Here is a 461373-nt window from a genome sequence, read left to right as displayed (position 1 = left end):
TCGCCGTCCGCCGCTGGTACGGCTGGGGCGCCGGCACCATCCTGAACTTCGACATCGGCGGCGGGTCCTTCGAAATGGCGCTGGGGCAGGACGAACTGCCGGAGCTTGCCACTTCCGTGCCGCTGGGTGCGAGCCGGCTGACCCGCGACTGGCTGCACGAGGATCCGCCCTCCGCGAAGAGCGTCAAGGAACTGCGCCGCTACATTCGGACCACCCTCAAGCCGGTGGTCCGCAGCTTCAACGAGGTGGGCAGGGCGAACGTCCTGGCCGGCACCTCCAAGACCTTCCGCTCCCTGGCACGGATTGCCGGGGCAGCACCCAGCGCCGCGGGCCCGTACGTGAAGCGCGACCTGAACCGCGCCGATCTCGGCATCTGGGCACAGCGCATCTCTGCCATGAAGTCCGAGGACAGGCTGCACCTGCCGGGCGTCTCTGAGGCGCGTGCCAACCAGCTCCTCGCCGGTGCATTGGTGGCTGAAGCGGCACTGGAGCTCTTTGAGTACAAGAAAATCAAGATCTGCCCGTGGGCGCTGCGCGAGGGCCTCATCCTCAGGCGGCTCGACCAGCTGGTCTTCGACGGTCCGCTGGAGCCGGCGCCGCACGTGGGCGTCCCGCAGGTCTCGGCCCTGCCGGCGATCTAGGACTAGTCCGCGGACCGCGGTGGCCTCTCGGGCCCGGGCCTTGAACGGGCAGGCGCCCGGCCGGTCTTCTAAACGGGTAAGCCCCGGCCGGTCTTTAAACGAGTAAGCGCCGGCCGGTTACGCAGAAGAAGCTGGGGGGAACACTCCTGCAACCGACCGGCGCCACGCCGGCCCCGAAGGACCGGCTCCATCACTCGCACCTGTGAGGCGTTTACGACTCTAGTGGGGAAGTATGGGTGTTCTGGGGGATTTACCTGAAAACCGGCTGGGAATCCGTCGGCAACCGGCCGGAAGCTTATAAGCAAAGACACCGACGGCCTGCTGCAGAAAAAATGGGCAAAACCACTGCAGACCGTCGGTGCCTGACAAGCATCCCCATGCTTGCTTCATCACTCGCACCCTCAATGAGGTAATACCTAAGTTAGGGGCCGAAGGTGTGTGGATGCTTCGAGCAACATGTGAGCTTCCTGTGAATGGCAACGATCTGCATCCGAAGCCATGAACTGCAATGATGGAGCAATGAGCAACCGAATCGCATTCCTTGGCTGTGGATCAATGAACGAGGCCATCCTGGGCGGCCTGCTGGAGGGCGGGACGAATCCCACGGAGGTGGTGGCCACCGTCCGCCGCGCGGAGCGGGCAGCGGAGCTGGCTGAACGGTACGCCGGCATCATGGCCATCGCCGGCAGCGAAGAACCCGACAACAACAAGCAGGCGGCGAAGGGCGCTGGCGTCGTGATTCTCGGCGTGAAGCCCGTGGGCATTGCCGAGTTGGCCCGGGAAATCAGTGGCTCCCTGTCTCCGGATGCGATCGTTATCAGCGTTGCAGCCGCCGTCTCCATCGCCCAGCTCGAAGCGGCACTGCCCCCGGGGCAGCCGGTGATCCGGACGATGCCCAACACCCCGGCGAAGCTGGGCCGCGGCGTGGTCTCGGTGTCTGCCGGCACCAACTGCTCGCCCGAGCAGCTCCAGCGGGCGAAAGACATCCTCGGCGCGGTGGGGACCGTCGTCGAAATTCCCGAGGAGCAGGTGGACGCCCTGGGCGCCATCAGCGGATCCGGTCCGGCCTACGCGTTCTACCTGGCCGAGGCGATGGCCGCGGCTGGCGTCGAACTCGGCCTGGACGAGGAGCTGGCGCTCCTGCTGGCACGCGAAACCGTCGCCGGGGCAGGTCTCATGCTTGCGGAACCGGGTGCGGAACCCTCCGCACTGCGCAAAGCCGTGACCAGTCCCAACGGCACCACCGAACGCGCCATCGCCACGTTCGATGACCGCGGCATGCCGGCCATCATCGCCGCGGGCGCCCGCGCCGCAGCCGACCGCGCCGCCGAGATCACCAAGCAGCTCGGCTAGGCACGCCCCTGCCTCCCCTCGGGGATTGGAGTTTTTGTACAGATACCGCGGGTGAAAGCCCCCTTTTTGGGCACGGTATCTGTACAAAATCTCCCGTTACGGCCGGGCGGCGAACCGCTCCAGCAGGTCCACGTGCCCGGAGACGATGAGCATGTCGCGGGCGGACACCTTGGTTTCCGGCCGGGCGTAGGTGAAGTCCTCGCCCGGGGATTTCACGCCCACGATCGTCACGCCGTACTTGGACCGCACCTTGGACTCGTCCAGCGTGAAACCAACCGTTTCACGTGGCGGATACATCTTCACGATCGCGAAATCGTCGTCGAACTCGATGAAGTCCAGCATGCGCCCGGAGACCAGGTGCGCGGCCCGGACGCCGGCGTCGGCCTCGGGGTAGATGACGTGGTTGGCGCCGATGCGGGTGAGGATCTTGCCGTGGGACGGCGTAATGGCCTTGACCCACAGGTGCTCGATGCCGAGGTCCACGAGATTCACGGTGATGAGCACCGAGGACTCAATGGACGTGCCCACCCCCACCACGGCTGAACTGAACTCCTGCGCGCCCAGCTGGCGCAGCGCGTCGATATTGGTGGCGTCGGCTTCCACCACGTGGGTCAGGACGGGTGACCACTTCTGGACCAGCGACCTGTCGCGCTCGATGGCCAGCACCTCGCGGCCCTGCTTCACCAGCTGCTCAGCGGTGGAGGAACCGAAGCGGCCCAGCCCGATCACCAGGACCGGCGCGTTGTGGGCGGGGCGGTTGGGGGCGCCTGACGAATTAGCCAATGATGGGCCTCTCTTCCGGGTAGTGGTACAGCTGGCTGCGCTGGCGCAGGGCCAGGGCAGCGGCAAGCGTGACGGTGCCGACGCGGCCGGCGAACATCAGGGCGGACAGCACATAGACACCCTCCGGCGGCAGCTCGGCGCTGAGGTTTGTGCTCAGGCCGACGGTGGCGAAGGCTGAAATGGTCTCGAACAGCACCCGGTCCAGGGAGGCGCCGCTGATGTGCAGGAGCAGGAAGGCCGAGGCGGACACCAGCGTGGCGCCGGCGACGATCACCGAGATGGCCACGCGCATGGTGCCTTCCGGGATGGTGCGGCCGTAGACCTTGACGTCCGCGTCACCGCGGGCCTCGGCGATGATGGCCAGGAACATGACGGCGATCGTGGTGACCTTGATGCCGCCTGCCGTTGAGGCCGAGCCGCCGCCGGCGAACATCAGGGCGTCCGTGAGCAGCATGGTGGTGGATTCCATCTGGTTCTGGTCCACCAGGTTGAAGCCGCCGGAGCGGGTCATGACTGAGGCGAACAGCGAGTGCGTGATCTTGTCCCCGAGGTTCATGCTGCCGATGGTCCGGGCGTTGTCCCACTCCATGAGCGCCCACAGCACCGTTCCGGCTGCGAGCAGGATGAACGAGACCTGGATGGTGAGCTTCGTGTGCAGGTTCCACTTTTTCCAGTTGAGCCCGTTTTGCTGCAGGACCATGACGACGGGGAAACCGAGGCTGCCAAGGAACACACCGAGCATGAGCGGAATGAGGATCCACAGGTCTGTTTCGTAGGGGACAATGCCGTCCGAGTGCGGGGTGAAGCCGGCGTTGTTGAAGGACGAGATCGAGTAGAAGACGCCGTGCCAGACAGACTGCCAGAACGGCTCGCCGAGGACCATGAAGCGCGGGATCAGGGCGATTGCGAGGGCGGCCTCGATCACCACGGAGGTGGTGATGACGATCCGCAGCAGCGTACCCACTTCACCGAGCCGGCCCGCGTTGTTCATGGCTTCCTGGGCGATGAGCTTGCCCCTGACGCCCAGCTTCTTGCTCACCATGAGGGCCAGCAGGGAAGCCAGCGTCAGCGTGCCGAGGCCGCCGACGAAAATGCCGATCAGGATGATCAGCTGTCCGAAGAAGGACCAGTGCACGGCGGTGGACACCACGGTCAGGCCCGTCACGCAGACGGCCGAAACCGCGGTGAAGAGGGCCTGGTGGAGCGGTGTGAAGTCGCCGGTTGCCGAGGATGCCGGCAGCGACAGCAGGGTGGTGAAGAGGACGATGACCACCACGAAGGCGCTCAGGGCAAGGCGGGCCGGCGAGGTGTTGGCAATGTCGTCGATGAAGTCACGGATGCCCGTGAATATCCACAGGCCCTCACGCTCCGGCGTTGCGGGCTGCCAGCTGGCCGGGCTCTTGGACCTCGACTGGCTTTGGGTCATGTGCGGCTGTTCCTCGATTGACTCTGCTTCCTCCAGTAGTAAACCACTAAACCCCGCGCCGTGGCCGGGTCTGGGAGCGGACGGGGCTCCGGTAGCCTGTCAGTAATGACACTCCAGCCCGGACTCAGCCTCCCCGCACTGCCAACGACGGTGGTGTGGGACGCCGCCATGACGGCCTACAACTTCGGCCCGGGCCACCCCATGGCGCCCGAACGCCTGGAGCTGACCGCCCGGTTGGCCGCGAGCCTGGGCCTGCTGGACCTTGCCCACGTTACGCTGTCCGCCCCGGACGTGGCCGACGACGGTGAGCTCACCACCGTGCACAGCCCCGACTTCGTGGCAGCGGTGCGCCGGGCCAGCGACAACCCCGCAGCCGCGGACCAGTCCTACGGGCTGGGTACCGAGGATGATCCCGCCTTTGCCGGGATGCACGAGGCCGCGGCGCGCTTGGCCGGCGGCTCCCTCCTTGCGGCCACCTCGATCCTGGACGGTTCGGCGGTCCGGGCCGTGAACTTCGGCGGCGGGCTGCACCACGCGTCCCGGGACCGCGCCAGCGGCTTTTGCGTCTACAACGATGCCGCCCTGGCGGTCCGGAAACTGCTCGACGGCGGCGTGCAGCGCGTGGCATATATCGACGTCGATGCCCACCACGGGGACGGGACGCAAAGCATCTTCTGGGACGACGCCCGCGTCCTCACCATTTCGCTGCACGAAACCGGCATGTCCCTGTTCCCCGGCACAGGTTTCGCCAATGAGATCGGCGGCCCCGAGGCCCGGGGCAGCGCCGTCAATGTGGCTCTGCCTGCGGGAACGGGAGACGCCGGCTGGCTGCGGGCCTTCCACGCCGTAGTCCCGCAGCTGGTGGGCGCCTTCGCGCCCGAGGTCATCGTCAGCCAGCACGGCTGCGACTCGCACCGGCTCGATCCCCTGACACATCTCAACGTCAGCGTGGACGGACAGCGAGAGGCCGCCACCGCCGTCGCAAGCCTCGCCGCCCGGTACTGCGGAAACCGCTGGATCGCCACGGGCGGCGGCGGGTACCACATCACGGGCGTCGTGCCGCGGACCTGGAGCCACCTGATCGGCATCGCAGCAAACCGCCCGGTGCCGCTGCGCACCCCCGTGCCGGAGGCGTGGCGGACGTACGTGCAGGAGCGCTACGGAGTGGACACCCCCGAGAGCATGGGCGACGACGCCGACGTCTGGTGGCGCTCCTGGGAGGTGGGTTTCGATCCCAACGACGACATCGACCGCACCGTGATGGCCACGCGCAAGGAAGTCTTCCCGCTGTACGGCCTGGACCCCTGGTTCGACTAGCCCCTGGTTCGACTAGTCCCGCTGGTTCGCCCAGTCCGGTCCCTTCACGGGGACAGCCACCGGCGAAATAGTAGATGCCATTCGGCGTATATGTCGCTAGGGTGGGTCACATGGTGACAGACGACGTATTTGCCGTCATTGCTGAGGCAACGCGGCGCGACATTCTCGTGTCCCTCCAGGCGGGGGACAAAGCGGTGGGGGAGCTGGTCGAGGAACTCGCCGCCAGCCAGCCCACCATCTCCAAGCACCTCAAAGTGCTGCGTGAAGCCGACCTGGTCAGCATGCGCGCGCAGGGCCAGAAGCGCTACTACGCGCTCAATCCCAAGCCGCTGGCCGGCGTCGCCAGCTGGCTGGAGACGTTCGACGTCGGACGCGCCGCTGCCGCCGCGGCGTCACCGGACGCCGCAACCCCGCAGGCCGAGGAAGCGCTGCCAGGTACAGACCGTCCCGCCGCCGCGGCAACCGCCGGAACGCCGGCCGGAAGTCCAGTGCCCGCCGGAACCGCGGCCGCAGCCGGCCGGGCCGCCGAGGTCCCGGACGCGTTCGCGGCAGTCGCTGCGGCACATGCCGGCAGCGCGGCGGACGACGCTACTCACACTCCCGGGCGACCGGCCAGCGGCCAGCTGAGTCCCGCCGTCGTGGTTCCCGGCGGCCAGGTGCCCGGCAGCGCCGGCCAGGACGACACCGTCCCGCAGCAGATCGGCCGCACCGTTGGCCGTGCCGCGACGAAGGCTGCGGACCTGCTGGCGAACCTGCCCAAGTTCGGCCGCAAAAAGTAACCCAACCAGGTAGCAGTTGAGGGCGTTCTGAACGCTCAGAACGCCCTCAACTGCTACCCAGATGGGCGGGAGGCAGCTACTTGCCCAGCAGCCGCACGTGATCCGGGGTCAGCTCGGAGATCCTGCTGACGCCGAGGAGCGCCATGGTGCGGGCCATGTCCTTTTCGAGGATCTGCAGGACGCGGTCGACGCCCGCCCGGCCGCCAGCCATGAGCCCGTACAGGTAGGCGCGGCCGATGAGCGTGAAGTCGGCGCCGAGAGCGAGGGCGGCGACGATGTCCGCTCCGCTCATGATGCCCGTGTCCAGCATGATCGCGGCGTTGCTGTTGTCTGCCTTGAGCGCCTTGGAGACGTCCGGGAGCAGGTGGAAGGGGATGGGTGCGCGGTCCAGCTGGCGGCCGCCGTGGTTGGAGAGCACGATGCCGTCGGCGCCGTGGTCCACCACCTTGCGGGCGTCGTCCACGGTCTGGATGCCCTTGACCACGAGCTTGCCCTTCCAGGTTTCGCGCAGCCAGTCCAGGTCCTCGAAGGTGAGGGTCGGGTCGAACATCGAGTTGATGAGGTCAGCCACCGTGCCCGTGTACCGCGAGAGCGAGGCGAAGGTGAGCGGCTCGTGGGTGAGGAAGTTGAACCACCACGCCGGGCGGTAGGACGCGTCCAGGACGGTCTTCAGCGTCAGCGCCGGCGGGATGGTCATGCCGTTGCGGACATCGCGCAGCCGGGCCCCGGCGACGGCGGTGTCCACCGTGACCATGAGGGTGTCGTTCCCGGCCTTCGCTGCGCGCTCGATGAGTTCGAGGGAGCGGTCCCGGTCCGTCCAGAGGTACAGCTGGAACCAGTTCCGGCCGTTGGGTGCCGCCGCGGCCACGTCCTCGATCGAGGCGGTGCCCATGGTGGAGAGCGTGTACGGGATGCCGGCGGCTTCGGCGGCCTGCGAGCCGGCATATTCGCCTTCGGACTGCATCATCCGCGTGAAGCCGGTGGGCGCGATGCCCACGGGAAGCCGGGAGGACTTGCCCAGAATGTCGGTGCTCAAGTCGATGCTGGACACGTTCCGCAGGATGCCCGGTCGGAACTCGATGTCCAGGAACGCCTCGCGGGCGCGCCGCAGGGTGATTTCGGCCTCCGCCGCGCCGTCGGTGTAGTCAAACGGGGCCTGGGGGGTGCGGCGCTTGGCGATGTCGCGCAGTTCCCAGACGGTGCTGGCGCGCTTGAGCCGGGCCTCCTTGCTGAACTCGGGCTTCTTGAACTGCATGAGCGGGGCGAGGTCCGAGTACTTCGGGATGCGGCGCTTCAGGGCGGCCGGAACTGCTGCAGCCGCGGCGGCGACGCCGGTGGCGGGCCGCGTGGCCGGAAGATCCGTCGCGTCCGGGGCCGGGGTGGTCTCGGGGTTGCTTGGCTGGATGGTGTGGGTCATGGCGTTCCTCCGTGGGCATGCCGGGGGATGCTGGTCAGAAGCCTCCCCGCTGTGGTCTAACCACACTCTAGGGCATGTGGTCCAACCACATCAAGTACCATGGGCTCATGCGTACGCACCAACTTGTCCTGCGGTGGATCGAGGACCAGCTCTCCGGCGGCCAGCTCGCCGTCGGCGGCCGCCTCCCGGCCGAGCGGACCCTGGCCGAGCAGCTCGGCGTCTCCCGCACCTCCGTCCGCGAGGCCATCCGGGTCCTCGAAGCCATGGGTGTGGTCCGGGCCGGCGTGGGGTCCGGCCCCGAGGCCGGGACAGTGGTGATTTCGGACCCGACGGCGGCGCTCGGCTCCGCGCTACGGCTGCACGTGGCCACGCAGCACCTGCCGGTGGAGGACGTGGTGGAAACGCGCGTGCTGCTCGAGTCGTGGGCGGCCGCCCGGGCCAGGCCGGATGCCCCCGAACTCGACCTCGCCGGTGCCCTGCTCGACGACATGGACGGCGGCCACACCGTCGATGACTTCCTGGCCCTGGACGTCCGCTTCCACCTGGCCCTGGCGGACGCCGCCGGCAACGCCGTGGTCAGCGCCATGATGGGCTCCCTGCGGGAGGCCATCCAGGGCTACGCGGGGCAGCTGACTGCGAACCTGCCGGACTGGGACGCCACGGCGTCGCGGCTCCGGGCGGAGCACCGGGAGATTCTGGCGGCCATCCGGAAGGACGACGGCGGCCGGGCGGCTGAGCTCGTTGCCGCCCACATCAGGGGGTACTACAAAGAAGCCGGGCTGGGCCCGAAGGATTCGGACCCAGCCCGGACGTAGCTCAATTTCGGGGCGAGTGTTTGTACAGATAATGGCCCCAAACAGGGGGTTTAACCCGCGATATCTGTACACAAACTCCAAGGGGGTTAGCGGACCTCGACCTCCAGCGCCTGGAAGTCGTCCGCCGCGTGCCGGCCAACCAGCAGGCGGAACGGGCCGCGCTCAACCTGCCAGCCGCCGTCGTAATGGCCAAACGCGCGGGCCGGGATCCTCACCTCAACCGTGCCCGTACCGCCCGCCGCAAGATGTGTCCCGGCGTATCCGGCCAGCCAGCGGACGGGCCGCTCCACCGCCGAATCCTCGCGGGACAGGTACACCTGGACCACTTCGCGGCCGGTGCGCTTGCCGGTGTTCCGGACGGGGACGTGCACCGTGATGTCCTGGCCTGCCGATACGGACTGCGGCGCGTGGGCAGTGCCGAGCTCGAACGTCGTGTAGCCAAGGCCGAAGCCAAACGGCAGCAGCGGAGCGGCGCCGCCCGCCGCCTGCTGCCTGAGCCAGGCGCGGTAGCCCACGTGGATGCCCTCGCTGTAGACCACCCTGCCGTCAACAGGCGTGGTGTTCAGCACCGGAACGTCCTCGAGCGCGGCCGGCCAGGTGGTGGGAAGCCGGCCGCCTGGCTCCTCCTTTCCGAGCAGGATGTCCGCCACCGCGGTGCCGAACTCCTGCCCGCCGAACCAGCCCAGCAGGACCGCGCCGACCCTGTCCAGCCACGGCATCAGCACCGGCGACCCGGAGTTGACCACCACGACCGTGCGCGGATTGACGGCGGCCACAGCCTCCACAAGCTCGTTCTGGTGGCCGGGGAGGTCAAGGTCCTTGCGGTCGAAGCCCTCGGATTCGATGGCGGCGTTGGTGCCCACCACGACAACGGCGACGTCCGCCGTCCGCGCCGCGTCAACCGCGGCCCGGATCTCGGCTTGGGGATCGGCGACGGTGGCCTCCTCGCCAAGAAGGATGGCCGTCAGCGGAATCTCCTGCTGCTGCGGCAGCCGGTACAGGGCGTCGATGGCGAACCGCTGGCCGGCGGTGGCCTCGAAGGCGCGAGTGGTCTGGGGCGGATCGAACAGTGCGGCGCCCAGGACATTGGTGTCGTCCTCCAGCTCGCCGTTGAAGACCTCGGTGCCGTCGATGGAGAGGGCGATGTGGCCCACCGTTCCCACGCCGAGGTGGCGGACGCCCGCGGTTTCCGCTGTCCACTCGGTCTGCATGCGGATGGCCGCCGTGCCCTCCGGAATGCCGACGCCGAACCAGATCAGGTGCGAGGCCAGCCGGTCCTCACCCGAGATCTCCGTTCCGTCGGCAGCCAGGAAGGTGACGCGCATGCCGGGCACGCCGCTGACCGGGTTGTGCAGGGCCCTGCGGGCGAACGGCTGCAGCCCCTCGGCCACCTTGGCGCCACGGGCGTAGGTGACGGTGACGTCGTCGGGCAGTGCCTTGCGCAGGCCCTCCAGCGGCGAGACGTTGTACTTGGGCATGACGGTGGCGCTGCCGCCGCCCTGCGTGCGTGCTTCCTCCGCGTTGTGGCCGATGACGGCAACGCTGCAGAGTGCCTTGGCGTCGAGCGGGAGCAGGCCGCCCTCGTTGCGGACCAGCACGGCGCCGCGGACTGCCACCTCGCGGGCCACCTGCGCGCCGTCGAGGTCCGCGGGGAAGGCGGGGACCGCGGCCTCGAACCCCGCGAGTGAACCGACCCGGGCGGCGAGGCGCAGGATGCGGATGACCTTTTCCAAGATGGCGGACCGGCTGACGCGGCCGTCCTCGACGGCGGCGAGCAGCTTGGCACCCCAGTGGCCCACCGGGCCGGGCATCTCCAGGTCCTGGTGGGCGTTGGCGGCATCCACGGAACGGACGCCGGTCCAGTCCGACACCACGACGCCGTCGAAGCCCCACTCGGTGGACAGCGGGGTTTCCAGGAGCTCGTTCTCGCTGGCGGTGGTGCCGTTGATGGAGTTGTAGGAGCTCATGACCAGCCAGGCGCGGGCCTCGGTGATGGCGTCCTCGAACGCGGCGAGGTAGAGCTCGCGCAGGGGCCGTTCGTCCACGACGGAATCGGAGATGAAGCGGTCGGTCTCCGCCTCGTTGGCGAGGTAGTGCTTCGGCGTGGCCCCCACGCCCATGGACTGCACGCCGGAGACGTAACCGGCGGCGATAGTGGCGGTGAGGCGCGGGTCCTCGCTCATGCATTCGAAGTGGCGGCCGCCCAGCGGTGAGCGGTGCAGGTTGATGGTGGGGCCGAGCACGGCGTGGACGCCCTTGCGGCGCGCCTCCTGGCCCAGAACCTGGCCGTAGCGGCGGGCGATGTCCACGCTCCAGGTGGCGGACAGGGCGGACGACGACGGCAGGGAGACTGAGTCGTGCCGCTCGTCGAAGTCTTCGCCGCGGACGCCGGCCGGACCGTCGGACAGCACGATGCGGCTCAGTCCGATTTCCGGCAGGGCGTGGGTGGACCAGACATCAGCGCCGGTCAGCAAGGTGACCTGCTGTTCGAGGCCCAGGCTTGCGGCCAGTTCGCGCAGGCGGGCCTCAGCATCAGCCGGCAGCAGCCCGGTGTTACCCGCTTCCGCCGGGGCGGTCTTCTGTGCGGACAAGGTGGGGTTCATTTACTTGACTCCTTTGATGCGGGTGACGAGGACGGCGCCGATGATTCCGACGGCTGCCCCGCCGAGGAAGAGGGCCGGGTAGCCGCCGAGGGCGATGACGGGGAAAGCGACGGCGGGCACAAGGGACTGGGGGAGTGCCTGGGCGATGTTGAAGACGCCGAAGGTTTTGGCGTTCTCGGCCTGGCTGCTGGGCAGGAGGTCGGCGATGAGGGCGACGTCCACGGCGCTGAAGCAGCCGAGTCCCAGTCCCAGAATGGCCTGGCCCACGAGGACCTGTCCGGTGTTGGAGCTGGTTGCTATGACAATCAGGCCGCCCATCATGATCAGTGCGGAGACAATGACCATGCCCTTGCGCTTGCCGATCCGGTCGCTGATCCAGCCGCCCGCGATGCTGGTGACCACGGTTCCGGCGGAGCTGACCAGGGTGGCCTGGAAGACCAACGTGGTGACCTGGGTTTCCGCGACATGGAGGTGATCGGCGAAGAAGTACGGCAGGTAGAGCAGTCCGGCGCAGTAGCCGACGTACACCATGAATTTAGTCAGCCAGGCCCAGCCAAGTCCTGGGTAGAGGCGGGGGTCGAAGTAGAAGGAGCCAAGAATCTCTTTGAGGTTCAGTGGCGCTGGCTTCGCGGTCAGGACACGGTCCTTGAACGTGAAGGCGAAGGCGATCGCCACGAGTGTTCCCACGACGCCCGGGACGACTGCCATCTGCAGTGCATTGTCGAACATCTGGGCGAAGAAGGCGCCGGCGACGAGTCCGATGGGCAATGTCATGCCGATCAGCCCGGACAGGCGGCCGCGTTCGGCAGGGGCGGCCTGGTCGGGGAGCGTCGCCACGAGGGCAGCCAGGGCGGCGTTGAAGCCGAGTTGGGCGACCACCCAGGCAACCAGCACGGTGCCGACGTTGGTCCCCGATCCCAGCAGGAAGAGCGATGCCAGCCCGACCAGGGAGCCGCCGACGATCCACGGCTTCCGCATGCCGAAGCGGGACGTGGTGCGGTCACTCAGGCGCCCGAAGAACGGGTTGGCTAGCAGTGCGATGACGGCCCCGACGCCGGCCACCAGGCTCAGCGCTCCGGCCCGGGTGTCCGGGGTGGTGATCTCGGAGACCTTGATGGCGAGGACGACGAGGGCCGGTGCGAGCACGGCCATCCACAGGCCGGCGCTGGCGATGGGCATGCCGATGACGTAGGCCCGCGGCGCCTTGACGGGCAGTCCCGCGGTTGTGGAAAGCGCGGACGGAGCCGCGGTCTCCTGGGATAGGGATTCGATGGCCACACTGCCTCCTGACGAAAAGTGACCCACCGTTGGGTCTCCGGAGAAAGCGTAGCGTTGAAAACCTAGTGTGAATAGGTTTTGGACTAAATTGACCCGGCTCCCAGTGGGCCGGGGCGGTGAAATAAACTGGCGAAATGTCTCCCTCCAAGCCCCGCGGGCAGTACGCGAAAGGCGCCGAACGCCGCGAGCAGATCATTCAGACCGCCACCGATGTCTTTGCCACCGAAGGGTTCGAGGGCACGGCCCTCAAGCGCGTGGCCGAGCTTGTGGGCGTCAAGGAGGCGACGCTCTTCCACTACTTCAGCGGCAAGCAGGAACTGCTGACGGCGGTGCTGGCCGAGCGCGACCGGCGCAGCCGGGACGTCGGCGGGCTGGCCGAGTTCGGGCTGCCCAACCTGGCGTCCGTGGCGGAGCGGAACGAGAAGGAGCCAGGCTTGACCACGCTCTACGCCGTCGCGTCGGCGACGGCCAATGATCCCGGGCACGCCTCCCACGGCTACTTCCAGGACAGGTACTCCCAACTGGTGGAGGAGCTGGCGCTCGACATCGGCCGGCGCCAGGACGCGGGGGAGGTCCGGTCCGACGTCGCTGCGGAGTCACTCGCCAGACTGGTCATTGCCGCGTTCGACGGCCTCCAGCTGCAGTGGCTGTACGACAAGAGGGTGGACATGGCCGCCGGGCTGACGGAGCTCGTCGACGTGCTCCTGGTTCCGGCGAAGTCCTAACCCCGGCGGCACCCCTGAGCTTGGCCGTCAAAGAGCGCCCGGGGTGGGGAATTTTGGTCCACTTGTCACGACTTCGGGGGCGTTTGGCGGCCATGATCTGTACACCGGACCAAGGGCCAAGGACCCAAGGGCAACGGCAGGGCTAGGTGCCGGCGGGGCCCGTGCTTCCCCGGATCTCCAGGCGCGGCTGGAAGGTGGTCTCCTCGTCGGGGGCCTCGGCGTTGCGGATCAGGGCCCGCAGGCTGCGCCAGGCGCGTTCGCCTAATTCCGTGATCGGGACCGCGGCGGTGGTGAGCGGCGGTGTGGTGTACCGGGCGAAGGGGATGTCGTCGAAGCCCGTGAGGGAAATGTCCTCGGGAACGCGGACGCCGCGTTCGTGCAGTCCGCTGAGCAGCCCCATGGCAACGAGGTCGTTGAACGCGAGGACGCCGGTGGCCCCGCTGGCCAGCACGTCGTCCACCGCTTCATGGCCGGTTTCGAAGCTGGAACCGCCCTCGAGCATCCGGAGTTCGACGCCGGGATGTGCGGCCCGGACTTTGTCCAGCCCTGCCATGCGTGCCCCGTTGGAGGCGCTTCGGGCGGGGCCGGCCAGGAATGCGATGCTGGTATGCCCCAGGCCCACCAGATGTTCCGCGAGCTCCTGCACGCCCTGGCTGTAGTCCACCGAAGTGGTGGGCGACGCCGGTCTTCCGGCGGCAATCGGGCTCAACAACGCCATCGGGCAGCTTGGGGCCATGGCCGGGCCCGCGCTGGGCGGACTCGTGATCGCCAGGGCCGGATCCGCGGCCGCCTTCGCCGCCAACGCCGTGCTCTGCCTGGCGGTGCTGGCCATGGTCGCCGCCATCCGGCCGGGGGAACTCCATCGGGCCACGCCGGCGGTCCGCGGCCGTGGCCAGGTGCTGGCCGCCTTCCGCTATGTGCGCGACCGCCCGCGGCTGCTCCTGGTCATGCTGCTCGCTGGGCTCCTCGGGGCATTCGGAATGAACGGTCCGGTGGTGCTGGCGGCGTTTGCCAGCTCGGTGTGGCACAGCGGCGCGGCCGGGTTCGGCCTGTTCAACACCCTGTGCGCCGTGGGTGCCCTTGCCGGCGCCCTTCTGGCCTCCCGGCTGCAGCGGTCAGGCCGGAAGGGGATCGTGGCCAGCGCCGGGCTCTTTGGGCTCGCACAGCTCATCGCCGCCGTCATGCCCAGCCAGGAGCTGTTCATGGCGATGCTGGTGGTGGTCGGTTTCACGACCCTGCTGTTCCTCACCAGCGCCGCCACCGCCGTGCAGCTGGAGGCCGGGGCAGGGGTCCGGGGCCGGGTCATGGCCCTGTACCTGCCGCTCCTGCTGGGCGGCCACGCGCTCGGCGGGCTGTTGGCCGGCTGGCTGACGGAGTGGCTCGGCGTCCGGGCGGGGCTGGTGGTGACCGGCGGGCTGGAGATCCTTTCCGCCGTCGTCATCGCGGGCCTGCTGTCGCTCCACGGCCGCCGCGCGGCTGCTTAAGCTAGCGCTGACTCAGCAGGGACCCGACGGCGTTCGGCGACAGTTCGCCGTCGCACACCCACACGCTCAGGCTCCGCCGGAGCGATTCCCCGGCGGCCAGCGCCACCGGCCTGTCCCAGGCCAGGGCCGACCCGACGCCGGGGTAGCCTGAGCAGCGGACAAACCACGGATCGGCGGCCTCGGCTGGCGCTTTGAACACGAGCGTCGCGGGCTGCCCCAGCCGGATGCCGGGGACTTCGCCGAAGGAGGCGGTCCACGCCAGCCACGGCGCAACGGCACCGTGGACGGCCGGTTCCCCCTCGGCGTCGGACGTGAAGATACGGGCGCCGCTGCACGCTGGAAGGCGCCAGAAGAAGCCGCCGTAGCCGCTGCCCGCGGCGCCGTTCGAGCCCGGGCTCCCCAGCAAAACGTCGACGACGGCGGTCAGCTCGGTCTCCAGGTCCAGGCGCCACGCGCGCCCGCCCAGGATCTCGTGGCTGAGCGTCCGCTGTTCGGTCAGCAGGGGCTGTCCGTCTGTTCCGAGCCAACGGAGCTGCCGGGTGTCCGGTTCATCGGGGGTGGCGGGGAGCAGCTCGATCCGGCCGTGGTCCTGCAGCGACACGTACTCGCCCGCTTCCCGCGTGTACGTCTTGCCGCCCCAGAAGTTGGTGCCGCTGACGTCCTGGAGCGCGAAGCCGGCGCCCAGATGCCACGGGTGGTCGGCGGGCAGGTGATCCGTCACCACGGTTCCGCCGGGGGTGGTGACGGGGTGCAGGTAGGGGCGCGGTGACAACGCCGCGTTGAGTGCGGCGCCCGTGCGCAGGACTGCCAGCGGCCTGCCGCCGGCAGTGAACAGCGTGCCGGCCTCGGCGGGATCCGCGGGGCGCGCCCACGGCAGGGCCAGCTCCTTGAACGTGGCGTGCGCGCTGACGGCCCGCTCCAGTGCGTCCTCGATGCCGGGCATCACGGCATGGGCTGCGTCGCCGTCGCCCCTCCAGAACACGTGGGCGGGGCTGACCGGCGCCGGCGGTTCGGCCGTGCGGACTGCCTCGAGCACCAGCATGAACGCGCCGGAGTCGTTGAGGGCGCTGGTGAGTTCCCTGCCGGTGGCGAGGTGCTCCAGCAGGTTTTCCGTCAGGTCGTCGCGGCCGAACTCCTGCGAGTGCTCTCCGTCCGCGTTGCTGATGTGCAGCCGGTCCTCCGTGTAGTGGAAAACGGCCGTTCCCGTGGAGCCCTGCAGGGTGATGTAGGGCTCCACGGACTCCGAGGCGCAGAGCGTCAAGGCGCAGGTGATCGGCAGTCCGGCGGCGGTCCGGATCCTGATGACGGACGTGTCATCCGCCTCGACGTCGTTCGCGCGGTAGAGGTCAGTCTCCACGGAGGCTATGTCCTCCACGGTGCGGGCGCCGGCGATCCGCAGTGCTGTGGCGATGGCGTGCGCCAGGGGATTGGTGGCAACGCCGTCAACCACGTCCACACCATCCAGGCTCCGCTTGCCGGCCCACCGGGAGCGCTTGTAGTAGGCCCGGTCCCGCACCCAGCGCCCGGTCGCGCCAATGCCCTGCAGGGTGCCGATGGTGCCGTCGCGGAGGAGCTTGTCAATGGCGGCGAGGGCCTGCGAGCCGAGGCTCTGGAACCCGATCTGCACGCTGCGGCCGGATGCCCCGGCAGCCTCCTGCAGCTGCCGGAAGTCAGCCAGCGACGCCACCGGCGGCTTCTCCAGGTAGAGGTCTGCGCCGGAAGCGAGGGTGGCCAGGGCAAGCGGCGCGTGGGTCTGGATGGGTGTGGCCACGATGACCACGTCGGGGCTGTGGTTGCCGGCCAGGAGGGACTGCAGATCGGGGTGGACCGCCGTCGAATCCGGTAGCGCGCCCGGGGACGGCGGGTTCGGGTCCGCCACGGCCACGAGTTCCACCGCGCCGGCCCGGGCCAGCCGGTCCAGGTTCTTCAGGTGGTGGGCGCCGAAGCCGTGGACGCCGATCAGGGCGATCCGTGCCGGGGTTTCGCGGCGGTGCGGGGCTGGCTGGTTGGGCTGCGTCAGCGGCTCCATGGTGCTCCTGTCCGGCGCTGCGGTGCTGCGCGACGCCATCGTCTACCGTTGCCGGGTAGCATATGCGTTCAGACAGCAAGCGCTTTCCCGAATGAGTCTGCTGCCCAGTGTACTCCCTCAACCCTTTTATGTAACGTTTCAAAAAGTGCTTGACGACCAGAGTGTCGGCGGCTGATCATCAACAGGAGCAGCTGCGGAAGGAAGATGAGGAAGATTTTGCTGGCCGGAGATTCGACCGTGGCCAACTGTCCCACCTACGAGTACCCGATGAGCGGCTGGGGCGCCCACCTTGCGCCGGAAGTCTACTCGTGGGGTGCCGTCCACAACTTCGCCAAGGGCGGGGCAACCACCGAATCCTTCCGGGAGGAAGGGCTGTGGAAGGAGCTCGTCCACCAGGCGGCCAGCGGGGATGTGGTGCTCATTCAGTTCGGCCACAACGACCAGAAGCGCGCGCACCTGGCCGCCCGCGGCGGTTATGCGGACAACCTCCGCCGGATGGTGGCTGATGTCCGGGCGAAGGGTGCCGCGCCCGTCCTCTGCACCTCGGTGGAAAGGCGGCACTTCCGCAACGGCATCCTGGAGGAGACACTCGGGGAGTATCCCGCGGTGGTCCGGGAACTGGGCGCCGAGCTCGGCCTCGACGTGGTAGACCTCAACTCCTGGACCCGGTCACTGTATGCGGAGCATGGCGAGGAGGGGTCCAAGGATCTGTTCTTCCACTTCGGCCCCGGTGAGCACGCGCACTGGGCCGGCGGCCTGCTGGATGACACCCACTTCCACGAGCGCGGAGCCCGCCGGATCGCCGCGTTCGTGGCCGCCCGCCTCGAAGTGCTGGGCTTCAGGCCGGAACCGGACCTGCTGGGGGTGCTCTGAAGGCGCGGCCCTTCCCGGGCGGGGCCGTCAGTGGGAGGCTGAAGCACCTGCGGTGCTTTGCCGGACCACCAGCTCGGGGGCGAAGACGACGGCGCGGTGCCGCGCGTGCTGCGCGTCCAGTTCCTCCGTCAGGAGTTCGATGGCGGTCCTGCCGATTGCATCGGTGGGCTGGCGGATGGACGAGAGCGGCACGACGGCGGACACGGCAAAGTCGATGTCGTCGTAGCCAATCAGGGCCACGTCGTCAGGGATGCGCACGCCGTTCATCATCGTCAGCGACTGCATCACCCCGAGTGCCAGCAGGTCGTTGGCGCAGAAGATGCCGTCCGGCATGTTCCCGGCGCCCCGTTCCACGAGGCTGTTGCCCACGCCGCGTCCGGCGAGCACGGACTGGCCGTCGGAGTCGAGCACCTCCAGCGCTGCGCCGTCCACCTCGGCCACGGCGCGGCGGGCGCCGAGGAGGCGGTCGGAAACTTGGCGGATGGACAGCGGCCCACCCACGAAGGCCAGCTTCCTGCGCCCCAGATCGAGGAGGTGCCGGGCGGCAAGGTAGCCGCCGGCGTCGTCATCCACAGACACCGAACTGAAGCGGTCCTCGTCAGCCAGCCGGTCCACCAGCACCGTGGGAACACCGCGCTGCCGCAGGGCTTCCAGCCTGTCGGCCACATCCCCCACCGGGGAGATCAGCAGGCCTTGGACGCGCTGCTCCTGGAAGAGGTCGATGTAGTGCGATTCCCGGTTTGCGTCGTGGCCGCTGTCGCCCAGCAGCACGGCGCTGCCGTTCACGGCAGCAGCGTCCTCGGCGGCCCGGACCAGCGAGGTGAAGAAGGGGTTGCCGACGTCCAGGACCACGACGCCGATGGTTCGGCTGTGCCCTGCGCGCAGCTGCCGGGCGGCATCGTTGCGGACGAAACCGAGCTCGTCGATGGCCTGCAGCACCCTGTCCTTGGTGCGCTTGGAGACGCGGTCGGGATTGTTAAGGACGTTGGAGACCGTTCCCACGGCAACCTGCGCGTGGTTGGCGACGTCCTTGATGCTGGCTGCCCGCGACATTCTGCTGATCCTCCGAAGATCGATTTGCCCGTCCGGGTGAAAACGCTTGACACCCTTCTTCAACCCAGAGTACTTTGAATCGTACCAATGAAACGATTCAAAGGCGGAGAATATTCAAAGCCGAGCGAATTGGTTTCCGCTTCTTCCGCTGCCACCGAAACGTCCGCAGGAGTACAACATGAGGGTTTGCTTCCGATCCTCCGTCCAGCCGGAGCTGCTGGCGGAGTACCGCCGGTGCCACGCCGCCGTCTGGCCGGAAATGCTGGCCGCGCTCAAGGACGCGGGCTGGAACAACTACTCGCTGTTCCTGGACGACGACGGGCTGCTGATCGGGTACCTCGAATGCGACGACTTTGACGCCGTGCGGGCCCGGATGGCACTCACGGACGTTAACGCCCGCTGGCAGGCGGAAATGGCCACGCTCTTCCGGGACAGCGATGTTCCGCCCGACGAGGGCTTCCGGGTCCTCGACGAGGTGTTCAATCTCGACGGGCAGCTGGCCGCGGCCGCCGGCGGCAACGCTGACGCCGCGGCCAAACTCTAGATTTCCCACGTACTGACACTGCCAAACACTGACGAAAGAAAGATCATGAACAACACAGCATCGGCACTGGGCCGGCTTTCGGAGCTTGCGATTGAGGTTCCGTCATGGGCCTACGGCAACTCGGGCACCAGGTTCAAGGTGTTCGGCACCCCCGGTACCCCGCGCACCGTCCAGGAGAAACTGGCGGATGCCGCCAAGGTCCATGAACTCACCGGACTGGCGCCCACCGTGGCGCTGCACATCCCGTGGGACAAGGTGGACGATTACGCGGCCCTGAAGGAGTACGCGGGCGGCCTCGGTGTGGGGCTGGGCACGATCAACTCGAACACCTTCCAGGATGACGAGTACAAGTTCGGCTCGCTGACGTCATCGGACGATGCCGTCCGGCGCCGCGCGATCGACCACCACTTCGAGTGCATCGACATCATGCACGCCACCGGGTCGAAGGACCTGAAGATCTGGCTCGCGGACGGCACGAATTACCCGGGCCAGGATGACATGCGCGGCCGCCAGGACCGGCTGGCCGAATCCCTGCAGGAGATCTACGCCCGCCTGGGCGAGGACCACCGCCTGGTGCTGGAGTACAAGTTCTTCGAGCCGGCTTTCTACCACACGGACGTTCCGGACTGGGGCACCTCGTACGCGCAGACCCTGGCGCTGGGCGAGAAGGCCTTTGTCTGCCTGGACACGGGCCACCATGCGCCCGGGACCAACATCGAGTTCATCGTGATGCAGCTGCTGCGCCTGGGCAAGCTGGGCTCGTTCGACTTCAACTCGCGCTTCTACGCCGACGACGACCTGATCGTGGGCGCGGCGGACCCGTTCCAGCTGTTCCGCATCATGCACGAGGTGATCCGCGGCGGCGGCTTCGGCAAGGATTCCGGCGTGGCGCTCATGCTGGACCAGTGCCACAACCTGGAGGAGAAGATCCCGGGCCAGATCCGTTCCGTGCTGAACGTCCAGGAAATGACCGCCCGCGCGCTGCTCATCGACACCTCCGCGCTGGCCGAAGCCCAGGGCAGCGGGGATGTCCTGGCCGCGAATGCCGTGTTCAACGACGCCTTCTACACCGACGTCCGGCCGGTCCTGGCCGAATGGCGTGAATCCCGCGGGCTGCCCGCGGACCCGCTGGCCGCCTTCAAGGCCAGCGGCTACCAGAAGAAGATCAACGAGGACCGCGTGGGCGGCCAGCAAGCCGGATGGGGCGCATAAGAGTTATGACGAACAAGACTGTTGAAGACCTGATTGCCCGTTCCAACCGCCTGGGCGCGGACAAGCGGAACACGAACTTCGCCGGCGGCAACACGTCCGCGAAGGGCTTTGAGAAGGACCCGGTCACCGGCGAGGACGTCCAGCTCCTCTGGGTGAAGGGCTCCGGCGGGGACCTTGGCACGCTGAAGGCGCAGAACCTGGCGGTCCTCCGCCTGGACCGGCTGCAGGCGCTGAAGAACGTCTACCCGGGCGTGGAACGCGAGGACGAGATGGTCGCCGCGTTCGATTACTGCCTGCATGGCAAGGGCGGCGCGGCCCCCTCGATCGACACGGCCATGCACGGTCTCGTGGACGCGGCGCACGTGGACCACCTGCACCCCGATTCGGGCATCGCGGTCGCCACCGCTGCCGACGGGGAGGCGCTCACCGCCAAGATCTTCGGCGACAAGGTGGTCTGGGTGCCCTGGCGCCGCCCCGGTTTCCAGCTGGGCCTGGACATCGCCGCGATCAAGGACGCCAACCCGCAGGCCATCGGCACCATCCTGGGCGGGCACGGCATCACCGCCTGGGGCGCCACCAGCGAGGAAGCCGAAGCCAACTCGCTCTGGATCATCGCCGAGGCCGAGAAGTACATCGCGCAGAACGGCAAGGCCGAACCGTTCGGTGGCAGGCTGCCCGGCTACGCCCCGCTCCCCGAGGCTGAACGCAAGGCGAAGGCCGCCGCACTGGCACCGGTGATCCGCGGCCTGGCGTCGGCGGACAAGCCGCAGGTGGGCCACTTCAGCGACGACCCCGCCGTGCTGGAATTCCTCGAGGCCGCCGAACACCCCCGCCTGGGCGCGCTGGGCACCTCCTGCCCGGACCACTTCCTGCGCACCAAGGTCAAGCCGCTCATCCTGGACCTGCCCGCGGACGCCTCCATCGAGGACTCCGTGGCCCGGCTGAAGGAACTCCACGCCGACTACCGCAAGGACTACCAGGACTACTACGACCGCCACGCCGATGCGGACAGCCCGGCCCTGCGCGGTGCCGACCCGGCCATCGTCCTGGTACCCGGCGTCGGCATGTTCTCCTACGGTGCCAACAAGCAGACTGCCCGCGTGGCCGGGGAGTTCTACCTGAACGCGATCAACGTGATGCGCGGCGCCGAGGCGATCTCCACGTACGCCCCGATCGATGAGGCCGAGAAGTTCCGGATCGAGTACTGGGCACTGGAGGAAGCCAAGCTGGCCCGGATGCCCAAGCCCAAGTCCCACGCCACCCGCATCGCGCTGGTGACCGGCGCGGCCTCCGGCATCGGCAAGGCCATCGCCACCCGCCTCGCCGCGGAGGGCGCCTGCGTGGTCATCGCGGACCTGAACCTGGAAAACGCCCAGGCCGTGGCGGCCGAACTCGGCGGCCCGGACGTCGCCGTCGGCGTCCAGGCGGACGTCACCAACGAAGCCCAGGTCGCCGCCGCCATCGACGAGGCGGTGCTGGCCTTCGGCGGCGTGGACCTGGTGGTCAACAACGCCGGGCTGTCCATCTCCAAGCCGCTGCTGGAAACCACCGAGAAGGACTGGGACCTGCAGCACAACGTCATGGCCAAGGGCTCCTTCCTGGTGGCCAAGGCCGCCGCGAAGGTCATGATCGGGCAGGGCCTGGGCGGGGACATCATCTACATCTCCTCCAAGAACTCCGTGTTCGCCGGCCCGAACAACATCGCCTACTCCGCCACCAAGGCCGACCAGGCCCACCAGGTCCGCCTGCTCGCCGCGGAACTGGGCGAGTACGGCATCCGCGTCAACGGCATCAACCCCGACGGCGTGGTCCGCGGCTCCGGGATCTTCGCCGGCGGCTGGGGCGCCAAGCGCGCCGCCGTCTACGGCGTGGACGAGGAGAAGCTGGGTGAGTACTACGCCCAGCGCACCCTGCTCAAGCGTGAGGTCCTGCCGGAGCACGTCGCCAACGCCGCGGCCGTGCTCACCAGCAACGAACTCTCGCACACCACCGGCCTGCACATCCCCGTGGACGCCGGCGTCGCGGCAGCGTTCCTCCGGTGAGTAAGGCGGCAGTTACCGGCGTCGACGGCGGCGTGTTCGCCGCCGTCGACATCGGCGCCTCCTCGGGGCGCGTCATTCTGGGACGGATCAGCACCGACGGCGGTCCCGCGCGGGCCACGCTCGACGTCGTGCACCGTTTCCCCAACGCCGTGGTGCAGTCCGACGGCGGCCTCCGCTGGGACTTCGACGCCCTCTTCGCCGAGGTGCTCACCGGCCTCGCCGCCGCCGGCAAAGCGGCAGCCGAGCGGGGGGACACGATCACCAGCATCGGCATTGACACCTGGGCGGTGGACTACGGCCTGGTCACCAAGGGCGGCGAGCTCACCGCGCAGCCGTACAGCTACCGGGACGAACGCAGCCGCGCCGCCGTCGCCGGGGTGCACGGGAAGCTGGATCCGGCACGGCTCTACGCCACCACGGGGCTGCAGTTCCTGCAGTTCAACACGCTCTACCAGCTCGCCACCGAACCGGATCTGGACGGGCTGCAGGCCCTGCTGATCCCGGACCTCATCGCGTTCCTGCTCACCGGGCAGCGCCGCACCGAGGCCACCAACGCCTCCACGACCGGGCTCTTCGACGCCGTCGCGGGGGAGTGGGCCAGCGAGCTGTTCGGACCCCTGGGCCTGCCCAAGGACCTGTTCCCGCCGCTGATCCAGCCCGGCGAAACCCTGGGAACCCTGCTGTCCGGCATCGCCGAGCGGACCGGGCTGCCGCAGGACACCAAGGTGGTGGCCGTCGGCTCGCACGACACCGCGTCCGCCGTCGCCGCCGTTCCCGCGGAGCAGGAGAATTTCGCCTACATTTCCTCCGGCACCTGGTCCCTCGTGGGGCTGGAACTGCACCACCCTGTGCTCACCGAGGCCAGCCGCGCGGCGAACTTCACCAACGAGCGCGGAGTGGACGGCACCACCCGGTACCTGCGTAACGTCGGCGGCCTCTGGCTGCTCAGCGAATGCCAGCGCACCTGGGCTGACGAAGGCTACCGGCCCGCGATCGGCGAGCTCCTCGACGCGGCCGCGGCGCTCCCGCCCGGCGGCCCGCGGATCAACCCCGACGATCCCGCCTTCATCGCCCCGGACAACATGCCCGACCGGATCCGCGCAGCAGCCCGCAATACCGGCGCCGTCCTTCCGGCCGAGCCGGCAGCGGTCGTCCGCTGCATCCTGGACAGCCTCGCCGCCGGGTACGCGCGCACCATCGCTGACGCCGAACGCCTCGCCGGTGTTGCCGTGGGCGTGGTGCACATCGTCGGCGGCGGCTCGCAGAACGGGCTGCTCTGCCAGCTCACGGCAGAGGCCACCGGCAAACCCGTCATCGCAGGCCCGGTCGAGGCAACGGCCCTCGGCAACGTGCTGGTCCAGGCCCGCGCCGCAGGTGTGGCCACCGGCGGCCTGCCGGAACTTCGCAGGATCGTCGGTGCGCGAACGAGCCTGCGCCGGTACGAACCCCTCGGCCTCATCTCCAACGCGGCCAGGAACTAAACACCTGCGGAGTTCTTGAAACGTATCAAAAGTGGGCTTGCCAAATGCGGCTGCCCGGCGCCAACGGCGTCGCCAGAGAAAGATTCAGAATGACCAACACCCCACAGATCGGCGGCTGGAAAGCCACTGTCGCTGTGTCCATGTCCAACTACATCGAAGCCGGATCCATCATCGCCCTGGCGACGAGCCTGACGCTGTGGCAGGAGTATTTCGGCTTCAGCAACCTGGTTGTCGGGCTGGTCGCCGCCCTTAGCGCCAACGCCTTCGGTGCCGCCGTCGGCGCGATGATCGGCGGGCCACTGGGCGACCGCTACGGCCGCAAATTCATCTACACCTACGACCTCATCCTGTACATGATCGGCACAGCCCTGGTGATTTTTGCCGTGGCCCCCTGGATGCTCATAGTTGGCGTGATCCTCACCGGGATCGCAGTGGGAGCAGGCGTGCCGGTCGCGTGGACCTACATCGCGGAAGAGGCGCCCTCTGCACAGCGGGCGCGGCACGTGGGCACCGCCCAGTTTGCGTGGTCGCTCGCGCCGGCCCTGGTCTTCCTCCTGGCCACCGTCGTGGTTCCGCTGGGGCTGCTGGGCAGCCGGCTGGTCTTCGCCCACCTGTTCGTCATTGCCTTCATCACCTGGTGGATCCGCCGCCGGCTATCCGAGTCGCACACCTGGAAGAAGTCGAACGAAGCGCGGCTGCTGGAGGAGGCGTCCGGCGTCAAGCGCCGCAACTACCGCGAGTTGCTGACCAACGCCACCAACCTGAAGGCCCTCCTTTTCCTCGTGGGCGTCTACGCCCTCTGGAACCTGGTTGCCGGGCAGATGGGCATCTTCATGCCGCGGGTCTACGAGTCGTCCGGGGTTGAATCGTCCGCTGAACAGAACCTGCTGCAGGTGCTGCTGTGGACCCTTACCGTCCTGGCGACCTACTTCGGCTTCATGAAGTACGGCGACCGCATTGACCGCCGCCTGCTGTACGGAATCGGCGCCGTGCTGGGCCTTGCCGCCTGGGTCCTGCTGGTCTTCGTCCACGTCACAATGCCGGTATTGATCCTCTTCGCGGCGCTCTGGGGCATTTCGGCCGGCATCGGTGCGCAGGCCTTTTACGCCCTCTGGGCAGCCGAGATGTTCGCGACCCGCTACAGGGCGAGTGCTCAGGGTGTGCTCTTTTTCGTCGCCCGCATCGTGGTCGGCCTGCTGAGCTACTGGTTCCCGACGCTGCTGGCCGAGCACGGGGTGCCCTTTGTTGGAGCCATCATGATTGGGGCTTTGGTGGCCGCCATGCTCATCGGGGTTATTTGGGCACCTGACACCCAGGGCAAGAGCCTGGAGCAGATCGAGCAGGAACGCTACGGCGAGCCTGCGAAGCAACCGGTGGAGCAAACCACGGCTTAATTCGGCCCGGACCAGCGCGAACGTACACTTGAGGCCCTTGGGAAACGCTTCCTCGGGGCCACAAGTGTACGTTCGCGCTCCGGCCGATATGCGGAGCCGCGAAGTCCGAATGTGACGGGCGCCGATTTGGCGATCCATCAGCGCGGGCTTATGGTCATTTCCATGACTAACCGTTGGTATGCGTATTTTTCGTTGGCTCTGGAGGGGCCCGCGTCTAACTGACACGCATCCAACTTTCCTTCAGAGCCAACAGGGCAGAGATCATTCTCTGCCCTTCGCCATTTCTACGGCGGGTTCTGATCAGGGGCCCGCTCCCACCCGGAACAGGACCCCCGAAAATGAGCGCAACAGCCACCGAAACCCAGCAGCCGGCCTCGAAACGCCAGTCGACGTCGAACCTGAGGGTCAGCGAGATCACCGCCCTGCCCACGCCGCAGGAGATGATCGCGGAACTGCCGCTGGACGCGAAGGCGGCCGACGTCGTCGCACGCGGCCGCGACGAAGTCCGGGCCATCATGGACGGCGTGGACGACCGCCTGCTGGTCATCGTCGGTCCGTGCTCCATCCACGACCCCAAGGCCGGCCTGGAATACGCCCGCCGGCTGGTCAGCCAGGCCGAGAAGCACAAGGAAGACCTGCTGATCGTCATGCGGACCTACTTCGAGAAGCCGCGCACCACCGTGGGCTGGAAGGGCCTCATCAACGATCCGCACCTTGACGGCAGCCATGACATTGCGACGGGACTTCGGGCCGCCCGCCGGTTCCTGCAGCAGGTCACGTCCCTGGGCCTGCCCACGGCCACGGAGTTTCTTGAACCCATCAGCCCGCAGTACATGGCAGACCTCGTCTCCTGGGGAGCCATCGGCGCGCGGACCACGGAAAGCCAGATCCACCGCCAGCTCGCCTCCGGCCTCTCCATGCCCATCGGCTTCAAGAACGGAACCGACGGCGACCTCCAGGTGGCGGTCGACGCCTGCAGCGCCGCCGCCGCAGCCCAGGCCTTCCTCGGCATCGACAGCGACGGCCGGGCCGCTCTGGTGTCCACCGCGGGCAACCCCGACACCCACGTGATCCTCCGCGGCGGCCGGAAGGGCCCCAACTACTCCGCCGCCGACGTCGAGGCGGCCTCCGCCAAGCTCGCCGCCAAGAACCTCAACCCGCGGCTGATCGTGGACGCAAGCCACGCCAACAGCGGCAAGAGCCACCACCGCCAGGCTGAGGTGGCGCTCGAGATCGGTGCCCAGCTCGAGGACGCGGGAACGGCCGCAGGAGCGGTCGCCGGCGTCATGCTGGAGAGCTTCCTGGTGGGCGGCGCGCAGAACCTCGACGTGGCCGAGCACGCCGCCGGACACTCGGATCTGGTCTACGGCCAGAGCGTGACAGATGCCTGCATGGAGTGGGATGTGACGGCGTCCGTCCTCGAACAGTTGGCGGCATCGTCGCGGAAACGGCGGGCTTTCACAATGGCCACGTGAGCATCTAGAGTAACTAGAACACGGTTGTTCGATGGCTCAGCATCGGCGCACACCGCAGAAAGACCGGCGTCGTTGCTGAGAGCAAAGGAATATGGGTAATGTCCGCAGAGTCGAACTTCTCGAACGCCAAGTTCTTGACCGTGGCCGAGGTGGCTGAGGTTATGCGTGTCTCCAAAATGACCGTGTACCGCCTTGTCCATTCGGGGGAGATGCCAGCCGTCAGGTTCGGCCGCTCCTACCGCGTCCCGGAGACCGCCGTCGAACAGTACCTCAAGGGTGCTGTCGTGGACGGTCACACGGGAACCGCGTAACGGAGCCCCGCTGACCGCACCAATCCCGTGGTTGCTGCAGCCGCCTTGGGGGCCGCTGCATGCCGCGGGGCGGTGCTGGTCAGGGGATGCTCCAGATAAGCGGTACCCTGTTAAAGAACGTGTTACGTCATTGTAAGAATCTGTCAGTTGTTCAGTCTGTTGCTCAGTCCACGGACCTTCTCCATCAGACAGGTACTGCATCTAGTTTGTAAGGAACTTTCGTGGGTTCAGTTATTAAGAAGCGTCGCAAGCGTATGGCCAAGAAGAAGCACCGCAAGTTGCTTCGTAAGACCCGCCACCAGCGCCGCAATAAGAAGTAGAGCTCGCTCTACGCGTCAATGCCCGTCCCCTTTCGAGGGTGCGGGCATTTTTGCGTTCCTGCGACACGCACACCGCCCTGCGACGCGCAAATGGTGTGGGGACACGCGAATTCGGGTGTCCTGTGACGGGAAGTGTGTCCGGGGGTGGAAAGCGTGTCCGGGGGAGGAAGCGTCAGGCGCGGGGGCCGCGGAAGCGCGTGTAGCCCCGCCAGAGGCCGTAGACCGCTCCTCCTGCTGTGGCTGCCTTGAGGCCCAGGGTGGCTGCCCGGCGGCCGGCCCGGAAGTCGTAGACCGGCCAGTTGCGTTCGCGGGCGTGCTTGCGCAGGCGGGCGTCCGGGTTGATCGCGACGGGGTGGCCCACCATCGTCAGCAGCGGGATGTCGTTGTAGGAGTCGCTGTAGGCCCAGCAGCGCTTCAGGTCCAGTCCGTGGTTGTCCGCGATGCCCTGGACCGCCACAGCCTTGGCGGCGCCGTGCAGGATGTCCCCGACGAGCCTGCCCGTGTAGAAGCCGTCCTTGGTCTCGCCCACGGTTCCGAGGGCGCCGGTGAGGCCCAGACGCGTGGAAATCACCGTGGCCACCTCGATCGGCGTCGCGGTGACCAGCCACACCTTCCGGCCCACGCGCAGGTGCTGCTCGGCCAGGGCCTTCGCGCCGGGCCAGATCCGGGAGGCGATCATCTCGTCATAGACCTCTTCGCCCAGCGCCTTGATGTCCTCCTCCGTGATGCCGGCGGCGAGCCTCAGCGCGGAATCCCGGACAGCGTGGACGTCGTTGAGGTTCTCGCCCCGGAGCACGAACTTGAGCTGCTTCCATGCCATGCCCGCCGCCTGCGCAAGCGTGAAGGCGCCGCGCTGGTGCATTTTCCTGGCGACGTGGAACAGGCTGGCGCCGCGCATGAGGGTGTTGTCGACGTCGAAGAAGGCTGCCTCGCCGTGTTGCTGCTTCGCAACCGGACGGTGGGCCACAGCGACGTACTTCTCCTCGGGCATGCCACTGAGTCTAGTCAATGCAGTACCGCGCACCTGACGGCCGCCGCGTCGCTCCGCGACAGGAACGGGGATACGGTTGAAGCATGGCAAACCCCGACGTCGTTCTCCTCACCAAACCTGACTGCCACCTGTGCGCCGCGGCGCGCGACGCCGTCGGGCGGGTGACAGCCGGGCTGGGACTTTCGTGGTCGGAGCGGCAGCTGGACGCCGACGACGAACTGCGCGATCGCTACGCCGAGGAGATCCCAGTGGTGCTGGTGGACGGCATCCAGCGCGACTTCTGGAAGATCGACGAGGCGCGCCTGGAACGCGTCCTGCGCCGAGCCATGACGGGGGATTAGCCAATTTCGAACAATGGCATTGGCTTTGTTGACATATCTGATGGGGATTTAGAGTGGACTCACAACGCGACGCAACGGAGCAGACAGTGACTTCGCTCGATTCACCACCCCAGGCCCTGCCCGGGCCCACCGGGGCTGCCGGAAAGCAGATCCCGCCGGCGGCCGTGGCCCGGCTGACGATCTACCTGCGCGCCCTGAACTCCCTGCTGGCCGAAGGCACCGAGCGGGTGTCGTCCGAATCACTGGCTGAGCTTTCCGGTGTCAGCTCCTCAACCCTCCGCAAGGACCTGTCCCATGTGGGCTCCTATGGCACCCGCGGCGTGGGCTATGAGGTGCAGTACCTGAGCCGCCACATCGCCGCCGCACTCGGCCTGACGCATGACTGGAAAGTCGCGATTGTCGGCGCCGGTAACCTGGGTAAGGCGCTGGCCCGCTACGGCGGTTTCGAATCCAGGGGCTTTGACGTGGTTGCCATCTTCGACGCCGACCAGATGGTGGTGGGCAACGAAGTGGGCTGGCTGAGGGTCAGCGACGTTGCGGACCTGGAGACGGTCCTGGAACGGACCGGCACCAACATGGTGGTGCTGGCACTGCCGGCCGCCGTGGCCCAGAGCATCTGCGACCGGGTGGTGACCGCCGGTGTCCGGAGCATCCTCAGCTTTGCGCCGGTGATGCTCCAGGTGCCCGACGGCGTGACGCTGAGGAAGGTGGACATGGCCACCGAGCTGCAGATCCTGGCGTATCACGCGCAACGGGCGCAGACCCCCGGCGAGCCGGAGTAGCTCCGGCCTTTCAGGAATCCGCGCCCGTTGGGGATAGCGGCTTGTTGCTCGCGATGCCTGGCGGCTTGCCCGCCGTCGGCAGCGTTCGCTTAACTAACGGCCGTACGGGCCGCCCGGCTGCGAGTACGGGTTGGCGAACGGCTGCGGCTTTTGGAAGTACGGCGCCGCGCCGGGCAGGTAAAGCATGATAATCGCGGCGATGCCGAGGACGCCCACCAGGGTGTTCAGGCCCCGCGGGAAGAGGCTGAACACGGAAAGCGCTGCAAAGACGGTGCCCAGGATGCGGGCCCAGTTCTTGCCCTTTCGGACGTTGAAGGCCACCAGCGCGTAGAGGCCGGCGCCGATCAGGGCAAAGACCACCATGGTTCCGATGATGAAGCCCTTGATGTCCTCGAACGCGATGTCCTGGCCGCTGCCGCGCAGCTGCTCCTCGAACGTGCTCCGCATGGCCGGGTCGTCCAGGGTGGGGATCGTGACCAGGAGGTTCAGGAGCGACAGCACGCCCGCAGCGATGATCAGCCAGAAGGAATAGTTCACGAGCTGCGGAACCCCGGCGCCGGTTGCTGCCTGGGCCTGTTCCGACGGGTACTGCCCATAGGGGGACTGGCCATACGGGCTCTGGCCGCCGTAAGGGGACTGCCCAAACTGAGACTGTCCGTACTGGGGCGGGTTCTGCCCAAACTGAGACTGTCCGTACTGCGGTGCGCCGCCCTGTCCGGTCTGCCCGTACTGGGGCGCGTTCTGTCCGGTCTGCCCGTACTGGGGTGCGTTCTGTCCGTACTGCGGGGCGTTCTGCCCGAACTGCGACGCGTTCTCGCCGTACTGGGGTGCGGCGGGCGGTGTTCCCTGGCCGTACTGAGGGCTGTTCTGCCCGAACTGGGGCGTGCCCTGCTCGTGCTGGGGCGCGTCCTGACCGTAGCGGGGCTGCCCGTCGCCTGGCTGACGACCGTTTTCCGGCTCATTGGAGCCGGGGTCGTTGGAGTGCGGGACTGGAGGATTGCTCATGAGCGGTCCTTTGCATAGTGACGTCTGAATCGGCTACCGGTTCAGACGCCTGCCCTCCCCAGCATGGTTCACTTCCCACCGTACCCCTCAGCGGGTATGCGGTGGATCATTCCAGAGAGGTATTCCAAAAGGCGCCCCAACCTGCGGAAACGCTGTGCTGCAGGGCATTGTCTGGCCAGGATCGGTGTCCCCCGCAGGGCGCCGATCAGAGGCGGCCCCGTGCCGCAACGAACCAGGCCTGTGAGCTGGGCACCCACATCAGCGCCGTGGCCACCAGGCTGACCAGAAAGCCCAGCCAGTTCCCGTCCTGGCCCGCGGGGAAACTCGAGCTGATGATGGCCAGCAGCAGCGACACCCCGGCCACGATGGTCAGGGCCAGCCGCGCCCACTCCTTGGCTTCCTTCAGCTTCAGGGCCAGGACAATCTCCGCCGCCGCCACAGCCAAGGCCACGAGGACGAGCAGGAACACGAGGATAGCCACGCCGGGAACGATCGCGAAGAGCACCAGGACGCCAAAGAGGCCGATCACACCGCCCAGCAGCCCCAGCAGGCCGCCGATCACCCAGATCCAGTAGGACACCTTGAGCTCTGTGGGCAGCCCGGTCACGTCGAAGAGGCCGGACAAGCCCCCGCGCGGCATGATCTCGCTAAAGTTCCGTGGCCGGTCCGCGGGCAGTTCGAAGGCGAACCGGCCACCGCCGGCAGGCGGCTGCTGGCCCGGGAACTGTTGGCCCGGCGTCGGCTGGCCCGCCTGCTCTGGCGTCGGCTGGCCCGCCTGCTCTGGAGTCGGCTGGCCCGGCTGGTCTGGCGTCGGCTGACCCGCCTGGCCCGTCTGACCTGCCTGGCCCGGCGTCGGACGTCCCGGTTCCTGGCCGGGGAACTGCGGTTCCGGCGTCGGACCATCCCTGCCGGATGGCGGCACTGCCCCGGGATCACGGGGCTCCGGTTCATCGCTGGGGGTGCTCATGGCACTCACTTTAAACCCGGGATACTGCCAATTCCAGAAGGCCTGAACGCCAAGCGCCCCGCCCGCGGAGAGTCCGCGGACGGGGCGTTGGGGTTCCAGCAATCGTGCCTGCCGGACCTGCCGGAAACCTAGGCTGCAGGTGCGATGAAGGCCAGTTCAAGGTTGATGGCAACCTTGTCACTGACGAGGACGCCGCCGGCTTCCAGCACGGCGTTCCAGGTCAGGCCGAAGTCCTTGCGGCTGATGGTGGTCTCGGCGGAAACGCCGGCGCGGGTGTTGCCGAAGGGGTCAACTGCAACGCCGTTGAATTCGGTCTCGAGGGAGACGGGGCGGGTGACACCCTTGATGGTCAGGTCGCCCTGGAGTTCGTAGCTGTCACCGTTGGCAACAAGGCCATTGGAGACGAAGGAGATCTCCGGGAACTTTTCGACGTCGAAGAAGTCTTCGCCGCGGACGTGGCCGTCGCGGTTGGCATCGCCGGAGTCGAAGCTGGCGGTCTGGATGGTGGCCTCGACCTTGGTGGCCGTGACGTCGTCGGCGAGGTTCAGGGTGGCGGCGGCGTCCTTGAACTGGCCGCGGACCTTGCTGATGCCGGCGTGGCGGACGGTGAAGGCGATCTCGCTGTGGGAGTTGTCGAGGGTCCAGGTGCCGCGGGTGAGCTCGGTGGAAAGTGCCATGGTGGTGCTCCTTGTATCGGTGGTCGGTCTGGTGATCGTTGAAGCTTTTGTTGAAGTCTCAACTAACTGCTGCATCCAGTATAAACATGCATTTGCATCTTTTATTCCATCGGCCGGGAACTTTCTGAAAAAACTTTGAGTTCTACTTGTTGTAGAAGATTTCGTCATTGCCCCTGCCCTTTGAGAAACTGGTAGACATGCCCCAAGCCACTGTCCATTTGCTCCGCCACGGCGAGGTCCACAACCCCGAAGGTGTCCTGTACGGCAGGCTGCCTGAATTCCACCTCTCCGAACTTGGCCGGCAGATGGCGCAGACGCTCGCCGAGCACTTCCGCGAACGCGCCTCCCAGGGCGCCAACATCGTGTACCTGGTGGCGTCGCCGCTCACCCGTGCCCAGGAAACCGCGCAGCCCACCTCGGAAGCGCTTGGGCTGGACATCCACACCGACAGCCGCATCATCGAGGCGGAAAACTACTTCGAAGGGCTGAAGGTCACCAAGGCCGAGCTGCGCAAACCCAAGCACTGGCCGCATCTGATCAACCCCTTCCGGCCGTCCTGGGGAGAGCCCTATAAGCTGCAGGCGGCCCGCGTCACCGAGGCCGTCCGGGAAGCCCGCGCCAAGGCCATCGAGCTGGGCGGCGACGGTGCCGAGGCGATCCTGGTCTGCCACCAGCTTCCGATCTGGGCCACCCGGCTCAGCGCCGAGGGCAAGCCGCTGTGGCACGATCCGCGGAAGCGCGAATGCACCCTGACCTCCCTCACTTCCCTGGTTTTCGGCGACGACGGTGCCCTGCTGCGCGTGGAGTACAGCGAACCCGCCGCCGCCCTTCTTCCCGGTGCCTCGAGCACCCCCGGAGCCTAGCTATGACTGAAACACCCAAGAGTTCCCGCCGCAGCGTCCTCGCCGCCGGTGGCCTGGCCCTCACGGCGATCACGCTGGGCTTGTCCGCCTGTGCCCAGGAGGACGCCCTGGCCAAGCAGGCCAAGGCCGGGGACAACAAGAACTATGTGGCCGGCGACGGCTCGGTGACCGAGTTCGCCGCAGCGGAGCGCAAGTCCGGCATCCAGATCCAGGGCACCCTGTTTGACGGCACCGCCGTGACACCCAAGGACTTCCTGGGCAAGGTCACCGTGCTGAACTTCTGGTTCGCCGCCTGTGCGCCCTGCCGGGTGGAGGCGCCGTCCCTCGAAGCCCTGCACCAGGAGTTCAAGAGCAAGGGCGTGCAGTTCTTCGGTGTGAACCTGCGCGACGAGAAAGCCACCGCTGACGCCTTCGACAAGACTTTCGGCCTCACCTACCCGAGCTTCGACGACAAGGACGGCAGCGTGCTGCTGGCCGTTTCCGGTCTTGTGCCCCCGGGCGCCGTCCCCACGACGCTCGTGGTGGACAAGCAGGGCCGGGTGGCGTCGCGGGTGCTCGGGGAGATCGAGAAGGGCACGCTCAAAGCTCTCATCCAGTCTGCCGTGGCAGAGTAACCTCCCGTGAACAGCCCCTTCGCCGAAGCCATCCTGAACGGTTCGCTCCTGCTCGCCATCCCCGTGGCGCTGCTGGCCGGACTCGTGTCCTTCCTTTCGCCTTGCGTGCTCCCGCTGGTGCCCGGATACCTGGGCTACGTCACGGGCCTCACGGGCGTTGACCTGCAGAAGCAGAAGCGCGGCCGCATGCTGGCGGGCATCGGCCTGTTCGTGCTGGGTTTCTCGGTGATCTTCGTTCTGCTCGGCGGGGCGTTCGGGCAGCTGGGTTCCCTGATCTCCGGCGGGCAGAACGCCTGGATCACGCAGGTCCTGGGTGTCCTGGTGATCCTGATGGGCGTGGTGTTCATGGGCGGCTTCTCCTGGTTCCAACGGGACGCCAAGATCCACGCGAAACCGCCGGCAGGCCTCTGGGGCGCGCCGCTGCTGGGAATCACGTTCGGCCTCGGCTGGGCACCCTGCATCGGCCCCACCTACTCCGCCGTCCAGCTCCTGAGCCTCTCCGGTGGTTCGTCCGCCGCGAAGGGCGCCTTCCTGGCCTTCGTCTACAGCCTTGGGCTGGGCATCCCGTTCCTGCTGATCGCCCTGGCGGTCCGGCGCGGCGCCGGCGTGATGTCCTTCTTCCGCAAGCACCGGCTGGCCATCCAGCGCACCGGCGGCGGAGTCCTGATTGTCCTGGGCATCCTGATGGCCACGGGTCTGTGGGGCACCTGGGTCACCGAATTGCAGTACTGGTTCCAAACCGATGTGAAGTTGCCGATCTGATGAGCGAGCGTGTGAAGTCAACCGAGAAATCCCCGGCCGAGGACGTCCCACAGCCCGGGCCTGCCAAAAAGGACGCCGTGAAGGCTGCCAAGGCCGGGGCCGCCGTTCCGTCCCTCGGCGTCGTGGGCATGCTCCGCTGGGCCTGGACCCAGCTGACCAGCATGCGCACCGCGCTGTTCCTCCTGCTCCTGCTGGCCGTGGCAGCGGTGCCCGGATCCCTGTTCCCGCAGCGCCCCGCCAACCCGTCAGTGGTCACCCAGTACATCAAGGACCACCCGGACTACGGCCAGCTGCTGGACTCGCTGCAGCTGTACGACGTCTACTCCTCGGCCTGGTTCTCGGCCATCTACATCCTGCTGTTCATCTCGCTGATCGGCTGCGTGGTGCCGCGCGCAATCGCCCACTACAAGGCCATGCGCTCGCAGCCGCCGCGCACCCCGAAGCGGCTGTCCCGCCTGCCCGAGTACGGCACCCTGGTGGTGCCCGCGGACGCCGGCATCCCGGCGTCGGACGCCATTGAAGACGCAGCGGCGCTGCTGAAGAAACGCGGGTACCGCGTTGAGGTAAGGCACGACGACGGCGCGCGGCCAACTTTGGGGGCCGAGCGCGGCTTCCTGAAGGAAGTGGGAAACCTCGTCTTCCACACCTCGCTGATTGGCGTGCTGGTGTCCGTGGCCGTCGGCGGGCTGTTCGGGTACAGCGGCCAGCGGATCCTGGTGGAGGGTGACACGTTCGTGAACACCCTGGTGGGCTACGACCAGTTCAACCCCGGCACAAACTTCCAGAGCAGCCAGCTCCAGCCTTACTCGATCCAGCTGGACAAGTTCCAGGCCACGTTCGACCGCGAATCCCAGGGCAAGTTCGGCCAGCCCATCGACTTCACGGCGGACGTCACCACCAAGGAAAACCCCGGGGCGCCGGCCAAGAAGGAAGTCCTTAAGGTCAACGACCCCGTCACGCTCGGCGGCACCAGCATCTACCTGACGGGCAACGGCTACGCCCCGGTGGTCACGGTCCGCGACGGCAACGGCAACGTGGCCATGCAGGGCCCCGTCGTGGCAAAGCTGCAAGGCGAAAACTACTACTCCTCCGTGGTGATCAAGGTCCCGGACGCCAAGCCCGACCAGCTGGGCTTCGCCGGATTCTTCCTCCCCACGGCCTTCGTGACCGAGCAGGGCATCTCCTTCAGCGGCGACCCGGACCTCATCAACCCGCAGCTGAGCCTGAACTCCTACTACGGCGACCTGGGCCTGGACAAGGGTTCTCCGCAGAACGTCTTTGAACTCGACGTCAAGAACCTCAAGGAACTCAACGCCCGGAACCTCAAGGCGGGCGGCATCACCCTGGCTCCCGGCAACACGTACACGCTGCCCGAAGGCAAGGGTTCCATCACGTTCGAGGGCGTGAAGAAGTACGTCGGCGTGGACATCCACCACAATCCCGGGCAGCTGTCCGCCCTCATCTTCGCGTTGCTTGCCGTGGCCGGCCTCATCGTCTCCCTTTACGTGAACCGCCGCCGCGTCTGGGTCCGCACCGGCACCCACGAGGACGGCAGGACCATGGTGGAGTACGGTCTCCTGGCCCGTGGCGAGGATCACCGGCTGGCCGGTGAGGCCGCAACGCTGCGTGGCCTCCTGGCGCAAAAGTGGAACCTGGACGCCGACAACACCGACACTGCACCTTCCAACTCCTCACCAGCAGGCTCGCCTGAGCCGAAGAAGGACCAGTAATGTTTCCCATCAACGAGACCATGGGCCAGTACAGCGAGCTCTTCATGCTGCTTGCGGCCGGCACCTACACCGTCGCCTTCATCGCGTTCGCGTGGGACCTGGCCAGGAGCAGCAAGACCCTGAAGTCGGTTGACCTCAAGGCTGCTGCTGCCGGTACGACGGCGGCTGCGTCCGCCAAGGTTCCGGTGACGGCAGGCGCGTCCGCAGCGGCAGCCACGGCGCGGACCGCGGGCAGCGGTGAGGACCGCCTGTCCGGACCGGCAGACCGCGCCGAGCGGCCGTCGTCGTACGCCTCCGGCACCGCAAACGGCGGCGCCGGGCAGACCGCGGATGACAGCATGCGCTACGGCGAACGCCGCGCACCGGCGCGCGTGGCCGTGGCACTGACCGTCCTGGGCGCCGCGATCCACGCAGCCGCCGTGCTGACCCGCGCGGTGGGCGCCGGCCGTGTGCCGTGGGGCAACATGTACGAGTTCCTCACCACCGGCGCTTTCGTGGCCGTCGCCGTGTTCCTCGTGGTCCTGGTCCGCCGCGACCTGCGCTTCCTCGGCACCTTCGTGGTGGGCCTGGTCATCATCATGCTGGTGGCCGCGTCCGTGGCATTCTGGACGCCCGTCGGCCACCTGGTGCCCGCGCTGCAGAGCTACTGGCTGATCATCCACGTGTCCATCGCCGTGCTGTCCTCCGCCCTGTTCACCCTGACCTTCGCGATGTCCGCGCTGCAGCTGGTCCAGTCGCACCGGCAGAAGACCATCGCGGCCGGGGGCGCGGACAAGCTGGGCTTCATGCGCCTAGTGCCCTCCGCCCTGAGCCTCGAGAACCTGTCCTACCGCATCAACGCGATCGCCTTCATCGGCTGGACCTTCACCCTCATGTTTGGCGCGATTTGGGCGGAGAAGGCCTGGGGCCGGTTCTGGGGCTGGGACACCAAGGAAGTATGGACCTTCGTGATCTGGGTGGTCTATGCCGGCTACCTCCACGCCCGCGCCACCCGCGGCTGGACGGGCACCCGCGCCGCCTGGCTGTCGATCGTGGGCTACCTGTGCGTGGTCTTCAACTTCACCATCGTGAACCAGTTCTTCAACGGCCTGCACTCGTACTCGGGGCTGTAGGGTTCCGGGGCTTTCTGCTCGGCGGGCGCCTTACCTGCGGGGTGCCGTCGATTTACCCAAAAGGGCCGCTCAGGCTCGCCGATTTACCCAAAAAGGCCGCTCCGCTTGCTGCTGGGCGGCCTTTTTTGGCGAACGGCGGAGGGTCAGCGGGCACGTTTCCAGCCGCGGCTTGTCAGGGCCTTGCGCACCTTGGTGACGGCGCTCGGCTCAATGCCCCGGGCGACGGGATCCAGGTCCAACTGCGTCAGGACCACCACGAGCCAGCCGAGGTCGCGCGCATCTTCGTCGCGGAAGATGTCGCTTCTTCGTTGCGCCGGGGTGGCATGGTGGCCGCCGTCGTACTGGATGGCAATCTTGTACTCCTCGTAGGACATATCCGGATCCTGGACCCAGCCGCCGGTCTCATCGAACATGGGGACGTTGATGGCCGGCTCGGGCAGCCCCGCGCCGAGCAGCAGAAGCCGCAGTTCGGTCTCCTTCGGCGAATCGGTGTTTGCGCGCATGAGAGCCCGCGCCTTCATCGCCTGGCGGTAGCCTGGGCGCCCCTGCTTCTCGGCGAGGAAAGCGTCCAGTGCCTCCGGCGTGGAAAGCGGACCCTTGCGGCGAAGAAGGAAATCCCCGGCAATAACCAAGTCCTGCAGGGAGAGGATGCCGGCCAGATCGAACCACGTCCGAAGCGGTGACGTGCAGGCCACGACGCGGCCCTCGCTGATCTCGTCGTCCGGGAGCACAAGCCGGTGGCCGCAGACGTTCTTCCTTCGCACGGCCCGGGCGCCGTCCCGGCTGGTCAGATGGATCACGGCGTGGTCCTCGAAACGGAGGGGCAAAGGGAAGCCCCAGAGCACAGCGGCTGAAAGGTGGCTGACGACGGCTCCGGTTGCGAGTGCAAGACCGCGTGCCCGGACCAGGAGGGTAATCTCCACGGCCGCAGGCGAGCGTACCCCGTGGCAGGGGCTCGCCAGGTCGAGGGCCCGCGCTCGTCTCCGGGTCAGGCCGGCCGCCGTTGCCTGGCGTATGGTGAACGGCTGTCCCTGCAGGGCGGGAGGAAGAGGGCGTGGACGCGGCATAGGAGCATTCTGCTGCCCGAATCGGGCCTGCATCCCGTTGTCCACAATTCAGGGCCGGTGTGGAGGAACAGTGGCCGGTGACTGCTCCACCGTGTAGGCACCGTGCGTGTAGGCATAGTGCTGCTGCGCCGTTTTGCCAAAAAGGGCCGCCCAGCTTGCTGCTGGGCGGCCCTTTTTGGTAAATCGGCTCTTGCTGGATCGGCTCTTGCTGGATCGGTGCGGGGTGGCTGCTACTTCGCCTCGGGGTTGCCCTCGGCGTTGGCCTCGCCCGCGGCGCCCGGCTTGTGCGGACCGGGCTCACCCGCAGCCGGTCCGCCGGCACCTGAACTGCCGCTGGCGGTGCCCGGAGCTGCGCCGCTGCTGCCCGTGCCTGTGGCACCCGTGCCTGTGGCACCCGTTCCCGTGGCGCCCGTGCCCGCGGCACCCGTCCGGTGCGGGCCGCCGTCGGCCTGGTTCTTCCTCGCAGCGTCATCCGTCAGTTTGCGGAGCCGTTCCGCCTCGGCCTTGCGGCGGCGCTGCTCGAGGTTCCGCAGGAAGTCGGGGTCGTCGTCCGGGGCGGTGGGGTGGCGCTGGTAGACGGGCTGGGCTACGGCCGATGCCCGGGGGCGGCCGATCAGGAACCACAGCGCGGCGCCAATGAGCGGCAGGAGGGCAACCATGATGATCCAGGTTGTTTTGGAAAAACCGCGGGTGAGATGCCTGTCGGTGCGGATGACGTCCACCAGCCCATAGACGTAGATGGCGAGAACGGCGACTGCGAGTGCAACACGAGGCATGCAATCAGTCTAGCCGCCGTGTGCCCCGGCGGAGATTACAGTATGCCCACAGTCATGCGCCAGCAAAACGCCGGACAGGAGCCGCAGATGACGCAGGATACGTTCAGGCAGGACGGCTAAACTTGGATAGTGGCTTTTCTGAAATACTCCCTGATCCGGTTCGCGATCTTCCTGCCCCTGTTTGTGCTGTTCGTCTTCCTGCAGCTGGGGTGGTTTCTGGCCGTGGTCTGCGCGGGGCTGATTTCCTTCGCCATCAGCTACCTCTTCTTCCAGAAGCAGCGCGATGCCGCGACGGCGTCACTGCATGCCCGCTTCTCCGGCCGCGCCAAGCCCATCCGCACCGCCGGGGAGGTCGATGATGCCCTGGCCGAGGACCACCTCGTGGACTCCCACCCGGACGTCACCATCCGCAACGACGCCAAGAAGCGCGAACCCCGCGGCGGGGAAGCCTAGGCCTACAGCCCGCTGCTGAGCACGAGCCCCAGCGAGAACAGCACGGCGTAGCCGAGGTTGATCAGGCCCGTCTGCTTCAGGACCGGGATGAGGCTCTTGCGCTTCCGTCCGTTGATCATGAGCCAGGCCGGCATCAGGCAGGCCGGGATCAGGAGCAGGACAATCAGCATCCACGGCCGCGTGGGAGCCAAGATCACCACCAGCAGGATGGCCACGGCCAGCATCAGCACGTAGCTTTCACGGGCGTGCTTATCGCCCAGCCGCACCGCCAGGGTCTTCTTCCCCGCCTGGATGTCCGAGGGGATGTCCCGGACGTTGTTGGCCATGAGCAGGGCGCACGCGATGAGTCCCGTCCCGATGGCGCCAATCACGGCAGGCAGGCCGATCTGCCCGGCCTGCGTGTAGGTGGTGCCGAGCGTGGCCACCAGCCCGAAGAACACAAACACGAAGACGTCGCCCAGGCCCATGTAGCCGTACGGGTTCTTTCCCCCGGTGTAGCCCCAGGCGGCCATCACGCAGCCGACGCCCACCAGCAGCAGCCACCACGTCTGGGTGATGACGACCAGGACCAGCCCCACGAGCATTGCCAGGCCGAAGGCACCGAACGCGGCATACTTCACGTGTTCGGGACGGGCAGCACCGGAACCGACCAGCCGCAGGGGCCCGACACGGTTCTCGTCGGTCCCGCGGATCCCGTCCGAGTAGTCGTTGGCATAGTTGACGCCGACCTGCAGCAGGAGCGCCACGAGGGCCGCCAGGACTGCGTTGAGCGGGCGGAAGGAGGCCATCTCATAGGCGGCCGCCGAGCCGATCAGGACAGGGGCGATCGCGGCCGGCAGGGTGCGGAGCCGGGCGCCTTGGATCCATTGTGCGGCTGTTGCCACGGTAAGTACCTCGTGTTGGGTCGGTGATACGTTCAAAAGCGTGTGCGCTGGGCCCGCGGAAGGCGCAGCGGCGCGGCAGGATTACTCTATTTTCCCTGATGCAGCGCGTTGAGGCGTTCAATCATGGCCAGCCGGTCCGGCTTGCCGTTGGGCAGCATGATCAGCTGGCCGGCAGGCAGGACTGTTTTGGGAGCCAGCAGCCCGAGCGTGCGGTGCCATTCCTCGGCCCACGCGGCGCCGTCGCGTGCAGCGCCATCAGCCCCGGACGCGCTCCGGGCGACCGCCACGTAGGCGGCCACTGCCTGGCCCCACTTCGCGGACTCGACGCCGGCCACAAAAGCCGCCGTCACGCCGTCGGACTTTTCCAGCTCAGCCTGCACGTGCGCGGCGGAAACCTTGACGCCGCCGGTGATGATGACGTCGTCGGCGCGGCCCAGCACGGTGAGCCGGCCGTCGGCATCCAGTGTGCCGAGGTCATTGGTCCGGTACCAGCGGCCGCCGTCCTCCTCGATGAAGGACTCGGCGGTCTGCCGCGGCGCGTCCAGATAGCCGGCCGCGAGCGTGGCCCCGCCCAGGTGGATCCTGCCGTCTTCGGAGAGCCGCACGGATACGCCCTCAAGCGGATAGCCGTCGTACACGCAGCCGCCGCAGGTTTCGGCCGCACCGTAGGTGGTGACCACCCGGAGGCCGGCGTCGCGCGCCGACGTGAGGAGCTCGGCAGAAGCCGGGGCGCCGCCGAGCAGGATGCCGTTGAAGCGGCGCAGCACGGCGAGCGTGTCCGCCGACGGGTCAGCCAGCAGGCGCTGCAGCTGCGTGGGCACCATCGACGTGAAACGGATGTTGTCCGTCAGCTCCAGCGCGGCCGCGGTGAAGGCTTCGGAGGTGAAACCCCCGGACAGGTCCATCGCCCAGGGCCGGGTGCCGGCGAACAGCGACCGGACCAGCACCTGCACGCCGGCGACGTACTGCAGCGGCAGGGCCAGGAGCCACTGCCCTTCGCCCTTGAGCGCGAAGGCTGTGGCCATCGACGACGCCGCCAGGGCGTCCACCGTCAGGACCGTCGCCTTGGGCGTACCGGTGGACCCCGAGGTCCGGACCACCGCGACGGCGTCCTCGAACCCCAGGGTCCGGACCGGCGTCACCACCGGATCGCCGTCGGGGCCGGCGGAGAGTTCGACGGCGGGGCCCTCACCGTGGAGGGCGGCCGCCAGCGCCTTGAGGGCCGGCTCGATGTTCACTGCGTGCGCCTTGCGTGTGCGGACCTGGGGAGCATGGGATGCCTTCCGACGAGTGCGTGCTTAGAAGTAATACGGGAACCGGGACCAGTCGGGGTCGCGTTTTTGCAGGAAGGCATCCTTGCCCTCCACGGCCTCGTCCGTCATGTATGCCAGCCGGGTGGCTTCGCCGGCGAACACCTGCTGTCCGGCCAGACCGTCGTCGGCGAGGTTGAAGGCGAACTTCAGCATCCGGATGGCCTGCGGGGACTGCCGGGCGATGTCCGCCGCGTACTCGAGCGCCACCTCCTCGAGGCGCTCGTGGTCAACGGCCTCGTTGACGGCCCCCATCCGAACCATGTCCTCGGCGGAATATTCGCGGGCGAGGAAGAAAATTTCCCGTGCTGACTTCTGGCCGATCTGCCGGGCCAGCAGCGCCGAGCCGTAGCCGGCGTCGAAACTGCCCACCGTGGCATCCGTCTGCTTGAACTTCCCGAACTGGCGCGAGGCGATGGTCAGGTCGGAGACCACGTGCAGGGAGTGCCCGCCGCCGGCCGCCCAGCCGTTGACGACGGCGATGACCACCTTGGGCATGGTCCGCATGAGCCGCTGGACCTCCAGAATGTGGAGCCGCCCCGCGCGGGCCGGGTCGATGGTTTCCTGCGTCTCGCCGTCCGCGTAACGGTAACCGTCGCGTCCGCGGATCCGCTGGTCCCCGCCGGAGCAGAACGAGTGGCCGCCGTCCTTGGGGGAGGGGCCGTTGCCGGTGAGCAGCACGGTGGCCACGTCCGGGGTCATCCGGGCGTGGTCCATGGCGCGGTACAGCTCGTCCACGGTCCCCGGGCGGAAGGCGTTGCGGACCTCCGGCCGGTTGAACGCGATGCGGACGGTGGGCAGATCCCGAACCACTGTGCCGTCATCGGACCGCTCCACCTGCCGGTGGTAGGTCAGGTCCTGGAAGTCATCGAAGCCGGACACGGTGCGCCAGCGGGACGGGTCAAAGACGTCGGATACCTTGGCGGGGAATTCGTTGCTCACCGTCCAAGTCTAGTAATCGGCTCAGCTGATGCAGAACTCATTGCCCTCGGGGTCGGCCATGGTGTGCCATTCGTGGGGCCCCTGGCTGGCGGTCCAGAGAAACGTGGCGCCGCGGGCTTCGAGCTCGGCGCGGACCTCGTCCTTGTCCCGGCCGTCCAGACGCACGTCCCAGTGCACCCGGTTCTTGATGGTCTTCTGCTCCGGCACGGTCTGGAACAGCAGGCGCCGGGCGGGTGCCTTGGCGTCGATTTCCTCGGTGGGCCGGATCGCCGCGCCGTCCTTCCACACCAGCTTGCCGTTGTGCGTCATGGTCTGGTCTTCCGTGGCGAAGCCCTGGCTGATCATGGACCGGATGAAGCCCTCGTCCTGCGGTTCCACGGACCAGTCCAGGGTTTCGGCCCACCAGTCCGCGAGGTCGTGCGGGTGATGGCAGTCGATGGCGATCTGAATGTTGAGTCCCATGGCACCAAACTACGACGGCGGCGCCGCCTCCGGATAGGGGGGGCTGGCCGGGTCGGCAGGGCCTGCGGCGACTCTAGCCCTGGGCCCGCTGCAGCTGATCCAGGAGTTCCGGCGGGATGGTGTACAGGAAAATCACGGCGAGCAGGTTCTTGGTGGCGTGGACGAAATAGGCGAACATCAGGTTCCGCCCTGTCCACATATAGACAAACACCAGGGTGCCGCCCATGGCCAGATACGGCATGAGCGCGGGGAGGGTGAGGGCTTCCTGCCCCACGATGTGCAGGGCGGCGAAGAGAAGCACAGAAAGCCCGCAGCAGATCCAGATGTTGACCCGCCTGCTCAGCTTCCCGATCAGCAGGTGCCGGAACACGTACTCCTCGACGAACGGTCCCACCACGACAATCAGCGGCACCATCAGCCAGGCCGGAACCTGCCGCATGAGCGCCTGCAGCCCGGCCTGGTTGGCGGACGTCTCGGTGGTCCCGCCCACCGCCACCAGGATGGCGGTAATAATCATCATGGCGACGACGGCCAGGGGCACCATCACGAGCGTGAACCATGGCCGCGTGGCAAGCACCCTGAGGTCCCGGGCCACCACCCCGCGGGCGGCAAACAGCGCCAGCGCGCCGACGCAGCCGTAGAACAGGAGGTTCACGCTGTAGGACGCGACGGCCGGGGTCGGGGCGAGCGCCCGGAGCAGCGGCAGGAGCAGTTCCCCGGCCAGCGCGAAGAAGGCGGCAACGGCAACATAAAGCCCTACGGCGGTGAGGTCCAGCGGCGAAAACCGGTAGAGATCCGGCCGCGGAGCAGGGAGCATGTGTCTGGTATTCACCATGCTTCCAGCGTAGTGCGCCAGGACTTGCGCGAACGGACGGTTCAGCCCCCGCGCAGTTCTGCCCGTTACTGCCGCCGCGTTGCAGGGACCGAATCGCCGCCGGTAGAATATTCGGTATGCCTAACTTTTGGTTTCGGTGTGCCAAAGAAGTCCGCCGAACTCTTGCCCTATGGAGTGCAGAGAAGCGCTCCGCTTCCAGCCTGCCCAAAATCCGCAGCAAAGGGTCATCCGGCCCAGCTGCAAGGAACCGCGGCAGGGGAGTGGCCGCCGTCGTTCTTCTTTGCCTGGCTTTGACCGCGTGCGGCGGGAACGCCAACGGCAACGGCAGCGACGGCCGGCCTGTGGTGCTGACGACTTTCACCGTGCTGGCCGACGTGGCCAGGAACGTGGCAGGGGACAAACTCCAGGTGGAATCCATCACCAAGGCCGGCGCAGAGATCCACGGCTATGAACCCACTCCGGGCGACATCAGGAAGGCCGCGCAGGCTGACCTGATCCTGGACAACGGGCTCAACCTCGAAGCCTGGTTCGGGCAGTTCGTGGAGGGCCTGGACGTGCCGCACGCCGTGGTGAGTGAGGGCGTGGAGGTGATGTCCATCGCCGAAGACTCGTACCAGGGCAAGCCAAACCCGCACGCCTGGATGTCGCCGGTCAACGTGCAGATCTATGTGGACAACATGGTGAAGGCCTTCTCCGAACTGGACCCCCAGAATGCCGCGGCTTTCGAGGCCAACGGCAAGGCCTACAAAGCCAAGCTGCAGGCTGTGCAGGATCAGATGAAAGCCAAGCTCGCCGCCGTGCCCAAGAACCAGCGCGCGCTGGTGACCTGCGAAGGTGCCTTCTCCTATCTGACCCGCGACGCAGGCCTCGATGAGGTGTACATCTGGGCAGTCAACGCCGAGCAGCAGGCCACGCCCCAGCAGATCACCGAGGCGATCGGCTACGTCCGGGCCAACAAGGTGCCCGCCGTCTTCTGCGAGTCGACCGTCTCTGACGCCCCGATGCGGCAGGTTGTGGAGGCCACGGGAGCCAAGTTCGGCGGCGTACTGTACGTGGACTCCCTCTCCGAGGCGGACGGGCCGGTGCCCACCTACCTGGACCTCATCCGGCACGACTCCCAGCTGATCACCGCAGCCCTGTCAGGTGCGGGATCATGAGCGCCTTCACAGCCCACCGCGACGCCGAAGCCGCACAGGCACGGCCGCACCCAGCCATCCAGGTAGAGAACGTCACGGTGCACTACGGTGAGGTCCTTGCCCTGGATGCCGCCTCTCTGGTCCTGGAGCACTCTCGGATCTGCGGGCTGGTGGGCATGAACGGGTCCGGTAAGTCCACCCTCTTCAAGGCCATCATGGGCATGATCAGGCCAGATGCCGGCCGCGTACTGATCAACGGGGCGCCGCCCGCCAAGGCACGCAAGGAAGGCGGCATCGGCTACGTGCCGCAGAGCGAGGACGTGGACTGGCAGTTTCCGCTCTCCGTCCGCGACGTTGTGATGATGGGCCGCTACGGGCGCCAGGGATTCACGCGCCGCCCCTCCAAGGCGGACCGGGCCGCCGTCGACGACGCGCTCGAGCGGGTGGAACTTTCCGACTTCGCGGGCCGGCAGATCGGCCAGCTCTCCGGCGGCCAGAAAAAACGCGCCTTCGTGGCACGGGGCATCGCGCAGGGAGCCACTATGATGCTCCTGGACGAGCCGTTTGCCGGCGTCGACAAGCGCTCGGAGGCCACCATCACCCGGCTGCTGCGTGAGCTCGCCACGGACGGCTGCACCATCCTCATCTCCACGCACGATCTCCATGCCCTGCCGCAGCTGTGCGACGAAGCAGTGCTGCTCATGCGCAAGGTGCTCATGCACGGGGCCCCGGAAGTGGTGCTGCAGCCGGAGAACCTGGCCATGGCGTTCGGGCTGGACGTCCTGAACCGGAACGGGGACCCCAACCACGGCCCCGGTGCCGGACAACGCAACGGACCGCGCAACGATGAGACGGGGAGCTAACCCATGGATCCGGTCAGTCTCCTGCTCGAACCCCTCGGCTACGACTTCATGGTCCGCGCCATCCTCACGACGGCGCTCGCTGCCGTGGTCTGCGCCGTCCTGAGCTGCTGGCTGGTGCTCATCGGCTGGTCCCTGATGGGCGACGCCGTCTCGCACGCGGTGCTTCCCGGTGTTGTGCTGGCCTACATCGTGGGCGCGCCGTTCGCCCTGGGGGCCCTGGTGTTTGCACTGGTCGCCGTGACCCTCATCGGGGTGGTCCGGAACACGAGCCGCGTGAAGGAGGACGCCGCCATCGGCATTGTCTTCACGTCCCTCTTCGCCCTCGGCCTGGTGCTGATCTCGGTGACGCCCAGCCAGACCGACCTCAACCACATCATCTTCGGCAACCTGCTGGGTGTCAGTGTTCCGGACCTCATCCAGGTGCTCGTGCTGGGCGTGGTGGCGTTTGCCATCCTGATCCTGAAGCGCCGCGACCTCACGCTTTACGCCTTCGACCCCACCCATGCCCACGCGATCGGGCTTTCGCCGCGAAGGCTTGGAGCACTGCTGCTGGGGCTGCTGGCGCTGACCTCCGTGGTGGCGCTGCAGACGGTGGGCGTGGTGCTGGTGGTGGCCATGCTCATCATCCCGGGTTCCACCGCCTACCTGCTGACGGACCGGTTCTCCCGGATGCTGGTGATCGCTCCTGTAATCTCCGCGGCATGCTCGATCGCCGGCATCTACCTCAGCTACTACCTGGACACCGCGTCCGGCGCCATGGTGGTCCTCACCCAGGGGGCGGTGTTCGCCGTCGTCTATTTGATCAGCCCCCGGCAGGGGCTGATCGGCACCCGGCTGGCCAAGGCCCGCCGTCGGAAGGCTGCCGCCCTCGCCGCGTAGCGCCGGAGGGGAAGTCCGACGGCGGTGCGAACCTTGACGGGGCCGCCCGCCGCCGGGCAGGCTTGACCCATGAAGTCCTAAATCCCGGCGCCGGCCTCGTCCGGCGTTGACATGGCCACAGACAAGGCCCCGTAGAGCGTTCACTGAGCTCCGGGGCCGCCCTTTGGATTGCGAGGACTTCCATGACTGAACCACATTTCCGCGCCGGGCAGCTGCACCTGTCCGGCGTCTCCCACGGGTACGGGGACCGCGAACTGTTCACCGGCGTCGAACTGGTGATCGCCGCGGGGGAGCACGCCGCTGTGGTGGGTGAGAACGGCGCCGGCAAGTCCACCCTGCTGCGGATCCTGGCGGGTATCGAGGCGCCCGCGGAAGGCACGGCCCAGCGGCATGGCCGGGTGGGCTATCTGGCGCAGACATCCGGACTCTCCGCCAGGCTGACAGTGGCGGACGCCATTGGCCAGGCGCTCCGCGCACTGCGCGAGATGGAAGCCGAGCTGGAACGGCTGGAGGACGGCCTGGCGTCGGCCGGGCCCGCCGAGCTCGAAGCTTACGGGAACCTGCAGACCCAGTACCAGCTGCGCGAGGGATACGCCGCGGATTCCCGTGTGGAGGCGGCGCTGGACAGGCTTGGCCTGGGCGGCGTGGACCGCGGCCGGACGCTGGGGTCGCTGTCCGGCGGGGAACAGGAGCGCGTGGCGCTGGCGTGCCTGCTGGCCGATCCCGCCGACATCCTGCTCCTGGACGAGCCCACGAACCACCTGGACGCCAGCGGAACAGCCTGGCTTGAGGGGCGTCTCGCAGCGCACCGGGGAGTTGTGGTGGTGGTTTCGCACGACCGCGTGCTGCTGCGGAAGGTCGCCACCGCCGTCATCGAGGTCGACGCCGAGCGCCGCACGGTGAACCGCTACGGCAACGGCTACGACGGCTACCTGAAGGAGAAGCGGGCAGAACGCCAGCGCTGGGTGCAGCAGTACCACGGCTGGCTCGACGCCATGGATGCGGAACGGCGGCAGGCGGACACCGTGGCGGGGCGGATGGGCTACGCGCGCCGGCGGGACAACGACAAGGCGGCCTTCGACTACAAGACCGGAACCTGGGAGCGCGCCGCTGCCAGCAAAATCCGCAATGCACAGGAGAGGCTGCGCCGTCTGGAGGACAACCCCGTGGAGCGCCCGCCGGAACGCCTGAAGCTCGACGCCGGGTTGCACAGCGGGCTCGACGGCGGGAGCTCCGGGAACGGACACCCTGAAGCCGCCGATGGGGTCCTGCATGCCCGCAACACACGGGTGCCTGGCCGGCTCGACGTGCCCGAGTTCCGTGTGGACCGCGGGCAGAAAATCCTCATCACCGGGCCCAACGGTGCCGGGAAGTCCACGCTGCTCTCCGTTTTGGCCGGCACCCTCGAACCGGCCTCGGGCCGGGTGGTGCGCCACGGCCGGATCGGCTATCTGCAGCAGGAGCTGGAACTGCCCGAACATCCGGCCCTGCGGTTGCTGCCGGCCTTTGCCGCCGGACTCGGCGGGAACATCGACGACCACGCGGAAGCGCTCCTGCGGCTGGGCCTCTTCCGCACCAGCGAATTCCATGTTCCGGTGGGCGCCCTCTCGGCAGGCCAGCAGCGCAGGCTGGCACTCGCCCGGCTGCTGCTGGGACACAAGGACGTCATGCTCCTGGACGAACCCAGCAATCATTTGGCACCCGCGCTCGTGGAGGAGCTGGAATCGGCGCTCGCGGACTTCGACGGAACTGTGGTGATGGTCAGCCATGACCGGGCCCTGGGCCGGTGGTTTGACGGCTGTGCGGACCGGTCCCGTGGCCGGGCGGGCGAGGGCGCTTCCGGGAGATGGCTCAGGTACACGATGGCGGGCGGCGTGCTGGAAAAGGTGGCGCTGCCCGCCTGAGCAACCAGAAAACCCAGGCCCGGCGGGTTGCCGGGCCTGGGTTTTCGCACCGCCTGCGTGCAGCGCCGCCTTCGTGCAGCACCGCCGGGGTTTTCGGACCGCCTGGGTGCCGCGCCACAAGCGGCAGCGGGGGACCGGAAAGCTACCGGAACAGAGCGCTGTAGGTTCCCATGATGATCCGGTCGCCGGGCCTGGACTTCCTGATGTAATCCACCACGGCCCAGTCGTCCAGCGAGATGCAGCCCGCCGTCGGGACCTTGTTCATGTGCAGGAAGATGGCGAAGCCGGCGTCCTGCACGATGGAGGGACGGTTGTAGTTGATCACCACGCCCTGACGGTAGTCATGCGTGGCGCGGGTGGCGAAGTACCACATGTTCTCGTCCCAGCCCACCCACGATGAGGACTCGAAGTACTTGTTGTACGTCGCCGTCCACGGGTTGCCGCCCCAGCGGGAGCGGGGGTTCAGCGTGCGGTAGGGGAGCTTCGTTCCCGGGTTGCCCAGGCCGAAGGCCTCCGTCACCGAGTACGAGCCCGTGGGCGAGTACAGGTAGCGCGTGGGGCCCGAGGGGACACCCGGAGCCTTGAAGCCGGAGGCGCCAACATAGCCGTCGGTCCGCCAGTCCTGGACGTACGTTCCGGCCATCCGGACGCAGTAGACGTTGGTGGCATACGACTGGCCGTAGCCCTGCGTAAACGTCAGCAGCACCCGGTTGGCGCCGTAGGTTGAGTACCTGGACCGCCCGTTGTTCAGCTTCTGGCATTCGGTGATTCCGTAAGCCCGCGTGCCGGCAGCCTTCGCGTAGCCGATGAAGCCGCGCTGGAACGACTGGATGCACTGGTCGCCGGCGCACCGTTCGTTTGACGTCGGGTAGCCCAGCCAGCCACCCGCCCCGCCGTTGGTGGCATACCGCTGGGCGATGCCCGCCCGGACGATCCAGGCCGGGGTCAGCGGAGACCAGTAGATGGTGCCGCCCTGGAACCGCTGGATGCACCCGCCGGCGGCCTGCCCGCAGGCCTCGTTGGCCACGGGATAGCCCAGGGAGCTGCGGTTGCCGCCGGTCAGGATGTACCGGGTGCCGATCCCGCCGCGCGTGATCCAGGCGCCTGTGGCGGGCGACCAGTAGATGCTGCCGCCCTGGAACCGTTGGAGGCAGCCGCCCGCCACCTGGCCGCAGGCTTCCGGGGTGGTGGGGTAGCCCAGGACGCCGTTCTGCGCGCCGGCGGCATGCCAGCGGGTGCCGATGCCGCCGCGGATCACCTGGCCTCCGGTCTGCGGCGACCAGTAGATGGTGCCGCGGTCGAAGACCTGCGAACAGCCCCCGTTTCTCAGCCCGCAGGTTTCTCCTGCGGACGGCAGGCCCAGCACGGTCTCCGCACCAGAGGCTGCCCAGCGGCTGCCGATGCCCGTCCCGGTGGAGAAGTTGAGGAACCGGGTGCCGGTCCAGATGATCACCTTGCCGGTGGAGAATTTCTGCAGGGACCGTGATCCGAGAACGATTTCGTCGCCGATGGGGTAGCCGAAGGCTGCCAGGCCGCCGCCGGCCGTCCACTGCGGGCCGGTTCGCCCGGAGGCCAGCAGGACCGGATGCGCTCCCGACTTGGTTGTCCAGTAGATCGAACCGCCCGTGAAGGTCTGCACGCAGAGTCCCGCCGCGCATTGCTCGTTCGACGTCGGCTCGCCGAGCACGCCGCCGGCCCCGCCAAGGCTCCGCCACTTGGCCCCGATGCCGCCTGCGGTGACAAATTCCGGGTCCGGGTCGGGGTCTGGCGCCGGATCGGTGTCGGCCGGATCAGCCACGGAGGGTTCTGTTACGGAGGGATCGGTGACGGCGGGGTCCGTTACGAGCGGGTCCGACGGCGGCTCCGGCGCCGCCGGCTCCGTCACCGGATCTGTGGCCGGGTCAGTCACTGCTTCCGTTGCCGGGGCGGTCGCTTGACCCGTGGCGGGGTCGGTCGCCGGGTCGGAAGCAGGAGTAGTGCCAGGGTCGGTCTCCGCGGCGGCCGTGGTTCCGGCTGCGGGAGTGGAAGAGCCGGTCGACTGGACGGGCGGCGGAGTCTCGGAACCGACTGCGAGGGCAGGAGAGGACGCGAGTGGTCCGGCCGCCAGGCTCAGGAGCAGGGCAGCCGCAAGTATTGGTTTTTTCACGAAGCATCCTCCACCGACACAACCGGTTCGCACGTGCCGGTCTGGCCCGCGGTCTTGGCGAATTTCTCTGCAGACACTTCAGCCGATTTCCCTGCCTGGACCGTTTCCGTGATCAGGGCGTGGCCCTGGACAGCGGCGCCGACGGTGACAGCAATTGCCACGGTGTACTTCTTGGCTTTGTCCGAGGAGTTGACCAGGGTTCCCTTGAACGTCCACTGGCCGTCCGGACCGGCCGCGCAGGTGTGCTCTTGCAGGGCGTCGATCGCGTTCAGTGATGTGGACACGTCGGTGGGGAGGGAAGGGGCCGTCGTAGGTGGTGAGGATTCCGACGGCGGCTGGGACACCGCCGTCGTACTGGTTGTTGATGGTGAAGCGCTGGGGCCGGATCCGGCAGGGTCTGAGCCCCCGCCGGAACACCCCGAAGCTGCCAGCAGCAAGGCCGCAGGCAGCAGCAGTGCTCTCTTTCTCATAGTCCCCCCTGAAAAATGGCGCGAGTGCCGGCGTCCGCATGAGACGGTGCGGACACCATGGCCGGGAACGAATCCCCGGCCATGGTGCTCAGAGTAGCCCCAATCCGGGCCTCAAAGGGAGCCTTTTGTCCATTCGCGTTACTGTTTCGCAACGCGGCGCGGGGACCCCGCGGCGACCCGTCAACCCGCGCAAAACCCCGGCCTGACCTGCGGAATGTTGCCCGCGTCACGGAGCGGACCGAAATCTTGTACGATGGATGGGCCGTGCGAACCTTCGATGCTCCACGAGTTTTTGTACACATACGGTCCTCAAGAGGGGCCTGAAGTCGAATTATCTGTACAAAAACTCCAGGTTCCGGAACCGGCAGTGCCCCATCCAAGGCAACCCCCGACCCTACAAGGAACAGTTGTGCCTCAAAGTACCCCCACAGAACTTATGAGCCCGACGGCTCCATCCGCCGCCGTCGACTCGACCCTCAGCGCCGAGGGCTACAAGAAGACCCTGAGCCGGCGCCACGTCACGATGATCGCGATGGGCGGCGCCATCGGCGTCGGCCTTTTCATGGGAGCCGGCGGCCGGCTGGCCTCCACCGGACCTGCGCTGATCTTCTCCTACGCCATCGCCGGCGTCATCGCCTACCTGCTGATGCGCGCCCTCGGTGAGCTCATCATGTACCGCCAGACCTCCGGTTCCTTCGTGAGCTACGCCGGCGAACTGTTCGGCAAGAAGGGCGCCTACCTGTCCGGCTGGATGTACTTCATCAACTGGGCCATGACCGGCATCGCCGAGCTGATCGCGATCGGCCTCTACTTCCAGTTCTTCTTCCCCAACGTCCCCGTGGAGCTCTCCGCCATCGCAGCACTGGTGCTGCTGGTGGCCGTGAACCTGCTGAGCGTCAAGGCCTTCGGCGAATTCGAGTTCTGGGCGTCCTGCCTCAAGGTCGGTGCCATCGTGATCTTCCTGGCCGTGGGCACCTTCATGGTGGTCACCAACGCCAAGGTGGGCGCCGGGCACGCGTCGCCGGTCAACCTCTTCGCCGGCGACGGCGGCATGTTCCCCAAGGGCGCCCTCGTGATGATCCTGGTGCTCAACGCCGTCATCTTCGCCTACAACGCCATCGAACTCGTGGGCATCACCGCCGGTGAGATGGAAAACCCGGAACGCGAAGTGCCCAAGGCGATCCGCGCCGTCGTGATCCGCATCGTGGTGTTCTACGTCGGCTCCGTGACCCTGCTGGCCATGCTGCTGCCCTCAGACCAGTACAAGGCCGGCACCTCGCCGTTCGTCACCGTCTTCGGACAGATGGGCCTGCCGTGGATGGGCGACGTCATGAACATGATCGTGATCACCGCCGCGCTGTCCTCCTGCAACTCCGGCCTGTACTCGATCGGCCGGATCTTCCGCACCATGGCGAACAACGGCCACGCCCCGCAGTGGCTGACCAAGATGTCCAGCCGCCACGTGCCCTACGCCGCCATCCTGGCCATCGCCACCGTGTACCTCGTGGGCATCCTGCTCAACATCTGGCTGGGCGGCTCACATGCGTTCGACCTCGCCCTGAACACCGCGTCGATCGGCGTCATCTTCACCTGGGGCTCCATCTTTGCCAGCCAGATCGCGCTGCGCAAGAAGAAGGGCAACGTCTCCAGCCTGCCGATGCCCGGTTCGCCGTGGACCAGCTGGGCCGGACTCATTGCCCTGCTGGCCATCACCGTGCTCATCGGCTTCGACACCATGACTGACAAGGCCACCGGTGAGGTCTACCTGCTGGGCCTCTGGACGCTGGCCAGCATCCCGTTCTTCGCCGTGGTGCTGTGGCTGGGCTGGCAGAAGGTCAAGAACAACGAGCCGAAGAGTGAGCTCTTCAGTTAGCTTTCTGTTTTGACCGCGACTTTGATCACGACGGCGGGCCCTCCTTTCCGGAGGCGCCCGCCGTCGTCGTTCCTGCATCGGTTGCTCTGTAAGTGCCCTTCTGAGTGTTCAAAAGGGCACTTACGGAGCAACCCGTGTCAGGTCTTCAGGTGTTTTGCGAAGTGGTCCTCGATCCGGCGCCACGCTTCGGGGGCGGCGGCCGGATCCGGACCGATTCCCATCACGCGCGTGAGCGGGCGCAGTGCCCGGGGACCTTCCTCCTGGTCGTTCAGGAAGGAGTGCCCCGCCGTCGGGAACTCCTTGACGTCGTGTTCGACGCCCACCGCATCCAAGGCGGATTCCAGCCTGGCCGCGGCGCCGCGCAGGGTCCGGTCCTTCGCGCCGTAGTTCCCGACGAGCGGGCAGGCGCCCTGAAGTGCAGGCTCAAGGTCGCGGGGGAGGCGGCCGTAGTTCACCGACGCGGCGTCGAAGCCGTCGTTGGCCGCAAGGAGAGCGAAGCCGCCGCCCATGCAGAAGCCGATGACGCCTGTCCGGCCGGTGGAGAGCGTCGTTGCCTGGAGCCAGGACCGGGCGGCGGCGATGTCGGCAAAGACCCTGCCTTCGCCGGTGATCATGGATTTCATGGTTCCCACCAGGCAGCGGCGGGGGCCGCCGTCGCTGAAGAGATCGACGGCGAGGGTGAGGTAACCGGCCGCCGCGAGCCGGTCCGCGTGCCGGCGGATCTGGTCATTGAGGCCGAACGCCTCGTGGATCATCACGACGGCGGGAAAGGGGCCTTCGCCGGCGGGTGTGGCGAGGTAGCCGCGAAGGTTCTTGGAACCGCCGGCGGCGGCTGGCCCGCCCAGATCTACGTGGGTCATGCGCCCAGTCTTGCACGTGCCGTCTGTGCGGGGCGTCGGACCTGGCGGTCGGGGCGACAGGGCCCTGGAAGGTCAAAAACGGCGACGCCGGGCTCCCCCCAAGGGAGTCCGGCGTCGCCGATTCGCTGGTGGCGTATCAATCCCGCTTGAATTCGTCCTTGACGTCTTCGCCGACCTTCTTGGCGTCGGCCACAACCTGGTCTTTTTGGCCCTCAGCCTTCAGGCGGTCATTGTCCGTCGCGTTGCCTGCCGCTTCCTTTGCCTTACCGCCGAAGTCCTCTGCAGCGTTCTGGATCTTGTCTCCGATACCCATGGTGGGCACCACCTTCCGTTGCCGGTTGATCTGACAAAGCCGTTTCAGCCTAACACAAAGCATGCTTACTATTTCAAGCCGTGCTGTGCATTTTCCTCGTGAGGCCGCGGGCTGCGGCGCGGGGAGCCGGGAGCCCGGGGCGCAAAAATGTCGGCCGCTGACGCTAGGCTCGAAGGCATGGATCACAGCATCAGCCTGAGTCAGCACGTGAACGCCAGCCCGGAGAAAGTCTGGCAGGTCATCTCGGATGTGCCGGGGTCCGCCGCCACCCTCTCCGGCGTCGAATCCATCCAGATGGTCAGCGAGGGCCCCTATGGCGAAGGCACCCGCTGGAAGGAGACGCGGTCCATGATGGGCCGGCGCGAAACCGTGGAAATGTGGGTGTCCCAGGCGGATCCACCGCGCAGCACAACGGTGAAGGCGCTGCAGGGCGGAGCGGACTACACTTCCCGGTTCACGCTGGAAGAGCGGGGCGGCGGGACCGACCTGACCATGACCTTCGGTGCGGAGGTCCTCAGGCCTACCGTGTTCAGCCGGCTGATGCTTGCCGTCTTCGGGAGGATGGGCCTGAACATGGCGCGCAAGGCCCTGGCGAAGGATCTCGCCGAAATTGCGGCGAAAGCGGAGCAGCTGTAGTGGCGGGAAGGGCTGCGGGCAAACCCCAGGGTTCAGCCTCGAAGGTCACGCCCCCGAGGCTGGCGCCGGTCCGGCTGGAAGACCTGCGGGATGACGATGCGCCGGACTTCAGCCGCGCCGCACGGTATGACGGCATGCAGTACAGCAGGGCGGCAGCCGACGGGCTGGAGCTGAGCGGCATCACCTTCGCCGAATGCGCATTCGCCGGGGTTTCCTTCAATGAAGCGCAGCTGCGGGGCGCCACGTTCCGGGACTGCGTCATCGAGGAGGCCTTCGCCCCGGTCCTGAACGCCGCCCGGTCCACGATGCACGATGTCGTCTTCAGTAATCCCAGGTGGGGGTCGGCCGAGCTCTATGAGGGCGGCTGGCAGTCGGTGCGGATCGACGGCGGCAAGATCGACTACCTGAACCTGCGCGGCTCGCGGCTGGCGGACGTGCTGATCAGCGACTGCATCATCAGCGAACTGGACCTGGGTTCCGCCACCGCGGCCCGGGTGGCGCTGAAGAACTGCACCATCGGCAGCCTGGACCTTGCCGGCGCCAGGCTGAAGGACTTCGACCTGCGCGGCACGGACTTCCGGAGCGTCAGCGGCCTGGGGAGCCTGGCCGGCGTCGTGATCGACGAGTACCAGCTGGGGCTCCTGGCCCCGCTCCTCGCGGCCCACCTCGGCGTCGTCGTCGCCTGACGCGCCTGCGCCCTCAGGCCCCACCGGAGCCTGAGGAGTTTTTGTCCGCTTGTCACGACTTCGAGGCACGTGTAGTCGCGACAATCCGCGCAAAAACTCCAGTCCCGTTGACCGGTTGCCCGCACCGTGTAATCTTTATAGAACGAACGGTCGGTAATTTATTCGCTTCCGGCCCAGCTTCTGCGAAAAGGATGTTCTCATGGTCGAGGCTTTTCTGGTCGGCGGTGCCCGTACGCCGGTAGGACGATACGGCGGAGCGCTCTCGGCGGTCCGGCCCGATGATCTGGCCGCGCTGGTGGTCCGCGAGGCGGTGGCCAGGGCGGGCGTGGATCCGGACGCGATCGACGAGGTCATCCTCGGCAACGCCAACGGCGCCGGCGAGGAGAACCGCAACGTGGCGCGCATGGCCACCATTCTTGCCGGCCTTCCGCTGCACATCCCCGGCATCACCGTGAACCGGCTCTGCTCCTCGGGCCTGAGCGCCATCATCATGGCCAGCCAGATGATTAAGTCCGGGGCAGCGGACATCGTGGTGGCCGGCGGTGTGGAGTCCATGAGCCGCGCCCCGTGGGTCCAGGAGAAGCCGCAGACGGCCTTCGCGAAGCCCGGCGACATCTTCGACACCTCCATCGGCTGGCGGTTCGTGAACCCCCTGTTCACGAGGGGCGAGCTGTCGCGGGACGGCAAGATGACATTCTCCATGCCGGAAACCGCTGAAGAGGTGGGCCGCGTGGACGGGATTTCCCGTGAGGACGCGGACGCCTTCGCCGTCCGCTCCCATGAAAGAGCTCTCGCGGCCATCGGGGCGGGACGTTTCAAGGACGAGATCGTCCCCGTGACGGTCAAGACCCGCAAGGCCGAGACAGTGGTGGACACCGACGAAGGCCCCCGTGCCGGAACCACCATGGACGTTCTGTCCGGCCTCCGCCCCGTGGTTCCCGGCGGCTCGGTGGTCACGGCCGGGAATTCGTCCTCCCTCAACGACGGCGCGTCGGCCATCATCGTGGCCTCCGAAGCCGCAGTCCAGCGGCTCGGCCTCACTCCCCGGGCCCGCATCATCGACGGCGCCTCCGCGGGCTGTGAGCCGGAAATCATGGGCATCGGCCCGGTTCCGGCAACCCAGAAGGTGCTTAAGCGGAGCGGGCTCAGCGTCGGTGACCTTGGCGCCGTCGAACTTAACGAAGCGTTCGCCACCCAGTCCCTGGCCAGCGTGCGGCGCCTTGGGCTGGACCCGGAGATTGTGAACAACGACGGCGGCGCGATCGCTTTGGGGCACCCGCTGGGTTCCAGCGGCTCCCGGATTGCCATCACCCTGCTGGGCCGGATGGAGCGCGAAGACGCGCGGATCGGCCTGGCCACCATGTGCATCGGCGTGGGCCAGGGCACGGCCATGCTGCTGGAGCGCGTGTAGTGCCGGGCCAGGACAGCGAGAACGGACACTTAAGCACCCGGGAGTTCAGCACCCTCCTGGTCGAAGAGCGCGACGACCGGGTGGTGGTGCTCCTCAACCGCCCCGACGTCCGCAACGCGATCGACCAGCAGATGGTGGACGAGCTCCATGCCGTGTGCGCCGAGCTGGAAAAGGACCCCAAGGTCCTCATCATCGCCGGCACCGAGGGCGTTTTTGCCTCGGGTGCCGACATCGCGCAGCTGCGGGAGCGGCGCCGCGACGACGCGCTGCAGGGCATCAATTCCACGATCTTTGTGCGGATCGCCAAACTTCCCATGCCGGTGATCGCGGCGCTGGATGGCTACTGCCTGGGCGGCGGGGCGGAGCTGGCCTATGCCGCTGACTTCCGGATCGGCACCCCGGCCGTTCGGATCGGCAACCCGGAAACCGGATTGGGAATTCTGGCCGCTGCCGGTGCCAGCTGGCGCCTGAGGGAACTCGTGGGGGAGCCCGTGGCCAAGGAAATCCTGCTGGCCGGGAGGGTGCTGAAAGCCGAGGAGGCGCTCGCCGTCAACCTGGTCACCGAACTCCACGAGGCCGCCGAGCTCATGGGCGCCGCGCACCGGCTCGCCGACCGCATCGCCCGGCAGGACCCGCTGGCCGTCAGGACCACCAAATCGGTGTTCCACGCGCCGGCCGAGGCGCACCCGCTGATCGACCAGCTGGCGCAGGGAATCCTGTTCGAGTCGCAGGCCAAGTTCGACCGGATGCAGGCCTTCCTCGACAAGAAAAGCGACAAGAAGAAGAACACGGACAGCACCACAGACAGGACCACATCATGACCGCCATTCCCCAGAACGTCGGAGTCCTCGGCGGCGGCCGGATGGGCGCAGGAATCGCCCACGCCTTCCTCATCAACGGCGCCACTGTCGTTGTGGTGGAGCGCGACTACGACGCTGCCGCCGGCGCACGCGCCCGGGTCGCCGATGCCGTGGCCAAGTCCGCTTCCCGCGGACTTCTCGACGGATCCCCGGAGGACGTCCTGGCCCGGTTCAGCACGTCCACCGGTTACTCGGCCTTCGCCGGCTGCGGCCTCGTGGTCGAGGCGGTACCGGAGGACTTCGAACTGAAGGTCAGCGCCCTGAAGGCCGCGGAGGAGCAGCTGGCGCCCGGGGCGTTCCTCGCCTCCAACACGTCCTCGCTCTCGGTCACCGATCTCGCCGCGCAGCTGCAGCGGCCGGCAGACTTCGTGGGGCTGCACTTCTTCAATCCCGTGCCCGCCTCCACGCTGATCGAGGTGGTGGTGGCCAAGGAGACATCACCCGAGCTGGCGGCCGCAGCGAAAGGCTGGACGGAAGCGCTGGGCAAGACCGCCGTCGTCGTCAAGGATGCCCCGGGGTTCGCGTCCTCGCGGCTGGGGGTGGCAATTGCGCTGGAGGCGATGCGCATGGTGGAGGAGGGCGTGGCTTCCGCGGAGGACATCGACGCCGCCATGGTGCTGGGCTACAAGCATCCCACCGGCCCGCTGAAGACCACCGATATTGTGGGTCTGGACGTCCGCCTGGGCATCGCCGAATACCTGCACTCGACGCTGGGGGAGCGCTTCGCGCCGCCGCAGATCCTCAGGGACAAGGTGGCCCGCGGCGAACTGGGCCGCAAGACCGGCAAGGGCTTCTTCGACTGGACCGACTGACCCGCCGACGCCCGGGCGCGCCTACAGCAGGCCGACGATGTAGCCGACGAAGAACAGCAGGCACAGCAGCACCACAATGCCGATAGCCACCAGCACGGCCACCTGGGTCCCCCGTGGCGGCCCTCCCTCGCCGTGCCCCTGTGGTCCGCCGGTAGAGCTTTCAGCGGGCGGTGTTTCCCCCGGCGGGACCCCGCCACCGGGCTCCAGCCCGGTGAGGTGGTCTTCAAGTGGGTCTGGGTTCTGGCCGCTCATGGAGTCCTCCTGTACTGGATTGCAGACGGTTACAGGGATTCGAGTTTCTGCCGGAGCCCGTTCAGGGCCGGATCACGAAGCTTCATGAACTGCGGCTTGAGGAACGGCTGCAGCAGCTTGTAGGGCCAGTTGATGCTGAACTGGGCGGTGTACAGGACTTCGGAGCCGGAGCTGAGCGACCGCACGTCGATCGAGTCAAAGGCCACGAGGTTCCGGTGTTCGCCACGGAGCTTGATGTGGTTGTCGAACAGTTCGATGACTTCGTACTCGATGGGCTGGCGCTTGTCCCGGAACAGCGCTTCGGCATGGTAGCGGTGGCCGACGGCGACAGGACCCTCGGTCAGCTTGTCCATTACCGCAGTGCCCGGGTCCCACTCGCTGGTGTGTTCGAACGCGGACAGGTAAGCGAACGCAGTCCGCGCCGGCAGGGAAGAAGCAACAGTGCCTGCGACTGTGATCATGACACCAGCCTAGCCACGCGGGTCGCGGGGCACACCGTGCTGAGGCGGTCAGCCCGGCGGACAGTCCCGCGTGGAGCCCGGTGGCTAGTCAAGGGCCGCCCTGATGGAGGCGGCGTAGCCCTGGGCGTAGCCGTCAGCCGTAGGGTGGAAGACGTCCGCGGACGAGGCTCCGCAGGTGGCGGAGGCCGTGCAGAGCGGCGGCAGGCCCACGATCCACGGCTGTGCGGAGCCGATTCCGTGGCCGGCGAACGCGCGGGACACATCCACGTAAGTAACCTTTGAGCGTCCTCCATCCGCTGCCCGTGCTGCCTTGGCAATGACGGTGTTCAACTGCTGCGTGAGCCCGTTGATTGGATCAGCTGCCGGGCCGGCGCCGGGCTCGAACAGCAGCGGGTACCCGGTTACGTAGACGTCTGCACGCGGTGCCTTCGCCGTGACCTCCTTCAGCATTGCCAGAAGATCCTGGAAGAACGGGCTGGCCGCCGGGGTGTTGAGGGCGGTCTGCAGGACGGCGGCGCGTTGCGCCAGGGCAGACGTGCACGCCGGACCGGGATCCTGCGAACAGACCACCAGTGCGCCGACGGAGTCCAGGTCATTGCCACCGGCGGTGACGGTCACCAGGTCCACCTTCTTGCCCAGCGACGGGATCTGGTCTGCCCGCACGGTGCGTGTGGTGGCGCCGCTGCAGGCCTCATTTCCGGTCAGGCTGACCTTGCGCGCCACGTCCAGCAACGCCGGATAGCCTTGGCCGCTCCTGAAACAGGTGTCCGCATATTGGCCTGTGCCTTGGCCCGCGGCATAGGAATCTCCCAGTGCGACGTAGGAATCGAACCGGTCCGCGGACGCCGGGGCTGCAGTCAGGCCGGCGAGGGCCAGCGCCGCGAGGACACCGGCAAGGCGGACGGTTCGCCGTCGCAAAGGCTGTGTGGCTGTCATGACAAACCCCCATATGTTCGCTGAGGCCGGGCAATGGCGCTCATCGCCCTAGAGTACTCCCGCCGAAGGGCGCGGATGGCGGCACTCTGTACTCGTTTTTCTGCCGGGTGGTCTGGCACTACTTGCCCCGTACCCCGTGCGCCCGCCGGGGCAGGTGTGGTTAGCTGGCTCCGTGAATGCGAGGGGACAAATCGGCTGGGACGGGGCGGTGAACGCCTGGCTTGTGGCCGGCTCTGTCTACCGGATGGGGCGGCGGGAATGGCTCACGGAGGCAGGCTGGAAGGAAGCGTACAGCGACGGCATCCGCACGATCATTGACCTCCGGAATCCCGGCGAACGGCAGCGCCGGGCCACCGATCCGGACGTGGGCGAAGCATTCGCCGCGTTCGACGTCGTCCTGGCACCCACCGAAGATCCGGAAAACCCTGAGTTCAAAGCCCTGTGCGACCCCTACCTGAACGATCCCGCGCACTATCCCGCCAACGCCCGCCTCTTTCCGGACAGGCTGGCCGCCGTGTTCAAGGCCGTGGCTGCCGCACCAGGGGGCGTCGTGATCCATTGCTCCGCCGGCAGGGACCGCAGCGGCATGATCGCGGCCATGCTCCAAGACCTTGCCGGCGCGAGTGATCACGAGATCGTGGCCAGCTATCAGGCTGCCATGCGCAGCATCAACGAACGCCACCGGACCATGTGGCCGCCGCATCCGCATGAACGCTACCTCGACGAGGAAACCCTGTCCCCCCTCCTGGAGACGCGCGGGGCGCGGGTTCTGGACTTCGTGCGGCAGCTCAGGACGCGGGAATTCCTGCTGCGGAACGGGGTTACGGAGCCGGAGCTGGAAGCAGTCCTGGCCGCCCTCGACGCCAGGGTTGCCCTGTGATCCCTCCCGCTTCCGGCCGGGCGCTCCGGCGCGCGCTCGCCCTGGCAGCGGCGGTAGCGCTGGGCGCCCCGCTCGCTCCAGCACCCGCTTACGCTGCCTTGGAAACGACGACGACGGCGGAGGCCGACGGTGCGGTCGCCCCGCCGGCGGTGCCGTCCCCGGCTCCGGACCCGGCGGCCGGCGCATCGGGGGCGGGCCTTGCCGAAGCCGTTGCACGCGACCTGGGCATGACACTGGAGGAATTCAACGCCGCAGGAGAGCAAGGAAAACGGGCGGCCGCGGAAAGTGCCGTTCCGGAAACGCCCGCTGCCCCTGCGCCAGCCGCCCCGGAACAAGGCACCGGGGACGCCGCGGCGGGGCAAACCGGGAATGACCTTCGTGCCGCGAGCGTCGAGCAGCTTTACCGGGCGTACCTGCGTGAGGTGGGACCCGCGGGGCTGCAGGCCGTGGCCGAGGCGGACGGCAGGTTCATTATCCGCACGGGCGGGATGAACGAGCCACAAGCGGAGCCGCAGCCCGCAACAGCAGCGGACGGCACCCAAGAAAACGGCGCCGGTCCCACGCCCAACCCAACTCCGGCTCCGGCGTCGGCGGACGCGGGGAGCGGCGGGCGTCTGTCGCCGTCGGAATTCGTGGAGCAGTATGCCAACGTGGTCCTCCAGACCGGCGAGCCCCCGGCCCCGGAGGAGGACTTCTTCGGCGGACAGGGGTACCGGATCGACGGCGGGGTGGTCTGTTCCGCCGGCTTCAGCGCGTTCAGCGCCGACGGCAAGCCTGTGGTCCTCACTGCCGGTCACTGTGCCGACGACGGCGCCGCGCGGCTCGCCGAGGTGACCCTGCCGGCCGGGGATCCGGCCGGAGGATTCACGGCCGAAAACGCGGTCACCGGGGAACTCGGGACCTTCGGCTTCAGCCAGTTCGGCGGCCCCGGAAACTCGAGGGTCGCGGACCCGGAGAATCCCGGCACGCCGGGGAACGACATCGCCGTCATCGACTCCATCCGCGCGGACCTCGACCCGCTCCCGGCCACCACCACATGGGAGGACGCCACCAGCCTCGGGACCGGCTCCGTGAAGATCGTGGGGATGACGTCGCCATTTGTGGGCCAGGCCGTCTGCCGTTCCGGGCGGACCGCCGGATGGTCATGCGGCACCGTGGACGAGGTGGGGATCTACATCGTGGGCGGAGGCTCGGGGGACCCTGCCGACCTGCGCTCCTTCAGCGGATTCCTCTCCACGTCCGTGCAATCCAGCGGCGGTGATTCCGGCGGGCCATGGATCAGCGGGAACTACGCCGTGGGCACGCACTCCGCGGGAAACTCCAGCGACTCCACAGAGAACTTCGCGGTTGCCGCGACGCTGGAGAATTCGATGTCAGTCCTGCAGGGCGTGCAGCTGCGGCTGTTCCTGAACAGGCCCGTCCTGGCCGGGTCCCTTCCCGCAGGGCCGATAGCTCCGGGGCAGCGGATCACAGGGCGGCTGGCCACGGACCCGGCCACCGACGTTCCGGCGGGAACCCAGGTCCGGGTGACGTTCCCGGGCAGCGAACCGTTCGGCGTGGACGTGGACGCCACGGGCAACTGGACCTTCAGCGCGCCCGGCTCCGGCACGGGGTTCACGGCCCAGACGATGAACGGCTTCAGCCGCTCCGAGCCGAGCACCTTCAGCACCGTGCCGCGGCCCGCCGTGCCGAAGCCCGCGGTGCCTGCGCCGGGCGGTTCCGGCACCGGTACGCCAGGCGCCGGCGGGCCCCCGGCCGCGTCGCCGCCGTCCTCGGCGCAGGGCGCCGGGCCTGTGGTGCTGACGCCCGCGCCTGAGCCGTCGGTGGTGGCGGCGCTTCCTGCCGCCGGCCCCTCCGCGGCTGCAGGACCGGATGGCGCGGCATTTCCGGACCAGGATGCGGCGCCGCTGCGGCTCGCCGACACGGGGGTTGCGGGCCTGGCCACCGCTGTTGCCGGGGCGGGAGTTGCTCTGCTGCTCGGCGTCTTGTTGCTCCTAGTCGTCCGGCGCCGCGGCAGGCGCTAGCCGATGGTGGCGGCTTCGTCCAGGGTGTGCGGCTCGAAGTGCTCGATGATGTCGCGGACAGACGCGAGGCCCTCGGTGAACGCCGCCGAGGCGCGCCACTGTTCAACCTGCTCGAGAGACGCCCAGGGCCCCGTACTGATGAACCGGTTAGGCACGTCGCGGTCACGCATCAGCAGGCCCCGCCCGCCCGGATAATCCTTGTGGGTTCGGTCGGCCATGTCCTTCCAGGCCTTCACGAAGTCGTCCTCGTGGCCGGGCTTCACGAGCCAGATACCCAACGTGTACACAGACACATCCACCACCTCCATTGGTGTGCAGAGCGGATACCTGATTATCTTCCCGTGCCGCGGCGGGCGGAAGATGCTAACAGTTGGCCGGCTTGTATTCGTAAGCGCCGGCGTCGGCCTGTCCGGATCCTGAGCATTGACCGTTCTGCGGCACAGACGCCTGGTCAAGGTCCACCTCGGAGGGGCTGCTGCCCGCGCGGTCTATGGCCGGGCTGCCGCCGGCGAGGTGGAGGTCGTCCGGGGGATTGACGAACTCTGCGGGGGCCGTCGTCGAACTGTCGTCCAGAGGGACGTTGCTGGGACCGTTGACGACGTTGGACTGCTCCGTCCAGCCGGATCCGTCCATCCACAGGGCGTCGCGCACGGCCACGAGGATGTTGGCGCGGATGACGGTCGATGAGGGGCAGGATGCGTGGCAAACGACGCCGCGTGAATGGCTGCCGTTGAGCCATACCGTGTTGAATTCGAAGGTGGTGCTGTTCGTGGGGCCGAACCGCGTGCCCGGGCCGCGGAGGATCAGGCCGGCGGCCTCGGCGCATTCAGCGCCGCATGAGGACCGGATCAGGTTGTAGCGGAAAACGTTGCCGTCGGCTGCTCCGTCGGAGCGCCCGATCTCGGAAAACACGTTGTTGTCGATGGCCTTGTTGTGGTGGATGTTGTTGCGGCTGCCGTTGTACACCTCGAAAGCGCTTCCGTCCCGGCTGAAGTCGTAGGAGGAAGCGGTGGAACCGGTGACGGTGTTGCCGGAGAACTCGTTGTCGTTGCCGTTGATCAGCACGCCGAACGCGCCCGAATCGTCGGTGCAGTTGGCCGCGTCCGGAGTACCGCACTGGTCTCCGGGCGTGTTGACGTTCATGACGTTGTTGTCCGTCAGAACATTGTTGAAGTATTTGCCGAAGTCGGAGCCCGTGCCCACTTTGATTCCGGCGGTGTTGTCCGCGGCCTCGGAATTCTTCACCACCACGTGGTCGCCGTACACGTTGAAGCCCGCGTACCCGCAGTTCAGGGCCCGCAGTCCGTCCACCTCGATGTAGCTGCCGATCAACCGGAGGCAGTTTCCGCCCTCTCCGCTGGTTATGGTCGGCAGGGCCCCGTTCCCGTAGCTGTTCAGCCTTATGGCCGACGACGGCGTTCCGCTTTCGTCCAAAACGACGTTGCCGATCCACTCGTCACCCCTGCGGAAACTGAGGGACTCACCGGGTTTGAAGGCCGTTTCGTTGACTTTCATCAGCGACTGCCAGGGCGAATCGGGGGACGTCCCGGAGTTGGTGTCGCTGCCCTGAGCGCTCACGTAGTAGTGGGTGGACGGCGTCGAAGGGGCCGTCGTGGAGACACAGCCCACCAGCAGGACCGCCAAGAGGAAAGCCACCATCGCTGCGGCGGCCCTTGTGGTACGTGTGCTCATGATTGCACCTGCCGGAGGCGGACAATGAGGGCCCGGTCCAGCAGCGCCGCTGCCTCTGGTCCGGAGCGGCCAGAGTATAAAGCGCCCGGGGCAATGTCAACGGGACTGTGCGGCAACGGGACGGGGGGCGGGCGGCGGCACCCGGGGTGGCCCGCCGTCGAACGCCGGACTGCAGCCTCCTAGGCGAGCGGTGCGGGCCGCACGCGAACCGGGGCCAGCAGGCTGATGAGCAGGATGGCGGTGACGGAGCCGGCGGCCATGATCGAGGCCAGCACCACGATCTGGAACCGGCCGGCTTCCAGCGGGGAAAGACCGCCGAAGATCGCGCCGACGAAGGCTCCCGGAAGCGTGACCAGGCCCGTCGTCTTGGTCTGGTCCACTGAGGGAATGAGCGCAGAGTACACGGCGCCGCGGGCCATCTCGCGGGTGGACTGCCGGGGAGAGGCGCCCAGGGCGAGCCAGCCCTCCACCTGGTCCCAGCGGTCGATCACGGCCTCGTTGAACCTGCGGCCCGCGAGCCCCGCAATCGCCATCGAATTGCCGACGACGATCCCGCCGATCGCCAGGGCGTAGCGGGAGGTGAACTCGATGGCGCCGGTGCCGAACACGATGACCAGCGAGGCAAGGATGCCGGCGGCCATCGAGCCGGCCACAACAGCGAGGTGGTGCCAGGACCAGGCGAGGCGGCGTGCGGCGGTAATGGCGGCGACGGTGAACATGACCCCCAGGGCCACGGCCACCCATTCGGCGCTGGCGATCACGGCGCCGAGGATCAGGCTGACGGCGGCGAGCTGCGCCGCGCCGCGGAGGATGGCAAGGGCCGGCGAGAAGGCGTGCGGGACCCGGAAACCGCTGAGGACGGCGGCTGTCAGCGCCATCAGGAGGCCCACCGCGATCAGGGTGGGGGCCAGGCTGCCAAGCTCGATCACTGGATCAGCCTAACCGGGGGCAGGCCCGCGGAAGGTCAAGGGACGGCTGCCGGCAGCGGCGTCAGTCAGTGCGGCCCGCGGCAGGCCCGCCCGCGGCCCTCGGCAGGGGCCGAGTCGGGACCGCCTCAGGCCCGCGGGGCAAGCAGCAGGTTGGTGATCCGGAGAGTGCACAGCCGCTGCCCGGCGTCGTTGGTGATCAGCACTTCGTGCGTGGTCAGGGTGCTGCCGAGGTGAATGGGGGTGGCTGTGATGGTGATGAGGCCGCTTCTGGTGGACCGGTGGTGCGTGGCGGAGACGTCCACACCGACGGCGGTCTTGCCCAGTGTGCTGGCGTGGATCACCGCCGCCCATGATCCCACGGCCTCGCCCACCGCCAAGGAGGCGCCGCCGTGCAGGAGGCCGAACGACTGGCGGTTCCCCTCCACCGGCATGGTCGCCACGACGCGCTCGACGGACTCCTCGACGATCTTCACGCCCATCTTCTCGTCGAGCTCACCGAGGGTGATCTTCCACAGTTCTGTCAGTTCCGCGTCGGGGGCGTCGGGCTTCATGGCTCTCCTTGGGTAGTATGCGGTGCCACTAGTGTGCAGCGGGGCACATTCATGTACTGTAGACATATTACCGAACGGACGGTCAGTAATGTTCTGGCCGGATCAGATTTGTCCCCCGTTGGAAGGACCCGTCAACGATGACCACCACCGCCACTGCCCCCGAGGCCACCCTGGACACCGTGGAAACCGTCCCCAGTTTCGTGCAGGATTCCTGGTGGACTCCCGACGCCGGCTCGGCGGCTTCCGCCGTCGCTGTCCGGGACGCGAGCACGGGGGAGATCCTGGCGAAGGTTAGCACCGACGGCCTGGACCTGGCCGCCGTCGTGGACTACGGCCGCACCACAGGCCAAACGGAACTCGGCAAGCTGACCTTCCACCAGCGTGCCCTCAAGCTCAAGGAGCTGGCGCAGTACCTGAACGCGCGCCGCGAGCACTTCTATGCCTTCTCCGCGCAGACCGGCGCCACCAAGATCGACTCGATGATCGACATCGACGGCGGCATCGGCGTGCTGTTCACGTTCGGCTCCAAGGGCCGGCGCGAGCTGCCCAACGCCCAGGTGGTGGTGGACGGGCCCATGGAGGTGCTGTCCAAGGACGGTTCCTTTGCCGGCGAGCACATCTACACCCGCATCCCCGGCGTCGCCGTGCAGATCAACGCCTTCAACTTCCCGGTCTGGGGCATGCTGGAGAAGCTCGCTCCCGCCTTCATCGCCGGTGTTCCCACCATCGTCAAGCCGGCCACCCCCACGGGCTACGTTGCCGCGGCCGTGGTCAAGGCCATCATTGAATCCAACATCCTGCCCAAGGGCTCGCTGCAGCTGATTTCGGGCTCTGTCCGGGGGCTGCTGGACGTGCTGGACTACCGCGACCTCGTAGCCTTCACCGGATCGGCATCCACCGCGCAGACCCTGAAGTCGCACCCCAATGTGGTGCTGGGCGGCGTGCGGTTCACTTCCGAGACCGACTCATTGAACGCCGCCATCCTGGGCCCGGACGCCGTCGAGGGCACGCCGGAGTTCGACGCGTTCATCAAGTCCGTGGTCACCGAGATCACGGTGAAGGCCGGCCAGAAGTGCACCGCGGTCCGCCGCGCCATCGTTCCGCAGGACCTGGTGCCCGCCGTCGTTTCCGCCATCGGCGCCCGGGTGGAACAGCGCGTAGTGCTGGGCGATCCCCGGGCCGAGGGCGTCACCATGGGTGCGCTCGCCTCCCTTGAGCAGCTCGCCGATGTCCGGGCTGCCGTGCAGTCCATGCTCGACGCCGGCGGCGAGCTTGCGTACGGAACCCTTGATTCGCCGTCGGTCACCCGGGCGGACGGCGCCAAGGGCGTCGTCGAAGGCGGTGCCTTCATGTCCCCCTTGGTGCTCAGCTGGGCCGACGCCGAAGCCGAGCCGGTCCACTCGCTGGAGGCGTTCGGCCCGGTGTCGTCGGTGATCGGGTACAAGGACATTCCCGACGCCGTCCGGCTCGCCGCCCGCGGCGGCGGTTCGCTGGTGGCGTCGGTCTGCACGAACGACCCGTCCGTGGCGCGGGAACTGGTCACGGGGATCGCGGCCCACCACGGCCGCGTGCTCATGCTGAACCGTGAGGACGCGCGATCGTCCACCGGCCATGGTTCGCCCGTCCCGCACCTGGTCCACGGCGGGCCGGGACGTGCCGGCGGCGGCGAAGAACTTGGCGGCATCCGCTCGGTGATGCACCACATGCAGCGCACCGCCATCCAGGGCTCGCCCAACATGCTGACCGCCGTGACCGGGATCTGGCACACGGGCGCCGACCGCAACTTCACGGTGGAAACCGAGGGCACCCACCCGTTCCGTAAGTCGCTGGAATCCCTGCGAATCGGCGACGCCGTCCGCTCCGACCTGCGCCAAGTCACCCTCGAGGACATCACCGCCTTCGCCAACTCCACCGGCGACACGTTCTACGCCCACACCAACCAGGAAGCCGCGGAAGCCAACCCGTTCTTCCCGGGCATTGTGGCGCACGGCTACCTGCTGCTCGCGTGGGGCGCCGGGCTGTTCGTGGAGCCTGCCCCGGGGCCGGTCCTGGCCAACTACGGGCTGGAGAACCTGCGCTTCATCACCCCTGTGGCTGCGGGCGACTCCATCCGGGTGACCCTGACCGCCAAGAAGATCACCCCGCGCGAGACCGACGAGTACGGCGAGGTGGCCTGGGACGCCGTCCTGACCAACCAGAACGACGAAATCGTGGCCACCTACGACGTCCTCACTCTCGTGGAGAAGTAGCCCCGCCCCTGCCGGGTCTTTCCGGATGCGTCCTCAGGTCTTGCCGGGTTTTTCCCGACGCTTCCTCAGCACGGCCCGGCAGGGGGAATTTTCCCCTGATCTTTCGGGGTTGCCCGGGCGTAAAATGACCCCCGTAGGAGGTGGCGAAATGACCCTAGCACTTAGAACAGCCACAACCATCCTGCCTGTCGATGATCCGGACCGCGCCCGCGGATTTTACGCGGAAACGTTGGGCCTCCCACACCGCGGCAAGGCTGAAGATGGAAGCGATTTATTCGGCAACGCTGACGGCCCCATGCTGCAGCTGATGCCGGTCAAAGACGGAAAGCATTCCGAGCACACCACATTGAGTTTCGAGGTCACGGACATCGAACGGACCGTCCAGGACATGGAGTCCAGGGGCGTTCGGTTCCAGGACTATGACCTCCCTGATCTGAAGACCGATCACCACATCTGTTCAACCGAGGCCGAGAAATGCGCCTGGTTCATGGATACCGAAAACAACATCCTCTGCATTCACGAAAGGCTTGGAACGCAGGCTGAGTATCAGCTCTGATCCGTCCCACGGCCGGATGTTCCCAAACCCTTCCTCACCTAGGTGAGGGAGGGTTTGGTTTTGGCCGGCGAGAGGTGAGGGAGCGTTAGGACCAGGGGGTGACCGGATGCTCCTGCTGCTCGCCGTCCACGAACACGTCGGCCCGCTCGTTGAAGAAGCAGACCAGCCCGTGGATCTGCCGCGCGTCGATGAACCGCGAGTCGTAGGCCCAGGCGATGTTCTTGCCCTTGGCAGACTCCGGGTAACTCCAGTACCTGGCCTCGCCCTTATAGGGGCAGACGGTCCTGCGCGGACTGGTCTCGAGCAGGTCAAGCCGGACGTCCTCGGGCGGTATGTAGTAACGGACGGGAAGCAGCGTCTCGTACAGCAGGTGGGCTCCAACGGTATCGGCCAGCACCACGCCGTCGAGCTTCACTTCGATGTGCCGCAGCGTGGCGCGGATGTCCACGCGGTGGAACGGGTCCCGGGGGTGCCCGATGATCTCCTCGTGGTCCTCGAGCCAGTGGAACGCGCCGAAATCCAGCACGACGTACCCCGCCAGATCCGGATCCGCGGGCCGGAACGCCGCCCGGGGCACGCTGAAGGCGGATGCCACGACGTCGAGCTCCTCGCCCGCCGCAGTGTGCCGCCGGAACCCGGTCCGCGGGTCCAGCGCCGGCGGGGCGTCGGCCATCAGCCGGACGGGATACTCGTCCGGACCGGCGTCCCCTTCTGCTGCGGGCGGCTCGAGCCGTGCCAGCAGATCCTTCTCGGGAACGGCGTACACGGGAGTGACGCGCTTCGGTTCCCAGACCAGGAGCGCTTCCTGGGTATCGACGACGGGACTCCCGTCGATGCCCGCCCTGATCCTCTTGGGTGTGGGCTGGTACCGGAGATCAGGAAAGGCGCCGAACAGAAGTTCCGACAGTTTCGTGGCCATGCATTCAGGGTGGGCATCAGTATGCCCGGGCGTCAACGCCTAATTTCCAGCCTGTCAGGGTTTCGCGTGCAGGCCGTCGAACGCCATGGTGATGACGTCGTCGGCCAGCTTTTCCGGCGAGAGGGAACCGCCCGGCTTGTACCACTCGACGATTGAGTTGATCGTCCCGAACAGGAGACGGGTGACGGTGCGGGGGTCGATGTCCTGGCGCAGCGATCCCTCGTCGCGGGCAGCCGAGATCAGTTCCGCCACCTTGTGGTCGAAGGCGCGGCGGCGTTCCATGGCGTTGCGTTCGATGTCCGTGTTGCCGCGCAGCCGCAGCAGCAGCGTGACGAAAGGCAGACGTTCCACCAGCACGGCGATGGTCTGGCGCAGCACGAACTCCAGCCGTGCGTCGGCCGCCCCCGAGGTGGCCCCGGGCTGGTCCAGGATGGCCTCCAGGCCGCCGAGCGCGTGGTCGAGGGCGAGCTTGAGCAGGTCGCCCTTGGACGGCACATGATGGTAGATCGCCGACTTGGAGATGCCGAGGTTCTCCGCCAAAATGCCCATGGATGTGGCATCGTAGCCGTGGCGGTTGAAGACGTCGACGGCGATCAGCAGCACGGACTGCTGGTCGTAGCCGGGACGGCCGCGCTTGGTGGGGGCTGCTGGGCTGGCTGCTGTACTGGGCATACGGGCTATTTTCTCATGAACGTTCGGTAATTACGGCACGCGCGAAAACACAAAGCACCATAGCCGGGCCCGCTCGGGCGGTCCGGCTGCTAACACCGTCGGCAGACCGCCCATTCGGAGGGTCTGCGCGGCCGGCCATCAGCCTTTCCCCAAGGTCCGAACCCCACAGTTTCGCCAGGGGAATCAGTGCGGCAAGCTGACCATCGGGACAAGGAGGTCCCCGTGGTCAGTGTTCGGTCTCAGAACCACACATTGGGATGACGACCGGGGCAATGGAATTGGCATGTGCCCCATGCCAAGGAGGCACTGAGCATGTCTGAAGAATCTGCAAACACCAACGGGCTGAGGCGCCGCACGCTGTTTCGCCTGGGCGCGGCCGGGGGAGCGGGAGCGGCGCTCGCAGCCGCACACACCTGGGCCAGTCCGCTGCTCGCCCAAAGGGGGCTGCTTTCGCCCGACGGCGCCTTCGCCGCGACGTCAACGGCGCTTAGCGACACCGTGTTCTACATTGAAAAGTACCCCACAAGCCCCCTGATTTTGACGCCGTTCAGGGACCCGCTGCCGATCCCCAAGGCGCTGGCCCCGGTGCCGAAATCAGTGGTGGATACGTGGAGCAACCCGCCAGGACCCGGACCGGGCCAGCAGAACTCGCTGCGCAACGAACAGCACCAGCTCTGGCCCAGCCGGATCGGCTACCCGGACCCGATCGTCTACAAGATCAACGTGCTGGTCCGGGCCCACGCGTTCACAACGTCCCAGGTGCTGCCCATTGACGACGACGGCGAACCCACGGAATCCTTCGACGCGAACCGCAGGAAGTATCCCGCAGGCACCAGGCGCACGCTTCCGCTGAGCACCATCTATGCGTTCAATGGCACCTTCCCCGGGCCCATGATCAATGCCGAGTACGGCAGGCCCGTCCTGGTCCGGTTCGAGAACCATCTGGATGAGAATCCACTGAACCTGGACCGCCAGGACTTCGGCTCGCCCGACTGGTCCTTCCTGACCCACCTGCACAACGGCCATACCGCGCCGGAAAGTGACGGAAACCCGCATTACTCAATGGTGGCAGGGCCGAAGCGCCCGGGCTTCCTGCCGAAGATGTTCGTCGACAACCTGTACCTGAACTGGCCTGCCGGCGGCGACGACCGGGAAAAGCAGAGCTTCTTCTGGTTCCACGATCACACGATGGACCACACCGGCTCGAACGTCTACAAGGGCCTGGTGGGCCTCTACCCCATCTACGACCCGAAGAACGGCATGGACATGGGCGACGAGCGGCAGGGGCTGCGGCTGCCCGGCGTGCGCACCAACAACCCCGATGGGTCCTTCGACGTCAAGTACGACATTCCGCTGGCCTTCTCCGACGTCCGCCTCGATGACGGGACCACCATCCACAAGGACATCCACGACGTGCAGGGCGAGTTCCCGGCCGCGAAGAACCCGGCCGAGCACCCGGAGTGGTGGGGCAAGACGTTCTACAAGCACTTCCCCAACCACGGCTTTGTCGGCGATATCTGCACGGTCAACGGCACGGCCTTCCCTGTGCTGGAGGTGAAGCGGCGCAAGTACCGCTTCCGGTTCCTGGACGCCTCCGTCTCGCGGATCTACGAGTTCAGGCTGATGAGCTCTACGCTGGGCCCGAAGTCGTCGGCGTCGCTTGGCTACGTGGATGACGAGCTCCAGGGCCAGTACCGCATCCCGGACGCCCAGCAGTGCATGCAGTTCACCCAGATTGCGTCCGACGGCGGGCTGCTGCCATTCCCCCTCAAGCGCGATTCCTTTGAACTGTGGCCCGCGAAGCGCTGCGAAGTCATCATCGATTTCACCCGGTACCAGGACGGCACGCCCACCACCAAGGGCGACGTCGTCTACCTGACCAACGTGATGAAGATGCCCAACGGCCGGATGTGGTCCAACTCGTCCCGCTTCTTCCCCGATCCCAAGTACAAGGTTCCGGTGCTCAAATTCGTGATCGGAGACACCGCGCCGGACGACAGCCAGATCCCCACGGCACTCCGGCCGCTTCCGCCGCTGCCCAGCAACTGGCAGAGCATGATGGACAACCGGATGATCTTCGAGGTGAAGCGCGGCGCCCTGGGAGGGGAGACCGAGTGGCTCATCAACGGCAAGCCCTTCGACCCTGCGGCGGTGGCCGCTAGCCTGAGGAATCCCGCCGGACGCACACCCCTGGCCCAGCAGAGGAAGGGAAGCTTCAACCTGTGGGAGGTCCGCAACGGCGGCGGTGGCTGGGTGCATCCGTTCCACCTGCACATGGAGGAACACCGCACGGTCATGCGCAACGGCAAGGACGTGACCCGTGGAGGGGATCCCGGGCACCCCGACGACGTCTCGAAGGAAGACCTGGCCGCGCTTGATCCGGGCGAGTCGGTGATCCTCTACCGCGGCTTCCGGGACTTTGTGGGACCGTACGTGGCGCACTGCCATAACCTGGCCCACGAGGACCACGCCATGATGTTCGGCTGGTCGATCACGCCGTGACCTGCCGCTGAAGACGTGCGCCCGGAGGCTACCCCTTCGGGCGCATGTCGTAGATCCGGCGCAGCTTGCCGCTGGATCGCTCGAGCGAGCCGGGCTCCACCACGTCCACCGTGCATGAAGAACCCACGTGGATCTTGATCTGCTCCTGCAGGGTGCGGGCCGCCGTCGTGCTGTCCGCGGCGGTGACATTGTCACGGCGCTCGATCTTCACGGTCAGCTGGTCCATACGCTGGCCCTCCGGCCGGGTGAGCACCAGCTGGAAGTGCGGGCTGAGCTCGGGGATACGCAGTGCGATTTCCTCGATCTGGGACGGGAAGAGGTTCACGCCGCGGAGGATGATCATGTCGTCGCTGCGGCCCGTGATGCGTCCCATCCGGCGGTGCGCCGGGCGGGCGGTGCCGGGGAGCAGCCGGGTGAGGTCCTTGGTGCGGTAGCGGATGATCGGCAGGGCTTCCTTGGTGAGCGAGGTGAACACCAGTTCGCCGTGCTCGCCGTCACCCAGTACGTTTTCCTTGCCCGGGTCGGGGTTAAAGGGGTCGATGATTTCCGGCCGGAAGTGGTCCTCCCAGATGTGGCTGCCGTCCTGGGTCTCCACGCATTCGCCGGCAACGCCCGGTCCCATGACTTCCGAGAGCCCGTAGATGTCGCAGGCCTTGATGTTCATGGTGACTTCAAGCTCGTGGCGCATCTCCTGCGTCCACGGTTCGGCGCCGAGCACTGCGTACTTCAGCGATGTGGAGGTGGGATCGATTCCCATGTGGGCCATGGCATCGGCGATGGTGAGCAGGTACGTGGGCGTGGCCAGGATGGCGTCCGGCTCGAAGTCCTGGATGAGCTGGATCTGGCGCTCGGTCTGCCCGCCGGACATCGGAATCACCGTGCAGCCCAGGGCTTCCGCGCCGGCATGGGCGCCCAGCCCGCCGGTGAAGAGGCCGTAGCCGTAGGCATTGTGGACCTTCATGCCAGGGCGGACACCGGAGGCACGGAGGCACCGGGCCACCAGTTTGGCCCAGTCGGCAAGGTCCTGCTTGGTGTAGCCGACGACGGTGGGCCGGCCTGTGGTGCCGGAGCTGGCGTGCACGCGGGCCACTTCGCTCTGCGGGACGGCGAACATGCCGAACGGGTACTCCTGGCGCAGGTCCTCCTTGGTGGTGAAGGGGAAGTTGCCAAGGTCGGCGAGTTCGCGCAGGTCCGAGGGGTGGATGCCGGCGTCGTCGAACTTGCGCTTGTAGAGCGGAACGCGGTCGTACGCGTACGCCACGGTGTGCTGGAGCCGGCTGAGCTGGAGCGCCTCGAGCTGGTCCCGGGACATGGTCTCCTCGGGGTCGAGGGCGGCGGCGATGGGGTGCGCTCCGGTCTCGGTGGGCGCGGCGACAGCGGGTTCAGGGGCGTGGAGGGTCATGGTCTGCTTCCTACTTCTTGGAGATGGTACGGCTGCGTCCGCGGAACTCTGCAATGAGTTCCCCCGGCAGCTGGGCGCCGGGATCGGCAGCGAAGATCTGGATGTCGTAGAGGCCGCTGCGGCCCGCGCTGGAGCGGCGGTCGGCGACGGCGGTGATCACCTGGCCCTGGTAGGCCGGCTTGAGGAAGTTGATGTCGACGCCGGCAGCAACGGTGATGCTGTCGGGGTCGGCGGGCGACGCGGGGTTGCAGGCGAGGGCGAACGCGGAGTCTGCGAAGGCGAAGATCATTCCGCCGTGGGCCATGCCGAAGCCGTTGAGCATTTCCTGCCGGAGGGTCATCCGGATGGTTGCGTGGCCGTCGCTGAGGGTGAGGACTTCGATGCCCATCCATTCCGAGGCGTAGTCGTTCTCAAGGATGTGGTGGGCCACACCGGGGATTGCCGTTTCAGCCATGCGTCGTTGCCTCCAGCTTTATTTACCGAATGTTCATTAGGTAATCCCATGGGAGGGGTTCATGTCAAGGGTGCGGGCCAGCCGGAGGGGCCCGGCGACGGCGATGACCACCAGCGCGGCCAGGACATGCAGGAGCGCCACAGTCCACCAGAGCGTGAGGTAGTCAGGCCCCAGCAGAGCGGGAAAGACCAGGGCGCCGGAGGTGTTGAACGCGGCGTGGAAGACCATGCAGATGGGAACGCTGCCGCTGCTGTTGTAGAGCCAGCCCAGCAGCACGGACTGCGCCAGGACCATGAGCAGGAACGGAAGCGGCGGGCGCTGCCCGGTGGGATCGGACAGCAGCTCCGGCAGGTGCCACGCCGCCCACACCAGCCCAAGGAGCAGTGCTGCGGAAAGGGCCGGGCGGTCCCGCTGCAGGAGCGGAAGGGCGTAGCCGCGCCAGCCCAGTTCCTCGAAGAGGCCAACCGTCACCAGCGTGAACACGAAGGTGCCCAGCAGCATGAACCAGCCCGGGTTGGGTCCAAGCTCCGGGGCGGGCGCACCGCCGGAGACCGTGAGTCCGGTCGAAAGCGTCACCAGAAGGCAGGGCAATCCCGCGGCGGCCAAATACCAGCGGCCGGCCACGCGCCACCGGGCCAGTTGCCGGAGCAGCTGCAGCAGCTCGGCCTTGCCGCCTGCGAGAAAGGCGGTGATGGCCGCGGCCAGGGCAGGCCCGAACGGTATCAGCGGCGAGCTGTTCGGGTTGAGGAGGGTCAGCGGCCACACCAGCCAGGAAATGGCGAAGGCCAGGGCGAAGAACACCGCGAGCCGATGGGCGGCGGGCCATGAAGCGCGGCCAGCGGGGTTCATCGGGACCACCATCGTTCAGGACGTTGCAGCGCAGCCGGCCGCTGTCCGGTACGTTGCTGCGGATGGGGCCGGTCCCGGGGCGCTGGCCCACTCCGGGTCCGGGACGGCGAATGTGCGCCGACGTGGCAATCAACACCATTGTCTGCTCCCGGAAGCGCGGCAACAAGTGAAAGTATGGGGGAGGGCGCGCTTTGGCGCGTCCGTCAGTAATCCGGCACGTCCAATGCAGCACGTTCCACGCAGGAGCTTCCAACCAGAGGACAGATCATGGCCAAAGGGATATATGTCAGTGCGACCACCCCGGGATCGGGGAAGTCGCTCATAGCGCTGGGCCTGGCGGACACGCTCCACCGGCACGCGGACCGGATCGGATTCTTCAAACCCGTGGTGCACGGCGACGACTCCGGCGCGGACCCGATGGTGGCGCTCATGAAGTCCCGCTTCGACCTGGACGACCAGCGCTGCCGCGGCGGGCTGACATTCACCGAGGTCCGCGGCCTGCTCGCGGAAGGCAGGCGCGAGGACATCGACTCCCGCTGCGTGGAGATCTTCGCCGAGATGGGCCGGCACTGCGACGTGATCATCGTGGAGGGGACGGACCTCACGGGTCACGACGCCGCCGTCGAATTCGACCTCAACGCCCGCCTGGCCAACAACCTGGCCGCGCCCATCGTCGCTGTGGTGGGCGCCAAGGGGCGCAGCGTGGCGGAGGCCGCGGCCGCCGTCGACGTCGCCCGCAAGGAACTGGCCGCCGAGAAGTGCTCGCTCCTGGCCATGATGGTGAACCGGGCAGACCCGGAGGATGTGGACGCGATCATCGCCGCCGTGAAGCCGGGCGCGTCCGGCCGGCCGGTGTACGTTTTCCCGGAACTGGAAGACATCGCCCGGCCCACCACGGGCGAGGTGGGCACGGCGCTGGCGCTGCGGCAGATCGCCGGCCGCGCGGACATGGAGCGGGACGTCCGTGACGTCAAGGTCGCTGCCATGAATGTGGGCAACTTCCTGAACGTCCTCGACGACGGCGCGCTGGTGATCGTGCCAGGTGACCGGGCGGATGTGATGGTGGCGTGCCTGGCGTCGTCGTTCTCGCCCGAGTTCCCGGTCCCGTCCGGGCTGATCCTCACCGGTGGCCTGGCCCCGGACGCGAACATCTATCCGCTGCTGGCCTCCGCGCCGTTCCCGGTGTTCGCCACGGAAGATGACACTTACACCACGGCCCGGCGCGTGTCCGAGGTCCGCAGCGAAATCTGGAGCGGCCACCGGCGCAAGGTGGCCTCCGCGCTGGGACTGTGGTCCCGGCAGGTGGACGAGGCCGAGATGCTCGAGCGCCTGCACCTGCCCCGCGCCGAGCGGATGACGCCGCTGCGGTTCCTGCACGACCTCATCGAGCGGGCCCGCGCCCAGCGCCGCCACATCGTGCTGCCGGAGGGCAAGGACATACGGATCCTGAAGGCCGCCGAAATCCTGCACCGCCGGGACGTCTGCGACCTGACGCTGCTGGGCCGGGAAGCCGACGTCCGGGAGCTCGCCGCCAGCCGCGGCATCGACCTCGCCGGCATCAACATCGTGGACCCCGCCACCTCTGAGCTGCGCCAGGACTTCGCCGCCAGGTACGCCGAGCTCCGGGCGCACAAGGGCGTTGACCTGGCCCGGGCACTGGAGGTCATGCAGGACGAAAGCTACTTCGGCACCATGATGGTCCAGCTGGGCGTGGTGGACGGCATGGTCTCCGGCGCCGCGCACACCACCGCCCACACCATCCGCCCCGCCCTGGAGTTCGTGAAGACCCGGCAGGGCGTGAAGATCGTCTCCTCGGTGTTCCTGATGCTCATGCCGGACCGCGTGCTGGTCTACGGCGACTGCGCGGTAAACCCGGACCCCAGCGTGGAGCAGCTCGCGGACATCGCCCTGGCCTCGGCCGAAACCGCTTCCCAGTTCGGGGTGGAGCCCCGGGTGGCCATGCTGTCTTACTCCACCGGCGGCTCCGGCTCGGGCGAGGCCGTGGAGGAAGTCCGGCAGGCCACTGACCTGGTCAGGGAACGCCGCCCTGATCTCGCCGTCGAGGGCCCCATCCAGTACGACGCCGCCGTGGACGCCTCCATCGCCGAGTCCAAGATGCCCGGCTCGTCCGTCGCCGGTCAGGCGACGGTGTTCATCTTCCCGGACCTGAACACCGGCAACAACACGTATAAGGCGGTGCAGCAGAGCTCCGGAGCGGTCGCCGTCGGGCCCGTCCTGCAGGGGCTGCGCAAGCCCGTCAACGACCTCTCCCGCGGCTGCACCGTGGAAGACATCGTGAACACGGTGGCCATCACCGCGATCCAGGCACAGAGCCTGACCGTCCCTCCGGAAACCCCCAACGCCCCAGAACCGTCCGCCGTTTCAGCAGCCAAGGCTTAGGAGGCCCCATGCTCGTGCTCGTCATCAACTCCGGCTCGTCCTCGCTCAAGTACCAGGTGCGCGACGTCGCCGAAGGCAGTGTCCTCACCGAGGGGCTGATCGAGCGGATCGGCGTGTCCAACGGGGGCCAGGGCGACGGCGAGGTGGTGGGCCCCGCAGACCACGCCGAAGCACTTGAACAGGTGGACGCGGCCATCCATGAGGTGCTGGGGGACCGGCAGCTGGACGCTGTGGGGCACCGGGTGGTGCACGGTGGCGAGCGGTTCGGCGAGCCCGTGCTGATCGACAACGAGATCACCCGCGCCATCGAACGGCTCAACCCGCTGGCGCCGCTGCACAACCCCGCGAACGTGCTGGGCATCCGCGCCATCACAAAGAAGTGGCCGGACATGCCGCAGGTGGCGGTGTTCGATACCGCCTTCCACCGCAGCCTCCCCGAGCACGCCTGGCGCTACGCCGTTCCCGACGAGCTCTACACCAACCACGGGATCCGCCGGTACGGCTTCCACGGAACCTCGCACGAATACGTCACCAACCGTGCCGCCGCGCTGCTGGATATCCCGGTGGAGGAGTTCGACGGCGTGATCGCCCACCTCGGCAACGGCGCCTCCGTTACGGCGATCCGGGGCGGCAAGTCCGTGGACACGTCGATGGGCTTCACGCCGCTGGAGGGCCTGGTCATGGGCACACGCTCCGGTGACCTGGACCCGTCCATCCTGGTGTTCCTGGCCCGCACCGGCTGGAATGCCGAGGACCTCGATTCGATGCTCAACCGCGAGTCCGGGCTCAAGGGGCTCGCCGGCAACAACGACATGCGCTCTGTGGTGGAGGCGGCCGAGTCCGGTGACTCGCGCGCGGCCACCGCACTGGCGGTCGCGTCCTACCGGCTGGCAAAGTACATCGGCGGCTACCACGTGGCGGTTGGCGGGGCGAAGACGCTGGTATTCACGGCCGGGATCGGCGAGAACTCGCACCAGTTCCGCGCTTTGGTGGGGGAGAAGCTGGGCGCGCTGGGCATAGAGCTCGACGCCGGGCTGAACAGTGAGCGGTCCAAGGAACCCCGCGTGATTTCCACCGAAGCATCCGCCATCCCCGTGCTGGTGGTACCCACGGACGAGGAGCGCGCCATCGCCGAGGCAACAGCCGCCGCCGTCGCCGCTGGTTGAGCTAGGGGGCGGGTGGGGAGCGAAACCACGCCGTATTGCCAGATATGACCGCCTGTCGACGGGTTCAGGCGGCCCTTTTTGGTACATCGTCGACGTGGAGCGTTCGCCGGAGCCCGTGCTCTCGGCAGGCTCGATTAGCTTGGACAGGCGCGATCAGCGGGCCTGGCTCGATCAGCGGGCCTTAGCCGGGCCAGATGTCCTGCCAGGCGAGGCGTTCGGTAAACTCGGCTGCCGGGAGCGGGCGGCTGAAGTAGTAGCCCTGCCCGCTGATGCAGCCGGTGTTCCGCAGGTGCTCGGCCTGCTCCGCGTTTTCCACGCCCTCCCACACGGCCTCGAGCCCGCAGGCCCGGATGAGCTGCAGGATGGCCGCGATCAGCGCAGGCTGCGCGGGGTCGCTGCCGAGGGCCGTGAGCAGCGTCCGGTCCACTTTGACGCGGTCCACGGGCAGGCGCCGCAGGTAGCTGATGGACGAGTACCCGGTGCCGAAGTCGTCGATCTCCAGGCCCACCCCGAGCTTCCGCAGGGAGGCGAGCGTGTACCGGTCGAGCTCGTTGCCCTTGATGATGTCGCTCTCCGTCAGCTCCAGCACCAGGAGGGCAGGCTCGAGATCCGCGGCGGTGAGCGCATCCCGGACGTCCTCGATGAACTGAAGCCGCTGCAGGTCCGCGGCCGAGACGTTGATGCGCATGTCAAAGTTGTGGCGGCCGGTCTCCGGGGAACTCCGCCAGCGCCGGAGCTGCTCCACGGAGTTCTTGAGCACCCAGTTGCCGAGCTCCGAGATGAGGCCCGTCTCCTCGGCGATGGGAATGAATTCGTCCGGCATGATCAGGCCGCGTTTGGGGTGGTTCCAGCGGACCAGGGCCTCCACGCCCTCGATTTTTCCTGAGGCAAGCTCGATGACCGGCTGGTAGTACAGCACCAGCTGGTCGGTGGCGATGGCCTCGCGCAGTTCCCCGACCAGCTGGTTGCGGAGCTGCCGGGCGTGAAGCATGGCCGGCTCGAACACCCGCAGCTTGTTGCGGGCGTCGGCCTTGGAGGCGTACATCGCGATGTCCGCCTCCATGAGCAGTTCCTCGGACGTCTCGCCGGGATCGGCAATCCTCAGGCCCAGGCTCGCACCGCAGCGGATGGTCTTGCCGTCCACTTCCAGTGTCCCGTTCAGGGAGTCCAGGATCCGGTTCCCGACGGCGGCAGCCTTGGCCGGCGTCGTGGCAGGCAGCAGGACGGCGAACTCGTCACCGCCGAGCCGGGCCACCATGTCGCCGTCGCGCACGCACGAACGGATCCGTGCCCCCACAGTGGCCAGCACCTTGTCACCCATGGAGTGGCCCAGGGAATCGTTGACGCTCTTAAAGGCATCGAGGTCCAGCAGCAGCAGGGCCGGCGGCAGTCCGCCGTCGGCCGCCTCCGCCTGGGCATCGTTGACGGCGCTGACCAGCGCCGACCGGTTGTAAAGTCCTGTCAGGGCGTCCATGAGCGCCATCTGCTGCAGCTCTTTGTGTGCCGCATTGAGCATCCGTGTGCGCGACTCCACGCGCTCCTCGAGCTCCTGGTAGATGATCTGCAGGTCCTCGGCGAGCAGGTTGGTGCCCATGATCACCGCATCCAGCTCGTCCCGGGCCTCGGAAATCTCGATGCGCGAGTGGAGTTCCCCCGCCGCCAGCCGGACGATGCCGTCGAGCAGCTTCCCGAGCCGGGGATCGTCGTTAGAGAACGTCGTCAAGGCGGCTCAACCAGTCCAGGGCGTCGGTTTCGGCGGTGAAGTATTGGGCCGGCACCGAGTTGAATTCGCCGCCCAGCAGAAAGTGCCCCAGCAGCCTGTCCACGGGGGATTCACCCAGGATCGCCCAGGCGGACACCGAGGGGATCGCCGCGTAGGCTGCCCGCGCCGCGCGGTTTACGGACCTTACCCCGGTCAGTTCAAGCACGACGGCGACCCTCCGGTCCCCGGCCAGCTCACCAATGCGGCTGTACAGTTGGGCGGTTGCGGTCTCATTAAGATCGGCGCCGCGCGGCAGTACGGCTTTGACAGCGAGGTCGTGCAGCCTGGTGCAGGCAACGCCGGGCGCGGACGCCGGGCGCGTCGGGACCACCGGCTGCAGCGGTGCGGCACCGGGAAACACTGTCGCTTCTGGCATTACCCCCCCTGGAGAAATTGCTGATGGCGCCGGTCCGAAGGCTCCGCTGAGGCGATGAAACCACGGACGGTGGCGCTACGCTCCGGTGCAGCAGCTGTATCGAACAGCGTAGCGGCCTCGTCAAGCATCTGCAGTGATTCCGCTTCGTGTCCCTGCGCCATCAGCGCCCTGCCCAGGATGAAGGTGGCCTCCGCCGCGGTCTGGGTGGCGAGGATGGGGAATTTGCTGCGCAGCGGAGTCAGGAGGCCGATCGCCGTCCCCATGTCCCCGGTGAGGTAGTACCAGTGGGCGCGGACCAGGGACATCTCCAGGATGTCCCGTTCGCTGCCGCCCACCACCTCGGTGGCGAGCTCGGCGCGCTCGATGCAGCGCAGCGTTGCGGCGTCACCCAGCTTGGCCTGCAGGCGCATTTCCGCGGAGGCACGGTTGAAGCGCGCCCACAGGTCGACGTCCTGCGAGGGGGAGAGCTTGCCGGCGGCGAGGTCGTGGTAGTGGCCGCCTTCATTGACCCGGTTGCTGAGGAATGCCACGTTGCCGATCACCCAGTAGGCCTTGCCTGCCGTGTCCTCGTCCACGTGGTCGGTGAGCAGCGACTCCAGGTCCAGGCACTCCTGCCAGGCGTCCTCGTGCCGGCCGCTTTCCGCGAGGGCGGCGATCAGGGCCTGCTGGGCCTGGATGTGCAGGTAGACGTTTTCGAAGTCGCCCGCCACCAGCCGGGCGGCGGTGGTAGCGGCATCCACCGCTTCGGGGAGCCGGCCAAGGCCCTGCAGGGAATGTGCCAGCAGAATTGCTGCCCGGGCGCCCAGATCGGGGGCAGAATTGGCAACGGGATGGGCAGCCAGGTCGACGGCGAGTTGCTGGCACTCCTGGATGGATCCCTGGTCCCGCAGGCATTCGGCCTGCAGCAGGACCATCTTCCACCAGCGCAGCTCGTCCCCGGCCTCCTGGGCCAGCTCGGCGGCGTGCCCGGCCTCGGCATATCCAGAGGCGTAGTCCCGCCGTTTCCAGCTTTCGCGCGCAGCCAACTCCGCGATCACGAACGGTGACAAATCGCGCTGCATAGGCATGCTCCCAATTATCCATAATCCTGCGCACGGTCGGCCGCGGAGGAGGACTGAACTCCGCTTGTTACGGCAATTGCAAGTCGCCTGCGGAGAAACATGGCAAAACCTGCGGAATTGACAGGAAATGACTTGACCAAACCTTGATCCAGTGACCGTATACTGTCGCCCGTAATGTGTAATACGGTTCACAGCTACAAACGACGAAAGGGACAGCGGATGAAGAAACTTGCCGCAACACTTGTTATGACCGGCATCCTTGCAGTGGCAGGTTTCGCTGCTCCTGCAAACGCGGCCCCGAAGGACAAGGACACCACCACGTCCTCCACTTCCAATAGCGAAGTCAACTACGCCACCATCGGCTGGTGGCCCAACTAAGGTTGGCAGCAGTCATTCAGAGTTACGAAAACCGTCCCGGACCTGCTGGTCCGGGACGGTTTTGGTTTGGGGTTGAGATGGGCGACGCCGGTCAGTCGGTTTGGGGTGCGACGGCCGCTTCGTCGCCGTCGGCCCCGTCGTCGTCCGTTTCATCGGCCCGGGGGCCGTCGACCGGGAGGTGCACCGAGACGGTGGTCCCCTCGCCCAGCACGGAGGACAGGTCCAGTGATCCGCCGTGGCGCCGGACGATGTCGTAGGCAATGGCCAGGCCCAGTCCGCTGCCCGGAATGGCCGCGGAGGAGGCGTTGGACGCCCGGTAGAAGCGGGTGAACACCTGGGCGATTTCCTGCTCCGGAATTCCGACTCCGGTGTCCATGACGTCCACGACGGCGCAGGGGCCGCCGGCCTCGGAAGCGGCGGTCATGAAGCTGATGCTGATCCGGCCCCCCTTCGGGGTGAACTTGATGGCGTTGGCCACGATGTTGGTGAAAACCTGCTCCAGCTGGGCCTCGTCGGCCTGGACCTTCACGTCCTCATGCGAGTCGGCGCCCGTGATCGTGACGTTCCGCGAATCCGCGAGCGGGCGCAGTGCGGCCACCACGATCCGCAGGACCTGGCCAAGCTCCACCTGCTTGAGGTTCAGGTTGCCGGAGGCGTCCTGCTGGGAGACGGTGAGCATGTCCTCGATCAGCCTGCGGAGGCGGTCGGAGTTCCGCGAGATGACGTCCATCATTGACAGGATGCCCGGCGGAACGGGGCCGCCCGCCCCGTCGCGGATCATGTCGAGGTAGGCGGTAATGGAGGTGAGTGGCGTGCGGAGCTCGTGGTTGACGGTGGCGAGGAAATCCGTTTTGGCCTTGTCCAGTTCCCGCAACTGCTGCAGCACCTGCAGCTGGGCGCTGATCAGGTGGCCCTGGATGAGGCTGTGCGCGAGGTTGCCGGCCACGTGCTGGATGAGGGCGATCTCGGCCCTGGACCAGTCGCGCGGCTTCTCCAGCTGCGCGATCCAGATGATCCCCAGTGCCGATTCGCCTTCTCCCACCGGCAAGGCAACCGAGGCCCGGACGGAGCCCAAACCGGACCATTCCCGCAGGTCCTCGGCCAGCGCGGCGGACTGGTCCGTCTGGTGATCCGGAACCGCCAGCGCCTCGGCGGCGGACCACAGCGAGGTGGTTTGCTCCCTGGCCTCGTCCTCGAACGCACCAAGGGTGTCAGGCAGCTTGGCATGGCCGGGCAGGGACCACTGGGCACTGATCCGGGGCACCCGCGAATCCTGGAAGGTGGTGAACCAGACGTGGTCCACGCCCAGGGATTCACCGAAGCCGCGGACCAGGTGGCCGGCCATTTGCTGGGGGCTGTTGGTGCCGCGGATGGCGGCGGAGACGTTGCGGAGGCTTTCTCGCAGGAATTCGGCTTCGGCCCGGATGCGGCGGCGTTCCCTCGCCCGTCCTATCAGGGTCTCCACCCGGTGGGTCAGTTCCCGGGGAGCCGCATCGCGGGAGATGTAATCGGCGATGCCCCAGGGCTCAAGCCGGGCAAGGTCGAAGTCACCTGCGAGGTCAACCAGGAGCAGCACCGGCGTGCCCTCCCACCGGTAGCCGTCCGTCAGCTCTGCATCAAGAAGTACGACGGCGGCTCGGTTGCCCTCCAGCTCCCCGGCGAGGGAACCGGCGTCGGAGGCCTTCCGGACGCTGAAACCCGCATCGTTGAGGACAGACGCTACGGCGTCCAGGCGGGCGTCATCGGTGAGCGCGACCACTGCCTCGTGAGGTGCGGAGTGGAACTCCGCCGGTGCCTGGACCATGTGCCCCCTGTGTTGCGAGTGCCTTTTGAGGCTACCGTGAATTTGGACTCACATTATCAGTAGGCCGCCGGTTGGCAGCCTCCTGGAGGGATGTACCTTGATACTTGTCCACGTTAGGCACCGCGGAGGTTTGATTTGAATTTCAACAGCACCGGACGGAACACGCTCTTCAACCTGGAATTGGATGCAGAAGGCCTGCTCCGGCTGACCTGGGCCAGGGACGCCAGCATCACTGAGGCGGACGCCGAGGCCGCCATGGCGCAGGTCAACGCGGTCTGCGGCGACAGCCGCCACCCCATGCTCGTGGACATGGCCACCACCTCCGATGTGAGCCGGGGAGCCCGTGCAGTGTTCGGCCGTCCCTGCCAGGCCTCACGGATTGCGCTGCTCGGTGTGTCGCCGGTGGACCGGGTGATTGCCAACTTCATCCTGGGCATCAACAAACTCCCGTGCCCCACCCGGTTCTTCACGAACAAGGCCGAGGCCGAGTCCTGGCTGAAGGTCCCGTAGCCTTCAGCTTCCGGTTCAGGGAGCCTTCCTGTTCAGGCTTTCCTGCTCAGCGGGCCTGGAGCACCGCGAAATACCCCGGGATCTGTTCCGGCCGGTCTGGGGATTTAAGCGGGCGGGTTTCTATCGTGACCGGGCCGTCCTCCACCACATCCCAGCTCGCCTCGGGGAAAGCCCTCCTGCGCTGTGCGGTGCCGAAGCGGCCGGGCATGGGCAGTCCGCGGATGGCCTTCTCGAGTGGCCCGGGGATGGAGTGCAGGGTGGCTCCGAGATGGCTGACGTACTGGACCGGATTTCCGTGGAAGTCGGTCTCGGCCAGGAATACGCGGCCACGCTTGCCCACAAGCGGGTGCAGTTGCCCGGCCAGGGCCGCCTGGGCGGGTTTCTTCAGCACATGCAGGACTCCCCGGATGAAGATGTTGGCCTCACCGGAGAACCCGGCCGAGGCCAGGGCGGCCGTCACGGCACGGTTGCCCGCTGGTGCTGTCATGTCAACCGCGGCGTAGGAGACGCGCTCCAGCCCTTCGGATTCGGCGGCTGCTCGTGCGATGGCGTTGGCTGAGACATCCACCCCCAAAACATGCGGAAAGTAGGCGGCAAGTGCGCGGCTGAAGACGCCGTTGCCGCACCCGACATCGACGATGGGAAGGCTGGGGTCCAGCTGCCGCGTCAGATGCTCCAGATACGCCCGCAGCTCGTGGTCGCTGCCCGAATCCCACAGCACGTCGCCGCGGGCGCCTGTGGCCCCCACCCTGCCCCAGTACTGGTCCCAGGCGACGCCCGGGTCCTTGGGCGCGTTGGAGGCCAGCTTCACCAGTTTGGGGAGCAGCAGGTATTTCTTCAGCGCCGAGAGCATCCTTCAAATATATGTTGCCTGGGACACGTCGCCGTTCAGCCCGGTCCCCGCGACCCATCGATTGCTCCGGAAGTGCCCTTTTGAGCCGCCAAAAGGGCACTTCCGGAGCAGCGGATGGTTAATTCACGGCTCCTGGGCCGGTGACGCAGCCGGTGCGGCGCCGGGAGCCGTAGTGGCGGGGGCCGGTGCTGCGCCAGAGCTGGCCGGGGCGGGGACCGGCGTCGTTCCCGTTCCCGTCGGGACCACAGGCTCCGCCGTCGTTCCTGGCGACGGCACACCCGGCGACTGGACGCCCGGCGTCGGCTCACCCCGTACAGGCGCACCTGGCTCGGATCCCGAGCCCGGCTCAGCTCCGCCACTGGCCCCGGGCGATGGCGTGGAACCCGGTGACGGAGTGCTAGCGCCAGCCCGGGGCTTGGCGCTGGGATCGGTCCGGATGATTTCCGTGAGCTGATCCTTGTAGGCGCTCAACCGTCCCTGGATCTCGGACAGGGGGACGCCCTGCAACGTGCGTCCGAACTCGGCAATCTCCTGCCACAGCGCATTGAGCCGGGCTATGCCTTCGGCGCTGAGCGGCCCGTCAAGCGTGAGGACCAACTGGCTGGCCAAGGCGTACGTCAGGCACCGGACGCAGTTGTAGTTCGCGGCGGCGGAGAGGTTCTCGGGCACCACCACATCCGCCTGGCCCATGATGAGCACCACTTGGAACCCGACGGCCACCGCCGCGCAGTCCGCGCAGCTGGCGAAGGCGTAGGCCTCGTTGCGGGTGTCCACCGGTCCGTCCTCGGCCCACACCAGCGCGAACGCGACGTCGTAAGTGACGGAGCCATCCGTGGTGTTGACGGCAAGTGCCTGGTTGCCGTCCTCCTCAGGGGCCGGGGGCCGGTCGAAGGGGAAGACCCACGACGGCGGTACAGCCCCGCCGGGTGCCGTACCCGCGCCCTCGTCCGGTTGAGGCTTATCGGGCACCGACGCAGGTGCGGTGCCTTGGCTCGGCACGAGGACCATACTGAGCTGCGGCTGCTCCCGGGTGGGCAGGGCGGTGCCGTCCGGCCACAGCGCCACCGTTTGCCCCGTCCGTCCTTCCTGCAGGGTTCCGTCCGGGGCAGCCAGGGCAGGATAGGCCGCGGCCGTGGCATCGAGGAGTGTCCCGCGTTCGTAGGGCTGCACCGGGCGGTAGTTGTCAGGCAGCGGCCACCATGCCCAGGCCAGCCCGGCAACGGCGGCGCCGGCCGCTGCCATTGCGGTGGCGCGCTGCAGCGGCTTGCCCCGGGTCTTGGTCCAGAGCCCGGTGATGAGCTGCCGCGCCAGCCGGAGCAGCATGTACACCACGCCAACCACGGGAAGGGCGACGGCGGCAATCGCCAGGAGCCGCACGGCAGCGTCGGCAAAGTTCCCCTCCGCGAGGCTGCCGGACAGCAGGGTTTGCTGGTGCTGCAGGCTCGCCCACGCGGTGCCCAGGAGCCGTGGAAAGGAGGCGACCATCAGCACCAGGCTGGCCAGCAGGAGGGGGACAGTGACCAGCACCCAGACCGTGATGACGGCGCGCGCCCACGGCTTGAGGGCCCGCGCCTCGGGTTCGGATTTGCCCCACCGCCAGGGCAGGAGCCCGAGCAGAGTGGGACGGATCCGCTGGAACAGATCCGGCACGCCCGTGGTATCGGCAAGGATGTGGTAGCCGTCGAAGCGGACCAGGGGCAGCAACTGCCGCACCATTTGCAGGATCTGCGTGAGCACCACCAGCAGCAGCGCATCGAAACCCGTGGCCAACCAGACGCCCATGGTGGCGACGGCAACCACGGCGTTGAAGTACAGCCCGCCGATATCCGTGCGAAGCCTGCCGCCGCGCCCCAGACGGTAGGAATCGGTGACGTCCGTATAGAAGGCGGGCCAGACGAGGTAGAGCCCGGCACCCATCGCGCCCGGAGTGGCGCCGCCGCGGCGTGCGGCCGCCGCGTGGCCGAATTCGTGGAAGCCGGCCGACAGCACCGTGACGGCGAAAATCAACAGGAGCAGCCACGGGTTCGCGAAGGCGTCGTGTGTGGCGGACGCCAGGCCCTTGACCATCAATACCCACCAGCACGAGGCCAGGAATCCCGCGGCGACAACTGCCATGATCAGCGGATTGAACAGCACAGCGAACGGCGCCGTCAGCTTCCGGGTGCGCTCCGGGTCCGTGACGGTGTACCGGAACCGCATGCCGAGCAGCGGATCCGCCCTGCGGACCCCCGGCTGCGACCCGTCCGCCAGCCGCAGCAGGCCGAGCGGCAGCAGCTGGCCCTCGATCAGGGTCCTGACGTTGTCCGCAGTGATGAGCCGGCCGGACCGGGCGCTCGCCACCTCCGCGATCTCATCGACATCCCGCACACCGTCGATGGCGTCAAGGACCTGAAATAGCAGCTGTGTGAGCTGGAGGGTCTGGCCGTCGGCACGGCGGACCAGCGAGGGGGCCTCCCGGTAGCCGGATCCCTTGGCCTCGCCAATGAGCTGGACTCCCTCCGCCCGCACCGGCACCCCGCCGCCGGGATTGGTGCCAGAACTCATTACGACGGCGGTCCGCCCGGCTTGGGCGGGGGACGCACCCGCCGCCGTCGGGACTCCCGCCGGGGTTGCGAAAGACGCGACCGGGCCGCCCGGGGCGGAAGCCGCCGTCGGACCGGGCGATGGAATCATGCCTGGTACGGGATGCGGATCGGGTGTTGACGAAGGGGAGACCGGCGGGCCGTCCATGCCGGACGGCCCGCTGTGTTTGGCGCTCATTCAGGAACTACTGCTGCAGATCGGACTGCTGATCTGCCGATGCGGTGGCCTCGCCGTCGATGTCTTGGGTGATGATGGCGTCCTGCTGGGCCACGGCGAAGGCGTCGCTGTCAATCGAGCCAATGTTAGCTGCAACAGCGGCGTCAATGGGCGCGGCAACGTTGGCGTTCGCAGCCACGGCGCCGTTGATCGGGGCGGCGATGTCGGCGTCGGCTGCGAGGTCCACATTGACGTTGAGGAGGTCCCCGTCGAGGGCAGTGGACGGATCGACGGGGAGGGCGCCGACACCTGTCCCGTCCGGAATGGTCCCGTCGGGAAGCGTGCCGTCGGGCGTCCCGCCATCAAGGACGCCGGGACCGGTGCTGGCCGGTGTGCCTCCGTCAATGACATCGGTGCCGGTGCTGCCGGGGGCCCCGCCGTCAACAACGCCGGACCCCTGCGTAATGGTGCTGTCCTGTACGGAGTCTGCCGTAGCGTCGGCGGTGATTCCCTGGTAGATGATGACGCCCTGGTCAGCGAGGGCCTGCGACTCTGAACCGAAAGACAGGACGTTCGCCGAGGCCGCGGCGTCGATGGGGGCTGCGACGTTGGCGTTGGCCGCCACGGCGAGGTCGATCGGCGCAGCTGCGCTGATGCCCAGATCGAGGTCGGCGTTGAGGTCGAGTACGGAAGCCACTTCCTTGTCCGGCAGTGCGATGCCCGCCTGCGCATTCAGTTCGTCGTCGGAAAGCGGGGTCAATCCTTGTTCATTGCTCACGCTATGCTCCAGTTCCGGCGTCGGATTCCCCACCCCCAGCGGACAGGTGCACCGAGCCCGTATGCCCGACAATAGTAAGCAGGATTACTATTTTTCGGAAATACCCGGCCCTGGATAGGGCGGAATCCCTGCCGCCTTCCGCCGCGCGGGGAGTAGCCTCGGAGCGCCCTCGCCCCGCACCCGCAACGACTTGCCAAAAATGGCCGCCTGGCAAGGATTCGGGCGGCCATTCTTGGTAAAGCGGCGCCGCAGCGAGAGGCGCAGGCGGCCGTTTTTGGCTATACGGTGCACATCGCAGGCGGGAGCACCAAAGAAACGAGTCGGAGGGCGTTACGTGCGCACGGAGCCTATTTGAGCCCGGCGCCGGGCAGCAGCTCCGTAGCCCCGAGCGAATCCGCGATGAAGGCGTAGTCCCAGGCCCGCTCGCGCCATTGCACATAGCGGCCGGAGGCACCGCCGTGGCCGCCGTCCATCTCGATCTTCATGAGGATCGGCTCGCTGCCCGTGGTCTTGTTACGGAGTTCCTGCACCCACTTGGCCGGCTCCACGTAGAGCACCCGGGTGTCGTTGAAGGACGTGACCGCGGCGATCTTGGGATAGGCCACCTCGCGGACGTTCTCGTACGGGGTATATGACTTCATGTACTCATACACCGCGGGATCAGTGATGGGGTTGCCCCATTCCTCCCACTCGAGAGCCGACAGCGGCAGCTCCGGGTCCAGGATGCTGGTGAGCGGATCCACGAACGGAACCTGCGCCACCACGGCTGCGTACTTCTCCGGGGCGAGGTTGGCCACCGCACCCATGAGCAGGCCGCCGGCCGACCCGCCCAGCGCGGCGATCCGGTCCGGCGCCACCCAGCCGGACTGCGCCAGCCAGTCTGTGGCCGCGATGAAGTCCGTGAAAGTGTTTTTCTTGCTGAGCTTCTTGCCGTCCTCATACCAGTGCCGGCCGAGTTCACCGCCGCCGCGGATGTGGGCAATGACGAACACAACCCCGCGGTCCAGCAGCGAGAGCCGGGCGATGCCGAAGCCCGGGTCCATGCTCAGCTCGTATGAACCGTAGCCATAAACCAGTCCGGCCGCCGTCGAGTCCTGCTTGACGGCCTTGTGCCGCAGCACCGAGAGGGGGACACGGGTGCCGTCGGCAGCCTCGGCCCATTCGCGCGTGGCCACGTAATCCGAGCCATCGTAGCCGCCCAGCACAGGGCTTTCCTTGCGCAGCAGGAGTTCACCGGCCGGCTGCTCCGGGGTAGGCAGGACGAAGTCGTAAATGCGTGACGGCGTGAAGTAGGACGTGTAGCCCAGCCTGATCACGGGAGCCTCGTAGTCAGACCCGCCCACCCCCGCGGTATACAGTTCCTCGTCAAACGCAGGTTCCACCGGGGCCTGCTGGGCGGCAGTCCCCAGCCCGGCCAGCGACATCACCTGGACCCGCTCGATGGTGTCCTTCCGGATCGAGACCACGAGGTGGGTGGCGGTAACCCCCGCCCCGTTGACCCGGACGTCGTCGGAATGCTCGACGACGGTGGTCCAGTGCTGCTCGGCCAGTGGCTTGGAAAGCTCGGCAGGGTCCACCAGCGACACCATGGAGTTCACGGCGTTGCGGTTGTGGGTGATCAGGACGCGTTCCGTTTTCTGCCCGTCCGGGCCCTCGAGCAGGAACGGCTCGGCTTCGTAAAGCACGCGTTCGTTGCGGGAAATGACGGTGGACAGGCCGGCGCCGGGGTCGTCAAAACGCAGCAGGCGCGTCTCGCTGTACTCGGAGCAGCCAATGCCGAGCACGAGGTGGCGCCGGTCTGAGGAGAGCTCAAAGCCCAGCCACATCGCGGCGTCGTCCTCCTGGTAAATCACCTCATCGTCCGTGACGGGAGTGCCCAGGACGTGGGATTTGACCTGGTACGGCCGCCACGAGTCATCCACCACGGTGTAAAAGATGCGGGTGCCGTCCGGGGAGAAGGACACGCCGTAGAAGACGTTCTCGATGACGTCCGGCAGCAGTTCACCGGTCCGCAGGTCCTTGATCCGGAGGGCGAACCGCTCGTCACCAGCGTTGTCCACGGCGTAGGCGTAAAGGTTTCCGTCGATGGTCACCGCCGTGCCGCCCACGGAGAAGAACGGCTTGCCTTCGGCTTCGACGTTGCCGTCCAGCAGGACTTCCTCGCCGGGGATTTCGACGCCGGCCTCCACCGCCGGGGGAGTCCAGTCCGCCACCGGGTTGCCCGTGTTCTGGGCGCGGACGCGGCACTGGATGCCGTACTCCTTTCCCTCGACGGACCGGCTGAAGTACCACCAGCCGTCCTTGCGGTTCGGAACGGACAGGTCTGTCTCCTTGGTGCGGCCCTTGATCTCCTGGAAGATGGCCTCGCGCAGCGGTTCCTGGTGCGCCGTGATGGCCTCCTGGTAGGCGTTCTCCGCCTTCAGATGCGCCACGACCTCCTCGGACCCCTTGTCCCGCAGCCACTCGTAGTGGTCCACGAAAGTATCCCCGTGGTGCGTGCGCTCGGCGGGCACCCTTTTGGCGACGGGCGGCCGGGATGTGGCAACGTCGGAGGAGCTGGCGGGTTGCTGCAGCGGAGTGTGGGTCATTCCCTCAATATATAGAGCCGCCCTGACATTTGGGCGGCCGTTCGCTACCGGGGGAGAGGCTGGCTCATGGCACTTCCGCACGCCCGCCGGGGCCCTGTCCCCGCTCCGGCGCCGGGCGTATCCTGAACTCGCGTCAGCAATAAGGAACCCACACGAGCCTTCGAGGGGGAAAGCATGACCATCCCGCCAGTACACGAACCAGAGCCGTTCCCGCCGGAGCCAGGACCCGATCCCATGCGGCCGGACCCGTCCCGTCCCGCACCGCCCAACCCTATCCCTGCGCCCGAGCCGCCCGGCCCGCTTCCGGTGCCGGACCCCGGCCCTGCGCCGCTGCGTCCGGACCCGACCCGCAGCTGAGCGGCCCACGCGGGCGACCGCCGTCGTCGAACACTCAGGACACGCAACTGGTCCGGGGACGCTGGAATCCACGCGTCCCCGGACCATTTGCGTGTTCGGGGACTGTTGCCGGGTCCTCCACCAGCCCAGCCAGCGCGGAAAGTCGCATTTCTGCAACATTTAGAATCTTCCTGTTACCTGAGTCACATGCAGGCTAGGGTTATATCCGGTCGCAGCGTCGCGGCCGCGCATGAGGGGAGAAGTTTTGAACCAGAAGCTCAAGGTACTGGTCCGCGTGGACCTCGACTGCGGCGAGGCTCAGGTCGCCGCCCAGGGACATGTAACCGCCCAAAGCATCCAAGCTCTTTACGTCGTTATGAAGCGCGCCAACCACCTCCGTGAGGGCTTGCGGCTCGTCGTTGATGTCAGCCACGCCCGTGTCGAACCCGTCGCGCTTGAACAGCTGCGGGAATGCTCCAAAACGCACCACCTGCCACGTTCCATCGATCCGCAGCAGTCCGAATGCAACGTCCGCGTACTGGCCCCGGCCGACCGCGGAATTGGCGCCGGAGCCGGCCGCTACGCGGTCGCAGCGGCTGCTTGAGTTGGCCGCTGGTTAGCAGTTAGAAACTGACTACACGCTGAGGCCCCGGACTCCCAAGGAGTCCGGGGCCTCAGCATGTGCCGGAGGGGCCTCCGGGGGACCGGGTGTCAGAAAAGCCCGTGCTAGCGGTCGGGGTTAGGATCCCGCACGTCGCGCTCGCCGATGTCCGCCGCGCCCAGAACGTCGGCGACCGGCGTGTGCACGGGGTCGTGTTCGCGTACGCGCAACTCAGGATGGTGAAGGTCCAGGGCCGGCCGCTCCGAGCGGATGCGCGGCAGCGAGGTGAAGTTGTGCCGCGGCGGCGGGCAGGACGTGGCCCATTCCAACGAAGCGCCAAAGCCCCACGGGTCGTCGACTTCCACCTTTTCCTTGCTGCGGGCTGTGATGAAGACGTTCCAGAAGAACGGAATCAGTGAGGCGCCCAGCAGGAAGGAGCCAAAAGTGGAGAACTGGTTCATGGCCGTGAAGTTGTCCTGCGGCATGTAGTCAGCGTACCGGCGGGGCATGCCTTCAACGCCGAGCCAGTGCTGGATCAGGAAGGTGGCATGGAAGCCCACGAGCAGCATCCAGAAGTGGATCTTGCCGAGGCGCTCGTTGAGCATCTTTCCCGTCCACTTCGGCCACCAGAAGTAGAAGCCGGCGAACATCGCGAACACCACGGTGCCGAACACCACGTAGTGGAAGTGGGCCACCACGAAGTAGGAGTCGGAGACGTGGAAGTCCAGTGGCGGGGAGGCCAGGATGATGCCGGTCAGGCCGCCGAAGAGGAACGTGATGAGGAAGCCGATGCTCCACAGCATGGGGGTTTCGAACGTCAGCGAGCCGCCCCACATGGTGCCGATCCAGTTGAAGAACTTCACACCGGTGGGAACCGCAATAAACATGGTCATCAGCGCAAAGAACGGCAGCAGCACCGAACCGGTGACGTACATGTGGTGCGCCCAGACCGTGGCTGAAAGGGCGGCGATGGCGATGGTCGCGTAGACCAGGCCCTTGTAGCCGAAGATCGGCTTGCGGCTGAAGACCGGGAAGATCTCGGAGACGATGCCGAAGAACGGCAGCGCGATGATGTACACCTCGGGGTGGCCGAAGAACCAGAACAGGTGCTGGAACAGGAGGGCTCCGCCGTTTTCGGGGTCATAAATGTGGGCGCCGAAGCGGCGGTCCGCGCCGACGGCGAACAGGGCTGCGGCCAGCGGTGGGAAGGCCATAAGCACCAGGACCGAGGTGATGAGGGTGTTCCAGGTGAAGATCGGCATGCGCCACATGGTCATGCCGGGGGCGCGCATGCAGATGATCGTGGTGATGAAGTTGACCGCGCCCAGGATGGTGCCGAAGCCGGACAATGCCAGGCCGAAGACCCACAGGTCACCGCCGATGCCTGGTGTAAATGTGGTGTTGTTGAGGGGCGCGTATACCGTCCATCCGAAGGAAGCGGATCCCTGCGGGGTAATGAAGCCGGAAACGGCGATGGTGGAGCCGAACAGGAAGAACCAGTAGGCCAGCGCGTTCAGTCGGGGGAACGCAACGTCCGGTGCACCGATCTGCAGGGGCATGATCACGTTGGTGAACCCGGCGAACAAGGGGGTTGCGAACATCAGCAGCATCACCGTGCCGTGCATGGTGAACATTTGGTTGTATTGCTCTTTTGTCACCAGGACCTGCATGCCCGGTTCGAAGAGCTCGGCGCGGATGAGCAGGGCCATTACGCCGCCCAGGCAGAAGAACACGAAGGAGGTAATCAGGTACAGATACCCGATGGTCTTGTGGTCGGTTGTGGTGATCCACCGGACCACCATGTTGCCCTTACGGCGGGGCACCACCGTTGGAATCTCGGTGGCGGTGGTGCTTGTAGCTTGCTGATATGCGGTCATCGTCTGCCACTCCCCGGCATCGCGCTTCGACGCCCCGTTTGGGGCGAGGGTGCCGGCCGGACCGTGAGCGGTTCACAGAACCGACGGCATCAGGATAGCGCCTGCAGCACCCCCGCAAAAGGTTTAGTGGTTAGTGGCCCGTGGCGGGTCCGTGCACCCTCCTGGTGTCGCGGGACAGCAGCAGGGCCAGCCCGATCATGCCAACACCCAGCAGGAAGTGCAGCCAGTTGTCAGCCGTGTTGATGGGTACGAAGTTCGCCGCGGTCTCGTGGGGAATCAAAAGGCCGTACAGCCAGAGCACCAGGTAGATGACGCCGCCATACAGCAGATAGCTCCTTGCCTGTCCCGGCGTCCGTCCCATGAGCAGGCCGGCCACACCGAAGAGGAGATGGACGATGTTGTGCAGGATCGATACCTGGAAGACGCCCAGAAGCAGGGCGTCGGAGGCGGGACCGGCCATTCCCAGTGCCGCGTAGTTCGTGGTGATACCGGGGATGAACCCTAGGATGCCGACGAGCACGAATACTGCTCCGACAACCTGTGCCGCCCGTTGCAGCCGGGACCTTGCACCGGCCGCGCTGTCCATGGTGGTCATGGCGACTACTCCTTCAAATGGAATTGGGTGAAACGTGAATTGACTGCTTTATGTGGCGAAGCCCGTTTCTGACGGCGCTTAAACCACGGTTTTGTTTCCGCGGCGGCGTCGCCAGATAAAAACGACGAGGAGGGTGATGATCAATACCGCCGCGATAACATACGGGGCGTATTCGAGGCGGTTGGTTTCCGACTCTTCCGGTTCTCCGGTGCCTGGGTTGGCAGGAGGCTCGGACGGGGTTGCAGACGGGGAAGACGTTCCGGTCGGCGCCGGTGTTCCGGCCGCATCGGACGTACCCGCCTGAACCTGCACAGATCTGCCCGCCGGGGCGGCGGACAGTGCCGCGGAACCCGGGGCGGAGGTTGCATAAGACGGCGCGGCGAGAGACAGCCCGGCACTGGCAAGGGCAAGGATGGCGGTGATAGTAGCGAGCAGTCTGCGCATAAGCTCTCCTGCGGTTGTCTGATGCCGGCATAAATATAGTAAGCATGATTAGTATCTCAAGATAAGAACCATTTGTAACCAGTGCTGCCGCTAATAACTTGCCCGCCGGGTTAGAACCGGCGGAAGGTTATCTGTACAAAACTCCGGGGCCTCGTTCAGGTCGACGGGCCTCGTTCAGTCCGGCACTGGTTTAGTCCGGCACTTCCATTTGGAACCCGCAGGCGCACCGCAGCAGCCGGGTGGGCAGGTGCACGTCATGGATGGTGCGGCGCCGGCCGAGCTCGGTGCCGTAGATGCTGCTGGTTCCCGAGCTGACCGAGGCCATCGGCGTTCCGCAGTGGAAGTATTCGCCGCCGAACTGCAGCACACCCATCATCTGGCCATGCCGGTTCAGTACGCCTGCCACGTCGTGGACTCCGGCCGGGTGGGCGTAGAACTGGTCGCATTCAACACAGGTGTACGAGACGTCCACCATGCCGTCCCGAGGGGGATGCAGGGCCTCGATCGATTCGACGATCAGGTGTTCGTCCGTCTGGCACTGGGAACACCACAAGGGGTCGCCGGAGGGGCGCTGCGCTTCGCCGGGAAGGTGGGCGTTGGAGATGGTCGTCATTGACGTGCTCCTGGATAGGGGGCATCGGCGCCCTGCTGCTTGAGCTCAGTCCCACGCTTAAAATACTCCCGGGCCGCCGCGCCGGGCAATAGTACCCCGACCTGGCCGGGATGCCGCCGGAACAGCCGGCCGCCCGCCGTCGTAAACGCTGGATTCCCTGCCTTGGCGGCCCGAAAAGCGGGAGGAAAAAACGGTGCCGGAGCCCTTGTGGCCGGCCCGGGCCGGTGCTATAAAACATCTACAGCCAGCCGACGTGGCTGGCGGTGAACGGGAGGACCCGGGGCAATTTGGCTGCCAGAGGGGCGGTTAGCCCGGGAGCACGCCACCGCGCCAAATAGCGCACGGCAGCAGCATCCGGATCCTCTCGCGGACGGTCTCCGGCTCAACGAGCGGAGGCCGTCCCTTCGTATGCGCCCGTTTGTCCGGGGGCGGTAACCGGGTCCTGCTATGGACCGGCCCTGCAGTCAATGCGGACTGCTGACAGCCGGGCACCAATTAGTTACGCTTGTCACACAGGTCTCCTTGTTGTACGCGGGGTTTAACGCCCCGCGTGCGTCCGTATTGCGGACACCGTGTGGCAGGAGCGCCAGGTGAATAGGACCAGAGGCCAAGTCAGGGCGGGCGTTCTGGCGGCGGTGTTCTTGGCAGCGGTCTTTATGGTGTCCTGCACGCAGGGCAATGGTCAGCCACCCACGCCCGCCCCGGACGTCGACCACCACAACATCACCGTCTGGACTACCGAGACGCTTCCGGACCGCATTGCCAAGCTGCACGTCGTCATCGGGGATTTCACCGCTGCCACCGGAGTGAAGGCTGACCTCGTGACCGTTCCTTCGCACCGCTTCAACCAGGTCCTGACGTCGTCCGCCGCCTCCGGTGACCTTCCGGACGTGATGGCTTCGCTGTCGCTGGGGCAGGTCCGGACCATGGCAGCCGCCGGCCACGTCGACTTCAAGACCAACGAAGCCATTGTGCAAAGCCTCGGGGAGCAAACGTGGGCCGCCCGGGCGCTGGAACTGACGCGCGACAATGGCCAGCAGCTGGCCGTTCCGGGCGCCGCCTGGCACCAGCTGATCTACTACCGCAAGGACCTCTTCGCCCAGGCCGGGTTGAGGGCACCCCGGACGTACGCGGACATTGTTGCCGCGGCCAGGAAGCTGGATTCCCCGGAGCTGGCGGGCATTGTCGCGGCCAACAAGACTGGCCAGGCCTTCACGCAGCAGTCGTTTGAACACGTTGCGCTGGGCAACGGCTGCGAGATGGTGGATGCCAAGGCAGGCATTACGTTCGACAGTCCCCAGTGCGTGGCGGCGCTCGGATTCTACGGCGACCTGCTCAAGAACTATTCCGTGCCCGGCATACAAGACATTGATACAGTGCGGTCCGCCTACTTCGCCGGCAAGGCCGCCATGGCCATCTGGCCGACGAACATGCTGGACGAGCTGGCCGGCACGAGGACCGATGCGCGGCCCAGCTGCCCCGAATGCGCCAAGGACCCGCTCTTCCTGGCGCGGAACACCGGAGTGGTCGGCAGCCTCCGAGGGCCGGACGGGCAACAGCCGGCGCACTTCGGCGAAGTGATCTCCTGGACCGTGACGGCTGATTCCGATGCCGAACCCGCCCGCCGCTTCGTGGAGTACTTCCTGACCGACGGCTACGCCGACTGGCTCGCGATTGCCCCGGAGGAACGTGTTCCTGTGCGTTCGGGCAGCACCGCGAACCCGTCCGAGTATGCGGATGCCTGGATGTCCACCCCCGTGGCAGCGGGCAGGACGGAGCGGTTCGGCAGCGTTTATGCCAAGGACGTTCTCTCCACCCTGCTGCAGGGGTCCAACGACCTGAAACACTGGGGCATTGTCCAGGGCCACGGCGACCTGGCCAGCGCTGCGATGGCCGAGTTGCCCATCGCCAAGGCCGTTAGCGACGTTGCAGCGGGCCGGGCCCAGCCGCAGGCCGCAGCCACCAAGGCTGCCGCTTCGCTCCGGTCCATCCTGAAGTCGCTGAAGTGAGCCGCTGGCTAGCGAAGACCGGGACCGCCTCCAGCCAGGTCGCCTACGTGGCCAGTTCCATCATGAGGGGCGGCAGTTCGTCGGCCAGTTCCCGCGCCAGGTAGCCGAGGCTGCCCACCCGGCTGGCGAGCCTGTCGCCGGCTGCGGCGTGCAGGTGAGTGCCCCAACAGGCGGCCTGGGCGTCGCTGGTGCCTCGGGCCCGAAGCCCTGCGATGGCGCCGGCAAGAATGTCGCCGCTGCCGGAAGTTCCCAGCCCGCCGTAGCCGGTGGTGACTTCCCAGTGGTCTCCGGTCGCCGGGAAATCAGCGGCGGACGAGCCGCCGGCGGACGAGCCGCTGTCGGGAGAGCCGCCGTCGGGGTTGCCGACGGCGGGTGGCCCGGCAATCATGCCCTGGCAGCTCACCACCGCGCGGTACTTCCCGGCGAGTTCGACGACGTCGGCCGCCAGGTCGCGCGTGTCCCGGCCCAGCAGGATCGCGGCCTCGGTGGGGTTTGGCGTGAGAATCAGCCGGCCCGCCCACGGGCCCAGCTCATCGGCCAGCCGGGGGAGGGCGCCCAGGGCGTAGGCATCGAGCACCACCGTCGGGGCGGCATTCTGTCCCGGGCCCTTGGCGGCGTCATGCCGCAGCAGCCCGCGGAGCAGCGCCTCGGTCTGCCCGATGTCGTCCAGTCCGGGGCCGATCAGCACGGCGTCTGCGGCATCGAAGTCCCCGAGCAGGTTTTCGAGCCCGGCATCGCCGACGGAACCGCCTGCGGATTGAGGCAGGCCGATCACTCCCGCCTCCGGCAGCGTCACGGCCAGCTGGACAGCCACCGACTCCGCCACAGCCAGGGTTACCCGGCCAGCTCCGGCACGAAGTGCTGCCGTACCGGCGAGCAACGCGGCTCCCGGAGTGCGCCGGCCGCCGCCGACGACCAGCACCGCGCCGCGGGAGTACTTGTCGGACCCCGCGGAGGGCAGCGGCCAGCTGCGCAGGAGCGTTGGCGTGATCAGGGTCGCGGCAGTGTTGGCGGAGTCTTTGGCTGCAGTGTTGGCGGGCTCAGCGCGGGTGGACATCGGCGTCCCCGGCGTGTTCGGTCACTTCGACGCCCTGCTCCATAAGGTGGTCTGCCACGTTGAAACTCTCCAGCGTCCACGGGCCAACACCCTCCGGCCGCACGTAGCGGGTCATTGAGGCGTTCAGGACCGGAGTGCCGGCTGCCACGTCCAGGAGCTCCCGTTCGGACATACCCTCAAGGATGTAACGGAACAGCATGACGACGGCGTCGTGGCACACCAGCATCACGCGGTGGCCGCTGCCCAGCGCGTTCAGTTCCCCGATCACGGAACGGAGCCGCAGCGCCACGTCCGCCCACGATTCCCCGCCCGGCGGACGGTAATAGAACTTGCCCAGCCACCGCCGTCGTTCTGCCTCCTGGGGAAGCCGGGTTTCCACCCCAAAAGCGGTCAGCATGTCCAGGATGCCCAGCTCCCGGTCGCGGAGACGCTCGTCCGAGCGGACGGGGACGGGCCAGCCCGCCGTTTCCACGGCGATCTCTGCCGTCTGGTAGGCGCGCATGTACGGGGAGGAGATGACGACGTCGGGCCGCCGGTTCTCGGGAACAGCCGCCAGCGCGCGGCCCAGTGCCGTCACCTGCTCCCGTCCGGTGGAGGAAAGCTCGACGTCGGCATCACGGGCTGGGACCGCGATCACCTCGGCGCCGGAAACCGTGGCATCGGTGGCGGCCACGTTGCCCTGGCTCTCGCCGTGCCGGATCAGGATGAGTTCCACGGCGCCGGCTGTCCATGCAGCGGGCACCGGGGCATCCTTGTGCGTTCCCTCAGCGGAGGTTCCGTTTTGTCCCACGATTGCACTCCCGTTCAGCCTAGGCCTGCGAATTTTCCACGTTACTAGTGCCGTACCCGCAATGTCAGCAGAGTAATCACCCGCGGCCCCACCACACGCTCTCTCACCTTTCGTCGCCTTTTTGGGGACGCTCCCTCACGTTTCGTCGCCTTTTTTGGGACGATCCCGCAATTCCCGCAGGAGGAGGTGCGGAAGCGTTGGCCCCGAACCGACAGGAGGTGAGGGAGCGTCCGGTTGTGAACCGACAGGAGGTGAGGGAACGTCCGGTTGCGAACCGACAGGAGGTGAGAGAGCGTCCGGTTGTAAGCCGCAGGAGGTGAGAGAGCGTCAGGGGATGCGTTTGCCGCCCGAACGTTTGAGGAAGAATGCCAGCAGGGCCGCCAGCAGGAGGACGGGCGCCACCCACAGCAGGAAGGCTACCGCCCTGATGGTCGCGCCCGCGATGAAAAACAGCACCGTAACAACTGCGATGATCCAGATCAGCTGTTTCACTGGGTACCCCTCACGCTTTCACTCATCACGCTGGTTACTAAAAGACAAGGGTCACTTCCCCAGCGTCGCGGCGTACTGCCCCAGCCGGTCCTTCCCCAGGGCCGCGCCCACAGCGGCGGTGGCGCCGTAGTCCGGCAGGATGATCGACTGTCCGTCGGTACTGGTCCCAAATCCCGCCGTCGGAAGTGTGAAGAACACCGCGTCCTGCATCCGGACATTCCGCAGGCTGTACACGAGGCTGGCCAGCGCGGTCGCGTTCAGTCCCTTGTCCACGGTGATGTACTTTGCCGCCGTGTTGACCAGCTTGTACAGCGTCACCGGGTTGGTCAGGGTGCGAGCGGATAGCAGCTTGGCCAGGGTGGAGCGCAGGAACAGCTGCTGGTTCGCGACCCGGCGGTAGTCGCCGTCAACAAACGCGTAGCGCTCGCGGACGAACTCGAGGGCGCGCTGGCCCTTAAGCCGGTTCACACCTGCCGGAAAATGCTGCCGGGTGTCGTGGGTGGACGTGAAGGCCTCCGGATTGTTGACGTCCACGCCGCCGAGCGCCTCGGTGATGCCCCTGAAACCTTCGAAGTCGATCATGACGGCGTGCTGGATCTTCTGCCCGAACAGGGACTCCACGGTCTTTACGGCAAGCGGCATACCGCCCTGCTCAAGCGAGGCGTTGATCTTGGCTTCGCCGTACCCGGGGATCGGAACCCAGAGGTCGCGCATGAGCGAGATGCCGTAGGCGTGCTTCCCGTCGGCCGCAAGATGCACCAGCATGAGGACGTCCGCGCGCTGGTTCGGCAGGCCGTTCGGCGCCGGGGCGTCGCCCTCGCGGTGGTCGCTGCCAATCAGCAGGATGTTCATGGGCAGCGGAGGCGGCGGGGGCGGCTTCACCGGTTTGGGGGCCGGCTTCTTGGTGGGCGAGGGCTTGGTGGTTGCGGTCTGTGTGGGGCTCTCTGGGACCGCGCTGATCTCCGTCTTGGCGGTCTGGGTATTCCAGATCTGCGCCAGGTTGAACAGAAAGCCGCCGGCCACCAGGGCAATCCCGAGCAGCCCTACCAGAACTGCGTTGCGTATGGTCCGCTTGGGTTTGGCGCCGCCATTGGCGCCTGGAGCGGGGTCGCCGTTGCCCCCGGCTCCCGGACTGTTCCGGGATTTCATGATCGGACGGTACCACCAAAAGCCGCCCGAGAGAACGACGGCGGCCGGCCGGTTTAAGAGGGGGCGTTCAGCCGGGCGAAACGAAGGACCGAGATGATCGCCGGGGCCAGTTCGTCTTCCATCTGCCGGTAGTAATCGGCGCTGCGGCGGTAGGGGTCAACGACGTCGTTGTCCGCCGCATCGGGGGCCAGCGCGAGGTGCCGGACGGATGCGGCCCGGGCGGGAAGCTTGCGCCAGAGCTTGGTGTTGGCCGCGAGCCGTTCACCGTTGAGGCCCGCGCCCTGAGGGGCCTGCCCTTCACGCTCCTCCAGAACATCGAGCATCCTGGCGAACTCGCGGATGGTGAAGGTGCGCTTCAGCAGGGAGGCATCCAGCTGGAGCACCTCGCCCCGGTGCCCGGACGTCATGGTGAGGACCAGGTCCACGTTCCGCAAAATCTTGGCCGACAGCTGGCGCGCCGCGAAGCCCTCCGCGGTGCCGCCGAAGGTGCGGATGATGTCCGCGGAGAGCGGCTGGACGGGATCGCCCACCAGGGCACGGGTTCCGGCGCTGCGCACCTCGAAGCCACCGGGAAGCACCTGGTCAAGGCCCGCCTGGAGCAGTCGTTCCGCCACCGGGGAACGGCAGATGTTGCCCGTGCAGACGGTCAGGATTCGGACTGGTGCAGGCGATTCCACGTATTGGCTCTCTCAGGCTGGTGTGCAGGACAGGTCTGTCCCACCGATTCAACTTAACATGTGAGCCGCCCTGCTTTCCGGATGAGCGTGGTGCGCCCTCCCAAACAACTCCCAGCTTTTCTTCATGCTGCTGCCGGGCTGTTGGTGCCAGCATGGAGCGGGGACCGCGAAACGGCGTTGCGCCAGAAGGCAGGATCCAATGAGAGCTGCTCCGATTCACAGGTGGGACCGGCCGGCCGGCCGGAAGTTGCTCCCGGCCGCGCTGGCGGTGGCCCTTACGGGGCTTGCTGCGTGCGGAACCGGACCGCCGTCGCACTCGCCCTTGCCCACAGGGGCGGCAAAGCCGGGGCATGTGTTCGTGATCAACCTGGAAAACAAGTCCTTCCGGGACGTCTGGAACGACAAGTCGGACGCAGGGTACCTGTCCCGGACTCTGCGTCCCCGGGGCGTGCTGCTGAGCCGGTACTACGCGATCGGGCATGCTTCTCTTCCCAACTACATCGCCCAGATCTCGGGGCAGGGGCCAAACCCCGCCACCGAAGGCGACTGCCCGGTCTACGAGGCGTTCAACGGAAGCGGCACAACGCCGCCGGGCCAGGCGCAGGGCAGCGGCTGCGTGTACCCGGCGTCTGTGCAGACGGTTGCCGGCCAGCTGAGCGCGGCCGGGAAAACCTGGAAGGGGTACATGGAGGACATGGGCGCCCCGTGCCTCCATCCGGCGCCGGGCGCCCGGGATTCGAACCATGCAGCGCAGGAAGGCGAGCAGTACGCCACCCGGCACAACCCGTTCGTGTACTTCGCCGGGATCACGTCGTCGCCCGAGTGCCAGGCCAACGACGTCGACTTCTCCCACCTCGACGCCGATCTCAAGACCGTGGCAACCACACCGAACCTGTCCTACATCAGCCCGAACCTGTGCAACGACGGGCACGACAGCCCGTGCGTCGACGGGCAGGAAGGTGGTCTGGCCTCGGCCGATGCATGGCTCCGCAAGCATGTCCCGGAGATTCTGGCGTCCCCGGCGTACAAGCAGGACGGGATGCTGGTCATCACCTTCGACGAGGCGGAGGGAAAGGAAAGCGCGGACGCCGTCCTGCCCGGGGGAGCGGCGGGCGGTCTGATCGGGACGCTGGTGCTGTCACCGCTGGCCAGGGCAGGCACCACCTCGGACCGTTCATACAACCACTACAGCCTGCTGGCCAGCATCGAGGACACGTTCGGCCTGCCCTACCTCGGGTACGCCGCCGCCCCCGGATTGAACCGCTTCGGGTCGGATGTTTTCAGCCGCTGAACCAGCAGGGATGTCAGCAGCGCCGCGGCAACGTGCGCGTACAGCAGCACGTGCAGCGGCTGGGTTGGCACACCGGCCAGCAGCAGACCGGGGCCGGCGAATTGAACGGCGGCCGCATGTCCGTGACCGTCGAGGGTGGTGGACAGCGGACTGGAGAAGAGCGCGAAAGCCCAGTGAATGGTTTGTTGTCCCGCCCCAGCCAGCACAAGCAACGCCCAGTTTGGAACACCAATCCGGGTGACCGCCGCACCGGCCAGGCTCAGCAGTGCAGCGGCGGCGACGACGATCGGCACCGCAGGCACGGGATGCCCGGACACGGCGTGGATGACCAGGCCTAGGACAACACTGACGGACCCGAAGAGCCAGCCGGCAACCGCGAACTGCGAGCGACCTCCACGTTGCGCCATGCGCCCATCCTCCATCAGCTTGCCCGCCGGTGCCAGTGCGTCCTAGTAGGCTGGAAATGAGAGTCACCCCGATCTGCCGTAAGGACAGCGTGGAATGGCAGCACTCATGAATGAGCCAGCGAAGAAGGCCGGGCTCCCGAACCGGGAGGACGAATTCGTCCCGCAACGGATTGCCGGCCCGGTGGTGGCCGGCGTCGTGCCCGGGCAACCGCCCGCCGTCGTGCACAGCGCCGCCCGACTGGCCTACTCCCTGAACGTCAAGCTCATCTGCGCCTATGTGGACATCACCTCGTATCTCAGCAACGAGCGGGACGACCAGGACCTGCTCCAGTCGACGGGGGAGGACGGAACCGTTGACGACGTCGAGCAAACCAGTGCCCATCTCAGGGAGCATTTGCAGGCTGTCCTCGGCAAAGCCGGGATCCGGTGGTCGCTTCTGACCCTCGTCGGGGAGCCCGCGCGGGCCCTGGCCCGGCTGGCCGATTCGGCAGATGCCTCGGTCATTGTGGTGGGCACGCGTGAAGGCAGGGTGGGCGCCCGGCTGGAGCAGTTGCTGCTTGGCTCGGTGGCCGTCCATCTCACGCACCGGCAGGCCCGGCCGGTGGTTGTTGTTCCGCTCGCCCCGCAGAGACGGCACCGCCCAAAGGAAGACGGCTGACAACATTCCGACGCGGCTGACGGTCCAAACCACGGACACCATCCACCCACACAAGATGAAAGCGAGGGACTTCATATGGCCGACCTGATCGATTTTTTGGAAGCGCGGATCGCCGAGGACGAGGCGGATGCCCGGAAGGGACTGGAATTGGAAGGATCGGCGGGACCCGTCGTCGGCTGGTTCAATCCCGGACGAGTGCTTTCAGAATGTGCAGCCAAACGGAAGATCCTGGGCAATGTCCCTTTGGTCACCGATGTTCCCACCGCTATCGGCTCGACGAGCGAGTACGTCCTGATGTCCCTCGCCGCCGTCTACAAGGACCATCCGGATTACCAGGAAGGCTGGGCTGTCGACGGGCTGTGATGCTCGACGGCGGGTCCCGGTACCTGTGGGCCGGCGGCTCCGCCGCCCGGCGCTAGCCCGTGGTGCCCGTGTCGTCGTGCGCCGAGCCCACGGGCTTGGACTCCGGTGAGCCGCGCTGGCGCAGGTAGATCGACAGGACAACCATGGAACCGACGGCAAGGAATTCGGACTGCCAGTTCTGCAGGGTGCGGTTCCAGAACTCCGGCGAGACGATGTACTCCGCCCAGCTGACGGGCTGCTGGAAGTTCTGGATCTGCTCCTGGTTGTAGTTGCTGTTCCCGGCGATTGACTGCACCAGCCACGACAGAAGAAATATCAGCCCCATCGTCAGTCCCAGCGAGTTCGAGAACAGGGTGCGCCGCCAGCCGGAGACACGGGCCCACTTCGGGGACCTGGCATTGCTGTACTCGCCCACCAGTTGGTCCTTGTCCGACTCCGGTCCGGTCTCGTTGAGCTGCTTGGACTCGGGGGACCCCTTCTGGACCAGCCAGATTGTGGCGAAAATGTACAGCAGGAACTGCAGGTACTCGGACTGCCAGTTTTCGGAGACGTCGACTGCGAAGTTCGACGACGTCAGGTACTGTCCGAGGCTGATTTCCTCCAGTCCGGAGGCCACCTGCTCCTCATTGAAGAGGGCATGGCCTGTCAGCGCCTGGCCAAGGAGTGCCAGCAGGAATATGGTGCCGAAGAAGAGGCTGAGGCCGTTGTTTCTGAGTGCTTTTTTCACGGTCCGCCTATCCCCGGACAAGCCCGACGGCGGCCATGTAGGCCAGTCCGCCGAAGATCAGGATGAGGTACAGGGCAAAGCTCCAGCGCATGCTATTTGCCTCCTACTTCGCACGTGTACGGCGCTTCTTCGCCGTTGGGGGTGCAGCCTGCGCCTGTAATTCTCCAGCCGGCATTGGAGGCGGCCAGGAAGACAGTGTCGTGTTCGAATTCGACGAAGGCGTCACGGCCGAACTGCTCGGTGCTCAGCAGCCTCCCTGCGTCCGGCATTTTCGCCTTCTCCAGCTGGCTCTCGCAGGTGCCGGCATCACTGGTACGCGCCGTCTCCTCCCGCGTTTTGGACTGGAGCAGCGAGCACGCCGCCGTCATGTCGGAGCCGGCCACGTCCCGTTGGAACGCTTCGGCTGCTTCTGCGGCCCCCGTCCCGTCGGCGGCGCACCCCGACAGTACGCTTCCCGAGAGCGCGAGCAGGGCGAGGAGACCAAGCCGCAGACTCCCGACGCCCCTAGGCGTCTTCACGTTCCTGGTTTTCTGGCCGAATGAAGATGTTGCTCGCTGCAATTCCTCCTCCTCGTGCAGGGACGGCACCAATTACTAAGGTTGCTTATTGTGTAGCCTGTGCCCGCAGCGCCGTCAAGTGGCACGCCTGCAGGGCGCTCGCCCAGGGCCGGACACTGTGCAGGACCTGACACTGTGCGGGATCAGTCCGTGCCGGAATTGCCCAGTTCGTAGATTGCATGGTCAAGCAGGTCCCGCTGGATGGGGCGGAGCATGTATGAGCCGTGGAGGTAGGCGTAAATTTCCATTGCCCCGGCCTGCATGGCTTCCCTTCGTTCAGTTGGAACCGTCCCAGGAGGGCCCCTTACACGCCGGACCGCTACATCCGTATCCCACGGGTGTAGCGGTCCGGTGATGTCGCAGGGCCAGGCTCAGGCCCGGTCAGGTGTTCTGGACGTGGGTTTTGGCGTCGGTGGCGGTTGCTTTGACATCGGTGGCGGCGGTTTGGCTTTCTTCCTTGACGTGCTGGGCGGCGTCGGTGGCGGTGGCTTTGACGTTTTCCATGGCGTCCTGGGCGGGTTCCTTCCAGCCCTGGGCCATGTCTTTGGCGGCCTCGGTGAGCTGGGTGGTGACCGGTTCGGCGGCGGTCTTGAGGGCGTCGGCGGCTTCGCGTTCCTTCTCGCTTGGGGGGATGAGTGAGGAGACGAGCAGGCCGGCGCCGAACGCGATGAGGCCCGCGGCGAGGGGATTGCCCTGCGTTTTGGTTTTGACCTGGTGGGGTGCGTCGGCGATCGCTTCGCCGGCGTCGTGGAGGGCGTTCCCGGCGGTGTCGGTGGCCTGGTGGACCCCGCCCGCGGTGGTGTGGGTGGTGTGTTCTGCGGTGCCCATGACTTTCTCCTTTACGCCGAAGACGGCGTCGCGGACCTTGTCGGTTTGCCGGTGGACGATGTTGGAGGGGGTGACCTTGTCGGCGACGGCGTCGACGTTGGTGCCGAGGCGGGCGCGGGTGGCTTCGATGTCGGCGCGGATGGCGTCCGGGTTCTCACTCATCGGTGGTCTCCGTTCGGTTTGAGGGTGGGCGGGATTTCCCTGGCTGTTTCGACGGTTTGGGGCATGCCTTTGATGGCTTTAAGTTCCTTGCGTCCCACGCTGGCCAGGATCGCGGCGATGATGGCCCAGAGGACGGCGACGACGACGGCGGACCAGCCCAGGCCCATCAGCTCGCCGAGGGCGTACCAGAGAGCGACGGAGAGGAACAGGAGCACGAAGTGCCCGGCGACGCCGGCGCCGGCGAGCATGCCGCCGCCCTTGCCGGCGCGGGTGCCGGACTGTTTCAGTTCGGCTTTGGCGAGTTCAATTTCCTGCCGGATCAGGGTGGACAGGTCCCGGGTGACCTCGCCGAGGAGGTCACCGAGAGAGGTGGTGTCGGCCTTCGCGTGCGCGGCCGTGGACGGGGTATCAGGGATCTGGCTGCTCACAGGGGACGACCTCCACCCTCGGTATACGGATCCTCGGGGTCACGCAGCGGAACGCCTGCCGAACCCGGCGCGTCAAAGCCGGGGCGGGCCGGCTCGCCGTACACGGTTTCCGCGTAGGTGGTCGGGGTCGCCTGCGGTGCGTCGTAGAGCGGGGCGGCCGTGATACTGCTTTCCGTCACTGGCGGCTGGACGGGGTATTGGGGGAGCGTCCCGCTGGTGGATCCCGCGCCGGTTCCGGCTGCGGGGGCGCCGGCCTGCAGGCTGCGGCCGAGTCGTCCGGCGAGCAGGCCTGCCCCTGCTGCGAGGAGCAGGAAGGTGCCGGGGCGCTGCCGGGCGAAGGACTTGGCCTCGTTCAGCAGTGAGCCCGGATCCCGGTTGTCCAGCCAGGACGCGACCGATGCGGAGCGGTCGGCGGCCTGCCGGATCAGGTCCGCGGCCACGCCCTGCTGGTCCGGCGCGTCGGCCATGGTGCGCAGCTGCGAGGAGATGCTGCGGATGCCTTCGGCGGCCTTGGCCTGCTGGGTGCCGGCCTGGCTGGTCAGGTCCGATTTTGCCTGGTGCAGCAGATCCCGGGCACTGTTCTTGGCTTCAGACGCGACGTTCGCTGCCTCGGCCTTGGCTGTCTCGGCCACGTTCTGGGCGGCGCCGGCGGCCTGGCCGGCCACGTTTGCGGCTTCGTCTTTCGCCACGTCCTTCTTCGAAGACGCATTATCCCGGTAGCCGGTGGTGCCCGCATAGTCAGGGGTTCCCACGGCGGTGGTGTCATAGCCGGTGCCCGTTCCGGTGGTGCCATAGCCCGTGGTGCCCGAGCCGGTCGTGCCCAGACGCGTGGTCTCCGCTTCGGTGCCGAATGGGTTCTCGGTCATCATTGCTCTCTTTCCTTTAAGGGTTAGCTGCTGCTGATGAACCAGCACTGAGCAATAGTAAGCATGATTACCATCGGATAGTAAGTACACTTCCTACATGAGGGGCAAAAAGGTGAGGAGCGTTGGGTTTGAGGCGGCAGGATCGGCGGAGAACGGGGCCGAACGTATGCTTGAAAGATGAGCGCTACAGCCGCATCAACCGTCGCCTTCGAAAGCCGCTTCGCCACGGAGCTCCCCGAGATGGCCATTCCCTGGAAGGCGGAGGTGGTTCCTGACCCGCGGCTGCTGGTCCTGAACGAACCGCTTGCTGCCGAGCTGGGCTTTGACCCGGAATTCCTGGAGGGCCCGGAAGGACTCCCTCTGCTGATCGGCAATGCAGTGCCCGACGGCGCCACTCCCGTTGCGCAGGCATACTCCGGTCACCAGTTTGGCTGGTTTGCGCCGAGGCTGGGCGACGGCCGTGCGCTCCTGCTCGGCGAGATTCTCGACGCCGACGGCCGCCTCCGTGACGTCCACCTGAAAGGCTCCGGCCGCACACCGTTCGCGCGGGGAGGCGACGGCTTTGCCGTCGTGGGGCCGATGCTGCGTGAGTATGTGGTGAGCGAGGCCATGCACGCCCTGGGCATCCCGACCACGCGGTCCCTCGCAGTCGTGGCCACCGAGCGCTCCGTCCAACGGGAGACGGCGCTGCCGGGGGCGGTGCTGACGCGTGTCGCGAGCAGCCATCTGCGCGTGGGGAGTTTCCAGTATGCCCGGGTCGCCGGCGACATCGGACTCCTGCGCCGCCTGGCCGACCACGCGATCGCCCGCCACTATCCCGCTGCGGCGGAGGCGGACAATCCCTACCTCGCCATGTTCGAGGCCGTGACCGCTGCCCAGGCCTCCCTGGTTGCCCAGTGGATGCTGGTGGGCTTCATCCACGGCGTCATGAACACGGACAACATGGCCATCTCGGGAGAGACCATCGACTACGGCCCCTGCGCCTTCATGGACGAGTTCGACCCCGCCGCCGTCTACAGTTCGATCGACGAGAACGGCCGCTACGCCTACGCGAACCAGCCGGTGGTGGCGGAGTGGAACCTGACCCGGCTGGCGGAGGCGCTCCTTCCACTGTTCGACGACGACGAGGAGCGCGCGGTCGCGCTGGCGCAGGATGCCCTCGGCGCTTTCCGCCAGCAGTACAGTGCTGCCTGGCTGGCCGGCATGAAGGCGAAGCTCGGGCTGGACAGCAGCCTTGCCGATGATGTGGCTTCGCCGTTGATTGACGAAGTACTCGGGATTCTGCAGGAGGGTCGCGTCGACTACACGTCGTTCTTCCGCCGTCTCGGGGCGGCAGCCCGCGGCAAGGATGAGCCCGCACGGAACATGTTCCCCGAACCGGACGCATTCCCGGCCTGGGCGGAGCGCTGGCAGGCCCTGCATCCGGACGCTGACATGATGGACCGGGTCAACCCGGCGTATGTGCCCCGCAACCACCTTGTTGAGGAGGCACTCGATGCTGCGACCGACGGTGACCTTGAGCCGCTCCGGCGATTGCTCGAAGTGGTGACGGACCCGTATAACGAGCGTCCCGGCGTCGAACGTTATGCAGCTGCTGCGCCGGAAAGCTTTGGCCCCTACAGGACCTTCTGCGGAACCTGAGTGGGTTAGCTGGCGCCGGGGTGCACCAGCGTGTCGGGATCCAGCTCGCTCGCCGGCGCGTCGGACAGCCCCTGGGGCGTAAGGTCCAGGTCGTCCAAAGCGGTCATGGCTGCAATCGGGGCGGCGTTCAACCCGGCGCCCGGGGCGATGGTGTTAGTCATGGTTCTTTGTCTCCTGAGGTGAGCGGGGCGGTGCATTGTGTGCTGACTCGCTATTTTCCTTGGAAACATTGCGCGTGCCAAAGTTGCGCGGGGAGGGCGATTGGTGTAGCCGGAACCGGATCGTGCCAGTCCCGGGCACGCGGAGTGAGGAAATGGACGAGGCCGGCACCCCCTCGTCTGCAGGCGGTTACGGCCAGGGCGGAGGCAGCTTTGTGACGGTCGGTTACGGGCGAGCAGCGGCCGCCCACACTTCGCGCCCTAAGGATTAGTGCTTGACGGGCCCGCATCGCTGGGTCAGACTCGTGATTGAGGAATTGATGAATTTATAGTTTCTTCAATCCTCTCCATTGGGGGCCCTCTGCTCTGATGCGCAGAGGGACCGGAGCGCCGCAGGGCAGTGGGACCTTCCCACCGGCCGGGGGCCGCGGAATAGGCGGAAAGGGGCCGGAACAGCGTGGTTCCGACCCCATTCCGGTTAATACTGCTCCGGAGCTACGGGCGTTCGAAGAGGCTCAGAATATTGCCCTCGCTGTCCAGGAACCAGGCGGCTTTGCCCGCGTCCGAGGTCGCAATGCCGTTCTCAGTCTTCAGTCCCGGAAAATCGTATTCTTCGAACACGACGCCGCGGCTGCGCAAGTCCTGAACGTCCCGCTCGACGTCGTCCGTCACCCAGCCCATCTGGGTGTTTCTTGCGGTACCCGCGTTGTCAGTCTGGTACAGCAGGAACCTCGTCCCGTTGCCGCACTGGAACATCAGGTTGTCGTCCCCGGGTTCCATGGGCTCCAGTCCCAGCTTGTCCCGGTAAAAATCCTTCGCCCTGTTCATGTCCTTCGCCGGAAGGACAGCCGCGACTTCTGTGTCTCTGAGCATGACAGTTCACTCCTCGTTGAGTTGATGGCGATGGTCCCCCTGTTCGGTGCCGGGAACGGACTGGCCGTCCGTGCCCGGGCCGCGTCGCCGCCCGTTTCGCCGAGAGCCGGGGCGGCCACCTGGGACCCTGGCGCCCCGGCAGCACTGCCGGGCGCCGCGGTCCCCGAAGTTTATGGGGACATTATGGAACCGAAGTGGCACCTGCGGATATAGGACGCGGGATCAGGAAAGAACGACGTCGGCCCGGCGGCCGCCGCTGATGTCGGCCGGCCGGTTGGGTGCGCGGTCAGCGGTCAGGTGCGCGGCGCGCGGTCAGGGGCGGGGCCCCAGGCCGTGGGCCGTCAGCGGGCCCACAGGGCAGAGTTTGTTGACTGTCTCAGTGAGCTGGCGTGGGCGGAATGGCTTGATCAGATAAGCAGCTGCTCCCGACGCCATGCCGGCCATTTCGTCGTCGAGCTCCGCCCTCGCGGTGATGAACAGCATCGGCGCGTCAGAGCGCGCACGGATGTGCCGGGCGACGTCCAGGCCGTCCATGTCCGGCAGGTTCAGGTCGACGGTCACCAGGGCCGGGTTGTGTTCCCACGCCGCAGCCACACCCTCAACGCCGTTGCCGACTGCATGAACGTCGAACCCGATCCGCGCCAGGATCAGTGTGAGCAGATCGCGAATATCCTGGTCATCCTCGATGACCAGGCAAAGCCCCCGTGAACCCAACCTGCCCCCCGGCCTGTAGTAGGTGTGCATAGTTTAGGGCCCGAACCTCAAGAAGTGCACGGCCTTGGCGCGAAAAAACCCCGCACCATTGTGAAGGCGGTGCGGGGTTTTCCGTGGGCGACCACCCGCATGGGGGAATAGGGTGGGCCCCACCCAAAGTTACCCGCGCGTAGGTTTGTCCTTCAAATGTACGTTTTCGATTGGTCGGGCCGCTCCGTCTGGAAACTGCACCCGCATCAGCGGACGCGCGTGCTGCCAGAGTCGGCCATGCGGGTGCGGTCGATGGCCGCCATAGCGTACCGCAGGTCGGACAGGCCCGATCGTTGTGGGTCCGGCGGCGGGCTGGGTTAGGCAGCCAGGTCCCGGAGGGTGGACCAGGGCCACCGCCGCCGGCCCTGGGTACAGTGTCCGCCTTCGTTCTTGGAAGAACTTTGGAGTTCCCGTGGGCCGTCACGGTGAAACGGGGGGTCTGCCGGTGGAAGTCCCAAGGTGTCCCAGTCATTTCCCCATGTCAGCGGGCAATACTGCCAGCGTCCTGAAGGAGACGGAGTCCGCGCCCCGAACCCTCGGAACAGCCGGGTCCGGCCGCACTCCCCCTCGCGCACCGGACCCGGCAACACCCTCCCTCCCGCATGAACCCCACGGGCACGCGCCGCCGCCAGAGGGCGGGCACCAACTCAGAGGCGTGTTGCACAGGCCACGTTCACAGGTTGTTCACTCCGAGCTGGTTCCATTGGTGCATGGACTCGAATGCTGGCAATGATCACGACGCCGCCATTATTCCGCCGGTGCGGGGCACGTTGACCCCCGGGGCGGAGGCGGCGATCCGGAGACCGGGCGGCCCCGCCCGGGCCGGCGTTGCCGGCAGCGTGCCCGTTGACGGCTCCGTCGTTTTCGCCTGGGTCGACGGGCTGTCCTCCCGCAGGCTGCATCTTGCCGGAGATCCGCTGGTTGTCCTGCCGGAGCTGGAGCACACGGAGGCGTTTTAGTGCTGCCCCGAGCTGGTGCCGGTGAATTTGTGCCGTGGGCGGGTTTTTGTCAGAGGGTTCTGGAAGAGTGCTGTCCGGGACGCATCGGACGGCCCGCGAGTAGTATCGAAAACATTCACGGCCCGGAGGGTTCCGGAGACTGGAGCAGCACATGCAACTCGGCGCTTTCTCACTCAGCCTCGCCGTCAAGGACATCGCGGCCTCGGCTGCGTTCTACGAGAAGCTGGGATTCACCAGGTCCGGCGGCGAAATCGACCAGAACTGGCTGATCCTGCGGAACGGACAGACGGTGATCGGCCTCTTCCAGGGCATGTTTGAGAAGAACTCCCTGACCTTCAACCCGGGCTGGAACCAGGACGCGCAGCGGCTCGACTCATTCACCGACGTGCGCGATCTCCAACGCCAGCTGAAGGACCAGGGCATTCCCTTCGTTGCGGAAGCCGGAGACGGTACGGGGCCGGGCAGCTTTATCGTGGTGGACCCCGACGGCAACCCGGTCATCATGGATCAGCACGTCTGATCCGTAGCCTCCAACCAAGAGGATCCAGAAAATGCCTAACCCTGAGGATCTGGTCAGCGTCCGGTACATGGTGGACGACGTCGAAGTCGCCGTCGGCTTCTACACGAAGCACCTCGGCTTCACCGAAAGGATGAACGCGGCACCGGCGTTTGCCGACGTCGTGCGCGGTCAGTTGCGCCTGCTGCTGAGCGGGCCCACCAGCTCGGCGGGCCGGCCAATGCCCGACGGCGCGGTCCCGGCGCCGGGCGGATGGAACCGGATCCATCTCATCGTGAGCGATATCGCCGCCGAGGTGGACCGTCTGCGGGCCGCGGGGGTCCCGTTCCGGAACGACATTGTTAAGGGGCCGGGCGGCCAGCAGATCCTGCTGGAGGATCCGGCCGGAAACGTCGTCGAGCTGTTCCAGCCCGCCGGCCAGTAGACGCCGAAAATGCAGAAGCCCCGCCCGCCGGATTCGGTTGAATCCAGCGAACGGGGCCTGTGCGGCTCGCGGGGCTGCGCGGCCAGGGTGACTGTCCGTTAGTGGGCTGCCGTCGCAGGGGTCTTGTGGACCAGGTAGATGGCGCCGGTGGTGACGTCCTCCTCGAGTGCTTCGAGGGTGCGGCCGCGGGTTTCCGGGACCTGGGTGTAGATGAAGATGAGGGCCAGGATGCCCACGATGCCGAACATGAAGAACGTTCCGGTGATGCCGACCGATGCCACCAGGGTCGGGAAAAACAGGCCCAGGAAGGCGTTGGCGATCCACAGGCAGAAGATGGAGACGCCGATCGCGAAGCCGCGGATGTGCAGGGGGAAGATCTCCGAGAGCATCACCCAGACGGCGATGTTGAGGAAGGTCTGCATGGAGCCGACGAAGGCAACCACCAGGAAGAGGATCACGAAGGGCCGCGCCGGGTTGCCGACGGGCAGCGCGATGGAGGCAATGCCGATCAGGAAGTGGCAAATGGTGGTCAGCGTGAAGCCGAGGAGCAGGGTGGTGCGGCGGTTGACCCGCTGCATCATGCTCAGTGCGATGACGCCGCCGACGACGGCGATGACGCCGGGAGCGATGTTGGCAATGAGGGCGCCGCTGGAGCTGAAGCCGGCCTCAACCAGCACGGACTGGCCGTAGTACATGATCGAGTTGATGCCGGTCAGCTGCTGCGCCACGCCCAGCCCGATGCCGACGAGCAGGATGCGTAGGATCCACTTGTTCTTCAGTGCGCCCCAGCCGGAGAGGTTCATTTCCTCTTCCTCGTCGGCCAGGTGCTTGACGTCTGCCATCTCCGCTTCGGCGCGGTCGCATGAGCGGATGGTCTTGAGTACGGCCAGGGCTTCCTGGGTACGGCCGCGGGAGATGAGCCAGCGCGGGGATTCCGGCATCCGGAGCATGCCGAGGAACAGGGCGACGGCCGGTACCGCGGCGACAGCGAGCATGATGCGCCAGACGCCGCCGAATTCGCCCCAGAGGTTGCCGATGATGGCGTTGACGACGAACGCTGCGAGCTGGCCGATGACGATCATGAGTTCGTTGCGGCCGGCAAGTGAGCCGCGGATTTCGTAGGGGGCGAGCTCGGCGAGGTACACGGGGACCACGGACGAGGCGCCGCCGACGGCAAGGCCGAGGATGACACGGCCGACGACCATGACCTCGAAGTTCGGCGCGAACACACAGGACAGGGCGCCGACGAGGAACAGGACTGCCAGCAGGATGATGGTCTTCCGGCGGCCCCAGGTGTCGGCGAGCCGGCCGCCGCCCACGGCGCCGGCCGCGGCGCCGAACAGCAGGGAGCTGGTCACGATGCCCTCGGTGATCGGGGTGAGGCCTAGATCGGCGGTCATCGGCCGGAGTGCGCCGTTGATGACACCCGTGTCGTAGCCGAACAGCAGGCCGCCGAAGGTTGCCACCATGGCGACCATTCCGAGGCGCTTGCGGTGCGGTCCGTTCGTGAGCGGCGGCAGCGAGGGCGTATGCGCGCCGTCGCGCTGGGCTTGGGTTGCAGACATAAGGACTCCTTTGTCTCAAGTTTGCGGGACGTGTGCCCGCTGTCACATACAGACTAACGCGCGAAAGTCTTAAATGTAAGGTCAAACTTACAAATGACTCGATTTTCCGCTGTTTCCCCTCGTGGGAGGATGGCGGTATGACCATTCAGCGGCAGCAGCGGCCGGCCACCCAGGCTGACGTTGCGCGCGAAGTCGGGGTTTCCCGGACGCTGGTGTCCTTTGCCTTCCGCGGTACCTCAGGGGTTAGCGACGAGACCAGGCAGGCCATCTTCGACGCCGCCAAGCGTCTGGGGTACCGGCACAATGCGGCAGCCGCCGCCCTGGCAAGCAAGCAGCGCACCGCCGTCGGGCTTTACCTCCTGGACCTCCGGAACGAGGTCTTTTCGGATGTCCTCAACGGCGTACGGCTGGCGCTCCCGCAGGCGCGCAACCGGCTCATCCTCAGCGTTTCCCGCTCGATCGGCGGCGAGGACCAGGGGGCCCTTGACTCGCTCATCGAGGCACGTGTGGGGATCATCATCGCCGCGACTTTGCTGGACCCCGACGAGCGGGTGCGGGAACTGGCGCAGATGGTCCCGGTGGTGAGTGTCACGCGCCGGGTGGAGGGCGTGGACAGCGTGTACCCGGACGACCATGCCGGCGCCCGGGCCGCCGTCGAGCATCTTCTCGGACTTGGACATACGAGGATCGCCCACCTGGCCGGGCCGCAGTTTGACGGACACACGGTGCGCCGGGAAGCCTACGAGCAGATCATGCGGTCCGCCGGCCTGACCCCTCAGACCGTGGCGGCCGGCGATTTCACGCATGAGGCCGGGGAGCGTGCGGCGGCGGAGCTGCTGGCCGGACCGGACCGGCCGACGGCGGTCTTCACCCATAACGACCAGTTCGCGCTGGGTGTCCGCGAAGCCGCGTACGCGATGGGCCTGACCATTCCCGGGGACCTGTCGCTCGTGGGTTATGACGATTCGCCGACGGCCCGGCTCCACGGGATCGACCTGACCTCCGTGGACCTCCATGCTGTGGAGCTCGGGAAAATTGCCGGAAGCGTCGCGCTGGAGCGGCTCAATGACCCCGGCGCCCCCATCGCGGACAGGTGCATCACGCCCCAACTGGTGGTCCGGCGTTCCACGGCTCCGTCGGCCTCTTGATTGAACTGCCCGCTCTTGTTGCACTTGAGTACGCACGTCTGTGGGCTTGAACCGCTTCCTCCGGCGGTTCAACGCTCCGACCGCCAACCCCAGGAGACCGCCATGACCGCCGACCCAGCCAAGAAGCCTTCCGTCCTGTTCGTCTGCGAGCACAATGCCGGCCGCTCACAGATGGCTGCAGGGTTCCTCACCAGCCTGTCCCGGGGAGCGGTTGAGGTGCGTTCCGCCGGCATCCAGCCGTCGCACGAGGTGAGCCCGTCCGTGGTCGAGGCCATGGCCGACGTCGGCGTCGATATTTCCGGCGCAGTCCCCAAAGCCCTCACCACCGGCGCACTCCAGGAGGCCGACGTCGTGATCACCATGGGGTGCGGCGACGAGTGTCCGGTGTTCCCCGGCAAGCGCTACGAGGACTGGGAGGTGGCCGACGCCCGGGGCAGGGGCATTGAGTCGGTCCGCCCGGTCCGCGACGAGATCCGGACGCGCGTCGAGGCCCTGGTCACCGAGTTGCTGCCCGCCCGGCATACCGACGCCCAGTAACAGTTTCCGTGAATGAGCCTGAAGAGAAGGAGCCAACAGTGAGCAAGAACGCCAAGCCCGAGGACGCCAGCACCGAAAAGACCAGCGCCGAAAAGACCGGTGCCGCGAAGGCCAGCAGTGAGCAGTTGATCATTATCGGTTCCGGGCCCGCCGGCTATACAGCCGCGATCTACGCCGCCCGGGCCGGACTGAAGCCCCTGGTCCTTGCCGGCTCGGTCACTGCGGGCGGCGCGCTGATGAACACCACCGAGGTGGAGAACTTCCCCGGCTTCCCGGGCGGCATCCAGGGGCCGGAGCTGATGGACGGCCTGCAGCAGCAGGCGGAGAAGTTTGGCGCGCAGGTGGTGTTCGACGACGCCACCCAGGTCCAGCTCAAGGGCCACCTTAAGCGTGTGGTCACCGGTGGCGGTGAGACCTATGAGGCTCCGGCGGTCATCCTGGCCACCGGCTCGGCGTACAAGGAACTCGGGCTGTCCGAGGAGAAGAAATTCAGCGGCCACGGCGTCTCGTGGTGCGCCACCTGCGACGGGTTCTTCTTCCGCGACCAGGACATCATCGTGGTCGGCGGCGGGGATTCGGCGATGGAGGAGGCCACGTTCCTGACCAGGTTCGGGAAGTCCGTGACCGTCGTCGTCCGCAAGGGCGAGCTGCGCGCCTCCCGCATCATGGCGCAACGGGCCAAGGACAACCCGAAGATCACGTTCGCGTGGAACTCGGCCGTGACGGCGATCCACGGCAACGGCAAGGTCAGCGGCGTCACCCTGACCGACACCCGCAGCGGTGAAACCCGGAAGCAGTCCGCCACCGGGCTCTTTGTGGCGATCGGGCACGTGCCGCGCACCGAACTGGTGGCAGGGCAGGTGGAACTCGACGCCGAGGGCTACATCAGGGTCGATTCACCCACCACCTGCACCAACCTGAGTGGCGTGTTCGCGTGTGGCGACGCCGTGGACCACCGCTACCGCCAGGCGATCACCGCCGCCGGCACCGGGTGCGCGGCTGCCCTCGACGCCGAGCGGTACCTCGCCGCGTTGGAGGATGCGGACAGCATCGCCACGGCACTGGTCGAGGAGCCCACCCACGCCTGAGCCGCCGTCGAGTTCCGTCCGGCGAACCCAACTAGGTAGCAGCACAGGGCGTTCCCAGGCCTGGGAGGGCCCTGTGCTGCTACCTACATGGGCGACGCCCGGGCGGAACGGGCGCATGGATGGGGGAGGCCCGTGGATGGGGGAGGCGCGCGGCTTAAATTTATGCGCGGCTGAAATTTTAAGGGACGGCGGCGGCTGGGGGGGCCGCCCTGGTCTCAGACAGGCGACACCGCCGCCGGCCCAGCCCCGGTGGTCGCCTTAATTATCGTCTTCACTCGACCCAAAGAGAAGTGGGAATTGGCGCTGAAGTGCTAGATAAATTTCTGCACGCGGCTCCATCCGGGATCATAGGCATGGGTGACCTGGACGTCCTGGCGGGAGCGGGCAAAGCGGTCGAAGCTGTCACGTCCGTTCTGGTCCTCAGAATCGCTGTAATAGTGCAGGACGCGAAGCCCGTTTGAGGTTTCCGAGGCCACCACCCTGCCGCGGGGCCCGACCAACAAGTCCAAGCCCTGTTCAAGATGGAGGAGCCGGATCAGTGCCTCCCCGTCCGGCAGCCCGTCATCCCCGGTCCGCCGGTAACTGATCCGGACGGCAGTGTGCAGGTCCAGCAGCGGGTGATCAACCCACCGCAATGGCCGCAGGGCGCAGACGATCACCCTGTGCCCCGAGGAAATTTTGGCCTCGCGCATCGTCCATCTGGGGTCTAGGTTCCGGGTTGCCACGGCCTGGAAGAAGTCGGGGACGATGGCGGCGGGCTGGCTGTCTCGGGGATCGGCCCGGGTCACGTTGATGGCGCCAACCCACCGCTGGACATCGTCCTCGCCGAGCAGCCAGTCCACCAGCAGGCGGCCGGCCTGGCGGCAGTCGTTGGTGCCCATGCCCGTGAAAGCAGGGTGGAAGACCGTCAGTTCAGCCAGGGTACGACGTTCGTCCCAGTCCACCGCAACCCGGGCCAGCCCCAGGTCCACCGGTTGCTCCAGACCTTCGAGGGTGCCGGCCAGCATGCCGGGACGGGGCTCCCGTGCCGCGGCGAATTCCCAGGTTTCAGTGGGCGGGGGAGCCGCCCTCCGCCATCGTTCGGCCAGGACCCGCAGCCGGGGGTCCCCGCCGCCGGAGACGCAGAGCCGGTGCCGGGAGTGGGCGCCCGGGCCGGTCTCCCAGCGCAACTTGGGGTGAATGGCCATCACCATGGCACCGATGATTTCCGGGAGGTCGGCGTACATGCCGGTCATGACAGCCGCCGTGGCCAGGCCGGTTCCCGCCACTGACCACCACCGCCAAAAGGCGCCCACGGCTTCCGTCTCCGTCGCGCTGTTCCGCCGCACCAACTCCATCGGGCCTCCTCGTCGTGCTGGTGTTCGCGCCATCCAAACCTGTTCAGGATCATGCGGGACGCCGCTCAAGACGAGAGCACCGTAGCCACAAGTTTCGCGCAAGAGTTAGAACGGCGGCCCAACTGGCTGGCGGTTGTGGTCGTTTTCAGCCGTCAAAACAACAACAACTGCGAGCTACTTGAGTGACCGGGACGGGCGGACGTCGCGGGGACCGGCCGGGTACCCGCGGTGACGGCTGGCGAAGATGATCACCAGCGCCACGGCCAGGGGAACCGCCGCCGCGAGCGGCACGAAAAGCGCGCCGACGGTGTTGAGGGCAAGCGCACCGTACGCGGCCCCGACGGCGATGCCGAGCTGGATGGTCACCACGGCCAGTCCGTTGGCGGCGTCCTTGTGCTCCCCGCCGGCGCGGAGGATCGCCGCCTGGTTGTAGATGCCGGCGGCTCCGAAGGTGATGCCCCAGAGGGTCAGGAGTGCGAGGCTTCCGGCCCACGTGCCGCCGAGTGCTGGCAGGAGGGCGAAGCTGGTCAGGAGCAGTGCCACGCCGGTCAGGACGGAGCCCCGGGGACGGGCGTCCGCCGTGAGGCCGGCAATCCAGATGCCCACCAGGCTGGCCACGCCTATGACGGACAGGGAGATGCCGGTGGCGTTATCTGGCAGGCCGGCGGCCAGCAGGAACGGGGCGATGTAGGTGAACAGGGCGAAGTGGCCCAGGAGCAGCAGCGGCCAGGCCGTGGCGACGGCGATGACCCCGGGCAGTGCCATGGCCGCGCGCAGCGACGGTGCTGAGTCCCGGTCGGCGTCGGAAGCCGGAGGCAGCAACCGGACGGCGAGCAGAGCGAGGAGCGCAGCGATCCCGGCCAGGACAAGGAAGGACGAGCGCCAGGAGAGCACGGATCCCATCATCGTGCCGAGCGGGGCGCCGACGGCCAGAGCGATGCTGTTGCCGCTGAAGACTATGGCCATCGCCTTGCCCACAGAATGCGCCGGCACGATCCTCGCAACGTACGGGGCCATGCTGGACCAGAGCAGGCCGTGGGCCACGCCGCCGAGGAGCCTGGCGGCGATGGCGAGGGGCAGGTCGGGGCTGAAGGCCAGCAGCACGTTGCTCAGCGCGAAGGCCAGCACGGTCACGATCAGCAGGGTCTTGCGGGGCATCCGCCCGCCGAGCAGCCTGGACAGAGGAAGCGCCGTGATGACGATGACGGCGGCGTAGGCAGCCGTCAGTGAGCCGACGGCCGATTCTTCCACGCCCAGGTCACGGCTGATCTGCGGAAGCAGCCCCGACGGCAGGAGTTCGGTGGTGACGGCGGTGAACCCGGCCACGGCCAGGATGAGCAGACCGGCCCGCGGGATCCTTGAAGGGCGGGCCGGCTGAGCGGGGGTGATGGCGGACCGGCCTGATGGGGCCGGCATCGGGGTTCCGGATCCGGAGAGTTCTTGGGTCACGTATTTTCCTGAAGGTTTCGTAATTGGTGTCGCCTGCCCGTTGCCCCGGGGTGGTGGAACGGCCGACGGCGGGCCGCCCCCTTAGGGGACCGGCCCGCCGTCGGGCGTTTATCGCCTTAGAGGGTGGCGGTGTCAATCACGAAGCGATAGCGCACGTCCGAAGCGAGGACGCGCTCGTAGGCTTCGTTGATCTTGTCAGCCGGGATGACCTCGATCTCGGCGCCGATGCCGTGCTCGGCGCAGAAGTTGAGCATCTCCTGGGTTTCGCGGATGCCGCCGATCATGGAACCGGCGAAGGCGCGGCGTCCGCCGATGAGCGCAAACGCGTTCACCGGGAGCGGCTCTGCCGGGGCACCGACGTTGACCAGGGTGCCGTCGAGGGACAGCAGCTGCAGGTAGGAGCTGATGTCGATCGACGCGCTGACCGTGTTGATGATCAGGTCGAAGCTGCCGGCGAGCGCTTCGAACGTGCCGGCGTCGCTCGTGGCGTAGTAGTGGTCCGCGCCGAGGCGAAGGCCGTCTTCCTGCTTCTTGAGGGACTGGGACAGGACGGTGACCTCTGCGCCCATGGCGTGGGCGAGTTTGACGGCCATGTGGCCAAGTCCGCCGAGGCCGACGACGGCGACCTTCTTGCCGGGGCCGGCCCCCCGGTGCCGCAGCGGGGAGTAGGTGGTGATGCCCGCGCACAGCAGGGGAGCGGCGACGTCCAGATCAATGCCCTCGGGGATGGTGACGACGAAGTCCTCGGTCACCACAATGTGGGTGGAGTAGCCGCCCTGGGTGATGGTGCCGTCGCGGTCGACGGCGCCGTACGTGCCGACCATTCCCTTCAGGCAGTACTGTTCCTCACCGGCCAGGCAGTTGGCGCACTCCTTGCAGGAGTTGACCATGCAGCCGACGCCCACGCGGTCGCCAACCTTGTGACGGGTCACTTCGGCGCCCACCTCGGTGACGATGCCGGCGATCTCGTGGCCGGGTGCGAGCGGGTACTGCTGCGGGCCCCAGTCGCCGCGGACGGTGTGGATGTCGGAGTGGCAGATGCCGGCGTACTTGATTTCGATGAGGACGTCGCGCGGGCCGACGGCGCGGCGCTCGATGGTGGTGGGGACCAGGTCCTCGGCGGCGGAGGGCGCTGCGTAAGCGTTGACGGTAGGCATGGTTCTCCTGTTTATAGGTGGGTATGGGAACGGGCCGTAAGTGAAAGAGATCCGTTTCTTTCATCTACTTAACCCCAGCGCCGCGGCGTGAGGCAGACCCTGCTGAAAGGGGTAACGACAGGGACCCCCAAGACTCTTCCCGTTTGTGGCGGACAGCACGGTATCGGCTTTTGATGGGACGGGCTTTTTAGGGGGAGCGAGGTGTCGAGGGCTTGCTCGGCTCAGGCCTGGTGGCCGCGGCCAGGTTGACGGACGTGCCCTTGGTGAAGGTCGACGGCGGTCGTGCCGTCCGGCGCGGTGCGTTCGTCCGGCACCGCGTTTTCGGGAGGTCTTTCGGAGGATTCCGCGGCAGTTGCCGCCCAGCTGGCCAGCAACCGCAGGCCGTCCGCGGACGGCGAACCCGGCTCGGCAGTGTAGGTGAACATGGTGAGGCCGGGCGTGGCCGTCAGCTCCAGCCCGTTGAAGTGCAGATCGAGCCGGCCGACGGCCGGGTGCTGGAACGTCTTGGCACCGGTGCGGTGGAGCCGGACATTCCGTTGCGCCCACCGCCTGCGGAATTCCTCGCTGCGGGTCGACAATTCCCCGATGAGGTCCGAGAGGCCTTTGTCGAACGGGTCGCGGCCGGCTTCCGCGTGCAGCAGTGCCACACTTGTGTCGGCCGCCAGGTTCCAGTCCGCGTACAGGCTTTCGGAACGACGGTTGAGGAACGCGAACCGGGCGAAATTCACGGGCCGTGCCGGGTCTTCGTAGGCCGGTGAGTACAGGGCGCGGGCAAGGTCGTTGGCCGCAACGATGTCCAGGCGGCCGTTCTGGACGAAGGCCGGTATGCCCGCCATGCCGTCGAGGATGAGCTGGACGCTGGGGTGGATCGCCTGCGCCGGCTGCCTCCGCCGCCGGGCGGCGGGCCCGGCGGCCCGGGCAAGGTTGAACAGGTGCTCGTTCTCCGCCTCGTTCAGCTGCAGGGCGCGGGCGATGGCCTCCAGGACGGAGTCTGACACGCCGGCCAGGCTTCCACGCTCGACGCGTGTGTAGTACTCAACGCTCATGCCGGCCAGCAGCGCCACTTCTCCACGGCGCAGGCCGGGCACGCGCCGCACGCCGCCGAAGTCCGGCAACCCCGCCTGTTCGGGAGTGAGCTTCGCTCGCCGGGAGGCAAGGAACTCCCGTATCTCATTCCGGTTGTTCATATCCTCCACGTTACGGACGCCGTGAACGACGTGGGAGTCCCTGTCAGGGCCTGCCTGCCGCGGGGCCGCCTCAATTACTGTGAATCAGGGGGGGATTGCCCCTGTGACAGCCGAACAGCGGCGGGAACGGAGCATGCAGAGTGGCGAGAATATTCATCACAGGTTCTGCGGGCGGACTCGGGCTGAATGCTGCGAGGGCGCTGATGCAGCAGGGCCATGAAGTGGTGCTGCACGCGAGGGATGAGTCACGGTTCGCGGACGGCGGCGAGGTCCGGGACCAGGCCCTGGGGACCGTCGTCGGGGATCTGGCTGGCATCGCCGGGACGGTGCGTGTGGCAGAGCAGGCAGACCGGTACGGCCCGTTCGATGCCGTCATCCATAACGCCGGGGTGTACAGCGGCAGCCAGATCTTTGCGGTGAACACCGTTGCGCCCTACATCCTGACCGCGCTCATGACCCGGCCGCGCGGGGTTGTGTACATCAGCAGCGGCATGCACCGGTCCGGCACGCCTGACCTCCAGGGAATCGACTGGACGAACGCGGCCGGGCGGCCGGCCGCCTACTCGGACAGCAAGCTGTACGTCACCACGCTCTCGGCCGCGGTGGCAACCCGCTGGCCGGACGTCGAAAGCAACGCGGTGGATCCAGGCTGGGTCCCCACCCGCATGGGCGGAAGCAGTGCGCCCGATGACCTGGAGCTGGGGCACGTCACGCAGGTGTGGCTGGCCACCCGGGAGGCCGCGGACAGCCGCGTGTCCGGAGGCTATTGGTTCCACCAGCAGCGCAGGCAGCCCCACCCGGCCGTGAACGACGCCGCCTTCCAGGCTGCGCTGCTCCAAGCGCTCGAACGGCACACCGGTTTCGCCCTCGGACCCAACTAGGTCGCAGCTGAGGGCCTTCCCAGCGTTGGGAACGCCCTGAGCTGGTGCCCAGTTGGGTCAGCGGCGGGTGAGGAGGCCCCGCACCAGCGTCAGGCCCTGCCCCAGGTTGATCGAAGGCAGGTAAGCCCGGGTGATGGCGTTGGCGATCGCGGGCAGGGCAGCAGCGTCGGGGTAAAGCAGGTACATGGGTTCGTAGTCCGGTTTGAATTTCGCCTTGAATGCCAGCAGGGAACGGAAGCCGTAGACGGGTTCCAAGGCTGCGCCGAGCCAGTCGAGCAGCCGGTCCAGGCCGCCGTTCGCGTCGTGGCCGGCAGGCGCGCCAGAACCGGCAGGCGCGCCAGAACCGGCAGGCGCGCCAGAACCGGCGGAGGAACCAGAGACGGAACCGGCCGGGACCCCGCCCGCAGGCGAAGAAGACGGCACCCGGGCCAGCGGTGCCCCGGAGAGGCTCATGAACTCGCACCCCTCGTCCTGCAGGCTCAGTGCGGCGGAGGCGATGAGGAAGTCGATGCTCGCGCGGAAGCCGTCGCCGCGCCGCCGCATGAAGTCGAGCGTCCAGCCCACCACGTATCCGTTCCGGTACACCGGCAGCCACGACGCCACCGCGTGGACGGTGTGGTCGGCATCGATGGCCAGCAGGCAGCGGACCTCGGGGTCGTCCAGCTCATCCAGGCTGCCGAGCGTGAAGCCCATCTCCGGGACTTTCTTGTCCGCCACCCACTCCTCGGAAATCGCTTCGATCTGGGCCTGGACGGCGATCGGCGCGTGGGCAAACGTGGTCCATTCGGCGCGGATCCCGGCCTTGGCCGCCCGGTTCAGCGCGGTGCGGATGTCCTGGAATTTCTTGCCGCGGAAGGACACCTCGTCCAGCCGCAGCACGGTTTCCTGCGCCACCTGGACCGAGCCCCATCCCAATGATCCGGCCACGCCGCGGAGTTCCTCGGACACGAAGTAGAAGCACGGCGTCCACCCGCTGAACCGGCAGTGCCGGGCGAACTCCGTGAACGCGGCTTCCCGCTCGGCCCGCGGACCCACGGGCGGCCCGAGCGCCACGGCCACCCCGCTGAGCACCCGGTACGCGATGAAGCTCGTTCCGGAGAACCAGTAGCTGTTCCCGCTCCACGTGGTCATCCAGGAGAGCGAACCGCCGCCGTGCGACTTCAGGATGCGCCGGGCCCGCTCCTCGTCCGCGCTGTGCCGGCCATGGGCCGGACGCAGGAACGTCCGGAGCAGCAGGAACCCGGTCCACGCCCAGAACACGACGCCGATACTTTCGTAAAGGACGACGGCGGCGGTGCTTTCGGGGTAGAACGCCGGTGAGCGGTCCACCAGGAATCCGAGGGGCAGGAACCTGTCCGGGACGTCGGCCAGCAGCTGAAGCAGGCCAGGCGCAGGAGTGAATCCGTCGGCCAGGGCCAGTCCCAGGGCCGCATACAGCAGGCCCAGCAAAACCAGGGCAACCACCACCCGGCGCGCCAGCCGCAGGTACGTTCCTCGGGGCGCACGCACCGGGAACAGGTTCCGGCCTGCCAGCAGGAGCCCCGCCAGGAAGACAGGCAGGAGCATCGGCAGCACCAGGCTGAGCGGGTGCGAATAACCCGACAGCTCGATCCCGCCCACGCCCTCGCGGGCGGGCACACCCGGACCGGGCGGCGGCAGCAGGACGCCGGCAATGGTGACGGCGGCCAGCAGGGACAGCGAGGCCTGGATCAGGAGGGCACCCGCCCAGGCGAACCGCCGCCCGCGCCGCAGGCCGTCCGCGAACAGGAGCAGCAGGAACGACGGCAGGATGGCCATGAAGATTCCACCCGCCCCGGCACGCAGCTGCAGCTGCGCTGCCGCACAGTCCCTGAAGTCAGCCGGGCGGGAACAGGACGCCTGCAGCGCCGCAGGGTCCACCGGCTGGATGTTGGTGAACAGGAACTTCAGTACAGAAAGAGGTCCGACGGCGTGCGGCGCCAGTCCCGCGATCACGGGACCGATCGCCGCGACCGTCAGGAGCAGCGCCACCAGAATCCGGGCCTCGTGCCGGGAGACGGCGGGCCTGCCGAAGCGCGGGCGCCGGCCCAGCAGCACCGGGCCCAGCAGCCCTCCTGCCGCGGCCGCCCCGAGCCGGACGAGGTCCTCGAAGCCTCCGGCATACATCGCAAACAGCAGCAGCACGGCGAGCAGGACAACGCGGATCCGGCGCCGCCACAGGGTGGACAGGGCGGCGGTCGCCGCCATCGCGGCCGCGCAGGCCAGGGCGCTCGGCCCCAGGAAGAAGTGCCCGCTCAGGTCCCGGATCCAGCTCCCCATCAGGCCCCGGGCCGCGGCGAGGAACCCGAGCGTCGCCACGATCCCCAGCACGTGCCCGGCCAGCGCCGCCGCAGCGAACTTCAGGGGTCCGACCCGGCGTTCCAGCGGGAGCCCGGCCAGAAGCACCACGAGCGTGCCCACCACGTATCCCGCCAGGTCCCGCTCCCAGAACGCGGAGAGCAGCAGGGCGTACCAGTGGTCCGGAACCGAGCGTGAGGTGGCCGCGACGTGGAGCAGAAGAAAAGACGGCGGGCCGGAGCGGAAGCTGCCGGACAGTGCGCCCGCGGCCCAGAAGAGAACGACGAAGATGAGGGTGGCAGGGGAGCCGCGCAGAACCCGGGCCCAGCCCGCGGGTGTCCGGTAGCCGGAGGGTACCCGTCGTCCCTGGTCCGGCTGCCGCATGGGTGAAGGGCTCCTTTCAAAGGGCTCTTCGATTGTTCCACACCCGCTCTGGAACACGTCCTCTCTGGAACACGTCCGCTGCCTCCGTCGTGATCCACGGGCAGGGGTGGGTAGCCAGTGGCGGAATTACAGCATCACCAGGGGTTCCGCCGTCGGTACAGCTTGGTCCTGAACCGCGGCCGGCAGTTTGCTCGGGGCGCCGAGGGCTCGGTAGTCCCAGCCGGCGGCGCGGTAGGCCTCGGCGTCGAGTGCGTGCCGGCCGTCGACGATGTTCCGCCGCTGCACCAGGGTACCGAGCGCGGCGGGGTCCGCCCGGCGGAAAACGTCCCATTCGGTGAGCAGGGCCACGATCTCGGCGCCGGTGACGGCGGCTTCGAGGGTGTCGGCGTAGGCGAGGTCCGGGTAGGCGCGCCGGGCGTTGTCCATGGCTTTGGGGTCGAACACCGTGACCTTGGCTCCGGCCTGGTGGAGCATGCGGGCCACGTCGAGGGCGGGGGCGTCGCGGATGTCGTCGGAGTCGGGTTTGAAGGCTGCGCCGAGGACGGTGACGTGCACGCCGGCCAGGTCCCCGCAGGCCATTTCCGTGATGAGGTCCACGGTGCGCTGGCGGCGGCGCTGGTTGATGGCGTCGACCTCCTGCAGGAAGCCCACGGCCTGCCCGACGCCGAGCTCCCGGGCCCGGTGGGTGAAGGCGCGGATGTCCTTGGGCAGGCAGCCGCCGCCGAAGCCGAGGCCGGGTGTGAGGAACCGGCCGCCGATGCGGTTGTCGTAGGAGAGGGCCGTGGCGAGCTGGTTGACGTCGGCGCCGGTGGCTTCGCAGATTTCGGCCATCGCGTTGATGTAGGAGATTTTGGTGGCCAGGAAGGAGTTGGCGGCGGCCTTGACCAGTTCGGCGGTGGCGGGGTCGGTCTCCACCACTGGGGTGCCGTCGGCGATGACGGGCGCGTAGCAGGCGTCGAGGAGTGCGCGGGCCTGCCTGGAGGCCACGCCGAACACCAGCCGGTCCGGGTGCAGGGTGTCCTCGACGGCGTGCCCTTCCCGGAGGAACTCCGGGTTCCATGCAAGCTCGGCCAGGCTCCCCGCCGGGGCGTTCAGCTGCAGGAACTGGGCCAGCCGCTCCGCCGTGCCCACCGGAACCGTGGATTTGCCGGCGACGAGGCAGGCCCTGTCCAGGTGCGGTGCCAGCCGGGCGAGGGCGGCGTCCAGGAAGCGGAGGTCGGCGGCCGGCGAGTCGGGCTTCTGCGGGGTACCGACGCACAGGAAATGAATGTCTGCGCCCGCCGCGGCGGAGAAATCGGTGCTGAAGCTTAGCCTGCCGCTGTCCAGCATCCGGCGGAGCAGTTCCTGCAGTCCCGGTTCGTAGAACGGCAGTGTTCCGCTGGCCAGTGAATGGATCTTGTTCTCGTCGACGTCGATCCCCACCACGCTGTGCCCCAGCAGCGCCATGCAGACGGCGTGCGTGGCGCCAAGGTACCCGGTCCCGATAACGGACAGGGAAAGCCCCAGGGCCGGTGGTCCCGCCGGATCGGAGGAGTCGGAGGTATCGGACGGGTCGGACGGGGCGTTCGTGGCCGCGGTTGGCGGGTTGTTCATGTCAGGCTCCTATCGGCGTTCGTTCGGGCAGGGCCGGGCCTGGGCGGGGAGGTAACCGGAGACGAGGTAGGTGGCGGCGTCGGCGCCCCATGGCGGCCGGAAAGAGTAGAGGCACGCCAGCCGGAGCCGCGTGGACGCGGCGTAGGCGGAGAAGCGGTGCGGGCTTACGTGCAGGCATTCGGCCGCGGACATGACCGCCGCGTGGGCGATGGCGTACCGGCGGGTGGTGAGCAGGTTTTGCCGCCACCTCAGTTCCAGGTGCACGTCGAGGTTGGCCAGGTCCAGGGCGGTCTCAGCTTGGCAGGACTCGTCAAAGTCCAGCAGCCCGGGAGCCGCGGACGTCGCTGCGGTTTTGCTGGCGGAACCTCGGCTTCCGACCACCTGGCCCCCGGATTCGCGGGCTACGAGCATTTGGCCACCGAGTATCTGCTTGTCGTGCAGGTCACCGTGGGCCCAGCCCACACGGTCCGGGGGTGTGCCGAGCAGGGTCTCGGTGACCACTTGGACACGGGAGAGGAGCACGGCGCGGGCGGGAGCTGCGGCGGCGATGCCCTCGCTGTGCCGGAGCCAGTGATCCACCCAGCGCTGCAGGCTCGCGGCCTCCTTCGCGGCATCGCGGAGCGGTAGCTGCTGCAGGCTGTCCTGAAACGCTGAACTGCCGGCGGCGGTCACGGTTCCGGCCCAGGCGCGGGACCACCGCGCCCACATGGCGGCGTAGGCTGCGTCGGTGCTTCCGGCCTGGCTGTGGCCGAGGTCGTGGAAGGACCGGCCCGCCAGGCGGCTGAAGACCAGGACGTCGGGTCCGGCGCTGACCAGCCGCGGCGTGTTGAAGCCGCCCTCGGTCAGTGCGGCGGCGGAGATGCTGTGGCTGGCAGCTGCGGCGAGGGCACGGCCGGGCCGGAAGACCTTGATGAAGGCTTCGGGGGCTCGGAGGACGGCCCGTTTGTGGGCGCGGTGCACCACGACCTCACCCCTGGCTGACTCGGCCGCGAGGGCGGGGAGACGGGGGTCGTCCACGGTGATGGCCTCGAACGCGCCGCCACTGAAGTGTCCCGCCATGACGCCCGGACGGTCCGGGCACCGGACCTCCAGGACGTACGAGCCCGGCGTTGTTCCGGGCCAGGCCCGCTGGACTGTCCAGGCGGTGCCGGCGGCGTCGGTTACCCGGCGGGGGAGAGGCGGATGCCAGGTCATTGGATCAGCTCCTTTGCCCGGGCCAGGTGCCAGGACATGTCTGCGGCCCACTCCGGGGACCGGTCACGGAAGGGGTCAACGCTGCTGTTGAAGAGCCGGTAGGCTGCCCAGGCGTCCACGGCGGCCTGCGAAAACCGTCCCCCGGCGTCGAGATAGCCTTCGGCGAGCAGCGCCGTCTTGGGTCCCCCGGCCGAATCACCCCTGACGGGAACCCCGGCAGGAGTGCTGGCGGGAGCGCCGCCGTCGGGAAGAGCCTCCCTGGAAGGCGAGGCGCCCGCAGCAGGAAGTAATGCCTCTTCTGCGGCGGCGAACGATCCAAGATCGGCCTCGGCCAATCCGCTGGCCGCCCGGTCGAAGTCGATCAGGCGCACCTCTGAATCTCCCACCAGCACCTGGTCGGCGGAGAAGTCCCCGTGGACCAGGACCGGTGCTGTCCGGGGCCGGGCAAGCAGCAGGGCAGTGAGCCTGGTTTCGAGGTCCCGGGCCAGCGGTTCCAGCTCCGGCAGCAGTGCGGAAACCATGGCGCGCGAAGCCTTCAGCTGAGCCGCGAGGTCTTCGGGCCGGTTGCCCGCGGTAGGAAGGCGCCCAGCCTCGACCACATCGGGGACGCAGTGGAGTGCGGCGAGGGCCTGGCCGGCGGTGTACGCGGCGGCGCGTGTGCCGGTGCTGTTGTCGCGCGCCGCGAGGTCGCCGGTGCCCCATGCGGTGCTGGCGGTGATGCCGTGGGCGAGGCATTCGGCGTCGGCGAGCTGCGGCAGGAGAGGGACACCGTGGTGGCGGAGCCGGTTCAGGAACTGGCTTTGCTGTCCGGGGCCGGCGGGCTTGGCTGCCGCTTTAATCACGACGGCGGTGCTCGCCCTGTGGCTGAGGAGGACCAGCCGCCGCTCGGGCTTGTAGCGCAGCACGGTGCTGCCGGCCAGCAGGGCCGCGCCCGGCCGGTGGTGGAGGCCCAGCCGCTCGAGGCCTTTCTTCCTCAGCCAGGTGAGGTTCCTGTGCAGGGCCCAGTCGTCCTCTACGCCGCCCACTGCCACCAGGGTCTCTGGATCGCTGGGGTCCGGCCGGAGGATGCTCATGTCCCCGCCGTGGCTGCGGACGGTGTGTTCGCGTTCGAGGAGTTTGCCGCTGCTGGCTGGGGTGCGGGTCATGGCCCAGCCGTAGTCGAAGCTGCCGTTGCGCCGGCGGCGGAACGACACCAGCAGGGACGTGCCCGGCTTGTAGCGGACGCGGGTGACGCGGACGGTTTCGCCGAGCAGTTCGGAGAGGCGGCCGTTGTCCAGGAGCCAGGGGAGGCCGGGAAGCGCGGCGTCGCGGCGGGCGAGGGCATGCTCGGCCTGCGGGGAGCCGGGCACCAGGGTGATCATGGCACCTCCACCCTGACCGCGCCCGAAGCGCCAAGAGCGGCAGGTCCACGTCCCTGCTCCGCCATCCACCGGGCGAACCGCGAGCCCGGGTCCCGGAGCAGTTGGTCGGGGCGCCCGGCTTCGATGATGCGGCCGTGTTCCAGCCAGATGATGCGGTCGCAGGAGCGCGCCGAGTGGGCGTCATGCGTGATGGTGATGGAGGTGCGCTCGCGGGTCAGGGCGGCGAGGGCCTGCAGGACGGAGTTCCGGGAGACGGGGTCCAGCCCGGCGGTGGCCTCGTCCAGGATGACGATGGGCGCCTGCCGGAGGATGGCGCGGGCGATGGCGATCCGTTGCCGCTGGCCGCCCGAGAGGTCCTTCGCTGCTTCGCCCAGCACGGTGTCGTAGCCGTTGGGCAGGGCACGGATGAAACCGTCGGCCTGCGCGAGGACGGCTGCTTCCTCGATGTCCTGGTCCGTGGCGTCCAGCCGGCCGAAGCGGATGTTGTCCCGAACGGAGGTGCCGAAGAGCACCGAGTCCTGCAGCAGGATGGACACGTGCGAGCGGACGGAGGCGATCCTGAGGTCGCGCAGGTCCTCGCCGCCCACGCGGACGGAACCGGTGCTGGGGTCGATCATGCGCAGGATCAGGCTGGCGAGCGTGGACTTGCCGGCGCCGGACGGGCCGAGGATGGCGATGTGCTCGCCGGCCGGGATGGTGAGGCTGATCCCGTGCAGCACGGTCCCTTCCCCGTGGCCGGCGGAGACGTTGTCCAGCACGATGTCCGGGCGGGCGCTGTCCAGGCGCCGGGCGTGGGGAGCCTCGGGCAGGTCGGTCTGGGCCTCGAGCAGGTCCGCGACGCGCTCGCCGGAGGCGGTGGCGCGGGCGATCCGGCCGGTCTGCTTGGCCAGGTCCTTCAGCGGCTTCATCCCGGTCTTGAGGTACATCAGGAACACCACGAGGTCGCCGGGGGTGATCGCGTGCTCCAGTACGCGCCAGCCGCCGCCGGCCAGGACAACCGCCGTCGCGACGCCGATCAGCACATCGGTGCGCCGCTCGAGCCCGGCCGCCAGCCGGAGCGCCGCGACGCCGGTGCCGAGGGTGGCCTGGTTGCTCTTCCGGAAACCGGTGCTGATGGTGTCCTCCAGGCCGTAGGCCTGGACTTCGCGGATGGCACCGAGCGTCTGGGCCGCGGTGGTGGCCAGGTTTCCTTCGCCCTTCCGGGAGTTGCCTGCGGCGGCGGTGATCCGGCCGGAGCTCGAGCGGGAGAGGAGCGCGAACACTCCGCCGGCCAGGAAAACCACCAGGGCGAGCAGCGGGTCGAGCCACAGCAGGACGCCGGTCATCAGGACCAGGGTGACCATGTTGCCCAGCAGCGGCAGGCCGGCGGTGACCGCCACCTCCTGCAGCCGGGACACGTCACCCACCAGCCGCTGGACCGTGTCCCCGGTGGACGCCCGGGTGTGGTGCCGCATGGAGAGGCTCTGGACGTGGCGGAAGGCGCGGGCCCGCAGGTCCGACGCCACCCGGGACCCCACCAGCGCGAAACAGATCGCGGACCAGTAGTTGGACACCGCCCGGCCCAGCGCTATCGCCACCACGAAGGCGCCGCACAGCAGCAGCGTCTGGAGGCTGGCGTCCATTGAAGGTCCCGGCTTGTGCAGCGTCGCGCCCAGGGCGCGGGAGACGGCGTCCACCACCATCTTCACGGGCCATGGCTCGATGAGGCGGAAGACGACGTCGAACGCCAGGGCGGAGAATCCGCCTGCCATCAGCCACCGGTGGCCCTTCAGGTGCGGGCGCACGCAGCACAGTGTGCGGCGCAGCCCGGACTCCGGCCTGGCCTGCGGGGCGCTTTTCGGTACCGCTCTTATGCCCATGTCAGGCCACGCTCCTTTCGGACGTCAGTGCTTGGCGGATGGTTGCCAGGACGCCGTCCCAGCTGTAGAGCCCGACGGCGGCTGCCCTGGCTTGGGTGCCCAGGCGCCCCCGCAGCGCGGCGTCCGCACCGAGACGCCCCAGGGCAGCGGCAATCGCACCGGGGTCGGCCGGCTTCACCAGCAGACCGGTGCGCTCGTGCTGCAGGATGGACGGAATCTGCCCCACGCCGGACGCGACCACCGGCAGGCCCGCCGCCAGGTATTCGTAGACCTTCAGCGGGGAGAAGTAGTCGTCCCCGCCGGGTTCCGCTGCCGGGTAGGGTGCGGCTGCGGCGTCGCATTCGTGCAGCAGGCCGGGCACGGAGTCCGGGGCCACGGCGCCGGTGAATTCGGCGTCCACGCCCAGCTGCGCAGCGGTCCGCTCGAGCTCCTGCCGGCATGGCCCGTCACCGATGATCTTCGCCCGCCACGTGGGCGCGGCCTTGCGGATGTTGGCCCGGGCCACGGCGTCAAGCAGGTAGCCCACACCGTGCCAGGGCTTCAGCGTGCCGACGAAAGCCACGGTCAGGCAGCCGGAATGATCCCTGACAGGGAGGCGCGGCGTGATGCGTTCGGTGTTGACGCCGTTGGGGGCCAGCAGGGTCCTGGCTCCGGGAACGCGGCCCTCCACCCACCGCACCACGGGCTCCGAGACGCAGGCCACCACGCTGGCCGCGGCGGCGTTGGCGTGCAGCATTCTTTCCGCCAGTCCGGCGTCGTGGAGTTCGCGGTAATGCTGCTGTTCCTCGATCAGCGGGGCGTTGACCTCCAGCACGGCCGGCACCCGGAGGGCTCCCGCGGCCATGGCCAAGGCCGGGCTGAACAGCGAATAGCGCTCGTAGAGCACGTCGCAGCCGTCCCGGATGACGGCCTGGGCCAGGGCAGCGGCCGCCTCCCGGATGGCGTCCTCCCGTCCCGCCCCGGCGGCAGAATGAGGCCGGATTTCGACGACCGGCAGCCCGGACAGGTCGGCGGGCCGGTCGGTCCCGGCGCGGGTGCAGTAGACGGTGACCTCGGCCCCGGCACGGCGCCAGGCCCGGACGATCTCCTGGACGTGGACCGAGGAACCCTTGGTGCCGAAGACGGGGACGCCGGGGTCCGCGCAGATGTAGGCGACGCGCATCAGGCCACCGCCTCCGGCGCCGGCGAAAGCGGCCGTTGCGCAACTGTCTGGAGCGAGAGGCGACGCAGGGCAGCGGCCTGCCGTCCGGCGTCGTACTCGCGTTCGATGAGGGTCCGGGCGTTGCGGGCCAGCAGCGTCCGGTCCGTTGCGGGTGAGGTGATCCGCAGGATCGCCTGGACCAGCAGCGCGGGGTCGCCGGGTTCGACGAGGAGGCCGGTGCTGCCGTCGCGGATGACCTCCGGGATGCCCGTAACAGCCGTGGAAACGCACGGTGTGCCGGTGGCCATGGCCTCGAGCAGGACGGTGGGGATGCCGTCGGCGTTGCCGTCCGAACCCACGATGCACGGTGCGACGAAGACGTCCGCCCAGTCCAGCAGTTCGTGGATCTGGTCCTGGGTCTGCGGGCCGAGCATCCGGACATGGCGGCTGAGCCCGAGTTGCTCGAGAGCGGACTGCAACTCGTTGGCCATCATCCCGGTGCCGGCGATGCGGACGTCCGCCCGGACACCCGAGCCGATAAGCGAAGCCAGCGCCGGGAGCAGGTGCTGGAAGCCCTTTTTCTCCACGAGCCGTCCGACGGCGGCCACCCGCACCGTGGTGCCGACCGGCCTGGGGTCGCGGTAGGGGAACCGGGCCAGTTCCAGGCCGTTGCGCACCAGGCGGAGCCTCTCTGCCTGCTGCGGAAAGTGGTGGCGCAGGTACTGCAGGTTGTAGTCGCTGATGGTGACCACGTGATGGGCGTCGGCCAGCTTTGCCCGCAGGTCTTCCCGGTTGACGGTGTCGCGGAAGATGTCCGCTGCGTGCGCTGTGAACGAATACGGGATGCCGGTGATCAGGGAGGCGAGCCGGGCGACGGCGGTTGCTGCGGAGGCAAAGTGGGCATGCAGGTGCCGGATGTTCCGGCGCTGCAGTTCGGCAGCCAGGTTGATGGCCTGGACGGCATCGTCCGGGTCGGCGGCGGTGAGTTCCCCAAGGGCCTGTGACACGCCGTCAGTCAGGCCGGCCGACGCAGCCGTCCGGAGGCTTTCCCACACCCCGCTGGTGGACTGCGGCCGGCCAACATAGGTGACGGCGGCTTTGACGCGCGCCAGTTCGGGGTGGAACCTGGCATCGGTGGTGGGGCGGAGCGCGAAGATTTCGATCCGTTCGCCGGCGGCCTCCCGGGCGAGGATTTCCGAGACAATGAACGTCTCGGAGAAGCGGGGGTACATCTTCAGGACGTAGGCGGTCACCGGCTCAGACGGCTGCATGTGCCGCACCTCCCCGCAGGCTCTGGGCCACGCTGCTGATCTGGGCGGTGATGACCGGTTCGCTGATGATCTGCTGGCTGAGGGGCCGGAGCAGATCCTGTGCCCGCGGCTCACGCGCCTTGAGCAGGTCCGCGGCCAGCCCCGGAACCCTGGACAGCCCGTTGAGCTGTGCTCCCCGGCGGTCCACCCGGGTGCCTGCCCGGTCTGCGATCCAGCCGGCCAGAATGCCGGGGGTGAGTGCGGCCAGTTCCTGCTGTTCGAGGTATCCGGCGGCGGCCAGGGACGCGGCCCGGATCCGCTGCTCGCTGCGGGAATGGTCCCGCGGAACGATCAGCGCCGGAACCGCCGTGCTGAGGATTTCGCAGACGGAGTTGTAGCCGCCCATGGAAACCAGCGCATCGGCGTTGCCGATGTGCGCCAGCATGTCCTCCAAGGCCTTCACAATTACGACGCCGGGACCCGCCTGCCGCCGCAAATCGCGCCTTTGCGCTTTGGGCATCTGGGGTCCGGCCACAATAAGGTGCCCGAGACCGGCAGGAAGCGGGGTGGCGGCGGCCAGCCTGGCCAGCGCGTAGCCGTCGGCGCCGCCGCCGACCGTGGTCATGACGTACCTGCCGGGCATCTTCAGCTTTCCGGAACCCTTCGGCCGGCCCGCGGCCAGGTATCCGGTGTAGCTGACCATCCGCCGCAGCGAGAAGGGGATTTCGCCGGCGGCCACGGGATCGTGCACAGAGCGGTCGCCGTAGATCCAGACGGCGTCAAAGAGCTCCTGGACCCGGCGGGGACCGCCGATGCCGTCCCATTCGGCGATTGCCGCTTCGGGGGAGTCAAGCACTTCCCGCAGCCCCAGCACCACGCGGGCTGAACCGCGTGCCCGGAGCCGGCGCAGGGCCCCCTCGAGTTCCAGCTGGATGCCGGTGGCGTGCCGGTCCACGATCACCAGGTCGGGGCTGAAGCCCTGCAGCAGCGAATCCAGCAGCTTTCCGCGCAGCGACACGAGGTCCTGCAGGGGGACGGACAGGTCCCGGGGCTCGTAGCCCGCCGCGCCTTTCATGACACCGGGCAGTATCACCCAGTCCCACCCTTTGGGGATCTGGAACCCCGGCGCGAGGGCGGTCCCGGCCACCAGGACACCGGTGACCTGCCTGCCGGTCAGGCCGGGCAGCTGGCGGCTCAGGGCGCCGGCCAGGGCGAGGTTCCGCCGCACATGGCCTAAGCCGAGTGAGTCATGCGAATACAGGACAATTCTTAAGTGCTTCATTTATGGGCCCCCACAGCCTGCCGATAATGCCGTCCGAAAATTGTCACCGGGCGGCCAGATTAAGACCTGGCGCCCTGAAAAACCAGCAGCGAAAACTAGGAACCCTCCGCCTGCGCGGCGCCCTGTCTGACGCTTCGGAATGAAGTATTGAAGCGCGCCATTTAGAAAAACCTGTGCCCTGGTTGCCGCTGACGGGTGGGGCCGCGGCCCCCCACCCCCTCGCGGGTCCCCCAGCAAAACACGAGGTCAGGGCCGGTTTGGGGGCTCTGGGTCGTGCCGGGCCGATGCGGAGACCGCCCGGCGATGCGCATATTTCTCAGCGCGCACGGAGTTTGCGTCGCGCGAGGAATTTTGCGCGTCGCCCGTGAAGCACTAGGGCGGGGGTTTTCGTAGGAACTATGCCCCTGATGGGCGCCGTGGGGTCTGTTCGTGGCTGCATGGCTCAACGCTAGGGATAACCCGTCGAGGATAGGTGCAGGGGTAATCCAAGAATTGTCAAAGATTGTGCGCAATTCCCGGAGGGGGGGCAACGGTGCGCGGGTTAGGGGGTGGGAGCCCTTTGGGGTTCCAAGGTCTTCCGGGAATCCATCACCGGGAACCGGGAGGCTGGGGCACGAAATGGTGTGATCCTCTTGCAGACCGGGGACTACTGATGAATAACTGGCGCGGGCCGGACGGCTCGGCGCAGGCGAAGGGAAATTCCATGGCGCTTCTTGTCCTGTCTCCATCGGTCAGCCACCAGGACCGGCATAACGGGTCGCCTGGCGGCCAGCCGCACGTGGCAGGGGCCGGTTCTGCCCGGCCCGAGGTCGGGAACCTTCTGCTGTTTCAGCTGCGGCTGCTGGTCGGGGAAATTCTCGCTGACCCTGGTCTTGATCCGGACATGCACGCGTCCCTGTTCAGGCACCTGTCCGTTCACCCGGGGCGTCCGGAGGTGGCTTTGCTTGCTCACCTGCGGGAGGTCCTGGACCCGCGTGAGCTGCCACGATGCTGATCACCCGGACCCGGGTTGTGCACCCCGTGGACCTGGTTCTGCGCCTGGCAGTCCTGCACGCAGTCCGTGCGGGAGTTGGCCAGTTCGACTGCGTCCTCGCCGGGGCCTTCAGCGGCGAATGTCTGTACAAAAACCCGGAGTGAGGAAGGGGTCTCAGCCGCTGCTGTTCATTCCGGTGCTCGCTTTGGCTGGCGGCGGGGCGCGACTTAGAACAAGCGCTGGAGAAATTAGCGAACATTTTGTTTGTCTAATTCCGATGGCGGGCTGTAATCTCCCGATTTAGGTTTACCTAACTAAGCACCATCACTCTCCCCTCACATGGCGCCGTGTATCGCAGCACGGCCGCACCCGCCGGCGGCTCCGCCGGCGACCCTGAAAGGCAGCAGCATGTCCCCAGTAGCACCGGCCCCGGCGCCGTCCGGCGCGCGGCAGTCGATTCACGAGCCGCACATTCATGAACCGTCCATTCACGAACCGCAGTCCGGCCATGCCCCGGCTGGCCGGAAAAGCCAGCGGCTCCGGTTGGTTCTGCTCGGAGCTTTGTGCACGGCCGGGTGGACGGCTTCGCTGCTCGTGGGCCACTTCGTTGACTGCGGTCCGGAACTGCACCGGATTGGGCTCGCCGTGCACATCCTTGCCCTCGTGCTTTCCTTCGGCACCATCCTGGTTGTCGACTGGCTGGGTCTGCTGTGGCTGCTGGGCAAGGTGCAGATGCACGAGTCCGGGAAGCTGGAGGCCGCCGCGAAGCCGCTGATCTGGGGCGGGCTTGCCCTGCTGCTGTTTTCGGGTGCCCTGATCGACCCAGACCTGACCAATTTGGTCACGGTCATCAAGCTCGCCTGTGTCCTGGTGCTCATGCTCAACGGGCTTAGTATCGCGCCGGCCATGCACCAGCTGCTGGCCCTGCCCGCATGCACCCGGTTCGGGGAACTCGGCCGCAGACTGCGGCTCAGGCTGACGGTCGCACTCAGCATTTCGCAGGCGTGCTGGTGGACAGCCGTCCTCATTGGCCTGATCAACAGCACGCTGCGCCGCTGGGCCGGGGTCTGAAACCCTGGCCTGCCGAAGCGGGAGGCTGTTAAGACACCGGGTCCGGGGAGGGCTCCGCCGTTCCCGGTGTCATGCCGGTTGTCGCGCGGCAGTCGAGTGTCCGGCAAGCACAATACTGGCGGACCGACCTTGGGAAAACCTTTGGCGTGCCAAAGTCCCGGCGGTACCCTGGCGTACGTTCGGGAAGCCTTTCCGCCGGGCCCGGAAAGCATGGGGTACGTTCCGGGCCCGGCGACCGGACCAGCCATCTTGCCCTGACAGCTGGCCTGTTCTGAGTAAGGCAAGCGTGTCTCTCAGGCCTTGGGAAAAGGTGGAGGCACCTTGGGGGCCTCAAGCATTCGCCGCCTGCGTCCAACCCGGGGGCGTAATCTGAAGGAGGCCGGCGGCGGACGAGTCCGATGGTCCCCGTGACTGGAGGCTCACCCAGCCCGCCGTCGGTCCCGGCCACGGCAACGGCCGGCTCCGGACGGGCCGGACGCCATGGGGGGCAATGCGCTGCGGAGCTACCCGCCCCACACGGAGAACGAGCCCGAGTGCCCGGTGATCACGCTTTGGTAGATCACGAAGAGGCCGGCGAGCACGCCCAAGGCCAGTGCCGCGGTACGGGCGGGACGGGAACGCTGGAGGGAGGCCAGCGCCGGAATGCGGCTGGCCAGCGGTGTGAAGGTCGCCGCGAGCATCAGCAGAACCAGGAAGAAGAAGACGACGGCGGTCACCTTCAGGATGTCCCCCTGCCGGGCGTGGGCCTGGATGGCGTCCGTGGCGCCGCGGGTTGACTGCAGCTGCTCCCCGGCGGACGCGGTGACCAGCGCCAGCGGGGCAAGGATCAGCGCCAGTGCGCCCAGCGGCCAGGCGAGGTACCGTCGGGTCCGGCCGGCCAGTCCATAGGTGACGGCGCTCAGCCCGGCCAGTGGCCCAAAGACGACGACGGCGTGGACCAAGAGAATGTGGGCCGGAAGGCCGCCGATCAGCAACACGGGAATCTCCTTGCAGGTCAGAGAGGCGCGGGCACGTCGAATCTAACACCGGGGGAGCCGATGACCTATGGGGTGTCGCCGGCCCCTTTGTCGGCATCGGCGCCGGCGCCGGCTTCGGCGCCGGCCCCGCTACCGGCCCGCCGTCGGGCGCCAACAGACCGGAGGCCCAGTCCCGCCAGTGCGATCGCCAGCGCCAGCAGGACTGTGGGGAGAGCTCCGCCGGCGGGGCCAAGCGTTGCCGCCAGGATTTGCCGGCTCATCAGCAGCATCTCCTGCAGGTCGCCCGCCATCGCCCGTGTCCCGAGGACGTAGCCGACAGAGATGAACAGGGCCGGCACCACCCACAGCAGGGCCAGGTCGGCGAGCCACACAGCGGCCCGCCGCGCAGGACGGAGGCCGCACCACGCGAGGGCGCAGCCAACGATGAGCGCCGGGATCCAGCGCGCCACCGTCGGCACGGCAGTGGGGACGTTCGTCTGCCCGACAAGGCCCACAACCCACTCCCCGGCCCATGATGTGAACGGCACCGCCATCAGTCCGGCGCCCAGCGCAACCAGGGCCCGTGATCTGGCAGCGAGAAGCAGGAGCGCCACGACGCCCGCAGCGATGCACGTGATGACGCCGGCCAGCAGGCCGGCGAAGTAGACCCTCGCCAGTGTCCCGTCCGTCAGGCCGTCGTCGAGCACCGTGAACGACTGGACGGCGGCGGAAAACTGTACCGCCAGAACGCCGGACGCCGCGCACCAGGCCACCAGCCGCCGTCGGGCCGGCTGCCAGATGCGAACGGCGAGCCCCGCCATCGCACCGCCCGAGCTGAGGAGGGCCACCAGGGTGGTGAGTTCGTACTGGCTCAGCGGCAGCAGGGACACCGGCATCTGTTCGGGCAGGACCTGGCTGCCCCACGAGTTCTGCAGCGGCAGCTGCGCCCCGGTGATCAGCCACGGCGCCAGGCCGAGCAGTCCGGCCATGATTCCGAGCAGACACCCCAGGCCGGTATCCGCGGCCGGTGTTCGCTTCGTTGGCTGAAGGGGGAGGGCCTGTTCCGGCGGGCTCACGGGCGGCTCCTTGCGTGCATGGGCGGTGGGGGCGCGCAATAGAGCGGGCAGCCAAATAATACACCGAATGGATTAACTGCCGGGTGCGGAAAATTTTTCACGGCGGGGAAACTTTTTAGGAATTTCCGGGAGGGTTCGGACGTTTCTTGGATAACGCCACAGGCGTACCGCGCCGGGGGCGTAAGGGAGAGGACGAGGCGATGAAAAACATCGGCCGATTTGGACCCCGAAACTCCGCTGCGGATGCAACGGCCCCACACCCCTGGAGCCGGTATGTGGCAATGGGAGATTCGTTTACCGAGGGTGTCGGCGACCCCGAGGAACGCTGCGCCGGAGGGCTCCGGGGCTGGGCGGACCGGGTGGCAGAGGAGCTCAGCGCGGGGCGGACGGACTTTGCCTACGCCAACCTGGCGATCCGGGGCCTGCTCCTGGGCCAGATTCTTGACCAGCAGACGGAGCCGGCGCTGGAGCTGAAGCCGGACCTGATAACGCTGTCGGCCGGCGGCAATGACATGGTGTTCCACCGGACCGACCCGGACAAGCTGGCTGCCCGGCTGGAGGCCGGCGTCGAACGGCTCAGTGCCACCGGTGCCACCATCATGCTGTTCGCCGGGCCGGACTGGCGGCGCACGCCTATCCTGGGGCGGAGCCGCTCCCGGATAGCCATCTTCAACGAGAACATCCGGATTGTCGCCGCCGCGCACAACTGCCTGCTGGTGGACCTGTGGACGCTGCCCGGACTTAGGGATCCGCAGATGTGGGACCCGGACCGGCTGCACTTCTCGCCGCTGGGCCACCACACCATTGCCATGCACGTGCTGGACGCCCTGCAGGTAGCGCACTCGCTGCAGCCGCTGGAGCCGAAGCCCCTGCCGCGCAGCAACTGGCGCGACGCCCGGGCCGGGGACATCGCCTGGGCGCGGAATTACTTCCTGCCGTGGGCGTGGCAGCGCATCGCGCCGCAGCGTATTCCGCTGCCTCTCGTCCACGACCATCCGGCCCCGGAGCCCCTGCTGCCGAAGCGGCCGGTGTTCGCCCCGGTTTATGCCGTACGGACCGTGGCCGTTAAGGCCGTGGCTGAATTCCTGGCGTAGGCGCCCGTACGCCGGGCGTCTCGTGAGGGAAAGTACGACGGCGGGTAGTGCGGGCGTGTGCCCGGGTCTGGCCGACATCCGTTAATGACACCACCGCGTCCAGGCACCACGCCCCGCTTCGGGGAAGGGCTAGCCGACGGCGGGCGCAAAGGCGATGTTTGAGAACTCGCCTCCGGTGGTGGCTCGGATCCAGTCGACCACGTCCTGCCGGTCGGTGCGGTACGAGAAGTTCGTCCCGTTGCAGTAGCGGTTGTGGTTGAACGAGGTGATGCCGGCGATGGTGTTGGACCCGGCGGTGCCGTAGAACAGCGGTCCGCCGGAGTCAGCGGTGCAGGTGCCGCCCAGGCCCTTGCCGTTGCCGTTGGTCTGGACGTTGTAGCCGTCGGCGCTGGCGCTGGTGAGATTGGTCAGCTTGGACTGGGCCATGAGCCGTTCCCGGAAGGAGGTCTCGCCTGCTGCGGGGCTGGCCGCGGAGATTCCGTAGCCGCTGGAGGTGAATGTGGTGTCCTGCCGGCCGCGCTGGGTGGCCAGTGCGTCCAGGGTCCCCGGCGCGGCAAGGCGGGCGTACTCGTCGAGCATGATCGGCTGGTCCAGGATCACCAGCCCGGCGTCCTTGGTTTCGGGAACCGCGTCCATGCCGGTGTAGCCGTAGTTGTACATCTCGTGGGACGTGCCGCACTGGGTTCCCAGCGTTCCGTCCGCGCAGGCGCTGGGGTAGCCGGTGTCCGGATCCGTGCCGGTTTCCGGGCTCCAGTCAACGCCGGCGTCCTGCTGGAAGTAGACCCGGGCCGAGGAAACGCCGGAGGTGCAGTGCCCGGCGGTGAGGAAGACCGTCGGGGTGAGCAGCGAGCCTGAGCACCTGTGGTGGAACCCGCCGTCGGGACCGTAGAAGACGATGAGCCCAACGAACGGATGCTCGTTGTCCTTGACGTAGTCACCGGTGATCGCACCGGCCGGAACGGCCGTCGTCACCGCCAGCATTGCCGCAACGGCCAGCGCACCGCTTCCGGCGCGCAATTCCTTCAAAAAGCGCATACAAGCCCCAGCTTCCAGTCGCACGGGCGGCCGGCAGCGCACGTCGGAGTACGCGGCAGGCGCCAGAAAGTAAGTCACCGCCCTAATGGGACGGTGACTCAAGATACCACCCGAAAGCGGCTGTTTTTTCTTGACTGATTCTTGACCATTTCCCACATCGAGTCCTGAGTTTGCCCGTGCATCGTTCTTTTCAGCAGGAAATCCACTCACAAGATTTGAAGGGTCTCATCATGAAGAACAGCGCACTGATCAAGGGAACTGCCGCCATCGCCGTTGGCGCTGCACTGCTGCTGGGCGGCGGCGGCACGCTGGCCTCCTGGAACGCTTCTGACACTGGGGCACCGGGCACCGTCATCGCCGGTGACCTGAACGTACAGGCCGCGGCCGGCGTCTGGACGGACCGGACGGGCAGCCCGGTCGCCATCTCCACCTACAAGGTTGTGCCCGGCGACAAGCTGACCTACACGCAGGTCCTGAACGTCACCCTGACGGGCAACAAGATGGCCGCCAACATCACCGCGACGGGCACCGGTGCGGTGGACGGGTTCACCGCAGGGAATGTGGTTGTCACCGACCCGGTCCTGACGATCGGCGGCAATCCGGTCAGTAGCCCGCTGACCACCAGCGGCACGGTCACGGCCACGATCACCTTCGAATTCAAGTCCACCACCACGGGCCGTACCGACGTGACCAAGACCTACAACTTCGGCAACGTCGCCTTCGCCCTGAACCAGGTCACCCAGTCCGGCCTGTCCTAGTCTGGTAAGTGCGGCGTGCGGCCTGGGGCCGCACGCCGCACTTTCAGATCAGGGACTGAGCAGGCACCCGAATCCGGGCATAGAACAAACAGAGAGGAAAGCGCATGAAGGCCCAGCAGAACCTCCCGGGCGCGAAGGCCGCCTTGGTAGCCTTCGTCCTGACGGTGCTGCTGGGTGCCGGCGCCACCTCCGCTGCCGCCCTGTGGCAGCAATCGGCCACTGCCACCCTGGCGGTCTCCGCCGCTGCCGACTGGCCGGCGGCAGCCATGAGCCTCCACTGCACAGCCGGTCCGGGCGACTCGGTGACCCTGACAATCCAGAACATCCCCGCTCCAACGGCGGTGACCATTGCGTCGAGGACATCCGGAGGGACCTACGGGTCAAGCGTCACCGTGTCACCGGCGTCGGCCACCATCGTTGTCGGCGCAACTACCTACGGCATTCCCGAAAGTGTGGGAAGCACCAAGAACGGCAAAGTAGACCTCCGCGTCAGTGCCACCTACACCGGCGGGACGGGAACGGCGGAGCTCCTGGGGCTGCAGCTCACCGGAAACAACACCAGACTGGCGTGCCAGTAGGACGGTGACCGCTTACGACGGCGGCCGGCCGGCCGGCGTCGTACGCGGCCAAACTACAGAATTGCGTGAGTACATCTGCGCATGTACTTTGATGGCATGGAGACGCTGACGCAAGCACCAGTGCTGGCCAGGTTTGGTTATGCGGTCTCGGATCCCACCCGAGCCCGGATCCTTCTCGCCCTCTCGGACGCACCGTCCTATCCGTCGGATCTGGCTGACTCCATCGGGGTGTCCCGGCAGAGCATGTCCAACCACCTGACCTGCCTGCGCGGCTGCGGCCTGGTGGTCGCTGTCCCCGACGGGCGGCGGACCCGGTATGAACTCGCGGACGCCCGGCTGGGTCACGCGATCAAGGACCTGATCGGCGTTGTCCTGGCGGTGGACCCTGCCTGCTGCGCACCCGACGGGGAGTGCTTCGGATGACCGCGCTGCTGCATGCCGCAAGCCCGGAACGCCGCGCGGTACTGAGCCGTAGGATCCGGCTGTTCGCGGCCGTAACCATCACCTACAACCTCATCGAAGCGGTGGTGGCGCTGTGGGCCGGCGGCGTCGCGGACTCGTCCGCGCTGATCGGATTCGGGCTGGACTCGGTGATCGAGGTCGCGTCCGCGCTGGCGCTGTCCTGGCAGTTTTCCGCCAAGGACCCGGAACGGCGCGAGCACCTGACATTGCGGATCATCGCCATCTCCTTCTTCGCCCTCGCCGTCTTCGTCAGCGTCGACGCCGTCCGGTCCCTCGCCGGAGGGGGAGAAGCCCAGCACTCCACTCCCGGAATCGTGATCGCCGCCCTGAGCCTGGCAGTCATGCCGGTCCTGTCCTGGGCCCAGCGCCGAGCCGGCAGGGAGCTCGGTTCCAAGACGGCTGTCGCGGATTCCAAGCAGACCCTGCTGTGCACGTATCTCTCCGCGGTCCTGCTGGCCGGGCTGGTCCTGAACAGCACGCTGGGCTGGTGGTGGGCGGACGCCGGTGCCGCGCTGGGGATCGCGGCGATCGCCGTCCGGGAAGGCGTCAACGCCTGGCGCGGCGACGTCTGCTGCACCGTCCCAACCGACGACGTATCGCCGCCCGGCAGATGCTGCCCCGGGTGCACGCCAGAGGCGCAGCCGCAGGCCCTCTCACTGAATCTCCGCCCGAAGGACTGATCTATGGGCAGCGGACACGACCATTCCCGCGGCGCCGAAGACGCGGCCGGCAACCGCGGCAAACTCGTCATCGTTTTCGCCATCACGTTTATGGTGATGGTCGCCGAAATCGTCGGCTCCGTGCTCACGGGCAGCCTGGCGCTGCTGGCGGATGCCGGGCACATGTTCACCGACTCGGCCGGGCTGCTGATCGCGCTGATCGCCGCGTCACTGGCGCTGAAACCGGCCACACTGAAGCGCACCTGGGGATACAAGCGCGCCGAAATCGTCGCCGCCGCCGGACAGGCGGCCCTGCTGCTGGGCGTGGGCGGGTTCGTCATCATCGAAGGCATCCGCCGGCTCTTCGAAGCCCCTGAGGTCGTCGGATCCACCATGCTGTGGTTCGGCATCATCGGCCTGGCCGGCAACGCCATCGGCCTGCTGGTGCTCGCCTCGGGCCGGCACCACAACTTCAACATGAAGGCTGCGTTCCTCGAGGTTCTCAACGACGCTCTCGGCTCGGTTGCCGTCATCGCGGCAGCGGTCATCATCGCCTTCACCGGCTGGACCCGGGCCGACGCCGTCGTGTCCCTGCTGATCGGCGCGCTGATCATCCCCCGCACCCTGAAACTCCTGCGTGACACCACTGACGTGCTGATGGAAAACGTGCCGCGCGGCCTGGACCTGGCCGAGGTCCGCGAGCACATCCTGGCCCTGCCGCACGTCATCGACGTCCACGACCTGCACGCCTCGCTCGTCGCCTCCGGAACCCCGATCCTCTCCGCCCACGTCACCGTCAAGGACCACTGCATGCGGGACGGCCACTCCGCCACCATCCTGGCGGACCTGCAGCGCTGCGTCGCCGAGCACTTCGACGTCAGTATTGAGCACTCCACCTTCCAGATTGAACCCGCCGCCCACCGCGACCAGGAAAGCCTGCCCCACTGAGGGCACCGGCACCAGCCGCCGGCGCCTCCATCACGGGCTGCGCTACCTCACGCCGCAGCCAACACGATGAGCACCACCAGCGCATTGTTCACGGCGTGGAGTAGCACCGGAGCCCATAGGTTCTGATGGAACCGTCGGACGAGCGCCAACGCGATGCCCAGGGCGAAGAGGTATGCAAAGGTGAGCAAAACCAAATGGCAGACGGGATTTGCCACAGCAGATGAAGCATCCTGGGCCTGAATCGCCGGAACCCGAGACCGCCCAGACTAAGGCCGTTTCTCCGGATCAGGTGGATGTGCAGGGCCAGCATGGCCGCTACAGTTGCGCCGCAGAGGATCAGGAGAATGACGGACTCGGGAGTGAAATCAACGAGGCCTGACAGCCCCGCAGCCAGAATTCCCGCTGCCAGAACCGCAATATACAGAGCTACAAACATAAGCGCCCAGGCGGCTTGCTTGAATGTCACGCCCACCGTCGGCCCGGAAGCCTCCACAGGTTGGCTAAGTGAACCGGCATGCAAGAGTGTCCCCCGAGGCTTCGTATTGTGAGCCTAACTCAGCCTCACCGACGCTCAGTCGCATGTCCTTTGCGACTGCTCAGGTACCACGGACGATACCGCCCCGCCACTCGGGCGGGGCGGGTACGGAAAGGGGTGCCAGCTAGAGCGTGGCCAGCAGGTCCTTCATCTCCTGGATTTCCTTCTGCTGTGCCGCGGCGATGGCCTTGGCCAGGGCAACGGCGTCGGCGTTCTGTCCGCCGGTTTCCTCGCCCTTGGCCATCATGATGGCGCCCTGGTGGTGGGCGGTCATCTGGGTCAGGAACAGCTTTGCAGCTTCGGTGCCCTGGGCGGCGCCGAGTTTCTTCATGTCGTCGTCGCTCATCATGCCGCCCATTGCGGGCCCGTGGGTGGACATGTCGTGGCCGCTGGCCGCTTCAGTGGGTTCGTTCCAGCTCCTGAGCCAGCCGGTCATCGTTTCGATTTCCGGGGCCTGCGCGGCCTTGATCTTCTGGGCCAGGGCCGTGACCTTCGCCGGGATGTCCTTCTTGGCGAGCATCATGTCGCTCATCTCCACAGCCTGGGTGTGGTGCGGAATCATCATCTGCGCGAACATCGTGTCGGCGGCGTTGTGTTCGGCTGCCGCTGTTGCGCTGCCGGAGGGCGCCGATGCGGTGGCCGACGCGGAGCCGCTGTCCGTGCCGGTTGTGGTGGTGCCGCTGCCGGGTCCGCTGCCGCAGCCGGCCAAGGCGATGGCCGCAGCGATGGAGGCAGTGGAAAGGGTCAGAAACTTCTTGTTCATGTAAATCAGGTCCTTCAAACGTTCAATCGGCGCCGGGCGCCGGAAAAGGGGGATGGCGCGCCATAGTCGGGCGCGCGAAGACGCGGGCGATAGCCGCGGCTGTGCTGATGCCGGATGGTTCCGGCAGCCCTGTTTTACGTCCGGCTGATGGACAGTTCACATGGTGATGGCGTGTCTGGCGTGTAGGCACTGCGCCCGCTCACCTGTCCCGCCGGCCCGGCACGGACGGGCGACGCTCCCACCGCGGCCGTTTCCGGGACCGGCACGGTGAGTGTGCTTGTCTTGCCGGAGGGGGTGCAGGAGACGGTCATCGCTTGGGTGCCGCTGCAATCCCCGTCCGGGCAGCCGGGCCCAGCCGAAATTTGCTCGCCAGAGGGCCCGTGGGCAGTATCTGCAGTGACACCATGGGCGGCCGCGCCTGCCGGGTGCGAGTGACCAGCAACCGTCAGCGCACTGGCCGGCCTGTGCATGATGTGGTGGCCGTTCATGACGTGCATGCCGAAAATGCCGGCGATGAGGGCGAGCACCAGTGAAAACAGTCCGGCACGGCGCAGGAACATCAAGGCAATGCTGCGGGCTGCAGGCATGACGGTTCCTCCTTCGGTGCCGGATCAGTGTGTGTGTTAAGGCTACCGGGCCACAGGCGCCGGCTCGAGTTCAGCGGTGGCCCAGGTTCAACACTGGCCCAGGTTCAGCGGACCTGGGCCGGGTTCAGTTTGACCCGGCGCAGCAGCTGGGCGTTGAGGGCGACGACGATCGTGGACACTGACATGAGCACGGCACCGGCCGCGGGGGAGAGCATGACGCCGGCGAAGGCCAGCACCCCCGCTGCCAGCGGGACGGAGATGATGTTGTAGCCCGTCGCCCAGACGAGGTTCTGCCACATCTTGCGGTAGCTGGCGCGGGACAGGTCCACCATGGAGAGCACGGCCCGCGGGTCGTTCCCGGCCAGCACCACGCCCGCTGATTCCATGGCGACGTCGGTTCCGGCACCGATGGCGATGCCCACTTCCGCCCGGGCCAGGGCGGGGGAGTCGTTGACGCCGTCCCCGACCATCGCCACCTTGAAGCCCCGGCTCTGCAGTTCGCTGACCTTCTTGTCCTTGTCGGCCGGCAGAACCTCGGCGAAGACCTCATCGATGTGCAGTTCGTCCGCGACCGCCTGCGCAACTTGCCGGGCGTCACCGGTGATCATGGCCACCTTGATGCCGCGGTCCTGCAGCGCCGCGACGGCCTGCCGGGATTCGGGCCGGATGGCGTCTTCGAGGCTGATGGCGCCCAGCACCTTGCCGTCGGCCAGGACGTGGAGCACAGCGGCGCCGCGCTCCATCCAGGCTCCGGTGGCCGCGGCCAGCTCAGGGGGTTCGGTGGCCGTGAGTTCGCGCAGCAGCGCCGGTCCGCCCACCTGCACTGTCCGGCCGTCCACGCTGGCACTCACGCCCCGGCCTGTCATGGAGCGGAAGTCCGTGGCCTGGGGAACGGGAAGGCCCTGGTTCCTGGCCGCCCGGACGATTGCCCGCGCAACAGGGTGCTCGCTGTCCGCTTCCACCGCCGCGGCCAGGGCCAGCAGCTCCTCCCGGCCCACGCCGCCGGCCGCTGCAATGTCCTGTACCTCGGGCTCGCCTTTGGTGAGGGTGCCGGTCTTGTCGAACAGCACGACGCCGACGGTGCGCATGCGCTCCAGCGCCATCCGGTTCTTGATCAGGACGCCGGCGCGGGCGGCCTGCTCGGTGGAGATGGCGATCACCAGCGGGATGGCCAGGCCCAGGGCGTGCGGGCAGGCGATCACCAGGACGGTGACCGTGCGGGTGACCGCCTCCGGGACACTGCCCAGCAGGGTCCAGGCGATGAAGGTGATGACACCGGCGAGGGTGGCGAAGTAAAACAGGAACGCCGCGGCCCGGTCGGCGAGCGCCTGCGCCCGGGACGAGGACGCCTGCGCCTCGGCGACCAGCCGCTGGATCCCGGCCAATGCCGTGTCGTCCCCGACGGCGGTGACCCGGACGCGGACCGTGTTGTCTGTGGCTACGGTGCCGGCCACCACCGTGTCGCCAGGGGAGCGGAGCACGGTCTTGGATTCGCCGGTGATCATGGATTCGTCGAACTCGGCCTGCCCGTCGGTGACGGTGCCGTCCGCGGGCATCCGGGCCCCGGAGCGGACGAGTACCAGGTCCCCGGCCCGGAGCACGGAGACGCTGACGGTTTCCGTGCCGGCGTCGGTGATCCGTTCGGCCTCATCCGGAAGCAGTGCGGCCAGTGCGTCGAGGGCTCCCTGGGCGGATCCGAGGGCGCGCATCTCGATCCAGTGGCCCAACAGCATGATGGCCACGAGCAGCGCCAGTTCCCACCAGAAGTCCAGGTCGAACCCGCCGATGCCCAGCGTGGTGACCCAGGAGGCGATGAAGGCGACGCTGATCGCCATGCCGATCAGCAGCATCATGCCCGGGCGGTGCGCCTTGAGTTCATTCAGGCCGCCCCTGAGGAACGGCTGGCCGCCGTAGAGGAAGATCACGGTGCCCAGGACAGGCGGGATCCACGCGGACCCCGGGAACCCGGGCGGCATGTAGCCGAGCAGGTGGCCGAACATCGGGCTGAAGTACACCACCGGAGCGGACAGGGCCAACGTCAGCCAGAACCGGTTCTTGAACATGGCGGTGCTGTGTCCGGCGTGCTGGCCGCGGGTATGCACCACCTGATCGTCGTGGGAGTTATGGCCCGTGTGCGGGCCGTGTGTGTCCGCCCGGAGATGGCCCGACGGCGGCCCGGCTGGGTGGGCGGTCAGCGGCAGGTGGGGGTGCTTGGTTGATTCACGCATGTCAGTTCCATTCCACAAAGACGGATGGGTGCGCTGGGGTTGAACGGCTGTGACGGGGAGGCAGTCCCCTGGACATACCACTTCACTGACAACACCAGAAATATACCCCTAGGGGGTATGTAAGTCAAGGGTGGCGTCAGTGGTGCATGGTCTCCTGGTCGCGGTGGGCGGCCGGCTCGACCTGGAAGGTGGAGTGTTCGATGCTGACCTCGAAGCGTTCGGCAACGCAGCGCTGCGGGTCGGCCAGGATGGTGGCGGCGTGCCCGTCCTTCATGCAGGTGTCCTGGACCGTGACGTGGGTTGAGAGGACCGGTGTGCCGGAGGCGACGAGGGAGGCGTGCAGGTCATGGACGTCATTGACGTGGGCCGGGGCAAGGATGTGTTCGCGGACCTCGCCCAGGTCCAGTCCGGGGGGGCGTTTTCCATCTTCCGCAGTCGCGCAGGCACGTCAGGTGGTTGGACATGCTCTGGCGCGACACCGCGAGGGAATCGGCGAGCTCGGACGGATAGGCGGGAGCGCCCGCCAGGGCCAGCAGGATCCGGGCGCGGATCGGGTCCGAGACCGCATATCCGAACCCGGACAGCACCGGCGCCTGGGTGAGGGGTTCCACGGCCCAAAGTACATCGCTGAATGTACTCAGGCAATTGTGCGGGAACACCGCCCCCTTGACCGCAGACATAGATAGATGTGAATATTTACATGTGTCTATGTCTCTGGAACTGACCCCCGTCCAGACGGTGGCGTGCTGTTCACCGCTCACCCGGGAACCGCTCTCTGCACCCGAAGCGGAGGGCATCGCTCCGCTGCTGAAAGCGCTGGCTGATCCGGTGCGGCTACGGCTGATGTCCCTCGTTGCCTCCCATAAGGGCGGCGAGGCCTGCGTCTGCGACCTGAATGACGCGTTTGAGCTGTCGCAGCCGACCATCAGCCATCACCTGAAGCTGCTCCATGAGGTGGGGCTGCTGGAGCGGGAGAAGCGGGGGGTGTGGGTGTATTACCGGGCGCGCACCGAGGCGCTGGAGAACCTCGCTGCCCTGATCGGGGGACAGGCGAAGTGAGCGGACTGATGAGGCGGGCCGGTGCGGAATTCGCCGGCACGGCGTTCCTGGTTATGGCCGTCGTCGGCTCCGGCGTGATGGCTTCCCGGCTGTCGCCGAACGACGTCGGGCTGCAGCTTTTGCAGAACAGCCTCGCCACCGGTGCCGCTCTCGTGGCGCTGATCGTGGCCCTGCAGCCGGTCTCGGCCTCGTTCAATCCGGTGGTGACCCTGGCTGAGCGTGCCCTGGGCATGATCGGCACGAGGGCTGCCCTGGCCCTGATCGGGGCGCAGTTCCTCGGCGGCCTGGCCGGGACGGTGCTGGCAAACCTGATGTTCGACGTCGGCCCCGTCACCTTCTCCGGCCACGAACGCGCCGGCGCCGGGCTCTGGCTGGGTGAAATCGTGGCCACGGCAGGGCTGCTGCTCGTGGTGTTCGGCACGGTCCGCTCTGGCAGGGCGGACCGGGTGGCGTTCGCCGTCGGCGGCTACATCACTGCCGCGTACTGGTTCACGAGCTCCACCAGCTTCGCCAATCCCGCCGTGACGGTCGCCCGGACCATCACCGACACGTTTGCCGGGATCGCGCCGGCCTCCGCACCCGGCTTCATCCTGGCCCAGCTCCTCGGCGGCGCCGCAGGGTTCGTCCTGGTCCGCCTTCTTTACCCGACGCTCGTCCCCGCCACTGCCATGTCCGCCGCGGAAGCGGCCAACCGAAAGGTGCTCTCATGACCGGGAAGCCCTCCGTCCTGTTCGTCTGTGTCCACAACGCCGGCCGCTCCCAGATGGCCGCCGCGTTCCTGACCACCCTGTCCCGGGGTGAAATCGAAGTCCGCTCCGCCGGGTCCCAGCCGGCGGACAAGGTTAACCCTGCCGCCGTAGACGCCATGGCCGAGGTGGGCATCGACATGTCAGCAGAGATTCCGAAGGTCCTCACCACCGAAGCCGTGAAGGAATCCGACGTCGTCATCACCATGGGCTGCGGCGACGAGTGCCCGTACTTCCCCGGCAAGCGCTACGAGGACTGGGTCCTGGAGGATCCGGCCGGCAAGGGCGTGGACTCCGTCCGGCCCATCCGCGACGAAATCAAGACCCGGGTCGAGGCCCTGATCGCCTCCCTGACTCCGGCCTCCGCATAAGCAAACCCAGCAGGGGAGGGGGTGAGCTGAATGAAGAACGGATGCTGCGGCGACTCCGGTTGCTGCGACGACGACCAGGACTGCTGCTAACCCGCGCCGGGCACTGCCGGCCCCACCCGGCCGGCAGGGCCCACCGAAAACAACTGCACCACCACCACGGCTGAAAGAGGACACCATGGAGTCAGCGAAGAACCTTCCCGTCGCCGTGATCGGTGCAGGCCCTGTGGGCCTGGCCGCCGCGGCCCACCTGCTCGAACGCGGCCTCGAACCGCTGATCCTCGAAGCCGGGACCTCGGCGGGCGCCGCCATCGAGCAGTGGCGCCACATCCGGCTGTTCTCACCGTGGCGGTTCAACATCGACGCCGCCGCCGTCCGCCTCCTCGAAGCCTCGGACTGGGAATCACCCCGCCCCACGGCCCTGCCCTGCGGCGGCGAACTCATCGACAACTACCTCGCACCCCTGGCCGCGCACCCGGCCATCAGTTCGCGGCTGCAGACCGGCGCCCGCGTCATCGCCGTCACCCGGGCAGGCCTGGACAAAACCCACGTCCGGAACCGCGACACCACCCCCTTTGTGGTCCGCGTGGAACACACGGACGGCGAAACCCGCGACCACACCGTCGCAGCGGTCATCGACGCCTCCGGCACCTGGGCCACCCGGAACCCGCTGGGCACCTCCGGCCTGCCAGCCATCGGCGAAGACGCCGCAGCGGCCCGAATCTCATCTCCGCTGCCCGACGTCATCGGCAGGGACCGCGCACGCTTCGCCGGCCACCGTGTGCTCGTGGTCGGCGCCGGACACTCCGCGGCCAACACCCTGATCAATCTCGCCGACCTCGCCAAAGACGCCCCGGACACCCGCATCGTGTGGGCCCTCCGCGGCGACTCCGCAGCCAAGGTCTACGGCGGCGGGGACGCTGACGGGCTGCCCGCCCGCGGCCAGCTCGGCGCGCGCCTGCGCCGCCTCGTCGAGGCAGGCACCATCGAACTCCACACCCGGTTCGGTATCGCTGCCCTGAAAACCCTCGACTCTGCCGTGACCGTCGAAGCCGTTGACGGGCGCACACTGGAGGCCGACATCGTAGTGCCCTGCACCGGCTTCCGCCCGGACCTGGACATCCTGCGCGAACTGCGGCTCAACTTGGACCCCGCCGTTGAAGCGCCAGTGGACCTCGGCCCGCTGATCGACCCCGAATTCCACTCCTGCGGCACAGTCCCGCCGCACGGCGCGAAACTCCTCGCCCACCCGGAGAAGGACTTCTACATTGTCGGCATGAAGTCCTACGGCAGGGCACCGACCTTCCTGCTGGCCACCGGCTACGAGCAGGTCCGCTCCGTCGCCGCAGCCCTCGCCGGGGACCGCGAAGCCGCGGACACCGTGCACCTGGCACTCCCCGAAACCGGCGTCTGCTCCACCGACGCCGGCACCAGCTGCGACGTCCCCGAACCGGTGCTGGTCGGCTTCCCCACCGGACTGACCCACGGCCGCTCCGCCACCAACTGACCGGGTGGAGGCGCCACCCGGCTCCGGGCCGAAATAGCCGGACCCCGCTCTATCCCCGGACCCCCGCAGGCCATAAGCTCCGAGCATGTCATCAGTCATCGTTTGCAGCGGCCCCCACGACGGCCACGTTTCGCCCATGCTCGGAGTGGCCCGGCAGCTGATTGACCGCGGCCACCGGGTCCGCTTCCTCACCGGTCCTGGCTACGAAAAAGCCGTCAATGCCGTCGGGGCCGAGTTCCTGCCGCTGGGCCCGGGCGCGGAGGAGCCGCCGAAGTCCACTGACGCCACCGGCCTCCAGGCGATCCGTGACGGAATGCGGGCGCTGGTGATCGACCCTGCCCGGGGCCAGTACCTGCCGCTGGCCGCGGCCATAGAGGCGGATCCGGCCGATGCCGTGCTGGCTGAGATCAGTTTCATGGCAGCGGCCATACTGGTCCGGCAACCCCTGGGGACTCGGCCGCCGGTCATCGCCTGCGGAATCTTGCCCCTGACCCTCTCCAGCCGGGACTGCGCACCCTTCGGGCTCGGGCTCATGCCCGGAAGCGGTCCGCTGTCACGGTTCCGGAACAGGGCCCTGAACTGGTTTGTGGCCAACGTGGCGCTCAAGGACACGCAACGGCAGGTCGACGAACGGATGCGTGCGCTGGCCGGAGTGGAGCCCGATGGTTCGTTTTTCCTCGACTGGATGCGCAACGCGGATCTCTTCGCCCAGTTCACGGTGGAGGAGTTCGAGTACCCGCGCTCGGATGCGCCGGACAACCTGCGCTTCTTCGGGCCCATGTCCCGGCACGCCGCATCAGCCTCCGTAACCCCCAAGCCGGACTGGTGGGGCGAGCTGGACGGCTCCCGCCCGGTGGTTTACGTGACGCAGGGGACCGTCTCCAACGCGGACTTCACCGCCCTGGTGGGCCCCACGCTCGAGGGCCTTGCCGAGGAGGACGTCACCGTCGTCGTCAGCGCCGGCCGCCGCCCGCTGTCAGCACTTCCGCCGCTCCCGGCCAATGCCCGGGCCGCCGAGTTCCTGCCGGACGCGGAGCTCCTGCCGAAGGTCTCCGTCTACATCACGAACGGCGGCTACGGCGGCCTTCACTACGCCATGGAAAACGGCGTGCCCATCGTGGTCGCGGGGGACACCGAGGACAAACCGGAAGGGGCTGCCCGGGTGGCCTGGGCCGGCGTCGGAATCAATCTCAAAACAGGCCGGCCCACGCCGGATGCCATCCGCGACGCCGTGCGGAAGGTGCTGGGCGACGGCCGGTACCGGGCCGGGAGCCAGCGGATCGGCGCGGCGATTGCCGCGTCCCCGGGCGTGGACGGGCTTATCGACGAGATGGAAGCGATGTTGCGGAAGGCGTGAACGGCATGGACACTCCAGAGGACCCGACGGGCAGCCGCGAGCTGAAGCACCTCCAGCATCCGCGCTTCGCCCGCGCTTACGCGCGTGCTGTCGGGCAGATGAACCGCCGCGGTGCCACCGAAAACCGGCGCCGCATGCTGGCCGGCCTGCACGGGACGGTCATCGAGATCGGCGCAGGGGACGGCTCGGCCTTCGCGCTTTACCCGACGGCCGTCACCCACGTCCTGGCCTTGGAGCCCGACGACTACCTCAGAAGCCTTGCCGTGAGTCGCGCCGCCACGGCCGCCGTGCCGGTGACGGTGCGCCCTGGTGCAGCCGAGCGCATCCCGGCCGACGACGGCAGCGTGGACGCCGTCGTCGCCAGCCTCGTGCTGTGCAGCGTCGCGGACCAGGCTGCCGCGCTCGCGGAAATGCGGCGTGTCCTGCGCCCCGGCGGGACCCTGGCCTATTACGAGCACGTCCGCTCTGGCCGCCCCGTCCTGGCCGCCGTCGAAGACCTGCTCACGCCGGCATGGCAGCGCATAGCCGGTGGATGCCACCTCAACCGGGATACCCTCGGCGCCATCGCCGCGGCCGGATTCACGATCCAGGACAACCAGCGGTTCGGGTTTTCCGTCCAGTCGATGACCCCTCCGGTGGCCCACATCCTCGGCCACGCCACCAGCCCGGGGCCGCCCGCTGATTGAGCTGGGGGATTGAGCCGGTGATTCAGCCAGTCGAAATCCGGGTCCGGACGTCCACAAAAGTACGACGGCGCCCCGTGGCTTTGGCGGGTCAGGCCAGGTTTTCCTTGAGCAGCGCACGGTGTTCGACGGCGGCCGCCTGGTGGAGCTTCCGGCCCGCCGCCGTGAGTTCGAGGTACAGCGACCGGCGGTCGTCGGCGCAGGACTGGCGGGTCAGCAGCCCGGCCTTCTCCAGCCGGTCCACCACCTTGGAGACGGCGCTCTGGCTCATCGGGGTCCGCTCGCCAAGCTCCTTCATCCGGCACGATGACTTGCTGTTCTCCGCCACGAGGTCCAGGATCTCGAACTCGTTCAGGCCGATGTCGAACTTGGCTTCCAGCGCCCGGTCGAGGGCGCACGAAGTGCGGAAGTATGCGTCCTGGATGCTGCGCCATTGCTCAACCAGCAGGCGGTCCGTCGTCGAAGCCATGCCCTGATTTTAGCCGACCTGCGAACTCAAGTCCACGTCATAATATTCCGCGTCATATTCCTTGTCATTGAATGACGCGTCATATAGATTTTGGGACATGACATCACCAACCACCCTCGAACGAACTGCCGGACCGATTGCCACGGCCGTCCGCTGGACCCGGGCCCAGTGGCTCCTGCTGATGGTTGTCTGCACCGTCCTGGCCCTGGACGGGCTTGATGTGTCCATGGTGGGCGTCGCCCTGCCGTCCATCGGGCGGGAACTGAACCTCGGCACGGACGCCCTGCAGTGGATCGTTTCCGCCTACGTCCTGGGCTACGGCAGCCTGCTGCTCCTGGGTGGCCGGCTCGCGGACCTCCTGGGCCGCCGACGGATCTTCCTCATTGCCCTCTCGGTCTTCGCGGCCGCCTCCCTGCTGGGCGGACTCGTGGATGACCCCGCCATCCTCATCGCCACGCGGTTCGTGAAGGGCCTCGCGGCTGCGTTCACGGCGCCCACGGGCTTCTCCATCATCACCACCAACTTCGCCGAGGGCCGCGAGCGCAACAAGGCCCTCTCCATCTTCACCACCTTCGGTGCCAGCGGCTTCTCCCTCGGGCTCGTCGTCGGCGGCCTCATGACCAGCCTGAGCTGGCGCTGGACGTTCCTGGTCTCCGTGCCGATCGCCGTCCTGGTGGTCATCCTGGGCAACCGCTTCATCCCGCGCGATACGCCGGACGCCACGGACAGCGGCCACGACATCTGGGGCGCCGTCACCCTGGCGCTGGGCATGCTGGGACTCGTTTACACGCTGGTGTCCGCACCGGACCAGGGCTGGGGATCTGTGGCAACAATCGCCGGATTCATCATCTCTGCCGCGGTGCTGGCAGCCTTCGCCGTCATCGAGAACAAGGTCAGGCACCCGCTCATCCGCTTTGGCATCCTGCGTGAGGGCTGGGTGGCGCGGGCCAATCTCAGTGCGGTGGGGCTGTTCGGCTCCTATCTCAGCTTCCAGTTCATCGTGACGCTTTTCCTGCAGTCCGCCCTGGGTTGGAGCCCGCTGGCGATGGCTCTGGCCCTGCTGCCCACCGGACTGATCGTCGCCACCAGTGCGCCGTTCGCCGACCGCCTCATCAACGGGTTCGGCGCCACCCGGCTGATCCTGGCCGGACTGGCAGCCATGGGCCTTGGCTACGTACTGTTCCTCCGGGTGGGCACCACGCCCAACTACGCCCTGGACATCCTGCCGTCCATCATCCTGCTGGGCATTGGCTTTGCCCTCGCCTTCCCGTCCATCAACGTCCAGGCCACCGCGGGCATCAAGGATTCCGAGCAGGGCCTGGCGGCCGGACTCATCCAGACCAGCACCCAGGTGGGGGCCGCCCTGGTCCTGGCCGTCACCACCGCCATGGTCAGCGGCGGGCAGTCCGGCCGCGGCACCGTCCCCAGCGCCGCCGCCATGCTTGAGCAGTACCGGCCGGGCCTGGTGCTGAGTGCCGCCGTCGCCATCGCCGCGCTGCTGGTTGCGGCTGTGCCGGCCCGACGGCGGACGGTCGCCTTGGCTGCCTAGCCCACGTTGCAGCGAAGCGGTGCCCCGTCCATGGGAGGGGGCACCGCTTCGCTGCAGCTGATCTGCTGTGAAGCTATCCGATGAGGGTGGTGATGAGCCGGATGGATGTGGCCACGATGGCCACCAGGCCAATAATTCCAAACAGGTTCTGCCACCACGTGTTTCGCAGGTCGCCCATCACCGCCGTCTTGTTGCTCATGATGAGCAGTAGGACCCCGAGCAAAGGGGCGATGAGCACGGTCAGGGATTGGGCGATGACAATCAGGCCGACCGGTGATGCCTGGAACGAGAGAGTGACGACCAGTCCGAAGGCGAGGATGACGCCGGTGACGACGCGGGCTGCGGGTGAGCCTGCATTCGCGCCGCGGCCCATGGCATCGGAGAACATGGTGCCGCCTGCTGTGGCGTTGGCGATCATCGAAGAGAACGCGGCACCGGAAAGGCCCAGGGCGAAGAGCATGGACCCCACCGGGCCGGCGAGCGGCTCGAAGATCGATGCCAGGGCCCCGATGGACGCCGCGTCTCCGCCCGTTTTGCCCAGGACCGCGGCGGCAACGAGGATGACGAGGGCCGTCATGATGCCGGGGGCGACGATGCCGGGGACCGTGTCGACCAGTGTGATGTCCCGGTAGTCGGCGCGGGTGCGCTTGTTTTCCTTGATGCCGTAGGACGTGTAGAACGCGGCGTTGATGGAGAAGTTGGTTCCAACCAGGGCCACGATGAGGATTTCGCTGCCCACAGGGAGGGTGGGAACCGCCCCTTCGAGGGCGCGGTACCAGTCGGGTTGGGCGACGACGGCACTGGCGACGAAAGCGACGGCCATGAGGGCGACGATGACCAGGAGCGCCTTCTCGATGATGCCGTAGACGTTGCGGAAGGCGAGGACGAGGGCGACGGCGACTGTGCAGGCAACGGTCCAGAGGACGGGTGATCCGCCGAAGACCAGGGAGAGGCCCAGTCCGGAGCCGACCGCGTTGCCGACGGAGAACATCAGTGTGATGCCAAAGACGCCGACTCCGGCCAGCACGCCCACTGGCCTGCCCAGGTGTTCCTTGATCGAGGTGATCAGGGAGGTCGGTGTGGCTATGCCGAGCCGGACACTCATGTCGGTGAAGAAGATCATGAGGATGGTGGAGACCGCAATGACCCACACCAGGGTGTAGTCGTAGCGGCTGCCGGCCTGCACGGCGGTGGTGAGGTTGCCCGGGCCGAACTGCCAGGCTCCCACCACGAAGGCGGGGCCCATGAGGGCAAGGTAGCCAAGAAACGTCCGGCGTTTTCCCGTCGTTGCCGGCGAGGGGTCTACGTGCGGGGTGGCCATCCGGGATTCCCTCTGTGCGGGATGTGTAATGGTCCTATTGTGCTCGCTCATGGCGAGTCCTCCTTCTACAGCGGCACTGCTGGGGGTCGTCGTTGACCGGGTGGAGATAGAAAGCCTGGGTGCGGGTGGCGGGCGTCAGGCCCGCCACCCGTAGGAATCCAAAGGGATCAGACGGTAGCGGTAACGCTTCCAAGGTTGGCGAACTGCAGGGCTGCGGCGATTTCCGCGCCGGCGCCTTCGGCGAGGGGCAGCAGCGGCGGGCGGACCGTGGCGTGCTCCAGGATGCCGCGGGCAACGAGGCCTTCCTTGAGGGCGACGGTGCCCTCCATGTGCGAGCCGCGGTGGTACACGTTCTTGGTGACGGGCAGGAGCCGGTCGTGGATGGCGCGGGCCGCCGCGTAGTCCTTGGCCTTGCCGGCCGCGATCAGTTCCACCAGCGGTTCCGGGGCGAGCCCGCCGTAGCCCACCAGGGCGCCGTCAACGTCGAACATGGTGTGCAGCAGGTACTCGTCGTGGCAGGTCAGGATCTGCAGGTCCGGGTAGGTTTCGCGGAGCACCGGGATTTCGGTGTCCCAGCGCTTCATGTTGCGGACGCCGTTCTTGGTGGCGAACACGCCTTCCTGGCCGGCGATTTCCAGCTGGGTCTCCAGGTCGTAGGTCGCCTTCGTGGCGTCCGGGTACTGGAAGAGGATCAGCGGCAGTCCGGACGTTTCGTAGATCTCCTTGTAACGGGTCTGCGGGGCGCCCTTCTGGTACCCGAACCGGAGCCACCCGTGGGACGGGTACACCAGGCCTGCGGAAGCGCCGGCTTCAACAGCCCGCTTGGCCTCGAGTGCCGCCACAGTGTTTCCCTCGCCGGTGATGCCCGCAATGATCGGGATCTCGCCGTTGACGGCGTTCTTGAACTCGCGAATCACGAGCGCCTGCTCATCCTGGGTCAGGAAGGTGCCTTCGCCGGCGTGGCCGAGCACAACCAGGCCTTTGACTCCCTCAACGCTGGCCAGCCAGCCGCCGAGGCGGTGGATTGCGTCGACGTCGACGCTGCCGTCGCGGTTGAACGGGGTGACGGGGGCGGGGACCAGCCCGCGGAGATCGATGGTCATTTCACTACCTCATGTCTTCTTTGATGGTCGGCAGTCCCGCCGCTGTGGGAACGTTTGCGGGAACGTTTTCATTCTGCAACGTGGTTCAGGTCACTGTCAAGGGAACGTTTTCATCCGGGAGGAAATAGAGTGTGTTTCAGAACAACCCTGCAGAGGAGCATTGCCATGGAACCCAGCGCCGCCGCGACCGTCACATTAAGGGACGTTGCTGCGGCAAGCGGCGTGAGCATTTCCACCGCCAGCCGCGCCCTCGACGAACGCGGCACGGTCTCCCGGTCCGCCACGGCCGCGCACGTCCGCAAGGTCGCGGAGGAACTTGGATACCGCCGGAACTCGTTCGCATCGAGCCTGCGCCGGGGCGAGACGCGGACCTTGGGTGTCCTCGTGCCGCGCCTGAGCGACACTGTGATGGCCCTGATGTTCGAGGAACTCGAACGGGCCGCCGCGGACCGGGGCTATTTCGCCATGGTTGCCACCAGCGGTGACGAACCCGACGACGAGCGCCGCGCTGCTGAAACGCTGCTGGACCGCAATGTGGACGGCCTCATCCTGGCCACCGCCCGCCTCGATGACAAGCTGCCGCGGCTTCTGCGCGAACGCAGGGTGGCCCACGCTCTGGTGCTCCGTACCGACGGCGTCAGCCCCTCGGCTCTCGGTGACGACGAAGTGGGCGGCTACCTGGCCGTCCGCCACCTCATCGACCTCGGGCACCGGGACATCGCCGTCGTCACCGGGCCGTCGTTCACATCCACTGCGAACGCACGTTTGGACGGGGCCCGAAGGGCCATGCATGAAGCCGGCATTGAGCTCCCGGACAACTGGAGCATCGCCGGCGGCTACGGCATAGAGAACGGCTTCGCGGCCGGCGATGCCCTGCTTGATGGGGATGCCGGGAGACGCCCCACCGCGATTTTCGCGGCGAATGACAACCTTGCGATGGGCGTCATGGCCGCTGCACACCGCCACATGCTGAGCATCGGCGGGGACCTGTCCCTGGTTGGATACAACGACATCCCCCTGTCATCCCGGCTTCCTACCCCGCTGACCTCGGTCCGGACTCCCCTTGCCCAAATAGCCCGGACCGCCATCGACCTCATTATTGATCCCAACAAAGAGCCGCGGGTGAGCAAGTCCATGCCTACGCTCATCCCCCGTGAATCAAGCGGCCACCCCCAGGGGCAGGGGTAACTCTTCGACCCCCTCGTTTTGGATGAGGCTGGGATGGGTGCGCGGGTTCATTCTCAGAATGTAGGTGACTTGTTTCGGCAACATATTGCCGCTTTCGGCGTTGCTTGGTTCCCGGCGCACGCATAGGAGCCGTATCGGCAGAATGTTGCCGGAAATGCCGAACCCAAGTCTGCGCTCCACCGTTCACGGTGACCGGGGACGGCGGATCAGGCGGGGGTGGGACGAATGTTGTGGTTGTACCGGAACACGTTCTGCGGGTCGTAGCGGTTCTTGATGGCCACGAGGCGCCGGTATTTCTCCGGCCCGTAGGCGTGGAGTGCGGCGTCGGCATCCTGTCCGAGTTCGGCGCCCAGGAAGTTGACGTATTCGCCGTGTTCGGAGAACGGCTGCATCAGGGCGTAGGCCCTGCGGGCGAAGGCCGTCAGCCGTTCGTCCTCGGACGGATCGCGCCAGAATCCGTAGACGTTGAGCCAGTAGCGCGCGGACCGGTTCGGGAAGGCCGTGGCGCCTTCCGGGACCCGGCCGAAGGCGCCGTCCAGGTGGTGGATGTCGATTCCGGTCCCTTGCCAGGCCAGTTCGGAGGCGAAACTCAGCAGGACGCCGACCACCTCCTCATCGAGGCGGGAGAACGACACGTTCTTCCAGTAGCCGCGTGAGCCCTTGGGGAACACGGTGTCCATGGCACTTTGCCAGTCCAGCCATGACGTGGGCCCCACTTCCTGTTCGTCGGGGCGAGCCTGGATGCGCAGCTGGTCCACGAGGTTCAGGCCGGCCTGGTGGTCGTGGGATGCCCAGGCGAATCCGACAACCATCCACGGTTCATCACCCATCCCGAATTCGGGCGGCAGCACCAGGAAGGAGATGATCGGGTTCATCGCCTCGGGCAAGTTCCGGGTCCAGGCAGCGACCGCCATGAGGGCGTTGCGCCAGTGCTGTGGCCGGTAAAAGAGGTTCCCGCCCAGGGGTGTTGCCGGCAGCGGGTGGGCGCGGAAGGTGAAGGAGGAGACGACCCCGAAGTTTCCGCCGCCGCCCCGCATCCCCCAAAACAGCTCGGAATTCTTCTGGCTGCTGGCATGCACGTGGTCCCCGCCGGCAGTAACGACGTCGGCGGAATCCAGGTTGTCCAGGGTCAGGCCGTAGGTGCGGGTCAGCCAGCCGACCCCGCCGCCAAGGGTGAGGCCGGCCACCCCTGTACCGCTGATCACCCCCAGCGGAACGGCCAGGCCGTGCTCGGCCGTGGCCCGGTCCACGTCTGCCAGCGTTGCCCCGGGCTCGACGGTAACGAGCCCTTTCCCGGCGTCGACCTTCACCCGCCGGAGGGGGCCGAGATCCAGAACGAGGCCGTCCTTGACCGTGCCGTGTCCGGCGATGTTGTGGCCGCCGCCACGGACAGCCAGTGCCAGGCCGCTGCGCCGTGCGGCGTCGAGCACTGCGTCGATGTCCGAGACAGCACCTGCCCGGGCGACGGCAAGCGGACGGACATCGACCATGCCGTTCCATACCGCGCGGGCATCGTCGAAGAGGGGATCCTGCGGCTCGATCAACGAGCCCGACAGCCGCCCGCGCAGCTCCTGCAGCGTCTGTTCGGTCTCGCGTCCGGGGCTGTTTTGATGAACTGTAGCCATCGGTCGGTGCTTCCGGGTCAGGGGGTGAAATACTCCGGGAACGGTGGGTGATGTCCAGAGTGTAGGTTCACGGCCTGCGCCCGGCAACAGTGAATTTGTTCGTCGGGGCGGACGGGTAGGTAAACCCTCGGCCGGGGTTTAACTGTCCGTTCGCGCTCTCGTGGGTGCGTCGGCCAGGCGGCTCAGCTCAGCACCAGCCAGACGCCCAATGCCCCGAGGACAACGCAGGCTCCGGCGGTCCAGAACACCGCGGCGGTGTCCGGGGTCAGATGCCCGGCCCTGATTCCTTCGACGCTGCGCCGGTAGCGCCGCCGCTGGGTGGCGTAGATGCCGGTCCCTGCGGCGACGGTGAGGCCGAACATCGCCAGCACGAACGGTCCCTGGTCCGGGAGCCAGCGCAGGCTCATCGCGCTCGCGGCAACCAGCGTCAGCACGGTCCGGCCCCAGGCGAGCGCGGTGCGCTCCGGCTGCAGCCCGGGGTCGCCGTCGAGCGGGCCGTCGCCGGGCAGGGGAGCAGTGGCCGGGTTTTCGTCCATGGTTCAGGCCAGGACGACGACGGCGATCACCACCGCCGCCGCGACGGCACAGCCGGCGGCGAGCAGCGGACCGATCAGCGGCAGGGGCAGCGGCCGGTTCGAGCGCAGGCTCGCCTCGACCCGCAGCCAGCGGACGGCGGAGCCCGCGCTCAGCAGCATGCCCAGCAGCAGGAGCAGAACCGCCAGCCCGCGGCGGATGGGCTCCGGAAAGACGTCCGTGGTGAAGGCCTCCACCGCAATTCCGCCGGCGAGGAGCGCCAGGGAGGTGCGGATCCACGCCAGGAACGTGCGCTCATTGGCCAGGGTGAACCGTGGGTCCGGCTCGGTGCCGCCCGGCAGGAGCTTTTCAGCGAACCTGCTTCTGCGGGAGTCAGGGCCGGACGGGGGAGGCGGGGTGGACGGCACGCTCACAGTCTAGTCAGTGACGTTTGTTTACAGATTGGTGAAATTGTTTTCACAGGCGTGTAAACGCGACTCACCTGCGCTTATGATGCATCCAGAGGGCAGGAAGTCCAGCCAGGGGCCAACTGCCCGGAGTCAGAGGAGTGCCCATTGGACAGTACCCGGTTCCCCTCCGGTGACGGCCAGCCGGATGACGGCGGGGCTGGCGGGGCTGGCGCCGAGGTCCCGCTGGTGCGGGAGCAGGCCTACGAGATCATCGAGGCGGTCCTGGCCGGCACGGATCCGGAGGGGGCCGAGGTCCGGGAGCGGCTGCGGGAGCATGTGGCTGCGCATCCCGGAAATCCTGAGGCCGCGCTCCATGAGCACCTCATCTTCACGCGCTCCCTGGCCCGGCAGGCCAACAACAGGACAGATCCCAAAAAGCAGGATGCGCACCGGCATCCGGCTGCCGAGCAGATCAGCGTCCCCGGCCGCGGGCAGGCGGCCATCGAGGCGATCCTGCATGGCGGCATGCTGGTCACGGCGTTCCAGCCGATCCACGAGCTTGGCCGCGGCGGTGTCATCGGCGCGGAGGCACTGACGCGGTTCCTGTGGGAGGACGGCGACGGTGCAGGATCCTGGTTCAAGAATGCCGCCGCCGTCGGGCTGGGTGCGGACCTGGAGTTCTCGGCGCTACAGGCGGCTGTGGCCGCGGCGCAGGATCTGCCGCACCATCTGGTGGTGGCACTGAACCTCTCGCCGGCCGTGTGTCTGGATCCCCGGCTGCCGGGATTTTTGGAACACGCGGCTCTGGAACCGTCCCGGATCATGCTGGAACTCACCGAACCGCTCCAGTCGGACGAACTGGAACCCCTGCTGGACGTCCTGACGCCGCTGCGCAGTTCCGGCATGGGGCTGGCGGTGGATGAGGCGGGGACGGAGGCTGCCTCCATGCGCCACATCCGTTCGCTCCGGCCGGACGTCATCAAGATCGGCCGCGGCCTGGTTGCGGGCATCGACGCCGACCCAAGCCGCCAGTACCTGGTGGCCGACCTGGTCGAATTCGGTCGGCAGACCGGGGCGGCGCTGGCCGCCGTCGGAATTGAAACCGCCGCCGAACTTGCGGTCCTGACCCGGCTGGCAGTGGCTGCCGGCCAAGGCCACTTCCTCGGCATGCCCACCATCGACGTCAAGGAATGGGCCACCTGGGCCGGCCCCGCCACGGCACTCCAGAACCGCCGCGGGCGGCGCATGGCAGGACAGCCGCCACAGCCGAACGGACGCTGACCGCCGCAAAACCCGCGGATGAAGGCCCGCCAAGGCTAACCGAGGCGCGTCTCCGGGTGGCAGACTTCCACCATGAACATCGAGCAGTGGTGGCCCAACCTCAAGCCCGCCACGCAGGCATGGCTGATTGATAACAACGGCGACGCCGTCCCGGAGAGCCTGGCCGCCGAGATCGCGGAAGCCGGCGGCCCGGCCGCCTCGGATGCCCGGCAGGGCGGGGACGACGAGCCCCCAGGGTTCTATTTTCCGGACGAGGTGGTCGACTGGATCGAGGCGGTGGGCAACGGCGAAACCCCCGAACCGCCCCGGCCCCGCTGACGTCAGCGGGCGGCCATGCAGATGCCGGGCGCCAGCGTTAGCCCTGCTGCGCCGCCCATTCGTCGACCCGGCGGTTGCTTTCCTCCTCGGAGAGGTCTTCCACGCGGGTCATGATGGACCAGCGGACGCCGAAGGGGTCCCGGATGCTGGCGTACCGGTCGCCGGAGACAAACGTGGCCAATGGCTCGCGGATCGTGGCTCCGGCCTGTTCGGCGCGCTGCACCAGGGCGTCGGCGTCCGGGCAGTAGAGGCCAAGGGAGTAGCAGTCGTTTTCGCCCTCCGGCGCCGGAACCAGGTGGTATTCGGGGTTGGGTTCGCCGAGCTGGAGGTGGCCGTTCCCGAAGTCGAGTTCCGCGTGGACCACCACTCCGCGCATCTCCGTGGCACCGACTACGCGGGCGCCGAACACGTCCTGGTAGAAGGCGATCGCTTCCCTGGCGCTGGTTACGGCGAGGAACGGCGTGAGGCTCGTCAGGCCGTTCGGAATCCCGTGCGTCGTGTGCTCTCCGTGGGCGGCGGTGGTCGATTCGGTGCTTGTAGTATCTGTCATGTCCATGACGCTACGTGCCCTGCCAGCGGCGGCGCTTGGAGATTCACGACAGTCTGAGGGGACCGATGGAGAGTTCGTTCAAGGGGATCCTGTACCCGGCCCGGCTCCCCAGTTTCCACCGCCTTCCGGCGCCGGCCTCCGTGGCGGACCTGGTCCAGTGGATCTGGATTCCGGAGTGGGACATAGAGCCCGGCCGCACATCCCGCCAGCACCTGATCGCGTACCCGGGCTCCAACCTCGTGGTGCAGCCTGACGGCGTGGTCTTCTCCGGACCGACGACCAGGGCCGCCCATCGGGACCTGGCCGGACGGGGCTGGGCGGTCGGTGCGCTGCTGCGGCCGGCGGCCGTGCCGCTGTTCACCGACGATCCCGCCAGCCTGCGGGACACGGAAGTGGCGGTGGCCGCGGAAGATCTGCACCGTTCCGTCTCGGCGGTCATGAACACGTACGACGGCGATACTCGCCGCGAGCGCGCAGTGGATGCCTTTGCGGGGTGGCTGGCCGGCTTTGCCGGGCCCGCAGTGTCCGAGGAGGCGTTGCTGGCCAACCGGCTGATGGACGTCATCGGTTCGGACGCCTCGGTAGTCCGGGTGGAGGACGCCGCGTCTGCGCTGGCGGTTTCGCAGCGGACCCTGCAGCGTGTGGCCAGGAAGTACATCGGCCTCAGCCCTGCCGCGCTGATCCGCCGTCGGAGGCTTCAGGACGCGGCCGAGCGGACGCGCCTGGATGCGTCAGCGGATCTGGCAGCGATAGCTGCCGAGCTTGGGTACGCCGATCATGCGCATCTGACAAATGACTTTCAGAAGTACCTGGGTTTCACCCCGAGCACGTACCGGCAGGCGGTTGCCGCCGGATCCGGTGGTTGAGCCTGTCGCGCCCGGATAGGTTTCAGCCCCGGCCATCCGGCAGAATGGGCGCCGTGAGTACCCCGGATGCCGCTGTAAACCGCAAGCCCCAAACACTGCTGAGCCGCGCCCTGAACGTGGTGCTGGCCCTTGTCATGGTCCTGGTGGGGCCGGTGATGATCGGTGTCGGTTCCCGGATGGCTGATGCGGATGACGAGATCGCGCGGACGGGTGTGCACACCACCGGAACCATCGTTGACTTCAACGACGCCAGGAGGGCTTCGCAGAGGGACATCAGGGTGAGGTACACGTCTGCGGACGGAACGGTCCGCTACACCTCGGCCACCGTGGACCACGACCAGCGCCCGACGCAGGGCGAGGAAGTCACGGTGGCGTACCGCGAGCAGGAGCCCGGCCAGGCAGTCGTGCTGGGCTACGAGAGCGACGGCATCATGGTCCGGGGCATCGGCACTATCCTGGCCATGATTTTCATTCCCATCGTTCTCATCCTCGTTTTTTCGAAGCGGGGGAAGAGACGCAGAAACAGGCTGGGCTAGCCGCGGTTCGGTTCATACCTCAGGAGGACGTTGGATGATGAATCGAATCTCACGGAATCCAGAAGGGTAAAGGCTGCAGATCGGGTGAAAATCGGTATGCCTTCAGCCAGTGCGTTAGGGCTGATCATCAGGTGGACTTCATCCACCAACCGCATATCGAGGAGGTTGTTCCAAAGGACCCTGCTGGCGAAAATCAGGATGTCGCCGTTGCCTTCCTGCCGGCAGGCGTGAATCCAGCCGGGCAGCTCGTCGCCAGGAATAACGGTGGTGGTGTCCCGCCAGGCGTTGTCGGCGGCCACCACGAAGGTGTCTGAGACCACTGTTTTGGGCAGGGAGTTGAAGGCCCGGCTGATCCGGCGGTTGTCCTCGCTTACCGCCTGGTTCGCCGGATCGTCAGGGGCGGTAGCTATTTCTGGCCAGTACGAGCTGAAGCCTTCGAAGGACTTCCGGCCCAGGAGCAGAATGTCCGCCGCCTCGATCCGCGTGCGGTTGTACTCGTCGAACGCTGCATCCATGTTCAGCACGAGGGGATTCCCATCGCTGGCAGCGTAGAAGCCGTCCACGGACGCGATATTGGAGACGACGACCCTTCGCATGGTGAGATCCTTCCAGATCGGTCGCCTGCAGACCAGAAGACATCGGGGGTCTTTTACGCGGTTCCCTACTCCACCTCATCCTCCCGTTGGAACGCCCTGACTGCTTCGCTCACTGTCGGGTAGAAATGTTCGGGAGAGAAGCGTGCGCCCATGCCGTACTGCAACAGTCGGTCTTTGACCGGGCCTTTGAGCTCGGCGAACACCAGGTCCACACCGTGCCGGTCCAGGAATTCGTCAAGCTGCACCAACTCGTCCAGTGCAGTCGTGTCGATTCCCGTCACGGGTTCTGCGGCCAGCACCACGCGTTCTGTGCCGTCCGCTGCCTCCTCCAGTTCGTTGCGCACGAAGGACCCCAGCAGGGCTCCGTTGCCGAAGAACAGCGGTGCGTCGAAGCGCAATATCAACAGGCCAGGGATGCGGTCCCCTTCCGGGTGACGGCTCACGTCGTGGTACCCCGGTACCCCGGGCACGTCCACCAGTTCAGTACGGTAGGGGTCCCAGGCCCGCCGCAGGAAGTCCAGGATTGCCAGGCCGATGGCAACGGCGATGCCCGGGAGGACGCCCAGTATGGTGATCCCGAGGAATGCCGCGAGCATCACCAACGATTCGCTGCGGCTCATGCCGATGAGCCGTCGCACACCGGCCGGGTCGGCGATTGCTGCGGCTGCGGCGATAACAATGGCGGCAAGGGTGGCGGCCGGAAGGAACTCTGTGACGCCGGGTGCCAGGAGCATGAAGCCGAGCACCAGTCCTGCGCCTATGGCCCCTGTGAGCTGGGATTTCGCCCCGGCCTCCACTGCCACCGGCGTGCGGGACATGCTGGCCGAGACCGGGAAGCCGCCCAGCAGCCCGCTGGCAGCGTTCGCCGCGCCCAAGGCTGCCATTTCATGGTTGCCGGATACCCTGCCGCCCTCTGCGGCGGCCAGGGATTGGGACAGGGTTCCGGTGTCAACGAAGATGATGAGGGCGATCGCAGCGGCGGCGGGCAACAGTGCCAGGACGTCGGCCCACCCGATGCCGCCGAGGGCCGGTGCAGGGAGCCCCTGCGGGAGCGCACCTGTGACCTTCAAACGCTCGTGGAGTCCCAGCAGGGCCACGGCGATGCAGGAGACAACTACCGCAATGAGCACTCCCGGAACCTTCCATCGCAGCCAGCGGGGAACCAGGATGAGCGCCAGCGAGACCAATCCGAGCACCAGCGCCGTCACATTGGTCTCGCCGGCAAGCACCTTCGGCGCGGCGGCGAAGAGTTTTTCCCAGGCCGTGCCGTCTTCCACGGAGATCCCCAGGAGGGTGGGAAGCTGGGACACCGCCACCAGCAGGGCTATGCCGTTGAGATAGCCGAGCCTGATGGGCTTCGACAACAGTCCAGTGACGACTCCCAGCCTCAGCGCCGAACCGAACAGCAGGATCCCGCCTATCAGTATGGCGAGAAGACCCGCCAGCGCAACGGACTTCTGCTCGCTATCCGCGGCCAGGGGAACCAAGGCTGCAACGATCATCGGGGCGAGTGCGGAATCCGGCCCCAGCACCAGCACACGCGATGGCCCGACCGCTGCGTAGACAATCAGTGGCACAACGGTCGCGTACAGGCCGGTCACCGGTGGAAGACCGGCGGCCTGGGCGTACGCCATGCCCGCCGGGACCAGGATCGCGAAGAGCGCGGCGCCGGCCACCAGGTCATGGCGCAGCCACTCGATCCTGTAGCCACGCAGGGCTGGCGGGACCAACCAGGCTGGAGCTTTTGCGGATCGGCGCATCTTCCGATCATGTCCCATCATGCCCCGGCCCGTCATCAGTTCGACTACGACGGTGCGCACATGATTGCTTCAGCGTTGCATCCGGATGACATCTTCGTGAACCGACTGCCCGGACGTTGCCCAGGCGGAACGCCGGTCAGTGGGAGGCCGAGGGAATTTCGAGTGTTGCGGAGTGGTCCGGCACGTGCAGAACGTCGCGCCGCGCGGTAGGTGATGCCATCCGCCCGGTCAGATGGCGGTGGGCGGCGCGCTGGCGCTTTCCCTGAGCCTGTTCCTGGCGCCGCGTTCAACCAGGGTCGGGATGTAGGTGCGGATCCGGCCACTGTCCAGGAGCGCGTATTCCTCGGCCACGACGGCGGCGATCAGGTTCCGGGGCGTTTCGGGGTAGCGGGCCGCGAGGCGGTCGGTGACCTTGGCGATCGTTTCATGCTTTTCCGTGTCGTCCATGATTCAGTCTGAGCGACCTGTGGCTGCGGCGTCCATCAGCTTACTTATGGCTTGGCATCGAACGCTTGGCGGGCCGTGGGCAGCTTCATAGGGTTTGTCGGTTTCCATAAGCTGCCGCTGTAAGGATGTCCATCCGCCGGTGTGACTATGCCTGCGCCTCGCCCGGCACGGGAAAGCAACTGGTCTATCGTTTGTGGCCGGTAGCATCACAGACATGATGCATCAGAGCGCAATCTTCGTCGACGCAGGCTTCCTTCTCGCCGTCGGCGGAACCCAAGTCGCCGGGACGTCGTTGCGATCAGCGTTCAGCGTCAATTACGAAAAACTCATACGCGGGATTCTGGGCCGCGCCAAGGACCACTGCGGCCTGGAATCGCTGCGCGTCTATTGGTACGACGCCTCCAAGGATGCGTTGTTTACGGACCAGCACAAGAAAATCGGGTTGCTTCCCGACGTTAAGGTCCGGCTTGGCCGCATCTCGTTCAACGGGGAACAGAAGGGCGTCGACCTCAAGCTCGGTCTGGACCTCGTCGGAGTTGCCCGGAACAGGGCGGCGTCGGTGGCCTTCCTGGTCTCGGGCGATGACGACCTTGCAGAGGCCGTCGAAGCCGCACAGGACCTCGGCATGAAGGTGGTCCTGGTGGGCCTGGACGATCCGAGCCACCGGCTCGGGGTCGCCTCGGTCGCAGAACACCTGGCTCTGCGCGTGGACAGCATCATCACCCTTCCGGCCGAGCTCATCGAATCCTGCTTCGCCAAATCCGTTTCGGCGGCGCCCCGGCCCACCCCCGTTGCGCCGACTCCGGGGCCATTTCCGCCCCGGCCCACGCCTGGATCCGGACCGCGGCCGGCGCCACCGTCGGTCCGGCCGCCAGTGCAGCCCGCAGCCCCGAAGCTGCACCGGTCAGAAGCACACCTCGTGTACAGCTCAGGCGGCGGAGCCATGACTTCTGATGCCTATGAGGGCTCGGCCCTCGACGTAGCGCAGGAGGTTGGCGAGAGTGTGGCCGTCAGCTGGTACGGCTCCACCACCCAAGGGGAACTGAATGAGCTTTTGGCGGACCGCCCGGTGCTGCCGGTGGAGATTGACCGTGTCCTGCTCAAGGACTGCGCCCAGCGGATCGGTGAGTACAAGACGGACCTCCAGGGTGTGCGGAGAGCGTTACGCGATGCCTTCTGGCTGAAGCTCGACCAGCTCGTGTAACTCTGCTGGTTCCTGCTCGATCGAACAAGAATCCCACGGATGACGGGGTCAATGGTTGGCATGTCCAGCACCATCCGGATCATCCAAGGAGCAGAAATGAACGCCGCACCGTACGGAATCGTGCACTTCTTCGCAGGGGGCACCAAGGACCAGTACGACGCCTCAATCGCAGCCGTTCACCCGGGCGAGGGGCGCCTGCCCGACGGCCAGATCTTCCATGCAGCCGGCGCTTCCGAAGGTGGGTGGAGCGTGTGGCGGCCGAAACAGCCGGCCTAACCCGGCCATTGGCCTGCCAATCCCTATTCCGGCAGTTCCATCTGGAACCCGCAGTCGCACCTGAGGACACGGGTGGCGAGGTAAACATCCAGGCTGTCCCCATCCGTGCCTTCGGTGGACAGCGGCGCGGAGAGCCGGCGGATTTCCGACCCGGCTTTCCGCATCGGCCGCCCACAGTGGATGTAGTGCCCGCCGAAGATCAGCACGTCCCCGGTCTGGTCGGCACGGGCCAGGACCATGGACAGATCCGCGGCCTGGGCAGGATGCTCACTGAAGAGCCCGCACTGGCCGCAGGTGTAGGAGACGAGGACGATCTCCGGAGGCGAGTGTTGAAGCCCCGTGACTGATCTGATGGTGAGTTGGCGGTCGGTGCCGCAATGGCCGCACATCACCGGGAGCACCCGGTGCCTGCCGGCGCCGTCCTGGCGGGAGCCGTGAAAACCCAGCGACATGATCAGAAGGCGAACGGGTAGCTGGCGAGGATATAGTCCGCTGCTGCGCGTCCCTTCATCCTCAGTCTGCCGCTGCGGACATTAACCCCGCACAGGCGCATTCCTGCCCTGAAGACGGCGGGGCGTCTGGGTTTCACGCCCTGGAGCAGGCACCAGCTCGTGTACAGCCCGTACAGGCAGTCCGGTCCCAGCGGGCTGTCGGTGTCTGCGTCGGGAGTGGTTGCGTCGTGAAGGAACTGCTGGAAATGGGAGGTGGCCACGTCAGGCTCTTTCCTCGGGGTGCACGGTGTCCGCCGTGAGGCTACAGCGGGTACCCCCGGCGGTGCACGGCGCCGGAGGAGGTTCCTGCGGAACTTCAGCCATACAGGACCCTGCTTTGAAAAGTACACCTGTTCCCGTGAGCTGTACAGGTTCTTGGTCCGGGGCGGGCCACTGCGAACCTGTATTTACTTGATGGCAAGCGCCTCGGAGAGCACGGGCCCAAGTGACGTTGAATAGGCCGCCGTGAGGTGGGCCCCGTCTGCATGCATAGGTGAGGTACCGGCGAAAGCGGGGCAGCTCCCCGCTACGCAGAACCATCCAACGGTCTCCACGAAGTGAACGTTCGTCTGCTCGGCGGGGTCAAGGGCCGATCGGCCGGCGGCCGTCATGTCCAGTGAGAGTTGCTGCACCTTGGATGCGCAGTTCGCAGGCGTGCTTATCTTCGTGGCGCACTCGGCGAACTTGCGGCCGCGTGGAGGCGGGTCAAGCACGAAAACCTGTTTAGCCGAGGCAGAGAGTTCTGTGTACAGCTTTTTGGACGCCTCGCTCCACTCGTCGGCCGCGGCACCGCCCGTTGCTCCACTGGCAAGGCGCGCCAACGTTCCTGTTGAGCTGGAACTGATCACCATGTCAGGCTTCATCGAGGCTATCTGCTGAAGGGCCCACGTCCGGAAAGGGGCGCACTTCGGGTGTGCCGATTTGGAAGCCTTAATCACATCAACCGCCGCAGACGGGCACTGCTGCATGGTGTAAACATGGACCTTGTATCCCTGCGGCTCAAGTGCGGCGCGTATGCCTGGAACGTAGCTGATGGCCACTGAGTCGCCGAGAACCACCGCCGTCTTCTTGGCCGCTTCGTCTCCGTAGACGCAGCGGGCTGCATTTTCTGCCGGGTCTTCCAGAGCGCCTCGCTCGTCGCCAAGGCATCCGTCCTCGACCCATTCAGGCGCTTTCGCTGCGTCGCCGAGTGTATCGATCGCAGGCGTAAGCTCTGGCCACTGAGATGCGGAGAGCGCAAGAGTGAGTTCTTGGCTCAGCTTTGCCGAGGGGGTGTTTGCAGCAGCGGGGGAGGAAGTACCCGGCGACACGACTGGTTGCCCAACAGCCGTTGCGGTGACGGGGGTGGCCTTCACCAGGGTGAAGCCCACGACGATGGCGGCAGCCAGGGCAAGAGTAGTGACCGCTCCATAGGCCAGCCGGGTCCGGGTCTGGGCCCCGTGCGGCGCCTTGGCCGCCCTGGCTGCCTTGGGTTCAAGCCAATGCGAGTGCCTGACTGGCTCTTCAATGAAGTGATAGGACCATGCTGACAGCGCCAAAGTGAGGGCTATAGCAACGGCGTGGTCCACGACGCCACTCGATGGCCGAAGTGCTTCAAGAAGAATGATTACAGGGAAGTGCCACAGGTACAGAGAGTAGGAAATGTCACCCAGGTAGCGGGAGACGCGATTAGTCAGCGGAGCCAGCAGCCGTTGCTCCCCTCCGGTCCCTGCGGAGATGACGGCCATGGTTGCAAGGACTGGTACCGCTGCCCATGGACCCGGGAAGGTCAGGTCCGGTGTCATGGCGAAGGCGCCGCCTGCGATTCCTGCGAGGCCGGCGTAGGCCAAAGCGGGCCTGATGCGGTCTGGAATGCGCAGCAGAACCGGCGCCATGATGGCCAACAGACCACCGCAGCCCAGCTCCCAGGCACGGGAAAACGTAGAGAAGTAGGCGACGGTGGGGGCAGCGGAGCTTTCCCACATGGCGAAGACAAACGACGCTCCGACCGCGGCAAGCATGGCCAGGCCCAGTGAACGCCGGGCCCCGGAAGACGACCGGCCCCGCCTGGACGCTCCCCATCCGAGCATGAGCACGATCAGCCATGGCCAGACGATGTAGAACTGTTCCTCGACGGCCAGCGACCAGTAGTGCTGTAGCGGGGACACCACCCCTCCGGCCTGCATGTAGTCAGTACCGATAATGGCCAGATGCCAGTTGGCCGCAGACAGGAACGCCCACAGCCCGTCCTGGGCAATGCCCACGAAGCGCGCAGTGGAGAACACAGCCCATGACGCGACGAGCGACAGGACGATGACTACCGATGCCAGCGGCAGGATACGTCGCGCCCGGCGCCGGTAGAAGCCGGCGAAGGAGATCCTGCCGTTTTTCTCATGCTCCCGGATCAGGCTGGCAGTGATCACGAAACCGGAGATCACGAAGAAGACGTCCACGCCGATGAAGCCACCGGTGGGGTAACCCAGCAGGTGATCCGCAATAACCAGGCCAACTGCCAGTGCGCGAAGGCCCTGGATGTCATAGCGCTTTCGTGCCCCGGGAGTGTCGGTCCTCACCGCCGAGAAATTCGCTTTGCGCTGAGCAGCCCGGCTTTCTGGCGCGCGGGCATGAGTTATGGACAAGAGAATTCCCCCAAATGAGACCGGCGTTGCTGATATTTTACCCGCCGGGCGACGTCCTTCCCCGCGCCATTCGCGCCGAGCGCTACCGGTTGTCGGACCGCCACCTCATCGTGCGCGGCACGCACCGCCCGTACAAGATCCACCTTTGGACGGGGAAACATCCTGTTGGCGCCGGACGATTCTACGGAGGTCGATGAAGACGTACGACGGCGATACTCGCCGTGAGGGGGCATTGGTGCTTTTGCGGGGTGGCCGGCTTGCGCAGCGGATGTGTTGAGTGTCGCCCAATACAGGTAATGTGCCCCTCCTTTGGCCCGGGCCCTCCCGGATGCGTGTGTTTTTCGCTCCGAAACCAAGTGGAGGGGATCCGGATTCGGGTAGTAATTACTGGTGCGGCCCCCCACCCGGGTTCCCTAAGGTGAAATGCATCGAGGACGCTCTTCCGGGTGGCAGGAACGGGAGAGGTTCAAGACGGAGTTCACTGTTGGCGCGCAGGCTGTGGCGAAGTCTTGGGTCTTTCGGCTTCTGCCAATTGCTTTAAACCAAGAGCGATGCGTTCCCAGTAACCGGTGGCCATCCGGCGGTGGATGCAGCTGAATGCCTCGCGGTGCCCAATGCTGACAAGTCAATGGAACGGTCTCCCATGCCCATTTGGATGAACTTTTTGCTGTCCATTCTCGGTCCAATCTTGTTCGTCGGTGTCTCGATCATCGGCGTCCGTATGGCCTTGTACTGGTGGAGTTTTCTATTCCGATGGAAGCGTTATCGACGCCGCACCCCGGTCTCTAGCCGGGATCTCCGCGCCCTTGACGTCCCTTTCGTAAAGATCCAGATAACCACCCGCGGATCGGCGGGCAGCACGGAAGTCATCACTCGTGGAATTCGCAACGTCGTTGACCTGGCTCGGGAGGACCCGGAGTTCTACGGCCGTTTTCTGTCCGTGGAGGTTGTTACCGAATCCGCGGGGCAGGCGCGCGCTCTCGGGAATGCCTTCCAGGGCTTGGCCATTCCCGTCAGCACGCTTGTGATTCCCGAGGATTACGAGACCCCTGACGGCACCGGGCTCAAGGCCCGCGGTTTGCACTACGTCGTCGAGCAGCGGCGCAAGTCCTGGAACCGCAAACCGGGACGCACTTTCATCGTCCATTACGACGAGGAAAGCGTGATGGTCCCCGGCGAGTTGCGTAAGCTCATCCATTGCCTCGCCACAACGGACAAGAAAATCCTCGAAGGGCCCATCTACTACCCGCTCGAATACCTGAATGCCAGCCCCCTCTGCCGGGGCATGGAAGCCAACCGCCCGATCGGGTGCTACGAATGCCGCCATGTCATGGAAACCGGCGTCCCGCTGCACCTGCACGGTTCCAACCTCGTTATAGACGAATCTTTGGAGAACGAAATCGGATGGGACATCGGGTGCCTGGAGGGACAGCCTTTCATCGCCGAGGATTACGTGTTCGGCATGAAGGCATTTACCAGCTACAGCAAGGAGGTGTTCGGCTGGCACGGGTGCGTCATGCTCGAGCAGCCGCCCTTTTCCGTCCGGAGTGCGTTCAAGCAGCGCTACCGCTGGATCTTCGGTGTCCTTCAGGGCATGAAGTCCATGACCCGAAATCCGCTGTTTGTCTCGCTGCCCGGGGCTACAAAATTCAGTTTGGTCTGGGGCACCCGTTACCGGGTGGGGACCTTCGCCCTGGGTGCCGTCGTCGGACTTCTCTCCGCAATTGTCTTTCCCGCATTCCTCGTCCGCGCCCTGAAGACGCTGCTCTCTGACGGCGAGCCCCCTCTGGCGGCACCGGGCAGCGCATGGCTGGCCCTGGTGGGTGTCATGTGGATGGGCTCGGTCTTTATCGGGGCCTGGCACAACGTAGCCGACTCAGGTATGAACAGGTGGGCTCGTGCGGGAGAAATATCGCTGGCCGTCCTGCTGGCGCCTGTTGCTGGTCTCATCGAAAGCTCAGCGGCACTCTGGGCAGTCTTCCAGTGGACCGTGGGCAAACGGGACGTCCACTGGGTGCCCACCCCCAAGACCAAGAAAGCGGACCTTCAGAGCATTAGGAGCGGTGAGTAGCCATGGAACGAGCCTCAGCAGTAGCGATCCCCATCAACCAGACAATCGAGAAGCAAATCGTCCTAACCGGCAGCCAGGTCCAGCCACCCCTTGTTGTTGCCAATCTGGTCATCCATTCGGCCGAGCAGCGGGCCCTCCGGATAGCCAAGGTCAGGTGTGCCGGCTTCATGGTCGTCGCCCTGATGGCGGTGGCGGCCTACATCATCGTCCCCCTCGCGCTGGCCTTGCATGCCGCGGTGCAGCCGGTCCCGGTGGTACTGGTGATCTCCGCCGCGATCCTGGCCGAACTCGTGCTCGTCGTCACATTCATCATTCTGAAAACAGAAGGAACCCGCGATGCGGCAACCGAGGGTTTTTAGGAATCTAGCGTTACTGATGGTTGCGGTTGCCCTGACTGCGGGCGGCCTCACGGCACGTCTCATCGAATCCTCGCACCGGTTCCCGGTGCCCCCCGACGGCAAAACGTATTTCGGAGTCCAGCTGGACTCCGAATTCGATACGGTGGCCGGCTATGCGTCCCGCCTCGGTTCAACACCGGCCCTGTACGGGCGCTATGTCGATTTTCCTCTAGGCACAGTGGAGGAAGGACTGATAAATGAACAGGTACAGGAACTCGCCGACCACCACTCGTCCTTCATGCTCACCCTGGAACCGAGAAAGGGCCTTGCCGCCGTCACCCCCGAGGCTCTGACGTCGCTGACCCGGCTGCTGACGGCGTGGAACCAGAAGGGCGTGCCCGTCATGGTCCGTTTCGGCCACGAAATGAACGGTTCCTGGTATTCATGGGGCCAGCAGCCTGCCGCCTACATCGACAAGTTCCGTCAGGTTGCGGCGGCCGTCCACAAGGCACCTTCATCGGCAATGCTCTGGTCTCCGAACGAAGGCGCCGGCTATCCCTATGAGGGAGGGCCGTATGAGGTCCGCCCCGGCAGCGCCGACTTTCAGGCAGTGGACACCAACCACGACGGCAAACTCAGCTCGAAGGACGACCCGTACGCACCCTACTGGCCCGGGGACGACGCCGTGGACTGGGTTGGACTGACCGTCTACCACTTCGGCAGGGCCTACCCCTGGGGAGAGAACACTGTCCCGGAACGGGGAAAACTGGCCGCCAAGATCACCGGGACCTTCAAAAGCGCCTATACCAACGACACTGACGTCCCCGACTTCTACAAAGAGTATGCGGACGGGCACAAGATGCCTTTTGCGATTTCGGAAACAGGGGGTTTCTACAACACTTCACGCAGCGACGGGGCGACAGAGCTGGCGATCAAGGAGGCCTGGTGGAGCCAGCTTTTCGACCCTGGATTGCAGAGAAGGTTCCCGAGGTTAAAGATGGCGCTCTGGTTCGAGTACTCGAAAACCGAAAACCAACCCGGAAACCCGGTCGTTGACTGGCGGACGACGGTTACTCCGCAGATCAGGAACCCGTTCACTCGTGCAGTTCCAGACCGGTTCCTCATGGCCCCGGTGGGGTGAGCCACCAGAGGCAAGAACGACGACGGCGATCACAACGCCTGCCGCACGCCGCGTCCGGTACCGCCGACACCAGGGCAGAACAATCACGACAGCGGCGGTGTACGCTGCTCTCGGTCGTCGAACGCCCGGTGCCTAAGCGGCTGTGGTGGACGGTTACAGGAGGGAAAGCGCCAACCGCTCGGGGTTTTCCGCAGCGTCCTCGGCGAGCAAGTCCAGCAGGTACCGGCCGTAGCCGCTCTTGCCCAGTGGTTCCGCACGTTCGCGCAACTCATCATCGCTGAGGAAGCCGAGACGCCATGCGATCTCTTCGGGGCAACCTATAGAGAGGCCTTGACGCTTTTGGACTGTGCGCACGAACTCTGACGCCTCATTGAGGGAGTCGAAGGTGCCGGTATCCAACCAGGCAGTTCCGCGGGGGAGGATCTCCACCTGGAGCTTGCCCCGCTCCAGGTATTCGCGGTTTACGTCAGTAATTTCCAGTTCGCCGCGCGGCGAGGGCTTCAGATTGCGAGCAATTTCCACGACGTCATTGTCGTAAAAGTAGAGCCCAGGCACGGCGTAGTGGCTTTTCGGATTCTCCGGCTTTTCCTCGAGGGAAATGACTTTGCCTGTGACATCGAACTCCACGACGCCGTATGCGGTCGGGTCAGCAACGCGGTATCCGAAGACCGCCCCGCCATCGATGTCGGAGAATCGACGGAGCTGCGTGCCCATGCCTGGCCCATAAAAGATGTTGTCGCCGAGGACCAGCGCCACCGGTCCGTCGCCAATGTGGTCGGCACCAAGAACAAATGCCTGGGCCAGACCGTCGGGCGAGGGCTGCTGGGTGTAAGTGAGGTTGACGCCAAGCTGACTGCCGTCGCCCAGCAGGCGCTGGAACTGGTCCGCATCGTGCGGAGTGGTGATGATCAGGATGTCCCGGATGCCGGCCAACATCAGAGTTGACAGCGGATAGTAGATCATCGGCTTGTCGTAGACAGGAACCAGTTGCTTGCTGATGCCCTGTGTAATCGGATGAAGTCTTGAACCGGTCCCCCCGGCGAGGATAATCCCGCGCATGGGATCTAGTTTCAACGTTATTGCGGGTTCAAACAAATCGGTGGCGTTATGGAAATATGGAAACCATGCAGAAATTCCTCGTGACCGGTGGTGCCGGTTTCATCGGTTCCAATTTTGTGCACTATGTCCTGAATCACACCGATAACGCTGTTACCGTCCTCGACAAGCTGACTTACGCGGGAAACCGGGCCTCGCTTGAAGCATTGCCGGCGGACCGTTTCCGGCTCGTCGTTGGGGACATCGCTGACGCCGCACTCGTGGATAGCCTGGTGGCCGACTGCGATGTTGTGGTTCATTACGCCGCCGAGTCACACAATGACAATTCCCTGCATGATCCGCGGCCCTTCCTGGACACAAACATCATTGGCACCTACACGCTGATTGAGGCCGCACGCAAGCACTCCAAGCGCTTCCACCACATCTCCACTGACGAGGTGTACGGCGACTTGGAACTTGATGATCCGGAGCGGTTCACGGAGAGCACTCCATATAACCCGTCCAGCCCCTATTCCTCCACGAAGGCTGGTTCCGATCTGTTGGTCCGGGCATGGGTCCGCTCCTTTGGGCTTCAGGCAACCATCAGTAACTGCTCGAACAACTACGGCCCGTACCAGCACGTCGAAAAGTTCATACCGCGCCAGATCACGAACGTCATTGACGGCATCCGGCCGAAGCTCTATGGCAAGGGCGAAAACGTTCGCGACTGGATCCATGCCAACGACCACTCGTCGGCAGTGCTGGCCATTATCGCCAAGGGCCGGATCGGCGAGACCTACCTGATCGGCGCTGACGGCGAGAAGAATAACAAGGACGTCGTCGAGCTGATCCTGAAGCATATGGGTGAGGCTTCGGACGCTTATGACCACGTAGTGGATCGCGCCGGCCATGACCTGCGGTACGCCATCGACTCCTCGAAGCTTCGCGCGGAGCTGGGCTGGCAGCCCGAGTTCTCCGATTTTGAGGCCGGTATTGAGGACACGATTGCCTGGTACCGGGACAACGAGGACTGGTGGCGGCCACAGAAGGCCGCCACGGAGGCGAAGTACAAGGAACAGGGCCAGTAGCGTCATGACGATCGAGTTTTCGAAGCCGCTTGGTGTCCAGGAGACGCCAATCCCCGGAGTGGTTCTCTATGACCTTCCGGTGCACGGGGACAACCGCGGCTGGTTCAAGGAGAACTGGCAACGCGAGAAGATGATCGCGCTGGGATTGCCGGATTTCCGCCCGGTCCAGAACAATATCTCCTTCAACGAGAAGGCTGGAACAACCCGGGGGATTCACGCGGAGCCTTGGGATAAGTTCATCTCGGTGGCCACGGGCAGGATTTTCGGCGCGTGGGTCGATCTGCGCGAAGGCCCGTCCTTTGGTGCTGTGTTCACCACTGAACTGGACGCGAGTCAGGCCATCTTCATTCCCCGAGGTGTGGGCAACGCATTCCAGACGCTCGAGGACAACACGGCCTACACGTACCTCGTAAACGATCACTGGTCGGCAGATGCCCAGGGGCAGTACACGTTCCTGAATCTCGCCGATGAAAGTGCCGCCATTCAATGGCCGATTCCCCTCGACAAGGCAGAGCTTTCGGATAAGGACAAGGCGCATCCTCGGTTGGCAGATGTCCTTCCGATGGCCCCGAAGAAATCGCTGGTGTTGGGTGCTGATGGGCAGCTCGGCAAAGCCTTGCGAGACATCTATGCGGGCGACGACTCGGTCGAATTCGCGAACCGTGCGGAGTTCGATCTGGCCAGCGCGGATTCCTACAGCAGCCGGAACTGGAAGAACTACTCGACAATCATCAACGCTGCGGCTTACACCGCGGTGGATGCGGCTGAGACCCGGGATGGGCGGGCGGCAGCGTGGGAGATCAACGTCAATGCGGTGGCCCGCCTCGCCCGTCTGGCAGTCGAGCACGATCTGACCCTGGTCCACATCTCGTCGGACTATGTTTTCGACGGCGGCCGCGACATTCATGATGAGAGCGAGTCGTTCACGCCGCTCGGTGTGTATGGCCAGACGAAAGCTGCAGGGGACGCTGTCGTCAGCGTAGTGCCCAGGCATTACATCGTGCGCACCAGCTGGGTCATCGGCGAAGGAAACAACTTCGTGCGTACTATGGCGTCGCTGGCCCAGCGCGGCATCAAGCCGTCGGTGGTCAATGATCAGGTCGGTCGCTTGGCCTTCACGCAGGACATTGCGGCCGGCATCCGGCATCTGCTTCAGAGCGGCGCCGCCTACGGCACCTACAACCTCAGCAACAGCGGAGACCCACAGTCGTGGGCGGACATTGCCGCCGACGTCTTTGAGCTGGCGGGCTCATCCAGGGATGACGTGACTGGGGTTAGTACCGCTCAGTACTTCGAAGGCAAGGCTGCTGCTCCCAGGCCGCTGAATAGCGCCCTTGACCTCGGCAAGATCCGCACGTCGGGATTCTCGCCTCGGCATTCCCGTGATGCGCTGAGTGAGTATCTGCAGTAGCTAGATCCACCGAGCATCCTGTTAGAAAGTGCCGCTGACTTCGCCTGAAGTCGGCGGCGCTTTTCTGTGTGCCTTTGCTTGACGCCCTTCGCCGCTTCCGCATATCCTGAACGAACGGTCGGTAAATAATCCGAGTACGGACGTGAATGCATAGGAGCAACCATGGCAGCGCAGAACCTGCAGTCAGTGCCTGACCAGCCGGCAGCCCCGGGCGCGGCAGCCCCCGCCGCCGATCAGGGCCAGGCCCAGCTGGAGGCCGAGGGCCAGGCATACTTTGACCGCGTGATCTCCGAGGATTCCCGGATCGAGCCGCGTGACTGGATGCCCGCCGCCTACCGCAAGACCCTCCTGCGCCAGATCTCGCAGCACGCGCACTCGGAGATCATCGGCATGCAGCCGGAGGCCAACTGGATCAGCCGCGCCCCCAGCCTGAAGCGCAAGGCCATCCTCATGGCGAAAGTCCAGGACGAGGCCGGCCACGGGCTCTACCTCTACTCGGCCGCCGAGACGCTGGGCCAGTCCCGCGACCAGATGATGGACGACCTCATCGCCGGCAAGGCCCGCTACTCGTCAATATTCAACTACCCGGCCCTCACCTGGGCGGACATGGGTGCCATCGGCTGGCTGGTGGACGGCGCCGCCATCTGCAACCAGGTGCCGCTGTGCCGGGCATCGTACGGTCCCTACGGCCGGGCCATGGTGCGCATCTGCAAGGAGGAGTCCTTCCACCAGCGCCAGGGCTTCGAGATCCTGTTGGAACTCTCCAACGGCACTCCCGCGCAGAAGCAGATGGCCCAGGACGCCGTGAACCGCTGGTACGCCCCGGCCCTGATGATGTTCGGCCCGCCGGACGACGATTCCCCCAACTCCAAGCAGTCCATGGCCTGGAACATCAAGCGCTTCAGCAACGATGAGCTGCGCTCGCGGTTCGTGGGCATGATGGTGGAGCAGGTCCGGGTCCTGGGCCTGACCCTCCCGGACAGCGAGGTCCGCTTCAACGAGGACACCAGGAAGTGGGAGCACGGCCCGCTGGACTGGAACGAATTCAAGGAAGTCCTGGCCGGCCGCGGCCCCTGCAACTCGCAGCGGCTTGAGCGCCGCCGGCAGGCGCACGACGACGGCGCCTGGGTCCGCGAGGCAGCGGCGGCTTACGCACACAAACAGTCAATGAAGACAAAGGAATTCGCAGCATGAGTCCCCATGGCAACCCGGAAGTTCCGGCCAGCTCGGCCACTGAAATCAACCGCGAGGCTCCAAAGGCGAGCCCGGCGGCCGCTCCCGCCGAAACCACCGGCAATGCCTGGGGTCTGTGGGAGGTCTTCGTCCGGTCCAGCCGCGGCCTGAGCCACGTGCACGCCGGCAGCCTGCACGCACCGGACGCCGCCATGGCCCTGCGCAACGCCCGCGACCTCTACACCCGCCGCAACGAGGGCGTGTCCATCTGGGTGGTCCCGGCGGACGCCATCGCCTCCAGCGACCCGGACGCCAAGGGCTCGTTCTTCGAGTCGCCGCAGGGCAAGGACTACCGGCACGCCACGTACTACACCAAGAGCGAAGGGGTGAAGCACCTGTGAGCACTCCCGAGACGCAAGAAACGCAAGAGACCACAGGCCACGGCGACATCTCCGTCGGCGTCGCGGGCGCAGGTGCCAGCGGCGACGGGTCGGCCAGCGCCACCCGCATCACGCCGGGCAACGCGCTGCGCCCCGAGGACATCGCACTCGAGGTCCGCACCGGCCTGGCCAAGCCCACCGAGGACGTGGCCGAGTACTCGCTGCGCCTGGGCGACGACGCCCTGATCCTCGCCCAGCGCCTGGGCCACTGGATCTCCCGCGCCCCCGAGCTGGAGGAGGACGTGGCCCTCGGCAACATCGCCCTGGACCAGCTGGGCCACGCCCGGAGTTTCCTCAGCTACGCCGGCGGCGCCTGGGACAAGAGTGAGGACGACCTCGCGTACTTCCGCCGCGAGCACGAGTTCCGCTCCGCGCACCTGTTCGAGCAGCCCAACGGTGACTTCGCCGTCACCATCGCCCGGCAGTTCGTGGTGAGCTACTACCAGTTCGAGCTCTACCGCCGGCTGACCGAGTCCACGGACGCCACGCTGGCCGCCATCGCCGCGAAGGCCGTGAAGGAAGTGGACTACCACCGCGACCACAGCGCCCAGTGGGTCCTCCGCCTGGCCGGAGGCACCGAGGAATCCCGCCAGAGGATGATCCACGGCCTGAAGCTCATCTGGCCCTACGTGGGGGAGCTCTTCGAAACCGACGAACTGGTGACCCGCCTGGCCGAGGCCGGCGCCGCCGTCGAGCCTTCCAGCCTGAAGGCGGACTTCGACCGCCTCACCGGCGAGGTCCTCACAGAGGCCGAGCTGGAGGTGCCGGAGGTGCCGTTCGCCCCGGGCGGCGGCCGCCGCGGCAAGCACTCCGAACACCTGGGCTACATCCTCGCCGAGATGCAGGTGCTGGCCCGGGAGCATCCCGGAGCAAGCTGGTGACTGCCGTGTACGTATCGGACTTCGAGACCAAGACAGGCATCACCGCCGAGCAGAAGGCGTGGGATATCGCCGCCACGGTCTGCGACCCGGAGATCCCGGTGCTCACCATCGAGGACCTGGGCATCCTGCGCGGCGTGCGGCTGTTCGACGACGGCGGGCCGGTTCCCGCCGTGCAGGTCACCATCACGCCCACGTACTCGGGCTGCCCGGCGATGGACGCCATCCGCGACGACCTCAAGGCCGCCTTCCACAAGGAGGGCTACCCCAGCGTGCACGTGGAGCTCGTACTGAGTCCGGCGTGGACCACGGACTGGATGACGGAGGCCGGCAAGGCCAAGCTGCGGGAGTACGGCATCGCGCCGCCCTCCGGCAGGGCCGCCCTCGGCCACAACGGACCCGTCCGCCTCAGCCTGGCCGTGAAGTGCCCGCAGTGCTCGTCGCTGAACACCAAGGAACTCACCCGCTTCGGTTCCACCTCCTGCAAGGCGCTGTACGTGTGCCAGGACTGCAGGGAACCGTTCGACTATTTCAAAGTCCTGTAAGGAATTTCCCATGCCTGTTGTCCGCCAGACTGCCGCCGAATCGGCGCAGGCCACCGGCCGCCGTCGTCCGTCCTTCCACACCCTCACCGTCGCGGAGGTGCGCCGGCTCACCGAGGACGCCATCGAGGTGACCTTCGCGGTGCCGGCCGAGCTCGCCGGGCACTTCGACTACCTGCCGGGCCAGTACGTGGCCCTGCGCACCACGCTGCCGGACGAGACCGGCGAGCCGAAGGAGATCCGCCGCAGCTACTCGATCTGCGCCGAGCCGCGCAGCTTCGCGGACGGCAGCAGCGAGATCCGGGTGGCCATCAAGAAGGACCTGGGCGGGCTGTTCTCCACGTGGGCCAACGCCGAGCTGAAGGCCGGGGACACCCTGGAGGTCATGAGCCCCATGGGCGCGTTCGTGTCCAAGCACGGCAGGGACGGGCAGGCCGTGGACCAGAACGTCATGAACTCGATGAACCACCCGGAGGAGCTGGCGGGGGAGCCGGGGAACTTCGTGGCCATCGCCGCGGGCTCGGGCATCACCCCGGTGATCGCGATAGCGCGGACGCTGCTGGCCGCCAGCCCGGATACCCGGTTCGACCTGATCTACGCCAACAAGGCCGCCATGGACGTGATGTTCCTGGAGGAACTCGCGGACCTGAAGGACAGGTACCCGTCCCGCCTGGCGCTGCACCACGTGCTGTCCCGCGAGCAGCGGATCGCCCCGCTGCTGAGCGGCCGGATCGACGCCGAGAAGCTGCGGGCGCTGCTGGGCACCGCCATCCACGCGGACGACGTGGACGAGTGGTTCCTGTGCGGGCCGTTCGAGCTGGTGCAGCTGTGCCGGGACACCCTGGCCGAGCGCGGCGTGAAGCCGGAGCACGTCCGGTTCGAGCTGTTCACCTCCGGCAAGCCGGACCGCCCCGAGGGCAACGCCGGCCGCCCGGTCGTGGAGGACGAGTCCAAGGAGACCTACAAGATCACGTTCAAGCTGGACGGCCTGCAGGGCGAGGTGGCCAGCCCCACACACGCCCGCGAGTCCATCCTCAACGCCGCGCTGCGGGTCCGCCCGGACGTGCCGTTCGCGTGCGCCGGGGGAGTGTGCGGCACCTGCCGCGCCAAGGTGGTCACCGGCACCGTGACCATGGACGAAAACTACGCCCTGGAGCAGGATGAACTGGACAAGGGCTACGTCCTGACCTGCCAGTCGCACCCCACCAGCAAGGAAGTCTCCGTCGACTTCGACGTGTAGTCCTATAAATTTTTTTAAAACGGGCCCACGCCCGCAGGGTTCCCTGACCGAGCTTGCGAGGTTAGGGTGCGGGTGGGGACGGTCTCAAAGGAGCAGCCATGATTTCCCTTTCCATTGCCGACGGCGTCGCCGAAGTGGTCCTGAACGCCCCGCACAAGCTGAACTCGCTGGACGAGCATGCGCTGGCGGATCTGTCCCGGGCGTACGACGACGCCGCTGCCGCCGCCTCGCGCGGTGAGGTGCGGGCGCTGCTGCTCAGGGGAGAGGGCCGCGCCTTCTGCGCGGGCCGGGACATTGCCGGCGTGACGCCGGAGAGTGACGACGCCGAGGCGTACCTGGGCGGGCTGGTGCAGCCGCTGCTGCAGAAGATGAGCGCGTTCCCGGCTCCGACGTTCGCCGCGGCACAGGGCGCCTGCCTGGGCGTGGGGCTCGGGCTGCTGCTGGCCACGGACGTGGTGTACGTGGCGGAGAACGCGAAGTTCGGCTCGCCGTTCGCCAAGCTGGGCGCCACGCTGGACTCGGGCGGGCACTGGTACTTCACGGAGCGGCTGGGCATGCACCGGACGCTGGACCTGATCTACACGGCGGGGCTGATCTCCGGTGCCGAGGCCGTGGCCCAGGGGATGTTCAGCCGGGCGCTTCCCGCGGAGGAGCTGCAGGACACAACCCGGGCCATCGTGTCGCGTGTGGCCACCGGTGCCACTGGTGCATTCAAGGCAAGCAAGGAGCTGGTGGCGCACATCCGCGACCAGCGCCTGGGTCTGTGGACCTCGATGCAGGAGGAGAACGCCGAGCAAGCGAGGCTCTGCAAGACGGAGGACTACGCCGAGGGCTTCCGGGCATTCCAGGAGAAGCGCGAACCGCAGTTCAAGGGCTAACCGATCTTCGGAGGCCGGGCAGGCTTGGGCGGGACCGTGGGCTTTGCCTGTCGAATCCATTGCTCCACCTCGCCCAATACCCAGACCCCCAGCATGGCCCCGGCAGTATTCGCCACGATGTCCATGGCGCTGGGAAACCGGTCGTGCAGAAAGAGCTTTTGCCCTAGTTCCATGCAACACGAAGCGAGGAACGCGCTCAGCACGATCCGTCCTCGATGGAATACCGGAAAGGCTAATGTTGCGAGGATTCCAATGGGGGTAAACATCAAAATGTTGGACGCGAATTCCACGAACTGGTAGTTGATCAGCTCGGGAAGTCCGGAGCGGTGCATGGCGAACAACACTGTCTGAAAGCGGCCCGCCACGGGGCGGTCAACGGGAGTCGGCCAGAACGCGACGAACGCCAGTACCGTGAGGTACAGGGCCAGCAGCATACACGCCGGCCCGGCAGCGTCTGCTCGGTTCCATTTTCCCATACAGAAAAGCTACGGGAGTCTCTGATTCAGCCGAAATCTGCGCTCGGAAATTTCACTTTTTGTGAGTCAATTTATAGGGTTCGTTCATGACTATGGGGAAATCAGTTCGTAAAGCAGTTATTCCGGCCGCCGGTTTGGGCACGCGCTTCCTGCCTGCCACGAAGGCGATGCCGAAGGAGATGTTGCCGGTAGTAGATGCGCCGGCCATCCAGTACGTCGTGGAAGAGGCAGTTAGCGCCGGCTTGGACGACGTGCTGATGATCACCGGCCGCAACAAGCGGGCATTGGAGGACCACTTCGACAGGGCGCCTGCTCTGGAGCGGACCCTTGAACTCAAGGACGATCAGGCCCGCCTCGACGCCGTCCAGCACGCCTCCGGTCTGGGGCCCATCCACTACGTCCGGCAGGGCGAGCCCAAGGGCCTTGGACACGCAGTCCTGTGCGGCCGTCAGCACGTCGGTGAGGAGCCTTTCGCGGTGTTGCTGGGCGATGATCTCATTGACGAGCGGGATGAGCTCCTGACCACGATGATTGACGTCCAGGCCAAGACCGGTGGGTCGGTGATTGCGCTCATTGAAGTGGAGCCGTCCCAGATCAGCGCCTACGGCTGTGCCGACATCTCGGCTGTCGACGGAGAGGGCTACGTCCGGGTCAACAGCCTGGTGGAGAAGCCGTCAGTGGAAGAGGCGCCGTCCAACCTGGCAGTCATTGGTCGCTACGTGCTGCACCCAGCCGTGTTCGATGTTCTGGAGAAGACTGAGCCGGGCCGCGGCGGCGAGATCCAGTTGACCGACGCCCTGCAGACCCTTGCCACCGGTGAGGGGGAAGGCTCCGGCGTGTACGGCGTCGTCTTCCGCGGACGGCGGTACGACACCGGCGACAAGCTGAGCTACCTGAAAGCCGTCATCACGCTGGCTTCCGAGCGCCCAGAGTTCGGTGAGGATCTGAAAGCCTGGATGAAGAACTTTAACGGCTAGGAAGCCCATACGCGCTCATATAAAGAGTGGGAGCCCCGACAACTGTCGGGGCTCCCACTCTTTAACGCCTACACGTGTTTCACGACAACGAAGAGACCCGTTCCGAAAGTCCGGAACGGGTCTCTTCTGTGAATTGGAGCTTAGGCGGATGCCTCAGCGTTGGCACGGCGGCGAACAACGACCACCGAAGCGGCGCCGGCGGCGAGTGCACCGCCACCAACCAGCGACCACAGAACCAGGCTGGAGTCAGCACCAGTGTTGGCCAGGCCTGCACCGTTACCACTGGTGTTGGAGAGACCCGCGCCCGTACCCGTGCCGCTGCCAAGATCGGTTGCAGCGCCAGCGACGGTGACGGTGACCGGTGCGCTGGTGACACCCGACTCCACACCAGTTGCCGTGACGGTATAGGTACCAGGATCGGTGATGGTCAGGGCCAGCGAAACGGCACCGGAAGCGTCAGCCGCTGCATTGAGTTCCTGCGCGGCAGCAAACACGCTGATCTTGCTCGGAACTGCGCGGCTTGCACCGGCACCGGCAATGCTCGCGCCGGTCGAAGCCGGGGCAGCACCCGGGGTTACCCGGATGATCAGCGGTTCGCCAGCAAAGAAGCCCCTGGCTGAGAAGGTGAAGGCTTCGCCAGGACCAACAACGCCATCGGAGACAGCAGAGTTGGCGGGCGGTGCCGGGTAGTTGGCGGCAAAAGCCGGCGCGGTGCCGGTCAGTGCGATGGTTCCTGCAAGCGCGAGCGCAGCAATAGACTTCTTCATTTGTCCCCCCTGAGACCTTTTAACACGGATGTCACATAATTGTGGAGATTCCCCATCCCCATGTGACCGTGGGGCGAATCTCGTGGTTTTACCCATGGAAAGATTACCACCCTGACAAGGGTGTCTCCAAAGTCAATCCAGACACTTTACATACTGTTAACGAACTGGCTAGGCAGCCGGCGCGCATTGTGCTGGGATCGTGTCCAGAACCAGCTCCTTCAACTCCTGAACTGTTGGCGTTACAGATAGTTTTGGTTCTGTGTGCTGAACGATCTTGCCGAAGGTGAAGTCGACGGTGCTGGTCTGGCCTGGGGCGAGGCGGACTGTGACGCTGCCTACCGGGCGACCACCGTGCCGATGTGAGGCGAAGCCAGTTTTCTTGCCTGCCACGAATGCTGTCTCCACGTTGGACTGAACAGGTCCGTACGCAATGACGTTGGTCTGAACACTGCCTGCCGGGACGCCAAACGTGCCACCTCCCGTTACGTACTCGGGCAGCAATGTTGCCGCGTCCTTCGGCGCCGTGTTGGTGCTTGTGATTCGCACTTTGACCTCGGCGTAACCACTAACCGGGCACTGCTCGATAAGTTGCACGGTTCTCTTCACGTGGTAGTCCATTTTGGCGCCGGTGCCATCGTTGAAGTAGACGCCGAACTGAGCGGGGGAGATGCCCGCGCCTGAGATGGAGCCGCCCAGCGGATATTCGGAGATAACGGCCTCCTCTTCGGCACTGGAGGACCACAGGAGAACTCTGCCCTCGGAAGCGCCCCGAGAAAGTCCGTCAATCAGCTTCTTGGTGTCCCCGTTTCCGGCAGAAAGCTTTGCAAAAACTTCCTGGGCAACACCGGCAAAGTACACGTCTTGCAGCTCGGGTTCGGAGATTTCCGAGTAGACATCTGAAAGCAAAGTTGGAACTACGTTCTTTGACGTTAATTCCGCGGGTAGGCTGCCACGACTGAAGCCTTGAAGATGGGGATTGTCGACCCGGACAGGGCCTGTGGCATCCAGGATATAGCTGAGCGCGATGGGGTCGATGGATAGAACCCCGTTTAGCTGTTCGCCGGTCTCAGTTTTCCACATCGTTTGGGCTGTTTGGGCAGCTGTCGGAAAGTCGGGAGTAAGGTTCACATCCTGCATGAACTTGCCGAGACGCGCGGAGAAGATGCTCTTCTGCTCCGGATCCACGCTGATAACAGGATCAAACGCTCCCATGGCGGTTGCGCTAGTTTGCGAATCCAGAGAGAGCTTTCCTTTATCAATATTCAGAACAGCCAGCGCACCGGGAATTCCGCCCGTAGCCCGTGTCTCGGCGTTGTTCTGGATAAGCAAGAGGTAACGTCGTGAAGATTCCTCACCCATCATCGCCGGCAGGACGCTGGCAGCGTCGGCGGCGGAGTCGAGGCCATCCCGCAGTGAACTGAGCTGTTCTCGGGCGCGGATGAGTGGGGTGGAGATTTGCGGCATCAACGTGTCCGCATCGATGCCGTTTAGGCGATCTGATGATTGGCGCACGGCTTGAGCAGCAGAACTGATTTTGGGCTGAGCGGCGGATAACGGCTTTAGATCCAGTCCCTTTTCGCTGGGCAATAGGGACTTCCAGTCCAGCGTCTTGAAGATGCTCACCAACGGCGCAGCGCCCAGCTTGGCGACGTCATCAGCCGATACTGCGATCTCGCTGGTCGCTTGAAAATTAGCTCCAAGCCAAGGGATGGCCCCAGCCACCGTCCAGATTGGGTCGCTGGCCGCATCTCGTGCTCGTGAAGTATGTTCCTGAAGCTCGGCAACAGTAATTGCTGCGGCCCTGGCATCGTCAGCGAGAACGTCGTCCCGGAGCTTGGGAACCAACTGATTTGCAGCGTTCAGGTCCTCGCTAATAGCGGCCGCTTTGAGTCCAAGCCATGCGGCGCCGGCTAGTGCAAGAACCACCAGCACAGCTACCCCTGTGGCCAATAGCAGAAGCCGGCGGCGGCGCGGCTTTGGATGGTTTACAGTGAGGACGTCACCGGCACCTGAATCGCCGTCCTGTGACTTTGGCACTTCTACGCCCGCCCAAGTCCACGATAGGTCCAACCCGCTGCCCGCCATTTTCCTGGGTCCAACACATTCCGGCCATCAAGAATGCGGGGCGAGTTCACGCGGTTCAGGAGCGAATACGGATCTAGACTTCGGTATTGCTCCCATTCGGTGAGCAGCAAAATGGCGTCCGCTTTTGCAATCGCGTTATGCATGTCCAGTTCAAATTGCAGTTCCGGGAATCGCTTGGCGGCGTTCTCCAGCGCCTTCGGATCGGTCACCGTTACTACTGCACCTTGAAGCTGTAACTGCGCAGCGATACTAAGTGCCGGCGAATCCCGGACGTCGTCGCTGTCGGGCTTGAACGCTGCCCCTAAGACGGTAATCCGCTTTCCAAGTAGCATGCCGTCACAAAGGTCACGCGTCAGTTCTACGACCCGCGTTCGACGGCGCATGTTGATGGCATCGACTTCGCGCAGGAAGGTCAGTGCCTGATCTGCACCCAGTTCACCGGCACGAGCCATGAACGCCCGGATGTCCTTAGGCAGGCAGCCACCTCCAAAACCGATGCCCGCTTGAAGAAATTTCCTCCCGATACGGTCATCCATGCCGATAGCGTCGGCCAGCCGTGTGACATCAGCGCCGGAGGCTTCGCATACTTCGGCCATGGCATTTATGAAGGAGATCTTTGTGGCCAGAAAGGAGTTCGCGGCGGCCTTGACGAGTTCGGCGGTGGGGTGATCCGTGACGAGGCGCGGAGTACCTGCCGCTAGGGGAACCGTGTACACGTCATCCAGTACCGCGACCGCGGGATGATCCTCGGAGCCATCGGGTACACCGTAGACAAATCGATCGGGCTGAAGCGTGTCCGCGACGGCATGGCCTTCGCGGAGAAATTCTGGGTTCCACACGAGGTGAGACGTGGGTTGCTCCTCCTGGATAAGCCGTGCGAGACGGGCAGCTGTGCCCACGGGAACGGTGGACTTACCTACGACCACGTCTCCGGGGGACAAGTGTGGCATCAGCGCAAGCGCGGCGGCGTCGACAAAAGTCATGTCAGCGCCGTTTTCACCCTTCTTCTGCGGCGTACCGACGCAGATGAAGTGAACCTCGCTGCCTGCTGCAGCCGACATATCGGTCGTAAATGATAGTCGGCCGGTATCCTGGACTTCTCGAAGAAGCTCCTCCAGCCCGGGTTCATAAAAGGGGGCGCGGGCTGCCGAGAGCTCAAGGATCTTCCGCTCATCTACGTCGATTCCCACAACCTCATGGCCAAGCTTCGCCATGCAGGCCGCATGCACTGCACCGAGGTATCCGCAACCAATTACTGAAACGCGCATAATGATGTTTCCTTCCCCCAGGAGGGCCGACGTCCCTTGGGGACGTGTTAGTAGGCGCCTGTGCTGTGAAATACAGCGCGGACGGTCCGCAAAATGATGATCAGATCGCCCGCTAATGACCAGTTCTCAACGTAATACAGATCGAGCCGAACAGAGTCTTGCCATGAAAGATTCGACCTGCCGCTGACCTGCCAAAGACCGGTCAGACCGGGTTTTACAAGCAGTCTGCGGCGCACGTCTTGCTCATACGCCTCGACTTCACTTGGGAGAGGCGGCCTCGGGCCCACAAGACTCATGGAGCCTGCAAGTATATTAAAAAGCTGCGGCAGCTCGTCGAGGCTATATTTGCGGAGGACACCACCCACACGGGTAATTCTGGGATCGTTCTTGATCTTGAAGAGGATGCCGTTGCCTTCATTATGCTGCGCCAGTTCGGCGAGTCGCTCTTCGGCGTCAACAACCATAGAACGGAACTTGAGCATATTGAAGTGCGTACCCTCAATGCCCACGCGCACTTGCCTAAAAAGCACGGGTCCGCGCGACTCAGCTCTGACCAAGAGGGCAACGATTACCATGATGGGTGCCGCCAGGATGATCAAGGACGCGGAGACTATGATATCGAACAGGCGCTTAGCAACTCGCTGCCCACCCTCAAGGGTAGGAGTCGTCACGTGAATCAGAGGTAGGCCAGCCACCTGCTGGGTATGGATGCGGGGCCCAGCGATGTCAGTTAATGCAGGCGCCATGATCAGACCAACGTTGCGGGCGGCTAATTCCCAACCTAGATGCCGAAGCGTTTGGGGATGCAACTGGACTCCTGCAGAAACGGCCACCGCGTCGGCCTTGCAGGTCTCAATTGCTTGAAGGATGGATCGCGTATCACTCTGGCTTCCCAGTACAGGCAGCCCAGACTCCGGCTCAATAGTCAGTTCTTCGGTTGAGCCGGGGGTGTAGGCAGCGACGGGGCGGTAACCCGCATGCTTCGCCCGATCCAGGGAAGCAGCTAGGTGTGCCACGGCGCTCGGACCGCCCAAGATCAGAAGGTGGGACATACTGTCACCTCCTTGTCGTTGCACGTTCAGGTGCTGACGAAGAAGCCAGCGCGCGAGCAAGAGTCCCAGCAGTCCGATGGGCAGGGCAATACCCACATATCCGCGAGCAGTGTCGACACGAAGCACATAGGAAATGATCGCCACGAGGCCGAATAACCATAGCGATGCCGCGGCAACGCGCTTGTATTCATCTGAACCGGATCCGAGGACCCGAGGTTGCCTGGTGTTCCAAGCTTCCAGCATCGTCCACCATCCAACGGCCAAGGCCGCTGAAAGCCAAACGTAGAAGGTCTCCTGACCGTTTACTGCGAAGGCGGGTTCCAGGCCAAATCTGACGATGAAGGCGCCTGCAACAGCCCAAGAAATTACGAAAGCATCAACTATGCGCAGAGTGCGGGCATTGCGCACCCGCCAATCTGACCCAGTCCCCAAGTCAACATCCCGATCACGTAGTATTTAGCGTTTTTTCGGGTCAACCCCGGTCATAGGATACAGCCGGCTCGATTGACCTCCGCAATGTTGCGGCTTTCCCGGCTACCAAAGGCCATTCGAGGGCGGGAACTTCTGCCATGAAGAAGTCCTTACGCCCTATCGTGTACGTCAGGCATTAGCCTGACTATGCCCGGGCGCGCGCGCAAACGCGATACCTACCCGTACTCACTCTGCATGGGCACACACGGGGTCACGTTGATCAGCCCAGTCGTCGTTTCTCTCTAGCTGGCGCGGTGCAACAGAGCTAACGCTCCGCCTCATGAATAAGCGATTCATCCACTCTCCAGCTGGCTGGAGTTCCTTGGTGCGCCAACGAGCTTTGGGCAACATGAAGCGCCTACCCTACACTTTGAGCTTGGAGAGGGCGAGATGGCTGACTGCTTATCTTCGGCTGTAGACAAAGCCTTAGGAGTCCGAAAATTGGCACAAATTGCCCCGAGTCTCACGTGTTGAGGAGCCAACATGCAAAGTTCTGAGATTGCGCCGGCCCGTTGCAAGCCACGAAAGAAGATTTCAGAAACTCACATCTCGAGAGCTGGAAGAAGGAAGACGTCGGCTGTAGCGCTTGCATTTATTATCTTCTCCGAGCCTACACTTCTGACTGCCAATCATGGTCTTCTCCCTGCAGCAATCGTCCTCGTTTTTGGTGGGCTTCTCTTGACGGGAATTCCGATGGCTAGAGTCTCATGGTGGGCGTTGGCGCCAACTTTGTTTCTAGGCATAGTGGGCGTTTCTGTGGCTTGGAGTATTCTTCCAGATGAAAGTTCTGTTGGCGCTCTCGCCACTTTGTGTGTTCTTCTGACATCTATCTTAGTGGCCGCAAAGGTTGAGATTCATGAACTCGTGCAGGGCGTCATTGCTGGTGTCCTCGTTGTCTTCTTTCTATCGATTCTGATGGTCCTCATTCGCCCAGATCTAGGATTGGTCGCCGAGACTTATAAGTACGGTTCCCTCAGGGGCATTTACGAGCACCGAAATCAGATGGGTTACACCCTAACGATCGGCGTTGTTGCATTGCTTTCGAGCAGCCAGGCATGGACACCGAGAAAACGTGTGTCTAGCCTTGCCGTTCTGCTAGTTCTGGTGATGGGAGTCGCTTGGTCGGCGTCTAGTACCGCCATTGCAATGTGCGCCTTTGGATTCGTCTTGGTGCTTGCACTACGAAGTATTCCCCGAAGCGCCAAGAGACTACGACCTTTGGTTGTCACCTATTACGCCCTTGTGGCCGGTTTTGGGCTATGGCTGGTGATCAACCAGTTCGGTGAGGCGACCAGCCTGCTGGGACGGGATGAAACCTTGACTGGTCGAACCACGATCTGGCCGTACGTGCTTGAGGCCTGGACCCATAGCCCTTGGCTAGGTTTCGGCTGGGATGCCACCTGGACGGATGCGAGTTATGTCGGTAACTGGATAAGTAACCAAATTAACTACCGCGTTTATCATGCCCATGATAGCTACTTAGATGTTTTGATTCAGCTAGGAATTGTAGGACTTACTACTCTCATCCTCTGTATTGCAGTTGCATTATCGCGCGGCGGTGCATGGCTAAACATGATGTTCCGCGGACTGTTGGACGTGGATGCTGTCTTCCCATCCGCAATTATCTGCGTTCTTGCAATTTACTCAATCGTTGAAACGCGTATATCACATCCCCTTGGACTGTTCTTGCTTTTCTATATAGTTATTATTGCAAATCCATCCGATCATAGTTCTCGGCGGCCGTTCCTCGATGAGCCCGCTACGGCTATGCATCCACCGATCGCTGGATAGCCTTTTCATCATTTCAAAGTCAGCCTATTAGAAACAGAAGATATCATCATGAAAAAAGTTGCAATCATCGGCACGCGAGGATACCCGAGCTATTACGGAGGATTTGAGACGGCCGTTCGTAAGGTGGCTCCGTATCTCGCCGACCAAGGCTGGGACGTTACGGTCTACGGCCGGGCAGGATCCGTAGCGCCAACTGACGAGAACCGAGATGTTCGCATAAAGAGCGTCTTGACAAGAGGTTTGAATACCAAATCCCTCAGCACATTGACGTTCGGGCTGACTTCCGTACTTTCGGCACTGATCCACAAGCCCGATGTTGCACTGGTCATGAATGTAGCAAACGGCTTTTGGCTTCCCCTCCTGAAACTTCGAGGAGTTCCAACCGTGGTAAATGTCGACGGAATTGAATGGGAACGTGACAAGTGGAGCCCAACAGCGAAGCGTGTCTTCAGGGCCGGAGCACTAATGACCGCCCGATGGGCGAACGCGCTGGTCTGCGACGCTGTCGAGATTCAGCGAATTTGGACGGAAAGCTATGGCGTTAGAGGTCGGTTCATCCCTTACGGGGGGGAGGCGCCGCAGACCAAGCCGATCGAAAGTGGATTAGCGCACCGAGGCTATATACTGCTCGTCGCCCGATTTGTGCCCGAAAACACTGTAAGAGAGTTCTTTCGGGCTGCGGCTCGTCTCTCCCAGAAGTGGCCGGTCATCATAGTCGGATCCACAGGCTTTGGCGGGGACCTAGATCAGGAGGCGGCAGAGCTCGCCAGTTCTAACCCGAACGTTCAGTGGCTAGGGCACCTCAGCGACGACGATAGGCTCTTTTCACTTTGGCAACACGCAGGCGTCTATTTTCACGGGCATAGTGTGGGAGGAACAAATCCGGCGCTGGTGCAGGCCATGGCCTGTGGCGCCCCTGTCGTAGCCCGGGATACCCCATACAACCGGGAAGTACTCGGCGATTATGGAAAATTTGTAGGACCTGACGATGAGCAGATCGCTGACGCCATTGGGTCTCTGATGGAGTCCCCGTCTGAGCAGCTGCGCCTGAGCGAGGGCAGTGCTGAGCGGGCCCAGGTCTCCTACAGTTGGGAGTTCGTTTGTGGCCAGTACGACGATTTGCTCTCTCGCACGGTCGAAGGCACCTACACTCCGCAGGCTGCGGAATCTAAGAACTAGTGTGAATGAAAACGGTCTGTTTGCCCCAAACCTGAACGGAATGTAGGAGACAATCATTGAATGCAATACAAAGACTAGTTACTGAGCAGAGAGCCAGGGTCCGCGATGCTGGGCGCGAAAGGGAATGGACTCGTGTCAGCGCCGCCCTTTCGATGAAGGTCGGCCGCATGGCTCTGCGGGGACTTGTTCTGCGTCCTCAGCTGAAGTCGTGTGCTGGAATACCGCTCATAGGCAGACGAACAGTAATTCGGAACCCGAGTTTTATTCAATTGGGTTCACAAAATGTTGTGGAAGATGGGGCCGAAATTCAGGGTTTGTCGCGTGACGGAATTAGATTTGGCAACATGGTGTCGATCGGCGGCCACACAATGATAAGGCCTAGCAGCTACTATTCTCGCGACCTGGGCGTAGGCCTGCTTGTGGGCGATAATTCCAGCATAGGCCCGCAAGGTTACATCGGCTGTTCAGGAGGTGTGACAATCGGGAATAATGTGATGCTTGGTCCAGGTGTTCGCATGTTTTCCGAAAACCATAACTTTGAAGGCCCCGGTGACATAAAGAGTCAAGGCGTTGCTTGGGCTCCAATAACCATCGAGGACGACTGCTGGATTGCGAGCGGGGTCACAATCACTGCAGGAGTGACTATTAGGCGCGGATCAGTTGTGGCGGCGGGAGCTGTAGTAACCAAGTCGACTGATGAGCAATCAATCATGGCGGGCATTCCGGCCAAAAAGATCGGGAACCGTTGAAAACCCGGATCCTTTTTGTGCACCCCTCGAATGAAATGTACGGAGCAGACAAGGTATTACTGGAGCTGGTTGATGCTCTACCGGCTGACTACGAAGCCAACGTCTGGCTCCCGCTGGACGTGCACTATGCCGGAGATGAATTGCGCTTAGAACTCGCGAAGCGAAAAATCGACGTAGACTTTGTCGATCTTCCAGTACTGCGCCGCTCCTATATGAACCTGCTTGGCCTTCTCGCTCTTCTGCCCCGTTTCTTGAAGACGGCCAGGAGACTGAGGATGGAACGGTTCGAGCTTCTGTACATCAATACGTCCGCGCTAGCCCTCTTGGCCCCACTCTCCCGGTTGCTGGGTCGACCGGCCGTCGTGCATCTACACGAGTATCTCGCGGGCGTAACGAGGCGTATCCTGCAGTTGCCGCTGAGTTGCGCATCCGAAATTGTTTGCGTTAGTGAAGCGGTAAGAGATGCTCTCCCAGGGAGCGCGAAGCTAAAGAGCAAGGTGGTGTACAACGGGTTCGATCTATTGCCGGCCAAAACCCAGCCTTCGGCCGGCAAGCTAGTATTCGTTCTGGCGAGTCGATGGAACACGTGGAAGGGTCACCAGACCCTTCTGGAAGCATGGGGTAACTTGCAGCGTCAGGACGTAGAACTGCGGATATATGGGGGCCCTCCTGAAATTGGCGATTCGGTCGATGTGGTCGGTATGGTCTCTGAGCTGGCGAATAAAGAATCCGTACGCATCTGTGGACAGGTCCGAGATATTTCTGACGCTTTAACGGGATGCCATGTAGTTCTTGTCCCTAGTACCAACCCCGATCCACTACCCACCATCGCACTTGAAGCAGCTGCCAGCGGACGGGCAGTCGTGGCGAGCCGATCGGGAGGCCTCACGGAGATTGTTAGCGATGGCGAAACTGGCTGGCTGGTAAGTCCGGGAAATCCTCGAGAATGGACTGAACGCATTGAGAGCCTTTCCATAGCCGAGGTCCTTGCTGCGGGCCGTAGAGCCAGAAGTCGATTTGACGGGCGATTCAACCAGGCTGCATTCGCCAAAAACATGGCTGGGATATACGCGAAACATGCCAACCGGTAGCCCTGAACGATTGCTTTGCCTCCACCACGCTCCTGATAGACTGACCAGTTTCTATTTTCCCCCACTGTGGCTGCCTGTTCCAGCCCACTACTAAGATGAGCACACATACATGAACCCCACTGTCGATGTAGTTGTTACAGTCGCCACTTACAAGCGGCCGGAGAGCCTCCGGAAACTATTGATTAGCCTTCAAAATCAGACTGGGCTGGATTCTGTTTCTTATCGCATCGTGATTGTTGATAATGATCCCCAGTTGTCTGCTGCGGAAACCGTCAAGAATTTCGCAGATATTGCGACATATGTGTCTGAACCCGTGCCAGGCATTGCAGCCGCTCGGAACGCGGGTCTCGATGCCGCAGCGACATTTCGTCCCAAAGCCGTTGCGTTTATTGACGACGACGAGGTAGCCTCATCAAACTGGCTCAGTGAACTGCTCGAAGTCTGGAATAATGGTGAGATAGACGTTGTAACGGGTCCTGTTGAATATGAATTGCCCCCTGGAACTGAATTCCTGCGCGAAGCTGCACCGTACTTTAGGAAGATCGAGCGCCCGAACTTGGCGCGAGTTCCCGACGTCGCGACAAACAACACTCTGGTATCTGCGGGATGGTTCTCGGGCAGTGAGGGACTCCGCTTCAGCGAAACGTACTCGCTCACTGGTGGATCTGACGTAGAGCTTTTCTATCGCCTCCAGGCACAGGGCGGGAGTTGCGTTTGGGCGGAGAGCGCATTGGTCGTGGAATCAGTTCCACTTTCTCGCACCACGCCTCGGTGGATTAGACAAAGAGACCTTAGGAATGGACAACTGCAGGCCAGAGTCAGGGTACAGGTGAACTGCGTGCCCAAATCTCAGATCCTCATCGAGGGGATCCTTCGCATTATCAAGGGTTCCGCAACGTTGGTAGTTTCTTCACCCAGTGGGAATGCCCGAATTCAGGCTTGGAGGACATTGCAGACGGGCCGCGGTTACATCAAGGCAATTACGGGTCAGCACTTTCGTGAGTATGCGTCTCTGCGTACGGGCGGCGGTCATGCTGCTTCGAAGACCAGTTCTGGCGTGGAATAACAGGCTTAGAGCGCAGGATTGCTGACGACGCCATGAAGTATGAAAAGTAATTGGGAACCCATTGAAGCGACAGTTTCTCGCAATGATGTTTGCGCGCGGATTTTCCAGCGCGCTGCAGGCTGCGAACCTGATATTACTGGCCAGGTCTACGGGCTTAGCAGACTTCGGCCTCCTCTCTATTATTACCTCCATGGCAATTCTGGTCTCAACACTTTTTGATTTTGGAATGAATACCCTGATCGTCAAGGCGAGTGCGCTAGGGCGCGTCCAGCAAGTCGTGGCTGGCCTTCGATTCAATGCTCTATCTGCGAGAGTGCTGGCGATATCCTCTACCGCAATTTTTGTCGTTGGTGCCTTGCTCGGCTTTTTGCCGGCATGGGCTTCAATTCTTGTCCTCGGTTTGTCCATTGAGAAGAAAATCGAAACGAGTCTCAGCGTTTATGTGGCGGATGGCAACCGTGTAGTGCCGAATGCATCTATTTTACTCCGCCGCGTAGTTCCGCTAGTCGCCACCGCTGCAGCGGTTGTCCTGGGAGTTGATCCTCTTGTCCCATTTTCCGTTGCGTATGTTCTTGTGTGTGCGATGAATAGTCTTCATCTTGACTGGCGCCTTGCACAACGTTTCGGCGTCAGGAAAAGAAAACAGGACCGTTTCCGAGAGGTTGCCGGGTCGGCTTGGCCTTACTTCGTAGGTAATCTGAGTGCGCATTCGCGTTTCTTGGATACTTCGCTGGTTGCTGTTTTCGTCTCAGTGGGGGGAGCTGCGCTTTACTCCGCGGCGACCAAGGTGGTTAACCCACTGCAGCTGATTCCGCAGGCCCTCACGACGGTGTTGATGCCACACTCCGCTAGGCTAGAAGCCCCGTCCGCCGCTCGGCTTATTGACCGTTTGTGTTTATTGTTTCTGTCGTTGCTGATTGTACTTTTGCCGATTAGCCTATTTTCGGTACAGATCATTGTATTCATATTTGGCCCGTCTTTTGAGCCCTCCGCGCCGGTTCTTGCCATAGCTCTCTGTGGCCTTCCCTTCGTAACTCTTTCTTCTCCCTTGGGGAGCGTTCTTCAGAGCCAGGGTTTTGAGCGATATGTCGCGCTGAATGGCGTCATCTTTTCCGTTGTACTTCTACTTATGCTAGTGATTTGTTGTTCGTTTTGGGGAATTATCGGTGCCGCCGCTGGCATGGCAGTCACGTTCTGCTTGAAATGCGTCTCGCTGTACGCATATTCCAGGCGCCTAAGAACCTGATTTCAGACCTCGTCAAATTTGAAAGGTAAATCTTCGGTGAAGATTCTTGCTGTATCCACGTATCTTCCACTTCCCCAGAATCATGGTGATGCCCTACGTGTCCTGATGATGCTGCGGGTTCTGTCAGATTTAGGTGACCTCACGGCCTTGTCCGTACTGAGGCGCGACAGCACGGAGCGCGATATATCCGCGTTTGCGAGTGCTGTGCCGAATGCAGATGTACGGGTTTTTAGACTCAGCCCCATGAGTACTTCGTCTAGCCCGATTAATCGTGCTCGGCGTTTGTTTTTCGGCTTGCGCCATCTCACTCCGCCGCTCTTTTACAGTCCCTATAGTGAAGAACTCGATGAGTTTATTTGCACGAATGGAGATCAATATGATCTCGTAATCCTGTTGGGTGAGGCGGCTGGTGTCTATTCCCGGCACTTTCGATCGGTCCGTGTAATATGGGATAAGGCTAACGTTTTTACTTTTTTTTGTTTTAATAGCGTGTACAATCTTCGGTCTATTCGGCAGAAGACTAAGTTCTTGTTTAATGCTGGCTTGAGCTACTGTTTTGAGAAACGCGTTCTTAGGTCGGCTGAAGCTGTCTGGGTGACGGCTCCGGAAGAAGGTCCGCGCCTGAAGAGTGTGTTTAGGCGGTCCCCAGATGCTGTGATTCGTTCCTCAATCGAAACATCGCCGGACAACCCCAAGCGGTTCGAACCGACTTCCCGCACACTTGTATGGATGAGCACATTCGGATACCCGCCTAACTGGGATGGTCTTCGTCGGCTGATTATTGAAGCGGGTCAAGTGTTCCAGGAGAACGGGATGACTTTGCGAGTTGTAGGTGCTGGCGCCAGCGATAGCCAGATTGATTTCTTAGGTCGTTTTGCGTTTGTTGAGTACGTCGGCTTTGCGGAGAATTTAGATACCGTTTTCGCTTCCGCAGCAGCCGGTGTCGTCCCCATCTGGGCTGGCGCCGGTGTCAAACTGAAGACTATTACGATGATGAGTCGAGGTCTCCCTGTGGTGAGCACCCCCGTCGGGATGGAGGGTATTCCCTCCGAGGCAGCTTTGTGCGTCTCGTCTGTTTCCCAAGATCTCGTCTTGGCCGTCGCCCGGTCGACGGAAGAGGAGCTCCGCGATGCGAGTTCGCGGGCATTCGTGGCCGTCGGTAAGAGCTTTTCCGCCGCGGCATTTCGGGAAGGTGTCAGGAGTAGCATCGCTGAATTGTCGAGATAGCGCGGCTGATGATGCGGCCTTGGCATTGGTGACACCTCCGCTTCGGCTCTCTCGAGGATTGGTAGTTCATAGGACCGTACTGAAATGGACATTTAAAAGTTTGTAGGTGAGGTCAAGGCATTATCAGCGTCTTCGGTTTGGTGCTGCTACACACACGTGCTGCTCTCGCCTCAGGGCAGCGAGCACCTCGGTACATCCGGCCGATGTAACAGAGCACGTGTAGGGCGGCGGAGGTTGGTCCGTAAGCCTGTCTAATCTTTGGAACGGGTATGATGAGCCTGACCGCACGAATATCGCCGTTCTGGTGGCGTGCCCTCTTGGCCGCCTCCAGCAATCGACACAGGGGGACCCCGGCTTGGACCTACGGGACTATCTGCGCATTTTGCGCCGTAATTGGATTTCTATCGTGGGACTAACTCTTATCGGGGTTCTGATCGGTGGACTCGCTTCAATTCTCGCGAAACCGACTTACACCGCGGAAACTCAGCTGTTTGTCGCCATCCAGAGCTCTGGGTCTGTTCAAGAGCTACAGCAGGGCAACACATTCAGCCAGGCCCGCGTTCAGTCGTACGTTAAGACTGTCGCCTCGCCGATCGTGCTGCAGCCGGTGGTTGATTCTCTTGGCCTGCCGGAAACCTCGGATCAGTTGGCCGAGAAGGTGAAAGCATCGACGGATCTAAACACCGTACTGATTACGGTGTCCGTGACTGATGCCTCGCCTGTGCAGTCGGCTGCCATCGCGCAAGCAGTCGCAAGCAGCCTTGTCAAAGCGGTGGACAACTTGGAGAAGCCGAAGGGCGGTGGAACCTCGCCGGTCAGCCTGTCCATCATCAAACCGGCTACTGCACCCACGGCACCTTCAGCGCCCAATACGAAGCTAAACCTTATCGTTGGGCTCGTCGCGGGCCTAGCATTAGGACTTGGGGTCGCCTTTTTTAGAACGACACTGGATAGCCGAATACGAGGCGAAGCCGACCTTCGGCAGGTTACAGATGCGCCAATCTTGGGAGGCATTGCTTTCGATCAAGACGCCACTCGGAAACCACTATTGACCCAAGTTCCGGCGCAAAGCAATCGCGCGGAGTCTTTCCGTCAGCTCCGAACTAACTTGCAGTTTGCAAATGTTTCCGGTCACGCGAAAACGGTGCTCGTTACGTCATCTTTGCCCGGTGAAGGAAAGAGTACTACGGCGACGAACTTGTCAATTGCGTTGGCCCAGGCGGGTCAAACTGTTTGTCTAATAGATGCAGACCTTCGCCGTCCAATGGTCAACGAGTATCTTGGGCTGGATCGTAACGCGGGCCTGACAACGGCGTTGGTTGGGGCTGCGGATGTGAATGACCTCTTGGAGCCGTGGGGCGAAGACAATCTATACGTCTTGACTTCTGGGCAGATTCCGCCAAATCCGAGCGAATTGCTAGGTTCAAACGAAATGAAGAACCTCATCTCGCGGTTGGAGCAGGCGTTCGACACCGTCGTAATAGATGCTCCGCCGCTCCTTCCGGTTACGGACGCGGCGGTTCTCTCCCAGCACGTGGGCGGTGTAGTCGTCGTCGTCGGCACTCAGAAACTCAGACAGCACGACCTTGAAAAGACTCTCAGCTCGCTCAGCATGGTGGGGGCAACTCTCCTAGGCATCGTCATGAACAGGCTGCCGGTGAGAGGGCCTGACGCATATGCTTACAGCTATTACGGTCAGAGTGACGATGCGGGTGGCAAGTCCGAGAGCCGTCACCATCGCAAACCTTCACCTGGGGGCTACTCTGGTGATGATTTTGAGAAGGCCCTCGAATCTGCAGCTTCGTTTCCAAAAGCACGGCCGACTGGAACTTTTCCATCGTCGCCTTCAGATCGAGCTCATTGAAATGGTCGTTCAAGACGCTGGGTTGGCGGGTGCCTAACTGATCCACTATGATTTCTGGTTCTGAGTCGCACCTTAGGCAGACCGACTCCTGGCATACGTTGTCCTTCAACTGAGGTGTGCTTGGGTCGTTCGTGCAAACGAAATAAGCACATTGCGGTCCAGCCTGAAGTAAATACTCGGGGCGGCATTGTCAGTAGGCTGTTCAACGGAGGTTTGTCGGCTCCCGCGGGCCGCGGCACCCTCCGGCGGGTGCCGATTACGGTGATGCGTGTAATGGCGGACACGACGGTTCTGGATGGCGGTGTGGACCTGAATCGGGGCCGGGCGAGCATCCCTTTTCGACTGGACTACTACCCAAAAGACCATGCCGGCGCCTCCCGAGTTGAGCCTCCTTTCTCAGCCCGGGAAGCGCCGGCGCCTCCCGAGTTGAGCCTCCTTTCTCAGCCCGGGAAGCGCCGGCGCCTACTTAGCGAGCGAATAATTGAAGCGCACCCCTGGCTTCGCAGACTCGGGGCCAGCACGTACTTAGCATGCTCAAATCGTGGGCAGGGTCCCGCCGGGCCACCGTGATGCCGCCGGCACGCCCCACAACGGCACGATGGCCATCAAGTAGATCGGACGCATCCCGCTTGATGGCGGACGCAGTATGTACTCCTTTTCAACGGAAAGAGAGCCCTCGGCTACCTTTTGTGCACGTGTAAGTCGTCCTTCAAAGGAGTCCCAGCCGGGACCAACGCCGACTTGCCGCGTCCGCGAAGAACTTCCGCTTCTCCTAGCGGCATGGCGGAGCTCAAACCGGCTAGAGCCTGAGCACCGGACTACCGTGTATCAACGTCCTCAAACACGAGAAACGTCTGCGTATCCACCACCCCAGCCATCGGCTGTAACTTGTCAAAGATCACCCGCCGCAGATGCACATTGTCTACAGCCCGCACCAGCAGGATGACGTCGAAATCCCCACCCACAAGAGCAATGTGATGCACCTCGGGTATCGCCCGTAGCTGTTCCCGCAACTCCCGCCATGAGTGCTGCTGCACCTTGAGCGTTACGTAGGCCGACGACTTCAGGCCCGCCTTTATCGGGTCCACGAGCGCCGTGAACTTCGTCAGCACGCCCTGGCCCGTCAGCCGTGTGATCCGCGTGTAGGCATGCGCCCGCGAGATGTGGACGTTCTCGGCCACCTGGGTAACGGACATCCGGCCGTCCCGCGTGAGTTCGGTAATGATATTGCGGTCCACGTCGTCCAGCGGCACCGCCGTCTGTCCATCGTCCGGCTCAGCCATTTGTCTCCAACTCCCGCCAGTTAGACAGCTCACATTTGCAGTTTGTCTTTCAGAATAGGGGACATGCGCGTACTTCTCCACGATTGGCGCTGGCACTGGATACGAAACATCGTCCGGGAAGATACTGAGAGTGAATAGTGGCTACAGAAGGACGGACCAATGACGATCTCGGCAGACCACCCTGCCCCCGGGGCCACGCAGGCTCAACCCGCACCTGAACAGGCCGAGGACACGTACCTGCCCGGCGCAGCCGCCGAGGCGGTACGTAAATTCGGTATAACGGCCGAGGACTACATGCTGCCGGCCCGCCACCAGATTCAAATGGTGGACCAGGACGGCAACCTGAAGCACCATTCCGAACAGGGCACTGAACCCGGCCACGAGTACCCCCTGCCCGGCGGTGATGAACTGTTGACCGCTTACGAGCAGCTTGTCGTCGGCCGCCGGGTCAATGACCAGAACTCGGCCCTCGTCCGGCAGGGCCGCATGGCCGTTTATCCCTCAAGCCACGGCCAGGAGGCCTGCCAAGTGGCTGCCGCCCTGTGCCTCGCCGAAGGCGACTGGATGTTCCCCACCTACCGCGACGCCGTGGCCGTCATGGCCCGCGGTGTGGACCCGGTCCAGGCCATGACGATCTTCCGCGGCGACTGGCACGGCGGATACAACCCTCTCAAACACAAAGTCGGTATCCAGTGCACGCCGCTCACCACGCAGCTGCTTCACGCCGTGGGCGTCGCGCACGCCGCGAAGCTCCGCGGCGAGGACACCGTGGTCCTGGCAATGTGCGGTGACGGCGCCACCAGTGAGGGCGACTTCCATGAGGCCTTGAATTTCGCCGCCGTCTTCCACCTTCCGGTCATCTTCTTCGTGCAGAACAACCAGTACGCCATCTCGGTGCCGCTTGCCCACCAGTCCGTCGCTCCCTCGCTTGCGCACAAGGCAGTGGGCTACGGCATGGCCGGCGAACGGGTGGATGGCAACGACGTCGTCGCACTCCTCGCCGTCCTGGACCGCGCGGTCAAGCTCGCCCGCGAGGGTTCCGGACCGCTCCTGGTCGAGGCGCACACCTACCGCATGCAGGCACACACCAACGCCGACGACGCCACCAGATACCGGCAGGACAGCGAAGTCGCCCTGTGGATGGCCCGGGATCCGCTGAGCCGGATGCGCACCTACCTCACGGGCAGGGGACTGCTGGATGACGACGGCGAAGCCCGGATCACGCAGAAGGCAGAAGCTATTGCCACGCAACTCCGCAACGGCCTCGGCGAGGACGTGCCGGTCGATCCCCAGGACCTGTTCAAATACGTCTTCTCTAGTCCGACACCGCAACTCAAGGAACAGTCGGCCCTGCTTGCCGACGAGGTCGCCCGCGACGCCGCCGGCGCTGCATCCGAAACGGAGGCCACCAATTGAGCCCGACCATCACCACCTCGTCCGAGGCCAACGGCAACGTCAGCTCCGCCACGGCCCGGGCAGCCGCCTCCGCCGCGGCTACTGCGGAAGCAGCAGGGCCGCAGCCGGTCACCATGGCCAAGGCACTGAACACCACCATGGCCGATGCCATGCACGCCGACCAGTCCGTCCTGGTCTTCGGCGAAGACGTCGGCAAACTGGGCGGCGTCTTCCGCATCACCGACGGACTAATGGCCGCTTTCGGAGAGCAACGCTGCTTCGACACGCCCCTGGCCGAGTCCGGAATCGTCGGCATGGCCGTGGGTATGGCCATCAACGGCATGCGCCCCGTCGTCGAGATGCAGTTCGACGCCTTCGCCTACCCCGCCTTCGAGCAGATCGTCAGCCACGTGGCCAAGATGCATAACCGCACCAAGGGCAAGGTGAAGCTGCCCCTGGTCATCCGGATTCCCTACGCCGGCGGCATCGGGGGAGTGGAACACCACTGCGACTCCTCCGAGTCCTACTACGCCCACACCGCAGGGCTGAAGGTCTACACGCCGGCCACCGTGGCCGACGCCTACCTCATGCTCCGCGAGGCCATCGACTCGGATGACCCCGTAATGTTCATGGAGCCCAAGAAGCTCTACTGGTCCAAGGACCTGGTGGACCTGGAAAGGCTCCGTGCGAACTATGAAGCGAAGGCCGACCGAGGGACCTCAACGGAGGGCCGCGCCGCCGTCGCCCGCTCCGGCACGGACGCAACACTGATCGCCTACGGGCCTTCCGTCCCCACCGCACTAGCGGCCGCCGCGGCGGCGGCCGAGGAAGGCCGCTCGCTGGAGGTCATCGACATCCGAACCATCGTGCCGTTCGACGACGAAACCGTCGCCGCCTCTGTCCGGAAGACCGGCCGTGCCGTGGTGATAGCCGAGGCGCACGGGTTCGCGTCGGTGTCGTCCGAGATCGTGGCGCGGGTCCAGGAACGCTGCTTCCACCACCTGGCGGCACCGATCCGCCGCGTCACAGGATTCGACGTTCCGTACCCGGCGCCGAAACTCGAGCACTACTACCTGCCCGGCGTGGACCGCATCCTCGACGCCGTTGACGACCTCCAGTGGGAAGACTGATTAGATGACTGAAACCAAGGTATTTCTCCTGCCCGACCTCGGTGAAGGACTGACCGAAGCCGAACTCGTTAACTGGCTTGTGGCCGTTGGCGACGAAATCCGGGTTGACCAGCCCATTGCCGAAGTCGAGACGGCGAAGTCCGTAGTGGAAGTTCCGTCCCCCTATGCCGGCACCGTGGCCGAACTGCACGGCGAACCAGGCCAGACCTTGGACGTAGGAAAGCCCCTAATCTCGGTGACGCCGTCTATCGAGCCTGTCGAAACCGGGACGCCGTTGGTTGAGTCTGTCGAAACCGAGTCTGCCGAAATCACGGCGCCGCTGATTGAGCTTGTCGAAACCGAGCCCGTCGAAACCAACTCCCCGCTGCTTGAGCCCGTCGAAACCAAGGCTGTCGAAGCCAACTCCCCGCTGGTTGAGCCCGTCGAAGCCAAGGAATCAGCGGCAGCCGAAGCCTACCGCACCGAAGAAAAAGCAGGGTCCGGCAACGTCCTCATCGGTTATGGAACACCGGGAGGGACTGCAACGGTCCGCCGAACCCGTCCCCGTCGTGCGCAGTCGCTGGTTGAGCATATCGAAACCCGTACGCCGCTGGTTGATCCTGTCGAAACCAAAGGCGCCGAAACCAAGCTGACCACCTCAGCAGATGATCTACTTCTCCAGCGCACTCGAGTCCCCGGAAAGCTGGGCGCAGTCATCTCGCCGCTCGTGCGCCGGATGGCGAAAGAACATGGTGTGGACCTGGGCCATATGCAGGGCTCTGGGGAGAGTGGCCTAATCATGCGCCGCGACGTAGAGGCCGCCATCAATTCACCGATGGTTAAGCCTGTCCAAATCAGACCAGCTGAGGCTCCGCTGGTTGAGCCCGTGGAAACCAAGCCGGCCAAAACCACTGACCACGTCATTGACCCTCGCACCGGCCTAAACATCACCAGCCGCACCCCTGTCCGCGGTATCCGGAAGGCAGTCGCGGCCAACATGGCCCGCAGCCGGTCCGAAATTCCTGAGGCCACGGTCTGGGTGGACGTCGACGCCACGGCGCTTGTTGAGCTTCGCGCCAGCCTAGAGAAGACCGATACACGCAACACGCCCGGCCTGCTCGCATTCGTTGCCCGCTTTGTCACGGCGGGCCTGAAGAAGTACCCGGCTCTGAATACGCGCTTTGTCAGCGCCGAGGACACATCAGGTGCGGAGTCCCAGGAGATCCTGTCATTCGACGGGGTCAACCTCGGGGTTGCTGCTCAAACAGAACGTGGCTTGGTAGTTCCCTCCATCCGCAATGCGGACAAGCTCACCACCCGCGAAATAGACTCCGAGGTCAAGCGGCTGACGGCCGTCGCACGGGACGGGAAGGCGACACCAGCTGAACTCGGCAGCGGAACCTTCACGTTGAACAACTATGGCGTGTTTGGAGTGGACGGTTCCGCGGCGATCATCAACTACCCAGAGGTTGCAATCCTGGGCGTGGGCCGGATCGTCGATAAACCTTGGGTAGTCGGCGGTGAACTCGCCGTCCGCAAAGTCACGGAGCTGACCCTGACCTTTGACCACCGTGTCTGTGATGGCGGAACAGCTGCCGGTTTCCTTCGCTACGTGGCGGATGCAATCGAATCCCCAACTTCATTGCTGGCCGACTTGTAGCCGGAAATCGCCCGGATCCCTTCGCGGACCTTCGCCGTCACTGATCTCTTCCGACGGCGAAGGCCGACGCGTCCTACAGGGTGATGTCCGAATGATCACTGCAACGCACAGAGGCCACCAGACGGTCGCCGTCATTGTTGTACGACGTGACGTGGTTGGTGATCGCGTTGCAGGTCTCGCAGTAGTGCCTGTGTTGTTTAGTCCCCATGGCCGGATCATATCCAATAGAGCATTTCTGATGAGTAAATTCCGGGTTGCTCTACGACCTGCGGATGTGAACGCGGGACCCACTTCACCGATGTTCCCCAGTCTGATGGATAGAATCGAGGCCTGACGACCGCAGATGCTCCCCAGATGTATGGAGAAGTAATGTCACGATGGCTAGACGTCGGCACGGACAACTATGTGCTGGTGACTGAAGGTTCCAAGCTCAACACCGGCCTCATTGTGGGGACCGAGCGGGCCATGGTGATCGACACCGGTTGCGGACCGCGGCAGGGCCAGGAAATCCTGCACGCCGTCCGCGAGAAGACGCCTCTTCCCCTTGTTGTTGTCAACACCCACGCACACTACGACCACTTCTTCGGGAACGCCGTGTTCGCTGCGGCCGGCGTCGAGGAGTTCTGGGCGCATGAAAACTGCGCCGAGGAGATCGGCGACAACGGCGTCGCCCAGCGCAGTGAGGTCACGGACCTCGAACCCGAGATGGCCGCCGGCGAGGGCGAGAACGTGGAGCTCGTCGTTCCCAACGCGATTGTCCGTGACCAGCCCGTACTCGTTGACCTCGGCGGGCAGACCGTTACACTGTTCCATTTGGGCCGTGGCCACACCGACGGTGACCTCCTGGTGGGAACCACCTCCACCCTGTTCGCCGGCGACCTCGTGGAGCAGGGCTCGCATCCGTCCTTCGAGGACTCCTACCCCGAAGAGTGGGCCGACGCCCTGCGGCACCTCTCAGCGCTCCGTCACCGCTACGAATTCTTGGTCCCCGGACATGGGGAGCCGTGCAGCGACCGGTTCGTCAAAACCATGGCCGACACCATGACAACAGCCGTCCGGCAGGCGCGGCAGTCAATCCGGGACACCCCGGCGGACGCCACCAAGGCCATTCCCGTGCTGCCCTACGGACCTGAGCAGTCGCGCTGGTTCATCAAGCGCCTGCAGGAGACCCGTCCGCAGCACTGAACCGGGTACTCCCCGTGCTTCGAGTACACGACGCCGGGAAAGACAGGTATTGGCTACGCTATTGGCGGGCAGGGGGGGCTCCCTAAGGTTGGGTCATGAGGACCGGAATCAGCGCAGCAATCCGCCGCTTCGTCGAACAGAACATAGTGGCCGATGACCCGACGCCCAGGCGGTCCTGGCTGGACACGAAGGACATGCCGCGTGTGCAGGACCAATTCAGGTCAGCTGCGGCAGGCCTGCCCGTGGAACCGCTGCCGCCGCTTAAAGGCCCACACGCGGGGCATGACAGGCATCCGCATCGACTTCCCCGCCGGCTCCGTGGCTACATTGCTACCGGCATCCACCGCGGCGACGGAAGCTAGGACTCGTGCAGGCGGATTGTGGGGTCTTGAGCATTCCTTGAGGAAACGCTGAGCTTTTCTTGATCTGCCGTGCATAGCATCTCCCGCATGAGATCTCGTGCAGGAGCCCGGTACGGCAGGGGCTCGCGGTGGGAGGCGCGCCGCAGTGAGCGTCTCCTGCTGGCCTATTTGTGTCTCACAGCCTTGGCAGTGACGACCGCTGTGGTGGTGATGCTGGCCCTGGGCCCATAGCGGGTAGTAACAAAGCGTACAAACGAATACTCGGCTGAAGTTGGTAAAAGGGCGTGTCCAGTTGGACAGCGCCCTAGGCTGCTAAGTAGGCTGGCGAATGATCCAAATGGGGGATCCATTCCCAGTCCCTTTGTCGCATATGGAGCACCGTCGCTACCAAGGCGTCGAAGGTGCTGCCGCTTACGGAGGTCTCAACCGTGGCTGTCACCGATTTTGTACTCGCACTATCCGCCTTGATGGGCACCCTGCTGGTACCGTTCGCGGGCCTCTACTGGATGCTGCGGCTCAAGCGCCGGGCCGCTGCGCCTGCCGCCGTTCCCGTCCCGCGGTTGCCCAGGGACGTGTGAAGTAGGCGTGCCGTATATCGACATCAACCCGCACCGCAGCAGGCCCAAATGGTGGGGCTACGTGGCGCTGGCCGTCCTTCTGGTGGCCACCATCGCCGTCGTATCGGCAGCTTTGACGCACAGCTGACGGATGCCGCTCCGGCGACCTCACGGATTGTTGGCATGGGTGCTGACCGTTCGGGCAGTTGTAAGCACCTAGAATGGATGCTTGAACCAAGCCAATCGACCACCGCAGCAGGACGCTGCTGCGAGTCCCGGGGGACCGAATTATGCCTGAACCAGCGGATAACCGATTAGCCGAGGCCGATACCGACGAGGTGCAGCCCGAGCTGCGCCGCCGCTTCCGTCGTCGCAATGCCGACGGCTCCGACGCCTGGACAGGAACCTTTCCCGCCGTGACACTTGACCCGACTGCACCGCCCCGGCCCCTCCGTAGCTCCTCCTGGGCGGAAGCAGCCGCGGCCGCCGACGCGCTGTCCGACTCGCCGCCCGCCGCGGCCGCCCCGCCGGCGCCAGACCGCCAGCCGGCGGGAGCACCGTCATCGCGTGTTCCGGAAAGCCTCCCGGAACCCGAGGCGCCTACAGCGGACGCCACCGCAATGCCGACGTCGTTTGTTCGCGAGCAGAAACCACGGCCGAAGAAGGGCTTTCGCGGCTTCCTGTACCGGGCCACCGGTGGCGCCTGGAACCTCGGCCCGAGCGCGCTCGAACGCGAAGAGGACGCGCTGGCGCGCCGGATCTCGCGCCAGCTGCAGGGCAGTTTCAACACCGCCGTGCTCAGTCTCAAGGGCGGCATCGGCAAGACTTCTACCACCGTGGGCGTGGGGCTTACGCTGGCTGAGTTCCGCGGCGACCCGCCCTGTGCCATCGACGCGAACCCGGACTCGGGTGACCTCGTGGAGCGCGCCCTCGGTGAGGGCATCTACCAGAAGGCTACCCCGCGTACCATCACGGACCTGCTCAAGAACATCGAGTCTGTCGACTCGCTGACGGAGCTGTCCCGCTACATGCACCACTCCGGGCGCTTGCACCTGATCGCCGGCGAGCAGGACCCCGAAGTGTCCGACTCGCTGACCGCAGAGGAATACCTGCGGATCCGTAAGCTTATCTCCAGCTACTACTCTGTGGCGCTGACCGACTGCGGCACCGGCGTGACCCACAACGCTATGAGTGGGATCCTGCAGTCCGCGGACAACCTGATAATCGCCGCGGGGTACGCGGTGAGCGGTGCCAAACGAGCCCGCAGCACGCTCCAGTGGCTCGCTGGCCACGGTTACGAGGAGTTGGCCCGCAACGCGATTGTGGTTATCACGGACAAGGATGAGGTGTCCAACCGCGTGGACAAGGATGCCATCGAGGAGCACCTCGCGGGGATGTGCCGGGAACTCATCGCCGTGCCGCACGACAGGGGAGTGGCCGACGGTGATTTGGTCACCCTGGATCACCTGAAGCCTGAAACTCGACGTGCATACAAAGAGATTGCCGCTGCGATCGTAGACGGGTACCGGTAACGAATTAGCCTCGGGGGACGAAACCATCGAACGACAGTGTGGGGTCCCACGCCAAGTTCACACGCGCGGCACTTAACCGGTCTTATGGATCCCTAAGCGGGCCGTAGAATTGGCCACAAACCTGGTCAAATTTTTGGGGGAAGCCTTGTCTCGTTTGTCGCGCCGTCGTCAGAGGCGTCTTCGGATAGCCGCCATCGCTGGTGGGTTCGCCGTCCTCCTGGCATCGATTGGCGGGGTCGTTGCGGTGGCGTTGTCGGGCCCCACCCCGCCTCCCGCGTCCGGGAAGGCATCCGAGTACTTGAAGAACCCGCCCACGCCGACGCTGGCCACGGCGCCGGACCCGAAGGTCATGCTTGCTGATATCAAGGCCACTATCGCGTCACCAAACCCGCTGGTTATTTCGGTGCTTGGAGACTCTACGAGCAATGAGCCCGGCGAATGGGTGGACCTGTATGCCCAGCACCTAGCCACGATTGGGACTGTTTCACTGCACTTCTGGGACCAGGACAAGTCCGAGTGGAGCCACACGGTCAAGACGTATCCGGGGCCGGATCGGAAGATCACCATTTGGAACGGGTCTATGGTGGGGGCATCGCAGGCGTTTGCCATTGAGAACGCCGCCACGCTGGTGCCGGAGCGCCCATCCTTCGTCATGTTGAACTACGGGCACAACTACGTCTCCGGGGGTTCCTCGGCTACGAGCTGGCGGCTGATGTCGATCATTGATGAGAAGTGGGGCAAGACGCCTGCTGCTGTCATGCTTCAGAACCCGTCGATTAATGCGCGGGCAGCGTACAGCGCCAACAGTGTCCTGGAGCTAAAGTTCTGGGCGCAGAGGTTCGGCTACCCGACTGTTGATCTGCAGTCGGCATTCACCAAGGCCGGCAACCTGAAGAATCTGCTCAAGAACAACATCGACCCCAACCCTGCGGGGTCCCGGTTATGGGCCGACAACGTTGTGAAGGTCGTCGGCCCGTAATGGTTCGGTCGTGTTTAGTCCTAAACTAGGGCCATGATTTTTCGGGGAAACACGTCATCATTGCCAAGCGGTTCATCTATGCGGCGGTCGCTTGCTTTACCGTCGCCGCATTTTGCTGGATCGAAGGTGGGACAGGCGGCGGCCCCGTGTATTCGCTGGCCGCCGCCTCCGCCTGATGATCGGCGTCATTTGCACCGCCGCTACCTTCACCGCCGACCTGGAACGGGCTGCACAGTCCCGGGCCGACGACGAGTGGATGTCCATCAAATAGCTAGTTCCCGATCTGCCGGGACAGCCAGTCCACCTGAATGGACGGGACGAACATGGAAGCGTCCGAGTGGTTGCCGGTGCCGACGTACTCGGTGACGCTCTTGGCGTAGGGCTGACCTTGTTGGCGAGGGCCACGCCGTTCTGTGCCGGGCGTACAGCGGTGTCACCGAACGAGTAGGACATCCAGACTGGAACCCCGCGGAACGCTGTTCCGTCCATGAGCATCGGGGCGTGGCCCACGGTCTTTGTTGCGTAGTCGGACCCGTCCCCGGCGATGCCGTACGCTGCCCGGACGCCGGCGGTGAAGCCGTTGGCGTGGACGTAGGAGAGGCTGCATACGGGCTGGTTGAGCATGAGCGCCGCGATGCCTGGGATGCGGTTATCAGCCACCGTCAGGAGCGCGCCGAGGCCGCCCATGGAGCCGCCCCACATGACAACCGGGCCGATGGCCCAACGGTCACGGATGTAGTTGTACACGGAGACAACGGCGTCCAGGAGTGACTGGTTGCCCCACTCGTCAGCCGGCGTGCCCACGGTGCTGGCGACGATGTAGCCGGCGTTGCTGAGGGCTGTGGCAACCGACTGGTGGTTGCCGGTGCCGGTGAGGCTGTGCTCGTTGCCGGTGGAGCCGTGGCAGAAGATCACCAGCGGGTACGGCACGCGGGAGTCGTGCCCTGCGGGGAAGGTGATGCGGGCGTTGTGGCTGCCGTGCGGCGCCGTCCAGATCGCTGTCCGAGCAGCCTTGGCTTCGATCTCTGCCGAGGGCGGCAGGGACGCGAACGCCTTGCGTGCACCGAGCGGCCTGACCGAGTGACCGGTGAGTGCGCGGCTGTCCGAGCAGAACACATAGAGGTTGTTCACCGCTGAGCTATTCTGCGCCCACTTCGCGTAGTACTCGGTGGCACCGCTGGCGGGGACGAGTGTTGCGGAGAGCGTCGTGCCGTCGCCAACAATCGTGACCGTCCATGTTCCCGCCGACCATGTGCCGAGGATGACGTTTCCCGCTGCGGGCGTGGTGGTCCCGGGGACGATGGGGTTTGTCAGGGCGAGGATGTCGCCATTCTGCGCGAACGAAAATCCGCGCACACCAGCAGCGCCAGCGGTCGGGATTGCCCCGGCCGCGTCAGAGTTGATGCCGACGATGAGGCTGCCGGAAGTCGGGGACGCGACGAGCTTGACCTGCGCGACCATGCGGAACTTACCCGTTGCCGTCACGGCGAACGAGTGGTTAGCTCCCGAACCCGAGCTGCCCGTGCCAGTGCTGTACATGCGAGCCACCGGAAACCTGCACGCCGGGTGTTGCGGGGGTCGTCCACGCGGTCAGGTTCGCCCATGCCTCAGTGAACGCGGGCCAGTCATCAAACTCGGCGCGGGCGCGTGCCACAGACTTCTGGCTGTCGAAGCTTGTCCGGGCGAGGGTGCGGTCACGCTGGACCTGGTAATCCTTGGAAAGTGCCATTAGGCCTCGTCCTCAATAGTGATGTCGTCAATTTGCCCGGTCGCGTCAAGCTTGATCACTGCCCGCTTGCCGGGGATCGTTGCACCGCTGGAGTTCTTCACGATGCCGGTCAGGTAATTGGCATGTTGTTCGGATCCAAATTTGGCACGTAAGTTGCCATACCCCGCCGGCAGGACCTAACACAGCCGCGTCATCAGTAGGAACTTGACGGTCCTGACCGTCGTCTTCCCGCTTGACCCAAGGTGCCCGACTCGAGACCCACAGTGGCCACACGATTCGTTACCTTTTTGTGATGTTACCCCTTTTCGTGGGTAGACTAGACGGTTCATTGCCGTCACCCAAGGAGGAAAGACCATTTCACGCGCCCGGCTGGATTCACTGACAGGACTGCGGTTCGTAGCCGCCATACTCGTGGTCCTGTACCACGCGTCAGTGACGCTGGTGCCCGAGATGTACCCGCTCGTGTCCATGGGGCAGACCGGCGTGACGTTCTTCTTCCTGCTGTCCGGGTTCGTGCTCGCCTGGTCTATGAACCCACAGACGACGAAGCAGCAGTTCTACTGGCGCCGGTTCGCCAGGATCTGGCCGCTGCACGCGCTCACGGCGCTGGCCGCCGTCGTCCTTGTTTTCGCAACGCAGGGGGACCAGTCGGTTCCCCAACTCCTTGCCTCCCTGCTTCTTGTTCAGGGATGGCTCGGCGACCAGCAGTGGGTCTATGCCTACAACGGGGTGTCGTGGTCGCTCTCGTGCGAAGCGTTCTTCTATGCGGTGTTCCCGTTCCTGGCGGTACGGCTTGCACGCCTTGAACCAGGGAACCTCTTCCGCGTGAGCGCGACGGTCTTCGTGGTCGCTGTGTCCTTCATATCCGTGCTGCTCGCGCTGGTCCCCGGCTTCGATTGGGGAGCCCTGTTCTACACGTTCCCCGCCTTCAGGATTGCGGAGTTCATTGTGGGCGTGTGCCTGGCCATCGCCATGCGGAAAGGCTGGAAGCCCAGGTTCGGCATCGGTGTCGGAGCGGCCGCGGCCATCGGTTCGTTTTTCATTCTCGAGGTCGTCGACGGCATCGCGCCCTGGCACACCGCGGGACAGCTGGCGGGTGCGCTCTGCATTCCCGGCTTCGCCCTGCTGATTGCTGCCTATGCGGACCGTGACCGCTGCGGAGGCCGACCCACCTTCGCCAGTTCCCCTGCCATAGTGAAACTGGGCGAATGGTCCTTCGCCCTCTACCTGGTCCACGAACTCGTACTCCGCACAGCCCTGGAACTCGGACCGGAAAGCCTTGCCCAGCGGGCCGCGTTCGCCGCCGTCGGAATTGCCATCTCCATCCCGCTTGCCGGCGCCGCCTACACCTTCTTCGAACGTCCCATCGAGGCCCGGCTCAGGAACGGGAGCTCCCGTGGCGGCCCCGTGGCGGACACGCGCCGGCCCGAGGAGACGCCCATCTTCACCGAACCGCAGGCCGAGCCGGCTACTTCTGGGGCATCTGCACGAGGTTGACGGTTCCTCCCAGCGTGTTACCGCAGGGGATGTACGCCCTTTGCCCGGAAGGTTCAAAGGCCATGGGATCTCCGAGGAAACAGACGGGCGCGGTCCCCACGACGGTGTTCGAGGCCAGGTCAATGACGTGGAGGATGCCGCCGGCGGGCGCCTTGCCGTCATGCCCGGCAATCGAGTAGCCCAGGGCTCCCGGCCGGTTCAGGTGCATCCGCCCTGCGTTGATGGCTGTCAAAAGCACCCGGGTCACCACTTTCTGCGTGGACAGATCCACCACAACAACGGCGTCGAAGCCGTTGATGTAGGCACGCGTCCCCGCCGAGTTGACGGTCACGTCATAGGTGAACCTGCCCACATTAATGACGGACTGCACCCGCCGGGCGCGGAGGTCGATGACCGTAAGCTGCCCGTCCGACAGGTTGACCGTATACGCGGTGGTCTCGGCGCGCTGGAGGCGGATATGGTCACGCCCACCGGCCGCCCTGCGGACTGGCCCTCGCCGTGCCCGCTGGCCATGGCCAGCAGCGCCGGCCACACGGCATCACCAGGTCCAGGCTCAGCAGCCCGGGCTGATCTGGACCGTGACGAAGACCGAGCACAAGACGATCATCACCCTCGTGGAAATCTCCCCGATCATGTCGCATCCCCTTCCTATTCCAGCCGCACTTCAGTGCCGGCGTTTGGGGCGGAGGTGATGGTGGCGGATCCGCCCACACTTTCTAGGCGGCCGGTGATGGAGACCCGGATCCCAGCCTGCGGTCGGGGACCAGCAGGAGGGCCAAAGCCGTTTCCGCTGTCACGGACGGTGACCCGAAACGTGTGCAATCCGCCCGCTGGGGCGCCCGGCAAGGTGCACGTCGCAGCGGTCCGCGTGCGGGTGGCGGCGGGCGTTGTTGACGGCCTCCGAGGCTGCCTCCATAACGGTACGGACGACGTCGGCCGGCAGGAGAAAGCGATCGGGCGAACCACAGGTGACGGGCACCTCCGGAACGTTAGTGCCGCCGTCGGCCGTGAACCGGATCTGGGCCGCCCGTTCGGTGAGTGTGGCCGCCGCGGCTTCAAAGTGCCCGGTTCCCTGCTGGTCCAGCTGCTGCAGTGCGCTGCGGGGCAGGCCGGCGCTTGCCGTCCGTTCCTCGGGTGACCCGGCACACACGCCGGTGAGCAGGGCGGTCATCACGCTGTCATGCAGCAGCCCGTCCAGCCGCAGGCGCTCATTGTTGAGCGCGGTTGCGGCGGAGGCCTCCCGGTAGCGGGAGATGGCGTCCTCGGCCGCGGCATCCGCGCTTTCTGCCGGAGAATGCCGATGCTGACGCAGATGATAAGGCCAGGCACCGTGGCGAACAGGGCATCTTCCAGCGCCACCAGCAGTGGTGCGGAGCAACCCTGCGGCGCCGTCCGTACGCTGACAAACACTGCACCGATGACGACGGCTTGGCCGCACCCTGCGCGGACGCCGGCACCAAACGCGCACATCGCGGCCCCGGCGTTGATCATGGCCGACCAGCCACGGTGCGCCAAAGCCATCCGGAACTGCGAAGGGAACGGCCAGGGGCCGGAACGCCATCCCGGCAAGGATCAGGCAGGCCAGGCCCTGGCAATCCGCACCGGGCCCATGCCACTGACCTACGCCGCGGTGAAGGCGGCCAGCAGCGCCAGGAAACCCCAGAGGGAGAGGATTTTCCACCAGCCGGCCGCGTGCGGCGACTGGGCGATTACTCGGCCGCTCGCCTGAAACAACAGAAGGAGCGCGTATGAGGCGATGCCGCGGGCCATTAGTTGGTGCGTCCTTCTCGCGGGCACTCCGGCCCGGTTGCTGTCAGCCGGTCCCAAGCGGCCCCAAGCTAAGTCCAAGGTTTCCTGTCTAGCCTCGGCCGCATGGGGAACCGGAATCTTGACCGTTTTCAACAGGGACAAACACGGCAACGCCGGCTCCGGGCCCTCTCCTATGCAGGACTGTGTCTTTTGGCCGTGCTGACCGCGGCGGTCGTGTGGATGGCGTTGACGCGCTGATGCCGTCCGGAACAGTTACGACCAGCCTTATGAATTCGAGGCGTTGGCTATGAAGGATCTTGGACACCCCCCGAAGCCATCTTCCGGCCGGCCTCATGAAGCTAAGCGCGGTAACAGAATCTTCGGGGCTTCGCTTTGCATTGTTTTTGTGCTGACGGCTGCAGCATGTCCCGGTGGGGCAGGGGCAGCAGCGGCAAAGTATGCGGACGATGTCGCCCGCGCCGCCGCGAGCGCTGAATCAAGGCTGCGGCAACCCCAGTCATGGCTGTTGCAAGGAAGAAAGGCCACCGACGAGACCAGCGAGCTCTCGCGTCTCCTGGCTAATCCTCCGGAAGGAACTGCGGGAGACTCCAACGTCCGTCAGGCAATCGAACGAGGGAGGGCTGTAGAAGAGTCGGCCGCGCAAGCCGATAAACTGGTGCCGCCCGTACAAGCCACAACCGCCAGGTATCTAGAAGATGCGGAAACGGCGGTAGCTGCCGGCGCGACAGTTCCCAGCCCAATCGAGGAAAATCAGGTGGCAGAAGCGGGCAAGACGGTTCTAAAAGACATTGTGTGCTCACTGGTTTTAGACCGCGTCGCCCCTGAAGAAAGGAGTTCACTCTCTGGAGAGCAGCTCACTTTCAACCAGCTCTCCGACACGTCTGAACAGGCCGTAACCAAGGAAGTGCAGCACAGGGCCGCCGCCCTGATCAGTCAGAGATTTTCGGCTGGCTTTCGCTGGGGCTACTACGGTGTCGAGCTGGTATCGAGTGCGGATAGGCACCTGGCTTCCATAAACCAGCAGGTGACCACTGGGAACTGGACGCTGACGGGGGAGTATGTCTTCGTGGTCAAGCACTGCCTCGCGCCTCCGAGCAGTTGAGGCACCGCCGGCTCGCCAGCTTTCCCAAACAGTGCTACCGGCCGAGGCACCGGGCACCGTCGTCGCGCCCGAGGCGGAACCAGCCACTACTCGGGCTCTGCACGGGGTGGCCGTTCCCTCTATAGCCCCGCTGGGGATGTACGCCTCGAGAAACCCAGCGTGCCCGCCCGGTTCGGGTGCAGCCGCCCGGCGTTGATTGCCGTCAACGGATCTGTCCACCACTTTCTGCGTGGACGGGTTGACCACAATCATGGAGTCGAAGGCGTTGATGCAGGCACGGGTCCCGCCGGGTTGACCGTCACGCCATATGAGAATCTGCCCCCATTGGTCACAGACTGTACCCGGCGGGGCGGAGGTCTCCCCGACGCTGTTTCTGCTGCAATGCAGTCGATGGCTGCTGATTCGCTTTGCGTCGTGGGCTTCCTAATTGCCATGGGTGGCTTCATAAAGCTCCCTTGTCCCCACTTCCGGTGACAAATCCGGCTGTTGGGCTGGCACACCGATCACCGCTCCGGGGCAGGCTGGCTAGCCTCTGAAAAGGCGCAAAGATTCCAACGGCGTTTGTGGGGGCCGCTGGACTCGTTGTTGTCCGAGGCGGACCGTTTCCAAATCTTGATCCAACATGCTGCATTCCTTCTCAGTAGGCGCCGATTCGTGCGGGTCGTGTCGCCGGATCACAACTGGAAGGTGTGGCCGCGATGACTATCTTTGAATACGCATCAGCACTGGCAGCAATGCTTGGATCTTTGGTTGCAGTCAGCGGTCTTTCCGCCGTGGATTATCCGGGCCAGATCCCGCGACTAAGCCCGGCCTTCCGCCAGCTCGCTTGCTAGATGCAGGACCCGCTGGCACACCGATTGAGGTCCCCTCAATCACCGGCGGATCTTTTTCGGGGCGCTGCCAACTTAGACTGCATCTGAGGCAGAGGTGACAGCAGCGCCTTCTGCAGCTCGTCGCTAACGCCTTCCGGAACATCCAGGTCGACGCCCATGGCCAACACCGACCGGCTGATGTAGTTCCGTGCAGCGGCCGCGAACGTAATATCGGCGATCTCCCTGTCGCTGAATCCGAAATCGCGGAGTTTTTGTGCATCGTTGTCCGTCATGGACGCCGCATCGGTGCTGAGCTTTAGCGCGTAGTCCATCATCGCCACCTCAGCCTCTGAAAGTCCGGCAGTGTGGAAGTCTCTGGCGATCGCAATCAACTCATCTTCGCCGAGCATGCTGAGCATCTTCTTCCCGTGGGCCAACCGGCAATGCGTCGACCCGATCCCCTGGGCGGCAGCCAGGGTAACCAGTTCGTACCGGCGGAGGCCCAAAGACGAGCTAATTGCCTTGATTAGAGACTCCCAGGCCATGTAGGCCTCCGGGTTCAGACTCATGGCCTTCGTATGGCTCGGCACGTAGCCGAGCGAGCGCCGGTCATCATCGTAAATTTCTGCCGTCAGCCCTGACGCCTCGGCTTCCGGCGTCATTTTCAGGATGGTCATGAGCGCTCCTCAGGGATCGGCGGCGGGAAACCGCTGCGGACGCGACGCCGCGCACAGCCACGGGTGGGGGGCCGTGATCCGACTAATTGTGGCCTTCGGGCCGTTGTTTGTAAACGACGCGCGCGCTGTCCATGAAACCCCTGGGCGGGCTTGATGGCTCAGGCTGAACCGGATCACGTCCTACTTGGCCGTGTACGCAGAACCCGTGGCTGCCGTGACCTTTCTCGGGCGCATCCCATCAAGGCCGGGCGCCGGGGCTCGAAAGCCAGCCCGGTGGCGGAGCGCCAAGCTGAGCAGACGCTGGCGGCCCCTGGGAAGTGAGGAGGACAAAGAAACGGCCGCTGCAACTCCAGGAGTTGCAGCGGCCGTTACTGGCCCAGGCTCCGCTTTGGAGGGATGCCGGTCAGGTCACGGGTGCCGTCGCCACGGAGGTTTTCGCCGCCGTCGTAAAGCCGGGCTTGGTCCCCGTCACCCTGACGCTGATCGCCTAGCCGGGGAGCATCGGCGTATAGGTGCTGTTGACTTCCCCGCTGAGCGGCATGCCGTTGGCGTATCACCGGTAGGTCAGGGTGACAGGTGCCGGTCCCCATGCCCCGGGCACGGCGGTGAGCACCGATCCCGCCGTCGGAGTGCCCGAGATGGTGGGAACGGGCGCCGTCAGTACCCCGGCCGCGACCGCGACCGTCACCGCACTGGTCTTGGTCGCCGTGGTGAAGCCGGACTTGGACCCCGTCACGGTGACTGTCAGGGTCTTGCCCAGCACTGCCGTCGACGGAGTGTACGTGCTTGCCGTGGCGCCGGTGATGGCGACACCGTTTGCCTTCCACTGGTACTTCAGGGTTACCGGTGCCGGGCTTCAGGTTCCCGGGACCGCGGTCAGAGTGTAGCCCACCTTGGCCGTTCCGGTGATCTTGGGGACCGGTGCAGTCAGGACAGGGTTGAGTGCCATGACAGTTCCGGTGGCCGCAGAGGTCTTGGTGGCCGTGGTGTAGCCGGTCTTGGTGCCCTCCACGGTGAACGTCAGTGCCTTGCCCACGTGGGCGGAGCTCGGCGGGTCAGCCCGACGAATGAGGCCCCCTCCAGAATTCATCTGGACGGGGCCTCATTCGCTATCGCCTGGGACTGCTCGCTAGATCACCTTGACGGTTGCCGCGGAAGTCTTAGCGACCGTGGTGTAGCCGGTCTTTGTCCCGGTGACGGTCACGGTCAATGACTTTCCGCGGACCGTCGTCGTGGGTTTGTAGGTGCTGGCGGTGGCGCCGGTGATGGCGACGCCGTTCGCTTTCCACTGGTACTTCAGAGCGACCGGTGCCGGTCCCCAAGTGCCTGGGACGGCCGTGAGGATTGAACCGACCTTGGCGGTGCCCCTGATGGTGGGCGCCGGTGCGGTCAGGATTCCCGCCGCGACCCTGGCCGTTGCCGCGCTGGTCTTAGCAACCGTGGTGTAGCCGGCCTTGGATCCAGTAACGGTGACGGTCAGGGTTTTGCCCAAGACGGTTGCTGCCGGCTTGTAGGTGCTGGCGGTAGCGCCGGTGATGGCGACGCCGTTCGCTTTCCACTGGTACTTCAGGGTAACCGGCGCCGGTCCCCAGGTGCCTGCCGCGGTAAGGGTAGATCCGACCCGGAGCGTACCCCTGATGGTGACCGCTGGTGCGGTCAGGGTGCCCGCGGTGACCTTGGCCGTTGCTGCAGTGGTTTTGGCCACCGAAGTGTAGCCCGCCTTGGTTCCGGTCACGGTGACGGTCAGGACTTTTCCTAGGTCCGTTGCCGTGGGTTTGTAGGTGCTGGCGGTGGCGCCGGTGATGGCGGTGCCGTTCGCTTTCCACTGGTAGGTCAGGGTGACCGGTGCCGGTTCCCAGGTGCCCGGGTTCGCGGTGAGGGTTGAGCCCACAGCGGCGGTCCCGGTGATGGTGGGAACCGGGGCGGTGAGGGTGCCGGCGGCAACGGCGGCGGTAGCCGCCGATGTCTTAGCCTCGCTGGTGTAGCCGTCCTTGGTTCCTGTCACGGTGACGGTCAGGGTTTTGCCGGTGTCCGTCGTCGTGGGTTTGTAGGTGCTGGCGGTGGCGCCGGTGATGGCGGTGCCGTTCGCTTTCCACTGGTAGGCCAGGGTGACCGGTGCCGGTTCCCAGGTGCCCGGGTTCGCGGTGAGGGTTGAGCTCACAGCGGCGGTCCCGGTGATGGTGGGAACCGGGGCGGTGAGGGTGCCGGCGGCAACGGCGGCGGTAGCCGCCGATGTCTTAGCCTCGCTGGTGTAGCCGTCCTTGGTTCCTGTCACGGTGACGGTCAGGGTTTTGCCGGTGTCCGTCGTCGTGGGTTTGTAGGTGCTGGCGGTGGCGCCGGTGATGGCGGTGCCGTTCGCTTTCCACTGGTAGGCCAGGGTGACCGGTGCCGGTTCCCAGGTGCCCGGGTTCGCGGTGAGGGTTGAGCCCACAGCGGCGGTCCCGGTGATGGTGGGAACCGGGGCGGTGAGGGTGCCGGCGGCAACGGCGGCGGTAGCCGCCGATGTCTTAGCCTCGCTGGTGTAGCCGTCCTTGGTTCCTGTCACGGTGACGGTCAGGGTTTTGCCGGTGTCCGTCGTCGTGGGTTTGTAGGTGCTGGCGGTAGCGCCGGTGATGGCGGTGCCGTCAGCTTTCCACTGGTAGGCCAGGATGACCGGTGCCGGTTCCCAGGTGCCCGGGTTCGCGGTGAGGGTTGAGCCCACAGCGGCGGTCCCGGTGACGGTGGGAACCGGGGCGGTGAGGGCAGGACGTACCGCTGCCCAGGACAAATCGTACGCCGTGGCGCTGCCGCTGACGACCGTCACGTGGCTTGCTGAGGCTTCGGCGGCGGTGTTGCCCGAGTAGAGATCCCCGTCCACCCAGCCACGCACGCGAAGAACGTACTTCCCGGATGTCAGTCCGGTGACGCTGTACTTGCCCGCGGCATCCGTCATACCGCCGCGCGTGACCAGCGAGCCGTCGGTTGTGTAGGCCTGGACGTAGAGGTTGGCCGCTGGCTTTCCAGCCTTGTCCAGTACCGTGCCGCCGACTGATCCGCCCGCAGACAAGGCCGCATTGATATTCGGTACGGACTGCCCAACGGTGAGCTGGATCAGCTGAGCTTGGCCGATGCCCGCAGATTCGGGTTTGTTCTGGTAGAACTGCGCTTCTTCCTGGGAGTATCCGCTTGAGCGGTTGAAGGCCACCTTGTAAGAACCTGCCGCAAGCCCGACCACACTATAATTGCCGGACCCGTCGGTGTACTCGTTTTTCACGACCTTTCCAGTTACGTCCAGGACCGACAGCGGGTAGCCGTACGTGTTCACGCCGGAGACCTTTCCGGCGATGGATGCACCTGTCACCACGGTCAAGTCCGCACCGGTGATATTCTGCTCCGCTACAACCGCCCTGGCAGTAGCAGTATCAAATGAGGATCCGCCGAACCATCCATCGACGGCACGACTGCGAAGTCCGAAAAACTGCAGCTTATAGGTACCGGGCTCCAGGCCAACCAACGTGTAGGAACCATCGGCCAGCACGGAGCTGCGGGCCGCCGCGGCCTCAGGGGATCCGGACTTGAAGGCACCGACCTGGGCAGCACCCAGCGAGACGCCATCAGGGGCTGTGATTTTTCCACTGATCGTGGCGCCTCTGACCAGCGTCGCATCAATGGAGGCTACGCTCTGGCCGTCTGCCACTGTGACGAGCGCTGCTGCTTCCATGGACGAGGCGTTGCTGTACCACTGCTGCAGGACTGCCGAGGTATAGGCAAAGAACTGCACTTTGTAGCTACCGGCCTTCAGCCCCCGCAGCAGGTAGCTGCCGTCAGGGCCGAAGTAGGCGGATTTTGCCACGGTCTTATCGCTCTTGTACACGACGACTGCGCCGTAACTTCCTGCACCCGCCGGCACCGTAACCTTGCCGCTGATGCTCGCGCCCTGGGCCAGAACCGCGTCCACGCCCGTGCGGCCCTGTCCGGCAGTCAAAGTGATGGGAGTCGCCTCGGCCTGCGTCTTAGCATCGTCGTACCACTCGTCCAAAGCGCCGGACTCACCGCCGCTATAGAGCACCTTATAGGTGCCCGCCGGCAGTCCCTTGACCACGTACGTACCATCTGCGTTCACGGGGAACGATCTCGTTGCCGGGCCTTCGTCCCTGCTGGCGGAGACGTTGACGCGGGTCAGATCGACACCTGAGGGCGCGCTGATCTTTCCGCTGATAGTGGCGCCCTTGACCAAGGTCACGTTGAGATCCGCCAGGTCCTGGCTTGCCCTGACGGCGACGGTCGCAGCAGTCTGCCACGATTCTCCGCCTCCATGCCAGGCGTCCAGCGCCCCGGAGGCGCCCCCGTTGAACTGGATCTTGTAGTTTCCTTCCCGAAGGCCGCCGATCCTGTAGCTGCCGTCGGTTGCTACCCGCGCGTATCCTGCATACGATCCGCCGTCTGCTTCGAGCAACGACACGGTGATGTCGGAGACGGAAACCCCATCGGGCGCTGTGACCTTGCCGCTGAGGCTTGCACCCTTCACGAGTACGGCGTCAGCGTTGGCTACGGCCTGGCCGTCGGTGATGGCGACGGCGGTGGCCGTGCTGAAGGTCAGCCCGCCCCCGTACCACTGGTCTAGCGCCCCGGAACTACCCGAGCTGAACTGCACCTTATAGGATCCGGCCTGCAACCCGCCGACTTTGTAGGAACCATCCGCTGCGACAGAGGAGTAGCCGGCGTAGTCCATGGCGCCACTGCTGTGGTAGGCGGTGACCCACACGGCTGTCAGGTCAACGCCTGCAGCAGCGCTGATTTTTCCGCTGATGGACGCCCCGTTCTTCAGGTCAGCGTCGATTCCAGTCACGTCCTGGCTGGCGGTGACAGTGACGGGAGTGGCGGACTCAAATGCCGACGCTCCTGAGTACCACTGATCGAGAGTGCCAAGGGCGTACCCGCTGAACTGAACTTTGTACGTGCCGGCAGGCAGCCCCCGAATGGTATATTTGCCGCTCCGGTCCACCTGTGTGTAGAACCAGGAAGAACCGTCCAGGCTTCGGACCTGCACGCTGACGCCGCCCAGGTCCACGCCGGCGGGTGCTGTAACTGTTCCGCTGATCGATGCACCCTTCACCAGAGTTGCGTCGATGCCGGTGAGGTGCTGGCCTGCGGCAAGCGTGACGGGAGTGGCCGTTTCGAAGGACGGTGCATTGGCATGCCACTGGTCGAGCGTGCCCGCGCCGCTTCCGCTGAACTTAACCTTGTACGCGCCTGCGGGCAGGCCGCGCACCACGTAGCTTCCGTCGTAGTTGACCGACCCCGAAAACGAGGAGGAATTATCCGTGGTCGATACGTTTACGTAGACAGAGGTCAGATCGGTTCCCGCGGGGGCCGCTACGTTGCCGCTGATCGAGGCGCCCTCAACGAGTGCTGCATCGATGCCCGTGAGGTCCTGACCCTCGGCAAGAATGACGGGGGTTGCACTTTCAGATGAGGAGGCTCCCGAGTACCACTGAGTGAGGGTGCCGGAGTTGTACCCACTGAACCGCACCTTATAGCTGCCCGCGGCCAGGCCTCTCAAGGTGTAGCTGCCGTTGAACTCAACATTGCCGTTGGACCAGGAGGAGCCGTCGGAACTTTGGACACTGACGCTTAAGGAGTTCAGGTCCACGCCGGCGGGGGCGGTGACAGTTCCGCTGATCGAGGCACCCTTCACCAGCGTTGCGTCGACGCTGGCGAGGTCCTGGCCTTCGGCCAAGGTGACTGGCGTGGCTGTTTCGGCCGAGGCGGCTCCGGAGTACCACTGTTCCAGGGCGCCCGAATAGCTGCCGCTGAACCGGACCTTGTAGCTCCCGGACGGGAGTCCGCGCACCAGGTAGGTGCCGTCTGCGCCGATGCGTCCGGACGAATACTGCTTGCCGGAGCCCGAATGGACGCTCACGGTGACGTATCCGAGTTCAACACCGGCCGCTGCCGTGAGGTGGCCGCTGATTGAGGCCCCCTTGACCAATGTGGCATCCACTTGGCCAAGGTCCAGCCCGGCCGTGAGGTTGATGACCGTGGCGGTGTCGGAGGAAGCTGCACCTGGGTGCCACTGTTCCAGCGCGCCGGAGTTGTAGCCGCTGAATTGGACTTTGTAGCTGCCGGCGGAAAGGTCCCCGACCGTGTAGCTGCCGTCAGCCTGAACTTGCGCGGACCCGGCGTAGTTGCCCCCGCTGTCTGCCCGGTAGAGCTGCACCTGAACGGACGCCAGATCGACGCCGGCGGGTGCCGTAACCTGTCCGCTGATGGAAGCTGCCTTGATCAACGTGTCGTCGATGCCAGTGAGATCCTGGCCGGAGTCGACGCTGACCGGGGTAGCCGTTTCGAAGGTGGCGGCCCCGGAGTACCACTGTTTTGCAGCGCCGGAATTGTACGTATTGAACTCCAGCTTGTAAGTGCCCGCGGGAAGACCGCGTACTGCGTAGTTGCCGTCGGGGCTGATCTGTCCATATCCGGAGTAGGAATGCTGCGCTGCCTTGTGGACTGAAATGCTCACCGAGGCCAGGTCCACGCCGGCAGGCGCCGTCACCTTTCCGCTGATCGAAGCTCCTTTGACGAGGACGGCGTTGATGCCGGTGCGGTCCTCTTCCGCCGTGAGTACGACGGCGGTGGCGGTGTCGGACGAGACTGCCCCGCCATACCACTGCTCCAAGGCTCCAGAACTGTTCGCGATGAACTGGATTTTGTAGCTGCCCGCGGCAAGACCGGTGAACTTGTAGCTTCCGTCTTCGCCCACCGAGGCCCAGCGGGACCCGCCATAACCGCCCGCGCCGTGCGCGTAGACGCTTACAGCCTTGATGTCGACCCCAACCGGAGCTGTGATGCGGCCGCTGATTGATGCCCCCTTGGCCAGGACAACGTCGATGCCAGTGAGCTGCTGCCCGGCTTCGACAGTCAATGCGGTGGCTGAGCCCTGATCATTTCCGCCGTACCACTGAGGAACCGACGTGTTGGTGTAATCGGAGAACCACAGTTTGTACGATCCGGCCGCAAGGCCGCTGGCGCTGTAGACACCTTCGGCAGTCGGATAGACGGTGGTCACGTACTCACCCGTGGGAGTGGCAGCGTAGACATGGATTGCCGTGGTGCCGGCGTCTGCACCGGGCGGGACGGCGACGTGTCCGCTGATGGACGCGTCGGACAGGTCCGCCGCGTTGGCAGGCACCAGCCCCGAAACTATGAGTGCCGAAAGAACCGATAACAATAACGCGATCCGTAAATGGAATCGCCTGCTCTTAACGAGCATTTCTACCCCCCATGGGTTAGCAAACGGACCGGCCGCTACTTTAAATTGTCAAAGAACGCCTCAGTCTAACCGTCGATTAATATTTCCCCAACGCGTTAGTAAAGATGCTGGACATACAAGAGTCTTTTAGTGATCAGGCCGAAAGCCGCCGAACGGCTATTGTTGGTCCCGAAGTACTTTGGGGGAGAGGTCAGCATGCGCATGAAACGGTAACGGCCCGGCTGTCGGGGCTCAGTATCATCCTGATGACGGCTTCACTCCTTGCCGTGCAGCCGGGCGGCCTGTTGCGGTTTGTCTGGATCAAGGTCCTGGTGGTCATTATTGCCGTCCTCGCTGGCCGCGCTGCTGATCGTTGCCCTGTTCAGCGCCTGCACGTGGATGAAAAGCCGGTCATGGGGATGGCCGAAAATCGCGGCCGGCGCGGCGTTGCCCGTGGCGGGTATCGCCGCCGGTGTCCTGCTGGCCCCGGCCGCCCGCGGCCGGCTGCTGTCAACGGGAACCGTGGACGGACGGGCCGCTGCAGGCGCTGGCTGCAGGCGGTTTTCCCTGCTGGTGCTTGTGGTGCTGCTGTCCGTGGTGTCCGTGGTGGCGGTGGTCCGCCGGATGAGGGTCTCACCATCTGCCTCCGCCCGGCGATACCTGGCCGTGGTGCTTGTAACGGTGGCGGCGTATGCAGTGGCGCTCCTGACACACTTCACGTCCATTGGTACCACGGCGCTGGTGGCCTTCCTGTGCGGCGGGCTCGTGGGGAGCGAGGCGGCCGCCGGATCTCCAGACCGCAACGGCTTCCTCCACACGTTTGCTGACGGGAAAATGCGAGCCGTTCCCTGGCTCGCGGGGGGCGTCGCTGGTTCTTGCCGGACTGGGGCTCGCTGCTCCGGCGACGGCTGCGGAGCGGTCCATGGGCGCTGGAGCCAGGGCGGCTGCAGGAGGGGACTATGCCCAGCGACACGGCGTTACTTGCGGCCCAGGCCTTCGCCGGCCCGGCCGCCGACGAGGAGCGGCAGGCGGCGCGCTACGCCGTCGAGTGGGGGACTCTGGCACGGGAACGGACTCCGCGCTCCCATGAGGCGGGAACGGCCCTGGCCCTCGGCCATCTCTACAGCGGCGAGGTGCCTGAAGCAAAGGGCTGGTGGCGCTTATTGCCGAGTCTCCCAATGCCACGGCGCTCTACATTCACCGTGGTGCAGCACAATTCGGACGTGGCCATCCGGCGGAGGCAATCACCGACTTGAACCATGCCGCATCGCTCGACCCCGCACTGGACACCCCGGGGAGGGTTCTGGCAAACATTCACCAGTGCTTGGGCAATAGCCACGAGGCTTTTGCTGCAACGCGGCGTACCGATGCACTGGCAAATCCGTAACTTACAATTCCCGCGCATATAATTCAGTGCTCAAGAATGCCGCAGGGAAATATCAAGATCAGCGCAGTTTTAGGGAAATACGCACCGCTGTTGCCGATTTCGTTGCAATGGAGGCTGCATGGCTATTTCGGGGATGCCGGAAACCTACTGCCGCGGCGGCGACGCCATGACCTACGTATTGGCCGTGGACACCAACGGCGCGCTCTGGCTGTACCGCGGCAACGGCCTGGGCGGATTCTCCGGCCGCACCGCCGCCGGGACCGGCTGGGACTAACCCACCAAGCGCGAACCTACACTAGGCCCCCACCGGAATGCGCCTCCCATGGGGGGATAAGCCGTCAAGATAACCCCAAGGTGACGGGGCTAGTGTCTGTTCATGGAGCACCCATATTCGTCCTTGTCGCCGCCCTAACCGGGTTTAGTCACCGCCAGGGAGAACCTGCTGGCCACGAAGCGCCTGCATAACCATTTCGGGAAGGCCGGTCCCCGAACACCGTGCCCGAGGTCACTGCCGCCAGGCCTGTCCTTAACGCGGCGGGGGCCGCGCCTCATAACTGCCTCCCGGCACCAGTGGCCGAGCGGCGCCGCACAGGATGGTCTCGATGTCTCTTACGCGCCGAACACGTTTCTCTGCTGTCATCATGTCCGCCGGCATCGCCGGCCTGGTGGCGTCGGCCCTCATCTCGCCGGTCGTTTCAGCGGCCGACGACGGCGACCCCCACCTGCCGTCCGTCCCGCTCCGGCCGTCGGTGGCCACCCCGCCCACTGACCAGTTCATCGTGAAGTTCAAGGACCCGGCCCCGTCCGGCTCCGCGCTCCGCGCCCAGTCCTTCGGCCGCGCCGCCGCCGAACTCGGCGCCACCGCGCAGGACCTGCGGGCCACCGCCGGCGGAGCCCGCGTGGTCCGCACCAGCAAGGTACTGGGCGAGGGCGATGCCGAGAAGATGCTTGCCTCGCTGCGCGCCGATCCCGCCGTTGCCTACGCCGAGCCGGACGTGAAGCTGCAGGCCAAGGTCGCGGACCCGAACGACCAGTTCTTCCCGTTCCAGTGGAACCTGTCAGCGGAAACCGGCGGAATCCGGGCCGCCCGCGCCTGGGACGTCACCCAGGGCTCCGGCCAGGTGGTGGCCGTCATCGACACCGGCAAGACGGACCACGTTGACCTGGACGCCAACATGCTCCCCGGCTACGACATGATCGCCGACGAAGACGACGCCCGCGACGGCAACGGCCGCGACTCCGACGCCACCGACGAGGGCGACTGGTCCACCGCCGGGCAGTGCGCCACAGGGTCCCCCGAAATAGCTTCCTCATGGCACGGCACGCACGTAGCGGGCATCATCGCCGCCGTCATGAACAACAACAGTGAAGGCATCGCCGGCGTCGCGCCGCGAGCCAAGATCCTGCCCGTCCGCGTGCTCGGTCCCTGCGGCGGCCAGCTCTCCGACATCGCCGACGCCATCGTCTGGGCCTCCGGAGGTACCGTGGAGGGAGTGCCGGCGAACCCGAACCGCGCCCGCGTGATCAACCTCAGCCTCGGCGGCACCGAAGCCTGCTCGCAGACGTTCCAGACCGCCATCGATACTGCGGTCGCCAGGGGTTCGGTTGTTGTCGCAGCGGCCGGCAACGAGAAGGCACAGGCCTCCACCTCCAGCCCGGCCAACTGCCGGAACGTCGTCGCCGTTGCCGCCAGCGGCCGCACCGGCGCGCTGGCGCCGTACTCCAACTTCGGATCCGCCGTCGACATCACCGCCCCCGGCGGCGACATGACGCCCACTTCCGCCGATAATCCGCGCAGCGGCATGCCGAACGGCATCATCTCCACCCATAACTTCGGTTCCCAGACCGTTGACATAGAGGACTACGTTTTCGCCGAAGGCACGTCCGCCGCTGCACCGCACGTGTCTGCCGCAGCTGCGCTGCTCATGGCCCAGATGGGCCCGACGGCGACACCGGCCGCCGTCGAGGCGCGGCTCAAGCGCACCGCACGGCCGATGACCGGCGGCTGCCCGCAGGGATGCGGAGCCGGGCGGCTCGACGCTGCCAGCGCGGTGCTGCACTTCAACACGGTCCTGGCCGTCGGCGACTTCAACGGGGACCGGAAGGCCGACGTCCTGGCCCGGGAGAACTCCGGCTTCCTGTGGCTGTACCCGGGCAACGGCGCCGGCGGCTGGCTGGCCCGCAAGCAGATTGGCTCCGGCTGGAACGCCTTTAACGCCCTCGTTGCCCCGGGCGACTTCACCGGCGACGGGCGCGCGGACGTCCTGGCCCGTGACGCCGCCGGCGCTCTCTGGCTGTACCCGGGCAACGGTGCCGGCGGTTGGCTGGCCCGCAAGCAGGTGGGCTCGGGCTGGAACGTGTTCAGCGCCGTCACCGGTGCCGGCGACTTCAACCTCGACGGGAGGGCGGACGTCCTGGCCCGCGACACCACCGGCGCCCTCTTTCTGTACACCGGCAACGGGCGCGGCGGCTGGCTCGCCAAGATCAAGGTGGGCTCGGGGTGGAACGGCATGACCGCCATCGTGGGTCCTGGTGATATCACCGGCGACCGCAAGGCGGACGTGCTGGCCCGGGACACCGCCGGTGTCCTGTTTCGCTACCCCAACAACGGCCGCGGCGGCTTCGGTGCCAAGGTCCAGGTGGGCTCCGGCTGGAACTCGATGACCACCATCACCGGCCGCGGCGACTACAGCGGCGACGCCAGGACCGATGTCCTGGCCGTGGACACCAACGGCGCGCTCTGGCTGTACCGCGGCAACGGCCTGGGCGGGTTCTCCGGCCGGACCGCTGCCGGCACCGGCTGGAACTGAGCCGCCACCGAGCGCGAACGAACACTTGAGCCCAACCGGTACCTGAACGGCGCCCCTTTCACTGTCCGCGGCCCGCGCCTCCCGTGGGCCTGAAAGCGTCAAGCGCCGGCAGGCCGTGGCCCCACCAGTCGAAAAGCGTGAGGTTGCTGTGCGTGTTGCCTACCCGGGCGTCAGCATTTACGCCGGGAAGCCACCCGGGTTCCCATATCAAGTAGCCCGCGCCGCGGCCGTTCGGGACTTCGCGTAACACGCGATTCAGTGCCTCAAAGAACCTTGCCTGGCCTTGCGGAGTGGGCGGATAAGCGTCCGCGTCCGGCAGCGCCTGTATGTCCGTGACGACGCTAGGCACGCCGCCGCCACTGGCCAGGGTCCAGGGGTACGCCGTCTCTGCAATGACGATGTCCCTGTTGTAACGCGCCTCGAGGACCAGCAGGTTCTGCCGGAGGTCGCGAAGGGAACCGTGCCAGAAGGGGTAGTACGTGAGCCCCAGGAGGTCGAAGGTCACCCCCTGACTCAGGAGGTGATCGAAGAAATAGACCGAGGAGTCGCGATCACCTCCGGTGTCACTGTGGATCATGATCTGGGGAGGGTGTGCAGGATTGCCGGCTCTGGCTCCTCGGATTCCCGCCTTGACCAGGCTGGCGAAATCAGACCAGTTTTCGCCGTCCGGGGAATAGATCCGCCCCGTCGGCCAGAGGAAGCCGTGCGTGATCTCATTGCCGATCTGGACAATCTCCACTGGTGTTTGTTGCTGCGCGAACTGCGCCACCACATCGCGGGTGTACGTTTCGACCGTTCGGGCCAGCTGCTCCTTGGTCTGCCCCTGCCATGCTGCGGGCATTTGTTGCGCCGTCCGGTCGGCCCAGGAATCGGAGTAGTGGATGTTGAGCAGCAGGCTCAGGCCGGCGGCGTGCGCCCGGCGGCCAAGTTCCAGGGCGGCGGCCAGGTCACTGGTGCCGGGAGCCGGATGCACCCAGACGCGCAGTCTGGCGTAATTCGCTCCCCGTGCCGCGAGGATTTGCTCGAGCGGGGCGGGCACGCCGTTGTCGTTCAGAGTCTGCTTGATTGCTTCCTCCTGGAGCGTAAAGGAGATATCTGCGCCCCGGATTCGCAAAGCCGGCGATAGCGCGCCGCCGCTCGTGGGCAGTGTGACTGCCAGCAGTCCGGCCGCCATGACGGCGCCGGTGAGGACGACGGCGCGCCTCCGCCATGGCCTGGGGTCTTGGTTTTCTGCTTTCACTTTCACTCGGGCACCGGCTAGATCTGAAGGAACGGATGGATGTACTGCGGGAACTGCATGACGGCGGCGACCAGTGGAACCCACACAGCGACTGCAACTGATAGGGGAGCGGCGGCCGTCGTGCTGATCGCGGTGGAGAACCGGGCGCCGGCGGCCTTGGCGCTTTCCTTTGCATGCAGCAAGGGAACGGCCAGCGCCACCACTGCGTAGGAGAGACTCCCGAGCAGGCAGAGAAAGACATAGCCGTAGGCGAACGTTGCGGCTTCTCCCACCAGCGCTGCGGTGGACATGAGCAGCGATATTGCGTAGTACGGCAGGAGAAGCCTGGCCGGCAGGCGGTCCAGGCCGTCTTGCGATTTGGGAGTGACTTTGAAGTCTATTTGGCGCGGCCTGATTTTTTGTCGGACTGCCGCAGCCACACCGTGGGCAATGAAGGGCCACCGCGCGAGCGTGTAGAGCCAGTTCTCCCAGCTGAGAACGGGAGCATTCCGCGGCCGCATGAGGCCCCAGCGCCGCATCAGGAAGGTGATGAGCACGAGCCAGACACTGATCAGGGACCAGCGGGCGAGAAACTCAAAGTAGTTCACATTCACCCATGGGATTCCGGTGACTGCCGCGATGATCGGCAATGACAGGCCGCCGACTGTGGTTATCGCGAGCAGCGGATAGTACGAAAGGGCGAAGATGAAGCGCAGGCGCAGTGCCCACGGAAAGCGGCGCAGATGACGGGGCAGCGTTTCGATAAGTAGGACCACCAGGCTGCGTGACCACTGGAATTCCTGCACGGCTTTGGCTGCGAAGGTGTGGGGTCCTTCGCCGTGCGCCTCGGCATTGTGGGCAAAAGCTCCCTGCCAGCCGGCGGAGTTGAGCAGGAAACTGGTGGAGAAGTCCTCAGCGAGTTCAGGTCCGATGCCTCCGATGTCCTTTATGGCGGCGGTTCGGACAGCATAGTGCGAACCTATGCACAGCGGCGCCAGTCCACCAATGTGCCCGGCCTGGAAGGGGCCGTGAAAGGTTCCTTCCTTGTGGACCCGGCCGCGGGCTGACCAGGACGCTGCGGCGTTCGTATCACAGATGCTGGGGGCGGCGACGTACCCGATGCTGGGGTCGGCGAACGGGCGCACCATTTCTTCAAGGTAGTTGGGCGCCGGGACGTGGTCGCAGTCAAGCTGGGCGACGACGTCGTAGGAACCATAGCCGTGCATGTCATAGAAGTAGGCGAGGTTGCCCTCCTTGCAGCGTGTTCGCCGTGGCCACTGCGGGCGGTGGTATTCCGTGACGTCGCGGCGGGTCGAAATCCGGACGCGGTGGCGGGAACACCAGGCTGCCGCCTCATCTGACGGGTCCTCGTCACAGAGCCAGACGTCGTAGGGCTGGGGATACTGCTGGGCCAGCATCGCCAGGAGGGTTGCCCTGGCCACGGGCCATGGTTCTGAGGGGGCCTTGGTCACCACGAAGGCGCAACGCAATTCGGGGACTGGCAGGGCCGGGTTGATTTGACGGAGCCTGTTCACTGCAATGAGGAAGTAGCTGGGCAGGTAGGACAGGTAGAACAGCAGGACTGAGTTCACCGCCAGGCCGAACCATCCCACGCTGTGTTCCGGCTGGAGCCACCACGTCCAGAAAGCCGTGAAGGCCAGGGCCCAGCCCAGTGTCAGCAGGGCGAGGATGATGCGTTGGCCCGGTTGCAGGATGTGGGTGTACAGGTGCCTGTTCCTGGCTAATCTCGGTGCCCGGCGGCCGCTCAGCAGCGGACCGCTGGACGTTGCTGTCACCATCGTGCTGGTCCGCTGCATGGCGTAGTCTGCCCGGTGGCGGGGTGCCTTCTGCGTGCCGGACGGCTGCAGCGGCCGCCACATTTCGGGAGCTGGCAGGACGGGCATGGTTTTCCAGCTCATGTGGCCCGCCCGATGCTGAGTTCGCTGCTTTGGTAGCCCTGGGGGTGTTGCTCCTGGAAACGCCACGCGTCCCGGCACATGTCAGCGAGGTTCCGGCGCGCGGCCCAGCCAAGTTCCGTGTGCGCCATCCTGGGTGAGGCAACCAGCTCCGGCACGTCACCGGGCCTTCGCCCGACCACCCGGTAGGGGACCTCATGCCCGGTAACTGTACTGAAGGCGTGCACCAGTTCGAGGACAGATGTTCCGACGCCGGTGCCCAGGTTGTACCGGCGGAACCCCGGGATGGGGCCCTTCTCGAGGGCTTTGCGATGGCCTTCGACGACGTCCATGACATGGATGTAGTCGCGGACGGCGGTACCGTCTGCTGTCGGGTAGTCGGAGCCGAAGATCAGGAGTTCCTTGAGCCGGCCGGCGGCCAGTTGCGTCAGGAAGGGCACGATATTCCCTGGGACCCCTGCCGGGTCTTCGCCGATTTCACCACTTTCGTGGGCACCGGCCGGGTTGAAGTAGCGCAATGCGGTGACGGACCATTCGCGGTGCCGGGCGCAGAGGTCGTCCAGGATCTTTTCGCACATCCATTTGCTTTGTGCATAGGGATTTGTGGGCCGTGCGGGTGATTCCTCGGAGAGCGGAAGCCTGCCCGCCTCCCCATATATGGAGCATGAGGAGGAAAAAATGAGGTGCCGCACGCCGGCGTCGTTCATGGCATTGAGCAGGCTGAGCATCCCGGTGACGTTGTTGCTGTAGTACTCCAGGGGCCGGTTCATGGAATCACCCACTGCCTTGTGGGCAGCGAAATGGATTACGACGTCGATTGGGTGGCTTTCGAAGATCCGTTTGAGTTGGGATTCGTCCGCGATGTCGGCTTCGTAGAGGGCCACGTCTTTGCCCGTGACCTGCTGGACTCGTTCGACCGCTGCGCGGGTACTGTTGATGAAGTTGTCAACGACTATCACGTCGTAACCGCTAAGCAGCAGATCCAGGCAGCAGTGGCTGCCGATGAAACCGGCACCGCCGGTGACGAGGGCAGTGTGGTTAGCCATAGTGGTTCCTCCTCTTCCAATCACCTGGTCGGGCGTCCCATGGCGCGGATTGTCCACCCGGCGGCCCGCCAAAGGTCTATGTCCAGGGCATTCCGGGCGTCGAGGATCTGCGGGGTCGTAACGAGCGTCGAAAGATACTGCGGGTCCAGTTCCCGGTATTCCTGCCATTCCGTCAGGTGGACGGCAAGCTGCGCTCCTTCAAAGGCCTTCTGAACTTCCGTTGTGTAGTTCAGGGCCGGATGGCTTGTTCGGGCATTCTCGATGGCTTCCGGATCGTGAATCCGGACGTGCGCCCCGCTCTCATGCAGTGCGCTGGCCACGTACAGCGCCGGCGAGTCCCGGATGTCATCGCTGTTGGGCTTGAAAGCAGCTCCCAGCACTGCGATTCTCTTGTCCTTGAGTGAGCCGCCAAGCATCGCACGTGCAAGGTCCACCGCGCTTCGGCGACGGCTCACATTAACGGCGTCCACGTTCTTGAGAAACGTCAATACGTCCTCGACGCCGAGTTCTTCGGCGCGCGCCAGGAATGCCCGGATGTCTTTTGGCAGGCATCCGCCACCGAAACCCAACCCGGGGGCCAGGAAGCGGCTCCCGATCCGTGGGTCATGGCCCAGCGCCGCGGCCAGGGGCACAATGTCCGCCCCCACCGTTTCGCAGACCTCCGATATTGCGTTGATGAACGAAATCTTCGTGGCTAGAAAGGCATTAGCTGACACCTTCACCAGCTCAGCCGTGGCGACGTCGGTCGCAATGTAGGGTGTTCCGGCATCAAGGATTTCCGCGTAGACCTGCCGAAGCGTGGCCTCTGCCTCGGCGGATTCAACGCCAACAACCAAGCGGTCCGGGTGCAGCGTGTCGTTGACAGCAAAGCCTTCGCGAAGGAACTCCGGGTTCCAGGCGACCTGGACACCCTCTGCTGCCGGGGCCAGGGCTGCGACCATGGATGCAAGACGGGCGGCGGTGCCAACGGGAACAGTGGACTTGCCGACGATCAGGCAGTTGCGCGATAAGTGCGGCGCCAGTCCTTTGATGACTGCGTCGACATACGTCATATCGGCCGCGGCCGATCCGGAACGCTGAGGTGTTCCAACGCACACAAAGTGGACATCACCGAAGTCGGCAGCCTCGCGCAGGGAAGTGGAAAACCGCAGACGTCCAGCATCGATGTTCTCCCGCAGGAGGTCCGGGAAGCCGGGTTCGTAGAATGGGGCGACGCCGTGGGCGAGCTGGTCGATTTTGGTCGCGTCGACGTCCACACCCAGGACGTCGTGGCCGAATTGTGCCATGCCGGCGGCATGGACGGCACCGAGGTATCCGGTGCCAATGACAGTGATGCGCATAGCTGACTCCTTGGACTGCGCGGGTGCGGACAAGGCCGCGCACGCAGGGCTGGACGAGGTTTGGGCGGACGAGGTTTAAGCGGGGGAGGCGAGTGGAGAACGATCCGCCGGCAATGATTCTCTGGCGGGGGTACCTTCGAACTGGGCACCGGCGAGGCTCTCGGCCGCTGCCGAGACCTCCCGTCTGTGGGAGCGGAAGTAGCGGATGGTGTGCTGGAGGCCCTCTTCGGTGGAGACCCGGGGCTCCCAGCCCAGCGCACTTGCAGCGAGGGTGATGTCCGGGCGGCGTCGACTGGGGTCATCGACCGGGCGCTGGTGGAACTCGACCGGGGACGATGAGCCGGTTATGCCCAGGACCAGCTCTGCCAGCTCCAGGACCGTTCGCTCCACCGGATTGCCCAGGTTGACCGGGCCGGTCTCATCGCCGTCGAGCATGGCCAGTATTCCTCGAATCAGGTCGTCGACATAGCAGAAACTCCGCGTCTGCTCGCCGTCCCCATAGATGGTCAGCGGATCCCCGTTCAGGGCCTGCGCGATGAAGCTCGACACGACCCTTCCATCCTCGGCCCTCATCCTGGGGCCAAAAGTGTTGAAGATCCGGATGATCCCCACGTTCACGCCGTGGGTGCGGGCGTAGGCCATCGTTAGGGCTTCAGCGAAGCGTTTGGCCTCGTCGTAGACGCTGCGGGGACCTACTGAGCTCACGTTGCCGCAATAGTCTTCTGTCTGCGGGTGGACGATGGGGTCGCCATACACTTCGCTGGTGGACGCAAGAAGGAACCTGGCACTCTTCCTTTCCGCGAGCTGTAACGCGTTTTCAGTCCCCCTGCTGCCTACAGCCAGGGTTTCCAGAGGAAGCCGATGGTAGTCCGGCGGAGACGCGGGGCTGGCAAGGTGAGCTACCACGTCCAGAGGGCCGCTTACCTGCAGCGCTGTGCTGACGTCTGCCCGCAGGAAAGCAAACTTCCTGTCCCCGATGAAGCCGGCGATATTGTCCCGGCGTCCCGTCGACAAATCGTCAACGCAAATTACGGCGTCACCGCGTTTTAGCAGTTCCTCGCATAGATGGGAGCCAAGAAAGCCAGCTCCGCCCGTCACTAAGACACGCATGATTTTCCCCTGAATATGTTGATTCCGCGATTGAAATGCGTGGCAAACGCGAATAAACAGCGGGCCACCTTCGGCGGGCCCGGGAGCGGGCGCCGTTCGTTTTGGAATGAAGTGTCCGGGCCTTCGGGCCGGTCAGGAAAACGTACGCCACTAATGACGCCAGACAACGAGTAGCAGTTACCTGCATTTTCGGTGACCCCACCAAAAGCGAAACGCAAATGACACAAAACTACTCAGGTTCGCTCCCATCAGCTCGCACCTGGCTGTCACGCATGACCGCGGTGGGGATGGTGTTAGGGAACGGTGCCCACGGGAGCTGTGGGGTTGCTTGAAACCGCAGACTCGACCTCAGGAAACTTGGAGATTTAACAGAGTAGTCACGCAGAAGACGGCACTGATTTGGGCGGATACGCAGTTTGTGACGCGTCATAGAGACACATGACGTTCAGAATTCGTGAGGAGGCTGCATCGGAGTTGTGGAGGGAGGGTCCGGCTGGTTGCGGTTATGACCGGCCGCGCGAGCGATGTACTCGTCCACAGCCTCCTCAGTAACACGGTAGGAGCGGCCGAAACGCAACGAAGGAAGTTCCCCCGTCCGTAATAGGCGGTACACGGTGGGCCGCGACAACCGGGTCATATAGGCGACTTCTGCGACCGTCAGCAGGCGGGAAGGTCGGTCTGCGGCGTTCACGGGCGGCTCCTCGGAAAATGTTGAAAGTCGACCGCCGTTGGGAAGCGGTAGGCAAGAACGAGTTTCCACTGCCCGTCTTGGAGAAACCTTCTGGCCCCCGGATCCTCTTCAAAAGGTGTCTTTTCCCTCCAAGGTAAATTCAAGAAGTCTGGGTGGGTTCTTTCCTCAACATCAGCGAAGGATTGACGCAATACCCCAGGTGCGTCTGCAATCCGGTGTTACCTTGTGAAGTCACTTGACGGCACGCGTAACAGGCTCCGGGTGGCGCTTGGAGCCTAAATGGGGGAACAAATGAATAAATCGGTGATGCCGCGGCTCGCCTCTGTCCTGCTGGCCGCCGGACTTATCTCCGGCGGAGTTGCGGCGCCTTCCCAGGCGGCCGAGACGGACAACGCCATCGATACGCAGTCGCGTGACGCCGTGGTGACTGCCTACAAGGACCGCTACCTTCCCGCCCAGGCGGAGGACATCAACTGGACAGGGTCAGTGGCGGGGTGCGATCCGGGGACGCAGTCCGCGAGTTCCCTGGCCAGCGGGACGGCGGCGATCAACTTCTTCCGCGGTCTCTCTGGACTGGACGGCATTGTCCTGACCGCCGAGCAGAATGCCAAGGCGCAGGCCGCGGCACTGATGATGCATGCCCAAGGCCGGCTGGACCACTATCCCACCAGCGACTGGGAGTGTTTCACGCCGCTGGGGCAGGCGGGAGCCGGAACTTCGAACCTGCACTACACCTACCCCAGGATCTCCTCCATTTCCGATGCCATCAGGGGATACATGGACGACTGGGGCGGCAATAATGTGGATGTGGGGCACCGTCGCTGGCTCCTGAACCCGGCAACGACCACCATGGGCATCGGGACCACCAGTATGTACAACGCCATTAATGTCATTGGCGGCGGGACCAGCGCTACCCGCGCTAACCCGGATTTCATCGCCTTCCCGAATGCCGGTTATTTCCCCACCCAGCTGCTGCCGCCGGGGCGCTGGTCGCTGTCGTCCGGCCATGAAGTGGATTTCTCGCGGGCAGGCGTTGTGGTCACGGATGCAGCCGGGACTGACATGAAGGCCACGGCCTACGCTGCGAGTAAGGGCTACGGCCCGAACACTTTGGTGTTCACCGTGCCGCAGCTACAGTTCCCTCGGGGCACTGAGGAAACGAACTACACGGTCAAGGTCACCGGCATGGTGCGTGACGGAATGCCGATCGACTATGCGTACACAGTTAAGCTGATCGACGGCACGGTGACCGGCCCAAGCACACCGGATCCCACACCACCGCAGGTGCGTGAAAACATTGCGGTCACACCGGTCGCACCGACGTTCGGCGGATGGTACTACACGGTCCCGTCCACCCCGGGGGTCCGCTACCTGGTCGGGGGGATAGTCCGCGACCCGGGAACCTACTTTGTGCAGGAAGTCATTACCATTACGGCTGAGGCCAAGTACGGCTATGTCCTGCAGGGGACGACGTCCTGGTCCAAGGACCTCCGGCCGGTTCCCATTATTGAAGTTGAACCGGCTGCGCCCACCTTCGGCGCATCATCGTTCACCATTCCTTCGATCGTCGGGGTCCGGTACACCGTGGAGGGGCAGCCGAAGGCTCCGGGCACCTACCCTGCATCGGGAAGGATCGACGTGTACGCCGAGGCCCTTCCCGGCTATTCCGTTACCGGGAATCTGGCGTGGTCGCACACGTTCGCGCCGCCCGTAACACCCCCGTCGGCCCCTCCCGCGACGCTTCCCTCTGCCCCTCCGGCAGCCCCTTCGATTAAATCCCAGGACAGCGTCCTCGCGATTGACGCCACAGGAAACCTCTGGAACTACGGAAACCTGAAGGCCACCCGGGTGAAGATCGGCACAGGCTGGGGGTCCTTTAGCGATATCCACGTCGCCGACTGGAACCGTGACGGCTACTTCGACATCCTCGGCAAGACCAAGGCCGGGCAGCTGTACCTGTACCGGGCCCTGCGCGGCGGCGGCTTCAGCAAGGAGACCCTGGGCGCGAGCGGCTGGCAGAACTACACCATCGACGTCGGAACCTGGAAAGTGGCCGACAAGTTCCCGTCAATCGTGGCCAAGCACATTGCCACCGGCAAGCTGCTCCACTACGCCAACACTTCCGGGGCAGCGCTCAGGGCGGGTGTGCAGCTCGGAACGGGCTGGCAGAACCTGGACATCAGCCTGTTCGACTGGAACCGGGACGGTGCCATGGACATCGTTGCACGGAACGCCGGTGGCCAGATGATGCTCTACCGGACCAACGGCAAGGGCTCCTTTATTACGGAAAAGCGCCCGGTCATTGGGGCGGGCTGGCAGGGCTTTACCTCCCTGACGGTCGCGCGGGGCCTGGGCGGCATCGGCACCCAGGGGCTGCTGGCACGCACCAAGTCCGGAGCATTGGTGTACTACCAGGCGAACCGGTCCGCCTGGGCTGCCCCGAGGACGCTTAGCGCCAACGGCTGGGCGGCGTACGTCATCGGCAGCCACTGATCAGTTTCCGTGCACTGCCTGCCACCGTTGCGGTACACGCGCTGTCAATTCCGGACCTGCCGCCGGACGTTCTGTTCCGGGGCCACTTTGGCCAGCAGCGTCCGCTCGGCCATCTGCGCCATCTTGCGTGTTGCGGGCGAAAGGTAGGCCGCCTCCCGCTGGATCAGGGCGATGGTGTCGTACAGCGGTTCGGCAAAAGGAACAGCTTTGACGTTTTTCGGGAAGCCCGGACCGTTGACGATGGCCTGGGGGACAAACGTGTCCGCCGCCCCCGTGGCCACAAGGCCCAGCGCCGTATCAACGTGCTCCACTTCAACGTCAGGATCGATCTTCAGGCCCTTGAGGCGGGCGCGTTCCAGGAGCTGCCTGCGCGTGGGATCGCGCCAGCCGGCGAACGCGTCATAAAGCACCAGCTTGGATTCGGCGAGTTCTTCAATGGTCATGGGTCCCATGGACGGGTCGCGCCTGGCCGAAACATAAAAGACCTCGTCCCGGAACAGCGGCCGGACCTTCAGCCCGGTTTCGGCCACCGGAAGGACGATCAGCCCGGCCTCGATCTCGCCCGAGGCCACGGACTCCGCGACCGCCACCGAGTTCAGACCGACCAGCCGCACCTTTACTTTGGGATACCGGCGGTGGAAACGCTGGAGCAGGTCGGCAAGATCGTAATGAGCCCCGTACCGTAGGACGCCAAAGGTGCACACGCCTCCTTCCAGTGACGACATGGACTTCAACGCCTCCACTCCGTTGTCAAAGGACGTCACGGATTGCAGGGCGTGCACCTGCAGTTCCACGGCGGCCGTAGTGGGAATGAGCCGGCGCCCGCCACGGGTGAAGAGGCTGTGGTCGAGCTCCTGTTCAAGCCTGCTGACCAGCTCTGAAACGGACGCCTGGCTTGTTTCCAACTTCCTGGCCGCGGCGGTGAAAGAGCCCAGCTCGTACGCGGCGAGGAAGGCACGGAGCTGGGCAAGGGTCATGCTGCACCCCCGTAAATTCCGCGCGCCCAGGCCTGAGGGAACTCAGAGCGGACGCGGAGGAGCAGGAACGAACGTCTCAGGTGCTCATAGTGAACCACAGGACTACCCTATGGCACATACGGGTTTATCTCCCGTTGTGCGATGAGGGGCCTGCCCGTACCTTTAGCCCATGCATATCTCTGAAAGCGACCTGCGTCACATCCGGGGCACCTTCACCACCCTGAAGAGTCCCGCCGTCGGCGGTGTTGCGGCCCAGCGGTTGCCGGAGGTCATCGAGACGGTCTCCCGGATGCTCGGCGACATCGAAAAAAACGGAATCGACGCCGTCCTCCGCTACTCAGAGCAGCTCGACGGATGGTCCGGAAAGAGCCTCGAGGTGGAACGGGACCGCCTGGCCAAGACCGGCGACTCCCTGTCGCCGGACCTGCGCGAGGCCCTGATGGCCAGTGCCGAGCGGACCCGGCTATTTGCCGTTGAGCAACGCGAGCACCTCACTGATTTTGAAGCCGAGCTCCTCCCGGGTGTCTTCACTGGTCAGAAGTACGTCCCCGTGCCCCGGGTGGGGGCCTACCTGCCCGCCGGCAGGTTCCCCATCCTGGCCAGCGCCTTCATGACAGTCGGGGTTGCCAAGGCAGCCGGTGTGCGCAGTGTGGTGGCGTGCACCCCGCCGACGGGACCGGACAGAGGACACTCCGCGGTGCTGTACGCGGCCTACCTTGCAGGAGTTGACCGGGCATTCACCGTTGGCGGCGTACAGGCCATGGCGGCCATGGCCTTCGGCCTGCTGGGCGAACCCCCGGCCGACATCCTGGTGGGCGCAGGCAACGCCTACGTCACCGAGGCCAAACGGCAGCTGTTCGGGCGCGTGGGTATCGACCTTCTGGCCGGACCCTCCGAAGTGGCGGTCATAGCCGACGAGACCGCCGACCCCGAGCTTGTTGCAGCTGACCTGCTAGGCCAAGCCGAACACGGCCCCCAGTCGCCGGCCTCCCTTGTGACCACCTCCCGGGAGCTGGGCGAAGGCGTCATCAGGCACATCAACCGCCAGCTGCGGACACTGGCCACCCGTGACATCGCCGGGGCCGCGTGGCGGGACTACGGTACCGTCTACCTGGCGGAGAACCGGGCCACCGCCGTCGAAATCATGGACATCTTGGCACCTGAACATTTAGAAGTCCAGACCGCGGACGATTCTTACTACCACGCTAACCTGCAGAACTATGGCTCCATCTTCCTGGGCCCCTGGTCCACTGTGGCGTACTCCGACAAGGGCGCATCCGGCACCAACCACGTGCTCCCCACCGGGGCCGGCGCGCGGTCTTCCGCCGGGCTCTCGGTCTCCAGGTTCCTTAAGCCCCTCACTTTCCAGCGGGTCGAAAAAAGCGCTACCCCGCGCCTGGCCAACTACGTGGCCACGATCTCCGACGACGAAGGGATGGCAGCCCACAAGGCCACCGCCACCCTCCGGCTCGACCGCTTCAACCGGTAGAAACCATCCCTAGCAAAAGGCACTTCACGATGAACACACAAATCACCCGCAGGCGGTTCGCAGCCCTAGTGCCCATGGGCGTAGCAGCCGCCCTGGCCATGACCGCTTGTGGCGGAGGCGGGTCGGGCACCGGGGGCAGCTCCGGCGGCGCTGAACAGAAGACCATCACCATCGCAACGTCCAACGATGCGCCGTTCTCCTTCACGGACCAGGCGACCGGAGAACTCAAGGGCATCGACGGGGACATGATCAAGGCCATCGCTGAGGCCAAAGGCTGGAAGATCAAGGTGTTCACCTCGGAGTTCGCCACGCTGATCGCGGCCCTGAACGCCAAGAAGGCCGACGTCATCGTGGATGCCATGTACATCACGGACGACCGCAAGAAGCAGATCAACTTCACCGATCCCTGGTACACCGAGGGCGAGGCCATGGTGGTGCCCGCGGACTCCAGCTTGAAGTCCCGGGATGATGTGAAAGGCAAGGTGCTCGGCGCCCAGACCGGCACAGTATTCAAGGACCTGGTGGACAGTCTGGGCGGCAGCCAGGTGAAGCTCTTCGACTCCCAGGCAGCACTGCTGGCCGCTGTGGAAAACAAGCAGGTCGATGCGGTCTTCACCGATAGTGCGGTCATCGGCTACAGCCTGGTGCAGAAACCCAACCCCAAACTCAAGCTCGTGGACCCCTACAAGCCGTACTACCCGGGCATCATCGGCGCGGGGGTGCGAAAGGATGATTCCCAGCTGCTGCAGGACCTGAACTCCGGACTTGCAGACCTCAAGAAGACCCCCAAATACCTCGAGATCCTGAAGAAGTACGGCCTCGGAGAAGCCAACGTGACCAAGTAACTCGTAGCATCACGCAGGGCCGGCGGAGATCGCTTCCCGGGGGCTCCCTCGGAACGAAACCCGCCGGTCCGGCCCGACCCTGAATTTGGGACTCCCTCATGGACTTCATCAACAACACCTTCGCCGTCTTCCCGGCCCTACTGGTGGCCGTGCCCGTCGTCGTTCAACTGGCACTCGGCGCCATGGTGCTGGCGCTGGTCCTGGGCCTGCTGATCGCCCTGGCCCGCATCTCCTCCATCAAGATCCTCCGCGCCGTGGCCACCTTCTACCTGGAGGTCATCCGCGGAACTCCGCTTCTGGTGCAGCTGGTCTACATCTTCTTCGTGCTCCCCAGCATCGGCGTCGACATCGAACCCGTACCCGCCGGCATCCTGGGCCTGGGCCTGAACTATGCAGCCTACCTCTCCGAGGTTTTCCGTTCCGCGATCCTCTCGGTGGAACACGGCCAGACTGAAGCCGCTCTCTCCCTCGGCTACACGCCCACGAAGACCCTGTGGAAGGTGGTCATCCCGCAGTCCTTCGTCGTCTCCATGGCACCGATCGGCAATTACTTCATCGCCATGATCAAAGACACCGCCCTTACCTCGGTGATCGCTGTGACGGAGATCCTGAAAACCGCAAACATCCTGAACAGCCAGACCTTCCAGACCACGGCCATTTACACCGCCGCGGCCATTCTCTATCTGATTATCAGCCTCCCACTCTCGCGCATCGTGGTAGTGCTCGAACGAAAGGCCCGGGCCAATGGCTGAGGACACCATCATCGACGTCCGCGATGTCCACAAGACCTTCGTCTCGGAGACGAAAAGGAGCCTGTGGGGACGGCTGACGGGGCGGCCCCACGTGGAAAAAAGGGTGGAAGTGCTCAAGGGAGTGGACCTCGTGGTCCACCGCGGGGAGACCATCGCCATTCTTGGCTCCAGCGGCTCGGGCAAAAGCACTCTGCTGCGCTGCATCAACAAACTCGAAACCATCGAAGCCGGCCGGATCTATGTCAACGGCCACCTCATCGGGTACGAGGAACGCGACGGTGAGCTGATCGCTGAGAAGGCATCCATCACCGCCCAGAAGCGCACCGACATCGGCTTCGTGTTCCAGCACTTCAACCTGTTCCTCAATAAGACAGCGCTGGGCAACGTCATGGCGCCGCTGCGGGACGTGAAGAAACTTTCCGCTTCCGAGGCCCGCGGCATCGCCGTGCCCAACCTGGAAATGGTGGGACTGGGCGACAAGATGGAGAACTATCCCAGCAAGCTTTCCGGCGGCCAGAAACAGCGCGTTGCCATCGCCCGCGCCCTCGCCATGGAACCCAGCGTGATGCTCTTCGACGAGCCCACTTCCGCGTTGGATCCCGAGCTCGTAGGTGAGGTCCTGGCCGTCATCAAGAAAATCGCTCAGCAGGGCACCACCATGGTCATCGTCACCCACGAGATGCAGTTCGCCCGGGAAATAGCGGACCGGATCGTCGTGATGGACCAGGGCGTGATCGTGGAAGAGGGGCCGCCAAGCCGGATCTTCACCGCGCCCCAGCACCCCAAGACACGCGCGCTCCTAAGCCGCTCGGGCATCCTGCCGGAGTAGGTGCCAGGCGATGCTGGACGTCCGGCCAAAGAACCGGCCATGAGGCAGGTGACGTCCCTGGTCCTGATTCAGGGATTGCCACCTGCCTTGGGCGTGCCCGGGGCGGTCTGAGCCTTTGGCCGCCCCCGGCCGCGTCAGGGATCGAGCGGCCAGGTGATGAACTGCGGCAGCCCCGGCACCGATTCCGAGCCGCCCGCAGCAGTGGCGACCCCGGTGTTGGCTGATGACCCCTGCTGGGCTTTGATGAGATCGGTGAGCCACTGGGTCAGCCTACTTGCACACTTGGCGTGCGTGGCGAGATCGGCATGCTGATGAGCATGCCACTGCCGGAAGGAGTCATCCGCTGACGCCACAGTGCGCAGGAACGGGGTCAGTGGACAGCCTTCCAAAGTGCCCGGGTGCGGCGAGCCGAGACGGGCAAACTGCAAGTGATAGGCTAGCGCTCCCAGGGCTGTCTCAATGGTTCCCCGCTGCAGTGGCGGTATAAAGTTCCGGATCCAGCCTGGAACGGCTTCGGCTTGCAAAGGGCGGGCAATGAAGTAGCCCTGACCGTGCGGGGTGCCCAGGATGGTTGCCGCCTCGGTTAGTGCTAGGTCTTCCAGGCCTTCAGCGACGACGTCCCAGCCCATGTCGCGTCCCATCTGGATCAGTGAAGCCAGGAATGTCAGGGTTGAGATGGGGGCTGACCTGAGGTCGCAGAGGACTTCCCGGTCAACTTTGACGGTGCTGAAGGCGAAGGCGGTCAGCCGGCGGAGGCTGCTGTATCCGGAACCGAGGTCATCCAGCACCATCCTCACCCCCAGGCCGTGCAGTTCGTCGAATGTGCGGGCCTGGACAGGGTCGTCGAGGGCCAGGTTTTCGAGCACCTCAAGACTCAGCCGCTGCGGGGCGATGCCGTGGTCCGCCAAAGCGGAGCGCACCCAGCTGACGCAGCCGGGATGGAGCAGGGTGGACGGCGCGAGGTTGACGCTGGCGCTGAGGTGCAGACCGTTCGTGTCCCACTGCCGAAGCTGTTCCAGGACCGCGTCCAGACCCAAGCGGAAGAGCAGGTCTGTTTCTGGGCCCGTAAGCAAGTGTGTGAAGACTTTCGGCTCCAAGCAGGGGCCGTTGTCCAGCTTGATCCTGGCGAGAGCCTCCACCGCGCTAACCGCTCCCGTCCGCAGATCCATGACAGGCTGGTAGAGCATCCGCAGCCCGCCGCCTAAGAGCTTTTCCCGCCACTGCACTTCAGGCGGTGCTTCCAACAGGTCCCGGTATTCGCCGCCGTGTTTCGGTCCGCTGTTGGGTGCCGGGTGTGACCGTGCTGCCTCCACGGGAGTGTCCGGTCCATCGTCCAGATACCACCAGCGGGTGCGAGCGTTCTTGTTCCTCTTGGCCACATACAGGGCACGGTCCGCGCGGCGGAGGGAAGACTCCTCGTTGCTGCGGTGGGCCGGGTGCAGGCTGAGACCCATGCTCATACCCACCCGGACGGCCACGTCTTCCCCCAACAGGAATTCCGGCTCCACCGCCCGGTGCAGGCGCCCGAGGACTGTGACCAGTTCCGCATGCGCGGTTTCCTGTGCCAGTCCGCTGATCACGACGACGAATTCGTCACCGCCCAGCCGGGCCAGGAAATCTGTGGCCCGGAGCTGGGCCTGCAGCCTGGCACCCAGTTCGCGCAGGAGAAGATCACCGGCCGCGTGGCCGTGGGTATCATTGACGATCTTGAAGTCGTCCAGATCGATGACGCCGACGGCGCTGACGGTTCCGGGTGGAGTCGCATCAGTGATTCTACCCAGGTACTGATCGAGTGCCGTGCGGTTCTGCAAGCCGGTTACCGGATCATGCAGGGCCAGAAAGCGGAGGCGGCTCTGGAGTGCTTTCTGGGCTGTCACGTCCCGCTGGACGCTGACAAAATGGGTCACGGTGCCTTGGGCGTTCCTGATGGGGGAGATGGTCAGGGCATTCCAGAATGGAGCACCGTCTTTGCGGTAGTTCAGAATCTCCGCCCGGTACGACTCGCCCCGCTCCAGCGATGACCGCAAGGCGGCAACCGTCAGCGGGTCTGAGCCTGGCCCCTGAAGGAACCGGCAGTTCCGCCCCCGGATCTCGGCCGCCGTGTATCCGGTGATGGCGGTGAACGCCTCGTTGCTATAGACAATGTCCTGGGCGGCGTCCGTGATAAGCGAGCCTTCTGAAACAGCGTTCAGTGCCTGGCTGAGCAACGACTCCGGAAATGAGTCCGGAAAACCTTCTACTCCGCTAGTCAAGCCGTCCCCCACCAGACTGTCCCCCCGAACTGTTTGTTTATCTGACCGTGCCAACGGCAGCGGCTGCTTCGAGCCCCGCCGGGCACTGGCCAGCCCGTTGCCCCCTTAATTCGTCTGCTTTCTCGCACGTCCCCGGCGGGGTTTGGGTATGAGAACACATCCGACGGGACATGACAACCCCGCTGGAATGGGTGCTCCCGCTGGGAATCGTCGGCCAATGGTTGCCTAGTGGCAACGGTCGTACGCGGAGGAGAGAGCGGAGAACGTTCCAATCACTTGTTTCACCTTCAACGCATGCGATGCGGCTCCAGCGGCGGTGGAAACTGAACTGTTGGTCGAGGTTTTCAGGTAGTCGCTCCCTTGTTCTGCCACGAAGTCACCCACAGCTTCCGGACTCGAGAGGTTAGGCGCTAGCGGGAACAGCGATTGGCTTTGAACGATGTCAGATGCTCCCTTGAAGCATTGCTGGTTGGTTTTCACGATTTCACAGGCGTCTGCATAGGCAGGACCCTGCGCGCAAAGTGCTTGGCGAGCAGACAATGCAGCTTGGTAGCTCGCCTGAGACTCGTTGATGCTGCTGGCCGGCGAATATGGGCTTCCGTCACAATTCCCTATGCTCCATATGGATCGACCCGCCACGGTTCCGTGGAAAGACCATGGACTCGCTATAACCGAGCCGCACGCCATAACCGATCCCCCTGCCGGGTATGGTCCTTCCGTCGAGCCCCAGTCAAAGTAGCTGGCATCGACCAGGCAAGCGCCGGTGCCCCACCTACAGGACGAGACGAACGGGCCGGTCCCAGTGAGGTCTCTGGCGCTGCCTCGAAGTTCGGCGCTGCTTGAGCTGTCGGTTGTAACTATCTGAGCCACAGACGCGAAGGAAGCATCAATACTGGCTGAGCTGCCGTCCGAGAGCGTGACTGCTGTCCCACCTGAATTCGTGATTGACGACGAGGAGATGTCGGCGGATGCATTGCCCAGCCGCAACGCTGTATAGACATATTCGATGTTGAGGTGTGTTGCGGTGAGGGAGCCGCCGGTGACGGTGATGCCGGCCCAGTCGTTGGCTGCCGGGGTGCTTGCTGCGCCGTCACCGTTGGTGTCTCCGCCGGTGGTGTCGTCTTTGGCGGTGGTCAGGGTTACCGGGTTTGCCGCGGTTCCGTTGATTGCCAGGGTCCCGGCGACGGTGAGCGTGCCGCCGATGAACTTCACGACCGTGCCGGCCTCGATGTTCAGCACGATTCCGGCAGGGACGCGAAGGCCGGGTGAACTGGTGGTGCTGCCAATGAGGTGGGGCAGTCCCGTGGTGGGTACTGTCCAGTTCTCGATCAGTGCGCCGCTGAGGCGGAAGGCGTTGATCTTGTTGCCGGAGGCGGTGTTTCCGGTGAGGTTTGAGGGTTGCAGTCGCTGGTCCAGGATTTGGTATGGCACGCTGCTGTCGGTCATGGCAGTGACGTTGTTGTTCTTGACGTGGATGGGTGTGGCTCCGGGATCGGTGTTTTCGGAGGTGATGCTGATGGATCCCGAGCGCGTGAGCGTGTTCCCTGTGACCACGATTTCGCTGAGCCGGTTGGAGTAGCCCGAGGAACGGTCAACGTCGATCCCGCCGTAACCGCTGTCGCTCAGGGTCGAGTCCGTGACCGCGAATTTCACGGGGTTTAGCCCGCCGTTGATGCCGAACTGGCTGTACTTCATGTTGAGGTGTGTTGCGGTGAGGGAGCCGCCGGTGAGGGTGATGCCGGCCCAGTCGTTGGCTGCCGGGGTGCTTGCTGCGCCGTCACCGTTGGTGTCTCCGCCGGTGGTGTCGTCTTTGGCGGTGGTCAGGGTTACCGGGTTTGCCGCGGTTCCGTTGATTGCCAGGGTCCCGGCGACGGTGAGCGTGCCGCCGATGAACTTCACGACCGTGCCGGCCTCGATGTTCAGCACGATCCCGGCAGGGACGCGAAGGCCGGGTGAACTGGTGGTGCTGCCAATGAGGTAGGGCAGTCCCGTGGTGGGTACTGTCCAGTTCTCGATCAGTGCGCCGCTGAGGCGGAAGGCGTTGATCTTGTTGCCGGAGGCGGTGTTTCCGGTGAGGTTTGAGGGTTGCAGTCGCTGGTCCAGGATTTGGTATGGCACGCTGCTGTCGGTCATGGCAGTGACGTTGTTGTTCTTGACGTGGATGGGTGTGGCTCCGGGATCGGTGTTTTCGGAGGTGATGCTGATGGATCCCGAGCGCGTGAGCGTGTTCCCTGTGACCACGATTTCGCTGAGCCGGTTGGAGTAGCCCGAGGAACGGTCAACGTCGATCCCGCCGTAACCGCTGTCGCTCAGGGTCGAGTCCGTGACCGCGAATTTCACGGGGTTTAGCCCGCCGTTGATGCCGAACTGGCTGTACCTCATGTTGAGGTGTGTTGCGGTGAGGGAGCCGCCGGTGACGGTGATGCCGGCCCAGTCGTTGGCTGCCGGGGTGCTTGCTGCGCCGTCACCGTTGGTGTCTCCGCCGGTGGTGTCGTCTTTGGCAGCGGTCAGGGTTACCGGGTTTGCCGCGGTTCCGTTGATTGCCAGGGTCCCGGCGACGGTGAGCGTGCCGCCGATGAACTTCACGACCGTGCCGGCCTCGATGTTCAGCACGATCCCGGCAGGGACGCGAAGGCCGGGTGAACTGGTGGTGCTGCCAATGAGGTAGGGCAGTCCCGTGGTGGGTACTGTCCAGTTCTCGATCAGTGCGCCGCTGAGGCGGAAGGCGTTGATCTTGTTGCCGGAGGCGGTGTTTCCGGTGAGGTTTGAGGGTTGCAGTCGCTGGTCCAGGATTTGGTATGGCACGCTGCTGTCGGTCATGGCAGTGACGTTGTTGTTCTTGACGTGGATGGGCGTGGCTCCGGGATCGGTGTTTTCGGAGGTGATGCTGATGGATCCCGAGCGCGTGAGCGTGTTCCCTGTGACCACGATTTCGCTGAGCCGGTTGGAGTAGCCCGAGGAACGGTCAACGTCGATCCCGCCGTAACCGCTGTCGCTCAGGGTCGAGTCCGTGACCGCGAATTTCACGGGGTTTAGCCCGCCGTTGATGCCGAACTGGCTGTACCTCATGTTGAGGTGTGTTGCGGTGAGGGAGCCGCCGGTGAGGGTGATGCCGGCCCAGTCGTTGGCTGCCGGGGTGCTTGCTGCGCCGTCACCGTTGGTGTCTCCGCCGGTGGTGTCGTCTTTGGCAGCGGTCAGGGTTACCGGGTTTGCCGCGGTTCCGTTGATTGCCAGGGTCCCGGCGACGGTGAGCGTGCCGCCGATGAACTTCACGACCGTGCCGGCCTCGATGTTCAGCACGATCCCGGCAGGGACGCGAAGGGGTCCATCGACGATATACACGCGGGGACTGGACCAGGAGGTGTCGGAGACTATGGTCCCACTAACGCGGAGCGCTTCAGGGACTGGCGGTGGAGAGACTGTCGTTGTGCTCGCTGAGGTGCTCGTTGTAGAGGTGTAACCGGGCTTGGACCCTGTGACAGCTACGGAAATTGCCTTTCCCGCATCTTCGGGTAGAGGTACGTAACTAGCCGCCACGGCGTCCGCTATCGCCAACCCGTCTACCTTCCATTGGTATGTCAGATCGACCGGGGCCGGCTGCCAGTCGCCTGGGGTCGCAGTGAGCCTCTGGCCCACCTGAGGAGTGCCGGTGATGGCGGGAATGGACGCGGACAGTGATCCGGGCAGAACGGCAACCGGATTGGCAGACGTTCGCGTAAGGGTGGTGTATCCGTTTTTGGATCCTGATACTTGGACGGACAACCGGTATGCAAGGTCGGCCGCAGCCGGGCTGAAGGATGTCGTCGTGGCGCCGGGGATGGCCAGGCCGTTGCGGAGCCACTGGTACTTGAGAGTCACAGGCGGGGGACCCCAAGTGCCCGGCAGGGCTGTCAGTTTCGACCCGACCCGGACTGTTCCCGATATTGAGGGTACGGGTGCGCTTAAGGTTCCTGCCGCTATGGCGACGGTGGCTTTGCTGGTCCGGGCTGCTGTCATGTATCCGGCTTTGGACCCGGTCACCTTCACTGCGAGGAATTTCCCCATGTCCGAAGGAGTGCCGGTGTACGTCGAGGCCGTGGCGCCGAGGATGGCCAGACCGTTGCGGAGCCACTGGTACTTGAGAGTCACAGGCGGGGGACCCCAAGTGCCCGGCAGGGCTGTCAGTTTCGACCCGACCCGGACTGCTCCCGATATTGAGGGTACGGGTGCGCTTAAGGTTCCTGCCGCTATGGCGACGGTGGCTTTGCTGGTCCGGGCTGCTGTCACGTATCCGGCTTTGGACCCGGTCACCTTCACTGCGAGGAATTTCCCCATGTCCGAAGGAGTGCCGGTGTACGTCGAGGCCGTGGCGCCGGGGATGGCCAGGCCGTTGCGGAGCCACTGGTACTTGAGTGTCACAGGCGAGGGACCCCATGCGCCCGGCAGGGCTGTCAGTTTCGACCCGACCTTGGCTATCCCGGATATGACCGGGATTCGTACCGACAGAAGACCAGCCGCAGAAGCAACAGGCGGGCTAACCAGCCCAGTCAACAAAGCTACCGCGACAAGAACGCACACAACCCTACGCAAATGGCCTCTGCCAGTGCCCATTATTCCCCCATGACTCGTACCCGCAGAAGCGCGCTGGCCGTAATCTACGTCCTCCGTTCAGTGGATGTCCACCGAGGCCCGGTGCGCGGTCACTGTGTGACACATCAAGGACGTCGGCCGGATTGGTTCGACGCCATACCGGTGATCGGAGTTGCCATGTTCTGAGGAGAGCGGAATCCTAAATTCGGCATATTCAACAACGTAGTCATGGCCGTCCGTTCCATGCCTCAAAAGGGCCGCACTGAGGGTTGTTGGAAGTTACTAAACTCGCTGGAGATTCGCATTGACGAGAGCGGAGAGACCCTCTACGCTCGGCATAGCGGATTCGAGCCGCGTTTGTATCTGGGGGGAATCCGCCACTCGTTTGGCAGTTTATATGAACCGTTCGTTTCCGTGGGAAGGTATTTACATGCTCGCTCTTACTGATCATGCAATTGCGGCGCAGGTCTCTGCGCAAAATGCAGTTGCCCGGGCAGTGAACTCTGCACTCGACAAATCCAGCGAATTTCGCTGGGTCTGGCTTGTCCTGATTGGCATTCTGGTCATCGCGGCTGCCGTGGCCTGGATTTACTGCCGGAATTCCGGCTACCGGGGCTTCACGGGCCACATCGAGGCCGTGAAGGGTCCGTGGGGCATTAAAATCGGCGTCAAGCTCGGCTGCTACTAGGCTGACCACTACTGACGACTGCTAAGGATTAGCCGATGGAAGACTTGCCTGACCCGCTGGCCGTAGCCGGCTTGACGAAAGACTATGGAAGCCGGCGCGGTGTTCAGGACCTAGATTTCAAGGTTCGCCCCGGGGAAGTGACCGGGCTTCTTGGCCCCAACGGGTCAGGCAAGTCGACCACCATCCACTGCATTACAGGTTTCATTCAACCGACGTCCGGCGCCGTTAGTATCTGCGGACTTGCCCAGGACTCAGTAGAGGCAAAGGACCGATTTGGGTTCTTCCCCGATGATCTGCCGGTGCCCGAAGCACTAACCGCACATGAACTTATGGCGTTTCATCGCCGGTTGCGGCCGCTGTTCCATAACGAGACAGCCTCCGGGCTGGCCGAACTCCTTGGCTTGGGCCCGCATTTGGATAAGTACGTGGGTGACTACTCCCATGGGATGAAGCGGAAGCTTCAGCTGGTGCTGGCGCTGGCTCACCGGCCGGACCTGCTGATTCTGGACGAGCCCATGCGGGGATTGGATCCGGAAGCCGGTCTCCTCATGAACTCCCTGCTAAAAACCTTCACGCGGGAAGGCGGTGCCATCCTGATCGCGACGCATGATCTGCATGCGGCTGAGCGCTCCTGTGATTCCGTTGTAATTCTAGCCGAGGGGAAGAAGGTCGCCTCGGGGCGGCCAGAGGAACTCATTCGGGAAAGTGGTACTAAGTCTCTGGAGGAATTGTTTGTCCATGCAACGGGGCTGCACTTGGCCATGAAGGGGAAAGAAGAGCAATTGCAGCGCCTGCTCGCATACTGAGTTCTGCACCTGTCGAATCTAATAAGTGAAAGTGATCATCAGATGAAGTTTATAAAGGCACTCGGCGTCGGGGTAGTAGTTTCAGTGGTTGCACTTGTTGCCATTTTTATTGCGACTTTCGTGACTAATGGCAGCTTTTCCATACCAGCCTTTATATCAGTTGAGTCCACCACCAACGCCTCCGGAGCGCCGGAAACGAGCATGTTCTTCAACCCGCTCGGCCCGCTGGCTCTGGCACTGGCCGCCGCCGCGGTTGTCTGGCTGGCCTCAAGGACCAAGCGGACAAGCCCGCAGCAATGAGCCAGGCGGCCATCCGTCAGCGGGTCCATCCGCTGGCAGTCACTGCCGCTGTGCACCGCATCACTTGGCGTATCTGGTTCAATGACGTGGCCCGCTCCCTAGGATCCCGGGCGAAGGCTAGAACACTGATACTTGCGATACTTGCAGCAATCGCCGCGTGGACCGTCTGGTCCAGCCTCGAGCTCGGCAAACAGCTGGGCCTCGACCCGGAGACGGGGCGTGAAATTGCTGCTCCGGTGGCAAGCGTCATGTTTGCGATGCCGGCGCTGGCCACTCTTATGGCCGTTCTTTACGCACCGGACCGGACCCTCCTGTCGGAGATGCTTTCGGTCCTCCCGGTAAAGGAGTCGCACGTCCGGGGCGCCACCCGGTGGCTCACAGTAGCGGTGGGTTTCTGCGGGGGTCTGGTGGTTTCGGCCCCCCTCGCGCTGCAGTTCGTGTTCACCGGCAGCTTCAGCGTGGCGCTTGCGGGGGTTGGCTACGCGTTATTTGCCGCCTTGCTCGGTTGCCTCACTACTCAGCTGCTTACCGAGCTGATGCAGGTAGGTGCCGCCCGTTTTTTGGGACGGAGCGGAGTGATGGCGCAGGGAATTGGCGGACTGATCACCGCGGCACTGTTGCTGTACGCCTTCATGAGCTCCATGCCCATTAACGGCAGCGATGGCAAAGGTGTCCTTTTGCCGTTGGGTGACGTTCTGGCGTGGTTCCTGGGTGGCCAGATTCCGGCGTGGTGGGTTTTGTGCCTCGTGGGCGGCGCCCTTCCTGTCCTCCTTATAGCGTTGGATGCCCTGGAAGCTGTGCCCCGAAAGGAATCCGCGCCATGGCGCCCCCGCTTGGGGCGGCCTCCGGCGTCGTCATCCAATAGTCCGACTTTCATGCTCCTGGAACTGCGCCAGTGGCTCCGATACCCTCCGAACGCCGTCCTTCTGCTTTTCATCAATGGTCTTTGTGCAGCGGCAGTTGTCGCGGTGGCGCTTACGGGAGGCGACGAGCTGGGTGTGTTCTATGTGGCGCTAGGCGTTGCCAGTGCCGTGGGAATTGGGTGCTACGGACCCACGCGTCGTCATCACTGGCTCTATCGTGTGACCGGGAGCCCGACTGCGTGGATCGGACCAAAGTTCCGTGCCGTGCTGATGATTTGGGCGGTCATGATGGCGGTTTACGGGACGGCTTTCATGCTGGTTTCCGGTGCTGGGCCGGTTGAGATTCTCTTGGCCCTTCCCATGTTGTTTGTGGAGCTTTGCGCCAGCTGCGCCCTGGGGCTGCTGCTTCCGGTGAGCAGGGACCAGTCCATTGGCGGGGCCGTCTCAGAGGCTGTGGCCGTTGTTGGCCTGCTGGGTCTGACGTTTGGTTTGCAGTCGATGCTGGCAGCTTCCGCGAACCTCCTCACAAGCCTGGCGATTCAGCTTGCGATGATGGGGGCCGCCTTTGGCTGGTACCTGCTCACGGCGAAGTGGCTGGCCCTGCACCGCACGGAAATGGCCAGCGCTTGACCACAGCGGAAGCCACTTCGCAGGAGCCTGCAGGGGATACCACCGCGGGGCGCGGGCGGTCTTGGCGTCGCGGTAGCTGGGCCATAGGAAACGGCGCGATTGGAGCTGTACTTTCCGTTGTGCGTGCGACGGCGATGCCCGGAGCAATCATGGCGGCGTTGTTCTTCGGTGCGGGCGGCGGAGCCGGGCTGGCGACGGGGTTCTACGCAGAACCCCTCTTGGCCGCCGCGCTAGGATTCTCCACCTGCCTCTGCTCACTGGTGGTCCATGAGTCCGCACATTTGGTTGCCCTGCGCCTCCTTCTTCGGAACGGGGCCGCCGGGCGGGCCAATTATTCGCTCGCCAACGTCTGGATCACGGGGCCCAGGATGGGTGGGATGCAGAATATCGCCACCGCGGCGGCCGGTCCGTTATTCGGGGCAGCGTGCTGCTGGCTGTTCATGCTGGCGGGCATACCTGACTGGATAGGGCTGCCCCTGGCGGCTGTGCACCTGGCCAATTTGATCCCGCCGTTTCCTGACGGCCGAATGCTACTCCTGGGCTTCGGCCAACTGATCCTCGGCCGGGGAACCGTTCCGGAGCAGCGGCCCCCGGGCTACACTCGAACCTAAGCGCGGCGGGGGCCGCGCCTCATATCTGCGTCCCGGCACCAGTGGCTGAGGGGCGCCGCACAGGATGGTCTCGATGTCTCTTACGCGCCGAACACGTTTCTCTGCTGCCATCATGTCCGCCGGCATCGTCGGCCTGGTGGCATCGGCCCTCATAGTGCCTGCCGCGTCGGCGGCCGACGGCGACCCCCACCTGCCGTCCATCCCGCGCCGGCCGTCCGTGGCCACGCCCACCACTGACCAGTTCATCGTTAAGTTCAAGGACCCCGCCCGGTCCGGCTCCGCGCTCCGCGCCCAGTCCTTCGGCCGCGCCGCCGCAAAGCTCGGCGCCACCGCCACCGACCTGCGCGCCACCGCCAGCGGCGCCCGAGTGATCCGTACCAGCAAGGAACTGGGCGACGGCGACGCCAAGAAGATGCTCGCCTCGCTGCGCGCCGACCCCGCCGTGGCCTACGCCGAGCCGGACGTGAAGCTGCAGGCCAAGTTCGCGGACCCGGACGACGAGTTCTTCCCCTTCCAGTGGAACCTCTCCGCGGAAACCGGCGGCATCCGCGCCACCCGAGCCTGGGACGTCACCCAGGGCTCCGGCCAGGTGGTGGCCGTCATCGATACGGGCAAAACCAGCCATGCCGACCTGGACGCGAACATGCTCCCCGGCTACGACATGATCGCCAACCAAGACGACGCCCGTGACGGCGACGGCCGCGACGCCGACGCCACCGACGAGGGCGACTGGTCCAGCGCCGGTCAGTGCGTCGACGGGGCCGCGGAGATGTCGTCATCCTGGCACGGCACGCACGTGGCAGGCATCATCGCCGCCGTCATGAACAACAACGGTGAAGGCATCGCCGGCGTCGCGCCGAAGGCCAAGGTCCTGCCCGTCCGCGTGCTCGGTCCCTGCGGCGGACAGCTCTCGGACATCGCGGACGCCATCGTCTGGGCTTCCGGAGCCCCCGTGGACGGAGTGCCGGCCAACCCGAACCCGGCCCGGGTGATCAACCTGAGCCTCGGCGGCACGGACCCCACTGACCCCACCTGCCCGCAGACCTTCCAGACCGCCATCGACACCGCCACCGCCCGCGGTTCGGTTGTTGTCGCGGCGGCCGGCAACGAGATGGCGCAGGCCTCCACCTCCAGCCCGGCCAACTGCCGGAACGTCATCGCCGTCGCCGCCAGCGGCCGCACCGGTGAGCTGGCGCCGTACTCCAACTTCGGATCCGCCGTCGACATCACCGCCCCGGGCGGCGACATGACGCCCACCAACGCGACCCAGCCGGCCAGCGGCGTCATGAACGGCATCCTTTCCACCCTGAACGACGGCCCCCAGACTTTCGGCACGGAAGCCTATTTCTTCGCCGAAGGCACCTCCGCCGCTGCACCGCACGTGTCCGGCGCAGCTGCGCTGCTCATGGCCGAGATGGGCCCGACGGCGACACCGGCCGCCGTCGAAGAGCGCCTCAAGCGGACCGCACGGCCCATGACCGGCGGCTGCCCGCAGGGCTGCGGCGCCGGCCGGCTGGACGCGGCCAGCGCGGTGCTGCACTTCAGCACGGTCCTCGCAGCGGGCGACTTCAACGGCGACGGCAAAGCCGATGTCCTGGCCCGGGAGAACTCCGGCTTCCTGTGGCTCTACCCGGGCAACGGCAGCGGCGGCTGGCTTGCGCGGAAGCAGGTGGGCTCGGGCTGGAACGGCTTCACCTCACTCGTTGCCCCCGGCGACTTCAACGGCGACCGGCGCGCGGACGTCCTGGCCCGCGACACCACCGGCGGCATGTGGCTGTACCCCGGCAACGGCAGCGGCGGCTGGCTTGCGCGGGTCAAGGTGGGCTCGGGCTGGAACGTGTTCAGCGCCGTCACCGGTGCCGGCGACTTCAACCTCGACGGTAAAGCCGACGTCCTGGCCCGCGACACCACCGGCGCCCTCTGGCTCTACCCCGGCAACGGCCGCGGCGGCTGGCTCGCCCGGACCAAGGTGGGCTCGGGCTGGAACTCCATGACCGCCATCGTCGGCCCTGGGGACGTCACGGGCGACCGTAAGGCCGACCTCCTGGCGCGCGACGCCGCCGGTGTCCTGTGGCGCTACCCCAACAACGGCCGCGGCGGCTTCGGCGCCAAGGTCCAGGTGGGCTCCGGCTGGAACTCGATGACCACCATCACCGGCCGCGGCGACTACAGCGGCGACGCCAGGACGGATGTCCTGGCCGTGGACACCAACGGCGCGCTCTGGCTGTACCGGGGCAACGGCCTGGGCGGATTCTCCGGCCGGACCGCAGCCGGCAGCGGCTGGGGATAAACCCTCCACCCAGCGCGAACGAACACTTAAGCCCCACCCGCGTCACCCACTGAGCGCGAACGCACACTTAAGCCCCAGCGCGAACGCACACTTAAGCCCCACCTGCGTCACCCACTGAGCGCGAACGCACACTTAAGCCCCACTCGCAGCGCGAACGTACAGTTGTGGCACCCTCGTGTTTGCCGAAAAGCTCGCCGGCCCACGGAAATGAAAAGGGAGTAGATTAGCACTGGCAGATGCCCATTCTGCCGAACATTCAGATTATCTATTTCAGAATGTGGAAGTTGGGAAGTGAGGATTCGGTGTCTCACACAATTCCCCCCGGTGCCAGTGCCCGGCTGTACAACGAAGACCTCGCGCCGGCCGAGAACCGTACGTGGGGTTTCTATTCGCTCTTTGCGATGTGGATGTCCGACATCCATTCGCTCGGCGGATACACCTTCGCGGCCGGCCTTTTCGCCTTGGGCCTCGGGGCCTGGCAGGTTTTCCTCGCCCTGGTAGTGGGGATCATTCTGGTCTTTTTCCTGATGAATTTCTCCGGCTACGCAGGCCAGAAGACCGGCGTCCCCTACCCGGTCCTCGCGCGGGTCTCGTTCGGAACGTTCGGAGCCAACCTGCCGGCCCTGATCCGCGCGCTCGTGGCCATCGCCTGGTACGGCATCCAGACCTGGCTCGCCTCCCGCGCCGTCATCATCATCGCCCTGAAGATCTGGCCCGAACTGAAGGGGCTGACGGAAAACAACTTCCTCGGTGAATCCACCCTCGGCTGGCTAGCCTTCCTGCTGATGTGGGCGCTTCAGCTTCTGCTGCTCCGCAACGGCATGGAGACGATCAGGAGATTCCAGGACTGGGCCGGCCCGGCCGTCTGGGCAGTGATGGGCCTTCTGGTCATCTACATCCTGATCAACGCGGGCTGGAACGTGTCCCTGGACCTGCCGGGAGGAGTTGCGCAATGGGGCACCGTGCATGCCTTCTTTGCCGCCGTCGCGCTGACCGTGACCTACTTCTCCACCCTGATGCTTAACTTCTGCGACTTCTCCCGCTTCGCCCCATCCCGCAAGGCGGTGCGCACGGCGAACCTGTGGGGGCTGCCGGTGAACTTCATTGCCTTCTCCGTGGTCTCCGTCGTGGTGACAGCCGGCACATTCAAGGTCTACGGCGAGCACATCTACGACCCCGTGGAGATTGTGGGGCGGATCGACAGCATCTGGGCCCTTCTGCTCGGCGCGGTGACTTTCGCTGTCGCGACGCTGGGAATCAACGTCGTCGCGAACTTCGTCTCACCGGCCTACGACCTGGCGAACGTCTGGCCCTCGAGGATCGACTTCAGGCGCGGCGGCCTGATCGCCGCAATGATCGCCCTGGTGATTACACCCTGGAACCTGTTTAACAGTCCCGTGGTGATCAACCTCTTCCTCGGCGGGCTCGGTGCGCTGCTCGGTCCACTGTTCGGAATCATCATGGTGGACTACTACGTGCTCCGCAGGCAGCATGTGCTGGTGCCGGACCTCTTCATTGAGCAGGGCTATTACACGTACACGGGCGGCTGGAACCGCAAAGCCGACATCTCGTTCGTCGTCTCGGCCGCGCCTGCAGTGGTGGTGGCGCTTGTCCCGGTCTTTGCCGCTCTCTCGGCCTTCTCGTGGTTCATCGGAGCCATCCTTGCGGCCGCGGTGCACTACGTTATCTCGCGCAATGACACGACCCTCGCCGCGTCAGTCAGGGCAGCAACCGAGGCGGAAGCCGAACCAGATGCCTCGCTACAGGTTCGGCCGGGCCGGAAGGCCTGACTCCCGTCACCGCCCAGGAGGGCCGGCAGGCGTCCGCTCTCGGCTCGATGCTCTGGCCGCCGACCCGGTGTCAATCAAGACAGCGGAATTCGCCCAGCGTGCCAGCGTCCGTGCCCGCGTCCGTGCCGGTTCCGGCACCGGTCTCAGGAAGCGCAGGATCGCTCAGCGACACTGATCCCTCCAGAGCGTCAACCAAGGTGTCAGCCGCCCCGCAAGCAGAGCCGACAATTTGTTCCGCGGACCCCTGTTGTTCCGCGGACCCCTGGCGAACGGGCGCAGGCGCCGTCTTGGGAGCAACAGGCACCGGTACGACCCGTTTCGGGGTGCCTGCTGCCGGCCGTGTTTTTGCTGCGGCTCCAGCGGCCTTCTTCTTGGCTGCGGCTTTTTTCTCAGCTGCAGCCAAGAAGAAGGCCGCGGCGGCTGCTGCTTTTTCCGCTGCTGCCGCGTTGGCTGCCGTAGCCTTTGCGGCTGCCGCGGCTTTTTCGGCTGACTTTGCTCTGGCCGCTGCGGCCGGCTTGGTCTTTGCGGTTGGCCCAGCTTTGGCTGCGCCGGCCGGATTGGTCTTTGCTTTCCGGGCGGCCTCGGCCGCGTTCCACTGGGATATCCCGATTTCCGGCCGGCTGGTGGAGCCATCCCCGCTGCCGGAGCCTGTCAGGCGTGCGGGTTCTGAGGACGCGACTGGGGCGGGGGACCCCGCCGCGCATGCCGAGGAGGCAAGCAGTACCGAGAGCGTGACGGCGGACAGCAGATATTTCCTGCGCATGAGAACTAAATCCTCTTCGGGGTGCGGAACGGGCAGGTCGATGCGAACCAAGTCCTGCCCAAACTGGGCACCGGCGTGAGGCGGGGAAAGGACACCGCCCTTTGGCTCCTACCACGCGAAACGGGATTCGGGATGTTCCGACGGAGGTGTGGGCCAACCGGTGACTAAAACGTTACATTGGCGGGCATGGGCAGGCCAACTTATGGCGCGCCCCGGGGCCCTGGAGGAGCGTCTCCAGGGCCCTTGGCGGTTCTACCGCAGGATGTTGTAGCTGCTCCAGCCAGCGCCGACGATGGTCCGCGCTCCCCAGGTGCCCCTGCTGAAGGGGTAGTGCGCGAGGCGGCCGTCCGTGAGCCGGGTCATGAGCCCGGAACTTCCGGTGGTGAATCCGGCCACGTCGGTGATGCTGTTGATGCTGTTCCACCCGCTGCCCACCGCGCGCCTGGATTCCGCGACGAAGCCGCCGTTTCCGTTGGAGCGGAAGAGCACGAGCCGGCCGTCGCTGCGTTTGGCCAGGAGGTCCTGCGACCCGTCCTGGTCGAAGTCAGTCATGGTGAGGTACAGGCCTCCCCACCCGGTCCCAATCTTGATGCGGGGGGCCAGCGATGTTCCGGCGCTGTTGCCGTAGTACCAGAGTGTCCCGGCGGCGTCGTAGGCAAGGATGCCAGGGTACTGGTCGGTATTGCGCCAGCGGCCGACGGTGACGTGGTAGCTACCCCAGCCAGTGCCGATGGCCCGGGCCGCTGCGAATCCGCCGGTGGGTCGTCCGGGGTAGACGCTTAGCCGGCCGTCCTTCCACTGGGCGACGACATCGAACGTGCCGTCACTGTTCCAGTCCGCCACGAACCCCTTGGCCAGTCCGGACCAGCCGACGCCGATCTTCTGCCGGCTCTGCAGCGTGCCTTGACCGCTGGCCGGGTAGTTCCACAGCGTGCCGTCAGGACCCACCGCCACGACGTCCGCGGCGCTGCGGATGGATGCGGTGGAGACGGCGCGAGGGGCGGCGTTGATGACGACGTCGTCAATGTAGCTGTCGCCCATCTGGCGGTTGTGCTCCGCACCGAGCTGGACCCTGTCCAACGTGGTGGCGGCAGTGGCTATCTGGTTGCTGGAGTACACCAGTGTGCCGTCAAAGCGCACCTCCACGGTTGACGCAGCGCCATTCGCCGTCGTCCGCATGGCCACGTGGTGCCACTCGCTGAGCGTGATGCTTGAGCTGATCAGGCGGGTAAAGACAGAGGTCCCGTCGGGTGCGGTGGTGCGGAGCCACAGCTCTCCGTTGTCGTTGTACCGGTAAACATCGGCCACCCGGATGTCGCCGGAGAAGAACCGGAGGTAGGGGACATCGTTGCCCAGTACGCCGGCCTGGGTGATGTTGAACCACCCGTCGGCATAGGCCGTCGCCGTACCCGCCGGCAGAGGCGTGGAGAGGTTGGCGAGCGAGCCCTCGTCGGCGGTGACGTGCAAGTGCACCGCACAGGTCCCCGAGTGGGCCTGATCCGAGGAGATTTCCGCGGTTCCGGTGCCTCCAAGGGAGGATGTGAACCCGTCCAGGTTCCCGGATTCGAAATTATTGGCCATCACCGCTGTTCCCGGATAACTGCTGGCCGGGGCGGGGGTTCCTGGCTGGCATGTCGCCGCCTGGGCCGGGACGGCCCCCACCGCCAACGCACATATCAGTGATGCCGAGGTACCGCCCACAACCCCAAACTGTAAGAACTTTTTCATTTTTCCGCGCTCCGATGTGACTGAACTCGTGGTTCAGGCTGATAGAGCTGTTCGGCGACAGTGGCCACATCTCGACGACCAGTACACGGCAAACTACCCGGCGGGCGGGAGGCCGGACAACAGTGGCAGGTACTCGACTTTGTTGCCCTCTTCCTCCAAGTAGTTGGACGGGGTACTCGGATTCGGGCACCGGGCTGTCCGTATGCTGAACCTGCTGTCTCGAAATACAAGATAGAGACCTAGGCTGGGCCCATGGAAGAGACCCGCCTGATCCCGCCGTTCGTCGATCTCGCATGGTGTGCCGGGCAGCGGCGGCGGATTGTGCTGGCGGATACGCGCTGGTATCTCGACGGCGCCTCCGGCCGGGACGCCTATGACCGGGGCCATCTTCCCGGTGCCGTGTTCGTCGACCTCGACCGCTGGCTGTCCGGGCCGGCGTCGCAGGAGGCGGGACGGAACCCGCTGCCCGATCCCGCAGTGTTTGCCGAGGGCATGCGGGAGTGCGGCATCGGGGACTCGGATGTGGTGGTGGCCTACGACGACGCCGGCGGAGTCATCGCTGCCCGCCTGGTGTGGATGCTCAGGGCCACCGGCCGCCACGCAGCCGTTCTGGACGGAGGCATCGGATCGTTTGACGGTCCGCTGGAAACGGAAGCCGTGGCCCCGGCCCCCTCCACCTTCACGAAGCGGCCCTGGCCGGAGCACCTGTTGGCGGACATCACTGACGCCACCAGCCCCGAGTTTCAGGTGGTCGACGCCCGCAACCGCGACCGGTACCGTGGCCAGCATGATCCGGTGGACCCGCGGCCGGGCCACATCCCCGGAGCAAAGAACGTGCCATGCCGCAGGAACCTTGACCCGGCTGGCCAGCTGCTGTCCGAGGCGCAGCTGCTGGGGAACTTCCAGCGGGCGGGCATCGAATCTGCGCACCGGACCGTGAGCTACTGCGGTTCCGGTGTGACGGCCTGCCACAACCTGCTGGTGCTCGAGCATCTGGGACTGGGCCGCGGCAGGCTTTTCGTGGGCGGCTGGTCACAGTACTCGCGCGCCCTCGACCTGCCGGTAGCGACAGCCTGACAATTGCCGTTTGCCTTTCACAGGCTCCGCACAGCACCGGGACAGAGGGGCCAAAGCCCCGGTGGGCAGGATTAGGGGGAAAGCTCCGGGAACCGTCGGAGCGTACCGCCTGAGGAGCCACCCAGGTACACGGAGACCAGCCACGCCCCTGTCCCGCACACCGATGTTCCGCAGGGGACTGGCCCCGTGCCCACCGTTCCGCCGGCGGCCGTCCCGCCGGCTTTCGGCGGTGTGCCCCCGGTCCCGCCGGTCCCCCCGGTCCCGCCGGCCCGGCCGCTCCGGCCGCGGGACAGGAAGCGGGTAGGCCCGGCCGTCTTCGTCACATGCCTCGTGGCAGCGGGATTACTGGGCGGCGGGGCGGCCACCGGGGCTGCGGCCCTGTGGACTGACGCGCCCGCGCAGAGCACCACCACGGCCCAGGCCGCGATCAGCCCGGTCATCGTCAACAACACGGAGAGCGTCAACGCCGTTACGGCCGCCGCGCAGAAGGCCTCGCCCAGTGTGGTGACCATCAGCGTCAGCTCCGGGAGCTCCGGCGGCACCGGTTCCGGCATCATCCTGGATGCCGAGGGCCACATCCTGACCAACACCCACGTGGTCACGCTGGACGGGGCAGCCGAGGATGCCGCCGTCGAGGTCCACACCAACGACGGGCAGGTCTACAAGGCCACCACCGTGGGCACCGACCCGCTCTCAGACCTGGCCGTCATCAAGATCGACGCCGAAGGGCTGACTCCGGCTACCCTCGGTGACTCCGGCGCGGTCAACGTGGGGGACAAAGCCATCGCAATCGGCGCGCCTTTGGGACTGAGCGGCACCGTCACCGACGGCATCGTCTCCGCCGTGAACCGCACCATCGAGACCGAGTCCTCAGCCACGTCCGACGGATCCTCGGAGGAGGTCTCTTCGCAGAATCCGTTCGGATCCCAGTCCGGTGTCGCGGCCTCCGCCCAGGACTCCATCAGCATCAACGTCATCCAGACGGACGCGGCCATCAACCCCGGCAACTCCGGCGGCGCGCTGGTCAACGCCCAGGGTGAAATCATCGGCGTCAACGTGGCCATCGCGTCGGCGGGATCGTCGTCGTCCTCGTCGACACAGAGCGGCAACATCGGCGTCGGCTTCTCCATCCCGATCAACCAGGCGAAGCGGGTGGCGGAGGAGATCATCTCCACGGGCACGGCGACCCATGGCCAGCTGGGACTGTCCGTTCAGGACAGAACGTCAGGGTCGTCGTCGGACTTCACGGCCGGCGCGGAAGTGGCCTCGGTGACCTCCGGATCCGCCGCGGACAAGGCCGGGCTGAAGGCCGGCGACGTGGTCACCGGCCTGGCCGGCCGGACCGTGACCGACGCCTCCGAACTGACGGCCGCCGCGCGGGAGCAGGCCGCCGGAGCCACCGTGAAGATCACCTTCCAGCGCGACGGCGGGGAACAGACCGCGGACATCACCCTGGGCGCGGCCTCCTAAGCGGAACTACTGGACCGGGCGCATGAAAGGGCGCCGCTCCATGGGGGAGCGGCGCCCACATCAGGGACAAGTAATGGCGCACGAACGACATCCTCGTCCCTAGCCCCGCATCACTTATCTGAGGGCCGCGAGCGAAGCCTCAGAATCATTGCGGCGGCTGGGGCTAACAAGCTCAATAGTGCTGGTCTTCTGCCAGCGCTCTGCAGCCCCTCCAAACTCGATTGCGCAAAAAAGGACGGGCGACTCCCGAGAGGTGCTGCTGGCCTTTGATATGCAAGGAACTGACTTATGAGGACATAGAACAAGAAAGAGGCTCGAGAGTTCCAAACCGGATGAATCAGACAGTACATTTTGCACATGGACGCCAAAAGAAGCATTGATTTTATAAGCCAAGCTTTGGTGCCAGCTGGGGTGATAGCGAACGCAATGGTCTATGTGTTGTATGACTCGTTCTACGGAGGACTCGGCCTAAGCCCCAGTGACCTAGGGCTGGACTGGACCACCGTCTTGGCAAGATCCGGACCCTACTTCTATTCAGTCGCGGTGAATTCCGCACTCGGCGCGGTTGTGGCCTACTTCATGGCCCGAGCCCTGATTCGGGATCGGGGAACGACCGTGCCACCACCTAGCACACTCATGTTGCGGTCTCTACAGGTCATGTTGCTTATCTGGCTTATAGTGCTCTTCGCAGGTTTGAAATCTCCTGTAGATCGTGCCATTAGCGATGCTCGAGAGGGGAAGGTTGTTCTTCCAATATTCCATACAATAACCGGTGCTACGCTTTTGCCTATTCGGGCAGAAGCAGTCAATGTCACCAGGATCGGACCCGCGGACGCAGGGTCAGGGATTGCAAGTTTGGAGTCGCGTGAGCTTCTATATCTAGGAAGTGACAACGGTGACCCTGCGTCAGCTTGGTTTTACGACCATCGCACCCAAAGTTCTCTTCGCGTGCCATTGGCTGCAGTAGTAATCGAGCTAATAAATTGCACTGAGGCCGAATTTCCAGATGCACGCTGCAAGACCGTCGCCGGGCGGGACTAGTACATCGCGGTTCCAAGTCCCGGTTACAGCGAAGGTGAGTGCCAGAAGTTGCTTCTGGTACTAGACAAGATACCCCCCAAATGTCCCATCGCACGTACTAATGATTGAACCGAGCTTTCAGAGAATACAGCCGGTCCTTCGTCGGCCTGTCGAACAGAGTCCGACAGCGCCTACTGGCCAGCCATTGCTGACGCTGGACCTACGTCCGTTACCGGGATCCAACAACGCCGTACTGCGATACCGTCCGGCGTCGACTTAGTGAGTCCTGACGTCAGATACGGCGATCGTGGGCGTTACCGGCGCCCTCGGCGGCGGCCCCGAACCATCGCGGCAGGTGGCGGCGGAGGTCGTCCTGGTCGTCGCCGATCCAGGCGACGTGGCCGTCCGGCCGGAGCAGGATCGCGGGCGCGTCCAGTTCCCCGCTGGAGTCTGCGACGTGGTCGATCCGGTCCGTCCATCCCGCCACGGAGAGTCCGCCGGTCTGGTCGAGCAGGAGCCCGCGGCCTTCGCGGGTGAGCTCGTAGAGACGGCCCCGTGACAGAGGGAGGTCGCGCAGCCGTCTGCCGAGCAGTTCGGGCCCCTCGCCGAAGTCATACCGGACCCCGATCGAGCTGATCCGCTCGGCCAGGAACCGGCTGACGTCGTCGAAGTCCATCAGCTCGGCCAGCAGGCGGCGCACGGCCTGCGGGCCGGGCTCGGGTGAGATCAGCTCGCTCTGGGCGCGGGTGATGGTCAGGACGCCTTCGGCGACCGGGTGGCGCTCGGCAAAGTATGTGTCCAGCAGGCTTTGCGGCGCCCAGCCGTTGACCTCGGCGGCGAGCTTCCAGCCGAGGTTTAAGGAGTCCTGGATGCCGAGGTTCAGGCCCTGCCCGCCCAACGGCGGATGGACGTGCGCCGCGTCACCGGCGAGGAACACCCGGCCCGCGCGGTACTGCTCGGCCAGCCGGGTGGCGTCCGTGAAGCGGGTTATCCAGCGCGGTGAATGGACGCCGAAGTCGGTGCCGGCGAAGGCACGCAGCTGGGACTTTAGCTCTTCCAAAGTCGGCGGGACCGCGCGGTCCTCGGCGACAGTCGCCGCGGGCACCACGGCCCGGTACAGCCCGTTCCCGGCCGGGCCGACGCCGAACCCCCTGTGGGTCTTGCGGACCTCCTCCACCACCTCGGCCAGCTCGTCCGGCGGCGTGGTCACCTCCATCTCGCTGTGGATCCATTCGTTCGTGGCGGGGTCGCCGGGGAAGCCGATGCCGAGCCGCCGGCGCACCAGGCTGCGTCCGCCGTCGCAGCCGACCAGCCACCGCGCGCTGAGCCGGGTGCCGTCGTCGAGCTCGACGCTGACGCCGTCGTCGTCCTGCTCGAAGCCCGTCACCGCGCAGCCGCGGCGGACCTGCGCACCGAGCTCGACGGCGTGCTCCGCCAGCAGGCGGTCGGTGACCGGCTGCGGGATGCCGAGAATGTAGGCGTGTGCGGTGTCGAGGTCCACCGGCTGCGGTTTCTCAATCCCGGCGAAGCGGCCGACGCCGGGATACTGCTGCCCGAGTGCGAGGAACCGGTCCAGCAGCCCGCGCTGGTCCATGATCTCGATGGTGCGCGGGTGCAGGCCGAGCGAGCGGACCGCGTTGCTCGGCTCTGCATCCTTCTCCAGGACGAGCACGTCCACCCCGTGCAGCCGCAACTCGCTGGCCAGCATCATCCCCGCGGGCCCGCCACCGCTAATGATCACGTCGAACATGTGAAACCCCAATCCAAAACTAGGCGCGGCCAACCATTTTGGACGAGGGGAGGGGCCTTGCGGCAAGCCCCCTGGCGGGCGATATCCTGAAAGTGGCAGGGAGACTGTGTCTCTCCTTGCCTTTCGCATGCGCGGCGTTCAACCGCAGTTAACCCACCACCAGGCCGCCAAAATCCACCACCGTTGCCGCGGCAGCGAACACCAGGCAGCAGGTGGCCGCCCGGCGCAGCAATGGCACGTTCACCCCACCCAAAAGATTTTCCCCAGTCTCCACCGGCGCCAGTCTAGCGCCAGAGGCCGTCCGGAGAGCCGACGTCGGGCCGTGCCGTGTCATATTGACTTTCGATAGAAAAGCCCAGAGTATGAAGCCATGTCTATCGTTAGTCGATTGGTCCTCCCGCTCAGGGTCCTGCTGGTAATGGTGTTCCTCGGGCTGCTGGTGGCCCAGGTCATGTCGTTTCCGGGCGAGTTTCTCTTCACCACCGAGGAGGGGCCGGGGATGGATCCCTGGCGGTGGCCGATGCTGCTGTTCTGGGAACTGGAAGCCCTGTGCCTGCAGATTGTGATCGTGTGCATCTGGCGGCTCCTGACCCTGGTCCAGAGTGACCGGATCTTCACCGCGGCCTCGCTACGGTGGGTGGACGTGATCATGTGGGCGTTCGTCGGGGCGTGGCTGCTGCTGGCGGCCATGGCCGCTTCCCTCGTCGCGTACATCTATTTCACCCCCGAACTGCGCGATCCCGGAATGCCTGCGGTGCTGATCGGCGTCACGCTGATCGGTGCGGTACTGGTTCTGCTGATCGTGGTGATGCGGGATCTGCTGCGGCAGGCGACGTCACTGCGGACGGACATGGAAGGGGTGATCTGATGGCAATTGTGGTGCGCATCGACGTCGAGCTGGCCAAGCGCAAGATGAGCGTGGGGGAGTTCGCCGAGCGCGTCGGGATCACCCCGGCCAACGTGGCGGTGCTGAAGAACGGCCGGGCCAAGGCGGTCCGCTTCAGCACCCTGGACGCGATGTGCCGGGTCCTGGGCTGCCAGGCGGGTGACCTGCTCGAGTGGGTCGACGACGACTAAGCCCCGCGGGGCACCCTGTCCGGGTGCACCATGTCACCGAAGCCATGAACCATCCACCGGCCGTGGTCCGGCCGCCACACGAGCGTGATCAGCAGTGGGTCGTCCAGCATTGTGGCAGGTGTGGTGAACGTATGCTCTTCGGCTTCCCGGATAACACGCATGTAGCAGACCTCGTGGTCGCCATCGGCGTAGACAGCTTCCTGGAGCATGCCGGGATCCTCGATGGAGTCCAGCAGCGCCGCCGCGATTTCGAAGGATCCCCACAACGGACGGGACTCCGGGGTCACGATCAGGTGCAGGTCGTCCAGGTTCTTTGCCCTGTCATGGAGCGCCCTGAAGAACCAGTTCCCAATCCGGCGCGGATCATTCGCGATTTCCTGCGATTCCTCCGCGTGAAGGTCGAAGTCTTCCGTCATGGCACAAAGCTACTCGCGGGAACGGGCGCTGGCGAGACTTTCGCGGGGGTATTCATGGCCGGGACGTTCCGGCGGAAAGTTCAGCCGGCGCGTTCCAGGCGGAAGGAACTGACCGCCAAGTAGCTGACACGCCTGGCGTCCGGTGCAAGAATGCCCGCATGCCCATATTCCTGGAGACCGAGCGGCTGGTGCTGCGGCAGTTCACCGCCCACGACGCCGACCTGCTCGTGGAGCTCGACGACGACCCGCGCGTGATGCGGTACATCACCGGCGGTGCCCCGACACCCCGGGACGAGGTTGAAAGCGAGTACCTTCCAGCGTTCCTCGGCTACTACCGGAAATTCCCCGGCTATGGCTTCTGGGCCGCGATCGAGAAATCATCAGGAGATTTCCTCGGCTGGTTCCACTACCGGCCCGCCCCCGGGGACCCGCCCGACCAGCCGGAACTGGGCTACCGGCTGCGCTGCGAGGCGTGGGGGAAGGGCTACGCCACCGAGGGGTCCCGTGCGCTGATCGCCAAGGGGTTTACCGAGTTCGGCGTGCAGCGGGTGGTTGCGTCCACCATGGCAGTGAACACAGCCTCGCGGCGGGTGATGGAGAAATCCGGGATGCGCCTCGTCCGTTCCTTCGTCGCTGACTGGCCCGTGTCCATCCCGGGAGATGAACACGGCGACGTCGAGTATGCGATCTCCCGGAGTGAATGGGAGCTGAACCCGGCCGCCGTCATTGGCCGCTGACCGCTGGCACCGACGGCCGGGACCGCTTGCATTGTGACGCCGCATCTTAAGCCGCTAGCTCAACTGCCCGGAATCTACTGCACATGTGATCACGGTGTGCGTTCCGGGGCGTAAGCTGAAAATACGGCGGGACGTCGTGAAGGACGCCCTCCCTCCAGGCGGCCCGGTCCCGGGTCCCTGAACCCCAGCCACAGCCGCTCCACGTTCCCGCGGGTCCGACAGTGCATCCTCAAGAACGTTGGCAGTACGCCATGACCACAACCCATGCTCTTCCTCCGGTACGCGCCGATTCCCCTCTGAAGCTCAGCGGCATCCTCGCCTCCGCCCTACCGCACGACCTCGGCACAGCCCGGGGTTCCTCCCGCTATACGGTGCCGGTAGTCTTTTCCCGCCGGCCCCAGCCCCGGGAGCTTGATCTGCTTCACGGCGGCAACGTCAGCCGCCGTCTTGCCGAAGCCGGGTACAGCGACGTCGAACTCCGCGTCTCGGACCGCCGCCTCCTGATCACCAACACCAACCTCATGGACCTCAAGACAGGTTTGGCCCATCTCCTCGGCACGATCCTGAGTGAGGTCTCTGCCCAGGCCGCCACGGAGCGCGCCGACCGGGAAGAGGAGCTGGATGCCCTCGGCCTGATCGAGGAGCAGCGGCTCGAATCCATCCGCCGGGCCGCAGCCGAGATCCACTTCGACTGAGTCCGGTCCGTTTCGGCCGGCAAGCCCGCCGTCCGCCAGATAACGTCAGGGGCGCCCTTGGGTCAGATAACGGCCAGGGCGCCCTTCGCGCTTTCCACCAGAACATGGGTGGCGGCGGGCAGATGCCTGACCTCGCCGTCAATCTGGCAAGGAACAGCATCCCGCGTGGTGAAGGCGTAGCTGCTGACGCTCGGCTGGTTCCCGAGTCCCAGCGTCACGGCCCGAAGGGTCATCAGGGCCATCTTCCAGAGGCCGGAGTGGGGAAGCGTCACAACCTCGAACCGGCCGTCGTTGGGGCCGTCGGACTCGCTGACCGTCCCGTACTTGGCCATCCGCGAGATGTTGGCCAGGATCAGGCTGTCGAAGAGGGCGGTGGCGCCGTCGGCCCGGACCAGCTCGAACGGCTTTAGATGCGAAAGCGTGCGGGCGACAGACACAAGTTCCAGGACTTTGCCCTTTCCGCCGCTCTCGATGCCGATGGCCATCAGCGGTGTGAGCCCGAAACCTATGTAGGAGTGGGCGTAGTGAACCCGAACCTGCTGCTCCTCGGTGAACGTGACGCGCAGCAGGTCGATGTGCCGGACCCTGACTCCGCGTAAAGCCTCCGGCAACGGCCTTACGGTCATGCTCCGGTGGTGGTCATTGGCGTTCCCGGCCGCAAGCACGGTGCACACCGCCTTGCTGCCGGGGACGTCCATCACGCCGTTGACAACCTCGTTGTACCCGCCGTCGCCGCTGACCGACACAATGAGCGGGGACCCCGTGGCCGCCACGGAGCGTGCAAGGTCCCGTGCGTGCCCGGCGAACTCCGTGGGCAGCAAATTAACCTGCAGGTCCGGTACTCCGGCGGCCAGGTCCCGTTGCAGGTCCTCAATCCGGGCGGCCATGCCGGGTTTACCCGGGTTGAAAATCAGGGCGGCCCGGTCAAAACGGGCTGCGGCTGCCAGATCAGGTCCACTCGCTGTCATCGGCCCCTCAGCCTTGTCGATCCACCAGGTCGTCCGCTACGCGGTGAAGGTCCTGGACCCAGCCGGCTGAACGGCTGGGGGCTCCCGAACCGGCCTCGAAGTTGGCAAGCGCCTCCGCTATGCGGTTCAGTGCCTCCGAGATGTTGGCCCTGACCGCCTTGTAGCCTTCCTCCGAGCGGGGGTCGGAGGAAGCCGAAGACAGCAGTTCCGCTCCGGACTTGATGACCAGTGAGGCCTCGTACTCATTCACCCTTGCACCCCGCGGCTTCCTCATGTTGGACGTGCGGCAACTGTTCGTCAGCACAACCATACATCTGCGGTGGCCGGCCCGCGGGGAACCGGATGCGGGCCGTGATCAGGGGGGCTATGACGGATGCCGATGATTCTATGGCCGTCCAGGTCACAGCTGTTCCGGCAGATACCGAAGGCCCCCGCCCGACGTGGCTCACCTGGAGGATGCTCCCGGTGCACATGGCACGCGGCAGACGCTTTCTCAGCTGGCCGGCTCGCAGAGCCGGTCCAGGGTCTCGTTGAGGGTGGACTCGATCTGGCCGTTCACGAGCTCACGCTTGTTCTGAGTGGACTCGTCCTCCAACTCAGTGGGCAACGGCGGCATCGTGACGGTCATCGCGGCCTGGTAGCGCCCGTCGCCGCTAATGACCGCGACCGTCTGATAGTCCCAGAAGGAGCCCCGGCCCTCGTGCCGCGACTCGATAGAGCACCCGTCCGCGTGCTCCCACAGACCCAGCCCATACGGGGCGAAGCCGGGACTAGTCTTCATCTCCCGCAACGACGCCGCAGAGAGCGCCCGCCCCTCGAAGAGACCAGCCATGAAGAGGTTCAGGTCTTCCACTGTCGACACCGCCCCTGCTGCCGGATTTCCGACAAAGAAGATGTTGTCTGTGGTGTCGACTCTCTCACCACGGAGGGTCACGTAGCCGTGCAAAAGACCGGCCTCGCGCGGGTCGATGCGGTCCAGACTGGTGTTCTTCAAACCGAGCGGCTCAAAGACCTGCTCGCGCATGACTTGGACGAAAGGCTTGTGCCGCAGTGCCTGGACCAGGAGGCCGAGCGCGAGATAATTCGTGTTCGAGTACGCGAAGGACCCGACACTGGACGCGGTCCAGGGGATGGTCCCTGCCAGCTGCAAGCCCCGCTCCATCGTCAGCGTCCGGGAGAGAACGGGCCGGAAGTCAACATCGCGTGGCAGGGCATCGTTGACGTCGGGCATCCCCGACGTATGGCTGAGCAGCTGCCTCACGGTGATGGGACCCGGAGGCTTGAGCGCGGCCTTGAACCCGGGAATGACGTCATTGACGGGATCGTCGAGGCCGATGAGGTGGTCCTCAACGAGCTTCAGTACCGTCACGGCTGTCATCGTTTTAGTGACGCTTGCGATCCCCACCCGGTCCGTCGGCTGAGCCGGGGTCATGGACTCGAGGTCGCGTACGCCGTAGGCCTTGGACCACTCACCCTCCGGCCACCGGATCTGTACGACGGCGGCCACCGCGCCTTGGTCCATGAACAGCTGGACCTGCTTCTGTAACGGAGCCAGGGGATCCGGTGCGGTTGGTGGCGGTGTGGTGTCGTCTGTGGTGTAGGTACAGCCGGTAACAGCGAGGACGACGGCGAAGGCCGCCCGCCTCCAGACGTGACGCTTCGTGCTCATTGCGGGCCATCCGCTCGGGGACGAGATGACAGGTTCTTGGCCGCCTGCGACACCACGTCCGGCCAGACCTGCGACGGCGCCGTCGCCCCAGCACCTAAATGGTAAGGCGTGCTCTCCCAATGGGGAAGCGGTCGCCGGGTAATCCAGCAGGTTTAGCGACAACGATGTTGTGGACGATCTTCTCTTTCACCGTAACGCAGACAATCCGGAACTTTCCGTCGTTCAGCTCCGGTATTTTCCCGCCTAGGCCCGTCGCGGCCGCTCTTGTGCGGCATAAGTGCCGAGAGCTAACGTGATGCCATGGCCGGCGCGCCGAGTGCCGCGATTTTCCTGGCGGCAATCTTGCTTCTGGCGGGATGCACCTCGCCCCCGCCACCCTCCGATGGATCGACGTCTGCCACCTCCGCCCCGGACACTGCTCTCTCGCATCCGACAGGCGGACCGGTAGGGTTAGCACTCGTCACCGTGGATGCCGAGGGGTACGGACTCGCGCCAGTTTCACAGTCGAAAGAGTCGGTCGCCGCTTGGGCAGAACAGTACTGCGCAAGGGCGGAACTCTCACCGTGCACAGGTATTGAGGATCGTAGCGTGCCGCTTTGCATCGAGAAATGGGACTGCCACCCAGCGCTGTTGGTGCCCTTCGAACAAGGAGTGGCCGCATTCGTCTCGGGCGGAGTCTTCCAGGAACCCCACATCTTCGCGGTATGGCGAACTGAATCCGACCCAGAAGCCGCGAAATATGGGGGCGCCCGGCGGATTCTTGATGAGTACCTTCTCACGGTGGGGGTGTGCCCTGACAATGGGTCCGGGGATCCGCGAGGGACTACTTGTCGGTAATTCCTTCAATGCCGTCTCGGCCACGGACAGCTAAGGAAACACACCACATGGGTGGAGTTTCTTGCATGTTGTTTTCCGAAGCGGTGACCCCGAAATGTTGTTTTCAGAGGTCGTGTGGACAAATGGCAGTGCCGGCTAGTTCAGGCCTTCCCTGTCCGTACGAGGGGTCGTCGTCGCTTCCGGCCCAGATGACACCGCCTCCTGGGCAAGGCATCACATCGAAGGCCCTGCCGTTAAGGTGCGCCCGCAGGTGGCGCCCGTCATCTTCGACCACTTCCCAGCCCGCTGCTGGCAGCGCTGCACGATAGTGCTGCAACACATCGACGTCTCCTGAGAGCTTAAACCAGCGGGTACAGCCGCCCACACCACTCATGCCGCCACCGCTGAAATGGCCGATGTGGCTGATGGAATCGAACGCCTGCTGTGATTCACGATCTGCGGTGGCCATGGGCTCATCCGTGCCCTCGGTTACGCATTGCGGAGTCGAACCGAACTGCGCCTCCAGCCGCTGACCCAGTGCCGAGGGGGTGACAGCGAACATCCCGATCAGCATGAGGACAGGGATGGCCGCGGCCGTCAGCCGCATCCATCTCCTTGTCGAGACCATGAAGCCGATCATGACAACGACCGCGACCAGACCGAGCGCCAATCCGGAGGGTCCAGCCGTCAACCCCCAAGTGAGTCCCTCGAACGCGGTGCCGGTGATATCGCCGTATATTCTCATGAATTCGTAGTGGACCAGCACAGCCAGCGTCGCCAGTCCTGCCCCAATGACGAGCAGCACCGCGGCAGAGACGGCTCGGCCGGTCACGGGCATGGCTCATGATAGCCCGCGGTGAGGCCGGCGTGGGCACTGCGGCGGGTACTGATGTACTGGGTGGACTCGGCCCTGGCGGGGAGGCGATGTACCGGCCCAGACACTCCTTTAGGTGAAGATGTCCGCCACATACCTGCCGTGGGTGCGCTCCACCTCGTCCATCCACGCGTCGGCGTCCTCTGCAGACGCGCCGGTGGCCTCCTGGTAGATGCGCTCGCAGGTCTCGCGGACTTCCGGCGCCATGTTCTTCCCGTCGCCGCAGACGTACACCGTGGCCCCCTGCTGCACCAGCTCCTTGACGTCCGCCCGGTCGGCCCACAGCCGGTGCTGGACGTACTTCTGCCCGTCGGACGGCGCCTTGGAGAACACCGGCCTCACGTCCAGGTTGGCCTGCTCCGACCAGGATTCCAGCTCCGCCTCATAGAGGAAATCGGTGTCCGGGGCGCGGCAGCCGAAGAAGAGCAGCGACGGCGCCGGCTTGGTCCCCTCGGACTGGGCCCGCAGCGCCCGGTCCTGCACGAACCCGCGGAATGGCGCCAGCCCCGTCCCGGCGCACACCATGATGACCGGCACCGCCAGGGACTCCGGCGGGTGGAAGGCGGTGTTCGACGGGCGCACCTGGACCGCCACCCGTGACCCCGGCCGCGCCTGGGCCAGGTACGTCGAGGCGGCCCCTTCGAAGGTTCCCCGCCCGGACCACGCCGGGGCCTGGACGACGGCGAAGGTCAGGGTGGCGTGGTCGGGGCTCCACAGCGGCGACGACGAGATCGAGTACCGCCGCGGGGTCAGCTGGGTGAGCAGCTGCAGGAACGACGTGAACGGCAGCTGGCAGGACGGGTACATCTCCAGCAGGTCCAGCAGCGAAACCCGCTTGTCGACGATCTCCGCCGCATGCCGGTCCCGGTCCTGCGCCAGGGCCTCCAGCTCCGCGCGCTCGGCAGGGTCCCCGGCCACCTCGGCCAGCTGTTCCAGCTGCGGCCGGGTGGCCGGAACCGCGAGTTCCACATAGCTGCTCAGCAGCTCGCCCACGGCCACGGGCGTGCCGGTGGGCAGGAACGTGTCCCCGTGCTCCATGGCCAGCACCACGTGGGAGTCGTAGTCCAGGCTGAACCGCGTGAGGGCCCGCTGCACCAGGTCGCTGGGATTCAGCGGCAGCACGGCCAGGTAGTCGCCGGCCCGGTAGCCCATGCCCTCGGGCAGCGCGATCTCCACGTGCCGCTTGGACCGTGCGCCCGGCTTTGTCATGTCCACCAGTTCCCGGTTCGCGACGACGGTGCCCACCGCCAGCTCATTCTGGCGCAGCAGCGTGTCCCGGACGTTGCCCACGAACTGGACCTCCAGCTGCGGTTCCCCGGCCGGGGCGGCGGTCTTCTGCCCGAGGGCGCCGTCCACCGCAGGCCAGAATCCCGCGTACCACTCCTCGAAATCACCGAAGAAGTCGCCGCGCGCGTTGGCCTCGCCGCGCTCGTAGATCCGCTCGGCGCCGGCCGCCTCGAGCCGCGCGTCGATGGCCTTGGGCACCTCCTGATAGGTCCGCGCCCAGTCCCTGTTGCCGTTGCCGAACACTGTGTACCGGACCCCGGCCAGAGTGCCCGGCTGCAGGCTTTCGGTCCAGGTCATGAACTTCTTGGCATTGTCCGGCGGCATCCCCTCATACGAGGAGGCGACGACGGCCACCAGCCCCACCGTGGGCAACCCGCCGGCCGCCTCGTCCAGCGAGGCGATCGTGGGGCTGTAGCCCCGCCGCCCGGCGTCGTTCGCTATCCGCTGCGCAAAGTCCCGGGACGTGCCCGCATTTGACCCGTACAGTACGCGCACCGGAACGCCGTTGGCCGCGGTAGCCGCCGGCGCTTCGGCCGTCTCTTCCAGTACGACGGCGGCACTTGCCGCTGCGCCGATCCGGACGTCCCGCCGTCGGACATGGATGTACAGCCCCTCCGGCTTCATGGTGAGGGTGTGCTTGATGTGCAGCTCGTAACCCGGGTCCGCGGGCGTGATGTCGAAGCGCTGCAGGGCCTTGGCCAGGAACAGCATGGCCTCCTGCAGAGCGAACCCGCGGCCGATGCAGGAGCGCTGGCCATTGCCGAACGGCTTCCAGGCGTTGGCCGGGATGGTTTCGGCGCGCTCGGGGGAGAACCGGTCCGGGTTGAAGAGCTCGGCGTCCTCGCCCCACGCTGACTTGTCCCGGTGCAGCTGCGGGATAAGGACCATGAGGGGCTGTCCCTTGGAGACCTCATACTGGCCGCCGATCACCGTGTCCTGGTACGCCGCCACGTTGAACGCCGGGGCGGTGGGCCACAGCCGGAGCGTCTCCTTGAGGATCTGGTCCAGGTACCCCAGCCGGGGCAGGTGCTCGAATCTTGCCGCTTCGGAGCCTAGGACCTCATCCACCACGGCACGGGCTTTCTTCATGACGTCGGGATACCGCAGGAGCTCGTACATGGTGAAGGTGAGCAGGCCGCTGGTGGTCTCATGCCCGGCCACCAGGAAGGTGACCATCTGCTTCTTGACGTTGTCCTCGGGGAGGCGCTCGCCGGTCACCGGATCCGCAGCATTAAGCATGGTGTCCAGGATGTCCTCGCTGCCCGGCGGGCTGGGATTGCGCCGCCGGTCGCTGATGAGCTGCTCGGCCACCTCAAGCATCAGCGCGTTGTCTTCCTCGAGTTGGTGCCGCTTGCGGATCATGAGTTTGTTCTGCACCGGCAGCCGGGTGGACCTGTCCCGGGACTCCATCAGGGCACGGACCATGGCCCCGATGAAGGGATGCATCTCGTCCCGGTAGAGGCTGTTGAACCGGTAGCTGAACGAACACAGGGCAATGGTGTCCAGAGTCAGGCGGGTGGTGTTGTCCGCAACGTCGATCCTCGCCGTCGGGCCCAGCCGCTCCCACTTGAGCAGCAGCTGCTCCAGGATGTCATCCATGCCGGCGAACATCCGAGTCAGGGCTTTCGGCCCGAACGCGGGCATCAGGATGCGGTGCGCCTTCTGCCAATTGGGTTCCTCGGTCTCCGCGGTGAACAGGCCGTCGCCCACGAAGTCGCGGACCTCGCGGAGGGAGACGCCAAGTACCTTGCCGAAGCGGGTCTCGTCGCAGACCTCGTTCACCAGTTCCTGGGAGGAGAGGGCCACCAGACTGCGGTTGAAGACCTGGATGCGGACAATCGGCCCGTACTGCTCGGCCACTTCTGCCAGGCCCAGAACCCCCTTGCTCGAGTCGATATCCGGCAGGTTGCCCAGTACCGGCGTTGTGGGTGGTTGAGGGATGGGGGTGCTGCTGGACGAAGGCATGGGGCCCTCCTAGGCGGTCTTCTTTGACCCTGGTTTCTGTTCGGTGTTGATACTGGCGGGGACGCTGTTTTTCACGGGGCTGGCCAGGCGCGACGGGCCGGGCGCTGTACACGATACTCCGGTCGGGTGCCGGGGACTATGGGGTTTTTCTTGGGCTGGTCCCGGTGGGTCATGCGCTGTGCTGCGGCTGGCGTACGCATCGGGATTTCTCAACATCACGCGAGGATTTCCGCAGTTCAACAAGGGTCCCGGTCAAGATTTTCCGAGCTTATCCACATAAGCGGCCGAAGCGGTTTCGCTGGCCCGCCCCGCATGCTCCCATGTTAGGAGCATGCCGCCATCCACCAGCCTTATCGACCAGCAGCCGGCGGCCTTTATGGGGAGATCTAATGTCAAAGCATCTGGCGCCTTCCGCTGTCCGGCGCACACCGCAGGTCCAGCGTCCAGCCGTTCTGAGCCGTACCGTCCTGGCTCGTCCCGTTGTGAGCCGTCCCGTTCTGAGCCGTGCCGTTCGGATAGGCGCGGGTGCGGCGTTCCTGGCGGTCTATGCCTTTGGATTCCAGGGCACGGGCCCGGTTCTTTCGTCCGGGCAGACGTCCACTGGGACGCCTGGTGATGTCTCCGTCAACGCGCCTCTTGCATCCTCTGCGGTTGCATCCTCTGCGGTTGCCCTCTCTGCGGTTGCCTCGAATGCAGAGGGGGCCTTTGCCACCACCGGTGCTGTCTCGGCTTCCGCGGACGCATTCGTGTCCTACAGCCGTACATTGGTCTTTACCGAAACGAAGCCAGCGGTGCAGAAAGTCGGTGCGGCTTCAACGCAGCGGCGGCGTCCCGCGGCTGGAACCCTGATGGCGCCATTGGAGGTCCTGGTTCCCACCTCGCACTTTGGGCTACGGACAAGTCCCATCACCGGCTCGGCAGGCGAGTTCCACTGGGGCCAGGACTTTGCCGCCGCCTGCGGAACCCGCGTTTTCGCGGCGGATGCGGGCGTGGTGCGGGCAGTGGGATGGCATCCGTGGGGTGGCGGCAACCGGGTGGAAATCGATCACGGCAACGGCCTGATCACCACCTACAACCACCTTGAAGGCATCGGTGTGAAGAAAGGCCAGTCGGTCCAGGCCGGGGAACTCATCGCCAGGGTCGGGACCACCGGATCCTCAACCGGATGCCACCTTCATTTCGAAACCATTCTGAACGGCAAACACACAGACCCCGACAACTGGACTCTCCTGCGGCTCCGTACCGCGGGACCTGTTGCCAATACCAAGATGACCGACTACCGGAAGCCCGGCACCGCGTCGGAGACACCCTCCTGGGCTGTTCCGGTCGGAGCCAGCGCTCGCCACACAGCGGTGAACGATGAGCATGAGGCATCCGCACAGGGCGTTTCAGCGGTGAAGCCGTCTTCTCCCGCCAAGGTGTCTGTTTACGCCGCGAAGCCTTCGGGTACGTGGGCAGCGAAGCCTGCGGCGAAGGTGGCCGCGCCCAAGCCGGCGACTTCGGCACTGGTTGCCAAGCCCAAGCCGGCAAAGCCAGCTCCGGCACCGAAGGTGGCCGCGCCCAAGCCGGTAAAGCCAGCTCCCGCACCGGCTGTCAAGCCCAAGCCGGTAAAGCCGGCTCCGGCTCCGGCTGTTGCGCCGGCTCCGGCAACACCAGTTCCGGCACCGGCTGTCACGCCAGTTCCGGCTCCGGCTGTTGCGCCGGCTCCGGCTCCGGCTGTTGCGCCGGCTCCGGCAGCACCAGTTCCGGCACCGGCTGTCGTGCCGGCTCCCGTGGTAACGCCGACTCCGGCAACACCGGCTCCGGCACCGGCTGTCGCGCCGGCTCCCGTGGTAACACCGACTCCGGCAACACCAGCTCCGGCTCCGGCCTCGACACCCAGTGCTGCACCGAGCTCCACACCGGAGGCGGAGCCAGCACCGGCGGCTGTACCGGCTGCTGCTGAGACGCCAGCACCGTAGGGAGGCTCTAGCTGTGATTCGGCAAGGTAAGGATTTCGGCTCCGTCGTCGGTGATGGCGATCGTGTGTTCGCTGTGCGCCGTCCGGCAGCCTGTCGCACTTCGGAGCGTCCACCCGTCGGCATCAGTGACGAGCTGGGCCGTGTCCGCCATGACCCACGGCTCCAATGCGAGCAGCAGCCCAGGCCGCAGCTTGTACCCGCGGCCGGGCCGTCCGTTGTTTGGAACGTGCGGGTCCTGGTGCATCGTTGATCCGATGCCATGACCGCCGAACTCGGTGTTGACCGGATACCCCGCCTCGGTGAGGACCGACCCGATGGCATAGGAAATGTCGCCGATGCGGGCGCCTGGTCCGGCCGCTGCTATCCCTGCCCTCAATGCACGCTCGGTCGCGTCGATCATCGCTACGCTTTCCGCGGGCTTTGATTCGCCCACGATGAAGCTGATGGCGGCGTCTGCGGCGACTCCGTCCTTGGAGACGGCGAGGTCCAGAGTCAGCAGGTCGCCGTCGGCAAGCGTGTAGTCGCGTGGCAGCCCGTGGAGCACGGCGTCGTTGACGCCCGTGCAGATGTAGTGTCCAAACGGCCCGCGGCCGAAGGATGGCGCATAGTCGACGTAGCAGGATTCCGCTCCCGCATCCAGGATCATGGCCTGAGCCCACCGGTCGATGTCCAGCAGGTTCGTGCCGACAGCGCTGCGGCCCTTCAGCGTGTGCAAGATGTCCGCGACCAGGGCGCCCGACACTTTTGCGCGGCCCAGTTCGGCGGGGGTGAGGATCTCGATCATGCGGCGCCCTTCTCGTGCGACCAATAACTATACCGGCCATATTATCCCGGTATTAGAATTGGAGCCATGGTCAGGTTGCCCCTCACATCCGGAGAAGTCGAGCGCGGACAGCGCCTCGGCGCCCTGTTGCGTCGCGCCAGGGGGGAGCGCTCGATGCTCGAAACCGCGCTCGCGGCCCGTGTTTCACCGGAGACCCTCCGGAAGATCGAGTCAGGCCGCGTGGCGACGCCTGCCTTCCCGACCATCGCAGCGATCGCCGATGTCCTGGGCCTTTCCCTCGACGCAGTGTGGGCCGAGATCACCCGGCCCGAACGCGGTGTTGAACCGGCCGGGCCTGTACAGAATGCAGGGGAGAGACTGGCTTCGTAAGGCGCTGCTTATGAGCTCCTGCACCTATGCGCTCTGCTGCCGCTAGGCGCTGCGGCGCTCCCGGGGGGCCACTCCGCCGAGGCGCTGCGTGACCTGACGGGCCGCGCTGGCGCAGGCTTCGCCGAGGCTCTGCAGGGTATCGGGGGAGACCCGGAACTTGGGTGCGGGGATGAGGACGGCGGCCACGATGTCGCCGCGGTGGTCATAGACGGGCGCGGCAATGCCCACCTCCTCGATGGAGGTCTCGCCGTAGTTGATGGCCCAGCCGCGCTTGCCGACTTCCTCGAGACGCTTCAGGTACTCCCCGACCGAGTGGTCATCGAGGCCTGGCAGGGTGATGGCGCCGCTGCGGAGCAGGGCGTTCACTCGTTCGGCCTGTTCCCCGGCAAGGAAAATCTGGACCGAGGCGCTGAGGGCATCGTTGTAGCGTGCGCCCAACGGGGTGGTGTGCTTGACCTGCTGGCGGCTGGCGATCTGCTCCACGCACATCGACTCGCCGCCGTTCCACACCATCAGGGCGCTGGTCTCGCCGGTGCGTTCCGTGAGTTCACGCAGCACCGGATAGGCCACGCGACGTTCCTCGAGTTCGGCCAGCAGCGGACCGGCCACCGCGATCAGGCCCAGCCCCAGCCGGAAGCGCCGTGTGTCCGGGTCCCGCTCCACCAGGTGTTCCTGCTCGAACGTGGCGAGGATCCGCGACACCGTACTCTTGTGCAGGCCCACCCGGCTGGCGATCTCGGTGACGCCCAGCATGGGCTCGTCCGCGGTGAAGCTGCGGAGTACGGCGATGGCATTGACGATCACGGAGGCGCCGCGGGCGTCGCCGTTGCCTGCATCTTTGCCTGCATCAGGGGCGGGGTTTGCGGGTTTTGCCGGGGGAGTCATGGTGTTCACTATATTTCTTCGCTGTCGTGCTTCCGGTCTTTCATTGCCGAGCGGAAGCGGGGGCGGGCATGCCCTCCCAGCCGCCCGCCGTCGTCGTACTTAACCCAAGGCTGCTAAAACGTTAGCCTTGGTGGCCACGGCCGGCGGGGGAGGGCATGCCCCGTTGTTGGCCAACTGGGGTGTTGGCCAACCGGAGGTGTCAGGCGCTGACGATGTTGTGCTCAGGGCCGAACGGGAACTTGGTGATGTTCTCGGCGCCGTCCTCGCCCACCACCAGGATGTCGTGCTCGCGGTAGCCGCCGGCGCCGGGCTGGCCGTCGAGGACCGTGATCATCGGTTCCATGGAAACCACCATGCCCGGTTCGAGCACCGTGTCGATGTCCTCGCGCAGCTCGAGCCCGGCTTCGCGGCCGTAGTAGTGGCTGAGGACGCCGAAGGAGTGGCCGTAGCCGAAGGTGCGGTTGGCGAGCAGGCCGTGGGACACGTAGATCTCGTTGAGCTCGGCGGCGATGTCCTTGCAGACGGCGCCGGGCTTGATGAGTTCCAGGCCGCGCCTGTGGACCTCGACGTTGATGTTCCACAGCTCCAGGGAACGGGCATCCGGTTCGCCGTAGAACAGCGTCCGCTCCAGTGCCGTGTAGTAACCCGAGGTCATGGGGAAGCAGTTCAGGGACAGGATGTCGTGCTCCTGGATCTTCCGGGTGGTGGCCCAGTTGTGCGCGCCGTCGGTGTTGATGCCCGACTGGAACCAGACCCAGGTGTCGCGGATCTCGGAGTTGGGGAAGGTGCGGGCGATCTCGTGCACCATGGCCTCGGTGCCGATGAGCGCCACCTCATACTCGGTGATGCCGGCGGTGATGGCGTTGCGGATGGCTTCGCCGCCCAGGTCGCCGATCCGGGCACCGTGCTTGATGACCTCGATTTCCTCGGCGGACTTGATCATCCGCTGGCGCATCGCGGCCTGGGCCACGTCCACCAGGGTGGCGGACTGGAACGCGGCCTGGATCTTGTTCCGGTTGTCCAGCGGCAGGGAGTCGTCCTCGACGCCGAGCCGGCGGACCTTGATGCCGCGGGTGCGCAGCACTTCCTGGATGCCGAAGATGAAGTTGTCCCGGCGCCAGTCCGTGTAGACGAGGTTGTCGCCGTAGCTGCGGCGCCAGGGCATCCCGGCGTCGATATTTGCGGTGACGGTGACCGTGTCCTCTTTGGTGACAACCATGGCGTAGGAGCGGCCGAAGTAGGTGAACAGGAAGTCGGAGTAGTACTTGATCGAGTGGTAGCTGGTCAGGACGACGGCGTCCAGGTCCTTCTCGGCCATGATGCTGCGGAGGCCGGCGAGGCGGCGCTCGAACTCGGCGTCGGAGAAGGTCAGCGAAACCTTCTCGCCGTTATTGAGGACCTTGAGGCGCTCGAGCTTGGCGACGTCGTTGACAGCTTCATTTTCGGTGATAGTCATGCTTGTTCCTTTTCTTTCTTGGGTGGGTGTGTCAGTGCTGCTGCAGAGGCTTCTTGGAAGTCTCCACGGCGAACAGGACTGCGATGAGGGAAACCAGTGAAGCGGCCGCGAGGTACCAGCCGGGGGCCAGTTTGTTGTGCGTGAGGCCGATGAGGAGGGTGGCCATGAACGGGGCGGTGCCGCCGAACAGGGCGTTGGAGAGGTTGAAGCTGACGGCGAAGCCGCTGTACCGGGTCTTCGTCGGGAAGAGTTCGGCCAGGAAGCTGGGCAGCGTGCCGTCGTTGAGAGTGAGCATGCCGCCCAGGAGGATCTGGACCAGGACGATCACCAGGAAGTTGCCGGTATCCAGCAGCATGAACGCCGGCACCGTCAGCAGAATGAACAGCACGGACGCGGTGATCAGCATCCGCTTGCGGCCGAACCTGTCCGAGGCGATGCCGGTGAGGAAGATGAAACCGATGTAGCTGGCCAGCGCGATGGTGGTGGCCAGGAACGACTCCCCGGCCCCGAAGCCCAGTTCCTCGGCGAGGTAGGTGGGCATGTAGCTGAGGATGACGTAGAAGCCGACGGCGTTCAGCAGCACCGCGCCGGTGGCGATGATGAGCTGCTTCCTGTTGTTCCGGAACATGTCCCTGGCGGGTGCCTTGCCGTGCTCTTCCTGCGAGAGGGCGCGGAACGCGGGGGTGTCCTCGAGCTTGGTGCGGATGTACCGGCCGATCAGGCCCATGGGGGCGGCGAGCAGGAACGGCAGGCGCCATCCCCAGTCGTGCAGCTGGCTTTCGCTGAGGACCGACGTCAGCAGTGCTGCCAGGAGGCTGCCCAGCAACAGTCCCGCCGCGGTGCTTGCGGGTACGACGGCGGCATAGAGTCCGCGGCGATGTGCCGGCGCGTACTCCACCAGGAAGGCGGAGGCGCCGGCGTACTCGCCGGAGGCGGAGAAGCCCTGGACGACGCGGACCAGCAGGAGCAGGACAGGTGCCAGGATGCCGATGGTGCCGTAGCCGGGGATCAGGGCGATGCAGAACGTGGCCACGGACATGATGACGATGGAAAGCGACAGTGCTTTCCGCCGTCCGAGGCGGTCGCCGATGTGGCCCCAAAAGAAGCCGCCCAGCGGTCGGACGAAGAAGGAGATGGCGAAGACGCCGAAGGTTGCCAGGAGTGCTGTCTGGCGGTCGGCCTCGGGAAAGAAGACCGTGGAGATGATGCCGGCCAGGTAGCCATAGACCGCGTAGTCGAACCATTCGACGAAGTTGCCGATGAAGCTCGCGGTGATGACCCGGCGCCGGGTGTCCTTGCTGACCTGCTCGACTTTGAGCTCCGGGTCAGCCGCTTGGGAAATGTGACTTGGGGGGTGTTCCATGTGTCCACCAATGAATTCTTGGGGTTGCTTCTGTTGCAACGCTGTTGCACCAGAATAAGCGTGATGCGGCTCACCCGTCAATGGATATTTTGATGATGTTTGTTGCGAGCAGCTTTGTGTGCGCACAGGAGGACTGCATCCGGAGCGGGGTGTCTTTGAGTGGCAAGGAGGGCGCGCGAGAATCTTCGGCGTTGCCTTAACCGCAACGATGTTGCTATAAACGCGCCCAACACCGGCACGCCAAGATGGAACGCTCTTTCACGTTTCGTCGCCTTTTCCCCGACGCTCTCTCACGTTTGGTCGGTTTTTTCCTGACGCGTCCTCACCCGCCCGTTCGCGGGGCGCATAGCTGTGCAGGACGTGAGGAAGCGTCCGCTTGGACGTGGCGGGATGTGAGGAAGCGTCCGCTTGGACGCGGCGGGATGTGCGGAAGGGTCTGGTCGAACCTCAGTCGTTGCGAAGGCTGTAGGTGCTGACGACGTTGCCCTTGCTGGTCCTGTACTGGTCCTTCAGTTCCAGCCTGGTCAGCGGGTCGCCGTCCTCGAACAGCCGCCGTCCGCTGCCCGCCACTACGGGATGCGTCATAAGCGTCAATTCATCCAGGATGCCCGCGAACAGCAGTTGCCGCGTCACTGAGATGCTGCCGCAAACGGCGATCTCGCCGCCGTCGTCCTTTTTAAGATCGGTGACGAAATCTTCCAGCGGTCCCTCAATCAGGAACGAGTTTTGCCACTCGAGGGGCTCCGTGAGGGTGTGCGATGCCACGAACTTTTCCACCGGGTTGATGAAAGCGGCGAAGTCCTCATCCTGTGAAGCGTTGGGCCAGTACCCCGCCCACTCCTGATAGCTGACCCGCCCCAGGACGACAGTGTCCACAGTGTTGATCATCTTGGTCAGTCCCGCGCCAAGCTCTTCATCGAAGCTGTCGAACTGGAACTTGAACGGGTCCTGCACCACGCCGTCTACGGAGTGGAACAGTCCGGCAGTCACTTTGCGCATCGGGTCCTCCAAATCGGGTCGTCAGGCATTACCGTATTCCGCCGCGGACTCAGTGGGAAGGTTTGTCGGGATGTGATAGGGCGGTCGAGTGCCTTGAGTTATTCCAATGCACTCACCGACCCCTTGCAACTCCTCTACTTAGCGTTACTATGTACTGGTAGCTAGTACTACTAAGTAGCTGGAGGAGGTGTCCGGTGGGCAAACAAATGACGGAGATGCTCAAGGGGACGCTGGAGGGCATCGTTCTTGCCCTCCTGACCGGTAAGCCGGCGTATGGGTATGAGATCACCACGCTGCTCAGGGAGAAGGGCTTCGCCGACATTGCCGAGGGCACGGTCTACGCGCTGCTGGTGAGAATCGAGCAAAAGGGTCTCGTCGACGTCGAGAAGCGTCCGTCAGAGAAGGGTCCCCCACGCAAGGTGTACACGCTCAACATCCAGGGCAATCAGTACCTGGAGGAGTTCTGGAGAACATGGAGCTTTCTGGCCGAGCGGCTCGAACAGCTCCGAGAAGGAGGGAATTAGACATGGCCATGGGATGGATAGAACAGGTCACCGGATCGCTCGAACAGAAGAAGCAGTACCGGCAGTACAAAGCGCGCGTGAAGCAGCTTCCCGCAAACTATCGCACGGCGCTCGAGGCGTTGGAGCGTTACCTGACGTACTTCGGGGCGATCACGAAGGGGGAAACCCTGGTGAAGATGCTCGAGGATCTGGCAGATCTCTTCGAGCAGAGCGCGGCGAGCGGAACCCCGATTCCGGAGGTCGTCGGGGAAGACCCCGTGGAGTTCGCGGAGACGTTCCTCCAGAACTACTCGGAGGGGCAGTGGATCAACAAGGAACGGAAACGGCTCACAGAGGCAATCGCGAGCGTCACGAAGGAGGAGGAAGTCCCATGACCATCAGTGCGCCGCGGGACCGCGGACCTGCCATCCGTGTGCAGGGCCTGGAGAAGTCCTACAAGGAATTGCATGTACTGAGCGGCGTGGACTTCGACGTGGCGCCGGGCAGCATTTTCGCTCTTCTCGGCTCGAACGGGGCAGGAAAGACCACCATCGTGAGGATCCTGTCCACCCTATTAAGGCCCGACGCCGGCACAGCCACCGTGAACGGATTCGGCGTCACGACGGAACCCGTCAGAGTCCGGGAATCCATCAGCCTGACCGGACAGTTCGCTGCGGTCGACGAAATCCTCTCGGGCTGGGAGAACCTGGTGCTGGTAGCCAGGTTGCGGCAGCTGAAAGACCCCGTCGCGGTAGCGGATGAACTCCTCGCACGCTTCAACCTCGCCGAAGCCGGATCGCGAAAGGTGTCCGCCTATTCGGGAGGCATGCGCCGTCGTCTGGACATCGCCATGAGCCTGGTCGGGCAGCCGAAGGTGATCTTCCTCGATGAGCCGACGACGGGACTCGACCCCGAAGCGCGCATCGAGGTGTGGCAGGTGGTCAAGGAGTTGGCCCGGCAGGGGACCACCGTTCTGCTCACCACGCAGTATCTCGACGAGGCCGAGGAACTGGCAGACCGAATCGCCATTCTTCATGAAGGGCGGATCATCGCGAACGGCACCCTCGCCGAGCTGACGCGGCTGCTCCCGCCGGCGGAAGTCGAGTACGTCGAGAAGCAGCCAACCCTGGAGGACATCTTCCTCGCACTGGTGGGGAAGGACGACAAAGTCGGGTCAAGTAAGAACCAGCCATGAGCAAGCATCTCTTCGGAGACACGGCCGTCCTGCTGGGCCGCTCCCTCCGCCATATCAGCCGAAGTCCAGACACGATCATCACGACGGCGATCACGCCGGTCGCGCTCATGTTGCTGTTCGTCTACGTGTTCGGCGGCGCTATCAGGACAAGCGCCGACAACTACATTAATTACCTTCTTCCCGGCATCATGCTGATCGCGATCGCTTCCGGCATCGCGTACACCGCCGTGAGGCTGTTCACCGACATGAAAAGCGGCATTTTCGAGCGGTTCCAGTCCATGCCGATCGCTCGATCGTCCGTGCTGTGGGCGCACGTGCTTACCTCGATGGTTGCCAACGCGCTCTCGCTGGTGATCATTGTGCTGGTTGCCCTGGTCATGGGCTTCCGCACCTCGGCGGGCCCGCTGGAATGGCTGGCCGTCGTGGGGATCCTCGCGCTGTTCACCCTGGCACTCACCTGGATCGCGGTCATCGCCGGCCTCTCAGCGAAGTCCGTGGACGGCGCCGGCGGCTTCTCCTACCCGCTGATCTTCCTGCCGTTCATCAGTTCGGCATTCGTCCCCACGGCCACCATGCCGGGTCCCGTGCGGGCGTTCGCCGAAAACCAGCCGGTCACCTCGATCGTCAACACCATCCAGGACCTGTTTGCGCAGCGCCCGGTCGGCGTCGACATTTGGATCGCCCTAGCCTGGTGCCTTGGGATCCTCGTTCTGGCTTACGTCTTCGCCATGGCAGCGTACCGGCGCAAGATCTCCTAGGGGCGATTTTCATCCGGGCGTCACCTTTGCTGTGATGGCGATCCGTTTACGGCGGCAGGGGACCGTTCATGGCGTCAGGGGGCCGCGGATGACGCGCAGCGCAAGGTCCGTGCCACCGTCGATGACGGCCGTTCCTGACAGGCTGGAGCGTCCCCAGAGGCCCAGATACATTTCTCTTGGTGGTGCGGTGACTGATGCCGCGACGTCCCCGTTGCCGACAGTCCATGTTGTGCCGCCGGGAACGTGAAAGGTCACTGCCTCACCCGGGTCGGGCATCCGCTGCAGCCGGAGCTGGCGCGGGGCGAACATAGCCAGGGCTTCATCGATGCCGTCGATCAGAAAGTCCTCGGCGAACTCCGGGTCAGCCAGGCCGGATGCCTGGTGGGCGTCGACGAGGTGAATGGCGTGTTCGTGTGCCTGCCGGCGCAGCCAGAAGCTGGCCGTGCGCGGGGGAGGGCCGAAGTTCCAGCACGGTGCCGCGGGGTCCAGGGCGGTCATGGTGGCAAGGAAGCCGGCCGCACCCTCGAGGAACCAGGTTGCTGCTTTGGCTCGCGGCGCGGCCGGTTCCTCGACGTACTCTCCGGCACGAACAATAGCGGCAGCCCACCGTTCTATAGAACCGATGTGGCCGAACAGTGCATCGAGAGTCCATCCCGGACAGGCCGGAACTGAACGGCCCAGCGTGCTCTCCGGCTGGCGCGCGAGCGTTTCGAGCGAACTTAGGGTTTGCGCGAGTTCGGCGAGGTAGCGTTCGGGCAACATCTGTCGAGCATATCCAGACCGGGGTTGCCCGGGGCCTCAGGTGTTCACCTGCGGGTTTTCAAACGCGGGAGGGTGGGGTTTGGGCGTCAGGAGGTGAGGAATGGGTGGGACGGGTCCTCACCCTGGGTCGGTTCGGTGGGCTGAGAGCGGTTCAACGGGGCTCTTCCCGGTGGCGCTCCAACTCGTGAGGAAGTTGAGTTGTTCCTCGGCGTGGCTTCCCGGTTCGGCAGTGTAGGCGACGACGGTGAGGCCTTCGCCGGGCAGCTCCAGTGCATCACCCGTGAGTTCGATGTCTCCGACGAGCGCGTTGTGCAGCGTCTTGCGCGCTGAGCGGTGGAAGCGGACGTCGTGCCGGGCCCAGCGGGTCGAGAATTCGGTGCTTCCGGTGGCGAGGTCACCGACGAGGCTGTTCAGGGCCCTGTCGTGCGGGTTGCGTCCGGATTCGGTGCGGAGAGCGGCGGCAAGGTCGCTGGCGAGGGTGTCCCACTGACGAAAGAAGTCACGGGAATGCGGGTCCAGGAACATGAATCGTGCGAGGTTCAGCGGCAGGGTCTCAGGGCTGAGAATGCCTGTGTAGAGGGCGAAGCAGAGGCTGTTGGCGGCGACGATGTCCATCCGTGAATTACGGACGTATGCGGGCGTACCGGTCATGCCGGCCAGGATCCGCTCGATACTCGGGCGGACTTCGGCCCGGGCCCGGCGCGTTCCCGGAGTCCGCGACGGTCCGGCGGCCTTTGCCAAGTCGAGGAGGTGGGCCCGTTCGGCCTCGTCGAGCTTAAGGGCACCTGCGAGGGACTCCAGGACGCTTTCGGAGACTCCCCGAAGGTTGCCCCGTTCGAGCCGGGCATAGTACTCGGTGCTGACGCCGGTGAGCATGGCCACTTCCTCGCGCTTGAGGCCCGCCACCCTCCTGGTCCCGCCGTAGGCGGGCAGCCCGGCCTGGGCGGGAGTGATGCGCGACCGCCGGCTCATGAGGAACTCGCGGACGTCTTTGCTGTTCTCCATGGCGTCTACGGTACGACGGCGGGCCCCGGCCTAACAGGAACTGGCAGTACACCTCACAACAGGCACTCCCGCGCGCTTGAACGAGCTGGTTTTCTTGAGGGAGTTCAGTTTCCCCTCCCTGAAAGGACAGCATGTCCGTGTCTGCTGTCAGCCCTCCGGCAACCGCGGCCCGGCCGCGCGCTTCGCTGGCGGTGGCCATGCTGGGCTTCTTCGTGGTTGCCCTGGACGCCCAGATCGTCAACGTGGCCCTGCCCGAGATCCGTAACGACCTCGGCGGCGGCCTGTCCGGCCTGCAGTGGATTGTCACCGGCTACACCCTGATGTTCTCGGCCCTGCAGCTGTTCTCCGGAACGTTCTCCGACCGGGTGGGGGCCCGCCGCGCCTACGGCCTCGGCATGATCCTCTTCACCGCGGCTTCCGCCGCCTGCGCATTCAGCCCGAGCCTGCCGGTCCTCATCGCCGGCCGGATCCTGCAGGGCCTCGGTGCCGCCATGATCACCCCCAGCTCCCTGGCGCTCATCCGGGAGGCCTACCATGACGCCGTCGATCGGCGCAGGGCGATCGTGTACTGGGGCCTGGGCGGCTCAGTCGCCGCGGCTGCCGGTCCCGTGCTTGGCGGCGTCCTCACCCAGATCGACTGGCGGCTGATCTTCTTCGTCAATCTTCCCGTCGGCGTGGCGGCCCTGCTCGTGCTGTCCCGCGTCGCCCCTTCACCCCGCCGCCCGGCGCCCTTTGACTGGTTCGGGCAATTTGCCGCCGTGCTGGCTTTGGCCAGCCTGACCTACGGCATCATCGAAGGCGCATCCGTCGGCTATGGATCGCCCGAAATCCTCGCTTTGTTCGCCGTATGTGCCGGGTCCGTGGCCGCCTTCATACTGGCGCAGGCCCGGGGAAAGCATCCCATGGTCCCGCTGGACCTGTTCCGGTCGCGGACAGTCTCCACCACCCTGGCCATCGCTCTCGTCACGATGGCGGCTTTCTACGGCGTCGTCTTCCTCCAAAGCCTCTACTTCCAGCAGCAGCGTGGGGCGACAGCGCTGGTGACGGGGCTGCTGTTTCTGCCGATGACCGGTCTGGTTGCCCTCCTGAACCCCTTCGCGGCACGGCTGATGGTCCGCTACGGGAACGTGGCAATGATCGCTGCCGGCCAACTGATCATGGCCGCGGGCCTGGCTGGCCTGTGGCTGCTCCCCGGCGACGCCCAGACACTGCTCGTGGCGCTCGTGATGGTCCCGGTCGGCGTCGGCGGTTCCTTCACCGTCCCACCGATCATCGCCCTCGTCATGGACCACGTGCCGGCAGAGAAAGCCGGGACCGCGAGCGGTGTGATCAACACAGCCCGGCAGGTCGGCGGGTCCCTCGGGGTGGCAATCTACGGCGCCCTGCTGGCCGGGCACGACTTCATGGGCGGGCTGCGCATCGGCCTCGGGACCACCGCCGTCGTCCTTCTCATCCTCACTGCCGCATCCCTGAACCTGCGGCACGCAAACTTGAACCCGGCACGGACCAGTACTACGAAACCGCCCAGCCGGCCTGCAAGCCAACACAAAGCCACCCACAAAACAGAAGGAGATCCCATGAAAAACGTGACCCTCAATAACGGCGTGCAGATGCCGATCCTCGGCTTCGGCGTCTTCCAGATCCCCGAGGAGGATACCCAGGCCGCCGTCGAAGCCGCCCTCGCCGTCGGCTACCGCCACCTGGACACGGCCGCCTCCTACGGCAACGAGGCGGCCGTCGGTGCGGCGATCAAGGCCAGCGGAATCGCCCGCGAGGAGCTCTTTGTCACCACGAAAGTCTGGATCCAGCACGCCCCGACCGGCAGCGTTGAGGACGACACGAGGCGCTCCTTCGAGCACTCACTCCGCCGGCTCGGCCTGGACTACGTCGACCTGTACCTGATCCACCAGCCGCTGGGTGACTACTACAGCGAGTGGCGTGCCATGCAGGAGATCAACAAGGAAGGCCTTTCGCGTGCGATCGGCGTGTCCAACTTCCATCCCGACCGGCTCGTGGACCTCATCGACCACAACGAGATCGTCCCGGCCGTCAACCAGATCGAGACCCACCCCTTCCACCAGCGCGAGGCTGACCAGTCGCTGATGCGCGAGCGCGGTGTCCAGATCGAATCCTGGGGACCGTTCGCCGAAGGAAAAAACAACCTCTTCACCGATCCGGTCCTCAGCGGCATCGCCGAAGCCCACGGCAAGTCCGTTGCACAGGTCGTGCTCCGCTGGCTGATCCAGCGGGACGTCGTGGTCATCCCGAAGTCCGTGCGGCCTGAGCGCATGGCCCAGAACATGGATGTCTTCGACTTCAACCTCACCGCCGAACAGATGAGCACCATCGCCGCCCTGGACACCGGTGCCAGCCTCTTCTTCGACCACCGCGATCCCGCCATGGTCAGCTGGCTGGGCGGCCGCCGGTACAGCTGACCTGGCCTGCCTTTATGTCCAAAAACCTGCCCGCCGCTGACCGGCGATCCGTCCTGCGCTCCGCGGCCGTTAGCCTTGCCGGGGCGCTGTTCGGCGCCGGCGCGGCGGGGTGCACCCCAGGGAACACGATGCCAGCTCCAGTCACACCACAAGCGAGCACTGCCGAAGGCCGGGAAACCGGCGCCAGAGTCCTGCTCGCTTACTTTTCGCGTGCAGGCGAGAACTATTACTACGGCGGCCGCCGGGACCTCGACGTCGGCAACACCGAAGTTCTGGCCGGCATGATCAGCGGTCTCATTGGCTGCGACGTTCACCGGATCGAAGCAGCGGTTCCATACCCGGATGGCTACGACGCCACCGTGGCACGTAACGTCCGCGAGCAGAATGAGGACAGCCGTCCTGAGATCGCCAACCCTCTTCCGTCCATAGACCGCTACGACACGGTGCTCCTGGCCAGCGGCATCTGGAACGTCAGAGCACCGATGATCATGACGACGTTCACCGAAAACCATGACTTCGCCGGCAAGACCGTTTACCCCATGGCCACCTACGCCGTGAGCGGGCTGGGCACCATCGAGCGGGATTACGCCGGCTCCTGCCTCGGCGCAACCCTCGGCGAGGGGCTCGCAGTCCGCGGCGAGGAAGTCGGCAAATCCAGACCCGCAACCGAGGCCTGGCTGCGGCGAACCGGCCTCATGGCCTACGCCTCCGACTTGCCTAACCCTCCGAAAGGACAACTCGCATGACGGATCCGACCCAGACCCGCGCCCAGCAACTCATCGGCGACTTCGCCCCCAAGCTTGTTGAGCTCACCGACGGCGTGCTCTTCGGGGACATCTGGGAGCGCAGCGAGCTCTCCCCGCGGGACCGGAGCCTCGTGACCGTCGCCAGCCTGATCACCAGCGGCAGCACCGAGCAGCTCCGCGGCCACCTCGGCCGGGCAAAGACCAACGGCCTGACGGAACCCGAACTGAAGGAAGCCATCGTCCACCTGGCCTTCTATGCTGGCTGGCCCAAGGCCGTATCTGCCATCACGGTAGCCAAGGAGGTCTTCGACTCCTGAAGTCTTGGATCGCAGCGGTATGTGGCTTTGTGTTGGCGAAAGATCCGAACATGGTCAGACAGACTCGAGCAGGTGGTGGTTGCTGGACGACGGCGGGACCTCCCGTCGTCCGCTTGCACTCAATATTGACTGACCCGGTTGGTTCGTGACGGGCGGGTTCCCCGGGCGTAGGATTCGGTACTCGAACGCCACAATCAGAAGGTGGGAACAATGCAGCTTGACGAGGTCGTCGGCCGGTTTCATCAAACGATGAATGAGTTTGCCAAAGGAGATCCTGAACCAGCCAAGGCAATGTTCTCCCACGGCGAGGATGGGTCCCTCGCGAATCCCTGGGGACCGCCGGTTGTGGGCTGGGACCAGGTATCTAAGGCTCTCGATTCAGCCGCTGCCCGGTTCAAGGACGGACGACTCGTTGGCGTTGATGGCCTCAGTAGGCACGTTACTTCCGAGCTGGCCGTCTTCCTCGACGTAGAACATTGGCAGGGGAGGAGCCGATATATCGCAGTTTGATTTGCGTGTAACGAGCGTCTATCGACCCGAGGGCGACACGTGGGCACTGGTGCACCGCCATGCAGATCCGGTCATTGCGCCACGTCCCCCGGACGCTGTCCTGTGAGGAAGCGTCGGGATCCAGGCGACGGGATTTGAGGAAAGGGCCTAGGGGAGTGGGGCTAGGCGGGTTGCCAGGTGCAGGCCGGCGAGCCTGCCCGTTCCCCGGGGGTCGCCGCCGCAGAGGTCGAAGATGCGCTGCAGCCGGTGGTACATCGACTGCCGCTCCAGGTGCAGCTCGCGTGCTGCCTGCGCCGTGTTGCAGCCGGAATCCAGCCACACCGTCAGGGTGTGCAGCAGCTGCGAGTTCCGCTGTTCGTCGTGCTCGAGAATTGGTCCCAGCGTCCGGCGGACGAAGTCGCGGCGGGCACCGCCGTCGATGCTCTCGGCAGCCAGCCGCTCGGCACTGAACGCGTCCGCATCCCGCACCTGCCGCGGTCCGCTGGCGGCACGGCCAGTCCGCGGCGCCAGGTCCAGCGTCCGGCGAGCCTCCGCCATGGACCAGGCGGCCTCGCCGACGCCCTGCCCCAGGGGTCCGACGGCGATCGCGGAGCCCTCCGGGACGTCGAGGTTCCCCAGCGCCTCGATCAGCGACGCCCGCGCGGCACGGGTTCCCTCGGGCGGGAGGCCGGCCAACGCGATGAGCTCCAGCTTGTCGGCATAGCTGGCAGCATGCGGGACCGAGTCCGCCAGAATCCTGTCCAGCGCCGGGCGCAGCCGGCCGGAAGCGGCGGAACGGATCATGACGGCGGCCACCGGACCGTCGACGGCGAACCCTGCCGCGGCCCCCAGCTGCTCCAGCCGCCACGGCTGGGCACCGGAATGGACGGCGCGCATCAGTTCCGCTCCCGCCAGTTCCTTCAGGCCCGGCGGCATCCGCTGCAGCAGCGCCAGGCCAAGAATGTCGACGGAGCGTTCACCGGCTACCCGGACAAACGCCGGGTCGATCCCCTCGGGCGCCTCCAGTTCCAGCCGCGCGGCCAGCACACCGCGGACCGGAACGTCGACCGCCGTCGTACTTGCCGTCGCCAAAGCGCCGGCAGTACCGCCGGCAGAACCGCCGCCGTCGGCACCCGCACTCCCCAGCGTCAGCCCCGCCGGCGAAACCAGGCGGACGCTGGTCCCGGTCTGCCCGGCGAGCACGGCGAGCACCTCATCCAGCCCGCCGCCGTGGGCGAGTTCGGCCGCCATGGCGTGGCTGATCTCGTCGCCGCGCTGCAGCAGTTCCACGGACTGGCCCACCAGGATGGAGTTGATCTCCTGCATGATGCCCACGAAGGGCGCCACCTTGCGCAGCTCGAACAGCGGCAGCCCGTTGGACTCCGCTGCGATGAGCATGGACTCGGGAATGTCGGGCAGCGTCGGCCCGGTCTCGATGGCCAGGGCGGCGACGCCGCGTCCCGCCAGTTCGCGGACGTAGTCCACCTGCCGCTTATCGCTTGCGGTGGCCAGGGCCTGGCCGCCGCTGAGGAGGAGCTCGCCGCCGCGCAGCAGGGGAGCGATGTCCAGGACCTCGCTCGAGTGGACCCACCGCACCTGCCGGCCGGGCACGCTGTCCGGGGCGGCGCGCAGCAGCGGATCGGCCGCCTGGACGGTCCGGTGCTTCAGAACGTCTTCGAGCAACACTGTTCTTACACTCCGTCATAGGCAAGGGAATTATGTTAGACAGATCGTACCTTGTTGCTGTGATGTAGCGCACATACGCTTAATGCATCCCTTCTTCCCGGAGGCTCTTCTTCCTCATACGGAGGCTTTTCCGATGCACAACTCCTCAACACCGCAGTCCGGGCCCGCAATGGAGCAGGCCGAGGACTTCGAAGCCTGGCTCCAGCCCATTCCGGAATCCGCGCGCACCCGCAAGGTGTCGGGCCAGTTCTGGATCTGGGCGGGCGCAAACCTTGCCCCGATCAACTGGGTCCTCGGCGCCCTGGGCATCAACCTGGGCCTGGGCTTTGCTGACACGGTCACCGTCCTGGTCCTCGGCAACCTGATCGGCATGCTGCTCTTCGGCTGCTTCGTTTTGCTGGGCCAGAAGACCGGCGCCACCGGCATGGTCCTGGCCCGAGCCGCTTTCGGCCGCCGCGGCAACTACCTCCCGGCCGCCATCCAGGCCCTGCTCGTGGTGGGCTGGTGCGCCGTCAACACCTGGATCATCCTCGACCTGGTCATGGCGCTCTTCGGCACCCTCGGCTGGGTGGATCCCGACGCCCACAACTACGCCTGGAAGATCGGCGTCGCCACGTTCATCATGGCCGCCCAGGTTGCCATCGCCTGGTTCGGGTACAAGGCGATTGCCGCCTTCGAAAAATGGACCGTGCCGCCCACCATCATCATTTTGGTGGTCATGTCCGCCGTGGCCTGGTTCGGCCTGAAGATCGACTGGACCTACGCCGGCCCCGCGGGCAACATCCTGGAAGGCTCCGAACGCATCGCGGCCATGAGCGCCGTGATGACGGCCATCGGCATTGGCTGGGGCATCACCTGGTTCACCTACGCCGCCGACTACTCCCGCTTCGTCAGCACCACCGTCCCCAAGAAAAAGGTCTACCTGGCCTCCGTCCTGGGCCAGTTCATCCCCGTCGTCTGGCTCGGCGTTCTCGGCGCGAGCCTGGCCACCAACAGCGGCGAAGTCGACCCCGGCAAACTGATCGTGCAGAACTTCGGCGCCATGGCGCTGCCCGTGCTCCTGATGGTGCTCCACGGACCCATCGCCACCAACATCCTGAACATCTACACCTTCTCGGTGGCCACGCAGGCCCTGGACATCACCATCAGCCGCCGCAAACTCAACCTGTTCGTCGGCGTCTTCTCGCTCATCGCCGTCGTCTTCTTCATCTTCCAGGAGGACTTCGCCTCGGTGCTGGACGCCTGGCTGATCGGCCTCGTGGCCTGGGTGGCTGCCTGGGGCGGTGTGATGCTGGTGCACTACTTCTGGCTGGAGAAGCGCTGGCCGGGCAAGGTGGATCGGCTCTTCGACGGCGTCGGCACCCGCCGGCTGCCCGTGGTCAACTGGGCCGGCGTGACCGCGCTGCTCGCCGGGATCGCGGCCACCTGGCTGTTCATGTACGGGCTCATCCCGATCATGCAGGGCCCCATCGCGGTTGCGCTGGGCGGCTGGGACCTCTCCTGGCTCGCGGGCGGACTTACCAGCGCCGCGGTGTACGCGGTTCTCGGCCCCCGGCTGCACCGGCCGTACGTAACGGTGACGGACGACGGCGGCACCTCCGCCGCGGTCAGCGCACCTGATGCTGCGCAGGCACCCCAGCCGGTTTCCGCCGTCGAACTCTAAATCCTTCTGCACCTCTCCAGTTCGCCCTCTGACGAAAGGAACCCCGGCATGAGCACCAGCGCCTTCGCGGATTCCCAGCACCCCATCACCTGGCCCGCCGGCTTCACTGCCGCCGCATCCTTCACCTTCGATGTCGACGCCGAATCCTGCGTCATCGCGCACGACCCCACCAGCACCCGGCGCATGTCGCTCATGAGCCACCAGTCGTACGGGCCCAAGGTCGCGGTGCCGCGGTTGCTGCAGATCCTCGCGCGGCAGGACGTCCGGGGGACGTTCTTCATCCCCGGCTTCACCGCCGAAAGCTACCCCGACGTGGTGCGGCAGATCGTCGACGGCGGCCACGAGGTAGCGCACCACGGGTACCTGCACGAGCCCATGCAGGGGATCGACGCAGCCACCGAGGCGAGCTACATCGACCGGGGACTCGAGGCGCTGGAGAAGGTCGCCGGGATCCGGCCGGTGGGATACCGCGCCCCGTGGTGGGAGCTGAACTGGCACTCGCCGGCGCTGCTCGCGGACCGCGGCTTCCTCTACGACTCCAGCCTGCTCGACGGCGATGCGCCGTACCGGATGTCGGTCTCCTCGGGTTCTCCCGCCGGTGCCGGCGACACCCGCGACATCGTGGAGATCCCCGTCGACTGGACGCTGGATGACTGGGAGCAGTACGCGTTCTATCCCGGTGTGACGGGCAGCGGCGTGATCGAAAGCCCGGCCAAGGTGCTGGAGATGTGGACGCTCGAGGCGCAGGCGCACCACTCGCAGGGAAGCTGCTTCGTGCTCACGAACCACCCGTTCATCTCGGGCCGGCCGTCCAAGGCTGTGGCCCTGGAACAGCTGATCGAGCGGGTCAAGGGCATGGACGGCATGTGGGTGACCACCCTGGAGCAGATCGCGGAGCACACGAAAGCGACCGTCAGCGAACTCCACACCCACGCGCGGATCGACGTGCCTGTTGCTCCCGGTTTCGGCGCCCGCTTCAAGCCGGGCCGGGTGCAGGTGCCGGCGCTCAGCTAGCGCGGCTTCGTCGAGCGCGAACGGACACCCAGGGTCCTTCGTCGGGCGCGAACGGACACTTGAGGCCCTTCAACGGAGCGCGAACGAACACTTGAGGCCCCACAGCCGGGGCTTAAGTGTCCATTCGCGCTTCCGGGGTTTCTGCACGCGCGGCGTTTTGCCAAAAAGGGCCGCTTCGAGAGTTCTTGCCTCGCCGTTTCGCCAAAAAGGGCCGCTCGAATCCACTTCAAGCGGCCCTTTTTGGCGAAACGGCTGGCGAAACGGCAAACTAGAGGCAGCGACCACCCCTCACCGCCCCCGGGGCTTCCGGACCTGCGGCGGCGCGGAGCCGGAACGAGCCTGGAAACTGCAATGATCAGACGATGAGCAGAGTGGGCGGGGCAGGACACCAGGCATCAAACTTCGACCGGCCGGCGCATCATTCACGGCTCAGGCTGCTGGTGATGGTTGTCGTCGGACTGGCTGTGGCTGTTGCGGTGGGGCTCTTGCAGACGTGGACTTATGCGCCGGCTCTGGGGTGGGCGGCCGCCTCCGCCACCTATCTCGTCTGGGTGTGGGCCATCATCGGGCGCCTGCCCGCGGCGGCCACGGCTGCCCACGCCCGGCGTGACGATCCTGGCCGGGCCGCCTCCGACGCCCTGGTCTTGGCCGCGACGGTGGCAAGTTTCGGAGGCGTTGCCCTGATCCTCGGGGATGCCTCCAACAGCGAAGGCCCAGCCAAATCGGGCATCATCGCATTGGCTCTGGGGAGCGTGGCGTTGTCCTGGTTCCTCGTGCACACGCTCTATACATTGCGCTACGCCTCCATCTACTACCGCGACAAGAGCGGCGTCGACTTCAATGAGGACAAGCCGCCGCGCTACATGGACTTCGCGTACCTGGCCTTCACCGTGGGCATGGCCTACCAGGTCTCGGATACCAACCTCAAAACGGATGCAATTCGCAGTACGGTGCTTCGCCAGGCGTTGCTGTCCTACCTGCTGGGCGCGATCGTGCTGGCAACGGTCATCAACCTGGTCTCCGGCCTGGTCCACTAAAGGGTCCTCGCCGCGAAGTCTTGCCAGAAGGGCCGGTTCGCCCGATGTGGCCGCTTCGAACCTCGTTGCCTCGTCGAGATACCAGAAAGGGCCGCTTGGAAGCCCCCTGCCGCGACGAGTTACCAAAAAGGGCCGCTTCGAACCCACTCCGAGCGACCCTTTTGGGCGCAACGGTGAAACGGTGAAACGGCAGAAAGGCGGAGCGTCAGCCGGCCGACCTGGATTTGAGCTTGGCGTACACCACGTAGTTGTCGTTGAAGAGGCCAGTGGCGGGGTCGTACCCGTCGCAGGTGATGAGCCGCAGCTCCGGACCCTTGGTGTTGCCGTATACCTCGAGCGTGGGGAAGTTGTTCTTGCTGTAGGCTGCGGCCCTGGTCATGGTGAAGACGACGGTGCTGCGGTCGGCGCGGCGCACCGTGATTTCCGCGCCGGGCTTGAGGCCGCGGAGGTTCGCGAGGACGCCCGGACCTCCATCGGTGGCGTTGACGTGGCCGAGCACCACCGCCGGGCCAGTTTCGCCGGGCGACGGCGATCCCGAATACCACCCGGCAGGCGCGCCCGGTCCGTCCGGCGGCACCTCCAGAGACCCGTTCTGCCGCAGAGCCAGCTTCACCAGCGGCGACTGCACGCCGATGGCCGGGACCGTGACGGTCGCAGGAGCAGGAGCAGGAGCAGGAGCAGGAGCAGGAGCAGGTGCCGGCCGTGCAGGGGAGGGGACCTTGGCCGCTGGGGCGGCCGCCGCCGTCGTACTTTTCGCGGGTGACGCCGGCGGGGATGTAGATGCCGGGCCGGCGGACTGCGCCGCGTCGGACTGTACGGCCCACGGCGTGCCCGGTGAAGGGGCCGACGACGGCGCCGCCGTTCCGCAGCCGCTCAGGACGAGTGCGCCGAGAAGCAGGAGGGCGGCCGCGTGCTTCTTGCGGCAGCGCGCGGGAGACGTGGCGGCGGGGAAGTCCATGCTCAGTGGTGTTCCTTCCAGCAGGCCAGGATGGTGGTGGCCACCTGGTAGGCGAAGTCGGTGTGCGTCACGTCCTGGGGGCCGACGGCGGCGGGCAGCGCGGCGGCGTTGACGTGCAGGGTGCTGCTGTCCTTGAGGAAGACGACCGACCCATCGGGGGTCTGGGCCGCCGGGAAGCCGAGGTTGGCCAGGCCCCTGATGGGTTCGGCCTTGAGTTTGCCCTGCAGGGCGTCGAAGTACTTGCGCGCCGCGGCGGGGCCTGGGGATTCCTTCACCGAGATCACGAGCGGGCCGTCGGCCAGGTGGTAGGTGCAGGTGTAGGTGGCGCCTGCCCAGTTGTCGACCGTGTGCGGCGGCTCCGTCAGGGCAAGGATGGAGGCAATGTCGTCACTGGTTTCCTGGGCGCAGATCATCTGGGAGGCTTTGGAGGGGCCGGCTGCTTGTGTTGGCGTGTGCTGGTCACCAGAGTGCGTGGCGGCTGCGCTCGCCGCTGGTGCTGTCGCCGGCACTTCCGACAGCGGTGCTGTCGCCGGCACTTCCGACAGCGGTGCTGTCGCCGGCGCTGTTGTTGCGGTTGCCGCTGCAGACTCGACCGGACTGGTGCTTCCCGCGGCTGCTGCGCAGCCGGACAGCAGGAGCGACGCGACGGCCAATGACGCCATGGTGTGGGTGCGGGCTTTCAATGCTCTGTTCATTCTCGCGTCCTGTCCTGGTGGGTCGTACGGCGGGGCTGGTCCGTCAGCGGTCCCGGAGTGGGGGACGGGCAGGAGTCCGGCGGCCGCGGAATCCCTCAAGGCGTCCGCGGCATCCGGAACCCGTGCCCGTCATCTCCCCGTCAGGGACCCGGCGCAGAAACTACGCGGCGTCGGCTGCCCCCCGGCGGCGGACGATGTAGGTTCCACCGGCAGCGGCAGCCAACACGAGGCCACCGCCCAAAGCCAGCACTCCGGCGTCGTTTTTCTGCGGAGTCTGCGCAACGCCGGTGTCAGCGCCGCCCACCGGCATGTTCATCTGGCCGACGGCAAGGGCGCCGCAGAGGGCCGGCGACGTGGCGGCCAGCGGCAGGCTGGGCACAAGGTCGCTCTTGGCGGTCTGGCCGGCGGCGCTCAGGGTTGCGGGATCCAGCCCGTGGACCACCACGACGGCGGTGCCGTTCTGCAGGGCTGCCCTGGTTTCGGCGTTGAGCGGGAAGCTGCGGTCGATCGTGTAGGCGCCGCCCTGGCCGGCGACCTTCAGGTCCAGGCCGGCTGCCGGGCTGGTGTCCCCGCTGGTGGAGAGCGTGGTGCCGATCTTGCCGTAGGCCGGGGCGCCCTCGGTGGTGGAGATGACGCCGTCACCATTCGTGTCGGCTCCGGGCGCGGGGCACTGGCCCTTGGCGCCGACGTGGATGTGCTGCACGTGCGGATACGGGGCGTCCATGAAGGTAGTGGGGAGGCCGGAGACATTGAGGACCACGTGCGCCTGGTCGCCGGTGACGTGCAGGGTGACGGTGCCCGCGGCGGAGCTGCCGTTCAGCTGGCCCAGCGTTGCCTGGTAGGTCTGATGGCCGTCGGCTGCCACGGCCGGTGCGCCGGACAGGGCAAGGGCACCGAGCGCGAGCGTGGGGACGGCCAAAAGTCGCAAAGTACTATTCATCGGAAGCGTTCTCCTTGTGCGAGTGGTTGCAGTTCTCCCGTGGATGGGACACAGGCAGTTCGGAGCGGCGCGAGGGCCGGATGGGCGAAAAGTGAGGTGGCTTACTTTTTCTTTGGTCCGTCCCGTATGTGCTTCCGCAGCAGGCGGCACGGGGCCGGGGCTTAAGTGTTCGTTCGCGCGGGAGCACGTCCTAGTGGCGCGTCTATTTACCGAAAGAGGCCGCCTCGGGACCGGTTGGGCGGCCACTTTTGGTAATCCGCCGACCTGCTTTTGGCAATCCGCCGATCGGGAAGCACCCGCCGGAGGGCATGAAAATGCCGCCCTGCGGTGTTGGGGCCATCGCAGGACGGCATGGATCAACGGTACTGTGCCGCCCTTCGCCGCAACAGCAGTTCCTCCGCTGGCGGCGCCAATCTTAACGTTTTTTTAACGCCTCTAGGCCTCAGAACGTCCGGGGCCAGTCCGCAGGCGCGGCGAGGCCCTGTCCGCTCTTACCGGACAGGGCCTCGAGCTCTAATGCGGGACCTTAGTGCCTCCTGAAGGCGTCCTTGATCTTTTCGCCGGCCTGCTTGAGGTCGGCCCTGATATGGCGGGCCCTGCCTTCGGACCGGAGCCGTTCGTCTCCGGTAGCGCGGCCGGCCGCTTCCTTGCTTCTGCCGTGGAGTTTTTCGGTGGCATTGTGGATTTTGTCACCCAAACCCATCGTGACCTCCTGTTCGGGAAAGCCGGGGCGGCCTGCTGCCGCGGCGGCCATTATCAGTCTATCGACGGCGGGCCGGGGCGGCCATGCCCACTTTGCGCGCCAGGGCGCTACCGGGAAGGGACCTGCTCCGGGTCCACTGCCGGTTCCGGTTCCAATGGACGACGACGGCGGTGCTTGGCTTCCGCTATCGCCGCGTCGAGGAGGATGAAACCGAGCAGGCTCCAGCCAAGGAGCGGCAGGAACATACCCACAAGGACCATCGCCGTGATCGCCGTCAGGATCCCGGCCCAGTGTCCGCGGACGAAAGCTCCCCGCAGAGCCGGCCGGCCCATGGCCCAGGCACTGCCGCGGGTGGGGCGGCGCTTCCACCACATCACGTATCCCCAGACCACCATCGCGGCCAGGGCGGCGGCCACAGCGAGCAGGACGAGCTGGTTCGGCAGCCCGAAGAGCAGGCCCATGTGCGCCGCGATGGCCCAGCGGGTCAGCTTCGCCGCCAGGCCGAGGTCCTTGAAATCGGCGTGGCTGGTGACCTTTTCGGTTTCCGGGTCGATGGCCACAGCGCTCGCCGTGGCGGGCCATTCCCTGCCTGCCTCGGTCACGGTCCAGGCCTTCCCCTCAGAGGCAGGCGGCTTGATGTCGACCATCGGTGCGGTGATGATGTCCGCCCTGGCGATCCGTTGGACGGTGTCGTAGGCCGCCGGGTCCGCCGCGGCACTGACGGGTGCCGACCTCGAGCCGTGGCTGGAGTGGTCACCGGCCGGTGCGGAGGCCTGTCCGTTCAAGGAGGTGGAAACGGTTGGGGTCAGCCAGCCGAGGCTGGTCCGCAGGGCCGTGATGTTGTCGCCGGCATGCGCCGACCAGGTCAGGCCGGAGGCGGAGAGGAACAGGAAGGCCGCGAGCATGACGGTGCCTGTGGTGCCGTGGAGCCAGACCGTCCTGGCCCGGCCGGACGCCGGACGGGCTTTCTGGGGTGAGGTCCGGCGTCGGCGGATCCTGTCGATCCACAACCCCAGCCCGCCGAGGGCAACCACCCATAGCCAGGAGGCGGCAAGCTCGCTGTAGATCCGGCCGGGCTCGCCGAGATTCAGGGAGCGGTGGAGGGTGGAGATCCAGGTGCGCATCGGCAGCGCGCCGCTGCTGCCGTAGGTGGTGAGGTCGCCGCGGATTTCGCCGGTGCCGGGATTCACGAAGACGGTCCTGTACTCGGACATACCCAGTGAAGGGTCCGCGAAGAGCACCCTGGTGGTGTCCTCGGAGCCGGGTGCCGGGCGCACGGCGACAGGCGTGGCGCCGCCGGCGGAGTCGATGGCTGCCTTCACCTGGGCCGACAGCGGCATCGGCTGCGCGACCGCGGAGACGTTAAGTTCCTTGGCGTAGACGGCCTGTTCCACTTGGGGCGTGACGGCGTAGAGGCCGCCGCTGAGCGCGGCGATGAGCAGGAACGGCCCGGCAAGGATTCCGGCGTAGAAGTGAAGCCGGAGCAGGAACGCGCGGAACCATCCGCGGCCCTCCGGTGCGTTGCCGGCGGGAGCGGTGGCCGGCGGGGTTTGTTGGGTGGTCCTTTGGGGGTTGGCTAATACAGTCATGGTTTTGTCTTTCGAGGTCTTGGCGGCGTTGCCGAAGTGCGCGCCGGGCCGGCTGGGCGCTGGGAGCGCTCGCTGGGATGCCCCGGTGGGATGGCCCGCTGGGATCCGCGGTGGGATGCCCGGCGGGGTGGCAGCACGGCGCGTGGCCGTGGCGCATCACATCCCGAGGCGCGTGACGCCCCGAAGCCGTGACATCCCGAAGCCGCAACATCCCGGAGCACGGCGGAATGCGTATGGGCAGTGGAATGCGTCCTGGCAGCGCGAAGTGTTTGTGGGTAGCGCGAAGCAGCCTCACGCCCGGTTAGTGGGGCGTGAGGCGCTCAGCAGATAAGCGTTGGAGAGCCGGTTGCCGCTCGGACTAGCGACCGCGGGGGAAGGGCCCGCGGTCAGTGGTGACGGCGGTTTCTAGTTGCACGGGTGCCAGCTGCCGCGGTCACTGGTTCCCCCGGTGCCTAGTTGCCGCGGCTGGCGCGGGTACGGGCCAGCGCTGTCACGCCCGCGGCGAGGCCGATCAGTCCTGCAGCCAGCCCGACCCACCCGGCAGTGTCGCCACCGGAGGAGGACGCCGAGGCGGCCGGCACCACTGCCGACGCCTGCGTGGCTGCCGGGCTGGCCGCCGCGTGGGCGTCGTCGCTCCCGGCTGCCGTGGTGACGAAGGTCGGTGCCGGGCGGGACTTTTTAGCTTCCGCGGCAGGCTCGGACGACGCTGCGGAGGCGTGGTGGTGCTCGGCTGCGGCATCGGCCCAGTTGACGGTGGTCCCGTCCGTGTAGCCCTGCGCAGCGGGCAGGATCACCGTGGTGCCGGCTGCGGGCAGGCGGCCGACAGACAGGGTGAACATCTGGAACTGGTTCTGCCCGATCTGGTGCGCGGCGTCAGCAGTCCAGACCACGCTGGTGGGCGCCTTGGTCACGGTTGCCCCGGCCACCTCGACCGGCTTGGGCAGGGTGGTGGTAATGACTTCGGCCTTCCATCCGTCGATGGGCAGGACCGAGACGGAGGTCAGCGGCGTGTCCGTGGGCAGCTTCACTTCGAGCCTGTTGGTCTTGGCGGTCTCGGATTCGTTGGGGACGCTGAATGTCAGCTTGGTGAAGCCGCCCTCCGAGGTAGCGGACGGGTCAACGGTGACGTGGGCGGAAGCGGCGGCCGCGCCGGCGGCCAGGAATCCGGCCGCCAGCGTGGCGGCTGCGGTGCCTTTGAGGGTACGGCGAAGGGAGGTATTCATGGCAGGAGTGCCTTTCACAGGTTTTAGGGGTCAGGAAAATCAGGCCTTGGGCCTGTCCGGAAAGCGGAAGAACCGCCGTCGGAAGTTCCTGCCAGTTGTGAAAGGAAGTGTCTCTACGCGGCGGCTGCGAGCAGCGGAGGCCCGCGCCGGGAAGGCAGGCGGACCGAGTGGTGCTTAGGCGGAAGGACCGCAGCAGCGGCGCACGGGAATGGGGCACCGGCGGGAACGACGACGGACGGTTCGGCGTCCCAAAACAGCGGGCCCAGCCAGTCGGCCAGTACTCCGAGGGCACGCTCGCCATGGGCAAGGAGCAGCGCTGTGGCCAGGGTGGCGACGGCGTGGGCGGCGAACATGAGTCCGTCGGGAGCGGACCCGTGCGCCGGGCCGGCCATCATCAGCGCCTCGTGGTTCAGGGACGACGGCGTGTGTCCGGCGTGTCCCGAAAGCAACGCCGGGGAAATCGCCGTCGGAGTTTCCGCGGACATGGCGTCGAATGCCCAGTGGAGCCAGGCCTGTCCGCCGCCTATCAGCGCGGTGAGAACCGGCATCGACAGTTTGAAACGCGTGATGGCCGCGACCGGAACCATGGTCACGGCGCACAGGGCGGCGAGGATTGCCGGCGTGGGCAGCTGGCCACCACCGGCGAGGTGTCCGCCGGCGGCCAGGCCCAGGACGATGGACCCGATCAGCCCGGAGCGGAACAAGCGGAACGAAGCATGAGGCTTCACGGGCTGTCCTTTCTCCTGGGCGACGACATTGGCTTCAGCAGCAGAATACATTCCCCGCCATAGTATGATGCGGATCACACTGCAGGACGTTTATGACGGATCTTTGCTGGGCCCGTTCCCCCAGGAGGGGCATGCCGCAAAACGGAAGGGCCGCTGCAAACCCCGGATGGAGTTGCAGCGGCCCTGCCGCATTCGTCTGGCCGTAGCCGTTCGACGGCGGTTAGCCCACCGGAGCCGGCTCGCGCAACGTGATTGTCGGCGTCGGGGCGGAGGTTTTCTCCGCCGTCGTGAAGCCGGGCTTGGAGCCCGTGACTCTGACGCTGATCGCGTCTCCGGGAAGCATCGGCGTATAGGTGGTTCCGGTGGCCCCGGAAAGAGGCATGCCGTTGAGGTACCACTGGTACTTCAGCGTGACCGGCGCCGGCCCCCACGCCCCAGGAACAACCGTGAGGACCGATCCCGCTGTTGGCGAACCCGAGATGGTGGGCACGGGTGCCGTCAGCACGCCAACCGCCACCTTGACCGATACCGCGCTGGTTTTGGTGACCGTGGTGAAGCCGGCCTTGGAACCCGTCACAGTGACCGTCAGGGTTTTGCCGAGCACCGCTGTTGTCGGCGTGTACGTGGCTGCCGTGGCGCCCGTGATGGCAACGCCGTTCGCCTTCCATTGGTACTTCAGGGTGACCGGAGCCGGCCCCCAGGCGCCTGCCGCAGTGAGGGCGGCCCCCACCCTGACAGCGCCGCTGAGCACCGGAGTCGGTGCCGTCAGGGTCCCGACGGCGACCCTCGCGGTGAGTGCCGACGTCTTGGCCGCCGTCGTGAAGCCCGCCTTGGAGCCGGTCACCGTCACGCTGATGGTCTTGCCGATCACGGCCGCAGCCGGCTTATAGGTGCTGGCGGTGGCACCGGTGACAGCGACCCCGTTCGCTTTCCACTGATACTTCAGGGTGACCGGAGCAGGTCCCCAGGCTCCGGGAACTGCGGTCAGCGTGTAGCCCACCTTTGCGGTTCCCGTGACTTTGGGAACCGGTGCGGCAAGGGTTCCGACGGCGACCCGTGCGGTGAGTGCCGACGTCTTGGCCGCGGTGTTGTAGCCGGCCTTGCTGCCGGTGACCGTGACGCTGATGGTCTTGCCGACCACCGCCGCGGACGGCTTGTAGGTGCTCGCCGTGGCGCCGGCGATGGCGATCCCGTTGGCCTTCCACTGGTACTTCAGGGTGATGGGTGCCGGTCCCCAGGTTCCCGGAACTGCGGTCAGCGTGTAGCCCACCTTGGCCGTTCCGGTGATCTTGGGAGTCGGCGCAGTGAGGACGGGGTTGAGTGCCATGACCGTGCCGGTGGCGGCGGAGGTCTTGGTTGCCGTGGTGTAGCCGGCCTTGGTGCCCGTCACACTGAAGGTCAGTGTCTTGCCGACCTGTGCCGCCGTCAGCTTGAAGGCGGTGGCGGTGGCGCCGGTGATGTCGACGCCGTTGGCCTTCCACTGGTACTTCAATGTGACACCTGCGGGTCCCCAGGTTCCGGGAGCCCCCGTCAGCGTGTAGCCCACCTTGGCCGTTCCCTTGACGGTGGGGGTGGGTGCGGTGAGGGTCTCCACTACTGCCGCGTAGGACAGGTCGTGCGTTGTGGCGCTGCCCCTGACCACGCTGACCTTGGTTGCCGTGGCCTCCGCGGTCTTGTTGCCGGAGTAGAGGTCACCGCGTCCGGACAAGGCTCCGTGCACCTTGATGATGTAGCTGCCGGAGGTAAGACCGTTCAGGGTGTACTTGCCGGTGGCACTGGTGCCCGCGCTGCGGGTAACCAGCGAGCCGTCCGGCGTGTAGGCCTGAATCTGGGCATTGCCCACCGGCTTGCCAGCCTTGTCCAGCACGGTGCCGGTCACGGAGCCGCCGGCTGTGAGGCTGGCGTTGATGTTGGGCACTGTCTGCCCGGAGGTGACCGGGATGGACTGTGCCTGCCCCGCGCCGGCGGATTCCGGCTGGTTCTGGTAGTACTGCGCCTCGTCCTGGGTGAACCCGCTGGAGCGGTTGAACGCCACCTTGTAGGAACCCGCAGCGAGGCCGACCACGCTGTAGTTGCCGGCCTCATCCGAGTAGCTGTTTTTGACCAGCTTGCCGGCTGAATCCAGGACGCTGAGCAGGTAGCCGGGCTGGCCACTTGCCCCGGAGACGTTGCCGCTGATGGTCGCCCCCTTAAGAACCGTCATGTTCGCGCCGGCGACAGTCTGGCCCGCGGTCACCGCGACGGAATTGGCGGTGGCGGCTGTTGTTCCTCCGTACCAGAGGTCCTCGGCGCCGCTCTGGCCGCCGAGGAAGCGCAGCTTGTAGGTGCCCGTTTCGAGTCCGACGATGCTGTAGGTTCCGTCTGTATTGACCCAACCGTGAACGGAAGAATCATCGATGGTTCCGGTCTTCGTGGCGACGATTTCCGACGCCGTCAGTCGCGTCCCCGCCGGAGCCGTGATCTGGCCGCTGATGGCACCGCCCTTGACGAGGGCGGCGTTGATGGCCGTGAGGGTCTGGCCGTCGGTGACTGTCACCGGAGTGGCGGTGGCCAGCGAAGTGGCATTGGTGTACCACCTGGCCAGCACACCAGCGTTGCTGTATCCGGCGAACCGGAGTTTGTAGCTGCCTGCCGGGACTCCGCGCAGCGCATACGTGCCGTCGCTGTTGAGCTGGACAGAACTAACCGATGCGCCATCGGCTGCCTTGAAGAGGCCGACGCTGACGGCAAAGGCGTTCACGCCCGCGGGCAGGGTGACCTTGCCGCCGATGGTCGCTCCCTTCGCAAGCGTCGCATCAACCGCCGTCTTGTCCTGGCCTGCTGCCAGGACAACGGGCGTGGCAGCGGCCTCGGTCTGCACGTTGTTGTACCACTCGTCCAGTGCCCCGGAGTTGTAGTTGGAGAACTTGACCTTGTAGCTGCCAGCCGGGAGGCCCTTCACCTTGTAGGTGCCGTCACCGTTCACGCTCGCGTACGTGCCGTAGGGGCTGCCCTCTCCGCTGGCGGACACGGACACCCCGGACAGGGTGACCCCTTCCGGGACGGTGACTTTGCCGCTGATGCTTGCACCCTTTACCAGGGTCGCGTTGATGCCGGTGACGTCCTGACCCGCGGCGACGGGCAGTACGGTGGCCGATTCCCGGGAGGTGGCATTCGCGTGCCACTGGTCCAGGGCCCCGGAATTGTAGCCCGAGAACGAAACGGCGTAATCGCCTTGGGGGAGACCGGCGAGCTTGTAGCTGCCGTCGGGCTGCACGTTGGTGTAGCCGGGGTACGACAAGCTGCCCTTGGAGTTATACGCGTAGACGGAGACGGCGGAAAGGTCAACGCCTGCGGGCGCAGTGACTTTGCCGGAGATGGTTGCACCCTTGATGAGCACGGTGTCGGGCAGTGTCAGATCCTGGCTGCTGCTGACTGCGACGGGTGTGGCGGCAGATGCCGCAACTGCACCGCCGTACCACTGCCCGAGTGCTCCGGAGCTGCCCGTGCTGAACTGGATCTTGTACGAGCCTGCCGCGAGGCCTGCGAACTGGTAGGAACCGTCAGGGCCGGGCCGCATCCCCCCGGCCCAGGACATAGTTTCCGAATCATAGAGGTAGATCCATACTCCAGAAAGGTTGACGCCTGGGGCTGAAGAAACCTTTCCGGTGATGGACGCGCCTTTCACCAGTGCAGCATCGACCCCGGCGTGGTTTTGTCCCGCCGTGACGGCAACGGCAGTGGCCGTTCCAAACGATGCCGCCCCGTTGTACCAGTGCTCCAGCAGGCCGCTGTTGGTACCGAGGAACTGCACCTTGTAATTTCCAGTGCTGAGTCCGTCCACCTTGTAGGTGCCGTCGGCGTTCACTGACGAGGATCCGACGAAGTTGGGGTTTGGTCCGGCGGCCTCGTACACCGTGGCGTGGACCAGCGAAAGGTCGATTCCGGCGGGGGCGGTGACCTTTCCGCTGACGGAACCGCCGGTGACGAGGGATGCGCCGATTCCCGTCTTGTCCTGGCCTGCCGCGACGGTGACCGCAGTTGCGGTGTCGAAAGATGAGGCGCCAGGGTACCACTGCTGCAGCAGACCGGTGCCATAAGAGGAAAACAGAACCTTGTAACTGCCCGCCCGCAGGCCGCGGAGGCTGTAGGTCCCTTCGGAACTGGCGTACGCAAAGCCCGCAGTGTTCCCGTTGACGTCCCGGGCCTCGACCTGGATCCTGCTCGGATCGACACCGTCCGGAACCGTTACAGTGCCGCTGATGGACGCGCCACGCACGAGTGTCGCATTGATACCGGTCAGATCCTGGCCGGCCGTCAACGTGACGGGGGTGGCTGTGTCGAAGGACGTCGCCGCCGCATGCCACTGGGTAACAGCGCCGGAGTTTCCGCCGGCAAACTGGATCTTGTAGCTGCCTGCAGGCAGGCCGCGCACCGAGTAGCTTCCATCCTGGTTGACCGACCCATACGCGGAGAACCAGTCGTCGCCGGTGCTTTGGACAGATACCCCGACAGAACCGATATCCACGCCGCTGGGCCCGGTGATCCGGCCGCTGATGGTGGCACCCTTGACCAGGCTGGCATTAATTCCTGTGAGCGCCTGTCCGGCCGCAAGGGTAACAGCGGTGGCAGTCTCGAACGAGGAAGCTCCGGCATGCCACTGTTCAAGGGCGCCGGAGTAGTTGGAGCCACTGAACTGAATTTTGTAGGTTCCTGCCGGCAGTCCGTTGATCGCGTAGGTGCCGTCCTCATTGACCTGGCTGTAGCCGGTGTACGAATAGCCGCCGGCGGTGTGTGCGTAGACCTGCGTAGAAGTGAGGTCAACGCCCGCCGGCGCCGTTACCTTTCCGCTGATCGAGGCGTCGGACAGGTCCACCGCGTTGGCCGGTGCCAACCCCGTGACTATGAGCGCCGAAAGTACCGATAATAACAATGCGATTCGCAAACGGAATCGCCCGCTCCTAGCGAGCATTTTTATCCCCCCATGGGTCAGCAAACGGCGCGGCCGTCACTTTAAATTGTCAAAGAACGCCTCAGTCTAACTGTGGAATAGGGTTTGTCCAACGATTGTGTAACACCCTGAATTTATATGTTGCGTTCACCGGTCCGTGGAAAGTGACCGTGGAAAAGTCAGCACGCAGGGGCGGCTATTGTTGGTTAGGGACAATTTCGCGGGAAAGGCTGCAGGCTGCGCATGGAACGAGCAATCTCCCGTCTTCCCGGGGCCTCAATCCTCCTGATGGCCGCCTCTCTCCTGGCCTTCCAGCCCGGCGGACTGTTCCGCTTTGTATGGGTCAAGCTCGTGGTGGTCATTCTCGCGGTCTTCGCCGGCCTGCTGTCGCCCGTGGGTGCGCGCCTCCCGCTGGCAGTGAAGGCAGTAACGGCAGCTTGCGTGCTGTGGATCGCCGTCGCGATGCTGCTCTCCGGCACGCCTCTTGCGAGTATCTCGGGACGCTGGCCCCGTTATGAAGGCCTGCTGACACTGGCTGTGTACGTGGCGGTTTTCGCTACCGGCGCCAAGGTTCTGGGAGGTTCCGCAGGCACTCCGCGGCGCACGCTGCTCAGCCTGTCCCTGGCCGTTGCGGGCATCGCCTTGTTCGTCATTGCCGCGCTGGAAGGCGCCGGTCTGCGCCCTCTGGGCGGCGCTGAGGACGTAAGGCCGGGAGCGACGCTGGGCAACGCAACCGACCAAGGCCTGGCCGGCGTCGTGATTGCCGGTGTCCTGGCTGCGCAAGGCGGGCCGGGCAACACCTGGCAGGGTTGGCTGTGCCGTGCGGGCTTGCTGGCCGGCGCCGGCGTTGCTGTGCTTTCCGGGTCCCGTGGTGCGCTGGCGGCCCTCCTGGTCGTGGCGCTATTCGCCGCCTTCACATGGATGGCGGGCAGGTCCTGGTCCCCGCTGAAAATCGCCGCCGGAGCCGCGGCCGCCGCGGCGGGCATCGCCGTCGTCGTGTTTCTGGTTCCCGCCGCCAGGGATCGGCTGCTGTCGGCCGGAACGGTGGATGGCCGGTGGCTGCTGTGGGACCGGACCCTCGGGCTGATCGCCGACCACGCTGTCTCGGGCGTAGGTCCGAGCGGTTTCGTGGACGCGTTTCCCGCGTACGTGAACGGGGAATGGGCACGGACTGTGGGCGACAGCTTTCCTGCTGACTCGCCGCACAGTTGGCCGCTGCAGGCGCTGGCCGCAGGCGGATTTCCGCTGCTGGTGCTCGTTCTGGCTTTGATCGCCGTGTCAGTGATTGCTGTGATCCGGCGGTTGCGGGAGACCCCGGTTGCGCCAGACCGCAGGTACCTCACGGTGGTGCTGGTGACTGTCGCAGCCTACGCGCTGGCCCTCCTCACCCACTTCACCTCGATCGGGACCACGGGACTTGTTGCCTTCCTCTGCGGGGGCCTGGTGGGGTCCGACGTCGGGAATCCCGCCGGAGCCGGCAACCGGTTCATCCCGGGCTATGCTGCCTGGAAAATGCGTGCGGTTCCGCGACTGGCGGGCGTGGTGCTGGTCCTCGCGGCGCTGGCCGTTGCCGTTCCCGCTGCCCTCGCTGAATGGCCCATGGGTGCCGGAGTCCGGGCGGCAGCGGCGGGGAACAACGCCGGTGCGCAGCAGGCATTTGTGCAGGCCCAGCAGTTTCGACCATGGGACAGCGACACCGCGCTGCTCGCAGCCCAGGCGTTCGCCGGCCCGGCAACGGCGGGCGACCAGGAGGCGGCCCGGTACGCCGTGGATTGGGGAAGGCTCGCCACGGAACGGACACCCGCTTCGCAGGAGGCGGGCACCGCCTTGGCGCTCGGCTACCTTTACAGCGGCGACGTTCCTGCGGCCAAAGACCTGCTGGACGCGCTGGTCGCCGACGCCCCGTATTCGACGGCCCTCTACGTCCACCGCGGTGTGGCGCAGTTCGGCCTGGGCCATCCCGCCGAAGCCATCGCCGACTTGGAGCATGCGGCCTCGCTGGATCCGTCCCTGGAGACGCCATGGCGTATTTTGGCGAATATCCACCAGCGGCTCGGCCACGCACAGGAGGCTTTAGCTGCCAGTCAGCGGGCAGATTCCCTAGTGGGGAATTAGGCCGTTTCTGTCCATGCATAGGGTGCGCATCCATAAAAGGGGAGGGCTCTTGGTGGCGATTAACGAATATTTCCTTAACTGAAGACACTCAAGCTAAGAATGCCGCAGGAAACGATCAAGATTGGCGCAGTTTTCTCGATTTCGGGCTTAATTCTATTTCCTGCGTGTTATTGACCCACATATTTTCCGGCGGTCTTATTCCCCGTCAGCGGGGCATCAGTTTACGAGGTGCGCTCGCTGGCAGAGCCGGTAACAGCGCAGACACACAACGCGACCTCACATGAAACGTTTTGGAAAACATCATGGTGCAGGCTGGTCCCATCAACATTCCAAGGGAGGGGGACCGGCTGTGAACGAACATTTGACGCCTGAAGTGCAGTCCAGCGCGGAGCTGGCGGTGGGCGACGAGGTCGAGGCCTGGCACCGTGGACGGCTGGCGCACCGGGGGACCGTGAGCAGCACACTCCGGGACATCGACCTGTTCTGGATCATCGACGCCCGGACCGGCGCCCGCCGGCTGCTGGATCTTGAGCAGCTCAGCGTGCGCCGCGTCCCCGCCGGAAAGGCGGCGAACGCCGTCGGGCATTCCACAGGTGCCGCGAAAGTGAAGTCCGACGCCGGGAACCCGGCCAACGCCGTCGGCAAGCCTGCCGCCCGGAGGCGGCGCCCGGTCAGAAGCCTGAGCCAGGTGGTCTTCATTGAGGCGCCGGCCACGCGGTAGCAGGCCACGCGGCAGCCGGCAAACCTACGGCATGTTGCTGAACCGCTCCGCCTGCGTCTTGCTGCCCTGCACGATGATCTGGTCGTCGTCGTACAGGACGGTCTGCGCGGTGGTGTGGCCCCAGATGCCGCCGGGGCGCTTGACCGCCACGATGGTGATGCCGTACTTGTCGCGCAGCCCCAGCACGCCCAGTGGACGGTCGCGGGCCTCGGTGGGCGGGCTGGTGCGGATCATCACGAAGTCGTCCTCGAACTCGACGTAGTCCAGCAGCGAGCCCCGGACCAGGTGGGCCACGCGCTTGCCCATGTCGTGCTCGGGGCGGATCACGTGGTCCACGCCGAGCTGGTTGAGGATTTCGGCGTGCGGTTCGCTGATGGCCTTGGCCCAGATCTGCGGCTTCTTGAATGTGAGCAGTCGCGACGTCGTCAGGATGCTCGCCTCGATGTCGCTGCCGATGCCCACCACGGCGCGGTCGAACTCGTGGACGGAGAGCTGGCGGAGCACCTCCTCCTTGGTGGAGTCCGCCCGGACCACGTGGGTGAGCCGGCCGTTGTAGGACTGCACGGTGTCCTCGCTGGAGTCGATGCCCAGCACCTCGGTGCCCTGGGCCTCGAGCTCCAGCGCCAGCGAGCCGCCGAAGCGGCCCAGTCCGATGACCACCACCGAATCCGCCTGTGCCGCGGATTCGGGCGAACGGGAGAAGAAGTTCTTAGCCAATGAGGGGCCTTTCCTTCGGGTATTCGTATAGGAGCGGGCGTTCGCGGAGAGCCAGTGCGGCGCCCAGAGTCACCGGGCCCAGGCGGCCGATGAACATGAGCAGGATCAGCACCACCTGGCCGGCCGGCGGCATGGCGGCCGTGATGCCAGTGGACAGGCCCACCGTGGCGAACGCGGAGATCACCTCGAACAGGATCCGCTCCTGGCCGAAATCGGTGATGATCATCAGGAACATCGTGGAGCCCACCACCAGCGCGATGGCCAGCAGCACCACGGCGATGGCCTGCCGGTGCACGGCGCGGGAGAGCCGCTTGCCGAAGATGTTCACGGCCGTGCCGCCCTGCAGTTCCGTCAGGAGGATGAAGAACAGCACGCTGAACGTGGTGATCTTCAGGCCGCCCGCGGTGCCGGCCGGGCCGCCGCCGATGAACATCAGGATGTCCATGCCCAGCCAGGACACCTCGTGCATCTGCCCGATGTCGACGCTGTTGAATCCGGCGGTGCGGGTGATGACGGACTGGAAGAAGCCGGCCAGGACGCGTTCGCCCGGCTTGAGGGCGCCGAGCGTGGCAGGGTTGGACCATTCGACGGCGGTGAGGAAGACGGTGCCTGCGGTGAGGAGCACTGCCGTGCCCACCAGGACCAGCTTGGTGTTCATGCTCCAGTGGATGGGCCGCTGGTACTGCCGGCGCAGTTCGAAGAGCACCGGGAAGCCGAGGCCGCCGATGATCACCGCGGCCGCGATGGGCAGGCAGATCCAGGGGTCCCCGGCGAAGCCGATGAGGTTGTCCGTGTGCAGCGCGAATCCTGCGTTGTTGAATGAGGACACCGCGTGGAAGACGCCGTGCCACAGCGCATGCCCGGGCTCATAGCCGTAGCCCGCGACCAGCCTGGCGGCCAGCATCCCCGCGAGCACAATCTCCACGGTGAGGCTGATGGCCAGCACTCCGAGCAGCACCCGGCGCACGTCGCCGAATCCGTTGCTCTTGGTCTCCGCGGCCGCCGAGAGCCGTGAGCGCAGGCCCAGCCGGCGGGCCATGAGCACCCCCAGCAGCGTGCCGAAGGACATGACACCGAACCCGCCGATCTGGATCAGGGCCATGATCACCACCTTGCCGAACCCGCTCCAGTACACCGGAGTATCGACGGTGATCAGCCCGGTGACGCACACGGACGACGTGGAGGTGAACAGGGCATCGAGGAACGGGGCGCCGTCGGGGCCGTTCCGCGCGATGGGCAGCATGAGCAGGATTGTGCCGAGGGCGACCGCACCGGCGAACCCGAGCACAATCACCTGGGCGGGGTGCTGTGGTGCGAAGACGTTAAGGATGCGCGGGAAGACTTTGGAACCCCCGGGCCACAGCCCGCCGAACCCGCGGTCCGTTCCGGCCGCTTTCCGGTCTGTCCTGGCAGAGGCTTTGGCTGTCTTCGCTGCCGATTTGGCTGCGAGCCTGGCAGTTTTCGCTGCTGGCCGGAGTCTTTTGCCTGGAGGCCGGGCGTTCCTGCCCGCAGGCCGGGCCTTCGGGGCAGGAATGTCGCGCATACGCGTCACGCTACCACCGGGGAAATCCCTGTGGCCGGTGTGAAGGACGAGGCGTTAAGAAAGCGTTAAGATCCCCGGCTTTGGCGCTTTTCGTAATCCGGCCGATGCTAGGCTCCCGTGGTCATCAGCAAACTGCCCATGTGAATCGAAGGACCCCGTGGCCACCTCAAGCACGCAAGGCCGTGTCCTGCCATGCTGACCCAAAGCGCCCCGTTGCTGTGGCTGATCCTAGGGATCGGCGCAACCGGCTACATGATCTACCGGCTCATCAGAGCAACGAAGTAGCCCCCGCCGTCGGACGCCCCTCCCGCGGCCCGACGGCGGACCTTACCCAGACCAGAAAGACACACATGACCGCACCAGCCCAATACTCCGTTCCGGCCAGTGTGCCCAACCCAGAGCGGGAAAACGGCCCCGGCGGTGCGCTCACGCGGTGGCTGCTCGAGCACAAGGTGCACCAGCCGGTGGGGCCGGAGTCCGAGGAAGGCACCGGGCACCAGCAGAGCTGGTGGAAGGTCATGTGCCTGACCGGCGTGGATTACTTCTCCACGCTGTCCTACCTTCCCGGCATCGCCGCGCTCGCCGCCGGGGCACTGTCGCCGCTGGCCACGCTGCTGATCGTGGCCCTGACGCTGCTGGGCATGCTGCCGATGTACCGACGGGTGGCGCACGAGAGCCCGCACGGGCAGGGGTCCGTGGCCATGCTCGAGAACCTGCTGCCGTTCTGGCGCGGGAAGGTGTTCGTGCTGGTGCTGCTGGGGTTCGTGGCGACGTCGTGGATCATCACCATCACCCTGTCCGCCGCCGACGCCACCGTGCACATGCTGGAGAACCCGTATCTCCCGCCGTTCCTCGAGGGCCAGGCGGTTCCCATCACCGTGGTGATGCTGCTGATCCTGGGCGGGGTGTTCCTGCTGGGCTTCTCCGAGGCGGTGGCCGTGGCCATTCCGCTGGTGGGCGTCTTCCTGCTGCTGAACGCCGTCATCATCGGCACCGGAATTTACGACGCCGTCACCCTGCCGGGTGCCGTCGCCGCGTGGATGTCTTCACTGGGGTCCTTTGGCGGCGGCTTTGGCAATATCGCCGGGCCTGCGATCCTCGCGTTTCCGCTGCTGGTGCTGGGACTCTCAGGCTTTGAAACCGGCGTCAGCATGATGCCGTTGGTTTCCGCCTCAGGGTCCACACCGGAGGAGATGCTGCGGAACCGGATCCGCAACACGCGCAAGCTCCTCACGACGGCGGCCGTAGTGATGAGCGTGTACCTGATCGGCAGCAGCTTCGTGACCACCGTGCTGATCCCGGCCGAGGCATTCCAGGAGGGAGGGCCGGCGAATGGCCGTGCTTTGGCCTACCTGGCGCACGAGCGGCTCGGCAACGGCTTCGGGTCCGTCTACGACATCAGCAGCATCCTCATCCTGTGGTTCGCCGGCGCTTCCGCGATGGCCGGGCTGATCAACATCGTGCCCCGGTACCTGCCTTCCTACGGCATGGCTCCGGACTGGTCCCGCGCGGTGCGGCCCGTGGTCCTGGTGTACACCGCCATCAGCATTCTCATCACCATCGGCTTCAAGGCCGACGTCAACGCCCAGGCCGGCGCGTACGCCACCGGGATCCTGTTCATGATGGTCTCCGGAGCGGTGGCCGTGAGCATCTCCGCCGCGCGCAAGAAGAATCGCGGTGCCGCCGTCGGCTTCACCGTCCTGACCCTCGTGATGCTCTACGCCCTGGCGGAGAACGTGATCGAGAAGCCGGACGGCCTGGCCATCTCCGGGTTGTTCATCCTGGGCATCGTGGTGGTCTCACTGGTGTCCCGTGTCTCGCGGACCACCGAGCTGCGGGTGGACCGGATCGAGTTCGACGAGACCGCGCGCCGCTTCATCACGGACACGATTGACTACGACGGGCGGATCAACCTGATCGCCAACCGCCCGCAGGCCCGGGACGCCGCCGAGTACGCAGAGAAGGAAGCGGCGCAGCGGGAGAACAACCCCGTTCCCGGCACAGCCGACGTGATGTTCCTGGAGATCGACGTCACGGACCCCTCCGGATTCAGTGACGTGCTCACGGTGAGGGGCGTGGAGGTGGACGGGCACCGCGTCCTCCGCACCGACAGCCCCGCTGCGCCTAACGCGATCGCGGCCATTTTGCTTGCCCTGCGCGACGCCACCGGTGTCCGGCCGCACGCGTACTTCGAGTGGGCCGAAGGCAACCCCCTGGCCCACCTGATGCGCTACCTGCTCCTGGGCCGCGGCGACACCGCCCCCGTGGTCCGCGAGATCATCCGCGAAAACGAGCCCGACCCCGCCCGCCGCCCCGGCATCCACGTAGGCTAACCCGAGACGCTTCCTCACCTTTCGTCGGGTTTTCCCGGACGCTTCCTCACCTCTCGTCGGGTTTTCCCGGACGCGTCCTCACATTTCGTCGGGTTTTCCCGGACGCGTCCTCACCTTTGATCGAGCCTGTCGAGATCAAGGGTCACGGGACGATGGTTTTCGGCGCACGACATGTCCTGTTCACCGGGGCGTCAGGCGACGGTGGGCAAGCGTTAGCTGCCGGCAGGCAGGGTGGTGGGGCACGCCGTCGGACGTTCCCAATCCGGGAAGTGCGGCCGCGTCCCCAACCGCACTGAAGGAGAACCCTGTGCTGCTCAAGAGCACCGTCACCGCCGTCGTCGCCCTAACGGCACTCGCCGGAAGCGCGGCGCCATCCACCGCGGCGCCGGATGCCGCCGTCGTGCTGGGGGAGCCGCATTCCGCAGCGCACGCGCATAACGACTACGAGCACGACCGGCCGCTGCTGGACGCGCTGGAGCACGGTTTCACCAGTGTGGAGGCTGACGTCTGGCTGGTGGACGGCGAGCTCCGGGTGGCGCACGACCTCGCGGATGCGCGGGCCGGTGTTACCCTCGAAAGCTTCTACCTTGACCCGCTGGACAAGCTCGTTCGCCAGCAGGGCCACAGCGTTTACCCAGGTTGGGACGGCAGCCTGCAGCTGCTGATCGACATCAAGAGCGACGGCGAAACGACCTATGCGGCTGTCGAGAAGGAACTGGCTGAGCACCCTGCGCTCATGACCCGCTACGCCAACGGCAGAGTTTCGGCCGGGCCGGTCACGGCAGTCGTCAGCGGCAACCGCCCGCGCGCCACGATGCAGGCAGCGGACAAGCGGTTTGGCTTCTACGACGGCCGGTCGGCAGACCTGGCTTCGGGGATGCCGGCCGGGCTGATGCCGCTGGTCAGCGACAACTGGACCAAGCTGTTCACGTGGCAGGGTGTCGGGCCGATGCCGGAGGCAGAGCGCGCCAGGCTGCGCGCGTACGTGGAAACGGCCCACGCCAACGGGCACCGGGTGCGGTTCTGGGCGACGCCCGACCAGCCAGGCGCGGCGCGCGATGCGATGTGGACCGAACTGCTCGATGCCGGCGTCGACCACATCAACACGGACGACCTTCCTGCGCTGGACAGGTTCCTGAGCGCGCGCCCCGAGTAGTTTTTCGAGGGCCGGGGCTAGTACGCCCGGCCCTCGTCGTCTCCTCGACGAAGGAAGATTTGCTGCTCAAGTGCTGCAACCTGATGCCACGGGAATGCCAATCAACGAGACTCGGGAGACGGTCCCCGCAACTGCGACTGATCTCCAGCCACCCGGACCCATAGCCACCAAGGAAACAGTGCTGATGCCCAGGTCGAGAACGCCGGCGTCGACAGTGAGCTCCGTGGCCGATGCGGGTAAGCGGTTGGGCAATGAGGCTGGTCCCCCCTGGGGAGTGAGCGTCCACTGGTACTCGGTCCTTGTGAGGCCGCCGCTAACCGGAGCTGTCCAAGAAAAAGCAGCCTTTGTAAGGAGACCACCCGCGGTGCACATGAGTGACGTCGGCGGCAGGACTGTTCCGGCCGTGAACGTCCCTTGAGCACCCTGCGGCAGCGTCCAGGCCGCCGTCGTCGGCTCCGGCGGAGCGACCACCAGGGCGGCAGCAAGAGTGAACAGCCCGACGACGGCGAGGTGTTTCCGCTTCACGGCGCCACTTCCTGCTGCTCGCTTTCATTTCGACGACGGCGGGGCTCCTCCCTCGGCCAGAAAGCCCACGTCACCACGACGGCCATTACGACGGTAAGGCCGCCAAGCACCAGGGGGTTGTTGGCAGCGTTGACGGTGTACGCGAGCTCCGGCACGGACCAGAGAACGATCCGCACTGTTTGGACTTCGTAGGGCAGGGGATCGTCGGTTGGGTTAGCGTCGCCGCGCATCGTGATTTTGGCTGCGCCGCCTTCTGCCGGAGAAACAGATGTAACGCGGTGCGTCACAGGCAGTGCCGACGCCAGGTCCACAGTGACGACGTCGCCCACATGCACCTCGGACGCCGGGATTTTCTTCACGACGGCGAGCGAACCGGCGGGAATGGTCGGGCTCATGGAACCGGTCTTGAACATGATCAGGGTGATCTGGAAGAAAAAGGCGAGGATCACCAGGATGATGCAGACAGTGCCGCCGAGCGCTGCGATGTTGAGGAGGGCGTTGCCTACACGGCTGCCCGTCTTTCGACTCATGTCCTGTTCCTCCTTCGGCCTAGTCCGAGGTTCCTGTAAACAGCCACGTGACGGTTGCGCTCTTGCCCTGATAACTGTTGTCGGCGCCGGCCTTGATTCGGACGTCGAAGCAGTAATGCAACTCGTCCAAGGGCGCGCCAACTGGCACTGCGACAGCCGTGCCCTGCACTGACGCTGCCGGGAGGTATGTCGACGATGACCCAGCTATATACGTCGCCGCACTGGAGAAGGCGCTCGAATCACATGCCGCGTCCGTCAGAACCGCACGGTACTCCAGCGCTGGTGACAAATCACCATCGGGCGTCGACCTTGTCAGGGTGACTTTTCCGCCTACGGTTGAAGCCGCCGTCGTGCGGATCTTCAGCCACGCGAACTTCGACGATTCAGGTGACAAACCAGTGGCGTTCACCACCAGGGAGGCGCCAGCCGATGTGCTGTCACGCCAAGCGATGGTTTCGGTGCTGGATTCCAGACGGAACGTGCTGGCTGTGAACTGGCCGGCTGCGTACTCGGAGTCCGACCAGGAAGCGAGTGTCACGCTGGCGCCCACGCCAAGGACGAGGGCGCCACCCAGGACCGCGCGTACGCGGGTGAAAGTGGGGTGGCGCGAGACTATGTCCCCGCTCATGCCTAGGAAACGGAGGTAGCGACAAACTTCCAAGTCGCGGTGGCCGCCTTGCCTTGCGGGAGGTTTTCACCAGCCGTCACCTGAATGCACACGTTCGTGGCAGCCCCAGGAGCGTTCGCTCCGGCGACTTTTTCTGGCTTGACGAGAGTGAACGGCGCTACATCCTGTTCAGCACCGAGGTCTGGTCCGGAAGCTACTACAGTGCCGTTTGCCGTGGACGTGCAGTCAGCGAACGAGTCGACCTTGATGATGCGGTAGGCCAGGTTCGCCACTGCCATTGCATCTCCGCCAGCCGTCGCGCTGTCAACGACTACTGACGCGCCGTAGCTTGTGAGCTCGTCGAGCCGCAGCGCATAGGGAGCGGCTACAGTGTCGCCTGGGCTCATGTTGTTGTAACTGGCGGTGAAAGCAAGGTTGGCCCTGTCCGCGGGATCTGCCGAGCCGTGCTCGGAGAAAGTGGTCCCGTCCGCGCTACCTTCGACGTTGAATTGCCCGCTGCCAAAGTTTCCGAAGGCGAATTCGGAGTCGTTCCAAGCCGCCAGAGTCACGGCTGCACCGATGCCAAGCACAAGGCCGCCAGCAAGAATTGCTTTGGCCTTCCGGCGCTTCGAATTGCGATCAGAAGGCGAGGTCACAGCAGGTGTGATTTCAGTCGTGGACATAGTTCCCCCCAGGAATTTTTTGTCTGATTTTTTCCAACCGAATACATACTGCCACGGCGCTCCCACTTGCCTGCCTCCTCACGCCTAAGATCCGCACAGGATTCCATCAGGATTGGATCAAGCCCGCTTGGAGGTGAGGGAGCGCCGGGCGTGAAGCGACGAAAGCTGAGGAAGCGTCGGGCGTCAGGCGACGAAAGCTGAGGGAGCGTCGGGCGTGAAGCGACGAAAGCTGAGGAAGCGTTGCTATGGAGCGGGGGAAGCCGTGACCACCACGTTCTTGCCCCAGGGGTCCTCCGTGTAGCAGCTGATCAGCACCACGCGGTTGGGAACGACGTTCCAGATGTCGCTGTCCTTGAGCGTGTTCTTGTCGTGCGTCGTCACCGAATCCACCAGGTACCTCAGCGTGCCCTTCGCAGTGGTGACCGTGACCGCTTTGCCTACGAGCGACTTGTCGCTGAGCCGGTTAAACGGGGCGTCCCGTCCGTCCCAGCTGTGCCCCACGATGTATGTCGTATTGGTCGACCCGGCACCCGGCACGCCGTAGCTGGTCAGCCAGTACGCGTCGAGAGTCAGCGGCGGAACGAGCGATTCCGAAGCCAGCTCGTCTGCACTCGGCGTCAGCGGCAGGACCCGCACGTCCAGGTCGACGGCGTTGACCGACACCGCCGTCGGCGCCGCCGCCAGCGGCCGCGTTGCCTTGCGGGCAACGGGCGCGGCACTCGGGGAACCCACCGCTGAAGAAAGCGCTGAAGGAACGGCGACGGTGCTGCCGCCACTTGGGGGAACAGCGTTCGACGGCGCAAGGAAGAGAGCGGCCGCCAGGCCCGCGGCAGCAATTGCGGGCACGGCAAGCCAGCGCCGCCGGATGGGCTGGCGCCGGCTGGCCGTCGTCTGCGGTTCCAACGCGAGCTGCCTAGTTGCGGCTGCGCTCCAGGCGGCGCATCCTCACGGCGACGGCTGCGGGCACGGCGATGCCCGCCGCCAAGAGCGCTGCGAGGAGTGCCAGCCCGGGGTGGACGCCCGGCTCGGCTTCTGCCGCGGTCTGCACGTTGAGGCCCTTGTTCGTGACGGCTAACGCGCTGCCACCTCCGGCGGGAGTCTCGTTGACCGCATTGGGGAGGGCCGGCGTCGGGCTTCCCGGCGCAGTGACCGGTGCCGACACCGGCGGCGTCACCGGATCAATCTCGGTGGAGTCCGGATTGCAGGCTGCGAGGAACGCCTCGAAGAGGCCCGCGAGGCCGGCGGCGGAAGCTTCATCGAGCGAGACCGCGGCCAGCGCGGCATCGAAGTCGGCCGCCGCTGCGTTGAAGGCGTCCTGGGCTGCAATGATCTCCGGCGTGTTGATGGCTGCGTCGTACGCCGCTGTCAGGTCCGTCACGGCCTGCCGGGCTGCGTCCTCGGCATCCTCGGCCGCTGCCGTGGCGTCCTGGGCGGCAGTTATTGCGGCCGGATCGCCCGATTCTTCGGCCTCTTCCTGTGCAGCTTCGGCGGCAGCGGTCGCTGCGATGGCGTCGTCCAGCGCTGCCTGGGCAGTCGCGAGTTCGGCGGCGGGGACTGCCCCGGCTGCTTCGACCATCGCGAGATAGCTCGCCTCGGCGTCCGCCGCGATTGCGGCCTTGGACTCGAGATCGGCAATTGTGGTTTCGGTGATGCCGGCCGCAGAGAGGGCAGCCTCAAACTGGGTGGAGGCCTGCACACACGCGGGGTCTCCCGGTGCCGCGGAAGCAGTGGGGGCCCCGAGGAAGAGCCCGCCGGCGAACACGGCTGCTGACGAACCGGCGGCGACCCATTTGGATACGGTCATGGTGTGTGCGTCCCCCAAATATGAAGTGGCCGCCGGGACAGCCCCGGCGGTCGGCGGCGGCTCATCGCTGTTGCTCCGAAGTTTCCGGCGGGCAAGGCAGGAGAGACGCTCGTACCGCAAATCATCCGGAGTACGACGGCGAGACCTCAGTTTTACCTGAATGCCGCCCGGAAGATTGCTGTGACAGTAAAAATACCTACCGATGCCGGTCGTGGCAAACGTCACTGACCTGCTATGGCATTTGGACCGCCGGCGGTGCCCGCGGCGGTGTCGGCGGCCGTCCGCCGGACCACGAGCAGGGCCAGTGGATCAAGGAGCTTCCGGGTCCCGGTCCCGGCCTCGAGAATCCAGAACATGCCGAGGACCGGCACGGTTTCCGTCACCGTTCCCACGTAGTAAAGCTGGCCGTTGTAGTGAGCTTCAATTTTGTCGCCGGGGGAGAGGTTGCGGCAGTCGATGATGCGACGGGCCGCGCCGTCGTTCGCGGCTGAATCGTGCATGAGGGCTCCATCCTGACGCCGTTGGTGCTTCGATCGTGATGCGCCATTGGCGCTCTTTCAGGATGGGTCTGCCACATTGCCGGGTGGTTTCGGCCGGGTGATTTCCGCGTGACCTGCTTTGACGCGGGCCGGTCGGGCGATGGGAGGTGAGGAAGGGTTGGGGGTGAGGCGGCGGGAGGTGAGGAAGGGGTGGGGGTGAGGCGGCGGGAGGTGAGGAAGGGTTGGGGGTGAGGCGGCGGGAGGTGAGGAGGGGTCAGGCGGGGCCGGGGGATTGGAGTCCGGGGGCCACGGAGAGGTTGGGTTCGGGCTGTGTCAGGTCCCGGGCGCGGAGCACCGCCATGGACTTCGCGGCCACCTTCAGCACCGAGCCGGCGTCGATGGGTCCGTGTTCCACTCCGGTCCCGGCGGTGTTGATCACCATGTCCCAGGCCTCGGCAAACTCACTGGCCGGGAGCGCGAATTTGATGTCGTCGTCGTGCGCGTTGAAGTACAGCAGGAAGTTCACGTCCGTGATGCGGCGGCCGCGGTCGTCCCGGCCCTGGATGCCGTCACCGTTGAGGAACACGCCGATGGTCCGGCCGAACCCGCGGCCCCAGTCCTCGGGGAGCATCTCCATGCCGTCCTCGTTCAGCCACACGATATCCGGCAGCTTCTCGCCCTTGCCGCGCCGCACCGGCCTGCCGTCGAAGAAGGTGCTGCGGCGGAACGTGGGGTGCTTGGCGCGCAGCCGGTTCACCGCGGCCGTGAAATCCATGAGCGGCATGTCGACGGCATCCCAGTTGACCCAGCTGAGCCTGGAATCCTGGCAGTACACGTTGTTGTTCCCCTGCTGCGTGCGGCCGAGCTCGTCGCCGTGCAGGATCATCGGCACGCCCTGCGACAGCAGCATGGTGGCGATGAAGTTCCGCTGCTGCCGGGCCCGGAGCGCCAGCACCTTCGGATCCGTCGTGGGCCCCTCCACGCCGCAGTTCCACGAGCGGTTGTGGGATTCGCCGTCGCGGTTGCCCTCGCCGTTGGCCTCATTGTGCTTCTCGTTGTAGGACACCAGGTCCCGCAGCGTGAAGCCGTCGTGTGCGGTGACGAAGTTGATCGACGCGACCGGGCGCCGCCCCGACCGCTCGTACAGGTCGGCGGACCCGGTCAGCCGCGACGCGAACTCGCCCAGCGTGGCCGGCTCGCCGCGCCAGAAATCGCGCACGGTGTCGCGGTACTTGCCGTTCCACTCCGTCCACTGCGGCGGGAAATTGCCCACCTGGTACCCGCCCGGCCCGACGTCCCACGGCTCGGCGATCAGCTTCACCTGCGACACGATCGGGTCCTGCTGCACCAGTTCGAAGAACGTGGAGAGCCGGTCGACGTCGTAAAATTCCCGGGCCAACGCGGCGGCGAGATCAAAGCGGAACCCGTCCACGTGCATCTCGGTGACCCAATACCGCAGCGAATCCATCAGCAGCTGCAGGGAGTGCGGGTGCCGCACGTTCAAGGTATTTCCGGTGCCCGTGTAGTCGACGTAGTACTGCTTGTCGCCCTCCAGCAGCCGGTAATACGCGGCGTTGTCGATCCCCTTGAAGCTCATCGTGGGGCCCAGATGGTTCCCTTCCGCCGTGTGGTTATAGACGACGTCGAGAATCACCTCGATCCCCGCACGGTGCAGAGAGCGGACCATCGCCTTGAAATCCTGGACCTGCTGGCCCATCTGGCCGATCGAGCTGTAGGTGTTCTGCGGCGCAAAGAAGCCGATGGTGTTGTAGCCCCAGTAGTTGCTCAGGCCCTTCTCCTGCAGGATGCCGTCGTTGACGAACTGGTGCACCGGCATCAGCTCGATGGCCGTGATGCCCAGCCGCTGCAGGTGCGCAATGACGGCTGGATGGGCGACGCCGGCAAAGGTGCCGCGCTGCTCCTTGGGCACCTCGGGGTGCAGCTCCGTGAGCCCCTTGACGTGCGCCTCGTAGATGACGGAACGGTGGTAGGGGATCCGGGGTGGCCGGTCCCCGGCCCAGTCGAAGAACGGGTTGATCACCACGCCCAGCATGGTGTGGGGCGCCGAATCCTGGTTGTTGCGGGAAGAGGGGTCGCCGAAATTGTAGGAGAACATCGCCGGGTGCCAGTGCACCTGCCCGGCGACGGCCTTGGCATAGGGGTCCAAAAGGAGCTTGTTCGGGTTGCAGCGCTGCCCCTTGGCTGGGTCGTATGGGCCGTGGATCCGGTATCCGTACTTCTGCCCGGGCTGGATCTGGGGCAGGTAGCAGTGCCACACATACCCGTCCGCCTCGAGGAGCTCCACGCGTGTTTCGGTGCCGTCACCGGCTATCAAACACAGCTCGACGGCGGTGGCCGCCTCGCTGAAGAGGGCGAAGTTTGTCCCCATCCCGTCAAAGGTCGCACCCAGTGGATACGCGCTGCCCGGCCAGACTTCCATGATCACTCCTGCGGCTGTTCAGTTTTCCGAACCATACTCGATGTCCAGTTGGGGTCCGCGCGCCTCGCCCTGACTCAAGGCTAAGCACACTTAGTAATTTCGCCAAGGTCTGGCGGTAACCCGTGACGCTGTAAATCAAATTGTTTGTGATTCTGGCCTCGTGGAGCCCCCGTTTCCTGGGTGCAGGCCGGGGCCGCGCCTACGATTATGGGGATGACTCCGCCCGACAGCCCGCCGCCGTTCAGCCTCCGCGGCATCGCTGTTCCGGCCTTCGGACCTGCGCTCCTGTTCAGCATCGGCCAGGGGGCCATCCTTCCGGTGGTGGCGCTGTCCGCCCGTGAACTGGGCGCGTCCGTTGCCGTGGCCGCATTGATCGTCACGCTCATCGGCCTGGGCTCGTGGTTCTTCAACCTGCCGGCCTCCATGATCACCCTGAAGTTCGGCGAACGCTGGTCCATCGTGGGCGCGGCCGCCGGCGGGGCGCTGGCGCTGCTCGCCGCCGGAGTGTCCCTGGTGATTGGCAACGGACTCTGGCTGCTCGCGGTGGCGATGGCCGTCGTCGGGATGTCCGCGGCCGTCTTCAGCCTGGCCCGGCAGAAGTACCTCACCGAGGCCGTGCCGGTTGAATTCCGCGCCCGTGCCCTGTCCACGCTGGGCGGCGTGAGCCGCATCGGCACGTTCATCGGTCCGTTCATCGGCGCCGCCGCCATCGCTTTCGTCGGCATCAGCGGCGCGTACTGGGTGGGCGTGGCCGGCATGGCCGCTGCAGCCGTGCTCGCCGTCACCGTCCCTGACCTGGTGGCCGTGGACGGGTCCTCCGCCAGGACCGGTCCGGAGCCCACCCTGCGGGGCGTGGCCGTCTCGCACGCGGGCGTTTTCCTGACCGCCGGAATCGGCATTCTGCTGCTGAGTGCCCTCCGCGCCTCCCGCCAGGTGGTGATCCCGCTGTGGGCCGACCACCTGGGCCTCGACCCGACACACGCCTCGCTGGTCTACGGGCTCTCGGGGGCGATCGACATGCTGGTCTTCTATCCGGCGGGCAAGGTGATGGACCGGCGCGGGCGGCAGTGGGTGGCCATCCCGTCCACGCTGATCATGGGTGTGGCGCTGGTGCTGATCCCGCTGACCGGCGGGTTCACCAGCCTGCTGCTCGTTGCCCTGCTGATTGGCTTCGGCAATGGGATCAGCTCCGGCCTGGTGATGACGCTGGGCGCCGACTTCTCACCCGACCGCGGCCGCGGGCAGTTCTTGGGCCTCTGGCGGTTCATGGCCGACGCCGGCACCACCGGCGGCCCCGTCCTTCTCTCCGCGGTGACGGCCGCGGCCTCCCTCGGCGCCGGCGTGACGGCCACCGGGGTACTGGGGTTCGCAGCCGCGGGTGTGTTCGCCGTCGTACTCCCCAGACTCAGGCACCGCCGCAACTACTGACGCGCTTTCCCAACTGCGAGTCAGCTGGGCGGGTCGAGGCGTAACGGAAGTCCCGATATGACTCGCGCCTTTCACCGCCGCTTTGGACGGTGAAGTTAGGTTAGCCTACACTCAGCATGGCTCTTTTCGGCCTTTCGCTTTCCGCCTGCCCCGTGTGCAGGCATTCATATCTAGGTGGTTTACCGGTGCGCTCCTCATTCCCGCTGTCCGTGTCCGTGGGACTCGTGGCGCTTCTATCCCTGTCCGCCTGCGGCTTCAGCGGCGAAGCCGGCAAATCCAGCCAGGCGGCCGACCTTGACCAGCGGATCGTCGTGGACAACTTCCGGGCACCCGTGGCGGACTGGGCTCTGGAGAGCGACGCCGCCTACATTCTGTCCCTGTCCGGGTGCCTCGAGACCCTGACACGCTACGACGAGACCCAGGGAAAGATCGTGCCGTCGCTCGCCACGGAGTGGAAGCAGGTTTCCGACCTCGAATGGGACTTCACCCTCCGCGGGGGCGTCAAGTTCCAGGACGGTGCCGCGCTCGACGCCAAGGCGGTGGTGACCTCGCTGCAGAACGTCCTGGACGCCGAGGTGCCCGCCCGCGCCTTCAGCCCGAAGGTGGTCAAGGCGGTCAAGGCCATCGACGACCACACGGTCCGCGTGACCACCCCGACCGAGAGCCCGCTGGTGCCCTACCGGCTCGCGAGCGTGAACACCGGCGTGCTGTCGCCGGCCGCGTTCAAGGGCGAAACCGTCGATCCCTTCGGCCACTGCACCGGCCCGTTCACGCCCGTGTCCGAGAAGCCGAAGCAGTCCCTGACCCTGGACCGCAACGAGGACTACTGGGGCGGCCAGGTGAAGCTCGCCGGCGCCGAGATCCGGTTCATCACCGACGGCGCCACCCGCACCGCCCAGGTCCAGACCGGCGAGGCGGACGTGTCCCTGTCCATCCCGGTCTCCGGCCTGGCCGCGCTCGAGTCGGACTCCAAGGTGAAGGTCCTGAAGGCGGATTCGCCGCGGACCGCCACGCTGTACATGAACAACGGCAAGGCCCCGTTCGATGACGTCGACTTCCGCAAGGCGGTCCGCTCGGCCCTTGATCTGGATGCGCTCGCCGCCAGCGTCTACGAGGGCGCGGCGATCCCGGCCAGCGGGCCCTTCGCGCCGTCGGAGCCGTGGGCCATCGAGGGTGCGCAGACGCCGAAGCAGGACGTTGACGCCGCCAAGAAGCTGCTGGCCTCCGCCGGCTACACTGCCAGCCGGCCGCTGGAGATCATCGCCATCGTGGAGCGCGCCGAGTTCGCAGACGTTGCCACCGTCATCCAGGAGAACCTGAAGGCCGTGGGCGTCCCGGTGAAGATCCAGACCAAGGAATACGCCGCCGTCGAACCGGACCTGCTGTCCGGCAACTACGACATGGTGCTGAGCCAGCGCAACCGCCTGATCGACATCGCCGACCCCATCGGCTTCCTCACCGCTGACTACACCTGCGACGGCACCTACAACCTCAGCCACTTCTGCAACGCCGAGTACGACAAGAAGATCGCCCAGGCAGCCACGACGGCCGACGCCGAGGCTCGCTACAAGCTGTATGCCGAAGCCGGCCAGATCCTCCAGGACCAGGCCGTGAACGTGTGGCTGGTCAATGAGCAGGCCATCGACGCCGTCCGCACCGACCTGCAGGCGCACGTCCAGGACCCGCTGGCGCGCTACGTGCTCCGGGCCGAAACGGCCAAGTCCGGATCGTGATTCTCCGCTGTACAGGACCCAAAGTGCTGGGTTCCGCATGATGCTGTTCCTCGCCAGGAGAACGGCGGCCCTGGTGGTCGCCGTTCTTCTGGCATCTTTCGTGGTGTTCCTCATCCCCTACGTCACTCCGGGCGACCCGGTGCGCAAGATCATCCGCTCGCGGGTGGCCGGCGACGCGATCGATGACTCCGCCGTCCAGGCATTAAGCGCCCAGCTGGGACTCCAGGATCCCCTGTGGACGCAGTACCTGCGCTGGCTTGGGCGCTTCGCCAGCGGCGACATGGGCCTGTCCTACACCAGCCGCACGCCCGTGGTGGACCAGGTGCTGCCCGCGCTCTGGGTCACGCTCAGCCTGGTGGTCATGACGCTCGCGGTGGCCGCGCTGATAGCGGTGATCCTCGGCATCGCCGCTGCCCTGAACGAGGGCCGCGCGGCCGACAAGGCCATCACCGCCGTCTCCCAGGCGTTCATCGCCATGCCGGAATACTGGCTGGCGCCGATGCTCGTGCTGGTCTTCGCGCTCGAACTGTCCGTTCTGCCGTCGGCCGGGTGGGAAGGCCCGACGTCGGCGGTGCTGCCCGTGGCGGTCCTCGCCCTGCGTCCGGCGAGCCATTTCACGTCCGCCGTGCGCGAGGGAATGCTGGATGCGCTGGGCGCCGAGCATGTCACCGCTGCGCGGGGCAGGGGACTGAGCTACTTCCATACGGTCCGGAAGCACGTGATCCCCAACGGCCTGCTGCCCCTCACCACGCTGGCGGCCGTGTGGTTCGCAGGCCTGCTGGGCGGATCCGTCATCATCGAGGTCATCTTCGCGATCCCAGGCATGGGGCGCCTGCTGTTCGACGGCGTCCTGAACAGCGACATTCCGCTGGCGCAGGGGGCCGTGGTGGTGGTTGTGGGGCTGGCTGTCCTGCTGACTACGGTGGCGGATTTGGTCCACGGACTCCTCAACCCCCAGGTCAGGCTGCGCCATGCGTAAACTTCCGCTTCACATCAGGCTTGCCGCCTGCATCCTGGCCGTTGTGGTGCTGTCCGTGGCCCTGGCCGGCTGGATCGCGCCCTATCCGCCGGCGGAGCAGGACCTTGCCTCCCGGCTGTCCGCGCCCACCGCAACCCACTGGCTGGGCACCGACCACCTGGGCCGCGACACCCTGAGCCGGCTGCTCGACGGCGGCCGCTTCTCCCTGACCATCGCCGCCCTCGCCACGGTGCTCACTGCGGTCATTGGCACGGCGATCGGCGTGCTCAGCGCCCGGCGGCGGGGCTGGCTGGACGAGTTCTTCACCCGCACCAATGACATCCTCCTGGCCATGCCGGAAATGGTGGTGGCGCTGTTCCTGGTGGCCGCGCTGGGAGCGGGGTATCCCGCCCTGCTGCTGGCCCTGACCGTCACGGGCTGGACACCCTTCGCGCGGCTTGCACGGGCGCTGGCCTACGACGTCTCCGCCCGCGGCTTCATCGAGGCGGCCCGTGTGCTGGGCTGCTCGCCGTGGTTCACTGTGCGGCGGCATATCCTGCCGCACCTGGCAGGGCCGCTGCTGGGGCAGGCCACGCTCCGGTTCGGGCAGTTCCTGATCAGCGTCGGAGCCCTGTCCTACCTGGGCCTGGGGGTGCAGCCCCCGCAGTCCGACTGGGGCTCCATGCTCGCCGCCGCCCAGCCCTACGCCGTGAGGTCGCCGATGACCATCCTCGCGCCCGGCCTGGTGATCTTCACCGTGGCACTGTGCGTCACCCTCATCGGCCAGCACCTGGCGCGCATGTCCAGCAGCCGGCTGCTGCTGGCCGCCGCCCCTGCACCGGAGGCCACCCATGCCTGAGGGCCTGCTCATCGAGGACCTGCACCTCAGCGTCCGGGCGCCGGCTTCCCGCCCGGTGCTTTCCGGCGTCAGCCTGTCCGTGGCTCCGGGCGAGTTCGTTGCCCTGGTGGGGGCCTCCGGAAGCGGCAAGACGATGACCGCGCTGGCCGTCCTGGGACTGCTGCCGCCGCAGATCCAGGCCGGGTCGGGGTCCATCAGCCTGGGCGGGACGGACCTGCTGCGCGCCAGCGGCGCGGAGCTCAACCGCCTGCGCGGCGGCCGGATCGGGATGCTGTACCAGCAGCCCAAGCGGATGTTCAACCCCCGCATGACCATTGGCAGCCACCTGGCCGAACCGCTGAAGCTGCACCGGGGGCTGCGCGGCCGCCAGGCCAGGGAGCAGGCGCTGGGGCTGCTGGCCGACGCAGGATTCGACGATCCCGCGCGGATTGCCCGGAGCTATCCGCACCAGCTGTCCGGCGGGATGGCGCAGCGGGCCATGCTGGCCGTGGCAATGGCGGGACAGCCGGAGCTGCTGCTCGCCGACGAGCCGACCTCCGCACTGGACAAGGTACTGGAGCGGCAGATCCTGGAACTGATCGACAACCAGCGGCGCCGGCACGGGCTCGGTGTCCTCTACATCACCCACGACCTCGCCACCGTCTCCGCGTTCGCCGACCGGGTGGTGGTGATGGATGCCGGTTGCGTCCAGGAGGAAGGCCCGGCCAGGACCGTCCTCGGCGCGCCCCGGACCGCATGCGCCAGGGAGCTTCTGGAGGCGTGCGCCCTCACCCGCCGCCGTATTGCCGCGGCGGGCGAGCCCGGACCGTCCCGCGACATCCTGGCCCTGCAGGGCGTCACCAAGCGGTTCGCCAAAGGGCGCGGCGTCCGCCCGGCCTTGGACAACGTCTCGCTGAGCCTCCGGGAAGGCGAGATCCTCGGCGTCCTCGGCCAGTCCGGCTCCGGGAAGAGCACGCTTGCCCGGCTGCTGGTGGACGTCGAGGCCCCGGACCGGGGCAGCATCGCCCGGACACTGTCCAGGGCGGACGGCAGGAACGACGACGGCGGCGCCGGTTCCGGCGTCCCCGGCACCGAGGTGCAGCTGGTCTTCCAGGAACCGCACGACGCCTTCGATCCCCGGATGAAACTGTTCGCCAGCCTGGAAGCCCCGCTGCGACGGCAGCGGACGTGCACGGCTGACGAACGCCGGGACCGCATCCACCAGGCCGTCCGGGACGTTGAGCTGGAACCCGGCATGCTGGACAGGTACCCGAGCCAGTGTTCAGGGGGCCAGCTGCAGCGGCTGACGATCGCCCGGGCGCTGCTGCTGGACCCGGCGGTGCTGATCTGCGACGAGGCAACGTCCGCGCTGGACGCCGTGACGCAGCGGAAGGTCCTGGACCTGCTGCTGCGCCTGCACCGGGACCGCCGGCTTTCGCTGATCATGATCTCCCACGACATGAACGTCATCCGGTACATGAGCCACAGGGTGGCCGTGCTGTACCAGGGTGCCCTGGTGGAGCTGGCCGGCACTGCCGACTTCTTCGCCAACCCCCAGCACCGGCACAGCAAGGAACTGGTGGCGGCCGCCCGCGCCCACCCGACGGCTTGCGCCGCCCCTGTGGCCTGCAATGACCTGGCGGCCTGTGCCCACCGGGGGTCCGGCAGGCTGGGGACTACCCGTCTCCTCGAACTCGTCACCAGCCCGGACTCATAAGGACCACCTGACCCATGGCGTACCTGCCTGAAACCCGCATTCTGCTCGGCACCCAGCTGGTGTTCAATCTGGGCTTCTACGCGGTGATTCCCTTCCTGGCCGGCGCCATGGGCGGGGATTACGGACTGGACGCCGCCGCCGTCGGGCTTGTTCTTGGCGCCCGGACCTTCAGCCAGCAGGGGATGTTCCTGTTCGGCGGGCTGATCGCCGACCGGTGGGGCGCCCGCCGCGCGATCCTGACCGGCTGCCTGGTCCGCATCGCCGGGTACGCCACGCTGGCGGCCGCTTCGGATTTCACGCTGTTCCTGCTCGGCGCCGTGCTGACCGGTGCGGGAGGGGCGCTGTTCTCGCCTGCCCTGGAGTCGCAGCTGTCCCGGGCGGACCGCTCCCATTCAGACCCGTCCCATTCAGACCCGTCCCCTGCGGACAATACAGGCCAGACCAAGGAACGGGCCCCGGGTAAGGCGCGGCGCTCGGTGTTCGTCTGGCTGGCCATCACGGGGGAGATGGGTGCCCTGGTTGGCCCGCTCCTGGGAGCTGCCCTGCTGGGGTGGGGCTTCCGAGCGGCGCTGGCGGCCGGCATTGCCATCTTTGTTGCGGTGACGGTGGTGCTGTGGTTCCGCCTGCCCGCCGGTTCACCGGGGAAGACGGTAGCTGGCGCGGTGGAGCCGGGAGCGTCACCGGGCAAGTCCCTGGGCGCCCTTGGATGCCTGAAGAACCGGCGCTTTGTGGGGTTCTGCCTGCTCGCCAGCACCAACATGGTGGCCTACAACCAGCTCTACTTCACGTTCCCGCTGGAGCTGGACCGGCGGGGCCTGGACGGTTCGTGGCTGGCCATGCTTTTCCTGCTCGCCTCCGTGCTGACGTTGCTTCTGCAGCTGCCGGTGGCCGCGGCCGGCCAGCGGCTGGGGCCGGGCCGGGCTATGTCTGCAGGCTTTCTGCTGCTGGGCGCCGCGTTGGCCGCGGCCGCCGTGACGTCCGGCGACGCGGAATCCGCCGGTCCCGTGGCATCCGGTTCCGTGGCCTCTGCCTCGGCGGAGGCCGGTGCGGTGGCCCTGATGGCAGGCATAGTCGGCGCGCTGATCCTGGGACACATGCTCCTGACGCCCACAATCCTGTCGCTGATTCCGCGGTTCATCCCGGCGGAGGGGGCCGCGTCAGGCCGCGGCGCATATTACGGACTGTCCGCTACCTGCGGCGGCATCGCCGTTCTGGTTGGGAATGCACTGCTGGGCTGGCTGCTGGACCTGACGGACCGGCACCACTGGTGGCCGGGCACACCCTGGCTGCCGATGGTGGGTCTCGCGGTCCTTGCCGCGCTGACGATGCCGCGGCTGCTGCACGGAATCCACCGCGGCAACGGGCTCGCACCCACGGCAGCTGCGAATTCACAGGAGCGGGTGGCATAACGGCCCCGCCGCCAAACCAAACTGGGCGGCGCGGGCGGTGGTTACGTCCCCGTCCAGCGGCGGAGGGTGCTGTTCACGAGGCCGATCAGCACGGCCGTCCACCAGCACGCCTGCGAGATGCTGAGCGCGATCAGCAGCCGCGTGCGCAGACGGCGGCCCAGTTCGCTGAAGCGTGTTTCCCGCGGAAGCGCGAACATCTTGTGCATGGCCGGGGCGATGCTCAGGCCGTTCAGCATCAGGATGAGCACGCAGCCAAGCTTCACCGCGGTTACCGGGTTGGTGAGGTCGGGCTGGATGAGGGCTCCGGAGGCCAGCAGGAGTGCCAGGCCGCCCCAGATCAGCGGCTTCGCTGCCTTCTCAAGCTTGGGTGATTCGTGCATGTGCACTTTGCCCATGAGCCACAGCAGGCCCAGCCAGTCGACAACGAGGATGGTGCCGAAGGACAGCACCAGGGCGAGGATGTGGGCGGCGAGTCCGATGCGGTGGAGTTCCGGGCCGCAGTCCACGAAGTGCCCCACGAGCAGGGAGGCGAGCCAGCCTGCGGTGCAGAGGACGCCCAGCAGGAACAGCCGGATGGTCTGCCTGCGGGAGGTGGGGGTCCTTAGCGCGGCGCGGTTGCGGCGGGGAACGAACTGGCGCTGGGATTGGGACCAGGCTGCGGAGATTGCCGCGGTACGGGTTTCAGGGCGGGTCAAGGTGGTGCGGGTGTCGGCGATCATAAATGCCGGCCTTTCATCACTGTTGTGCTCCCCTGAGAGTGGTGCCGGGAGCTGGGCTGGCCGGGAGATCCGGACAGCAGGGAACTGCTGGGCTGGGTTGGGGATTTTCTTATGGTGCCTGGCGTGGCTGGCGCGCTGCGATGCAGGGCGGGGGCTCCTGGAGCTTGTGGCTCTGGAGGAGTTTCGGGCTACCTAAATGAATACGATACAGGTTGATTTACGGATTAAGCAAAGAAAGCGTGTTCTATTGATCGGCGCGTCGCCCCCAAATTTGGTCTGACGATCGTGTAGTGCGGCACCTTCGAATCGGCCTCCCGCAGGTATGCAGATGGCCTGCTGTGAGGGGGGTCGCCGCGGTGCGGATTGCGTCTTAGCCGTCCGAACCGTGTCCGCCGCTGTCGTCTCCCGGTTCGGGCGACTTGCGATGTCCGCCCTGGTCATCGCCCGGTTCCGCGGTGGTGCGCAGGCCACCCTTATCGTCGCCGTCGTCACCTGGTTTGAGCGACGGCGTCGGCCGCTGGCCGCCGCCGTCCACAGACGTCACGCTCGGCGTCGCTTTCACGCTGACGACGGCGGCCGGAGCCGGAGTCCTGCTCGCGCTATTCGGCAGGAGGACATTGTTCGCGTTGCCGGTGCCCGTGGGCGTGGTGTTCAATACCTGCGTATTGACGGCCAGGGCGGCGGATCCGGTCACGAGGATCCCGGCCACGCATAGCGCGACGGCTGCTCTGCTTTTCATGGTCCACTCCAGGGGCATCGGAAAGAATTTTCGTGTAGGCGGAAGCCCGGGAACCGGCGGGCTTCAGCCTCGCTCCTGGATCTCGTGCAAATGCGCCAGCATTGCCTGTTCGGGGTGTCCGGGGTGTTCGGAGATGTGCCTGAGCAGCGACAGCCGGATCTCCGAGTTCAGGCCCTCGTCGCCAAGGATTTCGCCGATGAGCCGCATCAGCTGGCGCTGCAGTATTCCGCCCTGCGGAGTGCGCTGGGCTGGCCGTTGGCCTGCCCGTGCCGTGGCGGGGACTGCTGCGGGGACTGCGGCGGCGTGCTGGGCAGGCAGCCTCTCCGGCGTGGGGGACTGCCAATGGTTGTCACCGGGTGAATACGGATCCGGGCTCATCATCTTATTTACCTTCCACCTGCGCCGCCCCGCGGGCCCTTCCGGCATGCGATGAGACCGGCGGCGTTGCCGACAAATCCCGGTGCGAAGGGGAATGCCGTCTGCCGGTATTGTTTCGGCTCTCCATGGTGGATTTGCTGGTGAACCTTGGAGTCCAGAGGAGGCAGGGTCCCCCCAACCGGAAGGTGCGTCAAAAGTACGCGCGGCGGCGTGCGGCCGCCGCTGGGTTGGGGGTTCGGGTTCCCCAAGGTTAAACGGGATTTTCCTAGGTGCCGCTGGCACGATCTTTCCATCTGGTCCGACGCCACAGCCGCGAGTGGTCGTTTAGCCAGCTGGCCGGCCCGGCATTGCACCCCCCCTGACATGCCGGGCCGGCAACCCCCCAGGCCTTTCGCTGGACCGCCCTACCTTTAGCTGGCCGCCGGTCCCCAAACCCTCAACTCTGCCGGGACCCCCACTGCACCCGAACGCCTCTGCCGGGGACCCGCCGTCGTCCGTCAGAACACCTGTTCCACAACCGCCTGGGTGAGTTGGCGGATGATGGCGGTCTGTACGGGGATTTCCGCGACGCTGGCGCCCAGCGAATACACCACGAAGGCGTAGGCGCGCTGACCCTGGACCAGGATGCTCGCGTCGTGCAGGTTCCCGTTGAGCAGCCCGTACTTATGGAAAACAGTGATCCCGGGAGGAACTGCGGCGGGGATCAGTGTCTCGTAATTGGTGTTCTGCATGTAGGACAGCAGCTCGGCGGTGTGGGCCGGACTGAGCAGGCGGCCGTTGTAGAGCAGGACCAGAATCCTGGCTGTCTCAGCAGGGGACAGCGTGTTGAAGGTTCTGTCGTAGGGAATGCCGAGCGACGCCGCGTAATCATGGATGCCCTGGTAGCCGACGGCACCCAGGATCAGCGCCCACGATGTGTTGTTGCTCTGCTGGATCATCTGCCGGATCTGGAAGGCGGCGGTCTGGCCGCCCATAGGCGCCGTGAGGGACAGGACACCCGCCTCGGCAAGGTGGAAGTACGCGGCCGCGGCAAGGATTTTGCCCGTGCTGGCCGCCACGAACTTCTCCCGGACGCCGAACTGGCGGACAACGCCGTCGGACATGTCAACGAGGGCTACGCCCAGCTGGTACCGGCTGTTGGCTGCGATGATGGCGGTGAGCTGTTCCTCGAGAGTTGCATCGGCCGGTGCCGCCGGCGGCCCCGCTTGGGGTGGCGGTGCGGCGGCCGTTGGTGGTGCCGGCGCGGCGGGTGCCGGGGAGGGGCGCACGACGGCGGCGGGCGGGGTAGGTGCCGTCCGTTTGGTGGCCGTCGTCTTGGGGCTGGGCTGTTTTGCGCGGCTGGGAGTTGGCGCCGGGGCCGACGCCTGCGGGGCGGGCTTGGTTGTTGCCGGCGACGCAGTCTTGCCCGGCAAAGGCGCAGCCGCCGGCGCGGCGCCCGGCGCAGCCCGTGAAGGTAAGGCCGGTGGGGCCAGGGCTGACCCGTAGGCAGTGGTTGCGGTCAGCACCATCGCAGCGCAGATGATCAGGAGCCGGCCGCGGGGCTCCGCCGGCCAGGGGACTGCCTGCGTGGACTCTGTGCCAAGCCGGTGCCGGCGGCGGGCGCGATGCCGGCCGGGGACCCTGCTCATCGCCCGGACCTCATGCGTCAGACCTCATTGCCCGGACCTCTTGGCCTTGGACCGGAAATGTGTAGCGCCTGCCACTCGCCTCACCCCAATTCGCCTGCCGCCGTCGTCAGGGGCGGCACACGGCCACGCTGGCACCCGGAGGTTGGGAAAAGGTGGGGCCCTGGCCGGGAAAAGTTGACTCAGGCCACCAATATGGGGGATGGCGCGGTCAGGGCAACAGCCGGGGGTTCGCGGGGATGATGGGGATCAGGCCCGTGGGCAGCTTGATTTCGGCGTCCTCGGGCCGGTCCTGTCCCGCCCGTTCGATGGCCGCCCGGAAGTGGGGCAGGCTGCGCTCCACCATGTCCTCGCTGGCCGTGAGGGAAATCCGGAAAAACCCCGGCGTCTCGAACAGGGCGCCCGGAAGCACAAAGACATCCTCCTGGCCCAGCGCCTCGGTGAAGGCCTCGTCGTCATGAATGGGGCACTGGATGAACAGGTAAAAGGTGCCCTCGGACGGCCGGAGCCGGTATCCCATGCCGCGCAGCTCCTGGACCAGACGGTCCCGCTTCTGCTGCAGCTGGCCGACGTCGATGGTGAACGTCTCCAGCCGCGGCAGCGCATACTGCAGGACGGCGTTGGGGTAGATCCAGCCCATGGCCAGCTGCATGGCCTCGATGGCGGTGCCGAGCTCCTTGCGGTCCTGCATGCTCGGCGGCAGCGCCAGGTACCCGATCCGCTCGCCCGGCGACAAATGCGTCTTGCCGTAGGAGTAGGCCAGGAGCGTGTAGGGATAGAACTCCGCGGGGCTGTGGAAACGGGTGCCGTCGAAGACGATCCTGTTGTACGGCTCATCCGACACCAGGTAGATCCGCCGGCCTATCCGCTCCGACGCGTCGTCGAGGAGCGCGGCCAGCCTGCGGAGGAGCTCCGGCGGGTAGATCCTTCCGGTCGGGTTGTTCGGCGAGTTGATGATCACCACACGGGTCCGCTCCGTGATGGCCTCTTCGATGGCCGCCAGGTCGAGGTCGAAGGTTTCGAGGTCGATCCGGACTTTGACAGGGACCAGTCCGGCCTCGACGGCGAGCGGCTCGTAGAGGAACCAGGGCGGCAGGCTGTAGATGACCTCGTCGCCGGGATCGGTAACCGCCTTCAGCGCAAGGGCGATCGCGGTGAAGCCTCCGGTGGTGAGGTACAGGTCCTCGGGTTCGAACCGGACGTCGAGCAGCCTGCTCAGCGAATCCGCCGCTGCCTCCCGCGCATCCATCTCGTTGGTCTTATACGCGAACCACTGGTCGTCGTGCGGGTGGAGCGCGTCCCGGAGGGCGTCAACGTAGGCCTCCTGCGGCATCTGGTGCGGGTTGCCCAGGGTGAAATCGCAGATGCCGGGGAGGTGCTTGCGGTGGGCATAGGTCGAATGGTTCAGGTGCTCGGAGATCCGCCGGAAGGACGGGATGGAGGCCACCTCAAGGGCGCGCCGCGAGGCGGAGGAGTCCGTCACAGCCCGGTTTCCTGCGGCTTGGCATTGGCCTTCGCCGTGAGCAGGAGATACTCCCATTCCATCTGCGCGGTCGTATCGCCGTGGGCTTCGATGTAGTTGCCGGCAAGTTCCGTGAGTGCGTTGTCCAGGGCCTTGGCCTTCTCCTCGTCACCGGACAGGGACTTGTACACGGAGATGGTGGGGCCGTAATGCGACTTGAAGTAGTGCAGGAAATCTTCGGGCTGGCGGAAGCTGGTGATCGCGACTGTCCGCTTTTGCGCCCGGATCTCGCTCAGCCGGTCGCCGAACAGCTCACGGACATGGTCTTCGCTGCCCCACAGCGGCGCTGGCTGCGCGCCGGGCGGGGGCGGGGGAGCGAAGGGTTTCATGGCGGCGAACATCTGCCCGATGAAGCCCTCCGGGGTCCAGTGCAGCAGGCCGACGGTCCCGCCCGGCTTGCAGACACGCACCAATTCGTCGGCGCTCGCCTGGTGGTGCGGGGCGAACATGGCACCGAGGCAGGACATGACGACGTCGAACTCGCCGTCCGCAAAGGGGAGATTCTCGACGTCCGCCTCCACCCACTCGAGCTCAACGCCGCGGTCGGCAGCCTGCCGCCGGCCGGCGTCGAACATCTCCGGGGTGAGATCGCTGGCTATCACCCGGGCACCCATCATGGCCGCGGGGATGGCAGCATTGCCGGCGCCCGCGCCGACATCCAGGACGCGCTGGCGCGGTTTGATGTTGCAGGCCTCCACCAGGATGGCGCCCAGGTCCGCAACGAGCTCGCTGGCCAGGGCAGGGTAGTCGCCCTGCGCCCACATGGCCCGGTGTTTTTCCTTCAGGGCCTTGTCCGCCCCGGCTTGATCGTTCATGTCCGCGCACCTCTGCTTTCGCGGGTCCAGTAGCAGCGCCCCAGCTGAGTCAGTGGAGGCTGTGGTGCGACTTATTGTGGGCTTCCCGGCTGGGCTTGTAAAGGTTGCACATCCCCGACTGGGTAGCAGCAGAGGGCGTTGTCAGCGCTGAGAACGCCCTGACGTGCTACCCAGATGCGCGGATGTGTCAGGAGTAGTCCGCCTTCAGCAGCGCCGACTGCGTGGCGAAGGCCGGGTCCCCGGTCTGCCGGCCGAGGATTGCGAGCTGGCTGGTGACGCCCTTGTGGTAGCCCGCCGGGGCCCGCCACACGTACTGGCCAAAGGGGCTGGCGGCATACCAGGAAATGGTCCCCGGGCGCCGGTAGCTGGTGAAGTAGTCGCGGATGGTGGTGGCAGCGGTGTTGAACATCGACTGCGCGGTGGCGTTCTTGGTGAGCCGGTAGTAGTCGTAGGCGCCCCAGGCCGCATAGATGTGCCCGTTGACCACATGGCTGGAGGGGATGTTCGTGCCCACGTATTCCTCAAACCACATATAGACCTTGCTGCCGCTCAGCACCAGGTCCTGGAACCACGGCCTGCCGTTCTTCTTGGGCACCTGGTACGAGCGGAAGACGCGGTCGGCATGGGTCTTCCAGTAGGTGTTGCCGGTGGTTTCGTACAGGTTCACCAGCGTGGAGAGCATCATCCCCTGCGCCATGCCGGAGTACCAGGGAATGCCCATGTCGATCCTGTTGCCCGGCGTGTGCCTGAACTTGTACGGGAACCATGTGGCCCCGCTGGCGTCCGAGAAAGAGCCGGACAGGATGTAGCGTGTGGTGGCGTCAGCGCGGCGCAGGTACTCCGGGTTCTTGGTGACGCGATACGAGGAGAGCATCTGGTTCACGAACCACGCGCTGTTCACCGGGTGGTAGACAACCACATTGTTGATCTTGATCTGCACCACGCCCTTACTGTTCACCGTCCCCCACGTTGTTGCGGTCAGGGGAACCACAGCCGTGCCGATGTAAGGGGAACCGCCGGCGGTGTTGATGGTGTAGTTCGCGTTGGCGTAGGTGAGCTGCACGGGCGGCGCCGCCTGGGACGTGACGGCAGCGGCCAGGAGCATCGCGGCGGCCGCGATCAAAGCCGTAAGAGAGCGTGAGATATCGCGGTAGCGCAAAGAAATTCCCCCATGAGACCAGGCCAGATTGCGCCAATGGTAGCAAGCCGGACGCCCTGGCAATACAGGCAGCAAGAAGCAATCCAACTGGGTCGCAGCAGAGGGGGTTCTGAGGGCTGAGAACCCCCTTAAATGCGACCCAGTTGGGGAATTGGGGACGTTGGGGTCAGCGCCCTGGTTAGTCCCGGCGTCGGACGGCGTATGCGAACAGACAGGTCGTGGCCACGGTGGCCAGGTACCCGGCGATGACGATCAGCGAGATGCCAGCCCAGAAGTAGTTGGTGGTGCTGGCCTCCTGGCCGATGCCGGGAACGATCATGACCAGCGAATACACCGATACCGCAGTCGAGGCCAGCCCCAGCACCATGGGCAGCCCGATCCAGAGCCGCGCCGAACCCCAGTGCCCGCCGAAGCCGTCCCAGACGTTCCACTCGTGGCCGTCATTGCGGAGAATCAGCCAGCCCGCGGGAATCATGAAACAGCCCACCACCAGGAACGCTGCCACCACATCCGCCGGCCGGTGCCACTGGTTCACCAGCGTGGACATGCCCGAGGCGATCGCAAACGTCCCGCCGACAAAGCCGGCCAGCGGCCGCCACCGCGGGGACGCCATCAGGAACACGGCGGCCGCCGCGGACGCCGCCAGCGTGGTGTGTCCGGAGGGCAGCGAATTCAGCTCCAGCGTCTCCACGCCCCGGTACGGCCGCAACGGCAGCAGGTCCTTGAGCACCTGCGTGGCGATGTTCGCCGCCACGCACGCCGCCACGGCAATACCCGCGGCCCGCCAGCGGCGGTGAATCACCGTCACCAGCAGAACGACGACGGCGGCCATCACCAGGGAGATGGTGGGCAGCCAGTCCAGGAACCGGGTGGTCACCTTGCCCGCGGGCCCGTGGATTTCCACGGCCTCCACGAGGGCGGACTCGTCGATGAACTGGCCCGTGGTGGTCCGGACGAAGTAGTAGTAGGTTGCGGCGAGCCCTGTAGCGCAGACCAGGGTGGCCACGGCGAACAGGAAACCGGTGCCCGCTGCCAGGCGCATCCGTCGGGCTGCCGGCTGACGGCCCTGCTTCTGGCGGCCTTGCTTCTTACGGCGGGGGTCCCTGAGCTGGAAAGTCATCGTAACAAGGGTGTCACAGATTGCTGGGAGTCGCCTGTCCGCCCGGTGGATGCGCCCTGTTGTGGCCCGGCTTTCCCGGCGCCCGTGGATGCTCGACTCTGCAGGCCAGAGGGCATTACGTTTGGGGCATGACCGAAAATCCAGAGGAAAGCCCCGCTGTGTCCGAAGAACCGGTCCGCGCAGAACCGGTCCACGCAGAACCGGTCCGTGACGAAGCCGGCCGCGAAGAACCTGCCAGCGACGAAACCGACCTCAGCACCAAACTGGACCCGGATGTCATCCCGCAGCAGGGCGAAGCCCCCAACGCCAAGCGGGCCCGTGAGCACCCCGAGGAGACCGGCAGCTGACGTTCCGGAACGCCGCCGGCAACGTACGGAACGCCGCCGGCTGGCGGCTAAAGTTGGTGCATGGGCGGTATCGCGGATGTACTTGGCCCCATCCTGGAAATCATGACGTGGGTGGGCTTCCTCCCCGGCGTGCCGTTGCTCGTATGGGGACTGATTATCGAACGGCGCCGCTGCGCCTGGACCAAAACCACGGGTGAGGTGTACACCGCCGGCGGCTTTACCGGCTTCCGCTGGACCGACCAGGAAAACGTCCCGCGCCAGACCCTGGTGGACTCCGACGTCGCGCGCGGCCTCGTGGCCGGCACCACGGTGGAACTGCATTACGACCTCTGCCACCCGTCGCGCTGGGGCCTGAGACCCCCCAAGCACGACAACACCATCCTGATCCTCGGCTGGATCCTGACCGGAGTGGGCATTCTGAGCACCGTCGGGGGCTTCGTGCTGCTGCTCTTCTGACGGCCGCGAACAAAGAGCCCGGAAAAGGGGCCCGGCCAGCCCAACCGGACAGACCAACCCAACCGCGCAAACCAACCCGGGCCGGACATGCGTCGGGTACCCGTGCCGCGGCGGGTACCCGGTCTGTGGGGCAGCTGAAGCTGCGTTTTCCGTCTGCTAGACGTGGGGATCGACTGTTGAAGCCCGGCCGGCGCTCGCGGAACGACCGCCGCGCCGGTTCCTGTCGCGCAGGTGGTCCAGCAACGCCTGTTCAGGATGCCCGGGGTTCTCTGCCAGGTGGCGCAGGAGCCGGCGCCTGACCTCGGACCGCGGATCCGCCGTGGCGAGCACGTTGTGGATGATGTCCAGGACCTGTTGGTGGAGTTCCGAGTCGTCCACCATCACCGTGGTGGGCTGGCCGTAAGGGGAGTCAACCGTGGAGCCCCATCGCTCCGGCGGAATGGGTTCATACAGATCGCGGAATTCCGTGTGCATCACTGGCTCCTTATTGCGGGGGGAAACTGCTTCTTCGGATTGCCGCCGCGTGCGCTTATTCATTGCTGCTGCCACTCCTGCCGCTGGTGGAGGAGAGACCGTCAGTGCCGGAGAGACCGTTAATGCCGGAGAGACCGTTTGTGCCGTCGAGCTCGCTCGAGGACGTTGTATCGTCAGTGGGTGCCACTGCCGGGGAAGTGACCTGGGCCGGTTCCACAATCTCGACGCCGTGATCATCAGAGGATACGGCGGGGTCTTCGCCGGCATTGGCTGGGTCGTCGGGTGCCAGCCCGATCTGGGCTGGTTCCGCTGGTTCTGCTGGCTTCGTGGAGAGAGGCGAGGAGGTGGCAGGATTCAGCGGCGCCGATTTGAGCGCCGGTGACGAGGCCCTGGGCGTTGCCGTGGGGTTGGTGAGCGGCGACAGTCGCGGGGTCAGGACCGAGTCGCGGGGGGCCGGTTCACGAACAATCACCCCGGGTTCCTGACCTGTCGGCGCCCCTGTGACAGCCTGCGCCCAGACGGTGATGCTGGCGAGACCCACCAGCGGAATGCTCAGCAAGGACCACCTCTTCATCGGCCTGCCACACCTCCTTCGTGAAACAACTTTGAGGCGTGAAGGTGAGGCAGGGATGAGACGCGGATGAGAGTCTTCTCATGTACCCGGCGGGCACGCGTCAGGTGGGCAGAAGGCCTAAATCGAGTGGCCTTCCGCATCATCAGTGCCGGCTGCCTCATCGGGAGCCGCGGCGGAAGGGCCGGTCAGGCACACGAGCCGGTAGCCCACGCCGCGGATGGTCTGGATGCGGTCCTGGCCAAGCTTGTGCCGCAGGTACCGCACGTATACGTCCACCACATTGGAGGACCCCTCGAAGTGGTAGCCCCACACCCGGCTCAGGAGCTGCTCGCGGCTGAGCACTTTGCCGGCATTCTCCATGAACGTCCGGGCCATGACGAACTCCCGCGCGGACAGGTCGATCACGCGGCCGCCGATCTCGGCAGTGCGCAGGTTCACGTCAAGCGAGAGGTCACCGCAGACGAATGTCGGGGCGGAGGTCACCGCCTGCGCGCCCCGGAGCCGGAGCTTGATGCGGGAGAGCAGTTCCTCGAACCGGAAGGGTTTGGTCATGTAGTCGTCCGCGCCGCCGTCGAGCGCCGCTACCGTACTTTCTAGGCTGTCCGCCGCCGTCAGAATGATCACCGGAATCGTCGAGTGCATGTCGCGGAGGTTTTTGAGGACGGTGAGGCCATCCATCCTGGGCATGCCGATGTCCAGGATGAGGAGGTCGAACTCCCCGGACGTGGCGTAATCCAGTGCTTTCACCCCGTCGGAGACCTGGGTGGTGGTGTAGCCGGCCGCCGTGAGGCCCTTGGCGAGGAAGGCCGCGATGCGCGGCTCATCGTCGGCGATGAGGATCCGGGTCAAGGCGCGCCTCCCGCCGGGGTTGCCAATTCAATGCCCGACGCCGGTCCGGCCGGCTTTGGTTTGCCCCCTGCGGTGCCCGTTCCTTTATGTCGCGGTCCCTTGGCAGGCGGGCCCTTGACGGACGGGGCTTCGCTGCCGCTCCGGCCGGCGCTGTCCGCGGCGGCGGAATCATCCGTTTTACGGTCCGCGTCCTTGCCGCCGGAGGGGATCCGGAGCACGAAGCGGCTGCCCTTGCCCTCCTCCGATTCCAGCTGCACCGTGCCGCCATGCGCCTCGGCGATGGCCTTCACGATGGACAGTCCCAGGCCCGAGCCTTCCGAGGTTGCCGAGTTGCTTCCTTTGCCGAAGCGCTCGAAGATGCGCTCATGATCCTCTGCGGGGATGCCGGTGCCGGTGTCCGACACCCAGATCTCCAGCTCTCTGGATGCGGAGTCTGCCAGCTCCCGCACCACAGACGCCCGACCGCTTTGGGGGGTGCCGTCGTCGTTCTCCACCCAGGCGCCCCCGACCGATATCCGGTCCGACTCGGAGGTGTGTTTGACCGCGTTCGCGGCGAGCTGCTCCAGTGCCTGGGTGAGCCGGCGGCGGTCAACGCGGATCAGGCCGCCGGGCTTGGCGTCCAGGCGCCACTGGCGCTCGCCGAGGACCCGGACCCGGTTCAGGACGTCCTCCAGGAGGTCGTCGGCCTCCACCCAGGCGGGAGTCACGAAGTCCGGCCGGCCGCTGCGGGCCAGGATCAGCAGGTCATCCACCAGTACCTGCATCCGGTCCAGCTCGTCCAGGAGCAGCATGCGGGTCTGGTCGACGTCGTCGGGATCCCCGGCCCGGAGCAGCTCCAGGTAGCCGCGGATGATGGTCATGGGGGTGCGCAGTTCGTGGCTGGCGTCGTGGACGAACCGGCGCTGGTTGTCGAAACCGGACTCCAGCCGCTCGAGCATGCGGTTGAAGTTCATGGCCAACTGGGCAATATCGTCCGTGCTGTCCGGCACCTCAACCCGCTTGGTCAGGTCCTCAAAGGTGGTGGCTTCCGTGGCCTCACGGAGCCGCCGGACCGGACTCAGCAACCGCCCGGTGACCAGGTAGCCCACCAGGCCGGTCAGCGCGAGCGTCGCCAGGGACGCCAGGGCGAAGGTCCACATGGAACCGAAAACCTCGGCGCGCTGGGCCCCGATCTCGCTTGAGGCAATCAGCAGGCCCTGGTCCTGGCGGCCGCCGGCAGTCAGCGAAACGGACGTGATCGCCAGGCGCACCTTCCGGCCGTCCAGGTCAATGTCGCGCATCACGGTCTGGCCGGGGGCGCTCCACTCCCAGACATGGTCCGTGACGGCGGGCGTGTTCAGGTTGGTCGGCTGCTCCGCAGCGGGCAGGATGACGTTGCCCCCGCGGAGCACGGTCATCACGGACTCGAAGCCGCCCGGGGCGCCATTGCGCAGATACGTCCTAAAAAGGTCATGCACGGTGGTGTAGGGGGCGCCGCCGAAATTCGGCCGGCCCTGTCTGGCAAGCTCGTCCAGGTTCTCGCGCGGCAGCTGCAGCTCGGCGTTGACACGGTCATTGAGGCTCTTCAGCTGGGCGGCGTGGGTGGCAGCGCCGGCCACAAAGAGACCCACCGCCATGAAGACGAGCAGCGTGGCCAGCAGCCGGAAGCGGACGGAATGGAGTTCCGTGCGCAGTGCGCTGGCCGCATTCATGGGACTACCCGGCCTCTATTTACGTGTGACCTGCGTAACGCGATGCACAGCCGGGCCGCCCGCGCAAAATATTTTTGAAATCCTGAGCGGCCGGCAAAGACGCTCATCGCCGAGTACTCGGAGTACTTGGTTGTACCCGGGCCGGCCATGGTCCGCCTCATTGGATCACCCATTTCATGCTGATTCGGCGGTCCTCCGGGGACGAGGATCGCGGTAGTACCGCTCTAACTGCGGTAATACGAATGTAGCCCCGGGTTCTTGGGAAAAACTTGGTGTTTCTTGACCTCGCTGCCATCCTCCCGGCGGGTTTCAGGGGAGCCCCGGGCCACCCCCACCGAGTGGTGGCCGGCTCGATGCAAAAGCAACCAAGTAGTGCCCTGACCGAAATTCGAGTACTCGCTACTCGTGCCCCTACTTGCCCGAGTGACAAGTATGAATCCAAGCCATTCATGGGGAATGCAGTTCACATGGGGATAGTAGGTGCAGGAAAATGGTTCAGACTGTTGCAGAAGATACTCGTTGGTCCCGGAGGGTCAACGACGACGAGTACCTTCCTAACTCGATGGAAGAAGCTGGTGGCACAACGACGAAGTTGTCCATCAACATCCTGGGTCCGCTCCGGGTCCGCCGCGGCGGCGTGGTCATCGGATCCCACGAACTTGGCGGTCCCAAGCCCCGCCAGGTCCTTGAAATCCTGTTGCTCAAGCTGGGGACCCCGGTCTCCAAAAACCACCTGATCGACGTTTTGTGGAACGGCCAGCCGCCGGCTGAGGCCCTCTCCACGCTGGAAAGCTACGTCAGTGTGCTGCGCCGCCACCTCCAGCCGGGAAGCGGCAAGGGCGGCGCCCTCCGCACGGTCACCGGCGGCTACATGATCGACCGCAGCATGGTTGACCTTGACCTCGACCGCTTCGATGACCTGCTCAAGCAGGCCGGACATGCCTCTCCGGAGGAGTCGTTCCGGCTGCTCGAGAAGGCCCTCGACATCGCTTCGGTGCCGCTGCTCGGCGATGAGCTGCTGGCCGGCTGGGCCGAGGAGGAGCGTGCGCTCCACTCCGCCCGCGTCGCCAGCATCAAGGCACGGGCAGCGGAAGCCGCTGTCGCCGTCGGACACCCGGAGCGTGCGGTGGCCCTGGCCAGCGAACTGCTCGTGGACGATCCCATCAACGAGCGCGCCTGGACCGCCCTGGTCCTGGGCCTCGAAGAGTCCGGGCAGTACATGGAAGCGCTGCGGGCCTACGGGCGCTGCCGCCGGGTCATGGACCAGGAGATCGGCTGCCTCCCCGGACGCCCGCTGCGGGAAGCACACGCCCGGCTGCTGCAGGCAACGGCCGCCAGCGAGGACGAAATGGACCTCTCAGATTCTGATGCTCCCACCCCGGCAACATCGCAGATCACCCGGGAAATCAGCATCCTGACCATCGACGACCACAGCACGTTCACGGAACTGCTGACGGCAGCCCTGGACCGCGAACCGGACCTGCGGAGCGTCGCCTCGGCCACCACCGCCAAGAGCGGCGTGGAGCAGAGCATCGCCCTCAAGCCCGACGTCGTGATCATGGACTTCCACCTGCCCGACGGCGACGGCCTCACCGCCGCTGCCCGGATCCTCGCCGACGCCCCGAACACCCGGATCGTCATGCTCACCGGCGACCCGACGCCGGAAGCGCTGCGGACCGCCGCCTCGATGGGCATCTGCGCCTTCCTGCCGAAGGGTGGATCGCTGTCCACCCTCCTGGACACACTCCGCTACGCACGGGCCGGCAACATGGTGGTCCACCCCTCGCTGGTGGCCCAGCTGGGCATGTCCACTCCCGCTCCGGCCCCCGCGGTCCGCGAAGTGGAACCCGGCGGACCCGTCCTGACGCCCCGCGAACTGGACGTGCTCCGACTGATGGCCGGCGGCCACGGCTCCAAGGAAGTGGCCAGCAAGCTGGACATCTCCCTCAACACCTGCCGCGGCTACGTGAAGGCAATCTTCGCCAAGCTCGGAACCCACTCGCAGCTCGAATCGGTCATGGAAGCCTCACGGCGCGGCATGCTCGAGCAGCCGTCCCATGGCTAGGCCATCGCTCCGCAAACCTGCCCTGTTTCGCCCGTTCGAATCGCCGGCCAACCACAACTCCGAGGTTTTCAAGGCCGTCCGGCGGTTCCTGCTAATGGGGCTGGTTGCCCTGGTGGTGGTCACCACCCCGGTGGCCTTCTGGATCTGGTCCGAGGCTGAACGCCACGCACTGGAGAACTCCAAGGAGGCCACCGACCACCTGGCCAACAACGTGGTGGGACCGCTGCTGGACGCGGAGGTCCTGTCCGGTGCGCCCACGGCCGTTGAGCGGCTCGACGAGCGCCTCCGCCCCTGGATGGGCGAGACGTCGGTGTTCGAGATCCGGCTCTGGGACAAAGACGGGCGCATCGTCTACTCGGACGACCCCAAGCTCATCGGCCACACCTTCGGCCTGCCGCACGAGGCGCAGGAAGTCCTGGACGGCGGGGACGTCCCCGCCAACCTGGAGATGCAGAAGGACGAGGTCAACACGCCCAACGTCGAAAACGGCGAGCTCGTGGAGGTCTACGTGCCCGTCACTGCCCCCGACGGGCAGAAGCTGGTGTTTGAGACGTATTACGACGACGACGGCGTCCGCCAGGAGCAGGCCGCCGTTCTGTTCGGCATGGCCCCGCCGTTTCTCCTGTCCCTTGCCGTCCTGCAGCTGGCGCAGCTGTTCCCGGCAGTCCAGCTGGCCCGCAGGATCCAGGCGTATGAAGCCGGCAGGAGCCGGCTGCTCCGCCGGGCCATCGAGGCCTCCGAGCTGGAGCGGCAGCGCATTGCCCGGGACCTGCACGACGAAGTGATCCAGGAACTCTCGGGGCTGTCCTACGTGATGGAGTCCGAGGAACTGCACAGCCCGCCCGGCCAGCGGGCGCTGTTCTCCGACGCCCGGCGGATCCTGCAGGACAACGTCCGCAGCCTGCGGGCCATGACCAGCGAGCTGTACCCGCCGGACCTCAACCGGCTCGGCCTCTCCGGGGCGCTTGCCCGGCTCGGTGATCCGCTCGAGGAACGCGGGATCAGCCTGGAGCTCGACCTGCCTGACCAATATGAACTGGACCGGGACCGCGCGGCCCTGTTCTACCGGGTGGCCCGCGAGGCCCTGGCCAACACTGCCAAGCATTCCCGGGCGGCCAAGGCCGAACTCCACCTCCACCAGGACGGCGACCGTTCAGAAATCCGCATCCAGGACGACGGCTGCGGCTTCGACCAGAGCGAGGGGTCGCCGGAAGGGCACTTCGGCCTGCGCATCATGAAGGACACCATCGGCGAGGCCGGCGGCACGCTCCAGGTGATGTCCGCTCCCGGCCGGGGGACCACTGTGGTCGCGCGCTTCGGAGCCGGGGGCAACAAAGTCCCGTCCTCCTTCGACCACGAGCCGGAACCGGTGCCCTCGGCGTAACGACCCTGGGTGCCCCCCAAAGGCCGCCGGTCCCTCCAACGACGTGGGGGCCGGCGTAGTTCTGCGCCGGTACAGTGAATTCATGCCCCTCCAGTACCCGCCCCTCGAGGACCTGCTGCACAGCGCCCGCGTCGTGGTTCTGCCCATGCGCGTGAAGTTCCGCGGAATCCTGGAACGCGAAACGCTGCTTCTCCGGGGCCCGCTGGGGTGGGGCGAGTTCGGCGCGTTCCCCGAGTACGGAGACGCCGAGGCCTCCCGCTGGCTTGCCTCCGCCATCGAAGCCGGCTGGCACGGCTTCCCGGAACCCCTGCGGACCAGCATCCCCATCAACGCCACCGTGCCCGCCATCGAGGCCCGCCGTGTCTCGGAAATACTGGCCCGATTCGGCCGCGTGGACGCCGTGAAGGTCAAGGTGGCCGAACGCGCCCAGACGCTCGACGACGACGCCGCCCGGGTTGCCGCTGTCCGCGCAGCGCTTCCCGACGCAGCCATCCGCGTGGATGCCAACGGCGGCTGGGACGTTCCGACTGCAGTGGCGGCGCTGACCCGGCTGGCCGACGTCGGGCTCGAATACGCGGAGCAGCCCGTGCCGGACATCGATGGCCTGGCGGAGGTGCGGCGCCGGCTGCGTGCCGCGGGGGTGCCGGTGCTGATCGCGGCCGATGAAAGTGTCCGCAAGGAGGAGGATCCCCTCAAAGTGGCGCGGGCCGGCGCGGCCGATCTCCTCGTGGTGAAGGTGGCGCCGCTCGGGGGAGTCCGGCGCGCACTGGAGCTGGTTGCGCAGGCGGGCATGCCCGCCGTCGTGAGCTCCGCACTGGACACGTCAGTGGGGATCCGGGCCGGGCTCGCGCTCGCTGCCGCACTGCCGGAACTGCCGTATGCCTGCGGGCTTGGAACAGTCTCGCTGCTCGGGGCGGACGTCACCACCCAGCCGCTCGTGGCAGACGACGGCGCCATCACCCTGCGTGATGCCGTCGCCGACGAGGGGCTGCTTGAGAAGTACGCCGCCCCTCCCGAGCGCTGCGACTGGTGGCTCGCCCGGCTCCGCCGCGCCTACGCCGTCCTGCAGGCCCCGGCGTAGCCCTCTTCTGCTGGGACGCTTCCTCATTAGGGTGCCGAGTTCACCGGATCTTCATCTGAGTGTCGGCTTCCGGTTGGCTTTCGCTGCAAGGGTGGCGGTGCCGCATCTAAACCCTTGGAAGGTCTCTCTCCCATGTCTGAAATCTCCGGACGCAAGTTCGCTCTGCTGCCCATGCTCGGCCACACCAAAGGCAAGCGCAGCCCTGTCACCTGCGCGCTCAAGTGCGACAACGCCTGCGCGGGCGACGTCTGCAACACGAGCGCGAACAGCTACTTCCGCGACATTGCCTCCACCACGCTGTCACGCCGCGCAGCCTTGGGCTTCGGCGCCGCCGGTGCCCTCGCCGTCGTGCTTGGCGGTGCCGTAACCTCCGGTGAGACGGCCGCTGCCGACGGCGGAACGGGACTGTCTGCCGCCGCGAAGAACGGCTTTGGCCAGGGTGCGTCCAAGCTGCAGTTCACCGCCATCCCCGCCGTTGCGTCCGACGTCGACGCCCTGACGGTTCCGGCAGGCTTCACCTGGCAGCCCGTGATCCGCTGGGGTGACCCGATCTTCAAGGACGCCCCGGCGTTCCAGCTGGGCAACCAGACCGCAGCAGCACAGGAGCGCCAGTTCGGCTACAACAACGATTACTCGGACATCCTCGAGATCCCCGGCAGCAAGGGCCGGCGCGCGCTGCTGTTCGCCAACCACGAATACACGAACGAGAACATCATGTTCCCGGCCAGCATGCCGGCCGGGCAGATGCGCGCGGTGGGGGCGGCCGCCCACGGCCTGAGCGTCGTCGAGCTGGAGCGCAAGAACAAAAACAAGCCGTGGAGCTACGTCCAGGGCGCCCCGCTGAACCGCCGCTACCTGAACAGCACCCGCTACGAGCTGACCGGCCCCGTCGCCGGCTCGGACCTGGTCAAGACCGTGGCCGACCCCGAGGGCCGCTGGATCAACGGCACGCTGGGCAACTGCTCCGGCGGCACCACCCCGTGGGGCACCATCCTCTCGGGCGAGGAAAACTTCAACGGCTACTTCGTTGCTCCGGGCACGTCCGCCGCGGACAAGCGCTACGGCCTGACCAACAAGGCCACGGCGCGGCAGTGGGAACTCGACGACCCCCGCTTCAACGCCAACAACGCCGGCTACGAAAACGAGACCAACCGCTTCGGCTGGATTGTGGAGGTGGACCCGTTCGACCCGACGTCCACTCCGAAAAAGCACTCATCGCTGGGCCGCTTCAAGCACGAAGGCGCCAACGTGATCGTGGCCAAGTCCGGCCACGTGGTTGCCTACTCCGGCGACGACGAGCGCTTCGACTACCTCTACAAGTTCGTCTCCAAGGCCAAGTACCGTGAGGGCGACCGCAAGCACAACATGACGCTCCTCTCCGAAGGCGACCTGTACGTCGCCAAGTTCACCGGCAACGCCCCCACCGCTGAGATCGACGGCAAGGGCACCGTACCGTCAGATGGATCCTTCGACGGCACCGGCGAATGGCTGCCCCTGGTGGTCGGCGGCAAGTCCATGGTTGCCGGCATGTCCCTCGAGGAAGTGCTCGTATACACGCGACTGGCCGCGGACAAAGTGGGACCCACCAAGATGGACCGCTGCGAGGACGTCCAGCCCAGCCTGCACACCGGCAAGGTCTACGTCGCCTGCACCAACAACTCGGACCGCGGCAAGCCCGGCAAGGAAGGCGCCACCGAGGTCAACCCGCGCAACGAAAACCGCGACGGCCACATCGTCGAAATCACGGAGACCGGCGACCAGACCTCCACCAAGTTCACCTGGAACCTGCTGATGGTCTGCGGCGATCCCTCCACCGGCGACGTCACCTACTTCTCCGGCTTCCCGGCCGACCGGGTCTCGCCGATCTCCTGCCCGGACAACCTGGCCTTCGACTCCGTGGGCAACCTCTGGATCTCCACCGACGGCGCCCCGTCAGGCATCGGCAAGGCCGACGGTCTGTTCAAGGTCACCCTGGATGGCCCCGAGCGCGGCCGCGTGGAACAGTTCCTCGCAGTGCCCCGCGACGCCGAAACGTGCGGACCGATCATCCACGACACCGAACGCAGCGTCTTCGTCTCCGTGCAGCACCCGGGCGAGGAGGGCACCTTCGAGGCGCCAAACTCGTACTTCCCGGACTACGTTGCCGCCGGCGCCACGCCCCGCCCGGGCCAGGTCCGGGCTCCCCGCCCGGCCGTGGTCCAGGTGTTCCCCACCGACGCCTAGCCTCCGCAGCGCCCCGACGCCGACGCTCCGGCACTTCTCCGGTTGCGAAGTGCAGGAGCGTTGGGCGCTGGCGGCGGGATGTGAGGAAGGGTTGATGGCAGACTGGTTCGGTGACTTCCCACGAACCTATCGAGCCTTCCGCCTCCACTGTCGGCACCCCGGACCACGCTGATCCCCAGGCCACCCTGACGTCCGTGGCGTCCGCGCGGATTGCCGTCGCGTCGCTGCTCGACGGCGGCGTCCGGTACGTCGTTGTGGCGCCGGGTTCGCGGTCGGCCCCCATGGCCTACGCCCTGGCTGAAGCCTCCGCGGCCGGGAAAGTGGAGCTGCTGGTCCGGATCGACGAGCGCTCGGCCGGGTTCACCGCACTCGGCCTGGCCCTGGCCACGGGCGCGCCGGTAGCCGTGCTGACGACGTCGGGGACCGCCGTCGGGAATCTTTTGCCGGCGGTGATGGAGGCCAACCACGCCGCCGTCCCGCTGGTGGTTGTTTCGGCAGACCGGCCCGAGGAACTGCGCGGGACGGGCGCGAACCAGACGACCATCCAGCTTGACCTGTTCGGCGAGCACGTCCGCTTCGCCGTCGACGTTCCCGCCGGCGAGAGTCCGCAGCGGGCGGTGGAAACGTCGCTCGCCGCCGCCACCGGGGCCTTCGAGGACACGCCGCCAGGACCCGTGCAGCTCAACATCGCCTTCCGCGACCCCCTCGTTCCCGAAAACGGGGAGCGGCTGCCGGAGCAGCGCGGCCACGGGACCTTCCGGATCGGCACCGAACCGCTCACCATGACCCTCGACCCCGCCGCGGCAGAGCTTCCCGAACGGCGCACCGTGGTCCTCGCCGGGCACGACGCCGGTCCGGTCGCCGAGGCCTTCGCCCGCGCCCATGGACTGCCGCTGCTGGCCGAGCCGTCGTCCAACTCCCGTTTCGGCCCCAACGCCGTGGGACCGTACCGCCTGCTGCTGGAGCACTTCGGCCCGGACTCGGCGCTGCCGATCGAGCGTGCCGTGGTTTTCGGGCGCCCCACGCTTTCCCGGCCCGTTTCGGCATTGCTGGCTCGGACGGACATCCCGGCAGCCCTCTACGAACCTGTGCCGGTCGCCTGGTACGAGCCGGGACGGCGCCGGGAAACGCCCATCGCCAGCCTGGCCGAGCTCGCGGAGTTCGCCGGCCGGGGCCCGTCCGCCTGGCTCGACGCCTGGCTGCTCGCAGGCGCCGCGGCCCAACATGCCGTCGACGGCATACTCGCCGCGGGAGAGCCCGCAACCGGTCCCGCCGTGGGCTCACTCGTCTGGCAGCACACCCGCGGCCAGCTGGTTCTCGGCTCGTCCAACGGCATCCGCGACGTGGACCTTGCCGGCCTGCCCGCATCCGAGCCGGCCGCCACGGTTTTCGCCAGCCGGGGCCTTGCCGGCATCGACGGCACCATTTCCACCGCCACCGGCATCGCACTCGGCGGCCACCAGGAAACCACCCTGCTGCTCGGGGACGTCACCTTCCTCCACGACGCCGGCGGCCTCTTCCTCGGCGCCGGCGAGGAACAGCCGCAGCTGCGAATCGTCGTCCTCAACGACTCCGGCGGTGCCATCTTCAGCCTCCTGGAACACGGCGCAGTCGCAGAGGCCGGCGGCTACGGAGACGCCGTCGAACGCCTCTTCGGCACCCCGCACTCAGTGGACATTGCGGCGCTCGCCGCGGCGTACGGCGTCGGGCACTGTTCGGTGACTACGACGGCGGGACTCGCCGAGGCGCTTGCCGCACCGTTCACCGGGCGCACCATCATTGAGGTGCGCACAGACCGCCACGGACTCCGGGACCTGCACGGCAGGATCAAGGCCGCGGTGGGCGCGGCCGTGGCACGGGTGCTCGCGGAGTAGGACCCGGCTCACCTCCCGCCTGACACGGATCCTCTCCTGCGACGCGGATCCTCTCCTAGGACGCGGATCCTCCCCTAGGACGCGCACATTCGGGTGTCCCCAGGCCGCATGTGTGTCCCCAGGCCGCATCGGTGTCCTCAGCTGACCGTTAGCTGTCCTGCACTGAGCCGAAAATGTGTCGTGGGACGGGCAATGTTTCTTCGGCCGTCAGTGCATTGTCCACATAGCCGCCACTTTTGCACATGGGCGTGACCGGCACTTCAGTCGTCCTGAGTGCTGTGTAATTGTCGCAGCATGACGACGCTTCCACGGCTGATCCTGACGAAGAACCTGACCCGGATCGGCGCCAACCCGCGCCCGCTGTCCGCTGATGCCAAGACGGGACGGCTAGTGCGCATCAGGCAGGGCGTCTACGTTGATGCGGCGGAATGGAACGGGCTGCAGGGATCAGAGCGCTACAGGCTGCGGATTGAGGCCGTGGCCGAAACCTGTGTGGCTCCCACGATCTTTTCGCATCACTCTGCAGCGTCGCCGTGGGGTTTGCCAACCATTCAGCGGGGCCAACCGGTCCACGCGCTGACAACTTTCCAGGGCGGCGGCCGATCCCGGGCCGGCGTGCGTCGACACCTGGTTGACCCCGGAAGAATCGATGCCGAGGAACGGGATGGGCTCCTGGTTACGTCGCGCGTCACCACCGTGCTGGATCTCGCGGCCTACGTTCCCTTCGCTGAGGCACTCGTGCCACTGGACCACGTGCTCAGGCCGGACAGTACGCGGAGCCTCCCGGCCCTCAGTAAGGAGCAGTTGCTCGAGGCCCTGCCGGGCCGGTACGTACCGGCTGTTGAAAGGCGGGTGCGTATTGCCATCGAATTCGCCGACCCGCAGGCAGGGTCGGCCGGGGAGTCCTACAGCCGCGGACTGATACATGCGGCCGGTTTTGCCTTGCCGGCCCTGCAGTATGAGGTGCGGGATTCAACGGGACGGGTTGGCTACTCGGACTTCTACTGGGAAGGGAACCGTACCGTTGGGGAATTCGACGGCATCGTGAAGTACCAGAAGCCCGAATACCTGAAGGGGCGCACGCCGGGGCAGGTGGTGGTCGACGAGAAGTTGCGCGAGGACCGCGTCCGGGCAACGGGCCGCAACGTCGTCAGGTGGGTGTGGGCGGACCTGTGGTCGCCGGGCGAACTGGAGCGGAAGCTGTCGGCGGTGGGGGTGCCGCGCCGCCGTCGTTCCTCCCTGGGACACGCAAATGGTGCCGGAACGCGGAATCGGTCCGGGGACACTCGAATATGAGCGTCCCCGAACCGTTTCCGCGTCCTGCGGGGGTTTCGTCGTCCTGCGGGGGTTCCCCAGTGATGGGGCTGCAGGAGTGTCTACTCGGCGATCTCGATGTGGGTCGGGTCCAGCACGCGGCGGAGGAATTCCTTGGTGCGTCCCTGGGTGGGGGAGGAAATGATGTGTTCGGCCACCCCTTCCTCGACCACCACGCCACCGTCCATAAAGACCACGCGGTCGGCCACTTCGCGGGCGAAACCCATCTCGTGCGTGACCACCAGCATGGTCATGCCTTCCTTGGCCAGGTTCCGCATGACCGAGAGCACGTCGCCGACTGTCTCCGGGTCGAGGGCCGAGGTGGGCTCGTCGAAGAGCATCAGTTCAGGGTCCATGCTGAGTGCGCGGGCGATGGCCACGCGCTGCTGCTGGCCGCCGGAGAGCTGGTCCGGGAACCGGTCCGCGAGGTGCCCCAGGCCGACGCGCTCAAGGTTGGCGCGGGCGATCTTGTCCGCTTCGGCCTGAGGGCGCTTGAGCACCTTGGTCTGCGCGATCGTGCAGTTGCGCAGCGCGTTCAGGTGCGGAAACAGGTTGAACTGCTGGAACACCATGCCAACTTTGCGGCGCATCTTGTCGATGTCCACGTCAGGGTCGGTGGCATCAAAGCCGCCTACATGGATGCTGCCCTCATTGGGCTGCTCCAGCAGGTTGACGCACCGCAGCAGGGTGGACTTGCCGGAGCCGGACGGACCGATCAGGCACACCACTTCGCCCGGTGCGACGTCCAGGCTGATGCCCTTGAGGACCTCGTTGGAGCCGTACGATTTGCGCAGGTCCTTGATGGCCACACCGGCGGCGTGGACGCGCCCGCTCTGGGCGCGGGAGTGGATTTCGACGTCGTTCATGACTTCTCTGCCTAACGCTTGGTCCGCGCGGAGCGGCTTTCGAACTTCCGGGCCAGGAGGCTCAGCGGGATGGTGACCACGAGGTAGAACGCACCCGCCACCAGGAGCGGAGTGAGCCCTGCGCCGAGGCTGGAGATGCCGTCGCGGCCGAACTTGGTGAGCTCGTACTGCGACGCCGTCAGGCCCAGCACATAGATCAGCGACGAGTCCTTGGTCAGCAGGATAACCTCGTTGGTCAGCGGCGGCAGGACAATCCGGAAGGCCTGCGGAATGACGATCGTGACCATGGCCCGCCACTGCGGCATGCCCAGCGACCGCGCAGCTTCCGTCTGGCCCTTGGGTACGGCCTGCAGGCCGGCGCGGAGCGTCTCGGCGATGTAGGCGGCCGCCACCATGCCCAGGGACACCATCACGACGACGGCCACGTTCCACTGGACACCGAAGGCCAGGGGAACGCCGTAGCCGAAGGCGATGAAGACCAGCAGCGCCGGGATGCCGCGGAAGAATTCAATGTAGCCGGTGGCGATCCAGCGGTACAGCGGGAAGCTGGAGAGCTTCATGAGGGCCAGCAGCAGGCCCCCGGAAAGGCCGACGATGAATCCAAGAAAGGTGTAGATCAGGGTGTTCTTCAGGCCCGAGAAGAAGATGTCCGGGAACATCGGACCGATCTTGCCGAAGTTGAAGACGTTCGTGGTGACGGTCTTCCAGTCGGTGGCCAGAATCAGCGCGGCCACAGCCACAACGAAAATCCCGGCCTGGACGTACAGGCTTACTCTGGCCCGCTGTCGTGCGGTCATTGCCATGGTGTACTCACATTCGTTTTTGCGCAGTTGAGGCCCCGCACGGACTGCTGAGCAGATCCCGGACGGGGCCCCTGCCGCATAAGTGTCAGGCGCGCCGGTTACTTGGTGGCTTCGCCGAACCAGCTGGTCTCGAACTTCTTGAGGCTGCCGTCGTCGGTCAGGCGCTTCAGCGTGGTGTTGACCTGGTCGAGCATGGCGGTGTTGCCCTTCTTAACCGCGATGCCAAGCTTTTCCCCGGTGGCGTAGTTCTCGACGCGCTTGTACTTGGCGTCATCCTTGATCGCGTAGCCGAGGACCGACTGGTTGCCCAGGGCGGCATCGATGGTGCCGGCCTTGAGTGCCTGGACCAGGAGTCCGGTGTCCTCGAACTGCTGTGCGTCGAGGCCCTTATCCTTGGCGTACTTGGCACCCGTGGTGGCCTGCTGGACACCCACCTTCTTGCCCTTGGCGCCGTCGAGGTTCGTGATGCCGGATGCATCGCTTGCCACGAGGGTCAGGTCGTCGTTCAGGTACGGATCGGAGAAGTCCATGACGGCCTTGCGGGTATCCGTGATGGACACGGAGGAGATGGAGACGTCGCAGCCGGTGAGTGCGGTGCCGGTCTCGATGGCCTCGAAGGAGCTGTCCACCACGTTCAGCTCGGCGTTCGTGTCCTTGGCCAGTTCGTTGGCGATGTCCATGTCGAAGCCGACGATCTTGCCGTCCTTCTGGAACTCGAAGGGTTCGTAGGGGACGTCCGAGCAGACGGTGAGCTTTCCGGAATTGATGAGCTGCACGCCGCCGCTGCTGGTGGCAGCCGGGGTTGCGCCGCCGCCGCCGCAAGCGGTAAGGCTGATGGCCCCGACGGCGAGGATTGCGGCTGCCTTGGCGCTGAGTTTGGCCGTGGCAAGGGACTTGAGCTGCATTTCGTTACCTTTTGTTGCAGGGGTATGCGGAACTAAATCGGTTCATAGTGTAGCGCCGATCAAGAGATATGCATCACAGAAAACTAAGTTTCACTATTTGATAACTAAACCACAGCACTTTTCAAGGGGTTTAATCCCGCGGGTGTCTGGCATGCCGGACGACCGCGGCAGCGCAGCTTCTGCCTGGCCGCGTGGAATCAGTTGCTGATCCCCAGCGACTCGAGCATTGGCCGGAACTTGGCCCACGTCTCCGCGAGCTCTGCCTCGGGCTGTGAGCCCTCAACGATTCCACAGCCGGCATATAGCCGGACCGTAGTGGGGGACTCGATCACGGCGCCACGCAGCGCGATGCCCCACTCGCCGTTGCCCGCGGCGTCCAGCCACCCCACCGGGCCGGCATACGGCCCCCGGTCCAGGTGTTCGAGTTGCCGGATCAGCGCCCCTGCCACCTGCGTGGGCGTCCCGCACACGGCGGCGGTGGGGTGCAGCGCGTTGATCAGGGCAAGGCATGTGGGGACGTGACCCTCCACCTCGGCAAGTTCGGCCTTGACGTCGGACGCTAGGTGCCACACGTTGGGCAGTTCCAGGATGAACGGCTCGTCGTGGGCATTCATGGCTTCGGAGAAGGGCGCGAGCTGGGTGGTCAGTGACTGGATGGCGATCTCGTGTTCGTGCCGCTGCTTCTCAGACCCGGCCAGGACCCGCTCGGCGTAGTCCAGCGGCAGCCCCGCCTCGCCCAGGGCGTCCCGGCGGTCCAGCGTCCCGGCGAGCACCCTGGCCTGGGCGGTGCGGCCCTCCACCTGGATGAGCATCTCCGGCGTCGCGCCCACCAGGCCGTCCACGCCATAGGTCCAGCACTCCCGGTACCGGCCGGCCAGCTGCCGCAGCACTTCCGCCGCGTTCACGCCCTCGGGAACCGTGGCCACGATGTCCCGGGCCAGGACCAGCTTCTCCAGTTTTCCGGTGCGGATCTCGGCGACGCCGGCGGTCACGGCGTCCATCCAGTCCTCTTCCCTGAGGGATCCGGTCTTCAGTGTGGCCGGGGTTGAGTGAAAGACCTCCGGATGCACGACGGCGGGGGCCGCGTCCGACTCCAGCCACCCTTTTAGGGCGGCGACGGCGCCTGCTTCGGTGAGCTCGCCGTCGTCGGCCGTTATCTGGGTAAGCCAGGCACGTCCGTCCCGGACGCCCACCACGATCTCCGGCACGATCAGGCGGGATTCGTGGTCCGAAGCCTTGGAGAAGGCGAAGGACCCGAACGCCACAGGGCCTGTGCCGGGGCACTCCACATGGTCGGTGATGTCAGCCTCGATGACCAGGTGCCGCCACCAGATGTCCGCCTCGAGGAACCGCTCGGGGCCAGTGGCAGTGAAGCGCGCCGCCTCCCCGAAGCCCACCAGACCGGCCTCGCGCCGCGTCCAGCAGAGAACGTCGTCGCGGACCAGATACGACGGCAGCCCCTCGGGGGCCGATTCTCCATCCAAAGGGACTGTCAGGGTGCGGAGCGTTCTGGTCATGATGGGTCAACAGTACTCCGGCGCGGTAATTTCAAGTGATTCCGGGTGGTCCAGCACGCCCACCACGCCCGGGGATGCCCGTGTCACGGAGCCTGCGGAACTTTTGAGACAATGACATGGTGAACCGAGCATCCTTGGATAAGCGTCCGGACGAAGTAGCCACGATGTTTGACGACGTCGCACCCAAATACGACGTCGTCAATGATGTCCTCTCGATGGGGCAGACGCGCCGGTGGCGCAAGGTTGTGGTCGAAGCCATGGACGTCCGGGCCGGCCAGCGCGTGCTGGATCTGGCCGCGGGAACGGGAACCTCCAGCGAGCCATATGCCGATGCCGGCATAAATGTTGTGGCCTGCGACTTCTCCCTTGGCATGCTCAAGGTGGGCAAGCGCCGCCGTCCCGACATTGACTTCATCGCCGGGGACGCCATCAACCTGCCCTTCGCCGACAACACCTTCGACGCCAGCACCATCTCCTTCGGCCTGCGCAACGTCAATGAGCCCAAGAAGGCCCTGGCCGAGATGCTCCGGGTGACCAAGCCGGGCGGCAAGCTGGTCATCGCCGAGTTCTCCCAGCCCGTGGTTCCGCTGTGGCGCACTATGTACACCGAATACCTCATGCGCGCCCTGCCGGCCATCGCCACCAAGGTCTCCTCCAACCCGGATGCCTACGTCTACCTCGCCGAGTCCATCCGCGCCTGGCCGGACCAGGACCACCTGGCCGCGTGGCTGCAGGACTCCGGCTGGCAGGATGTCACCTACCGAAACCTGAGCGGCGGCATCGTGGCCGTCCACCGCGCCCACAAGCCCCTCACCGGCAACGGATCGGCGGAGGCCATCGCCGCCCACACCGGCCCGGTGGCCAAGCTGCGCCGCAACCTTCCGCGGACCGCCCGCTGACACTGTGAAAGTACTGATTGTTGGCGCGGGTCCCGCCGGATCCACCGCCGCGTATTACCTCGCCAAAGCCGGCATCGACGTTACGGTCCTGGAAAAGACCAGCTTCCCGCGCGAAAAAGTGTGCGGCGACGGACTCACCCCGCGGGCCGTCCGCGAGATCCAGAAGCTCGGCCTTCCGCACCCGGAGGCGGACGGCTGGGGCCGGAACAAAGGGCTGCGCCTGCTTGCCGGCGGCCGCAGCCTTGAACTGCCCTGGCCCGAGGTGTCCGATTTTCCGCAGTACGGCCTGATCCGCACCCGCCTCGGTTTTGACGAGGAACTCGCCCGCCACGCGCAGGCCGCCGGTGCCATCGTCCTGGAACGCCACAGCGTGACCGAGGCGCTTCGGAACAGTGACGGCCGGGTCACCGGCGTGCGCGCAGCGATCCTGGACGAGTCCGGACGGAAGACGGGGGAGACGCTCGACTTCACCGCCGACGTCGTGCTCGCCGCCGACGGGAACTCGACCCGCACCGCCGTGTCGCTCGGCATCCAGAAGCGCGACGACCGGCCCCTGGGCGTCGCCGTGCGGACGTATTTCCAGAGCCCGCGGCACGACGACGACTGGATGGAGGGCTGGTTGGAACTTCCCGGCCGCGACGGCAAGCTGCTGCCCGGCTACGGATGGGTGTTCGGCGTTGGCGACGGCACGTCCAACGTGGGCCTCGGCATTCTCAACTCGTCCAAGGAGTTCGGCAAGCTCGACTACAAGCAGGTCCTCCGCGAGTGGACCGCCGGCATGCCCGCTGAGTGGGGCTTCACTCCGGAGTACCAGGTGGGGGAGATCCGCGGCGCCGCCCTGCCCATGGGCTTCAACCGCACCCCGCACTACTCGCCGGGCCTGCTGCTGCTCGGCGACGCCGGCGGCATGGTGTCCCCGTTCAACGGCGAGGGCATCTCCTACGCCATGGAGTCCGCCCGCTTCGCGGCCGAGTTCATCATTGACGCCGCCTCGCGCTCAGCCTCGGGCGGCTGGAACGCGTCCGACGCCGACACCCGGCTCGCGGGGTACGCGGACTACGTGCGGGAACAGTGGGGATCCCACTTCACGCTGGGGCGTGCCTTCGCAGCGCTGATCGGAAAGCCCGCCGTCATGAAGCTCGCCCTGCGGACGGGGATGCCCATTCCTGTGCTGATGCGCTTTGTGGTCCGGTTGCTGGCCAACCTGACCGACCCGTCGGCCAAGGGCTTCGAGGACCGGGTCATCCGCGTGCTCGAACTGCTGGTTCCGGCCACCTCCAACACCTCCGCCCTTGCCCCTTCCGGCCTCAAATCAGCGGTTTCCGCAACAAAAAGTTAGGGTTAACCCGTGACCAACTCCGCGAACCACAGCTGGACGCACGCCGGGCACGGCCTGCCGGACTCCGAACCCAGCCTCAACACCACCGCCATCGCCACCGGACTGCAGCTGCCGGCAGGTTTCGCGGCCATCGCGGAAGACCCCGACCTGGGTCCGGCCATCACCACCAACCTGGCCCGGGTGGAGAAGAAACTCCGCGAAGCGATCGCCAACTCCGACCCCCTGGCGGACGCAACGTCGCGCCACCTCGTGGAGGCCGGCGGCAAGCGCATCCGCCCCCTGCTGACCCTGCTCTGCGCCCACCTGGGTGACGCGTCGCTGCCCGCCGTGGTGCAGGCCGCCGTCGTGGTTGAGCTGACGCATCTGGCCACGCTGTACCACGATGACGTCATGGACTCCGCGCCCTTCCGCCGCGGGGCGCCCACGGCCCACGAGGTCTGGGGCAACTCCGTGGCCGTCCTCACCGGCGACCTCATTTTTGCCCGCGCCTCCATCCTCGTGTCCGAGCTCGGCTCCCGTGCGCTCGGAATCCAGGCCCGGACCTTCGAACGGCTGTGCCTCGGCCAGCTGCACGAAACCGTCGGCCCCCGCCCGGACGAGGACCCGGTGGAGCACTACCTGTCCGTGATCGCGGACAAGACCGGTTCGCTGGTGGCGGCCTCCGGCCAGTTCGGCGCCATCTTTTCCGGCGCCGATGAGGCCTACGAGAACGTCCTGGTGGAGTACGGCGAGAAGGTGGGCGTCGCGTTCCAGCTCGCCGACGACGTCATCGACGTCACGGGCGTCAAGGTCAAGTCCGGCAAGTCCCCGGGCACCGACCTGCGCGAAGGCGTCCCCACCCTTCCGGTGCTGCTGCTCCGCAAGGCCGCAGCGGACGGTGACCAGTCCGCCGTCGAACTTCTCAAGCTGATCGACGGTGACCTCTCCTCGGATGAGGCCCTCGCTGAAGCCGTGGCCGGACTGCGCGAGCACCCGGTCACGGCGGAGTCCTGGGTGGTGGCCCGCGCCTGGGCGGCCGACGCCATCGCGGCGCTTTCCCCGCTGCCGGAGGGTGTTGTGAAGGCATCGCTGTCCAGCTTCGCGCACGCTGTGGTGGACCGCGCCAGCTAGCAGCTGTACCGGCTGGCAGTAGACCAGCCGGGGAAGGCCCGCCCCCCAAGGTGCGGGCCTTCCCTGTTTAACCGGAACGGCTCTTTAACCGGAACGGCCCCGGTTTCAAGCAGCGTCACGAGTCATACGCTGCCCGGAACCGGGGCCGCCTCTCCGTTCGCATCAAATCCACCGGAGGCATTCAGTGGATCCGAGAAACACCCTATGACAGATCTGTCACATATGCCAAATCCTTGTTAATTGGCGTGTCACACAACTCCTGGTCATTCCTCTGCCGCCGCCGCGCCATGGTGGGGCACATTGCAGTGGCTGAAGGCCGGCTTAGGCCCAAACCTCGGCGTGTCGCGTGCCGAAGTGCCCCACGACGGCGGGGTTGTCCACATGGCGCAGTCCGGACCTGCCGGTCTTCGGTGCCGCACGGCACCTTGGAGGCATGGAGATTGAGGCTTTCCTCAGCACCCGGGCCGGAGTGGCCAGAGCGTCGGCGCTGCAGGGTGCCGGGTTTACGCGCACCGCATTGGGCAAGGCGGTGGCGGCGGGGCGCATCGTGCGGATCAGGCGGGGCGTCTACAGCCTGTCCCGGGAAGCAGGCGTCTTCGGTCTGGCGTTGCACCACAATGCGCTGCTGACGTGCCTGTCGGCTGCCCCCACCTACCGGCTGTGGACGCTGGATGGGACAGGTCCGTTGCACCTGAGTCCGGGCCACAAAGCCACCCCTCCAGGAGCGCTGCCCCACGGCCGGTGCCTTCACGCGCACCATCCCTGGCTGCCGGTCGCTGGCCTGGCGGACGTCCTCATCCACGCATTGCGCTGCCTGCCCGAACTGGAGTCGCTGGTCATGGTGCAGTGTGCAGCCCAGCGGGGCGACATCACCGTGGAGTTCCTGCGGCGCAAGCTTCCCGGAAACCGCAATGCCCGCGCCCGGGCCGTCCTGGACCATGTGATCCCGCGTGCTGACTCAGTTCTTGAGGTCCTGGCCAACTTCCATTTCCGGCGGGCGGGGCTCCATGTCCGCCGGCACGTGGAGCTTCCGGGCGTGGGCGAGGTCGACTTCCTGATCGAGGACTGCCTCGTGGTGGAAACCGACGGCGGCACGCACCTGGAGCCCCGGCAAGTGAAGAAGGACCGGAAGCGCAACAACGCCACGGTCATCGGCGGCCGCCTCGGGCTGCGGTACGGCTATGACGACGTCGTCAATCACCCTGCGCGGATGGTGGCCGAAGTGCTGGCGGTACTGGAGTTGCGCCGGCGGGGAGCCTTCGACGCACGGTGACCCCCGCCGTCGTACTTTCCTCAGCGGACGCCGCGTGCCAGCCGCCGCCGTCGTGGGGCACTTTGCGGCAGGTTATGGCCTGTTCAGGCCCAATCCTCGGCGTGTCCCGCGTCAAAGGGCCCCGTTCCGGCCGCGGGACTCAGGCCGCTGCGGGGACGAAAACTAGTCCTCGTCGTTGAAGGCCCAGTCGAACATGTCGAAGACGAACTCCGAGAAGGTGCCTTCCTCGCTCTTCCACTGGCCGCGGGCGTTGTTCCGGCGGTACACGATGGGGTCCGGGACGCTCAGGTCGCCGATGCGGAAGCCCCAGGTGAAATTTTCTTCCTCGTCTTCGAGGAACATCAGGAAGCCTTCGTCGTCCACTTCGAGTTCCTCGGGGTCCCAGAAGTAGTGGTAGGCCTCCATGAGGTCCTCGCACCCGCCGAGCGCCAGGTAGAACTCGCGCAGCACCAGGGGGATGGTGAACTGGTGATCGGAGAGCTCTGCGTCCAGTTCCTCGGCGGACAGCCCGTCCTCTTCCTGCCATTCGTCTTCGAGATACTTCGGAACAAGCGCGCGGAACTTCTCGAGGAACATGTCAGTCATGGCTCTTATCCTAGCTAATCCCGGCCCCTCGAATTCCCCGGTTCCAGACCCAGCCGGTGCCACCCGCGGACCGCCAGCGGAATGCGCCACGAGCGGCGCCAGGCCACCACCCGGAACGCGAAGACCAGGGCCGCGACGGCGCACGCCGAGAGGGGGTTAAAGACGCCCATGACCCACAGGATGGTGGTGAGCGCGGCGCCCGTGAAGGCAGGCAGCGCGTAGAGGTCCCGGGCATCGAACAGCTGCGGCACTTCGTTGGCGGTGATGTCGCGCAGCAGCCCGCCGCCCACCGCCGTCGTGACGCCGAGCAGCACGGCGGCGACGGGATTCATTCCGAGGGACAACGCCTTGAGCGTCCCCGTGATGCAGAAGAGTGCCAGACCGGCGGCATCGAACAGGATGAGGAGTGACGTGAAGCGCTGGACGCTGGAGAACAGGTAGTACACCAGCCCGGTGGCCAGCAGCGGCGGGACCACATAGGCAGGGTTGCTGAAGGCAGCGGGTGGGCCGGAATTGAGGATGATGTCGCGGATCACGCCGCCGCCCAGCGAGACCAAAGAGGCGAGCAGAAGGGACCCGAGGAGGTCGAACTGCTTCCGTGCGGCGAGCAGCGATCCGGACACCGCGAAAAAGAAGATGCCGGCCAGGTCGAGCCATGCCAGGGCGATGTCAAAAGAGAATGTCATGGAGCGTCCCGGCATATTTCAAGGGGCGGACAGTGCAGCTCCAACGTTACGCTAGCCCCTATGAATAGCCCGATCCTGATCGCCTGTGCCCATGGGACCTCCAACGCGCAGGGAGCCGCCGAGGTCAACGCCCTCCGTGACGCCATCGCCGCGCTGCGTCCGGGGCTCGACGTCCGCGAAGCGTATGTGGACGTCCAGCAGCCGGATCTGGTGGACGTGGTGGCCGGGCTCCCCGCGGACCCCGCCGCCGCAGCACCCCAGACCGGCGGCGAGCCGGGCGCCGCCGGTGCCTCCGCCGTCGTCGTTCCCTTATTGCTCAGCGTGGGCTACCACGTGAAGGTGGACATTGCGAAGGCCGTTAAGAGCCGGCCAGGCACGGTGGCTGCGGCGCCGCTGGGGCCCGACCCCCGCCTCGCCGCCCTGTTGGACCAGCGGCTGCGGGAAGCAGGTGTTACGGACAACGACGCGATCGTCCTCGCCGCGGCGGGTTCATCCAACGCGAACGCCGCCCTTAGTGTCGAGGAACTGGCCGGGCAGCTGAGGGATCTCCGCTCCAACCGGATTGTGCCCGCGTATGGCGCCTCGGCCAAACCGTCGGTGCCTGAAGCCGTCGCCATGCTCCGCGAGGAAGCCGCGGGTGGCGCTGGCGCGGGGGAGTCGGCCGGGGGCGTGAGTGTTGGCGGGCGCGTGGTGGTGGCCTCGTATCTCCTGGCGCCGGGCTTCTTCCACGACCAGCTCGCCAAGGCCGGGGCGGACCTCGTGACCGAGCCGCTGCTGCCCTCGCCGGTGCTCGCAGAGATCGCGCTGGAACGGTACGACGCCGCCTTGGCTGCCCAACCAGTTAAGTCCTGAAAAGCGCCGGGAAGCAGGCGGCCGGGAAGCACAGCCGGCGGCGCCGTTCAAGGCCTCCCGGCGAGTCATGACGAAATGTTTCCTTAGGTGACTTAGCATTTCCGGTCCTTTGTGACGTATTTCGGCGCAGCTCTACAGTCGATGCATGACTGATACAGCTCTAGCCGGAGCGTCCACGGACAAGCCCGCGCGCCCCGCCCGTGCCTCCCGACCCGCCGCCAAGCCTCACGGCCAGTGGAAGGTGGACGGAACCACCCCGCTTAACGCCAACGAAACCTGGAAGCAGGAAGACGATGGCCTCAACGTCCGCGAGCGTATCGAGTCCATCTATGCCAAGGAAGGCTTCGACGCCATCCCCGGCCAGGACCTGCACGGCCGCTTCCGCTGGTGGGGCCTCTACACGCAGCGCAAGCCCGGGATCGACGGCGGCAAGACCGCAACGCTGGAGCCGCACGAGCTTGAGGACAAGTACTTCATGCTCCGCGTCCGCATCGACGGCGGTGCGCTGACCACCGAGCAGTTGCGCGTCATCGGCCAGATCTCCGTGGACTTCGCACGCGATTCCGCGGACCTCACGGACCGCCAGAACATCCAGCTGCACTGGATCCGCGTGGAGGACATCCCCGAGATCTGGCGCCGCCTCGAGAGCAACGGCCTGTCCACCACCGAAGCCTGCGGCGACGTTCCGCGTGTCATCCTCGGCTCCCCGGTGGCCGGCATCGCCAAGGACGAGATCATTGACCCCACCCCGCTCATCGAAGAGCTGGGCGAGCGGTTCATCGGCAACCCGCTGCTCTCCAACCTGCCGCGCAAGTACAAGACCGCCATCACCGGCCACCCCAGCCAGGACGTGGTGCACGAGATCAATGACTTCGCCCTGGTGGGCGTCAAGCACCCCGAACTCGGCATCGGCTACGACCTCTGGGCCGGCGGCGCGCTGTCCACCAACCCGATGCTCGGCAAGCGCCTCGGCGCCTTTGTGAAGCCGGAGCAGGCCGCGGATGTGTGGCTCGGCGTCACCAGCATCTTCCGTGACTACGGCTACCGCCGCATGCGCACCAAGGCGCGCCTGAAGTTCCTCATGGCCGACTGGGGCCCGGAGAAGTTCCGCCAGATCCTCGAGGACGAATACCTCGGCTACAAGCTCGCCGACGGCCCCGCTGCACCCAAGCCGTCCACCCCGGGCGACCACGTGGGCGTGCACGAGCAGAAGGACGGCAAGTTCTTCATCGGTGCCACCCCCATCGCCGGCCGACTCTCCGGCACGCAGCTGGTGAAGCTCGCGGACACCCTCGAGGCCCGCGGCTCCTACCGCCTGCGCACCACCCCGCACCAGAAGATCGTGGTGCTGGACGTGGAGAAGAACGAGGTGGAGCCGCTCGTGGCCGAACTCGACACGCTGGGCCTGTCCGCCCGCCCGTCCGTGTTCCGCCGCGGCACCATCGCCTGCACCGGCATCGAGTACTGCAAGCTGGCCATCGTCGAAACCAAGGTCACCGCGGCCACGGCCGTCGCCGAGCTGGAACGCCGCCTGGCTGACCTTGCAGACAGCGGCCAGCTCCCGCAGGCACTGTCGCTGCACATCAACGGCTGCCCCAACTCCTGCGCCCGCATCCAGACCGCGGACATTGGACTCAAGGGCATGATGCTTCCCACGCCCGACGGCGACCCCACCCCTGGTTTCCAGGTCCACCTGGGCGGCGGGCTGGCTTCCGCCGACCGCGAAGAGGCCGGCCTGGGACGCACCGTCCGCGGCCTGAAGGTCTACGTCGCCGACCTGCCCGACTACGTCGAGCGGGTTGTCCGCAAGTTCGTCGCCGACCGCGCCGAGGGCCAGACCTTCGCCGAGTGGGCCCACGCAGCAGACGAGGAGGCACTCCAGTGAGCAAGCACGCAGCGGGGATTGACCCCGTAGTTGAGCCTGCCGTCGCCTCGGCCGAGGGGACGGCATCGCCTGCCGCGGCGCCCAAGCTCCGCAGCCACGACGAGCTCAAGGCCCTGGCCGAGGCCGGCGCTGCCGAGCTCGGCTGGGACGCCCCGGCCCGCGACGTGATCGCCTGGGTCGAGCGCAACTTCGACATGCCCGCCGTCGCCGTCGCGTGCTCCATGGCCGACGCCGTCCTGCCGGCACTGGTCGCTGACCAGCTGCCCGGCGTCGACGTCCTGTTCCTGGAGACCGGCTACCACTTCCCGGAAACCTACGCCACGCGCGACGAGGTGGCCGCGAACCTCCGCGTCAACGTGGTGGACGTGCTCCCCGAGAACACCGTGGAGCAGCAGGACCGGCTCCTGGGCAAGGACCTGTTCGCCCGCGACGCCGCCCAGTGCTGCGCCCTCCGCAAGGTGGCGCCGCTGCGCCGCACGCTGTCCGGCTATGAACTGTGGTTCACCGGCGTCCGCCGCGACGAGGCCCCCACCCGCACCAACACGCCGCTGGTGACGTGGGACGAGGCCAACGGCCTGGTCAAGGTCAACCCGATGGCCGCCTGGACGTTCGACCAGCTGGTGCAGTACTCCGACGACAACCTCCTGCCCGTCAACCCGCTCCTGTCCCAGGGCTACCCGTCCATCGGCTGCCAGCCCTGCACCCGTAAGGTGGCTGCCGGCGAGGACCCCCGCGCCGGCCGCTGGGCAGGAACCAACAAGACAGAATGCGGACTACACGTATGAGCACTTTCCTAACTGAGGAGACCACCCTGGTGACCGACGCAGCTGCCACAACGCGCCTCTCCAGCCTGGACACCCTCGAATCCGAAGCGATCCACATCATCCGCGAGGTTGTGGCCGAGTTCGAGAAGCCGGCGTTGCTCTTCTCTGGCGGCAAGGACTCCGTGGTCATGCTGCACCTGGCCACCAAGGCCTTCTGGCCGGGCAAGGTCCCGTTCCCGGTACTGCACGTGGACACCGGCCACAACTTCCCCGAGGTCATCGACTTCCGCGACCGGACCGTTGAACGGCTGGGACTGAAGCTCGTCGTCGGCTCCGTGCAGGAATTCATCGACCGCGGCGAGCTGGCCGAGCGTGCCGACGGCACCCGCAACCCGCTGCAGACCGTTCCGCTGCTGGACGCCATCCAGTCCAACAAGTTCGACGCCGTCTTCGGCGGCGGCCGCCGCGACGAGGACAAGGCCCGCGCCAAGGAGCGAATCCTGAGCCTCCGCGACGAGTTCGGCCAGTGGGACCCGCGCAACCAGCGCCCCGAGCTGTGGAACCTGTACAACGGCCGCCACACGGTGGGCCAGCACGTGCGTGCGTTCCCCATCAGCAACTGGACCGAGCTGGACGTGTGGCGTTACATCGAGCGCGAAAACATCGAGCTGCCGGGCCTGTACTACGCCCACGAGCGCGAGGTCTTCGCCCGTGACGGCATGTGGCGCGCCGTGGGCGAGGTCTCCCAGCCGCTGCCGCACGAGGACGTCATCACCAAGACTGTCCGCTACCGGACCGTCGGTGACATGTCCTGCACCGGCGCCGTCGAGTCGGCCGCCGCCACAGTGCGCGACGTCGTGATCGAAGTTGCCGCCTCCACCATCACCGAACGTGGCGCCACCCGTGCGGATGACCGCATCTCCGAGGCCGCCATGGAAGACCGCAAGAAGGACGGCTACTTCTAATGACTACCGACATTGACACCGCCCGCGCCGCGGCCCTCCTGGACGAAGCCCCGCTCGCTTCCGCCTCGCTGTTCCGCTTCGCCACGGCAGGATCGGTCGACGACGGGAAGTCCACTCTGGTGGGCCGGCTCCTGCACGACTCCAAGGCCATCCTCGCCGACCAGCTCGACGCCGTTGCCCGCACCTCCGCGGACCGCGGCTTCGGCGGGGCGGCCGGCGGCATCGACCTGGCCCTCCTGACCGACGGCCTGCGTGCCGAGCGCGAGCAGGGCATCACCATCGACGTCGCCTACCGCTACTTCGCCACGGACCGCCGCAGCTTCATCCTGGCAGACTGCCCCGGGCACGTGCAGTACACCAAGAACACGGTGACCGGCGCGTCCACCGCGGATGCCGTCGTCGTACTCATTGACGCCCGCAAGGGTGTCCTGGAGCAGACCCGCCGCCACCTGTCCGTGCTGCAGCTGCTGCGCGTGGCCCACGTGATCGTCGCCGTGAACAAGATCGACCTCGTGGACTTCAGCGAGACCGTGTTCCGCGAGATCGAAGCCGACGTGCAGCAGGTGGGCCGCGAACTGGGCCTGGGTTCGGACGGGATCACCGACCTGCTGGTGGTTCCGGTGTCCGCGCTCGACGGCGACAACGTGGTGGAGCGCTCGGAGCGCACCCCCTGGTACACCGGCCCGGCTCTGCTCGAGGTGCTCGAGACCCTGCCCGCAGCCGATGAACTCGAAAGCCACCTGGAGAGCTTCCGCTTCCCCGTGCAGCTGGTCATCCGGCCGCAGGGTGCGCTGGCGCCGGATGCCGTTGCCGGCGGGCTCGACGTCGAGGAATACCGCGACTACCGCGCCTACGCGGGGCAGATCACCGAGGGTTCCGTGAAGGTGGGGGACAAGGTTTCTGTGCTCACGCCTGGCCAGGACCCGCGCACCACCACGGTCACCGGCATCGACTTCGCAGGTTCCTCACTGCAGGAGGCCTCCGCCCCGCAGTCGGTGGCGATCCGCCTTGCCGACGAGTTCGATGTCGCCCGCGGTGATACCATCGCCGCCGCCGGTACCGTCCGCGAAAGCTCGGCCGACCTGTACGCGCAGCTGTGCTGGCTGTCGCCGAAGCCGCTCCGCGAGGGTGCCAAGGTCCTGGTCAAGCACGGCACCCGCACCGTGCAGGCCCTGGTCCGCAGCGTCAACGGCAAGCTGGACCTGGCCACCTTCAAGCTTGAAGGCGCCTCCAGCCTGGAGCTCAACGACATCGGGCACGCGCAGCTCCGGCTCGCCGCCCCGCTGCCGCTTGAGAACTACCTGCACCACCGCCGCACCGGTGCGTTCCTGGTGATCGACCCGCTCGACGGCAACACCCTCGCCGCCGGCCTGGTCAAGGACCACCCGGGCGACCACGAGGACGAGCGCTACTCGATCTGATCGCGTGTACCAAGCAGAGGCCCCGGTCCGGAAGTCATTTCCGTCCCGGGGCCCTTCTGTTCCTGCAAGACCTGTTTCCGCAGGACCTATTTGCGCAGAACCTATTTCCGCAGGACCTTTCCGCAGGACCGGCCTGCTAGGCGGGATCGCTTCCGGTCGCCGCGCCGGCTTCGAGGATCGACTTGAGCTTGTGCAGGTCCTTGCGTGTTGCCCTGCTAATCATTGGCGCCATGAACAGCCCCGCCAGCTGCGAGAATCCTGACGGCTCGCCAGTGTTGCCGAGTGTCATCCGGGTCCCGCCGATGACCTCCGCCCAAGTGTAGGTCGTCTGCATGGGAAAGGGGCCCTGTGCTGTCCGCATCACCAGTTTCTCGCCGGGGACGTATTCGATGAATTCGTAGGTGTAGTTCAGGTCCCGGCCCAGGAACTTGGCAGTGAAGGCAACCTTGGATCCGACGTCGATGGGTCCAGTCGTCAGCCGCTGTGACGAGTGGATGTTGTCGTACCACTGCGGGGCGTTGTCCGGGTTCGCGGCGTAGTCGGCCACGTCGTCCCGCCGACGCCGGATCAGGATCTCGGTCTGAACATTCACCATGCTTGCGTCTCCTTCGGTAGGACCGGGGTTTAGCCTTGAACCTACGTTAGTCCCCGTTCATCCAATGGGAGGCCGCTGGTGGAGACCATCAACAGCAAGCTCATCAACTGGGCATCGATCCTGGACGAGAAGACCCGTGAGCAGGCCCTGACCACCTCCCGGCTGCCCTTCATCTACCCGCACCTGGCCCTGATGCCGGACGCGCACCTGGGCAAGGGCGCCACGGTGGGATCCGTCATCCCGACGCTCGGCGCGATCATTCCGGCCGCCGTCGGGGTGGACATCGGCTGCGGCATGATCGCGGTGCGGACCCAGTACACCCTCAAACAGCTGCCGCGGGACCGGAAGCCGCTGCGTGAAAGCATCGAGCGCGCCATCCCGCTGTCCGCCGGCCACAACAACCGCAGGGTGGCGCACACCGCGGAGCCACGCATCGCCGAGCTGCACCGGCGGGCCGACAAGGCTGGGTTCAACCCCGCGCAGTACGTGGCGAAATGGGATCTGCAGCTGGGATCGCTCGGCTCCGGCAACCACTTCATCGAGGTCTGCACCGACGAGACCGACGCCGTCTGGCTGTTCCTGCATTCCGGCTCGCGCGGCATCGGCAACAAGATCGCCCAGCACCACATCAGGGTGGCCCAGGGAGTGGCCCGCGACAAGCGCATCACGCTCGAAGACCCGGACCTCGCGTACCTGGAGGAGGGCACGCCGGAGTTCACCCGGTACATCAAGGAACTGCGCTGGGCCCAGCACTTCGCCCTGCTGAACCGCGAGGAGATGATGGACCGCGTGATCCGGCAATTCGGCGACTGGGTGGGCGGATCCGTCACGGAGACGGAGCGGATCAACTGCCACCACAACTTCACCCAGCAGGAGACGCATTACGGCAAGTCGGTCTGGGTGTCGCGCAAGGGCGCCATCAAGGCCGAAGCCGGAGACCCCGGCCTGATTCCGGGGTCCATGGGAACGGCGTCCTACGTCGTGGAGGGACTGGGCAACACCACGTCCCTGAATTCCTCGCCGCACGGTGCCGGCCGGGAGTATTCGCGTAATGCTGCGCGCAAGGCCTTCTCGCTGGCGCAGCTCAAAGAAGCCATGCACGGCATCGAATTCCGGGCCACCGAGGCGTTCATCGACGAGATCCCGGCAGCCTACAAGCCCATCGACCAGGTCATGCGTGACGCCGCGGATCTGGTGAAGGTGCGGCACCGGCTGCGCCAGCTGGTGAATGTCAAGGGGGATTAGCCCCGTAATCCCAAGGGCCCGCAGGCAGGCGGATTTTTGTGGCCGAATGTGACGCTGCATGAACCTGCGTGACCCCGGGTTTCCGCTCCGTTGAACCCCGTTTATGCCAGTCCCTATGGTGAATCCATGAGTACTTCCAGGCCGGGCATGACCCGCATTGTGGCCGGCGAAAGCCAGACGCCCAAGCGCCGCCGCGCCCTGGAAGTGGCGCTGGCCGTTGGCCTCGTCCTGCTGATCAGCGTGGGCGCGGTTGTTGCATCGGCGGTGGCCCGGGATTCCAATGCCACGGCGGCCCCTGACGCCGCCACCACCCCAGCGGCCGAGCTGAAGCTGGGCTACTTCGGGAACATCACCCACGCCACCGCGCTGGTTGGCGTCCAGAAGGGCTTCATCGCCAAGGAGCTGGGCGACACCAAGCTGAGCACACAGGTGTTCAACGCCGGCCCGGCGGCGATCGAGGCGCTGAACGCCGGCGCGATCGACGCCACGTACATCGGCCCGAACCCGGCCATCAACTCGTTCGTCAAGAGCAAGGGCGAGTCCATCAGCATCATCGCCGGGGCGGCCTCCGGCGGGGCGCAGCTGGTGGTCAAGCCGGAGATCAAGACCGCGGCCGACCTCAAGGGCAAGACCCTGGCCTCCCCGCAGCTGGGCGGCACTCAGGACGTGGCACTGCGCGCCTGGCTGGGCAAGCAGGGCTACAAGACCAACACCGACGGCGGCGGGGACGTTGCGATCAACCCCACCGAGAACGCCCAGACCCTGAAGCTGTTCCAGGACGGCAAGCTCGACGGCGCGTGGTTGCCTGAGCCGTGGGCCTCCCGTCTGGTGCTCCAGGCCGGAGCGAAGGTCCTGGTGGATGAGAAGGACCTGTGGGACGGGTCGCTGACGGGCAAGGCCGGCGAGTTCCCCACCACCATCCTGATCGTGAACAAGAAGTTCGCCGCGGAGCACCCGCAGACGGTGGAGGCCCTGCTCAAGGGCCACGTCGAGGCCGTGAAGTGGCTCAACGACACCCCGGCCGCCGAGAAGGCCGCCGTCGTCAACGCCGCCCTCAAACAGGACGCCGGCAAGGCACTGGCCCAAAATGTCATTGACCGTTCGCTGAAGAACATCGTGTTCACGGTGGACCCGCTGGCGGGAACGTTCAAGAAGCTGCTGCAGGACGGCGTGGACGCCGGCACCACCAAGCAGGCCGACCTCAACGGCCTCTTCGACCTCCGGGCACTGAATTCAGTGGCCACGGAAAAAACCACAGCTGCAGGGCTGGGCCAGGACTAGCCCGGCCCGCATCTGCACCGCCGCATAAAACGCACCACGAACAAAGGACGGGACCATGCCAGTCGTACTGGAAAACCTGGGCAAGCGCTTCGGCGAGGGCGCCCCGGTGCTGGACGACGTCAACGCCACCATCGGCAAGGGCGAGTTCGTCGCCCTCCTCGGTGCGTCCGGCTGCGGTAAGTCCACCCTGCTGAACATCATGGCGGGACTGGAGCTCCCGACGTCGGGCGCCCTGGAGGTGCCCAGCGACGGCGCCGCCTTCATGTTCCAGGACTCAGCCCTGTTCCCATGGCTTACCGCCCGCGAAAACGTTGAGCTCGCGCTGAAGCTGCGCGGCGTCGGGAAGGCGGAGCGGCGGGTCAAAGCCGCGGAGCTGCTGGAACTGGTCCACCTGGCCGAGGCGGCGGACCGGCGTCCGCACGAGCTCTCCGGCGGGATGCGCCAGCGCGTGGCCCTGGCCCGGTCGCTCGCGCAGGACCGCCAGCTGCTCCTCATGGATGAGCCGTTCGCGGCCCTGGACGCCATCACCCGCGACCTGCTGCACGACGAACTTGAGCGCATCTGGAAGGAAACCGGACGCACTATCGTCTTTGTGACCCACAACGTCCGCGAGGCGGTCCGGCTGGGCCAGCGCGTCCTGCTGTTGTCCTCCCGGCCCGGCCGTGTGGTGCAGGAATGGGAAGTCACCGAAGAACACCGTACCGACGCCGGTCTTGCCGGACAGCTGACCGGGGTCATCACCGCCCGGCTGCGAGAGGAGATCCGCCGCCATGCCAAATAATTCATCTCCCGTGGCCGAGCCTGTGTCCCCCCTGGTCGAGCCTGAGTCCTCGCCGGTCGAGCCTGTCGAGACCAAGGATCCGACCGGTGCTGCTGAGAAGGTCCATGCCGCGCTGACCCGGTCCTCCACCGGCTCGGCGGACCTGCGGGAACTGGAGTCCGGGCTGGACTCGCTGCAGTCGGACGCGGTGCGCAAGGCCCGGGTCGACTGGAGCCGCGTTCTGCTGCCGGTCGCCGCCGTCGTGGTGCTCATCATCATCTGGCAGTTCTACGTCTCGCTGGGCCTCAAGCGCCGCGACCAGGTTCCCGGCCCCATGGATGTGCTGGAGCAGTTCGGCACGCTGTGGGCTGAGGGCTCGCTGCAGGAAGCTGTCTGGACGTCGCTGCAGCGCGGGCTCCTGGGGTTCCTGATCAGCGTGGCGATTGCGACGCCGGTCGGTCTGCTCCTGGCCCAGGTGGCGCCGCTGCGCAGGGCGTTCGGTCCGCTGATTTCGGGCCTGCAGGTTCTGCCGTCAGTCGCGTGGGTGCCGGCCGCCATCATCTGGTTCGGCCTCACCGACGCCACCGTGTACTTCGTGGTGTTCATGGGCGCCATCCCGTCGATCATCAACGGCCTGATCTCCGGTGTCGACCAGATCCCGCCGCAGTACCGCAGCGTGGGCACCGTCCTCGGTGCGTCGCGGCTGCAGATGGCGGTGCAGATCATCCTTCCCGCAGCACTGCCGGGCTACCTCAGCGGCCTCAAGCAGGGCTGGGCCTTCTCCTGGCGTTCACTGATGGCCGCGGAAATCATTGCCGTGGGCGGCACCATCGGCTTCGGCCTCGGTTCCATGCTGAACCAGGGCCGCGACCTCGCCGACATGACCATCGTGATGTCCGCGATCCTCCTGATCCTGGCCGTGGGCATCCTGATCGAGCTGCTGGTGTTCGCACCGATCGAGAAGCGCCTGCTCCAGCGCCGCGGCCTCCTGGCAGGCAGCACCCGCTAAGCACCTCCAGACTGAACGTGAAAGCCCGACGGCGACTCCCGCCGTCGGGCTTTTTGCTGCCCTGCCGCCTGCGCCCGCGACCAAGCAGGGCGCCCGCGACCAAACGGGGGCGCCCGCGACCAAACTGGGGCACATTGAGCCGGGACACGCCGAGGATTGGCCGGATACAGGCCGACATCCCGGCCAAAGTGCCCCACGACGGCATGGACCTTCCGGCTCCCAGGCACAAGAAAGCCCGACGGCGGTAAGCGCCGTCGGGCTTTCAGCTAACCAAGGTCAGCCGCGGACCAGTGTCCCGCAGCCTTGGACCTCGAAGCCCTTTACCCAGGACGGAATCGTCACGATAACCCAGGCTGAACCCAAGTAGTTGTCGTAGATCTCGTCAAGGGTTCCGCCGAAGCCGCTCAGCATCGCCATGTAACAGGAACTGCCGGAGCCGTAGCCGTAATAGTCGCCGGGCAGGATGTCGATACCAACCCGGTAGGTTCCGTCTTTAGTGATGCTTGTTGCCTTTGCACCCGTGGACGGGACAGTGGTCCAAGCGCCGCAGCCACTGGACCTGAACCCTACGTCGCCGGGAAGGATCTGGACGTACGTCCGGGCGGACCCGTAGTAGTTCGCGTTGACGTAGTCCAGACTGCTGCCAAAGCCATTGAGCCGTTCCCAGTAGCAGCCGCTGCCCGTTCCCGTCGCCTTGTACAGGCCCGGCTTGATCTGCGTCCCCACCCGATACGTGCCGTCTCCGCGAAGAACCGTCACAGCCCAGACCGGCAGCTTCAGTGCCGGGCTCATCGTGACCCGGGTGTCCGAGTAGATGAGGCTGGCGGAGACGCGGACCGTGATGGAGCGGCCGTTGTCCGCGGCGGTGAGCCGGTAGGTGCGGTAGCGCGCGCCGGAGATGGCGGCACCGTTGCGGTACCACTGGTAGGCGTAGGCCGACGGCGCGGGGGAGTAGGTGCCGGGATTGGCTGTGAGGACCGAGCCCAGCGATGTTGCCCCGGTGATGCGCGGCGCCGTCTTCAGCGTGATCAGCGCCCTGCCAACGGTGACTGCCCCGGTGGTTACCGATCGTGTTGCATAGCCTGGCTTGGAAACCGTGACCTTCACGTTCACCCTGGACCCGATGTAGCTGGGGTTGAAGTACAGCGCGTACCCGGTGCCGCCCCTGATTGCTACGCCGTTCCGGTACCACTGGTACCGGAACGTCGTGCCAGAGGGCCAGCCCTGGGACACCTTCACGGTGTTGCCGTAACGGTGGGTTCCCACCACGCTCAAGGGTTTGGTGGCAACAATCGTCCCGGCCGCAATGGTGCGTGCCGCGGAGAAGCGGTCAACGGTGACGAAGCCGGCCTTGGTTGCCCGGACCCGCACCTTGAGTGCTTTGCCGTAGTCGGCAGCGGACGTTGTGTACGTACGCCCAACCGCTCCAGCGATGGCCGCCGTTCCGCGGTACCACTGGTAGGACAGCGCGGCACCTCCGGGAGCCCACGTTCCTGCATTCGCCGTCTGCACCTCGCCCACGCTGGCGGTTCCGCTGACGGTGGGTACGGGCGCGGTCACGAAGGTTGCGCTGACTCCGGTGACCTGAACGGAGGAAAGTTCCACCGAGGTGAAGCCGGGCGCGGACAGCGTCACTTTGGCCCACAGCTTCTGTCCGACATCGGAGGCTGTGACGGTGTAGCGGGAGGTGGTGGCCGATCCGATGGCCAAGCTACCGCGGAACCACTGGTAGGCCAGGGCTCCCTGGCTGGCGGAGGTATCCCACTGCGGTGTGCCCACCGACAGCTCCTGGCCGGCGGCAGGCCTGCCGGTCACGGCGTTGCTCCAAACGACCCCTGTGAAGGCGGCCGGGCGTACAGTGACGGCCGCCGCTGACACTTCGGTTCCGGGAGCCTGGGCCTCCGTCGACGCCACCACAGTGAGCAGGATGCTCTTGCCCGCCATGGACGGGACAATGGCCAGGGCATCAGCTTCGCCGACCCCGTGACCTGCGGTCTGGACCGGAACGCCGTCGATGATCCAGCTGTACTGGATCCAGCCGGCGCCGTTCCACTGGCCGCCCGTGGATGTGAGGGTGCCGCCGACGACGGGGTCCCCCTCAATGGCCGGAGGGCTGATGTTTTCGGGAGCGGCCGGTGCCACTTCCGCGGGCACTGTTTCCTCGGGTGTAACCTCGGCGGGCGCTGTTTCCGTCGGCGTGGCCTCGGCCGACGGCTGTCCTTCGGCAGCCGGACCGGCCGGTGCCGGGTCAACAGGTGCCGGGTCAGCCGGTGCCGGGTCTACGGGAGCCGGTGCGGGCTCCGTAACACTGCCGGTTTCCATCGGCAGCGCCTGTGCTGCCGGAGCCATCAGAAGTCCGGCAAGCAACGCCATGCTGCCGGCTATGGCTATGCTCCTGGTCGGCAGACCAGGGCGCGTCCGCGTACGGACGTTTTCGTGCAGAGACAACTAGTGTCCTTCCCCCATGTTGAGACCGATCGGTGATCCCGATCGGAGATATTGTAGGGCTCAGCACGGACAATTCCGGTCCGTCAGCCGCGTGCCAGTCAGCCACAGGACACTTGTCGGAATGTGACGCAGCGTTACCTTGCGTGAACTGGTGTTTCCGCGCCGTTGGTTGGGCCCGTAACACAGCCCTACCGTTGATTCATGGCAATTCAGGACATTTACCCCACGGCGCTGCGCCTCCTCGGCCGCCCCGTGCTGGTGGTGGGCGGCGGACGCGTGGCTGCGCGCCGCGCGAAGGGCCTGCTCGACGCCGGTGCCCGCGTCACCGTGGTTGCCCCCGAGGCCACCGCCGCGCTCCGCGAACTCGCCGATGCCGGCCTTCTCACCTGGGAGCCCCGCACCTACCGGTCCGACGACGTCGACGGCGTCTGGTTCGTTCAGACTGCCACCGGCGATCCTGCCGTTGACACCGCGGTAGCTTCCGACGCCGAAGCGCAGCGCGTCTGGTGCGTCAACGCCTCCGACCACGAATCCTCCGCAGCCTGGACGCCCGCCGTCGCCGTGGTGGACGACGTCAAGATCGCCGTCAATGCCGGGGGAGACCCGCGCCGTGCCATGGCCCTGCGCGACGCCGTCGCCACGGCCCTGGAATCCGGTGACCTGCCGCTGCGCCGCCGCCGTATATCGAAGGACAGTGCCCACCGCGGATCGGTTGCCCTTGTCGGCGGCGGCCCCGGAGACACCGGCCTCATCACCGTCCGCGGCCGCCGGCTGCTCGGCCAGGCCGACGTCGTCGTCGCTGACCGTCTCGGCCCGCGTGAGCTGCTCAACGAACTTGCGCCGGACGTGCGCGTCATCGAGGTCGGCAAGACCCCCGGCCACCACCCCGTGCCGCAGGCCGACATCAACCGGATCCTCGTCGAAGAGGCGCTCCAGGGCCACCGTGTGGTGCGCCTCAAGGGCGGCGACCCGTACGTCCTGGGCCGCGGCGGCGAGGAAGCAGAATTCTGCCGCCAGCACGGCGTCGAGGTGGAAGTGGTTTCCGGAGTGACATCCGCCATCTCCGTCCCCGCGGCCGCCGGCATCCCGGTCACGCACCGCGGCCTGGCGAAGGGCTTCAGCGTGGTCACCGGCCACGAGGAACTCTCCGAGGTCCCGGCCCGCCCCGACCACACTGTGGTGCTCCTCATGGGCGTCGGCCAGCTGCGCGAATCCGCGTCCGCCCTCGGCAGGGCCGGGCTGCCCCGTGACACGCCAGTTGGTATTGTGGAAAACGGCTACCTGCCGGACCAGCGCGTCACGATCGGCACCCTCGGCACCATCGCCGACCAGGCCGAGGCCGCCGGCGTCGCCAATCCTGCAGTGATCGTCATCGGTGACGTTGTCCGCGTCAGCCCCTTTGCGCCGTCGCACTTCAAAACCGCCGACTACAGCACCACCAGCCCCAACAAGCCCCGCACCAGCACCACCCGCGTTCTCACCCCCTGAAACCCATCGATTGCTCCATAACTGCCCTCATGAAGGTTCAAAAGGGCGTCTACGGAGCAACCGATGCAGAAGAAAAGGAACACAGCCGTGTCAACCAGCACCACCGTAGGAACCGCCGCCCGCCCGTTGCGCGTGGCCGTCATCGGATCCGGCCCGGCCGGCGTCTACGCAGCGGACATCCTCACCAAGAGCGAGGCCGTCAAGAGCGGCGAGCTGACCGTGAGCATCGACCTCTTTGACCGCTACCCGGCACCCTACGGCCTGATCCGCTACGGTGTGGCCCCGGACCACCCGCGCATCAAGGGCATCGTCAACGCCCTGCACAAGGTCCTGGACCGCGGCGACATCCGCTTCTTCGGCAACGTCGACTACGGCACCGACCTCTCCATCGAGGACCTGCGCACGCACTACGACGCCGTCATCTTCGCCACCGGCGCCATCAAGGACGCTGACCTGAACATCCCGGGCATCGAACTCGAGGGCTCCTTCGGCGGCGCCGACTTCGTCTCCTGGTACGACGGACACCCGGACGTTTCCCGCGAATGGCCGCTGGACGCCAAGGAAATCGCTGTGATCGGCAACGGCAACGTGGCCCTCGACGTGGCCCGCGTCCTCTCCAAGCACGCCGACGACCTCCTGGTCTCCGAGATCCCGGACAACGTCTACGCCGGCCTGAAGGCATCGCCTGTCACCGACGTCCACGTCTTCGGCCGCCGCGGCCCCGCGCAGGTGAAGTTCACCCCGCTGGAGCTGCGCGAGCTGTCCCACTCCAAGGACGTGGACCTCATCCTGTACCCGGAGGACTTTGAGTTCGACGAGGAATCCGACCGCCAGATCCAGAGCAACAACCAGACCAAGACCATGGTCGGAACGCTCACCAACTGGATCGCCGAGCAGCCCGAGGATGTCTCCGAGCTCAAGGCCTCCCGCCGCCTGCACCTGCACTTCCTGCACAGCCCGGTGGAAATTTACGACGACGCCGAGAACCCCGGGCGCGTCAGCGGCATCAAGTTTGAGCGCACCGAACTGGACGGCACGGGCAACGCCCGTGGCACCGGCGAGTACATCGACTACCCGGTCCAGGCCGTCTACCGCGCCATCGGTTACTTCGGTTCCGCGCTGCCGGAGATCGAATTCGACCACAAGAAGGGCGTCGTCCCGAACGCCGGCGGCCGCGTCCTGGACGCCTCCGGCGAGCACGTCCCGGGCATCTACGCGACCGGCTGGATCAAGCGCGGACCGGTGGGCCTGATCGGCCACACCAAGGGTGATGCCCTCGAAACCGTGACCCTCCTGCTGGAAGACCGCGAGAACCTGCCGGTTGCCGAGGCACCCGCTGCCAGCGCCGTCGTCGACCTGCTCGAAAGCCGCGGCGTGGAATACACCACCTGGGAAGGCTGGCTTGCACTGGACGCCCACGAGCTCGCCCTGGGTGCCGAGGCCACCGCTGCCGGCGGCTCGCACGGCGTTGAGGTTGTGCGTGAGCGCATCAAGGTGGTGCCGCGCGAGGACATGGTCTCGATCTCCCGCGAAGGGATCGCCGCCAGCGTCTAGCGCCTGACAGCGATGGGGCCCGCACCGACAGGGTGCGGGCCCCGTTGGTTTAAGCGCCCGCGCAGCCGGCGGCCATGAGCTCGAGGCGCTGCAGGGTTTCCCGGTTGCGTACCTTGATGATCGGGTCGCGAAGCGCCTTGGGAACAGCCAAGCCCGGGCCCCTGACCGCGTCCTCGGCTATCGTGACCCTGCACCGCTCGCCGAGGTCTTCAATGGTGAGGATCACCTTGGCCTCGCCGATAGGCCAGCCTCGGGCAATCAGCTCCAGCCGCTGCCCCGGTTCAACCGCCGTCACCTTGGTTGAATCGTTGATGAGCAGCGGCCAGGCGCCCACCGAGTGATGGAGCAGGGCGCCGACCTGCGGCCAGCGCGCGTCCACGGAACGGATTCTCGAGGCGCCCACCACCCAGCCGGAATAGAGCCAGCCGTCCGCGATAACGGTCCAGACTGCCGAGGCCGGTGAATTGAAGACCTGCGTGACGGTTGACATGGTGTTCCTTTCATCGGCCGAAGCTTGACGCCGGGTGGCGGTGCTCCGGTCTGCGGCTTTCAGCCCGGCGGGATGCGGGTCGCCGGAAACGCGCGGGGCGAGGCGCCGCGCGGCACGGTACGAGCGCTCCCGGAGCCGGCGTGCCCAGGGATAGGTCCCGGCGCCGGGCAGGGGATGCTTTAGGGGATCGAAGCGGATGGCCGTGTCTCCGTGGGCCGTGCCTCCGCCAGCCGTGTCTCCAATGGCCGTTCCTCCGCCGGTGGGAGCGGCCCTCAGGTGCAGCACGCCGGCCTGCACCCACCGGCCTGCCGGGCTGGCGTACGACAGCGCCAGGCTCCAGTCACCGGTGGCCAGCGACTCCTTGAAGTTTCCGTCCGTGTCCGCCCGGCCTGTGGCGAGCCCCGGCAGGGACAATGTGCGCAGCCCCAGGAGGACGGGGCCGTTGGCACCCTTGTACGGCATCAGCGTGGTGAACCTGGCTGCGCCGGCATCCAGCTTGGGCAGCAGCATGAACCGGGCCGGCACACCCCAGCCGGTCGAGGCGAACAGGACATCGGCGACGTCGTCGGAGTCGCCAACACCAGTACCCACCCGAAGCGCCAGACCCAGAATGTCCGGCAGCGACTCAGGGAACCCGACCGAGCGGGAAAACCGCCCGCGCACCTGACGCGTCCCGGCGTCGTCGAGCCAGGAGATTCCGCTGGGCCCCGGGAGACCTGCTGCTGTGCGGCCCGCAGCACCGGTGAGGGTTAGTTCCCCAACCAGGCTGATACCCCGCGGATGAATGGGGCGGAAGGGGCGCACTCCCTTGACGGCACGGAACACCGCGGCAAAACCGCGCCCGGCGACCTCGGCTGCCCGCTCCGTCGCCCCTCCTGCCTGCGTCCCCGTGCCACTGCTGGATTGTCCCCTCATGCGCCGCTTTTCCATGGCTACATCCTTCCGAACTTTGACCGGACCAGCGCGAAGATTCCGTAGCAAACGAAGCCTGCCCCGATGGCAAACAGTAGGTAGGGCCCGTACTCGTGGTCGCGGAGGGCCTTCAGGCTGCCGTCGAGGCCGGTGGATTCCTCGGGCGTGTGCTTGGCGGCCGCGATGGTGAACAGCAGTCCGGCCAGGAACAGTGCGATGCCTTTGGCCACATGTCCGGTCACACCCAGGGAGTCAATGAGTTTGCCGCGGCGGGTGCCGTCGAAGTGGAAGAGCTCCTCCTTGAAGCCCCGCCGGAGGCCCTTCACCACGAAGTAGATGCCCACGCCGATGACGGTCAGGCCCAGGGCACTAAGGATCACGCCGCCAAAAGGATTGGTGAGGAGGGCTGCGCTCACGTCCCTCGTGGAATCGCCGGAGTCACCGCGGAGCCCCACCGCAAATCCGCCGAAACTGAGCCCGACGCTGCCGTAAGCGACCGCGAGGAAGCCCGAGGAAATCAGCTTCCCGATCCGTTCCTTGCGGGGCAGGTGGCGGGCCCGGAGGGTGGCCTCGCTCAGCTGCCAGACGGAGAGCCCCGCGCAGCCGATCAGGCAGGCCCACATAAGCGCCGGGCCCCAGGGATTGGCTGCCAGTTGTTCGATGGCGCCGGTGGCCTCGGCCTGCCCGGGATGCCCGAAGGCCAGGGCAATCGCAATGGCGCCCACGATGATGTGCAGCAGGGCCATGACAGCGAAACCGGAACGCGCGACGATGTCGAGCGCCTTGGTGTTCGAAGCAGCCTCCGCGGCGTCGGCCGCCTCGCTGATCGTCGAGTCGTTGTCCGTTGTGCCCTCCGGTTGGCCGTTCCTAATTCAGCCTAACGGCGCTTAGCCGTTCATTGGCCCTTCAGCGTGGATGCGCTCCGAGCCCTCTCCCACGAGTTTCACCGTGCAGCGCACCACGAGGTCGTCGGGTGCCGTGTCGATGTCGACGAGGGCTTCGCCGGCGCTGAGGACGGTGAATACTTCCGAGCCAGCCTCGACGTCGAAGCCCTTGCTCTTGGCAGCCTGCGTTGCGTTGGCCAGCGCCTCGCGCTTCAGCCCGTCTACGTATGCCTGGTCGTCCTCGCGTTCGGAGTCGCCGAATGCCCAGCCGAACAGTGTTCCTGTTGATCCCATGGCGTTGATTTTACGCACAGAACCATTGATATTACGGGCTATCGTAACGTTAGTAAGTGTGCTTACCATATGGGGACCATGTCTTTGGTACGGCTGGCGCACTCCTGATCGCAGGGTCTGCGCCAGCTTGTGTTCCGGATTGAACCTCTCGTATTAGGAAGGACATCATGGCGGGAAATCTTATTGCGCGGTCTGTTCATGACCTCACGGCAGCAGCCTGGTTTGGCGGCTCGCTGATGGGTGCGGTCGGCCTCAACGGAGCCGCCGCAGAGGCGAAGGACCCGGCCGAGCGGACTCGCCTTTCGAGCCGCGGCTGGATGAAGTGGGCGCCGGTGCAGACGGCTGCCTTCGCAACCCACTTGTTGGCGGATCTGTTCATCGCACTGGAAAACAAGGACCGGATCGCCCAGCAGGAGGGCGTGGCCCGGGACACCATCTACAAGACGGCAGTCACGCTGGCGGGGGCAGCGGTAACCTTGTATGCCGGCGTGCTGGGAAAGAAGGTTGAGAAGCTGTCCGGGGAGGGTGGCGAGGGGGCCACTGAACCCCGGGCTGGCGCTTCGGAGAAGCTTCAGTCGGCGCAGAATCAGCTGAAGGCCCTGCAGTGGACCATCCCCGCCTTTGCCGCCTCGGTCATCGTCCTGGGCGCCAAGCACGGCGAAATGCAGCGGCCCAAGAATGTGTTCAAGGGTCTGCGCTGACCCTGTCCCCAAAACCCAATAGCGGGCGACGGCGGCAGGGCACCAAAGTGCCCGGCCGCCGTCGTGCTTGGTCCCGCCCAGTTGAGGTGGGGTTCTAGGTTGGCTGGCTGTCAGCCGGCGGCAGGTCCGGGTTCATGTCCTGCAGGTGGGGGTCCTCGGCGGTCCACACCTGGATGATCGCCCACGTCACGGCCGCCAGCGGAACGGACAGGACGGCGCCGATGATGCCCGCCAGGATGGTGCCCGCCGTCAGGGCCATGAGAATGACCAGGGCGTGGAGCTGCAGCGATTTACCCATGACGATGGGCTGCAGCAGGTCGCCTTCGAGCTGGTTGACCGCGATCACCACTGCCACCACAATCAGCGCCACCACAGGCCCGTTGGCGACGAGCGCCACCAGGGCGGCGAGGATCCCGGCCACGGTTGCCCCGACCAAGGGAACAAAGGCCCCGATGAACACGATGATGGCCAGCGGGATGGCCAGCGGCACCTGCATGATCAGCAGCGCGGCGCCGATGGCCACGGTATCCACCAGCGCCACGATGGCCGTGCCGCGGACGTAACCGCCAAGGACCTCCAGCGTCCGCTTGCCCACCCGCCGCAGCCTGGCTTCCCGCTCCCCGGAGAAGGGCCGCAGGAGGAAGTTCCAGATCTTCGCGCCGTCCTTGAGGAAGAAGAACAGGATCACCACCATGAGGCTCGCGCCGGCCAGGAACTCCGTCACCGCAGACAGGCCGGTGATGGCGCCTGACCGGACCTGGCTGCTTGTGGCGAACTGGACGGCGCCTTCCCTGGCCTGGTTTAGCTGCTCGCGGTCGATGGGGATCGGGCCGGAGAGGAGGAAGTTCTCAAGTTCGTCGAGCCCCTTGGACGCCTGCTGCACCAGGTCGCCCCACTGGCTGCGGACGGAGAAGTAGATCAGGGTGCCGATGCCGGCCAGGAGCAGCAGCAGGGCCACGAAGGCCACGGCGGTGGCGGCCCCGCCGGGAAGTCCGCGGCGCCGCAGCAGGTTGACGAATGGCCCGATGGCGGCTGCGAGGATCAGCGCAATCAGGACCGGAATGACCAGCAGCCGGATCTGCAGGAGGCCGTACACGGACACGGCCGCCACGGCGAGGACCAGCAGGACCTGGGCGCACCGGATTCCCACCCTTCCCAGGCTGTCGGACCAGAGCTCCCGGGGCGGTTTATGGTCCGGCCGCCGGGTTGCCGACCGTGGCGTGCGCGGGCCGGCCGTTTGCCCTTGAAGCGGATCTTGCTCGGACAGTGGGGCTGTTCGGGCCATCGGAACTCCTCGTTATCAGCGGGCAACGGACACTACCTGGCGTCCCAGTCAGATAGTAAGCCTACTGATGTAACGGATGGCGGCGAAACCCGTTCATCCGGCGGAGCCGTGGGCGTCACAGCTCCGCATTGACGAAACCGACCACAATGGCGGTCCACCAGCACGCCTGTGATATTGCCAGGCACAGGAGCATGTGGACGCGCTGGCCGATCGGCAGGCCGGCAAAAGTGGTGGTTGGCGGCATGACCACAAGGCGGCGCATGAGCGGAATCAGCATGATGCCGTTGAGCATCAGCACGAGAACCGCTCCCAGCTTTACGATCGTCCACGGGTTGCTGACGTTTGGGGCAAGGAAGGCGCCGGTGAGCAGCATTGCTGCGGTCCCGGACCAGATCAGCGGACCGGCGGCGCCGTCGAGCCGGATGGTCTCCGCCAGTTCGCGCTTCCCGATAAGCCACAGGAAGCCGTGCCAGTCCACCAAAAGGATGGCACCAAACGCCAGCACCATCGCCAGGATATGGACGGAGAGGGCCAAAGCGCGCGGCGGGCCGCTGATCGTGACGGACAGCCCCAGCATAACGGACAGCACCCAGGCCACCCCGGCCCCGACGCAGAGAATCCCGACCAGCCGCCGGGATGATTTGTGGGATTTGCGCGGAATCCTACGTCCCGCGGCTGCACTGTATGTCACGGTATGCCTCCAACTGCCTGAAGGATGTGCGAAGGGGCGGAGTGCCGCCGCGAGGTAGACCGCTTCCCTGAGCATCAGACCGAAACCTTGGAAAAACCTTGGGAAAACCCTGTAAAGGCGGCTCGCGTCCCCCAAAAGAGTCCCCCTGTATGGGGGTGCAGCTACTCCCGCAGCCACTCCGCGCAGGAGTTGAGGTTCCGGTGCACGCTGGCCACGGCGGCATCGCCATCGTGGGCTTCGATGGCGTCCACGAGGTCCCCGTGGCCGGCCTGCGGCAGGCCGTTGAAGCCGGGGCGTCGGTGCTGCTTGAGCAGGTCCGCGTGGAACACGTCGCCAAAGCTGACATAGAGCTCGAGGAGGAGGGGGTTGCCGGAGGCCTGCGCCACCCGCTCGTGGAAGCCCCAGTCGGCGGCGGCCCAGCGCGCAAAGTCCTCGACGTTCCAGGCCTCCTCACGCTCGGTGAGCAGCGCGCGCATGGCGGAGACGTCGTCGGCCGTTGCGTGCCTGGCGGCGAGGCGCGCGGCCTGTGTGTCCAGCCCCACGCGGACCTCGAGGACGTGTTCGTCCGTGTGTTCCTTGTAGAGCCGGCGGGCGGCTCCGGAGATTTCGCTCGTGGCGCGGACGTAGGTTCCGTCGCCGCGGCGAACCTCGAGCATCCCGCTGTGGGCCAGGGCCTTGACGGCTTCCCGGAGTGTCCCGCGGGACACGCCGAGCCCGGACATGAGCTCGGTTTCGGAGGGTATGCGCTGCTGCAGCGGCCATTCGCCCGTCTGGATCATTTCGCGGAGTTTGGCGGTGACTTCGTCCGCCAGCGGCGGGCGGTGCGACGTGCTCAGGGTCATGGCGTCCTATTCTTTCATTCCGCGGCGTCGGTTCCGGCGGAGCTGGTTCCCGCTGTGCTCGCGCCGCTGGCGCTCACTCCGCCGGCCCGGCCGCTGCTGAGCAGGTGCGCCACAACGATCTGAACCAGGGCGATGACCAGGAGCAGTGCAAGCGGCAGCGTCCAGCTTCCCGTCGCGCTGTGCAGCAGGCCCATGCCGAACGGACCGACGGTGGCCAGGAGGTAACCGGTGGACTGCGCCAGCGTGGACAGTGCCGTGGTCTCGGCGGTGTTCCGGCCGCTGCGGCTGATGATCACCATCACCAGCGGGAAGATGCCCAGGCCGAAGCCCAGCAGCACCGCCGGAATGACGGCCAGCGGAACGGGAAGCAAGAGGAGCGCGGCAATGCCCGCCGTCATGGTGAGGGTGGCCAGATAGACGGCGGGGCGCAGCATCCGCGGCCGGGAACCGATGGCGATCAGCACCATGCCGGCCGGAACCGAGACCAGCTGCATGATCCCGAACATGACGGCGCTGTCCGCCGGGCTGAGGCCCATGGTGGTGAGCATGTACGGGAACCAGCTGAGCAGCGCATAGGCGAGCAGTGCCTGCAGGGTGAAGATGCCGGTGAGCAGGAGGCCCTTCTTGGTGCGCAGCAGCGGCCAGGGGGAGATGTGTCCGGCTGCTTTCCGGGCCGTGTTGCGGTGGGCGTGCAGCGTCACGGGCAGGAAGCCCAGGAACGCGGACAGGGCCAGGATCCCGATGGTGCCCAGCCCGGCCGACGGCGACCCCAGCACCTGCGAGAGCGGAACCACCAGCACGGCCATGACGGTCGCTCCGCTGGTCATGGTCACCGTGTAGACGGCTGTCATGAGCGATGTGCGCGCGGCGAAGTGCTCCCGGATGAAGGACGGCATGGACACGTTGCAGACAGCCAGGCCGGACATTCCCACCACCGTGCCAACCACCAGCATGCCCGTGGTGGGGATGCCCCGGACCAGCAGCCCGGCTGCCAGCATGCCGAGGGAGAGCAGGATGGCTTTCTCGACGCCGAGCTTCCCGGTCAGCCAGGAGGTGGCGGCTCCGGCCACGGCGAAGCACAGCGTGGGAATGGAGGGGATGAGCGAGGCAACCAGCGGCCCGTAGCCCAGAACCTGCTGCAAATCGTGCAGCAGGGCCGATGCGCCGGTGATGCCGGCCCTCAGGTTAAGGCCGATGAGCACCAGGGCAATGACACCGGCGACGACGGCGGTGCGCGGCTTGGTCGGGTACGTGGCTGCGGTCGGGGGTGCTGAGGAAGTGGTCGCCATCCCCTTAACGTTAGACGTTTGACGTTTGATGTCTAGAACTTTGTGGGGAAACTCTCGCGGGGCTTCCGGACCGGGCATAGACTCGGGCCAGCAGGCGCATTACGCGCAGGAACCCGGCAACGGAAAAGGATGCCGCCCAGCCATGACTGCCGAAGGCCTTGAAACGGAGAAGAAGTACGACGTCGACGACGGCACGTCGCTGCCCGACCTCGCCGCCATTCCCGGTGTGGCCGGCGTGGGCGATCCCCACCAGGCTGAACTGGAAGCCGTCTACTTCGACACCGGGGACCTGGTTCTCGCCTCCCGCCGGATCACGCTGCGGCGACGCAGCGGCGGCGCCGATGCCGGCTGGCATGTAAAGCTGCCGCCAGATGCCGGGGCTGCGGCCGGATCCGGGTCCGCGTCGGAGGAGGGGCCGGGACAACGCCGGGAGATCCACGCCCCGCTGGGCCAGGCCGACGTCGTTCCCGGGAAACTGCTGGCCTACCTGCACGCCTACCTCCGGGGAGCGGATCCCGTGCCCCTGGCCCGCCTGAATACCCGGCGAACCACCCACGCACTCTACGGGGACGACGGTGTGCACCTCGCCGACTTTGTCGATGACGCCGTGGACGCCGAGCTTCTTCAGGGGGCGGGCGGGAAACCCGCAGGCCAGAAGCAGCAGTGGCGCGAATGGGAACTCGAGCTGGTTCACGGCGAGCCGGAGGTGCTCAAGTCGGCAGCAGCGGTCCTGGCCGCGGCCGGGGCCCGGCCGTCAGCGAACGAGTCCAAGCTGCGGCGCGCACTGGGGGCGGCGCCGACAGCTCAAGCCAAGGAAACTGAAGGCACTGGCGTAACTGACGGTACTGTCGCACCTGACGGCGGGGGAAAGCAGCCCGGCGGCAGGAAACCGGGCAAGCAGTGGCCGGCGTCCGCCGTCGTGAGCGCGTACCTGGCCGGGCAGATCAGCGAAATCCTGGCCAACGACGCCCGGGTGCGGCTGGAGGAACCCGATGCGGTGCATGCGATGCGCTCGGCCACCCGGCGCGTCCGGTCGGCCCTCGCGGTCTACCGGAAGCTCTACGGCCGGGGCGCGGTTGGCCGGCTGCGCGACGAGCTCAAGTGGCTGGGCCGGATCCTCGGCACGCCCCGTGACGCCGAAGTCATGCTGGACCGGCTGCGGACGAACACCGGCGAGCTGCCGGCGGGGGAGGGGGCGGACGACGTCAGGCGGCGGATCGAGCGCGAGCTGGGCACCAGGCTGGACGCCGGCTACCGCAAGACGCAGGAAGTGCTCCTCACGGACCGCTACTTCCGGCTCCTCGACGACCTCGAGGACTTCCGTGACCACCCGCCCGTCCTGCCGGCGGCCGGGGCGCCCGCGCGCAAGACCGCCCGCAAGCTGGTGCGCAAGTCCGCCAAGCGGCTGCGCCGCGCCCACAAGGCGGCTGCCCAGGCCAAGGACGGCGCCGGCGACAGGCCCGGCATGGAGCTCAAAGAGGCCACAGCGCACGAAACCGCACTGCACCAGGTCCGGAAGGACGCCAAGCGGCTGCGGCACGCGGCAGAGACCGTCGATCCGCTATTCGGCAAGCGCGCTGCGAAGCTCGCCAAGGCCGCGCACAAGCAGCAGAAAATCCTCGGCGACCACCACGACAGCGTGATGGCGCGGATTTTCCTTGGGAAGCTCGCCGGCGGCCCGGACCTGCCGGAACCGGTTGCCTCGGCCTACGGATCGCTCCTTAAGCGGGAACAGAAGAGCGCCGCCAAGGCCGAAGCCAAGTACCGCAAGGCGCACCGGAAGTCCCGAAAGGCAATCCAGGGCGGAGTGGGATAGGGGGCAGCCGGTGGAAGGGCACGCAGACCGGCCTGCATCGCGCCCGGGGAACACGGTCATCAGCCTGGCCCGCGTGGACGCGGACATGGTGCCTGAGGTGGGCGGCAAGGCTGCCAACCTCGGTGTGCTCCTGGCCGCCGGATTGCCGGTCCCAAGCGGCTTCTGCGTCACCACCGCTGCCTACCGGCGGGTGGCGGCCGCAGCAGGAGTGGAACCATCGGAGCCGGCAGAGCAGACGCGCAGCAGGCTGGCGTCGGCTTCCTTGCCCGGGGACATCGTCGAAGCCATCCTCGCCGCGTACGCTGGTCTGGGCGAGGACACTCCGGTGGCCGTGCGTTCCTCCGCCACGGCCGAGGATCTGCCTGAAGCCAGCTTCGCAGGCCAGTTGGACTCGTACCTCAATGTTGTCGGCGCCGACGCGCTGTTGGATGCGGTCCGCCGCTGCTGGGCCTCCCTGTGGACGGGCCGGGCCGTTGCCTACCGCGCCGATCACGGGATTGCCCAGCGTTCCGTCGGCATCGCCGTCGTTGTTCAGGAAATGGTGGACGCCGGCGTGGCCGGGGTAATGTTCACGGCGAATCCGCTGACCGGCCGGCGCCAGGAAACCGTCATCGACGCCGCGCACGGACTCGGCGAGGCGCTGGTCAGCGGGGCTGTGAACCCGGATCATTTCACGGTCGATGCTGCCACCGGGGAGATCCTCCAGCGCAGCCTGGGTGACAAACTCATCGAAAGCCGGCCGGCACCGGGAGGCGGAACCCGGGTGCTTCGCCGGCAGGATGGCGGAGCGCAGCCGTGCCTGACGGATGAGCAGGTCCGCTCGCTGGCCAGCCTCGGGGCCCGGGTGGAAGTGCTCTACGGGGAACCCCAGGATCTGGAGTGGGCCATCGAACCGCGCGGCGGGATCCGGGTGGTGCAGTCCCGTCCGATCACCACGCTGTTTCCCCTGCCAGGGCCCCGCACCCACGACGACGGCGTCCGGGCTTACCTGTGCGCCAGCCTGCTGCAGGGGCTTACCCGGCCGCTGACACCCATGGGCCTGGCATCCTTCGCGCTGATGAGCGACAGAGCCCGGCCGACAGCCGCCGGGGACGGACCGGGGGCCTACCGGTCCGCCCAGATCGGCATGCGCCTGTTTGTCGATGTCACCCCCATGCTGCGCAGCAAGGGCGGGAGGCGCAGTCTTCAAAGAGCCATGAAAGTGGCCGATGCCAGGTCCGTGGATGTGCTGGCCTATCTGGCTGCAGACCCCCGCTTCAGCCTCACCAAGGCCTCCGGTGCGGCGCTGAAAGCGGGGCTCCGGGCCACGCCGCCCTTTGGCCTGCTTGGGCACGTTCTCGCCGCGATGGCCAGTCCCGCCGCCGCCCTGGACCGGGTCAGGGAATCGGACCATGAGCTGGACCGGATACTGATGTTGCCGGAGCCGGCCTCCGGTGTCCTGCGGCTCGATTTCGTGGAACGCCTCCTCACCAAAGACATCACCCCCGCCGTGATGCGGGTCCTGCCCCCGGCGGCCGCGGGGTATATCTGGCTGGGTCTGGCGCGGCTGCTGCTGGGCCGGCTTGTGCGGGCCGGTGAGCTGCAGGCCGTACTCCGCGGCCTGCCGCACAATGTGACCACCGAAATGGATCTGGAGCTCTGGCGGACGGCCGCCTCGATCCGGGAGGACCCGGAGTCTGTCCGTGCGCTCACCGGGGAAGACCCACAGATGCTCGCCGGCCGCTACACCGAAGGAACACTGCCCGCCGTCTGCCAGGGCGCTCTGCGCGGCTTTCTCGCCACGTATGGACATCGCGCGGTGGCGGAAATTGACCTCGGAGTTCCCCGCTGGGGCGAGGATCCCGCCCACATCATTAACGTCCTGGCCAACTACCTGAGGCTGGCCGACCCGGAGCTCGCCCCTGACCGGCGGTTCCGGCGGGCCGCAGAGCTGGCCGAAGCCAAGGTTGCCGAGCTGGCAGAACGGTCCGCCCGGTCCAGGGGAAGGCCGTTCGGCAGAATCGTTGCCCACAGCCTGCGGCGGGCCCGGGAAACCGCCGGCATGCGCGAGTACCCCAAATTCCGGCTGATAACGGCCTTCGCCGTCCTCCGTCGACAGCTTCAACTGGTAGGCGAGGAACTCGCCGAGGCGGGCCGGATCGCCGTACCGGAGGACGTCTTCTTCCTTGACCTCGCCGAAGCCCGCGTGGCACTGCGCGGCGCGGACCTTCGCGGACCCGTCGCCGAACGCCGCCGGCGCTACGACCGCGAAATGCGGCGCCGGCGCATCCCCCGCCTGCTGCTTTCCGATGGCACCGACGTCGAGGCGGCCATGGGCGCGCAGGCCCGTGCGGCGTCCTCCGCGGACGGGCAGCTGCCGCCGGGAACCCTGGCGGGGACGGCGGCCTCGGCCGGCAGCGTCACAGGCAAAGCCAGGGTGATCCTGGACCCGGCCGGCGCGCACCTGGAGCCGGGCGAAATCCTCGTGGCGCCGTCGACGGACCCGGGGTGGACGCCGCTGTTCATGACTGCCGCGGCACTGGTCATGGAAATGGGCGGACCCATTTCCCACGGTGCCGTGGTGGCGCGCGAATACGGAATTCCCGCCGTCGTCGGCGTCCCGGACGCAACCACGCGGATTCAAACCGGGGACACCGTGACAGTGGACGGAGCCGCGGGGACGATTGTGGTGGACGCGGAGAGGCAGGAGAACCCGTGAGCACTTTCGTTCTTGTCCCGGGCGCCGGGGGAGTCGGGTGGTACTGGCACCGGCTGGTGCCCGAGCTGGAACGGCTGGGGCACCAGGCCATAGCGGTGGACATCCGCGAGGACGATCCCCGCCTGGGACTGCAGGACTACGCCGACACCGTCCTCGCGGCCATCGGGGATCGCCGCACTGTGGTGCTCGTGGGCCAATCCCTGGGCGCCTTCACCGTCCCCGTTGTCGCGGCGCGGGTGCCGGTGGAGCTAATCGTCCTGCTCAATCCGATGGTGCCTCTTCCGGGTGAGACGCCCGGCGATTGGTGGGAGGCCACCGGCCAGCCCCAGGCCCGCGAGCTCAATGACAGGCTGAACGGGCGCACCGGCGACTTCGATGAGCGCGTGCATTTCCTGCACGACGTTCCCCCGGAGGTGATCGCCGCGGGCGCCGGCGAGCAGCGCGCTCCATCCGACACACCGTTCGGCCAGCCCTGCGGGATCGACCGCTGGCCCGACGTGCCCACCAGGGTGCTGGTGGGCCGCGATGACCGCTTTTTCCCCGTGGACTTTCAACGCCGCGTGGTCCGGACCCGGCTCGGCCTGGAAATTGACGAAATCCCGGGCGGGCACCTGGTCGCCCTGAGCAACCCGGCTGAACTCGCAGGCCGGCTGGATGGCTTTGCCCGCGGATCCCTGTGACACCGCGGATCCCGGTGTCAGAGCGGATCCCTGTGACAGAGCGAATCCCTGTGACAGAGCAGTGAACCGGCTTAGCCGGTGTGCCGGGCGCCAAGCCGGGCAACTGCAAGGGCGAGCCACAGCTGCACCCGGTCGGCGGTGACGGAGGGGTCGTACCCGGTGAGTTCGGTGATCTGGGCCAGCCGGTAGCGGACCGTGTTCCGGTGCAGGGTGAGCGCCTCGGCGACCGCGGCAACGGAGCCGTTGTTGTTCAGGTAGCTCTCCAGCGTGGCCATCAGCTCGGCGCCGTGGGCGGCATCGAAGCTCCGGAGCGGGTCCAGCGATTCGTTGGCCATGTCCGCCAGCGGCACGTCCTCGCTGGCCAGGAGCAGGGAGGTCAGGCTGAGCCGTTCGGGCTCGTTCACCGGCAGCCCGTGGCTGGCGGCGTCACGCGCCTCGAAGTAGCTCCAGCGCAGGCCGTTCGGCTTGGTGTATGCGCCGCCGATGCCGATGGTGGCGTGGATGCCAGCTTCGGCGAGGTGGTCGCTGAGGCTCCTGGCCAACGCCGTGGCGCCGCGGCCGTCGTCGGGCACCACCGTGACCAGGTCCTTTCCTACGACGGCGGTCACCGCGTTCTCCAGCGACTGCGGCAGCGATGAGCTGACCAGCTGCTTGTGGTGCGCCTCGGATCCGGCCAGAATCACCACGTTTTTGCGCGTGCTGTTGATGCCCGTCCCGGCGAGGCGGCGCTGGGCCTCGCTGGGGTCCAGGGTTCCGTGGATCACGTCCTCGAGCACCTGCCCGCAGAGCGCCCGCTCCGCCTGGCGCTGTTTGACCATGTTGTTGAGTTCCACGCTGATGAGGTTCTGCGCGTAGCCGATGATGCCGGAATCCTCGAAGGGCTGCTTCACCCAGAGCGTGCACGCGTCGCGGCGCCCGGTGGGAATGGGATAGGTGGTCCAGGAGTCGGCAGTCGGCGGCTCGCTGCCGCTGTTGTACAGCTGGGCGGTGAACTGGGTGAGCGCGATCTCGGTGCGGAGCATGCCGCCCAGGTGCCGCAGGAGCTCGGCGAGGCCGCCGCCGGTCAGCAGCGCACGGGCCAGGATCTGGTGCCCGGCGATGAGACGCTCAAGCTTCGAATAGTGGTCCGCGGACTGCGCGTCGGCCACGAGTTTGCTGATGGCGATGAACGGGGTGCCGTACGGCACTTCGACTACGGGCAGCCCCCAGCGGTTCGCCTCCGCGATCAAAGCCGGGGGGACGGCTTCGTGCGAGAGCCCCACTCCGAAGCCGATCCCGACGGCGCCGGCGCGCTGGACCTGGCGCACGAAGCGGCGCTGTTCGGGCGCAGTTTTCATCCGCAGCCCGGTGGTCAGCACCAGTTCGCCGCCGTTGAGGAAGCGCTGCGGGTCCTCCAGTTCCGTGACCGCAACCCAGCGGATGTCCTGGTGGGAAGTGGTCTCCGCAAGGCTGGATTTCTTGAGTCCCAGAGACTGCACGGCCAGCAGCGCCGCGAGGGAAATTGCCATGGATCAAGGGTAGCGGGATGCTGGCCGATCGCACTAAAGCACCGGTTCAAGGGTGTGCAGGTGGCTATTCCCCGCGGTGTCGGGCTGGAATAGGCTCGAGTCAGCCGCATCACACCATTCAGGACGAAAGAGGTTGTACACCGTGGTTCAGACCTTGCAAAACTTCATCAACGGAGAGTTCGTCACGCCTGCAGGCACGGGCCTGCTCGACATCGTGAACCCCGTGACCGGGGACGTGGTGGCCAAGTCGCCCGTTTCCGTGGAGGCTGACGTCGACGCCGCCATGGCCGCCGCCAAGGACGCCTTCAAGACCTGGAAGCACGTGACCCCCGGGCAGCGGCAGCTCATGCTGCTCAAGCTCGCCGACGCCATCGAGGCCAACAGCGACGAACTCGTCGATGCCCAGCACCGCAACACCGGCCAGGTCCGTTCCCTGATCGCGTCCGAGGAAGTGGCGGCAGGCGCCGACCAGCTGCGGTTCTTCGCCGGTGCCGCCCGCATTCTCGAAGGCAAGTCCGCCGGTGAGTACTTTGAGGGCCACACCTCCTTCGTCCGCCGCGAGCCGATCGGCGTCGTGGCCCAGGTGGCACCGTGGAACTACCCGTTCCTGATGGCCATCTGGAAGATCGGCCCTGCGCTCGCAGCCGGCAACACGGTGGTCCTGAAGCCCTCCGACACCACGCCCGAATCCACCCTGGTCCTGGCGCGCCTGGCCGCGGACATCCTGCCGGCCGGCGTCCTGAACGTCATCCTCGGCACCGGCGAAACCGGTGCGCTGATGGTGGAGCACAAGGTCCCGGGCCTCGTGTCCATCACCGGCTCCGTGCGCGCCGGCATCGCCGTCGCTTCGGGCGCCGCGAAGGGCCTCAAGCGCGCGCACCTGGAACTGGGCGGCAAGGCCCCGGCCATCGTCTTCAAGGACGCCGACATCAAGAAGAGCGCCGCGGCCATCGCCGAGTTCGCGTTCTTCAACGCCGGCCAGGACTGCACGGCCATCACCCGTGTCCTGGTGGAGGACTCGGTGCACGACGACGTCGTCGCCGCCATGGTGGAACACACCAAGACCCTGCACACCGGCTCCCAGAACGACGAAGACAACTACTTCGGCCCGCTGAACAACGTCAACCACTTCAAGGCGGTCAGCGCCGTCGTCGATTCGCTGCCGGCGAACTGCCGGATCGAAACCGGCGGCCACCGCGCGGGGGAGAAGGGGTTCTTCTTCGAGCCCACCATCATCACCGGCGCCAAGCAGACGGACGACATCGTGCAGAAGGAAACGTTCGGCCCGGTCATCACCGTGCAGAAGTTCAGCACGGAACAGGAAGCGGTGGAGCTGGCCAACGACGTCGAGTATGCCCTGGCCTCCAGCGTCTGGACGTCCGACCACGGCACGGCCATGCGGCTGAGCCGCGACCTTGACTTCGGTGCGGTCTGGATCAACACGCACATTCTCCTCACCGCCGAAATGCCCCACGGCGGCTTCAAACAGTCCGGCTACGGCAAGGACCTCTCCATGTACGGCGTCGAGGACTACACGCGCATCAAGCACGTCATGTCCGCACTGGATGCCTAACCGGGCCCGTTGGTTGAGCTAGTCGAAACCCCCGGAATCGTAGAAAGAAAAGAAACCCCATGACCACCACCGCCAACGAAATCACCTACCGCCTCGAGCAGAAGCGCCGCGTCCAGGCCGACTTCCCGGGCCCCAAGTCGGTGGCCCTCACCGAACGCCGCAAGGCAGTCGTCGCCGCCGGTGTCGCCTCCAGCGTTCCGGTCTACGTCGCGGACGCCGACGGCGGCATCATCCACGACGTCGACGGCAACTCCTTCATCGACCTCGGCTCGGGCATCGCGGTGACGAGCGTCGGTGCGTCCGACCCCGCCGTCGTCGGTGCCGTGAAGGAGGCCGTGGAGCACTTCACCCACACCTGCTTCATGGTCACCCCCTACGAGGGCTACGTCGCCGTCGCCGAGCAGCTGAACAAGCTCACCCCCGGCACCCACGAGAAGCGCACCGTCCTCTTCAACTCGGGCGCCGAAGCCGTGGAAAACGCCATCAAGGTGGCCCGCCTGGCCACCGGCCGGGACGCCGTCGTCGCTTTCGACCACGCGTACCACGGCCGCACCAACCTGACCATGGCGCTGACCGCCAAGGCCATGCCGTACAAGACCAACTTCGGCCCGTTCGCGCCCGAGGTCTACCGCATGCCGATGAGCTACCCGTTCCGTGAAGAAAACCCGCAGATCACCGGTGCCGAAGCCGCCAAGCGGGCCATTACCGCGATCGAGAAGCAGATCGGCGGCGACCAGGTGGCCGCCATCATCATCGAACCGATCCAGGGCGAGGGCGGCTTCATCGTCCCGGCCGAAGGCTTCCTGCCGGCGCTGTCCGCCTGGGCCAAGGAAAAGGGCATCGTCTTCATCGCCGACGAGGTCCAGTCCGGCTTCTGCCGCACCGGTGAATGGTTTGCCGTGGACCACGAGGGCATCGTTCCGGACATCATCACCATGGCCAAGGGCATCGCCGGCGGCATGCCGCTGTCCGCCATCACCGGGCGCGCAGACCTGCTCGACGCCGTCCACCCCGGCGGCCTCGGCGGCACCTACGGCGGCAACCCGGTGGCATGCGCCGCCGCCCTGGCCTCCATCGGTTCCATGCAGGAGTACGACCTCAGCGCCCGCGCCAAGCACATCGAGGAGCTGTCCTTCGGCAAGCTGCGCGAACTTGCAGCTGCGCTTCCGGGTGGCGCCGGAGGTTCCGTGATCGGCGACATCCGCGGACGCGGCGCCATGCTGGCCATCGAGCTGGTCCAGGCCGGTTCGAAGGAACCCAACCCGGAGCTCACCAAGGCCGTTGCCGCCGCCTGCCTCAAGGAAGGCGTCATCATCCTCACCTGCGGAACCTACGGCAACGTCATCCGCCTGCTGCCCCCGCTGGTGATCAGCGACGAGCTGCTGCTGGACGGGCTGGAGGTCCTCGCCACGGCCATCAGGGCCAACGCGTAATTCGCGCTTTGATAAACGCACGACGACGGCGGGCCGGGTACCGAAAGGTGCCCGGCCCGCCGTCGTTTTCGCCGCCGTCGTACTCTGCTTTGTGTCCCGGCCCATGCTTCCCATCCTCCGGCCGGAGAGCCGCGGTAGAGTCATCTCACCACTGCACTTCACGCCGCAGGCCGGGGAGCGCCGCCGGGAGCCGGGCATCGGTCTGCACTACCCAAAGAGGGGTTTCGCATGCGATACGTAGTCGGCTACACACCCACCGAGCGCGGCGCAGACGCCGTTGCCCTGGGCACGTCACTGGCCTTGGCCCAGGGCGCCGAACTGGATCTGGTCTATGTGGTGAAGCCGGGCACTCCCTACGTGGCACTGAACCCGGAGGGCAGCCGGGTCAGCGCCGCGGAGCAGGAGGTGCTGACGGCGGAGCGGGAGGGCCTGGCACTGGTTCCGGAAGGGTTGCCCGCGAAATTCCATGTGCGTGAGGCCGATTCCTTCGCCGGCGGTCTCATCGACGCGGCGGTGGAGTTCGAAGCCGGGCTCATCGCTGTGGGCGCCGCCAGCACCGGCCTGTTCAAGCGCTACTCAGTGGGGTCAGTGGCCAACGCGCTGCTGCACGCCTCGCCCGTACCGGTGGCACTCGCGCCGCGCGGCTACCAGCGGACAGCACCCGTTACCCGCCTTACCCTGGCCGTGGGGCAGCGGGCCGGCGCCGAGGCTGCAATCGAGACCGCCATCAGGGCAGCGAAGCGGCGGGGTGTGCCGCTGCGGCTGGTGTCGCTGGTGGAGCTCGACGCCGCCGGTGACGCCGGTGAGGCGATCAACGCGGCACACATCCACGCCAACACCGTCCTGACGGCGGCGTCGGGGAAGGTGCCGGCCGGGCACGAGGTCGGCGTGGCTGTAGCGCATGGCCGCACGATCGAGGAAGCCATCGACGGACTCGAATGGGACGACGGCGAGATCCTCATCGTCGGGTCCTCGCGCCTGGCCGAGAGGAACCGCATGTTCCTAGGCAGCACGGCCAACAAGGTCCTGCGCGCGCTGCCGGTGCCCATGGTGGTTGTGCCGCGCGACTACGACCGCTCCGACTCGGCACCCTGACCGCGGGGCTTAAGTGTTCGTTCGCGCTTCCCTGCGGGCGAGCCGTTTGGCCGCTGAACTCTTGCGCGTCGCGGCCAGCATGTCCACGGTGAGCACCAGCAGGGCAAGCCACACGACGCCGAAGCCGATCCACCGGTCCAGCGTCATGGCCTCGCGGAACACCACCAGGGCAACAATGAACTGCAACACGGGGGCGAAGTACTGCAGCAGCCCGATGGTGGTCATCGGCAGCCGGCGGGCCGAAGCACCGAAGAACAGCAGCGGCACGGCCGTGATGACGCCCGATGCCAAAAGCAGCCAGAAGTGCCCGGGGCCGTGGGTGGTTAGCGACGCCGTGCCGCTCACCGCGAGGAAAATTATGGTGGCCGCGGCCAGGGGAGCGAGGACGATCGTCTCCACGGTGAGGCTGGTGATGGCGTCGGCACGCGGCCCCACCCGCTTCTTCACGAAGCCGTACAGGCCGAAGCTGACGGCCAGGGTCAGGGCGATCCAGGGCAGCTTGCCGTAAGACACGGTGAGCACCCCCACGGCGATGAAACCGATTCCGACCGCGGCCCACTGCAGCGGCCGGAGCGTCTCCTTCAGGACGAACACGCCGAGCAGGACCGATACGAGCGGGTTGATGAAGTACCCAAGCGAGGCCTCGACTGCCTGCCCGGTGGTGACGCCGTAGGTATACGTCAGCCAGTTCACCGCGATGAGGCCGGCGGCGGCCGCCAGGGTCCACAGCACGGAGCGGTTCCGCAGGGCAGCGCCCAGGACGCGCCACGCCCGGGTCACCGTGATCAGGAGGGCACAGAAGATCAGGGACCACACCACCCGGTTGGCCACGATTTCCACCGCACCGGCCGGCTGCAGAACGAAGAAGTACAGCGGAAGCAGCCCCCACAGCCCGTAGGCGCCGATGCCGAAGAGGATTCCCGCCGTCGTCTCCTTGTCCACGGCTTTGGGTGCGCCAGGCAAACTGCCGGCGCCAGGCTTGCCGGATGCCCCGGGAGTGGTCATGCCCGAGGGCGCGGCGCCGGGTGAAGGGACAGTCGGAAGAGCGGAGGAGACGGATCCGTCGGGGTTAGGCACAAGACCCATAACACCATCTTAGGGAGCGGTATTCCGTGCCCACGGCCCAGTGGGTGCCTGCCGAAGCAATTTAGTCAGTAGGCTTGCCATTATGAGTACGACTCACCGCCGGGCGACGGCCCGATGAGGCTCCGCCACAGCAATGCTTCCGGCCGAGGCTACCGCCGGGTGCGGGCCGGCTCCGGGTTCAGTTACAGGGACCTGGACGGGTCCACGCTGCCGCCGGGACCGGTCCGGGACCGGCTGGAAAGCATCGGCATTCCGCCCGCCTGGACAGACGTGTGGATAGCGCCGTTCGAGAACGGGCACATCCAGGCCACGGGGCTGGACGCCGTGGGCCGCCGGCAGTACATCTACCATCCGGAGTGGCGCGAACGGAAAGACCGCGTGAAATTCGACCGCGCGCTCCAGCTCGCCGAATCGCTGCCCACCGCCAGGCGGCTGGTCACCATTGATCTGAGGTCCGACGGCGTCACCCGCCAGCGCGTTTTGGCCGCGGCTTTCAGAATGCTGGACAGTGGCTCCCTGCGGGTGGGCTCGGAAAGGTACACGAACGAAAACGGCAGCCACGGACTCGCCACCCTGCTCTGCGCCCACGTCCGGGTCCGCAAGGAATGCCTGTTCCTCAGTTTCCCGGCCAAGAGCGGCAAAACCTGGGAGTCCCGCATCGATGACCCGGACCTGGCACCGCTGGCCCAGGCCTTGAAGCGGCGCGGCGGCAACGCGCGGCTGCTGGCCTACAAGAACGGCCGCACGTGGCACCCGGTGACCAGCGCCGACATCAACGGCTACGTCAAGGAACGCACGGGCGACGACTTCACCGCGAAGGACTTCCGGACCCTGCGTGGCACCGCTGCGGCCGCCGTCAGCCTGGCCCGGAGCGGGCCGCAGAAAACCGAGGCAAAGAGGAAGCGGGCCATCAGCGTCGCCATGATGGAGGCGGCGGCGGTGCTGGGAAACACGCCGGCGATCGCCCGCAAGAGCTATGTGGACCCCCGGCTGCTGGACCACTTCGCGGCTGGCGAGACCATCGACCCCAAGCGGCTGGACTCGGCGGAATCGGAACTCCGGGCGCTGCTGTACCGCGAGGGTGATGTGGTGGCGCTGCGCAAGAGCGGTTGACGCTGGCCGGGCCGGCCAGGCCGCGGGCCGTCACGCACCGCCGTGCGCCGTCACGGGTGGGACGCCCGGCCGGGCGGACAATTAGAATTGACAACTGCGCGCCGGTGGGGCGCGGTCTCCCGTTCCGGAAGGGCTTACGGTGTCCAACACAGCTGAATCCACGGCCAAGCGCCCGCTCCGCGTCGCGATCGTCGGCGCGGGACCCGCAGGCGTCTATGCCGCGGACATCCTGACCAAGTCCAACGAGGTCAAGGACGGCGGCTTCGAGGTCAGCATCGACCTTTTCGAGGCCTACCCGGCACCGTACGGCCTGATCCGCTACGGTGTGGCCCCGGACCACCCGCGCATCAAGGGCATCGTCAACGCCCTGCACAAGGTCCTGGACCGCGGCGACATCCGGTTCCTGGGCAACGTCACCTACGGCCGGGACCTCACCCTTCACGACTTCCGCGCCTTCTACGACGCCGTCATCTTCTCCACGGGCGCCATCAAGGACGCCGATATGGACATCCCCGGGATCGACCTCGACGGCTCCTTCGGTGCCGCCGACTTCGTGTCCTGGTACGACGGGCACCCGGACGTTCCCCGCGACTGGCCGTTGGACGCCAAGGAAATCGCGGTCATCGGCAACGGCAACGTGGCCCTGGACGTGGCGCGGATGCTGGTGAAGCACGCCGACGAGCTGCTCGTTACGGAGATCCCGGACAACGTCTACCAGGGCCTGAAGAATTCGCCGGTCACCGACGTCCACGTCTTCGGCCGCCGCGGCCCCGCCCAGGTTAAGTTCACCCCGCTGGAGCTGCGCGAACTCAGTCATGCCCGCGACGTCGACATCGTGCTCTACCCCGAGGACTTCGAATTCGACGAGGCCTCCGACGACGCGATCCGGAGCAACAACCAGACCAAGACCATGGTGAACACCATGACCAACTGGCTGGTCGAGGAGCACGCCGAGGCTGAACAGCCGTCGTCGCGCCGCCTGCACCTGCACTTCCTGCACAGCCCGGTGGAGATTTACGACGACGGCGGGTCCGGCAAGGTTGCCGGCATCAAGTTCGAGCGCATGCAGCTTGACGGCACCGGCAACGTCAAGGGCACGGGGGAGTTCATCGACTACCCGGTGCAGGCCGTCTACCGCGCCATCGGCTACCACGGCTCTGCGCTGGACGAACTGGAATACGACGCCAAGCGCGGGGTCATCCCCAACGAAGGCGGCCGTGTCCTCGACGCCGACGGGAATCCTGTCCCCGGCATTTACACCACCGGCTGGATCAAGCGCGGGCCGGTCGGCCTGATCGGGCATACGAAGGGCGACGCCCTGGAAACCATCGGCTTCCTCCTCGAGGACCGGCTCACCCTGCCGCCGGCCCAGAACCCCGACCCGCAGGCGATCATCGACCTGCTCGAGGAGCGCGGCATCGAGTACACGACGTGGGAAGGCTGGAACAAGCTGAACGCCCACGAGGCCGCCCTCGGCGCTTCGTGGACGGAATCCGCCGCCGGGAACGACGGCGTCGTGCGCGAACGCATCAAGGTGGTGCCGCGCGAGGAGATGATCCAAATCTCTCGCGGCTAAACCCAACTAGGTAGCAGCACAGGGTGTTCCCAGCACCGGGAACGCCCTCTACTGCTACCTAGTTGGGTGGACTAGACTGTCGCGGGCAAGCGTTTGGGCGAGTGGGAGTTCGATGAAGAACCTGATCCAGCCGGCGGCACCCGGATCCGTAGATTCGGTGCTGGTGCAGCGGCGCGCCCTGGCGAGCCACGAATTCCTGGACAGCCACGCGCAGAGCGAAGCGTTCCCCGACACCGATGAAATCCCCGGCCTGCGCCGCCTGATCCGCGAATCCTGGCAGCGGTCCGCCAAGCTGCGGGCCAACCCCGACAACCCCGAGGCGCCGCTGGCCATCGCCGCGGACGAGCTGGAAGAATACCGCCGCCAGCACCCCTTGGCCGCCATCATGCCCGTGATCCAGAAGCTCCTCATCCGCCCCAGCCACGACTGCGGACTGCTCGTTGCCGTGGGCGACGAGGTGGGCAGGCTGCTCTGGGTGGAAGGCGATACCGGCGTGCGCAGCCGCGCCGAAGGCATGATGTTCGTTCCCGGTGCCGACTGGTCGGAGGCCACTGTGGGAACCAGCGCCCCCGGGACCGCCCTCGCCCTGGGCCGCGGCATCCAGATTTCCGGCGCCGAGCACTACAAACGTTCAGTCCACCCCTGGAGCTGCACAGCGGTGCCGTTCCAGGACCCCGATTCCGGTGCGCTGCTGGGGGTCGTGGACATCACGGGCACTGAGGCGGCCGTGGCGCCGCACACGCTTTCCCTCGTGGAGGCCACCGTGGCGGCGGCCCAGGCCCAGCTGCGCGTGGAACGCCTGCAGCTCGCGGCTGCCCAGGAACGCGTTAAAGCACGACGGCGGCAGCCGGGTTCCGGGGCGGCCAGCGGTGCGGCGCGGGAAGGCAGCCTGTACCGCAACAGCCTGCAGCTGCTGGGCCGTGACCAGGCACTGCTCAGCATCGAGGGCCGCAGCGTGGTGCTCTCCGCCCGGCACAGCGAGATCCTGGCCCTGCTCAGCACCCACCCGGACGGCCTCAGCGCCGACGAACTGAGCGTCCTGTTGTACCCGGGGGACGGCTCCACAATCACCCTGCGCGCCGAGATGGTGCGGCTCCGGAAGGTTCTGCAGCAGCTGAACCCGGCCGCGGTACCGGAGTCGCGGCCGTACAGGCTGGCGCTGGAGCTCCTGCCGGACAGCAGCCAGGTGCTCACCTGCCTGCAGCGCGGCGCCCACCGGATCGCCCTGGAAATCTACCGCGGCGCCGTCCTGCCGCGCTCGGAGGCGCCCGGCGTCGTCGAGCTCCGGAACCGCGTGTCCGCGCTGCTGCGCGAGGCCGTGCTGACGGACGGCAGCGCCGAGTCGCTTCTCAAGTACGCGGAACTGCCGGAGGCGGCGGACGACGTCGACGTCCGGCGTGCCGCCCTGAAGCTCCTGCCGCCGCGCTCTCCCAAGCGGGCCGCCGTCGTCGCCGATCTGGAGCGGCTGGAAACGGAACTGAGCGCCTAATCCCAGCTGCCCGTGGCCGAGCTTGCGAGGTTAGGGGGCAGGCTCAATCAGCGGTGACCCGGGTCACACGGTTGCAACCTGGCTGCAACCTGCCCGCTCCTAGGCTCGATGCATCGGCGATCACCATGACACATCGCCACCGTGTTGCAGAGCAAAGGAGCTAGCAATGACCGTTTACGCACAGCCCGGCACCGAGGGTTCGAAGGTCACGTTCAAGGACCGCTACGAGAACTGGATCGGCGGCGAGTGGGTTGCACCCGTGAAGGGCCAGTACTTCGAGAACATCACGCCCGTCACCGGCAAACCGTTCTGTGAGGTGGCCCGCGGTACCGCCGAGGACATCGAACTCGCCCTCGACGCCGCGCACAAGGTGGCGCCGTCCTGGGGCCGGACCTCGGTGGCCGAACGCGCCGCGATCCTGAACAAGATCGCCGACCGCATCGATGAGAACGTCGAACTGCTCGCCGTCGCCGAGACCTGGGACAACGGCAAGCCGGTCCGCGAGACCCTCAACGCGGACATCCCGCTCGCGGCAGACCACTTCCGTTACTTCGCCTCCGCCGTCCGCGCCCAGGAGGGCAGGCTGTCGCAGCTCGACGACGACACCACGGCCTACCATTTCCACGAGCCGCTCGGCGTCGTGGGCCAGATCATCCCGTGGAACTTCCCCATCCTGATGGCCGTCTGGAAGCTGGCCCCCGCGCTCGCGGCGGGCAACGCCGTCGTCCTCAAGCCCGCGGAACAGACGCCAACGTCCATTCTGGTCCTGATGGAACTGATCGGCGACCTGCTGCCGGCCGGCGTGGTCAACGTGGTCAACGGCTTCGGCGTCGAGGCGGGCAAGCCGCTGGCCTCCAGCCCGCGGATCCGAAAGATCGCCTTCACCGGCGAGACCACGACCGGACGGCTGATCAGCCAGTACGCCTCCAACAACCTGATCCCCGTGACGCTGGAACTCGGCGGCAAGAGCCCGAACATCTTCTTCAACGACGTCGCCGACTCCAACGATGCGTTCTATGACAAGGCTCTGGAAGGGTTCGCGCTGTTCGCCTTCAACCAGGGTGAAGTCTGCACCTGCCCGTCCCGCGCCCTGGTCCAGGAAGGCATCTACGACTCCTTCATGGCCGACGCCCTGGCCCGGACCGAGAAGATCATCCAGGGCAACCCGCTGGACACAGAAACCCAGATCGGTGCGCAGGCCTCCAACGACCAGCTGGAGAAGATCCTCTCCTACATCGACATCGGAAAGCAGGAGGGCGCCAAGGCGCTCACCGGCGGCGCCCGCGCTGAACTGTCCGGTGACCTGGCCGGCGGCTACTACGTCCAGCCCACGATCTTCGAGGGCCACAACCGGATGCGCATCTTCCAAGAGGAGATCTTCGGCCCGGTGGTCTCCGTGGCCCGCTTCAGCGACTACAACGACGCCATGGGCCTCGCCAACGACACCCTCTACGGCCTCGGCGCAGGCGTCTGGTCCCGCAACGGCAACGTCGCGTACCGGGCAGGCCGCGAGATCCAGGCGGGCCGTGTCTGGGTCAACAACTACCACGCATACCCGGCCGGCGCCGCGTTCGGCGGCTACAAGTCCTCCGGCATCGGCCGCGAGAACCACGCCATGATGCTGGACCACTACCAGCAGACCAAGAACCTCCTGGTCAGCTACAACGAGAACAAGCTCGGCTTCTTCTAGGGAGTGGGGCCCGGCCCTCGCGCCCCACTCCAGCCCCTACCCGGGCGGGGACGGATCAGCTCCATCCGTCCCCGCCCGCACCATGCTTCCCGCCCCTACCGCGGCGGAAGAACTACCCCTGGCCACCCCTCAGGAGGGCAGCACCACCTTTTCCGCACCACCCAAACAACGCTCAAACGACGCAAGGATTTCGCCAATGACGACGACAATGCAAGCAGCCGTAGTATCCGAATTCGGCAAGGACCTCCAGATCCAGGCCATTCCCGTCCCAACGCCAGGCCGCGGACAGGCCCTCATTAAGGTGATCACCAGCGGGGTCTGCCACACCGACCTCCACGCCGCGGAAGGGGACTGGCCGGTCAAACCGTCCCCTCCGTTTGTGCCCGGCCATGAAGGGGTGGGCGAGGTGGTGGCCCTCGGCGAGGGCGTCACCGATCTCGCGGTCGGGGACCTGGTGGGCAACGCCTGGCTCTGGTCCGCCTGCGGCGACTGCCAGTACTGCCGCACCGGCTGGGAAACGCTGTGCGAGGCACAGAAGAACGCCGGCTACAGCGTGGACGGCTCCTTCGGCGAGTACATGCTGGTGGACAGCCGGTTTGCTGCGCGGATTCCGGCCGGCTCGGATCCTGTGGAGGTCGCTCCGGTGCTTTGTGCCGGCGTCACCGTCTACAAGGGACTGAAAATGACCGAAGCGAAGCCGGGGGAGTGGGTCACCATCTCCGGCATCGGCGGCCTGGGGCACATCGCCGTCCAGTACGCCGTGGCCATGGGTCTGCGCGTCGCCGCGGTGGACATCGCGGACGACAAACTCGCCCTCGCCAGGAAGCACGGCGCCGAGCTCACCGTCAACGCGCTCCACGAGGATCCGGCGGAAATCATCCAGCGTGAAACCGGAGGCTGCCATGGAGTCCTGGTCACAGCCGTGCACCCGTCAGCGTTCGGGCAGGCCATCGGCATGGCCCGCCGCGGCGGCACGATCGTGTTCAACGGCCTGCCCCCGGGCGACTTCCCGGCACCGATCTTCGAGATCGTCCTCAAGGGCCTCACCGTCCGCGGCTCCATCGTGGGGACACGGCAGGACCTCGAGGAGGCACTGGATTTCTACGCACAGGGCAAGATCCACCCCACTGTCTCCACCCGGGAACTCTCGGAAGTCAATGCGGTCTTCGACGAGATGAAGCATGCGAAGATCGACGGCCGTGTGGTGCTGAGGTTCTGATGCCCGACACCAGGCTGGACGCTGCGGTGACACTGCCCGGGGAGGACTTCTCCCGGGTGGCGCTCACCGCCGAGTCGGTGTCGCTGCTGCGGAAGCTCTGGGCGCAGCACGGCCCGCTCATGTTCCACCAGTCCGGCGGCTGCTGCGACGGCTCGGCGCCCATGTGCTACCCGGCCGGTGATTTCATCACAGGGGAGTCGGATGTGCTCCTGGGGCGGTTTGACCTCTCGGCGGACGACGGCGGCCGGCCCGGTTCCGTGGACGACGGCACCCAGCCGCTGGAGTTCTGGATGTCCAGGGAACAGTTCGGCTACTGGAGCCACACCCACCTGACGGTGGACGTGGTGCAGGGCCGGGGGAGCGGATTTTCCGTCGAGGCGCCGGAAGGCAAGCGCTTCCTGATCCGCTCCACACTCATGGACTGGCCGGTCTGAGCAAACTCAGACCGAATGCAATACTCCTTTGCAGAAGACGCTCAGGTGGGGCCGCGAGGTAGTGGCCCCGCCTGAGCGTTGCCCGTTAGTTGACTGGTTGAAAACCCCCAATTTGGGTGGACCAGCAGCGCAAAGAGCTCCGGTTCGGTTGTATCCACAAGGTTTTCACGGGCAGGCCACCGCACGATGGCACGGTTACATCCCTCCTAGCGGCAGGTGTGCCATGAAACTCTCAGCCTGGAAGTCAGACGGGGGCGCGGATCAGAGTCGATCTGCATCACCCACCGATCCACCCACGAACCGGCGTCATCGACGCAAGAAGCACCGCAAACAGGCCATGTCCATTCGGACGGTGGCGGCAGTAACCACATTGATGATGCCAATCGCCATGGGGTTGCCTCTGGTGGCGGCCAACGCGGTGCAGGCGCCGGTGGGAGAGGGTTTCACCATCACCCCCTCCGATCTTTCCTTCATCCTGAAGCAGATCAAGATCGCTGAAGCACATGTGGCCAATACGACCTCGGCCACCGGCCCCTGCGGCGCGCTGATTGGCACGGGCCCCAACCAGATCCCGAGCCCCCTGGTCTCCCAGGGGCTCCGGACGGTGGACGGGTCATGCAACAACCTCCAGCCGGGCCAGGAAACGTTCGGTGCAGCCGACCAGAAGTTCCCCCGCCTGACCACCCCCGTTTTTAAGAGTGCCGAGAACTCGCCTTCCGCGTTCGGGCCTTCCCAGCCGACGTCGTACGCGCAGAAGAAGGGCAACGTCTTCGACTCCGAACCCCGCGTGATCAGCAACCTGATCGTGGACCAGACCTCGACCAACCCGGCGGCGGTCGCCGCGGCGGGCAACCCGGTCCGGACCCAGGGCAACACGGGCGTCGTTCCCTGCACCACGGACCCGGATCCTCTGGCCACCCCGCCCGTTGTCGGCGTTCCCGCAGACTGCGTCCCGTCCCACAGCACGCTGTTCATCGAGAACGTGACCACCGACGTCGGCCTCTCCCCGCCCTACAACTCGATGTTCACCCTGTTCGGGCAGTTCTTTGACCACGGCGTGGACCAGACCGTCAAGAGCGGCGGAACCGTCTTTGTTCCGCTCAAGGATGACGACCCCCTGATCGCGGGCCCGGACCACATCTCCGGCAACGGGGACGACCTCGATCCGAACCTGCGCTTCATGGTGCTGACCCGGGGCCAGAACCAGCCCGGTGCGGACGGTGTCCTGGGGGACAACCCCGCGACTGCCGCCGATGAAAGCGCTGACGACGTCCAGGATGCAAACAACACGGACTCGCCCTGGGTCGACCAGAGCCAGACCTACACCTCGCACGCGTCCCACCAGGTCTTCCTGCGTGAATACGTGAACAACACGGACGCCAAGCCGGTCGCAACGGGCAAGCTGCTCGGCGGACCTGCCGGCCCCACCGCTGGCGGCATGGCCACCTGGGCCACCACCAAGGCCCAGGCCTCGGCGCTTCTCGGCATCCAGCTGCTGGACAAGGACGTCCTGAACGTTCCGATGATGGCGGCGGACCCTTACGGCAAGTTCATCCCCGGCCCGGCGCGCGGCCTGCCGCAGTTCGTGACCGCCACCGGACTCGTGGAAGCCAACCGCGCTGACAACGGCGGCCTCGGCACGCTCGTGCCGGCCAACGTCAAGTACTTCGACACCCCGTTCCTGACGGACATCGCACACAACGCGGACCCGTCCCCGCAGGACACCGACCACAACCCGGCGACAGCAAAGGTGACTCCCGCGCCGGACCCGGACACGACGCCCTCGGCCGATTTCGCCAGCCAGGCCCCCGGCACCTACGACGACGAGATGCTGAACGCGCACTTCATCGCCGGCGACGGGCGCGTCAACGAAAACATCGGCCTCACCGCCATCCACCAGATCTTCCACTCCGAGCACGACCGGCTCGTCGACGACATCGAGAGCGTGCTGACCAACGACACGTCCGCGAGCGGCACGGCAGCACTGGCCGAATGGAAGCTGGCGTCCGGCGCCAGCGGCTGGAACGGCGAGCGCCTCTTCCAGGCCGCACGGTTCATCACGGAAATGGAGTACCAGCACCTGGTCTTCGAGGAGTTCGCCCGCAAGGTTCAGCCTGCGATCAACCCCTTCGAGCCGTTTGCATTCACCCAGACGGAGCTCAACCCCGCGGTCAAGGCTGAATTCGCCCACGCCGTTTACCGCTTCGGCCACTCCATGCTGACCGAAACGATCTCCCGCCGGAACGAGGACGGGGCCGGCCCCGACACGGTGTTCGGCACGTCCGATGACACCAAGGGCAGCCAGAACGACATCTCGTTGCTTGACGGCTTCCTCAACCCGCCCGAGTACACCAATGGCGGGCCCGCCGGGCCGCTGACCTCGGAAGAGGCCGCCGGAAGCATCATCATGGGAATGTCGGACCAGGCGGGCAACGAACTGGACGAGTTCGTCACTGACACGCTCCGCAACAACCTGCTGGGCCTGCCCCTGGACCTCGCAACGATCAACATGACGCGGGCACGTTCTGAAGGCATTCCGCGGTTGAACGTCCTTCGCCGTGAGATCTTCAACAAGACGAATGACGGCCAGCTGAAGCCCTACACCAACTGGGTGGACTTCGGCGAGAACCTCAAGCACCCGGAGTCGCTCGTCAACTTCGTCGCTGCCTACGGCCTGCACCCGTCCATCACCGGGGCAACCACGGCCGCGGCCAAGAGGGAAGCTGCTCGGCTGATCGTCAGCCCTGCTGCCGGAGATGTTCCTCCGGCCGACGCCGCAGCGTTCATGAACAGCACGGACGCCTGGGTCAACGACGGCACGAGCTCAATCACCGGCCTCGACAACGTCGACCTCTGGATCGGCGGCCTCGCGGAACAGACGGTAGTGTTCGGAGGCCTGCTGGGCAGCACGTTCAACTACGTCTTTGAGAACCAGCTGACCGACCTGCAGAACGGCGACCGGCTGTACTACCTGGCGCGCACCCCGGGCATGAACCTCCGGGCGCAGCTGGAGGGCAACTCCTTCGCCGAGATGATGATGCGCAACACGAATGTGCACACTCTGAAGGCCGATTCGTTCGCCACCTCGGACTGCAAGTTCGAACTGAAGAAGCTCGCCGGCACCACCGACGGCTTTGCAGCATCCGGCAACACCGTAGCCGATGACCCGGACTCAGAGTGCAGTGAGGCGGATCTGCTGATCCGCATGTCCGACGGCACGATCAAGTACCGTGCAAGGAACACCGTCGATCCCTCCGGCATCAACGGGCAGAGCGTCTACAACGGCACCGCCGGCGTGGACCGCGTCTACGGCGGAAACGACAGCGACACGTTCTGGGGCGGTGAAGGCAACGACATCATCGAGGGTGGTGACGGAGCCGACGTCGCGCTCGGTGGCGAAGGCGATGACATTATCACCGACCTCGCCGGCGACGATGTTCCGAAGGGCGGACCGGGCAATGACGCGCTCGACGCCGGCCCGGGCCTGGACATCCTCATGGGTGGCGATGGCAAGGACTTCACCAACGGCGGAGCCAATGCCAACGAGACCTTCGGTGGAACCGGTGACGACTTCATCATGCTCGGTCAGAGCCTTGACGCCGCATTCGGCGACAGCGGCGACGACTGGGAAGAGGGTGGAGACCAGCCCGACCTGATGCAGGGCGACAGCGGCAACCTGTTCTTCCTGGATGATTCGCAAAAGCCCGGACACGACATCCTCGTCGGCCAGGGCGGCGACGACGACTACGACATGGAGGGCGGCGACGACATCGGCGTCGGCGGTCCTGGCATTGAGAAAGTCGCCGGAGCCTCCGGCTACGACTGGGAGACCGGCCAGGGCGACCCGCAGCCGCAGGACCTGGACCTTGCCCTGCCGCTTGTTCCGCTTGACATCCTGCAGGTCGATGTCCGTGACAAGTTCAACGAACTCGAGGCCGCATCCGGCTGGAAGTTCGATGACAAGGTGCGCGGCGACGACGTCGTCCCCAGTGCCGTTGGAGGCGGCGGATTCATCGGCTGCAACGTGCTGAACCAGGAGGGTCTTGACCGCATCGCCGGCCTCGACGACCTGGTGCCGGCGCTGAACACCCCGGCGGATACGGTTATTGCGGCATCAGCAGGCAAGGACTGCCCGCTGCTCACGGCCGGTTCGAACGTCTGGGGCGATGGCAACATCCTCCTTGGCGGCGGCGGCTCAGACCTCCTCGAGGGACGCGGCGCTGACGACATCATCGACGGCGACCGGTACCTCGGTGTCCGGCTTAGTGTCCGCACCGACCCGAACAACCCGGCGACCGAGATCGGCAGCGCCAGCATTGAAGCGCTGGGGCAGAGCGCCATGACCAGCCGGTACCTGAAGGATGCCAACGGCAACCTCACGGGACCGACGCTCCAGGAAGCAGTCTTCGCGGGAACCGTGAACCCCGGCAACATCGTGGCCGTCCGCGAGATCCTCACGGGCTCCGGCGGCATCGACTCGGCAGTGTTCACCGGTCCGGAAGCCGACTACACGGTCACCACCACCGGCGGCGACGGCACCCTCGGCTCCCCGGGTTCCACCACCACGGTGACCGACAACGTGGGCACTGACGGTACCGATACCGTACGGAACGTCGAACGGCTCGTGTTCGCCGACACCGTTGCACCGTCGGCGCCCGTCATCGGCGCAGCAACGGCCGGCAACGGCCAGGCAACGGTCAACTTCACCCCGGCAGCAGGCGGTATCGCCACCAGCTTCGAGGTGCGGGTGGTCAATGCAGCCGGAACGCAGGTTGGCGCACTCCAGACGGCAGACGCCGATGCCACCAGCCTGGTGGTGACGGGTCTGACCAACGGAACCCCTGTACGGTTCCAGGTCCGGGCAGTAAACGCAATCGGCACCAGCGCCTTCTCGGCACTGTCCAACCCGGTCACTCCGTCGGCTCCCGTTCTTGCCAGCGCTCCGGCGATCGGCACGGCAACCGCCGGCAATGCCCAGGCCACGGTACGGTGGACGGCCCCCGCGGCGGTACCAAGCGCACCGGTCACCCAGTACCGGGTCCGCGTCTTCGTGGGAGCGAGTGCCACTCCGGCCCGCGAGGACATCGTCGGGAACGTCACGAGCACGGTGGTGACCGGACTGATCAACGGCACCGGTTACACGTTCGATGTCTCGGCGATCAACGCGGCAGGCACGGGAGCAGCTTCGGCCCGTACACCGCTGATCACACCGCGGACCGAGTTCGTGGCACCGACGATCACTGCCAGGACGCCCGCCGCGGGCGCCACGTCCGTCAGTCAGACGAACAACCTGAGCGTGACCTTCAGTGAGCCGGTGGCGAACGTCACCACAGGCACCGTGGTACTGCGGCTCGGCACCACCGTCATCCCCGCCACGGTCACGTACAACAACGCGACCCGGACGGCGACGGTGAACCCGAACGCCACCCTCCTGGCTGACCGCACGTACTCGCTGGCTGTCTCCTCGGTCCGCGACACCGCAGGCAACACCATCGCGTTCACCTCATGGCAGTTCACCACCGGTCCCGCTCCGACTGTTCTCTCCGTTACCCCAGGTATCGGCGCCAACAATGTGAGCAGGACGGCGAACGTCTTGGTCCGCTACAGCGAGCCCGTGACGAACGTCAACACCGCAACCGTGGTCCTGCGGCGCGGCACCCTCGCAGGACCTGTAGTGACAGCGACGGTGACGTACAACGCGGCCACGAGGACGGCGACGCTCAACCCGTCGGCGACCCTCGCAGCCAACACCACCTACACCATGGCAACGTCCTCCGTACTGGACCTGGCCGGCAACCCGCTTGCCTTCCGGTCCTGGACCTTCCGGACTGGCGCCGGGTAATTCAGTTGGCCGGTTGGCGGTTCCTGACAGGGGGCCGCCAACCGTCCCCCGGGACACCACGCCCGGCCCTCCACCACACCGCGCAGCCGCAGCGCGGAGGAGGGCCGGGCGTGGTTTTGCGTCCCGTCCGTCTCAGTATTCGGGACAAATGTGGCCGTCCACTGGATGGACACTATCCTTGATAGGTCTGTTTCCATCCCCTATCAGGACTGTGGACCTCCAATGAACCTTTTCCGGACCAAATCCATCGAGCAGTCAATTGCCGACGCCGATGAGCCCGGACGCAAGCTGAAGCGCTCCCTAAGCACCTGGGACCTGATGATCATGGGCGTCGCTGTTGCCGTCGGTGCCGGCATCTTCTCCGTGGGCGCCAAGGCCGCTGCAAACTTCGCGGGCCCCGCCGTCACCATCTCCTTCGTGGTCGCCGCCGTCACCTGCGCCCTGGCGATCATGTGCTACGCCGAGTTCGCCACCGCCATCCCGGTGGCCGGCTCCGCGTACGTTTTCACCTACGCCACCATGGGCGAGATTCTTGCCTGGATCATCGGCTGGAACCTCATCCTGGAGCTCTTCACCGCGGCAGCGGTGATCGCGAAGTACTGGGGCATCTACCTCAGCAAAGTCTTCGCCCTGATGGGCGTGGACATGCCGCCAGCCATCTCGCTCGGCGGGGTTGACCTGTACTGGGGCGCCTTCCTCATCGTTGCCGTCTTCACCGTGCTGCTGGTCCTCGGAACCAAGCTCTCCGCCCGCGTCGGCAACATCTTCACGCTGATCAAGATCGGCGTGGTGGTGTTCGTGATCATCGTCGGTTTCAGCTATGTGAAGCTTTCCAACTACAGCCCCTTCGTCCCGGCCTCCGAACCGACGGCCAATGCGGGTGCGGCCGACGTCATGAAGCAGTCGTTCTTCGGCTTCCTCACCGGCGCCGCGCCCGCGCAGTACGGCACCCTGGGGATCTTCGCCGGCGCCGCGCTGGTCTTCTTCGCCTTCATCGGCTTCGACGTCGTGGCCACCTCCGCGGAAGAGGTCAAGAACCCGCAGAAGACCCTGCCCCGCGGCATCTTCGGCGGGCTGGCGCTGGTGACGCTGCTGTACATCCTGGTGTCCCTCGCACTGACCGGCATGGTCCCGTACACGCAGCTTGCCGAGGCTGAGAGCCCCACGCTCACCACTGCCTTCGAGGCTGTCGGCAACACCGATGCCGCGAAGGTGATCGCCTTCGGTTCCCTTGTGGGCCTGACCACTGTGATCATGGTGCTGCTCATGGGCCTTGCCCGCGTGGTGCTGGCCATGAGCCGCGACGGCCTCCTGCCGCGCTCGCTGTCCAGGACCAGCGAAAAGCGTTCGACGCCGGCCCGCCTGCAGATCATCTGCGGCGCCGCGGTTGCCCTGGTTGCCGGACTCACCAACGTGGACCTGCTCGAGGAGATGATCAACATCGGCACCCTGTCCGCCTTCGTGATGGTCAGCCTGGGCATCATCGTGCTGCGCAGGAAGCGCCCCGACCTGAAGCCGGCCTTCCGCGTACCGTTCGGCAAGGTAATTCCCGTCCTGTCCGCGGTGCTGTGCCTGTACCTGATGACCAACCTCGCCGTGGAAACCTGGATCTTCTTCGGCATCTGGCTGGTGGTGGGCATTGCCATCTACTTCGCCTACGGACAGCGGCACTCCCGCCTCAACGAGAAGTTCGCCGGCGCCAAAGCCGCGGTGAACGGCACTGCAGGGGACCTCGACGACCGGGACGACGACGATGACGCGCTGACCAAGGTCTAGCCTGACCAAGGTCTAGCCTGACCAAGGTCTAGCCGGACCCGATCCACGTGGGCGCCCGCCCGCTGGTGGTTCTGTTACGGGGCGGCATGCCGCCCCACCCAGTCCACCAGCGGGCGGAGCTGTTCCCAGCGGGCGGCGATCTCGCGTTCCGCCTCCGCTGAGCCGAGCCATTCGGGTTCCCCGAGGGTGACACCGGCGGAGAGCGACTTGTGCTTCAGCAGCTCGGCGCGGGGATGGTCCTTCGGGAAGCCACGCGGCACGGTTTTCAGTTTCTCGCCTTCGATGGCGAATCCGGCCGCCGCGATGGCATCCACGATGTGCTGCAGCTGTTCGCCGGTGTTTCCCGCATCCACGGAATTGCGGTAACGGACCAGCTGCGCGGGTGAATGCGAGTGGTAGCCGCCGCCAACAAGCAGGCCGTCTGCGCTGATCTGGATGTAGTAGCCCACGCCTTCCTGATAGGAGGCGAAGGCACCCTGGGCGGTCTTGTAGGGGGACTTGTCCGGGGAGAAGCGGACGTCACGGTTGGGGCGGAAAATCTTGCCCGGGCCAAAGCGTGGCTCAAGATCGGCGAGGAGTGCCTGGAGCGGGCCCTTGACAGATTCCTGGTACACCGCGGAGTGGGCCTGCCACCAGTCGCGGTTGTTGTTTTCCTCCAGCTCAGCGTAGAACTTGGTTGCCGCGGCGGGGATGCCCTCGAATGTGCTCATGGATGAAGCCTAGGGTTAGCCGGCGCCTCCGGCCACGGCCGCACCTGCCTATGTGGAACACCGGCCTATGTGGAAATCAGCGGCAGCCCGTGATGCTGTACAGCGTGCGGCCCGCTGCAGAAGCCAGTTTTTCAAAGCCCCGGTCCGTGGGGACGTTGTAGAAGCCCGGCCATCGGCTCAGGCTGACACTGCCGTGCGACGCGCCGGGGGCGTCCTCGTAGAAGTGGGTGGCGCCGACCTTGCGCACCGCGTCACAGATCGCGGGGTCGGTTCCCAGCCGGTTGAAGCCGGTGCGGAGCAGTTCCTTGGCCGCGCTGCCGGCGGTGGGCGCACCCAGCTGGGTGTAGACGACGTGCCGTCCCGTCAGCGCATAGAAGTACGTTTCGCCGTTGAACGGATCCCCGATCACCACCGCATCTGCAGGCAGCATGGCACCCGACCTCTCGATGAAGGCCTGTTCCCCGCTGGACAGCACGCCGGTTCCCGGCTTGTTCGAGACAGAATAGTTCTGTGCGGCCACCGCCACGCGTTCCACCGACCGATAGCTCCCGGAACCGACGTAAAGCGCCCCGGTAACCGCGACCACGGCCACGGTGAACAGGACGGCGGGAACGGGCCACCTTCCTGATGTGTTTGTCCGCGGCAGCCGGGCGGACAGGGCCCGTACCACGGCGCCGGTCACCACGGCAATGGCCAGGGCCGCCAGCAGGCTCCCCGTCATGGCGATGAACGGCGCGATCCGCTGGGTGTCCTTGTACCAAACGCCTGTCAGCCAGCGCAGCCCGTTTTCGGGTCCCGCGGCGAGCACGTAGAGTCCCACGAAGGCCAGCCAGGCGACGGCGAGCGGCCTCGCTTCCCGGACAAAAGCGGCCACCACCGCGCCAAGAATCACCAGCAGCCCCACGGCCACGTTGAAATCGTCCGGGGCGGGCGGGGAGAGGGCCGGGAAGCGGGGAAGGTCGAAGAAGGCAAGGGACAGGGAATCCGGGACCACGGCCCGTACGGCCCGGCGGTAGGCCATGACACCCGCCAGCAGCCGTGAGTTGGCCAGCACCGACCATGCCGCCGTGGCAAGCACTGCCGCCGCCACCGCAGCCCCGAGCGTCGGCAGGGGACGGCGCCGCACGCCCCGCACCAGCAGCGGCAGGAAGCGGGCGGCCACAAAGGGCAGAAGCGCGACGGCCGTGGCAAACAGGGCACTGGGGTGCGCCGCTGCACAGCCGCCGAGGAGGGCGAGAAGGACGGCTGCCAGCAGGATCTTTTCCCGGGCCGGCGTTTCCGCCCGCCGGGCGGATGTCAGGCGGCGCAGCATCAGGACGGCCACGGCAAGGGTTGCCGGCACAAGGGCGGTGGCCAGGCCGTTGGGCCACTGGCCGCTGCGGAGGAGCTGCGAGAAGGGAAAGCTGACGAAGGAGGCCGCGATCAGCGGCGTCAGAGCCCAGGCCGCAGGGTGCCGCGGCAGCACGGCTGTGGCCAGGAAGGCCAGGCCGGCCGGCCAGATCAGCCCGCCGATGACGATGGAGGACAGATTGGCCGCTTCCGACACGCTGCCTGGAACGAGGGCCACAGCGCCATGCCAGCCTGCGGGGTAATAGGTGGCGGTGCCTGCACCGAAAATGGGGGCGATGCTCCACGGGGTGGCCTCGCCGCTTTCCTGGATCCACCGCAACGCGTTCAGGTGGAAGATCGGGTCCCAGCCCTGCGAGGCAGTGGCAGGGTCCCCGATTCCGCGAAGGATGGCCAGGCAGGTCACCCCGGCTCCGACGGCAACCCCCGCGGCCACCGCCAGTGTCGCCGGCCGGCCCAGGCCCTCAGGCCACAGAGGCTCTCCAAAGGCGAACCGCCTGCCGGCCAGCCAGGCAGTGACGACAAGCGGCAGGGCAGCCAGCGCGGCCGTGGCAATGTTCCACGGCAGGCCAACGGCGGCCGCCAGGAAACTGCCGGCCAGATACATCAACAGGGTGACGGCCGGACTGAGGGCGATGGCCGCCGGCCAGCCTGGCTTTAGCGGCAGCAGAACCAGTAGTCCCGGCAGGAAAAATGCGGCGGTCAGGAACAGGACGGTCGGGGCCGAGGGGGCCAGCCCGAAAAGCCAATCAAGCATGGTCAGTTCAGAGCGCTCCGGGCCGGATCCTGCTACGCCGCGGTGCCGCTAGTGCCTTGTTGAACAGCCTGGCCGTCAGTGACCCGGCCGTCGGGGATCCCGGCGTCCCGGACGCCGACTGGCCCGGCAGCGGCGGATAGATTTTATCCGCTTCGGCACGCTTGCGTGCCACCAAGGCCGGCAGCTCGTCGCGCAGCGAACCCCGGCTCTCAGGGATGCCGGGGTCCTCACTATCCAGCGCGAGTGACCAGCCGCTGCCCAGCGAAGCCAGCGACTCGTGCTTGACGTCGTAGTACCCCTTCTTCATTCCGACGGCGAGGCCGCGGGCCCCCGCCGACGCTGCCAGCAGGTGGAAGTGGAAGCGGCTTGTCACCCAGGTCTGGTGGGCGGACAGCGGAAGGCCGTGGGCCCAGATGTGCAGGAACGGCAGGAACCGTTCTTCCGGAATGAGGTCCGCCAGCTGTTCGTAGGCGACGCGGTCGGCGCCAGGGATGGCTTCGACGTAATAGGCCTTGGCTCCGTCGGCCACAGCCTTTTCGACGGCGGCCCTCGCCAGCTCCACGGCAGTTTCGAACCGCTCCGGATCGGCCGTGTCGCTCTGGATGCAGACATAGAGGCCGGGTTCGGCGGTGGAACGCGCCAATTCGGCGGTGACCCCCAGGAAGGCGTCGTCCAGTTCCTGGGTGATTCCGTAGGCCAGGGCGCCGGCTTCGTCCCGGCCCGCCGCGTGCGCAAAGTCCTGGAACAGGGGCAGTTCGGCCGGGGCGGAGGTCAGTGCGGGCATGAGTCCCTGGCCGGTGGCGATGAGGCGGGCGCCCGTCATCCCGTGCACGGCACGCATCGCCAGTACGAGTCCGGCGTGGTGGGACCAGTTCTCATTGATGAAGCCGCCGCCGATGAGGTGCAGGGACTCGGCTTCCCGCAGCTTGAGCAGGCCGAGGTCGTAGGAGGGGGAGCCCAGGCCGGTGACGCGGGCCCTGATGGTCTCGGCTGCGTCCTCCAGCGGAAGTTCAGCGGTCTCGTGCACCAGCCGCCACACGGTGTTCGTGACGCGCAGGCGCGGGTGGAGTCCATCGAAAAGGACCTGCGCCAGGCCCGGCTGCGGGCAGTCGAGCCAGACGTCGGCGTCGGGCCGCACTTCGGCAAGGTATTTCAGCCACGCGGCGGCGATGAATTCGTCGCCGAAATTGGGGTTGCCCGAAGGGCCGATCAGATAAATGGGACCCGACTGCATGCTGACGACTATATCGTCCTGCAGCCGGGAAGCCGGTGTCGGCGCCGGGGCAGGCTCAGCCTGCGCTGCCCAGACGCAGGGAACCCCGCCGCGGCCGTGAGCGGGTCACTGTGCCGTGGGCGGGGTTCCTGTGTTGCTATCTGGTGCTGTTAGCCGATCTTGTTGGCAGCCTCAGCGTCAGAGAGCGGTGCTGCGCCGAGGTTCGCGCGGAGCTTGGCGCCGAGTTCGGCGTCGACGTTGGTCCAGTACTGGATGGCGCGTTCCTTGATGTCGGAGCGCTTCACTCCGCCCACGGCACCGGTGATGGTGTCAAGGAAGCGGGCCTTTTCGGCGTCGTTGTAAACCTCGCGGTACAGCGCGCCGGCCTGGACGAAGTCGCCGTCCTCGGCGTGCAGGGAGTGAGCGGCGTGCGTCAGCTCGCCGTCGTTCTCCCAGCCGCCGCCAACAGCAGCCGGTTCAACCGCAGCGGGGCCACCGAACGTGTTCGGTGCGTAGACCGGCACGGAGGGAGCGTTGAACAGGAAGCGTCCCGCGCCGTCCTGGCTGTAGTTGTTGACCTGGTTCTTCGGCTGGTTCACCGGGATCTGGGCGTGGTTGGTGCCCACGCGGTAACGGTGTGCGTCGGCGTAGGAGAAGATCCGGGCCTGGAGCATCTTGTCCGGGGACGCGGCAATGCCGGGCACGAAGTTCGACGGCGCGAAGGTGGCCTGTTCGATCTGCGCGAAGTAGTTCTCCGGGTTCCGGTTCAGTTCCATGGTGCCGACCTTGATCAGCGGGTAGTCCGCGTGCGGCCAGACCTTGGTCAGGTCGAACGGGTTGAAGCGGTAGGTCTTGGCGTCCTCGTAGGGCATGACCTGCACGTGCAGGTCCCAGGAGGGCAGGTTGCCGGCTTCGATGTTCTCGTGCAGGTCGCGGATGTAGAAGTCCGCGTCCGAGCCGGCGAGGGCCTCGGCTTCTTCACCGGTGATGTTCTTCACGCCCTGGTTGGAGTGGAAGTGGTACTTGACCCAGAACCGTTCGCCTTCGGCGTTGATCCACTGGTAGGTGTGCGAGCCGTAGCCCTGCATTTCGCGCCAGGAGGCGGGCAGGCCGCGGTCACCCATCAGCCAGGTGACCTGGTGGGCGGACTCGGGGGACAGGGTCCAGAAGTCCCACTGCATGTCGGCGTCACGCAGGTGCGTGCCCGGCAGGCGCTTCTGGGAGTGGATGAAGTCCGGGAACTTGATGCCGTCGCGGATGAAGAACACCGGGGTGTTGTTGCCCACGAGGTCGTAGTTGCCCTCGGAGGTGTAGAACTTCACCGCGAAACCGCGAGGGTCACGCCAGGTGTCGGGGGAACCGTTCTCGCCTGCGACGGAGGAGAAACGGATCAGCATCTCGGTCTCAACACCGGGCTGCAGGAACGCGGCTTTGGTGTACTTGGAAACGTCCTCGGTGGCCTTGAACGTGCCGAAGGCGCCGCCGCCCTTGGCGTGCACCACACGCTCCGGAACCCGCTCGCGGTTGAACTGGGCCAGCTTCTCGACCAGGTAGTGGTCGGTCAGGATGATGGCACCGTCGGCGCCGACAGCCTTGGAGTGCGCGTCGGACGTAACCGGGGCACCTGACTGGGTCGTCGAAATGGCAGTCATTGTTCTCCTATTTCTTAATTACTTGTCATTTACGTTTGCAGGAAGTTTTTGGGCCCGCTGGCACTCTCCGCAGATCCCCTGGTACATGACATCCGCGATCTGGATGGTCATGGGGTGGGAATTCTCGCTCCAGTGCGGGGTCAGGCACGGGGCATGGCCGACAGCGCAGTCAACGTCCTCCACCCGCCCGCAGCTGATGCAGATTGCGTGGTGGTGGTTGTCTCCCACCCGCGTTTCATACAGCGCCGGGGAATGCGGAGGTTCGAATCTGCGCAGCATCTGCAGGTCAGTGAGATCACCCAGCACCACGTACACGGACTGCGCCGTCAGTTCCGGCAGTTCCTCGCGGGCAGCCGCAAGGATGTTTTCCGCCGGGGAGTGCGGGTGATGCTCGACGGCGGCCAGGACCGCCAGCCGCTGCTTAGTCACCCGGCGGCCGTGGGCGCGCAGGGCCGCGGCCCATGCTTCGTGGCTTTCCGGGTGATCGGTCATGACTCCATTGAAACACTTATTTTGACTAGATCACAATAAGGCGAGGCTAAGTTCCTGCTGAGACTAGAGTTGCCGGGTGGGAAAACTTCTGGCTGACATCACTCCGCTGCGCGAGAGCCCTGATTTCCGGCGGCTGTGGCTGGGGTCGGCGGTCTCCAATGTGGGCAGCCAGCTCACCCTCGTGGCGGTCGGCCTGGAGGTATACCGGCTCACCCAGGACAGCCTGTACGTCGGGCTGCTCAGCATCTTTGCCCTGGTGCCACTGGTGCTGGGCGGACTGCTGGGCGGATCAATCGCCGACTCCCACGACCGCCGGACGGTGGCTCTTCTGTCGTCCGCAGTGCTGTGGCTGACCACCGGCGGGCTCGCCCTCCAGGCGTGGCTGCAGGTGGGCAATGTGTGGCTGCTGTACGCCCTCGCGGCCGTGCAGAGCGGTGCCCAGGCGATCAACCAGCCTGCCCGCAGCGCCATCATTCCCGCGCTGTTGCGGAAAGAGCTCCTGCCGGCCGCCAACGCACTGAACATGGTGACGTTCGGGCTGTCCATGACGGCGGGGCCGCTGCTCGCCGGTGTCCTGGTGGCCAGCGTCGGCTTCGGGTGGACGTACACGCTGGACGTCGTCAGCTTCGTCTTTGCCTTCTGGGCCCTGCTGAAACTCCCTCCCATGCCGCCTGGCGAGGCGGCGGGCCGGGCCGGTATGCGGTCCGTGGTGGAGGGATTCCGGTTCCTGGGTACGCGGCCCAACCTGCGGATGACGTTTATCCTCGACCTCATCGCCATGATCCTCGCCCAGCCGCGGGCGCTGCTACCCGCCATCGGCGCCCTCATGATCGGCGGCGGGGAAACCACAGTGGGCATCCTGCTGGCATCCGTCGCGGTGGGCGCCTTCCTCGCCGGCCTCTTTTCCGGGCCGCTCGGCGCGGTGCGGCGGCAGGGGGCCGCGGTGGTGTGGTCGGTCATGGGCTGGGGCGCTTCTTTTGCTGCGTTCGGCCTCGTGGTGGTGCTGGCCGGGCGGTCCGGCTCCGGCGGCGTGACCTTCTGGCTGGTTCCGGCGGCGATATGCTGCGGCCTGGCGGGCATTGCGGACTCGGTGAGTGCAGTCTTCCGCACCACTATCCTGCAGGCGGCGACCCCCGACCACCTGCGCGGCCGGCTTCAGGGAGTCTTCATTGTGGTGGTCGCCGGCGGGCCGAGGCTGGGCGACATGCTGGCAGGCGGCGGCACTAAAATTCTTAGTGAGGGCTGGGTCCTGCTGCTCGGCGGCCTCCTGTGCATCGTGGTGGCCTGGATGGTGGCGCGGTGGGAATCCGGCTTCCTCAAGTACGACGCGCGGAATCCCGTTCCGTAGCGGAGGTGCCGGTTCCGACTTCTGAGCTGTGGAGGAAAAATTGCACAATCACCACAACGGACTGAAAACGGCGGCGCTGTTCGGCGTGCTGTGGGCGATCCTGCTGGGCCTGGGCGCCCTCATCGCCGCCAATACCCGCAGCTCGGCCCCGATCCTGATCATGGCGCTGATCGGCGTGGGGACCACGGCCTACGGCTACTGGAACAGCGACAAGATCGCACTACGCTCCATGCAGGCCTACCCCGTCACCGAAGCCCAGGCACCGCAGCTGTACCAGATGGTCCGGGAGCTCTCCGTCCGTGCGAACCAGCCGATGCCGCGGATTTACGTCTCGCCCACCATGGCGCCCAACGCCTTCGCCACCGGGCGGAACCCGCAGAACGCGGCCGTCTGCTGCACGGAGGGGATCCTGCAGCTTCTCACCCCACGGGAACTTCGAGGTGTCCTCGGCCACGAGCTCATGCACGTCTACAACCGTGACATCCTGACCTCGTCCGTGGCCGCGGCGGTTGCCGGCGTTATCACCTCGGTGGGGCAGATGCTGCTGTTCTTTGGCGGCGGGGACAGGCGTAATTCGAACCCGCTGGCCCTCATCGCCATGGCGCTGCTGGCACCGCTGGCAGCCTCACTGATCCAGGTGGCCATCTCCCGTACCCGGGAGTACGACGCCGACGAGGACGGTTCGCAGCTCACCGGCGATCCGCTGGCACTCGCCTCCGCCCTGCGCAAGATCCACCAGGGCGTCCAGGCCGCACCGCTCCCGCCGGACCAGCGGCTGGTCAACGCCTCGCACCTGATGATCGCCAACCCGTTCCGCAGCGGCGGGCTCAGCAAGCTGTTCGCGACGCACCCGCCGATGCAGGACCGCATCAGCCGCCTTGAGCGGATGGCGGGCCGGCCGCTCGGCTGACGGCCGCCGTCGTACCCGGCGACGCGCACCGCACCATGCGACGCGCATAATGCCCGGCGCGGCTGGAATACCCGTAGCGAGCGGAAAGATGCGCGTCGCCTGATCAGTTGCGCGTCATCAGACCAGCGAGCGGGCGTAGCAGACGGACAGCGGCTCGCCCGCGTAGGGCCCGAAGTTGTCGATCAGGCGGTAGCCCTCGCGCTCGTAGAAGCGGATGGCGTCGGGCTGGGCTGTGCCGGTTTCCAGCTTGAGCTCGCTCAGGCCCAGGCGGGCGGCCTCGGCTTCCAGGCTTCGCAAAACCGCCGTGGCGGCTCCGCTTCCGCGGTGGTGGGGCAGCACGAACATCCTCTTGATCTCCGCGGATGCGGCGTCCAGCCGGCGCAGGGCGCCGCAGGCGATGGCTGTCCCCTCGCGGTTCCGGGCCACCAAGAACACGGTGATGTCCTCGGCGCTGGGCGCGGAACCCGGCTCGTGGTCGTCGCTGCCGTAGCGGGCGTCCAGTTCACTCCGCTGCATGCTGCGGAGCCTCGCCCCGTCCTCGGCGTCCCACGGTTCAGGGGTGACCGCGAACTTCATGCTCTGTCCTTTCGTCGCGACACGGAACGTTGCCCATGACGCGCTAACAGGCTGCCGACACCCGAATTCCAGTGTCGGCAGCCCGTTGGCGCGTCGCGAGACCGTTTCCGGGTCGACACGTGTGCGGTATGCGGTCGGCGGGAGCTGCGGACGTTTCCTAGCTGCGGAAGTTGACGAACTGCAGGTCTGCCTCGTCGAAGTCCTTCAGCAGTGCCATGGTGGCCTGCAGATCGTCGCGGGACTTGGACGTGACGCGGAGTTCATCGCCCTGGATCTGGGACTTGACGGACTTCGGGGCCTCGTCGCGGATGAGCTTGTTGATCTTCTTGGCGAGGTCCTGTGCGATGCCTTCCTTGATGGAGGCCTCGAGCCGGTATTCCTTGCCGGATGCGTAGGGCTCGCCGGTGTCCAGGGACTTGAGTGAGATGCCGCGGCGGATGAGCTTGGACTGCAGCACGTCAAGGACAGCCAGGACGCGCTCCTCTGAGTTCGCCTTCATCAGGATCTTTTCGCCGCTGAAGTCGACCTCGGCACCGACGCCCTTGAAGTCGTACCGCTGGGCGAGTTCCTTCTGCGCCTGGTTCAGCGCGTTGGCCACCTCCTGCTTGTCTACCTTGCTTACGACGTCGAATGTGGACTCGCCTGCCATGACTCTCCTTTGCTGGTGCATGCGTCGCCCGGGCGGTGAGGCTCCGGGCAGGGTGTGATATCTGGATTCCAGCGTAGTACGGATGGCAAGGATGTGAAGGTGGGCGCCATTCACAGTTCACTCATAGCCGAGTCATGGCGGGAACGAAGTTTCGGCGCCCACAGTTGTAGCAGTTGGAAGCCGCTCGGAAGGAAAGCAATGACCCATAAGGCCGTCCGCTACGTCACCAGGTCCACCGCCGCAGCCGCCGGGACCATCGCCACCGCCGCCTCCTCCGTGGCCGCCGCTGCCGTGGCGGCATCCATCATTCTCAGCCCCGTAGCTGACGCGTCGACCCGGCTGGAGGGAGTGCAGGCGGATCTCCAGCGGGCAGTGCAGCTCAACCAAATCACCGAGGAGCAGGCGCTGCGGTTTGAGGCCAAGCTTGCCGGCCGGATCCTTGGCGAAGCCTGATTTTCCGCGGATTTCGGGACTGCGGATCCCCGATTTTATTCTTCGGCAGAAGTTCTGTAAGGTTGTCTTGCCGCGGTGATGGAAACAAAGCCGTGGTGATCTTCTTTTGAAGTTCGGCAGATTACCCGAGCGGCCAAAGGGGGCTGACTGTAAATCAGCTGGCAACGCCTACGGGGGTTCGAATCCCTCATCTGCCACCCATGTGGTGAGTCGAGACATCCTTTACGGATGAGTCGGGTCATCGTTGACACCCCGGTCTTCGGACCGGGGTGTTTTTCTTTGCCCGGATGTTCGGGACTGGTAGTCCCGGGTGGGGTCGATGGTGAGTTCGCGGATGATCTCTCCGGTGGTTGTGTCGCTGATGGTGACGTCGGCGTCGCGGATGAGCATCAGGACGTGTTTGCTGGCGTGGGCCCGGCCGATCCCGATGTGGTGGAGCCGGCCGGCGTGGCGGAGGGTGAGTTTCCCGAACTGGTCGACACGGTCGATGCGCCGGCGCCAGTGGTCTCCCTGTTTGGCGCCTGCGGGTGCTGCCTTGGGGGTTGCGGTGTAGGCGGTGGCCGGTGTGCGGCGGCCCAGGGCCCGGTGCGGGCGTTCGTGGTGTAGATGTGCCGGAACTTTTCCAGCTGTTCGTTGAGGTCATCGAGCGTGTGGGCGCGCGGCTGCCCGGTCAGCCATTTCTTCAGGGTTTGGTGGAACCGCTCTATCTTGCCCTGGGTCTGGGGGTGGTTCGGGGAGCCGTTTTTCTGGGTGATGCCCAGGGCGTGGAGTTGGTGTTCGAAGGCGTTCCGTCCGCCTCGGCCACCGGCCAGGCGGGTGGTGTAGACCATGCCGTTGTCGGTCAGGGTCGAGGCCGGGAGCCCGTGTTCGGCGGCCGCTGTGAGGAACGTGGTCACCACGGCGGTGACGGTTACGGGCCGGTAGGCGGTGCAGGCGAGCAGGTAGCGGGAGTGGTCATCGAGGAAGTTCAGGATCTCGATGTCGGTTCCGTCGGCCAGGGACCAGTGGGTGAAATCGGACTGCCAGGTCTCGTTGGGCTGGTGGGCCTCGAAGCGGTGCAGGGAGGCTTTGGGCCGTTTCTTCGGTTCGCGGGTGATCATGCCTGAGGTGTGCAGGATGCGGCGGATCGTGGAGGTCGAGGGCGGCTGCAGTCCTTCTCGTTCCAGGTGCCAGGCGATGGTGACCGGGCCGGCGTCCAGGCCGGCGTCGGTGAGGCTGGCGCGCAGGGCCAGGCTCCGGGCAGTAATGTCGGCGCCGGTGCTGCGGGGATTGCTGTTCGGCCGCCGTGAGCGGGCTTCGACCGCGTCCAGACCGCCGGTGCGGTACCGGGTGAGCAGCTCGTGGACCCACTGCCTGCTCACCCCGTATCTGCGGGCTGCTTCGGCCTTGCTCAGGCCTTGGACGGTGACGGCGAGAACGATGACTTTCTGCTTCGACATGAGTCATCCAAGCAACCCCGAAGTGTCACCTATGTCCCGACTCACCGGTCATGCGACACCTGTCAACAATGTCCCGACTCATGTGTCAACTATGTCGTGAAACTAGACACCTCATCTGCCACCCACGGGAGAACCCGTCTGACCTACCAATAGGTAGGAAAGGCGGGTTTTTTCATGCCCTCAATCGGAGGAAGAAAGCGGCCGGGAGGAAGAATGCGGCCGGCAGGAAGAAACGGTGGCTCTCCCTCTTGCGGTGGCTCTTACTACGGTGCGGGACGGGTGCCTGCGTCCGTGCCAGACCCGGACGTTGGAACAAAGTTCCAGTCGAAAGACCCGTTGGCGCGGAGTGTCATCCTGAGGAAACCGTGAGTGTCGCTGAACCGCTTCACGATGTACGGCGGACTGCTAGTGAAGGATCGGAGACCGATACCTCCCGTGGAAATCTGGAACGCAGTCATCCCGTCGCCGACGCACTGGTCGGCGTTGTTGACCGGACATGAGCGTTCGTAATTGTGTTGTGAGCCAGACAGGGTGAGCCGCACCCGGTGCTTCCACATCACGTCGATCCACGGTTTGAGGTCAGTGGACCGGCGATGTCCGGCGGTGTCCGACGTGAAGTACGGGTCGTGGTGCACGACCGCCAGGTGCTTACCCGCGGCCCGCGCGGTAGCGAGGTCTTTGTCCAGCCACGCCGTCAACGTCTGCGCCTGTGTCGGGCTGTACCGCCAGTGCGCGGACGACAGGAACGCGAAGTGCCAGTTTCCGAAGTCCTTCGAGTACGGTTGCCCGTTCCTGATGAACCCACGCTCCTGGTTGATTGCAGCCTTCGCGGGGGCACCGGGGCATTGGCCGTTCATAAAGTTGTCGAGGTCTTCGTTCCGTCCGGGTTGCCAGTCATGGTTAGGTGCGGACACCCAGTACAGCTTGGGTTTTGTGCCACCCCAAAGCGGCGTCCAGTACTTCACGTAGTCAGCGCAGTACGGGGTGTCGTACTGGAAGTCCCCCAACCCCAGGAACGCGTCAATCTGCTTGTTCTGCACGAGCGCAGTGATCGCCGCTCCGTTCCGCCCGGACGGGCTATCGCGTGCAAACGAGTTCTCGCCGTTCATGTCACCGACAGCAGCGATCCTCACGTCACCAGAACGTACGGCGGTCTCGGTGGGTAACGGTGGGCGTGGCGCAGCCTGAGTCGCAGTTGGTTGTGGCACCCCCTCACCGTTGTCACCACTGCCGAAAGCGAGGGACACGGCCCAGAGACCAGCAACGCCCAGGAGGAAAACGGACGTTCCGGCGATAAGACGACTGCGGCGCATGGTGTGCCTCCCGTCATTGGGGTGCGATGTGTGCTGCTGCGGTTACGCCCGCTAGGACTGACTTCGAGTGTAGAGCAAAGCCCGGCCAGGCTACGGAAGGATTCATCGGCGCCGTCAGTTGAGCGCGATGACTAGCATCTGGGTGGTGCCCGGAATGCAGGTCTGCAGGACTGCCCGCGGGAACCCGCCGAACACCGCGGCGACGTCGTTGGTGGTGCCGGGGTTCGGCACCTGGCCCCGGGCCGAGACCCGGTACGAGCCGTAGCCCGGGAGGTCGACGCGCTCACCGACGCTGATTCCTGAGAACCGGGCCCAGCCGCCACAGAAGTCGTGCTCGGTGATGAAGAGCGAGTATCCGTCGGTGGGCGTGAAGTGGATGGGCCCGATGCAGCTGTCCACCATCGCCTGGCCGCCGGCGCCAGCCACATAGATGGTCCGCACCGCAGGAGCCGGTGCCGGTGCAGGAACCGGTGCGGGCGCTGGGGCCGGAGCGGGAGCCGGTGCGGACAACGCGGGGCCGCTGAGCTTGAGCACCTGGCCCGGAACAATGACGGAGCTGGGGCCAAGGCCATTGGCTGCCAGCACACCGCCGGTGCTGACGTTGAAGCGTGCCGCGATGGAACTGACCGTGTCGCCGGCAGCCACCCGGTAGGTGGTGGGCTTGGGCGCAGGGGCCGGCGCAACGTTGCGGACGGTTGCGGTTTTCAGGGGCGCCTTTACTGTCGCCTTGGTCGGCGGCTTGGCAGTTGGCTTCGACGGAGGTTTGGCCTGCGCCGTGGTGGCCGGTGCCGCGGCCACGGCCTTGGCCGGCACGCTGGCGGCCGGCACGCTGGCGGCTGGTGCGGCGGCTGCCGCGGACGACGTCGCGGGTGCGGGCTGTTCGACGGCGGCCGGTTGGCCGACGGCGGCAGCCGGGTTCCCGCCGTCGGACGCCACCAGCGCACTGACGCCCGCCGATGCCGCCAACAGAGCGGCGGACACTGCAGCGGAAATGAGCAGCAGCCGGGCAGCGGGCCTGCCGGCCAGCGGTGCATGCCGGCCCCGGACAGGGCTGACGTAGCTTTCCGGCTCCGGTGTGCTCAGCGCCGGGGGAAGGCGCCGCTGATCGTTGTCGAGGCCAGACGCGTTCTGGGGATCTGGCGTCGCCTGTTGGTTCATGGCCGACCTTTGCTTCGTGCGCAGGCGGGTTTCCGGGTGCGCGGCGGACGGTGACGCGCAGACACAGGAGGCGCTCGGGCCCAAGGGCGGAAGCGGGGCATATGGGGCGCATGACCGCTATTCATGAGTGGTGCACGCTGCTCGCTAACGTGCCGGCCCCAGCCCTGATTCGAGTGTAGGAAGCACGGCAGGGCCCCGCACGAGTAGGGAATACCTGTTTTTCCGGGAGAGGGCACTTGTTTTGCCGCATTAGCCGCAGGTTTCGCGTGGAGCGCCGTGGAGTGCAGACTGCCCAGGGTGCCTAAGCCCGAGTGGCGGGCGCAGAATATTCCCGGTGACGCGGGGAGCGAACAAGGCTCCCGCGCGCGGGACTTACGGACACGCCTCGCGTACGGTTGAACCATGGCTACCGTTGACATCACAGGTGAACAGTTCGCATCGACCATCGAGGGCAACGACATTGTCCTGGTGGACTTCTGGGCTGAATGGTGTGGCCCGTGCCGCCAGTTTGCTCCCACGTACTCCGCGGTGTCTGAGAAGCACCCGGACGTCGTCTTCGCGAAAGTGGACACCGAGGCCGAGCAGCAGCTGGCAGCGGAGGCGGGCATCTCCTCGATCCCCACGCTGATGGCATTCCGCGAGAAGGTGCTCGTCTTCTCGCAGCCGGGTGCGCTGGCCGCCCCGCAGCTCGAGCAGGTCATCGACGCCGTGAAGGCGCTCGACATGGAGGAAGTCCACGCGCACGTGGCCCGCTCCCAGGCCGAGGCCGCCGCAGCGGCCGGCAACAGCGCGAAGACTGCCGGGCCCCAGGACGGCTCGCAGATCCCCGACTTCTAAAGACTGCTGACTTCCAAGCGCTCGTTAATCCAAGCGTTCCTTAAACAGCAACGTGGGCCCACGCCGCCAGGGAAACCTGCGGGCGTGGGTCCACGTTGTTTTGGTGTGGGGGACTAGAGGCGTTCCACCTGGACCGGTTCGGCCAGGAGGGCGCTGAGGGATTCATTCAGGTCCTGCAGGGCGATGCCTTTGGAGTGTGCGTCGAGGGCCTCTTCCGATTCCCACCGCTCGGTCAGAACCAGCTTCTCCTCCGTCGCCTCGGTGAGCTCGTAGCGGATGCAGCCGGGCTCGTTGACTACCTCGTCAATGGCGATTTCCAGAGCGAGCTTCACGCGGAAGAACTCGCCGTCGTTGGGGATGAACGTGGCCTGCAGGTCGATGGGTGCACTCATGGATTTCACAATACCGGCCCTCAACGGCGTGCCCGGACCTGTTACACCGAACCGGCCGGCCGTCTTGCTTCTCTAGTACCGGGCTGCTTGATAGCGTGCCATCATGCGCGCTTACACCGCCGGGGACGCGGACGTCCCCCTGCTCGAGGAAACCATCGGCGAGAACTTTGAGCGCGTGGTGGCGCAGTTCCCCCTGCATGACGCGCTGATCGAGGCTGCCGCCGTGCCGGGGGCGGACGCCCGCCGGTGGAGTTACACCAAGCTGAACGACGACGTCGACCGCCTGGCCCGTGCACTCCTCGCCCTGGGCGTCGTGAAGGGGGAGCGGGTCGGCATCTGGAGCCCGAACTGCGCGGAATGGACCATCCTGCAGTACGCCACGGCGAAGATCGGGGCGGTCCTGGTCAACGTGAATCCGTCCTACCGCAGCCACGAGCTGGAGTTCGTGGTGAAGCAGAACGGCATGCGGATGCTGGTCACGGCGCCGTCGGACCGGAACAGCGACTACGTGGGAATGGCACGCCAGGCGCTCGCCGGTTGCCCCGACCTCCGTGAGCTGGTGTTCCTGCCGGACTTCGATATGGATGGGCTCGACGCCGGAGTCCCGTTGGGTGAGCAGGAGCTGACGTACGCTGAGCTGCTCAAGCGGGCGGACGCCGTCGGGCATTCCGAACTGAAGGCCCGCATGGCGGGCCTCGACCCGCATGATCCCATCAACCTGCAGTACACGTCCGGAACCACGGGCTTCCCCAAGGGCGCCACGCTGACGCACCACAACATTCTCAACAACGGGTACTCCATCGGTGAGCTGCTCAATTACACCGAGCACGACCGGGTGGTGATTCCGGTGCCGTTCTACCACTGCTTCGGGATGGTGATCGGCAACCTGAACGCGCTGAGCCACGGTGCGGCGACGATTATCCCGGGACGCGGGTTCACGCCGGCCGCCGCACTGGAGGCGGTGCAGGATTTCGGCGGCACCGCCCTGTACGGGGTTCCCACCATGTTCATCGCCGAGCTCGCGCTGCCCGACTTCGCCTCGTACGACCTTTCCACGCTCCGCACCGGGGTGATGGCCGGCTCGCTGTGCCCCATTGAGGTGATGAACCGGGTGATTTCCGAGATGAACATGAAGGACGTGGCCATCTGCTACGGCATGACGGAGACGTCGCCGGTGTCCACTATGACCCGCGGCGGGGACACGCTGCAGCATCGGACGGAAACCGTGGGGCGCACCATGCCGCGGCTGGAAAGCAAGATCGTGGACCTGGCCGGGGAAGTGGTGGAGCGCGGCGTGATCGGTGAACTGTGCACCCGCGGCTACGCCGTCATGCAGGGGTACTGGAACCAGCCGGACAAGACGGCCGAGGCCATCGACGCCGACGGCTGGATGCACACCGGCGACCTGGCACGCATGGACGACGACGGGTACGTGGTGATCGAGGGCCGGATGAAGGACATGGTGATCCGCGGCGGCGAGAACATCTACCCGCGCGAGATCGAGGAGTTCCTCTACACGCATCCGTCGATCCAGGATGTGCAGGTGATCGGGGTGCCCGATGCCAGGTACGGCGAGGAGCTCATGGCCTGCATCATCCTCAAGCCCGGGGCCGAACCGCTGGACGCGGCGGCGGTGGCCGAGTTCTGCCGCGGCAAGCTGGCGCACTACAAGGTGCCCCGCTACGTCGACGTGCGTGACAGCTTCCCCATGACGGTGTCCGGGAAGGTCCGCAAGGTGGAGATGCGCGAGGAAGCCGTCGCCCGGCTGGGCCTCTAGCGCGAACGCACACTTGAGGCCCGGCTGTTGGGCGCGAACGCACACTTGTGGCCCGGCAGCCGGGGCTCAACTGTCCGTTCGCGCGCAGTCTGCGGAGCGGATTCAGTGGCCGCGGTGGTCCTGGATGGTCATCCGCGGGCCGAAGGTGGGCTTACGGAAGCCGCTCAGGCCGAGCATGCGGACCACCCGCTGCCGGTGCCCTGTCCACGGTTCCAGCAGAGCCAGCATGCCGGCGTCGTCCGTCCGCCGTCCGGTCAGGGCCGCGCCAACGTATGCAGCCAGGTGGTAATCGCCCACCGCGATGGAGTCGGGGCAGCCGTGCGTCCGCTGCACCACCTCGGCGGCCGTCCACACCCCGATTCCCGGGATGGTCTGCATCTTGGCGGCTGCTTCCGCCGCGGGGAGGGAGGCCAGCCGTTCAAGCGCGACGGCGGAGCGCAGGGCGCGCATCACGGTCGCCGAGCGCTGCGGGCCGACCCCCGCCTTGTGCCACTCCCAGGACGGAATGCGGAGCCACCCCTCGGCGGTGGGCCGGACCAGCAGTCCGGGAGGCGCGATGGTGCCGGAGCCCGGGGCGGCCGTTCCGTGTCGGTACATCAGGTAGCGGAAACCCCGCCGCGCCTCAATAACGGTGACCTTCTGCTCCAGAATGGTGGGCACGAGCGAGTCCACCATCCGCCCGGTGGAAGGAAGACGGACGTCTGGGTTCCGGCGCCGGGCCTCACGGACCATGTGCGGGAGTGTCGCTGCGAAGGAAGGCTCGTCAAACGCGGACCAGTCGTCAGCCCCGCCGAGGAGCCGCGGAACGACTGCGACGGCGGCACCTGACCCGGGACCCCAGGCCTGGGCATCGACGCAGGGGCCAACAGCGGCCCGGTCTCCGGGCCTGCCGCCGGCGCGTTCATCCGTCAGGGTGAGCCGCAGCGTCACCGGGCCCTCAGGCGTCGTGAACGCCATCCACAGCCCGTCCGGCCGCGAGGAGAAGGAGGGGTCGCCGTTGCCGCGCATCAGAATGCCCAGGGTCCGGTGCAGGTCATACGGGCCGCCCGGATGCCACCTGAGGGACGCGTCCGCCGCGGCGGCCAGCCGGGCAGGGGCGTCAGCAATGGTCATGCAAACATCGTCCCACGCCGTGCTGACAAACCTGCCGCCGGGCTGCCGGCAAGCTTTTCCGGGGCCCTTATCCCGCGCCTTCGGCAGGACTAGAATCCCCTGTGTGGCGCGGGGCGGCCGCGCTACTTTCTTCGAGTTGTAGGTGATCGCAATGGGTGGAGTAGTGCATTTCGAAATCCCCGCGGACGACCAGGACCGGGCGAGAAACTTCTACAATCAGGCCCTCGGCTGGCGGATCGACCCCATGCCGGAGATGGACTACAACGTGGTGATCACCACGCCGATGGACGAAAAGAGCGGCAGGCCCACCGAGCCGGGCGCCATCAATGGCGGCATGATGGCCAGGGACGGGGAGCTGACCTCGCCCGTCATCACCGTGGACGTTGAGGACATCGACGCGACGCTGCGCACGGTTGAGCAGCTGGGCGGTTCGGTGGTGAAGCCGAAGGAGACCATCCCGGGCATGGGCCACTACGCGTACTTTAAGGACACCGAGGGCAATATCCTGGGGCTGTGGGAGAACCTTCCCGCTGATGCCGGCGGTGCTACCGGCTGACCGGGAACCCGGGCGCGAGCATGGCAGAAACAGCCGCAGGGGCGCCCGGCAGAAGATCGCTCCGCATATTCTTCGGTATTCTTGGGGCCAGACCGCCCAATCTTCGCGCCGGACGCAGCCGGGACAACCGCGCGGTCCAAGACGGTAAGTTGGTACCCATGAAGTACGCCCAGTCTGTCCTGGACCTCATCGGCAACACCCCGCTGATCAAGCTCAATCACGTCACCGAGGGCATCAAGGCCACCGTCCTGGTGAAGCTGGAATACGTGAACCCCGGCGGATCCATCAAGGACCGGATCGCAGCGAAAATGGTCGAGGAAGCCGAGCGCGACGGCAAGCTCAAGCCCGGCGGCACCATCATCGAGCCCACGTCCGGGAACACCGGCGTCGGCCTTGCCCTCGTGGCGCAGCAAAAGGGCTACAAGTGCATCTTCGTGGTCCCGGACAAGGTGGGCGAGGACAAACGCGCTGTCCTGGAGGCCTACGGCGCCGAAGTGGTGGTGACGCCCACCGCCGTCGAACCTGACAGCCCGCAGAGCTACTACGGCGTGTCCGACCGCCTGGTCACCGAGATCCCCGGCGCGTACAAGCCGGACCAGTTCTCCAACCCCGCGGCGCCGCGGAGCCACTACGAGACCACCGGCCCCGAGATCTGGCGGGACACCGACGGCAAGGTGACGCACTGCGTCATCGGCGCCGGCACCGGCGGCACGATCACCGGCACGGGCCGCTACCTCAAGGAGGTCTCGGCGGACCGTCCGGAGTCCGACGGCGGCCGGGTCAGGATTATCGGTGCCGATCCCGAAGGCTCTGTCTACTCAGGCGGCACCGGGCGCCCCTACTTCGTTGAGGGCGTGGGCGAGGACATGTGGCCGGCCAACTACGACAAGGCGGTCCCGGACCAGGTCCTCGCCGTCAGCGACGCCGACTCCTTTGAGATGACCCGGCGGCTTGCCCGCGAGGAGGGCCTGCTGGTGGGCGGCTCCTCCGGCATGGCCGTGGTGGCTGCCTTGCGGGTTGCCAGGGACCTGCCCGAAGACGCCGTAGTGGTGGTTATCCTGCCGGATTCAGGCCGCGGCTACCTGGCCAAGATCTTCAACGACCAGTGGATGCGTTCCTACGGCTTCCTCTCCGGCGGCGAGGAATCCTCAGTGGGCGAGGTGCTCAAGTCCAAGACCGGGGAACTCCCGGAGCTGGTGCACATCCACCCGAACGAAACGGTCCGCGACGTCATCAACATCATGAACGAGTTCGGCGTCTCCCATATCCCGGTCCTGTCGCAGGAACCGCCGGTGGTCATGGGCGAAGTGCTGGGCGCCGTGGACGAGCGGAGCCTCACGTCCAAGCTGTTCCGCGGCGAGGCAAAGCTGACGGACAAGATCTCCGAACACATGGGGGAGCGGCTTCCCGTGATCGGCTCGCTCGAAACCATCTCCGCCGCCCGCGAGCTCCTCTCCGACGTCGACACCGTGATGGTGACCTTCGTCGGCGCCCCCATCGGCATCCTGACCCGCCACGACCTCCTCGCCTACCTCAGCAACTGACCCGGTGGTTGAGCCTGTCGAAACCTGGACCTCGACTGGCTCGATCAGCGGTTTTCACGCTCGATCAGCGGTTTCACGCCGAAAGGAAATCCCCATGCCTGTCTCTGAGAACCAAGGATTCAACACCCGTGCCGTGCACGCCGGCCAGGCCTTCGAGCCGCGCACCGGCGCCGTGGTTCCGCCGCTGCACTTCAGCTCCACCTACGCCCAGGATGGCATCGGCGGACTGCGCGACGGCTATGAATACGGCCGCGGCGGGAACCCCACCCGCGACGCCCTGCAGGAACAGCTCGCGGCGCTCGAGCGCGGCACCCACGCCTACTCCTTCAGCTCGGGACTCGCGGCCGAGGATTCGCTCATCCGCGCCCTGATGCGGCCCGGCGACCACATCGTGCTCGGCAACGACGCCTACGGCGGAACCTACAGGCTGATCAGCCGCGTGCTGGGCGAGTGGGGGATCGGCAACACCCCCGTCGACATGTCCGACCTCGACGCCGTTCAGGCTGCGGTTGCCGCCAACAAGACACGCTTCGTCTGGGTGGAAACACCGTCCAACCCGATGATGAAGATCACCGACATCGAGGCACTCGCCAAGGTGGCGCACGACGCCGGGGCCCTCCTGATCGTCGACAACACCTTCGCGTCGCCCTACCTGCAGACCCCGCTCGACCTGGGTGCCGACGTCGTGGTCCACTCCACCACCAAGTACATCGGCGGCCACTCCGACGTAGTGGGCGGTGCAATCGTGGTCAAGGACGCCGGCCTGGCCGAGAAGATCGGCTTCGTGCAGTTCGCCGTGGGTGCCGTCTCCGGCCCGATGGACGCCTTCCTCACCACGCGCGGGCTCAAGACCCTGGGCGTGCGCATGGACCGGCACAGCGACAACGCCCAGGCCGTGGCCGAATGGCTCCTCGAGCGGCCCGAGGTGGAAGCGGTCCTGTACCCGGGCCTGCCCTCGCACCCCGGCCACGAGCTGGCCAGGAAGCAGATGAAGAAGTTCGGCGGCATGATCTCCGTACAGTTCAAGGGCGGCGAGGCCGCTGCACGCAAGGTGGCCGAATCGACGTCGGTCTTCACCCTGGCTGAATCGCTGGGCGGCATCGAATCGCTGATGAACTACCCCTCGGAGATGACCCACGCCTCGGTCAAGGGCACCGAACTGGCAGTCCCCGTGAATCTGATCCGGCTCTCCTGCGGCATCGAGGACGTCGAGGACCTCATCGCCGACCTTGAGCAAGCCTTCACGCACATCCAGTGACGGCCTCCCCGCAGACGCAGGAAGGGGCCGGCACCCGGCAGGAGACCGGCGGCAAGGGCAACGCACGTAGGCAAGTCCTTGGCTGGCTCGCGACGGCGGGCGGTGCTGCCGCCGCCGTCCTCGCCCTGGTGTGGCTGTACGCAGGGTACGCCCCGGCCATGAACGACTTCGAGGTCTACTACTACGGCGGCACCAAGGTGCTGCAGAGCGGCGAGGCCGGCATCAGCGAACTGTACGCGCCCCGCGACGGCCTGCCGTTCACCTATCCGCCGTTTGCCGCGATGCTGTTCGCCGGCCTGGCCACCATGAGCCTGGGCCAAAGCGGGCAGCTCTTCATCTGGGCCGCGCTCGGCGGAGCCGCGGTGGTTTCGGCCTGGCTCGCGCGGCACTACTTCGGAATGACCCGCTGGCGGGACGCCTTCGCGGACTGGCGGTTCCGGACCGTGGCGCTGGCCGGGACCGGGGCCATCGTGCTGCTGGGACCGTGGCGTGACACCTTCGTCTTCGGGCAGATCAACATCATCCTGATGGGCCTGATCCTGGCCGACTTCGCCCTGCACGGAAAAGCCCGGGCAGATGAGATCCGCTGGCCGGCCGGCCTGCTGATCGGCGTCGCTGCCGGGATCAAGCTGACACCGCTCGCATTCGGTCTGTACTTTCTGGTGCGCCGTGACTTCAAGGCCCTGGGCTGGATGGCGGCCGGGTTCCTCGGCTCCATCGCCGTGGCATGGGCCGCCCTGCCGCTGGCGTCCGTGACGTTCTGGACCAAAATTCTGCCCAACACCGGGCGCATCGGCGATCCGGGGTACGTGGACAACCTGTCGCTGAAGGGGCTGCTGCTCCACGCCGGACTGCCGGACTCGGGATCCACCAGCCTGCTCTGGCTGGTGCTCGCGCTGGCCCTGGCCGGACTCACTGCGCTGGTGATCAGGTGGGCCGTGGCCGTGGAGGAAAACTTCGTGGCGGTGTCCGCGACTGCAGTGCTCATGCTCCTGGTCAGTCCCGTCTCGTGGTCCCATCACTGGGTATGGATCGCGGTGGCACTGCCGTCCATGGCCTTCGCCATGCACCGCGTTCCCTCCCGGACCGGCCTGATGCGGCTGGGCGGCTGGATGGTGGTGGCGGCCTCGGCCGTGGCCTTCTACCTCGCACCCAAGGACCTCGCCATGGCGGCCGGGGCCGAGGTGTGGGGCGTGAACCCACAGACGCAGTGGCCGCTGATGGTCTCCAGCCTGGGCGTGGTGAGCGGTGTGGCGCTCCTCGTGTACTGGGCCGCCGCGTACCGGCCCTCGCGGACGGGGATCCGGCAGCACCGCTAGAGGCTAGCTTTCTTCAAGAAAGTCAGCTATGGTCGCAGCATGGCTCTCCGCTCCGACTGGTCCCAGCGCAAATGCAGCATGGCCCGCGGCCTGGACATTTTCGGTGACCCTTGGGGCATGCTGGTCCTCCGCGAGGTCTTCTTTGGCAACGGCCGCTTCGACGCGATGAAAACGCGCCTCCAGGTGGCTGACTCCGTCCTCACCCGGCGGCTTGCCTCCCTGGTGGAGTCCGGACTGCTGGCCAAGCAGCCCTACGACGACGGCGGACGCACCCGCCAGGAATACGTCCTCACCAGCAAAGGTGAAGACGCCCTGCCGGTGCTCAACGCCGTCGTGATCTGGTCCGAAAAGCATTTGCAGGCGCCGTCGGAGCAGGCCCACATGTACGTTGTCCACGCCACCTGCGGGCAGCGCACGGGCTCGGCTGACACCTGCACCGATTGCGGGGAACGCCTCACCGCGGAGAACACCAGCTGGCACAGCCTGTCCCGCAGCAGCGCGCCGCTCCCGCTGGCAACTGCGCCCCAGCCAACCGACACACCGGCCACCCGCGTAAAAGGCGGCGAAGAAGAAGGAACAGCCGCATGACCACCCCCGAGGACCCCGGAGTTTTCGTACAGGTATCGCGCCCTGAAGGGGCCGTAGAGGACGGTATCTGTACAAAAACTCCAGAAGCGGGGTCGAAGAATCCCGAGGAGCGGCCGAAGAAACGGCGGCGCCTTCACCCGGCGTGGGCCGTGGCGGCGGTGGCGTTCCTGGCGCTCGTCGGTGCCGCCGGGTTCCGTGCCGCGCCCGGCGTGCTCATGGTGCCGCTGCAGCAGGAGTTCGGCTGGTCCACCACGGTGCTGTCGTCCGCGGTAAGCATCAACCTGGTGCTGTTCGGCCTCACGGCTCCGTTCGCCGCGGCCCTCATGGAACGGTTCGGCATCCGGGCCGTCACCGCCGTCGCCCTCGGACTGATCGGCGCCGGCAGCGCCCTGACCGTGCTGGTCAACCAGTCCTGGCAGATCCTCCTCACCTGGGGCCTGCTGATCGGACTGGGCACGGGCTCCATGGCGCTGGTGTTCGCGGCGACCATCGCCAACACCTGGTTCACCAAGAGCCGCGGCCTGGTGATCGGCATCCTGACCGCAGGCAGCGCCGCCGGCCAGCTGGTCTTCCTGCCGTTCATCGCGATGCTCGCCCAGGACCCGGGATGGCGGCAGGCGTCGCTGCTCATCGCCGCCGGGGCGCTGGCCGTGGTTCCGCTGGTGCTGAAATTCCTGAAAAACTCACCGGCCGACGTCGGGGCGTTGCCTTACGGGGCCGACGAACCGGCCGCCGACGCGAGGACGGAGGCGGACCCTGCCGGGGCCGGGAACAGCAGCGCCGGTTCCGGGGAGGCTGCCGAACCGCGCCGCAACGCCGCCGTCCGGGCACTGCAGGTCCTCAGGCGTGCCAGCAGGGTGCGCACATTCTGGGCGCTGGCTGCCGGGTTCGCCATCTGCGGCGCTACGACGAACGGACTCATCGGCACCCACTTCATCCCGTCCGCCCACGACCACGGCATGCCGGAAACCACCGCCGCAGGCCTGCTCGCCGTCGTCGGGATCTTCGACATCCTGGGCACCATCGCCTCCGGCTGGCTGACCGACCGGTTCAACCCTCGGATCCTGCTTGCCGTGTACTACCAGTTCCGCGGGATCGGGCTCCTGGTGCTGCCGCTGCTGCTGGGCTCCTCGGTCCAGCCCAGCATGATCGTGTTCGTCGTGATCTACGGGCTGGACTGGGTAGCCACGGTTCCGCCCACCGCCGCGATCTGCCGCCAGGTGTTCGGCGCCGACGGCAGCGTGGTGTTCGGCTGGGTCTTCGCGGCGCACCAGCTGGGTGCCGCCGCAGCCGCGCTGGCCGCCGGGGCCATCCGGGACGCCACCGGCCACTACACGTATGCCTGGCTGGGCGCCGCCGCGATGTGCACCATCGCAGCAGTCATCAGCGCGACCATCCGCAAGGACGCCGGAGGACGAAAGCCCGCAGCAGTGGCAGTTGCTTCAGTAGACTGAGCGGGACGCCCTCGGGCGCGGCTCTTGCGGCAGAACGCGCTACGCGTCCCGGAGGCGCTCACTGCCGGACTACATCTGGGGGACACTGCATGGCACTGCCTACTGCCCGAACAAAGACCGACAGACCCGCCGGGAGTCCCGGAGGGCCCGATCAGACGGCGGAGCCTGGGCCGACTTCCGGGCAACGGCTGCCTTCGGGGCTCCGGCTCCGCGGCCGCTGGCCCGCGGTGGCCGCCGTCGAGCTGGTGTTCCTTCTGGCCGTGGTGGGCGCCGCCGTCTTCGTTGCCTCCCGGCTGGATGCCTGGGGCGACAAAGGCCTGGACTTCAGCGTCTACTGGTACGGCGGCAAGATCCTCAACGACGCCGGCCTCTCGCCGTCGGGCCTCTACCAGCCGACGGTGAACTGGGCTGGCGGGCCGGAACTGCCCTTCACCTACCCGCCCTTTGCGGCACTCCTGTTCAGCCTGCTCGCCAACCTGCCGCAGGCCACTGCGCTGCTGCTGTTCAACGCCGCCGGAGTGGCGGTGGCCGCCTGGGTGGCGGCGCTCGGTGTCCGCTACTGGAACAGCAAGCCCAGCTGGCGCAGCACCTTCGGCTCCCCGACCTTCCGGTCTGCGGTGAACCGGCTGGGCGCCGTCGTGGTTTTCCTGGCTGTCCTGAATCTGGGCCCGTGGCGCGAGACCCTGGTCTTCGGCCAGATCAACATCCTGCTGCTGGGACTGATGACGGCGGACCTGCTGTCCCGCAGCCCGCATTGGCGGAACGCTCTGCCCGGCAGCGGCTTCCTGGTGGGCGTGGCAGCCGGCATCAAGCTCACGCCGCTGGTATTCGGCCTGTATTTCCTCGTGCGGAAGGACTGGCGAGGACTGCTGAACATGGGCGCCGGCTTTGCCTTCACCGTGCTGCTCGGCTGGGTGCTCCGCCCCGCCGAGTCCCTCAGATTCTGGCTGGAGATCCTTCCCGACACGTCCCGGATTGGCGGCGCCGGCTACGTTGACAACCTCTCCATCAAGGGCGCCCTGCTCCACTTCGGGGTTCCTGCGGACGCCGTGACGGTGCCCTGGCTGCTCCTGGACCTGCTCGTTGTGGGTCTGGGCGCGGCCCTCATCAGGGCCGCCAGCCGGCAGGGCGCCAGGGTGGTGGCCATATCCGCCACGGCACTCACCATGCTCCTGGTCAGCCCAGTCTCGTGGTCGCACCACTGGGTCTGGATGGCGGCAGTGCTTCCGGCCTTCGCCTGGACGCTGCGCGAAACTCCGCAGCGGCACCGGCTGTCGCGCTGGGTGATGGGAACCGTCCTGGGCGTGTCCACGGTGGTGTTCCTGTTCTCGCCGAAGACCATCGGCACGGCCCTTGGCGCCGGCAACCTTGACCTTCAGACGCCGGTGCCGTGGATCATGGCGTCCAGCGCCGGTGTGTTCTGCGCGCTCGCCATCATGGTGTGCTGGCTCGTGGTCCTCCGGCGCGACGCCGTGGCGGAGCTGGCGGAATGAGCACGGCACTGGTCACCGGCGTCGGGCGGCTCGCCGGAATCGGCGCGGGGATCGCCCGCCAGCTGGCCGCCGACGGCTGGGACCTGGTCCTGACCTACTGGCAGGACTACGACTCCCGCATGCCTTGGGGAATCCAGCCGGACGACGTCGGCCGGCTCACCGCAGAACTGGAGGCCATCGGCTCCAGGGTGGTGGCGCTGCCCGCCGACTTTCAGGACCCGGCTGCCGTGGACCGGCTCATGGCAGAGGTGGCCGCGCAGGCAGGAACGCTGCACGGGATGGTGCTCAGCCATGCCGAATCCGTCGACTCGGGCGTCCTGGACACCACCCTCGAAAGCTTCGAGCGGCATTTCGCCGTGAATACCCGGGCCAGCTGGCAGCTGATCCGCGCCTTCGCGCAGCAGGCAACGGACGACGGCGGCGCGATCGTTGCGCTGACCAGTGACCACACCGCGTTCAACCTGCCGTACGGGGCGTCCAAAGGGGCGCTGGACCGGATCGTGATCGCCGCAGCCCGGGAACTCGGGCCGCGGGGCGTCAGCGCCAATGTGCTGAATCCCGGGCCCGTGGACACCGGCTGGATGGATGACGAAACCCGCGAAGGGCTGGCCCGGCACCAGCCCGGCGGCAGGCTGGGCACCCCCGCGGACGTGGCGGGAACGGTGGCTTTCCTGCTGTCCCCGGCCGGCCGCTGGGTGTCCGGTCAGCTCATCAAGGCCGACGGCGGGTTCTCCGCCTGACATGCCGGCACACCCCTGCACGGGCTCGCTTAGAACGGGGTGGAGCCGCGCATCCGGCGTGGGCGGCCGTCCGGGTCCACTACAAGGCGGTTTACCGCGTCCGCCCAGAGACGCTGAAGGGGCGGCACGGGTTCTGTAATGTGGTGCCGCGCATGCCCCTTGGGACGGGGCGAGCGGCGGCCGGTTTTGTGCCACTGGTCCAGGGCGTCGGCGGCGGCGTTCCAGATTTTGAGCCCGGCCGCGGGGTCTTGGAGCTGAGGGTCATTCTGGTCCAGGCCAAGGTGTTCGGCCCAGAGTTGGAGCCGCAGCCCGTAGGCCAGCGGCCGGGAACCGCCGGGGCCCGTGTCTGCGGCGGGCGGTTCCCCATGACCGGCAGAAGTGTCGATCACGGCGCAGGTGAGCTCGCTGTCGGTGGTCCAGGACCGACGGTTGAAGTTGTCCGATCCGCAGGTGAACCAGATGTCGTCGATGATGCAGATCTTGGCATGGACATAGATCGGTGTTCCGGCGCTGTTCTCCAGATCAAAGATCCCCACCCTGTCGGGCGCAACTTGGCGCATCCTGCTGATGGCACGCATCTGCCCGACCCGCTTGGGCGGCCCCCCGAGAACACCGTCAGAGTCCGGGTAGCGGGGCACGACGGCGATCACATTCAACTCGGGGTTACGTTCGAGGGCCGCTGCGATTCCGGCCGCGACCTCTTCCGACCACAGGTACTGGTCCTCGATATAGATCAGCGAGCGGGCACGGGAGAAGGCTTTCGTGTAGGCCCGGGCGATGCTCCGCTCACCGTTGGGCGCGAACGGGAACGGCGGGTGCTTCATGCCGTAGGTGCGCAGCAGCTGCACTGCATGCGGTCCCGCAGGTGGCGGTGGCGGCGCAGTGGCCGGGAGCGGTTCGGGGTGCCGGGGCATGTCGGCCAGACGTTGCAGCAGCATCCGGTAAGGAGTGCGATGGTCCAGGGGATGGGGGTCATTCCACCGTTCGGCGAACAATTCCAGCACGTCTGCCACCACCGGGCCACGCAGTTCGACGGCGGCATCGTGCCACGGGGGTCGCTTCCCGTACCTGGAATCCATGGCCACCGCCTGCGGGTCGCCCCTGTGGTCGGCATCGTCCCGGCGGCTGTGGGAAAGGTCGATTCCGCCCACAAAGGCGACGTCCCGCGACGGGTCGTCACGCCGGCGGATGACGACCAGTTTTTGGTGATGGCAGCCGAAGAGGCGCACACGCTGATCCAACAGCACCTCCCCGCCGGCGTCGTTGATCTGGCGGCTGAGGAGCTCGTTGGACCGCCAACTCATCGGGGCAGACACGCGCTCCCCGTGGGATCGCCAGATCAGGCCGCGCACTTCCACGCCCGCTTTGGCTAACCGAGCCAGCAACTCACCGATCGTCGGTCCGTCCGCCGTCAGCCGCTCGTCGGAATCGCCTCGCCAGTCGGTGAACCACACACGGTCTCCCGCTTGCAGAGCCGACAGCTCCTCATGCAGCCGCGCGAAGTAGGTCGCCCCATGAATCAGGGGCCGCACGCGGTTGCCCTCCGACCAGGACGGCGATCCGGCACCGCCCGCGTGCACGACGGTGGCTGAATTTCCCCGCTCAGCACCACTCAAGAACCAGGCACCAGCACTACTGTCCACCCGATGTTCCTCGGTCCTTCCCAAGGCCGGGAAATCGTCAGCGTCAGCCATGTGCCCAGTATGCCCCCGGCCATGCGGCCGGGGCGAGAGTCAAACCTTCCCGGGGTGCCCGGAGATCGAGCTTGTCGAGATTAACGGGTTCGGCCGCCCTGATCGAGCTTGTTGAGATCAGGGGTGTCCACCTCGGTTTCGGCAAGCTCAACCAGCGGGTCACCGGAACGCCGGGAGGCCCGTGATGTGCTGGCCGAGGATCAGGGTGTGCACCTCGTCCGTTCCTTCATAGGTGCGCACCGACTCGAGGTTGGCCGCGTGCCGCAGGGGAGAATAGTCGAGCGTGATGCCGTTGCCGCCCAGGATGGTCCGGGCCTCCCGCGCCACCGTGATGGCCTCGCGGACGTTGTTCAGCTTGGCCAGGGAGATCTGCTCCGGGCGGAGCCGCCCTGAGTCCTTGAGCCGACCCAGCTGCAACGCGAGCATGGTGCCCTTCTGAACCTCGACCAGCATGTTGACGAGCTTCTCCTGCGTCAGCTGGTACCCGGACAGCGGCTTGCCGAACTGCAGCCGCTCCATCGAATACCGCAGCGCCGCCTCATAGGAGTCGCGGGCCGCACCCATGGCACCCCAGGCAATGCCGTACCGGGCCTCGTTGAGGCAGCTGAACGGGCCGCTCAGTCCCCGCGCACCCGGCAGCAGCGCTTCCGGACCCAGCCGGACGCCGTCGAACGTCACATCGCACTGGATCGAGGCGCGCATGGACAGTTTCCGCCCGATCGGCGCGGCGGTGACGCCCTCCGTGCCGGCAGGTACGAGAAAACCGCGGACGCCGTCGTCGGTCCTTGCCCAGACCACCATGACGTCGGCCACGGAGGCGAGACCGATCCAGCGTTTGGCGCCGTGCAGGACCCAGCCGGCGTCCTCGCCGGTCCCGTCCCGCCGCGCGGCCGTGGTCATCGACGACGGGTCCGAGCCCGCCGTCGGCTCCGTCAGCGCGAAACAGCCGATCACCTCCCCGGCGGCCATCCGGGGGAGCCACTCCTGTTTCTGGTCCTCCGAGCCCCATTTGTGGATGGCGCTCATCGCCAGTGAACCCTGGACCGAGACGAACGTGCGGATTCCGGAATCACCGGCCTCCAGCTCCATGGCGGCCAGGCCATACTCCACGGCGGACCGGCCGGGGCAGCCGTAGCCCTCCAGATGCATGCCCAGGACGCCCAGCTCGCCCAGCTGCGCGGGCAGGTGCATGGGGAAGACGCCCTGCTCGTACCAGTCCGCGATGTCGGGACGGATCTGCTGGTCGGTGAAGTCCCGTATCCGTTGGCGCAGGGCCAGTTCGTCCGGGGCCAGCAGCGAATCCAGGGCCAGGACATCCGAAGGGTCCGGGAGACCGTACTCGGCCGAAGCTTCCGCAGGATCAAGGGCGTCATTGCTCATTGCAGCATCTTACGTGCCGCTGGTTCCGTGCCGCGGGTTGCAGGCTAAGGTGTGCCCCGGTCTGCGCGCCGCTTTCTACCGACCCGAGCTACCGGCCCGAGGGAACCCGTGTCCCGCCCAGGAAGTAGCCGCGGGTTGACGGCAGGCACCGGCAGACTACGGCCAGCACCACGCCCAGGGCCAGCAGCACCACGCCGCTGACAAAGGCCCCGCCGACGCCGAAGATCTGCGTGTTCCCGTAGGCCGGGTCCCACATCTGCGCCGCAGAGATAAAGAAAGCCGCGGTCAGCAGCAGCGCCCCGAGCAGCGGAAGAATTCCGCGGAACCACAGGTTGCGTGCAGACGCGCGCAGGGTGTCCCGGAAGTACCAGGCGCAGGCAAAGCCGGTGAGGGCGTAGTAGAAGGCGATGAACAGGCTGATGGAGCTGATGGAATCGGACAGCAGGTTCTCGCTGAGGAAGCTCATGGCAACGTAATACACGATGGCCGCGGCGCCCATGACCTGGGTGGAGAAGCCGGGGGTCTGGTTGCGCTCATGGACCTCGCCGAACTTCGGCGGCAGGGCGCCGTGGACGCCCATGGACAGGGTGCCGCGGGCTGTGGGCAGGATGGTGGTCTGGGTGGAGGAGAGCACTGATGCCAGCACCGCCACCACGATCAGCCATCCCCAGGGACCCAGCACCACGTCCTTCATCGCCAGGAACACGTCTTCCTGGTTGTCGGCGTTGGCCAGTCCGATGCCCTCTGTTCCCACGGAAGCGTACATCATCACCAGCAGCGCTACGGAGACGTAAATGGCCACCAGCACGAATGCCGAGATGACCGCCCCACGGCCGGGGGTGGTGGCAGGGTTTTCGGTTTCCTCATTAACCGCCAGGCAGGTGTCCCAGCCCCAGTAGATGAACAGGGCCAGCAGGATGCCGTGGACCACCGCGCCGGGGTCGGCGAACGCTCCGGCCGGGTTGAACCATTCGACGTCGAACGGCTGGCCCGCCGGCGCCCCGCCGGTCAGGCCCGCGATGCGCAGGATGATCGCCACGGCGAAAATGCCCAGCGAGATGTACTGCACGTACGTCAGAGTCCGCTGGACGTGCTCACCCAGCCTGATGCCGCGGTAGTTCACGAGGGTCATGAAGGCGATGAAAACGACGCCGGTGGCCGTCACCACTGCCTTGTTCCCCGCCAGGGAGCCGTCGCCGATGAGGAGCCAGAGGTACTGGCCCGCCACCTGCGCCAGATTGGCCAGGACCACGACGCCGGCCAGGGCCACGCCCCAGCCGCCCAGCCATCCCGCCCACGGGCCAAAAGCCCGGCGGGCCCAGATGAACGTGGTGCCGCAGTCCGGCATGGCGCTGTTGAGCTCGCGGAAGGCGTAGGCGATGAACAGCACCGGGATGAAACCGAGGAGCAGGATCAGCGGCGTGCAGTTCCCGTTGACGGCCACAATCAGTCCCAGCGTCGCGGCCAGCGAGTACACCGGGGCGGTGGAGGCCAGGCCCAGCATCACGGAGTCGCCAAGGTCCAGGATCCCGGCGCGGAGTCCCTTGCCGGGAACGGCACCGCCGGGCTGGCCCCCGGCGCCGCCGGCCGCCGTCGTCGTTCGGGTTCTCATGGAGCACCTGTTCTCATAAGGCGATACCTGTCTTGTTCGCGTTGGCCTGTGCCGCCTGGACGCTCAGCGGCGCCGGCGCGTCAATGGTGTTCGGGACGAAGCGGCAAAAATAGTCGGTGACCGGCCCGTCGGACTCGCGGATGCCGCAGCCCACCGATTCGCCGTCCACCACCCACAGGCCCAGGACCGGATGGCTGCCGTCGAAGTCCGGGAGGGAGTGGTACTGCTGGTAGCACCAGCCTTCCCGGCCGTACCCGCCGGGCTTCTCCAGGCTGATGCCCTCGGCGTGGATCCGGATGTTGTCGCCTTCGCGCCCGTGCAGCGGCTTGGCAACCCACTCCCGCAGCGGCCCCGGATCATTGAGGTAGGCGGGCAGCAGGTTGGGATGGTCCGGATAAAGATGCCACAGGGCCGCCAGAAGCGCCTTGTTGGAGAGCAGCATTTTCCAGGCCGGCTCCACCCAGCGGGGATTCTGCGAGCGCTGCAGCAGACGGTGGCCGAATGGCTCCTTCATCATCAGCTCCCAGGGGTAGAGCTTGAAGATGGTGCTGATCATGAAGTTGTCCATGTCCACGAACCGCTTCAGGTTCGGGTCCCAGCCGATGTCCGACATGTTGATGCCGATGGTGGTCCACCCCGCCTGGCTGGCCACGTCCCGCATGTACGCGGCTGTCATCCAGTCCTCGCCTGACTCCTCGGCCTCGGAGTGGGCCACATGCAGGGTGCTCATCCCCGTGCGGTACTGCAGCTTCTTCCACTGCCGGATCAGTGCCTCGTGGATGCCGTTCCACTGGTCCTTCTCCGGGAAGACGTCCTGCAGCCAGAACCACTGGGCCACTGCCGCCTCAATGAGGCCGGTGGGCGTGTCCGCGTTGTACTCAAGCATCTTGGCGGCGCCGCCCTGGCCGTCATAGATGAAATCGAAGCGGCCATAGATGTCCTGGTCCCCGGCCTGCAGCGACTCGGCGGCCAGCTCCAGCGCCTGGGGGCCGATGCCGATGGGGCCCATGGCGCCCGTGGCCAGGAACTTGGCGGCCTCCAGGCACATCCTGTGCATGTCCTCGGCCGTGACTTCCAGCGCCTCCACCTCGTCCATGGTGAACTCGTAGTAGGCGGCCTCGTTCCAGTACTCGATCTTCTTGCCGCCGGGAAGGCTGGTGGTGGAAAAGACCAGGCCCTGTTCCTCGATTTTCTGCTTCCAGTCCGGGCGGGGCTCCGAGAGTAACCGCTTCACGTCTAGCCTCCCGTGCTTCCGCCCTTGGAGCTGCTGCCGAAGCCGCCCCTGCTGACCGTGCCGCCCTTGCTGCTGTAGCCCGTGGCCGTCTTGGCCCCCTGCGGCACCGTCCTGGTGAAGTTCGGATAGGCCGTCCTGTTCTGGCCGATGCCCGGAACGCTGGCCCCGCGCGCATAGAAGTACCAGGCATAGAGGGCGCCCCCGCGCCCGGCCGAGCTGTTGCATTGGGTGTCCTCGACGCGCTGGCCGGTCTCATCGTTGAAGCAGACCTGGGCGTAGTCAGGGTCCTGCTCGTTGCTCGCCACGATCGCCGTGATGGTGCCTGCCAGGAGTGCGGTGACACCGAGGCCCACCACCACCGTGCGGCGCTGCGACCGCTTCTTGCGGGCCGCCGCATCGCGCTCGCGGTCACGCGCGAACGGATCGAAGACGGGGCTGGGCTGGGGGAAGCCGGTTTGATTCGGGGTTCCTTCTCCCGGGGTTGCTTTGCCCGGGGTGTCCGTACGGGCCTTTCCCTTGCCTGGTTTTCCCGGGCCTTTCACTCCCGGTGGACCGGGGGTCAGCAGCTCGGGGTGGAGCTCAGGCTTGGGAACCTGCCAGGGCGGCGGCTTGGCCGGACCCCCGGGAAGGGCGTCCCCGCCGGACCTGTCGTCGTTCCGGCCGGACCTGTCGTTGTTTTGGCCCCTGTCAGCGTCCTTGCTCGGGTCCTTCTCCGGGTCCATGGTTCCCCCTGCTGCTCCATGCTGTTGGTGGCCGGAACTCTAGGCCGCGGCCGGCGGAAACCGGCTGTCCGTCCCGCCGGTAAATACTGCAGCAAGCCTAGTGGCTGGAAGGTGCTGCGGTGAATATTTTCCGCTCCCGGCACTCCCGCTTGAATCACCAAAGGCGCTGGTCAGGCCGAGAACCTAGACTGGTGCCATGCACACAGCCACTCTTCTAGCCGTTTGCCGGGTCCACCAGCTCCTTCCGGACGAGGGAAGCGTGGGCGTCACTGCCATCGACAAGCGGCCCGTGGACGGGCCGGTGAAGGTTCACAAGCTCGGTTTGCACGGCGATATCCAGGCCAGCCGCATCCACCACGGGGGAGAGGACCAGGCGCTCTACGCCTATTCCCAGGCCGACGCCGATTACTGGATCGGTGAGCTGCAGCGCGAACTGCCGCCGGGGATCTTCGGTGAGAACCTGCGCGTGGCAGGGATCGAAACCACGGGTGCTGTCATCGGTGAGCGCTGGCGTATCGGGCTGGATGTCGAGGTTGAGGTCACCTCGCCCCGTGTTCCGTGTGCGACCTTCCAGCGGCGCATGGACGAGGCCCAGTGGGTCAAGCGCTTCACGGCGGCAGGCCGGGTGGGTGCCTACCTGCGCGTCATCAAGACCGGCTCCGTGCAGGCAGGGGACCACATCCACCGACTCTTCGTGCCCAAGCACGGCGTGACCATCGGCCGCTGGTTCAGCGAGCCCGACGTCGACGCCATCGAAGCCCTGCGCGACGCCGAGGCTGACGGCGAAATCCGGCTGCAGCCCGAGTACCACGAACGGTTCGAGAAGATGCTCCGGCGGGTGGGGAGCTAGCACGGCCGAGATGGCCCGGCGGCGCTGCCGGGTTACTGCGAAAATGCCGCGTGTGCGCAAGCTCACCGCCCCTGCTGGCCCCTCGGTTCGCTAGCGCGCCGCGTCATGCTTTACACTTGAAATATCCCCCACTCCGGAAATCCCTTATTCCTGCCCAATTTTTGAGGCAGGACTGGCAAGTGTTGGGGCCCGCAAATGTGATGCGGGCAGTTTCATAGGGAGAGCCGGCTGAAGAAAACGCTGTACAGACTGCTGGGATAGCAGCCAAGAGATGCAGTGTGAAGTCCTGCCACGGGATTGCGAAAGCGCCGGACTTCTAGTGACCGGCCGGTCAATGTTTGCCCGGCGACCACGGCACATGTACTGCGGCTCCGCTCACCTCGGGTTGTGCCGCCTGGCCCCCTATGGATGAGGAATATCTCCCTATGCCCGAAAACCACGACGACGCCACCCAGACGGTGACGGCTGAGACCGCCAACCTCGAATTCACCGAGGCTGCTGTCCCCGCAGCCGAGCCTGCTGCCGACGCTCCCGCCAAGGCCGACGCTTCCGCCAAGGCCGAAGAGCCGGAAGAAGAAGGCGTCCGCTTCACCGACCTTGGCATCGACGGCCGTGTCCTCGCAGCCCTGCAGGATGTCGGCTACGAAAAGCCTTCCCCCATCCAGGCGGCGACCATCCCGCTGCTGCTTGAAGGCCGCGACGTCGTGGGCCTCGCCCAGACCGGCACCGGTAAGACTGCAGCATTCGCAGTACCGGCACTGTCCCGCCTGGCCGAGCTCCACGACCTCAACGGCCCGTCCCGCAAGACCCAGGCACTGGTTCTGGCCCCGACCCGCGAGCTGGCGCTCCAGGTTGCCGAGGCCTTCACCTCCTACGCCAAGCACATCGATGACTTCACCGTCCTCCCCGTTTACGGCGGCTCCGCCTACGGCCCCCAGCTCGCCGGCCTGCGCCGCGGCGCCCAGGTTGTTGTCGGCACCCCCGGCCGCGTCATCGACCACATCGCCAAGGGCTCCCTGGATCTCTCCGAACTGCAGTACCTGGTGCTGGACGAGGCCGACGAAATGCTGCGCATGGGCTTCGCGGAAGACGTCGAGCAGATCTTCCAGCAGACCCCGGAATCCCGCCAGGTAGCGCTCTTCTCGGCCACCATGCCGAGCCAGATCCGCCGGATGTCCAAGCAGTACCTGAACAACCCTGCCGAGATCTCCGTGAAGTCCAAGACCTCCACGGGCACCAACATCAAGCAGCGGTACCTGCAGGTCATGGGCCCGCACAAGCTCGACGCGATGACCCGCATCCTCGAGGTGGAAGAGTTCGACGGCGTCATCGCCTTCGTGCGCACCAAGATGGCCACCGAGGACCTCGCCGACAAGCTGAAGTCCCGGGGCTTCCAGGCTGCCGCCATCAACGGCGACATCCCGCAGCAGCAGCGCGAACGCACTGTTGACGCGCTGAAGGAAGGCCGGATCGACATCCTGGTCGCCACCGACGTGGCCGCCCGCGGCCTCGACGTCGAGCGCATCAGCCACGTGGTCAACTACGACATCCCGCACGACACCGAGTCCTACGTGCACCGCATCGGCCGCACCGGCCGTGCAGGCCGCGCCGGCGACGCCATCCTGTTCATGACGCCGCGGGAGAAGTACCTGCTGCGCGCCATCGAGAAGGCAACCCGCCAGACGGTGGAGCAGATGCACCTGCCCACCGCCGAGACGGTCAACTCGCTGCGCCTGGGCAAGTTCGCCGAGCGCATCACGGAGACCCTGGAGTCCGAGGACGTTTCGATGTTCCGCGACCTCATCGCCTCCTACGAGGAAGAGCACAAGGTGCCGGCGGCAGAAATCGCCGCGGCACTGGCGGTCATGGCGCAGGGCGGGCAGCCGCTCCTCGTCAAGGAACTGCCCGCAGCTCCCGAGTTCCAGAAGCGCGAACGCTCCAAGGACGGCTTCGGCTCCCGCGGCCCGACCCGTGCCCTGACCGAAGGCAACGCCACCTACCGGATCGCCGTGGGACGCCGCCAGCGTGTCATGCCGGGTTCCATCGTGGGCGCCATCGCCAACGAGGGCGGCATTTCCTCGTCCCAGATCGGCGGAATCGACATCCGCTCGGACCACTCCCTCGTGGAGCTCCCGGCGGACCTCAGCCAGGAGCAGCTGCGCGCCCTGTCCCGCACCCGGATCGGCGGCGAGCTGATCCACCTCGAGCTGGACAACGGCCGTAAGCCTTCCGGTGACCGTGGCGACCGCGGAGACCGGGGCGGCTACCAGGGCGGCCGCGGCGGCAACTTCAAGGGCAGCGGCGGCTTCAAGAAGGAGTTCCGCAAGAGCGACGGCGAGCGTTCCTCCGCCGACCGCGGCGGCCGTTCGTACAGCGAGCGTTCCGAGCGCGGCATCGGCACGGACGACCGCGGCCAGTCGAGCGACTCCCGCTTCGGCGGTCACGGCAACGGCGCACGCAAGCCGCGCCACGGCAACGAGGGCGGCCACCGCGACTTCAACCGCAAGGGCAAGTGGTGATCACCGCCTGGTGATGAACCAAGCATCCGAATAGAAACAGGCCGGCTGATCAGCCGGCCTGTTTCTGTTTAACCCCGTCCCACCTGGCCCGTGTGTACGTTTCGTCACATCTGCGGCCTGAAAGCTCCTGGAGGGGCCTCCACAAGCGGCCCGCGGCCCGCTCCAGGCCCGTATTTCCGGGGTTTTCAGACCTTGGTGGCCCCGTTCCGCCGCCGATTTGTTGAGTGCCAAATCTTCCGGTAGAGTATTTACTCGTTGCCCCCCTAGCTCAGTGGTAGAGCGCGTTCTTGGTAAGAACGAGGTCACCGGATCGATTCCGGTGGGGGGCTCGGAATGAGGGCCTGTGTCAAGGCGGTCTTGACCGGCTTGACACAGGTTTTTCTCATTCGTGGCGGTGTAGCTCAGTTGGTTAGAGCGCACGACTCATAATCGTGAGGTCGGGAGATCGAGCCTCCCCACCGCTACCGAATCTGCAGGCCAGAGGCATTCAGCCCCTGGCCTGCTTTTGTTTTTGGCCGCCGACCCTGTTTTTGGGTCAGGGGCACCCGGCCCAAGCCGTCGTGGGGCACTTTGGGGGATCCGGCGTCGTAATTAACGACGACGGCCGGCGTGTCCCGTGTCGAAGTGCCCCATCTTGGGCTGGCTCCGTGACCCACAGTTTGTGCGCCACCCCCCCCAACCAGGGCTGGCAGCCACAGCCTAATTCCAAGCTTCCGTTCCTAGGCTCGGCAGCATCACCGGCCGAGGTGCACACCCCGGCCGCAGAATGGTGCCCGTGGGGGGAACACAGTGGAGTGGTTTGGTGAAGGCGGCCTGGAGCGCCGTGCGGTTCTGAATCTGGGACGGATCGCGGCGGCCGGCGGAGGTCTGCTTGCCCTGGCCACCGTCACCGCAGGGCCGGCATCGGCAACAACCGTTCCAACGGTGCCGTCGCCGGAGGCGGCTCCAACCCCGTCCGGGCCAGCCACCGATCAGCCGGTCAGCCCAGAGCAGCCTGCCCCTGAGACCGTCCCTGCCCTGAGCAAGGCCGACGTGGGACTCTCGGAGGTGGACAACACGGCCGACGCCGACAAACCGGTTTCCGCCGCCCAGCAGGCCGCCCTGGACCTCAAGGCAGATGAAACGGGCATCGTCCGCGGCACGGACGGCCGGCGCTACCGGATGGTGGCCTGTGCAGTCCGCAACAGCGGACTGGGGTTCTCCCTGATCGACGACGACCGGCACACGCCCGTGGGGGTGGTATCGACGGAAAATGCACTGGACGACATGTCGGTCACCATCAGGATGGGGTTCGACGGCCTGAAGGTGAGCTCGGTGGTGGTGGTTGCCGACGAGACGCTGTCTGCCGCCGGCTACCAGCTGGGCGCGTCCGTCGGCCTGAACAGCATCACCATCCAGGCCTCGCAGCCCGCAGGGTTGGGGGACTACGTCTCGTGGAACGGTTCGGCCTGGGTGTCACTCAACGGGCTGGTCACGTCCACAACCATGCACAAGAGCACAGGCCTCATCACCTGCACGCACGCACCCATGTCCTCGCCCTACGGCGGCTCCGTCACGTCGAGGAGCCTGACCAAGCGGGCCTCCATGGAAGGTATCTCCGCCACGTCCACGAGCCTTTACCTGGTGGACAACGCCGGCATTCCGGTCAAGACCCCCACCAAGGACAACAGGTTCTGGCTGACCCGCACGGGCGCCCGGAGGGTGCCCATGTCCGAGCTCGCCCTGCCGTCCGCGAACATATGGGTCTACGGGATGTTCGAGGTCTGACGAAACAGCCC

The 461373-nt window shown here is 66.1% G+C and carries 402 protein-coding genes, 3 tRNA genes and 7 pseudogenes (1 of these 412 only partly in view); 209 read left to right on the top strand and 203 right to left on the bottom strand.

Annotation, left to right across the window (positions count from 1 at the left end; all coding sequences use genetic code 11):
• Positions 1 to 641 carry the 3' portion of a Ppx/GppA phosphatase family protein gene (locus ABRP34_RS09840; protein ID WP_003797807.1) on the top strand. It extends 352 nt beyond the left edge of the window, so the window shows 641 of its 993 coding nt (coding positions 353-993); its start codon lies beyond the left edge, outside the window; it ends in the stop codon at positions 639 to 641.
• 519 nt (positions 642 to 1160) lie between these two features.
• Positions 1161 to 1994: a pyrroline-5-carboxylate reductase gene (gene proC / locus ABRP34_RS09835; protein WP_003797806.1), complete on the top strand. Its 834-nt coding sequence runs from the start codon at positions 1161 to 1163 to the stop codon at positions 1992 to 1994.
• Between the two features lie 96 nt (positions 1995 to 2090).
• Here the strand turns inward: proC and ABRP34_RS09830 are convergent, their stop codons facing one another.
• On the bottom strand, positions 2091 to 2777 hold the full coding sequence (locus ABRP34_RS09830) for a TrkA family potassium uptake protein (RefSeq protein WP_003797805.1): 687 nt from the start codon (positions 2775 to 2777) through the stop codon (positions 2091 to 2093).
• Positions 2770 to 4203, bottom strand: a complete 1434-nt coding sequence (locus ABRP34_RS09825; protein WP_003797804.1) for a potassium transporter TrkG — start codon at positions 4201 to 4203, stop codon at positions 2770 to 2772. Before ABRP34_RS09825 ends, ABRP34_RS09830 begins: the two co-directional genes overlap by 8 nt.
• A gap of 105 nt (positions 4204 to 4308) precedes the next feature.
• Between ABRP34_RS09825 and ABRP34_RS09820 the strand changes: the two genes are divergently transcribed.
• Positions 4309 to 5520 (top strand): acetoin utilization protein AcuC, encoded by a 1212-nt coding sequence (locus ABRP34_RS09820; protein WP_353713082.1) that lies wholly within the window; start codon positions 4309 to 4311, stop codon positions 5518 to 5520.
• 110 nt (positions 5521 to 5630) lie between these two features.
• Positions 5631 to 6299 (top strand): metalloregulator ArsR/SmtB family transcription factor, encoded by a 669-nt coding sequence (locus tag ABRP34_RS09815; protein ID WP_353713081.1) that lies wholly within the window; start codon positions 5631 to 5633, stop codon positions 6297 to 6299.
• 76 nt (positions 6300 to 6375) lie between these two features.
• Here the strand turns inward: ABRP34_RS09815 and ABRP34_RS09810 are convergent, their stop codons facing one another.
• Positions 6376 to 7716 carry an alpha-hydroxy acid oxidase gene (locus ABRP34_RS09810; protein WP_353713080.1) on the bottom strand — a complete coding sequence of 447 codons (1341 nt, stop codon included), beginning with the start codon at positions 7714 to 7716 and terminating at the stop codon, positions 6376 to 6378.
• A gap of 107 nt (positions 7717 to 7823) precedes the next feature.
• Between ABRP34_RS09810 and ABRP34_RS09805 the strand changes: the two genes are divergently transcribed.
• Positions 7824 to 8531: an FCD domain-containing protein gene (locus ABRP34_RS09805; RefSeq protein ID WP_043417611.1), complete on the top strand. Its 708-nt coding sequence runs from the start codon at positions 7824 to 7826 to the stop codon at positions 8529 to 8531.
• A gap of 86 nt (positions 8532 to 8617) precedes the next feature.
• On the opposite strand, the gene ABRP34_RS09800 is transcribed toward ABRP34_RS09805, so the two are convergent.
• Complete coding sequence (locus ABRP34_RS09800) at positions 8618 to 11134, bottom strand: glycoside hydrolase family 3 C-terminal domain-containing protein (RefSeq protein WP_353713079.1); 2517 nt, start codon at positions 11132 to 11134, stop codon at positions 8618 to 8620.
• A complete protein-coding gene (locus ABRP34_RS09795) occupies positions 11135 to 12412 on the bottom strand; it encodes an MFS transporter (protein ID WP_353713078.1) in 1278 nt (425 codons plus the stop codon).
• Between the two features lie 134 nt (positions 12413 to 12546).
• On the opposite strand from ABRP34_RS09795, the gene ABRP34_RS09790 reads away from it, so the two are divergent.
• A complete protein-coding gene (locus ABRP34_RS09790) occupies positions 12547 to 13137 on the top strand; it encodes a TetR/AcrR family transcriptional regulator (RefSeq protein WP_003797797.1) in 591 nt (196 codons plus the stop codon).
• A gap of 142 nt (positions 13138 to 13279) precedes the next feature.
• Here ABRP34_RS09790 and ABRP34_RS09785 read toward each other — a convergent pair.
• Positions 13280 to 13813: pseudogene (locus ABRP34_RS09785) on the bottom strand (substrate-binding domain-containing protein); the annotation flags it as partial.
• Between ABRP34_RS09785 and ABRP34_RS09780 the strand changes: the two are divergent.
• Positions 13803 to 14621: pseudogene (locus ABRP34_RS09780) on the top strand (MFS transporter); the annotation flags it as partial. The pseudogenes ABRP34_RS09785 and ABRP34_RS09780 sit on opposite strands and share 11 nt — an antisense overlap.
• A 1-nt stretch (position 14622) precedes the next feature.
• Here the strand turns inward: ABRP34_RS09780 and ABRP34_RS09775 are convergent.
• Positions 14623 to 16650: a DUF6807 family protein gene (locus tag ABRP34_RS09775; RefSeq protein ID WP_353713077.1), complete on the bottom strand. Its 2028-nt coding sequence runs from the start codon at positions 16648 to 16650 to the stop codon at positions 14623 to 14625.
• A gap of 204 nt (positions 16651 to 16854) precedes the next feature.
• Between ABRP34_RS09775 and ABRP34_RS09770 the strand changes: the two genes are divergently transcribed.
• Positions 16855 to 17523, top strand: a complete 669-nt coding sequence (locus ABRP34_RS09770; protein WP_353713076.1) for a rhamnogalacturonan acetylesterase — start codon at positions 16855 to 16857, stop codon at positions 17521 to 17523.
• Positions 17524 to 17550: 27 nt separating this feature from the next.
• On the opposite strand, the gene ABRP34_RS09765 is transcribed toward ABRP34_RS09770, so the two are convergent.
• A complete protein-coding gene (locus ABRP34_RS09765; RefSeq protein WP_353713075.1) occupies positions 17551 to 18576 on the bottom strand; it encodes a LacI family DNA-binding transcriptional regulator in 1026 nt (341 codons plus the stop codon).
• 178 nt (positions 18577 to 18754) lie between these two features.
• Between ABRP34_RS09765 and ABRP34_RS09760 the strand changes: the two genes are divergently transcribed.
• The 8 genes from ABRP34_RS09760 to ABRP34_RS09725 all read left to right on the top strand — a co-directional run bounded on the left by ABRP34_RS09760 (position 18755) and on the right by ABRP34_RS09725 (position 27355).
• On the top strand, positions 18755 to 19120 hold the full coding sequence (locus ABRP34_RS09760) for an L-rhamnose mutarotase (protein WP_353713074.1): 366 nt from the start codon (positions 18755 to 18757) through the stop codon (positions 19118 to 19120).
• 45 nt (positions 19121 to 19165) lie between these two features.
• Positions 19166 to 20332: an L-rhamnose isomerase gene (rhaI, locus tag ABRP34_RS09755; protein ID WP_353713073.1), complete on the top strand. Its 1167-nt coding sequence runs from the start codon at positions 19166 to 19168 to the stop codon at positions 20330 to 20332.
• Positions 20333 to 20337: 5 nt separating this feature from the next.
• Positions 20338 to 22374 (top strand): bifunctional aldolase/short-chain dehydrogenase, encoded by a 2037-nt coding sequence (locus ABRP34_RS09750; RefSeq protein ID WP_353713072.1) that lies wholly within the window; start codon positions 20338 to 20340, stop codon positions 22372 to 22374.
• Positions 22371 to 23855 carry a rhamnulokinase family protein gene (locus tag ABRP34_RS09745; RefSeq protein WP_353713071.1) on the top strand — a complete coding sequence of 495 codons (1485 nt, stop codon included), beginning with the start codon at positions 22371 to 22373 and terminating at the stop codon, positions 23853 to 23855. The genes ABRP34_RS09750 and ABRP34_RS09745 overlap by 4 nt, the downstream gene beginning before the upstream one ends.
• 89 nt (positions 23856 to 23944) lie before the next feature.
• Positions 23945 to 25249 (top strand): MFS transporter, encoded by a 1305-nt coding sequence (locus tag ABRP34_RS09740; protein WP_003797763.1) that lies wholly within the window; start codon positions 23945 to 23947, stop codon positions 25247 to 25249.
• A 338-nt stretch (positions 25250 to 25587) separates the two neighbouring features.
• Positions 25588 to 26724 (top strand): 3-deoxy-7-phosphoheptulonate synthase, encoded by a 1137-nt coding sequence (locus ABRP34_RS09735; RefSeq protein ID WP_353713070.1) that lies wholly within the window; start codon positions 25588 to 25590, stop codon positions 26722 to 26724.
• 98 nt (positions 26725 to 26822) lie between these two features.
• A complete protein-coding gene (locus ABRP34_RS09730; protein WP_003797758.1) occupies positions 26823 to 27035 on the top strand; it encodes a helix-turn-helix domain-containing protein in 213 nt (70 codons plus the stop codon).
• Between the two features lie 221 nt (positions 27036 to 27256).
• Entirely contained in the window at positions 27257 to 27355 is a 99-nt protein-coding gene (locus tag ABRP34_RS09725; protein ID WP_003792170.1) for an AURKAIP1/COX24 domain-containing protein, read from the top strand.
• Positions 27356 to 27527: 172 nt separating this feature from the next.
• Here the strand turns inward: ABRP34_RS09725 and ABRP34_RS09720 are convergent, their stop codons facing one another.
• Positions 27528 to 28346 carry an HAD-IB family hydrolase gene (locus ABRP34_RS09720; RefSeq protein WP_043417565.1) on the bottom strand — a complete coding sequence of 273 codons (819 nt, stop codon included), beginning with the start codon at positions 28344 to 28346 and terminating at the stop codon, positions 27528 to 27530.
• Between the two features lie 83 nt (positions 28347 to 28429).
• Here ABRP34_RS09720 and ABRP34_RS09715 point away from each other — a divergent pair, with 83 nt between their 5' ends.
• The gene (locus ABRP34_RS09715; RefSeq protein WP_353713069.1) at positions 28430 to 28687 is read left to right on the top strand and encodes a glutaredoxin family protein; all 258 of its coding nucleotides are present in this window, start codon (positions 28430 to 28432) and stop codon (positions 28685 to 28687) included.
• An 86-nt stretch (positions 28688 to 28773) separates the two neighbouring features.
• Positions 28774 to 29469 (top strand): redox-sensing transcriptional repressor Rex, encoded by a 696-nt coding sequence (locus ABRP34_RS09710; protein ID WP_353713068.1) that lies wholly within the window; start codon positions 28774 to 28776, stop codon positions 29467 to 29469.
• Between the two features lie 93 nt (positions 29470 to 29562).
• On the opposite strand, the gene ABRP34_RS09705 is transcribed toward ABRP34_RS09710, so the two are convergent.
• From ABRP34_RS09705 to ABRP34_RS09695, 3 genes are all read right to left on the bottom strand, one after another.
• On the bottom strand, positions 29563 to 30474 hold the full coding sequence (locus tag ABRP34_RS09705) for a hypothetical protein (protein ID WP_353713067.1): 912 nt from the start codon (positions 30472 to 30474) through the stop codon (positions 29563 to 29565).
• A 205-nt stretch (positions 30475 to 30679) separates the two neighbouring features.
• On the bottom strand, positions 30680 to 31441 hold the full coding sequence (locus ABRP34_RS09700) for a hypothetical protein (RefSeq protein ID WP_353713066.1): 762 nt from the start codon (positions 31439 to 31441) through the stop codon (positions 30680 to 30682).
• 128 nt (positions 31442 to 31569) lie between these two features.
• Complete coding sequence (locus ABRP34_RS09695) at positions 31570 to 32118, bottom strand: YceI family protein (RefSeq protein WP_003797743.1); 549 nt, start codon at positions 32116 to 32118, stop codon at positions 31570 to 31572.
• 197 nt (positions 32119 to 32315) lie between these two features.
• Between ABRP34_RS09695 and ABRP34_RS09690 the strand changes: the two genes are divergently transcribed.
• From ABRP34_RS09690 to ccsB, 5 genes are read left to right on the top strand one after another with little or no spacing between them, the layout of a single operon-like run.
• Positions 32316 to 32981, top strand: a complete 666-nt coding sequence (locus tag ABRP34_RS09690; protein WP_043417561.1) for a histidine phosphatase family protein — start codon at positions 32316 to 32318, stop codon at positions 32979 to 32981.
• 2 nt (positions 32982 to 32983) lie between these two features.
• A complete protein-coding gene (locus ABRP34_RS09685; protein ID WP_003797739.1) occupies positions 32984 to 33595 on the top strand; it encodes a TlpA disulfide reductase family protein in 612 nt (203 codons plus the stop codon).
• A 6-nt stretch (positions 33596 to 33601) separates the two neighbouring features.
• Positions 33602 to 34357 carry a cytochrome c biogenesis protein CcdA gene (locus ABRP34_RS09680; RefSeq protein ID WP_353713065.1) on the top strand — a complete coding sequence of 252 codons (756 nt, stop codon included), beginning with the start codon at positions 33602 to 33604 and terminating at the stop codon, positions 34355 to 34357.
• Positions 34357 to 36087, top strand: coding sequence for a cytochrome c biogenesis protein ResB (locus ABRP34_RS09675; RefSeq protein ID WP_353713064.1), 1731 nt, complete (start codon positions 34357 to 34359; stop codon positions 36085 to 36087). The genes ABRP34_RS09680 and ABRP34_RS09675 overlap by 1 nt, the downstream gene beginning before the upstream one ends.
• Positions 36087 to 37199, top strand: coding sequence for a c-type cytochrome biogenesis protein CcsB (ccsB, locus tag ABRP34_RS09670; RefSeq protein WP_353713063.1), 1113 nt, complete (start codon positions 36087 to 36089; stop codon positions 37197 to 37199). The genes ABRP34_RS09675 and ccsB overlap by 1 nt, the downstream gene beginning before the upstream one ends.
• Positions 37200 to 37342: 143 nt before the next feature.
• Here ccsB and ABRP34_RS09665 read toward each other — a convergent pair whose 3' ends face one another.
• Together ABRP34_RS09665 and ABRP34_RS09660 are read right to left on the bottom strand one after the other, a co-directional pair.
• Positions 37343 to 38266: a hypothetical protein gene (locus ABRP34_RS09665; protein WP_353713062.1), complete on the bottom strand. Its 924-nt coding sequence runs from the start codon at positions 38264 to 38266 to the stop codon at positions 37343 to 37345.
• 455 nt (positions 38267 to 38721) lie between these two features.
• Positions 38722 to 39042 (bottom strand): annotated as a pseudogene (locus tag ABRP34_RS09660) (PLD nuclease N-terminal domain-containing protein); the annotation flags it as partial.
• A 129-nt stretch (positions 39043 to 39171) separates the two neighbouring features.
• Here ABRP34_RS09660 and ABRP34_RS09655 point away from each other — a divergent pair.
• Complete coding sequence (locus ABRP34_RS09655) at positions 39172 to 39495, top strand: DUF4229 domain-containing protein (RefSeq protein WP_003797726.1); 324 nt, start codon at positions 39172 to 39174, stop codon at positions 39493 to 39495.
• Positions 39496 to 39497: 2 nt separating this feature from the next.
• Here the strand turns inward: ABRP34_RS09655 and ABRP34_RS09650 are convergent, their stop codons facing one another.
• The 5 genes from ABRP34_RS09650 to ABRP34_RS09630 form a co-directional block, all read right to left on the bottom strand.
• Positions 39498 to 40379 carry a 1,4-dihydroxy-2-naphthoate polyprenyltransferase gene (locus ABRP34_RS09650; RefSeq protein ID WP_003797723.1) on the bottom strand — a complete coding sequence of 294 codons (882 nt, stop codon included), beginning with the start codon at positions 40377 to 40379 and terminating at the stop codon, positions 39498 to 39500.
• Positions 40380 to 40465: 86 nt separating this feature from the next.
• Positions 40466 to 41617, bottom strand: coding sequence for an AMP-binding protein (locus tag ABRP34_RS09645; protein WP_353713061.1), 1152 nt, complete (start codon positions 41615 to 41617; stop codon positions 40466 to 40468).
• 60 nt (positions 41618 to 41677) lie between these two features.
• Entirely contained in the window at positions 41678 to 42631 is a 954-nt protein-coding gene (locus ABRP34_RS09640; RefSeq protein WP_003797717.1) for a 1,4-dihydroxy-2-naphthoyl-CoA synthase, read from the bottom strand.
• 21 nt (positions 42632 to 42652) lie between these two features.
• Positions 42653 to 43093, bottom strand: a complete 441-nt coding sequence (locus tag ABRP34_RS09635) for a VOC family protein (RefSeq protein ID WP_003797715.1) — start codon at positions 43091 to 43093, stop codon at positions 42653 to 42655.
• Between the two features lie 73 nt (positions 43094 to 43166).
• Positions 43167 to 43928, bottom strand: coding sequence for a lysostaphin resistance A-like protein (locus ABRP34_RS09630; RefSeq protein WP_353713060.1), 762 nt, complete (start codon positions 43926 to 43928; stop codon positions 43167 to 43169).
• Between the two features lie 116 nt (positions 43929 to 44044).
• On the opposite strand from ABRP34_RS09630, the gene ABRP34_RS09625 reads away from it, so the two are divergent.
• From ABRP34_RS09625 to ABRP34_RS09610, 4 genes are all read left to right on the top strand, one after another.
• The gene (locus ABRP34_RS09625) at positions 44045 to 45085 is read left to right on the top strand and encodes a metal ABC transporter substrate-binding protein (RefSeq protein WP_353713059.1); all 1041 of its coding nucleotides are present in this window, start codon (positions 44045 to 44047) and stop codon (positions 45083 to 45085) included.
• On the top strand, positions 45082 to 45927 hold the full coding sequence (locus ABRP34_RS09620; RefSeq protein WP_353713058.1) for a metal ABC transporter ATP-binding protein: 846 nt from the start codon (positions 45082 to 45084) through the stop codon (positions 45925 to 45927). The genes ABRP34_RS09625 and ABRP34_RS09620 overlap by 4 nt, the downstream gene beginning before the upstream one ends.
• 3 nt (positions 45928 to 45930) lie before the next feature.
• Entirely contained in the window at positions 45931 to 46806 is an 876-nt protein-coding gene (locus ABRP34_RS09615) for a metal ABC transporter permease (protein WP_003797704.1), read from the top strand.
• A 182-nt stretch (positions 46807 to 46988) separates the two neighbouring features.
• Positions 46989 to 48710 (top strand): ABC-F family ATP-binding cassette domain-containing protein, encoded by a 1722-nt coding sequence (locus ABRP34_RS09610; protein ID WP_353713057.1) that lies wholly within the window; start codon positions 46989 to 46991, stop codon positions 48708 to 48710.
• Between the two features lie 142 nt (positions 48711 to 48852).
• On the opposite strand, the gene ABRP34_RS09605 is transcribed toward ABRP34_RS09610, so the two are convergent.
• Positions 48853 to 50856 carry a hypothetical protein gene (locus tag ABRP34_RS09605; RefSeq protein ID WP_353713056.1) on the bottom strand — a complete coding sequence of 668 codons (2004 nt, stop codon included), beginning with the start codon at positions 50854 to 50856 and terminating at the stop codon, positions 48853 to 48855.
• Positions 50853 to 51326 (bottom strand): hypothetical protein, encoded by a 474-nt coding sequence (locus ABRP34_RS09600; protein ID WP_353713055.1) that lies wholly within the window; start codon positions 51324 to 51326, stop codon positions 50853 to 50855. The genes ABRP34_RS09605 and ABRP34_RS09600 overlap by 4 nt, the downstream gene beginning before the upstream one ends.
• A gap of 409 nt (positions 51327 to 51735) precedes the next feature.
• Here ABRP34_RS09600 and ABRP34_RS09595 point away from each other — a divergent pair, with 409 nt between their 5' ends.
• Positions 51736 to 53199: an amino acid permease gene (locus ABRP34_RS09595; protein ID WP_353713054.1), complete on the top strand. Its 1464-nt coding sequence runs from the start codon at positions 51736 to 51738 to the stop codon at positions 53197 to 53199.
• A gap of 137 nt (positions 53200 to 53336) precedes the next feature.
• Here ABRP34_RS09595 and ABRP34_RS09590 read toward each other — a convergent pair whose 3' ends face one another.
• Both ABRP34_RS09590 and ABRP34_RS09585 read right to left on the bottom strand, forming a co-directional pair.
• On the bottom strand, positions 53337 to 54059 hold the full coding sequence (locus ABRP34_RS09590) for a dienelactone hydrolase family protein (protein ID WP_353713053.1): 723 nt from the start codon (positions 54057 to 54059) through the stop codon (positions 53337 to 53339).
• A 136-nt stretch (positions 54060 to 54195) separates the two neighbouring features.
• The gene (locus ABRP34_RS09585) at positions 54196 to 54372 is read right to left on the bottom strand and encodes a CsbD family protein (RefSeq protein WP_003797692.1); all 177 of its coding nucleotides are present in this window, start codon (positions 54370 to 54372) and stop codon (positions 54196 to 54198) included.
• A 177-nt stretch (positions 54373 to 54549) separates the two neighbouring features.
• Here ABRP34_RS09585 and ABRP34_RS09580 point away from each other — a divergent pair, with 177 nt between their 5' ends.
• The 5 genes from ABRP34_RS09580 (at position 54550) to ABRP34_RS09560 (ending at position 58777) form a co-directional block, all read left to right on the top strand.
• Positions 54550 to 55008: an SRPBCC family protein gene (locus tag ABRP34_RS09580; protein ID WP_043417598.1), complete on the top strand. Its 459-nt coding sequence runs from the start codon at positions 54550 to 54552 to the stop codon at positions 55006 to 55008.
• Positions 55008 to 55694: a pentapeptide repeat-containing protein gene (locus tag ABRP34_RS09575; RefSeq protein WP_353713052.1), complete on the top strand. Its 687-nt coding sequence runs from the start codon at positions 55008 to 55010 to the stop codon at positions 55692 to 55694. The genes ABRP34_RS09580 and ABRP34_RS09575 overlap by 1 nt, the downstream gene beginning before the upstream one ends.
• Positions 55695 to 55893: 199 nt before the next feature.
• Positions 55894 to 57105 carry a thiolase family protein gene (locus ABRP34_RS09570; RefSeq protein WP_353713051.1) on the top strand — a complete coding sequence of 404 codons (1212 nt, stop codon included), beginning with the start codon at positions 55894 to 55896 and terminating at the stop codon, positions 57103 to 57105.
• Positions 57105 to 57926 carry an enoyl-CoA hydratase/isomerase family protein gene (locus tag ABRP34_RS09565; RefSeq protein ID WP_353713050.1) on the top strand — a complete coding sequence of 274 codons (822 nt, stop codon included), beginning with the start codon at positions 57105 to 57107 and terminating at the stop codon, positions 57924 to 57926. The genes ABRP34_RS09570 and ABRP34_RS09565 overlap by 1 nt, the downstream gene beginning before the upstream one ends.
• Positions 57923 to 58777: a 3-hydroxyacyl-CoA dehydrogenase family protein gene (locus ABRP34_RS09560; RefSeq protein ID WP_353713049.1), complete on the top strand. Its 855-nt coding sequence runs from the start codon at positions 57923 to 57925 to the stop codon at positions 58775 to 58777. Before ABRP34_RS09565 ends, ABRP34_RS09560 begins: the two co-directional genes overlap by 4 nt.
• Before the next feature lie 21 nt (positions 58778 to 58798).
• Here ABRP34_RS09560 and ABRP34_RS09555 read toward each other — a convergent pair whose 3' ends face one another.
• From ABRP34_RS09555 to ABRP34_RS09545, 3 genes are all read right to left on the bottom strand, one after another.
• Positions 58799 to 59029, bottom strand: coding sequence for a DUF6480 family protein (locus ABRP34_RS09555; protein ID WP_003797683.1), 231 nt, complete (start codon positions 59027 to 59029; stop codon positions 58799 to 58801).
• Positions 59030 to 59058: 29 nt separating this feature from the next.
• Positions 59059 to 59490, bottom strand: a complete 432-nt coding sequence (locus tag ABRP34_RS09550) for an SRPBCC family protein (RefSeq protein WP_003797681.1) — start codon at positions 59488 to 59490, stop codon at positions 59059 to 59061.
• An 84-nt stretch (positions 59491 to 59574) separates the two neighbouring features.
• Complete coding sequence (locus ABRP34_RS09545; RefSeq protein WP_353713048.1) at positions 59575 to 60426, bottom strand: SGNH/GDSL hydrolase family protein; 852 nt, start codon at positions 60424 to 60426, stop codon at positions 59575 to 59577.
• Positions 60427 to 60598: 172 nt separating this feature from the next.
• Here ABRP34_RS09545 and ABRP34_RS09540 point away from each other — a divergent pair, with 172 nt between their 5' ends.
• On the top strand, positions 60599 to 61306 hold the full coding sequence (locus tag ABRP34_RS09540; protein WP_353713047.1) for a tyrosine-protein phosphatase: 708 nt from the start codon (positions 60599 to 60601) through the stop codon (positions 61304 to 61306).
• Entirely contained in the window at positions 61303 to 63330 is a 2028-nt protein-coding gene (locus ABRP34_RS09535) for a S1 family peptidase (protein ID WP_353713046.1), read from the top strand. The genes ABRP34_RS09540 and ABRP34_RS09535 overlap by 4 nt, the downstream gene beginning before the upstream one ends.
• Here ABRP34_RS09535 and ABRP34_RS09530 read toward each other — a convergent pair.
• From ABRP34_RS09530 to ABRP34_RS09515, 4 genes are all read right to left on the bottom strand, one after another.
• The gene (locus tag ABRP34_RS09530) at positions 63327 to 63623 is read right to left on the bottom strand and encodes an antibiotic biosynthesis monooxygenase family protein (protein WP_139023207.1); all 297 of its coding nucleotides are present in this window, start codon (positions 63621 to 63623) and stop codon (positions 63327 to 63329) included. The two genes, ABRP34_RS09535 and ABRP34_RS09530, sit on opposite strands and share 4 nt — an antisense overlap.
• Before the next feature lie 70 nt (positions 63624 to 63693).
• Positions 63694 to 65022 carry a hypothetical protein gene (locus tag ABRP34_RS09525; RefSeq protein WP_353713045.1) on the bottom strand — a complete coding sequence of 443 codons (1329 nt, stop codon included), beginning with the start codon at positions 65020 to 65022 and terminating at the stop codon, positions 63694 to 63696.
• A 179-nt stretch (positions 65023 to 65201) separates the two neighbouring features.
• Positions 65202 to 65951, bottom strand: coding sequence for an ABC transporter permease (locus ABRP34_RS09520; protein WP_353713044.1), 750 nt, complete (start codon positions 65949 to 65951; stop codon positions 65202 to 65204).
• Positions 65952 to 66076: 125 nt separating this feature from the next.
• The gene (locus ABRP34_RS09515; protein WP_353713043.1) at positions 66077 to 66502 is read right to left on the bottom strand and encodes a hotdog fold thioesterase; all 426 of its coding nucleotides are present in this window, start codon (positions 66500 to 66502) and stop codon (positions 66077 to 66079) included.
• Between the two features lie 137 nt (positions 66503 to 66639).
• Here ABRP34_RS09515 and paaZ point away from each other — a divergent pair, with 137 nt between their 5' ends.
• Together paaZ and ABRP34_RS09505 are read left to right on the top strand one after the other, a co-directional pair.
• Complete coding sequence (paaZ, locus tag ABRP34_RS09510) at positions 66640 to 68751, top strand: phenylacetic acid degradation bifunctional protein PaaZ (RefSeq protein ID WP_353713042.1); 2112 nt, start codon at positions 66640 to 66642, stop codon at positions 68749 to 68751.
• A gap of 148 nt (positions 68752 to 68899) precedes the next feature.
• Positions 68900 to 69307: a VOC family protein gene (locus tag ABRP34_RS09505; RefSeq protein ID WP_003797663.1), complete on the top strand. Its 408-nt coding sequence runs from the start codon at positions 68900 to 68902 to the stop codon at positions 69305 to 69307.
• 85 nt (positions 69308 to 69392) lie between these two features.
• Here ABRP34_RS09505 and ABRP34_RS09500 read toward each other — a convergent pair whose 3' ends face one another.
• Together ABRP34_RS09500 and ABRP34_RS09495 are read right to left on the bottom strand one after the other, a co-directional pair.
• Positions 69393 to 70226 carry a DUF427 domain-containing protein gene (locus tag ABRP34_RS09500; protein WP_353713041.1) on the bottom strand — a complete coding sequence of 278 codons (834 nt, stop codon included), beginning with the start codon at positions 70224 to 70226 and terminating at the stop codon, positions 69393 to 69395.
• 54 nt (positions 70227 to 70280) lie between these two features.
• Positions 70281 to 70898 (bottom strand): TetR/AcrR family transcriptional regulator, encoded by a 618-nt coding sequence (locus ABRP34_RS09495; protein ID WP_353713040.1) that lies wholly within the window; start codon positions 70896 to 70898, stop codon positions 70281 to 70283.
• Between the two features lie 312 nt (positions 70899 to 71210).
• On the opposite strand from ABRP34_RS09495, the gene ABRP34_RS09490 reads away from it, so the two are divergent.
• Positions 71211 to 73400, top strand: coding sequence for a multicopper oxidase family protein (locus ABRP34_RS09490; RefSeq protein WP_353713039.1), 2190 nt, complete (start codon positions 71211 to 71213; stop codon positions 73398 to 73400).
• Between the two features lie 28 nt (positions 73401 to 73428).
• Here ABRP34_RS09490 and paaK read toward each other — a convergent pair whose 3' ends face one another.
• Genes paaK through ABRP34_RS09475 form a run of 3 tightly spaced genes read right to left on the bottom strand, consistent with a single transcriptional unit; the run spans position 73429 to position 76105 of the window.
• A complete protein-coding gene (gene paaK, locus ABRP34_RS09485; RefSeq protein ID WP_353713038.1) occupies positions 73429 to 74802 on the bottom strand; it encodes a phenylacetate--CoA ligase PaaK in 1374 nt (457 codons plus the stop codon).
• A 10-nt stretch (positions 74803 to 74812) separates the two neighbouring features.
• A complete protein-coding gene (gene paaI, locus ABRP34_RS09480) occupies positions 74813 to 75256 on the bottom strand; it encodes a hydroxyphenylacetyl-CoA thioesterase PaaI (protein ID WP_003797654.1) in 444 nt (147 codons plus the stop codon).
• 36 nt (positions 75257 to 75292) lie between these two features.
• Positions 75293 to 76105 (bottom strand): type II CAAX endopeptidase family protein, encoded by an 813-nt coding sequence (locus tag ABRP34_RS09475; RefSeq protein WP_353713037.1) that lies wholly within the window; start codon positions 76103 to 76105, stop codon positions 75293 to 75295.
• Between the two features lie 267 nt (positions 76106 to 76372).
• On the opposite strand from ABRP34_RS09475, the gene pta reads away from it, so the two are divergent.
• Positions 76373 to 78505: a phosphate acetyltransferase gene (gene pta / locus ABRP34_RS09470; protein ID WP_353713036.1), complete on the top strand. Its 2133-nt coding sequence runs from the start codon at positions 76373 to 76375 to the stop codon at positions 78503 to 78505.
• Between the two features lie 8 nt (positions 78506 to 78513).
• Positions 78514 to 79671 (top strand): acetate kinase, encoded by a 1158-nt coding sequence (locus tag ABRP34_RS09465; protein ID WP_353713035.1) that lies wholly within the window; start codon positions 78514 to 78516, stop codon positions 79669 to 79671.
• A 181-nt stretch (positions 79672 to 79852) separates the two neighbouring features.
• Here the strand turns inward: ABRP34_RS09465 and ABRP34_RS09460 are convergent, their stop codons facing one another.
• The 3 genes from ABRP34_RS09460 to ABRP34_RS09450 are packed head-to-tail and all read right to left on the bottom strand — an operon-like array spanning position 79853 to position 82870.
• Positions 79853 to 81394 (bottom strand): EAL domain-containing protein, encoded by a 1542-nt coding sequence (locus tag ABRP34_RS09460; RefSeq protein WP_003797646.1) that lies wholly within the window; start codon positions 81392 to 81394, stop codon positions 79853 to 79855.
• A complete protein-coding gene (locus ABRP34_RS09455; RefSeq protein WP_353713034.1) occupies positions 81378 to 81809 on the bottom strand; it encodes a hypothetical protein in 432 nt (143 codons plus the stop codon). Before ABRP34_RS09455 ends, ABRP34_RS09460 begins: the two co-directional genes overlap by 17 nt.
• Complete coding sequence (locus ABRP34_RS09450) at positions 81809 to 82870, bottom strand: hypothetical protein (protein ID WP_353713033.1); 1062 nt, start codon at positions 82868 to 82870, stop codon at positions 81809 to 81811. The genes ABRP34_RS09455 and ABRP34_RS09450 overlap by 1 nt, the downstream gene beginning before the upstream one ends.
• Positions 82871 to 83089: 219 nt before the next feature.
• Between ABRP34_RS09450 and ABRP34_RS09445 the strand changes: the two genes are divergently transcribed.
• Positions 83090 to 83248 carry a hypothetical protein gene (locus tag ABRP34_RS09445; RefSeq protein ID WP_353713032.1) on the top strand — a complete coding sequence of 53 codons (159 nt, stop codon included), beginning with the start codon at positions 83090 to 83092 and terminating at the stop codon, positions 83246 to 83248.
• A gap of 91 nt (positions 83249 to 83339) precedes the next feature.
• On the opposite strand, the gene ABRP34_RS09440 is transcribed toward ABRP34_RS09445, so the two are convergent.
• On the bottom strand, positions 83340 to 85052 hold the full coding sequence (locus tag ABRP34_RS09440; protein ID WP_353713031.1) for an ATP-binding protein: 1713 nt from the start codon (positions 85050 to 85052) through the stop codon (positions 83340 to 83342).
• Between the two features lie 135 nt (positions 85053 to 85187).
• Between ABRP34_RS09440 and ABRP34_RS09435 the strand changes: the two genes are divergently transcribed.
• Positions 85188 to 85562: an STAS/SEC14 domain-containing protein gene (locus ABRP34_RS09435; protein ID WP_353713030.1), complete on the top strand. Its 375-nt coding sequence runs from the start codon at positions 85188 to 85190 to the stop codon at positions 85560 to 85562.
• 46 nt (positions 85563 to 85608) lie between these two features.
• On the opposite strand, the gene ABRP34_RS09430 is transcribed toward ABRP34_RS09435, so the two are convergent.
• From ABRP34_RS09430 to ABRP34_RS09415, 4 genes are all read right to left on the bottom strand, one after another.
• Positions 85609 to 86415, bottom strand: coding sequence for a class I SAM-dependent methyltransferase (locus tag ABRP34_RS09430; protein WP_353713029.1), 807 nt, complete (start codon positions 86413 to 86415; stop codon positions 85609 to 85611).
• A gap of 123 nt (positions 86416 to 86538) precedes the next feature.
• A complete protein-coding gene (locus ABRP34_RS09425) occupies positions 86539 to 89175 on the bottom strand; it encodes a hypothetical protein (RefSeq protein ID WP_353713028.1) in 2637 nt (878 codons plus the stop codon).
• Positions 89176 to 89182: 7 nt separating this feature from the next.
• Positions 89183 to 89932, bottom strand: coding sequence for a peptidoglycan-binding protein (locus ABRP34_RS09420; RefSeq protein ID WP_353713027.1), 750 nt, complete (start codon positions 89930 to 89932; stop codon positions 89183 to 89185).
• A gap of 347 nt (positions 89933 to 90279) precedes the next feature.
• Entirely contained in the window at positions 90280 to 92520 is a 2241-nt protein-coding gene (locus tag ABRP34_RS09415; RefSeq protein ID WP_353713026.1) for a S9 family peptidase, read from the bottom strand.
• A gap of 601 nt (positions 92521 to 93121) precedes the next feature.
• Here ABRP34_RS09415 and ABRP34_RS09410 point away from each other — a divergent pair.
• Positions 93122 to 93460: a hypothetical protein gene (locus ABRP34_RS09410; RefSeq protein ID WP_353713025.1), complete on the top strand. Its 339-nt coding sequence runs from the start codon at positions 93122 to 93124 to the stop codon at positions 93458 to 93460.
• A 122-nt stretch (positions 93461 to 93582) separates the two neighbouring features.
• Here the strand turns inward: ABRP34_RS09410 and ctaD are convergent, their stop codons facing one another.
• The 4 genes from ctaD to ABRP34_RS09390 all read right to left on the bottom strand — a co-directional run bounded on the left by ctaD (position 93583) and on the right by ABRP34_RS09390 (position 96986).
• The gene (gene ctaD / locus ABRP34_RS09405) at positions 93583 to 95334 is read right to left on the bottom strand and encodes a cytochrome c oxidase subunit I (protein ID WP_353713024.1); all 1752 of its coding nucleotides are present in this window, start codon (positions 95332 to 95334) and stop codon (positions 93583 to 93585) included.
• A gap of 130 nt (positions 95335 to 95464) precedes the next feature.
• Positions 95465 to 95929, bottom strand: a complete 465-nt coding sequence (locus ABRP34_RS09400; RefSeq protein ID WP_353713023.1) for a DUF4383 domain-containing protein — start codon at positions 95927 to 95929, stop codon at positions 95465 to 95467.
• 78 nt (positions 95930 to 96007) lie between these two features.
• On the bottom strand, positions 96008 to 96373 hold the full coding sequence (locus tag ABRP34_RS09395) for a hypothetical protein (RefSeq protein ID WP_003797619.1): 366 nt from the start codon (positions 96371 to 96373) through the stop codon (positions 96008 to 96010).
• Positions 96374 to 96563: 190 nt separating this feature from the next.
• A complete protein-coding gene (locus ABRP34_RS09390) occupies positions 96564 to 96986 on the bottom strand; it encodes a hypothetical protein (protein WP_353713022.1) in 423 nt (140 codons plus the stop codon).
• A gap of 590 nt (positions 96987 to 97576) precedes the next feature.
• Between ABRP34_RS09390 and ABRP34_RS09385 the strand changes: the two genes are divergently transcribed.
• Positions 97577 to 98995, top strand: a complete 1419-nt coding sequence (locus ABRP34_RS09385; protein WP_353713021.1) for an extracellular solute-binding protein — start codon at positions 97577 to 97579, stop codon at positions 98993 to 98995.
• A 43-nt stretch (positions 98996 to 99038) separates the two neighbouring features.
• Here the strand turns inward: ABRP34_RS09385 and ABRP34_RS09380 are convergent, their stop codons facing one another.
• The 5 genes from ABRP34_RS09380 to ABRP34_RS09360 all read right to left on the bottom strand — a co-directional run bounded on the left by ABRP34_RS09380 (position 99039) and on the right by ABRP34_RS09360 (position 103160).
• Positions 99039 to 100052 carry an ADP/ATP-dependent (S)-NAD(P)H-hydrate dehydratase gene (locus ABRP34_RS09380; RefSeq protein ID WP_353713020.1) on the bottom strand — a complete coding sequence of 338 codons (1014 nt, stop codon included), beginning with the start codon at positions 100050 to 100052 and terminating at the stop codon, positions 99039 to 99041.
• Positions 100036 to 100794 carry a histidine phosphatase family protein gene (locus ABRP34_RS09375; RefSeq protein WP_353713019.1) on the bottom strand — a complete coding sequence of 253 codons (759 nt, stop codon included), beginning with the start codon at positions 100792 to 100794 and terminating at the stop codon, positions 100036 to 100038. The genes ABRP34_RS09380 and ABRP34_RS09375 overlap by 17 nt, the downstream gene beginning before the upstream one ends.
• A gap of 375 nt (positions 100795 to 101169) precedes the next feature.
• A complete protein-coding gene (locus tag ABRP34_RS09370) occupies positions 101170 to 101334 on the bottom strand; it encodes a hypothetical protein (protein ID WP_353713018.1) in 165 nt (54 codons plus the stop codon).
• A 51-nt stretch (positions 101335 to 101385) separates the two neighbouring features.
• Positions 101386 to 102483: an LCP family protein gene (locus ABRP34_RS09365; RefSeq protein ID WP_353713017.1), complete on the bottom strand. Its 1098-nt coding sequence runs from the start codon at positions 102481 to 102483 to the stop codon at positions 101386 to 101388.
• A gap of 53 nt (positions 102484 to 102536) precedes the next feature.
• Complete coding sequence (locus ABRP34_RS09360) at positions 102537 to 103160, bottom strand: protein-tyrosine-phosphatase (protein WP_003797604.1); 624 nt, start codon at positions 103158 to 103160, stop codon at positions 102537 to 102539.
• A gap of 358 nt (positions 103161 to 103518) precedes the next feature.
• Between ABRP34_RS09360 and ABRP34_RS09355 the strand changes: the two genes are divergently transcribed.
• The gene (locus tag ABRP34_RS09355) at positions 103519 to 104451 is read left to right on the top strand and encodes an alkaline phosphatase family protein (RefSeq protein WP_353713016.1); all 933 of its coding nucleotides are present in this window, start codon (positions 103519 to 103521) and stop codon (positions 104449 to 104451) included.
• Here ABRP34_RS09355 and ABRP34_RS09350 read toward each other — a convergent pair.
• On the bottom strand, positions 104388 to 104858 hold the full coding sequence (locus ABRP34_RS09350; RefSeq protein ID WP_353713015.1) for a hypothetical protein: 471 nt from the start codon (positions 104856 to 104858) through the stop codon (positions 104388 to 104390). The genes ABRP34_RS09355 and ABRP34_RS09350 overlap by 64 nt on opposite strands.
• Before the next feature lie 106 nt (positions 104859 to 104964).
• On the opposite strand from ABRP34_RS09350, the gene ABRP34_RS09345 reads away from it, so the two are divergent.
• Together ABRP34_RS09345 and ABRP34_RS09340 are read left to right on the top strand one after the other, a co-directional pair.
• Entirely contained in the window at positions 104965 to 105516 is a 552-nt protein-coding gene (locus ABRP34_RS09345) for a universal stress protein (RefSeq protein WP_139023211.1), read from the top strand.
• Between the two features lie 75 nt (positions 105517 to 105591).
• On the top strand, positions 105592 to 105879 hold the full coding sequence (locus ABRP34_RS09340; protein WP_353713014.1) for a DUF6221 family protein: 288 nt from the start codon (positions 105592 to 105594) through the stop codon (positions 105877 to 105879).
• A gap of 52 nt (positions 105880 to 105931) precedes the next feature.
• On the opposite strand, the gene ABRP34_RS09335 is transcribed toward ABRP34_RS09340, so the two are convergent.
• From ABRP34_RS09335 to ABRP34_RS09315, 5 genes are all read right to left on the bottom strand, one after another.
• Positions 105932 to 106606, bottom strand: coding sequence for a DUF6766 family protein (locus tag ABRP34_RS09335; protein ID WP_353713013.1), 675 nt, complete (start codon positions 106604 to 106606; stop codon positions 105932 to 105934).
• 92 nt (positions 106607 to 106698) lie between these two features.
• The gene (locus ABRP34_RS09330; protein WP_353713012.1) at positions 106699 to 107124 is read right to left on the bottom strand and encodes a hypothetical protein; all 426 of its coding nucleotides are present in this window, start codon (positions 107122 to 107124) and stop codon (positions 106699 to 106701) included.
• 420 nt (positions 107125 to 107544) lie between these two features.
• On the bottom strand, positions 107545 to 108153 hold the full coding sequence (locus ABRP34_RS09325; RefSeq protein ID WP_353711552.1) for a DUF3618 domain-containing protein: 609 nt from the start codon (positions 108151 to 108153) through the stop codon (positions 107545 to 107547).
• Positions 108150 to 108581, bottom strand: coding sequence for a phage holin family protein (locus tag ABRP34_RS09320; protein ID WP_353713011.1), 432 nt, complete (start codon positions 108579 to 108581; stop codon positions 108150 to 108152). Before ABRP34_RS09320 ends, ABRP34_RS09325 begins: the two co-directional genes overlap by 4 nt.
• Positions 108578 to 109447: a hypothetical protein gene (locus tag ABRP34_RS09315; RefSeq protein ID WP_353713340.1), complete on the bottom strand. Its 870-nt coding sequence runs from the start codon at positions 109445 to 109447 to the stop codon at positions 108578 to 108580. The genes ABRP34_RS09320 and ABRP34_RS09315 overlap by 4 nt, the downstream gene beginning before the upstream one ends.
• 177 nt (positions 109448 to 109624) lie before the next feature.
• On the opposite strand from ABRP34_RS09315, the gene ABRP34_RS09310 reads away from it, so the two are divergent.
• Positions 109625 to 111088, top strand: a complete 1464-nt coding sequence (locus tag ABRP34_RS09310) for a protein adenylyltransferase SelO (protein ID WP_353713010.1) — start codon at positions 109625 to 109627, stop codon at positions 111086 to 111088.
• A gap of 5 nt (positions 111089 to 111093) precedes the next feature.
• Here the strand turns inward: ABRP34_RS09310 and ABRP34_RS09305 are convergent, their stop codons facing one another.
• From ABRP34_RS09305 to ABRP34_RS09295, 3 genes are all read right to left on the bottom strand, one after another.
• On the bottom strand, positions 111094 to 111249 hold the full coding sequence (locus ABRP34_RS09305; protein WP_003802478.1) for a hypothetical protein: 156 nt from the start codon (positions 111247 to 111249) through the stop codon (positions 111094 to 111096).
• A gap of 492 nt (positions 111250 to 111741) precedes the next feature.
• The gene (locus ABRP34_RS09300) at positions 111742 to 112119 is read right to left on the bottom strand and encodes a VOC family protein (protein ID WP_003802481.1); all 378 of its coding nucleotides are present in this window, start codon (positions 112117 to 112119) and stop codon (positions 111742 to 111744) included.
• A 312-nt stretch (positions 112120 to 112431) separates the two neighbouring features.
• Complete coding sequence (locus ABRP34_RS09295; RefSeq protein ID WP_043418887.1) at positions 112432 to 112833, bottom strand: response regulator; 402 nt, start codon at positions 112831 to 112833, stop codon at positions 112432 to 112434.
• A 740-nt stretch (positions 112834 to 113573) separates the two neighbouring features.
• Here ABRP34_RS09295 and ABRP34_RS09290 point away from each other — a divergent pair.
• The 3 genes from ABRP34_RS09290 (at position 113574) to ABRP34_RS09280 (ending at position 114763) form a co-directional block, all read left to right on the top strand.
• Entirely contained in the window at positions 113574 to 113822 is a 249-nt protein-coding gene (locus ABRP34_RS09290) for a hypothetical protein (RefSeq protein ID WP_353713009.1), read from the top strand.
• 151 nt (positions 113823 to 113973) lie between these two features.
• Positions 113974 to 114342: a VOC family protein gene (locus tag ABRP34_RS09285; RefSeq protein ID WP_353713008.1), complete on the top strand. Its 369-nt coding sequence runs from the start codon at positions 113974 to 113976 to the stop codon at positions 114340 to 114342.
• Between the two features lie 31 nt (positions 114343 to 114373).
• A complete protein-coding gene (locus ABRP34_RS09280; protein ID WP_353713007.1) occupies positions 114374 to 114763 on the top strand; it encodes a VOC family protein in 390 nt (129 codons plus the stop codon).
• 98 nt (positions 114764 to 114861) lie between these two features.
• Here ABRP34_RS09280 and ABRP34_RS09275 read toward each other — a convergent pair whose 3' ends face one another.
• A complete protein-coding gene (locus ABRP34_RS09275) occupies positions 114862 to 116328 on the bottom strand; it encodes a sugar porter family MFS transporter (RefSeq protein ID WP_353713006.1) in 1467 nt (488 codons plus the stop codon).
• Positions 116329 to 116465: 137 nt separating this feature from the next.
• Between ABRP34_RS09275 and ABRP34_RS09270 the strand changes: the two genes are divergently transcribed.
• The 3 genes from ABRP34_RS09270 to trxB all read left to right on the top strand — a co-directional run bounded on the left by ABRP34_RS09270 (position 116466) and on the right by trxB (position 119101).
• Positions 116466 to 117476 (top strand): LacI family DNA-binding transcriptional regulator, encoded by a 1011-nt coding sequence (locus tag ABRP34_RS09270; protein WP_353713005.1) that lies wholly within the window; start codon positions 116466 to 116468, stop codon positions 117474 to 117476.
• 102 nt (positions 117477 to 117578) lie between these two features.
• A complete protein-coding gene (locus ABRP34_RS09265) occupies positions 117579 to 118013 on the top strand; it encodes an arsenate reductase ArsC (protein ID WP_353713004.1) in 435 nt (144 codons plus the stop codon).
• 125 nt (positions 118014 to 118138) lie between these two features.
• Positions 118139 to 119101 (top strand): thioredoxin-disulfide reductase, encoded by a 963-nt coding sequence (gene trxB, locus ABRP34_RS09260; protein WP_043418888.1) that lies wholly within the window; start codon positions 118139 to 118141, stop codon positions 119099 to 119101.
• Between the two features lie 311 nt (positions 119102 to 119412).
• On the opposite strand, the gene ABRP34_RS09255 is transcribed toward trxB, so the two are convergent.
• The 4 genes from ABRP34_RS09255 to ABRP34_RS09240 all read right to left on the bottom strand — a co-directional run bounded on the left by ABRP34_RS09255 (position 119413) and on the right by ABRP34_RS09240 (position 124231).
• A complete protein-coding gene (locus ABRP34_RS09255; RefSeq protein WP_353713003.1) occupies positions 119413 to 120438 on the bottom strand; it encodes a hypothetical protein in 1026 nt (341 codons plus the stop codon).
• Positions 120439 to 120612: 174 nt separating this feature from the next.
• Positions 120613 to 121854 (bottom strand): MFS transporter, encoded by a 1242-nt coding sequence (locus tag ABRP34_RS09250; RefSeq protein WP_353713339.1) that lies wholly within the window; start codon positions 121852 to 121854, stop codon positions 120613 to 120615.
• A gap of 149 nt (positions 121855 to 122003) precedes the next feature.
• On the bottom strand, positions 122004 to 123044 hold the full coding sequence (locus ABRP34_RS09245) for an NAD(P)-dependent alcohol dehydrogenase (RefSeq protein ID WP_353713002.1): 1041 nt from the start codon (positions 123042 to 123044) through the stop codon (positions 122004 to 122006).
• 221 nt (positions 123045 to 123265) lie between these two features.
• Complete coding sequence (locus ABRP34_RS09240; RefSeq protein WP_353713001.1) at positions 123266 to 124231, bottom strand: helix-turn-helix transcriptional regulator; 966 nt, start codon at positions 124229 to 124231, stop codon at positions 123266 to 123268.
• A gap of 140 nt (positions 124232 to 124371) precedes the next feature.
• On the opposite strand from ABRP34_RS09240, the gene ABRP34_RS09235 reads away from it, so the two are divergent.
• Positions 124372 to 125112: an SDR family NAD(P)-dependent oxidoreductase gene (locus tag ABRP34_RS09235; RefSeq protein WP_353713000.1), complete on the top strand. Its 741-nt coding sequence runs from the start codon at positions 124372 to 124374 to the stop codon at positions 125110 to 125112.
• Positions 125113 to 125169: 57 nt separating this feature from the next.
• Here ABRP34_RS09235 and ABRP34_RS09230 read toward each other — a convergent pair whose 3' ends face one another.
• The 8 genes from ABRP34_RS09230 to ABRP34_RS09195 form a co-directional block, all read right to left on the bottom strand.
• Positions 125170 to 127812, bottom strand: a complete 2643-nt coding sequence (locus ABRP34_RS09230) for a DUF2156 domain-containing protein (protein ID WP_353712999.1) — start codon at positions 127810 to 127812, stop codon at positions 125170 to 125172.
• Positions 127813 to 127938: 126 nt separating this feature from the next.
• Positions 127939 to 129405, bottom strand: coding sequence for a UDP-glucose/GDP-mannose dehydrogenase family protein (locus ABRP34_RS09225; protein ID WP_353712998.1), 1467 nt, complete (start codon positions 129403 to 129405; stop codon positions 127939 to 127941).
• 9 nt (positions 129406 to 129414) lie between these two features.
• Entirely contained in the window at positions 129415 to 130599 is a 1185-nt protein-coding gene (locus ABRP34_RS09220) for a hypothetical protein (RefSeq protein ID WP_353712997.1), read from the bottom strand.
• Positions 130596 to 131960 (bottom strand): aminoglycoside phosphotransferase family protein, encoded by a 1365-nt coding sequence (locus tag ABRP34_RS09215; protein WP_353712996.1) that lies wholly within the window; start codon positions 131958 to 131960, stop codon positions 130596 to 130598. The genes ABRP34_RS09220 and ABRP34_RS09215 overlap by 4 nt, the downstream gene beginning before the upstream one ends.
• Positions 131957 to 133819, bottom strand: coding sequence for an ABC transporter ATP-binding protein (locus ABRP34_RS09210; protein ID WP_353712995.1), 1863 nt, complete (start codon positions 133817 to 133819; stop codon positions 131957 to 131959). Before ABRP34_RS09210 ends, ABRP34_RS09215 begins: the two co-directional genes overlap by 4 nt.
• 1 nt (position 133820) lies before the next feature.
• Entirely contained in the window at positions 133821 to 134981 is a 1161-nt protein-coding gene (locus ABRP34_RS09205; protein ID WP_353712994.1) for a glycosyltransferase family 4 protein, read from the bottom strand.
• Positions 134981 to 136231 (bottom strand): glycosyltransferase family 4 protein, encoded by a 1251-nt coding sequence (locus ABRP34_RS09200; RefSeq protein WP_353712993.1) that lies wholly within the window; start codon positions 136229 to 136231, stop codon positions 134981 to 134983. Before ABRP34_RS09200 ends, ABRP34_RS09205 begins: the two co-directional genes overlap by 1 nt.
• Positions 136218 to 137492, bottom strand: a complete 1275-nt coding sequence (locus tag ABRP34_RS09195; RefSeq protein ID WP_353712992.1) for a glycosyltransferase — start codon at positions 137490 to 137492, stop codon at positions 136218 to 136220. Before ABRP34_RS09195 ends, ABRP34_RS09200 begins: the two co-directional genes overlap by 14 nt.
• 703 nt (positions 137493 to 138195) lie before the next feature.
• On the opposite strand from ABRP34_RS09195, the gene ABRP34_RS09190 reads away from it, so the two are divergent.
• On the top strand, positions 138196 to 138486 hold the full coding sequence (locus ABRP34_RS09190) for a hypothetical protein (protein ID WP_353712991.1): 291 nt from the start codon (positions 138196 to 138198) through the stop codon (positions 138484 to 138486).
• 387 nt (positions 138487 to 138873) lie between these two features.
• Positions 138874 to 139536 (top strand): hypothetical protein, encoded by a 663-nt coding sequence (locus tag ABRP34_RS09185; RefSeq protein WP_353712990.1) that lies wholly within the window; start codon positions 138874 to 138876, stop codon positions 139534 to 139536.
• 503 nt (positions 139537 to 140039) lie between these two features.
• On the opposite strand, the gene ABRP34_RS09180 is transcribed toward ABRP34_RS09185, so the two are convergent.
• Complete coding sequence (locus ABRP34_RS09180) at positions 140040 to 140513, bottom strand: hypothetical protein (RefSeq protein ID WP_003802527.1); 474 nt, start codon at positions 140511 to 140513, stop codon at positions 140040 to 140042.
• A 65-nt stretch (positions 140514 to 140578) separates the two neighbouring features.
• A complete protein-coding gene (locus ABRP34_RS09175) occupies positions 140579 to 141568 on the bottom strand; it encodes a hypothetical protein (RefSeq protein WP_353712989.1) in 990 nt (329 codons plus the stop codon).
• A gap of 281 nt (positions 141569 to 141849) precedes the next feature.
• Between ABRP34_RS09175 and ABRP34_RS09170 the strand changes: the two genes are divergently transcribed.
• Entirely contained in the window at positions 141850 to 142662 is an 813-nt protein-coding gene (locus ABRP34_RS09170) for an SGNH/GDSL hydrolase family protein (RefSeq protein ID WP_003802532.1), read from the top strand.
• Between the two features lie 129 nt (positions 142663 to 142791).
• Here the strand turns inward: ABRP34_RS09170 and ABRP34_RS09165 are convergent, their stop codons facing one another.
• Complete coding sequence (locus ABRP34_RS09165; RefSeq protein WP_353712988.1) at positions 142792 to 143697, bottom strand: trypsin-like serine protease; 906 nt, start codon at positions 143695 to 143697, stop codon at positions 142792 to 142794.
• A 230-nt stretch (positions 143698 to 143927) separates the two neighbouring features.
• On the opposite strand from ABRP34_RS09165, the gene ABRP34_RS09160 reads away from it, so the two are divergent.
• The 5 genes from ABRP34_RS09160 to ABRP34_RS09140 all read left to right on the top strand — a co-directional run bounded on the left by ABRP34_RS09160 (position 143928) and on the right by ABRP34_RS09140 (position 147102).
• On the top strand, positions 143928 to 144455 hold the full coding sequence (locus ABRP34_RS09160) for an alternate-type signal peptide domain-containing protein (protein ID WP_353712987.1): 528 nt from the start codon (positions 143928 to 143930) through the stop codon (positions 144453 to 144455).
• Positions 144456 to 144559: 104 nt separating this feature from the next.
• Entirely contained in the window at positions 144560 to 145033 is a 474-nt protein-coding gene (locus ABRP34_RS09155) for a hypothetical protein (RefSeq protein WP_353712986.1), read from the top strand.
• 96 nt (positions 145034 to 145129) lie between these two features.
• Complete coding sequence (locus ABRP34_RS09150; protein WP_043418906.1) at positions 145130 to 145456, top strand: winged helix-turn-helix domain-containing protein; 327 nt, start codon at positions 145130 to 145132, stop codon at positions 145454 to 145456.
• Positions 145453 to 146175, top strand: coding sequence for a cation transporter (locus ABRP34_RS09145; RefSeq protein WP_353712985.1), 723 nt, complete (start codon positions 145453 to 145455; stop codon positions 146173 to 146175). Before ABRP34_RS09150 ends, ABRP34_RS09145 begins: the two co-directional genes overlap by 4 nt.
• Before the next feature lie 3 nt (positions 146176 to 146178).
• Positions 146179 to 147102 (top strand): cation diffusion facilitator family transporter, encoded by a 924-nt coding sequence (locus ABRP34_RS09140; protein ID WP_353712984.1) that lies wholly within the window; start codon positions 146179 to 146181, stop codon positions 147100 to 147102.
• 47 nt (positions 147103 to 147149) lie between these two features.
• Here the strand turns inward: ABRP34_RS09140 and ABRP34_RS09135 are convergent, their stop codons facing one another.
• From ABRP34_RS09135 to ABRP34_RS09110, 6 genes and pseudogenes are all read right to left on the bottom strand, one after another.
• Positions 147150 to 147317 carry a CPBP family glutamic-type intramembrane protease gene (locus ABRP34_RS09135; protein ID WP_003802543.1) on the bottom strand — a complete coding sequence of 56 codons (168 nt, stop codon included), beginning with the start codon at positions 147315 to 147317 and terminating at the stop codon, positions 147150 to 147152.
• A gap of 444 nt (positions 147318 to 147761) precedes the next feature.
• Positions 147762 to 148400: a DUF305 domain-containing protein gene (locus ABRP34_RS09130; RefSeq protein WP_353712983.1), complete on the bottom strand. Its 639-nt coding sequence runs from the start codon at positions 148398 to 148400 to the stop codon at positions 147762 to 147764.
• Between the two features lie 134 nt (positions 148401 to 148534).
• Positions 148535 to 148987 carry a DUF6153 family protein gene (locus tag ABRP34_RS09125; protein ID WP_353712982.1) on the bottom strand — a complete coding sequence of 151 codons (453 nt, stop codon included), beginning with the start codon at positions 148985 to 148987 and terminating at the stop codon, positions 148535 to 148537.
• 104 nt (positions 148988 to 149091) lie between these two features.
• Positions 149092 to 151215, bottom strand: coding sequence for a heavy metal translocating P-type ATPase (locus ABRP34_RS09120; RefSeq protein WP_353712981.1), 2124 nt, complete (start codon positions 151213 to 151215; stop codon positions 149092 to 149094).
• Positions 151216 to 151351: 136 nt separating this feature from the next.
• Positions 151352 to 151630: pseudogene (locus tag ABRP34_RS09115) on the bottom strand (cation transporter); the annotation flags it as partial.
• 13 nt (positions 151631 to 151643) lie between these two features.
• Positions 151644 to 151826, bottom strand: a pseudogene (locus tag ABRP34_RS09110) (winged helix-turn-helix domain-containing protein); the annotation flags it as partial.
• A 97-nt stretch (positions 151827 to 151923) separates the two neighbouring features.
• Between ABRP34_RS09110 and ABRP34_RS09105 the strand changes: the two are divergent.
• The 6 genes from ABRP34_RS09105 (at position 151924) to ABRP34_RS09080 (ending at position 156938) form a co-directional block, all read left to right on the top strand.
• Positions 151924 to 152274 (top strand): metalloregulator ArsR/SmtB family transcription factor, encoded by a 351-nt coding sequence (locus ABRP34_RS09105; protein ID WP_353712980.1) that lies wholly within the window; start codon positions 151924 to 151926, stop codon positions 152272 to 152274.
• On the top strand, positions 152271 to 152984 hold the full coding sequence (locus ABRP34_RS09100) for an MIP/aquaporin family protein (RefSeq protein WP_353712979.1): 714 nt from the start codon (positions 152271 to 152273) through the stop codon (positions 152982 to 152984). The genes ABRP34_RS09105 and ABRP34_RS09100 overlap by 4 nt, the downstream gene beginning before the upstream one ends.
• Positions 152981 to 153391, top strand: coding sequence for an arsenate reductase ArsC (locus tag ABRP34_RS09095; RefSeq protein ID WP_003802573.1), 411 nt, complete (start codon positions 152981 to 152983; stop codon positions 153389 to 153391). Before ABRP34_RS09100 ends, ABRP34_RS09095 begins: the two co-directional genes overlap by 4 nt.
• A 175-nt stretch (positions 153392 to 153566) precedes the next feature.
• Entirely contained in the window at positions 153567 to 154895 is a 1329-nt protein-coding gene (locus tag ABRP34_RS09090) for an FAD-dependent oxidoreductase (protein WP_353712978.1), read from the top strand.
• Between the two features lie 85 nt (positions 154896 to 154980).
• On the top strand, positions 154981 to 156252 hold the full coding sequence (locus ABRP34_RS09085) for a nucleotide disphospho-sugar-binding domain-containing protein (protein ID WP_353712977.1): 1272 nt from the start codon (positions 154981 to 154983) through the stop codon (positions 156250 to 156252).
• 5 nt (positions 156253 to 156257) lie between these two features.
• Positions 156258 to 156938, top strand: a complete 681-nt coding sequence (locus tag ABRP34_RS09080; protein ID WP_353712976.1) for a class I SAM-dependent methyltransferase — start codon at positions 156258 to 156260, stop codon at positions 156936 to 156938.
• An 88-nt stretch (positions 156939 to 157026) separates the two neighbouring features.
• On the opposite strand, the gene ABRP34_RS09075 is transcribed toward ABRP34_RS09080, so the two are convergent.
• Positions 157027 to 157404 carry a MarR family transcriptional regulator gene (locus ABRP34_RS09075; RefSeq protein WP_353712975.1) on the bottom strand — a complete coding sequence of 126 codons (378 nt, stop codon included), beginning with the start codon at positions 157402 to 157404 and terminating at the stop codon, positions 157027 to 157029.
• A gap of 97 nt (positions 157405 to 157501) precedes the next feature.
• On the opposite strand from ABRP34_RS09075, the gene ABRP34_RS09070 reads away from it, so the two are divergent.
• The gene (locus tag ABRP34_RS09070) at positions 157502 to 158953 is read left to right on the top strand and encodes an MFS transporter (RefSeq protein ID WP_353712974.1); all 1452 of its coding nucleotides are present in this window, start codon (positions 157502 to 157504) and stop codon (positions 158951 to 158953) included.
• Between the two features lie 73 nt (positions 158954 to 159026).
• Here the strand turns inward: ABRP34_RS09070 and ABRP34_RS09065 are convergent, their stop codons facing one another.
• Positions 159027 to 160325 (bottom strand): Nramp family divalent metal transporter, encoded by a 1299-nt coding sequence (locus tag ABRP34_RS09065; RefSeq protein ID WP_353712973.1) that lies wholly within the window; start codon positions 160323 to 160325, stop codon positions 159027 to 159029.
• A gap of 116 nt (positions 160326 to 160441) precedes the next feature.
• A complete protein-coding gene (locus ABRP34_RS09060) occupies positions 160442 to 161377 on the bottom strand; it encodes a dihydrodipicolinate synthase family protein (protein WP_353712972.1) in 936 nt (311 codons plus the stop codon).
• Between the two features lie 165 nt (positions 161378 to 161542).
• On the opposite strand from ABRP34_RS09060, the gene ABRP34_RS09055 reads away from it, so the two are divergent.
• Entirely contained in the window at positions 161543 to 162565 is a 1023-nt protein-coding gene (locus ABRP34_RS09055) for a LacI family DNA-binding transcriptional regulator (RefSeq protein WP_353712971.1), read from the top strand.
• A 206-nt stretch (positions 162566 to 162771) separates the two neighbouring features.
• Here ABRP34_RS09055 and ABRP34_RS09050 read toward each other — a convergent pair whose 3' ends face one another.
• The 3 genes from ABRP34_RS09050 to ABRP34_RS09040 form a co-directional block, all read right to left on the bottom strand.
• Positions 162772 to 164190 carry an FAD-binding oxidoreductase gene (locus ABRP34_RS09050; protein ID WP_353712970.1) on the bottom strand — a complete coding sequence of 473 codons (1419 nt, stop codon included), beginning with the start codon at positions 164188 to 164190 and terminating at the stop codon, positions 162772 to 162774.
• 182 nt (positions 164191 to 164372) lie between these two features.
• Positions 164373 to 164726 (bottom strand): DUF202 domain-containing protein, encoded by a 354-nt coding sequence (locus tag ABRP34_RS09045; protein ID WP_353712969.1) that lies wholly within the window; start codon positions 164724 to 164726, stop codon positions 164373 to 164375.
• A 3-nt stretch (positions 164727 to 164729) separates the two neighbouring features.
• Positions 164730 to 165131: a DUF202 domain-containing protein gene (locus tag ABRP34_RS09040; RefSeq protein ID WP_003802601.1), complete on the bottom strand. Its 402-nt coding sequence runs from the start codon at positions 165129 to 165131 to the stop codon at positions 164730 to 164732.
• 147 nt (positions 165132 to 165278) lie between these two features.
• Here ABRP34_RS09040 and ABRP34_RS09035 point away from each other — a divergent pair, with 147 nt between their 5' ends.
• Both ABRP34_RS09035 and ABRP34_RS09030 read left to right on the top strand, forming a co-directional pair.
• Complete coding sequence (locus tag ABRP34_RS09035; RefSeq protein ID WP_353712968.1) at positions 165279 to 166394, top strand: EAL domain-containing protein; 1116 nt, start codon at positions 165279 to 165281, stop codon at positions 166392 to 166394.
• Positions 166395 to 166466: 72 nt separating this feature from the next.
• The gene (locus tag ABRP34_RS09030; RefSeq protein ID WP_353712967.1) at positions 166467 to 166712 is read left to right on the top strand and encodes a hypothetical protein; all 246 of its coding nucleotides are present in this window, start codon (positions 166467 to 166469) and stop codon (positions 166710 to 166712) included.
• 37 nt (positions 166713 to 166749) lie between these two features.
• Here the strand turns inward: ABRP34_RS09030 and ABRP34_RS09025 are convergent, their stop codons facing one another.
• A complete protein-coding gene (locus ABRP34_RS09025; RefSeq protein ID WP_353712966.1) occupies positions 166750 to 167262 on the bottom strand; it encodes a VOC family protein in 513 nt (170 codons plus the stop codon).
• 65 nt (positions 167263 to 167327) lie between these two features.
• On the opposite strand from ABRP34_RS09025, the gene ABRP34_RS09020 reads away from it, so the two are divergent.
• Both ABRP34_RS09020 and ABRP34_RS09015 read left to right on the top strand, forming a co-directional pair.
• Positions 167328 to 168128, top strand: a complete 801-nt coding sequence (locus ABRP34_RS09020; protein ID WP_353712965.1) for a helix-turn-helix transcriptional regulator — start codon at positions 167328 to 167330, stop codon at positions 168126 to 168128.
• 53 nt (positions 168129 to 168181) lie between these two features.
• Positions 168182 to 168664: a DUF3592 domain-containing protein gene (locus ABRP34_RS09015; RefSeq protein WP_353712964.1), complete on the top strand. Its 483-nt coding sequence runs from the start codon at positions 168182 to 168184 to the stop codon at positions 168662 to 168664.
• Here ABRP34_RS09015 and ABRP34_RS09010 read toward each other — a convergent pair.
• The 3 genes from ABRP34_RS09010 to ABRP34_RS09000 form a co-directional block, all read right to left on the bottom strand.
• Entirely contained in the window at positions 168661 to 169260 is a 600-nt protein-coding gene (locus tag ABRP34_RS09010) for a dihydrofolate reductase family protein (protein WP_353712963.1), read from the bottom strand. The genes ABRP34_RS09015 and ABRP34_RS09010 overlap by 4 nt on opposite strands.
• Before the next feature lie 65 nt (positions 169261 to 169325).
• Positions 169326 to 170990 (bottom strand): SulP family inorganic anion transporter, encoded by a 1665-nt coding sequence (locus ABRP34_RS09005; protein ID WP_353712962.1) that lies wholly within the window; start codon positions 170988 to 170990, stop codon positions 169326 to 169328.
• A 258-nt stretch (positions 170991 to 171248) separates the two neighbouring features.
• Positions 171249 to 171467 (bottom strand): hypothetical protein, encoded by a 219-nt coding sequence (locus tag ABRP34_RS09000; RefSeq protein ID WP_353712961.1) that lies wholly within the window; start codon positions 171465 to 171467, stop codon positions 171249 to 171251.
• 214 nt (positions 171468 to 171681) lie between these two features.
• Here ABRP34_RS09000 and ABRP34_RS08995 point away from each other — a divergent pair, with 214 nt between their 5' ends.
• Both ABRP34_RS08995 and ABRP34_RS08990 read left to right on the top strand, forming a co-directional pair.
• Complete coding sequence (locus ABRP34_RS08995; protein WP_353712960.1) at positions 171682 to 172671, top strand: NYN domain-containing protein; 990 nt, start codon at positions 171682 to 171684, stop codon at positions 172669 to 172671.
• Between the two features lie 96 nt (positions 172672 to 172767).
• Complete coding sequence (locus ABRP34_RS08990; protein ID WP_353712959.1) at positions 172768 to 172947, top strand: hypothetical protein; 180 nt, start codon at positions 172768 to 172770, stop codon at positions 172945 to 172947.
• 23 nt (positions 172948 to 172970) lie between these two features.
• On the opposite strand, the gene ABRP34_RS08985 is transcribed toward ABRP34_RS08990, so the two are convergent.
• From ABRP34_RS08985 to ABRP34_RS08975, 3 genes are all read right to left on the bottom strand, one after another.
• Positions 172971 to 173399, bottom strand: a complete 429-nt coding sequence (locus tag ABRP34_RS08985; RefSeq protein ID WP_353712958.1) for a hypothetical protein — start codon at positions 173397 to 173399, stop codon at positions 172971 to 172973.
• Between the two features lie 2 nt (positions 173400 to 173401).
• The gene (locus ABRP34_RS08980; RefSeq protein ID WP_353712957.1) at positions 173402 to 173659 is read right to left on the bottom strand and encodes a hypothetical protein; all 258 of its coding nucleotides are present in this window, start codon (positions 173657 to 173659) and stop codon (positions 173402 to 173404) included.
• A gap of 186 nt (positions 173660 to 173845) precedes the next feature.
• Positions 173846 to 175990: an acyltransferase family protein gene (locus ABRP34_RS08975; RefSeq protein WP_353712956.1), complete on the bottom strand. Its 2145-nt coding sequence runs from the start codon at positions 175988 to 175990 to the stop codon at positions 173846 to 173848.
• A 649-nt stretch (positions 175991 to 176639) separates the two neighbouring features.
• Here ABRP34_RS08975 and ABRP34_RS08970 point away from each other — a divergent pair.
• Genes ABRP34_RS08970 through ABRP34_RS08960 form a run of 3 tightly spaced genes read left to right on the top strand, consistent with a single transcriptional unit; the run spans position 176640 to position 179606 of the window.
• Positions 176640 to 178127, top strand: a complete 1488-nt coding sequence (locus ABRP34_RS08970; RefSeq protein ID WP_353712955.1) for a glycosyltransferase family 2 protein — start codon at positions 176640 to 176642, stop codon at positions 178125 to 178127.
• A 2-nt stretch (positions 178128 to 178129) separates the two neighbouring features.
• Positions 178130 to 178486: a hypothetical protein gene (locus ABRP34_RS08965; RefSeq protein WP_353712954.1), complete on the top strand. Its 357-nt coding sequence runs from the start codon at positions 178130 to 178132 to the stop codon at positions 178484 to 178486.
• A 16-nt stretch (positions 178487 to 178502) separates the two neighbouring features.
• Positions 178503 to 179606, top strand: a complete 1104-nt coding sequence (locus tag ABRP34_RS08960) for a glycosyl hydrolase (protein ID WP_353712953.1) — start codon at positions 178503 to 178505, stop codon at positions 179604 to 179606.
• A gap of 153 nt (positions 179607 to 179759) precedes the next feature.
• On the opposite strand, the gene rfbA is transcribed toward ABRP34_RS08960, so the two are convergent.
• A complete protein-coding gene (rfbA, locus tag ABRP34_RS08955; RefSeq protein WP_353712952.1) occupies positions 179760 to 180665 on the bottom strand; it encodes a glucose-1-phosphate thymidylyltransferase RfbA in 906 nt (301 codons plus the stop codon).
• Positions 180666 to 180730: 65 nt separating this feature from the next.
• Between rfbA and rfbB the strand changes: the two genes are divergently transcribed.
• The 8 genes from rfbB (at position 180731) to ABRP34_RS08915 (ending at position 188291) form a co-directional block, all read left to right on the top strand.
• On the top strand, positions 180731 to 181729 hold the full coding sequence (gene rfbB / locus ABRP34_RS08950) for a dTDP-glucose 4,6-dehydratase (protein WP_353713338.1): 999 nt from the start codon (positions 180731 to 180733) through the stop codon (positions 181727 to 181729).
• Between the two features lie 4 nt (positions 181730 to 181733).
• On the top strand, positions 181734 to 183140 hold the full coding sequence (locus tag ABRP34_RS08945; protein ID WP_353712951.1) for a bifunctional dTDP-4-dehydrorhamnose 3,5-epimerase family protein/NAD(P)-dependent oxidoreductase: 1407 nt from the start codon (positions 181734 to 181736) through the stop codon (positions 183138 to 183140).
• Between the two features lie 162 nt (positions 183141 to 183302).
• Positions 183303 to 184334, top strand: a complete 1032-nt coding sequence (paaA, locus tag ABRP34_RS08940; RefSeq protein WP_353712950.1) for a 1,2-phenylacetyl-CoA epoxidase subunit PaaA — start codon at positions 183303 to 183305, stop codon at positions 184332 to 184334.
• Positions 184331 to 184714, top strand: a complete 384-nt coding sequence (paaB, locus tag ABRP34_RS08935) for a 1,2-phenylacetyl-CoA epoxidase subunit PaaB (protein ID WP_003802628.1) — start codon at positions 184331 to 184333, stop codon at positions 184712 to 184714. Before paaA ends, paaB begins: the two co-directional genes overlap by 4 nt.
• Positions 184711 to 185634, top strand: a complete 924-nt coding sequence (gene paaC, locus ABRP34_RS08930; protein ID WP_353712949.1) for a 1,2-phenylacetyl-CoA epoxidase subunit PaaC — start codon at positions 184711 to 184713, stop codon at positions 185632 to 185634. The genes paaB and paaC overlap by 4 nt, the downstream gene beginning before the upstream one ends.
• Positions 185635 to 185639: 5 nt before the next feature.
• Positions 185640 to 186176 (top strand): 1,2-phenylacetyl-CoA epoxidase subunit PaaD, encoded by a 537-nt coding sequence (paaD, locus tag ABRP34_RS08925; RefSeq protein WP_353713337.1) that lies wholly within the window; start codon positions 185640 to 185642, stop codon positions 186174 to 186176.
• A 10-nt stretch (positions 186177 to 186186) separates the two neighbouring features.
• Positions 186187 to 187413: a 1,2-phenylacetyl-CoA epoxidase subunit PaaE gene (gene paaE / locus ABRP34_RS08920; protein WP_353712948.1), complete on the top strand. Its 1227-nt coding sequence runs from the start codon at positions 186187 to 186189 to the stop codon at positions 187411 to 187413.
• Positions 187414 to 187511: 98 nt separating this feature from the next.
• Positions 187512 to 188291: an enoyl-CoA hydratase/isomerase family protein gene (locus ABRP34_RS08915; protein WP_353712947.1), complete on the top strand. Its 780-nt coding sequence runs from the start codon at positions 187512 to 187514 to the stop codon at positions 188289 to 188291.
• Here the strand turns inward: ABRP34_RS08915 and ABRP34_RS08910 are convergent.
• Positions 188288 to 188725, bottom strand: a complete 438-nt coding sequence (locus ABRP34_RS08910) for a VanZ family protein (RefSeq protein ID WP_353712946.1) — start codon at positions 188723 to 188725, stop codon at positions 188288 to 188290. The two genes, ABRP34_RS08915 and ABRP34_RS08910, sit on opposite strands and share 4 nt — an antisense overlap.
• A gap of 128 nt (positions 188726 to 188853) precedes the next feature.
• Between ABRP34_RS08910 and galU the strand changes: the two genes are divergently transcribed.
• Complete coding sequence (gene galU / locus ABRP34_RS08905) at positions 188854 to 189744, top strand: UTP--glucose-1-phosphate uridylyltransferase GalU (RefSeq protein WP_353712945.1); 891 nt, start codon at positions 188854 to 188856, stop codon at positions 189742 to 189744.
• A gap of 140 nt (positions 189745 to 189884) precedes the next feature.
• Here galU and ABRP34_RS08900 read toward each other — a convergent pair whose 3' ends face one another.
• The 4 genes from ABRP34_RS08900 to ABRP34_RS08885 all read right to left on the bottom strand — a co-directional run bounded on the left by ABRP34_RS08900 (position 189885) and on the right by ABRP34_RS08885 (position 195324).
• The gene (locus ABRP34_RS08900) at positions 189885 to 190511 is read right to left on the bottom strand and encodes an LPXTG cell wall anchor domain-containing protein (protein ID WP_353712944.1); all 627 of its coding nucleotides are present in this window, start codon (positions 190509 to 190511) and stop codon (positions 189885 to 189887) included.
• Between the two features lie 168 nt (positions 190512 to 190679).
• Positions 190680 to 192443 (bottom strand): DUF4012 domain-containing protein, encoded by a 1764-nt coding sequence (locus ABRP34_RS08895; RefSeq protein ID WP_353712943.1) that lies wholly within the window; start codon positions 192441 to 192443, stop codon positions 190680 to 190682.
• Positions 192444 to 192550: 107 nt separating this feature from the next.
• The gene (locus ABRP34_RS08890) at positions 192551 to 193864 is read right to left on the bottom strand and encodes a UDP-glucose/GDP-mannose dehydrogenase family protein (protein ID WP_353712942.1); all 1314 of its coding nucleotides are present in this window, start codon (positions 193862 to 193864) and stop codon (positions 192551 to 192553) included.
• Positions 193865 to 193911: 47 nt separating this feature from the next.
• The gene (locus ABRP34_RS08885) at positions 193912 to 195324 is read right to left on the bottom strand and encodes a sugar transferase (protein WP_353712941.1); all 1413 of its coding nucleotides are present in this window, start codon (positions 195322 to 195324) and stop codon (positions 193912 to 193914) included.
• Between the two features lie 546 nt (positions 195325 to 195870).
• On the opposite strand from ABRP34_RS08885, the gene ABRP34_RS08880 reads away from it, so the two are divergent.
• The 8 genes from ABRP34_RS08880 (at position 195871) to ABRP34_RS08845 (ending at position 205600) form a co-directional block, all read left to right on the top strand.
• Positions 195871 to 197178 carry an O-antigen ligase family protein gene (locus ABRP34_RS08880; protein WP_353712940.1) on the top strand — a complete coding sequence of 436 codons (1308 nt, stop codon included), beginning with the start codon at positions 195871 to 195873 and terminating at the stop codon, positions 197176 to 197178.
• 48 nt (positions 197179 to 197226) lie between these two features.
• A complete protein-coding gene (locus ABRP34_RS08875; RefSeq protein WP_353712939.1) occupies positions 197227 to 198357 on the top strand; it encodes a glycosyltransferase in 1131 nt (376 codons plus the stop codon).
• A gap of 56 nt (positions 198358 to 198413) precedes the next feature.
• On the top strand, positions 198414 to 199106 hold the full coding sequence (locus ABRP34_RS08870) for an acyltransferase (RefSeq protein WP_353712938.1): 693 nt from the start codon (positions 198414 to 198416) through the stop codon (positions 199104 to 199106).
• Positions 199103 to 200197, top strand: coding sequence for a glycosyltransferase family 4 protein (locus ABRP34_RS08865; RefSeq protein ID WP_353712937.1), 1095 nt, complete (start codon positions 199103 to 199105; stop codon positions 200195 to 200197). Before ABRP34_RS08870 ends, ABRP34_RS08865 begins: the two co-directional genes overlap by 4 nt.
• Before the next feature lie 109 nt (positions 200198 to 200306).
• Positions 200307 to 201263 (top strand): glycosyltransferase, encoded by a 957-nt coding sequence (locus ABRP34_RS08860; RefSeq protein WP_353712936.1) that lies wholly within the window; start codon positions 200307 to 200309, stop codon positions 201261 to 201263.
• 61 nt (positions 201264 to 201324) lie between these two features.
• Positions 201325 to 202509, top strand: coding sequence for a polysaccharide biosynthesis C-terminal domain-containing protein (locus ABRP34_RS08855; protein WP_353712935.1), 1185 nt, complete (start codon positions 201325 to 201327; stop codon positions 202507 to 202509).
• A gap of 36 nt (positions 202510 to 202545) precedes the next feature.
• On the top strand, positions 202546 to 203736 hold the full coding sequence (locus ABRP34_RS08850; RefSeq protein WP_353712934.1) for a glycosyltransferase: 1191 nt from the start codon (positions 202546 to 202548) through the stop codon (positions 203734 to 203736).
• Between the two features lie 355 nt (positions 203737 to 204091).
• On the top strand, positions 204092 to 205600 hold the full coding sequence (locus ABRP34_RS08845; RefSeq protein ID WP_353712933.1) for a polysaccharide biosynthesis tyrosine autokinase: 1509 nt from the start codon (positions 204092 to 204094) through the stop codon (positions 205598 to 205600).
• Between the two features lie 818 nt (positions 205601 to 206418).
• On the opposite strand, the gene ABRP34_RS08840 is transcribed toward ABRP34_RS08845, so the two are convergent.
• Entirely contained in the window at positions 206419 to 206883 is a 465-nt protein-coding gene (locus ABRP34_RS08840; RefSeq protein ID WP_353712932.1) for an Lrp/AsnC family transcriptional regulator, read from the bottom strand.
• A gap of 159 nt (positions 206884 to 207042) precedes the next feature.
• Here ABRP34_RS08840 and pdhA point away from each other — a divergent pair, with 159 nt between their 5' ends.
• From pdhA to ABRP34_RS08825, 3 genes are read left to right on the top strand one after another with little or no spacing between them, the layout of a single operon-like run.
• Positions 207043 to 208299, top strand: a complete 1257-nt coding sequence (gene pdhA, locus ABRP34_RS08835) for a pyruvate dehydrogenase (acetyl-transferring) E1 component subunit alpha (protein ID WP_353712931.1) — start codon at positions 207043 to 207045, stop codon at positions 208297 to 208299.
• On the top strand, positions 208296 to 209408 hold the full coding sequence (locus ABRP34_RS08830; RefSeq protein WP_353712930.1) for an alpha-ketoacid dehydrogenase subunit beta: 1113 nt from the start codon (positions 208296 to 208298) through the stop codon (positions 209406 to 209408). Before pdhA ends, ABRP34_RS08830 begins: the two co-directional genes overlap by 4 nt.
• A 4-nt stretch (positions 209409 to 209412) precedes the next feature.
• Positions 209413 to 211047: a dihydrolipoamide acetyltransferase family protein gene (locus ABRP34_RS08825; protein ID WP_353712929.1), complete on the top strand. Its 1635-nt coding sequence runs from the start codon at positions 209413 to 209415 to the stop codon at positions 211045 to 211047.
• 73 nt (positions 211048 to 211120) lie between these two features.
• Here ABRP34_RS08825 and ABRP34_RS08820 read toward each other — a convergent pair whose 3' ends face one another.
• Entirely contained in the window at positions 211121 to 211255 is a 135-nt protein-coding gene (locus ABRP34_RS08820; protein WP_353712928.1) for a hypothetical protein, read from the bottom strand.
• Positions 211256 to 211416: 161 nt separating this feature from the next.
• Between ABRP34_RS08820 and ABRP34_RS08815 the strand changes: the two genes are divergently transcribed.
• The 4 genes from ABRP34_RS08815 to ABRP34_RS08800 all read left to right on the top strand — a co-directional run bounded on the left by ABRP34_RS08815 (position 211417) and on the right by ABRP34_RS08800 (position 215662).
• Positions 211417 to 212232 carry an MBL fold metallo-hydrolase gene (locus tag ABRP34_RS08815; RefSeq protein ID WP_353712927.1) on the top strand — a complete coding sequence of 272 codons (816 nt, stop codon included), beginning with the start codon at positions 211417 to 211419 and terminating at the stop codon, positions 212230 to 212232.
• 763 nt (positions 212233 to 212995) lie between these two features.
• Positions 212996 to 213172, top strand: a complete 177-nt coding sequence (locus ABRP34_RS08810) for a hypothetical protein (RefSeq protein ID WP_353712926.1) — start codon at positions 212996 to 212998, stop codon at positions 213170 to 213172.
• A gap of 269 nt (positions 213173 to 213441) precedes the next feature.
• The gene (locus ABRP34_RS08805) at positions 213442 to 214683 is read left to right on the top strand and encodes a MinD/ParA family protein (protein ID WP_353712925.1); all 1242 of its coding nucleotides are present in this window, start codon (positions 213442 to 213444) and stop codon (positions 214681 to 214683) included.
• Positions 214684 to 214981: 298 nt separating this feature from the next.
• Positions 214982 to 215662, top strand: a complete 681-nt coding sequence (locus tag ABRP34_RS08800) for a hypothetical protein (RefSeq protein ID WP_353712924.1) — start codon at positions 214982 to 214984, stop codon at positions 215660 to 215662.
• A gap of 96 nt (positions 215663 to 215758) precedes the next feature.
• Here the strand turns inward: ABRP34_RS08800 and ABRP34_RS08795 are convergent, their stop codons facing one another.
• Positions 215759 to 217201: a hypothetical protein gene (locus ABRP34_RS08795; protein WP_353712923.1), complete on the bottom strand. Its 1443-nt coding sequence runs from the start codon at positions 217199 to 217201 to the stop codon at positions 215759 to 215761.
• A complete protein-coding gene (locus ABRP34_RS08790; RefSeq protein WP_353712922.1) occupies positions 217161 to 217391 on the bottom strand; it encodes a hypothetical protein in 231 nt (76 codons plus the stop codon). Before ABRP34_RS08790 ends, ABRP34_RS08795 begins: the two co-directional genes overlap by 41 nt.
• Before the next feature lie 411 nt (positions 217392 to 217802).
• Here ABRP34_RS08790 and ABRP34_RS08785 point away from each other — a divergent pair, with 411 nt between their 5' ends.
• Entirely contained in the window at positions 217803 to 218888 is a 1086-nt protein-coding gene (locus ABRP34_RS08785; protein ID WP_353712921.1) for an acyltransferase, read from the top strand.
• On the opposite strand, the gene ABRP34_RS08780 is transcribed toward ABRP34_RS08785, so the two are convergent.
• The 3 genes from ABRP34_RS08780 to ABRP34_RS08770 form a co-directional block, all read right to left on the bottom strand.
• A complete protein-coding gene (locus ABRP34_RS08780; protein ID WP_353712920.1) occupies positions 218860 to 219420 on the bottom strand; it encodes a hypothetical protein in 561 nt (186 codons plus the stop codon). The two genes, ABRP34_RS08785 and ABRP34_RS08780, sit on opposite strands and share 29 nt — an antisense overlap.
• Before the next feature lie 261 nt (positions 219421 to 219681).
• Positions 219682 to 220059 carry a hypothetical protein gene (locus ABRP34_RS08775; protein WP_353712919.1) on the bottom strand — a complete coding sequence of 126 codons (378 nt, stop codon included), beginning with the start codon at positions 220057 to 220059 and terminating at the stop codon, positions 219682 to 219684.
• A gap of 449 nt (positions 220060 to 220508) precedes the next feature.
• Entirely contained in the window at positions 220509 to 220658 is a 150-nt protein-coding gene (locus ABRP34_RS08770) for a hypothetical protein (RefSeq protein ID WP_353712918.1), read from the bottom strand.
• A gap of 286 nt (positions 220659 to 220944) precedes the next feature.
• Here ABRP34_RS08770 and ABRP34_RS08765 point away from each other — a divergent pair, with 286 nt between their 5' ends.
• Positions 220945 to 221760, top strand: coding sequence for a hypothetical protein (locus tag ABRP34_RS08765; protein WP_353712917.1), 816 nt, complete (start codon positions 220945 to 220947; stop codon positions 221758 to 221760).
• Between the two features lie 868 nt (positions 221761 to 222628).
• Here the strand turns inward: ABRP34_RS08765 and ABRP34_RS08760 are convergent.
• From ABRP34_RS08760 to ABRP34_RS08740, 5 genes are all read right to left on the bottom strand, one after another.
• A complete protein-coding gene (locus ABRP34_RS08760; RefSeq protein WP_353712916.1) occupies positions 222629 to 223249 on the bottom strand; it encodes a carboxymuconolactone decarboxylase family protein in 621 nt (206 codons plus the stop codon).
• Between the two features lie 553 nt (positions 223250 to 223802).
• Positions 223803 to 224012, bottom strand: coding sequence for a hypothetical protein (locus tag ABRP34_RS08755; protein WP_353712915.1), 210 nt, complete (start codon positions 224010 to 224012; stop codon positions 223803 to 223805).
• A 93-nt stretch (positions 224013 to 224105) separates the two neighbouring features.
• Entirely contained in the window at positions 224106 to 224339 is a 234-nt protein-coding gene (locus tag ABRP34_RS08750) for a hypothetical protein (RefSeq protein WP_353712914.1), read from the bottom strand.
• A 39-nt stretch (positions 224340 to 224378) separates the two neighbouring features.
• The gene (locus ABRP34_RS08745) at positions 224379 to 230417 is read right to left on the bottom strand and encodes a carboxypeptidase regulatory-like domain-containing protein (RefSeq protein WP_353712913.1); all 6039 of its coding nucleotides are present in this window, start codon (positions 230415 to 230417) and stop codon (positions 224379 to 224381) included.
• Between the two features lie 335 nt (positions 230418 to 230752).
• Complete coding sequence (locus ABRP34_RS08740) at positions 230753 to 231280, bottom strand: hypothetical protein (RefSeq protein ID WP_353712912.1); 528 nt, start codon at positions 231278 to 231280, stop codon at positions 230753 to 230755.
• 350 nt (positions 231281 to 231630) lie between these two features.
• Here ABRP34_RS08740 and ABRP34_RS08735 point away from each other — a divergent pair, with 350 nt between their 5' ends.
• The 3 genes from ABRP34_RS08735 to ABRP34_RS08725 all read left to right on the top strand — a co-directional run bounded on the left by ABRP34_RS08735 (position 231631) and on the right by ABRP34_RS08725 (position 234674).
• Positions 231631 to 231864, top strand: coding sequence for a hypothetical protein (locus ABRP34_RS08735; protein WP_353712911.1), 234 nt, complete (start codon positions 231631 to 231633; stop codon positions 231862 to 231864).
• 118 nt (positions 231865 to 231982) lie between these two features.
• Positions 231983 to 232138, top strand: a complete 156-nt coding sequence (locus tag ABRP34_RS08730) for a hypothetical protein (protein ID WP_353712910.1) — start codon at positions 231983 to 231985, stop codon at positions 232136 to 232138.
• Positions 232139 to 232466: 328 nt separating this feature from the next.
• Positions 232467 to 234674: a S8 family serine peptidase gene (locus ABRP34_RS08725; RefSeq protein ID WP_353712909.1), complete on the top strand. Its 2208-nt coding sequence runs from the start codon at positions 232467 to 232469 to the stop codon at positions 234672 to 234674.
• Between the two features lie 58 nt (positions 234675 to 234732).
• Here the strand turns inward: ABRP34_RS08725 and ABRP34_RS08720 are convergent, their stop codons facing one another.
• From ABRP34_RS08720 to ABRP34_RS08695, 6 genes are all read right to left on the bottom strand, one after another.
• Positions 234733 to 235914 (bottom strand): glycosyl hydrolase 53 family protein, encoded by a 1182-nt coding sequence (locus ABRP34_RS08720; protein WP_353712908.1) that lies wholly within the window; start codon positions 235912 to 235914, stop codon positions 234733 to 234735.
• Positions 235915 to 235931: 17 nt separating this feature from the next.
• Complete coding sequence (locus ABRP34_RS08715) at positions 235932 to 237812, bottom strand: glycosyltransferase (protein WP_353712907.1); 1881 nt, start codon at positions 237810 to 237812, stop codon at positions 235932 to 235934.
• A complete protein-coding gene (gene galE, locus ABRP34_RS08710) occupies positions 237809 to 238855 on the bottom strand; it encodes a UDP-glucose 4-epimerase GalE (RefSeq protein ID WP_353712906.1) in 1047 nt (348 codons plus the stop codon). Before galE ends, ABRP34_RS08715 begins: the two co-directional genes overlap by 4 nt.
• Positions 238856 to 238875: 20 nt before the next feature.
• The gene (locus ABRP34_RS08705) at positions 238876 to 240195 is read right to left on the bottom strand and encodes a UDP-glucose/GDP-mannose dehydrogenase family protein (RefSeq protein ID WP_353712905.1); all 1320 of its coding nucleotides are present in this window, start codon (positions 240193 to 240195) and stop codon (positions 238876 to 238878) included.
• Positions 240196 to 240270: 75 nt separating this feature from the next.
• Positions 240271 to 241305: a UDP-glucuronic acid decarboxylase family protein gene (locus tag ABRP34_RS08700; RefSeq protein ID WP_353712904.1), complete on the bottom strand. Its 1035-nt coding sequence runs from the start codon at positions 241303 to 241305 to the stop codon at positions 240271 to 240273.
• Between the two features lie 445 nt (positions 241306 to 241750).
• Complete coding sequence (locus ABRP34_RS08695; RefSeq protein ID WP_353713336.1) at positions 241751 to 241942, bottom strand: helix-turn-helix domain-containing protein; 192 nt, start codon at positions 241940 to 241942, stop codon at positions 241751 to 241753.
• Between the two features lie 345 nt (positions 241943 to 242287).
• Here ABRP34_RS08695 and ABRP34_RS08690 point away from each other — a divergent pair, with 345 nt between their 5' ends.
• Positions 242288 to 244489 (top strand): CAP domain-containing protein, encoded by a 2202-nt coding sequence (locus ABRP34_RS08690; RefSeq protein WP_353712903.1) that lies wholly within the window; start codon positions 242288 to 242290, stop codon positions 244487 to 244489.
• Between the two features lie 44 nt (positions 244490 to 244533).
• Here the strand turns inward: ABRP34_RS08690 and ABRP34_RS08685 are convergent, their stop codons facing one another.
• Complete coding sequence (locus ABRP34_RS08685) at positions 244534 to 245466, bottom strand: LysR family transcriptional regulator (RefSeq protein ID WP_353712902.1); 933 nt, start codon at positions 245464 to 245466, stop codon at positions 244534 to 244536.
• Between the two features lie 169 nt (positions 245467 to 245635).
• Between ABRP34_RS08685 and hisD the strand changes: the two genes are divergently transcribed.
• The 4 genes from hisD to ABRP34_RS08665 all read left to right on the top strand — a co-directional run bounded on the left by hisD (position 245636) and on the right by ABRP34_RS08665 (position 249381).
• Complete coding sequence (gene hisD / locus ABRP34_RS08680; RefSeq protein ID WP_353712901.1) at positions 245636 to 246955, top strand: histidinol dehydrogenase; 1320 nt, start codon at positions 245636 to 245638, stop codon at positions 246953 to 246955.
• A gap of 29 nt (positions 246956 to 246984) precedes the next feature.
• Positions 246985 to 247800, top strand: a complete 816-nt coding sequence (locus ABRP34_RS08675) for a transporter substrate-binding domain-containing protein (RefSeq protein ID WP_353712900.1) — start codon at positions 246985 to 246987, stop codon at positions 247798 to 247800.
• A 98-nt stretch (positions 247801 to 247898) separates the two neighbouring features.
• Entirely contained in the window at positions 247899 to 248552 is a 654-nt protein-coding gene (locus ABRP34_RS08670; RefSeq protein WP_353712899.1) for an amino acid ABC transporter permease, read from the top strand.
• Positions 248545 to 249381: an amino acid ABC transporter ATP-binding protein gene (locus ABRP34_RS08665; protein ID WP_353712898.1), complete on the top strand. Its 837-nt coding sequence runs from the start codon at positions 248545 to 248547 to the stop codon at positions 249379 to 249381. Before ABRP34_RS08670 ends, ABRP34_RS08665 begins: the two co-directional genes overlap by 8 nt.
• Positions 249382 to 249515: 134 nt before the next feature.
• Here the strand turns inward: ABRP34_RS08665 and ABRP34_RS08660 are convergent, their stop codons facing one another.
• Both ABRP34_RS08660 and ABRP34_RS08655 read right to left on the bottom strand, forming a co-directional pair.
• Entirely contained in the window at positions 249516 to 251633 is a 2118-nt protein-coding gene (locus ABRP34_RS08660) for an EAL domain-containing protein (protein ID WP_353712897.1), read from the bottom strand.
• Between the two features lie 225 nt (positions 251634 to 251858).
• On the bottom strand, positions 251859 to 254975 hold the full coding sequence (locus tag ABRP34_RS08655; protein WP_353712896.1) for a hypothetical protein: 3117 nt from the start codon (positions 254973 to 254975) through the stop codon (positions 251859 to 251861).
• Positions 254976 to 256599: 1624 nt separating this feature from the next.
• Here ABRP34_RS08655 and ABRP34_RS08650 point away from each other — a divergent pair.
• From ABRP34_RS08650 to ABRP34_RS08620, 7 genes are all read left to right on the top strand, one after another.
• Positions 256600 to 256890 (top strand): hypothetical protein, encoded by a 291-nt coding sequence (locus tag ABRP34_RS08650; RefSeq protein ID WP_353712895.1) that lies wholly within the window; start codon positions 256600 to 256602, stop codon positions 256888 to 256890.
• Between the two features lie 35 nt (positions 256891 to 256925).
• Positions 256926 to 257696: an ABC transporter ATP-binding protein gene (locus ABRP34_RS08645; RefSeq protein ID WP_353712894.1), complete on the top strand. Its 771-nt coding sequence runs from the start codon at positions 256926 to 256928 to the stop codon at positions 257694 to 257696.
• A gap of 42 nt (positions 257697 to 257738) precedes the next feature.
• On the top strand, positions 257739 to 257996 hold the full coding sequence (locus ABRP34_RS08640; RefSeq protein ID WP_353712893.1) for a hypothetical protein: 258 nt from the start codon (positions 257739 to 257741) through the stop codon (positions 257994 to 257996).
• Positions 257993 to 259489 (top strand): hypothetical protein, encoded by a 1497-nt coding sequence (locus tag ABRP34_RS08635; RefSeq protein ID WP_353712892.1) that lies wholly within the window; start codon positions 257993 to 257995, stop codon positions 259487 to 259489. Before ABRP34_RS08640 ends, ABRP34_RS08635 begins: the two co-directional genes overlap by 4 nt.
• A 149-nt stretch (positions 259490 to 259638) precedes the next feature.
• Positions 259639 to 260100, top strand: coding sequence for a hypothetical protein (locus tag ABRP34_RS08630; RefSeq protein WP_353712891.1), 462 nt, complete (start codon positions 259639 to 259641; stop codon positions 260098 to 260100).
• Positions 260101 to 260173: 73 nt separating this feature from the next.
• Entirely contained in the window at positions 260174 to 262390 is a 2217-nt protein-coding gene (locus ABRP34_RS08625) for a S8 family serine peptidase (RefSeq protein WP_353712890.1), read from the top strand.
• Positions 262391 to 262692: 302 nt separating this feature from the next.
• Positions 262693 to 264180, top strand: a complete 1488-nt coding sequence (locus ABRP34_RS08620; protein WP_353712889.1) for an NCS1 family nucleobase:cation symporter-1 — start codon at positions 262693 to 262695, stop codon at positions 264178 to 264180.
• 70 nt (positions 264181 to 264250) lie between these two features.
• Here the strand turns inward: ABRP34_RS08620 and ABRP34_RS08615 are convergent, their stop codons facing one another.
• Together ABRP34_RS08615 and ABRP34_RS08610 are read right to left on the bottom strand one after the other, a co-directional pair.
• Complete coding sequence (locus ABRP34_RS08615) at positions 264251 to 264943, bottom strand: hypothetical protein (protein ID WP_353712888.1); 693 nt, start codon at positions 264941 to 264943, stop codon at positions 264251 to 264253.
• A gap of 252 nt (positions 264944 to 265195) precedes the next feature.
• Entirely contained in the window at positions 265196 to 266524 is a 1329-nt protein-coding gene (locus ABRP34_RS08610; protein ID WP_353712887.1) for a VCBS repeat-containing protein, read from the bottom strand.
• Between the two features lie 399 nt (positions 266525 to 266923).
• On the opposite strand from ABRP34_RS08610, the gene ABRP34_RS08605 reads away from it, so the two are divergent.
• A complete protein-coding gene (locus ABRP34_RS08605) occupies positions 266924 to 267748 on the top strand; it encodes a sulfurtransferase (protein ID WP_353712886.1) in 825 nt (274 codons plus the stop codon).
• A gap of 186 nt (positions 267749 to 267934) precedes the next feature.
• Positions 267935 to 269218 (top strand): trypsin-like peptidase domain-containing protein, encoded by a 1284-nt coding sequence (locus ABRP34_RS08600; RefSeq protein ID WP_353712885.1) that lies wholly within the window; start codon positions 267935 to 267937, stop codon positions 269216 to 269218.
• A gap of 1312 nt (positions 269219 to 270530) precedes the next feature.
• Here the strand turns inward: ABRP34_RS08600 and rox are convergent.
• Positions 270531 to 271988, bottom strand: coding sequence for a rifampin monooxygenase (gene rox, locus ABRP34_RS08595; protein WP_353712884.1), 1458 nt, complete (start codon positions 271986 to 271988; stop codon positions 270531 to 270533).
• Positions 271989 to 272358: 370 nt separating this feature from the next.
• Between rox and ABRP34_RS08590 the strand changes: the two genes are divergently transcribed.
• Together ABRP34_RS08590 and ABRP34_RS08585 are read left to right on the top strand one after the other, a co-directional pair.
• On the top strand, positions 272359 to 272856 hold the full coding sequence (locus ABRP34_RS08590; protein WP_307104691.1) for a DUF2975 domain-containing protein: 498 nt from the start codon (positions 272359 to 272361) through the stop codon (positions 272854 to 272856).
• Positions 272856 to 273065 carry a helix-turn-helix transcriptional regulator gene (locus ABRP34_RS08585; RefSeq protein ID WP_314194995.1) on the top strand — a complete coding sequence of 70 codons (210 nt, stop codon included), beginning with the start codon at positions 272856 to 272858 and terminating at the stop codon, positions 273063 to 273065. Before ABRP34_RS08590 ends, ABRP34_RS08585 begins: the two co-directional genes overlap by 1 nt.
• Here the strand turns inward: ABRP34_RS08585 and ABRP34_RS08580 are convergent.
• Entirely contained in the window at positions 273062 to 273481 is a 420-nt protein-coding gene (locus ABRP34_RS08580) for a hypothetical protein (RefSeq protein ID WP_353712883.1), read from the bottom strand. The two genes, ABRP34_RS08585 and ABRP34_RS08580, sit on opposite strands and share 4 nt — an antisense overlap.
• A gap of 158 nt (positions 273482 to 273639) precedes the next feature.
• Here ABRP34_RS08580 and ABRP34_RS08575 point away from each other — a divergent pair, with 158 nt between their 5' ends.
• Together ABRP34_RS08575 and ABRP34_RS08570 are read left to right on the top strand one after the other, a co-directional pair.
• Entirely contained in the window at positions 273640 to 274218 is a 579-nt protein-coding gene (locus ABRP34_RS08575; RefSeq protein WP_353712882.1) for a GNAT family N-acetyltransferase, read from the top strand.
• A gap of 251 nt (positions 274219 to 274469) precedes the next feature.
• On the top strand, positions 274470 to 274913 hold the full coding sequence (locus tag ABRP34_RS08570) for a hypothetical protein (protein ID WP_353712881.1): 444 nt from the start codon (positions 274470 to 274472) through the stop codon (positions 274911 to 274913).
• Between the two features lie 62 nt (positions 274914 to 274975).
• On the opposite strand, the gene ABRP34_RS08565 is transcribed toward ABRP34_RS08570, so the two are convergent.
• From ABRP34_RS08565 to ABRP34_RS08545, 5 genes are all read right to left on the bottom strand, one after another.
• Complete coding sequence (locus tag ABRP34_RS08565) at positions 274976 to 275881, bottom strand: diacylglycerol kinase family protein (RefSeq protein WP_353712880.1); 906 nt, start codon at positions 275879 to 275881, stop codon at positions 274976 to 274978.
• A gap of 7 nt (positions 275882 to 275888) precedes the next feature.
• Positions 275889 to 276131 (bottom strand): hypothetical protein, encoded by a 243-nt coding sequence (locus ABRP34_RS08560; RefSeq protein WP_353712879.1) that lies wholly within the window; start codon positions 276129 to 276131, stop codon positions 275889 to 275891.
• Positions 276132 to 276374: 243 nt separating this feature from the next.
• Positions 276375 to 277550 carry a serine hydrolase domain-containing protein gene (locus tag ABRP34_RS08555; protein WP_353712878.1) on the bottom strand — a complete coding sequence of 392 codons (1176 nt, stop codon included), beginning with the start codon at positions 277548 to 277550 and terminating at the stop codon, positions 276375 to 276377.
• A 940-nt stretch (positions 277551 to 278490) separates the two neighbouring features.
• The gene (locus tag ABRP34_RS08550; protein WP_353712877.1) at positions 278491 to 279198 is read right to left on the bottom strand and encodes a hypothetical protein; all 708 of its coding nucleotides are present in this window, start codon (positions 279196 to 279198) and stop codon (positions 278491 to 278493) included.
• A gap of 114 nt (positions 279199 to 279312) precedes the next feature.
• On the bottom strand, positions 279313 to 282492 hold the full coding sequence (locus tag ABRP34_RS08545; RefSeq protein WP_353712876.1) for a cytochrome P450: 3180 nt from the start codon (positions 282490 to 282492) through the stop codon (positions 279313 to 279315).
• An 848-nt stretch (positions 282493 to 283340) separates the two neighbouring features.
• Between ABRP34_RS08545 and ABRP34_RS08540 the strand changes: the two genes are divergently transcribed.
• Positions 283341 to 284453, top strand: a complete 1113-nt coding sequence (locus ABRP34_RS08540) for a M23 family metallopeptidase (RefSeq protein ID WP_353712875.1) — start codon at positions 283341 to 283343, stop codon at positions 284451 to 284453.
• 7 nt (positions 284454 to 284460) lie between these two features.
• Here ABRP34_RS08540 and map read toward each other — a convergent pair whose 3' ends face one another.
• Positions 284461 to 285237: a type I methionyl aminopeptidase gene (gene map / locus ABRP34_RS08535; protein WP_353712874.1), complete on the bottom strand. Its 777-nt coding sequence runs from the start codon at positions 285235 to 285237 to the stop codon at positions 284461 to 284463.
• Positions 285238 to 285303: 66 nt separating this feature from the next.
• Between map and ABRP34_RS08530 the strand changes: the two genes are divergently transcribed.
• Positions 285304 to 285606 carry a helix-turn-helix transcriptional regulator gene (locus ABRP34_RS08530; protein WP_043419316.1) on the top strand — a complete coding sequence of 101 codons (303 nt, stop codon included), beginning with the start codon at positions 285304 to 285306 and terminating at the stop codon, positions 285604 to 285606.
• A 42-nt stretch (positions 285607 to 285648) separates the two neighbouring features.
• Here ABRP34_RS08530 and ABRP34_RS08525 read toward each other — a convergent pair whose 3' ends face one another.
• From ABRP34_RS08525 to ABRP34_RS08510, 4 genes are all read right to left on the bottom strand, one after another.
• Positions 285649 to 286491, bottom strand: a complete 843-nt coding sequence (locus ABRP34_RS08525) for an IclR family transcriptional regulator (RefSeq protein ID WP_353713335.1) — start codon at positions 286489 to 286491, stop codon at positions 285649 to 285651.
• A 199-nt stretch (positions 286492 to 286690) separates the two neighbouring features.
• On the bottom strand, positions 286691 to 287947 hold the full coding sequence (locus tag ABRP34_RS08520; RefSeq protein WP_353712873.1) for an aminopeptidase P family protein: 1257 nt from the start codon (positions 287945 to 287947) through the stop codon (positions 286691 to 286693).
• Positions 287948 to 287978: 31 nt separating this feature from the next.
• Positions 287979 to 289310: an MFS transporter gene (locus ABRP34_RS08515; protein ID WP_353712872.1), complete on the bottom strand. Its 1332-nt coding sequence runs from the start codon at positions 289308 to 289310 to the stop codon at positions 287979 to 287981.
• A gap of 447 nt (positions 289311 to 289757) precedes the next feature.
• On the bottom strand, positions 289758 to 290309 hold the full coding sequence (locus ABRP34_RS08510) for a dihydrofolate reductase family protein (protein ID WP_353712871.1): 552 nt from the start codon (positions 290307 to 290309) through the stop codon (positions 289758 to 289760).
• A gap of 194 nt (positions 290310 to 290503) precedes the next feature.
• Between ABRP34_RS08510 and ABRP34_RS08505 the strand changes: the two genes are divergently transcribed.
• From ABRP34_RS08505 to ABRP34_RS08490, 4 genes are read left to right on the top strand one after another with little or no spacing between them, the layout of a single operon-like run.
• Entirely contained in the window at positions 290504 to 290833 is a 330-nt protein-coding gene (locus ABRP34_RS08505) for a PadR family transcriptional regulator (RefSeq protein WP_353712870.1), read from the top strand.
• 2 nt (positions 290834 to 290835) lie between these two features.
• On the top strand, positions 290836 to 291207 hold the full coding sequence (locus ABRP34_RS08500; RefSeq protein WP_353712869.1) for a DUF1048 domain-containing protein: 372 nt from the start codon (positions 290836 to 290838) through the stop codon (positions 291205 to 291207).
• The gene (locus ABRP34_RS08495) at positions 291204 to 292007 is read left to right on the top strand and encodes an ATP-binding cassette domain-containing protein (protein ID WP_353712868.1); all 804 of its coding nucleotides are present in this window, start codon (positions 291204 to 291206) and stop codon (positions 292005 to 292007) included. The genes ABRP34_RS08500 and ABRP34_RS08495 overlap by 4 nt, the downstream gene beginning before the upstream one ends.
• Positions 292004 to 292765, top strand: a complete 762-nt coding sequence (locus ABRP34_RS08490) for an ABC transporter permease (protein WP_353712867.1) — start codon at positions 292004 to 292006, stop codon at positions 292763 to 292765. Before ABRP34_RS08495 ends, ABRP34_RS08490 begins: the two co-directional genes overlap by 4 nt.
• Positions 292766 to 292831: 66 nt before the next feature.
• Here ABRP34_RS08490 and ABRP34_RS08485 read toward each other — a convergent pair whose 3' ends face one another.
• Positions 292832 to 293527: a maleylpyruvate isomerase family mycothiol-dependent enzyme gene (locus ABRP34_RS08485; RefSeq protein ID WP_353712866.1), complete on the bottom strand. Its 696-nt coding sequence runs from the start codon at positions 293525 to 293527 to the stop codon at positions 292832 to 292834.
• 117 nt (positions 293528 to 293644) lie between these two features.
• Positions 293645 to 294532 carry a helix-turn-helix transcriptional regulator gene (locus ABRP34_RS08480; protein WP_353712865.1) on the bottom strand — a complete coding sequence of 296 codons (888 nt, stop codon included), beginning with the start codon at positions 294530 to 294532 and terminating at the stop codon, positions 293645 to 293647.
• 131 nt (positions 294533 to 294663) lie between these two features.
• Here ABRP34_RS08480 and ABRP34_RS08475 point away from each other — a divergent pair.
• From ABRP34_RS08475 to ABRP34_RS08455, 5 genes and pseudogenes are all read left to right on the top strand, one after another.
• Positions 294664 to 295914, top strand: a pseudogene (locus ABRP34_RS08475) (DHA2 family efflux MFS transporter permease subunit); the annotation flags it as partial.
• A gap of 195 nt (positions 295915 to 296109) precedes the next feature.
• Positions 296110 to 296967, top strand: a complete 858-nt coding sequence (locus ABRP34_RS08470; RefSeq protein ID WP_353713334.1) for an aldo/keto reductase — start codon at positions 296110 to 296112, stop codon at positions 296965 to 296967.
• 128 nt (positions 296968 to 297095) lie between these two features.
• The gene (locus tag ABRP34_RS08465; RefSeq protein ID WP_353712864.1) at positions 297096 to 297713 is read left to right on the top strand and encodes a flavodoxin; all 618 of its coding nucleotides are present in this window, start codon (positions 297096 to 297098) and stop codon (positions 297711 to 297713) included.
• Positions 297710 to 298030, top strand: coding sequence for a carboxymuconolactone decarboxylase family protein (locus tag ABRP34_RS08460; protein ID WP_353712863.1), 321 nt, complete (start codon positions 297710 to 297712; stop codon positions 298028 to 298030). The genes ABRP34_RS08465 and ABRP34_RS08460 overlap by 4 nt, the downstream gene beginning before the upstream one ends.
• 210 nt (positions 298031 to 298240) lie before the next feature.
• The gene (locus ABRP34_RS08455; protein ID WP_353712862.1) at positions 298241 to 298540 is read left to right on the top strand and encodes a hypothetical protein; all 300 of its coding nucleotides are present in this window, start codon (positions 298241 to 298243) and stop codon (positions 298538 to 298540) included.
• A gap of 147 nt (positions 298541 to 298687) precedes the next feature.
• On the opposite strand, the gene ABRP34_RS08450 is transcribed toward ABRP34_RS08455, so the two are convergent.
• Positions 298688 to 300205, bottom strand: coding sequence for a PucR family transcriptional regulator ligand-binding domain-containing protein (locus ABRP34_RS08450; protein WP_353712861.1), 1518 nt, complete (start codon positions 300203 to 300205; stop codon positions 298688 to 298690).
• A 133-nt stretch (positions 300206 to 300338) separates the two neighbouring features.
• On the opposite strand from ABRP34_RS08450, the gene ABRP34_RS08445 reads away from it, so the two are divergent.
• The 3 genes from ABRP34_RS08445 (at position 300339) to ABRP34_RS08435 (ending at position 303919) form a co-directional block, all read left to right on the top strand.
• Positions 300339 to 301868 (top strand): cytosine permease, encoded by a 1530-nt coding sequence (locus ABRP34_RS08445; RefSeq protein WP_353712860.1) that lies wholly within the window; start codon positions 300339 to 300341, stop codon positions 301866 to 301868.
• 48 nt (positions 301869 to 301916) lie between these two features.
• Entirely contained in the window at positions 301917 to 302882 is a 966-nt protein-coding gene (locus ABRP34_RS08440; RefSeq protein WP_353712859.1) for a polysaccharide deacetylase, read from the top strand.
• Between the two features lie 362 nt (positions 302883 to 303244).
• Complete coding sequence (locus ABRP34_RS08435; protein WP_353712858.1) at positions 303245 to 303919, top strand: DUF1345 domain-containing protein; 675 nt, start codon at positions 303245 to 303247, stop codon at positions 303917 to 303919.
• Between the two features lie 205 nt (positions 303920 to 304124).
• On the opposite strand, the gene ABRP34_RS08430 is transcribed toward ABRP34_RS08435, so the two are convergent.
• The 8 genes from ABRP34_RS08430 to ABRP34_RS08395 all read right to left on the bottom strand — a co-directional run bounded on the left by ABRP34_RS08430 (position 304125) and on the right by ABRP34_RS08395 (position 315628).
• Complete coding sequence (locus tag ABRP34_RS08430) at positions 304125 to 304877, bottom strand: class F sortase (RefSeq protein ID WP_353712857.1); 753 nt, start codon at positions 304875 to 304877, stop codon at positions 304125 to 304127.
• A 2-nt stretch (positions 304878 to 304879) separates the two neighbouring features.
• A complete protein-coding gene (locus ABRP34_RS08425) occupies positions 304880 to 305572 on the bottom strand; it encodes a hypothetical protein (protein ID WP_353712856.1) in 693 nt (230 codons plus the stop codon).
• A 160-nt stretch (positions 305573 to 305732) separates the two neighbouring features.
• On the bottom strand, positions 305733 to 306512 hold the full coding sequence (locus tag ABRP34_RS08420) for a hypothetical protein (protein ID WP_353712855.1): 780 nt from the start codon (positions 306510 to 306512) through the stop codon (positions 305733 to 305735).
• 526 nt (positions 306513 to 307038) lie between these two features.
• Complete coding sequence (locus ABRP34_RS08415) at positions 307039 to 307215, bottom strand: CsbD family protein (RefSeq protein ID WP_353712854.1); 177 nt, start codon at positions 307213 to 307215, stop codon at positions 307039 to 307041.
• Positions 307216 to 307322: 107 nt separating this feature from the next.
• Positions 307323 to 308804: a PepSY domain-containing protein gene (locus ABRP34_RS08410; RefSeq protein ID WP_353712853.1), complete on the bottom strand. Its 1482-nt coding sequence runs from the start codon at positions 308802 to 308804 to the stop codon at positions 307323 to 307325.
• Positions 308805 to 309256: 452 nt separating this feature from the next.
• The gene (locus ABRP34_RS08405; RefSeq protein ID WP_353712852.1) at positions 309257 to 310027 is read right to left on the bottom strand and encodes a YcnI family protein; all 771 of its coding nucleotides are present in this window, start codon (positions 310025 to 310027) and stop codon (positions 309257 to 309259) included.
• 113 nt (positions 310028 to 310140) lie between these two features.
• Positions 310141 to 310755, bottom strand: coding sequence for a hypothetical protein (locus tag ABRP34_RS08400; RefSeq protein ID WP_043419362.1), 615 nt, complete (start codon positions 310753 to 310755; stop codon positions 310141 to 310143).
• Positions 310756 to 310975: 220 nt separating this feature from the next.
• Complete coding sequence (locus tag ABRP34_RS08395; RefSeq protein ID WP_353712851.1) at positions 310976 to 315628, bottom strand: carboxypeptidase regulatory-like domain-containing protein; 4653 nt, start codon at positions 315626 to 315628, stop codon at positions 310976 to 310978.
• 300 nt (positions 315629 to 315928) lie between these two features.
• On the opposite strand from ABRP34_RS08395, the gene ABRP34_RS08390 reads away from it, so the two are divergent.
• Both ABRP34_RS08390 and ABRP34_RS08385 read left to right on the top strand, forming a co-directional pair.
• A complete protein-coding gene (locus tag ABRP34_RS08390) occupies positions 315929 to 317800 on the top strand; it encodes an O-antigen ligase family protein (RefSeq protein WP_353712850.1) in 1872 nt (623 codons plus the stop codon).
• Positions 317801 to 318149: 349 nt separating this feature from the next.
• A complete protein-coding gene (locus ABRP34_RS08385; RefSeq protein ID WP_353712849.1) occupies positions 318150 to 318521 on the top strand; it encodes a hypothetical protein in 372 nt (123 codons plus the stop codon).
• Positions 318522 to 318545: 24 nt separating this feature from the next.
• On the opposite strand, the gene ABRP34_RS08380 is transcribed toward ABRP34_RS08385, so the two are convergent.
• Together ABRP34_RS08380 and ABRP34_RS08375 are read right to left on the bottom strand one after the other, a co-directional pair.
• On the bottom strand, positions 318546 to 319238 hold the full coding sequence (locus ABRP34_RS08380; protein WP_003804080.1) for a TrkA family potassium uptake protein: 693 nt from the start codon (positions 319236 to 319238) through the stop codon (positions 318546 to 318548).
• Positions 319231 to 320781 carry a potassium transporter TrkG gene (locus ABRP34_RS08375; RefSeq protein WP_353713333.1) on the bottom strand — a complete coding sequence of 517 codons (1551 nt, stop codon included), beginning with the start codon at positions 320779 to 320781 and terminating at the stop codon, positions 319231 to 319233. The genes ABRP34_RS08380 and ABRP34_RS08375 overlap by 8 nt, the downstream gene beginning before the upstream one ends.
• A gap of 350 nt (positions 320782 to 321131) precedes the next feature.
• Between ABRP34_RS08375 and ABRP34_RS08370 the strand changes: the two genes are divergently transcribed.
• Positions 321132 to 323114, top strand: coding sequence for an amino acid transporter (locus tag ABRP34_RS08370; protein ID WP_353712848.1), 1983 nt, complete (start codon positions 321132 to 321134; stop codon positions 323112 to 323114).
• Between the two features lie 307 nt (positions 323115 to 323421).
• Positions 323422 to 324270 carry a phosphatidylinositol-specific phospholipase C/glycerophosphodiester phosphodiesterase family protein gene (locus ABRP34_RS08365; protein ID WP_353712847.1) on the top strand — a complete coding sequence of 283 codons (849 nt, stop codon included), beginning with the start codon at positions 323422 to 323424 and terminating at the stop codon, positions 324268 to 324270.
• Positions 324271 to 324791: 521 nt separating this feature from the next.
• Here the strand turns inward: ABRP34_RS08365 and ABRP34_RS08360 are convergent.
• The 7 genes from ABRP34_RS08360 to glgX form a co-directional block, all read right to left on the bottom strand.
• Positions 324792 to 325325: a signal peptidase I gene (locus ABRP34_RS08360; RefSeq protein ID WP_353712846.1), complete on the bottom strand. Its 534-nt coding sequence runs from the start codon at positions 325323 to 325325 to the stop codon at positions 324792 to 324794.
• A gap of 19 nt (positions 325326 to 325344) precedes the next feature.
• Positions 325345 to 325953: a SipW-dependent-type signal peptide-containing protein gene (locus tag ABRP34_RS08355; RefSeq protein ID WP_353712845.1), complete on the bottom strand. Its 609-nt coding sequence runs from the start codon at positions 325951 to 325953 to the stop codon at positions 325345 to 325347.
• A gap of 2 nt (positions 325954 to 325955) precedes the next feature.
• A complete protein-coding gene (locus tag ABRP34_RS08350) occupies positions 325956 to 326615 on the bottom strand; it encodes a SipW-dependent-type signal peptide-containing protein (RefSeq protein ID WP_353712844.1) in 660 nt (219 codons plus the stop codon).
• 243 nt (positions 326616 to 326858) lie between these two features.
• Positions 326859 to 327518: a class F sortase gene (locus ABRP34_RS08345; RefSeq protein WP_353712843.1), complete on the bottom strand. Its 660-nt coding sequence runs from the start codon at positions 327516 to 327518 to the stop codon at positions 326859 to 326861.
• Positions 327519 to 327528: 10 nt separating this feature from the next.
• On the bottom strand, positions 327529 to 328419 hold the full coding sequence (locus ABRP34_RS08340) for a hypothetical protein (protein WP_353712842.1): 891 nt from the start codon (positions 328417 to 328419) through the stop codon (positions 327529 to 327531).
• Positions 328420 to 328640: 221 nt separating this feature from the next.
• Positions 328641 to 328919 (bottom strand): hypothetical protein, encoded by a 279-nt coding sequence (locus ABRP34_RS08335; protein WP_353712841.1) that lies wholly within the window; start codon positions 328917 to 328919, stop codon positions 328641 to 328643.
• 253 nt (positions 328920 to 329172) lie between these two features.
• A complete protein-coding gene (gene glgX / locus ABRP34_RS08330; protein WP_353712840.1) occupies positions 329173 to 331338 on the bottom strand; it encodes a glycogen debranching protein GlgX in 2166 nt (721 codons plus the stop codon).
• A 213-nt stretch (positions 331339 to 331551) separates the two neighbouring features.
• Here glgX and ABRP34_RS08325 point away from each other — a divergent pair, with 213 nt between their 5' ends.
• The 6 genes from ABRP34_RS08325 (at position 331552) to ABRP34_RS08300 (ending at position 339421) form a co-directional block, all read left to right on the top strand.
• Complete coding sequence (locus ABRP34_RS08325; RefSeq protein ID WP_003804099.1) at positions 331552 to 332766, top strand: MFS transporter; 1215 nt, start codon at positions 331552 to 331554, stop codon at positions 332764 to 332766.
• A gap of 185 nt (positions 332767 to 332951) precedes the next feature.
• Positions 332952 to 334499 carry an ABC transporter substrate-binding protein gene (locus ABRP34_RS08320; RefSeq protein ID WP_353712839.1) on the top strand — a complete coding sequence of 516 codons (1548 nt, stop codon included), beginning with the start codon at positions 332952 to 332954 and terminating at the stop codon, positions 334497 to 334499.
• 37 nt (positions 334500 to 334536) lie between these two features.
• The gene (locus ABRP34_RS08315) at positions 334537 to 335478 is read left to right on the top strand and encodes an ABC transporter permease (protein WP_353712838.1); all 942 of its coding nucleotides are present in this window, start codon (positions 334537 to 334539) and stop codon (positions 335476 to 335478) included.
• A complete protein-coding gene (locus tag ABRP34_RS08310) occupies positions 335471 to 336316 on the top strand; it encodes an ABC transporter permease (protein WP_353712837.1) in 846 nt (281 codons plus the stop codon). The genes ABRP34_RS08315 and ABRP34_RS08310 overlap by 8 nt, the downstream gene beginning before the upstream one ends.
• Positions 336309 to 338012, top strand: a complete 1704-nt coding sequence (locus ABRP34_RS08305) for an ABC transporter ATP-binding protein (protein ID WP_353712836.1) — start codon at positions 336309 to 336311, stop codon at positions 338010 to 338012. The genes ABRP34_RS08310 and ABRP34_RS08305 overlap by 8 nt, the downstream gene beginning before the upstream one ends.
• A gap of 14 nt (positions 338013 to 338026) precedes the next feature.
• On the top strand, positions 338027 to 339421 hold the full coding sequence (locus ABRP34_RS08300) for an MFS transporter (RefSeq protein ID WP_353712835.1): 1395 nt from the start codon (positions 338027 to 338029) through the stop codon (positions 339419 to 339421).
• A 41-nt stretch (positions 339422 to 339462) separates the two neighbouring features.
• On the opposite strand, the gene ABRP34_RS08295 is transcribed toward ABRP34_RS08300, so the two are convergent.
• The 8 genes from ABRP34_RS08295 to ABRP34_RS08260 all read right to left on the bottom strand — a co-directional run bounded on the left by ABRP34_RS08295 (position 339463) and on the right by ABRP34_RS08260 (position 347420).
• Positions 339463 to 340140 carry a hypothetical protein gene (locus ABRP34_RS08295; RefSeq protein WP_003804107.1) on the bottom strand — a complete coding sequence of 226 codons (678 nt, stop codon included), beginning with the start codon at positions 340138 to 340140 and terminating at the stop codon, positions 339463 to 339465.
• A 370-nt stretch (positions 340141 to 340510) separates the two neighbouring features.
• Positions 340511 to 340879 (bottom strand): hypothetical protein, encoded by a 369-nt coding sequence (locus ABRP34_RS08290; protein WP_353712834.1) that lies wholly within the window; start codon positions 340877 to 340879, stop codon positions 340511 to 340513.
• A 63-nt stretch (positions 340880 to 340942) separates the two neighbouring features.
• The gene (locus ABRP34_RS08285; protein WP_353712833.1) at positions 340943 to 341260 is read right to left on the bottom strand and encodes a hypothetical protein; all 318 of its coding nucleotides are present in this window, start codon (positions 341258 to 341260) and stop codon (positions 340943 to 340945) included.
• Between the two features lie 494 nt (positions 341261 to 341754).
• Complete coding sequence (locus ABRP34_RS08280) at positions 341755 to 342885, bottom strand: serine hydrolase (RefSeq protein ID WP_353712832.1); 1131 nt, start codon at positions 342883 to 342885, stop codon at positions 341755 to 341757.
• A 208-nt stretch (positions 342886 to 343093) separates the two neighbouring features.
• The gene (locus ABRP34_RS08275) at positions 343094 to 344365 is read right to left on the bottom strand and encodes an aminotransferase class I/II-fold pyridoxal phosphate-dependent enzyme (RefSeq protein ID WP_353712831.1); all 1272 of its coding nucleotides are present in this window, start codon (positions 344363 to 344365) and stop codon (positions 343094 to 343096) included.
• Positions 344362 to 345219: a class I SAM-dependent methyltransferase gene (locus tag ABRP34_RS08270; RefSeq protein ID WP_353712830.1), complete on the bottom strand. Its 858-nt coding sequence runs from the start codon at positions 345217 to 345219 to the stop codon at positions 344362 to 344364. The genes ABRP34_RS08275 and ABRP34_RS08270 overlap by 4 nt, the downstream gene beginning before the upstream one ends.
• 187 nt (positions 345220 to 345406) lie before the next feature.
• Complete coding sequence (locus ABRP34_RS08265) at positions 345407 to 346378, bottom strand: D-glucuronyl C5-epimerase family protein (RefSeq protein WP_353712829.1); 972 nt, start codon at positions 346376 to 346378, stop codon at positions 345407 to 345409.
• A gap of 178 nt (positions 346379 to 346556) precedes the next feature.
• Positions 346557 to 347420 (bottom strand): phosphatase PAP2 family protein, encoded by an 864-nt coding sequence (locus tag ABRP34_RS08260; RefSeq protein ID WP_050934377.1) that lies wholly within the window; start codon positions 347418 to 347420, stop codon positions 346557 to 346559.
• Between the two features lie 206 nt (positions 347421 to 347626).
• On the opposite strand from ABRP34_RS08260, the gene ABRP34_RS08255 reads away from it, so the two are divergent.
• Together ABRP34_RS08255 and ABRP34_RS08250 are read left to right on the top strand one after the other, a co-directional pair.
• Positions 347627 to 347845: a hypothetical protein gene (locus tag ABRP34_RS08255; protein ID WP_353712828.1), complete on the top strand. Its 219-nt coding sequence runs from the start codon at positions 347627 to 347629 to the stop codon at positions 347843 to 347845.
• A 60-nt stretch (positions 347846 to 347905) separates the two neighbouring features.
• Positions 347906 to 348301, top strand: a complete 396-nt coding sequence (locus ABRP34_RS08250; protein WP_003804128.1) for a hypothetical protein — start codon at positions 347906 to 347908, stop codon at positions 348299 to 348301.
• A 156-nt stretch (positions 348302 to 348457) separates the two neighbouring features.
• Here the strand turns inward: ABRP34_RS08250 and ABRP34_RS08245 are convergent, their stop codons facing one another.
• The 4 genes from ABRP34_RS08245 to ABRP34_RS08230 form a co-directional block, all read right to left on the bottom strand.
• A complete protein-coding gene (locus ABRP34_RS08245; RefSeq protein WP_003804129.1) occupies positions 348458 to 348775 on the bottom strand; it encodes a hypothetical protein in 318 nt (105 codons plus the stop codon).
• A gap of 55 nt (positions 348776 to 348830) precedes the next feature.
• Positions 348831 to 349349 (bottom strand): hypothetical protein, encoded by a 519-nt coding sequence (locus ABRP34_RS08240; protein WP_353712827.1) that lies wholly within the window; start codon positions 349347 to 349349, stop codon positions 348831 to 348833.
• Between the two features lie 117 nt (positions 349350 to 349466).
• On the bottom strand, positions 349467 to 350198 hold the full coding sequence (locus ABRP34_RS08235) for a response regulator transcription factor (RefSeq protein ID WP_003804133.1): 732 nt from the start codon (positions 350196 to 350198) through the stop codon (positions 349467 to 349469).
• Positions 350195 to 351889, bottom strand: coding sequence for a HAMP domain-containing sensor histidine kinase (locus tag ABRP34_RS08230; protein WP_353712826.1), 1695 nt, complete (start codon positions 351887 to 351889; stop codon positions 350195 to 350197). Before ABRP34_RS08230 ends, ABRP34_RS08235 begins: the two co-directional genes overlap by 4 nt.
• A gap of 490 nt (positions 351890 to 352379) precedes the next feature.
• Between ABRP34_RS08230 and ABRP34_RS08225 the strand changes: the two genes are divergently transcribed.
• The 6 genes from ABRP34_RS08225 (at position 352380) to ABRP34_RS08200 (ending at position 361812) form a co-directional block, all read left to right on the top strand.
• Entirely contained in the window at positions 352380 to 353954 is a 1575-nt protein-coding gene (locus ABRP34_RS08225) for a BTAD domain-containing putative transcriptional regulator (protein ID WP_003804136.1), read from the top strand.
• A complete protein-coding gene (locus ABRP34_RS08220; RefSeq protein WP_353712825.1) occupies positions 353947 to 355338 on the top strand; it encodes a sensor histidine kinase in 1392 nt (463 codons plus the stop codon). The genes ABRP34_RS08225 and ABRP34_RS08220 overlap by 8 nt, the downstream gene beginning before the upstream one ends.
• A gap of 82 nt (positions 355339 to 355420) precedes the next feature.
• A complete protein-coding gene (locus ABRP34_RS08215; protein ID WP_353712824.1) occupies positions 355421 to 356419 on the top strand; it encodes an o-succinylbenzoate synthase in 999 nt (332 codons plus the stop codon).
• Between the two features lie 132 nt (positions 356420 to 356551).
• The gene (locus ABRP34_RS08210; protein ID WP_353712823.1) at positions 356552 to 358642 is read left to right on the top strand and encodes a PhoX family phosphatase; all 2091 of its coding nucleotides are present in this window, start codon (positions 356552 to 356554) and stop codon (positions 358640 to 358642) included.
• 128 nt (positions 358643 to 358770) lie between these two features.
• A complete protein-coding gene (menD, locus tag ABRP34_RS08205; protein WP_353713332.1) occupies positions 358771 to 360516 on the top strand; it encodes a 2-succinyl-5-enolpyruvyl-6-hydroxy-3-cyclohexene-1-carboxylic-acid synthase in 1746 nt (581 codons plus the stop codon).
• 294 nt (positions 360517 to 360810) lie between these two features.
• A complete protein-coding gene (locus tag ABRP34_RS08200; RefSeq protein ID WP_353712822.1) occupies positions 360811 to 361812 on the top strand; it encodes a hypothetical protein in 1002 nt (333 codons plus the stop codon).
• Positions 361813 to 361892: 80 nt separating this feature from the next.
• On the opposite strand, the gene ABRP34_RS08195 is transcribed toward ABRP34_RS08200, so the two are convergent.
• The 4 genes from ABRP34_RS08195 to ABRP34_RS08180 all read right to left on the bottom strand — a co-directional run bounded on the left by ABRP34_RS08195 (position 361893) and on the right by ABRP34_RS08180 (position 365921).
• The gene (locus ABRP34_RS08195; protein ID WP_353712821.1) at positions 361893 to 362696 is read right to left on the bottom strand and encodes an amino acid ABC transporter ATP-binding protein; all 804 of its coding nucleotides are present in this window, start codon (positions 362694 to 362696) and stop codon (positions 361893 to 361895) included.
• An 11-nt stretch (positions 362697 to 362707) separates the two neighbouring features.
• Complete coding sequence (locus ABRP34_RS08190; RefSeq protein WP_003804150.1) at positions 362708 to 363499, bottom strand: amino acid ABC transporter permease; 792 nt, start codon at positions 363497 to 363499, stop codon at positions 362708 to 362710.
• Positions 363500 to 363597: 98 nt separating this feature from the next.
• Complete coding sequence (locus tag ABRP34_RS08185; protein WP_003804151.1) at positions 363598 to 364404, bottom strand: ABC transporter substrate-binding protein; 807 nt, start codon at positions 364402 to 364404, stop codon at positions 363598 to 363600.
• Between the two features lie 197 nt (positions 364405 to 364601).
• Positions 364602 to 365921 (bottom strand): isochorismate synthase, encoded by a 1320-nt coding sequence (locus tag ABRP34_RS08180; protein WP_353712820.1) that lies wholly within the window; start codon positions 365919 to 365921, stop codon positions 364602 to 364604.
• 119 nt (positions 365922 to 366040) lie between these two features.
• Between ABRP34_RS08180 and ABRP34_RS08175 the strand changes: the two genes are divergently transcribed.
• The 4 genes from ABRP34_RS08175 to ABRP34_RS08160 all read left to right on the top strand — a co-directional run bounded on the left by ABRP34_RS08175 (position 366041) and on the right by ABRP34_RS08160 (position 370542).
• Positions 366041 to 366820, top strand: a complete 780-nt coding sequence (locus tag ABRP34_RS08175; RefSeq protein WP_353713331.1) for a demethylmenaquinone methyltransferase — start codon at positions 366041 to 366043, stop codon at positions 366818 to 366820.
• A 4-nt stretch (positions 366821 to 366824) separates the two neighbouring features.
• Positions 366825 to 368159, top strand: coding sequence for a geranylgeranyl reductase family protein (locus ABRP34_RS08170; RefSeq protein ID WP_353712819.1), 1335 nt, complete (start codon positions 366825 to 366827; stop codon positions 368157 to 368159).
• Positions 368160 to 368168: 9 nt separating this feature from the next.
• Positions 368169 to 369269 (top strand): polyprenyl synthetase family protein, encoded by a 1101-nt coding sequence (locus ABRP34_RS08165; RefSeq protein WP_353712818.1) that lies wholly within the window; start codon positions 368169 to 368171, stop codon positions 369267 to 369269.
• A gap of 433 nt (positions 369270 to 369702) precedes the next feature.
• On the top strand, positions 369703 to 370542 hold the full coding sequence (locus ABRP34_RS08160; protein WP_353712817.1) for a type IV toxin-antitoxin system AbiEi family antitoxin domain-containing protein: 840 nt from the start codon (positions 369703 to 369705) through the stop codon (positions 370540 to 370542).
• Positions 370543 to 370704: 162 nt separating this feature from the next.
• Here ABRP34_RS08160 and ABRP34_RS08155 read toward each other — a convergent pair whose 3' ends face one another.
• Together ABRP34_RS08155 and ABRP34_RS08150 are read right to left on the bottom strand one after the other, a co-directional pair.
• A complete protein-coding gene (locus ABRP34_RS08155) occupies positions 370705 to 371127 on the bottom strand; it encodes a hypothetical protein (RefSeq protein WP_003804161.1) in 423 nt (140 codons plus the stop codon).
• 14 nt (positions 371128 to 371141) lie between these two features.
• On the bottom strand, positions 371142 to 371813 hold the full coding sequence (locus tag ABRP34_RS08150) for a trimeric intracellular cation channel family protein (protein ID WP_003804162.1): 672 nt from the start codon (positions 371811 to 371813) through the stop codon (positions 371142 to 371144).
• A gap of 60 nt (positions 371814 to 371873) precedes the next feature.
• On the opposite strand from ABRP34_RS08150, the gene ABRP34_RS08145 reads away from it, so the two are divergent.
• From ABRP34_RS08145 to ABRP34_RS08125, 5 genes are all read left to right on the top strand, one after another.
• On the top strand, positions 371874 to 372665 hold the full coding sequence (locus ABRP34_RS08145; RefSeq protein WP_353712816.1) for a CbiX/SirB N-terminal domain-containing protein: 792 nt from the start codon (positions 371874 to 371876) through the stop codon (positions 372663 to 372665).
• Positions 372666 to 372810: 145 nt separating this feature from the next.
• Complete coding sequence (locus ABRP34_RS08140) at positions 372811 to 374550, top strand: nitrite/sulfite reductase (protein WP_353712815.1); 1740 nt, start codon at positions 372811 to 372813, stop codon at positions 374548 to 374550.
• 113 nt (positions 374551 to 374663) lie between these two features.
• Positions 374664 to 375335 (top strand): phosphoadenylyl-sulfate reductase, encoded by a 672-nt coding sequence (locus ABRP34_RS08135; RefSeq protein ID WP_085929203.1) that lies wholly within the window; start codon positions 374664 to 374666, stop codon positions 375333 to 375335.
• Entirely contained in the window at positions 375332 to 376279 is a 948-nt protein-coding gene (gene cysD, locus ABRP34_RS08130) for a sulfate adenylyltransferase subunit CysD (protein ID WP_003804172.1), read from the top strand. Before ABRP34_RS08135 ends, cysD begins: the two co-directional genes overlap by 4 nt.
• Positions 376279 to 377700: a GTP-binding protein gene (locus ABRP34_RS08125; protein ID WP_353712814.1), complete on the top strand. Its 1422-nt coding sequence runs from the start codon at positions 376279 to 376281 to the stop codon at positions 377698 to 377700. Before cysD ends, ABRP34_RS08125 begins: the two co-directional genes overlap by 1 nt.
• A 136-nt stretch (positions 377701 to 377836) precedes the next feature.
• On the opposite strand, the gene ABRP34_RS08120 is transcribed toward ABRP34_RS08125, so the two are convergent.
• Positions 377837 to 378295, bottom strand: coding sequence for an SRPBCC family protein (locus ABRP34_RS08120; protein ID WP_353712813.1), 459 nt, complete (start codon positions 378293 to 378295; stop codon positions 377837 to 377839).
• Positions 378296 to 378373: 78 nt separating this feature from the next.
• On the opposite strand from ABRP34_RS08120, the gene ABRP34_RS08115 reads away from it, so the two are divergent.
• The 4 genes from ABRP34_RS08115 (at position 378374) to ABRP34_RS08100 (ending at position 382590) form a co-directional block, all read left to right on the top strand.
• Complete coding sequence (locus ABRP34_RS08115; protein WP_353712812.1) at positions 378374 to 379540, top strand: RtcB family protein; 1167 nt, start codon at positions 378374 to 378376, stop codon at positions 379538 to 379540.
• Positions 379541 to 379666: 126 nt separating this feature from the next.
• Positions 379667 to 380821 carry an ABC transporter substrate-binding protein gene (locus tag ABRP34_RS08110; RefSeq protein WP_353712811.1) on the top strand — a complete coding sequence of 385 codons (1155 nt, stop codon included), beginning with the start codon at positions 379667 to 379669 and terminating at the stop codon, positions 380819 to 380821.
• Positions 380822 to 380876: 55 nt separating this feature from the next.
• Positions 380877 to 381602 carry an ABC transporter ATP-binding protein gene (locus ABRP34_RS08105; RefSeq protein ID WP_003804180.1) on the top strand — a complete coding sequence of 242 codons (726 nt, stop codon included), beginning with the start codon at positions 380877 to 380879 and terminating at the stop codon, positions 381600 to 381602.
• Positions 381592 to 382590, top strand: coding sequence for an ABC transporter permease (locus ABRP34_RS08100; RefSeq protein ID WP_353712810.1), 999 nt, complete (start codon positions 381592 to 381594; stop codon positions 382588 to 382590). The genes ABRP34_RS08105 and ABRP34_RS08100 overlap by 11 nt, the downstream gene beginning before the upstream one ends.
• A 276-nt stretch (positions 382591 to 382866) precedes the next feature.
• Here the strand turns inward: ABRP34_RS08100 and ABRP34_RS08095 are convergent, their stop codons facing one another.
• On the bottom strand, positions 382867 to 384963 hold the full coding sequence (locus ABRP34_RS08095; RefSeq protein ID WP_353712809.1) for a hypothetical protein: 2097 nt from the start codon (positions 384961 to 384963) through the stop codon (positions 382867 to 382869).
• Positions 384964 to 385239: 276 nt separating this feature from the next.
• Here ABRP34_RS08095 and cobA point away from each other — a divergent pair, with 276 nt between their 5' ends.
• Both cobA and ABRP34_RS08085 read left to right on the top strand, forming a co-directional pair.
• Positions 385240 to 386526, top strand: coding sequence for a uroporphyrinogen-III C-methyltransferase (cobA, locus tag ABRP34_RS08090; protein WP_353712808.1), 1287 nt, complete (start codon positions 385240 to 385242; stop codon positions 386524 to 386526).
• 87 nt (positions 386527 to 386613) lie between these two features.
• Complete coding sequence (locus tag ABRP34_RS08085) at positions 386614 to 388080, top strand: FAD-dependent oxidoreductase (protein ID WP_353712807.1); 1467 nt, start codon at positions 386614 to 386616, stop codon at positions 388078 to 388080.
• A 49-nt stretch (positions 388081 to 388129) separates the two neighbouring features.
• Here ABRP34_RS08085 and ABRP34_RS08080 read toward each other — a convergent pair whose 3' ends face one another.
• The 3 genes from ABRP34_RS08080 to ABRP34_RS08070 form a co-directional block, all read right to left on the bottom strand.
• On the bottom strand, positions 388130 to 389500 hold the full coding sequence (locus ABRP34_RS08080) for an SRPBCC family protein (protein ID WP_353712806.1): 1371 nt from the start codon (positions 389498 to 389500) through the stop codon (positions 388130 to 388132).
• Between the two features lie 2 nt (positions 389501 to 389502).
• Positions 389503 to 390228: a DUF1206 domain-containing protein gene (locus ABRP34_RS08075; protein ID WP_353712805.1), complete on the bottom strand. Its 726-nt coding sequence runs from the start codon at positions 390226 to 390228 to the stop codon at positions 389503 to 389505.
• A gap of 141 nt (positions 390229 to 390369) precedes the next feature.
• The gene (locus ABRP34_RS08070) at positions 390370 to 390660 is read right to left on the bottom strand and encodes a hypothetical protein (protein WP_043419329.1); all 291 of its coding nucleotides are present in this window, start codon (positions 390658 to 390660) and stop codon (positions 390370 to 390372) included.
• A 167-nt stretch (positions 390661 to 390827) separates the two neighbouring features.
• On the opposite strand from ABRP34_RS08070, the gene ABRP34_RS08065 reads away from it, so the two are divergent.
• Positions 390828 to 391361: a hypothetical protein gene (locus ABRP34_RS08065; protein ID WP_003804196.1), complete on the top strand. Its 534-nt coding sequence runs from the start codon at positions 390828 to 390830 to the stop codon at positions 391359 to 391361.
• Between the two features lie 94 nt (positions 391362 to 391455).
• Here the strand turns inward: ABRP34_RS08065 and ABRP34_RS08060 are convergent, their stop codons facing one another.
• The 4 genes from ABRP34_RS08060 to ABRP34_RS08045 form a co-directional block, all read right to left on the bottom strand.
• On the bottom strand, positions 391456 to 392646 hold the full coding sequence (locus ABRP34_RS08060) for an AI-2E family transporter (protein ID WP_353712804.1): 1191 nt from the start codon (positions 392644 to 392646) through the stop codon (positions 391456 to 391458).
• A 115-nt stretch (positions 392647 to 392761) separates the two neighbouring features.
• A complete protein-coding gene (locus tag ABRP34_RS08055) occupies positions 392762 to 393337 on the bottom strand; it encodes a hypothetical protein (RefSeq protein WP_314191675.1) in 576 nt (191 codons plus the stop codon).
• A 161-nt stretch (positions 393338 to 393498) separates the two neighbouring features.
• Positions 393499 to 394179 carry a FadR/GntR family transcriptional regulator gene (locus tag ABRP34_RS08050; RefSeq protein WP_353712803.1) on the bottom strand — a complete coding sequence of 227 codons (681 nt, stop codon included), beginning with the start codon at positions 394177 to 394179 and terminating at the stop codon, positions 393499 to 393501.
• Positions 394180 to 394193: 14 nt separating this feature from the next.
• Positions 394194 to 395468 (bottom strand): MFS transporter, encoded by a 1275-nt coding sequence (locus ABRP34_RS08045; RefSeq protein ID WP_353712802.1) that lies wholly within the window; start codon positions 395466 to 395468, stop codon positions 394194 to 394196.
• A gap of 142 nt (positions 395469 to 395610) precedes the next feature.
• Between ABRP34_RS08045 and ABRP34_RS08040 the strand changes: the two genes are divergently transcribed.
• Genes ABRP34_RS08040 through ABRP34_RS08030 form a run of 3 tightly spaced genes read left to right on the top strand, consistent with a single transcriptional unit; the run spans position 395611 to position 400662 of the window.
• Positions 395611 to 397284, top strand: coding sequence for a CYTH and CHAD domain-containing protein (locus ABRP34_RS08040; protein WP_353712801.1), 1674 nt, complete (start codon positions 395611 to 395613; stop codon positions 397282 to 397284).
• A gap of 10 nt (positions 397285 to 397294) precedes the next feature.
• Positions 397295 to 399982, top strand: coding sequence for a PEP/pyruvate-binding domain-containing protein (locus tag ABRP34_RS08035; protein ID WP_353712800.1), 2688 nt, complete (start codon positions 397295 to 397297; stop codon positions 399980 to 399982).
• Positions 399979 to 400662 (top strand): alpha/beta hydrolase, encoded by a 684-nt coding sequence (locus tag ABRP34_RS08030; RefSeq protein WP_353712799.1) that lies wholly within the window; start codon positions 399979 to 399981, stop codon positions 400660 to 400662. The genes ABRP34_RS08035 and ABRP34_RS08030 overlap by 4 nt, the downstream gene beginning before the upstream one ends.
• Before the next feature lie 71 nt (positions 400663 to 400733).
• On the opposite strand, the gene ABRP34_RS08025 is transcribed toward ABRP34_RS08030, so the two are convergent.
• Positions 400734 to 402170 (bottom strand): PucR family transcriptional regulator ligand-binding domain-containing protein, encoded by a 1437-nt coding sequence (locus ABRP34_RS08025; RefSeq protein WP_353712798.1) that lies wholly within the window; start codon positions 402168 to 402170, stop codon positions 400734 to 400736.
• A 142-nt stretch (positions 402171 to 402312) separates the two neighbouring features.
• Between ABRP34_RS08025 and ABRP34_RS08020 the strand changes: the two genes are divergently transcribed.
• The 3 genes from ABRP34_RS08020 to ABRP34_RS08010 all read left to right on the top strand — a co-directional run bounded on the left by ABRP34_RS08020 (position 402313) and on the right by ABRP34_RS08010 (position 406271).
• A complete protein-coding gene (locus tag ABRP34_RS08020; RefSeq protein ID WP_003804216.1) occupies positions 402313 to 403743 on the top strand; it encodes an aminobutyraldehyde dehydrogenase in 1431 nt (476 codons plus the stop codon).
• A gap of 59 nt (positions 403744 to 403802) precedes the next feature.
• Positions 403803 to 405176 (top strand): 4-aminobutyrate--2-oxoglutarate transaminase, encoded by a 1374-nt coding sequence (gene gabT, locus ABRP34_RS08015; protein ID WP_353712797.1) that lies wholly within the window; start codon positions 403803 to 403805, stop codon positions 405174 to 405176.
• Between the two features lie 228 nt (positions 405177 to 405404).
• Positions 405405 to 406271 carry a universal stress protein gene (locus ABRP34_RS08010; protein ID WP_353712796.1) on the top strand — a complete coding sequence of 289 codons (867 nt, stop codon included), beginning with the start codon at positions 405405 to 405407 and terminating at the stop codon, positions 406269 to 406271.
• 9 nt (positions 406272 to 406280) lie between these two features.
• Here the strand turns inward: ABRP34_RS08010 and rarD are convergent, their stop codons facing one another.
• Positions 406281 to 407357, bottom strand: a complete 1077-nt coding sequence (gene rarD, locus ABRP34_RS08005; RefSeq protein ID WP_353712795.1) for an EamA family transporter RarD — start codon at positions 407355 to 407357, stop codon at positions 406281 to 406283.
• 114 nt (positions 407358 to 407471) lie between these two features.
• Here rarD and ABRP34_RS08000 point away from each other — a divergent pair, with 114 nt between their 5' ends.
• The 8 genes from ABRP34_RS08000 (at position 407472) to ABRP34_RS07965 (ending at position 422496) form a co-directional block, all read left to right on the top strand.
• Positions 407472 to 408470, top strand: a complete 999-nt coding sequence (locus tag ABRP34_RS08000; protein WP_353712794.1) for a DNA topoisomerase IB — start codon at positions 407472 to 407474, stop codon at positions 408468 to 408470.
• 139 nt (positions 408471 to 408609) lie between these two features.
• A complete protein-coding gene (locus ABRP34_RS07995) occupies positions 408610 to 410046 on the top strand; it encodes an FAD-dependent oxidoreductase (RefSeq protein ID WP_353712793.1) in 1437 nt (478 codons plus the stop codon).
• Between the two features lie 112 nt (positions 410047 to 410158).
• The gene (locus ABRP34_RS07990; protein WP_353712792.1) at positions 410159 to 411535 is read left to right on the top strand and encodes a GAF domain-containing protein; all 1377 of its coding nucleotides are present in this window, start codon (positions 410159 to 410161) and stop codon (positions 411533 to 411535) included.
• A 166-nt stretch (positions 411536 to 411701) separates the two neighbouring features.
• Entirely contained in the window at positions 411702 to 413225 is a 1524-nt protein-coding gene (locus ABRP34_RS07985; RefSeq protein WP_353712791.1) for an aldehyde dehydrogenase family protein, read from the top strand.
• Between the two features lie 196 nt (positions 413226 to 413421).
• Positions 413422 to 414444 (top strand): alcohol dehydrogenase AdhP, encoded by a 1023-nt coding sequence (gene adhP, locus ABRP34_RS07980; protein ID WP_353712790.1) that lies wholly within the window; start codon positions 413422 to 413424, stop codon positions 414442 to 414444.
• Complete coding sequence (locus ABRP34_RS07975) at positions 414444 to 414878, top strand: DUF779 domain-containing protein (protein WP_003804231.1); 435 nt, start codon at positions 414444 to 414446, stop codon at positions 414876 to 414878. Before adhP ends, ABRP34_RS07975 begins: the two co-directional genes overlap by 1 nt.
• A 337-nt stretch (positions 414879 to 415215) precedes the next feature.
• Complete coding sequence (locus ABRP34_RS07970) at positions 415216 to 420720, top strand: peroxidase family protein (RefSeq protein WP_353712789.1); 5505 nt, start codon at positions 415216 to 415218, stop codon at positions 420718 to 420720.
• A gap of 222 nt (positions 420721 to 420942) precedes the next feature.
• Complete coding sequence (locus tag ABRP34_RS07965; protein WP_353712788.1) at positions 420943 to 422496, top strand: amino acid permease; 1554 nt, start codon at positions 420943 to 420945, stop codon at positions 422494 to 422496.
• Positions 422497 to 422570: 74 nt separating this feature from the next.
• Here the strand turns inward: ABRP34_RS07965 and ABRP34_RS07960 are convergent, their stop codons facing one another.
• The 5 genes from ABRP34_RS07960 to ABRP34_RS07940 form a co-directional block, all read right to left on the bottom strand.
• The gene (locus ABRP34_RS07960) at positions 422571 to 423206 is read right to left on the bottom strand and encodes a DUF2461 domain-containing protein (protein WP_353712787.1); all 636 of its coding nucleotides are present in this window, start codon (positions 423204 to 423206) and stop codon (positions 422571 to 422573) included.
• Between the two features lie 76 nt (positions 423207 to 423282).
• On the bottom strand, positions 423283 to 425310 hold the full coding sequence (locus tag ABRP34_RS07955) for a DUF6541 family protein (RefSeq protein ID WP_353712786.1): 2028 nt from the start codon (positions 425308 to 425310) through the stop codon (positions 423283 to 423285).
• A gap of 7 nt (positions 425311 to 425317) precedes the next feature.
• Positions 425318 to 426544 carry a polysaccharide pyruvyl transferase family protein gene (locus ABRP34_RS07950; RefSeq protein WP_353712785.1) on the bottom strand — a complete coding sequence of 409 codons (1227 nt, stop codon included), beginning with the start codon at positions 426542 to 426544 and terminating at the stop codon, positions 425318 to 425320.
• Positions 426545 to 426693: 149 nt separating this feature from the next.
• Positions 426694 to 428175 (bottom strand): catalase, encoded by a 1482-nt coding sequence (locus ABRP34_RS07945; RefSeq protein WP_003804241.1) that lies wholly within the window; start codon positions 428173 to 428175, stop codon positions 426694 to 426696.
• A gap of 18 nt (positions 428176 to 428193) precedes the next feature.
• Entirely contained in the window at positions 428194 to 428667 is a 474-nt protein-coding gene (locus tag ABRP34_RS07940; protein ID WP_003804243.1) for a Fur family transcriptional regulator, read from the bottom strand.
• A gap of 76 nt (positions 428668 to 428743) precedes the next feature.
• Here ABRP34_RS07940 and ABRP34_RS07935 point away from each other — a divergent pair, with 76 nt between their 5' ends.
• Positions 428744 to 430015 carry an MFS transporter gene (locus ABRP34_RS07935; protein ID WP_353712784.1) on the top strand — a complete coding sequence of 424 codons (1272 nt, stop codon included), beginning with the start codon at positions 428744 to 428746 and terminating at the stop codon, positions 430013 to 430015.
• Between the two features lie 40 nt (positions 430016 to 430055).
• On the top strand, positions 430056 to 430925 hold the full coding sequence (gene htpX / locus ABRP34_RS07930) for a zinc metalloprotease HtpX (protein ID WP_353712783.1): 870 nt from the start codon (positions 430056 to 430058) through the stop codon (positions 430923 to 430925).
• Between the two features lie 117 nt (positions 430926 to 431042).
• On the opposite strand, the gene ABRP34_RS07925 is transcribed toward htpX, so the two are convergent.
• Together ABRP34_RS07925 and ABRP34_RS07920 are read right to left on the bottom strand one after the other, a co-directional pair.
• Positions 431043 to 431501 (bottom strand): GNAT family N-acetyltransferase, encoded by a 459-nt coding sequence (locus tag ABRP34_RS07925; protein WP_353712782.1) that lies wholly within the window; start codon positions 431499 to 431501, stop codon positions 431043 to 431045.
• A gap of 157 nt (positions 431502 to 431658) precedes the next feature.
• The gene (locus tag ABRP34_RS07920; protein ID WP_003804256.1) at positions 431659 to 432150 is read right to left on the bottom strand and encodes a YajQ family cyclic di-GMP-binding protein; all 492 of its coding nucleotides are present in this window, start codon (positions 432148 to 432150) and stop codon (positions 431659 to 431661) included.
• Between the two features lie 198 nt (positions 432151 to 432348).
• On the opposite strand from ABRP34_RS07920, the gene ABRP34_RS07915 reads away from it, so the two are divergent.
• Positions 432349 to 432603 carry a hypothetical protein gene (locus ABRP34_RS07915; protein WP_003804258.1) on the top strand — a complete coding sequence of 85 codons (255 nt, stop codon included), beginning with the start codon at positions 432349 to 432351 and terminating at the stop codon, positions 432601 to 432603.
• 115 nt (positions 432604 to 432718) lie between these two features.
• Positions 432719 to 432800: transfer RNA gene (locus ABRP34_RS07910), tRNA-Tyr, on the top strand.
• Positions 432801 to 432825: 25 nt separating this feature from the next.
• Here the strand turns inward: ABRP34_RS07910 and ABRP34_RS07905 are convergent.
• From ABRP34_RS07905 to ABRP34_RS07895, 3 genes and pseudogenes are all read right to left on the bottom strand, one after another.
• A pseudogene (locus ABRP34_RS07905) lies at positions 432826 to 434042 on the bottom strand (IS481 family transposase).
• 263 nt (positions 434043 to 434305) lie between these two features.
• Positions 434306 to 435175 carry a hypothetical protein gene (locus ABRP34_RS07900; RefSeq protein ID WP_353712781.1) on the bottom strand — a complete coding sequence of 290 codons (870 nt, stop codon included), beginning with the start codon at positions 435173 to 435175 and terminating at the stop codon, positions 434306 to 434308.
• Positions 435176 to 435469: 294 nt separating this feature from the next.
• Entirely contained in the window at positions 435470 to 436513 is a 1044-nt protein-coding gene (locus ABRP34_RS07895) for a LysM domain-containing protein (protein ID WP_353712780.1), read from the bottom strand.
• A 402-nt stretch (positions 436514 to 436915) separates the two neighbouring features.
• Between ABRP34_RS07895 and ABRP34_RS07890 the strand changes: the two genes are divergently transcribed.
• Complete coding sequence (locus ABRP34_RS07890; protein WP_003804265.1) at positions 436916 to 437350, top strand: thioredoxin family protein; 435 nt, start codon at positions 436916 to 436918, stop codon at positions 437348 to 437350.
• Positions 437351 to 437463: 113 nt separating this feature from the next.
• On the opposite strand, the gene ABRP34_RS07885 is transcribed toward ABRP34_RS07890, so the two are convergent.
• Complete coding sequence (locus ABRP34_RS07885; protein ID WP_003804267.1) at positions 437464 to 437742, bottom strand: antibiotic biosynthesis monooxygenase; 279 nt, start codon at positions 437740 to 437742, stop codon at positions 437464 to 437466.
• A gap of 103 nt (positions 437743 to 437845) precedes the next feature.
• Here ABRP34_RS07885 and ABRP34_RS07880 point away from each other — a divergent pair, with 103 nt between their 5' ends.
• On the top strand, positions 437846 to 439519 hold the full coding sequence (locus ABRP34_RS07880; RefSeq protein WP_353712779.1) for an AMP-binding protein: 1674 nt from the start codon (positions 437846 to 437848) through the stop codon (positions 439517 to 439519).
• A gap of 102 nt (positions 439520 to 439621) precedes the next feature.
• Here the strand turns inward: ABRP34_RS07880 and ABRP34_RS07875 are convergent, their stop codons facing one another.
• Positions 439622 to 440632, bottom strand: a complete 1011-nt coding sequence (locus ABRP34_RS07875; RefSeq protein WP_353712778.1) for a 3-methyladenine DNA glycosylase — start codon at positions 440630 to 440632, stop codon at positions 439622 to 439624.
• A gap of 151 nt (positions 440633 to 440783) precedes the next feature.
• Here ABRP34_RS07875 and ABRP34_RS07870 point away from each other — a divergent pair, with 151 nt between their 5' ends.
• The 8 genes from ABRP34_RS07870 (at position 440784) to ABRP34_RS07835 (ending at position 449584) form a co-directional block, all read left to right on the top strand.
• Positions 440784 to 441188 carry a VOC family protein gene (locus ABRP34_RS07870; RefSeq protein ID WP_003804272.1) on the top strand — a complete coding sequence of 135 codons (405 nt, stop codon included), beginning with the start codon at positions 440784 to 440786 and terminating at the stop codon, positions 441186 to 441188.
• 158 nt (positions 441189 to 441346) lie between these two features.
• Positions 441347 to 442732 (top strand): cystathionine beta-synthase, encoded by a 1386-nt coding sequence (locus ABRP34_RS07865; protein ID WP_003804274.1) that lies wholly within the window; start codon positions 441347 to 441349, stop codon positions 442730 to 442732.
• 94 nt (positions 442733 to 442826) lie between these two features.
• The gene (locus tag ABRP34_RS07860; protein ID WP_314191628.1) at positions 442827 to 443990 is read left to right on the top strand and encodes a cystathionine gamma-synthase; all 1164 of its coding nucleotides are present in this window, start codon (positions 442827 to 442829) and stop codon (positions 443988 to 443990) included.
• On the top strand, positions 443987 to 445309 hold the full coding sequence (locus tag ABRP34_RS07855; RefSeq protein WP_353712777.1) for a glycosyltransferase family 87 protein: 1323 nt from the start codon (positions 443987 to 443989) through the stop codon (positions 445307 to 445309). Before ABRP34_RS07860 ends, ABRP34_RS07855 begins: the two co-directional genes overlap by 4 nt.
• A 39-nt stretch (positions 445310 to 445348) precedes the next feature.
• Positions 445349 to 445897 carry a helix-turn-helix domain-containing protein gene (locus ABRP34_RS07850; protein ID WP_353712776.1) on the top strand — a complete coding sequence of 183 codons (549 nt, stop codon included), beginning with the start codon at positions 445349 to 445351 and terminating at the stop codon, positions 445895 to 445897.
• Entirely contained in the window at positions 445894 to 447351 is a 1458-nt protein-coding gene (locus tag ABRP34_RS07845) for an MFS transporter (protein WP_003804284.1), read from the top strand. The genes ABRP34_RS07850 and ABRP34_RS07845 overlap by 4 nt, the downstream gene beginning before the upstream one ends.
• Before the next feature lie 89 nt (positions 447352 to 447440).
• Entirely contained in the window at positions 447441 to 448844 is a 1404-nt protein-coding gene (locus ABRP34_RS07840; RefSeq protein WP_353712775.1) for a glycosyltransferase 87 family protein, read from the top strand.
• Positions 448841 to 449584 (top strand): SDR family oxidoreductase, encoded by a 744-nt coding sequence (locus ABRP34_RS07835; protein WP_353712774.1) that lies wholly within the window; start codon positions 448841 to 448843, stop codon positions 449582 to 449584. The genes ABRP34_RS07840 and ABRP34_RS07835 overlap by 4 nt, the downstream gene beginning before the upstream one ends.
• Before the next feature lie 29 nt (positions 449585 to 449613).
• Here ABRP34_RS07835 and ABRP34_RS07830 read toward each other — a convergent pair whose 3' ends face one another.
• The 5 genes from ABRP34_RS07830 to ABRP34_RS07810 form a co-directional block, all read right to left on the bottom strand.
• Positions 449614 to 451227, bottom strand: a complete 1614-nt coding sequence (locus ABRP34_RS07830) for a phospholipase D-like domain-containing protein (RefSeq protein ID WP_353712773.1) — start codon at positions 451225 to 451227, stop codon at positions 449614 to 449616.
• Between the two features lie 210 nt (positions 451228 to 451437).
• Positions 451438 to 452658, bottom strand: coding sequence for an acyl-CoA dehydrogenase family protein (locus ABRP34_RS07825; RefSeq protein WP_353712772.1), 1221 nt, complete (start codon positions 452656 to 452658; stop codon positions 451438 to 451440).
• Positions 452659 to 452746: 88 nt separating this feature from the next.
• Positions 452747 to 454270: an APC family permease gene (locus ABRP34_RS07820; protein WP_353712771.1), complete on the bottom strand. Its 1524-nt coding sequence runs from the start codon at positions 454268 to 454270 to the stop codon at positions 452747 to 452749.
• A gap of 13 nt (positions 454271 to 454283) precedes the next feature.
• On the bottom strand, positions 454284 to 455504 hold the full coding sequence (locus ABRP34_RS07815) for a glutathionylspermidine synthase family protein (protein WP_353712770.1): 1221 nt from the start codon (positions 455502 to 455504) through the stop codon (positions 454284 to 454286).
• A 2-nt stretch (positions 455505 to 455506) separates the two neighbouring features.
• Entirely contained in the window at positions 455507 to 456226 is a 720-nt protein-coding gene (locus ABRP34_RS07810) for a Tat pathway signal protein (protein WP_353712769.1), read from the bottom strand.
• Positions 456227 to 456422: 196 nt separating this feature from the next.
• On the opposite strand from ABRP34_RS07810, the gene ABRP34_RS07805 reads away from it, so the two are divergent.
• The 5 genes from ABRP34_RS07805 to ABRP34_RS07785 all read left to right on the top strand — a co-directional run bounded on the left by ABRP34_RS07805 (position 456423) and on the right by ABRP34_RS07785 (position 461362).
• Positions 456423 to 457076, top strand: coding sequence for an MOSC domain-containing protein (locus ABRP34_RS07805; RefSeq protein WP_043419334.1), 654 nt, complete (start codon positions 456423 to 456425; stop codon positions 457074 to 457076).
• Positions 457077 to 457501: 425 nt separating this feature from the next.
• On the top strand, positions 457502 to 459595 hold the full coding sequence (locus ABRP34_RS07800) for a DEAD/DEAH box helicase (RefSeq protein ID WP_353712768.1): 2094 nt from the start codon (positions 457502 to 457504) through the stop codon (positions 459593 to 459595).
• Positions 459596 to 459852: 257 nt separating this feature from the next.
• Positions 459853 to 459924, top strand: a tRNA-Thr gene (locus ABRP34_RS07795).
• A 61-nt stretch (positions 459925 to 459985) separates the two neighbouring features.
• Positions 459986 to 460059 (top strand) — tRNA-Met (locus ABRP34_RS07790).
• A gap of 325 nt (positions 460060 to 460384) precedes the next feature.
• Entirely contained in the window at positions 460385 to 461362 is a 978-nt protein-coding gene (locus ABRP34_RS07785) for a hypothetical protein (protein WP_353712767.1), read from the top strand.
• Positions 461363 to 461373 lie beyond the last annotated feature (11 nt).

This window comes from Arthrobacter sp. K5 (assembly GCF_040448525.1).
GTDB classification, from domain to species: Bacteria; Actinomycetota; Actinomycetes; order Actinomycetales; family Micrococcaceae; genus Arthrobacter; species Arthrobacter globiformis.
Note: the sequence above shows the minus strand (reverse complement) of the source record. Positions and strands in the feature narration are given on the sequence as shown.

Coding starts and splice junctions, on each gene's coding strand:
- proC (WP_003797806.1), top strand. CDS start 1,161: ATGAGCAACCGAATCGCATTCCTTGGCTGTGGATCAATGAACGAGGCC.
- ABRP34_RS09825 (WP_003797804.1), bottom strand. CDS start 4,203: ATGACCCAAAGCCAGTCGAGGTCCAAGAGCCCGGCCAGCTGGCAGCCC.
- ABRP34_RS09820 (WP_353713082.1), top strand. CDS start 4,309: ATGACACTCCAGCCCGGACTCAGCCTCCCCGCACTGCCAACGACGGTG.
- ABRP34_RS09815 (WP_353713081.1), top strand. CDS start 5,631: ATGGTGACAGACGACGTATTTGCCGTCATTGCTGAGGCAACGCGGCGC.
- ABRP34_RS09810 (WP_353713080.1), bottom strand. CDS start 7,716: ATGACCCACACCATCCAGCCAAGCAACCCCGAGACCACCCCGGCCCCG.
- ABRP34_RS09805 (WP_043417611.1), top strand. CDS start 7,824: ATGCGTACGCACCAACTTGTCCTGCGGTGGATCGAGGACCAGCTCTCC.
- ABRP34_RS09800 (WP_353713079.1), bottom strand. CDS start 11,134: ATGAACCCCACCTTGTCCGCACAGAAGACCGCCCCGGCGGAAGCGGGT.
- ABRP34_RS09790 (WP_003797797.1), top strand. CDS start 12,547: ATGTCTCCCTCCAAGCCCCGCGGGCAGTACGCGAAAGGCGCCGAACGC.
- ABRP34_RS09775 (WP_353713077.1), bottom strand. CDS start 16,650: ATGGAGCCGCTGACGCAGCCCAACCAGCCAGCCCCGCACCGCCGCGAA.
- ABRP34_RS09770 (WP_353713076.1), top strand. CDS start 16,855: ATGAGGAAGATTTTGCTGGCCGGAGATTCGACCGTGGCCAACTGTCCC.
- ABRP34_RS09765 (WP_353713075.1), bottom strand. CDS start 18,576: ATGTCGCGGGCAGCCAGCATCAAGGACGTCGCCAACCACGCGCAGGTT.
- ABRP34_RS09760 (WP_353713074.1), top strand. CDS start 18,755: ATGAGGGTTTGCTTCCGATCCTCCGTCCAGCCGGAGCTGCTGGCGGAG.
- rhaI (WP_353713073.1), top strand. CDS start 19,166: ATGAACAACACAGCATCGGCACTGGGCCGGCTTTCGGAGCTTGCGATT.
- ABRP34_RS09750 (WP_353713072.1), top strand. CDS start 20,338: ATGACGAACAAGACTGTTGAAGACCTGATTGCCCGTTCCAACCGCCTG.
- ABRP34_RS09740 (WP_003797763.1), top strand. CDS start 23,945: ATGACCAACACCCCACAGATCGGCGGCTGGAAAGCCACTGTCGCTGTG.
- ABRP34_RS09735 (WP_353713070.1), top strand. CDS start 25,588: ATGAGCGCAACAGCCACCGAAACCCAGCAGCCGGCCTCGAAACGCCAG.
- ABRP34_RS09730 (WP_003797758.1), top strand. CDS start 26,823: ATGTCCGCAGAGTCGAACTTCTCGAACGCCAAGTTCTTGACCGTGGCC.
- ABRP34_RS09720 (WP_043417565.1), bottom strand. CDS start 28,346: ATGCCCGAGGAGAAGTACGTCGCTGTGGCCCACCGTCCGGTTGCGAAG.
- ABRP34_RS09715 (WP_353713069.1), top strand. CDS start 28,430: ATGGCAAACCCCGACGTCGTTCTCCTCACCAAACCTGACTGCCACCTG.
- ABRP34_RS09705 (WP_353713067.1), bottom strand. CDS start 30,474: ATGAGCAATCCTCCAGTCCCGCACTCCAACGACCCCGGCTCCAATGAG.
- ABRP34_RS09700 (WP_353713066.1), bottom strand. CDS start 31,441: ATGAGCACCCCCAGCGATGAACCGGAGCCCCGTGATCCCGGGGCAGTG.
- ABRP34_RS09695 (WP_003797743.1), bottom strand. CDS start 32,118: ATGGCACTTTCCACCGAGCTCACCCGCGGCACCTGGACCCTCGACAAC.
- ABRP34_RS09690 (WP_043417561.1), top strand. CDS start 32,316: ATGCCCCAAGCCACTGTCCATTTGCTCCGCCACGGCGAGGTCCACAAC.
- ABRP34_RS09685 (WP_003797739.1), top strand. CDS start 32,984: ATGACTGAAACACCCAAGAGTTCCCGCCGCAGCGTCCTCGCCGCCGGT.
- ABRP34_RS09675 (WP_353713064.1), top strand. CDS start 34,357: ATGAGCGAGCGTGTGAAGTCAACCGAGAAATCCCCGGCCGAGGACGTC.
- ccsB (WP_353713063.1), top strand. CDS start 36,087: ATGTTTCCCATCAACGAGACCATGGGCCAGTACAGCGAGCTCTTCATG.
- ABRP34_RS09665 (WP_353713062.1), bottom strand. CDS start 38,266: ATGCCGCGTCCACGCCCTCTTCCTCCCGCCCTGCAGGGACAGCCGTTC.
- ABRP34_RS09635 (WP_003797715.1), bottom strand. CDS start 43,093: ATGGGACTCAACATTCAGATCGCCATCGACTGCCATCACCCGCACGAC.
- ABRP34_RS09630 (WP_353713060.1), bottom strand. CDS start 43,928: ATGGTGAATACCAGACACATGCTCCCTGCTCCGCGGCCGGATCTCTAC.
- ABRP34_RS09625 (WP_353713059.1), top strand. CDS start 44,045: ATGCCTAACTTTTGGTTTCGGTGTGCCAAAGAAGTCCGCCGAACTCTT.
- ABRP34_RS09620 (WP_353713058.1), top strand. CDS start 45,082: ATGAGCGCCTTCACAGCCCACCGCGACGCCGAAGCCGCACAGGCACGG.
- ABRP34_RS09615 (WP_003797704.1), top strand. CDS start 45,931: ATGGATCCGGTCAGTCTCCTGCTCGAACCCCTCGGCTACGACTTCATG.
- ABRP34_RS09610 (WP_353713057.1), top strand. CDS start 46,989: ATGACTGAACCACATTTCCGCGCCGGGCAGCTGCACCTGTCCGGCGTC.
- ABRP34_RS09600 (WP_353713055.1), bottom strand. CDS start 51,326: ATGAGAAAGAGAGCACTGCTGCTGCCTGCGGCCTTGCTGCTGGCAGCT.
- ABRP34_RS09590 (WP_353713053.1), bottom strand. CDS start 54,059: ATGACCCACGTAGATCTGGGCGGGCCAGCCGCCGCCGGCGGTTCCAAG.
- ABRP34_RS09585 (WP_003797692.1), bottom strand. CDS start 54,372: ATGGGTATCGGAGACAAGATCCAGAACGCTGCAGAGGACTTCGGCGGT.
- ABRP34_RS09580 (WP_043417598.1), top strand. CDS start 54,550: ATGGATCACAGCATCAGCCTGAGTCAGCACGTGAACGCCAGCCCGGAG.
- ABRP34_RS09570 (WP_353713051.1), top strand. CDS start 55,894: ATGGTCGAGGCTTTTCTGGTCGGCGGTGCCCGTACGCCGGTAGGACGA.
- ABRP34_RS09560 (WP_353713049.1), top strand. CDS start 57,923: ATGACCGCCATTCCCCAGAACGTCGGAGTCCTCGGCGGCGGCCGGATG.
- ABRP34_RS09555 (WP_003797683.1), bottom strand. CDS start 59,029: ATGAGCGGCCAGAACCCAGACCCACTTGAAGACCACCTCACCGGGCTG.
- ABRP34_RS09550 (WP_003797681.1), bottom strand. CDS start 59,490: ATGATCACAGTCGCAGGCACTGTTGCTTCTTCCCTGCCGGCGCGGACT.
- ABRP34_RS09545 (WP_353713048.1), bottom strand. CDS start 60,426: ATGACAGCCACACAGCCTTTGCGACGGCGAACCGTCCGCCTTGCCGGT.
- ABRP34_RS09525 (WP_353713045.1), bottom strand. CDS start 65,022: ATGAGCACACGTACCACAAGGGCCGCCGCAGCGATGGTGGCTTTCCTC.
- ABRP34_RS09515 (WP_353713043.1), bottom strand. CDS start 66,502: ATGAAGCCCGACGCCCCCGACGCGGAACTGACAGAACTGTGGAAGATC.
- paaZ (WP_353713042.1), top strand. CDS start 66,640: ATGACCACCACCGCCACTGCCCCCGAGGCCACCCTGGACACCGTGGAA.
- ABRP34_RS09505 (WP_003797663.1), top strand. CDS start 68,900: ATGACCCTAGCACTTAGAACAGCCACAACCATCCTGCCTGTCGATGAT.
- ABRP34_RS09500 (WP_353713041.1), bottom strand. CDS start 70,226: ATGGCCACGAAACTGTCGGAACTTCTGTTCGGCGCCTTTCCTGATCTC.
- ABRP34_RS09495 (WP_353713040.1), bottom strand. CDS start 70,898: ATGCCCAGTACAGCAGCCAGCCCAGCAGCCCCCACCAAGCGCGGCCGT.
- ABRP34_RS09490 (WP_353713039.1), top strand. CDS start 71,211: ATGTCTGAAGAATCTGCAAACACCAACGGGCTGAGGCGCCGCACGCTG.
- paaK (WP_353713038.1), bottom strand. CDS start 74,802: ATGACCCTCCACGCCCCTGAACCCGCTGTCGCCGCGCCCACCGAGACC.
- paaI (WP_003797654.1), bottom strand. CDS start 75,256: ATGGCTGAAACGGCAATCCCCGGTGTGGCCCACCACATCCTTGAGAAC.
- ABRP34_RS09475 (WP_353713037.1), bottom strand. CDS start 76,105: ATGAACCCCGCTGGCCGCGCTTCATGGCCCGCCGCCCATCGGCTCGCG.
- pta (WP_353713036.1), top strand. CDS start 76,373: ATGGCCAAAGGGATATATGTCAGTGCGACCACCCCGGGATCGGGGAAG.
- ABRP34_RS09465 (WP_353713035.1), top strand. CDS start 78,514: ATGCTCGTGCTCGTCATCAACTCCGGCTCGTCCTCGCTCAAGTACCAG.
- ABRP34_RS09455 (WP_353713034.1), bottom strand. CDS start 81,809: ATGCCAGAAGCGACAGTGTTTCCCGGTGCCGCACCGCTGCAGCCGGTG.
- ABRP34_RS09450 (WP_353713033.1), bottom strand. CDS start 82,870: ATGCAGCGCGATTTGTCACCGTTCGTGATCGCGGAGTTGGCTGCGCGC.
- ABRP34_RS09445 (WP_353713032.1), top strand. CDS start 83,090: ATGAAGAAACTTGCCGCAACACTTGTTATGACCGGCATCCTTGCAGTG.
- ABRP34_RS09440 (WP_353713031.1), bottom strand. CDS start 85,052: ATGGTCCAGGCACCGGCGGAGTTCCACTCCGCACCTCACGAGGCAGTG.
- ABRP34_RS09430 (WP_353713029.1), bottom strand. CDS start 86,415: ATGCTCTCGGCGCTGAAGAAATACCTGCTGCTCCCCAAACTGGTGAAG.
- ABRP34_RS09425 (WP_353713028.1), bottom strand. CDS start 89,175: ATGAGCGCCAAACACAGCGGGCCGTCCGGCATGGACGGCCCGCCGGTC.
- ABRP34_RS09415 (WP_353713026.1), bottom strand. CDS start 92,520: ATGACCCACACTCCGCTGCAGCAACCCGCCAGCTCCTCCGACGTTGCC.
- ctaD (WP_353713024.1), bottom strand. CDS start 95,334: ATGACCGCATATCAGCAAGCTACAAGCACCACCGCCACCGAGATTCCA.
- ABRP34_RS09400 (WP_353713023.1), bottom strand. CDS start 95,929: ATGACCACCATGGACAGCGCGGCCGGTGCAAGGTCCCGGCTGCAACGG.
- ABRP34_RS09395 (WP_003797619.1), bottom strand. CDS start 96,373: ATGCGCAGACTGCTCGCTACTATCACCGCCATCCTTGCCCTTGCCAGT.
- ABRP34_RS09390 (WP_353713022.1), bottom strand. CDS start 96,986: ATGACGACCATCTCCAACGCCCACCTTCCCGGCGAAGCGCAGCGCCCC.
- ABRP34_RS09380 (WP_353713020.1), bottom strand. CDS start 100,052: ATGTCCACCCGCGCTGAGCCCGCCAACACTGCAGCCAAAGACTCCGCC.
- ABRP34_RS09365 (WP_353713017.1), bottom strand. CDS start 102,483: ATGAAATCCCGGAACAGTCCGGGAGCCGGGGGCAACGGCGACCCCGCT.
- ABRP34_RS09350 (WP_353713015.1), bottom strand. CDS start 104,858: ATGGCGCAACGTGGAGGTCGCTCGCAGTTCGCGGTTGCCGGCTGGCTC.
- ABRP34_RS09345 (WP_139023211.1), top strand. CDS start 104,965: ATGAATGAGCCAGCGAAGAAGGCCGGGCTCCCGAACCGGGAGGACGAA.
- ABRP34_RS09340 (WP_353713014.1), top strand. CDS start 105,592: ATGGCCGACCTGATCGATTTTTTGGAAGCGCGGATCGCCGAGGACGAG.
- ABRP34_RS09325 (WP_353711552.1), bottom strand. CDS start 108,153: ATGAGTGAGAACCCGGACGCCATCCGCGCCGACATCGAAGCCACCCGC.
- ABRP34_RS09315 (WP_353713340.1), bottom strand. CDS start 109,447: ATGACCGAGAACCCATTCGGCACCGAAGCGGAGACCACGCGTCTGGGC.
- ABRP34_RS09310 (WP_353713010.1), top strand. CDS start 109,625: ATGAGCGCTACAGCCGCATCAACCGTCGCCTTCGAAAGCCGCTTCGCC.
- ABRP34_RS09305 (WP_003802478.1), bottom strand. CDS start 111,249: ATGACTAACACCATCGCCCCGGGCGCCGGGTTGAACGCCGCCCCGATT.
- ABRP34_RS09300 (WP_003802481.1), bottom strand. CDS start 112,119: ATGCTCAGAGACACAGAAGTCGCGGCTGTCCTTCCGGCGAAGGACATG.
- ABRP34_RS09290 (WP_353713009.1), top strand. CDS start 113,574: ATGGACTCGAATGCTGGCAATGATCACGACGCCGCCATTATTCCGCCG.
- ABRP34_RS09285 (WP_353713008.1), top strand. CDS start 113,974: ATGCAACTCGGCGCTTTCTCACTCAGCCTCGCCGTCAAGGACATCGCG.
- ABRP34_RS09280 (WP_353713007.1), top strand. CDS start 114,374: ATGCCTAACCCTGAGGATCTGGTCAGCGTCCGGTACATGGTGGACGAC.
- ABRP34_RS09275 (WP_353713006.1), bottom strand. CDS start 116,328: ATGTCTGCAACCCAAGCCCAGCGCGACGGCGCGCATACGCCCTCGCTG.
- ABRP34_RS09270 (WP_353713005.1), top strand. CDS start 116,466: ATGACCATTCAGCGGCAGCAGCGGCCGGCCACCCAGGCTGACGTTGCG.
- ABRP34_RS09265 (WP_353713004.1), top strand. CDS start 117,579: ATGACCGCCGACCCAGCCAAGAAGCCTTCCGTCCTGTTCGTCTGCGAG.
- ABRP34_RS09255 (WP_353713003.1), bottom strand. CDS start 120,438: ATGGAGTTGGTGCGGCGGAACAGCGCGACGGAGACGGAAGCCGTGGGC.
- ABRP34_RS09250 (WP_353713339.1), bottom strand. CDS start 121,854: ATGCCGGCCCCATCAGGCCGGTCCGCCATCACCCCCGCTCAGCCGGCC.
- ABRP34_RS09245 (WP_353713002.1), bottom strand. CDS start 123,044: ATGCCTACCGTCAACGCTTACGCAGCGCCCTCCGCCGCCGAGGACCTG.
- ABRP34_RS09240 (WP_353713001.1), bottom strand. CDS start 124,231: ATGAACAACCGGAATGAGATACGGGAGTTCCTTGCCTCCCGGCGAGCG.
- ABRP34_RS09230 (WP_353712999.1), bottom strand. CDS start 127,812: ATGCGGCAGCCGGACCAGGGACGACGGGTACCCTCCGGCTACCGGACA.
- ABRP34_RS09225 (WP_353712998.1), bottom strand. CDS start 129,405: ATGAACAACCCGCCAACCGCGGCCACGAACGCCCCGTCCGACCCGTCC.
- ABRP34_RS09220 (WP_353712997.1), bottom strand. CDS start 130,599: ATGACCTGGCATCCGCCTCTCCCCCGCCGGGTAACCGACGCCGCCGGC.
- ABRP34_RS09215 (WP_353712996.1), bottom strand. CDS start 131,960: ATGATCACCCTGGTGCCCGGCTCCCCGCAGGCCGAGCATGCCCTCGCC.
- ABRP34_RS09210 (WP_353712995.1), bottom strand. CDS start 133,819: ATGGGCATAAGAGCGGTACCGAAAAGCGCCCCGCAGGCCAGGCCGGAG.
- ABRP34_RS09205 (WP_353712994.1), bottom strand. CDS start 134,981: ATGCGCGTCGCCTACATCTGCGCGGACCCCGGCGTCCCCGTCTTCGGC.
- ABRP34_RS09200 (WP_353712993.1), bottom strand. CDS start 136,231: ATGCAGCCGTCTGAGCCGGTGACCGCCTACGTCCTGAAGATGTACCCC.
- ABRP34_RS09195 (WP_353712992.1), bottom strand. CDS start 137,492: ATGAAGCACTTAAGAATTGTCCTGTATTCGCATGACTCACTCGGCTTA.
- ABRP34_RS09190 (WP_353712991.1), top strand. CDS start 138,196: ATGGCGCTTCTTGTCCTGTCTCCATCGGTCAGCCACCAGGACCGGCAT.
- ABRP34_RS09185 (WP_353712990.1), top strand. CDS start 138,874: ATGTCCCCAGTAGCACCGGCCCCGGCGCCGTCCGGCGCGCGGCAGTCG.
- ABRP34_RS09170 (WP_003802532.1), top strand. CDS start 141,850: ATGGGAGATTCGTTTACCGAGGGTGTCGGCGACCCCGAGGAACGCTGC.
- ABRP34_RS09165 (WP_353712988.1), bottom strand. CDS start 143,697: ATGCGCTTTTTGAAGGAATTGCGCGCCGGAAGCGGTGCGCTGGCCGTT.
- ABRP34_RS09160 (WP_353712987.1), top strand. CDS start 143,928: ATGAAGAACAGCGCACTGATCAAGGGAACTGCCGCCATCGCCGTTGGC.
- ABRP34_RS09155 (WP_353712986.1), top strand. CDS start 144,560: ATGAAGGCCCAGCAGAACCTCCCGGGCGCGAAGGCCGCCTTGGTAGCC.
- ABRP34_RS09150 (WP_043418906.1), top strand. CDS start 145,130: ATGGAGACGCTGACGCAAGCACCAGTGCTGGCCAGGTTTGGTTATGCG.
- ABRP34_RS09145 (WP_353712985.1), top strand. CDS start 145,453: ATGACCGCGCTGCTGCATGCCGCAAGCCCGGAACGCCGCGCGGTACTG.
- ABRP34_RS09140 (WP_353712984.1), top strand. CDS start 146,179: ATGGGCAGCGGACACGACCATTCCCGCGGCGCCGAAGACGCGGCCGGC.
- ABRP34_RS09130 (WP_353712983.1), bottom strand. CDS start 148,400: ATGAACAAGAAGTTTCTGACCCTTTCCACTGCCTCCATCGCTGCGGCC.
- ABRP34_RS09125 (WP_353712982.1), bottom strand. CDS start 148,987: ATGCCTGCAGCCCGCAGCATTGCCTTGATGTTCCTGCGCCGTGCCGGA.
- ABRP34_RS09120 (WP_353712981.1), bottom strand. CDS start 151,215: ATGCGTGAATCAACCAAGCACCCCCACCTGCCGCTGACCGCCCACCCA.
- ABRP34_RS09105 (WP_353712980.1), top strand. CDS start 151,924: ATGTCTCTGGAACTGACCCCCGTCCAGACGGTGGCGTGCTGTTCACCG.
- ABRP34_RS09095 (WP_003802573.1), top strand. CDS start 152,981: ATGACCGGGAAGCCCTCCGTCCTGTTCGTCTGTGTCCACAACGCCGGC.
- ABRP34_RS09090 (WP_353712978.1), top strand. CDS start 153,567: ATGGAGTCAGCGAAGAACCTTCCCGTCGCCGTGATCGGTGCAGGCCCT.
- ABRP34_RS09085 (WP_353712977.1), top strand. CDS start 154,981: ATGTCATCAGTCATCGTTTGCAGCGGCCCCCACGACGGCCACGTTTCG.
- ABRP34_RS09080 (WP_353712976.1), top strand. CDS start 156,258: ATGGACACTCCAGAGGACCCGACGGGCAGCCGCGAGCTGAAGCACCTC.
- ABRP34_RS09075 (WP_353712975.1), bottom strand. CDS start 157,404: ATGGCTTCGACGACGGACCGCCTGCTGGTTGAGCAATGGCGCAGCATC.
- ABRP34_RS09070 (WP_353712974.1), top strand. CDS start 157,502: ATGACATCACCAACCACCCTCGAACGAACTGCCGGACCGATTGCCACG.
- ABRP34_RS09065 (WP_353712973.1), bottom strand. CDS start 160,325: ATGAGCGAGCACAATAGGACCATTACACATCCCGCACAGAGGGAATCC.
- ABRP34_RS09060 (WP_353712972.1), bottom strand. CDS start 161,377: ATGACCATCGATCTCCGCGGGCTGGTCCCCGCCCCCGTCACCCCGTTC.
- ABRP34_RS09055 (WP_353712971.1), top strand. CDS start 161,543: ATGGAACCCAGCGCCGCCGCGACCGTCACATTAAGGGACGTTGCTGCG.
- ABRP34_RS09050 (WP_353712970.1), bottom strand. CDS start 164,190: ATGGCTACAGTTCATCAAAACAGCCCCGGACGCGAGACCGAACAGACG.
- ABRP34_RS09045 (WP_353712969.1), bottom strand. CDS start 164,726: ATGGACGAAAACCCGGCCACTGCTCCCCTGCCCGGCGACGGCCCGCTC.
- ABRP34_RS09030 (WP_353712967.1), top strand. CDS start 166,467: ATGAACATCGAGCAGTGGTGGCCCAACCTCAAGCCCGCCACGCAGGCA.
- ABRP34_RS09025 (WP_353712966.1), bottom strand. CDS start 167,262: ATGACAGATACTACAAGCACCGAATCGACCACCGCCGCCCACGGAGAG.
- ABRP34_RS09020 (WP_353712965.1), top strand. CDS start 167,328: ATGGAGAGTTCGTTCAAGGGGATCCTGTACCCGGCCCGGCTCCCCAGT.
- ABRP34_RS09010 (WP_353712963.1), bottom strand. CDS start 169,260: ATGCGAAGGGTCGTCGTCTCCAATATCGCGTCCGTGGACGGCTTCTAC.
- ABRP34_RS09000 (WP_353712961.1), bottom strand. CDS start 171,467: ATGGACGACACGGAAAAGCATGAAACGATCGCCAAGGTCACCGACCGC.
- ABRP34_RS08995 (WP_353712960.1), top strand. CDS start 171,682: ATGATGCATCAGAGCGCAATCTTCGTCGACGCAGGCTTCCTTCTCGCC.
- ABRP34_RS08990 (WP_353712959.1), top strand. CDS start 172,768: ATGAACGCCGCACCGTACGGAATCGTGCACTTCTTCGCAGGGGGCACC.
- ABRP34_RS08985 (WP_353712958.1), bottom strand. CDS start 173,399: ATGTCGCTGGGTTTTCACGGCTCCCGCCAGGACGGCGCCGGCAGGCAC.
- ABRP34_RS08965 (WP_353712954.1), top strand. CDS start 178,130: ATGGAACGAGCCTCAGCAGTAGCGATCCCCATCAACCAGACAATCGAG.
- ABRP34_RS08960 (WP_353712953.1), top strand. CDS start 178,503: ATGGTTGCGGTTGCCCTGACTGCGGGCGGCCTCACGGCACGTCTCATC.
- rfbA (WP_353712952.1), bottom strand. CDS start 180,665: ATGCGCGGGATTATCCTCGCCGGGGGGACCGGTTCAAGACTTCATCCG.
- rfbB (WP_353713338.1), top strand. CDS start 180,731: ATGCAGAAATTCCTCGTGACCGGTGGTGCCGGTTTCATCGGTTCCAAT.
- ABRP34_RS08945 (WP_353712951.1), top strand. CDS start 181,734: ATGACGATCGAGTTTTCGAAGCCGCTTGGTGTCCAGGAGACGCCAATC.
- paaA (WP_353712950.1), top strand. CDS start 183,303: ATGGCAGCGCAGAACCTGCAGTCAGTGCCTGACCAGCCGGCAGCCCCG.
- paaB (WP_003802628.1), top strand. CDS start 184,331: ATGAGTCCCCATGGCAACCCGGAAGTTCCGGCCAGCTCGGCCACTGAA.
- paaE (WP_353712948.1), top strand. CDS start 186,187: ATGCCTGTTGTCCGCCAGACTGCCGCCGAATCGGCGCAGGCCACCGGC.
- ABRP34_RS08915 (WP_353712947.1), top strand. CDS start 187,512: ATGATTTCCCTTTCCATTGCCGACGGCGTCGCCGAAGTGGTCCTGAAC.
- ABRP34_RS08910 (WP_353712946.1), bottom strand. CDS start 188,725: ATGCTGCTGGCCCTGTACCTCACGGTACTGGCGTTCGTCGCGTTCTGG.
- galU (WP_353712945.1), top strand. CDS start 188,854: ATGACTATGGGGAAATCAGTTCGTAAAGCAGTTATTCCGGCCGCCGGT.
- ABRP34_RS08900 (WP_353712944.1), bottom strand. CDS start 190,511: ATGAAGAAGTCTATTGCTGCGCTCGCGCTTGCAGGAACCATCGCACTG.
- ABRP34_RS08890 (WP_353712942.1), bottom strand. CDS start 193,864: ATGCGCGTTTCAGTAATTGGTTGCGGATACCTCGGTGCAGTGCATGCG.
- ABRP34_RS08880 (WP_353712940.1), top strand. CDS start 195,871: ATGCAAAGTTCTGAGATTGCGCCGGCCCGTTGCAAGCCACGAAAGAAG.
- ABRP34_RS08875 (WP_353712939.1), top strand. CDS start 197,227: ATGAAAAAAGTTGCAATCATCGGCACGCGAGGATACCCGAGCTATTAC.
- ABRP34_RS08860 (WP_353712936.1), top strand. CDS start 200,307: ATGAACCCCACTGTCGATGTAGTTGTTACAGTCGCCACTTACAAGCGG.
- ABRP34_RS08840 (WP_353712932.1), bottom strand. CDS start 206,883: ATGGCTGAGCCGGACGATGGACAGACGGCGGTGCCGCTGGACGACGTG.
- pdhA (WP_353712931.1), top strand. CDS start 207,043: ATGACGATCTCGGCAGACCACCCTGCCCCCGGGGCCACGCAGGCTCAA.
- ABRP34_RS08825 (WP_353712929.1), top strand. CDS start 209,413: ATGACTGAAACCAAGGTATTTCTCCTGCCCGACCTCGGTGAAGGACTG.
- ABRP34_RS08820 (WP_353712928.1), bottom strand. CDS start 211,255: ATGGGGACTAAACAACACAGGCACTACTGCGAGACCTGCAACGCGATC.
- ABRP34_RS08815 (WP_353712927.1), top strand. CDS start 211,417: ATGTCACGATGGCTAGACGTCGGCACGGACAACTATGTGCTGGTGACT.
- ABRP34_RS08805 (WP_353712925.1), top strand. CDS start 213,442: ATGCCTGAACCAGCGGATAACCGATTAGCCGAGGCCGATACCGACGAG.
- ABRP34_RS08795 (WP_353712923.1), bottom strand. CDS start 217,201: ATGTACAGCACTGGCACGGGCAGCTCGGGTTCGGGAGCTAACCACTCG.
- ABRP34_RS08790 (WP_353712922.1), bottom strand. CDS start 217,391: ATGGCACTTTCCAAGGATTACCAGGTCCAGCGTGACCGCACCCTCGCC.
- ABRP34_RS08775 (WP_353712919.1), bottom strand. CDS start 220,059: ATGACCGCCCTGCTCACCGGCGTGTGTGCCGGGTCACCCGAGGAACGG.
- ABRP34_RS08770 (WP_353712918.1), bottom strand. CDS start 220,658: ATGGCCCGCGGCATCGCCTCATACGCGCTCCTTCTGTTGTTTCAGGCG.
- ABRP34_RS08765 (WP_353712917.1), top strand. CDS start 220,945: ATGAAGGATCTTGGACACCCCCCGAAGCCATCTTCCGGCCGGCCTCAT.
- ABRP34_RS08760 (WP_353712916.1), bottom strand. CDS start 223,249: ATGACCATCCTGAAAATGACGCCGGAAGCCGAGGCGTCAGGGCTGACG.
- ABRP34_RS08750 (WP_353712914.1), bottom strand. CDS start 224,339: ATGAATTCTGGAGGGGGCCTCATTCGTCGGGCTGACCCGCCGAGCTCC.
- ABRP34_RS08730 (WP_353712910.1), top strand. CDS start 231,983: ATGGCTATTTCGGGGATGCCGGAAACCTACTGCCGCGGCGGCGACGCC.
- ABRP34_RS08725 (WP_353712909.1), top strand. CDS start 232,467: ATGTCTCTTACGCGCCGAACACGTTTCTCTGCTGTCATCATGTCCGCC.
- ABRP34_RS08715 (WP_353712907.1), bottom strand. CDS start 237,812: ATGAGCTGGAAAACCATGCCCGTCCTGCCAGCTCCCGAAATGTGGCGG.
- galE (WP_353712906.1), bottom strand. CDS start 238,855: ATGGCTAACCACACTGCCCTCGTCACCGGCGGTGCCGGTTTCATCGGC.
- ABRP34_RS08705 (WP_353712905.1), bottom strand. CDS start 240,195: ATGCGCATCACTGTCATTGGCACCGGATACCTCGGTGCCGTCCATGCC.
- ABRP34_RS08700 (WP_353712904.1), bottom strand. CDS start 241,305: ATGCGTGTCTTAGTGACGGGCGGAGCTGGCTTTCTTGGCTCCCATCTA.
- ABRP34_RS08695 (WP_353713336.1), bottom strand. CDS start 241,942: ATGACCCGGTTGTCGCGGCCCACCGTGTACCGCCTATTACGGACGGGG.
- ABRP34_RS08690 (WP_353712903.1), top strand. CDS start 242,288: ATGAATAAATCGGTGATGCCGCGGCTCGCCTCTGTCCTGCTGGCCGCC.
- ABRP34_RS08685 (WP_353712902.1), bottom strand. CDS start 245,466: ATGACCCTTGCCCAGCTCCGTGCCTTCCTCGCCGCGTACGAGCTGGGC.
- hisD (WP_353712901.1), top strand. CDS start 245,636: ATGCATATCTCTGAAAGCGACCTGCGTCACATCCGGGGCACCTTCACC.
- ABRP34_RS08675 (WP_353712900.1), top strand. CDS start 246,985: ATGAACACACAAATCACCCGCAGGCGGTTCGCAGCCCTAGTGCCCATG.
- ABRP34_RS08670 (WP_353712899.1), top strand. CDS start 247,899: ATGGACTTCATCAACAACACCTTCGCCGTCTTCCCGGCCCTACTGGTG.
- ABRP34_RS08665 (WP_353712898.1), top strand. CDS start 248,545: ATGGCTGAGGACACCATCATCGACGTCCGCGATGTCCACAAGACCTTC.
- ABRP34_RS08650 (WP_353712895.1), top strand. CDS start 256,600: ATGAACCGTTCGTTTCCGTGGGAAGGTATTTACATGCTCGCTCTTACT.
- ABRP34_RS08645 (WP_353712894.1), top strand. CDS start 256,926: ATGGAAGACTTGCCTGACCCGCTGGCCGTAGCCGGCTTGACGAAAGAC.
- ABRP34_RS08640 (WP_353712893.1), top strand. CDS start 257,739: ATGAAGTTTATAAAGGCACTCGGCGTCGGGGTAGTAGTTTCAGTGGTT.
- ABRP34_RS08635 (WP_353712892.1), top strand. CDS start 257,993: ATGAGCCAGGCGGCCATCCGTCAGCGGGTCCATCCGCTGGCAGTCACT.
- ABRP34_RS08630 (WP_353712891.1), top strand. CDS start 259,639: ATGGCGGCGTTGTTCTTCGGTGCGGGCGGCGGAGCCGGGCTGGCGACG.
- ABRP34_RS08625 (WP_353712890.1), top strand. CDS start 260,174: ATGTCTCTTACGCGCCGAACACGTTTCTCTGCTGCCATCATGTCCGCC.
- ABRP34_RS08615 (WP_353712888.1), bottom strand. CDS start 264,943: ATGCGCAGGAAATATCTGCTGTCCGCCGTCACGCTCTCGGTACTGCTT.
- ABRP34_RS08610 (WP_353712887.1), bottom strand. CDS start 266,524: ATGGCCAATAATTTCGAATCCGGGAACCTGGACGGGTTCACATCCTCC.
- ABRP34_RS08605 (WP_353712886.1), top strand. CDS start 266,924: ATGGAAGAGACCCGCCTGATCCCGCCGTTCGTCGATCTCGCATGGTGT.
- rox (WP_353712884.1), bottom strand. CDS start 271,988: ATGTTCGACGTGATCATTAGCGGTGGCGGGCCCGCGGGGATGATGCTG.
- ABRP34_RS08590 (WP_307104691.1), top strand. CDS start 272,359: ATGTCTATCGTTAGTCGATTGGTCCTCCCGCTCAGGGTCCTGCTGGTA.
- ABRP34_RS08585 (WP_314194995.1), top strand. CDS start 272,856: ATGGCAATTGTGGTGCGCATCGACGTCGAGCTGGCCAAGCGCAAGATG.
- ABRP34_RS08580 (WP_353712883.1), bottom strand. CDS start 273,481: ATGACGGAAGACTTCGACCTTCACGCGGAGGAATCGCAGGAAATCGCG.
- ABRP34_RS08575 (WP_353712882.1), top strand. CDS start 273,640: ATGCCCATATTCCTGGAGACCGAGCGGCTGGTGCTGCGGCAGTTCACC.
- ABRP34_RS08570 (WP_353712881.1), top strand. CDS start 274,470: ATGACCACAACCCATGCTCTTCCTCCGGTACGCGCCGATTCCCCTCTG.
- ABRP34_RS08565 (WP_353712880.1), bottom strand. CDS start 275,881: ATGACAGCGAGTGGACCTGATCTGGCAGCCGCAGCCCGTTTTGACCGG.
- ABRP34_RS08555 (WP_353712878.1), bottom strand. CDS start 277,550: ATGAGCACGAAGCGTCACGTCTGGAGGCGGGCGGCCTTCGCCGTCGTC.
- ABRP34_RS08545 (WP_353712876.1), bottom strand. CDS start 282,492: ATGCCTTCGTCCAGCAGCACCCCCATCCCTCAACCACCCACAACGCCG.
- ABRP34_RS08540 (WP_353712875.1), top strand. CDS start 283,341: ATGGCGCCATTGGAGGTCCTGGTTCCCACCTCGCACTTTGGGCTACGG.
- map (WP_353712874.1), bottom strand. CDS start 285,237: ATGATCGAGATCCTCACCCCCGCCGAACTGGGCCGCGCAAAAGTGTCG.
- ABRP34_RS08530 (WP_043419316.1), top strand. CDS start 285,304: ATGGTCAGGTTGCCCCTCACATCCGGAGAAGTCGAGCGCGGACAGCGC.
- ABRP34_RS08525 (WP_353713335.1), bottom strand. CDS start 286,491: ATGACTCCCCCGGCAAAACCCGCAAACCCCGCCCCTGATGCAGGCAAA.
- ABRP34_RS08520 (WP_353712873.1), bottom strand. CDS start 287,947: ATGACTATCACCGAAAATGAAGCTGTCAACGACGTCGCCAAGCTCGAG.
- ABRP34_RS08515 (WP_353712872.1), bottom strand. CDS start 289,310: ATGGAACACCCCCCAAGTCACATTTCCCAAGCGGCTGACCCGGAGCTC.
- ABRP34_RS08510 (WP_353712871.1), bottom strand. CDS start 290,309: ATGCGCAAAGTGACTGCCGGACTGTTCCACTCCGTAGACGGCGTGGTG.
- ABRP34_RS08500 (WP_353712869.1), top strand. CDS start 290,836: ATGGCCATGGGATGGATAGAACAGGTCACCGGATCGCTCGAACAGAAG.
- ABRP34_RS08495 (WP_353712868.1), top strand. CDS start 291,204: ATGACCATCAGTGCGCCGCGGGACCGCGGACCTGCCATCCGTGTGCAG.
- ABRP34_RS08490 (WP_353712867.1), top strand. CDS start 292,004: ATGAGCAAGCATCTCTTCGGAGACACGGCCGTCCTGCTGGGCCGCTCC.
- ABRP34_RS08485 (WP_353712866.1), bottom strand. CDS start 293,527: ATGTTGCCCGAACGCTACCTCGCCGAACTCGCGCAAACCCTAAGTTCG.
- ABRP34_RS08480 (WP_353712865.1), bottom strand. CDS start 294,532: ATGGAGAACAGCAAAGACGTCCGCGAGTTCCTCATGAGCCGGCGGTCG.
- ABRP34_RS08470 (WP_353713334.1), top strand. CDS start 296,110: ATGAAAAACGTGACCCTCAATAACGGCGTGCAGATGCCGATCCTCGGC.
- ABRP34_RS08465 (WP_353712864.1), top strand. CDS start 297,096: ATGCCAGCTCCAGTCACACCACAAGCGAGCACTGCCGAAGGCCGGGAA.
- ABRP34_RS08460 (WP_353712863.1), top strand. CDS start 297,710: ATGACGGATCCGACCCAGACCCGCGCCCAGCAACTCATCGGCGACTTC.
- ABRP34_RS08455 (WP_353712862.1), top strand. CDS start 298,241: ATGCAGCTTGACGAGGTCGTCGGCCGGTTTCATCAAACGATGAATGAG.
- ABRP34_RS08445 (WP_353712860.1), top strand. CDS start 300,339: ATGCACAACTCCTCAACACCGCAGTCCGGGCCCGCAATGGAGCAGGCC.
- ABRP34_RS08440 (WP_353712859.1), top strand. CDS start 301,917: ATGAGCACCAGCGCCTTCGCGGATTCCCAGCACCCCATCACCTGGCCC.
- ABRP34_RS08435 (WP_353712858.1), top strand. CDS start 303,245: ATGAGCAGAGTGGGCGGGGCAGGACACCAGGCATCAAACTTCGACCGG.
- ABRP34_RS08430 (WP_353712857.1), bottom strand. CDS start 304,877: ATGGACTTCCCCGCCGCCACGTCTCCCGCGCGCTGCCGCAAGAAGCAC.
- ABRP34_RS08425 (WP_353712856.1), bottom strand. CDS start 305,572: ATGAACAGAGCATTGAAAGCCCGCACCCACACCATGGCGTCATTGGCC.
- ABRP34_RS08420 (WP_353712855.1), bottom strand. CDS start 306,512: ATGAATAGTACTTTGCGACTTTTGGCCGTCCCCACGCTCGCGCTCGGT.
- ABRP34_RS08415 (WP_353712854.1), bottom strand. CDS start 307,215: ATGGGTTTGGGTGACAAAATCCACAATGCCACCGAAAAACTCCACGGC.
- ABRP34_RS08410 (WP_353712853.1), bottom strand. CDS start 308,804: ATGACTGTATTAGCCAACCCCCAAAGGACCACCCAACAAACCCCGCCG.
- ABRP34_RS08405 (WP_353712852.1), bottom strand. CDS start 310,027: ATGAATACCTCCCTTCGCCGTACCCTCAAAGGCACCGCAGCCGCCACG.
- ABRP34_RS08390 (WP_353712850.1), top strand. CDS start 315,929: ATGGAACGAGCAATCTCCCGTCTTCCCGGGGCCTCAATCCTCCTGATG.
- ABRP34_RS08375 (WP_353713333.1), bottom strand. CDS start 320,781: ATGCGCGACATTCCTGCCCCGAAGGCCCGGCCTGCGGGCAGGAACGCC.
- ABRP34_RS08370 (WP_353712848.1), top strand. CDS start 321,132: ATGACCGCACCAGCCCAATACTCCGTTCCGGCCAGTGTGCCCAACCCA.
- ABRP34_RS08360 (WP_353712846.1), bottom strand. CDS start 325,325: ATGAGTCGAAAGACGGGCAGCCGTGTAGGCAACGCCCTCCTCAACATC.
- ABRP34_RS08355 (WP_353712845.1), bottom strand. CDS start 325,953: ATGAGCGGGGACATAGTCTCGCGCCACCCCACTTTCACCCGCGTACGC.
- ABRP34_RS08350 (WP_353712844.1), bottom strand. CDS start 326,615: ATGTCCACGACTGAAATCACACCTGCTGTGACCTCGCCTTCTGATCGC.
- ABRP34_RS08340 (WP_353712842.1), bottom strand. CDS start 328,419: ATGACCGTATCCAAATGGGTCGCCGCCGGTTCGTCAGCAGCCGTGTTC.
- ABRP34_RS08335 (WP_353712841.1), bottom strand. CDS start 328,919: ATGCACGATTCAGCCGCGAACGACGGCGCGGCCCGTCGCATCATCGAC.
- glgX (WP_353712840.1), bottom strand. CDS start 331,338: ATGGAAGTCTGGCCGGGCAGCGCGTATCCACTGGGTGCGACCTTTGAC.
- ABRP34_RS08325 (WP_003804099.1), top strand. CDS start 331,552: ATGACTCCGCCCGACAGCCCGCCGCCGTTCAGCCTCCGCGGCATCGCT.
- ABRP34_RS08315 (WP_353712838.1), top strand. CDS start 334,537: ATGATGCTGTTCCTCGCCAGGAGAACGGCGGCCCTGGTGGTCGCCGTT.
- ABRP34_RS08310 (WP_353712837.1), top strand. CDS start 335,471: ATGCGTAAACTTCCGCTTCACATCAGGCTTGCCGCCTGCATCCTGGCC.
- ABRP34_RS08305 (WP_353712836.1), top strand. CDS start 336,309: ATGCCTGAGGGCCTGCTCATCGAGGACCTGCACCTCAGCGTCCGGGCG.
- ABRP34_RS08300 (WP_353712835.1), top strand. CDS start 338,027: ATGGCGTACCTGCCTGAAACCCGCATTCTGCTCGGCACCCAGCTGGTG.
- ABRP34_RS08295 (WP_003804107.1), bottom strand. CDS start 340,140: ATGATCGCCGACACCCGCACCACCTTGACCCGCCCTGAAACCCGTACC.
- ABRP34_RS08290 (WP_353712834.1), bottom strand. CDS start 340,879: ATGAAAAGCAGAGCAGCCGTCGCGCTATGCGTGGCCGGGATCCTCGTG.
- ABRP34_RS08285 (WP_353712833.1), bottom strand. CDS start 341,260: ATGATGAGCCCGGATCCGTATTCACCCGGTGACAACCATTGGCAGTCC.
- ABRP34_RS08280 (WP_353712832.1), bottom strand. CDS start 342,885: ATGAGCAGGGTCCCCGGCCGGCATCGCGCCCGCCGCCGGCACCGGCTT.
- ABRP34_RS08270 (WP_353712830.1), bottom strand. CDS start 345,219: ATGAACGATCAAGCCGGGGCGGACAAGGCCCTGAAGGAAAAACACCGG.
- ABRP34_RS08260 (WP_050934377.1), bottom strand. CDS start 347,420: ATGCGCCTGGCAGCGGGCACCGGTTTCCTGTTCGCCGTGGCCACCCTG.
- ABRP34_RS08255 (WP_353712828.1), top strand. CDS start 347,627: ATGACCGAAAATCCAGAGGAAAGCCCCGCTGTGTCCGAAGAACCGGTC.
- ABRP34_RS08250 (WP_003804128.1), top strand. CDS start 347,906: ATGGGCGGTATCGCGGATGTACTTGGCCCCATCCTGGAAATCATGACG.
- ABRP34_RS08245 (WP_003804129.1), bottom strand. CDS start 348,775: ATGCACACGGAATTCCGCGATCTGTATGAACCCATTCCGCCGGAGCGA.
- ABRP34_RS08240 (WP_353712827.1), bottom strand. CDS start 349,349: ATGAAGAGGTGGTCCTTGCTGAGCATTCCGCTGGTGGGTCTCGCCAGC.
- ABRP34_RS08230 (WP_353712826.1), bottom strand. CDS start 351,889: ATGAATGCGGCCAGCGCACTGCGCACGGAACTCCATTCCGTCCGCTTC.
- ABRP34_RS08225 (WP_003804136.1), top strand. CDS start 352,380: ATGGTTCAGACTGTTGCAGAAGATACTCGTTGGTCCCGGAGGGTCAAC.
- ABRP34_RS08220 (WP_353712825.1), top strand. CDS start 353,947: ATGGCTAGGCCATCGCTCCGCAAACCTGCCCTGTTTCGCCCGTTCGAA.
- ABRP34_RS08215 (WP_353712824.1), top strand. CDS start 355,421: ATGCCCCTCCAGTACCCGCCCCTCGAGGACCTGCTGCACAGCGCCCGC.
- ABRP34_RS08210 (WP_353712823.1), top strand. CDS start 356,552: ATGTCTGAAATCTCCGGACGCAAGTTCGCTCTGCTGCCCATGCTCGGC.
- ABRP34_RS08200 (WP_353712822.1), top strand. CDS start 360,811: ATGACGACGCTTCCACGGCTGATCCTGACGAAGAACCTGACCCGGATC.
- ABRP34_RS08195 (WP_353712821.1), bottom strand. CDS start 362,696: ATGAACGACGTCGAAATCCACTCCCGCGCCCAGAGCGGGCGCGTCCAC.
- ABRP34_RS08190 (WP_003804150.1), bottom strand. CDS start 363,499: ATGGCAATGACCGCACGACAGCGGGCCAGAGTAAGCCTGTACGTCCAG.
- ABRP34_RS08185 (WP_003804151.1), bottom strand. CDS start 364,404: ATGCAGCTCAAGTCCCTTGCCACGGCCAAACTCAGCGCCAAGGCAGCC.
- ABRP34_RS08180 (WP_353712820.1), bottom strand. CDS start 365,921: ATGACCAGAACGCTCCGCACCCTGACAGTCCCTTTGGATGGAGAATCG.
- ABRP34_RS08160 (WP_353712817.1), top strand. CDS start 369,703: ATGGAGATTGAGGCTTTCCTCAGCACCCGGGCCGGAGTGGCCAGAGCG.
- ABRP34_RS08155 (WP_003804161.1), bottom strand. CDS start 371,127: ATGACTGACATGTTCCTCGAGAAGTTCCGCGCGCTTGTTCCGAAGTAT.
- ABRP34_RS08150 (WP_003804162.1), bottom strand. CDS start 371,813: ATGACATTCTCTTTTGACATCGCCCTGGCATGGCTCGACCTGGCCGGC.
- ABRP34_RS08145 (WP_353712816.1), top strand. CDS start 371,874: ATGAATAGCCCGATCCTGATCGCCTGTGCCCATGGGACCTCCAACGCG.
- ABRP34_RS08140 (WP_353712815.1), top strand. CDS start 372,811: ATGACTGATACAGCTCTAGCCGGAGCGTCCACGGACAAGCCCGCGCGC.
- cysD (WP_003804172.1), top strand. CDS start 375,332: ATGAGCACTTTCCTAACTGAGGAGACCACCCTGGTGACCGACGCAGCT.
- ABRP34_RS08125 (WP_353712814.1), top strand. CDS start 376,279: ATGACTACCGACATTGACACCGCCCGCGCCGCGGCCCTCCTGGACGAA.
- ABRP34_RS08120 (WP_353712813.1), bottom strand. CDS start 378,295: ATGGTGAATGTTCAGACCGAGATCCTGATCCGGCGTCGGCGGGACGAC.
- ABRP34_RS08110 (WP_353712811.1), top strand. CDS start 379,667: ATGAGTACTTCCAGGCCGGGCATGACCCGCATTGTGGCCGGCGAAAGC.
- ABRP34_RS08105 (WP_003804180.1), top strand. CDS start 380,877: ATGCCAGTCGTACTGGAAAACCTGGGCAAGCGCTTCGGCGAGGGCGCC.
- ABRP34_RS08100 (WP_353712810.1), top strand. CDS start 381,592: ATGCCAAATAATTCATCTCCCGTGGCCGAGCCTGTGTCCCCCCTGGTC.
- ABRP34_RS08095 (WP_353712809.1), bottom strand. CDS start 384,963: ATGGCGTTGCTTGCCGGACTTCTGATGGCTCCGGCAGCACAGGCGCTG.
- cobA (WP_353712808.1), top strand. CDS start 385,240: ATGGCAATTCAGGACATTTACCCCACGGCGCTGCGCCTCCTCGGCCGC.
- ABRP34_RS08080 (WP_353712806.1), bottom strand. CDS start 389,500: ATGGAAAAGCGGCGCATGAGGGGACAATCCAGCAGTGGCACGGGGACG.
- ABRP34_RS08075 (WP_353712805.1), bottom strand. CDS start 390,228: ATGGCCCTGCTGCACATCATCGTGGGCGCCATTGCGATTGCCCTGGCC.
- ABRP34_RS08070 (WP_043419329.1), bottom strand. CDS start 390,660: ATGGGATCAACAGGAACACTGTTCGGCTGGGCATTCGGCGACTCCGAA.
- ABRP34_RS08065 (WP_003804196.1), top strand. CDS start 390,828: ATGGCGGGAAATCTTATTGCGCGGTCTGTTCATGACCTCACGGCAGCA.
- ABRP34_RS08060 (WP_353712804.1), bottom strand. CDS start 392,646: ATGGCCCGAACAGCCCCACTGTCCGAGCAAGATCCGCTTCAAGGGCAA.
- ABRP34_RS08050 (WP_353712803.1), bottom strand. CDS start 394,179: ATGACCCTGAGCACGTCGCACCGCCCGCCGCTGGCGGACGAAGTCACC.
- ABRP34_RS08045 (WP_353712802.1), bottom strand. CDS start 395,468: ATGGCGACCACTTCCTCAGCACCCCCGACCGCAGCCACGTACCCGACC.
- ABRP34_RS08040 (WP_353712801.1), top strand. CDS start 395,611: ATGACTGCCGAAGGCCTTGAAACGGAGAAGAAGTACGACGTCGACGAC.
- ABRP34_RS08025 (WP_353712798.1), bottom strand. CDS start 402,170: ATGGCAATTTCCCTCGCGGCGCTGCTGGCCGTGCAGTCTCTGGGACTC.
- gabT (WP_353712797.1), top strand. CDS start 403,803: ATGACCACCACCGCCAACGAAATCACCTACCGCCTCGAGCAGAAGCGC.
- ABRP34_RS08010 (WP_353712796.1), top strand. CDS start 405,405: ATGCGATACGTAGTCGGCTACACACCCACCGAGCGCGGCGCAGACGCC.
- rarD (WP_353712795.1), bottom strand. CDS start 407,357: ATGGGTCTTGTGCCTAACCCCGACGGATCCGTCTCCTCCGCTCTTCCG.
- ABRP34_RS08000 (WP_353712794.1), top strand. CDS start 407,472: ATGAGGCTCCGCCACAGCAATGCTTCCGGCCGAGGCTACCGCCGGGTG.
- ABRP34_RS07990 (WP_353712792.1), top strand. CDS start 410,159: ATGAAGAACCTGATCCAGCCGGCGGCACCCGGATCCGTAGATTCGGTG.
- ABRP34_RS07985 (WP_353712791.1), top strand. CDS start 411,702: ATGACCGTTTACGCACAGCCCGGCACCGAGGGTTCGAAGGTCACGTTC.
- adhP (WP_353712790.1), top strand. CDS start 413,422: ATGACGACGACAATGCAAGCAGCCGTAGTATCCGAATTCGGCAAGGAC.
- ABRP34_RS07975 (WP_003804231.1), top strand. CDS start 414,444: ATGCCCGACACCAGGCTGGACGCTGCGGTGACACTGCCCGGGGAGGAC.
- ABRP34_RS07970 (WP_353712789.1), top strand. CDS start 415,216: ATGTCCATTCGGACGGTGGCGGCAGTAACCACATTGATGATGCCAATC.
- ABRP34_RS07965 (WP_353712788.1), top strand. CDS start 420,943: ATGAACCTTTTCCGGACCAAATCCATCGAGCAGTCAATTGCCGACGCC.
- ABRP34_RS07960 (WP_353712787.1), bottom strand. CDS start 423,206: ATGAGCACATTCGAGGGCATCCCCGCCGCGGCAACCAAGTTCTACGCT.
- ABRP34_RS07955 (WP_353712786.1), bottom strand. CDS start 425,310: ATGCTTGATTGGCTTTTCGGGCTGGCCCCCTCGGCCCCGACCGTCCTG.
- ABRP34_RS07950 (WP_353712785.1), bottom strand. CDS start 426,544: ATGCAGTCGGGTCCCATTTATCTGATCGGCCCTTCGGGCAACCCCAAT.
- ABRP34_RS07945 (WP_003804241.1), bottom strand. CDS start 428,175: ATGACTGCCATTTCGACGACCCAGTCAGGTGCCCCGGTTACGTCCGAC.
- ABRP34_RS07940 (WP_003804243.1), bottom strand. CDS start 428,667: ATGACCGATCACCCGGAAAGCCACGAAGCATGGGCCGCGGCCCTGCGC.
- ABRP34_RS07925 (WP_353712782.1), bottom strand. CDS start 431,501: ATGAAGTTCGCGGTCACCCCTGAACCGTGGGACGCCGAGGACGGGGCG.
- ABRP34_RS07920 (WP_003804256.1), bottom strand. CDS start 432,150: ATGGCAGGCGAGTCCACATTCGACGTCGTAAGCAAGGTAGACAAGCAG.
- ABRP34_RS07915 (WP_003804258.1), top strand. CDS start 432,349: ATGACCCATAAGGCCGTCCGCTACGTCACCAGGTCCACCGCCGCAGCC.
- ABRP34_RS07895 (WP_353712780.1), bottom strand. CDS start 436,513: ATGAACCAACAGGCGACGCCAGATCCCCAGAACGCGTCTGGCCTCGAC.
- ABRP34_RS07890 (WP_003804265.1), top strand. CDS start 436,916: ATGGCTACCGTTGACATCACAGGTGAACAGTTCGCATCGACCATCGAG.
- ABRP34_RS07885 (WP_003804267.1), bottom strand. CDS start 437,742: ATGAGTGCACCCATCGACCTGCAGGCCACGTTCATCCCCAACGACGGC.
- ABRP34_RS07880 (WP_353712779.1), top strand. CDS start 437,846: ATGCGCGCTTACACCGCCGGGGACGCGGACGTCCCCCTGCTCGAGGAA.
- ABRP34_RS07875 (WP_353712778.1), bottom strand. CDS start 440,632: ATGACCATTGCTGACGCCCCTGCCCGGCTGGCCGCCGCGGCGGACGCG.
- ABRP34_RS07870 (WP_003804272.1), top strand. CDS start 440,784: ATGGGTGGAGTAGTGCATTTCGAAATCCCCGCGGACGACCAGGACCGG.
- ABRP34_RS07865 (WP_003804274.1), top strand. CDS start 441,347: ATGAAGTACGCCCAGTCTGTCCTGGACCTCATCGGCAACACCCCGCTG.
- ABRP34_RS07860 (WP_314191628.1), top strand. CDS start 442,827: ATGCCTGTCTCTGAGAACCAAGGATTCAACACCCGTGCCGTGCACGCC.
- ABRP34_RS07850 (WP_353712776.1), top strand. CDS start 445,349: ATGGCTCTCCGCTCCGACTGGTCCCAGCGCAAATGCAGCATGGCCCGC.
- ABRP34_RS07845 (WP_003804284.1), top strand. CDS start 445,894: ATGACCACCCCCGAGGACCCCGGAGTTTTCGTACAGGTATCGCGCCCT.
- ABRP34_RS07840 (WP_353712775.1), top strand. CDS start 447,441: ATGGCACTGCCTACTGCCCGAACAAAGACCGACAGACCCGCCGGGAGT.
- ABRP34_RS07835 (WP_353712774.1), top strand. CDS start 448,841: ATGAGCACGGCACTGGTCACCGGCGTCGGGCGGCTCGCCGGAATCGGC.
- ABRP34_RS07825 (WP_353712772.1), bottom strand. CDS start 452,658: ATGAGCAATGACGCCCTTGATCCTGCGGAAGCTTCGGCCGAGTACGGT.
- ABRP34_RS07820 (WP_353712771.1), bottom strand. CDS start 454,270: ATGAGAACCCGAACGACGACGGCGGCCGGCGGCGCCGGGGGCCAGCCC.
- ABRP34_RS07810 (WP_353712769.1), bottom strand. CDS start 456,226: ATGGACCCGGAGAAGGACCCGAGCAAGGACGCTGACAGGGGCCAAAAC.
- ABRP34_RS07805 (WP_043419334.1), top strand. CDS start 456,423: ATGCACACAGCCACTCTTCTAGCCGTTTGCCGGGTCCACCAGCTCCTT.
- ABRP34_RS07800 (WP_353712768.1), top strand. CDS start 457,502: ATGCCCGAAAACCACGACGACGCCACCCAGACGGTGACGGCTGAGACC.